407 protein-coding genes, 6 tRNA genes, 1 other RNA gene, 6 pseudogenes, 2 riboswitches and 1 other annotated feature are annotated in these 461,373 nt (G+C 46.2%); of the genes and pseudogenes, 273 read left to right on the top strand and 147 right to left on the bottom strand.

Going from position 1 to position 461,373, the window contains the following annotated elements; genetic code table 11:
* Positions 1 to 179 precede the first annotated feature (179 nt).
* The 36 genes and pseudogenes from OCV37_RS10690 (at position 180) to flhB (ending at position 36,387) form a co-directional block, all read left to right on the top strand.
* A complete protein-coding gene (locus OCV37_RS10690) occupies positions 180 to 467 on the top strand; it encodes a winged helix-turn-helix domain-containing protein (RefSeq protein WP_038183694.1) in 288 nt (95 codons plus the stop codon).
* Between the two features lie 443 nt (positions 468 to 910).
* Entirely contained in the window at positions 911 to 2,839 is a 1,929-nt protein-coding gene (locus OCV37_RS10685; RefSeq protein WP_038183697.1) for an FTR1 family iron permease, read from the top strand.
* A gap of 39 nt (positions 2,840 to 2,878) precedes the next feature.
* Complete coding sequence (locus tag OCV37_RS10680) at positions 2,879 to 3,397, top strand: iron transporter (protein WP_051680717.1); 519 nt, start codon at positions 2,879 to 2,881, stop codon at positions 3,395 to 3,397.
* A gap of 95 nt (positions 3,398 to 3,492) precedes the next feature.
* Positions 3,493 to 4,908: a Fe-S-containing protein gene (locus OCV37_RS10675; RefSeq protein ID WP_038183701.1), complete on the top strand. Its 1,416-nt coding sequence runs from the start codon at positions 3,493 to 3,495 to the stop codon at positions 4,906 to 4,908.
* Positions 4,908 to 6,191: an ABC transporter permease gene (locus OCV37_RS10670; RefSeq protein ID WP_038183704.1), complete on the top strand. Its 1,284-nt coding sequence runs from the start codon at positions 4,908 to 4,910 to the stop codon at positions 6,189 to 6,191. The genes OCV37_RS10675 and OCV37_RS10670 overlap by 1 nt, the downstream gene beginning before the upstream one ends.
* A complete protein-coding gene (locus OCV37_RS10665) occupies positions 6,178 to 7,329 on the top strand; it encodes an ABC transporter permease (RefSeq protein ID WP_038183707.1) in 1,152 nt (383 codons plus the stop codon). Before OCV37_RS10670 ends, OCV37_RS10665 begins: the two co-directional genes overlap by 14 nt.
* Position 7,330: 1 nt before the next feature.
* Entirely contained in the window at positions 7,331 to 8,005 is a 675-nt protein-coding gene (locus OCV37_RS10660; protein ID WP_038183711.1) for an ABC transporter ATP-binding protein, read from the top strand.
* On the top strand, positions 7,995 to 8,486 hold the full coding sequence (locus OCV37_RS10655) for a TlpA family protein disulfide reductase (RefSeq protein ID WP_038183714.1): 492 nt from the start codon (positions 7,995 to 7,997) through the stop codon (positions 8,484 to 8,486). Before OCV37_RS10660 ends, OCV37_RS10655 begins: the two co-directional genes overlap by 11 nt.
* Before the next feature lie 9 nt (positions 8,487 to 8,495).
* Positions 8,496 to 8,948 carry a copper chaperone PCu(A)C gene (locus OCV37_RS10650; protein ID WP_038183716.1) on the top strand — a complete coding sequence of 151 codons (453 nt, stop codon included), beginning with the start codon at positions 8,496 to 8,498 and terminating at the stop codon, positions 8,946 to 8,948.
* Between the two features lie 59 nt (positions 8,949 to 9,007).
* A complete protein-coding gene (locus OCV37_RS10645; RefSeq protein WP_038183718.1) occupies positions 9,008 to 9,853 on the top strand; it encodes an FMN-binding protein in 846 nt (281 codons plus the stop codon).
* 163 nt (positions 9,854 to 10,016) lie between these two features.
* On the top strand, positions 10,017 to 10,925 hold the full coding sequence (locus tag OCV37_RS10640; RefSeq protein WP_038183720.1) for a Dyp-type peroxidase: 909 nt from the start codon (positions 10,017 to 10,019) through the stop codon (positions 10,923 to 10,925).
* Between the two features lie 118 nt (positions 10,926 to 11,043).
* Positions 11,044 to 12,180: a flagellin gene (locus OCV37_RS10635; protein ID WP_038183968.1), complete on the top strand. Its 1,137-nt coding sequence runs from the start codon at positions 11,044 to 11,046 to the stop codon at positions 12,178 to 12,180.
* Between the two features lie 593 nt (positions 12,181 to 12,773).
* Positions 12,774 to 13,907, top strand: a complete 1,134-nt coding sequence (locus OCV37_RS10630; RefSeq protein ID WP_038183721.1) for a flagellin — start codon at positions 12,774 to 12,776, stop codon at positions 13,905 to 13,907.
* A 257-nt stretch (positions 13,908 to 14,164) separates the two neighbouring features.
* Positions 14,165 to 15,295, top strand: coding sequence for a flagellin (locus OCV37_RS10625; protein ID WP_038183723.1), 1,131 nt, complete (start codon positions 14,165 to 14,167; stop codon positions 15,293 to 15,295).
* Positions 15,296 to 15,369: 74 nt separating this feature from the next.
* Complete coding sequence (flaG, locus tag OCV37_RS10620) at positions 15,370 to 15,813, top strand: flagellar protein FlaG (protein ID WP_038183725.1); 444 nt, start codon at positions 15,370 to 15,372, stop codon at positions 15,811 to 15,813.
* A 20-nt stretch (positions 15,814 to 15,833) separates the two neighbouring features.
* Positions 15,834 to 17,834, top strand: coding sequence for a flagellar filament capping protein FliD (gene fliD / locus OCV37_RS10615; RefSeq protein ID WP_038183729.1), 2,001 nt, complete (start codon positions 15,834 to 15,836; stop codon positions 17,832 to 17,834).
* Positions 17,827 to 18,132, top strand: a complete 306-nt coding sequence (locus OCV37_RS10610; protein WP_038183732.1) for a flagellar rod protein FlaI — start codon at positions 17,827 to 17,829, stop codon at positions 18,130 to 18,132. Before fliD ends, OCV37_RS10610 begins: the two co-directional genes overlap by 8 nt.
* Before the next feature lie 12 nt (positions 18,133 to 18,144).
* Positions 18,145 to 18,555: a flagellar export chaperone FliS gene (gene fliS / locus OCV37_RS10605; RefSeq protein ID WP_038183735.1), complete on the top strand. Its 411-nt coding sequence runs from the start codon at positions 18,145 to 18,147 to the stop codon at positions 18,553 to 18,555.
* Between the two features lie 238 nt (positions 18,556 to 18,793).
* Positions 18,794 to 20,263, top strand: a complete 1,470-nt coding sequence (locus OCV37_RS10600; protein ID WP_038183738.1) for a sigma-54 dependent transcriptional regulator — start codon at positions 18,794 to 18,796, stop codon at positions 20,261 to 20,263.
* A gap of 134 nt (positions 20,264 to 20,397) precedes the next feature.
* Positions 20,398 to 21,450 (top strand): sensor histidine kinase, encoded by a 1,053-nt coding sequence (locus OCV37_RS10595; RefSeq protein ID WP_038183740.1) that lies wholly within the window; start codon positions 20,398 to 20,400, stop codon positions 21,448 to 21,450.
* Positions 21,451 to 21,452: 2 nt separating this feature from the next.
* Positions 21,453 to 22,880, top strand: a complete 1,428-nt coding sequence (locus tag OCV37_RS10590; RefSeq protein ID WP_038183743.1) for a sigma-54-dependent transcriptional regulator — start codon at positions 21,453 to 21,455, stop codon at positions 22,878 to 22,880.
* 90 nt (positions 22,881 to 22,970) lie between these two features.
* Positions 22,971 to 23,282 carry a flagellar hook-basal body complex protein FliE gene (gene fliE / locus OCV37_RS10585; RefSeq protein WP_038183746.1) on the top strand — a complete coding sequence of 104 codons (312 nt, stop codon included), beginning with the start codon at positions 22,971 to 22,973 and terminating at the stop codon, positions 23,280 to 23,282.
* Between the two features lie 45 nt (positions 23,283 to 23,327).
* Complete coding sequence (fliF, locus tag OCV37_RS10580) at positions 23,328 to 25,067, top strand: flagellar basal-body MS-ring/collar protein FliF (protein ID WP_038183749.1); 1,740 nt, start codon at positions 23,328 to 23,330, stop codon at positions 25,065 to 25,067.
* Positions 25,060 to 26,106: a flagellar motor switch protein FliG gene (gene fliG, locus OCV37_RS10575; protein ID WP_038183752.1), complete on the top strand. Its 1,047-nt coding sequence runs from the start codon at positions 25,060 to 25,062 to the stop codon at positions 26,104 to 26,106. Before fliF ends, fliG begins: the two co-directional genes overlap by 8 nt.
* Before the next feature lie 22 nt (positions 26,107 to 26,128).
* Positions 26,129 to 26,929 (top strand): flagellar assembly protein FliH, encoded by an 801-nt coding sequence (gene fliH, locus OCV37_RS10570; protein ID WP_038183755.1) that lies wholly within the window; start codon positions 26,129 to 26,131, stop codon positions 26,927 to 26,929.
* Positions 26,923 to 28,251, top strand: coding sequence for a flagellar protein export ATPase FliI (fliI, locus tag OCV37_RS10565; RefSeq protein ID WP_038183756.1), 1,329 nt, complete (start codon positions 26,923 to 26,925; stop codon positions 28,249 to 28,251). Before fliH ends, fliI begins: the two co-directional genes overlap by 7 nt.
* 1 nt (position 28,252) lies before the next feature.
* Positions 28,253 to 28,693 carry a flagellar export protein FliJ gene (gene fliJ, locus OCV37_RS10560; protein ID WP_038183759.1) on the top strand — a complete coding sequence of 147 codons (441 nt, stop codon included), beginning with the start codon at positions 28,253 to 28,255 and terminating at the stop codon, positions 28,691 to 28,693.
* Positions 28,694 to 28,855: 162 nt separating this feature from the next.
* The gene (locus OCV37_RS10555; protein WP_038183762.1) at positions 28,856 to 30,871 is read left to right on the top strand and encodes a flagellar hook-length control protein FliK; all 2,016 of its coding nucleotides are present in this window, start codon (positions 28,856 to 28,858) and stop codon (positions 30,869 to 30,871) included.
* Between the two features lie 37 nt (positions 30,872 to 30,908).
* Positions 30,909 to 31,415: a flagellar basal body-associated protein FliL gene (gene fliL / locus OCV37_RS10550; protein WP_038183766.1), complete on the top strand. Its 507-nt coding sequence runs from the start codon at positions 30,909 to 30,911 to the stop codon at positions 31,413 to 31,415.
* Between the two features lie 7 nt (positions 31,416 to 31,422).
* Positions 31,423 to 32,478: a flagellar motor switch protein FliM gene (fliM, locus tag OCV37_RS10545; RefSeq protein ID WP_038183770.1), complete on the top strand. Its 1,056-nt coding sequence runs from the start codon at positions 31,423 to 31,425 to the stop codon at positions 32,476 to 32,478.
* A gap of 5 nt (positions 32,479 to 32,483) precedes the next feature.
* A complete protein-coding gene (fliN, locus tag OCV37_RS10540) occupies positions 32,484 to 32,897 on the top strand; it encodes a flagellar motor switch protein FliN (RefSeq protein ID WP_038183772.1) in 414 nt (137 codons plus the stop codon).
* Between the two features lie 8 nt (positions 32,898 to 32,905).
* A complete protein-coding gene (fliO, locus tag OCV37_RS10535; RefSeq protein WP_038183776.1) occupies positions 32,906 to 33,298 on the top strand; it encodes a flagellar biosynthetic protein FliO in 393 nt (130 codons plus the stop codon).
* A gap of 190 nt (positions 33,299 to 33,488) precedes the next feature.
* Positions 33,489 to 34,163: pseudogene (fliP, locus tag OCV37_RS10530) on the top strand (flagellar type III secretion system pore protein FliP); the annotation flags it as partial.
* Between the two features lie 9 nt (positions 34,164 to 34,172).
* A complete protein-coding gene (gene fliQ / locus OCV37_RS10525; RefSeq protein WP_038183782.1) occupies positions 34,173 to 34,442 on the top strand; it encodes a flagellar biosynthesis protein FliQ in 270 nt (89 codons plus the stop codon).
* A 10-nt stretch (positions 34,443 to 34,452) separates the two neighbouring features.
* Entirely contained in the window at positions 34,453 to 35,235 is a 783-nt protein-coding gene (gene fliR, locus OCV37_RS10520; protein WP_038183784.1) for a flagellar biosynthetic protein FliR, read from the top strand.
* Positions 35,236 to 35,256: 21 nt separating this feature from the next.
* On the top strand, positions 35,257 to 36,387 hold the full coding sequence (gene flhB / locus OCV37_RS10515; RefSeq protein ID WP_038183785.1) for a flagellar biosynthesis protein FlhB: 1,131 nt from the start codon (positions 35,257 to 35,259) through the stop codon (positions 36,385 to 36,387).
* A 64-nt stretch (positions 36,388 to 36,451) separates the two neighbouring features.
* On the opposite strand, the gene smrB is transcribed toward flhB, so the two are convergent.
* Entirely contained in the window at positions 36,452 to 36,982 is a 531-nt protein-coding gene (smrB, locus tag OCV37_RS10510; RefSeq protein WP_038183786.1) for an endonuclease SmrB, read from the bottom strand.
* 62 nt (positions 36,983 to 37,044) lie between these two features.
* Between smrB and prmB the strand changes: the two genes are divergently transcribed.
* The 6 genes from prmB to tnpA (OCV37_RS10480) all read left to right on the top strand — a co-directional run bounded on the left by prmB (position 37,045) and on the right by tnpA (OCV37_RS10480) (position 41,692).
* On the top strand, positions 37,045 to 37,977 hold the full coding sequence (prmB, locus tag OCV37_RS10505) for a 50S ribosomal protein L3 N(5)-glutamine methyltransferase (RefSeq protein WP_038183788.1): 933 nt from the start codon (positions 37,045 to 37,047) through the stop codon (positions 37,975 to 37,977).
* Between the two features lie 250 nt (positions 37,978 to 38,227).
* Positions 38,228 to 39,313: a chorismate synthase gene (gene aroC, locus OCV37_RS10500; protein ID WP_038183790.1), complete on the top strand. Its 1,086-nt coding sequence runs from the start codon at positions 38,228 to 38,230 to the stop codon at positions 39,311 to 39,313.
* A gap of 140 nt (positions 39,314 to 39,453) precedes the next feature.
* Positions 39,454 to 39,984 (top strand): elongation factor P hydroxylase, encoded by a 531-nt coding sequence (locus tag OCV37_RS10495; protein WP_038183792.1) that lies wholly within the window; start codon positions 39,454 to 39,456, stop codon positions 39,982 to 39,984.
* A gap of 108 nt (positions 39,985 to 40,092) precedes the next feature.
* Positions 40,093 to 40,371, top strand: coding sequence for a YfcL family protein (locus OCV37_RS10490; protein WP_038183793.1), 279 nt, complete (start codon positions 40,093 to 40,095; stop codon positions 40,369 to 40,371).
* A gap of 118 nt (positions 40,372 to 40,489) precedes the next feature.
* Positions 40,490 to 41,017 (top strand): NADPH-dependent FMN reductase, encoded by a 528-nt coding sequence (locus tag OCV37_RS10485; RefSeq protein ID WP_038183796.1) that lies wholly within the window; start codon positions 40,490 to 40,492, stop codon positions 41,015 to 41,017.
* A gap of 213 nt (positions 41,018 to 41,230) precedes the next feature.
* Positions 41,231 to 41,692, top strand: coding sequence for an IS200/IS605 family transposase (tnpA, locus tag OCV37_RS10480; protein ID WP_261855926.1), 462 nt, complete (start codon positions 41,231 to 41,233; stop codon positions 41,690 to 41,692).
* A 128-nt stretch (positions 41,693 to 41,820) separates the two neighbouring features.
* Here the strand turns inward: tnpA (OCV37_RS10480) and mnmC are convergent, their stop codons facing one another.
* Positions 41,821 to 43,848, bottom strand: a complete 2,028-nt coding sequence (gene mnmC / locus OCV37_RS10475) for a bifunctional tRNA (5-methylaminomethyl-2-thiouridine)(34)-methyltransferase MnmD/FAD-dependent 5-carboxymethylaminomethyl-2-thiouridine(34) oxidoreductase MnmC (protein WP_038179861.1) — start codon at positions 43,846 to 43,848, stop codon at positions 41,821 to 41,823.
* Positions 43,849 to 43,990: 142 nt separating this feature from the next.
* Between mnmC and fabB the strand changes: the two genes are divergently transcribed.
* From fabB to OCV37_RS10460, 3 genes are all read left to right on the top strand, one after another.
* Complete coding sequence (fabB, locus tag OCV37_RS10470; RefSeq protein ID WP_038179863.1) at positions 43,991 to 45,202, top strand: beta-ketoacyl-ACP synthase I; 1,212 nt, start codon at positions 43,991 to 43,993, stop codon at positions 45,200 to 45,202.
* 174 nt (positions 45,203 to 45,376) lie between these two features.
* A complete protein-coding gene (locus tag OCV37_RS10465) occupies positions 45,377 to 46,510 on the top strand; it encodes a 4-phosphoerythronate dehydrogenase (protein ID WP_038180080.1) in 1,134 nt (377 codons plus the stop codon).
* Entirely contained in the window at positions 46,507 to 47,520 is a 1,014-nt protein-coding gene (locus tag OCV37_RS10460; protein ID WP_038179865.1) for an aspartate-semialdehyde dehydrogenase, read from the top strand. The genes OCV37_RS10465 and OCV37_RS10460 overlap by 4 nt, the downstream gene beginning before the upstream one ends.
* A gap of 42 nt (positions 47,521 to 47,562) precedes the next feature.
* Here OCV37_RS10460 and fcrX read toward each other — a convergent pair whose 3' ends face one another.
* From fcrX to OCV37_RS10445, 3 genes are all read right to left on the bottom strand, one after another.
* Entirely contained in the window at positions 47,563 to 48,012 is a 450-nt protein-coding gene (gene fcrX, locus OCV37_RS10455) for a ferric iron uptake transcriptional regulator FcrX (protein WP_038179868.1), read from the bottom strand.
* Positions 48,013 to 48,279: 267 nt separating this feature from the next.
* A complete protein-coding gene (fldA, locus tag OCV37_RS10450; protein WP_038179871.1) occupies positions 48,280 to 48,807 on the bottom strand; it encodes a flavodoxin FldA in 528 nt (175 codons plus the stop codon).
* A gap of 312 nt (positions 48,808 to 49,119) precedes the next feature.
* Positions 49,120 to 49,899 (bottom strand): alpha/beta fold hydrolase, encoded by a 780-nt coding sequence (locus tag OCV37_RS10445; protein WP_038179877.1) that lies wholly within the window; start codon positions 49,897 to 49,899, stop codon positions 49,120 to 49,122.
* Positions 49,900 to 49,990: 91 nt separating this feature from the next.
* On the opposite strand from OCV37_RS10445, the gene seqA reads away from it, so the two are divergent.
* The gene (gene seqA, locus OCV37_RS10440) at positions 49,991 to 50,575 is read left to right on the top strand and encodes a replication initiation negative regulator SeqA (RefSeq protein WP_038179881.1); all 585 of its coding nucleotides are present in this window, start codon (positions 49,991 to 49,993) and stop codon (positions 50,573 to 50,575) included.
* A gap of 111 nt (positions 50,576 to 50,686) precedes the next feature.
* Entirely contained in the window at positions 50,687 to 52,330 is a 1,644-nt protein-coding gene (gene pgm, locus OCV37_RS10435; protein WP_038179883.1) for a phosphoglucomutase (alpha-D-glucose-1,6-bisphosphate-dependent), read from the top strand.
* A gap of 166 nt (positions 52,331 to 52,496) precedes the next feature.
* Here pgm and OCV37_RS10430 read toward each other — a convergent pair whose 3' ends face one another.
* Positions 52,497 to 52,892, bottom strand: coding sequence for a VOC family protein (locus tag OCV37_RS10430; RefSeq protein WP_038179886.1), 396 nt, complete (start codon positions 52,890 to 52,892; stop codon positions 52,497 to 52,499).
* 75 nt (positions 52,893 to 52,967) lie between these two features.
* Complete coding sequence (locus OCV37_RS10425) at positions 52,968 to 53,720, bottom strand: DUF1853 family protein (protein WP_038179888.1); 753 nt, start codon at positions 53,718 to 53,720, stop codon at positions 52,968 to 52,970.
* A gap of 83 nt (positions 53,721 to 53,803) precedes the next feature.
* Here OCV37_RS10425 and OCV37_RS10420 point away from each other — a divergent pair, with 83 nt between their 5' ends.
* On the top strand, positions 53,804 to 54,559 hold the full coding sequence (locus tag OCV37_RS10420; RefSeq protein ID WP_038179890.1) for a Nif3-like dinuclear metal center hexameric protein: 756 nt from the start codon (positions 53,804 to 53,806) through the stop codon (positions 54,557 to 54,559).
* A 74-nt stretch (positions 54,560 to 54,633) separates the two neighbouring features.
* Here the strand turns inward: OCV37_RS10420 and OCV37_RS10415 are convergent, their stop codons facing one another.
* Positions 54,634 to 55,923 carry a citrate synthase gene (locus OCV37_RS10415; RefSeq protein ID WP_038179893.1) on the bottom strand — a complete coding sequence of 430 codons (1,290 nt, stop codon included), beginning with the start codon at positions 55,921 to 55,923 and terminating at the stop codon, positions 54,634 to 54,636.
* A gap of 392 nt (positions 55,924 to 56,315) precedes the next feature.
* Here OCV37_RS10415 and sdhC point away from each other — a divergent pair, with 392 nt between their 5' ends.
* The 8 genes from sdhC (at position 56,316) to sucD (ending at position 65,909) form a co-directional block, all read left to right on the top strand.
* Entirely contained in the window at positions 56,316 to 56,708 is a 393-nt protein-coding gene (gene sdhC / locus OCV37_RS10410) for a succinate dehydrogenase cytochrome b556 subunit (RefSeq protein WP_038179895.1), read from the top strand.
* Positions 56,702 to 57,049, top strand: a complete 348-nt coding sequence (gene sdhD / locus OCV37_RS10405; protein ID WP_038179898.1) for a succinate dehydrogenase, hydrophobic membrane anchor protein — start codon at positions 56,702 to 56,704, stop codon at positions 57,047 to 57,049. Before sdhC ends, sdhD begins: the two co-directional genes overlap by 7 nt.
* Positions 57,050 to 58,816 carry a succinate dehydrogenase flavoprotein subunit gene (gene sdhA / locus OCV37_RS10400; RefSeq protein WP_038179900.1) on the top strand — a complete coding sequence of 589 codons (1,767 nt, stop codon included), beginning with the start codon at positions 57,050 to 57,052 and terminating at the stop codon, positions 58,814 to 58,816.
* 15 nt (positions 58,817 to 58,831) lie between these two features.
* Positions 58,832 to 59,542 (top strand): succinate dehydrogenase iron-sulfur subunit, encoded by a 711-nt coding sequence (locus tag OCV37_RS10395; protein WP_038179902.1) that lies wholly within the window; start codon positions 58,832 to 58,834, stop codon positions 59,540 to 59,542.
* Between the two features lie 86 nt (positions 59,543 to 59,628).
* A complete protein-coding gene (gene sucA / locus OCV37_RS10390) occupies positions 59,629 to 62,442 on the top strand; it encodes a 2-oxoglutarate dehydrogenase E1 component (protein WP_038179904.1) in 2,814 nt (937 codons plus the stop codon).
* A 27-nt stretch (positions 62,443 to 62,469) separates the two neighbouring features.
* Positions 62,470 to 63,678 (top strand): 2-oxoglutarate dehydrogenase complex dihydrolipoyllysine-residue succinyltransferase, encoded by a 1,209-nt coding sequence (gene odhB, locus OCV37_RS10385; protein WP_038179907.1) that lies wholly within the window; start codon positions 62,470 to 62,472, stop codon positions 63,676 to 63,678.
* 192 nt (positions 63,679 to 63,870) lie between these two features.
* Positions 63,871 to 65,037: an ADP-forming succinate--CoA ligase subunit beta gene (gene sucC, locus OCV37_RS10380; RefSeq protein WP_038179908.1), complete on the top strand. Its 1,167-nt coding sequence runs from the start codon at positions 63,871 to 63,873 to the stop codon at positions 65,035 to 65,037.
* A complete protein-coding gene (gene sucD, locus OCV37_RS10375; protein ID WP_038179909.1) occupies positions 65,037 to 65,909 on the top strand; it encodes a succinate--CoA ligase subunit alpha in 873 nt (290 codons plus the stop codon). The genes sucC and sucD overlap by 1 nt, the downstream gene beginning before the upstream one ends.
* A gap of 57 nt (positions 65,910 to 65,966) precedes the next feature.
* Here sucD and znuB read toward each other — a convergent pair whose 3' ends face one another.
* Together znuB and znuC are read right to left on the bottom strand one after the other, a co-directional pair.
* Positions 65,967 to 66,752 carry a zinc ABC transporter permease subunit ZnuB gene (znuB, locus tag OCV37_RS10370; RefSeq protein WP_038179910.1) on the bottom strand — a complete coding sequence of 262 codons (786 nt, stop codon included), beginning with the start codon at positions 66,750 to 66,752 and terminating at the stop codon, positions 65,967 to 65,969.
* The gene (gene znuC / locus OCV37_RS10365; protein WP_038179911.1) at positions 66,745 to 67,533 is read right to left on the bottom strand and encodes a zinc ABC transporter ATP-binding protein ZnuC; all 789 of its coding nucleotides are present in this window, start codon (positions 67,531 to 67,533) and stop codon (positions 66,745 to 66,747) included. Before znuC ends, znuB begins: the two co-directional genes overlap by 8 nt.
* A gap of 80 nt (positions 67,534 to 67,613) precedes the next feature.
* On the opposite strand from znuC, the gene znuA reads away from it, so the two are divergent.
* The 4 genes from znuA (at position 67,614) to OCV37_RS10345 (ending at position 71,438) form a co-directional block, all read left to right on the top strand.
* Positions 67,614 to 68,504, top strand: a complete 891-nt coding sequence (gene znuA / locus OCV37_RS10360) for a zinc ABC transporter substrate-binding protein ZnuA (protein ID WP_038179913.1) — start codon at positions 67,614 to 67,616, stop codon at positions 68,502 to 68,504.
* A 194-nt stretch (positions 68,505 to 68,698) separates the two neighbouring features.
* Positions 68,699 to 68,929, top strand: a complete 231-nt coding sequence (locus tag OCV37_RS10355; protein ID WP_038179916.1) for a FeoA family protein — start codon at positions 68,699 to 68,701, stop codon at positions 68,927 to 68,929.
* Positions 68,926 to 71,211, top strand: coding sequence for a Fe(2+) transporter permease subunit FeoB (gene feoB, locus OCV37_RS10350; RefSeq protein ID WP_038179920.1), 2,286 nt, complete (start codon positions 68,926 to 68,928; stop codon positions 71,209 to 71,211). Before OCV37_RS10355 ends, feoB begins: the two co-directional genes overlap by 4 nt.
* The gene (locus OCV37_RS10345; RefSeq protein ID WP_038179924.1) at positions 71,208 to 71,438 is read left to right on the top strand and encodes a FeoC-like transcriptional regulator; all 231 of its coding nucleotides are present in this window, start codon (positions 71,208 to 71,210) and stop codon (positions 71,436 to 71,438) included. The genes feoB and OCV37_RS10345 overlap by 4 nt, the downstream gene beginning before the upstream one ends.
* A gap of 1 nt (position 71,439) precedes the next feature.
* Here the strand turns inward: OCV37_RS10345 and OCV37_RS10340 are convergent, their stop codons facing one another.
* Positions 71,440 to 71,868 (bottom strand): HIT domain-containing protein, encoded by a 429-nt coding sequence (locus tag OCV37_RS10340; RefSeq protein ID WP_038179925.1) that lies wholly within the window; start codon positions 71,866 to 71,868, stop codon positions 71,440 to 71,442.
* Between the two features lie 239 nt (positions 71,869 to 72,107).
* Here OCV37_RS10340 and OCV37_RS10335 point away from each other — a divergent pair, with 239 nt between their 5' ends.
* Complete coding sequence (locus tag OCV37_RS10335; RefSeq protein ID WP_038179928.1) at positions 72,108 to 72,527, top strand: DoxX family protein; 420 nt, start codon at positions 72,108 to 72,110, stop codon at positions 72,525 to 72,527.
* 111 nt (positions 72,528 to 72,638) lie between these two features.
* Here the strand turns inward: OCV37_RS10335 and argS are convergent, their stop codons facing one another.
* Positions 72,639 to 74,372, bottom strand: coding sequence for an arginine--tRNA ligase (gene argS, locus OCV37_RS10330; protein ID WP_038179930.1), 1,734 nt, complete (start codon positions 74,370 to 74,372; stop codon positions 72,639 to 72,641).
* Between the two features lie 197 nt (positions 74,373 to 74,569).
* On the opposite strand from argS, the gene OCV37_RS10325 reads away from it, so the two are divergent.
* Positions 74,570 to 75,169 carry a VOC family protein gene (locus tag OCV37_RS10325; protein WP_038179933.1) on the top strand — a complete coding sequence of 200 codons (600 nt, stop codon included), beginning with the start codon at positions 74,570 to 74,572 and terminating at the stop codon, positions 75,167 to 75,169.
* On the opposite strand, the gene OCV37_RS10320 is transcribed toward OCV37_RS10325, so the two are convergent.
* Positions 75,166 to 77,943, bottom strand: coding sequence for an insulinase family protein (locus tag OCV37_RS10320; RefSeq protein WP_038179936.1), 2,778 nt, complete (start codon positions 77,941 to 77,943; stop codon positions 75,166 to 75,168). The two genes, OCV37_RS10325 and OCV37_RS10320, sit on opposite strands and share 4 nt — an antisense overlap.
* A gap of 236 nt (positions 77,944 to 78,179) precedes the next feature.
* Between OCV37_RS10320 and sixA the strand changes: the two genes are divergently transcribed.
* The 14 genes from sixA to OCV37_RS10250 all read left to right on the top strand — a co-directional run bounded on the left by sixA (position 78,180) and on the right by OCV37_RS10250 (position 93,102).
* Positions 78,180 to 78,647, top strand: coding sequence for a phosphohistidine phosphatase SixA (gene sixA, locus OCV37_RS10315; protein WP_038179938.1), 468 nt, complete (start codon positions 78,180 to 78,182; stop codon positions 78,645 to 78,647).
* A gap of 432 nt (positions 78,648 to 79,079) precedes the next feature.
* Positions 79,080 to 81,173, top strand: coding sequence for a flagellar biosynthesis protein FlhA (flhA, locus tag OCV37_RS10310; protein WP_038179940.1), 2,094 nt, complete (start codon positions 79,080 to 79,082; stop codon positions 81,171 to 81,173).
* Between the two features lie 28 nt (positions 81,174 to 81,201).
* A complete protein-coding gene (flhF, locus tag OCV37_RS10305) occupies positions 81,202 to 82,695 on the top strand; it encodes a flagellar biosynthesis protein FlhF (protein WP_038179943.1) in 1,494 nt (497 codons plus the stop codon).
* A gap of 13 nt (positions 82,696 to 82,708) precedes the next feature.
* Positions 82,709 to 83,596, top strand: a complete 888-nt coding sequence (locus OCV37_RS10300) for a MinD/ParA family protein (protein WP_038179946.1) — start codon at positions 82,709 to 82,711, stop codon at positions 83,594 to 83,596.
* Complete coding sequence (locus OCV37_RS10295; RefSeq protein ID WP_038179949.1) at positions 83,589 to 84,323, top strand: RNA polymerase sigma factor FliA; 735 nt, start codon at positions 83,589 to 83,591, stop codon at positions 84,321 to 84,323. The genes OCV37_RS10300 and OCV37_RS10295 overlap by 8 nt, the downstream gene beginning before the upstream one ends.
* A gap of 45 nt (positions 84,324 to 84,368) precedes the next feature.
* On the top strand, positions 84,369 to 84,737 hold the full coding sequence (gene cheY, locus OCV37_RS10290; RefSeq protein WP_038179952.1) for a chemotaxis response regulator CheY: 369 nt from the start codon (positions 84,369 to 84,371) through the stop codon (positions 84,735 to 84,737).
* A 70-nt stretch (positions 84,738 to 84,807) separates the two neighbouring features.
* The gene (locus tag OCV37_RS10285; protein ID WP_038179954.1) at positions 84,808 to 85,530 is read left to right on the top strand and encodes a protein phosphatase CheZ; all 723 of its coding nucleotides are present in this window, start codon (positions 84,808 to 84,810) and stop codon (positions 85,528 to 85,530) included.
* A 9-nt stretch (positions 85,531 to 85,539) separates the two neighbouring features.
* A complete protein-coding gene (locus OCV37_RS10280; protein WP_038179957.1) occupies positions 85,540 to 87,882 on the top strand; it encodes a chemotaxis protein CheA in 2,343 nt (780 codons plus the stop codon).
* A 24-nt stretch (positions 87,883 to 87,906) separates the two neighbouring features.
* Complete coding sequence (locus tag OCV37_RS10275; RefSeq protein ID WP_038179960.1) at positions 87,907 to 89,037, top strand: protein-glutamate methylesterase/protein-glutamine glutaminase; 1,131 nt, start codon at positions 87,907 to 87,909, stop codon at positions 89,035 to 89,037.
* Positions 89,038 to 89,046: 9 nt separating this feature from the next.
* Complete coding sequence (locus OCV37_RS10270) at positions 89,047 to 89,826, top strand: ParA family protein (RefSeq protein WP_038179963.1); 780 nt, start codon at positions 89,047 to 89,049, stop codon at positions 89,824 to 89,826.
* Positions 89,816 to 90,892, top strand: coding sequence for a chemotaxis protein CheW (locus OCV37_RS10265; RefSeq protein WP_038179965.1), 1,077 nt, complete (start codon positions 89,816 to 89,818; stop codon positions 90,890 to 90,892). Before OCV37_RS10270 ends, OCV37_RS10265 begins: the two co-directional genes overlap by 11 nt.
* A gap of 47 nt (positions 90,893 to 90,939) precedes the next feature.
* Positions 90,940 to 91,434: a chemotaxis protein CheW gene (locus OCV37_RS10260; RefSeq protein WP_021018794.1), complete on the top strand. Its 495-nt coding sequence runs from the start codon at positions 90,940 to 90,942 to the stop codon at positions 91,432 to 91,434.
* Positions 91,435 to 91,445: 11 nt separating this feature from the next.
* Positions 91,446 to 91,934, top strand: coding sequence for a DUF2802 domain-containing protein (locus tag OCV37_RS10255; protein WP_390902260.1), 489 nt, complete (start codon positions 91,446 to 91,448; stop codon positions 91,932 to 91,934).
* A 412-nt stretch (positions 91,935 to 92,346) separates the two neighbouring features.
* Positions 92,347 to 93,102, top strand: coding sequence for an MlaA family lipoprotein (locus OCV37_RS10250; protein ID WP_051680448.1), 756 nt, complete (start codon positions 92,347 to 92,349; stop codon positions 93,100 to 93,102).
* Between the two features lie 37 nt (positions 93,103 to 93,139).
* Here the strand turns inward: OCV37_RS10250 and OCV37_RS10245 are convergent, their stop codons facing one another.
* The 3 genes from OCV37_RS10245 to sodB all read right to left on the bottom strand — a co-directional run bounded on the left by OCV37_RS10245 (position 93,140) and on the right by sodB (position 95,223).
* Positions 93,140 to 93,811 (bottom strand): SDR family oxidoreductase, encoded by a 672-nt coding sequence (locus OCV37_RS10245; protein ID WP_038179970.1) that lies wholly within the window; start codon positions 93,809 to 93,811, stop codon positions 93,140 to 93,142.
* A gap of 168 nt (positions 93,812 to 93,979) precedes the next feature.
* Positions 93,980 to 94,504 carry a VC2046/SO_2500 family protein gene (locus tag OCV37_RS10240; protein ID WP_261888087.1) on the bottom strand — a complete coding sequence of 175 codons (525 nt, stop codon included), beginning with the start codon at positions 94,502 to 94,504 and terminating at the stop codon, positions 93,980 to 93,982.
* 134 nt (positions 94,505 to 94,638) lie between these two features.
* Complete coding sequence (gene sodB, locus OCV37_RS10235; protein WP_038179976.1) at positions 94,639 to 95,223, bottom strand: superoxide dismutase [Fe]; 585 nt, start codon at positions 95,221 to 95,223, stop codon at positions 94,639 to 94,641.
* 257 nt (positions 95,224 to 95,480) lie between these two features.
* On the opposite strand from sodB, the gene OCV37_RS10230 reads away from it, so the two are divergent.
* From OCV37_RS10230 to OCV37_RS10215, 4 genes are all read left to right on the top strand, one after another.
* Complete coding sequence (locus OCV37_RS10230) at positions 95,481 to 95,813, top strand: Grx4 family monothiol glutaredoxin (protein ID WP_038179979.1); 333 nt, start codon at positions 95,481 to 95,483, stop codon at positions 95,811 to 95,813.
* A gap of 66 nt (positions 95,814 to 95,879) precedes the next feature.
* Complete coding sequence (locus OCV37_RS10225; protein WP_038179981.1) at positions 95,880 to 97,853, top strand: DNA topoisomerase III; 1,974 nt, start codon at positions 95,880 to 95,882, stop codon at positions 97,851 to 97,853.
* A 727-nt stretch (positions 97,854 to 98,580) separates the two neighbouring features.
* Positions 98,581 to 98,916 carry a hypothetical protein gene (locus tag OCV37_RS10220; RefSeq protein ID WP_038179986.1) on the top strand — a complete coding sequence of 112 codons (336 nt, stop codon included), beginning with the start codon at positions 98,581 to 98,583 and terminating at the stop codon, positions 98,914 to 98,916.
* 341 nt (positions 98,917 to 99,257) lie between these two features.
* Positions 99,258 to 100,253, top strand: a complete 996-nt coding sequence (locus OCV37_RS10215) for an NADP-dependent oxidoreductase (protein ID WP_038179988.1) — start codon at positions 99,258 to 99,260, stop codon at positions 100,251 to 100,253.
* A gap of 119 nt (positions 100,254 to 100,372) precedes the next feature.
* On the opposite strand, the gene OCV37_RS10210 is transcribed toward OCV37_RS10215, so the two are convergent.
* From OCV37_RS10210 to OCV37_RS10180, 7 genes are all read right to left on the bottom strand, one after another.
* Complete coding sequence (locus OCV37_RS10210; RefSeq protein ID WP_038179990.1) at positions 100,373 to 100,966, bottom strand: LysE family translocator; 594 nt, start codon at positions 100,964 to 100,966, stop codon at positions 100,373 to 100,375.
* A gap of 49 nt (positions 100,967 to 101,015) precedes the next feature.
* Complete coding sequence (locus OCV37_RS10205) at positions 101,016 to 101,855, bottom strand: helix-turn-helix domain-containing protein (RefSeq protein WP_038179998.1); 840 nt, start codon at positions 101,853 to 101,855, stop codon at positions 101,016 to 101,018.
* A gap of 220 nt (positions 101,856 to 102,075) precedes the next feature.
* A complete protein-coding gene (oppF, locus tag OCV37_RS10200) occupies positions 102,076 to 103,062 on the bottom strand; it encodes a murein tripeptide/oligopeptide ABC transporter ATP binding protein OppF (protein WP_038180000.1) in 987 nt (328 codons plus the stop codon).
* Positions 103,059 to 104,030 carry an ABC transporter ATP-binding protein gene (gene oppD, locus OCV37_RS10195; RefSeq protein WP_038180002.1) on the bottom strand — a complete coding sequence of 324 codons (972 nt, stop codon included), beginning with the start codon at positions 104,028 to 104,030 and terminating at the stop codon, positions 103,059 to 103,061. Before oppD ends, oppF begins: the two co-directional genes overlap by 4 nt.
* Positions 104,031 to 104,044: 14 nt before the next feature.
* The gene (oppC, locus tag OCV37_RS10190; protein ID WP_038180003.1) at positions 104,045 to 104,947 is read right to left on the bottom strand and encodes an oligopeptide ABC transporter permease OppC; all 903 of its coding nucleotides are present in this window, start codon (positions 104,945 to 104,947) and stop codon (positions 104,045 to 104,047) included.
* A 12-nt stretch (positions 104,948 to 104,959) separates the two neighbouring features.
* A complete protein-coding gene (gene oppB / locus OCV37_RS10185; protein WP_038180005.1) occupies positions 104,960 to 105,880 on the bottom strand; it encodes an oligopeptide ABC transporter permease OppB in 921 nt (306 codons plus the stop codon).
* Positions 105,881 to 105,970: 90 nt separating this feature from the next.
* Positions 105,971 to 107,602, bottom strand: a complete 1,632-nt coding sequence (locus OCV37_RS10180) for an ABC transporter substrate-binding protein (RefSeq protein ID WP_038180008.1) — start codon at positions 107,600 to 107,602, stop codon at positions 105,971 to 105,973.
* A gap of 549 nt (positions 107,603 to 108,151) precedes the next feature.
* Here OCV37_RS10180 and OCV37_RS10175 point away from each other — a divergent pair.
* From OCV37_RS10175 to OCV37_RS10160, 4 genes are read left to right on the top strand one after another with little or no spacing between them, the layout of a single operon-like run.
* Positions 108,152 to 109,702: a putative bifunctional diguanylate cyclase/phosphodiesterase gene (locus OCV37_RS10175; RefSeq protein WP_038180009.1), complete on the top strand. Its 1,551-nt coding sequence runs from the start codon at positions 108,152 to 108,154 to the stop codon at positions 109,700 to 109,702.
* Between the two features lie 47 nt (positions 109,703 to 109,749).
* A complete protein-coding gene (locus OCV37_RS10170; RefSeq protein WP_038180011.1) occupies positions 109,750 to 110,706 on the top strand; it encodes an HlyD family secretion protein in 957 nt (318 codons plus the stop codon).
* Positions 110,703 to 111,629: an ABC transporter ATP-binding protein gene (locus OCV37_RS10165; protein WP_038180013.1), complete on the top strand. Its 927-nt coding sequence runs from the start codon at positions 110,703 to 110,705 to the stop codon at positions 111,627 to 111,629. The genes OCV37_RS10170 and OCV37_RS10165 overlap by 4 nt, the downstream gene beginning before the upstream one ends.
* 14 nt (positions 111,630 to 111,643) lie before the next feature.
* Entirely contained in the window at positions 111,644 to 112,729 is a 1,086-nt protein-coding gene (locus OCV37_RS10160) for an ABC transporter permease (RefSeq protein ID WP_157634929.1), read from the top strand.
* Positions 112,730 to 112,850: 121 nt separating this feature from the next.
* Here OCV37_RS10160 and OCV37_RS10155 read toward each other — a convergent pair whose 3' ends face one another.
* The 3 genes from OCV37_RS10155 to OCV37_RS10145 all read right to left on the bottom strand — a co-directional run bounded on the left by OCV37_RS10155 (position 112,851) and on the right by OCV37_RS10145 (position 114,528).
* Positions 112,851 to 113,519, bottom strand: a complete 669-nt coding sequence (locus tag OCV37_RS10155) for an HAD-IA family hydrolase (RefSeq protein WP_157634927.1) — start codon at positions 113,517 to 113,519, stop codon at positions 112,851 to 112,853.
* A 216-nt stretch (positions 113,520 to 113,735) separates the two neighbouring features.
* Positions 113,736 to 114,251, bottom strand: a complete 516-nt coding sequence (locus OCV37_RS10150; RefSeq protein ID WP_038180017.1) for a cytochrome b/b6 domain-containing protein — start codon at positions 114,249 to 114,251, stop codon at positions 113,736 to 113,738.
* Entirely contained in the window at positions 114,244 to 114,528 is a 285-nt protein-coding gene (locus OCV37_RS10145) for a PepSY domain-containing protein (protein ID WP_038180019.1), read from the bottom strand. The genes OCV37_RS10150 and OCV37_RS10145 overlap by 8 nt, the downstream gene beginning before the upstream one ends.
* A gap of 225 nt (positions 114,529 to 114,753) precedes the next feature.
* Here OCV37_RS10145 and rlmF point away from each other — a divergent pair, with 225 nt between their 5' ends.
* The 10 genes from rlmF (at position 114,754) to OCV37_RS10095 (ending at position 127,469) form a co-directional block, all read left to right on the top strand.
* Positions 114,754 to 115,797: a 23S rRNA (adenine(1618)-N(6))-methyltransferase RlmF gene (rlmF, locus tag OCV37_RS10140; protein ID WP_157634931.1), complete on the top strand. Its 1,044-nt coding sequence runs from the start codon at positions 114,754 to 114,756 to the stop codon at positions 115,795 to 115,797.
* A 310-nt stretch (positions 115,798 to 116,107) separates the two neighbouring features.
* Positions 116,108 to 117,787 (top strand): carboxylesterase family protein, encoded by a 1,680-nt coding sequence (locus OCV37_RS10135; protein ID WP_051680450.1) that lies wholly within the window; start codon positions 116,108 to 116,110, stop codon positions 117,785 to 117,787.
* A 643-nt stretch (positions 117,788 to 118,430) separates the two neighbouring features.
* The gene (locus OCV37_RS10130) at positions 118,431 to 118,856 is read left to right on the top strand and encodes a DUF2946 domain-containing protein (protein WP_051680452.1); all 426 of its coding nucleotides are present in this window, start codon (positions 118,431 to 118,433) and stop codon (positions 118,854 to 118,856) included.
* A 111-nt stretch (positions 118,857 to 118,967) separates the two neighbouring features.
* The gene (locus tag OCV37_RS10125) at positions 118,968 to 120,371 is read left to right on the top strand and encodes a PepSY-associated TM helix domain-containing protein (protein WP_051680453.1); all 1,404 of its coding nucleotides are present in this window, start codon (positions 118,968 to 118,970) and stop codon (positions 120,369 to 120,371) included.
* A 146-nt stretch (positions 120,372 to 120,517) separates the two neighbouring features.
* Positions 120,518 to 121,906, top strand: a complete 1,389-nt coding sequence (locus OCV37_RS10120; protein WP_038180023.1) for a diguanylate cyclase — start codon at positions 120,518 to 120,520, stop codon at positions 121,904 to 121,906.
* A 279-nt stretch (positions 121,907 to 122,185) separates the two neighbouring features.
* Entirely contained in the window at positions 122,186 to 123,415 is a 1,230-nt protein-coding gene (gene rbsK / locus OCV37_RS10115) for a ribokinase (RefSeq protein WP_038180025.1), read from the top strand.
* Between the two features lie 49 nt (positions 123,416 to 123,464).
* Entirely contained in the window at positions 123,465 to 124,394 is a 930-nt protein-coding gene (locus OCV37_RS10110) for a dihydrodipicolinate synthase family protein (RefSeq protein WP_038180027.1), read from the top strand.
* Between the two features lie 69 nt (positions 124,395 to 124,463).
* The gene (locus OCV37_RS10105) at positions 124,464 to 125,417 is read left to right on the top strand and encodes a tripartite tricarboxylate transporter substrate binding protein (RefSeq protein ID WP_038180028.1); all 954 of its coding nucleotides are present in this window, start codon (positions 124,464 to 124,466) and stop codon (positions 125,415 to 125,417) included.
* A gap of 109 nt (positions 125,418 to 125,526) precedes the next feature.
* Entirely contained in the window at positions 125,527 to 125,964 is a 438-nt protein-coding gene (locus OCV37_RS10100) for a tripartite tricarboxylate transporter TctB family protein (protein WP_038180031.1), read from the top strand.
* A gap of 8 nt (positions 125,965 to 125,972) precedes the next feature.
* Complete coding sequence (locus OCV37_RS10095; RefSeq protein ID WP_038180042.1) at positions 125,973 to 127,469, top strand: tripartite tricarboxylate transporter permease; 1,497 nt, start codon at positions 125,973 to 125,975, stop codon at positions 127,467 to 127,469.
* A gap of 177 nt (positions 127,470 to 127,646) precedes the next feature.
* On the opposite strand, the gene OCV37_RS10090 is transcribed toward OCV37_RS10095, so the two are convergent.
* The 3 genes from OCV37_RS10090 to OCV37_RS10080 all read right to left on the bottom strand — a co-directional run bounded on the left by OCV37_RS10090 (position 127,647) and on the right by OCV37_RS10080 (position 131,713).
* Entirely contained in the window at positions 127,647 to 129,257 is a 1,611-nt protein-coding gene (locus OCV37_RS10090) for a methyl-accepting chemotaxis protein (RefSeq protein WP_038180100.1), read from the bottom strand.
* 451 nt (positions 129,258 to 129,708) lie between these two features.
* Positions 129,709 to 130,740: an asparaginase gene (locus OCV37_RS10085; RefSeq protein ID WP_038180044.1), complete on the bottom strand. Its 1,032-nt coding sequence runs from the start codon at positions 130,738 to 130,740 to the stop codon at positions 129,709 to 129,711.
* Between the two features lie 352 nt (positions 130,741 to 131,092).
* A complete protein-coding gene (locus tag OCV37_RS10080; protein WP_038180047.1) occupies positions 131,093 to 131,713 on the bottom strand; it encodes a LysE family translocator in 621 nt (206 codons plus the stop codon).
* Between the two features lie 98 nt (positions 131,714 to 131,811).
* Here OCV37_RS10080 and OCV37_RS10075 point away from each other — a divergent pair, with 98 nt between their 5' ends.
* Positions 131,812 to 132,708, top strand: coding sequence for a LysR family transcriptional regulator (locus tag OCV37_RS10075; RefSeq protein ID WP_051680455.1), 897 nt, complete (start codon positions 131,812 to 131,814; stop codon positions 132,706 to 132,708).
* Between the two features lie 90 nt (positions 132,709 to 132,798).
* Here the strand turns inward: OCV37_RS10075 and OCV37_RS10070 are convergent, their stop codons facing one another.
* From OCV37_RS10070 to OCV37_RS10050, 5 genes are all read right to left on the bottom strand, one after another.
* A complete protein-coding gene (locus OCV37_RS10070; RefSeq protein WP_038180050.1) occupies positions 132,799 to 133,728 on the bottom strand; it encodes an isoaspartyl peptidase/L-asparaginase family protein in 930 nt (309 codons plus the stop codon).
* A gap of 8 nt (positions 133,729 to 133,736) precedes the next feature.
* Positions 133,737 to 134,471: an amino acid ABC transporter ATP-binding protein gene (locus tag OCV37_RS10065; protein ID WP_038180053.1), complete on the bottom strand. Its 735-nt coding sequence runs from the start codon at positions 134,469 to 134,471 to the stop codon at positions 133,737 to 133,739.
* A 23-nt stretch (positions 134,472 to 134,494) separates the two neighbouring features.
* On the bottom strand, positions 134,495 to 135,580 hold the full coding sequence (locus OCV37_RS10060; RefSeq protein WP_038180056.1) for an amino acid ABC transporter permease: 1,086 nt from the start codon (positions 135,578 to 135,580) through the stop codon (positions 134,495 to 134,497).
* Position 135,581: 1 nt separating this feature from the next.
* The gene (locus OCV37_RS10055) at positions 135,582 to 136,727 is read right to left on the bottom strand and encodes an amino acid ABC transporter permease (protein WP_084717444.1); all 1,146 of its coding nucleotides are present in this window, start codon (positions 136,725 to 136,727) and stop codon (positions 135,582 to 135,584) included.
* A gap of 64 nt (positions 136,728 to 136,791) precedes the next feature.
* Positions 136,792 to 137,814 carry an amino acid ABC transporter substrate-binding protein gene (locus OCV37_RS10050; RefSeq protein ID WP_038180066.1) on the bottom strand — a complete coding sequence of 341 codons (1,023 nt, stop codon included), beginning with the start codon at positions 137,812 to 137,814 and terminating at the stop codon, positions 136,792 to 136,794.
* A gap of 165 nt (positions 137,815 to 137,979) precedes the next feature.
* Between OCV37_RS10050 and OCV37_RS10045 the strand changes: the two genes are divergently transcribed.
* Entirely contained in the window at positions 137,980 to 138,879 is a 900-nt protein-coding gene (locus OCV37_RS10045) for a LysR family transcriptional regulator (protein ID WP_038180068.1), read from the top strand.
* 61 nt (positions 138,880 to 138,940) lie between these two features.
* Here OCV37_RS10045 and OCV37_RS10040 read toward each other — a convergent pair whose 3' ends face one another.
* Positions 138,941 to 139,525, bottom strand: coding sequence for a hypothetical protein (locus tag OCV37_RS10040; RefSeq protein WP_261888086.1), 585 nt, complete (start codon positions 139,523 to 139,525; stop codon positions 138,941 to 138,943).
* A 400-nt stretch (positions 139,526 to 139,925) separates the two neighbouring features.
* On the opposite strand from OCV37_RS10040, the gene OCV37_RS10035 reads away from it, so the two are divergent.
* The 7 genes from OCV37_RS10035 to OCV37_RS10010 all read left to right on the top strand — a co-directional run bounded on the left by OCV37_RS10035 (position 139,926) and on the right by OCV37_RS10010 (position 146,065).
* Positions 139,926 to 140,264 carry a DUF2956 family protein gene (locus tag OCV37_RS10035; protein WP_038180732.1) on the top strand — a complete coding sequence of 113 codons (339 nt, stop codon included), beginning with the start codon at positions 139,926 to 139,928 and terminating at the stop codon, positions 140,262 to 140,264.
* Positions 140,265 to 140,461: 197 nt separating this feature from the next.
* Positions 140,462 to 140,521: a hypothetical protein gene (locus OCV37_RS19820; RefSeq protein ID WP_390902293.1), complete on the top strand. Its 60-nt coding sequence runs from the start codon at positions 140,462 to 140,464 to the stop codon at positions 140,519 to 140,521.
* Positions 140,518 to 140,838 (top strand): hypothetical protein, encoded by a 321-nt coding sequence (locus tag OCV37_RS10030; RefSeq protein ID WP_038180734.1) that lies wholly within the window; start codon positions 140,518 to 140,520, stop codon positions 140,836 to 140,838. The genes OCV37_RS19820 and OCV37_RS10030 overlap by 4 nt, the downstream gene beginning before the upstream one ends.
* 467 nt (positions 140,839 to 141,305) lie before the next feature.
* Positions 141,306 to 142,874: an ABC transporter substrate-binding protein gene (locus OCV37_RS10025; protein ID WP_038180737.1), complete on the top strand. Its 1,569-nt coding sequence runs from the start codon at positions 141,306 to 141,308 to the stop codon at positions 142,872 to 142,874.
* Positions 142,867 to 143,820 (top strand): ABC transporter permease, encoded by a 954-nt coding sequence (locus tag OCV37_RS10020; protein WP_038180740.1) that lies wholly within the window; start codon positions 142,867 to 142,869, stop codon positions 143,818 to 143,820. Before OCV37_RS10025 ends, OCV37_RS10020 begins: the two co-directional genes overlap by 8 nt.
* Positions 143,817 to 144,605, top strand: coding sequence for an ABC transporter permease (locus OCV37_RS10015; RefSeq protein ID WP_038180744.1), 789 nt, complete (start codon positions 143,817 to 143,819; stop codon positions 144,603 to 144,605). Before OCV37_RS10020 ends, OCV37_RS10015 begins: the two co-directional genes overlap by 4 nt.
* A complete protein-coding gene (locus tag OCV37_RS10010) occupies positions 144,602 to 146,065 on the top strand; it encodes an ABC transporter ATP-binding protein (RefSeq protein WP_038180747.1) in 1,464 nt (487 codons plus the stop codon). The genes OCV37_RS10015 and OCV37_RS10010 overlap by 4 nt, the downstream gene beginning before the upstream one ends.
* Before the next feature lie 142 nt (positions 146,066 to 146,207).
* Here OCV37_RS10010 and OCV37_RS10005 read toward each other — a convergent pair whose 3' ends face one another.
* Positions 146,208 to 147,422, bottom strand: a complete 1,215-nt coding sequence (locus OCV37_RS10005) for a pyridoxal phosphate-dependent aminotransferase (RefSeq protein ID WP_038180750.1) — start codon at positions 147,420 to 147,422, stop codon at positions 146,208 to 146,210.
* 196 nt (positions 147,423 to 147,618) lie between these two features.
* Here OCV37_RS10005 and OCV37_RS10000 point away from each other — a divergent pair, with 196 nt between their 5' ends.
* From OCV37_RS10000 to OCV37_RS09970, 7 genes are all read left to right on the top strand, one after another.
* Complete coding sequence (locus tag OCV37_RS10000; protein WP_038180754.1) at positions 147,619 to 148,926, top strand: isochorismate synthase; 1,308 nt, start codon at positions 147,619 to 147,621, stop codon at positions 148,924 to 148,926.
* On the top strand, positions 148,923 to 150,635 hold the full coding sequence (menD, locus tag OCV37_RS09995; protein WP_038180758.1) for a 2-succinyl-5-enolpyruvyl-6-hydroxy-3-cyclohexene-1-carboxylic-acid synthase: 1,713 nt from the start codon (positions 148,923 to 148,925) through the stop codon (positions 150,633 to 150,635). Before OCV37_RS10000 ends, menD begins: the two co-directional genes overlap by 4 nt.
* Positions 150,619 to 151,410 (top strand): 2-succinyl-6-hydroxy-2,4-cyclohexadiene-1-carboxylate synthase, encoded by a 792-nt coding sequence (menH, locus tag OCV37_RS09990; protein WP_038180760.1) that lies wholly within the window; start codon positions 150,619 to 150,621, stop codon positions 151,408 to 151,410. Before menD ends, menH begins: the two co-directional genes overlap by 17 nt.
* Positions 151,411 to 151,434: 24 nt before the next feature.
* Entirely contained in the window at positions 151,435 to 152,301 is an 867-nt protein-coding gene (menB, locus tag OCV37_RS09985) for a 1,4-dihydroxy-2-naphthoyl-CoA synthase (protein ID WP_038180762.1), read from the top strand.
* An 85-nt stretch (positions 152,302 to 152,386) separates the two neighbouring features.
* Complete coding sequence (menC, locus tag OCV37_RS09980; RefSeq protein WP_038180765.1) at positions 152,387 to 153,370, top strand: o-succinylbenzoate synthase; 984 nt, start codon at positions 152,387 to 152,389, stop codon at positions 153,368 to 153,370.
* Positions 153,370 to 154,827 (top strand): o-succinylbenzoate--CoA ligase, encoded by a 1,458-nt coding sequence (menE, locus tag OCV37_RS09975; RefSeq protein WP_051680500.1) that lies wholly within the window; start codon positions 153,370 to 153,372, stop codon positions 154,825 to 154,827. The genes menC and menE overlap by 1 nt, the downstream gene beginning before the upstream one ends.
* Positions 154,828 to 154,924: 97 nt before the next feature.
* A complete protein-coding gene (locus tag OCV37_RS09970) occupies positions 154,925 to 155,092 on the top strand; it encodes a hypothetical protein (RefSeq protein WP_169739360.1) in 168 nt (55 codons plus the stop codon).
* 43 nt (positions 155,093 to 155,135) lie between these two features.
* Here OCV37_RS09970 and OCV37_RS09965 read toward each other — a convergent pair whose 3' ends face one another.
* From OCV37_RS09965 to OCV37_RS09955, 3 genes are all read right to left on the bottom strand, one after another.
* Positions 155,136 to 156,110, bottom strand: a complete 975-nt coding sequence (locus OCV37_RS09965) for a YeiH family protein (protein ID WP_084717457.1) — start codon at positions 156,108 to 156,110, stop codon at positions 155,136 to 155,138.
* 97 nt (positions 156,111 to 156,207) lie between these two features.
* On the bottom strand, positions 156,208 to 158,079 hold the full coding sequence (locus OCV37_RS09960) for an MFS transporter (protein WP_038180767.1): 1,872 nt from the start codon (positions 158,077 to 158,079) through the stop codon (positions 156,208 to 156,210).
* A gap of 53 nt (positions 158,080 to 158,132) precedes the next feature.
* On the bottom strand, positions 158,133 to 158,723 hold the full coding sequence (locus tag OCV37_RS09955; protein ID WP_038180769.1) for a TetR/AcrR family transcriptional regulator: 591 nt from the start codon (positions 158,721 to 158,723) through the stop codon (positions 158,133 to 158,135).
* A gap of 158 nt (positions 158,724 to 158,881) precedes the next feature.
* Here OCV37_RS09955 and OCV37_RS09950 point away from each other — a divergent pair, with 158 nt between their 5' ends.
* On the top strand, positions 158,882 to 159,748 hold the full coding sequence (locus OCV37_RS09950; RefSeq protein WP_038180772.1) for a Tim44 domain-containing protein: 867 nt from the start codon (positions 158,882 to 158,884) through the stop codon (positions 159,746 to 159,748).
* A 108-nt stretch (positions 159,749 to 159,856) separates the two neighbouring features.
* On the opposite strand, the gene OCV37_RS09945 is transcribed toward OCV37_RS09950, so the two are convergent.
* Together OCV37_RS09945 and OCV37_RS09940 are read right to left on the bottom strand one after the other, a co-directional pair.
* Positions 159,857 to 160,423: a hydrolase gene (locus tag OCV37_RS09945; RefSeq protein WP_261888085.1), complete on the bottom strand. Its 567-nt coding sequence runs from the start codon at positions 160,421 to 160,423 to the stop codon at positions 159,857 to 159,859.
* A 29-nt stretch (positions 160,424 to 160,452) separates the two neighbouring features.
* Positions 160,453 to 161,571, bottom strand: a complete 1,119-nt coding sequence (locus tag OCV37_RS09940; protein ID WP_084717458.1) for a PLP-dependent cysteine synthase family protein — start codon at positions 161,569 to 161,571, stop codon at positions 160,453 to 160,455.
* A gap of 142 nt (positions 161,572 to 161,713) precedes the next feature.
* Here OCV37_RS09940 and OCV37_RS09935 point away from each other — a divergent pair, with 142 nt between their 5' ends.
* Positions 161,714 to 162,175 carry an Lrp/AsnC family transcriptional regulator gene (locus OCV37_RS09935; protein ID WP_038180777.1) on the top strand — a complete coding sequence of 154 codons (462 nt, stop codon included), beginning with the start codon at positions 161,714 to 161,716 and terminating at the stop codon, positions 162,173 to 162,175.
* A gap of 331 nt (positions 162,176 to 162,506) precedes the next feature.
* On the opposite strand, the gene tesB is transcribed toward OCV37_RS09935, so the two are convergent.
* Entirely contained in the window at positions 162,507 to 163,415 is a 909-nt protein-coding gene (tesB, locus tag OCV37_RS09930; RefSeq protein ID WP_051680501.1) for an acyl-CoA thioesterase II, read from the bottom strand.
* A 117-nt stretch (positions 163,416 to 163,532) separates the two neighbouring features.
* Here tesB and OCV37_RS09925 point away from each other — a divergent pair, with 117 nt between their 5' ends.
* On the top strand, positions 163,533 to 163,970 hold the full coding sequence (locus OCV37_RS09925; protein WP_038180780.1) for a YbaY family lipoprotein: 438 nt from the start codon (positions 163,533 to 163,535) through the stop codon (positions 163,968 to 163,970).
* Here the strand turns inward: OCV37_RS09925 and OCV37_RS09920 are convergent.
* Positions 163,959 to 164,291 (bottom strand): MGMT family protein, encoded by a 333-nt coding sequence (locus OCV37_RS09920; protein ID WP_038180898.1) that lies wholly within the window; start codon positions 164,289 to 164,291, stop codon positions 163,959 to 163,961. The genes OCV37_RS09925 and OCV37_RS09920 overlap by 12 nt on opposite strands.
* Before the next feature lie 240 nt (positions 164,292 to 164,531).
* On the opposite strand from OCV37_RS09920, the gene ffs reads away from it, so the two are divergent.
* Together ffs and OCV37_RS09910 are read left to right on the top strand one after the other, a co-directional pair.
* Positions 164,532 to 164,628: signal recognition particle sRNA small type (gene ffs, locus OCV37_RS09915), an RNA gene on the top strand.
* 106 nt (positions 164,629 to 164,734) lie between these two features.
* Complete coding sequence (locus tag OCV37_RS09910) at positions 164,735 to 166,624, top strand: site-specific integrase (protein ID WP_038180785.1); 1,890 nt, start codon at positions 164,735 to 164,737, stop codon at positions 166,622 to 166,624.
* A 93-nt stretch (positions 166,625 to 166,717) separates the two neighbouring features.
* Here OCV37_RS09910 and OCV37_RS09905 read toward each other — a convergent pair whose 3' ends face one another.
* From OCV37_RS09905 to OCV37_RS09885, 5 genes and pseudogenes are all read right to left on the bottom strand, one after another.
* Positions 166,718 to 167,263: a HEPN domain-containing protein gene (locus tag OCV37_RS09905; RefSeq protein ID WP_038180790.1), complete on the bottom strand. Its 546-nt coding sequence runs from the start codon at positions 167,261 to 167,263 to the stop codon at positions 166,718 to 166,720.
* Positions 167,264 to 167,268: 5 nt separating this feature from the next.
* Positions 167,269 to 168,420, bottom strand: coding sequence for a DUF262 domain-containing protein (locus OCV37_RS09900; protein WP_051680502.1), 1,152 nt, complete (start codon positions 168,418 to 168,420; stop codon positions 167,269 to 167,271).
* Between the two features lie 261 nt (positions 168,421 to 168,681).
* Positions 168,682 to 168,903, bottom strand: a pseudogene (locus tag OCV37_RS09895) (DDE-type integrase/transposase/recombinase); the annotation flags it as partial.
* Positions 168,904 to 168,905: 2 nt separating this feature from the next.
* A complete protein-coding gene (locus tag OCV37_RS09890; RefSeq protein ID WP_038180793.1) occupies positions 168,906 to 169,640 on the bottom strand; it encodes an SDR family oxidoreductase in 735 nt (244 codons plus the stop codon).
* Between the two features lie 78 nt (positions 169,641 to 169,718).
* Positions 169,719 to 170,573 (bottom strand): AraC family transcriptional regulator, encoded by an 855-nt coding sequence (locus OCV37_RS09885; RefSeq protein ID WP_038180796.1) that lies wholly within the window; start codon positions 170,571 to 170,573, stop codon positions 169,719 to 169,721.
* Between the two features lie 397 nt (positions 170,574 to 170,970).
* Between OCV37_RS09885 and OCV37_RS09880 the strand changes: the two genes are divergently transcribed.
* Complete coding sequence (locus tag OCV37_RS09880; protein ID WP_157634950.1) at positions 170,971 to 171,129, top strand: hypothetical protein; 159 nt, start codon at positions 170,971 to 170,973, stop codon at positions 171,127 to 171,129.
* A gap of 104 nt (positions 171,130 to 171,233) precedes the next feature.
* Here OCV37_RS09880 and OCV37_RS09875 read toward each other — a convergent pair whose 3' ends face one another.
* From OCV37_RS09875 to OCV37_RS09855, 5 genes are all read right to left on the bottom strand, one after another.
* Positions 171,234 to 172,163: an alpha/beta hydrolase gene (locus OCV37_RS09875; RefSeq protein ID WP_038180797.1), complete on the bottom strand. Its 930-nt coding sequence runs from the start codon at positions 172,161 to 172,163 to the stop codon at positions 171,234 to 171,236.
* Positions 172,164 to 172,197: 34 nt separating this feature from the next.
* Entirely contained in the window at positions 172,198 to 173,076 is an 879-nt protein-coding gene (locus OCV37_RS09870) for a HEPN domain-containing protein (protein ID WP_038180800.1), read from the bottom strand.
* A 230-nt stretch (positions 173,077 to 173,306) separates the two neighbouring features.
* Entirely contained in the window at positions 173,307 to 174,305 is a 999-nt protein-coding gene (locus OCV37_RS09865) for a LacI family DNA-binding transcriptional regulator (RefSeq protein ID WP_038180803.1), read from the bottom strand.
* A gap of 44 nt (positions 174,306 to 174,349) precedes the next feature.
* Positions 174,350 to 176,092 carry a dihydroxy-acid dehydratase domain-containing protein gene (locus tag OCV37_RS09860; RefSeq protein WP_038180806.1) on the bottom strand — a complete coding sequence of 581 codons (1,743 nt, stop codon included), beginning with the start codon at positions 176,090 to 176,092 and terminating at the stop codon, positions 174,350 to 174,352.
* Positions 176,082 to 176,618, bottom strand: coding sequence for a gluconokinase (locus OCV37_RS09855; RefSeq protein WP_038180810.1), 537 nt, complete (start codon positions 176,616 to 176,618; stop codon positions 176,082 to 176,084). Before OCV37_RS09855 ends, OCV37_RS09860 begins: the two co-directional genes overlap by 11 nt.
* 111 nt (positions 176,619 to 176,729) lie before the next feature.
* Between OCV37_RS09855 and idnD the strand changes: the two genes are divergently transcribed.
* The 11 genes from idnD (at position 176,730) to OCV37_RS09800 (ending at position 188,471) form a co-directional block, all read left to right on the top strand.
* Entirely contained in the window at positions 176,730 to 177,740 is a 1,011-nt protein-coding gene (idnD, locus tag OCV37_RS09850) for an L-idonate 5-dehydrogenase (protein ID WP_245609121.1), read from the top strand.
* 1 nt (position 177,741) lies between these two features.
* A complete protein-coding gene (idnO, locus tag OCV37_RS09845) occupies positions 177,742 to 178,506 on the top strand; it encodes a gluconate 5-dehydrogenase (RefSeq protein ID WP_038180812.1) in 765 nt (254 codons plus the stop codon).
* Between the two features lie 142 nt (positions 178,507 to 178,648).
* Positions 178,649 to 179,656: a TRAP transporter substrate-binding protein gene (locus OCV37_RS09840; RefSeq protein WP_038180815.1), complete on the top strand. Its 1,008-nt coding sequence runs from the start codon at positions 178,649 to 178,651 to the stop codon at positions 179,654 to 179,656.
* A 62-nt stretch (positions 179,657 to 179,718) separates the two neighbouring features.
* Positions 179,719 to 180,291: a TRAP transporter small permease subunit gene (locus OCV37_RS09835; RefSeq protein ID WP_084717459.1), complete on the top strand. Its 573-nt coding sequence runs from the start codon at positions 179,719 to 179,721 to the stop codon at positions 180,289 to 180,291.
* Entirely contained in the window at positions 180,284 to 181,618 is a 1,335-nt protein-coding gene (locus OCV37_RS09830) for a TRAP transporter large permease (RefSeq protein ID WP_038180817.1), read from the top strand. Before OCV37_RS09835 ends, OCV37_RS09830 begins: the two co-directional genes overlap by 8 nt.
* A gap of 549 nt (positions 181,619 to 182,167) precedes the next feature.
* On the top strand, positions 182,168 to 183,148 hold the full coding sequence (locus OCV37_RS09825; RefSeq protein ID WP_038180821.1) for a TIM barrel protein: 981 nt from the start codon (positions 182,168 to 182,170) through the stop codon (positions 183,146 to 183,148).
* Between the two features lie 57 nt (positions 183,149 to 183,205).
* Entirely contained in the window at positions 183,206 to 184,243 is a 1,038-nt protein-coding gene (locus OCV37_RS09820) for a sugar ABC transporter substrate-binding protein (RefSeq protein ID WP_038180824.1), read from the top strand.
* Positions 184,244 to 184,259: 16 nt separating this feature from the next.
* Positions 184,260 to 185,759, top strand: a complete 1,500-nt coding sequence (locus tag OCV37_RS09815) for a sugar ABC transporter ATP-binding protein (protein WP_038180828.1) — start codon at positions 184,260 to 184,262, stop codon at positions 185,757 to 185,759.
* A gap of 13 nt (positions 185,760 to 185,772) precedes the next feature.
* Entirely contained in the window at positions 185,773 to 186,750 is a 978-nt protein-coding gene (locus tag OCV37_RS09810) for an ABC transporter permease (RefSeq protein ID WP_038180831.1), read from the top strand.
* A 9-nt stretch (positions 186,751 to 186,759) separates the two neighbouring features.
* Positions 186,760 to 187,614, top strand: coding sequence for a MurR/RpiR family transcriptional regulator (locus OCV37_RS09805; RefSeq protein WP_038180833.1), 855 nt, complete (start codon positions 186,760 to 186,762; stop codon positions 187,612 to 187,614).
* A gap of 2 nt (positions 187,615 to 187,616) precedes the next feature.
* Positions 187,617 to 188,471 (top strand): ribokinase, encoded by an 855-nt coding sequence (locus tag OCV37_RS09800; RefSeq protein WP_038180837.1) that lies wholly within the window; start codon positions 187,617 to 187,619, stop codon positions 188,469 to 188,471.
* Positions 188,472 to 188,795: 324 nt separating this feature from the next.
* Here the strand turns inward: OCV37_RS09800 and OCV37_RS09795 are convergent, their stop codons facing one another.
* Positions 188,796 to 190,136, bottom strand: coding sequence for a sigma-54 interaction domain-containing protein (locus OCV37_RS09795; RefSeq protein WP_038180839.1), 1,341 nt, complete (start codon positions 190,134 to 190,136; stop codon positions 188,796 to 188,798).
* Positions 190,137 to 190,567: 431 nt separating this feature from the next.
* Here OCV37_RS09795 and OCV37_RS09790 point away from each other — a divergent pair, with 431 nt between their 5' ends.
* From OCV37_RS09790 to OCV37_RS09770, 5 genes are all read left to right on the top strand, one after another.
* A complete protein-coding gene (locus OCV37_RS09790; RefSeq protein ID WP_038180842.1) occupies positions 190,568 to 191,119 on the top strand; it encodes a BON domain-containing protein in 552 nt (183 codons plus the stop codon).
* Between the two features lie 136 nt (positions 191,120 to 191,255).
* Positions 191,256 to 191,432: a DUF1328 domain-containing protein gene (locus OCV37_RS09785; protein WP_038180844.1), complete on the top strand. Its 177-nt coding sequence runs from the start codon at positions 191,256 to 191,258 to the stop codon at positions 191,430 to 191,432.
* An 8-nt stretch (positions 191,433 to 191,440) separates the two neighbouring features.
* Entirely contained in the window at positions 191,441 to 191,638 is a 198-nt protein-coding gene (locus tag OCV37_RS09780) for a hypothetical protein (RefSeq protein ID WP_038180846.1), read from the top strand.
* Between the two features lie 108 nt (positions 191,639 to 191,746).
* Positions 191,747 to 192,178 carry a hemerythrin domain-containing protein gene (locus OCV37_RS09775; RefSeq protein WP_038180848.1) on the top strand — a complete coding sequence of 144 codons (432 nt, stop codon included), beginning with the start codon at positions 191,747 to 191,749 and terminating at the stop codon, positions 192,176 to 192,178.
* 35 nt (positions 192,179 to 192,213) lie between these two features.
* On the top strand, positions 192,214 to 193,860 hold the full coding sequence (locus OCV37_RS09770; RefSeq protein ID WP_038180851.1) for a diacylglycerol kinase family protein: 1,647 nt from the start codon (positions 192,214 to 192,216) through the stop codon (positions 193,858 to 193,860).
* Positions 193,861 to 193,871: 11 nt separating this feature from the next.
* Here OCV37_RS09770 and OCV37_RS09765 read toward each other — a convergent pair whose 3' ends face one another.
* The gene (locus OCV37_RS09765; RefSeq protein ID WP_038180855.1) at positions 193,872 to 194,270 is read right to left on the bottom strand and encodes a hypothetical protein; all 399 of its coding nucleotides are present in this window, start codon (positions 194,268 to 194,270) and stop codon (positions 193,872 to 193,874) included.
* 580 nt (positions 194,271 to 194,850) lie between these two features.
* Between OCV37_RS09765 and OCV37_RS09760 the strand changes: the two genes are divergently transcribed.
* The 3 genes from OCV37_RS09760 (at position 194,851) to OCV37_RS09750 (ending at position 195,941) form a co-directional block, all read left to right on the top strand.
* On the top strand, positions 194,851 to 195,069 hold the full coding sequence (locus OCV37_RS09760; RefSeq protein ID WP_038180858.1) for a hypothetical protein: 219 nt from the start codon (positions 194,851 to 194,853) through the stop codon (positions 195,067 to 195,069).
* 82 nt (positions 195,070 to 195,151) lie between these two features.
* Positions 195,152 to 195,676, top strand: a complete 525-nt coding sequence (locus OCV37_RS09755; protein ID WP_038180861.1) for a phage holin family protein — start codon at positions 195,152 to 195,154, stop codon at positions 195,674 to 195,676.
* Positions 195,621 to 195,941, top strand: coding sequence for a hypothetical protein (locus OCV37_RS09750; RefSeq protein WP_157634952.1), 321 nt, complete (start codon positions 195,621 to 195,623; stop codon positions 195,939 to 195,941). Before OCV37_RS09755 ends, OCV37_RS09750 begins: the two co-directional genes overlap by 56 nt.
* A 124-nt stretch (positions 195,942 to 196,065) precedes the next feature.
* Here the strand turns inward: OCV37_RS09750 and OCV37_RS09745 are convergent, their stop codons facing one another.
* The 3 genes from OCV37_RS09745 to OCV37_RS09735 form a co-directional block, all read right to left on the bottom strand.
* A complete protein-coding gene (locus OCV37_RS09745; RefSeq protein WP_051680508.1) occupies positions 196,066 to 197,523 on the bottom strand; it encodes a Ca2+-dependent phosphoinositide-specific phospholipase C in 1,458 nt (485 codons plus the stop codon).
* A gap of 63 nt (positions 197,524 to 197,586) precedes the next feature.
* Positions 197,587 to 197,811, bottom strand: coding sequence for a cytochrome d ubiquinol oxidase subunit II (locus OCV37_RS09740; protein ID WP_318585319.1), 225 nt, complete (start codon positions 197,809 to 197,811; stop codon positions 197,587 to 197,589).
* A 112-nt stretch (positions 197,812 to 197,923) separates the two neighbouring features.
* A complete protein-coding gene (locus OCV37_RS09735) occupies positions 197,924 to 200,137 on the bottom strand; it encodes a glycoside hydrolase family 6 protein (RefSeq protein ID WP_169739361.1) in 2,214 nt (737 codons plus the stop codon).
* 773 nt (positions 200,138 to 200,910) lie between these two features.
* On the opposite strand from OCV37_RS09735, the gene OCV37_RS09730 reads away from it, so the two are divergent.
* Entirely contained in the window at positions 200,911 to 201,387 is a 477-nt protein-coding gene (locus OCV37_RS09730; protein WP_038180868.1) for a LabA-like NYN domain-containing protein, read from the top strand.
* Between the two features lie 102 nt (positions 201,388 to 201,489).
* Here the strand turns inward: OCV37_RS09730 and OCV37_RS09725 are convergent, their stop codons facing one another.
* The 3 genes from OCV37_RS09725 to OCV37_RS09715 all read right to left on the bottom strand — a co-directional run bounded on the left by OCV37_RS09725 (position 201,490) and on the right by OCV37_RS09715 (position 207,566).
* Complete coding sequence (locus OCV37_RS09725) at positions 201,490 to 205,158, bottom strand: ATP-binding protein (RefSeq protein ID WP_038180871.1); 3,669 nt, start codon at positions 205,156 to 205,158, stop codon at positions 201,490 to 201,492.
* Positions 205,159 to 205,264: 106 nt separating this feature from the next.
* On the bottom strand, positions 205,265 to 206,206 hold the full coding sequence (locus OCV37_RS09720; RefSeq protein ID WP_038180873.1) for a diguanylate cyclase: 942 nt from the start codon (positions 206,204 to 206,206) through the stop codon (positions 205,265 to 205,267).
* Positions 206,207 to 206,411: 205 nt separating this feature from the next.
* Positions 206,412 to 207,566, bottom strand: a complete 1,155-nt coding sequence (locus OCV37_RS09715) for an aminotransferase-like domain-containing protein (protein ID WP_038180876.1) — start codon at positions 207,564 to 207,566, stop codon at positions 206,412 to 206,414.
* A gap of 142 nt (positions 207,567 to 207,708) precedes the next feature.
* Between OCV37_RS09715 and OCV37_RS09710 the strand changes: the two genes are divergently transcribed.
* The 4 genes from OCV37_RS09710 to OCV37_RS09695 all read left to right on the top strand — a co-directional run bounded on the left by OCV37_RS09710 (position 207,709) and on the right by OCV37_RS09695 (position 210,177).
* A complete protein-coding gene (locus OCV37_RS09710; RefSeq protein ID WP_038180914.1) occupies positions 207,709 to 208,578 on the top strand; it encodes an AraC family transcriptional regulator in 870 nt (289 codons plus the stop codon).
* 117 nt (positions 208,579 to 208,695) lie between these two features.
* Positions 208,696 to 209,061 (top strand): cupin domain-containing protein, encoded by a 366-nt coding sequence (locus tag OCV37_RS09705; protein WP_038180879.1) that lies wholly within the window; start codon positions 208,696 to 208,698, stop codon positions 209,059 to 209,061.
* A 325-nt stretch (positions 209,062 to 209,386) separates the two neighbouring features.
* The gene (locus tag OCV37_RS09700) at positions 209,387 to 209,569 is read left to right on the top strand and encodes a hypothetical protein (protein WP_038180882.1); all 183 of its coding nucleotides are present in this window, start codon (positions 209,387 to 209,389) and stop codon (positions 209,567 to 209,569) included.
* A gap of 269 nt (positions 209,570 to 209,838) precedes the next feature.
* Positions 209,839 to 210,177 carry a DUF2956 domain-containing protein gene (locus OCV37_RS09695; protein WP_261888084.1) on the top strand — a complete coding sequence of 113 codons (339 nt, stop codon included), beginning with the start codon at positions 209,839 to 209,841 and terminating at the stop codon, positions 210,175 to 210,177.
* 173 nt (positions 210,178 to 210,350) lie between these two features.
* Here OCV37_RS09695 and OCV37_RS09690 read toward each other — a convergent pair whose 3' ends face one another.
* A complete protein-coding gene (locus OCV37_RS09690) occupies positions 210,351 to 210,692 on the bottom strand; it encodes a radical SAM protein (RefSeq protein WP_038180561.1) in 342 nt (113 codons plus the stop codon).
* A 262-nt stretch (positions 210,693 to 210,954) separates the two neighbouring features.
* On the bottom strand, positions 210,955 to 211,467 hold the full coding sequence (locus tag OCV37_RS09685; protein WP_051680486.1) for a GNAT family N-acetyltransferase: 513 nt from the start codon (positions 211,465 to 211,467) through the stop codon (positions 210,955 to 210,957).
* A gap of 218 nt (positions 211,468 to 211,685) precedes the next feature.
* Between OCV37_RS09685 and OCV37_RS09680 the strand changes: the two are divergent.
* Positions 211,686 to 212,330, top strand: a pseudogene (locus OCV37_RS09680) (AraC family transcriptional regulator); the annotation flags it as partial.
* Positions 212,331 to 212,412: 82 nt separating this feature from the next.
* Positions 212,413 to 213,564, top strand: coding sequence for a glycerate kinase (locus OCV37_RS09675; protein ID WP_038180564.1), 1,152 nt, complete (start codon positions 212,413 to 212,415; stop codon positions 213,562 to 213,564).
* Between the two features lie 126 nt (positions 213,565 to 213,690).
* Here OCV37_RS09675 and OCV37_RS09670 read toward each other — a convergent pair.
* The 4 genes from OCV37_RS09670 to OCV37_RS09655 form a co-directional block, all read right to left on the bottom strand.
* Positions 213,691 to 213,781 (bottom strand) — tRNA-Ser (locus OCV37_RS09670).
* Positions 213,782 to 213,951: 170 nt separating this feature from the next.
* Positions 213,952 to 214,028: transfer RNA gene (locus tag OCV37_RS09665), tRNA-Pro, on the bottom strand.
* Between the two features lie 51 nt (positions 214,029 to 214,079).
* Positions 214,080 to 215,882 carry a DUF3413 domain-containing protein gene (locus tag OCV37_RS09660; RefSeq protein ID WP_038180565.1) on the bottom strand — a complete coding sequence of 601 codons (1,803 nt, stop codon included), beginning with the start codon at positions 215,880 to 215,882 and terminating at the stop codon, positions 214,080 to 214,082.
* Positions 215,883 to 215,909: 27 nt separating this feature from the next.
* Positions 215,910 to 216,134 (bottom strand): YejL family protein, encoded by a 225-nt coding sequence (locus OCV37_RS09655; protein WP_021019522.1) that lies wholly within the window; start codon positions 216,132 to 216,134, stop codon positions 215,910 to 215,912.
* A gap of 84 nt (positions 216,135 to 216,218) precedes the next feature.
* Between OCV37_RS09655 and yejK the strand changes: the two genes are divergently transcribed.
* Both yejK and asd read left to right on the top strand, forming a co-directional pair.
* On the top strand, positions 216,219 to 217,223 hold the full coding sequence (yejK, locus tag OCV37_RS09650) for a nucleoid-associated protein YejK (RefSeq protein WP_038180568.1): 1,005 nt from the start codon (positions 216,219 to 216,221) through the stop codon (positions 217,221 to 217,223).
* 215 nt (positions 217,224 to 217,438) lie between these two features.
* Complete coding sequence (gene asd / locus OCV37_RS09645) at positions 217,439 to 218,551, top strand: aspartate-semialdehyde dehydrogenase (protein ID WP_038180569.1); 1,113 nt, start codon at positions 217,439 to 217,441, stop codon at positions 218,549 to 218,551.
* Positions 218,552 to 218,670: 119 nt separating this feature from the next.
* Here asd and OCV37_RS09640 read toward each other — a convergent pair whose 3' ends face one another.
* On the bottom strand, positions 218,671 to 219,522 hold the full coding sequence (locus OCV37_RS09640; protein ID WP_038180572.1) for an ion transporter: 852 nt from the start codon (positions 219,520 to 219,522) through the stop codon (positions 218,671 to 218,673).
* A gap of 732 nt (positions 219,523 to 220,254) precedes the next feature.
* Here OCV37_RS09640 and adhE point away from each other — a divergent pair.
* Positions 220,255 to 222,966 (top strand): bifunctional acetaldehyde-CoA/alcohol dehydrogenase, encoded by a 2,712-nt coding sequence (gene adhE / locus OCV37_RS09635; protein WP_038180574.1) that lies wholly within the window; start codon positions 220,255 to 220,257, stop codon positions 222,964 to 222,966.
* Between the two features lie 390 nt (positions 222,967 to 223,356).
* Here adhE and OCV37_RS09630 read toward each other — a convergent pair whose 3' ends face one another.
* Both OCV37_RS09630 and rne read right to left on the bottom strand, forming a co-directional pair.
* A complete protein-coding gene (locus OCV37_RS09630; protein WP_038180576.1) occupies positions 223,357 to 224,916 on the bottom strand; it encodes a SulP family inorganic anion transporter in 1,560 nt (519 codons plus the stop codon).
* A 325-nt stretch (positions 224,917 to 225,241) separates the two neighbouring features.
* Complete coding sequence (rne, locus tag OCV37_RS09625; RefSeq protein WP_157634946.1) at positions 225,242 to 228,376, bottom strand: ribonuclease E; 3,135 nt, start codon at positions 228,374 to 228,376, stop codon at positions 225,242 to 225,244.
* Between the two features lie 644 nt (positions 228,377 to 229,020).
* Between rne and rluC the strand changes: the two genes are divergently transcribed.
* Complete coding sequence (gene rluC, locus OCV37_RS09620) at positions 229,021 to 229,965, top strand: 23S rRNA pseudouridine(955/2504/2580) synthase RluC (protein WP_038180581.1); 945 nt, start codon at positions 229,021 to 229,023, stop codon at positions 229,963 to 229,965.
* Here rluC and OCV37_RS09615 read toward each other — a convergent pair.
* Positions 229,960 to 230,541: a Maf family protein gene (locus OCV37_RS09615; protein WP_038180584.1), complete on the bottom strand. Its 582-nt coding sequence runs from the start codon at positions 230,539 to 230,541 to the stop codon at positions 229,960 to 229,962. The genes rluC and OCV37_RS09615 overlap by 6 nt on opposite strands.
* A 151-nt stretch (positions 230,542 to 230,692) precedes the next feature.
* On the opposite strand from OCV37_RS09615, the gene yceD reads away from it, so the two are divergent.
* The 15 genes from yceD to OCV37_RS09540 all read left to right on the top strand — a co-directional run bounded on the left by yceD (position 230,693) and on the right by OCV37_RS09540 (position 243,862).
* Positions 230,693 to 231,214, top strand: coding sequence for a 23S rRNA accumulation protein YceD (yceD, locus tag OCV37_RS09610; protein WP_038180588.1), 522 nt, complete (start codon positions 230,693 to 230,695; stop codon positions 231,212 to 231,214).
* Positions 231,215 to 231,254: 40 nt separating this feature from the next.
* Positions 231,255 to 231,425 (top strand): 50S ribosomal protein L32, encoded by a 171-nt coding sequence (gene rpmF / locus OCV37_RS09605; protein ID WP_084717454.1) that lies wholly within the window; start codon positions 231,255 to 231,257, stop codon positions 231,423 to 231,425.
* A gap of 9 nt (positions 231,426 to 231,434) precedes the next feature.
* Positions 231,435 to 232,460, top strand: coding sequence for a phosphate acyltransferase PlsX (gene plsX, locus OCV37_RS09600; RefSeq protein ID WP_038180591.1), 1,026 nt, complete (start codon positions 231,435 to 231,437; stop codon positions 232,458 to 232,460).
* Positions 232,461 to 232,465: 5 nt separating this feature from the next.
* The gene (locus tag OCV37_RS09595) at positions 232,466 to 233,416 is read left to right on the top strand and encodes a beta-ketoacyl-ACP synthase III (RefSeq protein ID WP_038180592.1); all 951 of its coding nucleotides are present in this window, start codon (positions 232,466 to 232,468) and stop codon (positions 233,414 to 233,416) included.
* A gap of 72 nt (positions 233,417 to 233,488) precedes the next feature.
* Positions 233,489 to 234,418, top strand: coding sequence for an ACP S-malonyltransferase (fabD, locus tag OCV37_RS09590; protein ID WP_038180595.1), 930 nt, complete (start codon positions 233,489 to 233,491; stop codon positions 234,416 to 234,418).
* Positions 234,419 to 234,441: 23 nt separating this feature from the next.
* Entirely contained in the window at positions 234,442 to 235,176 is a 735-nt protein-coding gene (gene fabG, locus OCV37_RS09585) for a 3-oxoacyl-ACP reductase FabG (RefSeq protein ID WP_038180601.1), read from the top strand.
* A gap of 231 nt (positions 235,177 to 235,407) precedes the next feature.
* Positions 235,408 to 235,641, top strand: coding sequence for an acyl carrier protein (acpP, locus tag OCV37_RS09580; RefSeq protein WP_038180604.1), 234 nt, complete (start codon positions 235,408 to 235,410; stop codon positions 235,639 to 235,641).
* A gap of 93 nt (positions 235,642 to 235,734) precedes the next feature.
* Positions 235,735 to 236,979, top strand: coding sequence for a beta-ketoacyl-ACP synthase II (gene fabF / locus OCV37_RS09575; protein ID WP_038180704.1), 1,245 nt, complete (start codon positions 235,735 to 235,737; stop codon positions 236,977 to 236,979).
* A gap of 76 nt (positions 236,980 to 237,055) precedes the next feature.
* The gene (pabC, locus tag OCV37_RS09570; RefSeq protein WP_038180609.1) at positions 237,056 to 237,862 is read left to right on the top strand and encodes an aminodeoxychorismate lyase; all 807 of its coding nucleotides are present in this window, start codon (positions 237,056 to 237,058) and stop codon (positions 237,860 to 237,862) included.
* Complete coding sequence (gene mltG / locus OCV37_RS09565; protein WP_038180612.1) at positions 237,856 to 238,875, top strand: endolytic transglycosylase MltG; 1,020 nt, start codon at positions 237,856 to 237,858, stop codon at positions 238,873 to 238,875. Before pabC ends, mltG begins: the two co-directional genes overlap by 7 nt.
* On the top strand, positions 238,872 to 239,501 hold the full coding sequence (tmk, locus tag OCV37_RS09560) for a dTMP kinase (RefSeq protein ID WP_038180615.1): 630 nt from the start codon (positions 238,872 to 238,874) through the stop codon (positions 239,499 to 239,501). Before mltG ends, tmk begins: the two co-directional genes overlap by 4 nt.
* A gap of 18 nt (positions 239,502 to 239,519) precedes the next feature.
* Positions 239,520 to 240,497 (top strand): DNA polymerase III subunit delta', encoded by a 978-nt coding sequence (gene holB / locus OCV37_RS09555; protein ID WP_038180618.1) that lies wholly within the window; start codon positions 239,520 to 239,522, stop codon positions 240,495 to 240,497.
* Positions 240,470 to 241,237, top strand: a complete 768-nt coding sequence (locus tag OCV37_RS09550) for a TatD family hydrolase (RefSeq protein WP_038180620.1) — start codon at positions 240,470 to 240,472, stop codon at positions 241,235 to 241,237. Before holB ends, OCV37_RS09550 begins: the two co-directional genes overlap by 28 nt.
* A 452-nt stretch (positions 241,238 to 241,689) precedes the next feature.
* On the top strand, positions 241,690 to 243,123 hold the full coding sequence (gene ptsG, locus OCV37_RS09545) for a PTS glucose transporter subunit IIBC (RefSeq protein ID WP_038180623.1): 1,434 nt from the start codon (positions 241,690 to 241,692) through the stop codon (positions 243,121 to 243,123).
* Positions 243,124 to 243,436: 313 nt separating this feature from the next.
* The gene (locus OCV37_RS09540) at positions 243,437 to 243,862 is read left to right on the top strand and encodes a hypothetical protein (protein WP_038180626.1); all 426 of its coding nucleotides are present in this window, start codon (positions 243,437 to 243,439) and stop codon (positions 243,860 to 243,862) included.
* Between the two features lie 124 nt (positions 243,863 to 243,986).
* Here the strand turns inward: OCV37_RS09540 and OCV37_RS09535 are convergent, their stop codons facing one another.
* Both OCV37_RS09535 and OCV37_RS09530 read right to left on the bottom strand, forming a co-directional pair.
* Entirely contained in the window at positions 243,987 to 244,085 is a 99-nt protein-coding gene (locus tag OCV37_RS09535; RefSeq protein WP_157634948.1) for a MetS family NSS transporter small subunit, read from the bottom strand.
* A gap of 1 nt (position 244,086) precedes the next feature.
* On the bottom strand, positions 244,087 to 245,547 hold the full coding sequence (locus tag OCV37_RS09530; RefSeq protein WP_038180629.1) for a sodium-dependent transporter: 1,461 nt from the start codon (positions 245,545 to 245,547) through the stop codon (positions 244,087 to 244,089).
* A 713-nt stretch (positions 245,548 to 246,260) separates the two neighbouring features.
* Between OCV37_RS09530 and cydH the strand changes: the two genes are divergently transcribed.
* Both cydH and OCV37_RS09520 read left to right on the top strand, forming a co-directional pair.
* Entirely contained in the window at positions 246,261 to 246,350 is a 90-nt protein-coding gene (cydH, locus tag OCV37_RS09525) for a cytochrome bd-I oxidase subunit CydH (protein ID WP_038180634.1), read from the top strand.
* Between the two features lie 16 nt (positions 246,351 to 246,366).
* A complete protein-coding gene (locus OCV37_RS09520) occupies positions 246,367 to 247,533 on the top strand; it encodes a patatin-like phospholipase family protein (protein WP_038180639.1) in 1,167 nt (388 codons plus the stop codon).
* 46 nt (positions 247,534 to 247,579) lie between these two features.
* On the opposite strand, the gene pyk is transcribed toward OCV37_RS09520, so the two are convergent.
* Complete coding sequence (gene pyk, locus OCV37_RS09515) at positions 247,580 to 249,028, bottom strand: pyruvate kinase (protein ID WP_038180642.1); 1,449 nt, start codon at positions 249,026 to 249,028, stop codon at positions 247,580 to 247,582.
* Between the two features lie 262 nt (positions 249,029 to 249,290).
* Between pyk and mlc the strand changes: the two genes are divergently transcribed.
* Positions 249,291 to 250,508, top strand: a complete 1,218-nt coding sequence (gene mlc, locus OCV37_RS09510; protein WP_038180646.1) for a sugar metabolism global transcriptional regulator Mlc — start codon at positions 249,291 to 249,293, stop codon at positions 250,506 to 250,508.
* 323 nt (positions 250,509 to 250,831) lie between these two features.
* The gene (locus OCV37_RS09505; RefSeq protein ID WP_038180650.1) at positions 250,832 to 251,776 is read left to right on the top strand and encodes a chemotaxis protein CheV; all 945 of its coding nucleotides are present in this window, start codon (positions 250,832 to 250,834) and stop codon (positions 251,774 to 251,776) included.
* A gap of 108 nt (positions 251,777 to 251,884) precedes the next feature.
* Here OCV37_RS09505 and OCV37_RS09500 read toward each other — a convergent pair whose 3' ends face one another.
* Positions 251,885 to 252,628, bottom strand: a complete 744-nt coding sequence (locus OCV37_RS09500) for a YciK family oxidoreductase (RefSeq protein WP_038180653.1) — start codon at positions 252,626 to 252,628, stop codon at positions 251,885 to 251,887.
* A 75-nt stretch (positions 252,629 to 252,703) separates the two neighbouring features.
* Between OCV37_RS09500 and sohB the strand changes: the two genes are divergently transcribed.
* Both sohB and OCV37_RS09490 read left to right on the top strand, forming a co-directional pair.
* Positions 252,704 to 253,765: a protease SohB gene (sohB, locus tag OCV37_RS09495; protein WP_038180706.1), complete on the top strand. Its 1,062-nt coding sequence runs from the start codon at positions 252,704 to 252,706 to the stop codon at positions 253,763 to 253,765.
* An 88-nt stretch (positions 253,766 to 253,853) separates the two neighbouring features.
* Complete coding sequence (locus OCV37_RS09490; RefSeq protein WP_051680490.1) at positions 253,854 to 254,897, top strand: GlxA family transcriptional regulator; 1,044 nt, start codon at positions 253,854 to 253,856, stop codon at positions 254,895 to 254,897.
* On the opposite strand, the gene OCV37_RS09485 is transcribed toward OCV37_RS09490, so the two are convergent.
* The 6 genes from OCV37_RS09485 to OCV37_RS09460 all read right to left on the bottom strand — a co-directional run bounded on the left by OCV37_RS09485 (position 254,786) and on the right by OCV37_RS09460 (position 262,275).
* Positions 254,786 to 256,027 carry an MFS transporter gene (locus OCV37_RS09485; RefSeq protein WP_169739359.1) on the bottom strand — a complete coding sequence of 414 codons (1,242 nt, stop codon included), beginning with the start codon at positions 256,025 to 256,027 and terminating at the stop codon, positions 254,786 to 254,788. The genes OCV37_RS09490 and OCV37_RS09485 overlap by 112 nt on opposite strands.
* Positions 256,028 to 256,341: 314 nt before the next feature.
* Positions 256,342 to 257,478 (bottom strand): SO_0444 family Cu/Zn efflux transporter, encoded by a 1,137-nt coding sequence (locus tag OCV37_RS09480; protein WP_084717456.1) that lies wholly within the window; start codon positions 257,476 to 257,478, stop codon positions 256,342 to 256,344.
* Entirely contained in the window at positions 257,456 to 257,905 is a 450-nt protein-coding gene (zntR, locus tag OCV37_RS09475; protein WP_038180655.1) for a Zn(2+)-responsive transcriptional regulator, read from the bottom strand. Before zntR ends, OCV37_RS09480 begins: the two co-directional genes overlap by 23 nt.
* A gap of 136 nt (positions 257,906 to 258,041) precedes the next feature.
* Positions 258,042 to 258,746 carry a DUF2057 family protein gene (locus OCV37_RS09470; RefSeq protein ID WP_038180658.1) on the bottom strand — a complete coding sequence of 235 codons (705 nt, stop codon included), beginning with the start codon at positions 258,744 to 258,746 and terminating at the stop codon, positions 258,042 to 258,044.
* A 136-nt stretch (positions 258,747 to 258,882) separates the two neighbouring features.
* Complete coding sequence (locus OCV37_RS09465) at positions 258,883 to 259,926, bottom strand: porin (RefSeq protein WP_038180660.1); 1,044 nt, start codon at positions 259,924 to 259,926, stop codon at positions 258,883 to 258,885.
* 675 nt (positions 259,927 to 260,601) lie between these two features.
* On the bottom strand, positions 260,602 to 262,275 hold the full coding sequence (locus OCV37_RS09460) for a rhamnogalacturonan lyase B N-terminal domain-containing protein (RefSeq protein WP_051680493.1): 1,674 nt from the start codon (positions 262,273 to 262,275) through the stop codon (positions 260,602 to 260,604).
* A 549-nt stretch (positions 262,276 to 262,824) separates the two neighbouring features.
* Here OCV37_RS09460 and OCV37_RS09455 point away from each other — a divergent pair.
* Positions 262,825 to 264,375 (top strand): pectate lyase family protein, encoded by a 1,551-nt coding sequence (locus OCV37_RS09455; protein ID WP_038180663.1) that lies wholly within the window; start codon positions 262,825 to 262,827, stop codon positions 264,373 to 264,375.
* 132 nt (positions 264,376 to 264,507) lie between these two features.
* On the opposite strand, the gene OCV37_RS09450 is transcribed toward OCV37_RS09455, so the two are convergent.
* Positions 264,508 to 267,633 carry a DUF748 domain-containing protein gene (locus tag OCV37_RS09450; protein ID WP_038180667.1) on the bottom strand — a complete coding sequence of 1,042 codons (3,126 nt, stop codon included), beginning with the start codon at positions 267,631 to 267,633 and terminating at the stop codon, positions 264,508 to 264,510.
* Positions 267,634 to 267,951: 318 nt separating this feature from the next.
* On the opposite strand from OCV37_RS09450, the gene glpT reads away from it, so the two are divergent.
* Positions 267,952 to 269,310, top strand: a complete 1,359-nt coding sequence (gene glpT, locus OCV37_RS09445; protein WP_038180670.1) for a glycerol-3-phosphate transporter — start codon at positions 267,952 to 267,954, stop codon at positions 269,308 to 269,310.
* Positions 269,311 to 269,413: 103 nt separating this feature from the next.
* On the opposite strand, the gene OCV37_RS09440 is transcribed toward glpT, so the two are convergent.
* A complete protein-coding gene (locus OCV37_RS09440; protein WP_038180716.1) occupies positions 269,414 to 270,211 on the bottom strand; it encodes an NPP1 family protein in 798 nt (265 codons plus the stop codon).
* A gap of 328 nt (positions 270,212 to 270,539) precedes the next feature.
* On the opposite strand from OCV37_RS09440, the gene OCV37_RS09435 reads away from it, so the two are divergent.
* Positions 270,540 to 271,361, top strand: a complete 822-nt coding sequence (locus OCV37_RS09435; RefSeq protein WP_051680497.1) for a DeoR/GlpR family transcriptional regulator — start codon at positions 270,540 to 270,542, stop codon at positions 271,359 to 271,361.
* A 173-nt stretch (positions 271,362 to 271,534) separates the two neighbouring features.
* Entirely contained in the window at positions 271,535 to 273,079 is a 1,545-nt protein-coding gene (glpD, locus tag OCV37_RS09430) for a glycerol-3-phosphate dehydrogenase (protein ID WP_038180673.1), read from the top strand.
* 50 nt (positions 273,080 to 273,129) lie between these two features.
* On the opposite strand, the gene OCV37_RS09425 is transcribed toward glpD, so the two are convergent.
* From OCV37_RS09425 to OCV37_RS09375, 11 genes and pseudogenes are all read right to left on the bottom strand, one after another.
* On the bottom strand, positions 273,130 to 274,743 hold the full coding sequence (locus OCV37_RS09425; protein WP_038180677.1) for a putative bifunctional diguanylate cyclase/phosphodiesterase: 1,614 nt from the start codon (positions 274,741 to 274,743) through the stop codon (positions 273,130 to 273,132).
* A gap of 301 nt (positions 274,744 to 275,044) precedes the next feature.
* Positions 275,045 to 275,722, bottom strand: a complete 678-nt coding sequence (locus OCV37_RS09420; protein ID WP_245609120.1) for a response regulator — start codon at positions 275,720 to 275,722, stop codon at positions 275,045 to 275,047.
* Positions 275,697 to 277,325: an ATP-binding protein gene (locus OCV37_RS09415; protein WP_038180720.1), complete on the bottom strand. Its 1,629-nt coding sequence runs from the start codon at positions 277,323 to 277,325 to the stop codon at positions 275,697 to 275,699. The genes OCV37_RS09420 and OCV37_RS09415 overlap by 26 nt, the downstream gene beginning before the upstream one ends.
* Positions 277,326 to 277,530: 205 nt before the next feature.
* The gene (locus OCV37_RS09410) at positions 277,531 to 278,850 is read right to left on the bottom strand and encodes an anaerobic C4-dicarboxylate transporter (RefSeq protein WP_038180683.1); all 1,320 of its coding nucleotides are present in this window, start codon (positions 278,848 to 278,850) and stop codon (positions 277,531 to 277,533) included.
* A 65-nt stretch (positions 278,851 to 278,915) separates the two neighbouring features.
* Positions 278,916 to 279,281, bottom strand: a complete 366-nt coding sequence (gene frdD / locus OCV37_RS09405; RefSeq protein WP_038180687.1) for a fumarate reductase subunit FrdD — start codon at positions 279,279 to 279,281, stop codon at positions 278,916 to 278,918.
* Positions 279,282 to 279,290: 9 nt separating this feature from the next.
* Positions 279,291 to 279,674 (bottom strand): fumarate reductase subunit FrdC, encoded by a 384-nt coding sequence (gene frdC / locus OCV37_RS09400; RefSeq protein ID WP_261888083.1) that lies wholly within the window; start codon positions 279,672 to 279,674, stop codon positions 279,291 to 279,293.
* 3 nt (positions 279,675 to 279,677) lie between these two features.
* Positions 279,678 to 280,418 (bottom strand): succinate dehydrogenase/fumarate reductase iron-sulfur subunit, encoded by a 741-nt coding sequence (locus OCV37_RS09395; RefSeq protein WP_038180694.1) that lies wholly within the window; start codon positions 280,416 to 280,418, stop codon positions 279,678 to 279,680.
* Positions 280,419 to 280,420: 2 nt separating this feature from the next.
* Complete coding sequence (frdA, locus tag OCV37_RS09390) at positions 280,421 to 282,223, bottom strand: fumarate reductase (quinol) flavoprotein subunit (protein ID WP_261888082.1); 1,803 nt, start codon at positions 282,221 to 282,223, stop codon at positions 280,421 to 280,423.
* 352 nt (positions 282,224 to 282,575) lie between these two features.
* On the bottom strand, positions 282,576 to 283,856 hold the full coding sequence (locus tag OCV37_RS09385; protein WP_038179447.1) for a 2-hydroxycarboxylate transporter family protein: 1,281 nt from the start codon (positions 283,854 to 283,856) through the stop codon (positions 282,576 to 282,578).
* Between the two features lie 389 nt (positions 283,857 to 284,245).
* Complete coding sequence (locus tag OCV37_RS09380) at positions 284,246 to 285,877, bottom strand: methyl-accepting chemotaxis protein (protein ID WP_038179450.1); 1,632 nt, start codon at positions 285,875 to 285,877, stop codon at positions 284,246 to 284,248.
* A gap of 133 nt (positions 285,878 to 286,010) precedes the next feature.
* Positions 286,011 to 286,385 (bottom strand): annotated as a pseudogene (locus OCV37_RS09375) (EamA family transporter); the annotation flags it as partial.
* On the opposite strand from OCV37_RS09375, the pseudogene OCV37_RS09370 reads away from it, so the two are divergent.
* Positions 286,367 to 287,167 (top strand): annotated as a pseudogene (locus OCV37_RS09370) (aminotransferase-like domain-containing protein); the annotation flags it as partial. The pseudogenes OCV37_RS09375 and OCV37_RS09370 sit on opposite strands and share 19 nt — an antisense overlap.
* A gap of 101 nt (positions 287,168 to 287,268) precedes the next feature.
* Here the strand turns inward: OCV37_RS09370 and ppsA are convergent.
* A complete protein-coding gene (gene ppsA / locus OCV37_RS09365) occupies positions 287,269 to 289,644 on the bottom strand; it encodes a phosphoenolpyruvate synthase (protein ID WP_038179452.1) in 2,376 nt (791 codons plus the stop codon).
* A 178-nt stretch (positions 289,645 to 289,822) separates the two neighbouring features.
* Here ppsA and ppsR point away from each other — a divergent pair, with 178 nt between their 5' ends.
* Complete coding sequence (ppsR, locus tag OCV37_RS09360; RefSeq protein ID WP_038179454.1) at positions 289,823 to 290,656, top strand: posphoenolpyruvate synthetase regulatory kinase/phosphorylase PpsR; 834 nt, start codon at positions 289,823 to 289,825, stop codon at positions 290,654 to 290,656.
* 34 nt (positions 290,657 to 290,690) lie between these two features.
* Here the strand turns inward: ppsR and OCV37_RS09355 are convergent, their stop codons facing one another.
* The gene (locus OCV37_RS09355; RefSeq protein ID WP_038179456.1) at positions 290,691 to 291,173 is read right to left on the bottom strand and encodes a GNAT family N-acetyltransferase; all 483 of its coding nucleotides are present in this window, start codon (positions 291,171 to 291,173) and stop codon (positions 290,691 to 290,693) included.
* A gap of 131 nt (positions 291,174 to 291,304) precedes the next feature.
* Here OCV37_RS09355 and OCV37_RS09350 point away from each other — a divergent pair, with 131 nt between their 5' ends.
* The 10 genes from OCV37_RS09350 to OCV37_RS09305 all read left to right on the top strand — a co-directional run bounded on the left by OCV37_RS09350 (position 291,305) and on the right by OCV37_RS09305 (position 302,819).
* Entirely contained in the window at positions 291,305 to 292,210 is a 906-nt protein-coding gene (locus OCV37_RS09350) for a LysR family transcriptional regulator (protein WP_038179626.1), read from the top strand.
* A gap of 915 nt (positions 292,211 to 293,125) precedes the next feature.
* Entirely contained in the window at positions 293,126 to 294,712 is a 1,587-nt protein-coding gene (locus OCV37_RS09345; protein ID WP_051680418.1) for an S-type pyocin domain-containing protein, read from the top strand.
* A gap of 8 nt (positions 294,713 to 294,720) precedes the next feature.
* A complete protein-coding gene (locus OCV37_RS09340) occupies positions 294,721 to 294,966 on the top strand; it encodes a bacteriocin immunity protein (protein WP_038179460.1) in 246 nt (81 codons plus the stop codon).
* 678 nt (positions 294,967 to 295,644) lie between these two features.
* Complete coding sequence (locus OCV37_RS09335) at positions 295,645 to 297,207, top strand: S-type pyocin domain-containing protein (protein ID WP_051680420.1); 1,563 nt, start codon at positions 295,645 to 295,647, stop codon at positions 297,205 to 297,207.
* Positions 297,208 to 297,465 carry a bacteriocin immunity protein gene (locus tag OCV37_RS09330; protein ID WP_038179463.1) on the top strand — a complete coding sequence of 86 codons (258 nt, stop codon included), beginning with the start codon at positions 297,208 to 297,210 and terminating at the stop codon, positions 297,463 to 297,465.
* 431 nt (positions 297,466 to 297,896) lie between these two features.
* Positions 297,897 to 298,610 carry an FRG domain-containing protein gene (locus OCV37_RS09325; RefSeq protein ID WP_038179464.1) on the top strand — a complete coding sequence of 238 codons (714 nt, stop codon included), beginning with the start codon at positions 297,897 to 297,899 and terminating at the stop codon, positions 298,608 to 298,610.
* A gap of 103 nt (positions 298,611 to 298,713) precedes the next feature.
* Positions 298,714 to 300,228, top strand: a complete 1,515-nt coding sequence (locus OCV37_RS09320; protein WP_038179466.1) for a hypothetical protein — start codon at positions 298,714 to 298,716, stop codon at positions 300,226 to 300,228.
* Between the two features lie 238 nt (positions 300,229 to 300,466).
* Complete coding sequence (locus tag OCV37_RS09315; protein WP_038179468.1) at positions 300,467 to 300,892, top strand: N-acetyltransferase; 426 nt, start codon at positions 300,467 to 300,469, stop codon at positions 300,890 to 300,892.
* 178 nt (positions 300,893 to 301,070) lie between these two features.
* Positions 301,071 to 301,955: a HEPN domain-containing protein gene (locus OCV37_RS09310; protein WP_038179470.1), complete on the top strand. Its 885-nt coding sequence runs from the start codon at positions 301,071 to 301,073 to the stop codon at positions 301,953 to 301,955.
* A 708-nt stretch (positions 301,956 to 302,663) separates the two neighbouring features.
* Positions 302,664 to 302,819, top strand: coding sequence for a hypothetical protein (locus OCV37_RS09305; protein ID WP_157634906.1), 156 nt, complete (start codon positions 302,664 to 302,666; stop codon positions 302,817 to 302,819).
* 129 nt (positions 302,820 to 302,948) lie between these two features.
* On the opposite strand, the gene OCV37_RS09300 is transcribed toward OCV37_RS09305, so the two are convergent.
* Together OCV37_RS09300 and OCV37_RS09295 are read right to left on the bottom strand one after the other, a co-directional pair.
* The gene (locus tag OCV37_RS09300; RefSeq protein ID WP_038179471.1) at positions 302,949 to 303,563 is read right to left on the bottom strand and encodes a LysE family translocator; all 615 of its coding nucleotides are present in this window, start codon (positions 303,561 to 303,563) and stop codon (positions 302,949 to 302,951) included.
* A gap of 248 nt (positions 303,564 to 303,811) precedes the next feature.
* Positions 303,812 to 304,759: an MBL fold metallo-hydrolase gene (locus OCV37_RS09295; protein ID WP_038179472.1), complete on the bottom strand. Its 948-nt coding sequence runs from the start codon at positions 304,757 to 304,759 to the stop codon at positions 303,812 to 303,814.
* A 79-nt stretch (positions 304,760 to 304,838) separates the two neighbouring features.
* Here OCV37_RS09295 and OCV37_RS09290 point away from each other — a divergent pair, with 79 nt between their 5' ends.
* The gene (locus OCV37_RS09290; RefSeq protein WP_038179632.1) at positions 304,839 to 305,756 is read left to right on the top strand and encodes a LysR family transcriptional regulator; all 918 of its coding nucleotides are present in this window, start codon (positions 304,839 to 304,841) and stop codon (positions 305,754 to 305,756) included.
* A 515-nt stretch (positions 305,757 to 306,271) separates the two neighbouring features.
* Here OCV37_RS09290 and OCV37_RS19760 read toward each other — a convergent pair.
* The 3 genes from OCV37_RS19760 to OCV37_RS09270 all read right to left on the bottom strand — a co-directional run bounded on the left by OCV37_RS19760 (position 306,272) and on the right by OCV37_RS09270 (position 311,421).
* Positions 306,272 to 307,675: a family 43 glycosylhydrolase gene (locus OCV37_RS19760; RefSeq protein ID WP_038179473.1), complete on the bottom strand. Its 1,404-nt coding sequence runs from the start codon at positions 307,673 to 307,675 to the stop codon at positions 306,272 to 306,274.
* Positions 307,676 to 307,715: 40 nt separating this feature from the next.
* Positions 307,716 to 309,563: a cellulase family glycosylhydrolase gene (locus OCV37_RS09275; protein WP_084717434.1), complete on the bottom strand. Its 1,848-nt coding sequence runs from the start codon at positions 309,561 to 309,563 to the stop codon at positions 307,716 to 307,718.
* A 976-nt stretch (positions 309,564 to 310,539) separates the two neighbouring features.
* Complete coding sequence (locus OCV37_RS09270) at positions 310,540 to 311,421, bottom strand: NAD(P)-dependent oxidoreductase (RefSeq protein ID WP_038179474.1); 882 nt, start codon at positions 311,419 to 311,421, stop codon at positions 310,540 to 310,542.
* Positions 311,422 to 312,028: 607 nt separating this feature from the next.
* Here OCV37_RS09270 and OCV37_RS09265 point away from each other — a divergent pair.
* The 4 genes from OCV37_RS09265 to OCV37_RS09250 all read left to right on the top strand — a co-directional run bounded on the left by OCV37_RS09265 (position 312,029) and on the right by OCV37_RS09250 (position 316,069).
* Entirely contained in the window at positions 312,029 to 313,543 is a 1,515-nt protein-coding gene (locus tag OCV37_RS09265; protein ID WP_169739353.1) for an EAL domain-containing protein, read from the top strand.
* A gap of 119 nt (positions 313,544 to 313,662) precedes the next feature.
* Complete coding sequence (gene pxpB / locus OCV37_RS09260) at positions 313,663 to 314,331, top strand: 5-oxoprolinase subunit PxpB (protein ID WP_038179636.1); 669 nt, start codon at positions 313,663 to 313,665, stop codon at positions 314,329 to 314,331.
* Positions 314,321 to 315,265 (top strand): 5-oxoprolinase subunit C family protein, encoded by a 945-nt coding sequence (locus OCV37_RS09255; RefSeq protein WP_157634908.1) that lies wholly within the window; start codon positions 314,321 to 314,323, stop codon positions 315,263 to 315,265. The genes pxpB and OCV37_RS09255 overlap by 11 nt, the downstream gene beginning before the upstream one ends.
* Positions 315,266 to 315,316: 51 nt before the next feature.
* Positions 315,317 to 316,069 carry a LamB/YcsF family protein gene (locus OCV37_RS09250; protein ID WP_038179640.1) on the top strand — a complete coding sequence of 251 codons (753 nt, stop codon included), beginning with the start codon at positions 315,317 to 315,319 and terminating at the stop codon, positions 316,067 to 316,069.
* Between the two features lies 1 nt (position 316,070).
* On the opposite strand, the gene alr is transcribed toward OCV37_RS09250, so the two are convergent.
* Positions 316,071 to 317,153: an alanine racemase gene (gene alr / locus OCV37_RS09245; RefSeq protein WP_038179476.1), complete on the bottom strand. Its 1,083-nt coding sequence runs from the start codon at positions 317,151 to 317,153 to the stop codon at positions 316,071 to 316,073.
* 955 nt (positions 317,154 to 318,108) lie between these two features.
* On the opposite strand from alr, the gene dgcN reads away from it, so the two are divergent.
* From dgcN to OCV37_RS09215, 6 genes are all read left to right on the top strand, one after another.
* Entirely contained in the window at positions 318,109 to 319,116 is a 1,008-nt protein-coding gene (gene dgcN / locus OCV37_RS09240) for an N-acetyltransferase DgcN (RefSeq protein ID WP_038179478.1), read from the top strand.
* On the top strand, positions 319,113 to 320,087 hold the full coding sequence (dgcA, locus tag OCV37_RS09235; protein WP_038179480.1) for an N-acetyl-D-Glu racemase DgcA: 975 nt from the start codon (positions 319,113 to 319,115) through the stop codon (positions 320,085 to 320,087). Before dgcN ends, dgcA begins: the two co-directional genes overlap by 4 nt.
* A 14-nt stretch (positions 320,088 to 320,101) precedes the next feature.
* A complete protein-coding gene (locus tag OCV37_RS09230) occupies positions 320,102 to 320,956 on the top strand; it encodes a D-amino-acid transaminase (RefSeq protein ID WP_038179482.1) in 855 nt (284 codons plus the stop codon).
* Between the two features lie 495 nt (positions 320,957 to 321,451).
* Positions 321,452 to 322,600 (top strand): efflux RND transporter periplasmic adaptor subunit, encoded by a 1,149-nt coding sequence (locus OCV37_RS09225; protein ID WP_038179484.1) that lies wholly within the window; start codon positions 321,452 to 321,454, stop codon positions 322,598 to 322,600.
* A 3-nt stretch (positions 322,601 to 322,603) separates the two neighbouring features.
* Entirely contained in the window at positions 322,604 to 325,759 is a 3,156-nt protein-coding gene (locus OCV37_RS09220) for an efflux RND transporter permease subunit (protein WP_038179486.1), read from the top strand.
* A complete protein-coding gene (locus OCV37_RS09215; protein ID WP_051680422.1) occupies positions 325,749 to 327,191 on the top strand; it encodes an efflux transporter outer membrane subunit in 1,443 nt (480 codons plus the stop codon). The genes OCV37_RS09220 and OCV37_RS09215 overlap by 11 nt, the downstream gene beginning before the upstream one ends.
* Before the next feature lie 78 nt (positions 327,192 to 327,269).
* Here the strand turns inward: OCV37_RS09215 and OCV37_RS09210 are convergent, their stop codons facing one another.
* Entirely contained in the window at positions 327,270 to 327,689 is a 420-nt protein-coding gene (locus OCV37_RS09210) for a winged helix-turn-helix transcriptional regulator (protein ID WP_038179488.1), read from the bottom strand.
* 160 nt (positions 327,690 to 327,849) lie between these two features.
* Here OCV37_RS09210 and OCV37_RS09205 point away from each other — a divergent pair, with 160 nt between their 5' ends.
* From OCV37_RS09205 to OCV37_RS09170, 8 genes are all read left to right on the top strand, one after another.
* A complete protein-coding gene (locus OCV37_RS09205) occupies positions 327,850 to 328,713 on the top strand; it encodes an SDR family oxidoreductase (protein WP_038179490.1) in 864 nt (287 codons plus the stop codon).
* Positions 328,714 to 328,942: 229 nt separating this feature from the next.
* A complete protein-coding gene (locus OCV37_RS09200; RefSeq protein ID WP_051680423.1) occupies positions 328,943 to 329,296 on the top strand; it encodes an Hpt domain-containing protein in 354 nt (117 codons plus the stop codon).
* Between the two features lie 12 nt (positions 329,297 to 329,308).
* A complete protein-coding gene (locus tag OCV37_RS09195; RefSeq protein ID WP_038179492.1) occupies positions 329,309 to 330,463 on the top strand; it encodes an HDOD domain-containing protein in 1,155 nt (384 codons plus the stop codon).
* A gap of 121 nt (positions 330,464 to 330,584) precedes the next feature.
* Positions 330,585 to 330,950: a response regulator gene (locus OCV37_RS09190; protein ID WP_038179647.1), complete on the top strand. Its 366-nt coding sequence runs from the start codon at positions 330,585 to 330,587 to the stop codon at positions 330,948 to 330,950.
* Complete coding sequence (locus OCV37_RS09185) at positions 330,947 to 331,528, top strand: chemotaxis protein CheC (RefSeq protein ID WP_038179495.1); 582 nt, start codon at positions 330,947 to 330,949, stop codon at positions 331,526 to 331,528. Before OCV37_RS09190 ends, OCV37_RS09185 begins: the two co-directional genes overlap by 4 nt.
* 8 nt (positions 331,529 to 331,536) lie before the next feature.
* Positions 331,537 to 332,856 (top strand): sensor histidine kinase, encoded by a 1,320-nt coding sequence (locus OCV37_RS09180; protein ID WP_038179497.1) that lies wholly within the window; start codon positions 331,537 to 331,539, stop codon positions 332,854 to 332,856.
* A gap of 43 nt (positions 332,857 to 332,899) precedes the next feature.
* Positions 332,900 to 334,213 (top strand): sensor histidine kinase, encoded by a 1,314-nt coding sequence (locus tag OCV37_RS09175; protein ID WP_157634910.1) that lies wholly within the window; start codon positions 332,900 to 332,902, stop codon positions 334,211 to 334,213.
* A 275-nt stretch (positions 334,214 to 334,488) separates the two neighbouring features.
* Positions 334,489 to 335,832 (top strand): response regulator, encoded by a 1,344-nt coding sequence (locus OCV37_RS09170; protein ID WP_038179499.1) that lies wholly within the window; start codon positions 334,489 to 334,491, stop codon positions 335,830 to 335,832.
* 26 nt (positions 335,833 to 335,858) lie between these two features.
* Here the strand turns inward: OCV37_RS09170 and thiD are convergent, their stop codons facing one another.
* Complete coding sequence (gene thiD / locus OCV37_RS09165) at positions 335,859 to 336,701, bottom strand: bifunctional hydroxymethylpyrimidine kinase/phosphomethylpyrimidine kinase (RefSeq protein ID WP_038179501.1); 843 nt, start codon at positions 336,699 to 336,701, stop codon at positions 335,859 to 335,861.
* Positions 336,702 to 337,036: 335 nt separating this feature from the next.
* Between thiD and OCV37_RS09160 the strand changes: the two genes are divergently transcribed.
* From OCV37_RS09160 to OCV37_RS09145, 4 genes are all read left to right on the top strand, one after another.
* Complete coding sequence (locus tag OCV37_RS09160) at positions 337,037 to 338,092, top strand: FecCD family ABC transporter permease (protein ID WP_038179503.1); 1,056 nt, start codon at positions 337,037 to 337,039, stop codon at positions 338,090 to 338,092.
* Positions 338,089 to 338,880 (top strand): ABC transporter ATP-binding protein, encoded by a 792-nt coding sequence (locus OCV37_RS09155; RefSeq protein ID WP_211252040.1) that lies wholly within the window; start codon positions 338,089 to 338,091, stop codon positions 338,878 to 338,880. The genes OCV37_RS09160 and OCV37_RS09155 overlap by 4 nt, the downstream gene beginning before the upstream one ends.
* Before the next feature lie 148 nt (positions 338,881 to 339,028).
* The gene (locus OCV37_RS09150; RefSeq protein WP_038179507.1) at positions 339,029 to 339,703 is read left to right on the top strand and encodes a response regulator transcription factor; all 675 of its coding nucleotides are present in this window, start codon (positions 339,029 to 339,031) and stop codon (positions 339,701 to 339,703) included.
* A 1-nt stretch (position 339,704) separates the two neighbouring features.
* Positions 339,705 to 340,988: a sensor histidine kinase gene (locus OCV37_RS09145; RefSeq protein ID WP_038179509.1), complete on the top strand. Its 1,284-nt coding sequence runs from the start codon at positions 339,705 to 339,707 to the stop codon at positions 340,986 to 340,988.
* Between the two features lie 58 nt (positions 340,989 to 341,046).
* On the opposite strand, the gene OCV37_RS09140 is transcribed toward OCV37_RS09145, so the two are convergent.
* Positions 341,047 to 342,486, bottom strand: coding sequence for a sucrose-specific PTS transporter subunit IIBC (locus tag OCV37_RS09140; RefSeq protein WP_038179511.1), 1,440 nt, complete (start codon positions 342,484 to 342,486; stop codon positions 341,047 to 341,049).
* A 272-nt stretch (positions 342,487 to 342,758) separates the two neighbouring features.
* Between OCV37_RS09140 and OCV37_RS09135 the strand changes: the two genes are divergently transcribed.
* Together OCV37_RS09135 and OCV37_RS09130 are read left to right on the top strand one after the other, a co-directional pair.
* Positions 342,759 to 343,745 (top strand): LacI family DNA-binding transcriptional regulator, encoded by a 987-nt coding sequence (locus tag OCV37_RS09135; protein WP_038179512.1) that lies wholly within the window; start codon positions 342,759 to 342,761, stop codon positions 343,743 to 343,745.
* Between the two features lie 127 nt (positions 343,746 to 343,872).
* Complete coding sequence (locus OCV37_RS09130) at positions 343,873 to 345,501, top strand: glycoside hydrolase family 32 protein (RefSeq protein ID WP_038179513.1); 1,629 nt, start codon at positions 343,873 to 343,875, stop codon at positions 345,499 to 345,501.
* Positions 345,502 to 345,569: 68 nt separating this feature from the next.
* Here OCV37_RS09130 and OCV37_RS09125 read toward each other — a convergent pair whose 3' ends face one another.
* Positions 345,570 to 346,493: an aminoimidazole riboside kinase gene (locus tag OCV37_RS09125; protein WP_038179514.1), complete on the bottom strand. Its 924-nt coding sequence runs from the start codon at positions 346,491 to 346,493 to the stop codon at positions 345,570 to 345,572.
* Positions 346,494 to 347,006: 513 nt separating this feature from the next.
* Here OCV37_RS09125 and OCV37_RS09120 point away from each other — a divergent pair.
* Complete coding sequence (locus OCV37_RS09120; protein ID WP_038179515.1) at positions 347,007 to 347,954, top strand: glutathione S-transferase family protein; 948 nt, start codon at positions 347,007 to 347,009, stop codon at positions 347,952 to 347,954.
* 147 nt (positions 347,955 to 348,101) lie between these two features.
* Here OCV37_RS09120 and pta read toward each other — a convergent pair whose 3' ends face one another.
* The gene (gene pta, locus OCV37_RS09115) at positions 348,102 to 350,246 is read right to left on the bottom strand and encodes a phosphate acetyltransferase (protein WP_038179516.1); all 2,145 of its coding nucleotides are present in this window, start codon (positions 350,244 to 350,246) and stop codon (positions 348,102 to 348,104) included.
* Positions 350,247 to 350,379: 133 nt separating this feature from the next.
* A complete protein-coding gene (locus OCV37_RS09110; RefSeq protein ID WP_038179517.1) occupies positions 350,380 to 351,576 on the bottom strand; it encodes an acetate kinase in 1,197 nt (398 codons plus the stop codon).
* 340 nt (positions 351,577 to 351,916) lie between these two features.
* Here OCV37_RS09110 and yfbV point away from each other — a divergent pair, with 340 nt between their 5' ends.
* From yfbV to OCV37_RS09080, 6 genes are all read left to right on the top strand, one after another.
* Positions 351,917 to 352,369: a terminus macrodomain insulation protein YfbV gene (gene yfbV / locus OCV37_RS09105; RefSeq protein ID WP_038179652.1), complete on the top strand. Its 453-nt coding sequence runs from the start codon at positions 351,917 to 351,919 to the stop codon at positions 352,367 to 352,369.
* Positions 352,370 to 352,650: 281 nt separating this feature from the next.
* Positions 352,651 to 353,616 (top strand): ABC transporter substrate-binding protein, encoded by a 966-nt coding sequence (locus OCV37_RS09100; protein WP_038179518.1) that lies wholly within the window; start codon positions 352,651 to 352,653, stop codon positions 353,614 to 353,616.
* A 61-nt stretch (positions 353,617 to 353,677) separates the two neighbouring features.
* Complete coding sequence (locus OCV37_RS09095; RefSeq protein WP_038179520.1) at positions 353,678 to 354,574, top strand: ABC transporter permease; 897 nt, start codon at positions 353,678 to 353,680, stop codon at positions 354,572 to 354,574.
* Positions 354,571 to 355,365, top strand: coding sequence for an ABC transporter ATP-binding protein (locus tag OCV37_RS09090; protein ID WP_038179521.1), 795 nt, complete (start codon positions 354,571 to 354,573; stop codon positions 355,363 to 355,365). Before OCV37_RS09095 ends, OCV37_RS09090 begins: the two co-directional genes overlap by 4 nt.
* A gap of 218 nt (positions 355,366 to 355,583) precedes the next feature.
* On the top strand, positions 355,584 to 356,105 hold the full coding sequence (locus OCV37_RS09085) for a putative periplasmic lipoprotein (RefSeq protein WP_038179523.1): 522 nt from the start codon (positions 355,584 to 355,586) through the stop codon (positions 356,103 to 356,105).
* 207 nt (positions 356,106 to 356,312) lie between these two features.
* Complete coding sequence (locus OCV37_RS09080) at positions 356,313 to 357,773, top strand: GGDEF domain-containing protein (protein WP_038179524.1); 1,461 nt, start codon at positions 356,313 to 356,315, stop codon at positions 357,771 to 357,773.
* Between the two features lie 30 nt (positions 357,774 to 357,803).
* On the opposite strand, the gene dusC is transcribed toward OCV37_RS09080, so the two are convergent.
* Positions 357,804 to 358,763 (bottom strand): tRNA dihydrouridine(16) synthase DusC, encoded by a 960-nt coding sequence (dusC, locus tag OCV37_RS09075; protein ID WP_038179526.1) that lies wholly within the window; start codon positions 358,761 to 358,763, stop codon positions 357,804 to 357,806.
* A 140-nt stretch (positions 358,764 to 358,903) separates the two neighbouring features.
* On the opposite strand from dusC, the gene OCV37_RS09070 reads away from it, so the two are divergent.
* The 9 genes from OCV37_RS09070 (at position 358,904) to OCV37_RS09030 (ending at position 368,845) form a co-directional block, all read left to right on the top strand.
* Positions 358,904 to 359,521, top strand: a complete 618-nt coding sequence (locus OCV37_RS09070; RefSeq protein ID WP_038179528.1) for a YecA family protein — start codon at positions 358,904 to 358,906, stop codon at positions 359,519 to 359,521.
* Between the two features lie 166 nt (positions 359,522 to 359,687).
* Entirely contained in the window at positions 359,688 to 360,299 is a 612-nt protein-coding gene (gene lolA / locus OCV37_RS09065) for an outer membrane lipoprotein chaperone LolA (RefSeq protein ID WP_038179530.1), read from the top strand.
* A gap of 93 nt (positions 360,300 to 360,392) precedes the next feature.
* Positions 360,393 to 361,742: a replication-associated recombination protein A gene (locus OCV37_RS09060; protein WP_038179654.1), complete on the top strand. Its 1,350-nt coding sequence runs from the start codon at positions 360,393 to 360,395 to the stop codon at positions 361,740 to 361,742.
* Positions 361,743 to 361,891: 149 nt separating this feature from the next.
* Positions 361,892 to 363,199, top strand: coding sequence for a serine--tRNA ligase (serS, locus tag OCV37_RS09055; protein ID WP_038179532.1), 1,308 nt, complete (start codon positions 361,892 to 361,894; stop codon positions 363,197 to 363,199).
* A 293-nt stretch (positions 363,200 to 363,492) separates the two neighbouring features.
* Complete coding sequence (locus OCV37_RS09050; RefSeq protein WP_038179656.1) at positions 363,493 to 364,221, top strand: response regulator; 729 nt, start codon at positions 363,493 to 363,495, stop codon at positions 364,219 to 364,221.
* Between the two features lie 6 nt (positions 364,222 to 364,227).
* Positions 364,228 to 365,817: an ATP-binding protein gene (locus OCV37_RS09045; protein WP_038179534.1), complete on the top strand. Its 1,590-nt coding sequence runs from the start codon at positions 364,228 to 364,230 to the stop codon at positions 365,815 to 365,817.
* 74 nt (positions 365,818 to 365,891) lie between these two features.
* Positions 365,892 to 366,389, top strand: a complete 498-nt coding sequence (locus OCV37_RS09040) for a DUF6653 family protein (RefSeq protein ID WP_038179536.1) — start codon at positions 365,892 to 365,894, stop codon at positions 366,387 to 366,389.
* Positions 366,390 to 366,612: 223 nt separating this feature from the next.
* Positions 366,613 to 368,049: a S41 family peptidase gene (locus tag OCV37_RS09035; RefSeq protein ID WP_038179538.1), complete on the top strand. Its 1,437-nt coding sequence runs from the start codon at positions 366,613 to 366,615 to the stop codon at positions 368,047 to 368,049.
* A 526-nt stretch (positions 368,050 to 368,575) separates the two neighbouring features.
* Complete coding sequence (locus tag OCV37_RS09030; protein ID WP_038179540.1) at positions 368,576 to 368,845, top strand: DUF1883 domain-containing protein; 270 nt, start codon at positions 368,576 to 368,578, stop codon at positions 368,843 to 368,845.
* Positions 368,846 to 368,920: 75 nt separating this feature from the next.
* On the opposite strand, the gene OCV37_RS09025 is transcribed toward OCV37_RS09030, so the two are convergent.
* Together OCV37_RS09025 and OCV37_RS09020 are read right to left on the bottom strand one after the other, a co-directional pair.
* Positions 368,921 to 370,516, bottom strand: a complete 1,596-nt coding sequence (locus OCV37_RS09025; protein WP_038179542.1) for an ABC-F family ATPase — start codon at positions 370,514 to 370,516, stop codon at positions 368,921 to 368,923.
* Between the two features lie 115 nt (positions 370,517 to 370,631).
* Positions 370,632 to 371,042, bottom strand: coding sequence for a DUF2061 domain-containing protein (locus tag OCV37_RS09020; RefSeq protein WP_038179545.1), 411 nt, complete (start codon positions 371,040 to 371,042; stop codon positions 370,632 to 370,634).
* Positions 371,043 to 371,448: 406 nt separating this feature from the next.
* Here OCV37_RS09020 and OCV37_RS09015 point away from each other — a divergent pair, with 406 nt between their 5' ends.
* A complete protein-coding gene (locus tag OCV37_RS09015; RefSeq protein WP_211252041.1) occupies positions 371,449 to 372,627 on the top strand; it encodes a dienelactone hydrolase family protein in 1,179 nt (392 codons plus the stop codon).
* A 74-nt stretch (positions 372,628 to 372,701) separates the two neighbouring features.
* On the opposite strand, the gene OCV37_RS09010 is transcribed toward OCV37_RS09015, so the two are convergent.
* Complete coding sequence (locus OCV37_RS09010; RefSeq protein ID WP_038179547.1) at positions 372,702 to 373,658, bottom strand: acyltransferase family protein; 957 nt, start codon at positions 373,656 to 373,658, stop codon at positions 372,702 to 372,704.
* A gap of 156 nt (positions 373,659 to 373,814) precedes the next feature.
* Positions 373,815 to 374,060, bottom strand: coding sequence for a YgjV family protein (locus tag OCV37_RS09005; RefSeq protein WP_038179549.1), 246 nt, complete (start codon positions 374,058 to 374,060; stop codon positions 373,815 to 373,817).
* 496 nt (positions 374,061 to 374,556) lie between these two features.
* On the opposite strand from OCV37_RS09005, the gene OCV37_RS09000 reads away from it, so the two are divergent.
* The 6 genes from OCV37_RS09000 to OCV37_RS08975 all read left to right on the top strand — a co-directional run bounded on the left by OCV37_RS09000 (position 374,557) and on the right by OCV37_RS08975 (position 381,150).
* Positions 374,557 to 375,531 (top strand): substrate-binding domain-containing protein, encoded by a 975-nt coding sequence (locus OCV37_RS09000; protein ID WP_038179660.1) that lies wholly within the window; start codon positions 374,557 to 374,559, stop codon positions 375,529 to 375,531.
* A 61-nt stretch (positions 375,532 to 375,592) separates the two neighbouring features.
* Positions 375,593 to 377,086 (top strand): sugar ABC transporter ATP-binding protein, encoded by a 1,494-nt coding sequence (locus OCV37_RS08995; protein ID WP_038179552.1) that lies wholly within the window; start codon positions 375,593 to 375,595, stop codon positions 377,084 to 377,086.
* Positions 377,079 to 378,080, top strand: coding sequence for an ABC transporter permease (locus OCV37_RS08990; RefSeq protein ID WP_038179554.1), 1,002 nt, complete (start codon positions 377,079 to 377,081; stop codon positions 378,078 to 378,080). The genes OCV37_RS08995 and OCV37_RS08990 overlap by 8 nt, the downstream gene beginning before the upstream one ends.
* Positions 378,071 to 379,036: an ABC transporter permease gene (locus tag OCV37_RS08985; RefSeq protein ID WP_038179556.1), complete on the top strand. Its 966-nt coding sequence runs from the start codon at positions 378,071 to 378,073 to the stop codon at positions 379,034 to 379,036. Before OCV37_RS08990 ends, OCV37_RS08985 begins: the two co-directional genes overlap by 10 nt.
* 17 nt (positions 379,037 to 379,053) lie before the next feature.
* Positions 379,054 to 380,703 carry an FGGY-family carbohydrate kinase gene (locus OCV37_RS08980; protein WP_038179559.1) on the top strand — a complete coding sequence of 550 codons (1,650 nt, stop codon included), beginning with the start codon at positions 379,054 to 379,056 and terminating at the stop codon, positions 380,701 to 380,703.
* Positions 380,704 to 380,781: 78 nt separating this feature from the next.
* Positions 380,782 to 381,150 carry a VanZ family protein gene (locus tag OCV37_RS08975; RefSeq protein ID WP_038179561.1) on the top strand — a complete coding sequence of 123 codons (369 nt, stop codon included), beginning with the start codon at positions 380,782 to 380,784 and terminating at the stop codon, positions 381,148 to 381,150.
* Positions 381,151 to 381,308: 158 nt separating this feature from the next.
* Here the strand turns inward: OCV37_RS08975 and bioA are convergent, their stop codons facing one another.
* Positions 381,309 to 382,598: an adenosylmethionine--8-amino-7-oxononanoate transaminase gene (bioA, locus tag OCV37_RS08970; protein ID WP_038179562.1), complete on the bottom strand. Its 1,290-nt coding sequence runs from the start codon at positions 382,596 to 382,598 to the stop codon at positions 381,309 to 381,311.
* A gap of 104 nt (positions 382,599 to 382,702) precedes the next feature.
* Here bioA and bioB point away from each other — a divergent pair, with 104 nt between their 5' ends.
* From bioB to bioD, 4 genes are read left to right on the top strand one after another with little or no spacing between them, the layout of a single operon-like run.
* On the top strand, positions 382,703 to 383,755 hold the full coding sequence (bioB, locus tag OCV37_RS08965) for a biotin synthase BioB (protein WP_038179564.1): 1,053 nt from the start codon (positions 382,703 to 382,705) through the stop codon (positions 383,753 to 383,755).
* Complete coding sequence (gene bioF, locus OCV37_RS08960) at positions 383,739 to 384,896, top strand: 8-amino-7-oxononanoate synthase (RefSeq protein WP_038179565.1); 1,158 nt, start codon at positions 383,739 to 383,741, stop codon at positions 384,894 to 384,896. Before bioB ends, bioF begins: the two co-directional genes overlap by 17 nt.
* Positions 384,883 to 385,692: a malonyl-ACP O-methyltransferase BioC gene (bioC, locus tag OCV37_RS08955; protein ID WP_038179567.1), complete on the top strand. Its 810-nt coding sequence runs from the start codon at positions 384,883 to 384,885 to the stop codon at positions 385,690 to 385,692. The genes bioF and bioC overlap by 14 nt, the downstream gene beginning before the upstream one ends.
* On the top strand, positions 385,692 to 386,372 hold the full coding sequence (gene bioD / locus OCV37_RS08950) for a dethiobiotin synthase (protein WP_038179569.1): 681 nt from the start codon (positions 385,692 to 385,694) through the stop codon (positions 386,370 to 386,372). Before bioC ends, bioD begins: the two co-directional genes overlap by 1 nt.
* Positions 386,373 to 386,465: 93 nt before the next feature.
* Here the strand turns inward: bioD and OCV37_RS08945 are convergent, their stop codons facing one another.
* From OCV37_RS08945 to OCV37_RS08910, 8 genes are all read right to left on the bottom strand, one after another.
* Positions 386,466 to 387,104 carry a DUF1190 family protein gene (locus OCV37_RS08945; RefSeq protein ID WP_261888081.1) on the bottom strand — a complete coding sequence of 213 codons (639 nt, stop codon included), beginning with the start codon at positions 387,102 to 387,104 and terminating at the stop codon, positions 386,466 to 386,468.
* 7 nt (positions 387,105 to 387,111) lie between these two features.
* Positions 387,112 to 387,528: a DUF350 domain-containing protein gene (locus tag OCV37_RS08940; RefSeq protein WP_038179572.1), complete on the bottom strand. Its 417-nt coding sequence runs from the start codon at positions 387,526 to 387,528 to the stop codon at positions 387,112 to 387,114.
* A 24-nt stretch (positions 387,529 to 387,552) separates the two neighbouring features.
* Positions 387,553 to 388,191, bottom strand: coding sequence for a YjfK family protein (locus OCV37_RS08935; RefSeq protein ID WP_038179574.1), 639 nt, complete (start codon positions 388,189 to 388,191; stop codon positions 387,553 to 387,555).
* Between the two features lie 58 nt (positions 388,192 to 388,249).
* Positions 388,250 to 389,278, bottom strand: a complete 1,029-nt coding sequence (locus OCV37_RS08930; protein ID WP_038179575.1) for an ion channel — start codon at positions 389,276 to 389,278, stop codon at positions 388,250 to 388,252.
* A gap of 85 nt (positions 389,279 to 389,363) precedes the next feature.
* Positions 389,364 to 390,059, bottom strand: coding sequence for a PspA/IM30 family protein (locus OCV37_RS08925; RefSeq protein ID WP_038179576.1), 696 nt, complete (start codon positions 390,057 to 390,059; stop codon positions 389,364 to 389,366).
* A 4-nt stretch (positions 390,060 to 390,063) separates the two neighbouring features.
* Positions 390,064 to 390,435 (bottom strand): DUF2170 family protein, encoded by a 372-nt coding sequence (locus OCV37_RS08920; RefSeq protein WP_390902292.1) that lies wholly within the window; start codon positions 390,433 to 390,435, stop codon positions 390,064 to 390,066.
* A 240-nt stretch (positions 390,436 to 390,675) separates the two neighbouring features.
* A complete protein-coding gene (locus OCV37_RS08915; RefSeq protein WP_038179581.1) occupies positions 390,676 to 391,842 on the bottom strand; it encodes a glutathionylspermidine synthase family protein in 1,167 nt (388 codons plus the stop codon).
* A gap of 289 nt (positions 391,843 to 392,131) precedes the next feature.
* Entirely contained in the window at positions 392,132 to 392,305 is a 174-nt protein-coding gene (locus tag OCV37_RS08910) for a hypothetical protein (RefSeq protein WP_169739354.1), read from the bottom strand.
* 413 nt (positions 392,306 to 392,718) lie between these two features.
* Here OCV37_RS08910 and htpX point away from each other — a divergent pair, with 413 nt between their 5' ends.
* On the top strand, positions 392,719 to 393,582 hold the full coding sequence (gene htpX, locus OCV37_RS08905; RefSeq protein ID WP_038179583.1) for a protease HtpX: 864 nt from the start codon (positions 392,719 to 392,721) through the stop codon (positions 393,580 to 393,582).
* A 105-nt stretch (positions 393,583 to 393,687) separates the two neighbouring features.
* Here htpX and purB read toward each other — a convergent pair whose 3' ends face one another.
* The 3 genes from purB to mnmA form a co-directional block, all read right to left on the bottom strand.
* Positions 393,688 to 395,058, bottom strand: coding sequence for an adenylosuccinate lyase (purB, locus tag OCV37_RS08900; protein WP_038179586.1), 1,371 nt, complete (start codon positions 395,056 to 395,058; stop codon positions 393,688 to 393,690).
* Between the two features lie 72 nt (positions 395,059 to 395,130).
* Complete coding sequence (gene hflD / locus OCV37_RS08895) at positions 395,131 to 395,748, bottom strand: high frequency lysogenization protein HflD (RefSeq protein WP_038179590.1); 618 nt, start codon at positions 395,746 to 395,748, stop codon at positions 395,131 to 395,133.
* Positions 395,749 to 395,764: 16 nt separating this feature from the next.
* Positions 395,765 to 396,895, bottom strand: a complete 1,131-nt coding sequence (gene mnmA, locus OCV37_RS08890; protein ID WP_038179594.1) for a tRNA 2-thiouridine(34) synthase MnmA — start codon at positions 396,893 to 396,895, stop codon at positions 395,765 to 395,767.
* A 648-nt stretch (positions 396,896 to 397,543) separates the two neighbouring features.
* Here mnmA and OCV37_RS08885 point away from each other — a divergent pair.
* Positions 397,544 to 398,848, top strand: a complete 1,305-nt coding sequence (locus OCV37_RS08885; RefSeq protein WP_038179595.1) for an inosine/guanosine kinase — start codon at positions 397,544 to 397,546, stop codon at positions 398,846 to 398,848.
* Positions 398,849 to 398,990: 142 nt separating this feature from the next.
* Here OCV37_RS08885 and OCV37_RS08880 read toward each other — a convergent pair whose 3' ends face one another.
* Positions 398,991 to 399,392: an H-NS family histone-like protein gene (locus tag OCV37_RS08880; RefSeq protein ID WP_038179597.1), complete on the bottom strand. Its 402-nt coding sequence runs from the start codon at positions 399,390 to 399,392 to the stop codon at positions 398,991 to 398,993.
* Between the two features lie 349 nt (positions 399,393 to 399,741).
* A riboswitch (Lysine riboswitch) is annotated at positions 399,742 to 399,926 on the top strand.
* A gap of 120 nt (positions 399,927 to 400,046) precedes the next feature.
* On the opposite strand from OCV37_RS08880, the gene OCV37_RS08875 reads away from it, so the two are divergent.
* The 9 genes from OCV37_RS08875 to hisIE all read left to right on the top strand — a co-directional run bounded on the left by OCV37_RS08875 (position 400,047) and on the right by hisIE (position 409,101).
* A complete protein-coding gene (locus OCV37_RS08875; protein WP_038179598.1) occupies positions 400,047 to 401,609 on the top strand; it encodes a Na+/H+ antiporter NhaC family protein in 1,563 nt (520 codons plus the stop codon).
* A gap of 149 nt (positions 401,610 to 401,758) precedes the next feature.
* Positions 401,759 to 401,885, top strand: a sequence feature (His leader region).
* A gap of 79 nt (positions 401,886 to 401,964) precedes the next feature.
* On the top strand, positions 401,965 to 402,864 hold the full coding sequence (gene hisG / locus OCV37_RS08870; RefSeq protein WP_038179600.1) for an ATP phosphoribosyltransferase: 900 nt from the start codon (positions 401,965 to 401,967) through the stop codon (positions 402,862 to 402,864).
* Positions 402,865 to 402,869: 5 nt separating this feature from the next.
* On the top strand, positions 402,870 to 404,168 hold the full coding sequence (gene hisD / locus OCV37_RS08865; protein WP_038179602.1) for a histidinol dehydrogenase: 1,299 nt from the start codon (positions 402,870 to 402,872) through the stop codon (positions 404,166 to 404,168).
* Complete coding sequence (gene hisC / locus OCV37_RS08860; RefSeq protein WP_038179604.1) at positions 404,168 to 405,208, top strand: histidinol-phosphate transaminase; 1,041 nt, start codon at positions 404,168 to 404,170, stop codon at positions 405,206 to 405,208. Before hisD ends, hisC begins: the two co-directional genes overlap by 1 nt.
* Before the next feature lie 64 nt (positions 405,209 to 405,272).
* Positions 405,273 to 406,346 (top strand): bifunctional histidinol-phosphatase/imidazoleglycerol-phosphate dehydratase HisB, encoded by a 1,074-nt coding sequence (gene hisB / locus OCV37_RS08855; protein WP_038179605.1) that lies wholly within the window; start codon positions 405,273 to 405,275, stop codon positions 406,344 to 406,346.
* The gene (gene hisH / locus OCV37_RS08850) at positions 406,346 to 406,957 is read left to right on the top strand and encodes an imidazole glycerol phosphate synthase subunit HisH (RefSeq protein WP_038179607.1); all 612 of its coding nucleotides are present in this window, start codon (positions 406,346 to 406,348) and stop codon (positions 406,955 to 406,957) included. The genes hisB and hisH overlap by 1 nt, the downstream gene beginning before the upstream one ends.
* A gap of 22 nt (positions 406,958 to 406,979) precedes the next feature.
* Complete coding sequence (gene hisA, locus OCV37_RS08845; RefSeq protein WP_038179608.1) at positions 406,980 to 407,717, top strand: 1-(5-phosphoribosyl)-5-[(5-phosphoribosylamino)methylideneamino]imidazole-4-carboxamide isomerase; 738 nt, start codon at positions 406,980 to 406,982, stop codon at positions 407,715 to 407,717.
* Complete coding sequence (gene hisF / locus OCV37_RS08840) at positions 407,699 to 408,472, top strand: imidazole glycerol phosphate synthase subunit HisF (RefSeq protein WP_038179610.1); 774 nt, start codon at positions 407,699 to 407,701, stop codon at positions 408,470 to 408,472. The genes hisA and hisF overlap by 19 nt, the downstream gene beginning before the upstream one ends.
* The gene (gene hisIE, locus OCV37_RS08835; protein WP_038179612.1) at positions 408,469 to 409,101 is read left to right on the top strand and encodes a bifunctional phosphoribosyl-AMP cyclohydrolase/phosphoribosyl-ATP diphosphatase HisIE; all 633 of its coding nucleotides are present in this window, start codon (positions 408,469 to 408,471) and stop codon (positions 409,099 to 409,101) included. Before hisF ends, hisIE begins: the two co-directional genes overlap by 4 nt.
* 31 nt (positions 409,102 to 409,132) lie before the next feature.
* On the opposite strand, the gene OCV37_RS08830 is transcribed toward hisIE, so the two are convergent.
* Complete coding sequence (locus tag OCV37_RS08830) at positions 409,133 to 409,813, bottom strand: pseudouridine synthase (protein ID WP_038179614.1); 681 nt, start codon at positions 409,811 to 409,813, stop codon at positions 409,133 to 409,135.
* A gap of 426 nt (positions 409,814 to 410,239) precedes the next feature.
* Here OCV37_RS08830 and OCV37_RS08825 point away from each other — a divergent pair, with 426 nt between their 5' ends.
* Entirely contained in the window at positions 410,240 to 412,465 is a 2,226-nt protein-coding gene (locus OCV37_RS08825) for an NADP-dependent isocitrate dehydrogenase (protein ID WP_038179616.1), read from the top strand.
* A 117-nt stretch (positions 412,466 to 412,582) separates the two neighbouring features.
* On the opposite strand, the gene cspD is transcribed toward OCV37_RS08825, so the two are convergent.
* Positions 412,583 to 412,804: a cold shock domain-containing protein CspD gene (cspD, locus tag OCV37_RS08820; RefSeq protein ID WP_021019029.1), complete on the bottom strand. Its 222-nt coding sequence runs from the start codon at positions 412,802 to 412,804 to the stop codon at positions 412,583 to 412,585.
* A 450-nt stretch (positions 412,805 to 413,254) separates the two neighbouring features.
* Here cspD and clpS point away from each other — a divergent pair, with 450 nt between their 5' ends.
* From clpS to tnpA (OCV37_RS08805), 3 genes are all read left to right on the top strand, one after another.
* Positions 413,255 to 413,575 (top strand): ATP-dependent Clp protease adapter ClpS, encoded by a 321-nt coding sequence (gene clpS, locus OCV37_RS08815; RefSeq protein ID WP_038179618.1) that lies wholly within the window; start codon positions 413,255 to 413,257, stop codon positions 413,573 to 413,575.
* A gap of 40 nt (positions 413,576 to 413,615) precedes the next feature.
* Entirely contained in the window at positions 413,616 to 415,883 is a 2,268-nt protein-coding gene (gene clpA / locus OCV37_RS08810) for an ATP-dependent Clp protease ATP-binding subunit ClpA (protein WP_038179620.1), read from the top strand.
* Positions 415,884 to 416,077: 194 nt separating this feature from the next.
* Entirely contained in the window at positions 416,078 to 416,539 is a 462-nt protein-coding gene (tnpA, locus tag OCV37_RS08805; RefSeq protein WP_261855926.1) for an IS200/IS605 family transposase, read from the top strand.
* 127 nt (positions 416,540 to 416,666) lie between these two features.
* Here the strand turns inward: tnpA (OCV37_RS08805) and infA are convergent, their stop codons facing one another.
* The 3 genes from infA to aat all read right to left on the bottom strand — a co-directional run bounded on the left by infA (position 416,667) and on the right by aat (position 418,380).
* Positions 416,667 to 416,885 carry a translation initiation factor IF-1 gene (gene infA, locus OCV37_RS08800; protein ID WP_001040192.1) on the bottom strand — a complete coding sequence of 73 codons (219 nt, stop codon included), beginning with the start codon at positions 416,883 to 416,885 and terminating at the stop codon, positions 416,667 to 416,669.
* A gap of 79 nt (positions 416,886 to 416,964) precedes the next feature.
* Entirely contained in the window at positions 416,965 to 417,651 is a 687-nt protein-coding gene (locus OCV37_RS08795; protein ID WP_038186118.1) for an arginyltransferase, read from the bottom strand.
* Positions 417,652 to 417,660: 9 nt separating this feature from the next.
* Positions 417,661 to 418,380 (bottom strand): leucyl/phenylalanyl-tRNA--protein transferase, encoded by a 720-nt coding sequence (gene aat / locus OCV37_RS08790; protein ID WP_038186121.1) that lies wholly within the window; start codon positions 418,378 to 418,380, stop codon positions 417,661 to 417,663.
* A gap of 28 nt (positions 418,381 to 418,408) precedes the next feature.
* Between aat and OCV37_RS08785 the strand changes: the two genes are divergently transcribed.
* Positions 418,409 to 418,864 (top strand): outer membrane lipoprotein, encoded by a 456-nt coding sequence (locus tag OCV37_RS08785; RefSeq protein WP_038186124.1) that lies wholly within the window; start codon positions 418,409 to 418,411, stop codon positions 418,862 to 418,864.
* Between the two features lie 152 nt (positions 418,865 to 419,016).
* Positions 419,017 to 420,312: a 3-phosphoshikimate 1-carboxyvinyltransferase gene (aroA, locus tag OCV37_RS08780; RefSeq protein ID WP_038186127.1), complete on the top strand. Its 1,296-nt coding sequence runs from the start codon at positions 419,017 to 419,019 to the stop codon at positions 420,310 to 420,312.
* Between the two features lie 91 nt (positions 420,313 to 420,403).
* On the opposite strand, the gene OCV37_RS08775 is transcribed toward aroA, so the two are convergent.
* Positions 420,404 to 420,670, bottom strand: coding sequence for a YciN family protein (locus tag OCV37_RS08775; protein WP_038186130.1), 267 nt, complete (start codon positions 420,668 to 420,670; stop codon positions 420,404 to 420,406).
* A gap of 432 nt (positions 420,671 to 421,102) precedes the next feature.
* Between OCV37_RS08775 and topA the strand changes: the two genes are divergently transcribed.
* The 3 genes from topA to glgA all read left to right on the top strand — a co-directional run bounded on the left by topA (position 421,103) and on the right by glgA (position 426,801).
* Positions 421,103 to 423,733, top strand: a complete 2,631-nt coding sequence (gene topA, locus OCV37_RS08770; protein ID WP_038186134.1) for a type I DNA topoisomerase — start codon at positions 421,103 to 421,105, stop codon at positions 423,731 to 423,733.
* A gap of 391 nt (positions 423,734 to 424,124) precedes the next feature.
* A complete protein-coding gene (gene glgC, locus OCV37_RS08765; protein WP_038186137.1) occupies positions 424,125 to 425,342 on the top strand; it encodes a glucose-1-phosphate adenylyltransferase in 1,218 nt (405 codons plus the stop codon).
* A gap of 1 nt (position 425,343) precedes the next feature.
* Entirely contained in the window at positions 425,344 to 426,801 is a 1,458-nt protein-coding gene (gene glgA / locus OCV37_RS08760; RefSeq protein ID WP_038186140.1) for a glycogen synthase GlgA, read from the top strand.
* A 151-nt stretch (positions 426,802 to 426,952) separates the two neighbouring features.
* On the opposite strand, the gene OCV37_RS08755 is transcribed toward glgA, so the two are convergent.
* The 3 genes from OCV37_RS08755 to elyC form a co-directional block, all read right to left on the bottom strand.
* Positions 426,953 to 427,543 (bottom strand): TfoX/Sxy family DNA transformation protein, encoded by a 591-nt coding sequence (locus OCV37_RS08755; protein ID WP_038186143.1) that lies wholly within the window; start codon positions 427,541 to 427,543, stop codon positions 426,953 to 426,955.
* A 127-nt stretch (positions 427,544 to 427,670) separates the two neighbouring features.
* Positions 427,671 to 427,756, bottom strand: a riboswitch (cyclic di-GMP riboswitch).
* A gap of 142 nt (positions 427,757 to 427,898) precedes the next feature.
* Positions 427,899 to 428,909: an HTH-type transcriptional repressor PurR gene (purR, locus tag OCV37_RS08750; protein WP_038186145.1), complete on the bottom strand. Its 1,011-nt coding sequence runs from the start codon at positions 428,907 to 428,909 to the stop codon at positions 427,899 to 427,901.
* A 299-nt stretch (positions 428,910 to 429,208) separates the two neighbouring features.
* Positions 429,209 to 430,039 carry an envelope biogenesis factor ElyC gene (elyC, locus tag OCV37_RS08745; RefSeq protein WP_211252110.1) on the bottom strand — a complete coding sequence of 277 codons (831 nt, stop codon included), beginning with the start codon at positions 430,037 to 430,039 and terminating at the stop codon, positions 429,209 to 429,211.
* Positions 430,040 to 430,108: 69 nt separating this feature from the next.
* Here elyC and cmoM point away from each other — a divergent pair, with 69 nt between their 5' ends.
* The 4 genes from cmoM to mukB are packed head-to-tail and all read left to right on the top strand — an operon-like array spanning position 430,109 to position 437,424.
* Entirely contained in the window at positions 430,109 to 430,906 is a 798-nt protein-coding gene (gene cmoM, locus OCV37_RS08740) for a tRNA uridine 5-oxyacetic acid(34) methyltransferase CmoM (RefSeq protein ID WP_038186146.1), read from the top strand.
* A gap of 14 nt (positions 430,907 to 430,920) precedes the next feature.
* Entirely contained in the window at positions 430,921 to 432,264 is a 1,344-nt protein-coding gene (gene mukF / locus OCV37_RS08735) for a chromosome partition protein MukF (protein WP_157635104.1), read from the top strand.
* Positions 432,242 to 432,973, top strand: coding sequence for a chromosome partition protein MukE (mukE, locus tag OCV37_RS08730; RefSeq protein ID WP_038186148.1), 732 nt, complete (start codon positions 432,242 to 432,244; stop codon positions 432,971 to 432,973). The genes mukF and mukE overlap by 23 nt, the downstream gene beginning before the upstream one ends.
* Positions 432,970 to 437,424 carry a chromosome partition protein MukB gene (mukB, locus tag OCV37_RS08725; RefSeq protein ID WP_038186149.1) on the top strand — a complete coding sequence of 1,485 codons (4,455 nt, stop codon included), beginning with the start codon at positions 432,970 to 432,972 and terminating at the stop codon, positions 437,422 to 437,424. The genes mukE and mukB overlap by 4 nt, the downstream gene beginning before the upstream one ends.
* Before the next feature lie 121 nt (positions 437,425 to 437,545).
* Here the strand turns inward: mukB and OCV37_RS08720 are convergent, their stop codons facing one another.
* The 10 genes and pseudogenes from OCV37_RS08720 to OCV37_RS08675 form a co-directional block, all read right to left on the bottom strand.
* Positions 437,546 to 438,925 carry a hypothetical protein gene (locus OCV37_RS08720; RefSeq protein ID WP_038186151.1) on the bottom strand — a complete coding sequence of 460 codons (1,380 nt, stop codon included), beginning with the start codon at positions 438,923 to 438,925 and terminating at the stop codon, positions 437,546 to 437,548.
* Positions 438,915 to 439,343, bottom strand: a complete 429-nt coding sequence (locus OCV37_RS08715) for a GtrA family protein (RefSeq protein ID WP_038186154.1) — start codon at positions 439,341 to 439,343, stop codon at positions 438,915 to 438,917. Before OCV37_RS08715 ends, OCV37_RS08720 begins: the two co-directional genes overlap by 11 nt.
* The gene (locus OCV37_RS08710) at positions 439,309 to 440,277 is read right to left on the bottom strand and encodes a glycosyltransferase family 2 protein (protein ID WP_261888080.1); all 969 of its coding nucleotides are present in this window, start codon (positions 440,275 to 440,277) and stop codon (positions 439,309 to 439,311) included. Before OCV37_RS08710 ends, OCV37_RS08715 begins: the two co-directional genes overlap by 35 nt.
* Before the next feature lie 182 nt (positions 440,278 to 440,459).
* Positions 440,460 to 441,440 (bottom strand): alpha-L-glutamate ligase-like protein, encoded by a 981-nt coding sequence (locus tag OCV37_RS08705; RefSeq protein ID WP_038186156.1) that lies wholly within the window; start codon positions 441,438 to 441,440, stop codon positions 440,460 to 440,462.
* A complete protein-coding gene (locus OCV37_RS08700; protein WP_038186158.1) occupies positions 441,437 to 442,948 on the bottom strand; it encodes an inactive transglutaminase family protein in 1,512 nt (503 codons plus the stop codon). Before OCV37_RS08700 ends, OCV37_RS08705 begins: the two co-directional genes overlap by 4 nt.
* Positions 442,949 to 442,968: 20 nt before the next feature.
* Complete coding sequence (locus tag OCV37_RS08695) at positions 442,969 to 443,766, bottom strand: ATP-dependent zinc protease family protein (protein WP_038186160.1); 798 nt, start codon at positions 443,764 to 443,766, stop codon at positions 442,969 to 442,971.
* Positions 443,767 to 443,871: 105 nt separating this feature from the next.
* Positions 443,872 to 444,843: a tRNA 5-methoxyuridine(34)/uridine 5-oxyacetic acid(34) synthase CmoB gene (gene cmoB, locus OCV37_RS08690; RefSeq protein ID WP_038186163.1), complete on the bottom strand. Its 972-nt coding sequence runs from the start codon at positions 444,841 to 444,843 to the stop codon at positions 443,872 to 443,874.
* A 116-nt stretch (positions 444,844 to 444,959) separates the two neighbouring features.
* On the bottom strand, positions 444,960 to 445,688 hold the full coding sequence (cmoA, locus tag OCV37_RS08685; protein WP_038186164.1) for a carboxy-S-adenosyl-L-methionine synthase CmoA: 729 nt from the start codon (positions 445,686 to 445,688) through the stop codon (positions 444,960 to 444,962).
* A 101-nt stretch (positions 445,689 to 445,789) separates the two neighbouring features.
* Positions 445,790 to 446,658 (bottom strand): annotated as a pseudogene (locus OCV37_RS08680) (DUF72 domain-containing protein).
* 9 nt (positions 446,659 to 446,667) lie between these two features.
* A complete protein-coding gene (locus tag OCV37_RS08675; RefSeq protein ID WP_038186165.1) occupies positions 446,668 to 446,850 on the bottom strand; it encodes a hypothetical protein in 183 nt (60 codons plus the stop codon).
* A gap of 142 nt (positions 446,851 to 446,992) precedes the next feature.
* Here OCV37_RS08675 and aspS point away from each other — a divergent pair, with 142 nt between their 5' ends.
* Together aspS and OCV37_RS08665 are read left to right on the top strand one after the other, a co-directional pair.
* Entirely contained in the window at positions 446,993 to 448,765 is a 1,773-nt protein-coding gene (gene aspS, locus OCV37_RS08670) for an aspartate--tRNA ligase (protein ID WP_038186228.1), read from the top strand.
* A 130-nt stretch (positions 448,766 to 448,895) separates the two neighbouring features.
* Complete coding sequence (locus OCV37_RS08665) at positions 448,896 to 449,477, top strand: thymidine kinase (protein WP_038186166.1); 582 nt, start codon at positions 448,896 to 448,898, stop codon at positions 449,475 to 449,477.
* 18 nt (positions 449,478 to 449,495) lie between these two features.
* Here OCV37_RS08665 and OCV37_RS08660 read toward each other — a convergent pair whose 3' ends face one another.
* Positions 449,496 to 450,323: an NAD(P)H-binding protein gene (locus tag OCV37_RS08660; RefSeq protein ID WP_038186230.1), complete on the bottom strand. Its 828-nt coding sequence runs from the start codon at positions 450,321 to 450,323 to the stop codon at positions 449,496 to 449,498.
* A gap of 11 nt (positions 450,324 to 450,334) precedes the next feature.
* Positions 450,335 to 450,577, bottom strand: a complete 243-nt coding sequence (locus OCV37_RS08655) for a TIGR02647 family protein (protein WP_038186168.1) — start codon at positions 450,575 to 450,577, stop codon at positions 450,335 to 450,337.
* A 230-nt stretch (positions 450,578 to 450,807) separates the two neighbouring features.
* Here OCV37_RS08655 and OCV37_RS08650 point away from each other — a divergent pair.
* The 12 genes from OCV37_RS08650 (at position 450,808) to ihfA (ending at position 461,265) form a co-directional block, all read left to right on the top strand.
* Positions 450,808 to 450,881, top strand: a tRNA-Cys gene (locus OCV37_RS08650).
* Between the two features lie 20 nt (positions 450,882 to 450,901).
* Positions 450,902 to 450,977, top strand: a tRNA-Gly gene (locus OCV37_RS08645).
* Between the two features lie 229 nt (positions 450,978 to 451,206).
* Positions 451,207 to 452,202, top strand: coding sequence for a ketoacyl-ACP synthase III (locus tag OCV37_RS08640; protein WP_157635105.1), 996 nt, complete (start codon positions 451,207 to 451,209; stop codon positions 452,200 to 452,202).
* Positions 452,199 to 453,185: an NAD-dependent epimerase/dehydratase family protein gene (locus tag OCV37_RS08635; protein ID WP_038186170.1), complete on the top strand. Its 987-nt coding sequence runs from the start codon at positions 452,199 to 452,201 to the stop codon at positions 453,183 to 453,185. The genes OCV37_RS08640 and OCV37_RS08635 overlap by 4 nt, the downstream gene beginning before the upstream one ends.
* A complete protein-coding gene (locus OCV37_RS08630) occupies positions 453,154 to 454,017 on the top strand; it encodes an MBL fold metallo-hydrolase (RefSeq protein WP_038186172.1) in 864 nt (287 codons plus the stop codon). The genes OCV37_RS08635 and OCV37_RS08630 overlap by 32 nt, the downstream gene beginning before the upstream one ends.
* Positions 454,014 to 455,273 (top strand): F390 synthetase-related protein, encoded by a 1,260-nt coding sequence (locus OCV37_RS08625; RefSeq protein ID WP_038186174.1) that lies wholly within the window; start codon positions 454,014 to 454,016, stop codon positions 455,271 to 455,273. Before OCV37_RS08630 ends, OCV37_RS08625 begins: the two co-directional genes overlap by 4 nt.
* A complete protein-coding gene (locus OCV37_RS08620; protein ID WP_038186177.1) occupies positions 455,261 to 456,370 on the top strand; it encodes an ATP-grasp domain-containing protein in 1,110 nt (369 codons plus the stop codon). The genes OCV37_RS08625 and OCV37_RS08620 overlap by 13 nt, the downstream gene beginning before the upstream one ends.
* Before the next feature lie 267 nt (positions 456,371 to 456,637).
* Positions 456,638 to 456,724: transfer RNA gene (locus OCV37_RS08615), tRNA-Leu, on the top strand.
* Positions 456,725 to 456,735: 11 nt separating this feature from the next.
* A tRNA-Gly gene (locus OCV37_RS08610) sits at positions 456,736 to 456,811 on the top strand.
* A 346-nt stretch (positions 456,812 to 457,157) separates the two neighbouring features.
* Entirely contained in the window at positions 457,158 to 458,141 is a 984-nt protein-coding gene (pheS, locus tag OCV37_RS08605) for a phenylalanine--tRNA ligase subunit alpha (protein WP_038186180.1), read from the top strand.
* 18 nt (positions 458,142 to 458,159) lie between these two features.
* Positions 458,160 to 460,547, top strand: coding sequence for a phenylalanine--tRNA ligase subunit beta (pheT, locus tag OCV37_RS08600; RefSeq protein ID WP_038186181.1), 2,388 nt, complete (start codon positions 458,160 to 458,162; stop codon positions 460,545 to 460,547).
* A gap of 418 nt (positions 460,548 to 460,965) precedes the next feature.
* Positions 460,966 to 461,265 carry an integration host factor subunit alpha gene (ihfA, locus tag OCV37_RS08595; RefSeq protein WP_038186182.1) on the top strand — a complete coding sequence of 100 codons (300 nt, stop codon included), beginning with the start codon at positions 460,966 to 460,968 and terminating at the stop codon, positions 461,263 to 461,265.
* Positions 461,266 to 461,373: the final 108 nt, after the last annotated feature.

Raw genomic sequence — 461,373 nt, 5'->3', positions numbered from 1 at the left:
TGTGACCGCATCGTAGCAGGAAGTGCGTGTGCTGACAAAGTTGCGATTTATCGTTAGCTGGATTGATATCGGTGAATTTTATTCATCGAGTGACAGATAAAAATGAAGTTATTGATCGAACGCAACACTCTTTATGTGAAAACCGAAATAATGGATTGGCACGTGAATAGGAGGTGTCAATGGAATTGAGTCCTGTTTTTGCAAGAAGGCTTTATTTAGCTTACTTGGTTGAAAATTTAGACAGGCCAAATGTCCCCCGATTAATTGAACATACCGGGTGGCCTCGTCGCACAATTCAGGATGTGTTGAAAGCATTACCGGCGATAGGTATTCAGCTTATGTTTATCCAAGACGGAAGACGACACAATGACGGGTACTATCGGTTATCCGATTGGGGCCCCTTTGATAGTCAGTGGATTGTTGAACGTCAGGATGATATCGCTGCCAGTCTGGGGAAATCCCTTTAGTGCGAGCAGACGCAGACGGTTTAGCCGCGCTTTACTGTATGAAAATCAACATCATCCATAATGGTTTATGACTCATTTAATCAACCCTTTCTGAGGCGGCGTGGGTCATGCATGAATTGATATTCATGGCACCAATGGGTTGATGGTGATCCTGAGTTGTGGGGCGATCATACGCAAGCCGAAAAGCCAGAGTGTTCTGGCTTTTGTCACTTTTGAGTTCATCCCCGGTTCAGAAGGGCGCAGCTATGATTTTGCTATGAATGTCAGCTTCAGAGCTCAGCCCGAATGAACTGTACGGATAAACAATAAGTTAAGATTATTTCATCCTCTTTGTATTCATCTTCTCAATAGAATATTCAGATGTAACAAAACTTTTCCGTTGCTAATGATAATTATTTTCGTTAGTATTTTTATTTGCAGTGTGGTCTCGCAGGAAATTTGTCATGTCAAGGCTGATAAAGCTTTTCATTATTACTACGATTTTTACCTTTAATTACTCTGTTTTTGCCGCCGTGCTTGATTATCAGGCCGCTGCTGATGATATCAATGCTCGTTTGGATAAAACCGTGGAGCTTTATACATCAGGTGATGCCGCTCAAGCGAAGAACACGGTGCAAATGGCATATTTTGAAGTGTTTGAAAGTCTGGAAGGCCCAATCCGAATTAATTATTCCCGGCAATATGCGTATCAGTTGGAAGCCAAATTCGGTGAGATCCGGAAAATGATTGGCAATCAGGCGTCGATCGATGACGTGAAGACAAATGTAGACTGGCTTAAAACTCAAATTGCATCGGTTCCTTCTATTCTCGAATCAGGGACCCAGCTGGTTGCCGAAACGGCGGACATTCATCAGGCATCAATTCTCCCTTACTGGCGAGAGCAAGTCTTGACCATCGAACGTTTGGTCAATCAAGGGCTGGCCAGTTATCGCACCTCTGCTCAGGCGGAAACCGCCGAGGCAAAGCAGGAAAAACGAGAAGCAGCTGCGAAGCTGATACGACAGGCACAGTTCGAGGCGTATAAAAACTCTGATCTGGAAACTGCGATCCGTCTGAATCGTTCCGGAGCAAAAGCGGCGCAATATAATGACATGTTCAAAGCCATGATCGATGTGGCGCACAAATCATACACAATGCAAAATTTAGTCGCATTTGGTTATCAGGTTGCCACGCTGACGCAAGGCCTGAAAGATGAGCTTCCCGGTTTGCCTGCGACAAGGGATGATCAGCAACAGGCTCAGGAAGATGATCATTCAGTCACGCAGCAAAACTGGCAATCGGTGATTACCGGGATTGACGCGGCTATCGCTCAGGCCATTGAGCGCTACAGGCAAGGTCAGGTGACTGAGGCGATGATGGCCGTTCAGGATACATATTTCGATCGCTTTGAATCCACTGGGATGGAGAATGCCGTCGGTGCCCGGGATAGTGCGCTTAAATCTGAACTGGAAGGCTATTTCACCCGTCTTGTGAGTTTGATGAAAGCAGGGGCTGAACTGCCTGAAATTCAGGCACAACAACAGGCATTGAGCCGGGCGTTGGATCAAGGTGCCAATATGTTGAGCGGCAGTGGTCAGGGAATTTGGGCCATGTTTATTGCCAGCCTGACGATTATTCTCCGTGAGGGGCTCGAAGCATTGTTGATTGTCGCTGCCATTACCGCTTATCTGGTGAAAAACGAACATACCGACAAACTCTATATCATTAAAAATTCGGTGATGGTCGGTATTGGATTGAGTTTGATCACCGCAGCACTGTTCCAGTGGTTATTTACCAATGCCGGCGCCAGTCGTGAAATGCTCGAAGGCGTCACCATGCTGATCGCTGTGGTGGTGCTGTTCATGATGAGCTACTGGTTGTTGTCAAAAGTCGAGGCGACCCATTGGAAACAGTATCTCGAAAATAAATTATCCCGTTCTCTTACCACAGGTTCAGTCGCCGGATTGTGGTTCGCCAGCTTTTTGGCTGTCTACCGTGAAGGCGCAGAAACCGTGCTCTTCTATTATGCGCTCGGTGCTGATGGTTCATCAGACGCACTGATTGGGATCTTTAGCGGGCTCGCGGTCGGCATTGTTATCCTTGCGATTCTCTTTTTCTTGATGCGTTACAGCGTCGTGAAATTACCACTCAAACCTTTCTTTATCTTTACTGGTGGATTTATGTATCTGATGGCATTTGTGTTTGCCGGTAAAGGTGTTTTAGAGCTCATTGAAGCAAAAGTATTTCACCCGACACTCATAGAGGCCGTTCCGCAAATCAGTTTATTGGGGGTTTACCCTTATGTTGAAACGTTAATTCCTCAAGTCGTGCTCATCGCAGCGGCGCTTTTGGCATTGGTCGTGATTCAGCGGCAGGGGAAACAAACCGCGTAACTCAATCTGTGACAACTCTTTATTGAAGGAATCATGTTCATGAATAATAAACTTTTAATCCCGGTTGCGATGACCGCAATGACATTTGGTACCACAGCGACTGCGGGTGAACACCCGGCAGGAGAGACTGTTGAAATGAATGGTATGGAACTGGCTGCCGTTTATCTGGAGCCTGTGACGATGGAACCACAAGGGATGATGATGGCCGCTTCTCAGGCGGATGTTCACCTTGAAGCCGATATCCATGCATTGAAAGGCAACAAAAATGGTTTTGCGGCGGGTGAATGGATTCCGTATCTGACAATCAGTTACAAAATGAAGAATCTGGATACGGGTAAGACGCAGCAAGGGACGTTCATGCCGATGATTGCCTCGGATGGTCCACACTATGGTTCCAATGTAAAAATGTTGGGCGTGGGAAATTATGAGCTGACTTTCCATATTGACCCGCCGTCGAAAGGTGGTCTGCTGCGTCATACCGATGAAGCCACTGGCGTTGGCCGTTGGTACAAACCGTTTGATGTCACTTACAAATTTAAATATGTCGGTCTGAATTAATCGCCTTAAAATCAGAGCGTTATTAAAGGTGGCTTGGCATTGCATTACATTGCTTTACTTTAAAGCCATCTAAAAATTTTATCATGTGAGCTGGTATGAGTTTTTATCTTTCTCAGGTTCTTTCCCACTTTCTTCTCCCCGCGATCATGTTCGGCTTGCTTTGGTCTGGTGCGAATACGTCGTATAAGCAAAGGTTCTGGTGGTTTGTGCTACCCGTTGTCACTGGGGTTTGTGCTTATACGTTGTTGCCTTACAGTCAGGTCTACATTTTCTCCGCCGGCTGTGCCTATATCATCATTTGTCTGCTGTTGTTGACCTATGGATTGATGGTCTCCCGGCCGACCCGGTTTTTACTGGTCTGGCAGGCGTTGGTGACGGCATTTGCGGCATTTATGTGGGCGCGGGGGGCAAAACTGGACATGATGAGCGCGACCAATGTGATCAATACCGAGTTGATCCTGAATGCGTCTGCTTTGATGTTCGGATTTATGCTCATTGGTTTGACGCACGTTTTTATCGGTAAGGTGTGTGAACAGCGCTCGCCGCGCTTTAAGAAAAGTCTCTTCTTTTGTTTGATTGTGCTGGCCATTCTACCGCTTTCCGGTGAGGTGATACTGGCTGGTATGAAGTTACAGATGATCGCGCTATATCCGGGATTGTTAAGTTATGTTTCAAAAGTGACCAATTTCTTCTGGTTGTATGCCTATGGCGTACTGGCACTGAGTCTGATTCCTCTGAGTATTATGGTCTGGCGTGATGTCCGGCCATTCAAAGCAGCCGTGAAGTCGCAACCGCAGCCAATTGCAAGGCGTAAGCTTCAGGCACAACTGAATATTCAACGTCGTCGGGCGAGCTGTTTCGCGGTTAGTTTGGTGATGATTTTCTGTAGTTTACTGTACTGGGATGCTGTGGCATCTCAACCCCCGACACGCTCACCGGCACAGACGATTGAGTTAGCCGCGGATGGTGCGGTTCATGTTCCGGTTACGGATACCCTGAAAGACGGCAAGTTACACCGTTACCAATGGATTGCCAGTGACGGTAAGGTGGTGCGCTTTTTCATCATCGATCGCTATCCCGGTGAAATGAAGTTTGGCGTGGTACTGGATGCCTGCATGTTGTGTGGCGATGCGGGGTATATTCAGGACGGTGATCAAGTGATCTGTCTTGCCTGTGGTGTACATATTTTTATTCCGTCGATTGGTAATCCGGGCGGATGTAACCCGATTCCGATTGAAAAATGGTCATTGACGAACAATGAGATCGTCATTGGCAAAGCGATGCTTGAATCCGGTCTCCAGTATTTTAGCGAGGTGGTGAAAATGACCGTCGTTGATCCGGTCAACGGCAAGTCGCTGACCAATTTGGATGCGCCGTTTAGTTATACCTTTGGCGGGAAAACCTATTTCTTTACGGAGCAGGACTCTTACGATGCATTCCGGGATAACCCTTGGCGCTTTGTTCGTCAGGGTGCCGACCATCAGGGAACTGCGGCAGGAGGGGCACAATAATGTTATGGACCATGCTGCGTCAGTCATGGCGCCATGATCGGGGCCGGAAAGTTTTGGCGACGACCACCATCTTTCTGGCGGCAGGACTCATATCAGCACTGTTGGCGATTTCGATTACGATCGGTGACAAGATGTCGGTTGAGATGAAGCGCTACGGGGCCAACATCGAGATTACCCCGGAAGGTCAGGTCAATCTGCCTTATCTATTAAAACATACACTGACGGGTATGGATAAAGATAGCTTGTTACTGGCGTCGGAATTACCCAACATCAAAAACATTTTTTGGCGCAATAATATTATCGGCTTTGCCCCTTATGTGCGTGGCACTGTGACCATCAATCACGGGCAGAGTGATGTATCAATTGTCGGTACTTTCTTTGATCAGCATCTTGCAGTCCCGGATGAGCCGGATTATCACACCGGTAACAAGATTATTTCTCAGTATTGGAAAGTGCAGGGGCAATGGCCGGATGACAGCAAGCCGCAAGCATTGGTCGGAACCGCGCTTGCCAGCCGGATGGGCTGGCACATCGGTGATCAACTGACGTTATTCGGTCAGCAACACCAGCAACAGGTCACCATCACTGGCATTTTGACCAATGGGAGCAGTGAGGAAGAAGCAGTCATCGTACCGTTACAGATTGGTCAGACATTGCTGGGGCTGGAAGGGCGTGTGGCAAGTATTAAGGTGTCTGCGTTGACCGTGCCTGAAAATGCATTGTCGAAAAAAGCACGGGAAAATCTGGAATCGTTAGATTCTGATGAATATGACTTATGGTTTTGTACGGCATTTGTTTCTTCTATTTCCTATCAGTTAGAAAAAGCCTTAAGCAATGCGGCTGTCCGTCCTGTCTGGCAGGTCGCGGCATCGGAAGGTATCGTCATCCGTAAAATCCAGAGTTTATTGTTTATGGTGACATTAGCCGCATTTATTGCCGCATCGATGGGGATTGCATCGCTGATGACCAATGCGATTTTACAGCGCTCGAAAGAGATTGGGTTGATGAAATCCCTTGGCGCCCATAACTGGCAGGTGTATTTGTTATTTTATGCGGAATCTATTGTGTGTGGTTTAGTGGGCGGGATTCTGGGGTGTGCCGCCGGATGGGGATTGTCAAAAATAATGGGCTATGCCTTGTTCGGATCCCTGATCGACTTTCATTGGATTATCATTCCGCTGATTCTGGTGATCTCTGTCATTATGACCGTGTGCGGGACTTATTTCCCTTCCCGGCGTATCGCGGCACTGTATCCAATCGAGGTGCTGTATGGCCGCAAATAAGCATTCAATCAATCCGCTTTCCATGACTCGTCTGCTGGTGATTCGTTCGCTGAAACTTCGGATGCGACGCGTTGTTGTTGTGCTCGCCGCGCTGACGATGGGGGCCGCAATCGTGACTGCGATGGCCGGGGTGTATTTCGATATCAATCAAAAGATGAGTCATGAATTACGTAACTATGGGGCGAATTTTTATGTGGGGCCCGATGCGCAATCATCAACCTTATCGATTCAGGATTATCGCGCTATGCTCGCTTTGGCGCCCCAAGCTCAGTTAGTGGCATCCAGCCCTTATTTGTATGGTGTGGTGCAATCCGATTTAGAAAAAGTGGTGGCCATGGGCGTTGACTTTTCCCAACTGAAAAAGCTAGTGCCTTACTGGCAGGTTCAGGGCGAGTGGATCGGTGTTTCTTTTGACCAGCGTCATGCAATGATTGGCATCAATCTGGCGAAAAAACTCGAAGTGACAGTCGGATCTCAACTGAGCCTGATAGAGGGTGACCGCCGACATACCTTTACCATTAAAGGCATTATCGATGCCGGCGCTGATGAAGATAACTATTTGATCGTCAACATTTCGATGCTCCAGAAATGGCTCAACCAACCCGATCAGGCTAACTATGCCATGTTCAGTATCGATAATGCGCAGGGTCAGGTGAACCAGTATGCCGGGCGGCTGAAAGCTCGCTATCCACAGCTGACGATTCGTCCGATCCTGAAAGTTTCTGCGTCTGAAGGCAAAGTATTGAATAAAATCAAACTTCTGATGGGGGTTGTCGCGGTGGTCATCCTGATCCTGTCTACTTTGTGTGTCAACACGACCCTGACTGCCATGATGGGCGAACGCCGCCATGAATTTGCGCTGCAAAAAGCATTGGGGGCTTCTCATCAGGCGATTACCCGTCAAATTTTATCGGAGACGCTTCTGATGACCATGGCGGCGATTGTGATTGGACTCGGCGTCGGCTATATCCTTGCGCAAGTGCTGGGTCAGACCGTGTTTGGTGCGTCCATTGATCTACGTTTACCGGTCTTTATCATCACGGTGGTTTTATCCATTGTTGCTGCGCTGGTGGCTGCCGTTATTCCGACTTTACGCGCCATGAAAGTTGATCCGGCGAAAGTGTTGAAAGGAGAGTAAAGTGTCTGAATTTGTCATTGAAACCAAGGGACTGTGCAAGCGTTTTGAGCATGTCAGTGCGTTGGATAATATCAATCTCTCCATTCGTCGGGGAGAATTTGTGGCCATTATGGGGGCATCGGGGTCAGGCAAAACCACATTGATGAATATTCTGAGTTGCCTCGATACCGCAACGGAAGGACAGGTGATTCTCGACGGCCAGAACGCAGCGGATTTGGATGAAGACGGACGACGGGCGTTCCGGGCCGAAAAAATTGGCCTGTTGTTTCAGCAATTCCATCTCATCCCTTATCTGACTGCATTAGAGAATGTCATGCTGGCGCAGCATTACCATAGTGTTACAGATATTGATGCTGCCAAAAAAGTACTGGCAGAGGTCGGTCTTGGAGAGCGGATTGATCATTTACCCAGTCAGTTATCGGGCGGGGAGCAGCAGCGGGTCTGTATTGCCCGGGCCTTAGTCAATGAGTGCCCGATACTATTTGCCGATGAGCCGACTGGTAATCTGGATGAAGCGAATGAGCGGATTGTATTGGAGATTTTTCAGCGACTGCATCAACAGAATCGAACCATCATTATGGTCACTCATAACCCGGACTTAGGCCGTTATACCGACCGGATTATTCGCCTGCAACATGGCAAATATATGGGTGAGGAACGTATTCATGAGGGGTAAGCGTATTGGTATCGGTATGCTGATGCTCGCGCTGGCAACGCTCAGCGGCTGTAAGGAGCAGATGCTGGCCGTTGGCGAGCCAGCCCCGGACTTAGCCGTGATGAATACGCATGAGCAGCAGATCACGTTGCAGCAGGCTCGTGGTAAACCGGTCGTTGTTGAGTTTTGGTCATCGACTTGCGGGGCTTGTCTGGTCATGATGAAAGCGTGGCAAGAATACGCGGATGCCCATCCTGACAAAATGCAGTTTATTGGCGTTGGAATTGCACCACAGCCTGAAAACCTCTCTGCTTTTGCAGAGCAGCTAGGTGTGACCTTACCGTTGGGACTTGATCAGCTTGGGATTACGCAAGAACGCTATCAAGTGGTTGGCACCCCAACGACATTCTTTATTGACCGGCATGGCGTGCTCCGAGCCATTCATATGGGATATTCATCCGGGATGGATCTCGACCATTACGTCAATTTGATTCAGGAATAGGGCAAAACAGTGACAAACTTTTTATGGTGGCGCACGGGGTTGATTTGTATGTTGATGACGGTTGCCAGCGCGCCGTTTGCTGCAGCGTCAACCGGGGAAATTGAAGTCGGTAAAGCGGAGATATTTATGCCGCAACGCAATGCCAGTGGTACCGGATCCAAAATGACGATTTATAACCGTTCCGATCAACCGCTGATGATTCGGGCGGTCACAGGTGAACGGTTCAGACAGGTTATGCTCCATACTACGACCTATCAAAGCGGCAAACGTGAGATGCATCCGGTAGACCATATTACAGTTGCAGCACATCAGAAACTTGCCTTAACGCCGAATACGGCACATATCATGCTGATGGGGTTCACCCGCCCGTTGCAGATGGGAGAGCTGGTGAGCCTGATATTGCATACCAATCAAGGCTCGGTAACGGTGATCGCCAGAGTTGTACCGATGTCGATTCGTTAACTTTTTTCAGTTCATGGTCGTTTTTACTGTTTTTTGCAATCAGGATGTCATGGTTCAAAATGAAATATCAATCTTTACTCTCACTGCTCATGCTACCGGGGATCATGTTCCTCGGTGGTTGTTTTGATACTGAAAATCATACTGAATCCGGGCAGAAGGTGTCCGCTGTATCGTCATTGAAAACGCAGCACAATGATATTGTTCGCCGTGATGAGAGGCGGACATTGCTGGATGTCGCCGGTCTCGGCATGGTTCACGATAGTACGGACAATCTGCTGAAGACCTATTTTCATCCGGTCTTGCTGGATATGGAAAATCAGACACTCACGGATGCACCGGATGCAATTCAGCGTTACCGGGACAGCGTGACACATCATACTCAAGTCCGCCAAACGCTGGATGCTGACAATAACCTTGCTCATTTGACGAGCCGCGATCAATCGGTGATGGTTTATATCGTCGAAGGCCCGGCATCAGTCGAGGATGGTTCGAAACAGAGCGGTGTGTCCCACAATATGGAAAAACAGCTGATTGTGCCCATTGAAGGACAGGGCTATCTGTCGATGTTGAAAGGATATCTGTCTTTAGATCTGAAGACGCTGTCGATTCGCCGGATTCGCTTTTATGAACAGGGTGAGACGCCAGCGCTGGGGGGGAAGATTATGACGGATGAGCAGTGGCTGGCGCAGTTTCAGGGGAAGCAGATCCTTGCCGATGGTCAGGCGCGCTTTCGGGTGGCTGACCCCCATGCAAGCACTCAGGACCGCTTCACCATCGATGGTCTGTCTGGCGCAACCAATACCAGCCATAGTGTCGAAAATCTGATGAACTACTGGATGGGGCCGGATGGCTATTATTTTGCGTTAACGTTATTGCAGCAGCGTTATTTGTCAGTGACAAGATAGGAAACCGGATAACCTTTGTGTATAACAACCGTATATGTATAACAATCGTATATGTATAACAACAGTTCCGTGTTACTGATTTGAATAGCAAAGTTAGCGGTTTGTTCTTCACGCGCGACAGAGTATGATGTGCACCATGACAACTACACATCAGGGATCTTTTATGTCTTATCCTCAAACTGCTATTTTGCCAGAGCCCGGACCATTTGCGCTGTATGTCATCTTTAAAGTGAACCAAGAGGCAGCATCGGTCTTGCGTCAGCTACAAGCTTTGCCTGATTTGGTTGAGACACTGAACGCATCTCAGCCCGGTGCCGATCTGTCGCTCTCGATTGCATTTAGCCATCAATTCTGGCAACAGCTTGATGCACCTTTACCGCCGGAATTGGTGGATTTTACGCCATTGGGTCGCGGTAGCATCAATGCGCCGGCAACGGAAGTCGATTTTTTGATTCACGTACACGGTCAGCGCCATGATTTGCTGTTCTATGTGCTGCGTCAGTTGATGCGTGATATTTCCGAGTGGGTGGATATTATCGATGAAACCTACGGGTATCGTTATCTGGATGCAAGAGATATGACCGGGTTCATTGATGGCACTGAGAATCCGAAAGATGAACGCCGTCAGGAAGTAGCACTCATCCATGATGGGGAATTTGCCGGTGGTAGCTATGTCATGATGCAGCGCTTTGTTCACCAGTTACCGGCATGGGAGAGATTAAACATTGCGGCTCAGGAAAAAGTGATCGGCAGAACGAAAGAAGATTCGGTTGAATTGGATGATGTTCCGGTTGCATCTCATGTCGGGCGGGTTGATCTGAAAGAAAATGGTCAGGGGCTGAAGATCCTCCGACACAGTTTACCGTATGGGACGGTGAGTGGCGATCATGGGTTACTCTTCATTGCATATTGCCAGACGTTGCATAACTTCAAAGTCATGTTGGACAGTATGTATGGTGAGCGAGATGGTAAAACGGATCAAATGCTCCGCTTTACACAAGCGATCACCGGGGCGTACTTCTTTGCGCCATCTGCCGGGATGTTGCAGTCACTGACGATTCGACCAATGTAAAAGTCATATCATATAGCTGTACATAATGTGACCGAGCCTGAGTGCTCGGTTTTTTTCACTAAAGATATCCCTGAAAACACCGATAGGGGGAAAATCCTGAGTGATTTTAGGTGAAATTATGGCAATTACAGTCAATACCAATATATCGGCATTGCTGGCTCAGCATTATGTGAATCAGGCAAATAGTGCTTGGGTACAGGCGATGGAGCGTTTATCTTCGGGGTATCGTATCAATCATGCAAGGGATGATGCGGCCGGTTTGCAGATATCGAATCGCTTGGGGACCCAAATGAGCGGGCTGAATGTTGCGGTGAGAAATGCGAATGATGGCATTTCAATTATGCAGACCGCAGAAGGCGCGATGCAGGAGAGTACATCGCTCTTGCAGCGGATGCGTGATCTGGCTTTGCAGTCAGCCAACGGTTCTAATTCTCATGCGGATCGACAGGCTTTGCAGGAAGAATATGTCGCTTTGAATGATGAATTGAATCGCATTGCGGAAACCACATCTTTCGGCGGAAGAAAGTTATTGAACGGGACTTTCGGTACTTCGTCTTTTCAGATCGGCGCGAGCGCCGGAGAAGCAGTACAACTCTCCTTGAGTAGTATGCGTACGGATACGTTTGATATGGGCGGATTTAGCTATCTTGCCCAGAAGAAAACCAAATCCTCGAATTGGCGTGTTCACGCCGATCAGAATCAGCTCACGATGCGCTTTAAGGATGCAGAAGGAGTCGATCAACAGATTGATATTGAAGCGAAAGCGGGGGACGATATTGAGCAGTTAGCCACTTATATCAATGGCCAGACGGATCAGGTCTCAGCTTCGGTCAATGAGCAGGGACAATTGCAGATATTTATGGCTGGCAAAGAGACCTCTGGCACGATTGATTTCAGCGGTTCACTTGCCAGTGAACTGCAAATTGGCGTCATGGATTATGAATCAGTCGCGGATCTTGATATTACTCAAGTCGGTGGTGCCCAACGGGCAGTGTCAGTCCTGGATACCGCGCTATCTTTCGTCGATAAAAACCGGGCTGAACTGGGGGCATTTCAGAATCGCTTCGGACATGCCATCCTGAATTTAGACAATATTCATGAGAATTTAGCGGCTTCCAGAAGCCGTATCCGGGATACGGATTATGCCCGCGAAGCAACTCAGAGTATGAAGCAACAGATCCTGCAACGGGTCAGTATGTCCATTCTGGCGCAAGCCAAAAAACAGCCCAATATGGCTTTGTATCTGTTGAGATAAAACAGCCTGTTAAGATAAAGCGTATCTCATCTGGGGAAGCGTTTTGCAGTAACGCGCAGTTTCTGAGGGAATATACAGTCTATTCTATTTCTCTGGTGAATCATTGTCCTTTCTTGGTGAATCACTTTGCCATTCACATCATATCAATGAGTAGACGGACTGAGAGTTTTGGGTCTGATACGCTAGCTTGCTCCCTCTGACTGATACGTTCAGTCGTCTTTATTTCTGTGCTGCCTGAGATGGCGTGACAATGATTATGATCATTGCCGTGTGAGCATGGGGCGCGATAACAGGAAAGGATAAAAGAGATAAACCGCCTTGAATTGCATGGCTTTGCGATGGTTGATTGGCTGCGGTGAAAAAATAAAAAATGTTAATTATCGTCCGATTCGAACACATCTTTAGCAAAAAGTGTGATGAATTTGATCCGCTGCCCACTCCTTGCGCAATTGGCCTTTTTACTGAAAAAAATTAAAAAAAATCCTTAAGATTTTCCCGCCTGCGTCGTTAATAAAAGTAACTTTGAGAGAGCTACTTGGTTTTCCGAGACGTCGGAAACCGGAAACATCGGAAAATCAATTGGAGAAGTCATCATGGCAGTGAATGTAAACACAAACGTATCAGCAATGACCGCACAACGTTACCTGAATTCTGCAACACAAGCTCAGAATACATCAATGGAACGTTTATCATCAGGCTTTAAAATCAATAGCGCGAAAGATGATGCTGCGGGTCTACAAATTTCTAACCGCTTGAGTGTACAAAGTCGCGGTTTAGATGTCGCCGTACGCAACGCGAATGATGGTATCTCTATTGCGCAAACCGCTGAAGGGGCAATGAACGAAACCACTAACATTCTGCAACGGATGCGTGACTTGTCACTCCAGTCTGCGAATGGTTCGAACTCTAAATCTGAGCGCAAAGCGATTCAAGAAGAAGTCACAGCACTGAATGATGAATTGAATCGGATCGCAGAGACAACCTCGTTTGGTGGTAATAAACTGTTAAACGGTACGTTCCAGACAAAATCCTTCCAGATTGGTGCTGACAGTGGTGAAGCTGTTATGCTCAACCTGAGAAATATGCGCAGCGATAATCATCAGATGGGTGGTACTAGCTATGTCGCAGAAAATGGTAAGGATAAAGATTGGACAGTTCAGGCCGGGCAGAATGATCTTCAGATCAATCTGGTCGATAAAGATGGGCAAGAGCAAAATATTTCTATCTCTGCCAAAGCCGGGGATGATATTGAAGAACTGGCAACTTACATCAATGGTCAGACAGATGCTGTTAAAGCCTCGGTTGACCAAGACGGCAAACTACAAATCTTTGCTGGTAATAACAAAGTCAATGGTGATGTGACATTTGGTGGCGCACTAGCCGGTGAGTTAGGCATTGGCGAAGGGAAAGATGTGACCGTCGATACCATTGATGTCACTTCTATCGGTGGCGCACAACAATCGGTTGCTATCATTGACTCAGCATTGAAGTATGTCGATAGTCACCGTGCTGAACTGGGTGCATTCCAGAACCGATTCAACCATGCAATCAGTAACTTGGATAACATCAATGAGAATGTGAATGCATCGAAGAGCCGAATCAAAGATACCGATTTTGCCAAAGAAACAACGGCATTGACCAAGTCTCAGATTTTGGGTCAGGCATCAAGTTCGATTCTGGCACAGGCCAAACAAGCACCAAACGCAGCCTTGAGTCTGCTTGGCTAAGCCATCGATACATCAACAGACCTTGTTTAAAAATCCAGCTGCGGCTGGATTTTTTTTGGATCAAGAATCATTATTAAGACGATAAATTTTGAAGTGATTCACACTTTTTTTACACAATGGGCAGATTGAATAAAAAAATTAAAAATTTCCTAAAGGATATAGATTGTTCGCCGTTAACCAGATTGAGAGAAATGAGATGTGTGAAAGTGAGGTGAGAGACACGGCAGCACATCAACTATCCGTTAAAGGAGATCAATATGCCAATTAGTGTAAATACCAATATCTCGGGGATGACCGCGCAGCGTTATTTGAATAATGCTGCGGATAGTGCTCAGAAATCAATGGAGCGACTATCTTCCGGTTACCGTATTAACAGTGCGAAAGATGATGCCGCTGGTTTGCAAATTTCGAATCGCTTAACCTCGCAAAGTCGCGGGTTAGACATGGCGGTGAGAAATGCGAATGATGGTATCTCCATTGCACAAACTGCTGAAGGTGCAATGAATGAGACGACCTCTATCTTGCAGCGGATGCGGGATCTGTCTCTGCAATCTTCGAATGGCTCGAACTCGAGCTCGGAGCGTAAGGCGATTCAGGAAGAAGTTTCAGCATTGAATGATGAGCTGAACCGGATTGCTGAAACGACATCATTCGGAGGAAATAAACTCCTCAACGGTACTTTTGGCAGCAAATCTTTTCAGATTGGTGCTGATTCGGGTGAAGCCGTATCTTTAACCATGGGTAATATGCGTACCGATACCAAAGACATGGGTGGTCGGGCATATGTTGCACAAGAAGGAAAAGCACCGGACTGGACGGTCTCCAACGCAACCGATCTGACCTTGAGTTATACTAACAAGGAAGGTGAAGCGCAAGAGTTGACCATTAATGCAAAAACCGGAGACGATCTGGAAGAGGTTGCAACTTACATTAATGGGCAGAATAGTGATATTCAGGCTTCTGTCGGAGATGATGGTAAATTACAGTTATTCGCGTCTTCGCAAAAAGTGACTGGTGATGTCACCATTGGTGGCGGACTGGGATCTGAAATCGGTTTCGGTGAAGGTCAGGATATGAATGTCCAGAGTGTTGATGTCTCGACTATCGGTGGTTCTCAGCTGGCGGTTGCGGTCATTGACGGTGCGCTGAAATCGGTAGATAGTCAGCGTGCTTCTCTCGGGGCTTTCCAAAACCGTTTCGGACATGCAATCAGTAACCTTGAAAATATTAACGAAAACGTGAATGCATCACGGAGTCGCATTAAAGATACTGACTATGCAAAAGAAACAACGCAGATGACCAAGTCGCAAATTCTGCAGCAGGCAAGTACCTCGGTACTGGCGCAGGCGAAGCAGGCTCCATCTGCAGCTCTTAGTCTATTGGGGTAATCGACGGACTATTTTGAGCTTGGGGTCAAAGTAGTCTGATGATTTGAACCCAATGAGGTGGAAGGGAGATTGTTATGGAAGTTTCGTCCTACACATCGAACATCCAGCCTTACGGCTCACAAAATGGCACTAAAATTGCTTCAGAAAGTGACAGTAATAGTGCAAGAAGTGTTTCTGTGAATAAAGACGCAGAACGAATGGATAAACTTGCCGAAGAGATGAAAGAGCGGCAAGCGGATTCCGCTCAGACAGTGGAAAAACTGTCAAAAGAGCGGAAACGGATTAATGAAGAACAACGAGCCAAGGTGATGGAGCAAATGCATGAATTTGTTTCTTCACTCAATAAAGGGTTGGCGTTCCGAGTTGATGAAGAGTCCGGACGTGATGTAGTAACGATTTACGAAGCCGATACCGGTGATGTAATTCGTCAAATTCCGGAAGAAGAGATACTTGTTGTCTTGCGACGCTTGGCCAGAGATCAAGATCATCGATCTGGTCTTTTGATGACCAAAGTGTAATGTTATTTTGAGGTGATTGGATGAGTCTGGGCCCGTTAGGGATGAATTCTGGCATGGATATTAATTCCATGGTTCGCAAAATTGTCGATTCGGAGCGTGTTCCCAAGCAGCAACGGATCGATAATCAGCGGACACAAAATAATGCCAGTATTAGTGCCTACGGTCGGCTCAGAGAGTCGTTGGACACGATGAAAACGCTGATGACGAATTTTCGTCAGGAAAAAGCGTTTGCATTGCGAAAAGTTGATACGACCAATGAACATGTCGTTTCAGCAACCGCGACTACCGATGCCATAGCAGGAAGATACGCTATCGATGTGTTGCAGCTTGCCCAAAGTCATAAAGTCGCATCTGACGTTTTTGCGGAAGATGAGAAATTTGGGCCGGGTAAGCTGCATATTTCACTCGGTAACCGTAGTTTTACCGTGGATATTCAATCGCATTCGCACCTGAAAGATGTCGTGAACGGCATTAATGCTGCGAAGGGAAATCCAGGGGTTCGGGCCTCGGTTATTAATGATATCGACGGGCCTCGTCTCATTATCGCTTCAAACCAATCCGGTCAGGAGAATAAAATCCAGATAGGGGTTGATGCACCGAAGGGAAGCAGTTTAAAAAAACTGGAATATAAAACGCTGGAGCAACGGGTTAAGGATTTAGAAAAAGCACGTTCTCAGGCACAACAACTCATCACACCTCTCACGCCAGAACAACAAAAAATCGCCGGGAAAGTTGCCGAAAAATTAGAAACGGCCGCCAGAGCGGTCGATCAGTCTGTTGCCGATGAGATTCGTCAAGCGGCTGAAAAAGTACAATCGAGTGATGCTCCAACGGGCGAGCTCTCTGATTCTGCTGCCAGTGCCGCCGCTGATGCGGCGAAAAAAGCCCAAGATTATGTGCGTCCTGAAGACCGGATCCCCGGCTGGTCAGAGACCGCGTCCGGGACATTGTTAGACTCTTATCAGGAGCCACAACCGGAGCTGGATCAAAATGCCATCGATAAGTCAGCAGATGTCCCCGGATGGTCAAATACTGCATCGGGAACATTATATGACTCCTATGTCACACCAAAAGAAGCCAAAGCGAAACTACAAGACAAGTTAGCGCAGGAAGAAGCTAATATTGAAGCTGCGGTTCGCTCCGGTCAAATGACCCCTGAGGAAGCAAAAGCACAAGAACGTGCGAAGTTATCACCTGAAGAGCGGGCTTATATTGAAAAAGTGGAAAAAGTTCAGTCTGAACTGCAAGCCGCTCAGGATGCGTTCGACGCTTATCAGGGAATGTCAGAAGTTCAATCTGCACAGGATGCGAAAGTCATGCTGGATGGGGTTGCGACCCTTTCAAGTAATAATAACGTGATTGAAAATGCGATTGATGGTGTTAATTTAACGGTCAAAGGCAAAACCAAAGCTAATCAGCCGCCGGCAGAAATTGATATTGAGTATGACAGGGATACGGTTAAAGATGATATCCACAAGTTCGTCGACGCATACAATCAGTTCTATCAGCTGTCGAAAGAGCTATCAAATGTTGATCCTCAAACCGGACAGGCGGGACCGTTGGCAGGAGATAGTGTGGTTCGGAATGCCGATTCGCGGCTAAAGCGGGTTTTTTCTTCTCAGATTAATCAGGCGCCTGAAAATTTAAAAACACTCACGGAGTTTGGCATTACAACGACTCGGCAGGGGACGTTGGAAATCAACGAAGATATGCTGACCCGGCAACTGAACAACAATTTTAATAAACTGGGTGAGTTTTTTGGTGGCCGGGATGGTTTTGCCAAAAGAATTGAAGATGCAATTCAGGGAATGACGGGGGTTACCGGTTCTCTGCGTACTCGAGAAAAGAGTATGGTTGAACAGAATCATCGCTTGGATGATGATCAACAGGCATTAGATCGCCGCATGACGACATTGGAACAGCGTACCCATGATAAGTTTCTGGCGATGCAGGATGCCACAAGTAAAATGCAAAGCCAGCTGTCAGGAATGATGAATGCATTAGGTTCGTCAAATGGATAAATACCTGAACCAACTAAGTGATATTGATCACGAAATCAGTGAGCGACTTCAGGAAGAAGAAATAAACACTGAAGTTATTCATCACTTAGTCGATAAAAGGGATCAGATATTGCAGGTATTGGTTCAGGAAGCGTCAGAAAATCAACAGTTCTCGCGTTCAGAGCCATGGCAGTATGCAATCGAACGTACCCAACGACTTGTTGAAGAGATGCAACTGAAAACCTCAGGTATCGGTCATTCACTGAAAAAGTACCGATATGGCAATAAATCTGTTCAGCAGTACAAGAAGTTTTTATGAAAGAGGAAGACTATGCGTGGTTCTTTACAGGCTTACAAAAAAGTATCAGTGGACAGCCAGCTCAGTGCTGCCTCACCACATAAAGTCGTACAGATGCTGATGGCTGGCGCGATTGAGCGACTGATACAGGGCAAAGCAGCGATGATACAAGGCAATATTCCTGTCAAAGGTGAACGTTTAGGGAAAGCCTTAGACATCATCATCAGCCTACGGAGTTGTTTGTCGATGGAAGATGGTGGGGATATTGCCCGAAATCTGGATCAGCTTTACGAATTCGTGATCACGCAGATCACGCAGGCAAATCATCTCAATGAACCAGAGATGCTGGATGATGTAATTGATATCATTCGAGAAATTAAATCAGCTTGGGATCAGATTCCTTCAGAGTATCATCATCTCACTTCCTCTGAAGTCGGCGCGTAAGTTTTATTGGAAGCATCTCACTCAATCGATGATTGAGTGGTGCCTCCGTATTGCCATATTTTTTGAATTCAATAGAATAGAGGCCACTATCACTATAGATTAGTGGCTTTTTTGTTGCTGGTGGTTTGAATTTTTGTCTATGTTTATTCTAGAGAATGGATCAATCATATCTCATATGACCAATGTAGAAATTCAACGGTAACAATAACCTAATGGATAAAGGCAAATATACTTACCTATGCAAGGTTTAGCGAAACTGCTCGTGATTGAGGATAATCCTGCAATTCGTCAGCAAATCAGTATTATTTTAGATTTTGTCGGTGAGCCTTGCGAGGTAATCGAATCGTCTCAGTTTGAACAGATTGATTGGTCTGATGTATGGGCCGGTTGTCTGTTTGGTTCATTGCAAAGCGGACATCTGTCGGAGACGGTGCAGCGGCGATTACAGGACATCAGTCATATCCCTCTGTTGATGATGGGTCAACAGCCTTACTCTCTGGAATCATTCTCCAATTATGTTGGTGAGCTTGATTTTCCACTCAATTATCCTCAATTGGCTGAAGCGCTGAGGCATTGTAAGGATTTTCTGGGTCGTAAAGGTATTTCAATATTCACATCAGGACGTAAAACGACGCTGTTCAGAAGTCTGGTCGGTCAGAGTTCTGGTGTGCAAGAAGTCCGCCATTTGATTGAACAGGTTTCAGGCACCGATGCCAACGTGCTGATTCTCGGTGAATCCGGTACAGGCAAAGAAGTGGTGGCGCGAAATGTTCATTATCATTCCCCTCGCCGTAATGGGCCTTTTGTGCCGATTAACTGTGGTGCGATTCCTGCCGATTTATTGGAAAGTGAACTATTCGGACATGAAAAAGGTGCATTCACCGGTGCTCTGACGGCGCGCAAAGGGCGCTTTGAACTGGCTGAAGGCGGCACGTTGTTTCTGGATGAAATCGGTGATATGCCGATGGCAATGCAGGTGAAGTTGCTACGGGTGTTGCAAGAACGCTGTTTTGAACGGGTTGGCGGTAATGCCACGATTAAAGTCAACGTGCGTGTGATTGCAGCAACGCATCGCAATCTGGAATCGATGATCGATAAAGAATTGTTTCGCGAAGACCTCTATTACCGATTGAATGTTTTTCCGATTGAAATGCCAGCCTTGAAAGCGCGTAAAGACGACATTCCTTTGTTAATTCAGGAATTGCTGACACGCATGGAATCCGAAGGTGCTTCTCCTATTTGTTTTACACCGAGAGCAATTCAGTCGCTGATGGAACACGATTGGCCGGGAAATGTGCGGGAATTAGCGAATCTGGTTGAACGGATGATCATTCTCTTCCCCAATAGCTTGATTGACGTTAATCATTTGCCAACCAAATATCGCTACAGCGATATCCCGGAATTTCAACCGGAGGTCAGTCGTTATAGTAGTATTGAAGAGCAGGAAAGGGATGTTCTGGCAGACATTTTTTCCGAGGATTTTCAACTCAGTGATATTGAGCAAGATTTGATGAACAATATCAATGCGCCTCAGTCGTTGCCCCCGGAAGGTGTCAATTTGAAGGAGTTGTTGGCAGAACTTGAAGTGAATCTGATTAATCAGGCTTTAGATGCTCAAGACGGCGTGGTTGCCCGTGCAGCAGATATGCTAGGCATGCGCAGAACGACACTGGTTGAAAAAATGAAAAAATACAATATGAACCGTTAAACGTCAGAAAACAGTCAATATATTGTCGTCACATTTTCTTTGTTAATGTAATAATTTGAATTTTATATAGAAAATAGTCTGGAACGCTTTTTGCTTTTCAGGCTATTGTTGTTTTTACAGAACAGAAAACGAATATGCAAGAATCTCAGGCGCAACAGCTTTCTCATCTCGATTCAATAGAAGATCAGGTTGAACGATATAAACAGGTATTGGATGTCATGCCTGCTGGCGTGATCTTATTGGATACTCAGGGCATTGTCCGTGAGGCCAATCCGGAGGCGATTCGATTATTGGAAATTCCATTGGTTGGTGAACGCTGGTACGCCGTGATTCAGTCTGCTTTTGCACCCAAAGAAGACGATGGGCACGAAATATCGCTGCGGAATGGCAGAAAAGTACGGTTAGCCATTTCAGCATCGTCAACCGGTCAGCTGATTCTCATTACCGATTTAACTGAAACGCGCCTGCTGCAGGCTAGGGTGAGTGATTTACAGCGGCTTTCCTCGTTAGGACGAATGGTTGCGTCCCTGGCCCATCAGGTTCGTACCCCTTTATCGAGTGCTATGCTTTATGCGTCGAACCTTGCTGCACCTCAATTACCTGTAGCAACCCGGGAGCGTTTTCAGACCAAGTTGATGGATCGGTTGCATGATCTGGATAAACAGGTCAATGACATGTTGCTATTTGCGAAAGGGGGCGACAATAAAGTCGTGAAACCTTTTACACTTGATGAGCTTGTTCAGGAATTTTATCCGATGGTCGAAACCGCGATACAAAGTCATCAAATCGACTACGGACAGGAAGTTGAACATCCGGAGACGGCGCTGCTGGGAAATCCCAATGCAATTGCTTCAGCGTTGAGTAATTTGGTCATGAATGCGATTCAGAATACGGGGAAGGGGGCTCAGATCGATGTGTTCTTCCGACCGGTTCAGAACCTGTTGAAGATTTCTGTTCAGGATAATGGTCCGGGTATTCCGGCAGCGATGCAAAATAAAATTATGGAGCCTTTTTTTACCACACGTTCTCAGGGAACGGGGTTAGGGCTTGCGGTGGTTCAGATGGTTTGTCGTGCACACGATGGCCATCTAGACTTGATTTCTGAAGAGGGGGATGGGGCATGTTTCACGATGTGTCTTCCTCTGGAGCGGACGGTTTCTCATAAGAATTCAGAGACAGGAGAGTAATCATGGCTCAGAGCAAAGTATTAATTGTTGAAGATGATGAAGGTTTGCGCGAGGCATTGGTGGATACCTTAGCTCTGGCCGGTTATGAATGGGTCGAAGCGGATTGTGCTGAAGAGGCGCTGGTAAAGCTAAAGTCAGAGGCGGTTGACATTGTTGTCTCTGATGTACAAATGGCGGGCATGGGGGGCTTGGCACTGCTGAGAAATATCAAACAGCACTGGCCGAATCTCCCGGTATTACTTATGACTGCGTATGCCAATATTGAAGATGCCGTTGCTGCGATGAAAGAAGGTGCCATTGATTATATGGCGAAACCATTTGCGCCTGAAGTGTTGCTGAATATGGTCAGCCGTTACGCGCCGGTGAAGTCTGATGACAATGGTGATGCGGTTGTTGCTGATGAGAAAAGTGTGAAATTACTGGCTTTGGCGGAAAAAGTCGCGAAAACCGATGCAAATGTCATGATCTTAGGCCCAAGTGGTTCCGGGAAAGAAGTGATGTCCCGCTATATTCACAATGCTTCATTGCGTAAAGATGGCCCTTTTATTGCGATCAACTGTGCTGCTATTCCGGATAACATGCTGGAAGCGACCCTGTTTGGTTATGAAAAAGGTGCTTTTACCGGCGCGATTCAGGCCTGTCCCGGTAAATTTGAGCAGGCACAGGGCGGAACGATTCTGCTCGATGAAATCAGTGAAATGGATTTGAACCTTCAGGCGAAGTTACTACGGGTACTGCAGGAAAGAGAAGTTGAACGGTTGGGCAGCCGGAAAAGTATTCAGTTGGATGTCAGAGTGCTTGCGACCAGTAACCGGGATTTAAAAAGTTATGTTCAGGAAGGTGAATTCCGTGAAGATTTATACTACCGCCTGAATGTATTCCCAATTTCCTGGCCGGCACTACGAGAGCGTCGGGATGACATCGAACCTTTGGCAAAACATCTGGTGGAACGTCATTGTAAGAAACTGGGGATCGCGATGCCCCGGATTGCGCCGTCGGCTGTAGAAAAACTCCTGTCTTATCCGTGGCCCGGCAATGTCCGAGAATTGGATAATGTGATTCAGAGAGCTTTGATTTTGAGTGAAAACGGCAATATCGACGAAGAACATATCCTATTAGAAGGCGTCGATTGGAAGGATGCGGGTAGCTTGCAGCGATTGGTTGAAAGTGAACAACCATACTCGACATCACAATCGGTTGAACCACCGACTGTCAAAACTGTGGCTCATAGTGAGATGAACGGACATCCATCCAGCATTTCTGATTTGGGTGGAGAACTTCGCGACCAAGAATATTCCATCATTCTGGAAACCCTGATTGCCTGTAAGGGGCGGCGGAAAGAGATGGCTGAACGCCTTGGTATCAGCCCGAGAACCTTGCGCTATAAGTTGGCGAAGATGCGTGATGCCGGGATTGATATTCCGGGATAAAGGTCATTTTTCAAATGGCACACTAATTGCTGGATCATAGATAAGCAACGACTATACGAGTCAAAGAATTGGCTATCAGTGGGGGAACTTATGAGACTAGATGGATTACAGACTGAAATGCAGTCAATGATACAGGAAGCCAGCGGCAAACCAATGGCACCAACCGGACAGTCAGTGAGTGCTGACTTTGGTGATCTGCTTAGCAAAGCAATTCATAATGTCAACGGACTACAACAGACATCCAGCAATTTGCAAACCCGTTTTGATCGCGGTGATGAAGGTGTGTCGCTGTCCGATGTGATGATTGCCAGAAATAAAGCAAGTGTTGCATTTGATGCAACCGTACAGGTTCGGAATAAGCTCGTTGATGCTTATAAAGAACTGATGAACATGCCGGTTTAACTTTGACGTTTCGGTATCCATTTTGAAGGATTGTAGGTAAGTAACGTGGCCGAAGATAACCAATCGACAGACCTGACTTTAAGCGACGGTGGTGCACTTTCCGCAGATACGGATTTGCCCGTCGAGCATCAGGATCCTGATTTGGATGAGAAAAGTTCATCTCGTTTCGATTTTGCCGTCGGTGATTTAGACCTGATTCGTCAGGTTGTTCTCGTCCTCTCTATCTCCATTTGTGTCGCTTTGATTATGATGCTGTTTTTCTGGGTCAAAGAGCCAGAAATGCGGCCACTGGGAGCCTATGACACTGAAGAATTGATCCCGATTCTCGATTACCTCGATCAAAGCAAGAAAGAATACAAACTCGATGGCAATACGATTCTGGTTCCGGTGACTGAATACAGCGGGCTCAAACTGGATTTAGCCCGGGCAGGTCTGAATCAGGATAAACAGGCCGGTGATGATATCCTGCTTCAGGATATGGGCTTTGGGGTATCACAGCGTCTTGAAATCGAGCGGTTAAAACTGAGCCGTGAGCGTCAGTTAGCCAAAGCCATTGAAGCGATGAATCAGGTGCGAAAAGCCCGCGTATTACTCGCAATGCCAAAATCAAGTGTGTTCGTCCGCCAGAACCAAGAAGCGTCTGCATCGGTTTTTCTGACACTGAGAACGGGTGCTAATCTGAAACAGGAAGAAATCGATTCAATTGTTGATATGGTTGCCAGTGCCGTTCCGGGGATGAAAACCACCCGTATTACGGTCACCGATCAACATGGTCGCCTGCTCAATTCAGGTTCTGCCGACCCCGTTTCAACGGCACGTCGTAAAGAGCAGGAGTTAGAACGTAAGCAGGAACAAGCACTCAAAGACAAAATTGATTCAGTGCTGATCCCGATTCTCGGTCTGGGTCAGTATACGGCACAGGTCGATGTGGAAATGGACTTTAGTGCCATTGAGCAAACCAGCCGTCAGTTTGATCCGCAAAAACCATCCACCCGCAGCGAATACACGCTGGAAGATTATAACAATGCCAATGTTGTCGCCGGCGTTCCGGGGGCGTTGAGTAACCAGCCTCCTGCGGACTCTTCGATTCCTGAAGATGTGGCCCAAATGAAAGATGGATCGACGTTAGGTCAAGGGTCGGTTCATAAAGAAGCAACGCGGAATTACGAATTGAACACGACGGTGAGCCATGAGCGGAAACAGACCGGTGTGATTAATCGTCAGACGGTATCCGTGGCAATTAAAGATCGTGAAGTCGTTAATCCCGATACCGGCGACATCACCTATGAGCCTCTGTCTGACAGTCAGTTAAAAGCCGTACGTCAGGTGTTGATTGGTGCAATTGGCTATAATGAACAACGAGGCGATTTACTCAATGTCTTAAGTATGCAATTTGCCAAACCTGAAGTGGAACAGCTCACGGATGTACCGATTTGGGAAAATCCGAACTTTGGCGACTGGATCCGCTGGTTGGCAAGTGCGTTAGTGATTATTGTCGTGATCCTGGTGTTGGTGCGTCCGGCAATGAAAAAACTTATCAACCCTGCCAGTGAAGATGAAGACCAGCTGTATGGTCCGGATGGATTACCAATTGGCGCCGACGGTGAAACCAGCCTGATTGGTGAAGATATTGAGGCGGGTGATCTCTTCGAATTCGGTTCGACCATTGACTTACCGAATTTACATAAAGATGAAGATGTGCTGAAAGCGGTTCGGGCGCTGGTCGCCAATGAGCCGGAACTGGCGGCTCAGGTTGTGAAAAATTGGATGATGAACGATGGCTGATGAGAAAGAAAAAGGCGGTGATCTGGTCCCTCAAGAGATTGATATCGCGTCAATTAGTGGCGATGAAAAAGCTGCAATCCTTTTGTTGAGTCTCAATGAAGAAGATGCTGCCGGTATCATTCGTCATCTGGAACCGAAGCAGGTGCAGCGTGTCGGGAGTGCCATGGCTCGTTCTAGTGAACTGAGTCAGGGAAAAGTCAGTGCCGTGCATCGCGCATTTCTGGAAGATATTCAGAAATACACCAATATCGGGATGGGCAGTGAAGACTTCATGCGTAATGCCTTGATTGCAGCCTTAGGTGAAGACAAAGCCAATAATCTGGTCGATCAAATTCTGCTTGGTACCGGGTCAAAAGGTCTGGACTCACTGAAATGGATGGACCCTCGTCAGGTTGCCAGCATTATTGTCAATGAGCACCCGCAGATCCAGACGATTGTATTGTCTTATCTGGAGCCGGATCAATCGGCTGAAATTTTGGCACAGTTTGCTGAACGGGACCGATTGGACTTGATGATGCGGATCGCCAATCTGGAAGAAGTACAGCCATCGGCCTTGGCAGAATTGAATGAAATTATGGAGAAACAGTTTGCCGGACAAGCCGGGGCACAAGCTGCGAAAATTGGTGGTCTGAAAGCGGCTGCCGATATTATGAACTACTTGGATAACAACGTTGAAGGCATTCTGATGGAGCAAATGCGTGATCAGGATGAAGATTTGGCAACGCAAATTCAGGATTTGATGTTTGTCTTTGAAAACCTCGCTGAAGTGGATGATCAGGGGATCCAAAAACTATTGCGCGATGTGCCGCAGGATGTCTTGCAGAAAGCGCTCAAAGGTGCGGATGACACCCTGAAAGAAAAAATCTTCAAAAATATGTCTAAACGTGCGGCCGAAATGCTCAAAGATGATCTGGAAGCGATGCCGCCAATCAAAGTCTCGGATGTGGAAGCTGCACAGAAAGAAATTCTGGCGATTGCCCGCAGAATGGCTGACAACGGTGAAATCATGTTGTCGGGTGGTGCGGATGAATTCCTCTGATCGGTTGATTTAAGGAGCCACGATGTCAGACAGAAAACGCGGATTCTTACGTCCGGGAATGGATACCGATGTCGAGCGTGCAAAAGTGTGGGGGTTACCCGATTACACCAACGAGACTCATGGTCAGGCAAAAGACACCGCACTGAAATATGACCCGGGCTGGATACCGGATACGGAACGCTCGGTAGAAGAAGCACCACTTGAACTGACCGAAGAAGAAATTGAACTGATTCGCCAAGGGGCTTATCAGGAAGGATTACATCAAGGGCAGGAAGCCGGATTCAAACAAGGCTACGAAAAAGGCAAAGACGAAGGCTATCAGGCGGGACATCAGGAAGGTCAGGCGGCAGGACAAACCGAAGGTCTGGCAGCCGGTCAGGAAATCATTGATGAGCATGTTGCCAGTTTTGTCAGTTTGGCCAATCAGTTTGCCCAGCCTTTGGCGCTGATGAACGCTCAGGTTGAACGCCAACTGGTTGATATGGTGCTTGCCTTAGTGAAAGAAGTGGTTCGGGTTGAGGTGCAGATGAACCCTCAGGTGATTCTGGATACGGTGAAATCCTCCGTTGAGTCGCTCCCGATTACCGGTCATGCCATTACGCTGAAACTTAACCCGGAAGATGTTGAAGTTATTCGCCAGTCTTATGGGGAAGAAGCGCTCGATTTCCGTCATTGGACGTTAGTCAGTGAGCCCTCGCTCAATCGCGGTGATGTTGAAATCGAGGCCGGTGAATCGAGTGTCAGCTATCGAATTGAAGAACGTATCCGAACCACACTGAAAAGTTTCTGTGAAGCCAATCGACATGGTGGTGATGCGTGTTAGCGTTAGAAGAGCGTTTTGCACAATATAAAACTCAGGGATTGTCCTCACGTCCCATTGCGTCTGGTCGCCTCGTTCGTGTGGTTGGACTGACACTGGAAGCGACCGGATGTAAAGCACCCATCGGGAGCTTATGTAAAGTCGAAACCATGAGTGGTGAGATTGAAGCTGAGGTGGTCGGTTTCTCCGGAGCCCATCTGTATTTAATGCCGAGTGAACAAGTTTCGGGCATTTTACCCGGTGCGAAAGTGACACCGGTTCACGGCGATACTGGTGTCCCTGTCGGTATGGAACTGTTAGGGCGAGTCATTGATGGCGTCGGGATGCCGCTGGATGGCAAAGGCCCTATTTATACCGAGCATAAAGCTTCTTTCCAATCCGTCGCGATCAACCCTTTAGCCCGTAAACCTATCTCTGAACCGCTCGATGTCGGCCTCAAGTCAGTCAATGGCTTATTAACGGTCGGTAAAGGGCAGCGGATCGGACTTTTTGCCGGTTCCGGTGTGGGTAAGTCTGTCACTTTGGGGATGATGACCCGCGGAACGACGGCTCAGGTCGTGGTGGTTGGCCTCATTGGTGAACGGGGCCGGGAAGTGAAAGAATTTATTGATGAAATTTTAGGGGTCGATGGCCGTCAACGTGCGGTGGTCGTTGCCGCACCGGCTGATGCATCACCGTTAATGCGTCTGAAAGGGTGCCAGACGGCGCTGACCATTGCTGAATATTTTCGAGATCAAGGGTTAGATGTCTTATTGCTGATGGATTCGTTGACTCGTTTTGCTCAGGCCCAGCGGGAGATCGCCTTGTCAGTCGGTGAACCGCCTGCGACAAAAGGCTATCCGCCATCGGTCTTTGCCAAACTGCCGGCACTGGTTGAACGAGCCGGAAACGGGAGTGATGGTCAGGGATCGATTACGGCATTTTTTACCGTCTTGACTGAGGGGGATGACCTTCAGGACCCGATTGCTGATGCCTCCCGTGCCATTCTCGACGGCCATATTGTCTTGTCCCGCGAGCTGGCGGATGCAGGTCACTATCCGGCGATAGATGTGGAGAAATCGGTCAGCCGGGTGATGCCTCAAATTACGACCGATGAACATCAGTTAATGTCAAAAGCAGTACGGCAAGTTCTGTCTGTGTGTCGTAAGAATCAGGATCTGGTGTCTATTGGCGCCTATAAGCCGGGAACCGACCCCGCGATCGATCAGGCTTTTACGCTGAAACCGAAGATCGATATGTACCTGCAACAAGGCATGAAAGACACGGTTCCGTATGATATGTGTGTCAGTATGTTGAAGAATGTTTTACAGATAGGCTCTGAATAACATGGAAAATGCACTGGAGTTTTTGCTGGAGCAGGCACAAGAGGATGAAGAAAAAGCAGTGCTTGCATTGAATAGTGCACGTCAGGAACTGGAAAGCTACTACCGTCAGGTGAGTCAGATTGAACAATATCGCCTCGATTATTGCCATCAAATGATCGATCGGGGAAAAGCCGGTTTAACGGCCAGTCAGTACGGACATCTGAATCGGTTTTTAACTCAGTTAGATGAGACACTCGCCAAGCAAAGAGGTGCGGAGCAGCATTTTATCGATCAAGTTGAAAACTGTCAGGAACATTGGCTTGAAGTGCGTAAAACACGGCGTTCCTACGAGTGGCTGCGTGATAAAAAACTGGCTGAAAAACAACAAGCTGAACTCAAGCGCGAGCAGAAGCAGCTCGATGAATTTACAACGATTCAATATGCCCGCAAAGCTCGATTTTAAATGAACGCGGACTATATCTAAATGACGCTATGATTCACCAAACTCGAATTCTGATAGATATGGCTTAATTTTTGCTTATTTAATCTCAGTTGTTTGCATCAAGGTTATTTGTCTGTGATAGCGAATACCGTCCATTAGGTTTGGTTTGCAAGAGTATTGGATATGAATATCAACCTCACGCCCACATCAGGAACACAGAAAGCTCAGTCTCACCACAAAGCGGCTAGTGATGATGCCATTGTTAGTGATGCTGCTGAATCATCGCAAGAGTCCGGTGGCTTTTTTGCCAAACTTGCAGCGTTGTTTAAGGGCGAAGATTCGGTTGCTGAAAAACCTTCGCTAAAAGGGGAAGAGGCTAAAAGCATTGCGGCAACATCAACGGTTGCCGGTGATATGTCAGCCGATGCCCTTTTGTCTGATTCTACAGTATCGGATAAAGACATATCTGGAAAAGTCCTTGCTGGAAAAGAACTGTCCCAAGCTGAGCTAGCCGAGACAGATGCCACCGAGACGCTATCGCCCAAAAACGGGGCTGAGAATGTTGATGATGTAGACAGTGCCCAGATTGCGGCCGCGAAAATATCAGATAAGTCACTTCAGCACCAGGGTGATACCACAGAAGTGAATGGTACGCCTTCTGACGTAAGGCAACAGACCGTTGCGACACCATCGTCTTCCCAGCCAGCCATCGAGTCGGGTGACCCATCCGCACAGAAAGAAGCTGCCTTGCGGACAATGGGCGAGGGTGAAGCGGTATTAAACCGGCTTAAAGGGGCTGAACAACAGCTTGTCTCGCAAAACGGCAATAAATTGCCAGCCCCAGACATCATTGACACGGCCAAACAAGCACACGCTGTAAACCCAGAGCAACAGTTGAAAGGCATCGATCCGGCAACGCTTCAGGATACGACGGTTCCTGCAGATTTATCCTTGTCTGATCCTGAAGCAGAGAGTTCGTCTCTTCATCGCAAAGGGAAAGAACTGGGTGAACATGAATTGACAGGGGAGAAGGCCTTGGCGGCTGATATCAATCAGCTCGCAGATGTCGTCACTCAATCCAATGGTCGTGTTGCATCGTCTGTTATTGCATCCGGCAAGACTCAAGACGTTGGACATCAGGATACAGGACAGAAAAACACCACGGTCTCATCTGTGCAGGTACCCGCCGGGATGAATCTCCGGGACGTAGCAAATCAGGAGGCTGTCAGTCAGGGGACGATGCAAAATATTGCTTTAACTGATGATGATGTTCAAGCATCTGTATCCGCAGGCGCTGAGGGAAATCCTGAGAAAGCGGTGTTATCACAAAAGTTGCTGCAATCTCTCAATCAGGAACTCCCGTCCAGAGTTGATCCCCGCCATCATACACAGGCGATTCAGCAACAGTTGATGGCACAACAACAGTCTCAAACCGTGCCTGTTCCGGTCAATCCGCTGACTCAGGCAATTCAGAGTGATGGTGCGATGCAGTCACCCGCCCATCTTGCGGCTGACTCCGTCGCTTCTCAGGCCGCTTTACAGACTTTATCCGCGAGCGCTGTCGGGCGTGAGCAATGGATTCGTCAGCGTCTGGCTGGATTTGGGGATGGAAAGTCTCGTCCGGATGGCATGATGGATGACGGTACCGGCAAAGAAAGCCATTTTGCACATCAAATGTCGGCGTTGACCGGTCAGCAGACCTCAGGCGTACAGAATCATATCAGAGCGGATGTGGCTCAGAATCCTACATCCGTCTATTTGGCAAAAGACGCGATGGCTGCCGACCAGCTCTCGGAGCGGGTGCAGATGATGATGTCTAAGAATCTGAAAAATATTGACATCCGTCTTGATCCGCCAGAACTTGGACGAATGCATATTCGAATGAACATGTCGGGTGATGCGACGACCGTGCATTTTACTGTCGCGACGCCACAAGCCAGAGAAGCGCTTGAACATTCGATGCCTCGTTTGAGAGATATGTTGTCACAGCAGGGTGTGCAGCTAGGGGAAACGTCTGTGCAGCACCAAAGCAGTGGTCAGCAACAGCATGGCTATGCCGCTTCCGGGCAAGGGCAGTCGTCCGGACGAGGTTCTGTCTCTGGTCAGGATTCAGTTTTTCATGATGATAATCCAGACACAGGTGTTAAACTTGATGTGGATGTTCGTTCGAAGCGTGATGGCATCAGTTATTACGCATAAGGTTTAAAATTAGTATGTTGCACGTGCAGAGATAATTATGGCAGATGAAAATGGTGTTGCAGAAAATGCATCCGGCGGCAAAAAGAAACTTTTGATTATCATTATTGCTTTGGTGGTATTGCTGGTCATTGGTGGCGGTGCTGCATTTTTTATGATGGGTTCGAATGACGAATCGCCAACTGCAGAACCTGAGCAGAGTGTCGTGAAGGCTGATAGCAGTAATGAGCCAGTGGCTTATGTCAGTCTTCCTCAACCGTTTGTGTTTAATGTGTCCGGTGATAAGCGAGAACGGATGGTACAAATTAAAGTTCAGTTAATGGTGCGAGGGAGTCAGAATGAAAATAAGGCCCGTTATCACTCCCCGTTAATTGAAAGTTCTTTGCTTTCGACGTTTGCGTCTGCAACGGTAGAACAGCTGCGGTCACCGAATGGACGGATTGAATTACGGGACCGGGCAACGAAAGATATTCAGACAGCGCTGACCAAAGCGGTCGGAGAGCCAGTGATTGAACGAGTTCTGTTTACTGATTTTGTAATGCAATAGGTGATATGTGACTGATCTATTAAGCCAGGACGAGATTGATGCGCTATTACATGGCGTCGATAGTGTCGATGATGAAGAAGAAGAGTTAGAGACGGAAACGCGTGAAGCGACCAATTTTGACTTTTCTTCTCAGGATCGTATTGTCCGCGGACGGATGCCGACGCTTGAACTGATTAATGAACGGTTTGCGCGTCACTTGCGTATCAGCTTGTTTAACATGTTGAGAAAAACAGCCGAAGTGTCGATTAACGGCGTACAGATGATGAAGTTCGGGGAGTATCAGAATACTCTGTATGTCCCGACCAGTCTGAACATGGTACGTTTTCGTCCCCTGAAAGGGACGGCACTGATTACAATGGAAGCACGTCTCGTCTTTATTCTGGTGGAAAACTTCTTTGGTGGCGATGGCCGCTTTCACGCCAGAATCGAAGGGCGTGAATTTACTCCGACAGAGCGTCGTGTCATTCAACTTTTGCTGAAAATTGTGTTCGCAGATTATAAAGAGGCCTGGTCACCGGTGATGGGGGTTGAGTTTGAATATCTTGACTCCGAAGTGAACCCCAGTATGGCCAATATTGTCAGCCCGACAGAAGTCATTGTTGTAAGTTCATTTCATATTGAGGTCGATGGCGGCGGTGGTGATTTTCATATGGTCATGCCATACTCGATGCTTGAACCGATCCGTGAGCTTTTAGATGCCGGGGTTCAGTCGGATAAGATGGAAACGGATGTTCGTTGGAGCTCCGCATTGCGTGAAGAAATCATGGATGTCCCCGTCAATTTCCGCGTGAACTTGCTGGAAAAAGTATTGGCATTAAGAGATTTGATGGAGTTGCAGGCGGGCGATGTCATTCCCATTGATATGCCTGAGCATGCGATTATGTTTGTGGAAGAACTGCCGACCTTCCGCGTGAAAATGGGACGTTCAGAAGATAATCTGGCCATTCAGATTTCCCAGAAAATCAGACGTCCTGATGTTGTGAAGACGGATTTGGCTTTTTTGAGTGAGGATATTATTTCCGACCTTGAAAGAGAAGATGAAGTAAAAGATGAAAGTAGGTAGCGAAGATGTCTGATATTGATGATCAAAAACTGGCAGATGAGTGGGCTGCGGCACTGGGTGAAGACCCGAATGCGGCATCAGATGACGATATTGATGAAATATTGGCGGCTCCGCTTGAAGAGTTGAAAGATACATCACAGCCTATTTCAGATGATGAGCGGCGTAAACTGGATACGATTATGGATATCCCGGTGACGATTTCGATGGAAGTCGGGCGTTCGCAAATCAGTATCCGTAACCTGCTGCAATTGAACCAAGGCTCGGTGGTTGAACTGGATCGCATCGCCGGAGAATCACTGGATGTTCTCGTCAATGGAACATTAATTGCGCATGGTGAGGTTGTGGTGGTGAATGATAAGTTCGGTATCCGTTTAACCGATGTGATTAGCCAGACAGAACGGATTAAGAAGCTGAGATAAGGGCATTGATGAAACGATTAATTTGCCTGTCTAGTCTGTTTTTTTGTGCCTTTCCTGTTTGGGCTGAGGTCGGCGACGCCATGAGTATTTTGACGACTCTTGGGTCTTTGGTTTTTGTGATTGCCTTTATTTTGGTTCTGGCATTTTTACTGAAAAAGATGCGTCTGCCAGCCTTGGGACACCAAAAAGATCTGATGATCATCCGGCAACTTCCGATTGGTACGAAAGAGAAATTGTTGGTTGTTCAAGCGGGAGAAGAGCAATTTCTAGTCGGGGCAACGAGTCATTCGATTCAATTGATTTCCAAGCTTGAACAACCTTTGACATCAGGGTCTCAGTCCGTGGAACATCCCTTTGCGGGCCAACTTAATCGGTTTCTGAAGAAGAATGATAAAATATAACTTCCATTTAATGACATCGTATTTGAACAAACTGGCCCTTTCCGGGCTGGTGCTGTGTTTAGGGGTATTCTCTGCGATGTCTTGGGCGGCTCCTGCTCCGGGAGAGGCTCAGCCCGCCAATAGTCTCGTCACGCAGAGTATTACCGCTCAGGGGCTTTCGAATACAACAACGACGGCTCACACGAATCAAGCCGGTATCCCTGCGATTACAATGACGACCAATCCTGACGGGAGTCAGGATTATTCGATTAGCCTGCAAATTCTCGGCTTAATGACGATGCTCGGCTTTTTGCCGGCATTGGTTATTTTGATGACCTCGTTTACCCGGATTGTTGTGGTGATGTCGATTTTACGGCAAGCCATGGGGTTGCAGCAGACACCGTCAAACCAAGTTATTATCGGGATTGCGTTATTTCTGACCTTTTTTATTATGTCTCCGGTATTTCACCAAGTGAATGAACGTGCGATTCAGCCTTATCTCAATGAGCAAATTAATGCGAAACAAGCGTTTGATGAAGCACAAAAACCGATGCGGGCATTTATGCTCAAGCAGACACGGGTCAAAGATTTAGAAACATTTGTCAATATGTCCGGCTCTCAGGCAACCGATCCGCAAAATGTCGAAATGACAGTCTTGATCCCGGCGTTTATCACGTCTGAGTTAAAAACGGCCTTCCAGATCGGCTTTATGCTGTTTCTCCCGTTCTTGGTCATTGACTTGGTTGTCGCCTCAGTCTTGATGGCGATGGGGATGATGATGTTATCTCCAATGATTGTATCTTTGCCATTTAAGCTCATGTTGTTTGTATTGGTGGATGGATGGAATCTGATTCTGTCGACCCTTGCCGGTAGCTTTGCACTTTAGGGGGATAAGATGACACCAGAAGCTTTTGTTGAAATATTCCGCGATGCTTTATGGATTGTATTATTGATGGTTTCGGCAATCATTGTCCCCGGTTTATTGATTGGTTTAGCGGTGGCAGTGTTTCAGGCTGCGACCTCAATTAACGAGCAGACACTCAGCTTCCTCCCCCGTTTAATCGTGACTTTGCTGGCTTTAATGGTGTTTGCCCACTGGATGACTCGGATTTTGATGGAATTCTTTTATTCCATGATCGATCGTTTACCCCAAATCCTCTACTGAGGCGTTCGTGATGACATATCCGGCACAGCTGATTTTAGATTGGATCGCCACCTATTTTTGGCCGCTGACTCGAATCTCCGCCATGTTGATGGTCATGACGGTAACCGGGGCACGATTTGTTACGGCTCGTGTGCGTCTCTATCTCGGGCTGGCGATCACATTCGCGATTATGCCGGTAATTCCGGTTGTGCCTTCCCATATTGAACTGTTCTCTTTGCCTGGATTCATGATTACGCTTGAGCAAATTATTATCGGTGTCGCGATGGGAACGGTGACGCAGTTTATGATTCAGACGTTTGTCATGTTAGGACAAATTATCGGGATGCAATCGAGCTTAGGGTTTGCCTCGATGGTTGATCCTGCTAACGGGCAAAATACGCCGCTGCTGGGGCAATTTTTTATGTTTCTGGCGACGATGTTTTTTCTGGCCAGTGACGGACATTTAAAGATGCTCCAACTGATTGCTTTTAGTTTTAAATCGTTACCCATTGGGCAAGGCGGGCTGACATCCGTAGACTTTCGCGAGCTGGCGTTATGGTTTGGAATTATGTTTAAAGTGGCGTTGACCATGTCTCTTTCCGGGATCATTGCCTTATTGACCGTCAATCTTTCGTTTGGTGTCATGACACGGGCAGCCCCGCAGCTGAACATATTCTCGCTGGGTTTTGCTTTTGCGCTCATGGTTGGGTTACTGCTGTGCTGGTACATTGTTACCGGGCTGTACAGCCATTATGAGATTTTCTGGGAGCAGGGGCAGGCTCAGATTTGTCGATTGATACGGCTGGATTGTTAGGCACCTTAAGGAGAACAGATCATGGCTGAGTCTGACGGACAAGAACGTACCGAAGAAGCCACACCCCGAAGGCGAGAGCAGGCGAAAGAGAAAGGACAGGTTGCCCGCTCGAAAGAGCTGGCATCAGTCTCGGTGTTGGTGGTCGGTGCGATTGCACTGATGTGGTTTGGTGAAGGTTTAGCGAAAGCTTTGTATCGGTCGATGGGACGGCTGTTTACGCTCAGCCGTGAAGAGATCTTCGACTTACCTAAACTGTTTGATGTTTTATTCGGTTCACTGGTGACCCTGATTCTACCGATGATATTGATTCTGGTGACACTATTTATTGCCGCTCTTCTCGGTGCAACCGGTGTCGGCGGGATTTCTTTTTCAGCAGAAGCCGCCCGGCCAAAAATGTCAAAACTGAATCCGCTGAGTGGACTCAAACGAATGTTTGGTCTGCAAAGCTGGGTCGAGTTATTGAAATCTATTTTGAAAGTTGCACTGGTTGCCGGTGCTGCTTTCTTTCTGATTGAGAGTCAGAAAGTGGATTTATTTCAGCTGAGTCTGGATGCCTTTCCGCAAAATATTTATCACGCGTTGCAGATTTTATTGAATTTTGTTCTGTTGATTAGTTGCTCTTTACTGATTGTGGTCGCAATTGATATTCCTTTCCAAATTTGGCAACACGCCAATCAGTTGAAAATGACCAAGCAAGAAGTGAAAGATGAGTACAAAGACACGGAAGGAAAACCTGAAGTGAAAGGTCGGATCCGGATGCTGCAAAGGGAAGCGGCACAACGCCGGATGATGGCTGATGTCCCTCAGGCTGATGTCATCGTGACCAACCCGGAACACTTTTCTGTCGCACTCCGATATAAGCAAGATAGTGATAAAGCACCCATTGTTGTCGCAAAAGGGATTGATCATCTTGCCTTGAAAATCCGTGAGGTTGCCCGGGAGCACGAGATCGAAATTGTGCCTGCCCCCCCGTTGGCTCGCGCACTTTATCATACCACTGAGTTAGAGCAGGAAATCCCGGATGGTCTGTTTTTAGCGGTCGCACAAGTTCTGGCCTATGTATTTCAGCTGCGACAGTATCGGCGTCGCGGAGGTAAACGGCCAAAACTCAATGAAGAGGCGATGACCATTCCAACTGAGATGAAGTATTAACATTCAATGGGGTAATGTTGTGTGCTTTACCTCGAGCATCCCCCAGCCTCTATTCCCCCGGACTCTATTTCTCGGGAACGGACAGCAGTACCAGCAACGCACCATCTCCGCCAAATTCCAGCGGGGCCTGATGGAATGCCATGACATCCGGGTGTTGTGCCAGCCACAAGGGAACTTTCTGTTTCAGAATATGTTTACCAATGCCATGCTGAACACAAGCACAATGAATGCCTTCTTTGATACAGTAGGCGATCATTGCCGCTAGTTCTCGTTTCGCTTCCTTTTGTGTCATGCCGTGCATATCGAGAAAAACGTCCGGCACATAAACACCACGACGTAGCCGCTTGACCTCATATTTGGAAACGTCAGTACGTGCGTAGCGCGTAGGTCCTTCCGGTTCAAGATGTGGGACGAATTCATCAGAAAAATAGAACTCATTGTCATGCGTATCATGAATATTACGGCGTGCTAAATTCTGTTTGGTATTTCTGTTTGGTTGCCGGACTATGGTATCCTGATGCAACTTTTTTACGCCCTTTACTGCATCGTTGAATAAATTTGAGTCATCATCCTGATATGGGTCGTGGTCACTCATTCGCTGTTCATATGTTCGTTAAATACGGATAAGCAGTATTGTAGCGCTTTTTGGAGGCAATTTTGGATAAGATTTTTGTCGATGAGGCGGTTGCTGAGCTTCATACACTTCAGGATATGATTCGTTGGGCTGTCAGTCGCTTTAACGCCGCCGGATTATTTTACGGTCATGGGACCGATAATGCTTGGGATGAAGCGGTTCAGTTGATTTTACCTACTTTATATTTGCCGATCGATGTGCCTTCACATGTATTGAATTCCCGACTGACGATGAGTGAAAGAGCGGGGATTGTCGAACGGGTCATTCAGCGTATTAAAGAACGCAAGCCCGTCGCTTATTTGACCAATAAAGCGTGGTTTTGTGGGCTGGAGTTTTTTGTTGATGAGCGGGTATTGGTACCGCGCTCTCCGATAGGGGAGTTGATTGAAAACCAGTTCCAGCCTTGGCTGACGGAAACACCGAATAAAATCATGGATCTCTGTACCGGGAGTGGCTGTATTGCCATTGCGTGTGCGCATATGTTCCCTGAGGCTGAAGTGGATGCCGTTGATATTTCGACCGATGCTCTGGCGGTCGCCGAGATCAATATTCAGGATCATGGCTTGGAACAGCAAGTTTTTCCGATGCGTTCTGATTTGTTCCGAGATTTACCTAAAGCAACGTATGAATTGATCGTCTCGAATCCGCCGTATGTCGATCAGGAAGATATGGACTCGTTACCACAAGAGTTTGAACATGAACCGGAACTTGGCTTAGCTGCCGGAGTGGATGGCTTAGAACTGGTCCGTCGGATTCTTGCTAATGCACCGGATTATTTAACGGAGCAAGGGATTTTGATCTGCGAAGTTGGTAATTCGATGGTTCATATGATGGCTCAGTATCCGGATATTCCGTTCACTTGGCTGGAGTTTTCCAACGGTGGTCATGGGGTCTTTATGCTGACCCGTCAACAGTTAGTCGAATGTGCTGAACATTTTTCTGACTATCGTGATTAAGTGTGATTCAGGCTATCCGGTTCGAGAGAAGCTCTTGGGTTGAGGCTTTACATCAAATCAGAATCAAGCGACTATGAGGCCACATGCGAATGTATATGGGTCTCATGAGCCGAGTGGTTCGCCAGAGACCACAATGAATTAAAATAAGATCATTTTTTCGCAGCAATGTTTTTGATGAAGAAACGTCTTGATGAAGAAAATAGTGATTGAGAAAATTTGTTAACCACAACATGAATAAACAGGAAAGTGCATGGCAGGAAATAGTATCGGGCAACATTTCCGTGTAACGACATTTGGAGAAAGTCACGGTCTTGCTCTGGGATGTATCGTTGACGGATGCCCTCCGGGACTCGAATTGACGGAAGCCGATCTGCAGGGTGATCTCGACAGACGCCGTCCGGGAACGTCACGTTATACCACACAGCGACGAGAACCGGATGAAGTGAAAATTTTGTCGGGGGTCTTCGAGGGTAAAACAACCGGCACCTCAATTGGTCTGTTGATTGAAAATACCGATCAGCGTTCGAAAGATTATTCAGAGATTAAAGATAAATTCCGCCCGGGGCATGCCGATTATACATACCACCAAAAGTATGGCATTCGTGATTATCGGGGCGGGGGGCGTTCTTCGGCGCGCGAAACGGCGATGCGGGTTGCTGCCGGAGCGGTCGCTAAAAAATATCTGCGTCAGACGTATGGCATTGAAATTCGTGCTTATCTGTCACAAATGGGCGATATCTCGATCGATAAAGTGGATTGGGATGAAATCGAAAATAACGCATTTTTCTGCCCGGATGTCGATAAAGTTGAACAGTTTGATGCTTTAATTCGGGATCTGAAAAAGCAGGGCGATTCTATTGGTGCCAAGATTCAGGTTGTGGCGACATCGGTACCGGTTGGTTTGGGAGAACCGGTTTTTGATCGTCTGGATGCGGATATTGCGCATGCATTAATGAGTATCAATGCGGTGAAAGGTGTTGAAATCGGTGACGGGTTTGCGGTAGTCCAACAGAAAGGAAGCCAGCATCGTGATACCTTGTCGCCGGACGGATTTGGTAGTAATCATGCTGGTGGTGTGCTGGGCGGAATTTCAACGGGACAGGATATTGTGGCTAATATTGCGTTGAAACCGACTTCGAGTATTACGGTTCCCGGTGACACCATTACCAAAACAGGTGAGAAAACTCAGTTGATTACCAAAGGGCGTCATGACCCCTGTGTCGGAATCCGTGCTGTGCCAATCGCAGAGGCGATGTTGGCAATTGTCTTGATGGATCACCTGTTGCGTCATCGGGGCCAAAATCAGCATGTTGTCACCGAAACACCAAAAATCTGAATCCACAATGCGCGATACGTATGAGATCGTCAAATGTGTCATGAATACCCTCCCCGGAGGGTATTTTTTATGGTGAGACTTTACCTCTTGCGGGAAAAACTGGAAAATGCACGCCGTCGTTACAACAGATCAAGTAAATTATGGTTCATCGATATCAGGACTTAATCAACATTTTTAACCGCACCTTTGCTGAGCGTTATCAGACGCGTTTAGTCTCGGGGGACGATGAACCGATCTATTTACCGGCTGATCACTCGGTGCCTTATCACCGGATTATTTTTGCCCACGGCTTCTATGCATCGGCGCTACATGAAATTGCGCATTGGTGTGTCGCCGGCCCGGCGCGTCGCTTACTGGAAGATTTTGGCTATTGGTATGAGCCTGACGGCCGGACTGAGGCGGTTCAGGCAGCTTTTGAGCAGGTTGAAATCCGTCCGCAAGCCTACGAATGGATTTTCTCTGTCAGTGCCGGTTTTCCTTTTTCGGTCAGTTGTGACAACCTGAATGGTGACTTTGAGCCGGATCGGTTGCAATTTATGGCGAAAGTGCATCGTGAGGTGTTACAAATTCTTGAACAAGGGCTACCGGAACGCGTGAGTCTTCTTGCCAATGAATTACGGGATTTTTACCAGACGGAGTCGTTGTCTCCGGTGTTATTTGTGGTGAAATAATATCAGTCTGACACGGTCTCTATTCAGTTTATCGTGTGATACGGATGAAGAGCGTCGTCTGGTTTGTTCAACAATCAGTCACTGTGTCGTGCTAATGAAGAGAATGAAATGATTATTGAATTTGAAGAAAAAATGTTGGCTTTAATCGATGATGGCATTGCCCATGCCTCTGACGATGAACTTTTTGCCGGTGGGTACTTGCGTGGGCATATTTCTCTGGCGGCAGCATCATGTGAAGATGACGGTGTGACCGAGCTGACCGAGTTGAAAGTAAGGATTGAAACCAGTCTGGAGAATGCCCGCTCTGAACTGACACCTGCTGACCGAGTGATTGTGCAGCAACTGTGGGAACGGCTTCTGTCTCAGACGGACTTCGAGAAGCATTGAACGATTGATAGTAGTTCTAATTATTTGAATGTATCTATACAAATTTTGCGGTTGTTGCCATGACGATGAAAGCTTATTCTAATCTCATATCTTAGATGATGATGAAGAGGTAATAACCGTGAAAATTATTGCGTTTGGTGCGAGTACAAGTTCTGCTTCGATTAATAAAGCATTAGCAACTTATGCGGCGAATTTAGTCGCAGGCGCTGAAGTTCAGGTGCTTGATATCAAAAACTATTCAGTACCGATGTTCAGCGAAGATCTAGAAAAAGAAATCGGTCATGCCGAAGGCGCGAAGGCTTTTCTGGATGATTTGTCACAGGCGGATGCATTTGTTATTTCTTTCGCAGAACACAATGGTCATCATCCGGCTGCTTATAAGAATCTGTTTGACTGGGCGACTCGGATTGATCGGGATATCTTCAAGAATAAACCGGCGGTTTATTTGGCGACATCTCCGGGGCCGGGCGGGGCTCAGTCCGTATTGGCTGCCGCAACTGCTTCTGCCGGTTTCTTTGGCGGTGATGTCAAAGCGTCGGTTTCTGTACCGAGCTTCTATGACAATTTCGATATGGAAAAAGGTCAAATCACCAATGCAGCTATTGCGGCTGAAATTGAGCAAGCAGTTAAGACTTTACAGGGATAATTGCTTCAAGACCGGATTTATGATTCTGGTTCAACATCAATCACCCGACGGGAAACCTCGGGTGATTTTTTGTATAGAGAAAACCCCCAGCTAGGCTGGGGGTTCCGTAAAGCTTACAGCTATAAGTCAGTTATATAACCCCTTTCAATTTGATAAAAACGTCTTGTGGTCTGGCAACTACAAGAGTTAATTAAGAATTGAAAGGGGGTCCCAATGGGGGACGAAAAGAGCTTAGCGCACACGCGCTGGAACTGTAAATACCACATAGTGTTTGCACCGAAATATAGAAGACAAGTGTTCTACGGAGAAAAACGTAGAGCAATAGGTGAAATATTGAGGAAACTATGTGAATGGAAAAATGTGAACATTCTTGAAGCGGAATGTTGCGCGGATCATATCCACATGCTTTTAGAAATACCGCCCAAAATGAGTGTTTCAGGGTTTATGGGGTATTTGAAAGGTAAAAGTAGCCTAATGCTTTATGAACGATTCGGTGATTTGAAGTTTAAATATAGAAATCGAGAATTTTGGTGCCGAGGTTATTATGTAGATACGGTAGGTAAAAATACGAGCAAGATACAAAATTACATCAAGCAGCAACTAGAGCAGGATAAAATGGGAGAGCAATTGTCGATCCCGTATTCAGGTAGCCCGTTTACGGGCCGCAGGAAGTAGTCATATGCAAATGTCAGATCACTACGCGCCTGCTAGGGCGCTGCTAGTAGGAGAGCCTTATAGGCGCATATGAAAAACCACCGGCTATGCCGGTGGATACTTTTTTTATGTGTTTTCGCCAGCGATGCTTACAATGATGACGGTGTAATTGGTTTGCCTTTACGCAGTTTTCTGACCCACATTCGCCCGGGATGAATACGCTCTATTAAATCAACCGACAGCGGCAGTGGATCACCACACATGATCGAGGCAAGGCATTCAGCCAGCAGTGGCGCAGAGCTCAGCCCTCTTGAGCCGAGTCCTAACATTCCGTAGAGGTGTGGATAATGGTGAATTTGAGGCGCGGATTGAGCCGTTTGTGCAGCCAGCGCATGATACTGTGTTTTGATGATTTGCAAATCCCCCAGAGGGCCCGCAAAGGGCAGATGATCGCGGCTGACACAGCGAATCCCTTGTCTTGACTGATGGTGTGATATATCGACTTCGTCTGGCCATGACTGGTCGGGGATACAGGTTTTGAGCTTGTCTCGGTTTTGAGTTTGCGCGATCGGATCAAAGTGAGTGTCAAGATTCTGGCGGTCATAACTGGCACCAATGCAATGCTGTTGATTCGCTGGATTGACGGGAGTCATATAGCCGTCATAACAGAGCACGGTTTTGAGTTGCTTGAGCGCTGCCGTCGTCGGAATATGACTGACCTGACCTTTCACTTGTGCAAGTGGCAGGGGCCGAGTCTGAGAGAACTGCTCAAACTGGTGTCCGTTGGCAATCACGACACATTGATGGTGAAATATTTGTTCTGCACAGTGGAGTTGCCAGATTGCTGCCTGATCATCCCAGTGGAGTTGGTCTATTTGAGTGCGGAAATGTGTCCGAAGCCGACCGGATGACTCTAATGTTGTCAGCAGTTGCTCGGTAAGCTGTGCCGGGCAAATCCAGCCGCCCAGCGGATAATAAAGGCTTTCCGATGTGACGGGCAGACCAAGGGTTTCAGATGTCTGCTGCTGATCTTGGCCCATGACCAGTTGTGAGGGAAACAGTCCGGTTGTGATAGGTTTTAATTTCTTTTGTGCCTGAGCATCCCACATCAGTTGAGTCACGCCACACCATTGGTGATCAAAACGGAGGCCGTCATTATTCATTTGTTCAATAAATTGTCTGGCATATAAAAAGCTGGCCGTAAAAAAGCGAGATAATGGATCGTGTTGGGCATTCAACAGTGGATAAATAGCACCCTGACGATTGCCTGATGCACCTTGAGCCGCCTGATCATCCTGACAATAGAGAGTGACCTGAATGCCCCGGCGACTGAGCGCTTTTGCTAATGTGGCACTGGCAATTCCCCCGCCGATAATCGCGACATCTGATAAATTGGAAACCGGCTGGTGGGCATACCACGGCAGCATATTGGTGAATGCGGTTGGTGTTTCAAGGGTGCCGACTAACATGTCACGTTTGGTACCGAACCCTTTGACTTTCTGCATGGTAAAGCCGGCTTCAATGAGTCCGCGTCTGACAAAGCCTGCGGCTGTGAACGTCGCACATGTTGCATTCGCTTTCGCAAATTTTGCCATGTGATTAAACAGTTGCTGATTCCACATGTCAGGGTTTTTGCTGGGAGCAAAGCCATCGAGAAACCAGGCATCAATCAGACCTTCCCGGGGGACGGGGACTAACGGCATACTGTCATGAATATCACCGAACCACAGGTCGAGCGTCATGGCCCCGTCAGCGAGTGTGATGCGATGGCAACCCGATACTGCCAGTGGATAATGTTGCCGGAGTGCCGCGGCATACTCTGCCAGTTCCGGCCAGACTTGATGGGCTTTGATTAAGTCCTCCTGACTCACCGGATATTTTTCAAAACTGATGAAATGCAGTGACTGAAGCGGGGCATTCGGATGTTGCTGGTGAAACCGATCAAATGCTTGCCAGACGGCGAGAAAATTAAGTCCGGTTCCGAATCCTGTTTCTCCAATCACAAATCGCGATCGATTAAAATTTTCCCAGCGGTCAGGTAATTGATTTTTTTGAAGAAAAACGTATCTTGTCTCCTCCAGTCCATTCACATTCGAAAAATAGACGTCGTCAAACTTTCCGGAGACGGGAGTTCCAGCTTCGTTCCAGTCGAGTTTGGCGTTGGTGATTTTAGTCATAGCTGTGTTTTTCTTTTATGGGCGGTATACTAACGGTGAATGAATTGTACGAATTTCTTGGAAAGCTGACCACTTCAATAAAGTTTGTCGGCTATCATCTTATGCGAAATTATGCGAATTTTTTAAAGAATAGGGATCTTATATGAAACGAGTTGTAATAACCGGTATGGGTATTGTTTCCAGTATCGGTAACAATGTCGAAGAAGTTCTGGCATCTCTGAAAGCTGGAAAATCAGGTATTACAGCGTCTGAGCAATTCAAAGAGAAAGGTCTGCGCTCTCAGGTATGGGGGGATCTGAAGATTGATCCGTCAACACTGATTGATCGTAAGCAAATGCGGTTTATGGGAGAAGCTGCTGCCTATGCTTATCTGTCAATGGAGCAAGCCATTGCCGATGCCGGATTACCCCCCGAAATGGTTTCAAATGACCGGACGGGTATTGTTGCCGGTTCCGGTGGCGCCTCGGCACTGAACCAGTCTCTTGCTATTGATACACTGCGTGAAAAAGGGGTCAAGCGGGTCGGTCCTTATATGGTCACCAGAACCATGTCATCCACCGTTTCAGCCTGTCTGGCGACGCCATTTAAGATTCGCGGTGTTAACTATAGTATGAGCTCTGCGTGTTCGACATCTGCTCATTGTATCGGTCATGCGGCAGAACTGATTCAGCTGGGTAAGCAGGACATCGTCTTTGCCGGTGGCGGTGAAGAGCTCGACTGGACCATGACCATGATGTTTGATGCGATGGGAGCATTGTCCACGAAGTACAACGATACACCGGATCGTGCTTCTCGTACCTATGATGCGGATCGGGATGGATTTGTTATTTCCGGCGGTGGCGGCATGGTTGTCGTAGAAGAGTTAGAACATGCTTTAGCTCGTGGTGCGACAATTTATGGTGAAATCGTTGGTTACGGTGCCACTTCTGATGGTTATGACATGGTTGTTCCTTCAGGTGAAGGGGCTGTGCGTTGTATGAAGATGGCGATGCAGGATATTGATCGAGTCGATTACATCAATACGCATGGGACATCAACGCCTGCCGGTGATGTGAAAGAGCTGCAAGCCATTCAGGAAGTGTTCAGTGGCAAAAGCCCTGCGATTTCGGCAACAAAAGCCATGACGGGTCATGCGTTGGGGGCTGCCGGGGTTCATGAAGCGATTTATTCTCTGCTGATGCTGCATCATAATTTTGTGGCACCAAGCGTGAATATTGAGAACCTTGATGAAGCTGCGCAAGGGTTAGATATTGTCACAGCAAGCAGAGAACAAGAACTCACAACGGTTATGTCAAACAGTTTTGGTTTCGGTGGAACAAATGCAACCTTACTGATGCGCAAATATCAGGGGTAATTGCACTTCTGCCAGTCCAACGCTGGTGAGTGACGTATTCAGATTGAATGATTCAAGCAATACTCGGTGTCATACGATACCGAGTATTTTTTTGTACCAAACATTTATATATATCGAACCATGTTGCGACTTTCTGTACAATCCCCCTTTATTTCGAGAAAGACGATGTCAGGTATGAAAATCCTCATAGATGAAAATATGCCTTATGCTGAAGCGCTATTCAGCCAATTGGGTGACGTGATTCTAAAATCCGGACGTGATTTAACTGCCGATGACTTAGTGGGCGTTGATGCTTTAATGATTCGTTCCGTCACGAAAGTCAATGAGGCCTTATTGCAAAAGGCTGATCAGCTCAAATTTGTCGGGACTGCGACCGCCGGGATGGACCATGTTGATCAGCAGTTGTTGCAGGAGCGGGGCATTTTCTTTACCGCAGCACCTGGGTGTAACAAAGTCGGGGTTGCTGAATATGTATTCAGTGTTCTTATGGTGCTGGCACAGCAGCAGGGGTTCTCCGTTTTTGATAAAACAGTCGGTATTGTCGGGGCCGGGCAGGTTGGGAGCTATCTGGCTCATTGTCTGCGCGGGATTGGCTTAAATGTGCTCATCAATGATCCGCCCAAAGAAGCTGAAGGTGATCCGCGTCAGTTTACTGAACTGGAGACGCTGTTGGAAACTGCCGATGTGATTACCTTGCATACGCCGTTAGTCAAAGATGGTGCTTGGCCGACCTATCACTTGCTTGATGAGCAGCGTTTAAATCATCTGCGGGGTGATCAGATTCTGATTAACGCAGCACGAGGGCCAATTGTTGATAATACAGCCTTGAAAAACCGTTTGCAGCAACAGGATGGGTTTACGGCAGTTTTAGATGTATTTGAGTTTGAGCCGGAAGTGGATATGGCATTATTGCCATACCTTGCATTTGCAACGCCACATATTGCCGGTTACGGGTTAGAAGGTAAGGCCCGTGGAACAACGATGATTTTTAACAGTTATTGTACTTTCCTTGGTTGCGATCTCTGGGCAAGTCCGAACAAACTTTTACCGGTTGCACCGATCTCTGAAGTTTGTCTGTCTCATGCTTGGGATGAAGCGACATTGGCGAATTTGATCCACTTAGTTTATGACGTTCGGCGGGATGATACTCTGTTTAGAAGAGTGATTGGTCAACCGGGTGCCTTTGATGCGATGCGGAAAAACTATTGGGATCGTCGTGAATACAGTGCAATAAAAGTAACTGGTCAGCAGGATTGTCATTTGGGTCCGCTGTCAGAATTAGGTTTTCAGATTGAGGTAACACCATGAGCCAGAAATTTAACGTTGTAATTTTCGGTGCCACAGGCGCTGTCGGTGAGACAATGATTGAAGTGCTTCAGGAGCGTCAGTTTCCTGTTGAAACACTTTTTTTGCTGGCCAGTGAGCGTAGCGAAGGAAAAGCCTACCGGTTTAATGGCAAGTCAGTGTATGTCCAGAATGTTGAAGATTTTGACTGGTCTCAGGCACATATTGCGCTCTTTTCTGCCGGAGGGGAACTCTCGGAAAAATGGGCACCAATCGCTGCCGATGCCGGTGTTGTTGTTATCGACAATACATCCCAGTTCCGTTATGACTATGATGTCCCACTGGTTGTACCCGAAGTGAATCCTGAAGCTATCGCGGAATTTCGTAATCGGAACATTATTGCCAATCCGAATTGTTCAACGATACAGATGCTGGTTGCGTTGAAACCGATTCATGATGCAGTCGGTATTGAACGTATCAATGTTTCAACCTATCAATCGGTTTCTGGTGCCGGCAAAGCGGGTGTCGATGAGCTGGCAGGGCAAACGGCCAGACTGCTGAATGGCGTTCCTGCCGAACCGAGTGAGTTCAGTCAGCAGATTGCATTCAACTGTATTCCTCAGATTGATGCTTTTATGGACAATGGTTATACACGAGAAGAAATGAAGATGGTGTGGGAAACCCAGAAAATCTTCAATGATCCAACGATTCAGGTCAATCCGACTTGTGTTCGGGTGCCTGTGTTTTACGGTCACGCCGAAGCATTGCATGTGGAAACCCGGGCACCAATTGATGCAGAACAGGTCGCTGATTTATTGCGCCAATCTGAGAATATTGAGGTGTTCTCCGGGGAGGATTTTCCGACGCAGGTTAGTCATGCCGGCGGTCAGGATAATGTTTTTGTCGGCAGGATCCGTAATGATATTAGTCATCATCAAGGGATTAATTTATGGGTTGTTGCTGATAATGTTCGTAAAGGCGCGGCAACCAATGCCGTTCAGATTGCGGAAATTCTTGTACGGGATTACATGTAATCCCTGAGGAAATAAAAAAACCACCGATATCGGTGGTTTTTTTTAAAACTTACGTTTATGAGCATTCGGGTTATCTTTGCAACTCCCTTCACGACATTTACCGTAAAGGTAGAGACTGTGGTTGGTCAGTTGCACGTTATACTGAGAAGCAATTTCTCTTTGACGCTCTTCAATGATTTCATCAGAGAATTCAATTACTTCACCACAATCAAGACAAACCAGATGATCATGATGCTCTTGTGTGGAAAGTTCAAATACTGATTTCCCACCTTCAAAGTGGTGACGGGTCACGATACCGGCGTCGTCAAATTGGTTGAGAACTCGATAGACTGTCGCTAGGCCAATCTCTTCACCCAGATCAATCAATTTCTTATACAGTTCTTCAGCACTAATATGCTGGCACTCTGGCTGCTGCAAAACTTCGAGAATTTTTAACCGAGGGAGAGTGACCTTCAGGCCCGCATCCTTGAGTGCTTGGTTGTTATCAGACATATATTTTCCTGTTGATGATCTGCATCAGTAACAGCGTTTCATGATTCGAACCATTATAGGTTAGTCATCGCCAACAATAAACCACTAACTTTTAAGGGATATTGTATCTTTCCTGAGAGCGTGACAACTGTGCGGTTTGTCCCATATATAGATGCGAGTGATAGTTGTACTCTATAAGATCCACAGATAAATAAAAAGACCTGAACTGTCAAAGCTTATCCAAAATCCGGACATTCATTGCAAGTGCAGGTCTTTTACTGATAAAAATCAGTCTTCTAACTCAGCCAGACACATTTCATCGTAGACTTGATTTACCCAGCGATTCACGCGATCTTCGGTCAGTTCAGGCTGGCGATCTTCATCAATACATAGACCGACAAAATGATGATCATCCACCAGTGCTTTGGATGCTTCAAATTCATAGCCTTCCGTCGGCCAGTGACCAATAATGGTTGCCCCTTTGCTTTCAATGATATCGCGAACGGTTCCCATGGCATCGCAGAAGTATTCTGCATAATCTTCTTGATCACCGCAGCCAAAGATAGCAACAAGTTTTGTTGAAAAGTCAATGCCTTCAAGTTCCGGGAAGAAATCATCCCAATCACACTGTGCTTCACCGTAGTACCAAGTGGGGATGCCAAACAGCAATAAGTCAAAGTTGTCGATGTCCTCTTTGCTACTTTTTGCAATATCCTGAACATGAACTAATTTTGTACCCAGTTGCTTTTGAATCATTTTTGCAACGGCTTCAGTATTACCTGTATCACTACCAAAGAAGATACCTACACTTGCCATAAAATTATTACCCTATTTATGTGTCGTCTACTGATGGGATGGAACCCTGAAAATTAATCTCTGTATCGCCGCTATCAGGTGCGGCTTGCACTCACATCAGGCAGATTCGATGATTCCGAGAGCCGATTTGATGTCAAGGAAATTTGATGTCACAGCAACGCTCACGTCTGCTTTGAAGCAACAAATTGATCATACGAGTTCATCTGCTCTTTTCTCCGCTCAGGAGACGGCGTCCATCCCGCTGATGATTGCGCGAACTATACCACTGTTGTTCATTAAAGTTAATGCACGGATTCATGAAGTGGAGCAGTCCTAGTCTGCGCGATTGCTGAATAAAAATTTACGAATAATTCTTAACACGTCCTGAGGCTTTTCAGCATGGAGCCAGTGTCCGGTGTTGGCAATCACATGTGCTTTTGCCTCGGGGAACTGGGTTCGGATCGGATCCTGCGCGTCTGCGTTGATATAGTCTGAATCTCCGCCTTTTAAAAATAGGGTCGGTATGCTGACGGGCTCAATCGGTTGCCAGTCAAGGATATGTTCGTAATTATTATATAATGCCTCGACTTGAAACCGCCATGTCATGTGATCGCCCTCTTTGTAGAGGGATTTGCCCAGAAACTGGCGAACCGATGCTAGTTCTATGTGCTGAGCAAGGAGCTGCATCGCAGCTTCCCGGTCTGACGGATGTTGTTCCAGAACGGCGAATAATCCGGCAAACACATTGTCGTGATGGCGTTGATTATATTTCATCGGCGCCATGTCAAGGACCACCAGTTGGCTGACAAGTTGCGGATAGCTTGCTGCCAGCTTCATGGCAACCTTTCCACCCATCGAATGACCGATGATGATGGCCGGGGGCAGATTGAGTGACCGGATGAGTTCGGCAATATCTTCTGCCATCAAGGCATAATCATGCGTTGTCGTTTGAAAAGACAGCCCATGATTTCTTAAATCGGGACGGATCACCTGATAGTCATTTTTGAGGTCTCGGGCCAGCAACCCCAAATTATCCAAGCTGCCGAACAGCCCGTGTAGCAGGACAACCGGTGAGCCATCCCCTTCAATTTTATAGTGAAGTTGTGTTGACATTTTCTCTGTTTGTACTCGGTTTATCGTGGTGTATCGTGAAAGATCTCGCTATAATCCCAAAGAGTTTAAACATAGAGATTGTGAAAAGCGAATGAAAACAATTGAGGTTGATGAAGAATTATACCGTTACATTGCGAGTCAAACATGCCACATCGGTGAGAGTGCATCGGATATATTACGTCGGTTGTTGAATGTCGATGGTCAGGAAAATCCGTCTCTGCCCGTTTCTCAGGATGCTCCGCCCGTGTCGAATGAATCAGCGCTACCACAAGCACAGATTGGTACATCAGGCATCGTCGTCAGTAAGGATGCTGGCAGAGAGCCACAGTTATCGGGTGTTCAGGTCATTCGTGAATTGTTGATTTCTGATGAATTTGCCGCTCAGAAAAAAGTGATTGATCGTTTCATGTTGGTTCTTTCTACGCTTTATCGTATTGATTCGGTGAGTTTTTCCGAAGCAATGCAAGTGAAAGGCCGCAAACGGGTTTACTTTGCTGACAATGAGGAAACCTTGTTGGCAAGCGGTAACACGACGAAACCGAAAGCGATTCCCAATACTCCTTTCTGGGTGATTACCAATAATAATACCAGTCGTAAACAGCAGATGATCGAGCAGGTCATGGCCCGAATGAATTTCCCGTCCGATCTGATCGATAAAGTAACACTCTCAATTTAAATGATATTGAATCACCTCATCATAACTGATGGGGTTTTCTTATTTTTGAGACGCTGTTTTTTGAAATACTGTGCGTTTAAATAATTGTTATTTTGAAACCAAGGATGTCACATGGCTATTCACCCGAGAGCTGGCAAGCAAGCACAACATGACGATTTGCAAAATATCCCGGTGCTTGTCTCTGATTATTATCGTCTTGAGCCCAATTCTGACGAAAAAGCACATCAAGTTGAGTTTGGTACGTCCGGGCACCGAGGAACTTCTGGAAAATCTTCGTTTAATGAACATCATATTTTGGCGATTACGCAAGCCATTGCTGAAGTGAGACGTCAGGCGGGTATCGATGGTCCGGTGTTTGTCGGCAAAGATACGCATGCATTGTCGGAATGTGCATTTTCCAGTGTCATTGAAGTTTTAATTGCGAATGAGATCCAAGTGATTGTTCAGGCGGAGCAGGGATATACACCAACGCCGGGCATTTCTCACGCAATTCTGACTTATAATCTCAAGCATGGGCAAAAAGCCGATGGGATTGTGATTACGCCTTCGCATAATCCCCCTCAAGACGGTGGGATCAAATATAATCCCCCTCATGGTGGCCCGGCTGAAGCTGAAGTGACACAAGCGATCGAAAATCGGGCGAATGCAATTATTGCTGATGGAATGAAGGCGGTTCAACGGATGCCGTTACAGCAAGCAATGGCATCCGCATACTATGTTGAACAGGATTTAGTGACCCCATATGTTGATGATCTCGTCAATGTGATTGATATGTCCGCAATCCAACAGGCCAACCTGAAAATTGGTGTTGATCCACTCGGAGGCAGTGGGATTGAATACTGGCGCAAAATAGCAGCAACGTATCAATTGAATTTAGAACTGGTTAATGAGGCGATTGACCCGACGTTTCGGTTTATGCCACTGGATAAAGATGGTGTGATCCGAATGGATTGCTCTTCGCCTTATGCGATGGCGGGGTTACTGGCGCTGAAAGATCAGTATGATCTGGCATTTGGCAATGACCCGGATTATGACCGCCACGGGATTGTGACATCAAAAGGTTTAATGAATCCCAATCACTTTCTGGCAGTTTGTATTGATTATCTGTATCGCCATCGAGACTGGAAAGCCGATGTTGCCGTTGGCAAGACCTTGGTTTCCAGCGCATTGATTGATCGGGTTGTTGCCGATTTAGGCCGAACGCTGTGCGAAGTTCCTGTCGGTTTTAAATGGTTTGTCGATGGACTGTTTTCGGGACAGTTTGGTTTTGGTGGGGAGGAAAGTGCCGGTGCATCTTTCCTGAGATTTGACGGTGCACCGTGGGCGACGGATAAAGATGGCATTATTCTGTGTTTACTGGCAGCAGAAATCACCGCCGTTACCGGAAAGAATCCTCAGCAATATTATGAAGCGCTGGCTGCAAAACATGGTGAGTCGCAATATAGCCGTCTTCAGGCCGTTGCAACGGGCCCGCAGAAAGATGTTTTGAAGAAGCTCTCTCCAGAAATGGTGTCTGCTCAGATGTTGGCCGGAGACCCGATTACAGCAAGACTGACCCATGCGCCGGGCAACGGTGCCGCAATCGGTGGTCTGAAAGTGACGACTGAATTTGGCTGGTTTGCTGCGCGTCCTTCTGGCACAGAAGATATTTACAAGATCTACTGTGAAAGCTTTAAAGGTGAAGATCATCTGAAACAGATTGAAGCCGAAGCTCAGAAGATTGTGAATCAAGTGTTTGCTGATGCAGGGGTTTAATCCCGGTATTGATAGTAATGAATAAACAAGGGAGTGCACGAGCACTCCCTTGTTGTTTTTCTGGTCGATCTTTTCCCGTCATTCATGTTTTTCTGCCATCTGGGCAGCCCTGAAAGTGGCAGCGCATTTTAGCCAGTCATCCGTGTTATCCGGGCAAAGATGAGCATTATTCCGGTGCGTGACAGACTGCTTCTACATTGTTTCCATCGGGATCCAGTGTGAATGCGCCATAGTAGTGTTCATGATACATGGGGCGGAGCCCCGGTTTGCCATTATCTTTGCCGCCATGAGCCATAGCCTGAGCGTAAAATTGGTCAACAAGTTGGCGTGATGCCGCTGCAAAAGCGACATGACGAGGCGTAAACGACGCTTGGGTCTCGATAATCCAGAAAGCTGGTTTATCTTGTGGCCCGAATGCACACATACGCTGTTGTGGAAATGCTTCATTCCATTCAGCGACAAATTCCATTTGCAGAGAATAACCGAGTGGAGCAAAGGCTGCGGCATAAAATGCCTTTGTTGCTTCATAGTCGGTGGCATAAGTACTGAGATGATCGAACATATTTTTTCTCCTTTGATGAATGTTCCCTGATTTCTGAGATGTTCAAATCTAATGAGCCAAGTATAAGATCCGTATTTACCGCGGCCAGTGATCCGGCACGATAAACCAGAAGATCCCACTTTCAGACTGGCAGTGAACGGCCCGTTTCAGCGTTTCTGGTTGGTAGTGGAGATTGGTTGTGGTTCGTCCGGTCATCCATTGATGTCTTTCCAGTAAATAGAGTGGTTCACGGATTTGGCTGACTTGAGACTGATAGCACCAGTGGCCTTGGATTTGCGTTGGATTCAGAGTATATCCCAGACAATCTTGAGGGATGGTTTCACTGGTAAAGGAGTTCGTGTACAGCCGCCCTTGCATTAGGAGATGCCGTGATGTCACTTGCCATTGTGGATGTTGCTGAACAACGATGGGGTGAGCCGAGAGCGGTAACTGATGATGGAGCATATGCTTGAGTTTGATATCCAATCGATCTTTCGCGTTCGGACCAAACCAGTGTCCTTGATGGAGTAAGTAGAATTTGATTGCCACTTCCCAGTGTTCCTGCTGAGATGTCTGCTGATTCCCGAGAATAAAGTCGACAGCGCCCAGTGTTTTCCCGTCATCGATAATCTGAATTTCTTCTGCAATCAGTGTATAGCTTGGACTGGCGGCAAACAGTGCAGAGCAAACCGATTGATAGAGCAATCCGAGTCGTTGATTCGGCAATGCTGGCAATGAGACTGAAGAACGGTCATGTTCTGTAAATGGTGAATACGATTCTATCGGTGGTTCGGCCAGAAACAATCCGGGCGTCTCACCGATCCATCGGGCAATTGCGGTTAAATCCATTATCAATGCCTCTTGAAGTATTTTAGGTGTCATTGTAGCCTGCCTAGCACGAACATCAAAAGAACAACAACAGCGGGAAAATCATGAATAATCTTGAGCTTGAAACATTACTCAACGAGAAACTACGTCCCGATTTAATTCAGGATTACAGTCCGAACGGGTTACAAATTGAAGGCCGTTCCGAAATCAGGAAAATTGTCACGGGTGTGACTGCTTCTCAGGCGCTGATTGAAAAAGCGATTGCGTTACAAGCCGATGCGATTTTGGTTCATCATGGTTATTTTTGGAAACGGGAACCCGAACCAATCCGTGGCATGAAAGGAAAACGGATTCGTCGGTTAATTCAGCATGACATCAATCTGTATGCTTACCACTTACCGTTGGATATTCATCCTGAGCTGGGGAATAACGCTTGTCTGGCTCGGTTATTAGACATTGATGTGATAGGGGGACTGGAAGGTCATACACAGTCGGTTGCGATGTATGGGTCGTTCCAAGAGCCAATCAGTGGTGCAGCTTTGAATCAGAGAATTGCCACGGTATTACAACGGGAGCCACTCCATATTGCTTCTGGTGACGATCAACTCATCTCGACGGTAGGGTGGTGTACCGGGGGGGGACAGGACTTCATTGATCTGGCTGCAGCGAAAGGGTTAGATGCTTTCATTTCGGGGGAGATCTCTGAAAAGACCACGCATAGTGCCCGGGAGCAGGGGATTCACTATTTTTCTGCCGGACATCATGCGACAGAACGTTATGGTGTCAAAGCATTAGGGGAATGGTTGTCCCAAACGCAAAATATAGCGGTTGAGTTTGTTGATATTGATAATCCGGTCTAAAACGGATGATTTATAACTCAAAAGGGCAGGTTTGATTAACCTGCCCTTTGATTTATGCAAACATCTGGATTTTATTATTCACGTTCGTGTAGCGGTGAAAAATCGCGAAGTTTATATCCGGTATAGAGCTGACGAGGCCGGCCAATACGACTTTCAGGGTCACTGTGCATTTCGTTCCAGTGAGCAATCCAACCGATGGTTCGTGACATCGCGAAAATCACAGTAAACATTGAAACAGGAATACCGATTGCTTTCAAAATAATACCTGAATAGAAATCAACGTTCGGGTAAAGTTTCTTATCGACAAAATAGTCGTCAGATAAAGCAATTCGTTCCAGTTCCATCGCAACATCCAGTAATGGATCGTCGATATTCAGTTCTTTCAGAACTTCATGGCAGGACTCTCGCATTACCGTTGCACGCGGGTCATAATTCTTGTAAACCCGATGACCGAAGCCCATGAGACGGAATGGGTCGTCCTTATCTTTTGCCCGTGCTACGAATTCAGGAATACGATCAACGCTGCCGATCTCTTCAAGCATTCGTAAGCACGCTTCGTTCGCGCCACCATGAGCAGGTCCCCATAATGATGCAATCCCGGCAGCAATACATGCAAATGGGTTTGCGCCGGATGAACCAGCCAGACGAACGGTTGACGTTGAAGCATTTTGTTCATGATCAGCGTGCAGGGTGAAAATTTTATCCATTGCCCGGGCAACAATTGGATTGACTTCGTATTCTTCACATGGTGTTGCGAACATCATATGCAGGAAGTTTTCCGCATAACCTAAGTCGTTGCGAGGATAAATGAATGGTTGACCGACAGAGTATTTATAACACATGGATGCCAGTGTCGGCATTTTTGAGAGAAGACGATATGCAGCAATCTCCCGGTGACTATCGTTGTTGATATCTAGAGAATCATGATAGAACGCAGCAAGTGCGCCAACAACACCTACCATGACTGCCATTGGGTGAGCATCTCGTCGGAAACCGTGGAAAAAGCTAGCGATTTGCTCGTGAACCATCGTATGGCGCGAAATTGTCTTTTTAAACTCTGAGTATTGCTTCCTGTTTGGGGCTTCACCATAAAGAAGAATATAACAGACTTCCAGATAGTCTGCGTTATTCGCTAATTGATCGATGGGATAACCACGGTGTAGCAACACACCTTTGTTACCATCGATGTAGGTGATTTGAGATTCACAAGATGCAGTGGCAAGAAAACCAGGATCATACGTAAAGTATCCATTTGCTCCCAGTTGTCGAACATCAATTACTTCAGGCCCCATAGAACCGTCGATAATTGGCAGCTCGATTGGCGCTTTGCCTTCAATATGAAGGGTCGCTTTCTTATCTGCCATAACAATCTCCTTTGTTTATTATTTAATCCGTCCAGGATGTTTGCGAATGAATATTTAACTCCGGATTTTATTAAAGTCAATTCTTCTCCTGTGATGTGTGCACTCAATTGCGTTTTTTACACGAATTAAGTTAAAAATATGTTCTATGTAGCAAAAATTGTTACGTTAATTGTATTAGAATGTTGCGAGCCTTATATTGGCTGGGAATCCAGTCAGTCTGGACTGTATAAGAAGTGACCAGTAAGAAATTTATGTTACATTTCTTAACTAAATTTTAACAACTTTTTATCAATTTTTGTCCGTTTTCTACTTATAGTTGTATAAATATTGTTAAAACTTATCAGTTAGGGCTGACTCTTCGTTTATAACAATAATGCTCAATGGGGAGCTGAGTGAGCAAGCCTGTGAAAGAAAGAAATTTAAGACCCGTAAATCTTGACTTGCAGACCATCCGCTTTCCGATCACTGCGATTGCATCTATTCTTCATCGTGTTTCAGGTGTAATTACTTTTGTAGCTATCGGAATTTTATTGTGGTTGTTGTCTGTGTCGCTATCTTCTCCGGAAGGTTTTCAATATGCATCTGAACTTGTAGGTGGCTTCTTCGTGAAGTTTATCCTGTGGGGGATATTGACCGCATTGTCTTACCATATTGTCGGTGGTGTTCGCCATTTGATAATGGACCTTGGTTACTTTGAAGAGTTGGAATCCGGCACTCAAACAGCAAAAATTTCATTTGCTGTGACGGTCGTTTTATCTCTGCTTGCAGGAGTCATGGTATGGTAAAGCATGTTTCATCCGTAGGGCGTAATGGCGTTCACGACTTTTTGCTCGTTCGTGCAACCGCTATTCTGATGGCCCTGTATACTGTTTATCTTGTTTGTTTTTTTGCTTTCTCCGGTGAAATCACCTATCAACTATGGCTTGATTTCTGGAGTGGTACATTTACAAAAGTCTTCACAATGATTGCCCTCGTGAGTGTTCTGATTCATGGCTGGATCGGTTTGTGGCAGGTTCTAACGGATTATGTGAAATCCACGCCGTTACGTGGTTTGTTACAGCTTGCCGTGATTGCTGTGCTATTCGGATATTTTTTCTCTGGCCTGTTTGTATTGTGGGGTGCTTAAGTGACTATTCCAGTTCGAGAGTTTGACGCCGTCGTGATCGGCGCGGGTGGTGCAGGCATGCGAGCTGCACTACAAATTTCAGAGCAAGGCCTGTCTTGTGCTTTGCTGTCCAAAGTCTTTCCAACACGTTCTCACACCGTTTCTGCTCAGGGTGGCATTACTGTGGCGTTAGGAAATTCGCATCAAGATAATTGGCAATGGCATATGTACGATACCGTGAAAGGTTCCGATTATATCGGTGACCAGAATGCGATTGAATACATGTGTAAAAATGGTCCAGAGTCGGTTATTGAATTAGAAAAAATGGGGTTGCCGTTTTCTCGTTTTGAGAATGGTTCCATCTATCAACGCCCTTTTGGCGGTCAGTCAAAAGAGTTTGGTGGTGAGCAAGCGGCAAGAACTGCCGCAGCAGCTGACCGAACCGGCCACGCCTTACTGCACACCTTATATCAACAGAATATCAAACATAAAACCACGATCTTCTCAGAATGGTATGCACTGGATTTGGTGAAGAACCAAGATGGTGTCGTGATGGGATGTACGGCATTGTGTATGGAAACCGGTGAAGTTTGTTACTTCAAGTCGAAAGCAACGATTTTGGCAACCGGTGGTGCCGGACGCATTTATGCTTCGACAACCAATGCTCATATTAATACCGGTGACGGTGTTGGTATGGCATTACGTGCCGGCGTACCGATGCAAGATATGGAAATGTGGCAGTTCCATCCAACCGGTATTGCAGGCGCGGGTGTCCTTGTGACTGAAGGTTGTCGTGGTGAAGGTGGCTATCTGCTCAATAAAGATGGCGAGCGTTTCATGGAACGCTATGCACCAAATGCGAAAGATTTGGCGGGTCGTGATGTTGTTGCGCGTTCAATGATGATCGAAATCCGCGAAGGACGCGGCTGTGATGGCCCATGGGGACCGCATATCAAACTGAAACTCGACCATCTGGGTAAAGAAGTTCTGGAATCTCGTTTGCCGGGTATTTGTGAACTTTCCCGGACGTTTGCCCATGTCGATCCAGTCAAAGAACCGATACCGGTTATTCCGACTTGTCACTATATGATGGGTGGCGTGCCAACGCAGGTTTCCGGTCAAGCACTGAAGCAAGATGCAACAGGCCGTGATGTCGATGTTCAAGGCTTATTCGCTTGTGGTGAGATTGCTTCAGTTTCTGTGCATGGTGCCAACCGTCTTGGTGGGAACTCGCTGCTTGATTTAGTGGTCTTTGGTCGTGCAACTGGTCTGCATCTGGGTGAAACATTAGCGGCTCAGGCTGAAGCGCGTGATGTGAGTGAATCAGATATCGAAGCTTCGTTGTCGCGCTACATGCGTTGGGAAAACAGCAAAGGTGGCGAAGACCCGGTCCAAATCCGTAAAGACCTGCAGGCTTGTATGCAGCATAACTTCTCGGTATTCCGGGAGGGAGATGCGATGGCTGACGGTCTGAAAGAATTGAAAGTGATTCGTGAACGTTTGAAAGAAGCACATCTTGCTGACAAATCCAGTGAATTCAATACCCAGCGTGTTGAATGTCTGGAGTTAGATAACTTGATGGAAACGGCTTATTCAACCGCGGTTGCTGCCAATTACCGGACAGAGAGTCGTGGTGCTCATGCTCGCTTTGACTACCCCGACCGAGATGATGATAATTGGTTATGCCACTCGATTTATAACCCGGAAACTGAACAGATGAGTAAGCGTGATGTCAATATGGCTCCGGTTCATCGTGATGCATTTCCACCAAAGATTCGTACATACTAAGGGGAGGACTGCGTAATGAAACTTAACTTCTCTCTGTATCGCTATAATCCGGATGTGGATAAAAAGCCCTATATGAAGGACTACACGCTGGACGTTCCTGAAGGTTCGGATATGATGGTACTGGATGCATTGATTCAACTGAAGGAGCAAGATCCTTCGATTGCATTCCGTCGTTCATGTCGGGAAGGTGTTTGTGGTTCGGATGGCCTCAACATGAATGGCAAGAATGGTTTGGCTTGTATCACACCATTATCGGCCTTGTCCGGCGATAAAATTGTCATTCGGCCATTACCGGGGTTGCCGGTAATCCGGGACTTGATCGTTGATATGACACAGTTCTACGATAATTACGCGAAAGTGAAGCCCTATCTGATTTCTGATGGGAATTTACCGCCATCCAGAGAAAATTTACAGTCTCCTGAAGATCGTGAACATCTGGATGGATTGTATGAATGTATTATGTGTGCATGTTGTACGACTTCCTGCCCGTCATTCTGGTGGAATCCGGATAAATTCATCGGACCAGCCGGACTGTTGGCTGCTTATCGTTGGTTGATTGACAGTCGTGATACGGCAACAGATGAACGGTTGTCTAATCTTGACGATGCATTTAGTGTTTTCCGTTGCCATGGCATTATGAATTGTGTCAGTGTTTGTCCGAAAGGTCTCAATCCAACGAAAGCAATTGGTCATATTAAATCAATGTTGATTAAACGTTCCGTTTAGATATGGTTTGCAGGTCTTCGGACCTGCATTTTCAGAGCTCGGCGTAGACCGCAGCAAAACGTGAAAACTACTGGTAAAGGGAAAATATGCACAACGGCGTGATGAAGGCATGGCTCGAGTCTTCACACTTGGCTGGCGCCAATGCAACGTACGTAGAAGATCTCTACGAACTCTATTTAAGTGATCCCGACCTGGTAAGTGAGGAGTGGAGACGTGTTTTTGAGGGGCTATCCCGCCCTGATGATGGCAATGTGGCTGAACAACCACATTCACGTGTCCGTGACTACTTCCGTCGACTCGCTCAAGAGACAAAGCATTACAATGTCCAAGTTAGTGACCCCGATGTCGATGCAAAACAAGTAAGAGTATTACAGTTAATTAATGCGTACCGCTTCCGCGGTCATGAAGCAGCTCAGTTAGACCCACTCGGTCTATGGCAGCGACCGACCGTGGCTGAGCTTGACCCCTCATTTCATAATCTCAACCCCGAAGACATGGAAGAGACATTCAATGTCGGTTCTTTTGCGATAGGTCAGGAGACCATGAAGCTTAAGGATATTCATGAGTCTCTGAATCAAATCTATTGTGGTTCTATCGGTGCAGAATATATGCACATGACCAATACCGAGCAAAAGCGCTGGATTCAGCAGCGTCTGGAATCGGTAGTCGGCCAGCCCTCCTTTACAAAAGAAGAGAAAATTACTTTCCTTGAAGAGTTGACTGCTGCGGAAGGTTTGGAACGCTATCTGGGCGCCAAATTTCCCGGTGCAAAGCGCTTCTCTCTTGAAGGCGGTGATGCTCTCATCCCCATGATGAAAGAATTGATCCGTCGTGCGGGCTCTCAGGGGATGCGCGAGGCGGTCGTCGGAATGGCCCACCGTGGGCGTCTAAACATGCTGGTCAATGTTTTAGGGAAACGACCTCAGGATTTGTTCGATGAGTTTGCGGGCAAGCACGATGAGACGTGGGGCACCGGGGATGTGAAATACCATCAGGGATTCTCCGCTGATTTTGCGACCCCGGGTGGCAATATCCATTTAGCACTGGCATTTAACCCTTCACACTTGGAAATCGTTAACCCTGTTGTTATGGGCTCCGTTCGGGCTCGTCAAGACCGATTGGGTGATAAAGATGGTTCAAAAGTGCTGCCGATCACCATTCATGGTGACTCAGCAGTGACCGGTCAGGGTGTGGTTGCCGAAACATTCAATATGTCTCAGGCGCGTGGTTATCAGGTTGGGGGCACGGTTCGTATCGTGATCAACAACCAAGTCGGATTTACCACCTCGAACCCACGCGATACACGATCGACCATGTATTGTACTGATATTGCAAAAATGGTTCAGGCACCGATTTTCCACGTGAATGCTGACGATCCAGAAGCCGTTGCATTTGTTACCCATATTGCATTGGATTATCGGAATACATTTCGTCAGGATGTTGTGGTTGATCTGGTGTGCTATCGTCGTCATGGTCACAACGAAGCGGATGAGCCGAATGCGACTCAGCCTCTGATGTATCAAAAGATTAAAAAGCATCCGACACCACGTAAGCTGTATGGTGATTTACTGATCGAGCGTCAGGATGCTGATGCTGAATTTGTCACTCAGGCAGTCAATGAGTACCGAGATGCATTGGATCACGGGGAAGTGGTTGTCAAAGAGTGGCGTCCTATGGCGATGCACTCGGTTGACTGGTCTCCTTATTTATCTCACGAATGGGATGAAGTCTGGAAAAACGAGTTTGACTTAGAGCGGCTGAAAGATATTGGTAAACGTGTTTGCTTGTATCCGGAAAGTCATCAATTGCAAAGTCGTGTCGAAAAAATTTACACCGATCGTCTGGCGATGATTAACGGTGAAAAATTACTGGACTGGGGTATGGCCGAGATTCTGGCCTATGCAACGTTAGTTGATGATGGCCATCGGATCCGGATCTCCGGTCAGGATTCAGGACGAGGCACCTTCTTCCATCGCCACTCTGTACTTCATAACCAAAATGATGCAAGTACCTATGTACCGCTGAAGAACCTCCACAGTAATCAAGGACCGTTCCAAGTCATTGACTCGGTGTTATCCGAAGAAGCTGTACTGGCTTTTGAATATGGTTATGCTACAGCCGAACCCGGTGGTTTAACAATCTGGGAAGCGCAATTTGGTGATTTTGCCAATGGCGCTCAGGTGGTGATCGATCAGTTCATTTCTTCCGGTGAACAGAAATGGGCCCGCTTATGTGGGATTACCATGTTATTGCCACATGGCTATGAAGGACAGGGGCCGGAACACTCTTCCGCACGCCTCGAACGTTACCTGCAACTTTGTGCTGAGCAAAATATGCAAGTGATCGTGCCTTCGACACCAGCTCAGGTGTATCACATGCTCCGGCGTCAGGTGATTCGTCCAATGCGTCGTCCTCTGATTGTGATGTCACCCAAATCTCTGCTACGGCATCCACTGTGTGTCTCTTCGCTGGAAGATTTGGCGAGTGGTACTTTCCAACCCGCGATTCCGGAAGTTGATGAGCTCGATGCAGCTCAGGTGAAACGTGTGGTCTTCTGTTCTGGTAAAGTCTATTACGATTTGCTGGCACAGCGACGCAATAACGAGCAAGGGGATGTTGCGATTGTCCGTATCGAGCAGTTGTATCCATTCCCGCTGGAAGATGTCCGGGCTGCCATTGCGCCTTATACCAATGTTGTGGATTACGTCTGGTGTCAGGAAGAACCACAAAATCAGGGCGCATGGTACAGCAGCCAGCATAATTTCCGGGCCGCAATTCCTGCCGGTGCTGAGCTGAAATATGCAGGACGTCCTGCTTCGGCTTCTCCGGCTGTTGGTTATATGTCGGTTCATTTGAAACAGCAGAAAGCGCTCGTTGATGATGCGTTGAAACTAGATTAAGAACTAGAAATAAAAGGAAAAATAAATATGACAGTTGAAATTCTGGTTCCAGATTTACCTGAATCGGTAGCAGATGCAACCGTAGCAACTTGGCATAAAAAAGCGGGTGATGCGGTTGAGCGTGATGAAGTCCTCGTTGAAATCGAAACAGACAAAGTTGTCTTAGAAGTACCCGCGCCAGAGGCCGGAGTGCTTGAATCGATCGAGCAGGATGAAGGTGCAACGGTGACATCAAAGCAACTGCTCGGGAAGCTGAAACCCGGTGCGGTTGCCGGTGAACCGACATCAGAGAAAACAACATCGACTCAGCCTTCTCCGGATAAGCGACATAAAGCGAACCTGAATGAAGAGACTAACGATGCGTTGAGTCCTGCGGTACGCCGTTTGATGGCAGAACATGGTCTGGAAGTTTCTCAGGTCAAAGGTACTGGTGTCGGTGGCCGAATTACTCGTGAAGATGTTGAAGCGCATCTGGCCTCTGCATCTAAAGGTTCGACAGCCGAACAACAAGAATCGATTGCAGTACCTGCGGCTGCAAGAAGCGAAAAGCGTGTACCGATGACTCGTTTGCGTAAGCGCGTGGCTGAACGATTACTGGAAGCAAAAAACAGTACTGCCATGCTGACAACGTTCAATGAAGTCAACATGAAACCAATTATGGATCTACGCAAACAGTACAAAGACCTGTTTGAGAAGAGACATGATATCCGTCTCGGGTTTATGTCGTTCTACATTAAGGCAGTCACAGAAGCGCTGAAACGTTATCCTGAAGTGAATGCTTCCATTGATGGCAGTGATATTGTCTATCACAACTTCTTCGATATTAGTATTGCTGTGTCAACGCCACGTGGACTGGTGACCCCCGTCCTGAAAGACTGCGATATGTTGAGTGTTGCTGAGATCGAAAAAGGAATCAAAGCGCTGGCAGAAAAAGGCCGTGACGGTAAGCTCACCGTTGAAGAACTGACCGGTGGTAACTTTACTGTCACCAATGGTGGTGTGTTTGGTTCTCTGATGTCTACACCAATCATTAACCCGCCTCAAGCCGCAATCCTTGGCATGCATAAAATCCAAGAGCGTCCGATGGCGGTCAATGGCAAAGTAGAAATACTGCCAATGATGTATCTGGCACTTTCTTATGACCATCGTTTGATTGATGGTCGTGAATCGGTCGGGTTCCTCGTCACGATTAAAGAACTGCTGGAAGATCCGACACGCTTGTTGTTGGATGTTTAATCAATGATATGGCAGGTATCTTCTTCCGGATATCTGCCATGCAGGCTGGGTTGCTCAACACCTGGTCTTGTGTTGTCAGCATGGATGGAAATCAACATGCCGTCATGTTTCAGCGCACTGAGTACCCTGCGAAATGTTTCGTTTCGTTGAAGCGAAATTGGATGAAAAAATAATATACAACGGAATAGCACAATGAATTTGCATGAATATCAAGCCAAACAGCTCTTTGCAGAATTTGGTCTGCCGGTTCCTGATGGTTATGCGTGCAGCACCCCACAGGAAGCTGCAGAAGCCACAGGTAAAATTGGCGGGTCAAAATGGGTCGTCAAATGTCAGGTTCACGCGGGTGGCCGGGGAAAAGCTGGTGGTGTTGAACTACACGATACAAAAGATGGTATTCGTGATTTTGCCCAGAAGTGGCTCGGTAAGAATTTGGTGACCTACCAAACCGATGCCAATGGTCAGCCAGTGACCAAAATCTTAGTTGAAGCTGCATCTGATATTGCGAACGAACTTTATCTTGGTGCTGTGGTTGACCGCGCCAGCCGTCGTGTTGTCTTTATGGCATCGACTGAAGGTGGTGTTGAGATTGAGAAAGTTGCTGAAGAAACCCCGGAACTGATTCATAAAGCCGCTATCGATCCGCTGGTAGGGCCGCAACCTTATCAGGGACGTGAACTGGCATTTAAGCTGGGTCTCAAAGGCGATCAGATTAAACAATTCGTCAAAATCTTCATGGGTCTTGGTGAAATGTTCAGTCAGTATGATCTGGCACTCCTTGAAATTAACCCGCTGATCATTACCGGAGACGGCAATCTGCTTTGCCTTGATGGGAAAATCAACATTGACTCGAATGCCATGTATCGTCAGCCAAAACTGAGAGAAATGCACGATCCTTCACAGGAAGATGAGCGTGAAGCGCATGCAGCCCAGTGGGAACTGAACTACGTTGCGCTTGACGGAAATATTGGCTGTATGGTCAACGGTGCCGGTCTGGCAATGGGGACGATGGATATCGTGAACCTGCATGGCGGCAGCCCGGCGAACTTCTTAGATGTTGGTGGCGGTGCAACCAAAGAGCGTGTGACCGAAGCTTTCAAAATCATTCTTTCTGACAAGAATGTACAAGCAGTGCTGGTCAATATCTTCGGTGGCATTGTTCGCTGTGACCTGATCGCTGACGGTATTATCGGTGCGGTTGAAGAAGTTGGGGTTTCTGTGCCTGTCGTGGTTCGTCTTGAAGGGAACAACGCTGAACTCGGAACGAAGAAGCTGGAAGAGAGTGGATTGAACATTATTGCTGCAACTTCGTTAACTGAAGCTGCTGAGAAAGTTGTAGCTGCTGCGGAGGGTAAATAATGTCTGTATTGATTAATAAAGAGACCAAAGTGATCTGTCAGGGATTCACTGGCGGACAAGGTACTTTCCACTCTGAGCAAGCAATCGCGTACGGTACACAAATGGTCGGTGGCGTATCACCGGGCAAGGGCGGTCAAACCCATTTGGGGCTTCCTGTGTTCAATACTGTGCGTGAAGCCGTTGAAGCAACTGGTGCAACCGCATCGGTTATCTATGTTCCGGCACCTTTCTGTAAAGATGCAATCCTAGAAGCGATCGATGCAGGTATTGAACTGATTGTAACTATCACTGAAGGGATTCCAACACTCGATCTGCTTGATGTGAAAGTGCGTCTGGATGAAGCCGGCGTGCGTATGATTGGTCCAAACTGTCCGGGAGTGATTACACCGGATGAGTGCAAGATTGGTATCATGCCCGGGCATATTCATAAGAAAGGTAAAGTCGGTATTGTGTCTCGTTCCGGTACATTAACTTATGAAGCGGTGAAACAAACGACTGATGAAGGGTTTGGTCAGTCGACTTGTGTTGGTATTGGTGGTGATCCGATTCCCGGGTCAAACTTTATTGATATTTTGAAGTTGTTCCAAGACGACCCAGAAACTGAAGCGATTGTGATGATCGGTGAAATCGGTGGTACCGCTGAAGAAGAAGCGGCTGCGTTCATTAAAGATCATGTAACCAAGCCGGTTGTATCTTACATTGCGGGCGTGACAGCGCCTCCGGGCAAACGGATGGGACACGCAGGTGCCATTATTTCCGGTGGTAAAGGCACAGCGGATGAGAAGTTTGCTGCACTTGAAGCGGCCGGTGTTAAAACCGTGAAAAGTCTCGCCAATATCGGTCAGGCTTTAAGAGAAGTCACTGGCTGGTAAACATCTCGCCAGTCTAATGATAGAAAAATCCCCCTCAAATCATTGAGGGGGATTTTTTTAAGCTTTACTTTTGACTAAATGACTCAAAAGAAATAAACAACTGGCAGAGATGACCACGGATGGGCCTGCTGGCGTGTCAAATTCCCATGAAAGGTAGAGTCCGCTCAGGACAGCAATCATACCAATTGCTGATGCAATCATCGCCATTTGTTCCGGAGTTGCAGATAAACGCCGGGCACTGGCAGCCGGGATAATTAAGAGTGAAGTAATGATCAGGGCGCCGACAAATTTCATGCCGACAGCTATCACCAGACCAATCATCAGCATCAGTAAAAGCTGCATCAGATCGGTATTGGTGCCTTCCACCGAGGCAAGTTCTTCGTTCACCGTCGCAGAAAGCAATGGTTGCCAGATGAAGTAGAGCAAAATGGCAATGACCAACACGCCTCCCCAAATGAAATATAAATCACTCGGTGTGACCGCAAGGAGATCACCAAACAGATAGCTCATCAGATCGATACGGACATCATTGAGAAAACTGACGGCAATTAAACCGACCGAGAGAGAGCTGTGAGCAAGAATCCCCAATAGGGTATCTGTGGCGATAAATTTTTGTCTTTGCAACACAACTAAAATGGTTGCGATCGCTAAACAACATACCAAGAGAGCAAGGTTGAGATTGATATCCAGTAAAAAGCCAAAGGCTAAACCCATCAAAGATGCGTGCGCGAGTGTATCGCCGAAATAAGCCATCTTACGCCATACGACAAAAGAGCCAAGCGGGCCTGCTATCAGCGCGATGCCGATCCCTGCGAGAATGGCAGGCAGTATAATCTCAACCATGGTGATGATGTCCGTGAGAGTGGTGGTTACATTGGGTCGCATCGCCAGAAACCGGTTGCCCGGCGAGGTCATGATGATGCTGATGTTCATGATGATAGAAGGCGAGTGATTCTTCCTGACGAGACTGACCGAACAACGCAATATAATTAGGATGCCGGGTGATGTCAGCAGGGGCGCCGTGGCAACAGATATGGTGCTGCAGGCAGATCACATGGTCTGTTTGTGCCATCACTAAGTGGAGATCATGAGACACCATGAAAACAGAACAGCCGAAACGTTGTCTCAGTGTTTGAATCAATTCATAGAGATCAATTTGCCCCTGAACATCAACACCTTGAGTGGGTTCGTCCAGCATCAAAACGTCAGGTCGTTGTAGTAGTGCCCGAGCGAGTAACACACGTTGTGTCTCCCCGCCAGACAAATGGTGCATACTGTTATGGGCGAGGTGAGCTGCACCGACCAGTGTCAGGGCATCATTGAGTTCCTGCCGGCTATAGCGACCGGCAAGTTTCAGAAAACGTTGTACTGTCAGCGGCAGGGTTTCGTTCAAACGAAGCTTTTGAGGAACGTAGCCAATTTTGAGTCGGGGTGAACGGGTAATTTTGCCGGATGCAATCGTTTGTTGCCCTAATAAAACTTTCACCAGTGTTGATTTTCCCGCACCATTCGGACCGATGAGGGTGGTGATTTTTCCCTGTTCGACACGAAGGCTGATATGGTCTAACACGTTCTTTTGATGGAATGCGACGCAAACATCTTGTAGCTCGATCAGCGTTGACATGAAATAACTCGTTTGCAAAATGGTTATGTTATAATATAACATTTATGGCAAATTGAAGCCATAACTAAGGGATTAATTTCATGAAGTTCTTTCGTCTTTCCACAGTCATACTACTTTTGGGCCTGTCGATTCCAGCATGGGCACTTGATGTATTAACCAGTATCAAACCGATTCAAATGATTAGCTATGAATTAATGGCAGGTGTGAGTGAGCCTGATGTGTTACTTGCACCGAATACTTCGCCGCATGATTATGCACTTCGTCCTTCGGATGTAAAGCGAATCAAGCAAGCGGATTTGGTTATTTGGTTTGGTGATGGACTCGAGCCGTTTTTGTCGAAGGTTTTATCGCATCAGACCAATCAATTGATGATTAGCCAGATCAAAGGTGTACCGTTTAAGCATTTTTCAGCAGACCATCATGACGATGGGCACCATCACCATGGCAATATCAATCCTCACTTCTGGATGGGAATTGAGCAGGTTCGTGTCGTTGCACAAGCAATTGCTGCGCGTCTGATTCAACAAGACCCTGACCATGCTCAGCAATATCAGGCAAATCTGACACACTTTTTAGCGCAGCTGACCCAAACAGATCAGCAGATTCAGGCGCAATTAGCACCTTATCACCACTATCCGTATTATGTTTTTCATGATGCGTATGACTATTTTGAAGCCCATTACCATCTCAATAATATCGGTCATTTTACCGTTAGCCCGGAGCGTAAGCCGGGAGCGAAAACATTGATCGAAATCCGAACAGCGCTCAAAGCGCAGTCAAATGTCTGTATTTTCTCCGAACCACAGTTCTTACCATCGGTCATTACGAGTGTAACTCGGGGGACATCGGCTAAAGTCGGGGTTCTTGACCCGTTAGCAACGGACATTCCTCTGAAAAAAGGGAGCTATTTCAAATTCTTAACGACCTTGAGTCAGAGTTATACAAACTGCTTTCAAATGAAACATTCGTAGAATGAAGTGGCGTGGTATAGCGGGTGCTATACCACGATGCAAGCCTTCCAGAGGAATCTTTCAAAATGCTTTGAACGATATCCGCTTTTTGATCCGTCTCAATAACCTTTCCGATATTTGGCGTATACTGAAATCTGATAACGAGAATGCTTCTCATAAATGCTTCCCATAAACTATACCAGTAAGAACAAGCCATGAATCTATCTCAGTTAAATCCCGGTCAACGTGCATCGATTTTAGGATTTCATCAGCTTTCTGCTGAAGTTCGTAAACGATTAATGATTATGGGGATTTTGCCAGAAACCCCGATTGTCTTGATTCGCAAAGCGCCGATGGGTGATCCGCTTCAGGTTGAAGTTCGTGGGGTCTCTCTTGCTATCAGGGAAAAGATCGCAGCAGCCATTGAAGTGGAGGTGATCGGATGAAATACAATATTTTAACGGTCGGTAATCCAAATAGCGGTAAAACAACACTATTTAATGGTTTAACCGGCGCACGTCAGCAGGTTGGGAACTGGGCTGGTGTCACTGTCGAGAAAAAAACGGGTAAATATACCTATTCCGGAAATGAATTCTCTCTGACTGATCTACCGGGTATTTATGCGCTGGATAGTGGCAATGATAGCCACAGCATTGATGAGTCGATTGCATCGCAAGCGGTCCTGTTACATCCGGCAGATTTAATTTTGAATGTGGTTGATGTGACCTGTCTTGAGCGAAGCCTGTATATGACCTTGCAGTTGCGTGAGCTCGGGCGTCCGATGATCGTTGTGCTCAATAAAATGGATGTGCTCAAAAGGGAGCGTCGCTCGATTAATGTAAAACGATTAGCACAATTGCTGGACTGTCCGGTTTACCCTATTTCTGCCAATAATAAGTCTCAGGTGCGGCAGTTGAAAGAGAACCTCGATAAAACCTTGTTACAGGGGATTGGTCTCAACGCATTACAACTCGACTATGGTCCTCAATTTGAATCGATGATTGAGACTGCAACGCCATTATTTTTATCACAACCGGGTACGTCACAAGCCGTTTCTCCTCGGGCGCTCGCGATCCGGGCACTTGGTGGTGACACGCTGATTACCAATCTTTTGTCAGCATCAGATCAGCGACAAATGAATGATTTGCAATTGAACAGTCTGTTGGATATTGACTTGCATGTTGCCAATGTCAAATACACCTGGTTGCATGAACAATGTCAAAATGTTCGTCGTGAGCAAGGGGTATTGGGGCATAGTTTCACCAAACGAGTCGACCAAGTGGTCCTCAATAAGTGGATTGGTATTCCTTTCTTTTTCCTTGTGATGTATCTGATGTTTATGTTCTCGATTAATATCGGGAGTGCTTTTATCGATTTCTTTGATATTTCTGTCGGCGCTTTACTGGTTGATGGGGGGCATGCTTTATTGGATCAACATCTCCCGGTATGGCTGGTCACTTTGCTGGCTGATGGGCTGGGTGGAGGGATCCAAACTGTAGCGACCTTCATTCCGGTGATTGCTTGTCTTTATCTGTTTTTGGCAGTACTGGAAAGTTCCGGGTATATGGCCCGTGCGGCGTTCGTGCTTGATAAAGTGATGCAAAAAATCGGTTTGCCGGGTAAAGCGTTTGTACCGCTTATTTTGGGTTTTGGTTGTAATGTGCCTTCCATCATGGCAACGCGCACGCTGGATCAGGAACGAGAAAGACGATTATCTGCTGCTATGGCTCCGTTTATGTCTTGTGGGGCCCGGTTACCCGTTTATGCTTTGCTGGCGGCGGCTTTTTTCCCGCATAGTGGCCAAAATATCGTATTTTCACTCTATTTATTAGGGATTGTTGCTGCCGTGTTTACCGGCATTGTATTACGGCACACAATTTATCCCGGTAGTAGTGAAAATATGGTCATGGAAATACCGGATTATGAACTACCGACACTACAAAATATTCTGATCAAAACGTGGCAGAAACTAAAACGGTTTGTCTTAGGGGCAGGCAAAACCATTGTGGTTGTGGTAACCATTCTCAGCTTTTTAAATTCAATTGGATCTGATGGTAGTTTCGGCCATGAAAATAGTGATACATCTGTGTTATCAAAGGTATCGCAGCGTGTCACGCCTCTGTTTGCACCGATTGGTATACAGCCAGAGAACTGGCCGGCAACCGTTGGGATCGTGACGGGTATTTTTGCGAAAGAAGCCGTGGTCGGTACGCTCAATAACCTGTACTCCTCGCAGTCTGATGAAGCCAGTGATTTTGATCTGCTGGCTCGTTTGAAAGAAGCATTGCAAACGATCCCTGATAACTTAATATCGTTGAGCTTTTCTGACCCGCTGGGGATTGAAATCGGGGATTTATCTGATACTCAACTGGCTGCTGAAGCTCAGGATGTGGATTCATCGATATACAGTAATCTGCAATATTATTTTCAAAGTCATTCCGCAGCGTTTGCATACCTGATTTTTATTTTACTCTATACGCCTTGTGTCGCAGCCATGGGGGCTTATGTCAGAGAGTTTGGTGCCCGATATGCCCGATTTATTGCCGTCTGGACCTTTGGGCTGGCCTACTGCTCTGCAACCTTTTTCTACCAAGCGATGAATATGATGCAACATCCGCTACAAAGTATGTTGTGGATGACATCCATCTTACTTGGTGGGTGGGGCCTATATCGGTTGTTGAAACATCAAGGTGATGTGATCAAAAAATTCGAGCGTCAAATTGTATGATTCTGAATGAGCTAAAAAGTTATCTCGAGCAGCATGGCACGACCAGTGGGAGCATCTTAGCGCGTCATTTTCGAATGAGCGAGGATGGTGTCGATGCCATGCTTGGCATTTGGGTCAGAAAAGGTGTGATTTCCCGTTTTGTGGATACCGGTCAAAGTGGTGAGATCCGACGTATCCGTTATGCGGTAAATTTGCCTCAGGCACTGTCACTGACTGCGATTCTTTAAACTAAACCGGAGTAAAGATACCCGACTGAGCCAATGCGGTTTTCAATTGGCTGGCAATATGTCGCTGTGCTGTCTCATCTCTGCGGGTTCCGGTGGTATTCCCCCAGATAGGGCCGGGCCATGCTTCATCGTCGGTAAATCTAGCAATATGATGATAGTGAAGCTGAGGGACCAGATTCCCTAATGCACCGAGATTAATTTTATCAGGGTGATACTGAGATTCTAAAACCTGACTAACCCATTGAGATTCAATTAAAAATTGTTGTTGATCTGTCATGGGTAAATGATGGAATTCTTTTATTTCAGCACGTTTCGGTACCAAAATGATCCAAGGTACGGCTTGATCAGAATGAAGCAATACCAGAGAAAGCGGGAAATCGCCAAGATAAGTTGTGTCTTGTTGTAGCTGTGGATGGAGTTTGAAACTCATCGTACTGTTCCTACGAAAAAATGCCATTGAGTGAGGATATCATATCTTCATTGTGGGAACGTGTTGTTCATTTATGACAGGAGGGAAATTAACTTCCGAAGTAATATAAATTTCTAATTCTTTGATTTAGGACAGTATTTTTGTTCAGCTTTTTTGATGAAGATGATGAAAAATGCACCAAGGTCTTCTGAAATGTTGTCGATATACTGAACACAATACCGATTGATTTGGAGTAACAGATGAATAGTTTAATCCGTAAATTTGAAGTAGGAATGAATCATCCTGATGCGGCAAAGTTGATTCTCCGAGTGGGTTTTAGCTTAATGTTTTTATTGCACGGTATTCATAAAATATATGATGGCACTGCATTTATTCAGGGGATGTTTGTAGATCTTGGTCTACCGGGCTTTTTTGCCTATGCTGTTTATCTGGGAGAGGTGATTGCCCCAATCATGATTGTACTGGGCGTATTTACCCGCTTTGCTGCCACAGCCGTCATAGGGACTGCCATTGTTGTTATCGGCTTGATGCACCGGGATAATTTCTTTTCATTGAATGAATATGGTGCTTGGGCTGTTGAAGATATCGCGACCTATCTGTTTGCATCTATTGCTATTTTGCTTCTTGGTTCCGGTAAATATGCCATGCGTCCAGATTAAGACGAGTAAAACAAATACCGAGATAGAACGAATACATTGTCATAAGAAAACAGTTATAAAAAACCCAGCAACGATGCTGGGTTTTTTTGGTTTGGATCTTGATGACGGTTATTACATCCGTTCCAGAGTTTGAATGCCTAACAGGTTCAAACCCTGCTGAATGGTTTTCGCGGTCAGTGCTGCCAGTTTCAGACGACTGTTTCGTGTCGCCTCATCACTGGCTGATAAAATGGGGCAAGCCTCATAGAAGCTAGAGAATTGACCCGCTAACTCAAACAGGTAGCTACACATTAAGTGGGGCTGACCTTCACGAGCAACAGATTGAATCGTCTCTTCAAACTGTAACAGCTTAGTGATCATCAATTTTTCTTTGTCGTCACTGATCCGGAGCTCACCATTGATCTTGTCCATCGTGATGCCGGCTTTCGAGAAAATGGAAGCGACTCGTGTATAGGCATACTGCATGTAAGGGGCTGTGTTGCCTTCAAAGGCAAGCATGTTGTCCCAATCGAAGATGTAGTCAGTCGTCCGGTGTTTAGACAGGTCCGCATATTTGACGGCTGCCATGGCGACGGTTTTGGCGATATTCATTTTTTCGTCTTGGGCCAATGCCTGATTTTTACTCTCAATCAGCCGAATGGCACGATCTTCAGCTTCATCGAGCAGATCGCTCAGACGAACAGTACCGCCCGCGCGGGTTTTAAAGGGACGTCCGTCTTTGCCTAACATCATGCCAAAAGCATGGTGTTCCAGTGAGACGTTCTCGGGGACATAACCAGCTTTTCGCACAATCGTCCACGCTTGCTGCAAATGCTGATGTTGACGTGAGTCGATGAAATATAAGACACGGTTTGCTCCAAGCTGTTCATAACGATACTTGGCACAAGCAATATCGGTTGTGGTATAGAGGTAACCACCATCGCGTTTTTGAATGATGACCCCCATTGGTTCACCGTCTTTGTTCTTGTATTCATCAAGAAATACGACTTGTGCGCCTTCATCTTCTTGGGCTAAACCCTGGGCTTTCAGATCGGCAACCACTTCCGGTAGCATCGGGTTATACATGCTTTCTCCCATGACATCATCACGGGTTAAAGAAACATTGAGCCGGTCATAGTTGATCTGATTTTGAGTCATGGTGATATCGACCAGTTTTTTCCACATCTCCGTGCAGAATGCGTCGCCGCTTTGCAGCTTCACCACATAGTTTCTGGCTTTTTCCGCAAATGCTTCATCTTGGTCATAACGTTGCTTCGATTCGCGGTAGAATGCCTCCAAATCTGCCAGCGCCATTGACGGGGTATCGTCATTTTTCTGAACGCGCTCCAGATTCGCAATCAACATCCCAAACTGCGTTCCCCAGTCTCCGATATGGTTAGCCCGGATGACTTTATGACCTAAAAATTCAAGGGTACGGACAACGGCATCGCCGATAATGGTTGAACGGAGGTGGCCGACGTGCATTTCTTTTGCAACATTGGGGGCAGAGTAGTCAGCGACAATCGTTTGCGGGGTTTCTTGCGCGACGCCTAGTCGTGGATCGGCCAGTGCTTGTTCAGCCTGCTGCGCCAAAAATGTTTCATCGAGGAAGATGTTGATGAATCCCGGCCCGGCAATTTCGGTTTTGCTGGCAATTCCTTCCAGATCCAGTACATCCAGTACCTTTTGAGCAAACTCGCGCGGATTCGTACCCAGTTTTTTAGCAACCCCCATGACACCATTGGCTTGATAATCACCAAACTGTGGCTTTGCGGACTGACGGACAGCGGCCGGGCTGCCGGCGGGTGCGCCTGCGGCTTCAAGTGCCTGAGATACTTTATCGTTTATCAATGCTTGGATATTCACGTACTTATCCTTCACTTCTAGGAATTGTCTGCTTGTGTACCATAACGTTGTGATACACATCTCGTTCAGGTTCAAAAATTGGCGCACATCATAGCAATTTTATTATCACTCTTATAGAGAAAAGCGTCTGAATTTTTCTACTTTCCATCAGATCCTGTTAGGATTCAACCAGTCTTTCAATCGATGATGATAGTCAAATGCATTCTCTTCTCACCACGAATCGTCTCATGCCAGCACAAATGTATCGGGATGCGTCCACTTTTATTGATAATATCAGTACCTTATGTGATGAACTGCAACTGGATTTAACTGCGTTCGAATTGGATCATATTGCTATGCGAGTCAATGACTGGCATCTGGCTGAAGCCGCGCATCAGGCTTGGTTAAATGAAGGTTCACAAATTTCATCCGCTGAAATTAACGGGCGGCCGATTATTGTGCTCGCATTGGAACGCCCGATGATGCTCGGGAGGTGGTCAACGCATTATGTTGAATTGCCTTATCCGGCGGAGGGGAAGTCTTATCCCCGTCAAGGATGGGAGCATGTGGAATTTGTGATGCCTTCTCAGGCGATAAACGTCGATGATTTTTTACAGGATATCTGGCAACGTTTTCCCGCACTGAAACAGATGTGGCCAACTTTAGAACAACAAGGGATCAAGGTAAAATGTTCTGCGCCAAAAGGAGAGGGGGAGCGTCTCGCAAACCCGACGATTGCTTTTCGTCAGGGAGATATTTGTCTTAAGTTGCATCCCCATTCGCTGGCGCAAGTGATTGCTTCAGAACGTCAAATCTAGCCGAGCTCATAAGCTTTTGGCATCAGTTGAAATGCTTCAATTGAGCCAATTTCTCGACCCAGAGTCAGTGGTTGCGCATCATGGTGAGCATTACCCTGAGTATGCATGATGAGACGATTGGCCGTTCTGGGTTTCAGTTCACTGACAACAAAGCGGATCATATCTGAACGTGACAGTTGTTTCAGTTCCTGCAACACGAGTTCTCGCTGATTAAATTGGTGGTCTTTATTGCCGATAGCGACCCAAAAGCGTTGTGCGCGGCTTCTGAGAGTCGGATCAGGGATGGCAATTTGATTAAACAGGCCGCGTTTGCTGCTGTGCCATTGGTATTCGTTTAGCTCCAGTAAAACCAAATAAAAGGCGTTGAGGAACTCATCAATCGAAGCGATTAAATCGACCGGTGCTGCATGCGGTGATTGTACATACATGACAATCCCCGGATGGCGGTTCAGCGGGAGGTTTCCTGTCCCTACCATGTAACCGAGCTGCTGTTTGGTCCTGATTTCATGGAAAAAAGTGGCAGACATCAGGTGATTGGCTAAAGAGTACAGCGCTACACTTTTGGGAGAAATATCAGCACATTGATAGTACAGCACGACGGCAGAATCATCTTGATCACAGAAGACTTCCCGGCGGAAAGTCCCTTGTTTACCCAACATCACCAAAGGACGCAGTGACTCTTCGTAATGTTGATCCTGAACGTGTAATGCCTGAATCAGCTGTTGTCCGATTTGCAATGCATCCGATTTTCTCCAGTCACCATAAATGAACATTTCTACATGGAGTTGAGATAACATTTGATCGACAAATGGTGCCAATTCCTCGACTTTGATCGTTTGCAGGGCTTCAAGCAAACTCTCATATGGTGGATTGTTCGGTTGTAACAACCCGGTCATCGCATTGAACAACTGTGAAATCGGACGATCTTTTGCGGCATTTCGCCAGCTTCGTTCCAGTTGAGTCTTCACGGACAGAAAACGATGTTCACTGAATTCTCTCTTTTTGAAACGATCGATGATTAACGCCAGTAGTTCAGGTTGTTTCTGGCTGAACCCCGAAATAGACAGCGTTACCCCTCCCTGATGGGTATACATGTTATATCCCATCCCGGCAATTTCGGCCGGATAAGTCTCTTTTGCCAGTGAGTCGAGAAAAATCTCAACACACAGACGGGTCATCACGATATTGCGAGGACTTTGTACGGCGTATGGGCTATCGATGGCGACATAAATAACCCCTTTGGGAACTAAGAATTCCTGATCTTGCATGTGCCACAGGCGAAATCCGTCACTTTCCTGAATGATTTGCGGTTGGTCGTCATCAGATTCGATAGGTTTTGGCTGTAAACTATGACAGATAAAAGGATTGGGTTCGGGGAGTGCCATCTCCAGTTGTGGCTGAGTTTGATGAAAATAAGCCAACTGGTCTTCAGTGAAAGGGGTGACTGAATAGGGCGTATAATACCAGTTCGCCGTCTGGTTATAATGGCCTCCCTGAGCCAATAGCGTCGCTCTGAGATTTTCCGGTACAAACTGTGCGAGAATCTTTCTGAGCAGCGTTTCATCATAGCCCTGCATCATATAATCGCCATAGATGGTGTCTTCTGCCTGATAATGCTGCATATTCATTACCAAATGGCTAACCATATCTAACGGGCGAGGCACTTCCTGGTAACGGAAAGTGGCTTCAAGCACTGATTTTTTCTCTTCATAACGCCAGGCTTGCAGACCCTTTTCCCGGATCAGTTGGATATAGCTAAAAACGGCCCGAATAATTTCTTCAACAGACGTCATCCCTGTTTCTGTGAGCAACAGACTCAGCGTAAATTCGCGGTAGTTACTGCCGCTGGTACCCCCGCCAGCTGAAAGGCTTGTAATCCATCCTTTGTCTTTCAGCACCTGCATGAGACTGTCTTTTCCTTCATAACCAAGTAAATGTGCAAAATAAGACAGTGGTTTTTGCTGGTAATAAACATCCATACAGGGCAATGGAAATGACAGAAATAGTTTACGGATATCTTTTAGGGGCTCCACCTCAATCAGTAATCCGGTATGTTCACTGGTTACATAAGGTTCCTGAACTGTTTTCCCCCGACGTTGCTGATTGATGATGTTCGTAAATCGTTCCGTAATCCACCGTTCCAGCGTATCTAGCGGTTCGGGAGCGATAACCGCGAGTGTCATCAAGTCAGCAGAATAGTGTTCTTGGTGGAACTGCATAATTTCTTTACGAATACTGACCTGATTTCGATCGGACAGCGTCTGTTCGTTCCCGACAGAAAATTTAGCAAAAGGGTGCTGTGGATGAATGGTTTCTTTGTGTACTTGATACAGACGCCGGATATCATCATTGAGTTTGAGTTTATACTCTGATTCAATTGCTTGGCGTTCTTTATCGAGCGATTCCTCATTAAACAGAGGCGCGCTAAAAAATTGGGCAAAGCGGTCTAGTGCCTTTTCAAAGGCTGAAGTGGCAACGTCAAAAAAGAAACAACTATGCTCCGTCCCTGTCCAAGCATTATGTGTTCCGCCATGTTGATTGATAAAATTTTGAAATTCGCCGGAGTTGGGGTATTTTTCCGTACCCAAAAATAGCATATGCTCTAGATAATGCGCCAAACCCTCACGATTAGCAGGGTCATCAAAGTGTCCGACGTTGATTGCCAGCGCTGCCGCACTTTTGGGTGCATTGGGGTCACAAATCAATAGCACCCGAAGTTGGTTTGGTAAGGTGATATATCGGTAACTATTTGTATCATTTGGACTGATATGCACGAGACATGCCTCCAGACGTGGCTAGGGAATCGATTATTTAGTATGACGTTGAAAACAGACGTCGCCAACCTCAGATAACAATTTTATGAGTAAAATGTTATTTTAATTTGCTCAATTTGTGTGAAGCAGCCAATATAGAGTTGAGGTTTCTCTAACGACGAAAATCAGGGCTTGGCTATATTGAGTGAGTATGAACTCACCTGTGAGTTTAATCGGGTATTTAAGGTAGCCATTGTATGAAAATTTTTATTATGCGTCATGGAGAAGCGGGATATTGCGCGACAGGTGATGCGGATCGGCCTTTGACCGAACTTGGGAAAAGTGAGTCGGTTTCAGTGATGAAACAGGCGAATGACATACAGAAAATCAGCGTCGATAAAGTATTGATTAGTCCTTATCTTAGAGCACAAGAAACATGGCGGGAAGTTGCGCCTTACATTGAAGCCCGTCGTATAGAAACATGCGACGATATCACGCCTTACGGGAAATCAGATCGGGTATTCGACTATCTGATGGCTCTGGCAGATATTGAACGGGCCAATTCATTTTTTCTGATCTCCCACTTACCTTTGGTCGGATACTTGACCAGTGAGTTCGTCAGAGACATGCCGGCTCCGATGTTCCCGACATCCGGTTTGGCTTGTCTGGATTATGTGCCTGAGACACAACAAGGTGAATTGTTGTGGCGCCTTGCACCGAGGTAGAGATAGCTTGTCGGTGATTGTGGGTGAAAACGGGTGACAGACCTTTGTCAGAAAGGCAGGAACATTGAGGTTGTATGTTCCTCCTTTTGTTGACGTCAGAGAGATGCCAATATCGGCCACGAATGGGTGTCTTGATCGGTCTTGAGATGCACTGATTTCCTCTCTTTTTTGTCTATCTTTAACGACGCCTATCCGACGATGGGGCCGTTTCTGTTGCTATTCTTTCAGTAATGCTTTCTCCAGCAATTCTTTATTCAGTGATGTGATTCGGAGATTCATCATCTCGTATTAGGGAGATGGTGGCATCGGTGAGCCATAAATTTGACATGTTTATGGTGCAATTATTGCATGAGGCGATAAATCCAGAATTCCCGATGACGCCCTGACATTCAGGCTCTTCAACGCCCAACAGATAATTATGAACGGTCATCTATGAAGTTTACGCTGCCATTTGCTGACAAATTACCTCCCATTCCACGGAGAACAATCCCTGCTATCGGTGCGCCTGTTATGGTACTTGCGACACTGGGGATGGTGGTTTTGCCTATTCCGGCATTTATGTTGGACCTTTTCTTTACCTTTAACATTGCTTTGTCGATGGTTGTCTTACTGGTTACCGTATATACGCGCAGGCCACTTGATTTTGCTGCTTTTCCTTCCGTATTGCTGATTGCAACGTTGTTGCGTTTAGCATTGAACGTTGCATCGACCCGGGTTGTTTTATTGTATGGTCACGAGGGAGCTGGGGCTGCCGGTAGTGTGATCGAAGCCTTTGGTAGTGTGGTTATCGGTGGCAACTATGCTGTCGGTCTGGTGGTTTTCCTGATTTTGATGATTATTAACTTTATGGTTGTCACGAAAGGGGCCGGACGGATTTCTGAAGTGAGTGCTCGCTTTACGTTGGATGCATTACCCGGTAAACAAATGGCGATTGATGCTGACCTGAATGCCGGATTGATCGACCAAGAACAGGCACGTCTCCGCCGGTTTGAAGTAACGAAAGAAGCTGACTTTTACGGTTCAATGGACGGTGCCTCAAAGTTTGTTAAAGGGGATGCAATTGCGGGGATTCTGATCCTCTTCATCAATATTGTTGGTGGACTGACGATTGGGATGATCCAGTACTCACTGAGTTTTAGTGAAGCAATTCAGATATATACACTACTGACGATCGGTGACGGTCTGGTGGCTCAAATCCCATCATTACTCTTGTCTATCGGCGCAGCGATCATGGTCACGCGTCAAAATACCGATGAAGATATGGGACAGCAGGTGATCTTCCAGCTGTTCGATAATCCGAAAGCACTCATGATTACTGCGGCCATTTTGGGTGTAATGGGGGTTGTCCCCGGGATGCCTCATTTTGCTTTTTTGCTATTGGCCATTCTGGCTGGCGCCGGGGCTTATCTCTTACGTAAAAAACAACATAAAGCCGCTGAAGACAAGCAACTACCCGCAGAAATGGATACAGAGTCTCCGAAGCTAAAAGAGCTATCTTGGGACGATGTTCAGCCAGTGGATATTATTGGTTTAGAGGTTGGCTATCGGTTAATTCCGCTGGTGGATCGCGATCAAGGCGGAGAACTATTGGAGCGAGTCAAAGGGGTCAGAAAGAAATTGTCGCAGGATTTTGGTTTTCTGATTCCGCCCGTGCATATCCGGGATAATCTGGAGCTTACCCCAAATAGCTATCGGATTACTTTGATGGGGGTTGCTGTCGGGGAAGCCGAAATTCGACCCGATCAGGAGTTGGCGATCAATCCCGGGCAAGTGTACGGAATTATTGATGGTGAGCAGACCTTTGACCCGGCATTTGGCTTAGAAGCGGTTTGGATTCGAGAGGATCAACGAGAACACGCTCAGGCACTGGGTTATACCGTCGTTGACTCATCAACAGTATTAGCAACCCATTTGAGCCAGTTACTGACCAATAATGCAGCTCAACTGCTTGGGCATGAAGAGGTTCAGAATCTATTGGAAATGTTATCGCGTAGTGCGCCAAAACTGGTTGAAAATTTTGTGCCGGATCAATTGCCGCTGGGAACTGTGGTTAAAGTTCTGCAAAATTTATTGCATGAGGCGATTCCAATCCGAGACATCCGTACCATTATTCAAACCCTTGCTGAATATTCCGGGAAGAGTCAAGAACCTGACATTTTGACGGCTGCCGTTCGGATTTCTCTGAGACGTCTAATTGTTCAGGAAATCAATGGTATAGAACCCGAATTGCCGGTGATTACGTTGATTCCTGAATTGGAACAATTATTGCATCAGACAATGCAAGCGTCAGGTGGTGAGTCTGCCGGCATTGAGCCCGGTCTTGCTGAACGACTTCAATCATCCTTGAGTCAGGCGACTCAAGAGCAGGAATTGAAAGGCGAACCAGCCGTATTACTGACATCCGGTGTTTTGCGCGCCACACTGGCTAAATTTGTGAAAAATACAATACCCAACTTGCGCGTACTTTCTTATCAGGAAATTCCTGATGAGAAACAGATTCGAATTGTACAGGCTGTCGGTAACTAGCAGATAAACATGATGGTGGGTTGCTGCTTTGAAGATAAAACGATTTTTTGCGAAAGACATGAAAACAGCATTACTCCAAGTGAAAGAAGAACTTGGTGCAGATGCAGTGATCATGTCTAATAAAAAAGTTGCAGGTGGGGTAGAAATCGTTGCTGCGGTTGACAGCGATACTGTCGCACCTAAAACACAAGTTCACGGTTATAATTCTCAACCACGTTACCGAGATACGCCTTCACCTTCTGTTGGCTCATCAGGACGGCGTGAGCTGGAAGACGATCGTGTTCAACTCGGTCAGCGTGCTGCGGCAACGCTTCAGAAACCACAACGACAGCAACAGTCGTCAAGCCAACGTGGTTCAATGACCAACCGTTTTGCCAATTTACTGAAACAGTATACGCCAGCTCAGTCAGACGAAGAACCGACACGCGAGGATACGTTGTCATCTTTGTTACAGCGTCAGGCAAAAGAAAAGAATCCTTCTTCACGCTATGGAGAACAGACCCCCGTTAGTCGGTGGGAAGAGCGGGAAGAACCTCACAAACCTCAACTGGATCCTTCCCGTTATGAACGTCGCCAAAAACGTGAAGAAGACGTTCAGAATACGCAAGACCTGGAGTTGATGAAAGAAGACATCAATTCGATTCGACGCCTTCTGGAGCATCAGGTTTCTGGTTTAATGTGGCAGGAAGTCGAGCGTCGAGAGCCTCTTCGGGCCATGTTAATCAAACGGTTATCTCGGATGGGGTTATCACTGGAATTAGCGGATCAGCTTGCTTGTTATATACCGGAAGATACACCACCACCCAAAGCATGGCGTGCTTTGCTTGGGTTAGTATCGGATCAAATTCCGGTCGTCAATCAAGATATTTTAAAGCGAGGTGGGGTTGTCGCCTTGCTCGGACCGACTGGTGTCGGGAAAACGACAACCGTTGCAAAATTAGCTGCCAGAGCAGCCATGGAGTACGGTTCTGATAATGTCGCGTTGGTTACAACGGATACTTATCGTATTGGTGCCCATGAGCAGTTAGCGATATATGGCAGAATTATGGGATGCCCTGTAAAAGTTGCTAAAGATTCCAACGAGTTAGCCGATGTAGTTCAACAGTTACGAAATCGACGTCTGATTCTTGTGGATACGGCAGGTATGGGCCAACGAGATGTGCGCTTGTCTGAACAACTTGACACTTTAATGCAGGATCGCGGTGGCGTGATCAAAAGTTATTTAGTTTTACCAGCAACAGCACAAAGAAAGGTACTTCAGGAAACCATTGACCACTTCAGACGAATTCCTTTATCCGGATGCATCATGACTAAATTAGATGAATCCCTGAGTTTGGGAGAGTTTGTGAGTGTAGTGGTAGAAAATGCGTTACCGGTCGCTTATATCGCGAATGGTCAGCGTGTCCCTGAAGATATTGTGATTGCTCAGCCAAAATATATGGTAGCGAAAGCGAACGAATTGCTAGAGAAGTCGGCTGACAATGAGCCTCACTACTGGAGCAGTGACTCAGAGAGAATCTAGGCGGCGAATAGATATGACAGATAAAATGATTTTTGACCAAGCAAGCGGCCTGCGCCGTTTAAGTCAGCCAACACTGACAAAAGTGATTGCAGTGACTGGTGGAAAAGGTGGTGTTGGAAAAACCAACGTCACTTTGGGCATGGCAATGAGTATGGCCCGTCAGGGCAAAAAAGTGATGGTACTTGATGCTGACCTGGGATTGGCCAATGTGGATGTCATGTTAGGTATTCGTCCCAAAAAGAATCTGGGGCATGTCCTGGCTGGTGAGTGTGAGTTAAAAGATGCTATTGTTGAAGGACCATATGGGATTAGAATTATTCCAGCGACTTCCGGAACTAAGTCCATGGTGGAATTATCCCATGCACAACATATTGGGTTAATTCGGGCATTTGGCAGTCTGGAAGAAGAAATGGACGTGTTGTTGGTTGACACGGCTGCTGGTATTTCTGATATGGTTGTAAGCTTTGCTCGGGCGGCTCAGGATGTTGTTGTCGTTGTTTGTGATGAACCGACATCAATTACTGATGCTTATGCTTTAATTAAGTTATTGAGTCGTGAACATCAGGTGCCGCGTTTTAAGATCGTTGCAAACATGGTCCGGAGCTATCGGGAAGGGCGTGAGTTGTTCGCGAAGTTGACCTTAGTCACAGAGCGGTTCCTGAATGTCGGCATAGAACTCGTCGCATGTATACCTTTAGACGATAATGTACGTCAGGCCGTCAAAAAACAGAAAATCGTTGTTGATGCATTTCCACGTTCACCGGCATCGCTTGCGATTAGCTCTTTGGCGAATAAAGCATTAACATGGCCAATACCCAAAACACCGAGCGGCCATTTGGAATTTTTTGTTGAACGGTTGCTAAATCGAACTGAAATAGTAGGGGAACCTTTTGGTGAATAAGGCGCTGACGTACGATCAATATGGAAATCTCAATAATCAGCAGGCTTTTCTGGAAAAGTATTCTGTATTGGTTAAGCGTATCGCACACCACTTGATTGGACGTTTACCACCAAGCGTTCAGGTTGAAGATTTAATCCAAGCAGGAATGATCGGACTACTCGAAGCGCAAAAAAACTATGATAATAGTAAAGGTGCCAGTTTTGAAACTTATGCGGGGATCCGTATTCGGGGTGCTATGCTGGATGATATTCGTCGTGGAGACTGGGTTCCTCGATCGGTTCACAAATATAATCGTGAGATCAGCCATGCAATTTCGGTACTGGAAGGTGAATTAAATCGTGAACCGACCGATACAGAAGTTGCTAAGTATCTGGGAATGTCGTTAGATCAATACCATAGCGTCGTGACCGATATAAATAGTTCTCGGATTGTTGGCATCGAAGATTTAGGTGTTTCTGATGATGCTATTTCACCTTTTGATAGTGATGATGAGAATTCACCATTTAAAGGTGTTGCTGACGAATCATTTCGTAAAGCATTGGTTGAATCAATAAAATCGCTTCCCGAACGTGAAGCTTTAGTACTTTCGCTCTATTATGATGAAGAGCTAAACTTGAAAGAAATTGGTGAAGTGCTTGGTGTAAGTGAATCTCGCGTAAGCCAAATATTAAGCCAAACCATGCAGCGTTTAAGAACAAAGCTGCGTTCTTGGACACAAAATGACTAAATATCACTGATCTCATACTCAGTGGAGGCAATTTTGAATAAAAACATGAAAATCCTTATTGTTGACGATTTTTCAACAATGCGCCGAATAGTGAAAAACCTGCTCCGCGACTTGGGTTTTAATAATACTCAAGAGGCTGATGACGGTTTAACGGCTTTGCCTATGCTTAAGAAAGGTGATTTTGACTTTGTTGTAACCGACTGGAATATGCCGGGAATGCAAGGGATTGATTTACTGAAACACATTCGTTCTGATGAGGAACTGAAGCACCTTCCTGTGTTGATGATTACAGCCGAAGCGAAACGTGAGCAAATTATTGAAGCAGCTCAGGCAGGCGTGAATGGCTATATTGTCAAACCATTTACAGCGGCTACGCTTAAGGAAAAGTTGGATAAAATCTTTGAGCGTTTATAAGTCTTGAACTTTGATCTGTGTTTCTGATCAGGTAAGGGAAACATTTATTCGCGTATAAAGGTTCTTCAGGATGATTGAATTAGAACAAGCACAACAGCTCGTCCATTTATTGGAAAGCGGCAAGAAAGAAGAAGCGAATGCATTATTGGTGAGCATATATAAGGCTAAGTCTGCTGATCCTATGTTTCGGCAGATTGGTGAACTGACCCGAGAACTGCATGAGTCAATCAAGGAATTCACCATCGATGAACGGATGAGTGAGATAGCAACGGCTGAAATTCCTGATGCAAAAGATCGCCTTCAGTACGTCATTTCCAAAACCGAGGTTGCTGCGAACAAGACAATGGATGCTGTTGATCGCTGTATGCCTATCGCTGATCAATTGCATCAAACGTTATTGGATGTTCGTCCTCAATGGAATGAGCTCATGAAAGGCCGAATCGCATTAGATGAGTTCAAAGCGCTCTGCCATAGAATTGACGATCTTCTCAGTCAAATTGAAGGAGATAGTTCGGAGTTACGTGGTGAGTTGATGGACATTCTCATGGCTCAGGATTTCCAAGACCTGACAGGACAGATTATTCGACGGGTCATCACGCTGGTTAATGAAGTCGAGCAGCGATTAGTCGATATTCTTACCGTGTTTGGAACAGAGCAATCAGAACAACAAGAAGATAAGACAAAACATCAGTCTACTGATCCTGAGGGGCCAATTTTGAATCCTCATGAAAGAAGTGATGCTGTTTCATCTCAAGACGAAGTTGACGATTTGTTATCGAGTCTTGGTTTTTAGAGGTGCTGTATGAGCTACGAATTAGATGAAGATATTTTACAGGATTTTTTAGTTGAGGCAGGCGAGATACTAGAGCTGTTGTCTGAACAGTTAGTTGAACTTGAAAATAATCCTGAAGATAATGACCTTTTAAATGCAATCTTTCGAGGGTTCCATACGGTAAAAGGGGGCGCTGGTTTCCTTGCCTTAACTGAGTTGGTCGCAACCTGTCACGGTGCAGAAAATGTCTTTGATATATTACGTAATAGACAGCGAAAAGTAACATCAGGTCTCATGGATACGATGTTACGGGCTTTAGATACTGTGAATGAACAGTTTCAGGCCGTGCAAGATCGTGAACCTCTTGAACCCGCAGATCCAGCCCTACTTGACGAATTACACCGACTTTCTCAGCCCGCTTCGGCAGATGAAGACGAATCAGAAGATGTCATACTCTCATCGGATGATGACACATCGTTGCCTGATGATGAACCTGCAATGCCGGTTGAGGACGAAGCAGCACCGCCACCAGAAAACAAAGCCGCTTCAGATACCACAAGTGCCAATTCAATTGACGAAATTACCCAAGATGAATTTGAGCAGTTGTTGGATGAGCTTCATGGTAAAGGAAAATCTCCCGCTCATCATTCTCCATCCGCATCAAAAGAATCTGCGCCACAAGAATCAGGTCAGCAGCCTTCTAAAGCACCTTCACAGCAGCAGACGACGAATGACAGTGGTGATATTACCGATGACGAGTTCGAGAAGTTACTTGATGAACTGCATGGTGTTGGCAAAGGACCATCAGTTGAAGGAAAAGAGGCTGCTGCTGTGCCATCTTCTCCACCGAAGACAACATCATCAGTAGATTCAACCGCATCGTCAGCAAAGGCCTCAAATAGTGGCGACAGTGATTTGATGACGGATGACGAGTTCGAAAAATTACTGGATGAATTACATGGTGCGGGTAAAGGGCCATCAGTCGAAGAGCTGGAAATGGCTGTTAAACCGGCATCAGCTAATGTTGAACCTGCCAAGAAAGAAACCGCGCCGCCGAAAAAGCCAGCTACAGAACCCAAAGTAAGCGCACAAGCGAAACCGTCGGCTACACCACCCGTTCAAGAAAAGCCAGAAGCTAAAACTCAGGTTGCAACCCGAGAATCCAAAGAAGTTGCTGCCGCCAAGAAACCACAGGCTGAAGCCACGGTTCGGGTGGATACTTCTACACTGGATACCATTATGAACATGGTCGGTGAGTTGGTGCTGGTTCGTAACCGCTTGCTCAGTCTTGGTTTGAACAGCAATGACGAAGAAATGTCAAAAGCGGTATCCAACTTGGATGTAGTGACTGCTGACCTGCAAGGGGCAGTCATGAAGACTCGGATGCAACCGATCAAGAAAGTATTTGGTCGTTTCCCTCGGGTTGTTCGGGATTTAGCAAGAAGCTTGAAAAAAGATATCGTGCTGGAAATGCGCGGTGAAGAAACCGATTTGGATAAAAACCTCGTTGAGGCGCTTGCGGATCCACTGATTCACTTGGTTCGTAACTCTGTCGACCACGGGATTGAAATGCCGGATGACCGCGTGAAATCGGGTAAATCTCGGACTGGTAAAGTGCTGCTCTCTGCTTCACAAGAAGGGGATCACATTGAACTTTGTATCATCGATGATGGTGCAGGGATGAATCCGGATAAACTGAGAGGCATTGCCGTTAAGAAAGGGCTTATGGATGAAGATGCCGCTTCTCGTTTAAGCAATAAAGAGTGCTTTAACCTTATCTTTATGCCCGGCTTTTCCAGTAAAGAACAGATTTCTGACATATCCGGTCGCGGTGTGGGTATGGACGTGGTCAAAACGGCGATTAACACACTGAATGGTTCGATCGATATCGATTCCGAAATTGGTAAAGGCACCAAAATAGCCATTAAAGTGCCACTCACACTGGCAATTCTGCCTACACTCATGGTTGGTGTCGCAGGGAGCCCATTTGCGTTACCACTGGCAAGTGTGAGTGAAATTTTCCATCTGGATTTGAGTCGGACCAATGTGGTTGATGGACAGTTGACTATTATCGTACGTGAAAAATCCATCCCTTTGTTTTATTTACAAAATTGGCTCGCACCTCGTCAGGGCATTATTGAGCATCGTAAAGGGCATGGACATGTTGTCATTGTACAGTTGGGGAACCAAAGAGTTGGCTTCGTCGTCGATACACTGATAGGACAGGAAGAAGTTGTGATTAAGCCGTTAGATAATTTATTGCAGGGAACGCCGGGGATGGCTGGTGCAACAATTACCAGTGATGGGCATATTGCATTAATACTGGATGTTCCTGATTTATTGAAAAACTATGCGGCTGCATCTCGCATCTAACTGATTGGTTAAATAAGGGAAAATATGGCGATAAGAGTTTTAGTGGTTGATGACTCCAGTTTTTTCAGACGTCGTGTTAGTGAAATCATTAACTCGGAATCGCGTTTAGAAGTCATTGACGTCGCAATCAATGGCCGTGAAGCTGTTGAAAAGGCAAAAAGCTTAAATCCAGACGTCATTACGATGGACGTTGAGATGCCAGTACTAGATGGTATTTCTGCTGTGAGAGAAATCATGGCCGATAATCCGACGCCAATATTGATGTTCTCTTCCCTGACTCATGATGGTGCTAAAGCAACATTAGATGCGCTCGATGCGGGCGCAATGGATTTTTTGCCGAAGAAATTTGAGGATATTGCCCGCAACCGTGATGAAGCCGTTACGTTATTGCAACAGCGAGTTTTAGAAATTGCCCGCAAGAAGGCTTATCTTCGCCGTGTCTCTCCGCTTTCTTCTCGACCGAATACGACGATTGCGTCTCAAACGGAAACACAGCGCACGCCTTTAGGGCGAATTTCCCGTCCTTTGAGTGGCAGTACCAGCTCTTCCGTTCCGGTTCGGTTTAAAGCCAGTGGAAAACGTTATCAATTAACCGCCATCGGTACCTCTACCGGTGGCCCGGTCGCTCTGCAAAAAATATTGGTAAAACTCCCTGCGAATTATCCTCATCCTATTTTGTTGATCCAGCATATGCCCGCGACCTTTACGGCTGCGTTTGCGAGTCGACTTGATTCTCTGTGTCAGATATCAGTGAAAGAAGCGGCTGATGGTGATGTTTTGCAACCGGGAGTGGCTTATTTAGCGCCAGGCGGAAAACAGATGATGATTGAAGGGAGACCGGGAGCTGCCAAAATTCGGATTCTCGATGGTGGTGAACGGATGAACTATAAACCTTGTGTTGATGTGACATTTGGTTCTGCATCTAAGATTTATGCCGACAAAGTGCTTTCCATTGTATTGACAGGTATGGGCGCAGATGGCCGGGAAGGTGCCCGAATGTTGAAACAAGCTGGGGCAACGATTTGGGCACAAGACGAAGAGAGTTGTGTTGTCTATGGGATGCCTCAGGCTGTCGCTAAAGCGGGAATATCGTCTGAAAGTTTGCCTTTGGAACGTATCGCTGAGCGTATTTTGGTAGAAGTGGGTCTTACATAAGGAAAACCGATGATTGTTTGGAGTATTGCCAATCAAAAAGGTGGAGTAGGAAAAACAACGACAACCATTACGTTGGCTGGTCTGCTATGCAAAAAAGGTCATCGGGTGCTTCTGGTGGATACGGATCCTCACGCGTCACTGACGACTTATCTCGGTTATGATTCTGATCATGTTGAGTCAAGCTTATTTGATCTGTTCCAGTTGCCATCTCTGGAAGAAAATTCTGTACGTCCTCTTGTGATTGAGACCGACATTGAAGGGATGGATCTGATTCCTGCCCATATGTCTTTGGCAACGTTGGATCGTGTGATGGGTAACCGGAGTGGGATGGGGCTGATTCTAAAGAAAGCATTGCTGACACTTCGGCATCAATATGATTATGTTTTGATTGATTGCCCTCCTATTTTGGGGGTAATGATGGTTAATGCTTTGGCAGCCAGTGACCGAATCTTGATCCCTGTTCAGACCGAGTTTCTGGCGATGAAAGGTCTGGAACGGATGGTTCGGACGTTGAGTATCATGCAAAAGTCTCGGAGTCGGGAATTCAAAGTTACTATTGTTCCGACCATGTATGATAAAAGAACCAGAGCTTCTCTGCAGACATTGACCCAGTTGAAGAAAGACTATCCGGATCAAGTCTGGACATCTGCTGTACCGATTGATACCAAGTTTAGAGATGCGAGTCTGAAACGTCTGCCAGCATCTCACTTTGCTGAAGGGAGTCGGGGCGTTTTCGCATACAAACAATTGCTTATCTACTTAGAGAGGTTGGCGATTAATGAATCGTGATGTCGCGTTATCGAGTGAACAGGCTTTAGACGATTACTTTGCTGCTTTATTAGATGAAGAGGCGGCGGAGTTAGAGCTGGTTCAAGAAAAAAACGCACAAGTTTCGCAAGAATCTGAAGTTGTACCACAATTACAGGCACAGCGTGTTAATGTAACTGAAACATCAGAATCGCCTCAAAATGAAGCACAGTTTCCGAATCTTGAGGATGTGCAGCGACTCTTGAATCAGCTGGAATCATCAAATCCGGTTGATGAAATTGAAGATCTTGCTGCATTGCTGGATAAAAATACTCAGGAGATCTTTGCATATCAGGACGTATCTGTCGAAGCAGATGAGATACAGGATTGGGATGTTGATCTTCAACCTGAAGATGTGATTGAAGTTGCAACATCACCGGATGTCGAAATTTCATCGGATGATGTATTAGAAGATGAAATTGTGACAGCTGACGTTGTCAGTGAGCCTTTGACTGATGAGCCTGAGAGTATCGCTGAGACCACTCAAGCAGACGACGTCCGGGAAGATATTGAACAGCAGGCAGAGATTCAGCCAGAACCTCAGACACAGGTTGGCGGCACGGTTGGCGATATTATCTGGCATAGTACCGAACGGGCGGAAAATTTTCAGGTGCTGTATTTTGAAGTCAATGAGATTCTATTTGCTGTTCCGTTGGATGAATTAGGTGGGATCCATCGCCTTGAAAAAGTCAGCCATTTAATTGGCAGACCCCGATGGTACCTAGGTTTGCAGACAAATCGCGATCAGCAGTTAGATGTTGTCGATACGGCTCGTTGGGTGATGGCAGAAAAGTTAAAGAATGATGATTATAAAGAGTCCTATCAATATATTGTGATGCTCGGTGACAGCTCTTGGGGGCTCGCATGTGATCAATTGAGAGGAACTGAATCATTGAATCCTGAAAAGGTTCGTTGGCGTGAACGGGCGGGAAAACGCCCTTGGCTTGCCGGAATGGTAAAAGAGAAAATGTGTGCTTTGATTCATGTTGAAGCATTAACCGCCATGTTAAAGGCCGGATTAGATGTTAAAGCACTCGATAATGATTAGATTTACCGAAAACATTAGTGTCGGATTCGACTTAGAGAGGATAAGGTATGTCTCATACAAATGAAGTAGAAGTGAAAAAAGATAAGTCTAATGATGAAGTGCTTCAGTGGGTGACGTTCCAGTTAGAGGAAGAAACTTACGGCATTAATGTGATGCAAGTCCGGGAAGTCCTTCGCTATACTGAGATCGCTCCTGTCCCCGGGGCACCTGATTATGTGCTGGGGATTATCAATCTGCGGGGAAATGTAGTGACGGTCATTGACACTCGTTCTCGTTTTGGTCTGATCGATGGTGAAGTGACTGACAACACTCGAATCATTGTGATTGAGTCTGAACGTCAAGTCATCGGCATTCTGGTTGATAGTGTTGCAGAAGTGGTTTACTTGCGTACCTCTGAAATTGATACGACACCAAGTGTCGGGACTGATGAAAGCTCTAAATTCATTCAAGGTGTCAGCAATCGAGAAGGCAAGTTGTTGATTCTGGTTGATCTGAACAAGCTTTTGAATGATGACGAGTGGGATGAAGTGGCTCACTTATAATGTATCGTGACATGTTGTTGAGCTTTCCCGTATTACTCGGGGGAGCTATTTTTGTTGTTTTCTTGCTGCTATTGGCAATATACCGCTTGAGACGCCTCGTTTTAAAGCAGTCTGAGATGCGCCGTCAGGAGTCAAGAATATTAGATAAATCGTTGCAAAAGGCGAGTAAACAGCTTGTTGAACTGCGTTCTGTTGTTGTAGGTTTAGGGCAAAAAATCTCCGAGCAAGAGCAAATTATTTTGCATCAGGATGAGCGCATTAAAGAGTTGGAGCAACAAGATAGTGATGCCCGTCTATATACTCGGGCCTCGAAGATGGTGCAGCTTGGTGCTGATATTAATGAATTGATTGAAGAGTGTGAGTTGCCTAAAGCTGAGGCTGAACTGATGCTTTCACTTCAGAAGAAACTCTCCGGAGAGGAAAAAGTGCCACCGCTGGGTGCGCGTCCGGACGGTGGGGCTGTCAGGCGAAAGACTCCTCCAAAAAAGAAAAGTGTATAAATGATGAAAAGGAGGTCTGCGGACTTCCTTTTTTATGGCTTGTAGAAAGTGCTGACAACCATGAAAGTCTGTCTGAAAGATGGATATCTGTTCAATTTCCGTTATTCTTTTAGCTTAACTTACGCAATACGACTTATTTTTGCGTCGTCGTCTTGTTTACCTGTGGTGCGGTATGTTCATCACAAACTTTCCCGGCTCCGATGACAAAAATGTGCTAAATTTCCCCGAAGATATGTTGAACGACTCGATATAGTTTATTGAAGTGGTTCAATTTAAGTTATAGCGTTGGTTGATGTTGTTATTGATAAACGATATCAATATACTTAGCGGGTTTTGAGCGACTGATCGTAGGAAATTATTGCTTCACCGGATTGAACGCTCACATCTGAGGCAAGAAAAACGGAAAAATAAAATGAATGACCGTATCAAGCGGCTTTGTCTAGGCTTTATTATATTGGTTTTGGTTGGATGTAGCACAACGGATCATGCTGACACGCAGAATCCGGATGCATCAGTCAATGATCCGCTTGAAGGTGTCAATCGCAGCTTTTGGACGTTGAACTACGATTATCTTGATCCCTACGTCATCAGACCTGTTTCTCTCGCTTATGTGGATCATGTCCCTAATCCGATTCGTCGTGCTATCGCGAATTTTTTCTCAAATCTTGATGAACCGTCAAGTATGGTGAATAACCTGATCATGGGGAATGGTCATCAAGCACTGGCTCACTTTAATCGTTTCTGGTTAAACACCACTTTCGGATTGTTCGGTTTAATTGATATTGCATCTGAAGCAGGAATCACAAAAGCGGATCAAAAAGGTTTCGGGGATGCTCTCGGGCATTACGGCGTCGGAAATGGTCCCTATTTGATGGTTCCCGGAGCCGGGCCTTATACCCCCCGTGCTGCGACAGATTTAGTCGATGAAGCCTATGCGCCGCTCTCTTACCTGAATATTTGGGGCAGTGTTTCAAAATTTATCTTTGAAGGGATGGAAAACCGAGCCGCATTAGTGAGTCAGGAATCAATGCTGCAAAACTCCCCCGATCCTTATGCACTGACCCGGGAAATTTACTTGCAGCATCAGGATTTCAAAGCTGAAATCGAGAAAAAAGAAACCTATGACCCAGATCAGGAAGCATTGTTTGATGAGTATATGAGTGAATAAACACGCTCATTTGATTTGTTCTTTGATGTCGGCTGATTCAAGCCGACATCGTTCTTCCGCTAAAGTACTCGTTTTCTACAATATATTCTGTATTCCGAATCAGTTCATCTAACAGCACCGGTGTGGGTCGTGATTCGCCATCGGCGGCTTCTAAAACGGGGATTACTGCTCCGACTCGTATATTGAAGGGGGTAAGCTCTTTTGCCCAGCTTTGGGTGAATCCCGTGACCATTGAGGCGGAGTTTTCAAATCCTTTGATAGTCTCTTGATCCGTGTTCGAAATGATATTGACAATCACACCTTCTTTTTTATCCCGTCTCATTCGCTCTGCACTCATCTGGCCAAATGAAAAAATAGTCGAAGCCATAATCGTCAGATTATGGGTAAACATCTCAAGAGGTTGCTCATCTGTCACTGAAGGCAATGGGGTATTCGGCCAGTGGTTCACTAATATGTCCGGACCTTCATGATATTTCTCGGCAATAAAATTCAGTAATGCTTCGATTGAGCTTGGTGTGTAATCTGGTAAAAAGAAATAGCTGGTACTGGCTGAAAGCTCTCGGATTCTGGTGTAAGTCGTCAGCAAATTTTGTTGGTGAGTGTCTGTCAGGACGATCTTAGCCCCCAGTTGAGCGAAGCGTTCAGCTAATGCACTCCCCAACATCGTTGCTGATGAAGTGATGAGAATGATGGAATCCTTAATATGCATGACTGGCATTCCCTGTGGTCTGTTATTTTTATTTCCTGTTTGATTAGCATGGTTGAACCCATCAGGGAAGGATGTGAAAAGGGTCAAAGAATATATTTTAAGCGAGGCTATATGGGCTGTTTTGGGGGGTAATTCACACAACCATCGGTGTATTTGCAGAAAAAACAGTTAGGCCTGAGCCTGAATTTGGGACAATCTCCGGTTAGTAACTAATTGATTATAAAGTTCATAGTTTAAAGATTGTGACGGTGTTTTGTCTTCGAGCTGGCGACGTTGATGACCGGAGAGATTGTGATAAACCGATTCTTCCAGTTGGTGGGTATGTTCAGGAAAGTAAGACAAAGCATCTGGGCGCAGATAATGCTGGAGTTTTGCCGAACGTATTCCGCCTTGATGAAATTGTAACGCGACTTGAGCTCCGGAGGCATAGGTTTCATGGTCGGAACGCAAGGGTTGTGGCGATGCCAATGCAAAGTGTTTACGCAGTTCAGCATCGGTAAAATGAATCGGGTCAATCACTTCTGTTGCTGTGGTTTCACGCATATCATTGGAGAGCATAGCAAGCAGCAATGCAAAGTCGGCCCGTCGATTTTGTACAATCGCCAGATTGACGCTCTGCCCGCATTGCAGTTCGTTGATCAGGTTTGCTTTATCCAGCGTATGTTGGACTTCGGTGGTTTGCTGTAGCATCATCTTCTCCATCTGATGCTTACATATCGGCAGTTAAAGTGGTGACTTTAATCGCATTGTGATTGAATTTGATATAAAAAATCCCCTGCGAGGACAGGGGATTTTTTCAAGATTCTGACTGATTCAGAATAACCGAATTATTTTGCCAGATTTTCAGCAACGAATTCCCAGTTTACCAGTGCCCAGAAAGCACTCATGTAATCAGGGCGAACATTGCGGTAATCGATGTAGTAGGCGTGTTCCCACAGGTCAACCGTCAGCAACGGTGTAACACCTGCTTCAGTGAGTGGTGTTGCTGCGTTGGATGTATTGACAATATCCAGAGAGCCGTCAGCTTTTTTCACCAACCAAGTCCATGATGAACCAAAGTTGTTGACTGCAGAATCCGTGAATTTTGCTTTGAAGTCTTCGAAAGAACCAAACGCCTTGTTGATTGCATCAGCAACAGCACCTGTTGGTGCACCGCCACCGTTTGGTGACAGACAATGCCAGTAGAAGGTGTGGTTCCAAATCTGAGCCGCGTTATTGAAAATGCCGCCAGATGAAGTCTTGATGATCTCTTCAAGTGACTTGTTTTCGAATTCAGTACCAGGGATCAGGCCATTCAGTTTAACCACGTATGTGTTGTGGTGTTTACCGTGATGGTAGTCTAGTGTTTCTGCTGAAATATGAGGTTCCAATGCATCTTTTGCATAAGGAAGAGCGGGTAGTTCAAATGACATTGCTCAGTTCTCCATTGTGTTTGAAAGAGTCAGACTCTTTCAGTTAGCTTCCAGAGTTATTTTCTTTTGATGTTCGTCAATACGACTGACTTGGTTCTATTTTAGCAAGTTTTTACTTTATTAAAAGCACTAATTTATCAGCCGCATCGGACGGCGTTGTATCCGGGCCCAAAGAGACCATAATAAGAATAGGCTTTTTATTCTCTGTTAATGATTTAAAATAGCCCGATATTTTTAAACGCTCTGATGAGGACATCATGGAAACAATCGATAAAATTAAAAAGCAGATTTCTGACAATGCAATTCTGCTTTATATGAAAGGTTCACCTAAGCTACCGAGTTGTGGTTTTTCATCTCAGGCAGCGCAGGCATTGATGGCTTGTGGCGAAAAATTTGCTTACGTGGATATTCTCCAGAATCCAGATATCCGTGCAGAGTTACCGGTTTATGCTCAGTGGCCGACTTTCCCTCAGTTATGGGTAGAAGGTGAACTGGTCGGTGGGTGTGATATCATTCTGGAAATGTTCCAGAAGGGTGAGTTACAACCCCTGATTAAAGAAGCAGCAGCTCGCGCAGAAAAAGAAGACTAAACTGTATAAATTTACAGTTGATCCTGTTATGTTAAGGCCACAAATTTTTGTGGCCTTAATATTTTTATGCCCCGCTTATTCATTGCTGAAAAACCGAGTCTCGGCCGTGCGATTGCCGATGTTTTACCCCGTCCTCATCAGAAAGAGGATGGTTGTATTCGTTGTGGGAACGGAGATATTGTGACGTGGTGTATCGGTCATCTTTTAGAACAAGTTGAACCGGAAGCCTACGATGAGCGTTATAAAAAGTGGCGGCTGGAAGACCTGCCGATTGTGCCGCAGCAGTGGCAACTTCGCCCACGAAAATCCGCGTCGCGGCAACTGACCATTATTAAAAAATTGCTTAAATCCTCGTCGTTGCAAATTGTCCACGCCGGAGACCCGGACCGAGAAGGCCAGCTTTTGGTGGACGAAGTCTTGGAATATTGCAAAGTGAGCCAGCAACGCCGAGCGGACACCGAGCGTTTGCTGATTAACGATCTGAATCCGTCAGCGGTCAAACGCGCCTTACAACAAATTCGGCACAACCGAGAATTTATCCCGCTTTCTGTTTCTGCACTGGCACGCTCTCGCGCAGATTGGCTTTATGGCATGAATATGTCCAGAGCATATACCTTGTTGGGCCAACAGTCCGGCTATCAGGGGGTGCTGTCTGTTGGCCGGGTTCAGACACCGGTACTCGGTCTGGTGGTTCGTCGGGATGAGACGATTGAAAACTTTGTTCCCAGAGATTATTTTACGCTGCATGCTTTGATTCCCTACCAGACCGCCGAGCAGCAGACCTTTGACATCCGGGCTCGCTGGAAGCCGAGTGAAGCCTGCCGTCCATGGCAGGATGAGGAAGGCCGTGTGCTTCATCGGCCATTGGTCGAAAACGTTGCCAGACGTATTCAAGGGCAGCCTGCGACTGTCACGGATTCTGAGCAGAAACAAACGCGCCAGAATGCGCCATTGCCTTATTCACTGTCTGCATTACAGATTGATGCCGCGAAGAAGTATGGTATGAGTGCCCAACAAGTGCTGAACGTTTGTCAGGGACTATATGAAAAACATAAACTGATCACTTATCCGCGTTCTGATTGTCGTTACTTGCCGACGGAGCATTGGCAGGCATCAGCCGCAGTGACGACGGCGATCTCACAGGTTGTGCCCACGTTGAAAATCGCGGTCAGTGAGGCTGATTTAACTTTAAAATCCAAAGCATGGAATGATAGTAAGGTCGATGCACACCATGCGATTATCCCGACACCAAAAGCGACGCATGCGCAATTGTCCGGCGATGAGCAGAAAGTCTACCAGCTGATTGCTACCCAGTATCTGATCCAGTTTTATCCGCCTGCATGTTATGCAGAATCTCAATTGGTGTTTGACATTGCCGGAGGGACTTTTGTGGCCAAAGGCAAGCAGATGGTCTCACCCGGTTGGAAGCGCGTTACAGGATTTCGTGATGATGACCAAGATGGTCTTGAAACGGTTCCGCCACTGACCAAAGGCACAGTCCTGACCTGTCGTGAGGGAGAACTCGGTCTTCACCAGACCGAACCGCCCCGGCCTTTTACCGAAGCAACGCTATTGCTCGCCATGACAGGAATTGCCCGCTTTGTTGAAGATAAATCACTGAAAAGAATTTTGCGTGAAACCGACGGTCTCGGCACCGAAGCGACCCGTGCGGGGATCATCGATACGCTCATCAAACGTCAGCTCTTACAGCGGGAAGGAAAACAGATCCGCAGTACGCCGGCGGGACGCGGCCTAATTCATGCATTGCCGGTCGAATCAACATACCCGGACATGACGGCTCAATGGGAACATCAATTGCAGGATATGGCAGAGAGAAATCAGGCTTATCAACCTTTTATGACCACTCTGACGCAACAAATCGAGCACTTAATGCAACATGTGAAGACGACACCGCCACCAGATTCTCTACGTGCGCTCCCTCAGCCAGTGAAGCGTTCGCGTTCAAGAACGTCATTGACTAAACGCGGTTCGAGAAAACCATCCAGTGCCACATCCTCCCGCCCGTCCCGTGCGAAGTGAAACGGACGGTTGCGCTAAGGCTTGCTTCAGTCACATCCGTCTCATCAACTCCCGTCTAAGGCAATCTTTTTAAGATAATCCATTTAAGGTAATGAATTGATGGCTCAGTTGTCTTGGCCGGGTTCAGCCAACAGACTTCTGCTGTTGCGGTCATTGTTTTGATGAAGGGATAGTTGTTTTGATGAAGGCTCGTATTTTCATTGATGATGTCCTGATGTTATTTGCCACGCACGTTAATGTATCACTGAGCAAATCCTGTCAGAAAGTTGATGTCTGCGTCACTTTTTTACTGAGTCAACTGATATTTTATCGTTTTAAGTTGTCGAAATCCTGTCATAACTCTGGTTGGCTACCGGAGCAAAAACGATAGCCTCAGACTGACAGGTAACAAAAAAAGATGGGAATGAAAGCACTAATGTATCTAGGGTGTGAGGACATCGGTTATTTCGGCATGTCGCCAGAAGAATGGATTGTCTCTTTCTGTAAATCGATTATGCTTATGGGGGGAATTGTCACACTATCAGGATGGTTGACTGGTTGATCAATTTGATTGATTGATTTGTTTGCATATCTGTATGAATAACAATAAATAAACTAGAGTTAATCTCCATATTATGTCAGGAATCAATCAATTAACCTGACTCGGCGTATAACCAGACAGTCCAACATTTTTATTGTGTTTACTCGTGCTAAATACGATTTATTGAAATATAACAACGGAGACTTCATGAGAAAATATAAAGCCAAAGTCATTCATATTAATCCAGCAGCTCGAGAAGAGATCACGTTTGATATTCATGGTTCAATCGTTCAATGTTTTTTAGGTGATGTTCCCAGTGATATTCGTATTGGGAAAAGCTATCTCATTACTTTTGCATTTTTGGATGAAGATTTAGCAGAACAATTTGGTGAAGGGATACCCGCAGTTACGTCAGAACATGATGATTCTATTGAGTTATCCCTATCAATGGGGGATGCCCCAATGGGGACTGAATATGCATCACTCAATGGTAAAGCTATATCGATTCAGCTTGAACCATGTCTGGAATCTTCATTAGTTTAAAGTTGAAAAAATCGCTAAAAATAAAATACTGTTATCTGATAAAAATCAGTGATGATGTCAGGTAGCAGTTTATTTGATATCTGATATTACCTGTCTTTCTGTATACCCTCACGCTTTAAAATGAGCCGAACCGTCACCATATATATTATGATTACATACTTGAATAGCAGCTATTCATGATATTTGATAAGTGCCATTGGAATGATAATGATAGGTTAAGAGATTGATTGTGTAGTTTCTGCCATATTGCGTGATGACCTATCTAAAATCAATGAGATACCGTATTCAACATGTTGTCGTAATGAATGAGGACAACGAAATATTCAAAGAGAGAGGAACATATGCAGACATATCGGGCAGTTCATTTGATTGACAGACCCCAGCGAGAGATTACTGCGGATGTATTTTCGACAGAAACCGCAACAATACCCACGCCACAAGAAGGCGAATTTTTGGTAAAAGTCACGCACCTATCTCTGGACCCTGCCATGCGTGGCTGGATGAGCGCTGACGAGAATAGCTATATTCCTCCTGTGGCATTAGGGGATGTGATGCGTGCCAGTGGATTGGGCGAAGTGGTCTCTTCCAGACATCCTGATTTCCCTGAGGGGACCCGAGTTCTGGGAATGACAGGCATGCAGGAATATCTGCTTTCCAACGGTACCGGTTTGAATAAAATACCGGCAGACATTCCGGCTGAAGCTGTACTGGCCGTGATCTCACTCCCGGGGGTGACCGCATATCATGGCCTGTATCAGGTTTTACAGCCAAAGGCAGGGCAAACATTAGTGATTACGGCAGCAGCCGGGTCGGTCGGTTCACTCGTCGGGCAAATGGCGAAGAACCTCGGACTCCGAGTGGTTGGCGTCGTTGGTAGTGCAGAAAAAGGGCGATGGATTACCGAAGAGTTAGGATTTAATGCAGCCTTGAATTATCACGAGGCTGATTTTGCTGAACAATTGGCAGCTGCAACGCCGGATGGTATTGACTTGTTTTTTGAAAATACCGGTGGTGTGGCTCAGGCGCCTATTTTTGCGCGAATGAATGCGCATGGACGTATTGCTGTTTGTGGTCTGATTGCTGAGTACAACAAAGATCAGCCAGATCCGGGCCCTAGCTGGATGAACATCATTAAACGTCGTCTGTCGATTCAGGGCTTTACCATGCCGGATCACTTTGACCGATTTGCTGATTATGGTCTGGCGTTAGGCGGCATGTTGATGAAAGGGGAGCTGAAATATCGTACCCATGTGATTCACGGTATCGAAAATGCGCCTGATGCGATTAAATTACTCTTTAGTGGCGATAATCAGGGCAAGTTAATCGTCGAATTATAAGATGTTGCCAAACATCGTTATTTTTAACGGGCTCTGTTGAGCCCGTTTTTCTTGCGCTACCGAATAAATGTTTTGGGCAGAGCATGGTACCTTGTGTCCCGGATGTTGTTGAGAACAGCCTACCAAGCTTTATAAATGTGCTCATAACCGATACTGAATGCTGTATACACTAAAAGTAATGCCAATAGCCGTTGTACACGCAATAACCAGATTGCATTCAGCAGATGTTTACCGACAATCCCGCCAAGGACTGAATAACTGCCGGGCGCGCAGCCGGCAAACAGCGCAAGTGCGCCAGACCAAATCATGATCTGTCCCTCAGTCATATTTTGTGCGGGAAACTGAATTGTGGCAATTGGCAGAGTGGCAATCAGCCCTTTGGGGTTGAAGAGCTGCATCATGAGCCCGTTTTTGAATGAGAGCGTGAATGAAGCCCGCTGTTTGAGTGTCACGGATGAGCGCATCAGTTGCCAGGCGAGATACAGAATGTAACTGCATCCGCAAAGTGCAATATAAGGGAGTAGGTCATCATTGACGAGTGAATGACCCAGATAACTTAAACTGATAAATAGAATGAACATGGCACAGGCAACGCCGAAGAAAAATCCGATGTGGTGACGTGTCTGTCCCTGCATACCACCATTCAGGCTGAGTAAATTCACTGGTCCCGGGGAATACATGATTCCCAGAGCATAAGTCCATATTTCAAGCATAAGATAACTGACCTGTTTTCATGGTTATCAAGGGTGATGATAGCGTTGGTTAGCGTTGTGGTACCCGATTGAGCTGTGTTTGATATTGTTTCGGGGTCATACCATAGAGTTTTTTGAAGCGACGATTCATGTGACTGACGTCAGCAAAACGGAACATTTGTGCAACTGTTGAGGTGGGAAGGCCGGATTCAAGTGCTTTTTGTACGCCATTGATACGGCAATTGAGCACATACTGGTGAGGCGTAATTCCAAACTGTGCCCGAAATAATCGGATAAAATGATATTTCGACATATTGGCGACGGCGGCAATATCATCGATCATCAAATCGTCTTGGTATTGACTGTGAATGAATGCTTTGGCTCGGTTGAGTAATACATCCTGACGACGTTGCGGGAGCATTTCACGTAATGAGCCTGATTTTCTAACCAGTGTATGGGCTAAACGAAACAGAGCTAATTCCTGTTCGATTTTTGAGTAATAACCGATGTTGACGATATGGGCGAACGTCATGATCTGCTGCTTGAACATCCAATCATCAAACAAGACGCCTTCCACCCGGACCATGTGATCAGGCTTCACCCCCAATGCAAGAAAAAGCGCCCGAAATGTCCGGGGGTGGATGTAAGTCATCACATACGACAAATCAGTTGTGCCGCCTGAATGACCGTCATGAACATCATCAGGGTTGAAGAGTATCACGCCTCCCGGGAGGCTTTGATGAAAGCGTCGGCAACAGAAAAAATCTTGTCGGCCCTGCAATGTCACGCCCAGCGAGTATTCTTCATGGGCATGTTTGTCATAACTGAAATCGTGCATATTGGCCGTCAGTATCTTGACCCCCGGAAGCGAAGTACTGTTCTCAAATTTGAAATGGTTACCTGTTCGCATATGAATCCCTGACTTGCTGCGTATCACTTATATTTTATGATAGAAAAGTCAGTTCAGGAAAACTTGAACAAAATTGCGGAATTTGGTCTGGATTGTGTCGCTGGTTTGATCGGCGATTTAGAGCACTGTAGGCGAGTTTGTCTACAAAACATGGGGCGGAGAGTCTTGGGAGCGGTATAGAAACCTGAAGACGGGGCGTCTTCAGGTTTTCGTTTACCAATCAGAGCACGATGGGACAGGCAACCGCATGTTGTTCGTCACCACTGAGGACCGGTTTATTCTGGGCACATTGGGGTTGTGCTTTCGGACAACGGGTACGGAACACACAGCCGGATGGTGGATTGATCGGTGACGGGAGATCACCTTCCAGCATCTGAATTTTTTTCTGCCGTTCCAGATTTGGATCAGGAATCGGGACGGCCGTCATCAACGCTGTTGTATAGGGATGCTTTGGCGCTGAAAACAGCTTATCGGCTTCACCAATCTCGACAACATTGCCGAGATACATCACCATCACCCGGTCAGATATATGCTTCACGACGGATAAGTCATGAGCGATAAATACCAGACTCAAGCCAAGCTCTTTTTGGATCTCTTTGAGCAAGTTAACCACTTGTGCCTGAATTGACACGTCCAGTGCTGACACCGGTTCGTCACAGATGATCATTTTCGGCCGCAGAATTAAGGCCCGGGCAATCCCAATCCGCTGACACTGCCCGCCGGAAAACTCATGCGGATAGCGGTTGATGACATTCGGCAATAGCCCGACCCGCATCATCATCTCTTTCACCCGATCTTTTACTTCCAGAGAAGAGAGCTCCGGATAAAATGTCCGGAGTGGCTCTGCAATAATGTCACCAATTGTCATGCGTGGATTAAGCGATGCCAACGGGTCCTGAAAGATCATCTGAATATCTTTACGGGTTTCCCGCCGCTGCGCAGCTTTCATCCGGGTCAGGTCTTGACCAAGCCAGACCACTTCACCTTCTGTTGCATTGACCAGCCCGATAATTGCGCGGGCAAACGTTGATTTACCACAGCCGGACTCACCGACCACACCCAGAGTTTCACCTTCATAAAGACGGGCACTCACCCCATCAACCGCTTTGAGTACCGTCGGAGGTGACCAGGGCCAGGCTGACTTTGAGGCTATCTGAAAATGAACTTTCAGATCTTTAATATCAAGTAGTAAGGATTTCTGATTCATTTTTCCCACGTCTCCCAGTCAGAAAAGCAGGCCCGTTGACGTTGGTTACCAAACGTCATGAGGGCTGGTGTTTCATGTTTACAGCGTTCTGTGACCCGGTGGCATCGTTCCTGATAAGGACAGCCGGGTGGCAGCCGGAGTAGATTGGGCGGATTACCCGGAATGGTCGGGAGAACGTCTCCTTCCGTATCCAGACGTGGAATCGCTCGAAGCAAGCCTTCGGCATAAGGATGGCTCGGCTGATAGAAAATATCATTGACGCTACCATATTCCATGGTTCTGCCCGCGTACATCACTAAGACTTTCTCACAAGAGCCGGCGACAACCCCGAGATCGTGAGTGATCATGATAATCGCGGTATTGAATTCTGCTTTCAGCTCGTTAAGCAGATCCATAATCTGCGCTTGTACTGTGACATCCAGTGCGGTTGTCGGTTCGTCAGCAATCAATAGTTTAGGGCGACAGAGGAGCGCCATTGCGATCATCACCCGTTGACGCATTCCGCCAGAGAATTCATGGGGATACATATTAATACGCTTGCGTGCTTCCGGGATTTTAACGGCTTCCAGCATCCGGACCGATTCTTCGAATGCTTCTGCTTTTCCCATCCCTTTATGCTTCATCAGCACTTCCATCAGTTGGGTGCTGACTTTCATATAAGGATTCAGCGACGTCATCGGATCCTGAAATATCATCGCAATCTGTTCTGCGCGAATTTTATTCAGCGTTTTTTCCGGCTGATTGAGAATTTCTTTGCCTTCAAATAGGGCGCTGCCGGAAACCTTGCCGTTTTTCGCCAGAAGTCCCATCATCGCAAACACGGTCTGAGATTTCCCGGAGCCGGATTCACCGACGATTCCCAGCGTCTCGCCTTGTTTTAATGAAAAATTCAGATCGTTGACGGCTGTTACGGTGCCATCCGGTGTCGAGAATTCAACCCGTAGATCTTTTACATCAAGTAAGTTCATACAGTGCTCCCGGATTATCTGTCTTTCGGATCGAGTGCATCACGCAATCCGTCGCCAACATAGTTAAAACAAAATAGTGTCACAATCATAAATGCGGCAGGAAACGCGAGCTGCCAGATGGCCAGATCCATAGTATTTGCGCCTTCTTGTAACAAAGCTCCCCAACTGGTTCGTGGCTCCTGAACACCCAATCCCAGAAACGAGAGGAATGATTCCGTCAGAATCATTGTCGGAATGAGCAGTGTCGAATAAACGACGACAATGCCCAGTACATTCGGGACAATATGACGGGTGATAATTTTCCATTGACTCACGCCACAAACGTGTGCGGCTTCAATAAACTCTTTACTGCGCAGGCTCAGGGTTTGTCCCCGGACAATCCGTGCCATATCCAGCCATGAAATAGCACCGATAGCCACGAAGATGAGCATGATGTTACGCCCAAAGAAGGTCACCAGCACGATGACGAAAAACATAAATGGGATGGCGTACAGAATCTCCAGCATCCGCATCATCACGCGGTCGACCCGGCCACCGATGTACCCGGAAGTCGCACCGTAAAGCGTACCGATAATCACGGCAACCAGTGCCCCCAGAATACCGACTGCCAGTGAAATCTGACCGCCAATTAATGTCCGGACATACAAATCGCGGCCTAAAGCATCCGTTCCGAAGATGTGTTCAGCCGATGGCGCCGCATTCATCGCATACCAGTCGGTATCTTCGAAACTGTACGTTGCCATATAAGGCAGAATCAGCACCGCCAAGGTAATCAATACCAGAATAACCAGACTGACCATGGCTGCTTTGTTACGCAGAAAGCGCATTCTGGCGTCTTGCCACAAGCTTCTTCCTTCAATTTCCAATTGTTCACTGAATCGCTCCAGTGCTTGGACATTCTCTTTATTTCCAATCATGTGTCAGCCTCTCTAATAGCGGATTTTCGGATCGATATAGGCGAGAAGAATATCGACGATCATGTTGAACAAAATAAACAAAAATCCAATCAGGATGGTTATCCCGAGTACCAGAGAATAATCCCGGTTAAAGGCTGCGTTCACAAATAGCTTCCCGATTCCGGGTAAGCCAAAGATAGTTTCGATGACCACCGAACCGGTAATAATACCGACAAAAGCGGGGCCCATATAAGAAACAACCGGTAATAGCGCGGGTTTTAATGCATGACGAACAACAATGTAACCGTAGTTGAGGCCTTTGGCTTTCGCGGTGCGGATAAAGTTACTGTTGAGGGTTTCAATCATTGAGCCTCGGGTAATCCGAGCGAAGGTTGCGATATAGAGTAACGACATACCGAGAACGGGCAGTGCCATATATTGGAACGAGCCGTCATTCCAGCCACCGGCGGGTAACCATTCTAAATTGATGGCAAAGATGAAGATCAGCACCGGAGCAAAGACAAAGGAGGGGATGACGATACCCAACATGGTCGTTGCCATTAATGAATAGTCCAGCCACGTATTCTGTTTCAGGGCTGCGATCGTGCCAATCGTCACCCCGAGAATGATGGTAAAGAAAAAGGCGGTCGCCCCGATTTTTGCGGAGACCGGCAACGCTTTTCCAACCAATTCATTGACACTGAAATCTTTATATTTAAACGACGGACCAAAATCGCCGTGCAAAATATTTTTCAGATAAGTGAAGTACTGAACCATGATAGGTTTATCCAGCCCATATTCGGCATTGATATTTGCCAGAACTTGGGGGGCTACAGCACGCTCTGAAGAGAACGGGCTGCCGGGCGCAAAGCGCATGAGAAAAAACGATATTGTGATCAGCACCAATAAGGTCGGGATCGCTTCCAATATCCGTTTAGCAATGAATTTAAGCATAAACTCACTCTTGTGTATTTAATTGCAACTGTGAAATGAAAGGCTGTATGACATCTGCCATACAGCCCCGTCTTGATAACTCGGAATGAATTATTTTGCTTTAATGTACATATCCCGAGTGTAAGTCATGTCTCCCGCATTATGGATCGGATAACCACCGACATAAGGCGCGAGTAAGTGTGCTTTCACATACTGATAGGTCGGTGCGACAGGCATATCCTGCGCAATCAACTTCTCAGCCTGAGCGTAGTAATTAGCACGCTCTGTGTCAGACGTACTCAGCATCGCTTTTTCCATGACATCGTCATAAGCTTTGCTTTGATAGTGGGCGTAGTTACCACTGTTATTGGAGAGCATTTGAGAAAGGAAGGTTGATGCTTCGTTATAGTCACCACACCAAGCGTCGCGAGCAACTTCGAAGTTCCCCTGACGACGATTATCCAGGAAGGTTTTCCATTCCTGATTTTCCAGATTGGTATTGACACCTAATGTCTGTTTCCACATCGATTGAATCGCCGTCGCAACTTTCTTATGGTTGTCTGAGGTGTTGTAAATCAGAGTCAGTGTTAACGGATTATTTTTGTCGTAACCTGCTTCAGCCAAAAGTTCACGAGCTTTTTGATTACGCTCTTTCTGAGTCCACTTACCATATTCCGGCATTGGTGGGGTGAATCCGGCAGTAATGTCTGGTGTAAAGGCGTAAGCCGGCTTTTGGCCTTGCCCCATAATGGCCTTAGTAATGATATCCCGGTCAATTGCATAAGAGAGTGCTTTTCTGACCCGAACGTCATCAAACGGTTTTTTCCGCGTATTGAAATCGTAGTAGTAGTTACACAGATATCCGGTCACAGAAACGGATTCCGGGTGTTCTTTCTTGAGTCGTTTAAAATGTTCGACCGGCATTTCGTAGGTAGAATCCATTTCACCCGCGAGGAAGCGATTCATTTCGGCATTTTGACTTTCGATCGGTAGATAGGTGACCTTATTAATGACTGTTTCAGCATCATTCCAGTAAAGTGGGTTGCGCTTGAGCACTAAACGTTCATTGACGACCCATATTTCAGGGACGTAGGCACCATTGCCGACAAAGTGTTCTGGGCGGGTCCATTTACTGCCCCATTGTTCAATAACCTTCCGTGGAGCCGGAAACGTTGATTGGTGAACCAACATTTTGACAAAGTAAGGCGTGGGTTTATCGAGATGGACTTGCAGTGTGTAAGCATCAATCGCTTTGATACCTAACGTGGACTTATCTTTCTTACCTGCCACAATCTCTTCGGCATTGGTGACATTGCCTAACTGTAAATATTCAGCATAAGGAGAAGCGGTTGCCGGATCGACAAGGCGTTGCCATCCGTAGACGAAATCGTCGGCAGTGACGGGGTCACCATTGGACCATTTCGCTGTTTTACGCAGATGAAAGGTAAATGTTTTGTTATCTTTGGTTTCCCATTTCTCGGCGACACCGGGAACAAGCTTGCCGTAGCCATCTTCGTTAACCAAGCCTTCAAATAAGTCTCTGTCAACGTTCGCGCCGGGAACGCCATTCACCTTCTGTGGGTCAAGTGTTTCGATTTCTGATCCGTTGCCTCGGACCAATTCTTGTACTGGGGCCAGTTTTGTTCCTTCCGGAACGTGTGCTGCATAGGATGGTAATGTTGTGCCGGCTAGAGTTAGGCCTAATCCCAACACCATTGCTCGGGAAATCTTATTTTTATTCATGTAAAACTCCAGATTTTGTGTAATGACATCCGTGATCGTATTTATAAAGTGAAAGTGTATGTTGATATCGAGCCCCCAAGTGAAAGAAACATTGGGATTTGACACCTTAGACAAGTTGACTTGATTCACTTAGCCCACTTTACAAATATCCCGTTACCCTAGCAACTTTTAGATGAATTTACCATTTGGCTAGTCATAAATTAATGGTTTGAACTTTTTTAAAATTAATTTGTGGGGGTTTATTTTGTCTTTATTGGTTGGTGTAGATGGAATAAATCTATGAAATCCATTTCATCGACATTTTATATTGTCACAAATATTGGGGATTTATTCTGTTGACGGGAGGTTGACGATATTTTTATCGGTTATTGCTGAATATTTGAATAGCATAGCATTTTCTTTACTCAATAATCTTGTCAATAAAGTGCCAATCTGGTCTACGCTTTACATCAGGTAGTATTGGTTTGACCACTGCTGAATTAATTTATCTCTCCGGTGTACCGGGATTCATATGAGATGACGGTGCCCCGCAAAAAATGATAGGTCACAATGAAAAAGAAAGACATTCAGACCGGTCTGGAGAAAGAGATTCGCAAACGTGCTAAATGGGACTTTTTTTATATCTGTGTCATTGCTTTGCTCCTGTCTTATATCTCCGTGATAACCAAAGTTGATCTGTTTGAGCAACTTTATTTTTTTAGTCGCCAGCATGAGCATTGGGAAATGGATGAGATTACGCTGATTGTTTTATGGTGTGGTCTGGGGGGGATTTTTTATGCTTATCGTCGAGTACAGGATTTACGCGCCTTGCTTCAGGAAGTATCAGGAAAAGCTTTTTTCGATCAGGTAAGTCAATTACCAAACCGAGTTTATTCTCTGGAATGTTTAACGCAGATGTTGCATCAGGCAGAGCGGTTGAGATTTCGGGCGGCCGTTATATTTATTGATCTGGACAATTTCAAAATGGTCAATGATACCTATGGTCATGCCAAGGGCGACTTGTTATTGCAGATGTTTGGTGAACGGTTACGCCATTCGGTCCGCAAAGGTGATATCGTCGGGCGTTTAGGCGGAGATGAATATTTAGTTTTACTTGAACTGACCGATGAAAATGAGCTTGCGCCTGTATTGGAACGCATTCGATCAATACAAGATGAGCCGTATCGTTTAGATGAGAATGATCTGATTTTCCGCTTTAGTGCCGGTATAGCGATTTATCCTGATGATGGTGAGACCGCAACAGATTTACTCAAAGCCTCGGATATTGCCATGTATCACTCTAAAGTCACCCGAACCGGCCAAATTGAGCGTTATACCGATCATATGACTGAGACGTTATATGCTCGTTACCAGCTTGAATCTGACCTGAAATTAGCCTTGCAAAATAAAAATTTCTACATGGAGTATCAGCCACAATTATCACTGAAAAATGAGCAAATCGTCGGATATGAAGCGCTGATTCGTTGGGAGTTAAGAGGAAAACAGGTTCCGACCACGCAATTGATCCAAATTGCCGAAGACACCGGTCATATTGAAGAAATCGGCTTATGGGCTCTGTATCAAGCGCTTGAAGATGCGCAGTCTTTTTTGCAAGCCAATCAGCGACTGGCAGTAAATATCACGTCACGTCATTTCTGGAAAAGTGATTTTGTCTATCAAATTGAGCGGGCACTATCGTTTTATGAGTTTCCGCCGCATCAGCTTGTTTTAGAATTGACCGAATCTGCGTTAGTTAGTGATATATTTGATGATATCCGACAAAAGGTTACCGCATTAAGAGAACTTGGTATTCTGGTGGCGATTGATGATTTTGGGATTGGTTACTCTTGTCTGGGGCGATTAAAAGATCTGCCGATCAACTGCCTGAAAATCGATCAGACTTTTACACATGCACTGGTGAATTCAGAGCGAGATTGGTACGTCATCTCAACCTTGGTTAACATGGCGAAACATCTCAATTTTTTAATTATGGCAGAAGGTGTAGAATCGAAAGAACAGCTAGATCTGCTACATCAGATCGGATGTCACATGGCCCAAGGCTACTATATTGGTCAACCCGCCACCCTCACTCATTTGGTGGCGCAGACATCTAGGCTGTAAATGTTTACCTGACTGACAACCGCGCATCTCAATCATGGAGAAGCATTATGCAGCGACTGATTTTTCATGCCATCCTGATTACCCTCCTTACGGCTTGTCAAACTGATGAAAATAACCTTGCATTAGGAACGTTAGAACGTGATCGGGTGACGCTGACCGCACCGGCGAACGAAATCATCCGCGATTTACCGGTGAAAGAAGGGACGTCAGTGACTCAAGGACAGGTTTTGGTACAACTTGATCAGCAACGTCAGACGATCGAATTGGCACAGGCTGTCGCTGAACAGGCGCAGGCAAAAGCATATCTGCAAAAACTCACCAATGGGGAACGCCCGGAAGACATTGCGACCGCGCAGGCGGATGTCGTTCGTGCTGAAGCCCGATTTATTGAAGCGGAAAAAAATTATCAGCGCACCCGAGAACTGGTTGCAAAGAAACTCGGCAGTCAGTCGGAACAAGACAGAGCGCTGGCCAGTCGCGATACAGCCAAGGCTGAATTGAATGCCGCCAGAGAAGCGTTCGCGAAACTGACCGCAGGTTCGCGGGTTGAAGATATCGAGCAGGCAAAAGCAGCCTTGGATGCTGCAACGGCCGGGGTGATGTTACAACAGCACCGACTGAATGAATTGACGATTGTTGCAACGCGGGATGGTGTGCTCGATAGCCTGCCTTATCGACTTGGCGAGCGGGTGGCTGCCAATCAGGCGGTTGCCGTGATTGAAGCCGACCGGGTGCCTTATGCCCGGGTTTATATACCTGCACGATATCGGACTCAGTTGACTGTCGGGCTGATGGTCAATGTTCATGTTGACGGCGTTACTAAGATCTTTCGGGGAAAAGTTCGTCGCGTATCGGCTGAACCGTCTTTTACTCCTTATTATGCGCTGACAGAGGAAGAACGCTCCCGGTTGATGTATTTGGCTGAAATCGATTTGGATGATTCAGCGCAATCGCTCCCTTCCGGCATCCCGGCTCAGGTTGAGCTCGGAGGGCTCAAGCCGTGACAAAGTATGCTATTGAGGCGGAAAATGTTGTGAAGCGATTTGGTGATTTTACTGCAATTGAAGATGTTCGGTTGCAGATCCCGAAAGGTGCCATTTATGGTTTTCTCGGGCCGAACGGCTGTGGTAAATCAACCACCATTCGGGTTCTCACCGGCTTATTGCACCCCACGTCAGGGCAGGTGAAAGTTCTGGGACTGGATATCCCCCGGGAATCAGAACAGCTGCGATTGAAAATCGGTTATATGACACAAAAATTCTCACTCTACGATGATCTCACGGTGGAAGAAAACTTGCAGTTTATCGGGCAGATTTTCGGGATGGGGCACCGGCAACTCAACCAGCGCCTCAATCAGCAGCTTCAGACGTATGGACTGGATCAGCGTCGCAAGCAACGGGTCAGTGGCATGAGTGGAGGGCAGAAACAGCGTTTGTCTCTGGCTGCCGCAACCATGCACCACCCTGAGCTGTTATTTCTCGATGAACCGACGTCAGCTGTTGATCCGGAAAACCGGCGCGAGTTCTGGGAGCAACTGTTTGATCTCTCCGCACAGGGGACGACTATTCTGGTGACCTCCCACTATATGGATGAAGCGGAACGTTGTCATCGGCTGGCGATTATGAATTCTGGCCGGATTTGTGCTGACGGTGAACCGGAGCAACTCATGCGTGACATGGGGGTACATGTGGTTGAAGTCCGGGCAGAAAACCTCCGGGGATTAAAAGAACACTTAATGACGTTTGCTCAGGTTCGCTCCGCTGCTCAATTGGGGATCCGGCTACGCGTGCTTATTGAGCAGGATGTCGCAGCGCCGGTTGCGTGGTTGCAAGCGCAGGTACCGATATTAGCAGATGCAGAAATTGCCGTCGTCCGCCCTTGTCTGGAGGATGTTTTTGTCAGTGTTACCGGAGAGAAGCGGCAGTGAGTGCTTTATACCGAATGAAAGCCGTGATGCTCAAAGAGTTACGCCAACTCTCACGGGATCGGATCACCTTCGGCATGGTGGTGATGATCCCCTTGATTCAATTGATTTTGTTTGGTTATGCGATCAATACCAATGTTCGTCATGTCCCGGTTGCAGTGGTTGACTTGAGTGGCAGTACGACAGGGAGAATCATGACCGAAGCGGTGCGCGTGACTCAGGTCGTGGATATTACCAAGCAGTATGCAACTGCCAAAGAAGCGGAACAAGCGATTCACCGTGGTGTGATTCGGGCGGCAATGATTCTGCCAAAAGATCTCGATCAACGTCTTGCTCAGGGACGAGTGTTGGGGCAATGGATCGTTGATGGTTCTGATACGATGATCAGTTCGGCAGTGATGGGATTACAGCACATGTCACTCAGCGGACTCGGCCTTCAGAGCCATCGGGCTCAGGCTCCGGCGCAAACATTTAATGTCGCGCTCTATTACAATCCAAGCCGGCGTTCGGCTGTCAATATTGTTCCCGGTTTACTCGGTGTGATTCTGACCATGACCATGATTCTGTTTACCAGTGCCGCGATTGTCCGCGAGCGGGAACGCGGTAACCTGGAACTGTTGATCACCACGCCGGTTCATCCGATGGAATTAATGGTCGCGAAAATCATTCCTTATATTTTTATTGGCCTGATTCAGGTGTGCATTATTCTGGGGTTGGGACATCTCATTTTTGATGTCCCGATTCACGGGGCACTCAGTCAGATTTTGTGGGGAACGTTATTATTCATTTCAGCCAGTCTGACGCTGGGGCTGATGATTTCAACGATAGCAACAACCCAGCTACAGGCGATGCAGATGACGGTGTTTATCTTATTGCCTTCGATCTTGCTGTCAGGGTTCATGTTCCCTTACGAGGGAATGCCCGTGATTGCACAATGGATTGCTGAAGTATTGCCGGCAACGCATTTTATGCGGATGATTCGCGGTATTGTTCTCCGGGGTGCCGATCTCTTCGATTTGTGGCGTGACACATTATGGATGATTGGATTTACCTTGCTTGGCTTAGTGATTGCCTCCATGCGATTTAAGAAATCTTTGGATTGAGGTTTCACTCACAGTCTGTTTTATCAATAAAAACGAATCAAAACAAATAATTATAAATAAAATAATGACAAGTCCTATTGACTTGCCATCCATCGTTTATCGACTCAGCTTTTCGCCGTTGTTACAACGGCAGATGCAGCCGGAATCCCTTGCTATCTTGTTCAAGTGTCAGTTGGGTATAGTCTGAAATGGTACTCACGCCCTGTAATGCTTGTGCATCTTTGACTTGTGTGAGCAACCCGATAACCGGACACCCGGCTGCCAGCCCGGATTGTACCCCTGCGATAGCATCTTCAAACACCAGACATTCCTCTGCTTTCAAACCGAGGGCCTGCGCACCGAGTTGGTATGGTTCAGGATCTGGTTTTCCACGAGTAATCTGATCAGCGGTAATGACGATTTCTGGTTGGGGTATATTGGCCGCTTTGATTCTGGCGTAAGCCACGGATTCATTACCGGAAGTGACAATCGCCCATGGTACATGATGGTTGTTTAACTGATGCAAAAAATCCATTGCACCCGTTATCGGGACGATTCCTGCGGTATCTTGCGATTCGGCGTCCTTTAACCAAGCGATCTCTTTGTCAATTTCAGACTGAGGCTGACCCATCATAAATTCGGCCACGGATTCGCTGGCAGGGCGTCCGTGAATATGGTGCAGAATATGGGTTGGGTCGAGATCCTGACGTGTGGCAAATGCAGTCCAGGCACGATGAACGGCTGCGATTGAATCAATGAGAGTACCGTCTAAATCGAACAGGCAGGCACGGAAATGGAATACAGTGGACACGAGAACTCCTTGGTGAAGGTGAGGATTGAAACGGGTTAATCATGGTATTTCTGTGTACGTATCATAACTGTAAGTGAGGATGACTTGAAGCAAGCTCTTGGTGATGTAAATTCATCATAGATGATTTTGAGACGGGCTATAGAACGACGTAGACGTGCTTCTTGTCGAGAGAAAAGAAGCCCCTGAATGCAAAGGGGCTTTTGAATTGGGGATTGGCTAGTCTCTGTGGCGCCACAACATGGTTCTGACGTAAGCAAATTGTGTCAGCTTACTCATCAGGATAATGGCACACACGTGGATGGTGACCGCACCCATTGTGGCATTGGCGAAGAACTCATGGATTTCAATCATCCAATCCTCTCCCCAGAACCAGTCGGTCTCAGATAACCATCCCGTTGTGGCGGTACTCAGAATGAGAAACCACATCAGCCAGATCATGATTGCACCCGCCGGGTTATGGCCGATATGTTGGTCTTTTTTGGTCACCAGTACTTCTTTGAGGTGTTCCAATGCGTCGGGAACAGAAGGCTTGAATGCAGATAATCGTGCCGGAGAGCGGGCTATCAGCCCCCAAAGCAAACGAATCCCGACGACAGCGATAACGGTGTAACCGATCCACTGGTGAAGCGGACTCCCTTCTTCTGTCAAAAAGTAATTGGATAAAAACAGTACCGCCGTTGTCCAGTGTGTGATGCGGACGACAATATCCCAAATGAACGCTTGTTTAGTCATCTTTTTCCTCTTTCACGACCGTCATATCAACCGGGTTGTAGTAAATCTCAACTCGGTTTTTGTTTGCGTCATAACCGTAAAGCTCGTAACAACCAGTATGGGTTTTCTTAAATTTCTTAATCTGATATCCCATTTCAACAACCTGTGCTTTGGCTGTTGCAAAAGGTATCCAGGATGATTCAGGTTGTTGAGTACACTGCGGATCAGCGAAAACCAAAGAAGAAGCTGTCGCTGTTGCGAGTAAGGTAGCCAGGCGGATCAACGTTGTTTTGGACATAATGTATGCTCCTGTTGCATCACGATTGATGGTGTCTTTCACCCGACTGATTATGAGTCAGTAAACTTAAGAACGGCTTAAGAGAGATTCATCGAATCAATATCATGATGAGCGAGAGGATATACAAAGTGACAACCGCCCATGAGCTACGGCAATCGTGCAATTCTGGAAACGTGGATGAAAAAAGGGGACAATAACGCGTTTTTCCCAACCCATATGAGTCATATGAGCCCAAACAGTAAGCCGACAAAGAAAGCTAAATCCCCGGTACCAACGAAACTGTCATCTGATGTTCGCGTCAAGAAAGTGAGTGCTTCCAAGGGGTTGCACCCGCGGAATAAGCATCAGGGACGCTATAATTTTGTCGAACTGGTCAAAGCGCTACCTGAACTGAAAAATTATGTCATGCGCAATCCCAAGGGTGAACAGACGATCAATTTTGCTGATCCGCTGGCGGTGAAACAACTGAATAAAGCATTATTGAGCCGCCATTATCAGGTGACGGCGTGGGAGATTCCACAAGGCTACCTTTGTCCGCCGATTCCCGGTCGGGCAGATTATATTCATCGCGCCGCAGACCTGATGAGTCATGAGCCGAATCTCGTATTGGCTCAGGTCAAAGCGCTCGATATCGGCGTCGGTGCGAACTGTATCTACCCGATCATCGGTGTCTGCGACTATGGCTGGCAGTACACCGCCAGTGATATCGACCCGGTCTCAATTAAGAATGCCAAGCGTATCGCTGCAAGTAATCCGGTACTTCAGGGTAAGGTTGAATGTCGGTTACAGCCAGACAGCCGCTGCTTGTTTAAAGGCATTATCCAGCCGGGGGAGCGTTATCATATCACCACCTGTAACCCGCCATTTCATGAGTCATTGCAAGCGGCTGCACAAGGCACTCGGCGAAAGTTGAATAACCTGAATGCCAACCGTGTGAAGCGCGGCCACGCAGTCAGTAAACATCATTCCTCTCAGCCGACGCTCAATTTCGGCGGACAAAAAGCTGAGCTCTGGTGCCCGGGCGGAGAGGCAGCTTTTATTAAGAACATGGCGCTGGAAAGTCGTGAATTTTCTGAGCAAGTTCTTTGGTTTACCACCCTGATCTCTAAGAAAGACAATGTACGTTGGATGCAGAAACAGCTACAAAAAGTCGGTGTGCAGGAGATCCAAATCGTGGAAATGAACCAAGGACAGAAGAACAGCCGTTTCATTGCCTGGACATTTATGACCTCAGTGCAACGTCAGCAGTGGCTGAAAGAGCGGATTTAAAAGATAAGTTTCCGTCTTTATCGAACGGTATTGATTTAGGTAGATGATAATTCTGTCATTATTAATTGATTTCAAAGCACTTTTTATGGGTGCTTAACACTTTGTGCAAAATTATGCGCGGATAAATAGACGTTATCCGCTATTTATATTATTGTCGTTGAATCTTATGGATTGTTACTTCAGGGGCTCTCTGAAGGCAAAACCGGCGTCGCTTCCTTCCTGATTGAAGCCGGCCGGTTTTTTTGTTTTGAATGTCATCACCACTTGCAATCAATCGACTGTGATCCCCCACTGGATGAGAATGAATGCTATGAATCAATCTATTGGTAAATTATCAACGTTTTTACTCTCTGTATCATTGGCATTGGGCGCGACGTCTGCCTTTGCTTATACAGAAAAAGTAACATTAAAGCAGGGCATTATCACTGGTGTGACGGACTCTCAATCCGGCACCAATCGTTGGTTGGGAATTCCTTATGCTCAGGCGCCGGTCGGTGAACTGCGTTGGCAATTGCCTCAGCCGCCAAAGGCCAGTCATGAGTCTTTTCAGGCCGATCAGCAAGGTCATCTTTGTCCTCAGGTCTCATCTGGTGAAGTGATTGGCAATGAAGATTGCCTGAATCTGAATATCTATCGGCCGAACACGCAAAAAAAACTGCCGGTTGTGCTCTATATTCATGGCGGCAACAATCAGGGTGGGCGGGCTGATGAGTTTGACCCGAGCCAGCTGGCTGTTGATATCAATGCTGTTATTGTGACTTTAAATTACCGTCTGGGAGCGTTGGGTTTTAATCCACTGACTGTGCTGAAATCGGATGATGCGGTTCAGGCTTCCGGTAACTTTACCTTACTTGATCAGGCGCGGGCACTGGACTGGATTCGTAATCATATCAGTCAGTTTGGCGGACAGGCTGACAATATTACGGTCTCCGGTTTTTCAGCAGGTGGACGTGATGTGATGGCCATGCTGATTTCGCCGTTGTTTGCCGGTAAGTTCGAGCATGCGATTGTATTTAGCGGTGGGATGACCACATCATCGGTTGAAGCCAGCCAGATTGTTTTTCGCCGTGCGTTTGCCCGGCTGGTCGTCGAAGATGGCATTCAGCCGGATCAGCAAGCTGCTGAAGCGTGGTTAGCGCAACCGACACCGGCAGTCAAAAAGTATCTGTTGGAGCTTCCTGCGGAGCGGATTGCCCGTTTGATGCAAAACGCGGGGATTCGAATGAGCGTGTTCCCGCATCTCTATCGTGATGGCACGGTATTACCGCAAGAGGGATTTGCAACGCATCGTTATAATGAAGTCCCGACCATGATGCTGACGGGGCATGATGAGTTCTCTTTCTTTGCGTTAGGAGATCCTTATTTCAGCCAGAAAGAAGACTGGGCCGCAGATCCGAAACGGGTCAATGCCTATCGGTTTGTCTATCGCTACGGTGGTATGTTGTATCGGTCGTTTAATGTTGCTCAATCTGCACAAAAAATGGCAGCTCATTTCCGGGCACCCATTTACGCTGGTGAGTTTGACTACGGTTCGGATCCGACCGTTGTCGGAGCCCAGATGAAAGATCTGGGTGCATTTCACGGAGTATTCCTGCCGCTATTGGATGATCACTTCCGTAAACCATATTTAGGCAAGGCATTTGATTCTCCGGGTGCGAAAGCTTTAGGCGCATTATTTAAGCGTCATCTGGAAGCATTTATCCGAACCGGTCATACAAGTTTTTCTGACACGACGCGCTGGAATCCGTGGAATCTGAAACGTGAAGATAAAGGGCAGACCGTTTATATGATGGATGCGAACCACAATGCAGCGATTGCCTATCGGAGTGAACCGACCTTTACAGTTAAAGATGTGATCGCCATGATTGAGGATGACCACACCATTAGCCAAGAGAGTAAAGTCTATTTGCTACATCATGTGCTTAACGGACGTTGGTTCAGTCGGGAACTGGATGACCACTTTGGTAGTCCGAATCTATGGGCACAGTGATTTTATATGGTTGAGATTGATTTTTGACGAAGTCAATAGGGTCTGAGTCTTGGCTTCGAACCGATAAAAAAATAATTAAGCATGATGTTTTTATGCATATCAGTTAAAATATTGTCCGCAACCGCTGCCTGTTCATTGTCGTTCTTTGAACGATCCCCCCAATGACGGCAGCGCGTTGCGGACAAACCTTTTAGAATACCGACTCTAATAGTGTGGCCTCTGTTTCATATTTATTCAAATTTATGTTTTTGCTCACATCATCTCTTCACTCACACCTGTCTGTATCAACTTGATGACAAATCCGGATTGAGACCGTAACTCACTCGTTTGCCACGGCGATCATGACTGACAAAATGACATGTACGGCGCATGGTGAGGCACTTAAGATATGCAATGGTTCGGGCGCGCAAATATTCGGTTATCCACACATATCAAAAAACATATATATCAAAAAGCATATATATCAAAAATCATATATGTAAAAATTCGCATGTCAACGCTTTTTATCCGGTTGGTCATAACGAAACAGATCCACGCCACATCATCGTATTGTTGATGGAACTCGTCTTGTTGAGGGAGCTACTTTTTTCTGACAAGCGTGTTAATATATCGAACTGTGATTCATTCTCATTTATGAAACGTCGTGATTTTATCGGGTTGCTCTCATCTTGCTGGCTCCTCTCCTGATCGTCATTCAAGGCTGACGCTCAAGTGGCAACGATTGGTTGCCTGGCTTGGGTTATTTGCCATGCTGATGATCTACATGGCTCCGCTCGTTTCTCAAACCATGATGATGGATCGCACAACGCATCACCATCAGCAAATGGCTGCCCATCACGTAACACATGCTCCAACCGGTCACCAAGATGCTCACGCATTGCATCATGCATGGTGTGGCTACTGTTCTTTGTTGCTCCACATGAGTGGACTCACCCATATGCCGCTGCAGCTGGCCTGTCATCGTGCTGTATGGGTGGGGCTTCGGGTGACGATTCAACCTTTCTTATTACGCTCGGAATGGTGTAAAACCCAGCTCCCCCGGGCGCCACCGATTTTGCCGTTCTCATGAATCCGTTAAAACCAATCATCCCCTGAGTCTGTACGGCTTAGGGATATTTTCATGACATCTAAAATATTACCGGGATTCTGGTTGTGCTGAATTCCGGTAAAGAGAATGACAATGAATGTTCAGTCTTCAAAATCACCGGCAACGCAGTTGCTGGCTTTTATTGCGCGCCTGCACTTTTATGTGGGGATTTTCGTCGGTCCTTTTATTTTTATCGCGGCCTTAACCGGAACGCTTTATGTCATCACCCCACAAATTGAGCAGCATTTATATCATCATGAGCTCACGACGCCGAATCGGGGTGAGTTTCATACACTGGCAGAACAGATCCGCGCGGCACGGGAAAGTTTGCCACAAGATTTACAGCTGAAGGCCGTGCGTCCTTCGATCGGCGAGGGATATACCACGCGCGTGATGTTTATTGACCCCGCGTTATACGGCTATGAGTCGCAAACCGTATTTGTCGATCCGGTAACACTGGCGATACGAGGCAAACTGGCCAGTTACGGTACCAGTGGTATTTTACCCCTGCGGATCAAACTGGATTATTTACACCAGAATATGATGTTGGGGCAGTGGGGGCGAGCCTACAGTGAGCTGGCGGCGTCATGGTTATGGATCGCCGCATCGGGCGGTTTGATTTTATGGTGGACGACCAGACACCGACACAAGCGGCTGAAACAGCGCGCTAACCACCGCAATGTGTATATCCGACATCGTCGCCGCCATGTTCAGGCGGGGTTAGTGATTGCTTTAGGGCTATTTTTTATCTCCGCAACCGGTTTGACGTGGTCAAAATGGGCCGGTAGCCATATAGCGGAGTGGCGTCAGGCGATTGGATGGGTGACACCTTCGGTTTCCCGCGATTTACCCGGACACGCAAGCACCCTGTCTGGCGGTCACCATGATCATGCTGAGCATCATGCTAAACCCCAGAGCACCACGGCGGTGAATCATGCCCTTGATGCGCAGTTTGACGGGGTTCTTCTGGCTGCAAGACAAGCTGGGATTGATGCGGCGAAACTGGAAATCGTGCCATCTAAAACACCGAATCAGGCATGGCTGGTACGGGAAATTGACCGGGCTTGGCCGACACAAGTGGATAGTGTCGCGGTGGATGCCCAACGGATGGTGGTCACCAGCCGGGCTGATTTCGCCAATTTCCCTCTGATCGCCAAACTGATCCGCTGGGGGATTGATGCCCATATGGGCGTACTGTTTGGTTTACCGAATCAGCTAATACTGGCAGCGTTTGGTCTGACGCTTTGTATGATGGTGGTTTGGGGGTACCGCATGTGGTGGAAACGTCGTCCTGCCGCAGGCTCGCCTGTCCAGACGTTGTCGCAGACTTGGCTGGCAATGCCGGTATTATACCGGGTGATTGTCGTCTTGATTGCCGTGTTATTGGGGTTTGCGCTGCCGGTGATGGGCGTGAGCTTACTGTTTTTTGTCGTGATTGATTCATTACGCTGGTGGCGGGCCGGGCATGTGATGAAGACGAGTTCTGCGTCATCTTGAACATTGAGTCGGGTCAAACCTCATTCTCCGGAGTTTTTCGCGGAATGAGGTGGCCCGACCGCTGTGGTCATGGACATTTCTCTTATATCAACAATACTTGTTGAAAGGATGTTATTTTTCAGTCCCTGATGAGGTGATGTGCAGACATGACGAACGAAATGTTATCCGGATTAGATACCCAGACACTGGCACACGTTTTCGAGCATATCGATATGGCGGTGGTTGTGGCAACTCTGGAACGAAAAGTCGTTTGTATGAATGCGGCCGCCAGAACATTGTTCCGCTACTCACATGCAGAAATTTACAACCAGAGCACCGCATTGCTCTATGCCGATCAAGATGACTTTATCAGACTGGGACAGGAACGGTTCAACACCCGTGCCAATGATTCACATGACTCTTACATTGTCCGGTATATGGATGCTGCCGGCGAATCTTTTCAGGGATTGACATCTGGTGGTCTGATCAAAAATGCCCAAGGGAAACCGATTTTTTTTGTGGCAATCATTCAGGATGATTCTGCACGACTGGCTGCTGAAGAAACGCTCAATCGACTGCATACGATCACCTCATCCAGACAGTTAACATTTCAAGAGCGAATTCAGGCGATCTTAGAGTTGGGCACGGCCCATTTTGGCTTACCTATCGGTATCTTCAGTAAAATATCCGGGAATGAATATCGGGTTCAGCAAGCGGTTCATCCGGATCAGGCGTTAGCGCCGGGGATGATATTTGATTTAGGTATCACTTATTGCAGCCTCGTTTATCAGGCTGATGATGTGCAGGGGTTTTCTCATGTGTCAGAAAGCGAGATCGTCACTCATCCTTGCTTTGAAAACTTCGGTCTTGAGGCTTATCTTGGCGCCCCGGTTTTTGTCGACGGAGAGCGCTACGGCACTTTGAATTTTTCCAGTATTTGTCCGACGAGCCATTTTATCCGCCAAGATATCGAGATCTTACGTTTACTGGCCGAATGGGTCGGGCATGAGGTTGCCCGTGAGCAGGATTTCAACGCGTTAGAAACCGCACATGATCAGATGGAAGTGCTCGCCAATACCGATTCTCTGACCGGGCTTGCCAGCCGGAGTTGTATTGAAAACGCACTGCGGGATCAAATGACATTTGCCCTGAAATACAGCAAAAGCCTGACGGTTGCGATCATGGATTTTGATCACTTTAAATCGATTAATGATCGGTTTGGTCATCAGGTGGGGGATGAAGTTTTAGCTTGTTTCGGTGAGTTGGTTTCTGTGATGGGGCGTAAAGGTGACTTTTATGGTCGCTGGGGGGGAGAAGAGTTCATTGTACTTTTCCCTGATACCAATATGGCAGGGGTTCTCATTGCTTTAAACCGACTGATGGATAGCCTGAGACAAAGTGATTTATCTGAGCAATATCAGGGCTTAAAACTCACATTGAGTGTCGGAGTCACCGAAATGTCACAGCATGATAATCCCGAAACCATTGTCCAACGCGCAGACCGATTGCTTTATCAGGCCAAAGCCCAGGGCCGTGATCAAATTCAGCATGATTAAATACAGGGTGAAGGGTGTCCCCGGAGTATTCAGCCTTGTCGATGGCTTCAGTATATCGAGTCGTATCGATGGCTGATTTTCTGTTGAGTGATTGAACCTGTATGTCCTGTCGCAATTTTTCTCCTATTGTTTGCATGTTTATATTGATAAAGATCACATTTAAACAATTCGGGACACGATATTTTTGTTTGTTTTTGTTTACTTGTTTTTTGTTTGAATCCTATCTCACCATTTATTTCCGATGTTCCTAGAATAATTTTAAATGCGAGGGTGAGTAATATGTACAAAGAACTACGCCAAGAAAGGATTATTCAACTATTACGCCAGCAGGGGCAGGCCACCGTTGAGTTTTTGTCCTTACATCTTGGGGTAACGAAAGAAACGATTCGGACCGATTTGTCGAAACTTCAGCAGGATGGGGTACTGATTCGCCATCATGGTGGCGCATCGTTGAAGAAACATCTGCTGCAGAACGAACTGCAACAAGATAAAAGTTTGGATATCAGCCATCTGATGCGCACCCATCATCGCAATCGTGCCGTGAATCCTCAACGCGCTTTATCCGCAGACATGATCGGTAAGGTTTGTGTGTTTGGGGCATTTAACGTTGATATTGTTGCCCGGGTTGACCGTTTTCCGAAAAACGGAGAAACGCTGGTGGCTAAAAATACAACATTCGGACCGGGTGGCAAAGGCGCGAATCAGGCGATTGCTGCTCATGCGGCAGGTGCCCGGGTGCATTTTGCGACGAAGGTCGGCAAAGACCAGTTCAGTCAGTTTGCGAAAAATCATTTTGATGCTTGTGGAATGGAGTCTTTTTCAATCTATGAGACCGATCAGGCTGCAACGGGAAGTGCGGTCATTTATGTCAATGATGCCGGTGAGAACTTCATCGCGATTTGCCCGGGCGCGAATCTGCTGGTCACGGATGAAGAAGTTGCAGAACTGATCCCGTATTTAACCGAATCAAAAGTGCTGTTAGTCCAGTTAGAAAACAATTTTGATGCCATTGACGGGGTAATGAAATTGGCGAAGGGGTTAAACGTCACGGTGATTCTTAACCCTGCGCCGTATTTACCCCAAATAGACCGTTTTTTTGCCAATACAGACATTATTACGCCCAATGAAACGGAAGCTTCGCAAATCTCGGGGGTAGAAATTACCGATGTCGAGTCTGCGAAACAGGCGGCTCAGATTATTCATGAGCGGGGTGTACAGAACATTATTATTACTATGGGTAAGCAAGGTGTGGTGCTTTTTGATGGTCAGCAGTGCTCCCATATCCCGTCTTACAGTGCCGTTGTTGTCGATACGACCGGAGCCGGCGATGCATTTAACGGTGCACTGGCTGCCGCACTGGCGAAGGGAAAAAGCCTGACTCAGGCTGCATATTATGCGACCGCGTTTGCCTCCCTGTCTGTCGAGAGAGAAGGCGCGGCAAATATGCCGAATAATGCATTAGTTGAAGCCCGCATGCTTCAACAGCAAGTCGCAGTTGTCGCCATTTAGCGAACCAACTGAATGTTTTTAGGACATAGATGTTTTTAGGACATAGAAGATGAAAAAGATTGAAGGCATTGTACCGGTAATGTTGACACCATTTACCGACCAAAACGAAATTGATTATAAAGGGTTAGAGAAGTTAATTGACTGGTACATTGCTAATGGTGCCGATGCACTCTTCGCCGTCTGCCAGTCAAGTGAAATGCTATTTTTGTCTCTTGAAGAACGGGTTGCATTATCCCGGTTTGTGGTGGATTACACCAACGGACGGGTACCGGTGATTTCTTCCGGCCATATTTCACCTGCAATTGATGATCAAATCACTGAGTTGACCGCGATGGCTGCGACGGGGATTGATGCTTTGGTTTTGGTGACCAATCGCCTCGATCCTGACAATCAAGGGACGCAGACTTTCCTGAGCCACCTGAATACTTTGATGGATGCTATTCCGGCGGACATGCCTCTGGGACTATATGAATGTCCGGCACCTTATCGACGGTTACTCACCGATGAAGAGATTCAATTCTGCGCTGATTCCGGCCGTTTTGTGGTGCTCAAAGATGTGAGCTGTGATCTGGAGACGGTAAAACGTCGGGTACAGTTAACCAAACAATCACCTCTGGCCATTATTAATGCCAATGCAGCGATTGCTTATGAAGCGATGCAGCATGGCTCGAAAGGCTTTAGTGGCGTCTTTACCAATTTCCATCCGGATCTGTATCACTGGCTTTATCACCATGCATCTCAAGCCCCGGAATTTGCCCAGCAGCTCTCGTGGTTCCTTTCTCTGAGTGCCGTCACTGAAACTCTGGGTTATCCGAAAAATGCCAAAGTCTTTCATCAGCGCCTCGGCACATTCAGTTCAGTACACAGCCGGGTGACAAATGATGATGTGTTAGAGAAATACTGGGGCTTAAGTGTCATTCTCGATCAGATCGCGGCCTCTGCACAAGCATACCGGACAACCATAAAAACATTCGATTAAGTCGTCTACAGAACGACTTTTACCTGAACCTTTACCTGAACGAATCAATAATATTACAGGAGCGCCAACATGAAACATCCCCTACAAATCAGTCTGATTACCGCTGCGCTATTGGCTTCAACCAGTGCTATGGCTGCGTGGCCGGATAAACCGATTAAAATTATCGTCCCATGGGGTGCCGGTGGTAACACCGATACGGTCGCCCGCTTGGTGGCAGAAGGATTGCAAGAGCAACTCGGTGTCAATGTCAACGTGGTAAACCGCACTGGTGGTGCCGGTGTTGTCGGACATGATGCAATGGCAAAAGCCAAGCCCGACGGTTATACGCTGGGTGTTGCAACCGTTGAAATCGCCATGATGCACCATCAGGGGATGACGGATCTGAACTATCAGAACTATACCCCGATCACGCGATTGGCTGTGAACCTCGGTGGGATTCAGGTCGCAACCAACTCCCAATTTAAAGATGTGAATCAGCTGACGGATTACATCAAGAAGCATCCGGGTAAACTGAAAGCATCGGGAAGCGGCCTCAATTCAGGCTGGCATTTAAACCTGATTGGGATGCTGGATGCGATGGGCGTTCCGACCGATTCTGTCACTTATGTGCCTTCTGAAGGTTCAAGTTCTGCGTTGATGGAGCTGGTTTCCGGCGGGATTGACTTTACCACGTCTTCTCCGGGCGAAGCGAAAAGTATGGTTGAAGCCGGGATGGTCAAAAACTTAGCCACCATGGCCGAAACCAATACCGGACTGTACAAAGATATCCCGGTCTTCCAGCAGGTCACACCGTATAAATACAGTTTTTCAACATGGAATGCTTTAGTGGCGCCAGCCGGAATTCCTCACGATGTGCAGGAAAAACTCATTGCGACGATGAAAACCGTATTTGAAGAAGGGAAACTCCAGAATTTTGCCACCAAGCAAGGGTTTGAAGTATACCCATTGTACGGTAAAGATTTGGGGAACTTCATGAAGTCGGAAGATGAGAAATACGGAAAACTCATCAATAAGCTGAAGTAATCCCATCCGTTGAAATAATCTAGGGGCGGTGACTTTGGTTTCCGCCCGGGGTATTTAGCCTGTTGTGATGTGTAATCAATATAGGCTCTCAGAAAAACGTAGGTAACTTATGCGTTCATTACCGCTTTCCCAATTTATCCTTGGGATTTTTTCCCTGCTTATACTTATTACCAGTATCCAGCAATATGGTGGTATCGGCTCTTATGGCGCGGGATATATGCCAACGATTCTCAGCGCTTTTTTGTTGCTGTTTACCGTACTGGATGCCGTAATTCACCTGCGTCAGCGACCAGAAAAACTACGGCTGACGGCTTTAGAAATCCGGGCGTTACTGCTGGTGATCGTATCAATCGGATTATTTACCTTTTTAATTTCTTATCTGGGTTTTCTGATTTGTGCGACCGGGTTGTTATTCGGCCTGATGTGTTTGCGTAACCCTCAGAAAATATTAATGAATCTGGTCTTTTCGGTGTTGTCTTCAGGCATTATTTATTATGTTTTCGGACATATCCTGATGGTTGCATTACCTGAAGGTTTCTGGTCATAGGAGCGAATATGTCTGTTTTAATCGAAGCATTTCAGTATATCGATATGAGCGCGATTCTCGCGGTGATTGCTGCGGGGTTGTTCGGCCTTATCGTCGGCTCGATTCCCGGGCTGACCGCGACGATGGCTGTGGCCTTGATGGTGCCATTTACGTTCTTTATGGATCCGATTCCTGCTCTTGCGCTGATGATTTCTATCGGTGCATCATCCATCTATGCCGGTGATATTCCCGGCGCATTGCTGAGAATTCCCGGCACGCCAGCCTCCGCTGCCTATGTTGCCGACTCCAATGAGCTGGTCAAGCAGGGCAAATTAAATCGCGTGCTGGGCATTGGCCTGACCAGCTCGGTGATCGGTGGTGTGATCGGTGCGTTTATTCTGATGTTTGCTGCACCGGCCTTAGCCCGGTTTGCCTTAAAGTTCAGCTCTTATGAATATACATGGCTCTCACTGCTGGGGCTGACCTGTGCAACATTGGTGGTCGGGAACCAACCGGTTAAAGGGATGATGACATTATGTCTTGGTTTGCTCCTCGCCTGTGTCGGTTATGATCAGATTACCGGTGTGCCACGCTTTACCTTTGGTCAGGTGAGTATGTTGCAAGGCGTCAGTTTCATCCCTGCAATGATCGGTCTGTTTGCCATTTCCGGTGCGATTGAATACTACGCGGGCCGGATTACCAGTAAAAAACAAGATGTGATCCCGACTCAGTCGAGCTTTAATCTGTTTAAGGGAATACCGAAAACCATGTGGCGCTACAAGCTCAATATCGGTCGTAGTAGCGTGTTGGGAACACTGATCGGGGCGTTGCCGGGAGCCGGTGCTGACATCGCCGCATGGATCTCCTATGCGCTGTCACAAAAGTTTTCCAAAACCCCGGAGAAGTACGGTAAAGGTTCGGAAGAAGCCATTATTGATGCATCATCGAGTAACAATGCCAGTCTGGCCGGGAGTTGGATTCCCTCGCTGGTCTTTGGGATCCCCGGCGATTCTGCCGCTGCGATTATTATCGGTGTTTTGTATATGAAGGATATGAACCCCGGGCCAACCCTGTTCTTATTCCATCCCGAGAAACTTTATGCGGTATTTATCTTGTTTTTCATTGCCAACTTGATGTTGATTCCGTTAGCGACAATTGTGGTGAATTTCATTAAACGCGTGATCTTTATTGATAAAGCGATCCTGTATCCGATTATTATTATTTTCAGTACGGTGGGTTCGTTTGCGATTAATAATTCACTCTCTTCAATCATTGTTATGTTGGGGATGGGGGTTGTCGGATATTTATTACAACGTGCGCAGTATCCTATCTCTCCGATTATATTAGGGATGATTCTGGGGCCGATGCTGGAGAAAAACTTACTCTCATCGCTGATTAAATCGGACGGGAATATTCTGGCTTTCGTTGAGCGTCCGGTGTCAATGGTACTTGCGACCTGCTTTGCTGTGGTGGTTTTAGTTCAAATTCGTTCGATTCTGAAATCATTTAAAACCCGCGAAGGGTAATCATCAGAGGTGTTACATTGATGACCGTAACAGGTGAGATATCGTCGCTTAGCCGATAGATTGGTGAGGTTAGTCGGTCAGGCGATCTCTCTAACACTCAAATAAAATGCCACCGTTGAACCGGTGGCATTTTTGTGCAGGACAGATACCGCTAAAAGCGTAGCACTTTGCCGGCAATTATTGTGTTACTTTGAAGAAAGAGAGCTTGGTGTGTAGCTGTTCAGCGAGTTGACTCACATCCTGATTTGATTTTGAGCTCTCTTCAATACCCTTAATGTTCTGTTGTACAAGCGTATTAATCTCTTCAAGCTGTTTTGAGATATCCTGAGTGACAGCACTTTGCTCTTCAGAAGCGGTTGCCACAATGGCATTCACTTCGGTAATTTGAGTTACTTCCGCAGAGATAACCTCAAACGAGCGGGCTAACTCCTCTGTTGCGGTTTTCGCGGAAACCATCAATTCAACATTTTGACTCATTGAATCATCGGCAAGCAGGGATTGCTCTTGCAGTTGTGAGATGATTTTCTGAATATCAATGGTGGACTTCTGCGTCTTTCCGGCTAACGCTCTCACTTCATCGGCGACAACCGCAAAACCTCGGCCATGTTCGCCGGCACGCGCAGCTTCAATTGCAGCATTGAGCGCTAATAGATTGGTTTGTTCAGAGATATTATTGATCACCTCAACAACCGTATTAATGTTTTCTGAATATTCTCTCAGTCGGTTGACGATCTCTTTCGCATCAAGAATCGAAGCACTGATTTCTTCGGTGGTTTGCGTCGAGTTGTTCAGAATCGACTGACTGGAGCCGATGATGTGATTGGCTTGCGCAGCCGCTTCTTCGGCTTTAACCGCATTGGTTGCGACATCGTGGGCCGTCGATGCCAGTTCTGCTGAGGCGGTCGCCACTTGTTCAACCGAAGAGAGTTCCTCAAAGGAGTTGGTCCGGTTCTGCTCAACCAATTGTAGCGATTGATCTTGCTTCATCTTGATGGCATGCATCACATGCTGGCTCTCTGAAACCACACTCGATAACTGGGCCGATAAGGTATCTAGCGATGCGGATATACTATCGAGCTCATTGTTGCTCAACGGTAATTTTTCCCGGCTGACCGTCCCTTCAGCAAGCGATTTTAACCATGCGACGATTTTGGGTAAATTTCTTACTTCTCTTTTGGCAAACCAAAAGGAGAGTAAAGAGACAAACAATGACGTTGAGAGTGTAATCACCCATCCCCAGAATGTCGCGCTTTTTAATTCGCTTTGTGACAGGGTAAATTCTTGATTCGATACATTCAGCTGCAGATTAATTAATGAGGTTAAATCTCCCCCCATGGCATCGATAAGTTGATAAAGCTGTTTGATCAACGTGGTATCGTCAATTTGATTATTCTTATGTTGAACTAACAATTGTGGAATCGTTGAGTCAATCTCTTGAAACTTGGCATTCAGGCGTTGAGTTAACGCTATTTCTTTGCCGGTTAATGATGTGTTTAGGTAAGCTTGCCAAATGCTCTTTGCCTGACTCATTGCATCTGGAATGCTTGAGTAGAGTTGCGTTTTTGTCAGCAGGCCAACATGATATTTGTTGGCGGCATCAATCAAATTTACAGCATATAAATCAGAGATCTTTTTCAAGTCTGCTAATGGAACGACACGATCCAGATATACCGATTCAAATCGATTCATCACTTCGCGTGAAACCATACCATTTAAGGTATGCACACTAAATAGAGCGAGGGAAAATAATAATGGTATCAATAATAATTTGGTTGAGATATTTTTCATCATCTTAGCACGTCAGTAGTTGAAGGTCAGTTGTATAAAAGAAGCCATTAATGACGTGAGATTATAATTATAGTCAATACAAGAATAAGTCTATGCGATAAAAAATTGAGTTTCTACTCAAATTCATGTTTTATATGCAATAACTGATAAAATGGAATTTTACTCTGTTTTTTTTGTTGTTTAGTTGGTTTTACTGGTTGGTTTTTTATGTTTCATATGAAATTATCTTGGTTTTGTCTGTTATAAATAGATAAAAATTTGGTTAACGTTCAGCGAGTGTTGATTGGCACACGCAACATTTTCTTACTTTCTCTATCATCTTGTCTTGATTGATTATTTGAATTGTGCCGAAGCATCGGGTGTATGGTGAGAATGGTAATAAAAAGGATGGAAACCCATCCTTTTTATTTTGGTTATTTGTCATTATATCAATTTGATTTAAAAGTTATTTTTAGAGCTTGGCAAAGTATTTACGAATTTCGTCTACGGATTCGCCTTTCGCTAATGCTAATTCTAGAATAACTTTTGATTTCTGTGGATTATAGAACCCTGACCCAATCGCATTTTCATGAGTTGAGACATAACCGGTATAAACACGACTCGCCACGACGACAGGAATTCCTTTCTTCATCGCATCTTTAATTGCATCCTGAATCCAGGACGGCGTTGAGCCATCGCCGGTACCGGCGATCACAATCCCTTTTGCACCATTTTTAATCGCGGCTTTAATCAGTGAATCATCCTGATCCTGATAGCTATATAAGATATCGACCTTAGGCAGCGCTTTGACATCTGAGATATCAAAATGTGGCTTTTCCATCGGCTGCGTGTTTTTGTAATAAAAATAGGGTTGCCCGCTGATAAAACCACCGAGATAACCTGCCTCGGGTGCCTGAAATGTTTCTACAGCGTGCGTATTGGTTTTGGTGACGTAGTAGGCCGGGCTAATCCGGTCATTCATCGCAACCATCGTACCGCGGCCGTTTGCTTCATCCACACTGGCAAGTTTTACCGCATCATATAGATTCATTGCACCGTCAGCACTAATGGCTGTTGCCGGTCTCATGGCACCAACGACGACGACCGGCTTTTTACTGTTCACGGTCAGATCTAAGAAAAAAGCCGTCTCTTCTAATGTATCTGTGCCATGCGTCACCACCACCCCGTGAGTCTCATCCTTGGCTAAATCGGCATTAATTGTTTTCGCCATATTCAGCAGTGTCTTTTTGTCGATATCAGGAGACCCGACGTTCGCAATTTGAACGCCGCTTACATCAGCAAATCCTTTTAATTCCGGAACGGCGTGGATCAATTTATCAACCCCTAAACTCCCAGCCTTATAGTCTGTGCTATCCACATTTGAAGCGGATGATCCTGCAATTGTTCCGCCTGTCGCGTAGATGGTTACGTGGGGTAAATTATCAGCATAACCGGACATGCTGGTCAGTAACATGATTGCAGAAACCAAATATCTTTTTTTCATCAGAAAGTCCTTTTAATAGAAAAAATACTGCAATGCCAATACAGCATGATTCGTGCCATGAAAATCTGGGTATTTTGCTAATAAAAGACACTTTTTTGATTTATTGCGGTGCAATCGGTTACATTCTGCACCAAGTTATTACAAATCTATTTTTTTCAATATGTTGCATATGTTATTTTGAAATAAAATATCAACCCTGATTTCTGTTTTTTACGCATTTATGGATATGAAATAAGTGGCTATTTCACATTAGTCTATGAATGCCGGAAATGATGAGTTTGCTATTGTCGTGTATGCCCGGAACAAGTCATAGGTTGTCATTTCATCCGGTTCATTAGTGAGAGAGTGATAGTTAGTGAGAGAGCGATAGTGTTGCACCGAAGGCAATGAGTCCGACCCCACAGGCCTGATTAATCCGGTGTCCAATCCTCTGGAAGACGGTTAATACTTTCTCTGAAGTGATCAGAAACGCGATCAGGCAGAACCACAACATATGTAATACAGAAATGTACAATCCATAAATCAACGCAACGGGCGTGGTGTTATCCGTATCCGGGGAGACCAGCTGACTAAAAACACTGAGAAAAAACAGCATGGTTTTCGGATTTAACAGATTACAGAAAAAGCCCTGTGTAAAATATTTGCGGGGATTGTGCGTTTGCCGGGGCCCGGATATTGCCTGACGGTTCAAGGTCAGCTTTGAACAAAAAATCCCAGTGATCCCCAAGTAGATTAAATAGGCTGAGCCAGCATATTTGATGATGTTAAACAGTACCATATTCTGTGACAATAAGTGACTAATCCCAAGGATAGAGTAGGTAATATGAATACAGACCCCAACCCCAATGCCCAGTCCGGTTAACCATCCTGCTTTTCTGCCACTGCTCAGACTATTTTTCACCACAAGTACAAAGTCTGCACCGGGGCTGATAACAATTAACAATCCTAAAATAATATAGCTTGTGATCTCCATATCGGTTCTCTCATTCAGTTGATTTGAGATTATTGTAACGATCAGAAGGCAAGTTATAATCGAAAAAATTGCACACTTTATGTGAGAAAAACTCACTCATGAGACATTTGAAAGCCTTTCATGTTTTTCACATCGCCGCAGAGTCTGCCAGTTTCACGGAGACGGCAGATAAACTTCATATCACGCACGGTGCTGTCAGTAAGCAGATCAAATTATTAGAAGCTCACCTTGCTCAGTCGCTGTTTTATAAGCAAGGACGGGGATTGAAGCTGACGCCGGAGGGGGAGCTGCTTAAGCAGTACACAAATGTCGCTTTTGATGCGTTAGATACAGCGGTTCATAAACTAAAGAGTGCCACGGTTGACTACCTTGAAGTTTCCTGCGAGCCGACATTAACCATGCGGTGGATGATGCCGAGACTGGCTGATTATTACCAGACTTCCGGGGTTGATATTCGCTTATCCACAGCGGGCGGACCGGTAACTTTGGGCGAGGCGGGCTTATCTATGGCGATTCGTCGTGATGATTTTGATCTCCCGTCCAACTACGAGGTCCATCCGTTAGTGGAAGAGTGGGTCGGGCCTGTATTGTCTCCTGAATACTGGCATCAGGTTCAACATGATTATTCAACGATCGTTTTGCTTCACAGTGAGACGCGCCGTCGTGCATGGGAAGACTGGTCAAGTCTGTCAAATCATGACCTGCACCGGAACCGCGCCAGTCAATCATTTGATCATTTTTATTTCTGCTTACAAGCGGCTGTTGACGGGTTGGGGGCGGCAATCGGTTCATATCCCTTGGTCGCTGATGATTTAGCAAAGGGCAGACTGGTCGCTCCATTTGGCTTTATGTTGTCCGGTTATCGCTATGTACTATTGCGACAATCACAAGCCCCGGGAGCTCAAGAGCAACAGTTTCAGCAATGGCTTGAAGCACAATTCGCAACGTGTGTGCCTTCTGGTGAGGCGGGGGACAAATTGATTGAGAGCGAATAAATCGATGAGGGGGACAACCGACGCCAGCCAGAGGGAAGTCTGACGCCGATTGAAAGGTTTATGATGCCAGTGTGGGACCGAAGTGAATGGTTATTCGTAAATCTTCGCTTGTGCCGGTTGGTTTGAGCCGCCCCAGCCCCGGTACATCCCTTCGGTGTTGAATGGCAGGACAATGTTCCCTTGATGATCGACCGCAATCACGCCGCCACTGCCACCGGTACTTTTCAGGTCTTCAAAAACCACATGGTTGGCAGCCTGTTCCAGACTTTCGTTTGCCAGTGCCATGCGCGAAGAAATATTATGGGCGACCACATGTCTTAGAAAGTGCTCGCCATGGCCGGTGGCTGAAACGGCACATGTCTGATTGTTGGCATAAGTTCCGGCGCCAATAATCGGTGAATCGCCGATACGACCATATTGTTTGTTGGTGATCCCGCCGGTCGATGTGGCGGCAGCCAGATTACCGTGTTTATCTAGCGCGACAGCACCAACCGTTCCGTATTTATAGTCGTTCTGGGTCGGCTCCAGAATCACTTCCTGTGCTTTCAACGCGGATTGAAGTTGTTGATAGCGCATCTCTGTGGAGAAGTAGGTGTTATCCACTTCGACTAACCCGATATCTCGCACAAACTGTTCTGCACCTTCACCACCCAGATAGACATGCGGTGAGTGATCCATGACTGCGCGGGCCACGTTAATCGGATTCGGACTGTAACGAATTCCCGATACCGCACCGGCGTCAAGAGTTTTACCGCACATGATTGATGCATCGAGTTCATGGGTACCTGCGTGATTGAATACAGCGCCTTTGCCGGCATTAAACCAGACGCAATCCTCGAGCATATTGACGGCCAGCTGAACCACATCCAGTGCACTGGCACCTTCTTTCAGGCTGGCTAAAGCGTCTTCGATAATATTGTTCAGTACCGACGTAATTTCTGCTTCTTGTTCCGCGGTTAGCTTACCTTTGGACATCGCACCAGCGCCGCCGTGAATCGCAATAGAATATTCGTTTAACATAGACATCCTTAGTGATGAATCAGCTGATTGAGAAATTCGCGCGTACGAGGTGATTTCGGCGCGGAGAAAAATGCTTCCGGATGATTTTCTTCGACGATTTGTCCTTGATCCATAAAGATGACACGGTCAGCGACTTTGCGGGCAAAACCCATTTCATGGGTGACGCACAGCATGGTCATCCCTTCACTGGCAAGGTCAGTCATCACATCCAACACTTCCGCGATCATTTCCGGGTCGAGCGCGGAGGTGGGTTCATCAAACAACATCACCTCAGGATTCATACACAGAGCGCGGGCAATCGCAACCCGTTGTTGCTGACCCCCCGAAAGTTGAGTCGGGTATTTGTTGGCTTGTTCTTTGATCTTCACTTTTTTCAGCAAGCTTAACGCTTTATCAATCGCAACTGACGATTTGGTGCCTAAGTTTGCCGTCTGGGGTAAGACGCAGTTCTCCAGCACGGTGAGGTGAGGGAACAGGTTGAACGATTGAAAACACATGCCCACTTGCTTACGCAGTTCAATCAGGTCTTTGGGGGTGTCACTGACTTCCTGACCGAATACGCTGAGCGAACCGGATTGGTGCTTTTCCAACTGATTGATACAGCGGATCAGCGTTGATTTTCCTGAGCCGGAAGGGCCGCAAATGACGATGCGTTCGCCTTTCCTCACGCTGAGATTAATATCGCGCAGCGCATGATATGAGTCGTACCACTTGTTTAAATTTTTGGTGTTGATGACTTCCATGTGTGACTTCTCCTAAAAGGGCATTATTTTAAGCGGCGTTCTAAATGAGCAGCGTATTGAGAGAGTGAAAAACAGCAGATAAAGAAAAACACGGCCAGAAATGCGTACATTTCATTTTCTAATCCAACCCATTTCGCATTCGAGAGCGTGCTGGAAGCAACACCGACAATGTCTAATACACCGACGATCATCACTAGCGTTGTCTCTTTTAAAATTCCGACAAACTGATTGAGTAACGGTGGAATAGCATTTTTCAGAACTTGCGGCAGAATGATTTGTCCCATCATTCTCCAGTAACCAAAACCAAGGGCTTGCGCCGCTTCAAATTGTCCTTGCGGAATGGATTGCAGGCCGCCGCGAATTGTCTCCGCCATATAGGCCGCGGTGAACAGTACCAAGACCGCAACCACACGCAGTAACACATCGAATTCTTGGCCCGGTGGCAAGAACAACTGAATCATGAGCGAGGCCATAAACAGCAAGGTGATGACAGGTACAGAGCGAACCAACTCAATATAAGCGACACTGAGCCAATGAATGATCGGTCGTTCTGAACGGCGTCCCAGAGCAAGAAGAATACCGAGTGGCAGGGCAAACACCATGCCGAAAATTGCCAGAAACAGCGTCAGCATGATGCCGGCGAATTTCGTTGTCGAGATGGTTTCTAAACCAAAATTTCCACCCTTGAGCAGCATCCACATCGCAAAAGGCAACACCGCGATATAGCAAAGCATCACAATCTTATTAAAGCGTTTGATATACAGCATCGGGATCGCGATAGCCGCGAGCCCAAAGGCGACATCGACGCGCCATTGTTGCGCTTCCGGATACATGCCATAGGTGAACAGCTCAATCCGGTTCACCACAGGGAGCCAACAGGCGCCGCCGGACACACAGTCCGCCTGTGATGTGCCCACAAATGTGGCATCAAAAATAAACCAGTTCAGCAGTGTCGGCACCAGCCAGATAACAAACAATAAGCCTGCGATGGTGAGAAAAGTATTGAATACCGAAGAGAATAAATTCTGACGGCACCATTTTTGCCATCCGGCTTTGACTTGAATGGCCGGACGAGGCTCAATATATGCCATGATAGTTTTATTTTGCATGTTATTTCCCTACCGCAACATGTGAGTTGTACCAGTTCATCAGTAAGCTGATCACCAAGCTAAAGACACAATAGGTTCCCATCACAATCAGAATGCATTCAATGGCTTGTCCGGTATTGTTTAAGGTGGTTCCGCCGGTGGAAGATACCAGTTCCATAAAGCCGATCACGACACCCAGTGATGAATTCTTAATAATGTTCAGGTAAACACTGGTGATTTGCGGCACCATCGGATAAATCGCCTGTGGCACAATCAATTTCCACATGATGACTGAATCGTTAAATCCGAGCGCTTTACCGGCTTCGTGCTGGCCTTTAGCAATCGACTGAATACACCCGCGGACGATTTCAGCAATGTAACTGGCACTGTAAACCGAGAGCGCAATCCACAAGGCGACCAGTTCCGGAATCACAATCATGCCGCCCTGAAAATTAAATCCGGCCAGTTTAGGGGTACTGTAATCCACATTGCCGGTGAGCAAGGTAAAGAGAAACACAATCAGGGGTAATGATACGATGATCGCCACGAGTCGGGGCCACAACACCGGGTTAAAACCGACCCACTGAACCTTTTTGATCACCGCCCTGCGATAGACAAATGCCGCACAACACGAGACGAGTAGTGCGATAAATACATAACCGCCCCAGCCTCCGAGCGATAAGTGGGGAATCGCTAATCCACGGTTCGAAAGGTAGATGTTATCGCCCAGCTGAATACTGTTGCGAATCGCTGGTAAGCTGAGAAACAGGGCATACCACCAAACGAGCTGAACCACCAGTGGTACATTACGAATCAGCTCCACGTATGCCCGACATAGGCGATTGATCACCCAGTTATTCGAAACGCGGCCGACACCGATAATAAAGCCGATGACGGTTGCCAGAATGATACTTAAAAATGACACCAGCAATGTGTTGGCAACACCGACAAAGTAGGCTTTTAAGTAGGTATCATTTTGGTTGTAATCGATCAGGCTAAACGAGATGTCGTAACCGGCACGCTCACTCAGAAAGTCAAACCCCGTGGTAATGCCGAGTTTAGAAATATTTTCAGAAGCGTTGGTGCCTAAGTACCAAAATAAGAGTGTGACTATGATTAAGAGTAGGGTTTGACCCCCATCGTTCAGGGTTATTTTGGGCAATTTCATGTGTAATTCCAACCTGTCCATGGTAGGCCAGCCCACGCAAGCGCAAGCTGGCGGTTAAAGAAGATTAACGGAAAGGTGGGGAGTACATTAAGCCACCGTTGGTGTACAGGGCGTTCGCACCACGCTCAAATTTCAGGGGGGAATTGACACCGACATTGCGGGCAAAGATTTCACCGTAGTTCCCCGTTGCTTCAATCGCTTTCAGCGCCCAGTCATTTTTCAGGCCTAAATCAGTTCCCAGATTTCCCTCAGTCCCGAGCAGACGTTTAATTTTAGGCTTGGGTGACGACTTAGCCAGTTTTTCAGCGTTTTGTTGCGTGACACCTAACTCTTCTGCTTCGATCAGTGCATTACCGACCATTGTGACGATATCACGCCATTCGTTGTCACCTTGTTTAACATAAGGGCCAAGCGGTTCTTTGGAAATCACTTCCGGGAGAATAACGTGCTGGTTTGGATCTTTAAACAGAGTCCGGCGCGCCGCTAATCCTGTAACATCATTGGTGAGAGCATCACAACGACCTTTTTGATAGGCAGCGTACAGTTCTTCTGTCTTTTCAAAGACAACAGAACGATAAGTCAGGCCTCTGGAGCCAAAGTAGTCAGCAAGGTTATGTTCCGAGGTGGTTCCCGGAGAGAGGCAGAATGTTGCGCCATTGAGCTCGGCTGCTGATTTAATTCCGAGGGATTTGCGTGTCATGAAACCCTGACCGTCGTAGAACCAGATCGTGGTAAAATCAGCACCCAGTTTGGCATCGCGAGAAACGGTCCAGGTTGTCGAACGAGACAAAATATCAATCTCACCGGAAGCGAGAGAAGTGAAGCGGTTTTTGGATGTGGTTGTAATGTATTCAACTTTTTTCGGGTCACCTAACACGGCTGCTGCGACTGCCCGGCAGTAGTCCACATCCATGCCTGCCCATTTACCTTGGTCATTGATGTATGAGAAGCCCATTTTGTCGCTTGAAATACCACATTTCAGCGTACCACGTTGAATCACATCATCTTTAAGATTTGCATAACTGGCCGTTGAGAAACCAACGGATAATAACCCGTATGCAACAATTGCTATTGATTTTAGTCTCATAATAAATCCTTTTATTTATTACACTTCTGTTGAGTTTTGATTAAATTTTCCTTTTCCTTAATTACAATTTATGTGTTTATCTATACTGATTGGAAGCATTTGATGTCTTGTATTTTGCATCACTTATGCAAAATTTCGATAATGTAAGGATAGAGGATTTGAAGGATGAATGTTCGCTGGCTGAAGGATTTTATCACGTTAGCCGATTGCCAAAAATTTTCGTTGGCTGCTCAATTAAATGCATCTTCTCAGGCTGCGTTTAGTCGCAGAATTCAGCAGCTGGAGCAGCATCTGAATGTCGAATTGTTTGACCGAAGCCGGACGCCGGTCAAGTTAACGCCTGAGGGGAAGCGGCTTTATCCCATTGCCGCTGAAATGGTGCAAATGGCGGAACGCTGTGAAGAGATGGTGGCCAATAAGCCGAACCCGATGGTGTTTGCATCTTTGCATACTTTGGCCTGTAACTTTTTCCCGCAGTGGTTTACACAAGTATTGCGTTATATGAAGACACCGCTGGTCAGTAGCATTGATTCAGGAGTACGCTCGGTGACCGGTTATCAGGCTGCATTACAATCTCAGCGGGCAGACTGTTTGCTGTTTTATCAAAGCAATCAGGCGACACGTTATTTCGAATCTGATGAATTTGAGGTGTTAAAACTGGCAGATGATGCGTTGGTGTGGGTGTGCGGCGCTTCGTTTCCTCTCGAATTGCTGGAAGACGCATCGATTCCTCATTTGACGTATGCCCCGTCATCTCAGCTTTTGGAGTTATCTTTACCACTGTTGAATGTGACACCGCAGGCCAAAAAACTCTCGGTTGTTTTCCAGTCCACCATTTCCGAATCTTTGTTGCCGATGGCGATCCATGGCAATGGCGTGGCTTGTATTCCATATTCCGTGGCAAAGGCATATATCGATGACGGCAGGCTGATACACATTTGGTCGGACTATCGCGAGCCACTGGAAATCGTGCTGGTGCGACTGGCCGATTCTAAAAGCCCGCATCCTTATATCAATGAGGTCTTTAAGCATGCCAAAACGATAGCCGGGCAAGGTGAGAAATAAGGGGGATGATGCCGAATTCAGGACTTCAATAAATCAAGGAACCATACACGCTCACCAGATGTTACGGACATGGTTTCAAATATTTTGGATTGCTTGTTAAGCGCGGTCCTTGCTGGTCAGAATTTCGAAAAATCCAATCGGGCCCATTATCTGCAAAACTGTAGGGGGTTTTTAACTCGACTTCTGTGCCTTGGTTCGGACCGCTGTCAATCATTGCTTTCACGATAAGAATATGGCCGTGCTCCCCACGAGGATAGTCATAGATTCCGGTTACTCGTATTTTTGTTCCTGTTGGTATTGGCGCAATCGCTTTTCTTTGATCTTCAAATAGCAGGCGCAAGAAAAGCTTGGTGTTCCATGAATCGATGTCTTTTTCATACTCTGCCCAAGATGAAGGAAAGTAAATATACCGCTCTGCGCTGGCGCTCCAATATGTTTCTGATGGGTCAAACGCTTGTATGCCTGTACAGATGGAACTATTGCCGAATATTGTGGCTGAAAGATCGGCACAGCGAGCTTGATAGAGGAATGAAGGCATGGCGACTTTGTAGCATTCCGGAGCAATATCATCGGAATGATCAATGATTTTTGTGGCACATCCTGCCATCAAGGCGGTAACAGTCAGCATGATTATGTGATTCTTCATTTTTACCTTACAAGCCCAAGAAAAATGGTGGGTCGTAGCACAAAGAATAATTGAGCGACTATCCCGAATCTCTTTCCAGATTGGATTATAACGGAGAGAGTATAATTTGATCTGGATAAATTGGATCGGGATTTTCTGGAGAATAAGCAAAAAACTGAGGAACTGAAGCTGAGTATAGGCGTGCCATCTTATCTCTACCCCAGAAAGAATTGATGACCCATCCCGACAACGCGGATTGCCTGCGGATGGTGCGATGAAGACTTTAGAGAGACAATCAATACTGGTATTCTGGTTGTTTTATTAAAATATCAGTGGTCTACACTGGCCATCATGTGCCAAATATAGCGAATGGATATTTGTGCTGTTAAAGCGTTAATTTCCGATATGGAAAGATTAAATTATGCATAAAAAACAAGTAATAGAACCCTCACAAAAAACGAAGGAAGAGGCGATGGATATCGCTAGAGCTACACAGCTTCCTGGTCAAAAGAAAGCGGAGACACAACGTATCGCTCAAGGTATTGAAAAAGGTATTGCTCTTTACAAGAAACAACAAAAAGCTAAGGCAAGAGCTGCCGACAAAGCTAAAAAGCAAGAAGAGAAATCAAAGGCCAGACGCCAAGACGATGAGCAAGTGACATTAGTAGAAACCAAGATTGAAACAAAGGTATCACCACTACCTTGGATGTTATTAATTGCGTCATGGATCGGCTTTATATTGTTCTATTTTTTGAGATAGTTTCGCTTCACTGTTATACATGTGCTGACTTTTCTGCATGATCTGATTACCGTTTCAGAAGAGGAATATTTACGGGAAGATTAAATCTAGAGTGGGGCAGTAGTGGCAGCCCTTTTCAGGTAGATGTGCACTATATAACCTTCAGGCTATTGGTGTCACCACATGGTTGTGTAAGGCTGTCAGAAATAAATGCTAGAATGCTGTTTAACTGGACGCCAATGGGGACTCCGGTTTTCATTGACTTGGAGAAATTATGAAATTCGGTATTGCTTTATTGTCTTTAGTCGCATCTTTTTGTATTGGTGCTGCATTATCTAGTGTTTATTTTGAAAATAAAATATCTAATTTTAAAGAGGACATCGTATCAAAGGAGATGTCACTCTTGTCAATGGCTAGTAACGTCAGCGTCCCATGTAATGAAATAAGAAAAACAGATAGATGGTTTTCTCAAGAATATAAAGGATTTACTATCTTCTGGAAGAAATCAGACAGTAACGCGATTGTTAAATTCGTTGTTGATGATAAGTATTCAAGTGCAGTTGATATGTTAGATAATTCATGTCAGATGAAGTGACGTGAATTTGTATTTCTCTCATAAAGCTCTCGAACTGAGTTTTATGAGATGTTTTTTAATTGGACACTTTTGTGGCGCGTGCATCAATGGCACAGAGCGGCAAAGCTATTGTGCATCATACAACCCGTCAAGATTAAGATATCACTCGCATAAAATAGAAAACCTCATGTCACCCAAAGGACCAATCTCTCCGACACACCACTAAATCCGGCAACCGGTCAATCGCCATGAACCTCCACAGCGATTATGCTTCTCAAGCACCTGTATCATCTTATATCGTGAGTTGAATATCATGCATGTCTGCTTTTGCAACACACGAAAACCACGCGAGCGGCCATTGAACTAAGTTCACAGCACCTTAAAAAAATCAATATTTTCGTCAATGGTTGGATGAGGAATGATTGCAATAAGATATGCATGTTGATATGTTATAACGTACTAATTAATGATAATTCACTCACTTGAATATGAAAAAAATATTGCTCATCATCGTGGTTGGCATCATCGCCATCGCGATCTATCAACATCGTCAGTCTCAGAATAATACCCAACTTACGATTTCCGGCCCGTTTGAATTTAACGGCACGGAGCTGTCGCGTGACGGATTCCTCTACAGCCGTCTTGGCGTCACCGAGTCTTTAACGCGCCTCATGCCCGATGGAAGTGTGCAACCCTTGTTAGCCACTGAGTGGACGCCATTCGCCGATGGGTTGGTATGGCGGTTTAGCATTCGTCCCGGGGTCGTTTTTCATGATGGCACGCCACTGAATGCTGAAGCGGTACGACAGAATTTAGCTTATGCGCGGTCACAACCGGGGGTGATTCGGCAGGTGCCGATTCAGGCCATTACGGTTGAAAACGGGGCATTAGTGATTGCGCTGTCTCAACCTTACAGTCCGTTGCTGAGTGTGCTGGCACATTACAGTCTGGGGATCGTTTCTCCGGTCACGCTGGGTAAAACGGGCCAAGGTGATGCAGCAGATAACGCACAAACGGGGCAGGGACAGGCACCGTCAGCTGTGATTGGGACCGGAGCATATCAGGTGGCTATGGCGCATCCGCCACATAAAATTGAAGTCACACAAAACCCGGACTATTGGGGAGAGCCGGCGCATATTCAGTCGGTCAGTTATTTGGCGGGGCACCGGAGTGAAAGCCGGGCGCTGTTAGTCCGCAGTGGTCAGGCTGATATTGCTTATTCAATTGATCCGGTCAGCCGGGAAGGTCTGAAGCAATCGGATCAGGTGACGGTGGAGTCACTTGCGTTGCCCCGGACCGTATTGTTGAAACTCAACCTCGCTCATCCGCAATTACGCCATCAGGCGGTACGAAAGGCGATCAGTCTGGCACTGGATCGGGAAGGAATGGCCGCGACGGTACTGCGTTTGCCCGGGTCGGCGGCGTATCAGCTTTTTTCCCCGTCACAATCCGACTGGTATATCGAGAACCTGAAACATAAATATAACCTCCAGCAGGCGAAGACGCTGATGATGCAGCAGGGGTGGTCTTATGATGATGAAGGTTGGCTCGTGCGTGACGGACAACCATTGTCACTGACGCTGACGACTTATGCCAACCGTCCTGAGTTACCGGTGCTGGCGACCAGCATCCAGAATCAACTGGCATTGTTGGGGATTCAGGTTAATGTCAGTATCGATAATGCCAGTGCCATTCCGGCTAAGCATCATGACAATACCCTTGATATGGCGCTGATGGCGCGTAACTTTGGCATGATGGGCAGTCCGTTACCGATTTTATATGATGATTTCTCTTCACCGCGAGGCAGTGACTGGGGCCATATGAACTGGGATTCTCCGCAAATTCGCGCCATTCTGACTCAACTTCTGGGTGAGTCTGATCCGCATGTCGCCCGGCAGTTGTCCCAGCAGGTTGCCCGAATCATGGCGGATGAACTGCCGGTGATTCCGATTGCTTACAGCCAGCAATTGATAGCGGTCAACAAGCGGGTGTCCGGATTCTCGTTTGACCCGTATGAAATTGATTATCGTCTCAAGGAAATGCAACTTCATGATTAATTTACTATTGCGCCGTTTTTGCCAACTGATCTTTGTCGGTTGGTCGGTCGGCACGGTGACGTTCGTGATGATGAAATGCCTGCCGGGAGATATGGCATTTCGTATTGCAGCGGCCCGTTACGGCTATGATTATGTTAATTTACAGGCCGCGCAGCGCGTGGCAGCAGACCTCGGTCTCGATCGGCCGGTGTGGGAACAGTATCTGAGCTGGATGTGGGATTTAGCGCATTTCAATCTCGGCCAGTCGATGATCAGCGGTGAGGCGGTGTCAGAGAAAATCATGCACCATTTGGGCTATTCATTATGGCTGGCGGTGGTGGCGCTGAGTTTGTCTCTGTTGATTGCTTTCCCGATTGGTCTTTACTGCGCACGTCATGCCGGACAATGGCATGACCGGGTCACGTTACTCATTTCCAGTTTTATGCGCGCCCAGCCGGTGTTTTTAATTGGTCTGGTGTTGATTTTATGCTTTGCGTTAAAACTTGATTTATTACCTGTGGCAGGGTTCGGCCGGTTTGAACATGTTTTGCTCCCGGCGCTGGCGCTGGCCTTGTCTCTGGCAGCCTTATCGAACCGGATGATTCGCAATACCGCCAAGCGTATTTTTGATGCGCCGTTTTATCATTTTGCGCGGCTGAAAGGCTTGAGTGAAGCACAGACTTACGCCCATCACGGCCAGCGTAATATTACGTTACCGCTGCTGGCATTTATCGGTGTCCAAGCTGTGGGACTGGTCGAAGGCATTGTGATGATTGAATCGCTGTTTTCCTGGCCGGGTATCGGCCATGCGTTGTCTCATGCAATCTTTGGCCGCGATATTCCGGTGATTCAGGGCGCTGCACTGTTGATGGGATTACTGTTTGTGGTGATTAATACCGGAGTTGATCTGGTGCAGTACTATTTTGATCCGCGCTATCGTCGCTCAGCCGCCGGAGGTCTGGTATGAAATGCTATCGAACCCAATGGATCGGCTTGTCGATTCTCACGATTCTGCTGGGATTTGTCATCATTGAAAAGCTTTGGCTCAAAGGGGATATTGCCCGTCAGCAGCTTGAACTGGCTTTTACCGAACCCAACTGGCAGGAAATTCTCGGCACCGATCATTACGGACGCAGTAATGCGGCACGGCTTGCCGATGCAATTATGAACTCGTTGCTGATGGCCGGGTTGTGTGTCACCACTGCTTCACTGCTCGGCACGCTGTCCGGCGTCTGGGCCGGATGGCAAAAGGGCTGGGTGGATCGCATTTTTTCGGTGTGGGTCAATATTGTGATGGCGTTACCGGGATTGATTCTGGTGTTGCTGTTCGGGGCGATTTTCCCCGGCTCCTTTTTCTTCCTGTTTATTGCTATCTCGATCACCATGTGGGCCGATTATTTTCGGATCATCCGCAGCCAGACACAGGCCGTAGTGCTCTCGGACGCATTTGAGTCGTCTCGCCTGTTCGGATTCAGCCGCTGGTATCTGTTCTATCGTCACATCTGGCCGGAGATCCGCAGCGATGTGTACACTTTGTCCTGTTTCGGAGCCGGTCATGCGATCTTATCACTGGCTGCTCTTGGCTTTTTGTATGTCGGGTTGCGTCCGCCCCATGCCGAGTTAGGCATGATGATGGTGGAACTGTTTCGCTACTATGATCAGGGTTTTTGGGTGTTATTACAGCCGATTGTGGTGGTGTCGCTGCTGATTTTCTCTTTTCATTTGCTGGCACAGGGAGGTTCACGGACATGACCCCATTACTTGAAATTCGGGCCTTATCTGTCTGGCTTGGTGAGCGGTGTATGGTCGGGCCGGTCTCATTGACATTAGAGCACGGCCAGTCCTTGACCATTCTGGGCGAAACCGGGGCGGGAAAGAGTTTGCTGTTGAAGGCGATCATCGGTGCGCTGCCTGTCCCGTTTACCTCTCAGGGTGAAATCTGGTGGGCCGGGCAAGCACTGCATCGTATGTCTGCATCTGAACGGGAAAACTTATGGGGGCGGGTGTTTTCGATTTTGCCTCAGGAGCCGTCATTGGCACTCGACCCACTGATGCGATTGTCCCGGCAAGCAGAAGAAGTACCTGCGCTGTTGCGCAATCATGATGCGGCCACATGTCGCACTCAGAGTTCGCAACACTTTGAGGCGGTCGGTCTGACGGGACATGAGGCGAAATATCCGGTGCAGTTGTCGGGAGGCATGGCACAACGGGGCGCTTATGTGTGTGCGGTCAGTGGTGGCGGCGAAATCCTGATTGCGGATGAGCCGACCAAAGGGCTGGACGATCATCACCGGGCTCGTCTGGTTGAGATGCTACAACAGTACCGTCAGCAAGGGGCCTTACTGACGGTGACTCATGATATCGAAGTCGCAGAACAACTCGGCGGGACGATTCTGGTGATTCAGCACGGGACCGTGGTCGAGCAAGGGGAAGCAAGTACCGTGTTGGCCGGGCCGCAACATGCGTATACCCGCCAGTTGGTCAGTGCGCATCCGCGTCACTGGCCGATGCTCAATCATCATCAGCCCGGAGAGGTGCTCCTGCGGGTAAATCAGCTAAAAATGGCCGTTGAACAACGGGTGCTGTTTGAAGATTTATCGTTTGAACTGCGGGCCGGAGAAGTGTTGGGTATCCGCGGGCCAAGTGGCTGTGGGAAATCAACCTTGTGTCAGGCCGTGCTTGGTTTGCGCACACCGCAGGCAGGAGAGATTGAATATCTGCAACCGCTGGCGGTCGGGCAGAAACTGAAACTCTATCAGGATCCGCCCGGGGCATTTGCCTCCCATGTCAGTTTAGGCACGCTGATTGATGACATTTGTCGTCGCTATCAGATTGATGATGCGGTGCCACTGGCGCTGATGAAGCGGCTGCATTTGGATCCGGCTTTACTGCAACAGTCGGCCACACAGGTCTCCGGGGGCGAATTACAGCGCTTTGCGATTTTGCGAGTCTTGCTGCTGAAACCGAAGTTACTGATCGCAGATGAGCCGACCACACGGTTGGATCCATCTACCGCACAGGAAACCCTGACGCTGATCTTAGAGGCAGTGCGGGAAATAAATTGTGCGCTGTTACTGGTCAGTCACGAGCAGAGCTTGTTAGAGAAGGTATGTCACCGGGTGATTGAACTAGCACCGGAGCCAACGGGCAGTGAGGAAGATGACACCATGGCTGCCCAATCGGTGGCGACCGCTGAGTCATGTACCGGATGATACATGTTGATGCTGTCAGCACCGTGTAAATAACGCAAGCCGAAAGTTAATGCAGGAAGGACAGATAACAAAAAGGCCCGGGTATCACCTATCACCCGGGCCTTCTGTTTATTTCATCGCTATCTTGTCCGACAGACGCTGATTACTGCCGATAGGTCGAGAGGAAGCGCTCAAAACGACTGATCGCAATTTCTAAATCTTCCACATGCGGCAAGGTGACGATGCGGAAATGGTCCGGTTTCGGCCAGTTGAAGCCGCTGCCCTGAACCAGCAGCACTTTCTCCTGAATCAGAAAATCGAGCACCATTTTCTGATCGTCATGAATGTTGTACATCTTGGTATCAATTTTCGGGAACAAGTACATCGCACCTTTCGGTTTGACACAGGAAACCCCCGGAATCTGATTGATCATCTCCCATGCCCGATCCCGCTGTTCCAGTAATCTGCCGCCGGGCAGAATCAGTTCATTGATACTCTGATAACCGCCCAGTGCGGTCTGAATTGCGTGCTGCATCGGTACATTGGCACACAAACGCATCGAGGCGAGAATATCCAGTCCAGAGACGTAACTGGCAGCGAGATGTTTCGGCCCGGTCAGGAACATCCAGCCGCCGCGGAAACCACAGACACGATACGCTTTTGACAAGCCGTTGAATGTGGCAATCAGGACATCATCCGCCAGTGTTGCAATGGGGGTATGGGTCGCACCGTCGTATAAAATCTTGTCATAGATCTCATCGGCAAAAATGATCAGGTTGTGCTGGCGGGCAATTTCAATGAATTCCAGCAAGAAAGCGCGACTATAAACGGCACCGGTCGGGTTGTTCGGGTTGATCAGGACAATCCCGCGTGTGTTCGGGGTGATTTTCTTTTTAATATCTTCCAGATCGGGATACCAGTCTGAATCTTCATCACACAGGTAATGCACAGCTTTCCCGCCGGAGAGGGAAACGGAGGCTGTCCACAGCGGGTAATCCGGGGCGGGGACCAGCATTTCATCGCCATTGTTCAACAGCGCCTGCATTGACATCACGATCAGCTCTGATGCACCGTTGCCGATATAGACATCTTCGACATCGAGGGCGCGCAATCCTTTTTTCTGATAATGCTGAACCACGGCTTTGCGGGCAGAATAGATTCCTTTGGAATCACAATAACCTTGCGATGTCGGCAGATTACGGATCACATCAACCAGAATTTCATCGGGGGCATCAAAGCCAAAAGGGGCCGGATTGCCGATATTCAGCTTTAGGATTTTATGTCCTTCTTCTTCCATACGCTTAGCATGTTTGAGTACCGGACCCCGGATGTCGTAGCAGACATTATCAAGTTTTGATGACATCCCAATATTTTGCATGGCAGCTCCCCCGAAAATAATTGAATTTTTTTATTAAGTTACACTAAATCATGTTTTAAAAGAATAAAAATCTAAAATTATCTGATTTCTGGGCTAGAGCTTCGGAGACATCTGACATAAAATGCTCTACATCCTTTGACAGGAACAGATAAATCCATCAATAGAGTCACCATTGACTCCCCCAGTTGAGGTCGCTTTGTCTTATTTCTACCAAGCCGTAAACCAACTTATTCATCAAATTCAGCAGGCCCCCCCACAAGCCAGCCGATGCATTCAGGTACTTGATTTTCCGCCTCATTTTTCTCTGCTTGACTGGCTGGCTGCACAACCTGTATTTCCCAAATTTTACTGGCAAGACCGGGATGACCGGGAAGAAGTGGTTGCGTTAGGGGCATGTCTGACTTTTTCAGATCCGGCCCCGGCTTATCAGGTCATTTCTGCCGATCAGCGCATCTGGGGCGGGCGTTCTTTTGATGGCGGGACGGCCAAAAATCCGCACTGTCAGGAAGCATTTTTCTTTTTGCCGCAAATCGAGCTGATTCGTGAAGGCGCGGCATGGTGTTTGTGTGCCAACTTGACTCAGGCACGTGATCTGACGATTCAGACGTTGCAGCAATTGCGGCAGGAGATTCCTGCTTTAGCGCCAATGGCAACCGAAATTGTGTCCGTGGCACATGCACCGCAGCACGGTCAATGGTGCCAACTGGTGGCGCAAGCCTTGTCAGCCATGACAGCACAGCAATTTGATAAGGTGGTGTTAGCGCGTCAGTCCACATTTGAACTGACGCAGTCGATTCAGGCCGCTCAACTGTTAAAAGAAAGCCGTCGTCACAATGACCAGAGTTTCCATTTTTTACTGGCTATTGATCAGCGGCACAGTTTTATCGGCTCGACACCCGAACGTTTATATCAGCGTCACGGGGAGGCGTTATTTACCGAAGCGCTGGCCGGGACGATCGGCCGGGGTGAAAATGCCCGGCAAGATCAGGCACTCTCTGACTGGCTGATTCAGGACGAGAAAAATGTGACCGAGAATCAGTATGTCGTCGATGATATTGTCGATCGGTTAACGCCGCTGGCACGTTCGGTGCGGGTCGGGGCTGCCACTCAGCTGGTGAAACTCCGCCGTGTACAGCATCTGCAACGGCTGATTGAAGCTGAGCTCAATCCGGCGATTAATGGTGTTCAGTTGCTTGGTGCATTACAACCGACTGCTGCGGTGGCGGGATTACCCAGACAAGCAGCAAAACGCTTCATTGAACGTTATGAACCGTTCCCCAGAGGCTGGTATGCCGGGTCGATTGGCTATATCAGCCATCAGCGCGCTGAATTCTGTGTCGCGATCCGCAGTGCATTGGTGACGGACAAACAAGTCAAGCTCTTTGCCGGAGCCGGGATTGTCAGTGGTTCGGTGGCCGAACATGAATGGCTGGAGTTGGATCGTAAAATGTCCACTTTACTCAGCCTGATCACGGAGATGTCTCCGGAGGAAGTGGTATCGTGAAATCGCAACAAGCGGTCTTGAACCGGGTCTGGAGTCGTTTGATTCTGGAAGAGCTGTCGCGCTTAGGTGTCCGTGATGTCTGTGTCGCACCGGGGTCGCGTTCGACACCGTTGACACTGGAAGCCAGTGCGCATCCGGCGCTGCGGTTACATCGTCATTTTGACGAGCGGGGGTTGGGGTATCTGGCCTTAGGGCTGGCAAAAGCCAGTCGTCAGCCAGTGGCCGTGATTGTCACCTCCGGTACTGCGGTGGCCAATTTACTCCCTTGTGTCGCGGAAGCTTATTTAACCGGTGAGAAATTAGTGTTGCTGACCGCGGATCGTCCGCCAGAACTGGTGGACTGCGGGGCGAATCAGGCGATTAGTCAGCCGGGAATTTTTGCTGCACATGTGGTCGCTGCGGTCAATTTACCCAGCCCGACCGCAGCCATTGCCCCCAACTGGCTACTGACCACCGTGGATCAGGCCCTTTCGGCACAAACGCGCCGGGGTGGCCCGGTACATATCAATTGTCCGTTTCCTGAACCCTTGTATCTGCAGGATGAGGTAATTGATGATGCGGCATATCTGACCGGGGTACAGCCGTGGTTGGCAACGGGTTTACCCTATAGTACCAAGCAAAGCAACGAGCCATTGCCGCTGCCCTGCGAACCGGCGCTGTACCGCCAGCGCGGTGTGGTGATTGTCGGCTCTCTGTCACTGGCGGAGGCAGAACAAGCCAAAGCACTGGCACAGCAGCTCGGCTGGCCGGTGCTGTGTGACCCTCAATCCGGGGTTTCAAGTGACTGGGCCTATTTTGATGTCTGGCTGCACCATGCCCGATGCCGCCAAGTGTTGGCCGGGTGTGAGGTGATCATCCAGTTTGGCGCGCAACTGGTCTCTAAACGATTGAATCAATGGCTGCAACAGCAGGTGACGCAACATGGCAGCCGCTACCTGTTAGTCTCGCCGGATGAGAAGCGTAATAATCCGGCGCATTTGTCACAACAGCAGATTGTGGCGCCGATTGCGGCTTGGGTCGCTGCGCAAGCTGCAGCGCTTCAGGCGTGTGCCTCTCTGGCCGGTTGGGCCGATGAATTACTGCCGTTGATTGACCGTATTCCGGCCGTGATCCGGCAAGTGGCGCAAACCAGTACCTCACTGACAGAGCTGGATGTTGCTCAGGCGGTGGCAACGCTTGCTCCCACGGCGGATTTATTTCTCGGGAACAGTCTGATCGTCCGTCTGGTCGATATGTTCGGTAACATTCATCATCAGCATGTGTTCTCGAACCGCGGTGCATCGGGGATTGATGGGGTGGTGGCAACGGCTGCCGGTGTACAGCGCGAGCGCCGCCAACCGATGGTGCTTTTGCTGGGGGATACATCACTCCTGTATGACCTCAACTCGCTTGCCTTGCTGACTCACACCCCTCAGCCGTTTGTGATTGTGGTCACCAATAACGATGGCGGCGCTATTTTTGACTTACTGCCCGTCCCGCAGCAACAGAAAACTGACTTATATCAGATGCCACACGGGTATGATTTCCGCCATGCAGCTGCCCAGTTTGGATTACAGTACAGCAATCCCGATAGTGTCACTGCACTGATGGCGGGCGTTGCCCGGCATATCGCCGACGGACAGCACGGCTTGCTTATGGAGGTCAGTGCCCCCGCAGGTCAGGCGGCCCGGCATATCCAACAGGTCATTGCGCATGTCTGTTCTTTATAGCGATTACATTCCGGCGACGGACACACAGCAGGATCGACCAGTGCTGGTGTTTTTACATGGTTTACTGGGCAGCAGTGAAGACTGGTCGGGCACTCTGGCACAGCTAGGGGATTTCCCCTGTTTAACCATTGATTTATGTGGGCATGGACACAGCCGCATGCAGCGCTGTCGCGATTTTGCCGACTGTTGTCGCCGGATTGCTCAGACGATTGCGGGCCGTTTATCACCCGGACAACCGCTGGTGTTGATTGGTTATTCGCTGGGTGGTCGGTTAGCCATGTATGGCGCGGTTCATGGTTTTTGGTCGGCGCTGAATGTGACCACGTTGGTGATCGAAGGGGGCAACTTTGGACTGCAAGATGAAGCGGCCCGTCAGGCTCGCTGGCAGCACGATCAGGCATGGGCCGATCGCTTCGCTTTTGAACCCATTGCTGATGTTTTAATCAATTGGTATCAGCAGCCGGTCTTTTCCTCACTTAACCATGCGCAAAGACAAGATTTGATCGCCCGCCGTAGTGATAATCTGGGGAGCGAAATTGCTGCGATGATGCGGGCGACATCGTTGGCGTTGCAGCCGGATTTGCTACCGGGATTGCAAACTCAGCCAATTCCCGTGCAGTACATCTGTGGGGAACGTGATCAAAAATTCCGGCAACTCGCGACCTTAAGCGGGTTGCCAGTACAGATTGTTTTGCAGGCAGGACATAATGTCCACCAAGAGCGACCCGAGGCATTTGCCCGGTGTCTCCGGACACAACTCGCTCATCAGAGATGACAGCTTAAACAAGATAGGTAGATTATGACAATTACTGTAGGTATCAGTGAAGAAGAGCTTTATGCACCCGTCAATTGGCTCGATTGTAGCGGTGAGTATCAAGATATTCACTACCATAAATCGGATGACGGCATTGCAAAAATTACCATTGCCCGCCCACAGGTGCGCAATGCTTTCCGGCCCCAGACTGTCAAAGAGATGATTCAGGCGCTGGCTGATGCCCGTTATGATTCGGGCGTGGGCGTGATTGTTCTGACCGGACTGGGTGAAGATGCCTTCTGTTCCGGTGGTGACCAGAAAATTCGCGGTGATTACGGCGGTTATCGTGATGATGAAGGCACACACCATCTCAATGTACTAGACTTTCAGCGTCAAATTCGGACTTGTCCGAAACCGGTCATTGCTGCTGTGGCCGGTTGGGCTGTCGGTGGGGGGCACGTGTTACATATGATGTGTGATTTAACCATTGCGGCTGACAATGCCAAGTTCGGTCAGACCGGGCCGAAAGTCGGTTCGTTTGACGGCGGGTGGGGCGCGTCTTACATGTCGCGGATTGTCGGTCAGAAAAAAGCCCGTGAAATCTGGTTCTTGTGTCGTTTTTATGACGCACAGGAAGCGGTCGATATGGGGCTGGTGAACACGGTAGTGCCATTAGCCGAGCTGGAAAAAGAAACCGTCCGCTGGTGCCGGGAAGTGTTACAACACAGCCCGATGGCACTGCGCTGTCTGAAAGCAGCCCTGAATGCCGATTGTGATGGTCAGGCCGGGTTACAAGAGCTGGCTGGCAATGCGACGATGATGTTTTATATGACCGAAGAAGGTCAGGAAGGCCGGAATGCATTCAATGAAAAACGTCGTCCAGATTTCAACAAGTTTCCTCGTAACCCGTAGGCTCGGCAATCATTGATATTCAATAAGTAAATCCGGTGTCTGATGACTTTTCTCTGTATCAGACATTGGGTCAAGAGGATCTAGAATGCGTAGTGCAAAACTGTACCGCTATCGGTTACCGATGGATAGCGGTGTGATTCTTCGTAACGAGAAGCTATTGGAACGAGAAGGCTTCATCGTAGAACTGCATGAGCAGAATCAGGTAGGGCGGGGTGAAGTCGCGCCATTAATTGGCTTCAGTTCAGAATCTGTGACGGAAGCAGGTATCCAGCTTCAGGAACAGTTGGCGCGTTGGTGCCGGGGCGAGGCGATTGATGATGCGTTGCTATATCCATCGGTAGCATTTGGTTTGTCTGCTGCTCAGGCCGAGTTATCCGGTGAATTGCCGCAAGAAGGACATTACTTTGCAGCCCCCTTATGTGTCGGTGACCCGGATGAGTTGATTGAGCGTCTTGAGGTGTTGCCGAAAAAAGTCGCCAAAGTCAAGGTGGGCTGGTATGAGCCGGTCCGGGATGGTTTGGTGATCAATCTGCTGCTGGAAAGTATACCTGATTTATCACTGCGGCTGGATGTCAACCGCGGCTGGACACCAGAACAGGCGGCCACATTTGCCAGTAAAATTTCACCGTCTTACCGACAGCGCATCACCTATATCGAAGAGCCCTGTGCCGCACCCAGTGATAGCATTGCGTTTGCGATCAATACCGGCATCGCAATTGCGTGGGATGAAACCTTACAGGAATCACTTCATGACCCTGAGTTTCGTCTGGAAGACTTGACGGGGGTGAAAGCCCTGATTATCAAACCGACGCTGATCGGTTCGATTGCGCGGTGTCGTTATTTGATTGACAAAGCCAGAACGCTGGGAATGCAACCGGTGATCAGTTCCAGTATTGAATCGAGTTTCGGCTTGTGTCAGTTAGCCCGGTTGTCACGCTGGCTGATGCCGGATGAAGTCCCGGGATTGGATACCGTCGGCCTGTTTCAGCAGCAGTTGGCTGTCGCGTGGCCGGGGTGTGATCTGCCAGTGGTTGCGCTGGAAACTCAGGAACTGATCTGGTCGTCCTGATGACACACTCTGACCAGACCACGCCGTGGTTGCGCTGGGCACATCAACGGCCGGCCGCCGTTGCACTGAAAGTGGGCCAGCAAACCTATACCTGGCAGGCGGTAGCTGATCGGGTTGCGGCCACGGCGGCATCCTTACAGCAACAGGGCATCGGGGCGGACGATGTGGTCACGCTGGTCGGTAAGAACCATCCCGATGCAGTCTGGCTGTTTCTGGCAACACTGCATTTAGGCGCGTTGACGGCTTTTGTGCCGCCGCAGCCAATCGCCATCTTGCAGCGTAAGCTGGAGACGATTTATCGCCCGGCGCAGACCATCTGGCTGTTTTGTGCTGACCCCGATGACGCGGCTGGCTTACCGGCGCAATTACCGAACCTGCGTCTGGTGACGGTGAAGAACCGTATGCTCAGTGATCACGGAGGTATGCCTCAACCGACTACCGCTGTTTTATCCTCGCATTATCAGCCGGAACAGTTGAGTACCTTAATCTTTACCTCTGGTTCGACCGGTGAGGCAAAAGCGGTTGCTCATACCTCCGGTCAGCATTTTGCCTCTGCGCAAGGGTTGTTATCTCAGTTTCATTTTACGGCGGATGATACATGGTTACTGAGTCTGCCGATCTATCATGTCTCCGGGTTGTCGATTATTTATCGCTGGTTACAAGCAGGCGCCTGTTTGCGTATCGGCCGTGTTGAAGCGAATGAACTGAGTGATGTCACCCACGCTTCTTTAGTGCCGACCCAGTTACAGCGTTTGTTGGATCAGGACATGCCCCACGCGCTGACGCATGTTTTGCTCGGGGGCAGCTATATTCCTCCGGCACTGGCCCGGCGAGCAGCCGCGCTCGGGATTGATACATGGGTCGGGTATGGGATGACAGAAGCCGCATCAACGGTCACGGCGAAACGGGTTGATGGTCGTGAGAGTTGTGGTAGCGTGCTGCCTTTGCGTCAGGTGAAAATTGATCAAGAGCGGATTTATATCGGTGGCGACACTCTGGCCAGCGGCTATTACCGTCAGGGCTCCCTGACGTCGCTGTGTGACGATTCAGGATGGTTTGACAGCAAAGACATGGGATATTGGCACGATCAGGAACTCTGTGTTACTGGCCGGGCGGACAATCTGTTCATCTCCGGGGGGGAAAACATCCATTGTGAAGAAATTGAAGCGGTCTTGGTCCGTCATCCGCAAATTGAAGCGGTGGTGGTAGTGCCGGTTGCCGATGCAACGTATGGGGCTCGCCCGGTTGCAGTGATTGCGTCTGCACCGGACTGGTTGCCGACCGAGGCATCGATGCGCGGATGGCTTGACGGACAGTTGGAGAAATTCAAATGGCCGGATAGTTATTATCGGTTGCCGGAACATTGCCGCACCCAAGGGATCAAAATTTCGCGTGCCGCAGTTAAAACGTGGCTGAATGCGGCGATCAAGGCATGCCGCAATGTTGACCCGTCGTGATAAGCAAGCAGTTATGAGTTAGTCCAAAACTGAATTTCGGTTTGATATGTCTTTTAGTCATAATTAACCCAGTTTAATTCACGAAAAGGCATATCCGATGAAAAAAGGGCTTATGATTGCAACCATCATCATTCAGCTTTTGGTTGCGGTGCTCAACAGCGGTACTACACGCTCATTGGCAGAGCTGACCGCATTCTTGTTGGTTGTGGTGCTGTTTCTGGAACGTGACTCCCACCGGACATCCCGTCAAACGTCTTCGCTGTAAAACCACTGCGGGAGCAGTGGCTTAGCCGTGCGGCCACACGATTTTACTGACTCAGCATAATCCAGCTCAGGGATGACACCGAGACCAGTATCCATAAGCCCACCCCAAACAGTAATGGTCGCGGACCTGCCTGACGTAACTTGCCGAATGACAGACTACAGCCAATCAAAAACAGACAAATCACCAGAGTCTGTTTTGCCAGTTTAAAGATGCTCTGATACAGATCGGCGAACTGAGGCAACTGATCATGAAAAATAATCGCGGCACAATAGAACAGAATGAAATAAGGAATGGTGATTTTTCTCGATTCGCTGCGGAATAAAAATGTACTGAGAAATGCGACCGGAATAATCCAGAGTGCCCGGGCCAGTTTTAACGTCGTTGCGGTTTTGAGTGCGGTTTCTCCGTAAGCTGATGCCGCACCAACTACCGAAGAGGTATCATGAATGGCAATCGCTGCCCAGGTACCGAATGTTTCCTGACTCATATTAAGCAAATGACCGATCGCCGGGAAAATAAATAAGGCCAGCGAGTTGAGGACAAAAATCGTTCCCAGTGCAAGACCGATCTGTTCATCATCTGCATCAATGGCTGGTGCGACTGCGGCAATCGCACTCCCGCCACAAATCGCCGTCCCGGACGCTATCAGATATCCCGTTTTACGCATCAGTCCGACCCGGACACTGACAAACCAGCCAATCAGTAAGGTGCTGAACAGGGTTGCGACGATCAGCCCCAGACCATGAGCGGTGACGGTCAGTGCCGTTTGTAGCGGAATGCCGAATCCGAGCCCGATAATCGAATAGGCGAGTAGTTTTTTGGTGATCTTTGCTAAAGGAATCCCCTGTGGCACCAGTCCGACCGTCGTGAGGAAAAAGCCGATGACCAGTGCTGTCGGGGAGGTGATATACGTTGTCGTACAAATCAGTAACCCCAGAAGAAAAGGGATGTTTTTGAGCTGACAGGCCCGTTTGAACGTGTCAGCATGAACAGGCAAACGACTGGATGAAGAGGTCATTTTAGTACCGCAATCAGAAAAGATGATGTCATTTTATCGGAAACGGACGATCAGTCAGTCTGAATGTTTTTAACTTTGATTCACTAAAATTGAACAACTACTGCCAGTCCCCTCTTAACTCAGCCACATGTTGTCGTAACTGAATACTGTCGGTATCAGATGCAGTGATTGGCGGTGCTGCAACGACTTCAATTTTCGCTCTCAAACGTTTGGGGAGCCCGCGACAAGCACGCCCGCGATGGCGACTGAAATAACTGCCCCACAAGCCTTTCAGGGCCATTGGAATCACCGGGGAGCTGGTGTGCTGAATGATAATATCCAGCCCGCGGAGAAACGGTCCGATTTCACCGTCTGACGTCAATCGCCCTTCAGGGAAAATACAGACCAGTTCACCCTGTTGAAGGGCTTTTTCAATCTGGACAAATGCCCGGCGAATGGTCTTGCCGTGTGTGGCACAAATCGGGATGACCCCGGCACGATTCAACACCGGCCGAATCAGCGGCAGAGTGGTGTAATCGGCTTCCATCACAAAACGGATCAACCGCGGTGAGGCGGCACTGAGAATCAGCGCATCCAGATATGTAACGTGGTTACAGATAATCAGGGCTCCGCCTTGAGACGGGAGATGATGCAAATTGCGGTAACGGACGCGATAACATAGCTTCGCCAGACCGGCCAGTATGAAACGTAACGTTTCGATGGGGCGCTTATACAGTAGATAAACCGCGACGCCCAGATTGATTAGCGAGAGCAGCAAGAACAAGTCAGGAATCGCCCATTGCAGTAACGACAGGACGATAATCGCTAAAATCGCACTGATCACCATCAATAAGGCGTTGTAAATATTGAGAGCAGCGATTACTTGAGCGCGTTGTTCCGGGTGGGCGCGTTGTTGTAATAATGTGTACAAGGGGACGATGAAGATCCCACCACAGATCCCCAGTAACAATAAGTTCAGAAATAGCGGCCACAGGTCGGCATTGGTGATAAAACGGGTAAATTCCATCGACGGCGGAAGTGTATCTGGCACACAGGTCACCAGCCCGTAACCAAACAGTGAAATGCCCAGACAAGCCAGTGGTACCAACCCGAGTTCCACGCGATGGCGTGACAGGCGATCACAGAGTAAAGAGCCGAGAGCGATCCCGACCGAGAACAACGTCAATAACCAAGATACAGCCCCTTCATTGCCATGGAGGAAATGCCGTGTGAAATTGGGAAACTGTGTCAGATACGTTGCGCCCATAAACCAGAACCAGCTGATGATCAATATGGTTCGGCGGTTCACCGGATCTTGTCTGGCAATTCGCAGCGTCTGGCGCGTGTGGAAGACGGGGCGCCATTGAAATCGCTGGTGCGGTGCGGTTGCCGGCGCATTGGGAATATAACGGCTGGCCAGATAGCCGCACACGGCAAATAACAAGACGGCACCCGCCGCGATATATTCTGCATGTGGTGTCGAAGCGATGACACCTGCCAGTAACGTCCCCAGCAAGATTGCCACAAATGTTCCGGTTTCAACCAATGCATTCCCACTCAGCAGTTCATCCGGTTTCAGTTGTTGTGGCAGTAAAGCATATTTAACCGGGCCAAATAAGGCCGATTGGGTGCCCATCAGAAAAAGCAACAAGAGTAAAACAAGATAACTGTGGGTAACAAACCCAATCGCAGCCAGACTCATGATGACAATTTCTAATAACTTGATGTTGCGGATCAGTTTGCTTTTTTCCAGTTGGTCGGCAAGCACGCCGGAAGAGGCCGAAAACAAAAAGAAAGGCAGAATAAATAAACCGGCTGCGAGATTAATAAACAGCGTACTTGAAATTGCCAGTTGATCGGCACTGCTGAACGCCACCAATAACAACAGGGTGTTTTTAAACACATTGTCGTTAAATGCACCGAAAAACTGAGTCATGAAATAAGGTAAAAAACGCCGAGACGAGAGGAGTGCTGAAGTCGTCTGAGACATGGAAACATCCTTTTTACAGAGTGATAAAGTCCAAGTGATTCGAGCAAGTTTGATTACCAGGCTTTTAAATAATGTGTCAGTAAGTTGTGAATCAGTTCATTGCCGTCAATCGGGGATGAAGCAAAAAACTTATCATCAACACTCAGTAAAGTGATGCCGTGCACACCGGCCCACAACACGCGACTGGTGGTGGTAATTTCTTCTTGTGAGCGCTGTGGTGACAATTGCTTGAGCAGGGTTTCGAGAATGTCTGTCATGTGATCGATGCGCTGTGTCTGCCATTCGGGCAGATCTTCGCCATTCATATTGTGTTCAAAAATCAGTTGCCAGCGATAGGAATGGCGTTGTGCAAAATCATGATAGCAGTAGGCGAGTTGAAATAAGGCATCCCGGTGGTCGGTACTCTGGCTGACGGCCTGTCGGGCGTCGGCAATCAGTTCATCGAGTGTTTGTGCAACCGCATGTAATAACAGGAGGTTATAGTTGCCGAACACATTGACTAATGTACTCGGGACATAACCAATCATGGCTGCGACTTTGCGTAGGCTCAGTTCATGATAGGAGTGATGGGTCAGAAATTGTTTGACATGTTCCAATGTCAATTGAATGAGTTCTTCTCGCGTATGGTCGTTTCTTCTGGCCATGGTTTGTAATCGTTAATGAACAATGTTCAATATATTATTGAACCCTGCCCTGAGCGTCAATCAAAGCCTGCAATATTCTGATACATGTCGAGTGTTTCTTTGGTCGGGTTGAGTGTCTATGATACATCTGATCCCTTTTAACAAGACGCAGGATAGACATGAAACGTTTTTTATCGTTAATAACCTTGTTGGTTGTTTCAGTGGCGGTGATGCCCGTTGCTGATGCGAAAAAATTCGGCGGTGGTCGCTCTTTGGGCAATAGTTTCAAGACGGCACCGGCACCGAAACAACAGTATAGCAATCCCAAAACGCAGGATACGAAAGCCGGTCAGACACAAAATGCCGGACGCAAAGGTCTGATGGGCGGGCTTCTGGGCGGTTTGCTTGCCGGTGGTCTGTTAGCGGCCTTCTTCGGTGGCGCGTTTGAAGGTATCCAGTTCATGGATATCCTGATTATCGGATTAGTGGCGTACTTTATCTTCAAATTGTTGCGTGGCATGCTGGCCGCGAAGCAGGGGAGTATGAATCAGCAGCAACCGGCATTTGGCGGAACCGCTCATCGACAATCTCATGTCCATGATTTTGAACAGCCTGAAGATTTTTCTGCCGGGGGTGGTGGTTTTGGTGCCCATGCTGCCAGCGATGTACCGCACCGTTACCCGCCGGCGTTTGACCGGGCAGCCTTTCTCAACGGAGCGCGGGAACACTATCGCATTTTGCAGGGGGCATGGAATCACAATGAGTTAGACACCATTCGTGAGTATGTTTCTGCAAGCCTGTTTGATGATTTGCAAGCCGAACGGGAAAAACTGACCGGTGAACAACATACCGATGTGATGTACGTTGATGCCGAATTTGTCCGGGCTGACTACGATGAAAATCGTGCACAGTTGAGCTTACAGTTCTCAGGCCGTTATCGTGATGTTGTGGAAGGGATTGAGGAAGAGATTCAAGATGTCTGGCACCTTGAACGCGATTTAACCGTAGCGAATGCACCTTGGTTGATCGTCGGGATTCAAGGTTAAGCGTCATCGATGGCTCACCGTTGATTGATGAATAAATGCCTCCGTTTGCGGAGGCATTTTTCTTTGTGTCGATTGCGCTGCTGATGTCATAGGCGCCCAGACGTCTTGCTAAACAAAATGCAGAGTATCACCATTCGGCAGCACCCGGGCCAGTCGCGGGAAAATCGTTTCAAAGGCCATGTGATGGTATTCGGCGGAGAATGAACTACACGCATTTTCAATGGTGAGCATGTTATATCCCAGCTCCCAGCCGTGGCGCAGCGTCGATTCAACCCCCATATTGGTGGCAATCCCGACGACAACAAGATGACGGATGCCGCGTCGGCGTAACTGCATGTCCAGTTCCGTTCCGGTGAAAGCCCCCCATTGCCGTTTGGTAATCCGTAAATCGCCGTCCTGAACCACCCCGTCAGCCAGAGTCATCCAGTGTTCCAGTGCTTCCGGTGCCGGTGTAGGCTGATCGACCAAGCCGGGCGGATAATCCTGTTGATCGGCAGACCAGCCGACATTGACACCGACTACCATTGCGCCGTGCTGGCGAAAGTGTGCGGCCAGTGATTGACACCGTGCCAATATTTCATCTGAGGGATACGGATAGCGTTGTGGTGCGAGTATCCCATGTTGTAAATCGATCAGAATCAATGCGGTTTCATGCGGATTTAATGTCAGCATCATCGTTTCCTTGAATTGATGAGAATCGGAGGTTACGCCCCCATCTGCAATTCAGGCAGGGGTGTGATCTTGGATTGCAGATCGTCAGAAAAATTCCCATTCAACTCAAATGAATCCAGTTGCGCCAGATAAGGCGCGATAGACCCGATATGTTGTTGCACCCAAGCCAGATTGTAATAGCAGTCCAGATAGCGTTCTCCGTCGTCACACCATAATGTCACCAGCGAGCCGGTTTCACCGTTGCGTTGCATCTGTCGGGCAAGCTTCAGGGTCGCATAGAGATTAGTCCCGGTTGAAGGGCCCGCTTTACGGCCGGTTTTTTTCTCCAGCCAGTGAATGGTCGCGATACTGGCGGCATCAGGAACAGCCATCATGGTATCAATGACGCCGGGAATAAAGCTGGGTTCAACTCTGGGGCGACCGATTCCCTCTATCCGGCTGCTTTGCTGGCAAGTCAGTTGAGTATTATTGTGGAGAAACGCATCGTAAAAAACCGAGTTTTCGCAATCTGCAACACACAACTGGGTGGGATACTGGCGGTAATGAATATGCCGTCCCAGCGTCGCGGACGTGCCACCGGTACCGGCTGACATCACCAGCCAGCGCGGGAGCGGAAAACGTTCTTGGGCCATCTGGTCAAAAATGGCATGGGCGACATTATCCGTACCACGCCAATCCGAAGCTCGTTCTGCATAAGTGAACTGATCAATGTAGTGTCCGTTGAGCGTTTCGGCCAGTTGCCGGGCCGCCGGGTAGATATCACAAGAACGGTCAACAAAATGTGCGGTGCCGCCATATTGCTCGATTAACTCAATTTTCTTACGGGCGGTGGTGCGCGGCATGACCGCATAAAAAGGCAGCCCCAGCATCCGCGCAAAATAGGCTTCCGAGATTGCCGTACTGCCGGAAGAGGACTCGATAATCGGGGTGTCCGGTCCAATCAAACCATTGGTTAAAGCATACAAAAACAGAGAGCGGGCCAAGCGGTGTTTCAATGAACCGGTCGGGTGCCGGCTTTCATCTTTGAGATAAATATCGATGTTCTGCAGTCCGGGTACAGTGAGTTTGATCAGGGGCGTCTCCGGATGATGGGCTTCTTCGGCCATGATTTGATGAATTGCCTGCTTAATCCAACCATGATTACTGGACATATGAACACTTCCTATTAAAGCGGGTAAGATGAATGAACAAGTAGAATAAAAATAACTGGATTCTCAGAGAAAAAGGTTTCCTTTTTTACTGTTTGTTGGCTAAATAGTAGAAAGTATTTCTCCTTTTGTGAGGTTTGGTAGCATGAATTTGGATAAAACCGATAAGCAACTACTCCGGTTATTACAACAGAATGCGGAGTGGTCTTTGAATGAGTTGGCCGATGCGGTCCATCTGACCACAACCCCATGCTGGAAGCGCTTGAAAAAACTGGAAGACATGGGGGTGATTCAGAAGCGCGTCGCGTTGCTGGATCCGGAGAAGCTGGGATTAAACTTCACCGCCTATGTGATGCTCAAAACCAGCAATCACTCGCATGAGTGGTATGTGCGTTTTGTTGAAATTGCCTCAGAATTTCCAGAAGTGATGGAATTCTACCGAATGGCCGGAGAATACGACTACATGATGAAAGTCGTTGTGAAAGATATGCGCTGTTTTGATGAGTTTTATAAACAACTGGTCAATCGCGTCAAAGGATTGAGTGACGTGACTTCGACCTTTGCAATGGAATCCCTGAAATATACCACGGAGCTGCCGTTATCATGAGTGCTTCAAAACAGTGACCTGTTCAGCGGCGGGGAAGGTGCTGACAGGCCACGAGCACGGGAAGCTGTCAGCAAATACAGGTTATCTGTTGATCCAAGTGCATCATTCAGTTAACCAAATATCAATGTCATCAAAATAATCACAGCAAATAAAACCCCGATATATTTCAGGAAGAGACCTATATTTTTACTCCCGCCCGGTGGGGGGTTATTGCAACATCCCATATTGACCTCCGGTGTTGATTATGACGACTACAGCATAAAGCTTCCCCTTGGGGGAAAGTAAAGCCTGTCGTCATAAAATATCACGGTGCTCACTTACTCAGCATCAGCTAAGCGTTATCGGATGGATGATTGCCATCTGAGGATTTTGGATTGGCGCGATCGGGAAAGCGCATCACGCCTTCTTGTACGGCACTGGCAATTAAATCACCCTGCTGATTATATATTTCACCCCGGACCAATCCGCGTCCATAGGTCGCACTCGGGCTCTCAATCGCAAACAGCAGCCATTCATCCATACTAAACGGACGGTGATACCACATCGAGTGGTCAATGGTTGCGACTTGAAATCCCGGTGTCATCAGTGTGACTGCGTGGGGATGCAATGCCGTGGTCAAAAAGCCCCAGTCAGAGGCATAAGCGAGCAGATATTGATGGATCAATTGATCACTCGGTAACTCACCGTTGGCCCGGATCCACAGATACTGCTTCGGTTCGATTTTTTCCGGTTTGAACGGGTTCACCACATTCACCGGACGGACTTCGATGGGTTTTTCCCGACAGAACATCTTCTTGACTGGTTCAGAGAGGCGGTGGGCGATTTGATTCATCAGCTCTGTTTCAGATGCATAATGTTCCGGTCCGGCAATATCTGGCATCGTATTTTGGTGCTCAAAGCCGGTGCCTTCACCGTGGTATGACGCAGTCAGATAAAAAATCGGCCGGCCATTTTGAATCGCCTTCACCCGCCGCGTACTGAAATTGCGGCCATCTCTGAGGTTTTCTATATCGTAAATAATCGGTTTTTCCGGATCGCCCGGATGAAGAAAGTAGCTATGAAATGAATGAACCGTCCGCTCAGAATCGACGGTGTAGCGGGCGGCTGAAAGAGCCTGACCGATCACTTGCCCCCCGTAGACCTGAGGTAACCCGAGGTGTTCACTATCACCCCGGTAGAGTCCTTCCTCTAGTTTTTCTAATTGCAAAAGTTCGAGTAAATCATTGAGAGCCTCGCTCATACTACCTCACTATGTTGTTCACACACCGATATCCAATGTTGTCAAAAAACAAATTTGTTCAATTGACATTTATCTCTATAATTATCGGCTTAAAATGGAAGATATATAAAATTTATAATGATGAATCATAACAATCAATGGCCTCTCTTTCTGACCCTCATCTGTGTTTTTTTCAGCATCGGGGGACAGGCACAAGCACAAATGCAACCGACTGATCCTGTCATTCATAAGATGACCGGCACCTTGATCGGTGATTATCCATTACCGAACGATGTGTTCGTGGTGGTATCACTCAATGATCAAACGCAGCACAATCAAGTCGTTGCGAAATATAAATTTCATGGTGATGGTTTAACGCTGCCGATTGATTTCCAACTTGCTTATTCTGAGTCGAATATCCGGCAAAATCATCGCTACCGCATTCAGGCGGAGATTTTCGAACAGGGACATCTGCGGTATACGGGAGCGGGAAATGCCGCCGAACTTGCTCTTGAGCCTGACGTATATGATGGTCAAATTCGAATGACCCCTGTGAACAGTGCGTCATCCCATTGAGTCGGGCCGCCAGCGATAGTGGCGGAGTGAAATCTTGCCGTTGCTGCTGACTGGTATGCCTTCGGCGACTAATTCGGCGCGTTGACGGTCATAATCCGGGCCGGAAAGCGAGATTTCTCCTTTGCTGTTAATCACCCGAAACCAAGGGAGTGTCGAACCTTTCGGGAGTTGCCCCAACGCCTTACCGACATGGCGGGCATAGCCGGGATAACCTGCCATTTTGGCAATATCCCCATAAGTGCTCACTCTGCCTGCCGGGATTTGGTGAATCACGGTAAACACCTGAGCAAGAAACTGCTTTTTATCATCAGAATGTGTCATCTCAATCGATCCGCTACCAAAGTTGAATGACATTGAGTCCCAGAATTAATGCGCACCAGTGTATGATCAAAAAGGGGGCCTGTCAGGTGGATGGCTGCAAAACAAGCAAATCTGATTAATCCCTGTCCACTCAGTTGGCATCTGGTCACTTTTATCAGAAAGGGACTTGCAATGCGGATCTCAATCCCTGATAATCACCCCGCTTTCGATGTTCACCATCAAAGCCCTTATCTATGGAGGCCCTGGTCCTCCCGCAACACTAATTCGTGAACTTGGTCAGGACCGGAAGGTAGCAGCCACAGCGAATGACGTGTGTGCCGGGATGTGGCTGGGGCTTCCACCCTTTTATAAGTTTAAAATGTTTTAAAACAATAACTTATTCTGCTTTATCCTTCTAAAGTCTCTTAATAAAGCATAGCCTAGTACTGCTTAATGGTACTAACATGCACTACATGACTCAACACCCCTCTGGCATTTGGTATTTTCGTTACCAGCTCCCCAAACCTATTCGAAAGTTCTATGCAAATAAGCATGAATTTAAACGCTCTTTAAGAACTAAAAGTTATGAAGATGCGGTTATAATGGCCCTACAATATGAGCTTAAGGTCAAAAGGGAAATTTCATTGATAAAAGAACGCTACAAGTCTTTGGATGATATCGGCGATCTAAATGAGTATGACATAGATGTACTTGAAGATTTGTTGAAGATAAGAACACTGACAGATGAAAACATCTATAACTATAACGCGATTCGAGAATTCGACGTTCTATACAGTAATCCACTCAACAAAGCACTTAATGAATTAAAAAACAACAATAGATACATTGCAGCACAGCAATGCCGGATCTCAATATCAAATGGATCAGAACTGGACTCGATCTTGCTCATTAAGGATGTACTACCAGATTATCTCGATCCAGACAAATTAATTGAGAAATATCTAAAGCAACTTACTTTTTTTGTCGGTGACGATAAAGATAACTCAATTGAATTTGAAGAAATTCGTAATGTCCTGACGACATATTTCTTGTTGTTAAAGATTGCCCGAGAAGCTTTAGAGAAATTGGATATTGAAAAAGCGGAACAGTGCAAAATCGCCATTGATGCGTTAGCGGAGAAAGTCAAAAATCATCAAGCTATTTCTATCCCTGATGAACTGGTTCGTGGAGAAGAAAAGGATCCTGTATGTACTATTGACGAAGGTGACATAGAAACACATCAAGTACCAATAGTTGAGATTGATTACAAATCTGTACTCGAAGGGTTTTGCAATGAGAAACGAGCTGGACATGTTAGTCAATCCACGATCACCCAGTATGTTTACAGTATGAATACCGTATTTGAACTGCTTGGAATTCAGAATATGAAAGCAGTCACCCGATCTGATGTCATTCGGGTGATTAATTTATTGTTCAATTACCCGAAAGACGCTCGCTCAGAGCGTAACAAAGGTTTCTTTGATGGACTGTCGGTTCTAGAAATTTCAGAAAAGAATCAAACGCTAAACTTACCTGCAATTGATCGGACAACGGTAAGCAGATATATACAGCGGTGTTCGTCTGTTTATAAGTGGGCAGTTCAGCATATCAGTGAGGTTACTTATAATCCATTCGAAGGCGCTATCGGCCGTGACAATGGAAAAAAACACTCTCAGAAAAAAGCTAAAGAAGACAAAATCCCATTTAACAGTGACGATGTTGAGACAATATTTTCACACAAAGTCTTTAAGACAGGTATCGTGGGTTATAACACCAGAGATAAATTGCGCTTAAATTATCAGTATTGGGTACCGTTGATCTGCTTATTTTCTGGTCTCAGGCCAACTGAATGCTGTCAACTCAGAATAGAAAATATCATGTTTGAAGACGGTATTATGTACTTTGACATAACTGACAAACATAAACGTCAAAACTTAAAGAATAAGAATTCTGTCAGAAAAATCCCTGTCCACGATGAGCTTTTGAATCTAGGGCTTGAAGGTTATATCAGTAGTGTTAATTCGGAGTGGCTGTTTCCGGAGCTAGCTGATGATGAGGATACAGGGTTTTATAGTAAGATGGAGTCGTGGTTTACTGATCAATTCACCAAGAAATTGGACTTAACAAAACAAAATAAATCTTTTTATAGTATGAGGCACACTTTTATATCTTTTTATCAGAAGATGAATATGTTTAATCCAATAGTTAAACAGATGACAGCGCATGCTAATAAAAATGTTGGAGATGAACGCTATGGTGAAAAATTTTCAGTTAATCTCCTTAAAGAGCATTTGGATCCCTATCATTCGGATATAGTTTCTGACATTGTAAAGCCTTGGGTATGTAAGGGCTAGGAGCTTGTTTGAATTGGTATGGCTTAGGTGTTTCTGAATAAGATACTGTTATTAAAAGAAATAATGGCGCCATTAGGCGCCGCTGTACTATAATTAATTATTTATTTCTATAATTTCTTCATCTTCTATTTGGTCTTCTTCATCAAATTCAAAATGAACTGTCGCATCCAAGATTTGAAGTACCTGAATAGCTGAGTCAAAACAACTGACGGTATCATCTATATCAAAATCAGGATCACCACCATGGGCAAAACTATTTCTAGCGTCTACCAAGTTTTTTAATGCGCTAGTAAGAGTTGGCTTGTTTGCTAAAGAAATTAGTTCGAGGAATTTCGAATGCCATCGGGAATCGAATTCGAGAATCATATTCTCTATTTGGCCCATTTTAGGGTTACAGGATGACTTTCTTATTTTTCTTTCAATAAAATTTTTAACTTGCTGGTGACTATCTTCATCGACTTTATCCGCGATAATTTTTTTGAATCCCCATTCTACAGCTCCAGTTGCTCGTATAACTGCATATTTTTTTACGTAAGGAGTAGGTTTTGCCTCTGGTCCTAATCCTGTAAGTAGTGCCTGTATACCTTGTAGTTCTTCTCTACACGTATTTAAGAGTATTTGGACATCTTGATTTATCATATTGGTTAATCTCCAAACAAAACCATATATGCAGTATCAACACGCTTTTTGATGTGTGGTGTTCGCATTGTTTCTTGGGATAAATAAAACTGATAGGACTCGTCACCTAACAGTACTAGTTTGTTTTGCTGGCACTGCTGTATATCAATATGAGAAGAATTGTAACCAGTAGCTTCGATGAATTTTCTACATGCAATAGCTATTGCATCAAAAACCGTTGGGCTGAATCGGGGAACATATTGTCCGGTGACGGTGGGGGATAAGTTATGGAAAGCATTTTCTCCGAAGACATTATATATAAACGACATAGTGTCTTCAAAGATGGCTCTAAACCCAATAATTTTGTCGTCTTCATTATGATTTGACATATATTGGTTAAGGTATTTTTTTAAAGAAATTCTTGAGGGAGCTTGTTCGTTTAATAATAAACTATCATCTGATAATGCAAAGAAACGTAGTATAAATTCTACATCTCTCATTCTATCATCGGGAGTCTCTTTTCCGAATAGAGCTCTCCAATGGACATTTTTATTCAAATCCATGATCAAAGAGTTCATTGGGCCTTGGTATACGCAGTTTCTAATTTCTTGAGGGAGTAAAATTCTACCACTAGAATTAATTCGTTCAAACACTTGAAACAGACTAGTGTCATCGTTTGATGGTTGTCTTTGCATGAAGATAATTGCGTGGATTGTTGTATTTCTAATCTTTCTTTGCTGTTCAGAATCTAACTCATTAAAACTTTTTCCGCGCCATCTTTCATGTATTTTCTCTGTACGAGAAAGTCTGAACAAACTGTCATCTTTAGAAAATATTCCTTTTACAAAATCACGGACACTCATTAGTCGTTGAAAGCCGTCTATGATTAGAAGTTTTTCATCACTTGTTTTTGCAAGGAAGATACTTGGGACTGGCAGACCTAATAAAATTGAGTCAATAAATCTAGATGCCTCAGATTTGTCCCAAACATAATTTCTCTGTAGTTCAGGTTTTACAAGTTCATCGTCATCGTATCTAGAGATCAACTCTCTAAAACTTAAGTCTGCACCCCATGATTGAATATTGAATAAGTCATTATCTGTATAGAAATCATCTTGCTCATCATTTGGTGTATCGATTAGGGTGGAAGGTGGGGAGAAAGGTCCGTCTAAGCTCATAACAATCCTTGCATAGTAGTTAAGTGACAATTAGTATCATACTTGACTAGTTTCATACATATAGGAATATATTTCAAGTAATTAATATATTGGTTGTAATAGAAGAGGCAATTATATGAGTAATCTGTCTAATCCTAGTTCCCTAATATCATTTTTCGATAAATTTATGATATTATTTTTAATACGTTTTATTTGACGTCGTTGTTGAACTAAATCACCTTTGTTTTTAGCTTCAGTAAGTTTTTTAATTTGATTTTTTATTTTACCCGGTCGAATAAATTCCAGCTCTACCTTGTTATTTTCTGCCCAGTCACACAGCGCGGTTGAAATAAACTCTGGCCCGTTATCCATCCTCAATTTGCCCGGCATACATCGCCAAGCAATAATCCGCTCCAGCACACGAATAACTCTCGGGGTCGGCAGGTTTAAGTCCACTTCTATCGCCAAGACTTCCCGATTGAAATCATCGACCACGTTAAAGGTACTTACCAAGGCATAATTCCATTAATAGAACCTTCAGATTCAGACAGAAATTGTCCATTTGGACCATCACTTTCTAATGTAGCAGCATGGACTATGATTTCTGCTGCATTCTCTGGCTTACCCGGCCCCGCGTAATTATTAAAAGCGGTACCAATAAAACCGGGATCAACAGAATTAACTTTAAATCCTCTATCACCTAATTTGGCAGCCATTGCTACAGTGTAAGCGTTCAATGCCGATTTTGATGGGAAATACGCATCACTTTTATAGGGATAAAAAGGCCATTCAGGATCACTTTGGCAAGTAAGAGAACCGATCCCACTCGAAACATTAACAATTCTTGGGGTATCGGATTTATGCAATAAAGGAAGAAAAGCTTGAGTTACTCGCATAACACCAAAAACATTAGTATCAAATACTCGCACGGTTTCTTCCACACTGATACTTCTATCCTCGTTATGCTTGCCCAAGATACCAGCATTGTTAATAAGCACATCAAGACTGTCCATCTTTGTGGATAGTGATTCTGAAGCTGCATCGATAATAGCTTGGCTTGTAACATCGAGTAACACCCAATCAACATTGGTAAGCGTTTCATTATGCAATTGTGTTACAGCTTCTTTTGCGGCTTCTTCTTTACGACAACCTAAATAAACAAAATAACCTAGTTTTGCCAAATGACGAGCGGTTTCAAAGCCGATACCTTGATTAGCTCCGGAAATTAAAGCAGTTTTCATAATATTGCTCCATCGTTAAGAAATGACGTAGCTATTATGAAAAACCATGATGGAATCTAGTAGGCGTAGATCCTGATATTATCTGGACAATTCTGCAAATTTATGGCGAAACTCAGAAATAGACTGTCCTGTTTGCTTTCGAAAAAAGCGTGACAAATAATTTTCATCAGAAAAACCGAGTCTCGTGGCCAGCTCTTTGACGGATTCGTCAGCATATAAAAGGCGCCTTTGAGCTTCTAAAGCAATTCGCTGATTAATGTATTTTTTAGGCGATATACCTGACCACTCTTTCACTACACTGTATAAATTACTTTCGCTCATTGCTAGTTGTTTAGCGATTGCAGCAACCGATAAAGGTGCCATGAACTGCTCTTCAACCAAATGCTGAAAACGAAGAAAAGGTTGAACATAACGTCCATTATACTGAGTCGAAACATTAGCAAAATAACTCTCTTCCATTTCAGTTAACACGCTTTGTAAATAGCTATGTGAGAGGGCAATTCCTGCATCCTTTTGTAAGGTTTGTCTCAGAAGTAAAATGACTTGATTCATTCTCTCCCAAGCATCAGCCGTAAAACTAATTTTCTGTTGTTGAATAGGATCTAGCCAAAATTTGAAAGTGAGTGGTAATAAAGAATATGTTTGTTCGCTGAACAATATTTTAAAAAATTCAGCTTCGCCTTTACTGGCCGGTGGCATTCGTACTTGCTGGGGCTTGATAAACAAAGCTTGCCCTTCATTAACCTGAACAGTACGGAGATCAACTGAGAATTCAACTGAACCTCGGTTGATGAACATCAAAAAATAATAGCTTGATTTATGGGGTTGAAGCAGTAAGTCCACAACTTCCTGAGGATGAGGATTATCTAAATGGGACCAAACTTCTAATTCTGATCTATTTAGCCAAGGCTCCATATCTATAATATTTTTCATACATTACCACTAAGAAGTTCTTTCCCATTGTTTACTTTAATGCTTGGTTCAGTATCTTTAGAAACCTAACATTCTGCTAATAGTATCCGTCACCAAGCACACGATTGACCATACAACAACGTCATTTCGACCACTGGACAGCTTTTAAACTAGTATAGGACTGGAATAGAGCGGCCCCCCTAAAATCGTTTTCATTTAACGGCCCACGACAAAACAGTCTTGCGCCCAAATCATTTACATCGGATCAAATTGTCCAGCTTAAGCTGGACAATGATGTCTATGTGGCTTTGAAACGGGCTGGTTTTCCTCTGCTCTCAGGGATATCGGGCACCACCCGGGATTTTTTAGATTCATCGATGAAAAACAGCCTTTCCCGATAAAACTGCTTCTGAGCATTATGGCTTTTATGAACGATTTCCGTTTTCACACCATGGCCGAGTGTTTTGCCGCGGCGATACAGTTCTGTACGAAGGAGCAGTTAAGCGAGCTGAAACTGGATAAAATCGAAACGCCGGATGGACTCTACCAGTGGATAGAGACTCAGCTGGCAAAATAAAAATCACGGGATCAAGTCTTGCATTATACTTTTCCTAATACGCTGGAAGTATTCTAAAGTGTAAGTTCTATAACATCTTTGTCCATCAACGTGTCAGACTGATCTCAAACATCTAACTTATTGGTTTGGATAATAGTAGCAACTTGATGAATGGACTCTTTAGCCGCATGGCTTATGCCTGAGAGTTGAAAAAAGCCGTGAGTTACGCCTAAATACCTTCTGCACTGGGCTTCAACGCCTGCATCCAGCAACTTGCGATATAGAAGTTCACCTTCATCAACTAAAGGATCGAATTCCGCAGTAAGAATATGAGTTTCTGGAAGGCCTGCAAAATCAGTTCGATATAGAGGACTTGCCTCAGGATGCTCTCGCGATACTTCGTTTAAGTACATATCATACCCTGTTACCAAGGTATCTTTGGTAATGATGTAGTGCTTACCATTATCTTCATAGCTTTGACTTGAAGCGGTCGCATCTAACATAGGATAAATAAGAATTTGCTTTGCGGGTTGCCAGTCAGAATTTTCTTTTAATCGTAAAGATGTTACGAGACATAAGTGACCTCCTGCGCTATCTCCAACAAGGCTTATATTATGTGGGTCACCACCCCACTCAGCACAGTGGTCACGTATAATCAACGTTGAGTTATATGCGTCATCGTGTGCTGCCGGATAAGTATACTCAGGCGCTAATCGGTACTTTACTGCTATGACAATTGCACCAGACACATTAGCCAGTTTTCTAAGTTGTTGATCATGGGTATCGAACCCACCACTAACGAAACAACCACCATGAAAATATATCGTTACTGGTAGTTTTTCTTCAGCCGATGGTTTATAGATGCGTAGCGTTGAACCATCAATCTCTACCTCTCTTACTTGATATACAGGCTCGCTTTCCCCAGCAAGAGAGACACTGTCCAAGTAGCCTTGTCGCCGCTCAGCAATAGACTGATTCCTGACGGAAGGGCATCCTGCCTTGATAAAACCTTCGACAAGCTCTTTTATCCCCTTCTCCAAACTAAGACTTACCATTCAAGACGCTCCTGTTATCTATTACATATTTAAGTTAGTGAATTATTCTTTTCAAACAAACCCGTTCCACCAATCCTTTCAACCGCTGCACTTCTGTTTCCAGATATGCCAATTCTTCCTCGGTGATCTCATAATGTTCTGAGTAGCGGGCTTCGATATATGCGCGTTGCAGGCGGCGGAAGCTGCGGCGGTGGAATTTGTTGTCGAGCGGAAAAATCGTTGCAAATTCAGCCTCGATTTGGGCGCATAGTTTCCCCAGTTTTTCGATATTGTGGGATTTGGGTAAATAATTGGTGCAGGTGAGTAGGGTACAGGCAAACAATTTTTCTGTGACTTGGTGAAGCTGAAATGCCGCAGTCTTCAGATGATGATTTGCAGTCATGAGTTCAAAACACATAAAGAATTCGCTGGCACTCGTAAACCACTGTTCATAATGCTTGCGAGCGATCTCCCGTTGCTCTGCTTCGGTTAAATCCCCCGGCTCTGCCAGCGGTTTTGGTGTGGCGGCAAACAGTTCAATCCCTTCTTCGCGGATATCTTTGAAGAAATAGTGCCCTTGCTGTAGCCGTTCGTTGACTTCCTGCAAATCATGGACAATCAATCCCAGCGGTGCCGAAGTGACTTTACGGTCGATCTGCTCTTTGGCGCGTTGCCAGACGACATCTTCTTCAACCAGCGCGGCTTTATTCACAATCACCAGAATATCGTAATCGCTGATATAGCCATTGACCGGATCGTTGACCCATGTGCCTTTGGCATGGCTGCCGAACAGGATGATTTTCACAATCCGAAACTCGCTTTTACTCGCTGTTTTGCCCTGAAGGTAGTCTTCCAGCGTATCGCGCAAAATGGCCGATATGGTGGCAAGCGCCTGCTGTTTGGATTCGGGCAAATGTTCGAGCGATGTTTTCATAAAGCGATATTCGGTCGGTGTGGATTGAATGGTTCATAGGATAAAAGAAGCGGGCAGCAAAAAACACTGTTTGTCATGGTTTTAGTTGGGTTGCCCAGGGAAATGCGACGGGGTTCGGTTTTAGTGGTTTGTCTTGTTGTAGCCTCCGGCTCCGAAATATGAGGTTGAAGTGTTGACGAGTCTGACAGCTCCGGTTAAAGAATGGACAGTGTCAGACCCTTTATTCGATATTACGCACTTTCACGAATCATTAGTTCAAACGGGAGTTCTTTGGAGAGACTGGTAACCTGTTTGCCTTCAATGATATCAACCAAGGTCTTAACGGCGAGTTTTGCCATTTTAGTCCGCGGTGTTCTGATCGTCGTCAGTCTGGGATTGATGACGCCTGCAAAATCAAGGTCATTGAAACCCACAATATCGAGATCCTTACCGACTTTAATATCAAAACGCTGACACTGCATGATGGCGCCGGCTGCCATATCGTCATTGACAAAAAATACGGCGTCGGTTTCAGGCCATTGACTTAAAATGGCTGATATTGCGTTCTCACCATTATGAAATGATGTTGTTTCTTTGGTCTGAAAAAAGCGATGGGATTCCATCCCGTGTTTTTCCAGTGTGTTTTCCCAGGCTAATTTTCTCAACATAGCCCGTCGATCCAACCAAGTGGAGCAAAACGCAATATTTTTACGCCCTTTAGTAATTAAATACTCGGTTAAACAAGCGGCGGCCTCAATTTGGTTCACACCAAAGTTTGCGTTGAAATTCGGTTTTTCAATGCTATCCATGATTTCAACCGTTGGCAGATTTGCCGAGTCAATCATCCGCTTCGTATCTAAGGTGTGTTCTGTTTCGCTTAAAATAAAACCATCAACATTTCTGGATAAGAAGTTTTCAACGACTTTTTCTTCGCCGAATTTTGTATAGGTCGCATCACCAATCAGCAGGTTGTATCCGAGTTCATCACATTCTGCTTTGACGACGCTGATAATCTCTGCGAAGACCGAGTTAGTAAAACTGGGGACGACTAAAACAATTGATTTACTCGAAGAGGAAGCCAGCGTTTTGGCGGCGACATTGGGGATGTAATTCAGTTCTTTACATGCCACCTCAATCCGCTCTTTGAGCTCAGTAGATACCCGGTTTGGATTGTTGAGTGCTCTGGATACAGTCGATTTATTAATACCCAAATAAGCAGCAACATCGGCAATTGTTGTTCGTTTGTTCATTGTGTGTACTCTTTTATGATGCATCCGATGACTCGGTACTTTTATCATTGTACTATTTTACTCATGGCACCACTATTGGCGTGGTCTAATGAAATGCGTATAACATCAAATAAATCATGATCATTCTCATCTGTTAACCGGGGCGTCGCTGATGGTGTTGTGCCTGCGTTCCGGTTGTGGATGATGCCATTCTCGCCATCAACTTCGATGATATCCCCATCCTGAATGGTTGCGATCGGGCCTCCTTTTTGGGCTTCCGGCGTAATATGAACAACTGCCGGGACTTTTCCTGAAGCGCCGGATAGGCGGCCATCCGTTAAAAGGGCGACCTGATACCCTTTATCTAAAACATTCCCTAATAGCGGCATGAGTTTGTGCAGTTCGGGCATGCCATTTGCGGTCGGGCCCTGATGTTTCAAAATCACCACACAGTCGCACCATAATTCATTGTTGTGATAGGCATTGTAGACAGCTTGCTGACTTTCAAACACTCTGGCTTTTGCGGTGACTTTTCTCTTTGACGGTGCAACCGCGGAAACTTTCATGATGCCCTGACCGATGTTGCCTTGCAGAAGTCTGATGCCACCGGTCGTGCTGAATGGTGCTTGGGTCGTGCGGATAATTGCGTTGTTACGGATGCCATTTGCTTTCTTCTGTATGTGTTCGGCGATTGTTCGGTTGTTGAAGCACTTCACATCACCATGGAGCAGTCCGGCGTTTAACAGTTCATGCATCACGGCAGAAACACCACCGGCCTGATGAAACTGGTTCACATCCGCTTCGCCATTCGGATAAATCTTTGCCAGCAGGGGGACAACGGCAGACAAGGCGTCCATATCTTCCCAGCGAAGCATAATTCCAGCAGAACGAGCAATTGCGACCAGATGTAAGGTGTGATTGGTTGAGCCGCCCGTTGCCAGCCAAACCACGCAGGCGTTGAGGATTGATTTGACGGTGATCAGTTCATACAGAGCCGGCGCTTCTGCAGACAAGATCGCTTGTATCACTTCTTCCATCACCGCAGATTTGTCACTGCACACACTCGCCAATCCCGAATCTATCGGCTGAATCCCCAGTGCTTCCAGCATGACCTGATTCGTATTGGCTGTGCCATAGAAGGTACAGGTTCCTTCACCGTGATAACATCGACATTCCGTCTCTAAAAGTTGTGATGAATCGATGTCGCCAAGGTGGAATTTTTGTCGTGCTGATGATTTTTCTGAATTGCTAATGCCGGTTGTCATGGTGCCGGAAGGGATGAAATATGAGGGCAGATAACCGCGAGATAAAGCGCCGATCAGCATTCCCGGGACGATTTTATCACATGTACCTAGTAAGATAGCCCGATCCGCCGTCGAGCATGTTAACGGAATGGCCGTCGCCATGGCGATGATATTTCTGCTGATCAGCGATAATTCCATACCTTTATAGCCCTGAACCACGCCATCACAAATGGCAGGAACCCCCCCGATAAAGGAAGCACTGTGCCCCAGACGGGCAGCAATTTTTTTGATCAACTCAGGGTAATGAACATACGGTGCATGCGCGGATACCATTTCATTGTAGGAACTGATGATCCCGAGTTTGAAGGTTGATTTTGAGCGCATGATGACTCGGCGATCGGTATCAATGGCTGCCAGCACATGAGCGGCATTACTGGGCTCAATTGCATCCAGATTCATGTGTTCGCTTTCTAATGCTTTAATTTTGGTTAAATAGGTATTTCTGGATGCTTTTGAGCGCTCTTCTATGGTTTGTGTCACATGTTTAATCACTTCATTGAGCATAATTCACCCCGTTGATTGCTTGTAAAGCAAGGTCAGCAACTTCTTGTAAATTTCTTGAATCTATGTCGATTTCAACATAATCAATCGATTCGGCAGGGTGCGGTTCAATTAAAGTTTGGAATTGACTTCTTAGCATTTCATCGCCGGAGAAATAATGGGCTGCCCGTTTTTTCATTCGTTCGCTAATGACCTCAAATGAGCCTTTCAGGTAGATAAACAACACATGTTCTTGAATACCTTCTTGCAGCAACATTCGATATTCAGGCTTAAGGCAAGAGCAGGCAACAATGAGGCCTTTGTTTTCTTTGTTGCATATTGTTGCCATTTGGTTCAATGCGTGCAGCCACGGTTTTCTGTCTCCATCGGTGAGTGGGATGCCGTTTCTCATTTTTTCCACATTCTCAATCGGATGAAAGTTATCTGCATCCTCATATCTATATGATTTATATTTAGAAATTAACTCTCCGACACTACTTTTCCCACAGCCGGAAACACCCATTACAAAGATTATATTTTTATCTTTCATTTTGCTTTGTCTCACATTTTTTTAATCATCTGCTTTTAATATAACCGATCAAAATATAGCATGGCAAGCGGTTGCCAAATTGACATTGAAAACGAAAAAATAGGAATGAGCATGGAAATTAAAGCGATAAAAGTTTCCGGGAAGCATCAGGTCAGTATTGAAAATACGTCTATCGAGGCTGACGAAAATGAGTGTCTGGTAAAAATTACACGCGGTGGGATCTGTGGATCCGATATCCATTATTACCAGTATGGTGGTGTCGGTGATTTTTCTCTCCAACATCCCATGACGCTCGGGCATGAAGTGATCGGTCGTTTATATCCATCCAATCAAACTGTCGCAGTTAATCCGAGTAAACCATGTGGTGCATGTGAGTACTGTCAGTCAGGTCGATCGAATCAGTGCCTGAAGATGGAATTCTTCGGGAGTGCGATGCGCAACCCTCATGTGGATGGCGGTTTTGCTGAGTATGTGAAAGTCACAAAGGACCAAGTCGTCCCTTATGACGAGACAATGTCGCAAGAGGTTATGGCCTTTGCCGAACCGCTTGCTGTCGCCATTCATGCGGTAAATCAGTCTGGTGGTGTCGTCGGTAAAAAGGTGTTGGTGACAGGATGCGGTCCTATCGGTTGCCTGATTGTTGCCGCTTGTCAGGCCGCGGGGGCGAGTGAGGTTGTCGGGTCCGATCTCTCCGAGAGATGCCGGGACATTGCAACGGCGATGGGGGCAACATCAGTTTTGTCACCGATGGATACGGTGCCGGATCTGTATCTCAAAGAGAAAGGTTATTTTGATGTTTCATTTGAAGCATCCGGCGCAGTACCGGCATTCCACTCATGTATCGATATGACGAAAGCGGCAGGGGCGCTTGTGCTTGTCGGAATGAGACCGGGAATGGTTGATTTTCCGTTAACCAAATGCCTTGCAAAAGAAATCAATGTCAAAGGCTCATTCCGATTTATTTCTGAGTTTGAAACCGCAGTCCGGTGGTTAGAAACCGGAAAAATTAATCCATTACCTCTGCTCACGAAAGTATTCCCCTTCACCGACATTATTGAAGCACTGGATCTGGCAGCAGATAAGTCTAAGGCAATGAAAATTCAATTATCATTTGAGGATTAATATGAAGAATTTATTCGATTTAACAGGAAGAAAAGCACTGATTACAGGTTCGGCTCAGGGGATTGGTAATTTATTAGCACAGGGTTTAGCCGAGCACGGGGCTGAAATTATTATTAACGATATTACTCAGGAACGTGCTGAAAAAGCAGCAGGTGAGTTGGTCAAGCAAGGGTTCAAGGCAAGCGGAATTGCGTTTGATGTAACAAATAAGACTGAAGTTGAAAAAGCAGTCAGACAAATTGAACAAGAAATTGGTGAAATTGATATATTAATCAATAATGCAGGTATTCAACGTCGTCATCCATTTTTAGAGTTCCCGGAGAAGGAGTGGGATGATGTGATTAACGTCAACCAAAAAGCGGTTTTCCTGATGATGCAAGCCGTTGGGAAATATATGGTTAAACGCCAACGAGGCAAAATCATCAACATTGGTTCGATGCAAAGTGAACTCGGGCGAGACACGATTACGCCTTATGCTGCATCGAAGGGCGCGGTAAAAATGTTAACCCGGGGCGGGTGTGTTGAACTGGCAAGACATAACATTCAGGTCAACGGTATTGCCCCCGGCTATTTTATTACCGAATTGACTAAACCATTAGTCGACAACGAAGAATTTACGTCTTGGCTATGTAAACGTACACCGGCAAATCGTTGGGGTAACCCCGATGAACTGATCGGTGCGGCGGTTTATTTATCCGCCCCGGCATCAGACTTCGTCAACGGACATTTGCTGTTTGTTGACGGTGGCATGCTCGCAGCAGTTTAAATCGCTTACCTATATGAATTATATGAATAAAGAATAATAACAAAAGTGCGCCCCATCATTCATCGCATGAAATGCATTACTGACAATAAATATATTACTAACAATAACTAAACGACTAACAATAAACAAAAGGTCTACCTATATGAAACTAAAAAAACTCATTATTGCTACGGCTTCTCTGGTTATTGCTGGCTCAGCATTTGCTGAAGGCGTCCATTTGAAGTTTCAAAGTTCAAATTTTACAGGAGAACAAGTCTACACGATTCAAAAAAAATGGGCCGATAATGCGGCAGCCGCATCCAATGGCCGTATTACCATTGATTTATTGCCTTTAAATTCCGTATTGAAATCTTCGGATATGTTAACCGGCGTCAGAAATAAAATTATTGATGGTGCCGTTGCGACGGCAGCGATGTATTCGGGAGAAGATCCGGGGTTTGGTCTGATTGGTGATACGATTTCTGCGTGGAATAGTGATGAAGATATCCTGAAATTTTATTATTACGGTGGCGGTTTCGAAGTCGTCGATAAAATATTTCAGGCTTATGGTGCAAAATTAATTGGTGTTTCTGTTACCGGGGCTGAATCTTTACCGGCAAAAGTCAAAATAGAAAAAGTTGAAGACTTCAAGGGTGTGAAAATTAGAGCGCCTTCCGGACCGATCCAAAAATTATTTGCACGCATGGGGGCAGCACCGGTTGGTTTGCCAGGCTCTGAAATTTATACCGCATTAGAAAAAGGGATTATTGACGCGGCAGATTTCTCAACCTTTGCAAACAATCAAAAACAAGGGGTTCATTCGATCGCTAAATTCCCCATTTATCCCGGAATTCACTCATCTCCGGCGGTTCATACGATTATGAATTTGAACAAGTGGAATGCACTCTCTAAAAATGATCAGGCGTTTCTGATTGAGCACTTTAAAGGCATGGCACTGGAGTCTCTCCTTCAGGCTCACTATGAAGATCAAATTGCTTATAAAGAAGCGATTAAGCAAGGTGTAACACCCGTCAACTGGAGTGCTGAGGAGCGAGAAAAAGTCCGGGCTTATGCAAAAGATATTTGGAAGGAAATCGCCGACGAATCGAAATTGGGTAAGATGTATTACGATACACTCCTTCATTTCTTAGATAGTCAGGGAATGTTATAAGTTAGCGGTGAAACCTCAGCCTGACAATATATTTTATTGTCAGGCTGAGTAAGGGATTTATCATGAAAAATAACGTAATAGCAAAGATTGATTCGATATTCATCCGTTTGGGTAACTGGCTTTCAATTATATTTTTCTGTGTGGTCGTCATCAGCTTTTTCGAAGTGGTGATGCGATATGTGTTTGATAGCCCAACCACCTGGGTTCATGAGACAACGACTTTTATTATTAGTTTGTCGTTACTTTATGGCGGGGTTGCCTGCTATGCAGATAATAAGCATATTCGTATGGAATTTATCAAACAAATCTTTAGCAATAAAATTCAATGGTATATGGAATTACTCGTTGAAATATTCATGCTTATTTTTATTTTAATGCTGACTTATGGTGCTTTTTGTTCTGCCCGGGATGCCTTCATCTCCCCATTTGGTACGTTTAAGATGCAAACATCAGGGACGGTGTTAGATACGCCATTTCCTGCGCTGAATAAAGGTTTTTTCTTATTAACATGTGTCGCAATGCTTATTTTATGCATGCTTCATATCACTCGGCATATTCTCACAAAAAACGAGATGGCAGTACGTTGCGAAGACGATGAGCAATCGTTATTAAAACAAGGAGGAAATAATGCTTAGTGCTTTGGGGTTGGGTACGGTTGGCATCGGGACGGGGACGGCTTTCATCTTCATCGCGATGATTTTTCTCTTGTTTATTGGGATGCCACTCGGTTTTCTCACCGGGTTTGTTGCTCTGGCATCTTCTGTCTTGTGGTTTGATACCACCACCATCATGCAGATGGTGGCTTCCCGGGTTACCGATTTTACTTCATCATACACATTTGTTGCCGTTCCCATGTTCGTGTTGATGGCAACCATGCTGGACAAGACTGGGATCGCTCGCGATTTATATAATGCAATGCGAGTGATGGCCGGCAGAATCAATGGTGGTGTCGCGTTGCAAAGTATGGTTGTTGCGGTGCTGTTAGCTTCTATGTCCGGAATTATTGGGGGCGAAACCGTATTACTTGGCATGCTCGCATTACCACAGATGCTACGACTCGGTTATAACAAAAATCTGGCGATCGGTTCGGTGGTTGCCGGCGGTGCATTAGGGACGATGGTTCCGCCGAGCATCGTATTAATTATTTACGGCATGACTGCCAATGTGTCCATCGGTGATCTTTTCCTTGCTTCGGTGCCTGCGGCGCTGCTCCTTTCCGGCTTGTACATGCTCTATATTTACGTGTTATGTAAATTGAACCCGGACTATGGTCCAGCGATGGATCAGTCCGAACTGGAAAATTTAACCAAGGAAGATAAAAAGAAAATTCTGATTGATATTGCGATCCCATTAGCGATTGCCGGATGGATTCTCGGCAGTATCTATGGCGGTATCGCTTCCGTGACTGAATCTGCCTGTGTGGGTGTCGTCGGTGTCATGCTTGCAGCATGGCATCGTAGGGAGCTGAACCGAGGCATCATCTTTGAGTCATTAAAACACACGATGAAAACGGTCGGGATGATTATCTGGGTGGGTATCGGTGCAACCATGATTATCGGTGTGTATAACCTCATGGGAGGAGATAAATATATTGCTGATATGTTTATGGGGCTGGATGCACCGCCGATTTTTACGATTTTGATCATGATGGCGGTACTTCTGGTGTTAGGGATGTTCTTAGATTGGATTGGGGTGGCTATGTTAACCATGCCTATCTTTGTTCCGATTATTACGAGTCTGGGCTTTGACCCGATTTGGTTTGGTGTGTTGTTCTGTGTAAATATGCAAGTGTCTTTCCTGAGCCCGCCGTTCGGACCGGCTGCTTTTTATCTGAAAAGTGTTGCGCCGAAGGGCATCGAACTGACGGATATTTTTAAATCAGTATGGCCTTTCATCATCATGCAACTGATTGTGTTAGCCACGATTCTGACCTTCCCGGAATTTGTCACCGGGTTCCTATAAGATCAAACGAATGGATTCAGTTCAAGCTTAAAGCGTATTAAACATTGTAGCGGCTGTGAACCGGATCCATCATATCGTGTATTGGTACTTCCCCCTCGCAACACCACGCAATATCAACGGGTATGCGGAGAGAATCGCTCTTTTCGCATATCCGAATCACATATTTCCATCTCGTTGAATCAGGGCATCAAGTGGGATGAACGGTTGTTGCTGTAGATATAGATAACATGGTTGTTAAGTTCTTTATTGAAATTAATCAATTGGTTATAAAATGTAAAATGACAATTGAGCAACTATTGTGTGATGTTGATCAATCTTTATCTGTAAATTAGTTTACGCTGAAATCATATACCATGAACTTATGAAGTTCATCACAGTAATGGTTTGGCATCCGTCCGGCTTGTTAAGCTATTTTTATGAAGTGAATCGCAAAAAATATTAAATTTAATGATGTTATTGTGAGATAAAACACTGTCATTCCAAACTATACACACTTCACAACGCCAGCAAATATCATAAAGTTCATCATGCAACGGATAGGTAAAAACAATGACTGAACTAAGATTTGCGACGCGATTGAACTCATTTGCATCAGGCTCTCACCTTTATTGGCCCGGGCAAAAAACGAAGCCGACAGTTGCTCAGATGATTGAACGGGCCGGTACGGTTGAAGGTCTCACTCACCTTGATTTGAATTACCCTCAGCACATTACGACTGACATTCCGACCATGAAGCAGCAAATTGAAGCTGCCGGTCTGCGAGTCAATGGGGTGCAAATGCGTTGGGACGATCCAAAATTCAAGATTGGAGCCTTTACCAACCCCGATCCCAACATTCGTCGTGAAGCGATTGAACTCACGAAAGCCGGTATTGACGCGGGCCGTGAGCTTGGCACCCATCTCATGACGCTGTGGATGGGACAAGATGGCTTTGATTACTGTTTTCAGGCGGATTACAAACGGATATGGGAAGACGCCGTGAGCGCGCTGCGCGAAGTCGCCGAATATGCCCCCGATTTTCAAATCAGTATTGAATACAAACCCAATGAACCCCGCGCTTATGCGATTTTCCCGAATGTAACGACTTGCCTGTTAGCGGTAGAAGAAGCCGGGTGTCCGAATTTAGGGATTACATTGGATTTTGCCCATGTTCTATACGCCAATGAAATACCGGCCTATGCCGCCGCTATGGTTGCAAGACGTTCCAATCTCTACGGATTAGATGTCAATGACGGTTGGGGGAAACGCGATGACGGATTGATGGTTGCGTCAGTCAATTCCCGCGCAACGCTGGAATTCTTGTGGCAGATGAAACGCGACGGATATCAAGGCGCGTATTACTTTGACACCTTTCCTGATGCGAGCGGATTAGATCCGGTCCGGGAGGCCGAACTCAACATCGCAACAGTGAAACGTTTATTGGGGCTTTGTGATTTATTAGACCAATCTGAAGCACTCAAAGACGCAATTGCAAAGCAGGATGCTGTTGCTGCGCAATATATTGTTGACGACATCATGTACGCCAAATAATAAAACTATCATTAAAATGAATGCATACCCTACACACCTGATAAGGATATTAAAAAAATGAAAAGACATCTTACCCCTTTAATGGCTGGATTATTAGTATCCACAGCCGCCTTTGCCAATCTGCCACCTTTAAACTCAGATACTGAAACTGACCGTATTGACTGGTCTGAGCTACAAACAAAATTTGGCGATGTCCCTACTTTTGAACACAAAATGAAAGTGGGGGGCGTCTCCAAAACATTGACCAATGAATACTGGCGTTCGCTGGGTGAAGGTTACAAAAAATACGCGGATGCCCACAATGTCACCGTTGTGTATCAGGCCGCAGCGAATGAAGAGGATCAATTGGGTCAGTTATCCATCGCCGAGACGCTGATTGCGCAAGGGTTTGACGCACTGTTAGTGTCACCGCAAACAGACGCAAATCTAGAGCCAGCTTCAATGACGGCTAAAAAAGCCGGTGTGGTGGTGGTCAATGTCAATGATGCGGTCATGCCGACGGCAACCAATTATGTCGGTAATGTCCAAAAAGATAACGGTGTGCGGGTTGCGCAATGGTTTATTGACCACCACAAGGAAGGTGGAAAAGTGGCGGTGATTGAAGGTCAGGCCGGTGTATTTGCTGCGGGACAACGTACACGGGGTTTCCGCGAAACAATTGAAGCGAATAAGAAATTCCAGTTAGTTGCCAGCGTTCCTGCGAACTGGAGTCGTGAAAAAGCCTACGACGCCTGTACGACGATCCTGCAACAGCACCCGGATTTGATTGGTTTTTATAACAACAATGACGGAATGGCATTAGGTTGTGTTGAAGCGGTACGTGCTCAGAAAAAATCGGATCAGGTTGCTGTTTTTGGTACCGATGGTATCTCTGATGCCTATGCTTCGATCCGTCGCGGAGAGTTGACCGGGACGGTCGATAGCTTCCCGGTTTTAACCGGAGAGGTGGCGATGGAAGTCGCATTGCGTCTGTTGGGCGGACAGAAACTCCCACGCGTTGTATCGACGCCTCAAGCGCTGATTACCAAAGACAATATTGACCAGTACGCGATTGATAACACAAAAGAACTGCGTGAATTGCTACACAGTCATTAAGTCAGGGAGGAGCGCTATGGAACGGTTGTGTATGACTGGCGTCACCAAAGTATATGGAAAAATTGCAGCCATTGAAGACGTCAATTTTTCTGTATTACCCGGCGAGGTGCACGCACTGATTGGCGAAAACGGCGCAGGGAAATCAACACTGTTAAATGTGTTGTCCGGCGTCCGGGAAGCGACGACTGGTTGTGTGAAAGTTGACGGCAAGCTCGTTGATATGAAATCACCACTTTCAGCGCGCAAAGCCGGAATCGCCATGATTCATCAGGAATTACAACTCGTTCCTGAGCTGACTGTGGCCCAGAATATGTTTCTGGGCCGCGATATAACCAAAGGCAAAGGTCTTTTTGTCGATAAAGAAGCACAATTTAATAAAGCAAGAGATGTACTTCGTCAACTGGACGATTCAATTGACCCGAATGCGCCCATTAAAGAGCTCAGAGTCGCTCAACAACAGATTGTTGAGATCGCAAGGGCTCTTCTCGATGATGCAAAAGTTCTTGCCATGGATGAACCGACCTCGAGTTTAACCCCAACCGAGTTTGAAAAACTGGCCGAAATCATTGCTGATTTAAAGCTCATGGGAGTGGGGCTGATTTATGTGTCGCACAAAATGGATGAAATTTTCCGAATCTGCGACCGCGCAACCATTCTGCGTGACGGTAAACAGGTGGGTGTCGTTAATATTTGTGATGAAACGCCGGATACCATCGTATCGAAAATGATTGGCCGTGAAATTGCAGCCGTCGGTCATCAGTCTTATGTGGGTGAACAAGAAATTCTGCGTATCGAAAACTTAGGTCGTGAAGGCGTTGTCTCGCCGGTTAACTTACGTGTCAAAGCTGGCGAAGTGCTCGGAATTGCAGGCCTTGTCGGTGCCGGACGTTCCGAGTTACTGAAACTGATTGCCGGGGTTGATCCGAAGACCTCCGGGCAAATCTATGTGGATGGTCATTTGCTCGAAAAACACTCGGTTCAAAGCGCCATAAAAGCCGGTATTGGCTTGGTTCCCGAAGATCGCAAGAAAGAAGGCATCGTCAAAGATCAGGCGATTAAGGTCAATGTTGCCTTACCTTCAATGAAACACTTCACTTCGTCAGGACTGATTCAACAAACCAAACTCAGTCAAAAAGTCTACCAAGTCATGTCTGAGCTGAATTTGAGGCCTTTAGATATCAATAAACATATTGGTGATCTATCGGGAGGCAACCAGCAAAAAGGAATCATTGGCCGTTGGGTTGCGGCTGACTGTCGCGTGTTCCTTTTTGATGAGCCTACCCGCGGCATCGATGTCGGTGCAAAGTCAGAAATATACAATCTTATCGAAAAACTCGCACAGAAAGGGAAAGCGATCATCGTCGTATCGTCTGAAATGCCAGAAATCATACGCGTTTCTGATCGCGTGTTAGTCATGCGGGAAGGGCGTGTTGCGACGGAGTTAGTGGGTGAACATATCAACGAAGAGAATATTGCCCAAGCAGCGATTAACGACTTTGACCAAAGCAAAGTATGAATAGGATAAGCATATGAGAACGTTCGAAAACAAAGTATCTGAGCCAGAGACCTTAAAACTGCCTAAATTTAAATTCAATGTTCGTGATGCTGGCACTATCATCGGGCTACTTCTGATTGTCGGTGCATTTTCCATCCTGTCGCCGGTCTTTTTTACGGTTCCCAATTTAATGAATATTCTTCAACAGTCTTCATTAAATGCTTTGATAGCTCTCGGAATGACGCTGGTCATCATTTCAGGTGGTATTGACCTTTCGGTGGGGCCGACCGCAGCACTTTCCGCCGTATTAGGCACGACGCTGATGATCTCCGGTGTTCCTTTACCCGTTGCCATTATGGGGACCTTATGTGTGGGGGCTCTATGTGGTGTGTTTAGCGGATTTCTTGTTGCTTACGCGGGACTTCAAGCATTTATTGTCACACTGGGGGGATTATCTTTATTCCGTGCGATTGCTTTGATATACACCGGTGGTAACCCCGTGTTTGGTGTCCCTCTCGAATTTAGAACATTTATCAATGGCGATTTACTGGGAATTCCGGTTCCTGTTCTGATTGTGGCTGCCGTCGCAGTGATTTTATGGGTCGTGATGAATAAGACCCCGCTGGGCATCTATATTTTATCGATCGGTGGGAACGCCGAAGCCGCACGAGTGGCCGGTGTTCCGGTCAAACAGACCAAAGTGGTTGTCTATGTGATCTCGGGCGTTCTCGCTGCCTTGTCATCCTTGATTCTTGTCGGTCGATTAGGTGCAGCAGAGCCAACGATGGGGCAACTTTGGGAACTGGATGCCATTGCCGCCGCTGCGATCGGTGGTGCCTCTCTGATGGGAGGGAAAGGGTCCATCGTCGGAACCATTATTGGTGCCATTATACTGGGGGCATTGCGCAATGGCCTGACGCTGATGAATGTTCAGGCATTCTGGCAGTTAGCGGCAACCGGTATCATTATTATCTTCGCGATGTTGGTCGATAGAGCGACCCGCGGTAACTAAGGTGAACTCATGCAAGATATTAGTGCGATAGGGGCACAAATTCGGAGTCGGTTACCTCAACTGACGCCCCTGGAGAGAAAAGTCGCTGATGCGATTATGGCGGATAAAAGCTTTAATCATACAACCCCCTTAAGAGAAGTGGCACACAGTAATGGGGTGAGTGAAGCGATGGTGGTGAAGGTCACCAAGAAGCTCGATTTTACCGGGTTTCGGGACTTTCGTGACCATGTGGCCCGCTACAAACAGCTTGAAGTCGCCAATCTTCACTCAGAAGTAAAATCGGATGACAGCTCGGCTGAGGTTCTGGACAAAGTATTCAGGACGAGTATTCAAGCCATTGAAGAAACCAGTAGTATCCTCGATGTGAATGAGTTTAACCGGGCGGCTAAGATCCTGTTTAAAGCTAAGTTTATTGGTGTCTATGGTGTCGGGGGATCAAGTTCTGTCGCGAGAGATTTTTGCCACAAACTATTAAAAATCGGGATTAAGTCAACGGTCTATGATGACTCGCATATGATGTTAATGTCAGCAGCGGTGTTATCTGATGATGATGCCATTGTTGCCATTAGTCATTCAGGTAATACCCGCACAGTGGTTGACCCGGCATCACTGGCTAAAAAAAATGGGGCCAAGATTATTGCCTTAACCAACTACGATCAGTCGCCATTAGTCAATGTGTCTGATGTGGTGTTGCAGTCAACTTCTCAGGGGTCTCATTTGTTAGGTGAAAATGCCGCATCCCGAATCGCACAGCTCAATATTATTGATGCTTTATTTGTCGCGATTGCCAGAGAAGATATTGAAGCGGCGGAACGTAACTATAACAAGACCCAGCAGGCCGTTTCACATTTGAGGGAGTTATAACGATGAGCGTGATATTGGTCGCAGGCAGCCTGCATTACGACATGATGATTGCTGTACCGCACCAGCCGGAAAAGGGAGAAACGGTGCTCGGTAATAAAGTTGCGTATAAATTTGGCGGGAAGGGTGGAAATCAAGCCATCTCAGCGGCTAAGCATGGGGAAACCGTACGTTTTGTCGGGGCTGTTGGTGCCGATGCGCATGGTGAGTTTCTCATCAGTACGCTGAAAGCATCTTCGGTCGATACGACGTATATCTCGGTGATTGACAACGAAACGAGCGGTATGAGTGTTGCCATTACCGATGATTCCGGGGATTACGCTGCCGTCGTCGCCTCTAATTCAAATCAATTGATCACGGAAGACGTTTTTGAATCAGATCTGTTGTGGAACGATGTCTCGCTACTGATCCTGCAAAACGAAATTTCACCCGAGACAAATTTAAAAGCAGCCGTAGCAGCGAAAAAACGCGGGGTGAAGGTTGGTATGAATGCTGCCCCGATAACCGATAAGAATAGCCCTGTATTTGACTATGTGGATCTCATGGTGGTCAATGCGGTTGAGGCCCGTGATTTATCGGAGATCGCGGTTGTATCTCTTGATTCTGCCAGAGAAGCCGCTGCTCACCTGACGTCAAAATTTGAACAAGTGGTTGTCACCGCTGGCGAACATGGCGTGGCGTTTTGCCAACAAGGGGGAAATGCAGCGGCGACCCCCGCAATCCCCGTTGAACTGATCAGTACACATGGTGCCGGAGATTGTTTTATGGGGGCTCTTTGTGCCGAAATAAATAAAAATGCAGCATTATGTGATGCGGTTGCTTTTGCAAACAGAATCGCAGCCAAACATGTATCAACATGATTTGAACGCAGCGATATCAACTGAGCCACTTTCGGCTTGTCTCGGAAAACTCCGGGGATGGATGCAATACGTTCAGAGGCGATCGACACGACGGTGACGTTGTGCAAGCCAACCATCAGTCATGAAAATAAAAAGTCAGCAGACGTGATCTGCTGACTTTCAATATTTAAAACGGTGAGATTAATAGAGGAAAACTGCGCCCGTGCCTATCCGTCAGATTGAATGCATTGGATGAGGGCGCATAGGTATAGCCAGAATGACATCCCAACAATGCATATTATGGCATCAGTGGCGAGACACGCGTGACCTTACTCAGCTGACACACTAGTCCTGATACTTGTCTAGTTTGTTGTATAGCGTTTTGACACTGATTCCAAGCTCTTGAGCGGATTCTGTTTTGTTGCCCTGATTCTTTTCCAGTGTGTTGAGAATGGCATGTTTTTCTAATTCTTCTAACCGTACGCCGGTGGGGATCATCTCTTCCAGACTGGTGCCGGTTTCCAATGGCGGGGTATCGTAAATCAGATGTTCATCTTTGATGGTATCATCCGCCAGAATGAATGCGCGTTCAATGGTGTGTTTCAGTTCCCGGACGTTGCCGGGCCAGTCGTGCATGACGATTTTCTGAAGAGCGGAATCAAGAATTGTCTTTGCTTTTGCTTCGTTTGCGTTGCGATGGGCAATAAAGTGTTTGGCTAATCCGGGGACGTCGTCACCACGTTCCCGCAATGGCGGTACGGTTAACGGGAAGTGTGATAGACGGAAGTAGAGATCTTCACGCAGAAATTGTTCTTCAATGGCAACTTTGGGATCGCGGTTGGTTGCTGCCACGATACGGGTATTCGCCATCTGAACGGTTTGGCTGCCTACGGGACGGTATTCGCCTGTTTCCAGTACTCGCAGCAGTTTCACTTGATGCTCCAGCGGCATTTCGGTGATTTCATCGAGAAACAGAGTGCCGCCTTCAGCTTGTTTAAAGACCCCTTGGTGAGTTTTGTTGGCACCGGTGAACGCGCCTTTTTCATGACCAAACAGCTCGCTATCCACCAATTCAGGGCTAATTGCACCACAGTTAATGGCAATAAAAGGTTGCTGGTTGCGGTCGCTGGCTAAATGGATCGTCTGGGCGACCAGCTCTTTACCTGAACCACTTTCACCCACGATCAATACGTTCGCCTCTGTTCTCGCAACACGGCGGATCATTCGGTACAGCTGATGCATTGGTGCAGAAGAGCCGACTAACAGACCGAACTGGTCCAAATCGCTGGTGGCGACTTTGCGTCCTTGCTCTTGCTTATGCTGGTAATACTGACTGATCTCTGTCAGGGTCTGAGACAAGGTGTTGAAATCGACAGGTTTTCTGTAGTGAAAAATGGCGCCGAGACTCATCAGTTTATCAAGGCTCTCGTTGGGGGCTCCTGAACTAATAATGATGAGGTCCATATCGTATATTGCATCAAGATCAGACAGTTGCTGATAATCTGCGTGTGTGAAATGAATGACTTCTACAATCGCGACATTGGGGCGGATATCGATAAAATGCTCGATCCAGTCCTCTTCTGTTTCAGCTTCATATAAACGAAATTTATGTAATTCCTGACAAGCAGCAATCGCCTCTTTGAGTTTCGGGTCTTGTATACTGAGAAACAGACTGGGTACTGACATAGAAATGTCCTCTTTATATGACAGGAAGAATTTACGTGCATTATGTCGGTAGTACAAGACAAAATATTGTAAAAGTCGATTGAGTATCGGGTCGGACAAGATGGAGATGGATTAAATAAAGTTGATAATCGATAAAATATCCGCGTTATTGGCCCGACTGTTTTGAATGAAATTTAATCTGACGTCGTTGATCTTGTGCAACACGGCCTTTCCCCGCCCAATATTGCTGCAAACTGAACGTATTGCCAAACTGAACATCACTCGGATGATTAAAAATTACATTTATCCTATGTAAATAATTCACGGATAGGGTGTGTTTGGATCTCTGTTTTTGCGTGGTTTATTCAATAAGTCCTTTTAAAACAATGGATTAAAAAGTTGGCACGTGCATTGCTATATGAGAACTACAACGTCAATAGAGGAGAATGACCATGAAAAACATCGCAGCTAAAATTGTACTGACGACCGTTCTGGCAACATCATCTACTGCAGTATTAGCCAGTAATCAATGGGAAAAAAAATCCATGGACGCTTGGTTAGATGGTAAAGCAGAAACCACATTACTGCTCAATACCAATTTGAACTCTTTTGATATTAACACTGATGTGAAAGACCGGGTGATTACCCTGACAGGGTCCGTCGACAATGATGTAGAAAAGTCGTTAGCGGGTGAGTTGGTTTCAGGCCTTGATGGCGTGAAAAAAGTCAATAATAAACTGACTGTGGTTAACCCGAAGAAGAACAATGCGGATTCTGATGCACTGGCGGTATTAAAGGACTCTAAAATTACGACCGTGGTCAAAACACGATTATTAATGAATACCAATGTGAGTGGTACGGATATTGATGTCACCACAGACAATAAAACCGTGACGTTAACGGGTAAAGTGCAATCGGACGCAGAGCATGATCTGGCTTTATCAATCGCGAATAATACCGATGATGTAAATAAAGTCATTGATAAGCTTTCAGTGGTTCAATAATAACGAGCCGGGTATTTCACTGGCGTGATTAACCACAAACTAGCGTCACTATCGATTGAGGATGGGGTAATGACGCCATTGATATCAGCATTATTTTCCTCGAAGTGAGTTACCTCAAAATAAAGGAGGCATAACAATGATTCGGTGGATATTTATCTTCTTGGTTTTAGCTCTGGTTGCCGGAGTCCTTGGATTTAGTGGGATTGCCGGGGCAGCCGCAGCAGTGGCACAAATTATATTTTATCTGTTCCTGTTGTCTCTCATTGTATCCATTGTCTTGATGATTCTCGGGAAGAAAAACATAAATAGGTAGGAGTTTATATGAAAGTTACATCATTTATTTATCGTATGGTTGCAGTTTTAGGTTTGGTATTTGCTCTGGGCGCATGTAGTGATGAAGGTCCGATGGAAAAAGCCGGTAAAAAAGTAGATGACGCGGTACAAGATACCCAAAATGCAATTGAAGATAAGTGTGAAGATGTCAAAGATAGTTTGAACGCGGAAGATAAAGATTGTTAAGCCGGTATTTAATCCATCTGTATTATCCGCACAAAGTGAATCATAAAGGGTGGCGACAACGCCACCCTTTATTCTATCAACTATTCTTAATTCAAGAAGGAGTCAGAGATGAAGAATATATTTGATGTACTCACAGAGAGCCATGAGAAACAGCGTCTGTTACTGGATTCATTGATGGAAACATCCGGCGACTCACCGGTCCGGAAAGAGTTTTATGACAATTTAAAACAAGAGCTGGAACAACATGCTGCTGCTGAAGAGCGTTGCTTTTATGCACCCCTGATCGAAAGTGATAAGACGATTGATATGTCACGACATGGTATCGCAGAGCACCACGCTATCGATAAAATGATTGCACAGCTTGATGAAACGGATCGCCGTTCACCCGCTTGGCTCACGCTGATGAAAACATTGCGTCATAAAGTGTTGCACCATTTGGAAGAGGAAGAACAACGCTTTTTCCAGATGGCCGGTAAAGTGATGTCAGATGAGCAAAAACAGCAGTTAGCTAATGATTATATCCAAGAGATGACGCAATAAGATCCATATCATCCGTGATGGTTTAAGGAGGGAGCATGTTTATCGTCAAATATTATCTGCTGGGTGCATTCGCATCGCTGCTTGCGGCTATTTATATGCCATATATCATTGTCAGCATCTTACTACTTTGGGTCTCTCTCTCCTTAGTATTCGTCAGTATCGCCTATTTATTCGATTTCCCATCCATGTTCAGAAAGAGTCAAGACGGTAAGATTGTCTGGTGGATACGGTGGGCGTTTATTCCTTTCTTACTGGGGGCGAGGGCCTACAATGCCTGGGAGAGGCGCCACGATTCTGTCCCACCGATTCAGCAAGTCAATGACCATCTGTATCTGTCCCGCCGCTTATTCCCCGGCGATTTGACGTTTCTCGAATCTCACGATATCTCCTGTATTGTCGATGTTACGGCGGAGTTTGCCGGGTTAGAAAGCGCCACAACCGACAAGCAATTTGATTACCTGTCTATTCCCGTTCTTGATCATAAAGCGCCGACCTTAGCGCGTTTACGTCATGCGATGAATTGGATCGATACCCAAATTGCGTGCGGGCGTTCAGTGGTGGTTCACTGCGCACTGGGGCGTGGCCGCTCGGTATTTGTGGTGGCGGCTTACCTGTTGAGTCAAGACCCGTCTCTGTCGGTCGCGTCGGTGATGGAGAAAATCAGCAGCGTTCGCCAAACGGCAAGGCTGAATCGGTTACAGATGAAAATACTGCAAGCCATCAGCGAAAAAGGCGTATTAGCGCTTGATGACCCGACCTGGATGATCGTCAACCCGGTGGCCGGGGGCGGTAAGTGGCAGCAACACGAACAGCAAGTGATTCGTGAACTGACTCGCAAGTTCCGTCTTCGCATTCATCAAACCACGGAAAATACCAGCGCGGAAACGCTTGCGAAGCAGGCCATAGAGCATGGTGTGAGCCAAGTGATGGTATCAGGGGGAGATGGCACGGTGACTGAAGTTGCCAGCCAACTGGTTGATACCGATATCAATCTTGGGATTATTCCGTTGGGAACGGCAAATGCGCTGTGTCATGTGCTTTATGGGATTGGGATGAAATTTTCACCGGTTGAAAAAGCCTGTGAAGCGATTCTCTCGGGACATAGCCAACGTATTGATACTGCCACATGTAATCAGCGTTTGATCTTGATGGTGCTCGGTATTGGTCTGGAGCAGAAAATGATCGAACACGCACAGCGTGAAGAAAAAAATACCTTCGGACAGTTGGCGTATTTAACCGGCTTTTTTAATGCGGTGATTGCAGAAGAGACACAAACCCTGCAAGTGACCATGCAAGGACAGGCAGCGGATGAGCATCGGTTTGATGGTCAGGAGATTGAAGTTCATAGTTTCATCGTGGCCAATACTGCGCCATTCAGTACGGTGCTGGCACAAGGCGGAGGAGAGCCACGCCCCGATGACGGGCAATTGCATATTACTTATCTTGACCACACGCAATCACTGGGCGGGCGTCTGGTAGCGTTGTCCGATCTGACGCTAACCAGTGTCGGTGTGCAAGAAAAGTCGAATCTGTTTCAGTATGCTAGTGCCACCCAAGTGACGATTCAGTCACCAAAATCGATCGACTACGTCATTGATGGTGAGCTATATTCAGACCGTTGTTTAGAGATTGAGCTTCGTCCTCAGTCGCTGAATGTGTTTGTTCCTGACAGCGGTCAGTAAGGCGAGTCGGGTTACCCGCCTTGAGGTAAATATTTTTCCAGTTCATCGCTTTCGACTTGCAATGCTGCGATCCAGTACGAGAGTAGAGTCGCCAGATTGGTATCGTCGAGTTCCCTGAGACGCTGTTTTAACTCTCTCAATAGCTGTGCGTTCATAAAATGCATCTCTTGATAGTTATTGGGGGTTGCGATGTCATGTTTGTGGGTATGTTCCGCAATAAAGTCGTCCCCATCTTGATCAAAAAACAGCGCGGCTATCTTTTTGATCATCACTTTTTCTATTTTGACGAACCGATAAGCCGATCGATCAATATTCTGATGCGAATGGGGATCGACAAGCGGTAAACACGTTTGTCGGTGGTGTGCGATTTTCACCAACAACTCTCTCACCCGCTTATTCGTAAATGTCATACTAGCCTCTTTTTTTCATTCTTAAATATTCATACTTTTGGGTTCTGATATTGATGTGATGATGGCATAACATTGATCTTTTTCAGTACATGCCTATATCCCAGTACATACTTCTATGGCCATCGTGAAGGGTATTTATCATTGCCTGTGAGGCGCAAGTACAGGGTCAATCTACCCTGTAACCGCGCCATCCGGCATTTTGTATCAAGCATTTTGTATGCCAGAGGTTATTGATGGCCTTTGATATCAATGAAGAGAAGGGGTTACAGCGATTGAGCATCCGGATGAAACAGAAGTCTCCCTGACGGATAAGAAAAAATTACAAAGATGACTCAATCAGAAGGAAATAATTACAGGTTATGATGTGATTTTGGCAGAGAATGAATATTTTAATCAGTAAAAACAATCTCTTAACGTGTTGGCATGATAATCGCTACACAAGGTTATGAACGATAAGGGATGAGTCAGATATATCAGTCATGTTATGGCTTTATGGTGACTCGGCGGTTGAGCAAGGTGTTTTTAAAGCCATGATTTTCAAGTCAACTGCTTTGTAAATAAAAACCAACGGAGAAGAGTTATGCCAACGACAACAAAAGCAAGCGCAGCTAAAACACAAGAACAAATTGAAGAAACGGCTGATGCGATAAAACAGCAGGCCAAAGAGAAGCTGGAAGCCGGTGCAGAGAGTATTCAGCAAGCAACCAAATCAGCAGAAAATGTGGTTAAAGATCACCCGTTGCTTAGTCTTGGTTGTGCATTTCTGGCCGGTTGGGCGGTGTCTAAGCTGATCAAATAGACGTTCCCGATGTCGTTTTTTATTACGACGTTCATCAAGACGACGTTCATCAGGAGGTCGTTGATCAAGGAGGAAGCGTTCAATGAATGATTCCGGGCATATGACCACTGAAGACCAAGGCCCGACGACAGACGCGGCTCGCCGGGCCGCTGTCGGGGCCGATACGCAGGATGTTAAACAAGAGGCTGAACAAGCCGTGAATAGCATCCGGACAATTTTGACACAGATTGAGGGGCTTGCGACATCACTCAAAACATGGTCTGACACAACGTTGGATCTGTTTGTGCTCGAAGTGAAAACCAACATTGCGGCAGCGCGACAAATCGTCTTGTGTAGTATTGTTTTTATTCTGCTTGCAGTACTGTTTATCTTCAGCCTTTGCCTGACCGCAGGGATTGTCACCTACTATCTGACGGCGCATGTGTTGCTGAGCTGCGGGGTATTTATTGGGTCACTCGGTCTGGCACTGTTCGGTTTGGCTTGGTGGCAGCAGCGGCTGACGAATTTCCTTGGCTTTAAACATACCACGGAACAATTACGGGAGGGGTGGGATGCCTTATCTGACAAAACTCAACCGGGCGATGCAGATCAAACGGACCGAGGGTAAAGCCGCACTGAGGCAGTGTCGGTTAGACAAGCAAACTCTGATGTTCTCTTCGCGTCGTTTTGTCCGGGAAAACCCGTGGCTGACTCTCGGTATTGGTGCATGTGCCGCACTCGCTGTTACCAAAGTCCGGGGCATTTCCGGCATGATGTCTTCAATTTCCTCTATCAGTGTATTGTTTGGCAGCACCATGGAACTGAGTCGCCAGTTCGCTGATCAGGCGGCTTCTGAGCAATCAATCTCCGAATCATCAATTTCAGAACAATGAGCGTACCAGCGTTCATCCCACAGATTTTTGACGTATCAAGTGGTGAACAACGCTCTCTGTGGAGACAGTCATCGGTAGTGTCTCCACTTGAGTCACAGACGATCAAACCAAATGATTGATCTTGTCAGAAAGAGCTTTGATGCCAATCCGGAACGCTGCGTAAGTTGAATTTTTGATTCTCATTTCCGTTACACTGATAAATTTTCCATTGAACACCAGAGCTGGTTGTGGCACCTGGCACATCCATACAATACCTGTAGTCTTTATCCCGGTTTTTAAAGCGTCCGTCTGATGTAATTTGCCATTTCTCCGAGTTCCCACCATCGCAGTCCCACAGGTGAAGTACATCCCCATTGTCGGCAGAACCTGTGTTGAAATCGACACAATATTTGTTATTTCCTGCCGGACGCAGTTGTCCTTCAGCTGTATATACGAAACGTTGAGCAGGCGTGTCCGAGCAATGCTCTTGAATCAGATCTCCACCGTTAGAATAATCTGAGCGTTTAACGGTTAGACATTTTTCTGTAGATATACTTGGCCTGATGGTGAAGTAGCCCGGCAGGCTTCTACGTACTCCTACTAACGGAATGGATTCTATCCACCTTGGGGTATTCGTAGCACTACTGATATCCCAGCCAATGGCGGATACGCCATGCGCAATGGCAATCCATGTAGCCGCGTAGTCAGTGTTCGCAAAGTCGCCGGCTGAATGCCAAAGGTGCATCAACTGTTTGGTATCACTGGCCGCATTTGCTGTGACTTGGTAGTGATCACCCGCTTTGACATTACCACAGAAAAAGCGTTTAGAATTTGTTGCCGAGATTGCATCAATCGTTCCAGTGAATTCTGAGGCATCTGCAGCATCAATATCAGGACATAAAAATGTGGATTGTGTGCCGCTCATCATGTTCATCGCTTGTTCCATGCGATGATTGACATCTCCCTTATGTCCACCAGTAAGTATAACAATGGCTTTCCCTCTGAGGCTTGAGACTGTTGGCCATCCCCTCATTTTTAGGGTCTCCCGATAGTCGTTTGAGTTTCCTAGATGAGTGAGTAGCTCCTGATAGGTAAACATTTTGGGTCCGAAGTAGTTAGAAATCCACCAATCTAATTCTGCTACCTCATCATGTTTCCAAGCAGATGCTGGATCCCAGCTAGACTTCATGTCCACAAAAATGAGAAGAGGTAATGCATTTGGGTTGTTATCCATCCAAGCCGCAATATCGTCGAGGCAATCTCCCAGCCGATCATTATCTTCTGCGCGACAATTTGCATTCATTGGGTTTAAACCATGTGCGACATAGGGGCCTTTGGCCTCATCTTCCCAGTCGCCACGATCAATGACATCGAGTTCGATAGCACGATAACCAGCATTTAACCAGTCACGTAGAACACCATTATTTTTGTATGTATTGTGTGGCTGAATATAATAGAGTTCGTCAAGACGACTTGATTCGCTAGGCTGAGAGGCTTCGAATGGAGGAATGAATTCTTTAGCATAGCTCGGTTGATATAGCAGGGTAAGGTAAAGGAAGAATGCAGCACGAATATATACAAATGTTAGTCTCGTTATCTTCATAAACAAAAACTCCCAATATAATTGTAGTTGCATAAAAGTATAGTCAGGTTTTCACTGAAAACTTTAAATCGAAGCAAATGAATCATATGCATCTGAGTAATAACCATCAATCGCGAGCAGTACTTTGTTGGTGAAAGCGAACATTGATTGTTGTAACTCACCTTCGGTTTTCATCATTAACCATGTACTGCTGAGCAGGGCGTAGATTGCGACCAGTGCAAAGCCGCAGAAAATCGGGAATAGTGTCATCCAATCCAGTTGTCCGCCGACGAAAACGCGATTTTCGATATCAGAATGTAATCAATAGAACAGTAATAAAAAGCCGGATCCTGTGACAGGATCCGGCTTTTGGTGTTATCTGACTGACCGAAATATCTCGGGGGTCAGATGGTTGCTTACCTTACTCAGCAGGGGGACCTGCGGGTTGATCAACTGGCGGATAAGCATTTTCTACCAGATATTGGAACCCTGCGGAATACCAGCGACCAGCGTGCGGTGCATTATCCATTGCGCCTGTAGGTACTGATGCAGAGGTACTCATTTTATCCGGGTCACACATTGCGTCGTATTGCTTGGCTGGGTCATCCGGGTCTGGCTGATAGTCTGGTTCAGAGACACCGTCTGATTCACCCGGTGGTTTCACCCACACGAAAGCATCAACGCCGGCATAAGGGTCAGCCCATGGTTTGTAGCCAATACCACTGGGTTGGTTACACCAGTTACCGCGGTGATAGCGACGGTCAATCCGGGATTCATCCACATAGGTGTTTTTATCGGATGAAGTACTGACATGTGTCGGCCGGTCAGGACCGCCCCAGCCATTTCGACCTGTATCAATCAACATCCCGATGGTTGTTGGTGCACCTTTGGCAATCATGCGTTTCCGGAACTCAATCGCGTAATGTTTTTCATCAAAGTTCGGATTCCATTCATAGAAATCAGCACTCCGAATCGGACCACCACCGACATTTTTGTCTGGATTAGGAAGGTAGGTTTCAACCAGCGGACTGTAGTTCGCTGTGTTAGTGACGAAACCGGCAACACTATCCCAGCCCGCATCTGTACCTTTAATGACATTAGAAATCATGGTGATAGCCGGATCAAAGTTACTATCCCAGCCTAACCAGCCTGAGTGAGCCGCATCAATGTACGAATAGACGTTCTTAATCGGTGAGAACTTATTCAATGCGTAAGTGATCCCTTCACGATAGCCGCCAGGGCCATTTGCTTCTGCACATTTTGGAATGTCCAAATTGGTAACGAGATTTGGTAACGAGTCAATCTCGATCACCGCAGCAATGCGGATGCTCTGATATTTCGGATCGGCAAAGATTTCTGCAATTGGGTCGATAAACTCATTTTTATAGCGAACGATGTCGCCTCTAGAAATGAGCAACTCACCATTCGATGCCAGCGCTTTACAGTCACGGTTTGGTAAGTCATAAACGACAACCGTAAACAGGTTCGCACCTTGTTTAAGTGCCTCATCTAAGTGAGCGCGCAGACCCATTTTACTGTCGGTTCCTTCGATCGCACCGATGCGGTCGAGCCAGACCCCGGTGTTTTGATCAGAGATTGCGCTACCGCCCGGTTCTGCAGCTGCTAACGCAGACCACTCTGGGTTGACATACCAAGTTGCATCACGGAATGGGTTGTCCACTCGTTCCACGGTTGGTGGGACATCGTCATCCGTTACATTGACGGTTTTGACCACTTTGCTGGTATCAATACCATCAGAGACAATCAGTGAGACAGTATACTTACCGGCTTCGGCATAGGTGTGAGACGTCGTCACGCCAGAACCTGTCGCGCCATCACCGAAGTCCCAGATGTAAGTCAGGACATCGTTATCGGCATCCGTTGACGCAGAAGCATCAAAGTTGACCAATAATGGGGCTTGTCCGGATGCTGGTGTCACGGTCATTGCAGCAACAGGTGGTGTATTCCCTGATTCTGTGGTGACGTTGATCACAACCGTAGCCGTATCGACACCGGTGCCATCGCTCACTGTCAGTTTGGCAGTGTACTGACCCGGTTCGGTATAGGTATGCAGCACATCTTTACCGGTACCGGTTTCGCCATCACCGAAGTCCCAGATGTAGGTCAGTGGATCGCCATCCGCATCGGTTGAATTACTGCCACTGAAGCTAACTTCTAACGGTGCAATGCCAGAGACAGGGGTCGCCTCAGCAACGGCATCAGGAAGGTTGTTTGGCGGAGGTGTATCGCCACCGGCACAAGTTGAACCCATGAGTTCAACATTGGCAGCACTGACACCATTGCGGCTTCCCATAAAGTTAACCGCTAGGCTTTGACCTTTTTTAATGGTGCCGTTCCACTCAGTATTGACAATGTAATAGGGGTTAGTCCCTGAAAGTTCGCCACTCCAAGATTGTGTGACAGCCACGCCAGCTGGATATTTCATTCCAATTTGCCAGCCATTGATATCTGCATTCTCGTCATTGGTGATGGTCACAACACCTTGAAATCCACCCTCCCACTCATTGGTTAATGAATACGAACAAGATGCCGCTTGTGCGCCAACTGACGACAATGCAGCACCCAGTGCAAAGACCAGCGGTAACAACCGGAGTTGTTTCTGCCTTTTTCTCATTTCTAGCCTCCTACGGTTAGTTTTATGCATATTTTCTCAATCTTCCCGATTAAGATTTTCTTTTTATACTACTGATTAAAATGTTATTTGTACGAATGGAATAACCGATAAATATTCATACTATTTGGATCTAGAAGGTGATTATATTAGCGTCAAGAAATGACATTGAAATAATATAAATAATTCTATTTATTGTGAGGGTAGCCACGAAATTAAGGATGGTGAATAAGTAAATGGTCAGTGTAAATTGAAGTTTTTAATGAAAATAAAATGAAATTTCACTTATTTGTTTTGTGTTTAAATGTTTGATTTTTATATTTTTGTTTTTTAATATTCGATTTATCTTTTTTCGTTTTTTTTATTTAAGGTGTTGTATTTTAATGTAATGTTAAATCCTATATTTATATAATATATATTATAAGATAACGTACTCTATATTGTGTTTTTTCTGAATTTTTAATTATATTTCCACTGTATTCAGCGTTGCCGTTGCAAATATTTGGAATGCTTGTCACTGATTATTGAATGTGAAACATTTTTTTACAATGTGCTTTTTTAAATAAATATCATGGGATGGAAGAATCACTATTTATGCAATTAGATGAGTATTTAATGCGCGTCAACTTGGCGGGCGTTTCAGGAGGAGAGGTGTCTTGAAATATGGGTATTTGTTCTCAGTATCCGTAAGATGGGCATTATTTTCTCTGGGGTGGGGTCGCGTTTCATATTACACTGCTCCTTTGAAAAACGACTGGTAATCCAAGGCCCGCAAGATGAAAAAAGTTCTGTTACTTGTTGACGTACAAAATGTGTATTACACCACCCGACAAGCTTATCAACGTCACCTGAATTACAATAAATTATGGGCCAAACTGACTGAGAACAGGCAAGTGGTGAAGGCGATTGCCTATGCGATTGACCGGGGAGACCCGAAGCAAAAGGAATTTCAAAATATCCTGAGAGCGATTGGTTTTGAGGTGAAACTCAAGCCCTTTATTCAGCGGGCTGACGGTTCTGCGAAGGGCGACTGGGATGTCGGTATCACAATTGATGCGATGGAGTATGCTGCGGATGTCGATATTGTCGTGCTGGTTTCCGGCGATGGTGATTTTGATGTGTTGGTGAAAAAGTTATCCGGTGACAAAGGGAAATGGGTTGAAGTGTATGGTGTGCCTGAACTGACCTCGGTTACTTTGATGCAAGCGGCCAGCCAATATATTCCGATTGACGCTGAATTGTTGATGGCATAAGGCGCTAACCGGATAGACAGCGGGTGATTGATATCGATCCAGTCATGGCCGGTGTGATCATGACTGAATCGGGGAGTGTGACTGAAGGTTCCATGTTTCTGTTTACGCTTTGGGCTCAGCATCATCGGTCTGTTGTGCGAGATAGTGCGCAATGGTTTGTGCCAGATCGGCCTGTTCTGACATCGCGAGTGCGAACATCTGTTTGATTTTATCGTGTCGGAGAGGCGTTTCTTGCAGCGTTTCATTTTCTATATTTGACATCATTTGCCGGAGTCGTGCGGCACCAATCGAACCATAGGAACCTTTTAATTTATGGCTGTAGTGAGCAATTTGCGTGGTGTCTTGTTGCTCGATCGCAATCGCAAGCTGTGATACCGACGCAGGGATGCTCTCTGCTGATATACGCAGCACTTTATGAAACAGAACTTGATTGCCTGCCATCCGGTTGAGCGCCTGTGTTTTATCCCACCGGGGGATATTTTCCCATTCAGCTTGCTGCTCAGGGCTGTGCTCTGGCTCCGTGGTGTGTTTGTCATTCGGTTCTGGCAGTCGCTCATCCAGTGCTGGCGGTGGCGTTATCTCGTTACCGACAGTTGGTTTCGGCGGGAGTGCCGGTGACTGCGCATCCTGAGTGAGTGGCTGATTGTTCACTGGATCGCCAATGGGGTCTGACGCTCCGGGTTGAGCATACTGCCGCGTCCATTGAATCACTTTTTGGTGTAATAAAGCTTGATTGAGCGGTTTGGTCATGTAGTCACTCATACCGCTTTCGATGCATTTTTCTTTTTCTCCGGAAAAGGCGTTAGCCGTCATTGCAATGATCGGGGTTTTTTCATGGCCAGTGTCCGGGTTCTCAAACCGGATCTGGCGTGCGCAATCATAGCCATTCATGACCGGCATCTGACAGTCCATCAAAATACAGCGGAACGGGCGGTTTTCCTGCGCTGCACGGGTCAGTATTTCAATCGCTTCTTGCCCATTGTTGGCCACTTCAAATTCAAAGTGCAGATCTGACAGATAACCTTTGGCAACTTCCACATTAATTTCGTTATCTTCAACAATCAGAATTCTGACCCCGGCAAAGGACAAATTGCTATCCGCTGTCACGGGGGAAGTGGTTTTCTCAATGACATACGGGAATGCAGTATGATTGGTGAGTGCATTGGCGAGCATTCTGATGATAACCGGTGAGTGTAACAGCACGATGTCCAGCGAAGTCGGGTTATGCCACGTTTTGAGTGGCTCATCGCTAAGCGCCACAATTTTGAACGGATGGGCCGGTGGATAATCGGCCAGCCGGGTACAAATAGTCTGAAACTCAGGTGACTCCAGATCGAGAATCAGCGCATCATATTGTGTTATCGTGCGATAGAGATGAGATTCATCTTGCAGCGAATGAACCTGCCCCCCCATTTGTTGAATCGCTTCGGTCAGCATGGCGGGCAGCGTTCTCGATTGAGGGAATCGATGAGGCAGATATATCCCGATTTCCATCTGATGAAGAACCTGAGGGAGTATTTCTGTCCGGCAGTCATTGGCTGGCATGTTAATCGAGAAGTAGAAACGGCTACCGATGCCGTGCTGAGATTCAAAACCAATGTCGCCGTTCATCAGTTCGCACAGCTTTTTACAAATCGATAAGCCTAACCCTGTTCCTCCGTATTTGACCGAGGTTGTCGCATCTTCCTGAGTAAAGGGTTGGAAAAGCTTTCCTTGATTTTCGGGGGCAATGCCAATCCCGGTATCAATAACTTCGATAAACAGACGGACAGTTTCCGGTTGTTCGGAGAGATTTTGCGACGATGCCCGCACCACAATTTCACCTTCATCGGTAAACTTGGTGGCGTTGGTGAGCAGGTTATTGATGATCTGTTTTAAACGGTTTGGATCGGTGGTGATTTGATTGTGGTGCAGATGATTGATATCAAGCACCAAATCCAGTCTTTTTTCTTTAATCCGAATGGCTGCGGACTGCACCATATTTTCAAGAAGTTGACCGACATGGAATGGTTGATGGGTGATTTCCAGTTTTTCAGACTCTATTTTGGATAGATCCAGAATGTCATTAATTAACACCGACAGGGTACTGATACTCTGTTCTGCCATATTCAGATAACGCTGTTGGTTGCTGTTTAAAGGGTCGCGTTTCACTAAAGAGAGGGTGCCGATCATCCCGTTGAGCGGGGTACGCATTTCATGACTGATCACCGAGATGAAATTACTCTTGGCCTGACTGGCTTCCATGGCTTTCTGGTGGGCGACTTCCAACTGTTGAGTATATTGCGTTAACTGTTCGGTGCGCTGTTGGACTTTTTCCTCCAGCTCGGCATTACTGGATTTGAGCTGTTGTGCAGCGGTTTCTTCAAGGGTCCGGTCCTGAACCTGTATGGTGTAAGCATCGACGTGATTACTCTTATCCACGACTGGATTGATGGTGATTTCCAGATATTTGGTGTGACCACTTTTTTTATCGAGCCATGAATCGGTAAAGGTTGCTGAAATATTGGTGGTTCTGACGGAGATAAAGGTAGCCATCAAGTCTTGATGGCTGAGGATAATACACTGATCTAACGACTGGTTTAACGCAATATGTTCAGGAATATCAAACAGAATTGTCGCCGCATGATTCCATGTTTTGATTTGACCTGTTTTATTAATCCCAATGATGGCATTCGGAGAGCTACCGACAATTGACTGATAGGTTGAGTTGACCTGATTTAACCGTAAACTGGTGCTGTAGGTTCGATAGAAAATGATTAAGATGATGGTGAGAGCACCCACGGTTAATCCCACCAGCAGTATTTGTTCTTGGTGGCGGGCTGTAATTTTCTGTTGGAGCTTGCTTTGTTTGAAAATACCGTAGAGATACAGATGTTCCTCAAAACTGGAGCCGGAGTAGACTCTTTGTCTGTCAACTAGCAGTTTTTCTGGGGTGCGGTTGTTACGGATTGCCGAGAATAGGCCGTTTTGACCAATATCAGATAACTGATACTCACTTGCCAGCGTTACCTCGGGATGAAGCTGTTTACTGAATCGCAAATTTGGATCCGGATGATAAATAAAGTAGCCATCCGCATCGACCAACCACATACTATCAATCGTCCCTTGCCTTTTGGCGAGAGAATCCAGAATACTGCTCGCATCAATATTCATGATGAGAAAACCGAATCGTTCCCGGTTGCTGAAGAATATCGGGGTGATAATGCGTAACGTCGGCTGGAGTGGGTAGGCAATTTTTCCATGTTCGACATTCAGGTCGATTGGCGCGACATGGATTTCATTCGGTTTCAGCTGGGAGGCTGTGGCATAGTAATCTTCTTTGTCTTTATGTTGCAAAAAAGCTTCAGGGACTCTCACCACTCTGCCGCCATCCCGATCTACCCGCAGGAACTCTTTTCCTTTATCGAGCACGGAGATAATCCGTAGCTGCTTGATATCCGACTGGTTTTCAATCATGGACTGAAAAATCACCGAGAGCCGGTTGAGCCATTGGACCCTCGTAGTCGAGTCTTTCGGGTCAACATCTTCATTTTCGAGCGCACGAGTGAGCCCTGAAATCGGGGGGGTGCTGTGAAGAAATTTAACCAGTGCTATTTTACTGGCAATTGCCCCTTCGATTTTCTTGACTTCATAAATGGTATCTTCAATGAGCGTTGCTTTGGCTTCCGCTTCGATCTGTTGGGTGGCATAGTCGTTGTATTGGGTGACGATGAAGCCAGCCAGAACCAGAACTGCTATGAATATGATGATATAGGATGATTTTGCTACCATGTGCCAGCCTTCTCGTGATGGTCTTATCCGTTCTCGTTGAATCAATCCTGAATTTCAGCCGTTATCCGTCGATGCGTTCGTTACTCAATCCGGTGGTATGCGAACCTCAATGTTTGGTCTGTGTCGCTTGGGTCACGATGAAGCGGTTTCTTCCTGCCTGTTTTGCCTCGTAAAGGGCATGGTCAGCCATGACTAAGGCATCATCGACATGTTGCGGGAGATGTGCCCAGTCGAACGTTGCGCCGCCAATACTGACGGTGACATGTCCAAGCTGTGTGGATTGGTGCGTTATATGTTGTTCGGCGACAGCGGATAACAAAACAGCGGCTATTTTTTGTGCCCCTTCAAAATTGGTGTTTGGCAGCAATACCGTAAATTCTTCACCACCATAGCGAAAAACATGATCAGAGTTACGTTTGATACTATTTTTCAGGATGTTGGCCACCTGTTGCAGACATTTGTCTCCCTGAAGATGGCCATAATGATCGTTGTACTTTTTGAAATGATCGATATCGATCATCAGGAGTGACAGGGGATGTCCGTTGCGCTGGCATAAGCCCTTGCTCATCGGGTAGAAATTATCTAATGCACGGCGGTTAGATAATTGCGTCAGACTGTCCCGGATAGAGAGCGTGGTCAGCAATTCGGTCGTGAGCTTATACCGCATGTGCATTTTCACGCGGTGTTCTAAAGTGACAAAATTAAAGGGTTTGGTAATAAAATCAGCACAACCGGCTTCCCAACAACGAATTTGGGTTTCGTCATTGTCATGTGATGTGATGAAAATAATCGGAATACTAGCGAGTGACGGTAACGCTTTCATCTGTTGGCAGACTTCCCAGCCATTCATCCCTGCCATCATGATATCCAGCAGAATTAAGTCTGGTTTGTTTTCACTGGCCCGTTTGATGGCTTCCCGACCATCTTGTACCAGTTCAGTCTGAAATGTTTCTGACAGACAGGTATTGAGTAATTCAAGATTCATCGGGTCATCATCGATAATTAACACTCGGGCATTGTTGTAACGTTCTTCCAATTCATCAAGCACAGCATTTTCCTTATGATGTTGACTCAGCGTTCAGGCGATGAATCACTTTGATGCCATTACATTAACAATAGCACCAAAATTCATATCTTGATGGTTGAGAGGAAAGGGGATGATGATTGAACGCCGCGGTCCCGGAGAAGGTCGCGGCGTGTCATCGGATTGTAAGGTATGCAATGTGTCGTGATTGGTGCGGGGGCTGTTGCGCTTAATCTAAATAAGCTTTTAAACCATCCACTAAACGTTTGACCGCCTCGGTCAGTTCCGACGGGGTGGCATTGGTAAAGTTCAAGCGTAATGCTGCAGGTGATAAGGCTGCATCTGGATAGAATACCGGGCTGGGGACCACCGCGACACCTTGCGCCAACATGGTTTTTGCCAGCGCAAATGTGTCGCAATCCGGCAGCGAAAGCCAGATGAACATGCCGCCGTCAATCGGTTTGAGATGGCAACTTTCAGAGAGTTGCTGACGCAGAGCGGTATACAGACAGTCATAGCGGGACTGATATAAATTGCGAATTTGCGCCAAATGCTGATCGAAATCCGGGTGTTGCAGCAGCCCGAGTAATAATGCTTGCATCGGTACACTGGAGTGCAGATCTGCCCCTTGCTTGACCTTGATTAATGGGTCGAGATCACTACGTTTTCCCGTCACCACACCAATTCTGAGCCCCGGAGAAGCAATTTTAGAAAATGAACGTAAGACGATCGAATGGTTCGGGCAGAAATCAGAAACCAGTGGCAGCGCTTCACCGTTGAAGCGCAATTCCCGATAGGGCGCATCTTCAATCAGAACCACATTGTACTGGCAGCAGAGCGCCGCGACTTGCTGGCGGACTGATAAACTCCAGCATACCCCGGTCGGGTTGTGAAAATCAGGTACCGCATAGAAGGCTTTTGGCTGCTGTTGCTGAAAACACTGTTCGAGTAACGCGACATCGGGTCCTTCTTCCGTTTGAGGTACAGTGACAATATTGGCCTGAACCAGATTAAAGACTTGCATCGCACCCAAATAGCTCGGGGCTTCCATCGCAATCGTATCTTGCGGATTAAAGTAAGCTCTGGCGATGAGATCTAACCCTTGCTGTGAGCCGGTACAGATCATGGCTGTGTGCGTGTCAGGTAACTGATACCGCTCGTGCAGATAGTTGATAAGGGGTTCATAACCGGCGGTTGCACCGTATTGAAAGATCTCCGGCATGTGTGCCAGTTTTTCCAGTGTCGGTTGCATCAGCGCAATCGGGAATGTCTGTTCGTCTGGTAGGCCTCCGGCCAGTGAAATCACATTTTTATCGGTGGCGGCGCTGAGGATCTCTCGGATATAAGATGAACGGGTTTGTTGCAATGAGTGCGCAATTTCCATGTCTGTTCCTGTGTGCTGTTTTATCGTATCGGGCTGTTTTCTATGGAGTACAGCCTCTGGAAGAGAGATAGTACAGGGGATTGCTTAAATGCAAATGTCCATTTATGCTGAACAATATGTCTATTTATGCGATTTATCTGTCATGAGCCGCCACCATATTTCCCGGATTAATGATGTTCTCTTTTATATTCATAAAGATATCAGTAGAGAGTTGTCAGCCAAGGCGCTTGCTGATGTGGCTGCTTATTCAGAGCAACATTTTCATCGGGTGTTCAAGCAGACCGTCGGTGAGTCGATTCATCAGTATATCCGACGCACGCGGATGGAGTATGCTGCCAATCAGCTGATGTTTGATCCGACATCTTCCGTATCAGAAATCGCCAACAATTGTGGTTTCAGTTCGGCATCCTCATTTAGCCGGGCGTTTAAGGCTACCTTTCAGATGTATCCCGGTCAGTGGCGTCAGCACGATATGGCAGTGGCAGAAAAACCCTATCTCAAAGATCCGGAAATCGCTGCCGGCTACCAGCGTGTGGCGAATCATACCCTTCAGTTACCTAAGATTTTAGAAACCCCGGATCGGATGGCCGCTTACGTGCGACACACCGGATATAATCGCTCGATTCGCCATACTTGGTTGGTTCTGAAAGCGTGGGCAGAGAGTGAAGGACGTGATGATACGACTCAGTTTGGTTTACATCATTCGAACCCTGCCTGGGTGACGTTAGACCAATGTCGTTATGTGGCCTGCCTTGCCATTGACCGACCTTTGTCGTTTCGCGGTGCGGTCAATCAAATGGTGATTCCCGGTGGTTTACATGCCGTATTTCATTTACAAGGTATGTACGGGGAGTTGCTGCCGTATATCAGCCTGATCATGGAGCAATGGTTGCCAATATCAGGGTTTAAGCTGCGCTCGACACCGGCTTATGTCCACTATCAGCAAAATCATTTTCTTCATCCCGAGGAACAGTTTGAGCTGGATTTCTATTTACCGGTGAAGTTTTTTTAAGTCGTCATGCTCTGACAAGCGCTGATTCTGATACATGTTTTTATGGTATTGATAGCTGATTAATGGCAAGTTATACGATCAGTTCCTATACCATTGCTGTCATATAAGAGAGGCCCCGTGAAGAAAATTAATATTCGTGACAAATTTGAACGGTTCAGCGAAGTGTGGACGCCAAAAATCATCGCTGAATCCAATGGTCAGCTGGTAAAAATTGCCAAAGGTCGTGGTGAACTGGTCTGGCATGCACATGAGCATGAAGATGAACTGTTTATTGTATTTCAAGGCCAGCTGACTTTGCAGTTGAGGGATAACAATATTGTGCTCAATCCCGGTGAGATGTATATCGTCCCCAAAGGTGTCGAGCACTGCCCGAAAGCAGAGCCGGATACACATTTCATGATGATTGAGCCTTCATCGACAGCCCACACCGGGGCGGTTCAAAGTGAAGTGACGGTCTCGTCAGATCAGCAAGAGTGGATTTAACGACACAATAGGTTGGCTTCGTATGTATTCGTTTAATTTCTAGCCTTGGGAATCGAAATGTGACGCACAATTACGTTTTGCGGTTTCAGAGGCATTTGTGCTCAGTGCGCCAGTTACTCTTGCCAAGATGCAAGCGTAACCAGAACATCTTTTTTGTTCGGCTTGATCGCACGTTGTCCAGAACCGGCTTTTACGGGCGTCCTGCCCGGAAAATCCTAACCATTCTTCCTTGAATGATTTTCTTTGTTTGGTGGTTGATTTGCGTGCGGTGAAACATTTTTAAAAACTGAGCTTCCCTGCTACTCAACTTCCAAGAGGGGCGATCATGCCGAGTTCAGAACTTCAACCAATCAATAAACCCTTACATCTTCTTGCCCGCCAATACCTGATGATCCTTCAGGGCTCATGTACTGATCCCTTTACCAATTACTACGAACTCTGGCATGTGCTGACTTTTCTGCATAATTTGATTACCGTTTCAGAAGAGGAATATCTGCGGGAAGATTAAATCTAGAGAGGCAGTTTTAACCTCAGGCAAGGGCAAAACCAGGACGGTTCTTGAGGGTTTTTTGAGCAAGGGACTGCTCATAAAAGCCATCCCGACAACGCGGATTGCCTGCGGATGGTGCGATGAAGACTTTAGAGAGACAATCAATACTGGTATTCTGGTTGTTTTATTAAAATATCAGTGGTCTACACTGGCCATCATGTGCCAAATATAGCGAATGGATATTTGTGCTGTTAAAGCGTTAATTTCCGATATGGAAAGATTAAATTATGCATAAAAAACAAGTAGTAGAACCCTCACAAAAAACGAAGGAAGAGGCGATGGATATCGCTAGAGCTACACAGCTTCCTGGTCAAAAGAAAGCGGAGACACAACGTATCGCTCAAGGTATTGAAAAAGGTATTGCTCTTTACAAGAAACAACAAAAAGCTAAGGCAAGAGCTGCTGACAAAGCTAAAAAGCAAGAAGAGAAATCAAAGGCTAGACGCCAAGACAATGAGCAAGTGACATTAGTAGAAACCAAGATTGAAACAAAGGTATCACCACTACCTTGGGTGTTATTAATTGCGTCATGGATCGGCTTTCTATTGTTCTATTTTTTGAGATAGTTTCGCTTCACTAGGAGCTCTTACACCAAACAAGCTTATGACTCAGCTTTGATACTGTTAAGCTTGCTACGATACTTATATTTCTATATATATGTTTTACTTTTTTTATTGTCTTCATTGCTCTCTCAAAACATTTAACACCTCTTAAAGTATCATGCCTATCTCCAACAGCATCAAGAGATACAACCAGAACTATTTTTTCTTGATCTATATAGAACATCAAGAATTTCAATTATTTTTTCAGTTCGTATACCATTCGTTGTAAAATATATTTCATTTACATTTTTAACTTCAGATATTATTCGTGCAATTTCAATGATTTCCGGGTGTAGTGTGGGTTCTCCTCCAGTTATTGAAATTTCTTTTAAATTTTTTAAACTTTTTTGATTCAAAAAGTTATTCAGATCTGAAATGTTTATATTAGGGCTATCTTTAATTTTCCATATCTGACATGAGTTACATCTACTATTACAATTATATGTAACACAAAGATTAATTGCATTAATGTTTTTCATTTTCTACCTCCTTTAGTTATCCACTGATGATTCTAGTGCATTCTAAATAATAAAATAATTCAATATGTTATATATACTTGTAACAATTGATTTTTACATTGAATATTTTTATAGCAATAGCATGCTAATATTTTGATGTAGATTTTATTATTTATATTTAGATTAATGATTCCCTATAATAAAAATCGGAAATCAAAAATATTTGAATTATATAGCAGAGGGTTTGCTTATTATTCTAAAAGATAGCTTTTTTAATTGTTCATTAGTAGACTTTTCCACAGAAATCTATAACTCCATCAGGTAACTTTGAATTACCAATCTGCTTATGGAGTCCCCCTTTATATACAAACTTTTTCCACTCATTACAATTAGAATCGAAAAATTTAATTTCATTTGTTAGATTTCTATATCCGCATGATAAATAAATTTTTGGTTCATAAGCAAATAAGAATGAATGTTCTATTTTAAGTTCGAAATTAAATGAATTCAAAACATCTAGCATTATTTTACACAAGCCTCTACCTCTATAATTTCTGGATACAACAACATCACCTATTATTGAACCCTTGAAAGTATAGTCATCAATTCTCATGCTTCTTATATACATTGCTGCGTGAGAAATTACATTTTCATGATCCATAGCGATGACTCTCATTGCCAACTCAGATTCATCACCTAAACACGGTCTATTCTCACTAAAACATTCGTTTATAAGATTTAATGTTGAAAATTCGAGAGATTTTTCAACAAATTTTTCTAGAGTTACAATCTTCACTGAAAATATCCTTTTTAAATCTAGCGATATTAAAAATACGTGTGTAATATAATTATATTACTAAAATTAATAGATTTACTGACTGCCAAATAATCCACAATAAATTCCACCATCACTAATTAGTTTATCATTGCATCCTTCTTCAACAATTTTACCTTTATCTAATACGATAATCCTATCCATCTGTTTTAGTGTAGATATTCTATGAGCAATAGATATCAGAGTACAGTGTTACCGATATTGCTTTCGAAGCCCAGTTTGAAAGTCTGGAAGATTTTTCTCGTGCTTTCTCTAGGATATTTGGACAATCACCTTCCCAATTTAGAAATCAGCCGGAGTGGCGTGCTTGGCACGCCAAGTATGAATATCATCCACCGATAATAGGAGAATGTGTAATGGATGTTAACGTGATTGATTTCGCAGCAAAAGAAGTTGCATTAATTGAGCATAAAGGTAGTCCTAAACTGGTATATGATACCGCTGCTAAGTTTATCAATTGGAGAAAATCGACAGGATTATCCCCGGTTAAAACCAGTGAAACATTTGGCATTCCCCATTCTGATCCAAGTGATATGCCAGATGATGAATTCCAGTTTGATATCTGTGGCTCGCACGAAGGTGAGGTGCCTGCAAACGCTTATGGTGTTAAATCTGGCATAATACCGGGTGGCAGATGTGCCATTGCGACTCACAAGGGAAGCCATAACACGATTAGTGATACCGTGTATTACTTGTATCAACAATGGTTGTCAGCCAGCGGTGAAGATTTGAGAGATTTTCCTTGTTTCTTCCGTTATTTAAATTTTGTTCATGAAGTCGATGAATGTGACTTATTAACTGAGATCTATTTACCAATAAAATAATCGGAAGTCATTAACGTTAGTTGACGAACGGCAGGCTGTAATGGTCTGCTGTCTTCTAATCCAACCAAATGGTGTGTCATTGATGAAAATTGTAATCGCCCCGGATTCTTATAAAGAAAGCCTCAGTGCAATTGAGGTCGCTGAAGCAATTGAAATTGGATTTAAGAAGGTTTTCCCTGATTGGGAATATGTTAAGTGTCCGGTGGCTGATGGAGGAGAAGGCTCCGTAGAAGCTCTGGTCGAAGCATCAGACGGTCATTTTATGCAAGTTGAGGTCGTTGGGCCGCTTGGTGAGTTGCACCGCGCATTCTATGGTATTTCTGGCGATCAAAAGACGGCTTTTATTGAGATGGCCGCAGCCAGTGGTCTCGAATTGATTCCTGTAGAGCAACGTAATCCATATATAACAACGAGTTATGGCACGGGGCAGTTGATTGAGCATGCGCTTGATCTGGGTATCCGGCATCTCATTGTGTGCATCGGGGGAAGTGCGACCAATGACGCTGGTTGTGGCATGATGCAGGCTATGGGGGTTTCGTTTCAGGATCATCAGGGAAAGGAACTACCCTATGGCGGATTAGCACTAGAAGCGCTGCAACGTATCGATGTGAGTGGGCTTGACCCTCGTTTGAGCCAATGTCTGATCGAAGTGGCCTGTGATGTGACCAACCCGTTGACGGGGACCAATGGTGCGTCATATATCTACGGACCACAAAAAGGAGCGTCTCCCGAAATGGTGGAGCGCCTTGACGCGGCTCTCGCAAACTATGCTGAAGTCATTGAACGGGATATGAATATTCAAGTAAACGATATCCCGGGTTCTGGTGCTGCCGGTGGGATGGGCGCTGCCTTTTGTGCTTTCTTGAATGCTGAACTCCGCCCGGGGATTGATATTATGACTCAGGCATTAGGATTGGAAGCCCTGCTTCAGGGCGCTGATCTGGTGATTACCGGGGAAGGGCGTTTAGATCGTCAGAGTGTGAACGGTAAAGTTCCGGTCGGGGTGGCAAATATAGCCAAGCGTTACAACCTGCCGGTGATCGCGATTGCGGGGGCTTTAGCCGACGATATCGATGAAGTTTACTCGCATGGTATCGATGCAGCGTTTGCGACCATTTACAAAATCACATCTTTCGAAGAAATTATCACTCAGTCCAAATCTAATGTAATACGGAGTTCATTTAATATTGCTACAGCCTTGAAATTAGGACAGCAGCTCAAGGAATCAACGTGATAAGATTAAGCGAAGTCGTCAGTTGTATTGCGGTCTTTGAGTAGGAACATGATCGTATCATGCCAAAACGTTACCATAACGAAAAAGCCCGAGCGCTTGTCTATCAAGGTCTCGGGCTTCTAAATGTGGCGGAGAGATAGGGATTTGAACCCTAGGTACGCTATTAACGTACGCCGGTTTTCAAGACCGGTGCTTTCAACCACTCAGCCATCTCTCCATTAAGTGCAAAAATCATAACCATGATTACTTTGCTTGTAAAGTCTTCAAATTGATTTTTATCAGTATTATGCGACTTTGATTAAAATTTTATCAATGAAGGCGAGTTTTCTTATGCTTAAACGCATGAAAAAAGGGAAGTCTTCATAAGAAAACTTCCCTTTAGGTGTATGGTCGGACTGAGAGGATTTGAACCTCCGACCCCCGACACCCCATGACGGTGCGCTACCAAGCTGCGCTACAGTCCGATGGGGTGTAATCTAACGCCTTTCATAAAACGAGTCAAGCAATAGGTTGATTTAATTGTCTTTGCTATAGAAACGTTTCAGTTCGGTCAATCCTTGCATGAGGACCGGTAGCGTCGGATTGGTATCCGGCAATCGGTGGTAGTTGTCATCAAAGACTTTAAAATTACCAAACTTATCAATGACAGTTGTTTGATTATTCGTCACTAGGGCTAATTCCCGGGCATCTCCGGCTAAAATCCAACGTCTTTTGTTTTCGTCAAATAGATTCTGACCACTACTATAATCATTCGGATTTGAAGAGACACCGAGTAAGTCCTGCAACAGTGTCACCGAGAAGTCGAGGTGACTGGTACGCCGGGTATATTGAGCAGCAACTTTGCCCGGCCAATGGATAATCATGGGGACTTTCAGCTGATATTGGCTGTAGTTGGTATTTGAGCCCCAGCTATTGGTGTTGGTCTCATTAAACTCCGTGCCGTGGTTGGAAGTAATGACAACAATCGTTGAGTCCATTAATCCCATCTCATAGGCTTTCTTAATCAGCTGGCCTAGCTCATGATCCGCTGCTTCAACTGAGAGTTCATAATTGGTTTTGAGTTTATCTTGGGTCGATTTCCCGAATGAGTTATCCGGCGCATCAAATTCTTGCACGGTAGTTAGTTCTAAATAACTGAACCAGCGGCCTGACTGATTAGCGGCCCATTTTGACCACGCGTCGATGGTTTGTTCATCCCGGCTGGCGTCTTTAGTAAATTGGGTATGGTTTAACGGTAGCCCTCTGAAGACGGTTTCTGCATAAAGCGGGTCGTTGAAATTGTTGCCACTGAACAGACCAAAATGATATTTCTGCTCTTCGAGTGTATCGAGCAGAACCGGTAACGTCCCCTGAACTTTAATGCTTGATGCATAGCTGCTGGGCAGGCCATAGAATAGTCCGAAGATGCCGAACATATCATTACTGGAGCTGTAATGATTGCTGAAATTCAGGTTATCTTTGGCAAAAGTTGTTGCCAGCGGCATATATTTTTTGCTGAGCATATCGGCCCGTAAATTGTTGACACTGACGACCAGAATATTGAGCGGATTGATCCGGCGGTCAAATTTGATGGGCTCCAGCGGATAGTTCACCAGCACTGATCGGTGCGTCTGTTTTTCATGCAGGCGCTTGAGGTATTCGTCGCGATTAAACAGCCCATGTCGTTCCATAAACGATTTTGCCGTCATCGGATAAGATAGCGGGAAATTCGCTTTTTGGCTGGTAACCGGTGTATACAAAGAAGCATCAGACCAGACATAAATCAGGTGGCTGGTAATAAAACTAATGAAGAAAATAGTCGCCAGTGGGCGGCCAATGTGCTTATGCGATAAGCGTCTCTGTTTGCGCCATACCCATTCGGATAAACCGATCTCCATGGCAAAAATCAGCGGTAACAACACGAACAGATGCTGAAGATCATTGGTTGTTGTTTTGGAATTATCGCTAAACAGAACTTCCCAGACCACCGGGGTTAAATGGAGGTTGAGTTTGAAATACAACTGAGTATCGATGAGCAGGACGGTCAGTCCGACGGTTGCAAAACAAACGGCAAGAAATCTAAATAGCTTGCGCGAGGGCACAAGAAACGTCAGTGGGAATAGTATCAACAGGTAGAGCGCAAAAACGAGGAAGCCAAAATGCCCGACCCATGAAACAGCCAGATAAAATTGTCCCAACAGCGTTTCTGGCCATGGCGACTGGGAGATATAGCGCGTACCGATCAGCATGGCTGCGATAATGTTGAAAAACGCAAACCAGTGTCCCCAGCCAACTAAGCGGGATACCCGCTCTCCGTAGGTGTTTTCACTCTCTACCATGTTCTTTTCGTTCTATCCGTTCTTTAGTTAGTGAATCGTACTGTCAATTGACGATATCAATGCTTGAGCAAACTTCTCAGCGATAGCTTTTCTTTGGCTCTCTGCAACATTCTGATTTAATACATTGGTTGCGATATTTCCGGCGATCATCAGAACCAGATCCGGAGATGCGTCATGTTTATCAAAAACGGCAGCAATTTCAGTCAGGATCGTTTCAATTTGTTGATCACTATATTTTGATGTAATGGGCATATAGACTCTAACGATGATAGTAAAAACGGCTTATGATAACCTACTATACCTGTCAACTGAAACCACAACGATGATAAATTCGCTATGAGTCTTGATCTCTCCAACGTAATACTACACCAGTTACTGAAAAATGAATCGGATGAGCTGGTTGTCAATTATCGCTCACAGTCTTTAGAAAACAATGCCTCAACGGAAAATCTGGTGGCTGAACTACACCGGGTTTTCAATGCAAAACCTTCAAAAGGGTTTGGCGCTTTTCAGGCAGACAGTGAGTTTCAACACTGGTTGCGTGAACTCAAAAGTGACGCCTTAGGCTTTTATGAGTTCTCACAGGCCAGTGTCAGAAAGTTAAAAGATGAACTGATTAAATATCCTTTTGCCGATGAAGGGATTCTGGTAATGGCTGAGTATCAGTCATTAGCCACACAATACCTGTTCATCGGTCTTTTACCCATGAATCAGAGCCTGAAAATTACAGAAGGGCTGGACATCAGTGCCACGGATTATCTGGATATCCGGCAGATGGATATCGCTGCCCGGATCGATCTGTCGCTTTACCAGTCCGATCCAGATTCCAACCGTTATCTGACTTATATTAAAGGTCGGGTCGGGCGCAAAGTGGCTGACTTTTTCCTCGATTTTCTTCAAGCAGAAGTGGGACTGGATTCAAAACAGCAAAACTTGGTATTGATGCAAGCGGTGGAAGATTTTTGTAGTGATGCGCAGTTTGAAAAAGATGAAACAATTACTTACAAAAAGCAGGTCTATGACTACTGCAATGAGCAACTGAAATCAGGTGACGAAGTTCAGTTGAAGGATTTGTCGCAAGAGTTACCCGATGATACCAATGGCACAACGCTATGGGATTACACGCAAAGTCATGGTTATGAGATCGAAGAGAGTTTTCCTGCCGATCGGTCTACGGTACGGAAACTGACAAAATTTGTCGGCTCCGGAGGCGGGTTAAACCTGAGCTTCGATAGCTTATTACTCGGTGAACGGGTTTTTTATGATCCTGAATCCGATACCCTGACAATTAAAGGCACACCTCCTAATTTGCGGGATCAACTGACCAAAAATAATCGTTAGGGCGCCTTTTAAAAATATCAAGGCGCCTTGAATTTGGGTGCCTTTTTATCTTATCTTTTTGATATTAATATATATTTTAAACACTTGTGGCGGTAGTCGTTTCGGTTATCAAGTCGAAAAACTTATGGTCAATTCCAAATTGAGCTTGAGATTTTGTTCTGAACCGCTTATAGATGTTTAGTTAGATTTGAATCAACACATGGAGAGTTTGTGCAATGAGAGTAGGTTTAGTCGGGTGGCGTGGTATGGTTGGTTCTGTACTGATGCAGCGGATGGTTGAAGAAGGTGACTTTAATCATATCGAACCTGTATTTTACAGCACTTCACAAGTTGGTATCGCGGCTCCTGATTTCGGGAAAGATGCCGGGTTACTGCAGGATGCTTATGATGTTGAAAGCTTAAAACAGTTGGATGCGATCATTACATGTCAGGGCGGTGGATATACCGAAAAAGTTTATCCTCAGCTCAGAAATGCAGGCTGGAAAGGGTATTGGATTGATGCCGCATCAACATTACGGATGGTTGACGATTCCATTATTACGCTTGATCCGGTCAACTTGAAACAGATCCAGCAGTCCATTCATGCAGGAACCAAGACTTATGTCGGCGGAAACTGTACTGTCAGTTTGATGCTGATGGGCTTAGGCGGGCTATTTGAGAAGGGTATGGTCGAGTGGATGAGCGCCATGACTTATCAGGCGGCCTCTGGTGCCGGTGCACAGAATATGCGTGAACTGATTTCTCAGATGGGTGTAATTAATGATTGTGTCAGCTCTGAATTAGCCAACCCAGTCAGCTCTATCCTTGATATTGACCGCAAGGTTGTCGAAACCATGCGTTCAAGCTCTTTCCCGCGTGAAAACTTCGGTGCGCCGCTGGCTGGCTCACTGATCCCGTGGATTGATGTCAAACGTGATAACGGCCAAAGTAAAGAAGAATGGAAAGCCAGTGCCGAAGCCAATAAAATTCTTGGGCTGCAAAGTTCTCCGATCCCAATTGACGGAACTTGTGTGCGCATCGGTTCGATGCGGTGTCATTCTCAGGCATTAACCATCAAACTGAAGCAAAACGTCCCAATGGATGAAATTGAAGAGATTATTGCCTCTCACAATGACTGGGTCAAAGTGATTCCGAATGAGCGCGATATTACCGCGCAGGAACTGACACCAACCAAAGTTACCGGAACGTTATCTGTTCCTGTTGGTCGTTTACGTAAAATGTCGATGGGGGATGACTTCCTGAATGCATTTACGGTCGGTGACCAGCTATTGTGGGGTGCTGCAGAACCATTGCGTCGTACTTTGCGGATTATTCTGAACGAACAGTAAAACTGTGAATCATCACATGTCATGATGGTTTTCACATGAATAAAAAAGAGTGCATTTTATCTGCACTCTTTTTTTATGGTTATTTCCAACGCCCTGTTTGTTGGCGTAAATCATAGGGATTATCTTTGTGGGGGTGTACCTGAGACAACACGCTTATCCGGATCAGCCAACTGGCTGCCGCAGTGTTTACAATAAAGAGCGTCACTGTCATGGCCAGTTTGAGAGCAGTTCGGGCATTTGACCAATTGACGGTGAATGTTCATCTCTTTGCTCAGTTCGGCGGTAATAATGCCAGTCGGGACTGCAATAATTGAGTAACCCAGTAGCATGGTCAGCGAAGCCAGTCCTTGTCCCAGTGGTGTCTGAGGTACTAGGTCTCCGTATCCTACGGTTGTAATCGTGACAATCGCCCAGTAAATACACTTTGGAATGCTTGAAAATCCGTGTTCCGGCCCCTCAATCACATAAATCAGCACACCAAAAATGGTCACTAGAATAGAAACGGAACTAAAGAAAATGAAAATTTTGCGGCGGGCCATGAGAAGCGAGCGCATCAGAATATTGGAATCCTGCAAATAGCGCACTAGTTTGAGAATTCTGAAAATTCGCATCACTCGGATGAGCCGGACAACCGCCATAAATGAAACAGTCGGAAAGAGTAACGAGAGATAAGTCGGTAGGATGGCGAGTAAGTCGATAATCCCGTAAAAACTTTTTGCATAGGCTTTAGGGTGAGGCGAGCAGTAGAGCCGGACCATATATTCCACCGTAAAGAGTAAGGTGAAACCGTACTCAAAATAACGGAGCTGTTGATGCCATTGTGCATTGAAATCAGGGATTGACTCCAGAATCAATACCAGCAGAGAGCCCAGAATGATCGCAATCAGGCAGAGGTCAAATATTTTCCCTGCCCGGGTATGTGTTCCGAAAATAATGACATAAAGATTTGTTCTTACTGACGATTCAGTCATAGCTTTCCTATTGATAGTTTTATGTTATCTGTTTTTTGAGTGACTGGTCATTTGCAGCCATATATGTAATCCGTTACAGTCGTTTTGATAGCAGATTGATTCATGCCAGACCTATCGGTTGTTGTGCGATATGCGACACCACGGATTCATTTGGCATCCGGCGATTGATTATCCCGTGATATGAATAAGATGTCATCTGTTCGATGATTTTGCGGTGAAGTGACGAGAAATCATCGAAAGAGGATCTTTTACATTGGATGATGTCAAACCGGTTTTCAGATGTGCTGGCTGGTTTGTGTCTCACATGTAGGGATATTGTAAAAAAGTGCGTTTCAAAATGGTGTTCTCAATCATGGCTTATATAATGATTAGTAGCACGAAAACAACGGATTAGGGCGTTCTCTGTTGTTTTATCATGAAATTTTATTACATGAAATTGTAGTTTTTTTATTTTATGTCTCGGTAATATTTCTTTATGAAACCGGTCTCTTTATTTGTTTTATATTCAAATTCATATGGTTATGTACTTTTCGGGTAATATTTCGACAAGTGAAGGAATTATTTTTTAGAACTGATCTGGGTCAATGTTTTCAAATACTGAAAGATTATACTCAGAGATGAAAGCTATTTACTAAGCTTGTTTCTGAGGAAAATCTGGATTTTGCCCGTTTAGACCGGATGACAGTCTTAATAAAAAGTTTTTAACATTTTTTTAATTTTAGGAGATTCACTATGCCTGTAACAAATATGGCGGAACTAAATGCTCTTGTTGCGCGTGTGCAAGCTGCTCAAGCAGAATTTGCAACTTACTCTCAGGAGCAGGTTGATAAAATTTTCCGTGCAGCATCACTGGCAGCAAACCAAGCTCGTATTCCTCTCGCTCAGCAAGCGGTAGAAGAGTCTGGTATGGGGATTGTTGAAGACAAGGTCATCAAAAACCACTTTGCATCTGAGTACATTTATAACAAGTACAAAGATGAGAAAACTTGTGGTGTATTGGAAGAAGACGAAAACATGGGCACTATGACGATTGCAGAACCAGTCGGCATTATCTGTGGTATCGTCCCAACAACGAACCCCACTTCAACTGCGATTTTCAAATCTCTGATCTCTCTGAAAACACGTAACGGTATTATCTTCTCTCCACACCCACGTGCGAAGAATTCAACCAATGATGCTGCCAAGCTTGTACTTGAAGCCGCTGTTGCTGCGGGTGCACCAAAAGACATTATCGGCTGGATTGATCAACCTTCTGTTGAGCTATCGAATGCACTGATGAAGCACGAAGGGATTGCCCTGATTCTTGCAACGGGTGGTCCGGGCATGGTTAAGGCCGCTTATTCTTCTGGTAAACCAGCAATCGGTGTTGGTGCCGGTAACGTTCCTGTTGTGATTGATGAAACCGCAGATATCAAGCGTGCCGTCGCTTCTGTTCTGATGTCAAAAACCTTTGATAACGGTGTTGTGTGTGCTTCTGAGCAAGCGGTCATCGTTATGGATGAAGTTTATGATGAAGTCAAAGAACGTTTTGCAACACACAAAGCTCATGTACTGAGCAAATCTGATGCAGATAAAGTTCGTAAAGTGTTGCTGATCGACGGTGCACTGAACGCAAAAATCGTTGGCCAACCGGCAACAGCTATTGCAGAGATGGCTGGTGTGAGTGTTCCGGCGGATACGAAGATCCTTGTTGGTGAAGGTATTGGTGAAGTTTCTTACGATGATGAGTTCGCTCATGAAAAATTATCGCCAACATTGGGTATGTTCCGTGCCAGTTCTTTTGAAAACGCGGTAGACCAAGCCGTGAAAATGGTAGAAATCGGTGGTATCGGTCATACATCTGGTTTGTATACCAATCAGGATGTGAACAAAGATCGGATTCGTTACTTCGGTGACCGGTTAAAAACTGCACGTATTCTGGTTAACATCCCAACGACCCACGGTGGTATCGGTGACCTGTACAACTTTAATGTTGCACCATCTCTGACACTGGGTTGTGGTTCTTGGGGCGGTAACTCCATCTCAGAAAACGTCGGTCCTAAACATTTGATCAACAAAAAGATTGTTGCTAAGCGAGCTGAAAACATGTTGTGGCATAAATTACCGAAGTCTATCTACTTCCGCCGTGGTAGCCTGCCTATCGCACTGGGCGACCTTGAAGGTAAAAAACGTGCATTCCTGGTGACAGACCGCTTCTTGTTCAACAATGGCTATGCTGACGATGTTGTGAGTCTATTGAAAGCTCAAGGTATGGAAGTTCAGACGTTCTTTGATGTCGAAGCCGATCCAACATTGTCTGTTGTGGAAAAAGGCGCTGCACAAATGGCGAGCTATCAACCTGATGTGATTTTAGCACTGGGTGGCGGTTCTCCAATGGATGCTGCAAAAATCATGTGGGTGATGTATGAGCATCCTGAAACGCATTTCGAAGAGTTGGCAATGCGCTTTATGGATATTCGTAAACGTATCTATAAATTCCCTAAAATGGGTCAGAAAGCTGAACTGGTTTGTATTACTACAACCTCTGGTACAGGTTCTGAAGTGACACCATTTGCGGTCGTTACCGATGATAAAACTGGTGCAAAATACCCACTGGCTGACTACGAACTGACGCCAAATATGGCCATCATTGATGCAAACTTGGTGATGAACATGCCGAAGTCTCTGACTGCGTTTGGTGGTTATGATGCCGTGACTCACGCATTAGAAGCTTATGTTTCTGTACTGGCTAACGAATATTCAGATGGTCAGGCACTACAGGCGCTGAAAATGTTGAAAGAGTATCTGCCATCCAGCTATGCGAATGGTGCAAATGATCCGATTGCTCGTGAGAAAGTGCATAACGCAGCAACTATCGCCGGGATTGCATTTGCCAATGCCTTCTTGGGTGTATGTCACTCAATGGCGCATAAAATCGGTGCTGAGTTCCATGTGCCTCACGGTTTAGCGAATGCGCTATTAATTGCCAACGTTGTGCGTTACAACGCGAATGATAACCCAACTAAGCAAACTGCATTCTCTCAATATGACCGTCCTCAGGCTCGCCGTCGTTATGCTGAGATTGCTGATCACTTGGAGCTTTCTCGTCCGGGTGACCGTACGGCTCAGAAAATTGAGCGTTTATTGGGTTGGTTGGAAGAGCTGAAGCATAATCTGGATATCCCACTGTCTATTCAGGCAGCAGGTGTCAATGAAGCTGACTTCCTTGCTAAACTTGATGAACTGTCTGTGCAGGCATTTGATGACCAGTGTACTGGCGCAAACCCTCGTTATCCGCTCATTAGTGAGTTGAAAGAGGTGTTACTGTCTTCTTACTACGGTCGTGCTTATGTTGAAGGTGAGACGGTTGAAGGGACAACCGTTATCAAGAAAAAAGCGGATCAAGAAGCAGCTGCCGAAGCACCAAAGAAACGGCCAGCGAAAAAAGAGAAATCTGAAGCTTAATCGCCCGTATTCTGCATAAAATATGAAAATGCCCCGGCCAAGGTCGGGGCATTTTTATGTGCATGATATTCCTGAAGTTATCAGCTATATGGGGACATCAGCATAAAGCTCGAACCGATACTTTTGGTTATTATATCTATCCATATCATCGGATGCGTAAATCACAGCGAACGAAAACCTACTGCGCATCATGCCGTACGTGTTCAAGTCTCGGTGGGGGTGGGACATTCGCGTGTATTGAATTTGATTGAAACGGCAGGTGAATACAATGTATACGAGAGATGCGGGTTGCTTCTGCACCATAAGAAAAAGCCGTTGTTTCTGTCATGAAACAACGGCTTTTTAATCGCTGTCAGGACTCCGACATTGGCGTCCGGGACTTATTACTTATTATCCTGCAAGAACGTCGGTTGCAACTTTGTAGGTTGGATCTTCTTTCACGTTCGTTTCTATCAAGCTACTGGCTTTATGAAGTAGCTTGCGACAGTCCTGACTAAGGTGACGTAGATGAAGCGTTTTTCCAACGGCTGCGTAACGCTCCGCAAGTGTTTCAATCGCATCAATGGCCGAATGGTCAGTCACGCGCGATTGGGCAAAATCAACAATCACATGCTTTGGATCTTGGTGTGCATCAAACAGTTCTAGAAAATTCGCCACAGAACCAAAGAATATAGGGCCATGGATTTTGTACTCTTTAGAGCCATCTTCGTTGGTGTGGCTGGTTGCATAAATATGTTTGGCATGATCCCAAGCAAACATCAGTGCAGATGTAATTACACCGACAGCAACGGCAATCGCTAAATCAGTAAATACGGTGACAACAGTCACCAGTACGATCACGAAGAAATCTTTCTTCGGAACTTTTCTGGCCAGTTTAAAGGTTGCCCATTCAAAAGTACCGATCACGACCATAAACATAACTCCGACCAGCGCTGCCAGTGGAATCATCTCGATGAGTGATGATGTAAATAAAATGAAGCACAGTAACATCACCGCAGCAACGACACCGGACAGTCGTCCTCTGCCACCCGAGTTGACGTTAATCATCGACTGGCCAATCATTGCACAACCGCCCATGGCGCCAAAGAAGGAACAGGTGATATTGGCAAGTCCTTGTCCCATGCATTCACGGTTTGACTGGCCGCGGCTATTGGTCATTTCATCAAGTACGGTCAGTGTCAGCAGAGATTCAATTAATCCGACGGCCGCTAAGATGACAGAATAGGGCAGAATAATTTTCAGTGTTTCAAACGTAAAAGGTACAGCCGGTACAGAGAATGTCGGGAGCGTTCCGGCAAGCGTCGCCGTATCATTCCCAGACATGGTGCGTAGAAAATCAACTACGGTACGGGTTTCTAAACCGAGTCCCTGTACCAGTAAAGTGATCACAATGATTGCCGCCAGAGACGAGGGTATCGCAGTTGTGATTTTCGGTAGAAAAAAGATAATCGCCATAGTCAATGCGACGAGGGCTAACATGAGCAACATTTGATCATAGGGTAGCCAAGTCATGACGCCATTCAGAGATGGCACTTTGAACTGTCCTAACTGGGCGAGGAAGATGACGATAGCCAATCCGTTGACAAAACCGATCATGACCGGGTGAGGCACAATTCGGATAAACTTTCCGAGTTTAAACAGACCTGCGCTGATTTGGAGAATACCGGCCAATAAAATGGCAGCAAACAGATAAGAGATGCCGTGTTCGGAGACCAGACTAACCATGACGACAGCCATTGCTCCGGTGGCACCTGAAATCATCCCGGGGCGGCCGCCAAAAATAGCAGTAATTAGACCGACAATGAAAGCGGCATAAAGACCGACCATCGGGTCAACACCTGCAACAAATGCAAAAGCAACGGCCTCAGGGACCAGTGCCAGTGCGACGGTCAGTCCGGAAAGGACATCGTTTTTAATTGAATATGTTGATTGATTTGGGAATTCAAGCATGAGTATGATTGTTTTCTGTTAGTGGCTGAACAAAAACCGATATAGCTCTTATAGGTTGGATAGAAGTATTCTAATCAAGCAATATGAACTAAGTGTTTCGGGTTCATGGGCCGCAAGCACCCTCATAACTGAAAAGCGATTTCTGTCTGGGTTTTACTTGGGCATAAGTTGGCGAATGCTACAGAAAAGTGTGATTAAGGTCAACTGCTCGGTATGTGAGTGATTGGCGAATAGGACATCACCGATAGTTTTACGGAGCAGTGATCACATAAAAAGAGAGCTGCATAAGCAGCTCTTTTTAAGACCAAATTTACACAAAAGTTATTCAGGATACCTGAAGTGGTTTTGCCATTGCCGAACTGGCATGATTGGTTGCGGCATGACCACCAGCCCCTTTTAACGGATAGCGTTGCTCTCGTAAAGGTGCAGCTTCAAGAATCACTTGCATCAGTTCGCCATTTCCGGGCGCTTTTGTCATCGGTGAAAAGGCATGTCCTTTCACTGAGATGACGGTTGCTGGTGCCGACTGGACAGGCTGCTCTGCGATTTCCTGAACCGGTTGTGGTTCCTCGCGAGGACTGTCCTGAATCACTGGTGATACGGTTGGTTCAGTGGCAACTTCATTGGTGAGAGCTGCTGCGACAGAATCAGAAGACAGTGGGGGTTCACCCACATTTCCTGCCAGCGTCACAACCTTATCGTGTCCGTCTGAAGGTTGATTTGTTGCCTGAGTCACTGTATTAACCGTTTCAGGCGTCGTCACTGCTTGTGACGGTGCTGTGATCGGTGCGCTCTCTGACGCGACTTCCGGTGTTGCCGAGGTAGTCGTTGCACGAATGATCACTTTACCCATAGCCATTTCAGGGAATGCGACACCACTGAGTTGCTCCCGAACTTGCGGCTGAGCCGGTGATTGTTCAGGCTGCACGTTATGAGCAGGTTTTTTCGTCAAACCGTAGCTTGGCATTACTTTACCCATGGCCATTTCAGGCGATGCAACACCACCTTTACGTAAGCGGAATGGGTTTGGCCGGCGCTCTCTTCCTCTGCGACGACGTTGTCCATTGGCCCGTAAATGACGCGGTGAACGGCGACTCCGGCGTTGTTTCGGCTCTTCGCTCACATTTTCATCGGCATCATTATGGTTGGAAGTCTGATTTTGTTGCGTCTCTTCAGATGCCGACTGGACTGCTAATTGTGATGATTTCTCATCCGCCGCTGTCACCGGGGATACTGCTGGTTTGATCTCATCCTGTTCAGATGCACGCGGAGCACTTACCAAAGTATCGTCAGCCGACTGAGACTGAAGACGAATCTGTTTGGTTAGTTTACGGCGTTGACGACGCTCTTTTGCGACCTCGGCTTTTTCTTGTGTATTCCGTGGCTCTTTTTTCGCTTCGGACTGTGCATCCTGAGCAATTTTCTGTCCTTCTTCGGCTAACTTCGTCGCCGTATTTTTATCTTGATTCCCGCGCTTATCCTGTTTCGGTTTGCGAGACTGAGACTTCGTCGGTTTCTTCTCATCAGAAGATGGTTGTTTTCCTTCTGTAGAATCTACTTTCTCTGATTTCGGTTTATTGCCGTCCTGAGTTTGCTGACGCGGACGTCTACGCTGCTCATTATTGCGAGAACGACGAGGTCTTCTATTTTCTGTGCGCTGTTCTTGTTCTGATGTTTCTGTGTGAGTCACAGATGGATCTGGTTGGGTTGATTCCGAACCCGAGAACAAACTTGCGAGGCCTTTCATAAAGCGACTGAATAATCCAGGTTGTGCAGGATCCTTCGATTCACTTTGAGGGGTAGCCTGAACTTGAGGCGCTGGCGCTGCTTTCGGTTGCGGTGCCGATGTGGCTGGTGCTGCAAAACCTTTTAAGACCGGCTCTTCGATCCGACGTTGTTTTGTCTCTGTTTCAACTGGATCTTTACCTTCAACCTCACGAATACTATCTAGTCGTTTTGGCACGAGGTAAGACAGCATTTCCTGCTCTTCGCCTTCCCTGACTCGAATTACCTCAAAGTGAGGTGTTTCCATGTCAGAGTTCGGTACGATGGTAATTTTGACATCCTGAGTTCGTTCAATGTGATTGATTGAGCGACGTTTTTCATTCAACAGATAAGATGCAATTGGCACAGGGACAACGGCGAGTGCCTGTGACGTGTTATCTTTCAGAGCCTCTTCTTCAATCAGTCTCAGCACAGAGAGCGCAAGAGATTCGTTATCACGAACAACCCCGGTTCCGGAACAACGCGGACAGATATGATGACTTGCCTCTGCCAGCGAAGGACTCAGGCGTTGTCGCGACATTTCCAGTAGCCCGAATCTGGAGATTCGGCCAATCTGAACACGGGCTCGATCAACTCGGACGGCTTCTCGTAGCTTGTTCTCCACTTCACGTTGGTGGCGAACGGGGGTCATATCGATGAAATCAATGACGACAAGGCCACCTAAATCCCGTAAACGAAGTTGACGGGCGATTTCTTCAGCGGCTTCCAGATTGGTATTCAGCGCTGTTTCTTCGATATCGCCGCCTTTGGTCGCACGGGCAGAGTTGATGTCGATAGAAGTGAGGGCTTCTGTTGGATCGATGACTATCGAACCACCGGAAGGTAAACGGACTTCACGCTGGAAGGCTGATTCGATTTGACTTTCGATTTGATAGTGACTGAATAGCGGAACTTCACCATCATATTTTTTGACCCGATTAACAAAATCAGGGCGAACCAATCGGATATGTTCTAATGCACGTTCATAAATCGTATTGCTATCAATTAAAATTTCGCCGATATCGCGGCGCAGATAATCACGAATCGCACGAGCAATCACATTACTTTCCTGATGGATCAGGAACGGTGCAGGAATAGAATCAGACGCCTGTTTGATAGCACTCCAGTGATTAAGCAGGACGTTCAAATCCCATTCTAATTCTTCAGCACTTTTACCGACACCTGCAGTACGAACAATCAACCCCATTCCCTGAGGAAGTTCAAGTGTACTGAGCGCTTCTTTCAGTTCAGTTCTTTCGGTGCCTTCGATTCGACGGGAGATACCGCCAGCCCGAGGATTATTTGGCATCAAGACCAAATAACTGCCCGCAAGAGAGACAAATGTGGTGAGTGCGGCTCCTTTACTACCGCGTTCTTCCTTCTCAATTTGAACGATGACTTCCTGACCTTCCTTCAGAACTTCCTTAATACTAGGACGTCCTTGATATGTGTATCCGGCCGGGAAATATTCTTTCGCAACTTCTTTGAGAGGAAGGAAACCGTGTCTTTCAGCACCATAATCAACAAATGCTGCTTCCAGACTTGGCTCAACTCTTGTGATTTTTCCTTTGTAAATATTGGCTTTCTTTGATTCGTATCCGGGACTTTCTATATCCAGATCGAAAAGTCGCTGACCATCGACCAGCGCGACACGCAACTCTTCTTTTTGAGTTGCGTTAATTAACATTCTTTTCATTTAAAAATCTCGTTGTATTTCTTTTGTTTTGATTATTTGTTGTTCTTATTGCTTGCATTTCGTCTTCATGGTGCCTGATCCCATGGCTTTTTTTGCAGCCTCTCGGCTGGAAGGGACGCTCAAAAAGGCACTTCAGTCCTCATCCGCTGATTGTTTCACCAGTGATGAGCCGCCGTGTGCGGTAGATACTCAACATGAATGACGATGAGTAGAACAATAAGAAGTTACGGTCATGTCTGTCTTACGCCATTTGCAGCATACAAAGAACCGTAAGTTTCTACCCAAAATTGCTCGAAACATGGCGTCATGAGTTAAAACATCGCCAGTGTGTCTATTGCAGCTATGAACTATAGCAGTGGCAACGTGTTTCAGCAATCTGCTTTATAAAAAATAAACCTAAAAAAATGGATGCTGACAGGTAAAATGATTTATGAATTGGCTGCTTTGGTATTGTTTATCCACGATTAAGGCTCGAGAGGGGAGGAATCGCAAAATATTTATCACTATGATATCGAACATCAAGATAGTATGATGCGCGCCTTGAAGCCAATTGGTTATCCCTGTCGACTTGTATGCCCTGTGAGCAGGCACAAGGTTGAACGGATTGTCTGTATCAGCAACTTCTTTTTATAAACAATAAGCAAATGAGTGAAATCAGAACCCAAGTCCAGTTTGTCAGCATTGATGAAGATATGGCCGGCCAGCGAATTGATAACTTCCTGCGTAATCAGCTGAAAGATATTCCGAAGAGTATGGTTTACCGCATTTTGCGTAAGGGCGAAGTACGTGTGAACAAAAAGCGGATCAAGCCTGAATATAAATTGCAGCCGGGAGATGTGATTCGCATTCCTCCGGTGACGTTGTCTCAGAACGATACAAAGCAGGAATCCCTGAGTCCCAAGCTGGCAAAAGTGTCAGAGCTGGAACAATGCGTTTTATTTGAAGATGATGCGCTATTGGTGCTCAATAAACCGTCTGGGACAGCCGTTCATGGCGGGAGCGGGTTAAAATTTGGTGCAATCGAAGCGCTCCGGGCACTCCGGCCGCAGGCTCGTTTTCTGGAATTGGTTCACCGGATTGACAGAGACACTTCCGGAATCCTTCTGGTTGCGAAAAAGCGTTCGGCCCTTCGTCATTTACAAGCTCAGTTTCGGGACAAGTCAGTTCAAAAGCACTATTATGCGCTTGTGATGGGGACGTGGGATGCCAAATGTCGGAAAATCAATGCACCACTGTTAAAAAACGAAGTCAATAGTATTGTCCGTGTCAATTCACAAGGAAAGGCTTCGGAAACCCGTTTTAAAGTGATCGAAGTTTTTTCTCAGGCGACATTAATTCAGGCAAGCCCCGTGACAGGCCGGACTCACCAAATTCGAGTCCATACCCAATATGCCGGTCATCCGATAGCCTGGGATGACCGTTACGGTGATACTCGTTTTGATGCATATACCGGAAAATTAGGACTGGACCGACTCTTTTTACATGCAGCGCAGATCCGTTTTATCCACCCCACGAGCGGTGAAAAAATGGAAATTACGGCGCCGATGGAGAAGAAGCTTGAGCATGTGCTGACCCAATTGCGTTCATAACACCATCATCCCTTCCGCTTCGAGCAAGTCGATGAGCTTAATCAGTGGCAATCCTATCAGTGCGTTGGGATCGTCACCTTCCAAGCGGTTAAATAAAGCAATCCCCAATCCTTCGCTTTTAAAACTACCTGCACAATCAAGCGGTTGTTCTATTTCAATATAATGCTCTATTTGCCTGAGGGTTAATTGGCGGAAGTGCACATGGAATTGGTCCACAATACATTGGGTTGTCTGAGTGACATTGTTGTAGACCGCAAGACCGGTATAAAATGTGATTTTGTTTCCCGACTGCGCCATGAGCTGTTGAATGGCTTGTTTCTTGGTTTGTGGTTTCCCGACGATTCGCCCCTGTACGACACATACCTGATCTGAACCAATGACCAGACTTGGTTGTTGTTGTGGGCAACTTTGTGCTTTCTGTCGTGCTAACCGTTGAACCAGCGCTTGTGGTGATTCATCGGTAAATGGGGTCTCATCACAATCGGGTGCTACCGATATAAAGGGAATCGCGATTTTTTCCAATAATTGGCGTCGATATTTTGAGGTAGAAGCTAAAACAAGTTGGTAATGGCTCATATAGATATTTAATGAATTCTTTGGTGTTGCGCCGAGAATATATGATAATGCTATGGAGATCACCGTAAGTGGATCGGAATGGCGAAAAAAAGCTAACTTTTTTCCCTTTTTCTTTGACTAAATTTGATTTGGAAGATAATATTCGCGCCCTATGCAAAAGGTAAAAATCCCGCGAACGGTTGATCCGGTAAAAGCAGCTCAGAAGCGACTCGACTACAATGGTATCATTCAAGTCGGTCTTTTTAAGCGCTTAGAGGAAGCAGTCGAAGGCGTAAAATGTGACGCTGATGTCTCATTGTCATTTGGGTTTGATGAACAGCGACTCGTTGTTATCTCTGGTAAAGCTAGCATCGAAGTTGATTTGCAGTGTCAACGCTGTAATGAGGTTTTTCTACATCATTGTGATGTGGATTTCACTTATACCCCAAACTTAGGGAAGAAAAGTGAGGACGCACCGGCATCATACGATTTGGTAGATCGGAATGAATACGGTGAAGTAGACCTGATTCAGTTGGTTGAAGACGAGTTCATCATTGGTTTACCCCAAGTTGCAATGCATGATCCATCGGACTGTCGTGTTGATTCAGACAATATGGTATTTGGTGATATTCCTGATGAAACTCCGGAAGATAAACCCAATCCATTTGATGTATTAAAGAGCTTGAAGCGCTAGTTTTTATCGCTAAGCATTCATTAACATAGGAGTAGGGTCCATGGCCGTACAACAAAACCGTAAAACACGTTCTAAGCGTGGTATGCGTCGTTCACATGATGCGTTGACTACAGCTGCTTTGTCTGTAGATTCAACCTCAGGTGAAACTCACCTACGTCACAATGTAACCGCAGATGGTTACTACCGTGGCAAAAAGGTAATCAACAAGTAAGGTTGACCTTTGCAATATTATACCGTTGCACTTGATGCAATGGGCGGGGATTTCGGTCCTCGCGTTACAGTGCCTGCCGCCGTGCAGGCACTGTCGCGTTTCCCAGCGCTAAAAGTGATTTTGGTCGGTGATCGGAACGCAATCACCTTTCAATTGTCTCAGTTAGGTTACTCTGACAGCTCGCGTGTGAGCATTGTTCATAGTGACCAAGTCATCTCTAATTCAGAAAAGCCTTCTCTTGCACTGCGTCGTTTTATGCATAGTTCAATGGGAATGGCAATTGACTTGGTGACAGAGCAAGTTGCAGATGCATGTGTCAGCGCGGGGAATACTGGTGCGCTGATGGCCCTGTCGCGTTTTCGTTTGAAGTTGCTTCCCGGTATTGATCGACCTGCGTTGATCTCCGCACTGCCGACCGTTTCTGGCAAACGGCTATGGATGCTGGATTTAGGCGCAAATGTTTCCTGTGATGCAGATTCTTTATTTCAGTTTGCTGTGATGGGGAGTGCCTTGGCTGAAATCCACTTGGGACATAAAGCGCGTGTGGCTGTTTTGAATGTCGGTGAAGAAGACATCAAAGGTAATGACTTTGTCAGACGGTGTGCCGATATGTTAAGACAAACACAATCAATTCATTTTATCGGGAATGTTGAAGGCAATCAGATATTCAGTGATCTGACCGATGTTGTGGTTTGCGATGGTTTTGTCGGTAATGTCTGTTTAAAGAGTTGTGAGGGCACGGCCCAGCTGTTTATTGATCAGCTAAAAGCTAAAATGTTTGGTTCATCAATAAAGGGTTGGATCGCAAGAAAATTATTTTCCAAACTATTTCTTGGGCTAAAAAGCCTGAACCCCGACCACTATAACGGCGCAAGTTTGTTAGGATTGCGTGGCATTGTGGTGAAAAGCCATGGTAGTGCTGATATATCCGCTTTTGCCAATGCGATCGGAGAAGCGGTACACGAAATTAAAGAGCAAGTACCCAGTCGTATTCGCGAACGATTAGAAGCAGTTTTACTCGAGAGGCATTATTAGTCTTCATGTATAGCAAAATATTAGGTACAGGCAGCTACCTGCCATCTCAGGTGCGGACTAACGCAGATTTAGAGAAAATGGTAGATACGAGTGATGAGTGGATTGTTACACGCACGGGGATTAAAGAACGGCGTGTTGCTGCAGAAGATGAAACGGTAGCCGATATGGCGTATCTGGCTGCAGTAAAAGCGCTGGAGATGTCCACTGTTTCTAAAGATGATATCGATATGATTATCGTCGCAACGACCAGTGGTAGTCATTCATTTCCTTCATCAGCTTGTCAGGTCCAGGCTCAGCTTGGTATCAAAGGATGTCCTGCTTTTGACATAGCAGCAGCTTGTTCTGGGTTTATGTATGCTTTATCGATTGCCGATCAACATATTAAGTCAGGTATGTGTAAAAACATTCTTGTGATTGGTTCTGATGTGTTGTCAAAAACCTGTGACCCGACTGATCGCTCAACCATTATTCTTTTTGGTGATGGTGCTGGTGCTGTTGTGCTTGGTCGCAGTGAAACCCCCGGAATTCTATCAACCCATATTTATTCTGATGGTGAGTATGGCCCGCTGTTATCTTTGGAAACGCCACAGTCTGGTGGTGATTCTGATAAATGGGTTCATATGGCAGGGAATGAAGTCTTTAAAGTTGCCGTGACTCAATTGTCACAGCTCGTCAAAGATACATTAGCCGCAAATCAAATGGATAAAACAGAACTCGACTGGCTGGTTCCTCATCAAGCAAATCTGAGAATTATCTCAGCAACGGCACGGAAGCTTTCCATGTCTATGGATCAGGTTGTTGTGACTTTAGACAGACATGGTAATACATCAGCGGCATCAGTCCCCACAGCTTTAGATGAAGCGGTTCGGGATGGTCGTATCCAACGTGGTCAGACCCTGTTGCTGGAAGCTTTTGGCGGTGGTTTTACATGGGGCTCCGCACTAGTCGTATTTTAATACTGAAAAACAATCCATTTCATGGGGTGAGCACATCCTGTGGCGGGGATTGTTTGGCGAGAGGAATGAAAAATGAGCAAATTTGCTATCGTGTTTCCCGGTCAAGGTTCGCAAACCGTTGGAATGCTTGCCGAGCTGGGTGAACAATATGATGTAGTTCAACAGACGTTTGCTGAAGCATCAGATGCATTGGGGTATGATCTGTGGTCACTGGTTCAAAATGGGCCCGCAGAAGATCTGAATCAAACATTCCGGACTCAACCGGCACTGCTTGCTTCTTCGGTTGCAATTTGGCGGGTGTGGCAATCTCTAGGATTAGAGATGCCAGCAATTTTGGCCGGACATAGTCTTGGTGAATATTCTGCTTTGGTTTGCGCTGGCGTTATTGATTTTAAACAAGCGATCAAGTTAGTTGAATTACGTGGTCAATTGATGCAGGAAGCGGTTCCTGCCGGCAGTGGTGCGATGTTTGCCATCATTGGCCTTGATGATGATGCCATTGCGAATGCATGTATTGCTGCTGCAAATGGGCAAATTGTATCTCCGGTAAACTTTAACTCTCCGGGTCAAGTTGTGATTGCCGGTGAAAAAGATGCCGTTCAACGGGCAGGAGAGTTGTGTAAAGAGGCCGGTGCGAAACGTGCGCTGCCATTACCTGTCTCTGTACCGTCTCACTGTGCTTTGATGAAGCCAGCCGCTGACAAACTTGCAGAAACATTGAAAGCAATGACCTTCAATTCGCCTGAAATTCCAGTGATTAATAACGTGGATGTGATTGCGGAAACAGATCCGGAAAAGATCAAAGATGCGCTTGTTCGTCAATTGTATAATCCAGTTCGTTGGACGGAAACTGTACAAAAGATGCATGATCAGGGGATTGAAAAACTATTTGAAGCCGGACCAGGAAAAGTGTTAACGGGTCTGACGAAACGAATTGTTAAAACACTGACTGCAGAGGCAGTAAACGATACTGCTTCATTGAATTCAGTTCAGTCATCATAGGGAAAAGAAACATGAGTAATTTCATGAATCTAGACGGTAAGATTGCATTGGTTACAGGGGCTAGCCGAGGTATCGGGCGTTCTATTGCTGAACTCCTTGTAGAGCGTGGTGCAACGGTTATCGGTACTGCAACCAGTGAAAATGGTGCCGCTGCAATCAGTGAGTATTTGGGTGAAAAAGGTAAAGGCTTCAAACTGAATGTCACAGATCCGGATTCTATCGAATCGGTTCTGAAGGCTATCGGTGAGGAGTTTGGGGTGATCGATATTCTCGTGAACAATGCCGGCATTACTCGTGATAACTTACTGATGCGTATGAAAGATGAAGAATGGTTAGAAATTATGGATACCAACCTGACTTCTATCTATCGTCTTTCAAAGGCTGTTTTACGCGGTATGATGAAAAAGCGTTGTGGTCGTATTGTCAATGTGGGTTCTGTTGTGGGAACCATGGGGAATGCGGGACAAGCGAACTATTCTGCTGCGAAAGCCGGTGTAATTGGCTTTAGTAAGTCGATGGCTAGAGAAGTTGCTTCTCGTGGTATTACAGTCAATACTGTTGCACCTGGTTTTATCGAAACTGATATGACAAATGCTATGAATGATGAGCAAAGAGCTGCTACACTCGCTCAAGTTCCTGCAGGAAGATTAGGTTCTCCTCGTGAAATTGCAGCGGCTGTGGCGTTTTTAGTTTCTGAAGAAGCAGCTTATATCAGTGGAGAAACATTACATGTCAATGGTGGCATGTATATGATCTAAACCTATGGTGAATGTGTTTGTAAAAGTGGATAAAATTCAATTATTGCTTTTTATAAGCATTATCGCCATGAGTGTTTAGTATTTGTGCATGATTTATATCAAAAATGGTCTGAACTTCGGTTAAAATCGTAAAAATTGTGGTTTGACCAGCGATGACCCTCTTGCAACTTTCCCTAGTTCTAATAAACTACGGGACATCGCATTAAGCGAAATCTGTAAAGGAAAAGAAAAATGAGCAACATCGAAGAACGCGTAAAGAAAATCATTGTTGAACAGCTAGGTGTAGACGAAGCAGAAGTTAAAAACGAAGCTTCTTTCGTTGAAGATCTAGGTGCTGATTCCCTAGATACAGTTGAGCTGGTTATGGCTCTTGAAGAGGAATTCGACACTGAGATTCCTGACGAAGAAGCTGAGAAGATCACAACTGTTCAAGCTGCGATCGATTACGTTAAAAGCGCTCAGTAATCTATCTCTCCAGGCGGCTATCTGGCCGCCTGAGTTTTAATTAACTCGTCTCATCTCTTCTATAGAACTTTTTCAATTCCGGAGAATATGATTGTGTCCAAGCGTCGTGTCGTTGTTACTGGTATGGGGATGTTATCACCAGTAGGCAACACAGTAGAATCTTCTTGGAAAGCTTTGCTTGCAGGACAAAGTGGCATTGTTAACATTGATCACTTTGATACTGAAGGCTTTTCAACTCGTTTTGCAGGATTAGTGAAGAACTTTAACTGTGAAGACTATATGTCTAAAAAAGATGCCCGAAAAATGGATTTATTTATCCAATACGGTATAGCCGCGGGTATGCAAGCATTAGACGATTCAGGTCTTGAGATAAACGAAGCAAATGCAGCACGTGTTGGTGTTGCAATCGGTTCTGGTATTGGTGGTTTAGATCTGATTGAGGCTGGTCATCAGGCTCTGGTTGATAAAGGTCCACGTAAAGTCAGCCCTTTCTTCGTGCCTTCGACCATTGTCAATATGGTTGCCGGAAATTTATCAATTATGCGCGGATTGCGCGGACCTAATATTGCGATCTCCACTGCTTGTACAACAGGTTTGCACAACATCGGACATGCCGCTCGTATGATCGCGTATGGTGATGCGGATGCAATGGTTGCTGGTGGTGCAGAAAAAGCTTCAACACCGCTCGGTATTGCTGGGTTTGGTGCAGCGAAAGCACTATCAACCCGCAATGATGAACCTCAGAAAGCGTCTCGTCCATGGGATAAAGGACGCGATGGGTTCGTTCTCGGTGATGGTGCCGGCATCATGGTGCTGGAAGAATACGAACACGCGAAAGCGCGTGGTGCAAAAATTTATGCAGAATTAGTTGGTTTTGGCATGTCTGGTGATGCTTACCACATGACTTCACCAAGCGCAGATGGTTCTGGTGGTGCTTTGGCGATGGAAGCTGCCATGCGTGATGCGGGTATTACCGGAACGCAAGTTGGTTATATTAATGCGCATGGAACTTCGACACCAGCTGGTGATTTGGCTGAATTGAAAGGTGTCAAACGTGCATTAGGCGAAGAAGGTGCCAAGCAGGTACTGGTCTCGTCGACAAAATCGATGACAGGACATCTTCTGGGTGCGGCTGGTTCCGTTGAAGCTATTATTACGGTGATGTCGCTGGTTGATCAAATCGTTCCACCGACGATTAATCTGGATGATCCGGAAGATGATTTAGAGATTGACTTAGTCCCGCACACTGCGCGTAAAGTCTCTAATATGGAATATGCGATTTGTAACTCTTTCGGGTTTGGTGGAACCAACGGCACTTTAATCTTTAAAAAAGTGTAAGTTGTCATTTTATCCACTTGTATTGATACGGCTTGATGCATAGCATTAAGCCGTTTTCTTTTTGTAGGATGCAGATATGATTTTGATTGACGGGATGCCAGTTTCATCGATACCTGCGGATGACCGATCTTTTCAATACGGTGATGGTTGTTTTTCAACGATTTTGACCATCGATGGTCAGATGCAGTACTGGCATTATCACCAACAAAGAATGGAAGACTGCCTGGATAGATTGCAGATTCCATACCCGGACTGGGATGAAGTAGCACAATGGATCAGTCAGATTGTTGTGATGGCTCCCAAAGGCGGTATCAAAATTCATATCAGCCGTGGGAGTGGGGGGCGAGGATATACTCCTAATGCAAAGCGCTCGCCTCGAGTGACGGTCCAGTCATTTGATTATCCGAAACATTATGATGTGTTTACTTCAAGTGGTGTTCAGTTGGGGGTTTGTCAGCAACGCCTCGGACATAATCCATTGTTAGCCGGTCATAAACATAATAATCGTTTAGAACAGGTTTTACTGAAAGCTGAAGCCGAGACATCCGGTTATGCAGATGCGGTTGCACTCGATTTGCATGATCAGGTGATAGAGACAACCATGGCAAATCTATTTTGGTTTCGGGATAATAGACTTTACACCCCGGATTTAACATTGGCTGGTGTTGCCGGCGTCATGCGACGTGTGGTGCTTGATATCATGACTCAGCAGGGAGTCACGGTACATGTTAGTCATTTTTCTCTGGATGATTTGCTTGGTGCGGATGAGATTTTTATAACGAATTCTATTCTGGGGATTGCACCGGTTGTTCAGATTCAGTCAACGTGCTTTGTACTAGGAGAGCGGGTACGAGATTTACAAAAGAGAGTGAACCTGTGTTAAAAAAAATATTATTTGGATGTGTTCTTGTTGCGTTGGTTGTGATTGGCAGTGTTACTATCCTTTATCAAAAAGTGGATGCCTACCTTACTCAGTCACTTCAATTGCCGACGGAACAGCAGTTGGTGACAATTCATCAAGGCGAGTCATTGCGCTCAGTTCTGAAGTCTTTTGAAGACCGATCTTGGTTATATCCTTCTATCGCAGCGCATGTGATGCATCGATTCTATCCGGCACTGGCCAAAATTAAAGTCGGGACCTATCAGGTTCATTCCGGAGAATCTTTGCATCGTGTCCTGCAACGGTTTACCGCCGGAGAGGAATATCAATTTACGATAACCCTTATTGAAGGCAGCCGTTTTCAAGATGTTCTGCAAAAGTTAGCTACAGAGTCTCATTTGAAACATGATATCCAGTCCATGTCAGAAGCCGAGCTTGCAAAACGACTGTCGATCAATGAGCCAAAATTAGAAGGCTTATTCCTTGCTGAGACTTATCACTATACGGCCGGGACCAGTGATCTAGAAATTCTGAAGCGAGCAAATCAGAAATTAAAGTCGGTCCTCCAGAATGCCTGGGACTCTCGACAAAAGGGTTTACCTTTGCGATCCCCTTATCAAGCATTAACATTGGCTTCTATTATTGAGAAAGAAACGGCCATTAAAGATGAGAGACAGCTGATAGCCTCTGTTTTTATTAACCGGCTCAATAAGAGAATGAGGTTGCAGACCGACCCGACAGTCATTTACGGTATGGGCGCGAGCTATGACGGTAATATCCGGAAAAAAGATTTACTCACGCCCACGCCCTACAATACTTATGTGATTTACGGTTTGCCACCGACCCCGATTGCGATGGTGGGAAAAGCATCTATTTATGCGGCGTTAAATCCTGAGGTCAGCGATTATCTTTATTTTGTCGCAAGTGGAAATGGCGGCCATGTTTTTTCTAAATCATTGGCGGAACACAATGCTGCGGTAAAACGTTATTTAAAACAATTAAGAACGAAGAAATGAAAGCAAAATTTATTGTAGTGGAAGGATTAGAAGGTGCTGGGAAAAGCACAGCGATTCAAACCGTAGTTGATACGCTGAAAGATTTTGGTGTTTCTTCTGTCGTCAAAACACGAGAGCCGGGAGGAACGCCGGTTGCGGAGAAGTTACGCAGCCTTGTTAAGGAAGAGCATGAGGGGGAGGTCATCTATGATATGACCGAACTACTGCTGATTTATGCGGCCAGAGTACAACTGGTTGAAGGCGTGATCAAACCCGCCCTCGAAGCGGGACAATGGGTGATTGGGGATCGGCACGACCTCTCTTCCCAAGCTTATCAGGGGGGCGGAAGACAGATTGACCCGGTGATGATTCAAACGTTAAGAGAATCTGTTCTGGGACAATTTGAGCCAGATTTTACGCTTTATCTTGATATTAATCCTGAAATAGGACTAGAACGGGCAAGGGGACGCGGAGAACTTGATCGCATTGAAAAAATGGATTTGAGTTTTTTTGAGCGGACTCGCGCTCGATATTTACAGTTAGCGAATCAGGATAAACGAATTCAGATTATTTCTGCAGAGCAACCGTTAGCGGATGTACAGAACGAGATACGGCATGTCCTGATGAATTGGTTATCTGCGCAATAGCAATAGAGGCTTATACAGATGTCACTATACCCTTGGTTTCAACAAATCTGGCAACAATGGTGTCAAACGCTGGCAAATCATTCTGTTTCGCCAGCGACACTGCTGGTCGTCAAAGAGGGAATGGGAGAAGCGACTTTCATTGAAACCATCGCTCGTTCACTGCTATGTAATCATGGTTCAGAGCTTTGTGGTTACTGTCATGGCTGTCAATTGATGGATTCTCAAAGTCATCCCGACTTTCACTGGGTGAAACCGGAACAAGCAGGGAAATTCATTACTGTCGATGTCGTTCGGCAAATTAACCAATTAGCGCAGGAATCTTCTCAGTTTGGCGGCTATCGGGTGATTGTGATTCAACCTGCGCATCTTATGAATGAATCTGCGGCAAACGCTTTACTGAAAACGTTGGAAGAGCCACCAAGCCACTGCTGTTTTGTGCTTGTGACGGATTGTATTGATCGCGTGTTACCAACCATTTTAAGTCGGTGCCGTCAATTACATGTCTCTGAGCCGGCCCAGACGGTTGTGGCTGAATGGCTAGCCAAAGAGACGGGGCAGGATATTGCGCCGTACATGATTAAACTGAATGATTACGCACCGATCCGGGCGCTTGATTTTATTCAGTCACAGGAGCATGAACATTATTTACGACTGGTTGAGTTGTTTTGTCAGTTTCTGCATGCGCCTTTGCAATTTATTCATGCATTGCTTGACGAGATTCAAACCTCTCCGCAGATACGATTAACTTGGCTATGGTATTTGCTGACTGATGCACAAAAGTTTCACTTTCAGACGCAAGATAAAATTGTGTTGCCGAAGAGCGAAGAAGTTGCGCAATGTCTTTCTTATAGTATGCTTTATCAACAATACCGAGAATTGATCACGTTGTTGCATCATTTGGAAATGCATCGTGGTTTAAACTCAGAACTACTGGTTTTTGACTGGTTATCAAAATTTAAAGGAGCCCCATGTTTGTCGACTCCCACTGTCATCTAGATAAACTCAATTACGATGAGTTACATGAGAATATCCAAGATGTTTTAAATAAAGCGCGAAACGTTCAAGTTGAGCAGATCCTCTCAGTGGGGGTGACGCTGGCATCCTTTCCCCAAATGCTAGAGATGATCGAACCGTTTGATTGGGTTCACGCCTCTTGTGGTGTTCACCCGCTGGATGTTGAAAGTGATTTTGCATTAGACACTTTTTACGACTACGCCAATCATGCCAAAGTCATTGCAATCGGAGAGACCGGGCTGGACTATCATTATCGTCCGGAAACAGCGGAGTTGCAGAAGCTAAGATTCATGCAGCAGATTGAAGTCGCCGTCGCGCTGAATAAGCCATTGATTATTCATACCCGCAATGCAAGAGAAGATACGCTGGCATTATTGCGTCAGGGAAAGGCGGAGCAATGCCGTGGTGTAATTCACTGCTTCACAGAAGATATGGCATTTGCTCAGGCTGCGATGGAGCTGGGCTTTTATATTTCCATTTCCGGTATTGTGACCTTCCGTCAGGCGACGGAATTAAAATCCGTTGTCAAAGACCTGCCTTTAGATCGTCTGTTGATTGAAACAGACTCTCCTTATTTAGCCCCTGTTCCGCATCGAGGACAAGAGAATCAGCCAGCCTTCGTTACCGAAGTTGCAAAGTGTATCGCACAGTTGAAAGAGATACCCGTGAGTGAGGTTGCACATCAAACAACCAAGAATTTCTTGGATCTTTTTTTTCTCTAGAAATAATGTTTGTTGTTAAAAATATTACTATGCACGGTATTGGGGCGATAAATTAATTCACGACTCAAAAAAATAGATTTTTAGTCGGTTGTTTCGCTGATTTAATCGACACAAATCTAGAAAAAGTTAATTTGTAATGATAATTAACATAAAGACGTCATTTATTTTCGATGAAAAATTAGATTTTCTGATGATTTAATTTTTATTTATCAATGAATTAAGTGCCTTGTAATCCATTTCACAGGGTGCGCTATGACTGTGATCTATATATTACTTTGAAACTAAAGTTGCTAACTTTCTGGAAAGTTTGAGAGACGTCAATATATATTTAGAGCCGGAAAATATAATGCCTATGTGGTTAACTTTCCACGAGAACTTGGGGAATGGCGACGGGGGTGGCCATGAAGTTCTCGTTTTATTAAATTCTAATAACTTACTCAGGAGCATAAAATATGTCTAAGAACCTTTTTGCGGAGCTGCAAAAAGTTGGTAAATCACTGATGCTACCCGTATCAGTTTTACCGGTTGCAGGTATATTACTTGGTGTTGGTGCCGCGAATTTCAGCTGGCTACCAGAAGTCGTCTCTCATCTGATGGAGCAGGCAGGTGGTTCGGTATTCGGACAGATGGCATTGTTGTTTGCTGTCGGTGTTTCATTAGGTTTTACAAATAATGATGGGGTTTCTGGGCTTTCTGCAATCGTGGGTTACGGTATCATGGTTGCGACATTAAAAGTCATGGCAACTGTGATGGGTGTTGAATCCATCGATACAGGGGTGCTCGGGGGGATCCTTTCGGGTGGTCTGGCCGCGTGGGCATTTAACCGTTTCTTCAAGATTCAGTTACCAGACTATTTAGGTTTCTTTGCTGGTAAACGTGCTGTACCGATCATCACGGGCTTTCTGTCAATTATTCTGGGTGTCGTACTTTCGTTTATCTGGCCACCGATTGGTTCTGCTATCGCTGCATTCTCTGATTGGGCCGCGCAACAGAACCCTGTGTTGGCATTCGGTATTTACGGCGTAGTTGAACGTTCTCTTATTCCTTTTGGTCTGCACCACATTTGGAACGTACCATTCTTCTATGAAGCCGGTACATGTACAAACAATGCGGGTCAAGTTGTTCATGGTATCATGACTTGCTTCCTGACTGCTGATGACGCTTCTCGTGCTGCAGGTAATGGCTTTGGTCAGCTTGCTGGTGGTTATCTGTTTAAAATGTTTGGTCTGCCTGCTGCTGCTTTTGCAATTGCGCGTTGTGCTAAACCTGAAAACCGTGCAAAAATCATGGGTATCATGGCGTCAGCTGCATTGACTTCATTCCTGACTGGTATTACTGAACCTATCGAGTTCTCATTCCTGTTCGTTTCACCATTACTGTATGGAATCCATGCGCTGCTTGCTGGTCTGGCATATGTGATCACTAACTACTTGGGCATAGTTCACGGTCATACATTCTCAAATGGTTTCATTGACTTTGTCGTGCAATCTGCACATGCACAGAAAATGTTACTGCTTGTTGGTGTCGGTCTTGTTTATGCTGTGATCTACTATGTTGTATTCACGGTTGTCATCCGTGCTCTGGATATCAAAACACCAGGTCGTGAAGACGAATCATTGATGGATGATGTGGTTACCGGTGATTCAGAAATGGCATCTGCACTAGTTGCTGCATTCGGTGGTAAAGCGAATATCACAAACTTAGATGCATGTATCACTCGTTTACGTGTCTCTGTTGATAACACAGATGCTGTGGACCAAGAGAAGCTGAAATCTCTGGGTGCTGCCGGTGTTGTTGTTGTTCAAGGTGGTGTTCAGGCTATCTTCGGTACTCGCTCTGATGTGCTGAGAACTGAAATGGATGAGTGGATGCGCAGCCATAACTAAAATGGTGTGATGTATTTCATTTCGTCACTAACAGAAGGGAGCTTTGGCTCCCTTTTTTAATGCTCGGTCTGTCTCTAACTCACTGGCACCGTGACCCCCGATTTCTATTCAAGAGCTCAATCCCTAAAGCGCCTATCTCGATCACACATACCGTCGTACCTGCTGAAGCACCCCTGAACATTGAACATCTTCTCCCACCAATGAATTGAATTTTTTGAATATCTTGGTTTTACATTGACTCATTCATGACATTAATGACTCTTAAGTTAGTAAAGTCATCGTTATTGCTTCATGTTGATAAGAGAGTCGTATAATGAGAATAATGACTATTGCTATCGGTGCCTTAACGTTGTCATCATTTGCTTACGCGGCATCATCAGCAACATCATCTCCTGAGGTTGCTGTCGGATTTGGTGTTGATCAGGGGTTAAGTGCAATATTGGAACTGAATGACCAATATCGCATTACTGCTGGCAATGATGGTATGAGTGCTGACTATTTGTTTAAGAAGGGGCAATTTGAACAGCCAAACATTCCTGTAGACTGGTATGTGGGCGCCGGAGGCTGGACTGAGTGGGGTGACGGTGACAATGATTTTGGTGTCAGGCTGCCTCTTGGCGTGGACTGGACCTATAAAAACCGTATTCATGTTTATGGGCAGGTTCATCCAGAGCTTGATTTACATGATGATGTTGAGCTTCAACTCGGTGCTGCGGCTGGTGTGAGCTATCAATTTTAAATGATCAATGCTGAATGATGCTATTGATACACTTCTTATAGTATTCATTGACCAGAGTACAAGCGTATTATTGCAAAAGAATAAGCCGACAGATGGTTTCTGCCGGCTTATTTTTTGTGTGACCTTACTCAGATCGACGCATTGCTTTTTTTATACAGATGAATGCGCCGCCCCATGTAATGCCAAGGCCAATAACCATCATAATAATTGCACTGATATCCATGTTATCCCTCCTGAGAACGACTTTTCAGGTTAATTGAAATACCGACGACGAACAGAGCGATAATCAGAACCCAACCGATAGTTAAATCATATCCGCCATAACCTTCCGTCAATAACGTATGAATTTTGGTGGTTAGAATCATCGCCAATATAACCGGGGTGATAAAGCGTAAACAAATATCAAACCAGACCCCGATCGAAAAGTCAGATTTTGAATTGGCGTATTTACGGACATCAGACACTTTGAACAACCAGGTCATCATGACAATTTCGACGAAACAGCCGGTCATGATACCGATATTGTTGGCAAAGTGATCGACAAGGTCGAGCAACAGAATGCCACCATCAGTGACGAAAGCCATGGAAACGATGAAGCCGGTACCAATGACAATACTCGCGGCCTTGTTTCGGCGCCATTTAGTTTTATCAATGATGGCTGATGTGACTGCTTCCATAATTGATATATGAGAACTCAGCCCCGCAACCACCAATGCAAAGAACATCAGCGGACCGAAAATGTACGGTGCCGGTAATAAGTTAATTGCTTCAGGGAGGGTAACAAATGCAAGTCCGACACCTGACGAAACGACATCCGTCAGTGCTTTTCCTTGCTCTTGCGCCATATAACCTAAAACAGAAAAAATCATAATCCCCGCAAGAATTGAGAATCCGCAGTTGATTAATACCGTCATAAACGCATTATTGGTGATATCTGATTTTTCCGGCAGATAGCTAGAGTAGGCGAGCATAATGGCAAAACCGATACTGAGGGTAAAGAATATCTGCCCGTATGCGGCTGCCCAGACTTTGACATCCCAGATTTTACTGAAGTCTGGTTTGAACATATAGTTAACGCCATCTAGTGCACCGGGAAGCATCGCCATGCGGCCGATCAGAACCAACACCATGACAAACAGAATTGGCATCATAATTTTCGATGCGCGCTCAATCCCCGATTTGACACCATTAACAATCGCAATGTAGGTAATCGCCCAGGCAAGTGCAACAGTCAAGGCAATGTTCCAACGAATACCCCCTAAGTTTGTCGGTGTGTTATCCCCGAGCCCTAGATAATTGCTGAAGAAGAAGGTATTGGTTTCGGTTCCCCAACCTTGAGTGAATGACAGGCCAAAATAAGAAATAGCCCAGCCAATGACGGCGACGTAGTAGACACCGATGAGCGCTGCAACCCCGACTTGAAACCAACCGAGCCATTCAAATTTCGAATGGATCTGAGAAATCGTCTTCGGTGCGGAACCTCGGTGTTTCTGCCCCATACTGAATTCCAGAATCATAAATGGGATACCGGCTGTGAGCATGGCGAAAAGGTAAGGGATAAAAAATGCGCCACCTCCATTTTCATAGGCCATATACGGAAAGCGCCAGATATTACCCAAGCCGATAGCGGATCCGACCGCAGCTAAGATAAAGCCAGCACGAGAGCCCCATTGTTCTCGCTTCATTTGATACTCCTTTGGTAATGCTTTCTGAGGGATGAAATTTCACCCTATCGTCAATTGTTGATTATAGTTAGCCAAAATATGGAAGGTGTGAATGTTAACCCTTGATTTATTTTCACTACTTATAATCGCTAATTTTTAGAATTATATTTTTATATCTAAGCGATATCTCAGAATATTGTTCTGTATGTTGTGATGTGTGTGTGCTACAGATGAGATGTTCACCTGTGCATGGTTACCGAGATTACCGATTTATAAATAGAAAGGCAATAGATTGTAAATACAATGGGTATTTTGTGTTGCAGGTATATATTTCATGTATACCTTTATGCTTGGGTCATTGAATTGTTACTTTTCTATTGCAATGTTTAATTCATCTGTTTTTGATGGGTTGAATAGTTTTTTTATCTATACCAATATCGTTGGTGCTCTGTCTGATTTCTATCCAAGAACTAGTGTATTACTCGCTGAAGAAGTAAATTTATAGCAGTGTTTATTGCCACGTCATGATTTTCAATCACGCGCATCGTTTTGTTTGGTGTCAAGAGGATGCATTTATTCGAGTCATATTTGTGATGTCCTTTTCATAAGTGTGATGAAAGAATTGACAGTAATTGCCATCTTATTAGATAGGTATAGTTACTGGCATTGTCGCCAGCGTCGTCTTTCTTCTTTTTATGAACAGGGCCTGATGGCCCCAAATACTGGAGGTATTTATGGATGTTGATCTGAAATATGCTGTGGTTATTACAGCCATTATTTTTGCGGTATTGATTGGTTCTGGGTTGATCGCCATTGCGAACTAAATTACAACAGCCGCCTATGGAGAAAAATATTGGTATAGTTTCTGAACAGCAGGTCATCGACGATTGTGACCGTTTGTCTCGATTCATTGGTGGGAAGAATGCTTTGGTTGCGCAAGGTGGCGGTCAGCGTGGCATTTTTACTGCCGGTGTTCTGGATGCCTTTAACCTGTCTAACTTTGACCCGTTTGATGTTTACTATGGTACGTCTGCAGGGGCGCTGAATTTGTGTGCTTTCCTGTGTCGTCAGCACGGACTGGGTAAAGCATTCATTACCGACTTAACAACGGACTCCTCTTTTTTTAATCTTTTTGCCTATATCAGAAAAAAACAGTATGTCGATCTGTCTTGGGCGCTTGAGCGTATCGTTGAGTATCCGTACCGGCTCGATTTAGATATGGGCCGTCAGGTCTTAGGGGACAGAAAGGCATACGCGGCGGTGACCAGTTCAGAGACGTTGCTCGATCATTATCTGCCGATGGTGCAGCCAAACTGGCAGGAAGTCCTGTTAGCTTCATGTGCTATTCCGACGTTATGCCATCATCCCATCCATATCAATGGCGAGTCCTATGTTGACGGGGGGATTTCGGCATCGATTCCTGTTCAGGAAGCGTGGCGGCAGGGGGCGCGTTTTATTGCCGTTATTCGGACCGAATCTGTCACCAATAACAAAGCCGGATTAGCATCTGCGAATCTTCCACCGAAACCGAGTGAGGCATGGTTACGCCAGTCATTCAGCTTCCTGCAAAATCAATGGCAGCAGAAAGTCACACAATGGCGTCAAGACTGGCGCAACTACCTGCGTCAGAAAATGTCGCTTGTTCCTCAGGAAGAGATGTTAAATGGGGGGCGTTGGTTATTTGGCTCAGAGCAACTATATCGAATGAGTCATTTAATTGGGGGGGCTGTGGATACGCGTCTGACCGATATGCTGATGGTTCATTATCAGACATATGCGTTGACCCTTGAATTCTTAAAACGGCCGCCAGATGATGTGTTCGTGATTCAGATTGCTCCGGAGCAGCCACTTCGGTCTAATACTTTGCTGAGCAGAAAAAGCGATTTGTTATGGGATTATGAGCAAGGGCTGCAAGCCGGCTATAATTTCATTCGTAGCTGGGAGGTCGCCCAGGCCTTGAGCGGCCAACCGTTGAAAGCGTCAAAATCAGGGCTACTGGAGTCATAGCAGCCCAATCAGTGTTTTGGCTTCATCTCCATTTATTTTTATTTCACTAAAAGACAGGGAGCACACGCATACAGTTCGTGGTTCCCTCGACCCCCATTACATCGCCCTGAGTGATGATCACAATATCGCCAAATGCCAGTTGTTTTTTCTCTTTGAGAACTGAAAGGGCTTCGAGCGCGATTTCATAGGCTGACTCTTTGTGGCTATCAAAATACCAGGGGATTACACCGCGATACAACGCACAGCGGTTTAACGCTTTTTCATTGCTCGACAGAGCAAAGATAGGCAGTTCTGAATTGAGGCGTGAAGTCATTAATGCTGTTCTGCCTGACTCGGTCATCGTCACAATGGCTTGAATACCATCCATATGGTTGGCCGCATAAATTGTCGACATAGCAACGGTTTCTTCTGCGGTGACAAATGTGCTCTCTAACCGATAACTCTGAGTTTTTACTTCCATCACACTTTCTGCACCAATACAGACTTCTGCCATCGCTTTGACGGTTTCAACCGGGTATTTGCCCGCGGCTGTCTCTCCGGATAACATCACAGCATCGGTGCCATCGATGACGGCATTGGCGACATCCATCACTTCGGCCCGGGTCGGCATCGGGTTTTCAATCATCGACTCCATCATCTGGGTCGCAGTAATCACAACTCGGTTCAGCGCTTTGGCACGGTAAATCAATTTTTTCTGAACTCCGACCAACGCCGGATCACCGATTTCAACCCCCAAATCGCCCCGGGCGACCATGATCACGTCAGAGGCCATAATAATATCATCAATATTGGTTTGATTTGCGACGGTTTCTGCACGCTCAACTTTAGCGACGATCTTCGCTTCCAGACCGGCATCCCGTGCCAGACGGCGAGCATACTGTATATCTTTCCCGTTTCTGGGAAACGACACGGCCAGATACTCCACATCAAGTTCTGCTGCCAGCAGAATATCCTGCTTATCTTTTTCGGTGAGGGCCTGAGCGGAAAGGCCACCGCCCTGACGGTTGATTCCTTTGTTGTTGGATAACGGGCCGCCCACCGTCACGGTCGTGTGGATTTTTTGTCCTTTAACCAGCGTCACTTGTAATTGGACCCGGCCATCATCCAGCAACAGGATATCGTTTGGTTGAACATCATTAGGGAGGTTTTTGTAATCAATCCCGACGGCTTCCTGATGACCCGCGCCGGGAGGCATATCTGCATCCAGTGTAAATCGATCTCCGACATTCAGGGTGATCTTGCCGTGTGTGAACGTGGATACCCGAATCTTTGGCCCTTGAAGGTCTCCCAGTATCGCAACGTTGCGCCCGAGTCTGGCGGCAATTTCACGGACTTTTCTTGCTCGAAGGCGGTGATCATCTGCGGTACCGTGTGAAAAGTTCAGGCGGACAACATTGGCACCTGCGCTGATCAGAGCTTCAAGATTATTATCCCGATCAGTGGCGGGGCCGAGGGTTGTTACAATTTTAGTTCTGCGTTGTACTTTTTTGGGCATGATTGACTCCTGACTGGAAATCATAGCTTGAGCTGTGTAAGTATACTTGAGAACGCTCAATACGTTGGGAGAATGAACAACTATTTAACATTTTTGCAAAAAAATGGCGAGAATTCAGCAGGCTTTTGATGTGTGAACATTTGACTCTCAACACAAACTTGATTGATCATGCGTGATGCCTGTCACGCTCGCATATCAAATTGCTTCACAATTACTTTGCAAAGTAAAAAAATTAGCAGGTTGTTGATTTCTGGAGCACATCATGTATACGGCTCAGCCCGGACATATTGATCACATCAAGCAAATTAATGCTGGTCGTGTTTACAAATTGATTGATCAAAAAGGTCCTATTTCACGTATTGATCTGTCTAAAGAGAGTGAACTTGCTCCGGCAAGTATCACGAAGATTACACGTGAGCTTATCGATGCCCATCTTATCCATGAAACAACCGTTCAAGAAGCCATTAGCCGCGGGCGCCCTGCGGTCGGTCTGCAAACCAGAAATGAAGGGTGGCAATTTCTTTCGATTCGTTTAGGTCGGGGATATCTGACAATTGCACTCCATGAATTAAGCGGTGATGTGCTGATCGATACCAAAATTGATATTCATGAAGTTGATCAGGATGACTTATTGGCCCGGCTGTTCCACGAGATTGAAGAATTTTTTCTGACCTACACTCAACAGCTGGAGCGGGTGACTGCGATTGCCGTGACCTTACCGGGATTGGTCGATGCAGAGAATGGGGTCGTCCTGCAAATGCCCCATTATCATGTTGATAATCTTGCGTTAGGCGCAGAGATCTACCAAGTGACTGGCTTGCCAGTCTTTATTGCCAATGATACCCGGGCTTGGGCTTTGGCAGAAAAACTGTTCGGTCATTCTCAGGATGACGAGAACTCGGTTTTAATTTCCATTCATAATGGTTTGAATGCCGGGATCATTGTCAATGGCCGCGTATTACAGGGCAAACATGGCAACATCGGTGACTTAGGGCACATTCAGATAGATCCGCTGGGTTTACCCTGCCATTGCGGTAATCGTGGTTGTCTGGAAACGGTGACAAGTTCGAAAGCTTTGCGAGAGCAAGCGATGTCCAGAATTGCTAACGGTGAACAATCGTCGTTGAGCCGTTTGGCAGAGATTGCAATTGAGGACATCTGTATTGCCGCAGCGCAAGGGGATCCATTATCGTGCGATATTATGGATCGGCTGGGTCGGCATCTCGGTCAGGCGATTGCCATTGTCATCAATATGTTTAATCCGGAGAAGGTGCTTATCGGTGGTGTGATCAATCAGGCGAAAGCGATTGTTTATCCCCCGATGCTCAATTATATCGAAACGCAATGTAATCCGGGTTACCGCGAGCAGGTCAAGATTGTCGAATCCCGTTTTTATAAGCAGTCAACAATGCCCGGTGCCGCGCTCATTAAACAAGCTTTATATGACGGTTCATTATTGATGACTATTGTTGATCGCTAAGCTGAGTGACAGGTCAGAGGTAAGATCTCCGCCAGTTTCCCTACCATTGTCTATTTTCTGATGTATTCTCCTAGCTTTATTGCTTAATATGTTTCACAGTTATATTCAGGCATTTTGACGACTTTCTCGGTCTGTTCGGTCTTTCCGTGGTCTGACTTGACCCAAACCGTTTAGATAGATACGGAAAGCCGAAAGTTTTGTGTTAATCAATACATTTTGTGTTAATCAATACAAAGTATAGGGTGCTGAAACAGGTATATTAGACAGCATCCTAAAGCGTTTAGGTATATACTATTAACAGTTTTTAATTGGTGGAATCTCGTATGTCAGGTGTTTTAAATACGGTTGACCAGCGCACGAATCTCGTCGGAGAGAATCGCCTTGAACTGCTCCTTTTCAGATTGAATAGTCGACAGATTTTTGCGATTAATGTGTTTAAAGTCAAAGAAGTGATCAAAGTTCCGGTTTTGACCAAAATGCCCGGGGCGCACCCGCATATTACGGGGGTCGCTTCTTTGCGCGGAGAACCGGTTCCTGTCATCGACTTGAGAAGAGCGATTGGTTTTCCGGCTTCTCAAACCGAGTCTGAAGAACAGAACTTGATTATCACGGAATATAATCGGTCGGTTCAGGGCTTTTTAGTCGGTCAAGTTCGCAATATCATCAATACAGCCTGGACCGAGATTCAGCCACCGCCGCGGACTGCGGGACGGGCCAACTATCTGACGGCAATTACGCAGGTCAAAGAACAAGATCAGGCTCACATCGTTGAAATTATCGATGTCGAGAAGGTTCTGGCAGAAATTGTACACTATGATGTTTCGATTTCAGCGGAAGTGCTCGATGAGGATTTAATGCCGGAAATGATGGGACGCAAAGTGTTGATTGTCGATGACTCAGCAACCGCGAGAAATCAGATTAAAGGAACATTGTCTCAGTTGGGATTAGAGATCATCGAATGCCGGGACGGATTAGAAGCGTATAACCTGCTTCGGCGATGGTGCGACGACGGTAAAAATGTCAGTCAGGAGATCCTCTTTATGATCACAGATGCTGAGATGCCGGAAATGGACGGTTATAAGCTCACTTATGAAATTCGCAATGATGAGCGGATGAAAGATCTGCACATTACCCTGAACACATCATTGAGCGGTAGTTTTAATGAAGCGATGGTGAAAAAAGTTGGCTGTGATCGCTTTATATCGAAGTTTCAACCGGATATGTTAGTTCAGGTCGCACAAGACCGATTGCGTGACGTTTTATCCTGATTGGTCAAGTCTGTGTTTTGAAGTAAGAGCCGGGTCATCTGTCTGATGACCCGGTTTTGTATTGAGTTGCCGTTGGTGGAATCCTTGGCAGACTCCGGGCAATCCTAGTTAGTCTTTTGACTGCGCAGCGATACATTCTCCATGCACAGCCCGACCTTCGGGAGCCATCAGATACAGGTATAGCGGCATGATATCTTGGGGTGTTTTCAATGTGCCCGGATCTTCAGACGGAAATGCTTGTGCACGCATGCCTGTCCGTGTACCGCCCGGATTGATTGCATTGACGCGAATATGGGTCTCTTTGAGTTCATCTGCCAGAATCTGCATCATGCCTTCTGTGGCAAATTTGGAGATGGAATAGGTTCCCCAGTAAGCGCGCCCCTGATGTCCCACGGTTGAACTGGTAAAGACAATTCGCGCATCATCAGAACGACGCAGGAGTGGTAAGAGCGCCTGAGTCATCATCAATTGTGAACGGACATTGACTTGCATGACGGCGTCATAAGTGGCGAGTTCAATTTCCTCCAGCGGACAAAGTGTTCCTAACAAGCCGGCATTATGCAGGACACCGTCTAAACGACCGAACTGTTTTTCAATCGACTGCATCAGCTCTTGATAATCCGGTTGGGTTGCCTCTTGTAAATCGATAGAGAGGATGGTCGGCTCCGGCAGTTCGAGCGCCACAATCTCATCATAGGTCTGTTCCAGTTTTTTGACCGTACGGCCGAGTAAAACGACCGTTGCGCCATGTTGAGCAAAACTGATTGCTGCCTGCTTACCAATGCCGTCACCCGCACCGGTAACCAGAATCACACGGTTTTTGAGTGTGTTTGGTGCAACAGAATAATTCATCTAGCCTCCTTTTGTTATGCTTTGTTGTTTAAGATGGTTACAATACACCAATTCGTAAAGGAGAGGATGAGAACATTGGATTTTTTATTGGATTATGGCCTGTTTCTGGCCAAGATTGCGACGTTGGTTGTTGCGCTTATCGTCATACTTGTGATTGTCAAATCAGTCAGTGGAAAGAGTCACGGTGCCAAAGGTGAGCTGGAAATTATCGACCTGACAGAAACCTATAAACAGACAACCCATCACCTGGAATCTTACCTGCACGATGACGCTTATCTGAAAGCGCGTGATAAAGCAGAGAAGAAAAAAGAAAAAGCCAAGCATAAATCGGCTGAAAAAGAGATCAAAAAAGCAGCGAAAGAAGGGGCGCTTGAATCCCAGCGAGAACCACATCTGTTTGTGCTTGATTTTCATGGCAGTATCGATGCCAAAGAAGTGACGTCTCTGCGTGAAGAAGTCTCAGCCATTCTGGCAGTTGCACAATCCGGCGATGAAGTCCTGCTGCGACTTGAATCCGGTGGTGGCATGGTTCATGGTTACGGCCTGGCAGCGTCACAGCTGGATCGTTTGAAGTCCGCCGGATTACCCCTCACGATTGCCGTCGATAAAGTGGCCGCAAGCGGTGGATACATGATGGCATGTATTGCGGATAAACTGGTTGCTGCACCTTTTGCGATTGTGGGGTCAATTGGTGTCATTGCTCAGTTACCGAATTTCAATAAATTATTGAAAAAGAATCATATTGAGTTTGAACAGCTGACTGCCGGTGAATTTAAACGGACTTTAACCATGTTTGGTGAGAATACCGATAAAGCACGCGATAAATTCAAACAGGAGCTGGAAGAGACACATGTGCTGTTTAAGGATTTTATCCGTGAACACCGGGCATCCCTTGATATCGATAAAGTATCAACAGGCGAACACTGGTTTGGCACGCAAGCGAAAGATTTAGGGTTGATCGATGATATTCGCACTTCAGATGATTTGGTGACTGAAGCTTGTCAGCAGAAAAAAGTGCTTTCTGTCCATTATGTACAAAAGAAAAAGTTAACCGAAAAACTCCCGGGAATGGCTGCTGAAGCTGCCGACCGAGTGTTACTCAAATTGATCAGCCGGGGACAACGTCCGATCGTTTGAGAACCGATTGTGCCCCATCATCAGTATGGGGCACAATCCATTCCGATAGCATCACAATGTGCATAGGATCAGCGAGGTTAAGGTGAATATGGCAAATCCGTATCAGATTTATTTCTTGATCAACTCGCAAATCCATTTACTTGATCTTGCCGGCCCGGTTCAGGCGATCAATAACGCTAACCAACTGACGGATCAGTTTGAGACTCACTTCATTGGTTTTTCTGATCATATGGACAGTCATCAGGGGCTTGGGTTGGCTCACATTGCGCCCCCTCCGGAGCAACTTCCGGACCGTGCTGTCATTTTTGTCTGTGGTTCAAAATATTCACAAGATATCTATACCGATGCCATCGCGCAGCAAAGTATCGGCTGGCTGAAACAAGCGATTCAACCAGATACTTATGTTGTGGGTATCTGCACGGGGACTTTCTTGCTCGCGAAAGCGGGACTCACTCAAGGTAAAGATGTGACCACGCACCATGATCTGGTGCAGGTGCTGGCTAACCAGTTCCCCGGGACACAGGTACTGGCGGATCGAATTTTTGTTCACCACGACAACTTGATCACCAGTGCTGGTGTGACCGCAGGGATTGATACCGCCTTGTATCTGATTGAACGGCTGACTTCCGTCAAAACCGCAGTGGATGTCGCAAGGGAAATGGTTGTTCATCGACGCAGAATGGCACATGATCCACAAATTTCGGTTCATTTTAAGCATCGTAACCATATCAGTCCGTTGATTCATGCCGTTCAGGATTACATTCTGGATAACTATCAGCACCCTTTAGCGATCAGCGATTTATGTCAGCATTTCCGAGTATCACCACGTCATCTGCAACGGACATTTAAAGCACATACTGAAGCAACATTGCGTGATTATATTGCCGAAACTCGCCTGCAAGAAGCCAAGGTGTTGATCGACAATGGTATGAGGATTGAACAGGCTGCTTATTTGTCCGGGTTTCCCAATCCGGCTGCGTTGCGTACCGTGTGGAAAAAACGGTTTGCTTCATTACCCAGTCAGCTATCTTCACATTTGTCGTCAACAGGACGTTCTGACTCTCCCCGGGACAATAGACTTGCGGCAAAGGCCGCACCGACACACAGTAAGACTAACAGCAAGATAAGATAGCGGTAGTGATGGAAGGTGTCATACAGTAATCCTCCGGCTGAAACCGTCACAAATACACTGAGCTGGTGGGCGGTGAACAATAAGCCAAACAAGCGTCCCTTGAGGTGGGTGCCAAAATAATTCAAACACATCAATGAGGTGATAATGACGGTTCCCATATAGGTTAATCCAAACACAATCGCGAATAGCAGATAGGCGAGTCTCGATTGCGTATCATAGATAAGTAACAATGAACCTCCACGCAGCAGATAAAGTTGGATTAATAAGCTCACCGGTGATGAGCGCCTTAGTCGCCAGCCAACGATAACGGCACCGCATAACTCGGCGATACCGAGTAAACTCAAGGTAGAGGCTGTGACTTCCTGATAAGTCGAGAACGTCGTGAATTGCTGTTGAATCAATGGCACGAGATGAACATCGATAAATCCCATTGATGCACCGCAGCCAGCAAAAGAGACTGCCAGACAGATGAAAGTCGGTGTATACATATTTTTGAGTACCTGCCGTGATGTCACCTGACGGAAGGACTGTTGTGGTGGAAAGGCCGAGGATTGAGTCATTTGACGATGGAGCAGGAGAATCAAGGGCACGACGCAACCGAGAAAAATCAACCCAATTGCCGTACAGAGCATTGACCATGATATAAATCCGCTCAACCAGACTAAAACCGGTGAGAGTAAGATAAACCCGATAGCTGTACCGTTTGAAATCGCTGCAAAGGCCATTCCTTTGTGCTGTTGGCTGAAAATCTGATCAATAAAGATACCCAGTGGAATATAGGTCATGGCGGTTAAAGCGTAGGCCGACATGATACCGTAGAGCGCCAAAAAAGCGGCATAATTGTCGGTAATCGTGAGCAGCAGGAAAACTACCGATGCCATGAGTGCGCCACTCAATATCGTAAGTAGTGCGCCATATCGGTCACAGACCCATCCGACAAGCGGTGACATCACGCCAACAGACAGCCCGAATAATGCACCAGAGACGGATAGCTCACCCCGGGTGACTGAGAGGAACTCTGTCAGGGGGATAAAATAGATTTGATAGCTACTTTTGATCGTGGATGCCAAAAAGGTAATGCTGATGCCAGCCACAACCATGAGCTGAAGTTGAGCGCGTGTGAAAGTCAAAGTGCAAACTCCTTTGCCAAATACGTCCAATACAACGGTTATACCCTCATTATCGGGTATCTGAACAATGGAATCCGTTGAAAATACGCCATATTTCCGGCACATTTGTGCACACATCTGAATCATTCTGTCTGCTATAGACACAATTCGGTTCGTTTTTGTGGTGAGTCGTTTGTGTTGCGGGTTAGTCAGAGCATGAAGAACGATAACTATCAATCGATTTGCTGGTGTGATGTCGCGTGACGATGTTTCGGTTTGAGTGAACGGGATCTGCAAAAACAATGCAGAGCCCGTTTCAAAACGAATCCCTTTGCTTATTCGTGGTGGCTGTGGCTATGCGTCGGCATTTTTTTGAACAGACGCTGGTAGATTCGCGTCAGGAGGTCGTTGCCAATCAATAGCATCAGGAGCAGGGCCGAGATTCCAGCCAGCCAGAGCGGCATGAGATCATGACTACTTCCCAGTTCACTCTGAATATTGATATGCCAGAAATCAACCAGTGCGTTGGTGAGATAGCCAAACCCAATCGCAACCCCAATCACGCCAGTCAAATAACTTCCGAGTGCATGCCAGCCCATTTCGCGACGCACAATGCCTAATGTGGCAACGTTTGTCGCCGGACCAGCCAGCAAAAAGACCAGCACGGCACCGGGTGAAACTCCTGCCATTAACAGCCCGGCGGCTAACGGGGTTGAGGCGGATGCACAGATATACATGGGCACGCCGATACATGCCATGACCACCATCGCCCAGCCCCCGCGGCTGACTTCAGCCAATGCATCGTAAGGGACCAGTGCGACGACACCGGCAGAAATAATCAGGCCTGCCAGAAGCCAGAGGGAGAGATCCCCTAACAAGTCAGTAAAGGCATAAACCTGACCTTGCCAGATTCTGCGCCATATTGAATCTGAGTGAACTTGATGGTTGGCAGGTTGCTGTTGCTGACTGTTACAGCAACAGCGACTGCTATTTCCTTGGGTACCGGCAGCCCCACAGGTGGCTGATGGTTGCTCAGTGCGTATCTCTGACTGGGAAACCGATTTTTCTCCTGCCAAAACCAACATGGCGGCGGCAATGGAGGAACAGACGGCGGCAATGGGACGGATGATGGTCATGAATGGGCCGAGTAGCGCGTAGGAGACCGCAATTGAGTCAACGCCGGTTTCCGGTGTTGAGATGAGAAAAGCCGTTGTTGCCCCTTTGGATGCCCCGGCCCGGCGAAGACCCACCGCGGCGGGAATCACCCCGCATGAACATAAGGGCAGCGGAATACCTAAAATTGCGGCTTTAATGACCGGCCATAACCCCGGGCCTTTTAAATGTTCACCCAGCTTGTCACTCTTGATAAATGTATGTAACAGTCCGGCGATCATCAGGCCTAGCAGAAGCCAGAATGCTGCATCCAGCCACAGATCGACAAAGGCCTGACTAATGCGTGCTATGGTGCTCATGAACGAACTCCTCTGTCGATGACTCAGTATCGGCTAATGCAGTCAAAATAGTGCAATGCTCCGCGGAGTGCGAGCCACCGCAACAGCGATTATTGAGCACGGTCAGTGCATTGTACATATGTTGTAATTCACTGATTTTTTGCTGGATCTCTTGCTGTTTTGCCTGAGTAATCGCTTTGACTTCTTCACACGTATGTTCACCCCGGGCGATTTCCAGCGCCAGCAATTCGCCGATTTCTTTGAGACTTAAACCGACATGCTGGGCACGTTGAATAAATTTAAGCCGGTCAATACAGTTCGGGTCAAAACGCCGGTATCCGTTGTTATCCCGCTGCGCTTGCAACAGACCTTGCCGTTCATAATAGCGAATGGTTTCCGGAGAGACACCGACTGCTTTTGCCAGCTCACCCCGTTTGAGTGTTCTCATACCCATGCTCTCTTGTTCGGATAACATAGGATGAGTTTAAACCCTGTATCTGGGTACAGGGTCAAGGTTTTTTTTCATTTTTAACGCAGGAGGTGTTCTCTTTCTCTCGCCATGCCATGACCGAGAATCAGCTTCGTTATTCCTGATCGATAATCCATTTACGGAATGCTTTGCGTTCCTGTTGATTTGATTTCTGATACCAGCGTTTTAGCTGCGTAAGGTTCGGAGAGTCTGCAGATAGCGGTTTTGATGGGGTTGGTGCTTTTGTGGCTGACACATGCGTTTTTTGGGCCGACGAGGCTGACTGAGGCGTGCTTACCGCCACAGCATGAGTCGTGGGTGCCGGACTGACATCAATGGCGGCAATGCCTGCCTCCGTATTGTAATGTTGGGCTTCCTGTACATAATCCCGGCCAATCTGAAGGCCATTTTTCTGTAAAGTATCTTCTGCGATGATGACATTATTCCCCTGTGCATCAACGAGCGCCCATTGCAGATGGTCGATTTCTTGCCGGGCCTGTGTCAGGCTGCGATAGGACGGTAGTTGGAAATGTAGCTGAGTATCAGACGCTTTAAATTTAGCAATAATGACCGGACTATAGGCGTGTCTGATATCTTTACCAATTTCAAATGCAGGCGAATATTTAAAGACGATCTGGTTCACACCATCGTTTAATTCTTCGGTATCTGAAGGGAACAGACCGCTTGCTTTGGCAGGCGCTTGCGCATTGATAGCCAACACATCAACGTTATCTGGAATCTGTAAAACAGTTTTAGCCGCGGCTGTACATGGAATCATCCCCAATGACAGTGTAAAGAGTAATGGCAATGCGATTTTCATTTTTATTCCTTGAATCAAACAGGTTACGAACGGACGACATAGATTGTAGGGATAAAGGGAGGTTTATACAAAAAGATGATATGAATCAATCAGGTCACAGCCGAAGGCAGACGACTGTGACCATCCATTTTAGCGATTACCAGTAAATACGAACACCGATACCCCAGTAGCTGTCGCTTCCTAGCTTATTGGAGTCGTTAAATCCGGTTTCAGCATAGACCTTGGTCCAGCTCGCATACTTATACAGCAAGCCGGAATATACGCCATCGAAGTCATTATTTTCTTGCTGAAAATCTTTAATATATTCATAACCACCATAGAGCGAGAGCTTTTCAGTAAAGCTATAAGAACCAGCCACGGCCACAGAGTCAGATGTGAGCTTGGTGTTTTTCACATTATCGTCTACCTGAGCGTGCCAGTAGGTGGTGCCTAAGTTCCAGCCATCGCCTTTATAATTGACGGTGAGCATGCCATGTTTCAGCTCTTTGCTGTTGACCGTAGTGATCTTGGATTCAACCGTGTGTGTTGCACCGCCACTGGTAATGATAATATCTTTGGTATCTGTTGATGTAGTTTTATCTTCCAGATAACCGACACCCCCGTATAATTCGATGTTACCGAAAGTGGTCCCGGCGAAGATTTCCGCGGTGGTCGGGTCATCATTCCCATTCTTGTATGAATAAGCCGCCTTAAACCAGCCCGCAGAGCCTTCCAGCGTATACTTGATCATTGCATCCTGAAGCCAGTTCATGTCATAACCGTTCACTTCCGGAAGGACGCTATAACCTAAACCAATCCAGTCGTTTTCGACCCCCCAGACGTCATCAGTCAGAATACTCTGTTTACCAACGGTCACGGTGCCCCATTCCTTGGATGCAAAACCGAGGTAGTGTTTACGGCTGGTGCCGCTGTTGCTCTGACCGATGCCAAATTCAACGGTTGCCAGTACGTCAAGATCATCGTTGATGGTGTAAATGGAATTGACTCCGGCCCGGGATGAGCCTGAAGAGAGGGTAGTACTTGTATCATCACCTTTTTTTATGTCCGAACCCACCTGTTTCAATTCTTCGCGGAGTTGGCCATAAAAATCGACGGATGCGGAGTCTGTTTTGAGAATTTCAGCAGCATTAACCACATTTGCAGCTGAAAGCACTGCGAGCGCTATGAGCGTTTTTTTCATAATAGTCCATTACCTTTTTTATTTAAAAACAAGAGGCCCTTTCCTGGCTCTCTGCATTTCTGCTTATTTATGTGTATCTACGATTAGTGACATGAGTCAATAATTGAGGGGATTAGATTGCAGAAGACATTTATATGTGTCAAGTGGTATAAATTTTTGGTTGTTTTTGAATTTTTAATGTTAAAAAACAATATCTTATTTTTATTTTACGTATAAATTCATAGCATTTTTACATCTAAATGATGCTGAGATGACAAAATTATTTATATTATTTAATTTTGAATGGTTCGATATATATTTGTTATTTATTTATTAAAGTAGTTATTTATATTAAATTTAAAATTAAAAATGGATTTATCATCCGTTGCTTTTTTTGATTATTAAAAATGTATGTTGATTTTTTATTTTTGTGATTCAATTCAAATAATAAGGCGTATTAAATTTCAACAAAATGTAAATAAACATCCTGAAATCTGGGCAGTATGACGTTCATCTACGGTAAAGTGAGCAGAAAAATGTGGGTTAATATTGGGAGAGCGACGGAAGAAAAGAGACTGATAGCAGTCTCTCAAGGGGATGATATCGGCCTCTTCTGTACAACATGAGAAGCAGACCGATATCGGGCACTCTGTATCAATGTTCAAATCAATGTTCAGGCTTGATTGACGGGGCGCCTTAATCCAGTAAATCGATACTGTCGATGCTATAACCGGCAGACAGATACCCACTCAGGCCTGAGCCACTGATCGCGGTAACGACCAGACGGTTCCAGTTACTCCCACTCGCCCAGGCACTGGCGGGGACATCAAATGTATAGGTTGTGTTATTCCCCCGATACGTGCCAACAGTCAGTGTTCTAGTTTTCGGTTGGGCTGGTGGTGGCGGGTTTGATGATGTCCAGTTATTCACCGAGATTTTAGGGCGACCACCTGCATAGGCGACGGTGATACCAATCCGGACCCGGTGTGCTTTCGCTCGCTGAGCATCGTTGAGACGGAAATAAATAATGTGATCATTGTTGATATCCTTCCACATGTAGGCAGGAAACGCACTGGCGGGGGTATTGCCGACAATGAAGTTAGCAGGATCCCAGTTTGCCATTCTTACATCTGAAGGGTGCATGGTGGTTAATTTATCGCCATTGAGAAATTCTTGCGGACTACCATCCCAGTCACCGATCCGCCAGATGGCGCGATCATGACTTGGATCGCCGGTAATCTGGAAAGAGTTTAAAACGGTTGTCTGACCCGGATTGACTGTAACGGTTTGCGTGTTTACCGCCAGCTCATTTTTGTACGTGGTCATGGTATAGGTACCGGGCAGCATGTTATCCCGGCTAAAGTAACCACTGGCAGGGTTTGCAGTCACCCAATACTGGGCCCGGCTATTGGCGAATCCGACTGTATATTCATAGTTGGTGTCTCGCCCGGTGATGCCAACACCTGCAACGCGGCCGCGGTTGGATGCCGCAACATAGCCTTTTAATCCCATTTGCGAGAACCAGGAGAGGTCAATATTGTCGTCGGCTGGGGGTTGTTGACCACTGTTGACGACCAGTGTGTAATGGTTCAGCACGCCTGTACGGTATGCTTCTGTCTGGGCTTCCGCATAGTTCACGATATAAGTGATTTCTTGGTCGGTCGCGGTGCCTTGATTGAGCAGACTGCGATAGAATGGTCCGCCTGAACCGCCTTCATGATTGTCTCTGACAAGCCAGACACCCACATTTGGCCCTCGCGCACCAATGGCATCCCAATCTTTTAGCCGCATATTGGAGTAATGTTTAGAACGGGTTTCCCCATTGGCGAGTGCAAAAATATCGCCGGACTCAACCGTGGATACCGTTTGGGAAATATCAGACGGTTCTGGTCCATAAGGAAGACGCTGGCGTTGCAGTCTTAAAATATAACGAACATGACCATGAACATTTGGCTCAGATGAAAAATAAGTTGCCATATAGATATGCGGATAACCGTTTCTGGCCATATAATAATGCGTCAAATTACCCGCTTGAACCGTGATTTTTATATATTGGTTCTGATAATTTTGTGCATAAACCTGTACTTGGTCAGTGTGGTTATATAACCAGTCAAATCCTGAGTTAATCTGAGAGCCTCTTTTCTGGTTTTGGTACTCGACGCCATTAATTTTCAGTGAGGCAATATCTCCCGGTGATTGAGTGCTTACCCCCCGATCCACTCTACGGATACTAAATACCAATCCCGCATTCGTATCGACAGTATAAAAGTCTCGCGAGGTCGATAATTGAAAGGCTGCCTGTGTACTGAAGCTTGACAGGCAGGTCGCAGCTATCCACGTGATTAAATATATCCATTTGATTTTTTTCATATTTTTTCCTAGTGACGTTGTTGGTTTTATCAATAAGTGGGTTGAAGCTATTTCAAGTGCTTTCTTATTTTATTTGAGGCCGTTGTTCACCTCTGGATGTCATTAACCGCTGATAAACAGCACCGTCCTCTGAGGGATTGGCGCTATTTACCGATAATTTTATTAATGAAAACCAGCGTGAATAACGAGCAACATTCCTGTAAGTCTAACAGAGAAAAAATAGGGTGATGTGATTTCGTTTAATAAAATTGATCGCGACTAAAATATGCTCATTTTTCAATCCAGATCAAAAAAGAAATAACGTTTCATTTTAAAAGAAAGATTGTTTTGATATATATGGTTTGCTTTGTTTTTTCGACCACGTTTATCAGAATGCAAAATGATAAGGAAAGGTTTTTATAAAGCATGAGATTAACCCCAAAAAGGGGAATGTAAATAAAAGTAATTGAAAAATAATTCATTTATCAACAATAAGGTTTGTCTCTGCCGTGAATGACAGACTGGAAAGATAACCCATATTCTTAATGACTAAATTAGATAAGGAAGAGCATGATGACCAACAAACAATTTAAGCAAACCATAATTGCTTCCCTCATATCATCGCTGGCCTGGGCTGCTTCACCTTCATTTGCGAATGGTTTCCATACTGAAAATGGTGGTACTACCGGTGGTGAAGGCGGACAAGTTGTTCACGCAACGACAGGGACACAAATTCATGAAGCATTATGTAATCGTGCATCAAGTGATACACCCATTGTGATTCAGGTTGAGGGAACCATTAATCACAGCAATACCTCGAAAGTCTCCGGTAAGAGCTGTAATACCGCAGCCGACAGAATTGAATTAAAGGGCATTAGCAATGTGACCCTGATTGGGGTCGGCAGTGGGGCATTATTTGATCAACTGGGGATCCATGTCCGTTCCTCATCGAACATTATTATCCGTAATGTGCATGTCAGAAACGTTAAGAAATCCGGTTCTCCGTTATCCAATGGCGGGGATGCGATTGGGATGGAGAAAGATGTCTCAAACGTCTGGGTTGACCACGTTACACTAGAAGCCAGTGGTGGTGAAAGTGACGGCTATGATGCTTTGGTTGATATGAAAAACGATACCAAATACGTCACCGTTTCCTACAGTATTTTTAAAAACTCCGGACGGGGTGGGCTGGTTGGCTCAAGCGACAGCGATGATAACAACGGGCCGGTTACCTTCCATCATAACTACTACGAAAATATCAATTCACGCACACCGCTGCTTCGTCATGCAACAGCACACTCCTATAACAACTTCTACGATGGTTTGATCTCTTCCGGGATGAATCCAAGAATTGGCGGTAAGATCAAAGCCGAAAATAACTATGTTAAAGATTCCAGAGATCCACTCGGAACGTTCTATACCAACGACATGGGATTTTGGGATGTGAGTGGCAACATTTGGGATAATGTCAGTTGGTCAGCAGACAGAAGTAAACTGCATCCGGCAGGTCCAAATCCTGTTTCAACGACATCGATTAACATCCCTTATCAATATCAGGTCGATCCGGCAAGCTGTGTACCTGCAATCGTACTGGCAACCGCAGGGGCAAATAAAGGTCTGGCCGTTTCTGATGGCAGTTGTCATGCCACCACGCCGGGCAATGGCCAACCGGGCAACGGTAATGACAATGGCGGTGGTAACGATAATGGCAGCGGTCAGGATAACGGCGGAGATAACGGCAACGGTTCAACCAATGGGGTCAACGTTGCGCTCAATGCCGCGGCTGACGGCAGCTCGAAGGGAAATGGTACCAGTTATGGCAACGTGACCGACGGGGACAGCAGTACCTACTGGTCACCAAGCGGCAGCACCGGTACCATCAGTGTCAAACGTCTGAATCAAACGATTAACGCAGTGCGTATCGTCGAATTATCCGGTACTCAAGGCACCGTGACCTCTTGGTCTTTGGTCAATCATGACGATGGCGCGACATTGGCATCAGGAAGCTCAATTCCTAGCGTGATTTCATTCCCGGATACCAATCTGAACAAAATCAGTTTTGTAATTCATGCCGCGAGTGGTACACCTGCGATTGCTGAGTTTGAAGTTTATAAAAACTAATTGACCCGGCAGGGAAGATGTAACCTTGAAAAGGGGGGCCGTTCATGGCCCCCTTTTGCTTGGTTTGCTTTTATGTCGTTTGCTTTCGTGTGATGCATCCGGTGATGTCTGGAAGTTGTCAACTTGAGCAGCTTAATCGGCACTTAAAATCAGTTTGACCTGCGGCTGATGACCATTTAATTCCGTTTTACTATCCAGCAGGAAAATACGTTCCGGAGGCAGCCCGGCCTCATTGACCAGAAATGCTTTCACCGCATTGACCCGGCTTTGAGCCAGAGAACCCAGTTCATCATCACTCACCACTTGAGCATTCAGCAGCTGATTGTACATCGCAATATGGAGTCGGGTCGTGACCGCGGCCGGATCGGGAGTAACATCCGGATTTTCACCTTGCAGTTGCTGAATAATCATTTGTCGTTCGGCATCCGGTTGTTTTTGCAGCTCGGTATCAAACAGCGTGTTTAAGGCCGCCACTAAAGGGCCGCTGTCCGGAAAGCGACTGGCACTGAGATCTGCCGGCAAGTCAACCCCACTCTGTTTGCTGAGTTGTTGTTGCAACTTCATTGCTTTGAGTGCCTGACTATCTTGCGTGAGTGATACATGACCTTTGGCACTGACTTTGAGTTTCGGCCGGTCGGTCAATGCCGTTGCCAGCGTTTTTAGCCGCTCTTGCTCTGCTGTACTTAAGGTTGCCAGACCGGGCTCAAACTGAACCATGTTGAGTTCATCATCACTACCGACTAAACCTGCCAGTAAACTAAATGGTGCCGTGACGGCTTTCGCGATCATGTTGGTCAGGGCCGTCATAATAATACTGCCGAAACTGAAGCTGGGGTTATCGAGATCGCCAGATATATCCAGCCCCAGATCAATCACGCCGTGGCGGTCCTGTAATAGTGCAATGGCGAGTTTCAAAGGCAAGTTAAGGGCTTGCTCGGAATGGCTTGCTTTTCCCAGTTGCAGCTGGTCGATCACGATGTGGTTTTTACCGACGAGCTGATTCTGTTCGAGTTGATACTGTAATCCCAATGACAGCTGTCCTTTATCAATATAGTAACCGGCGTAAGTCCCGGAGTATGGATTAACCGATGTGAGTTCAACACGATTGAAATTCACGGCTAAATCGAGATAAGGAGGCGTGGAAAGTGGGTTGATTTCTCCGTCGATGGAGACCGGCGCATATTGGTCTATCTTACCGGTTAAATGAACCTGTGCTTTGTTCTCCGGGTCAGATGAGAGTCGACTGATTGTACCGTTCAGAGATTCAATCCCGGTTGCGAAATTCGGGGTAAGCGACTGATCGGCAAAAAAAGCCGAACCATGCCTGATTTTGATGGCACCGATTTCAAGCTGAAAGGGGGAGGGGGATTTCGACTGCGTCCGGGCGTCAGATTTGACCGTGGTGGTTGTTTCAGAAGGCTCCCCGGACTGAGGCCCAGTCACAAGATGGTCAATATTGGTATTTCGATTTGGGTCGATCAATATTTTTGCATACGGTTTGTCTAACGTGATTTCGTGAATCGTGAGTTGATGTGCGGCTTGCTCAAAGGCGATCGCATCGATTGACATCGCCTCCCATTTCAGCAGCGGCTGACGATTACGCGAGTCTTTGACCATCAACTGATTGAGAGCCGCAGTCCCCTGATAACGGACACCAGATGTCGCCGGGGCGACCTGAACATGGCCTTGGGTCGAAAATTCCCCGTGGCTGAGCTGTAAGTTCAGGTAGGGTTGTAAATACGGTTGAAACTGGCTGAGATCCAACCGTTGCAGTTCAATATCACTCTGGGTGCTCAGTGATTGCGGTGCGACGATCCCCTGAGCAATGAAATGCCCCTTCACCTCTTCAGGCGGGTGGTGAGGATCGGAGGCAAGGTCGAATGCCAGTTGATAATCGATCGGCTGACTGAGACGACTGTCAATCTCTCCGGTTGAGAGCGACAGATTATGAATTCGCCAATAAACCCCGGAGGTCAGTTGTTGTTCCTTGAGGTTCAAATCGGTCCCCGTCATCCGGAGCTGATGAAGGCGCACGAGCCATGAAGACGGTGCCGGCGATTGGTTTTCAGGCGGTGTCGGGGAGGGCTGAGATGTTGGGGCACCGGCGTTATGAATCGGGGTAAACAGGTGTTGTAAGTCGAGCTCTTGCGCGTTGAGTTGTCCGTCTGCCCATAAACCGGACAGTTTGAGTTGCCCGATATCAAGGGTCTGTGCAGGGCTGTCTAACACGATGTCACTGAGCGTTAATCGGGATAGTTTGAGATGCGGCTTACGACTGGCCTGAAAAACCAACTGCTGTAGCATCAGCTGACCTTGTCGGGTGGTATAAGCGAGCCGGTTGCGGGTCTCTTGCAGATCATAACGTGTGTGGAAATCGATGACACCGTCAGTTAAGCGGGCGGGGATTAGGTCCGCAACAAAAGGCCAAAACGGTGCCAGTGTGACGGACTGAACCGACAGCTCACCACTGACTTTAAGGGGCAGTAGCTGTACCTGACCACGCAGTTGCACCTGACCCTGATCCGCGCCGGTGATTTGTAGCTGATATCGGTTCGGTGGCAGGGGGGATGCGGATGATTGGTCTGACGTTGATGAGTGGCTTGGTTCTGACTCAAGTCGCGCCATGCTTGCTTGTGTATCGAACTGCTGTAAACGGATATCCAGTCCGTGGTAGCTGAGCTGAGCACCGCTGACCTGATCGGAGAAATGTATCTGCCCTTGCGAGAGATGAATATCTTCGCTGCGGAAAGCGGCAATCGTTGTCTCACCGGCTTCATCTGCGACTGACGGTGGCTGAGATGTTGTGGTTGCTTGGGACGCGAGACGCTCAACAATATCACTGATATTAAAACGGACTTGCCCTGCGGCCGACTCGAACCGCACAAGATGAAGCGACGGTTGACTTATCCAGAGGTGATCGACGGTTGGCGTCAGATGCAACAGACTACGCCAGAAACTCAACATCAGTTCGGCATGGTCGATTGATGCGAGCACCCCGGGTTGATCGCGGGCCATGATCTGAAAACCTTCAACCCGCGCTCGCAGTAAAAAAGGATTGATACGGATGTGAGCGATCTGAACCTCTCTCCCTAGTCGTTCACTCAGTACTTTCGGCATTTGTGACTGGAGAATCAGTGGTGTGATCCCCCCGAGCAGTAGCGCATAAGTGATGTAACCGAGTAATAAATAGGCTGAGATGCGGTGCAGACGGGGAAGTTGCCGGAAGCGACGCCAGAGTTTGGCAAAAATATGAGTCATAGCAAGAGTCCAATACGGATGATAGACATGTCTTTATTTTAGCTAAGTTTTTTTAAAATAACGGCTTGTCTTTCACTCAGTGGAATGGAGAGCCGTATGCTGACCGACACTTTAGTGCACTAAAGTGTGCGGACACCGACATGAATGACTTGTTTTCATATACAAATTAATGAGTGTGCCGGGAGTGTCACAAAAATGTAATAATGAGCGGATGAAAATTCTATTTGTTCGAACGAACATTCGGTTCGTGCTTTATTTTCCGGTGCTGATGAGTTGTTTCGTCAGGACATTGATATTATCACTATCGCTGAGGTCATCATGTTTGGAATTTTCAAACCACAGGCTCATATTGAGCCCCTTCCCCGAGAGCAAATTGACGGGGTTTATACCCGATTACGCTGGCAACTGTTCATCGGTATTTTTGTCGGTTATGCGGGTTACTATCTGGTCCGGAAAAATTTTAGTCTGGCCATGCCATTTTTGATTGAACAGGGATTTAGTCGCGGTGATTTAGGTGTTGCGCTGGCGGCGGTTTCGATTGCCTATGGCTTGTCTAAATTTCTCATGGGGAGTGTTTCTGACCGCTCCAACCCGCGTTATTTCCTCAGTGCCGGTTTAGTGCTTTCTGCCTGCGTCATGTTGTGTTTTGGTTTTATGCCTTGGGCAACCGGTAGTATTACCGCAATGTTCATTTTACTGTTTTTGAATGGTTGGTTTCAGGGCATGGGGTGGCCGGCCTGTGGGAGAACCATGGTTCACTGGTGGTCGCGTAAAGAGCGGGGGGAACTCGTCTCCGTATGGAATGTTGCACATAACGTCGGCGGAGGGCTGATTGGACCGATCTTTCTGCTGGGATTATGGCTGTTTCACGACGACTGGCGTACGGCATTTTATGTCCCGGCGTTTTTTGCAATTCTGGTGGCGGTGCTGATCTGGGTAACACTGAGAGATACACCGCAGTCGTGTGGTTTACCTCCGATTGAAGCGTATAAAGACGACTATCCCGAGGACTATGACCAGTCACATGAGCAGGAAATGAGTGCGAAAGAGATCTTCTTCAAATATGTGTTGACTAACAAGCTGTTATGGTCAATTGCGGTTGCGAATGCTTTTGTGTATCTAATTCGCTACGGGGTCCTGGACTGGGCGCCTGTCTACCTGAAAGAAGCCAAAGATTTTACGGTCGATAAATCATCGTGGGCTTATTTTCTGTATGAGTGGGCCGGGATTCCGGGCACCTTATTGTGCGGATGGATTTCCGATAAAGTGTTTCAAGGACGCCGTGCACCTGCCGGTATTTTGTTTATGGGACTGGTGTTACTTGCGGTACTGGTGTACTGGCTGAACCCGGCAGGGCATCCGGGAATCGACATGCTGGCACTGCTTGCAATCGGCTTTCTTATTTACGGGCCGGTCATGTTAATCGGCCTTTATGCATTGGAGCTGGCTCCGAAAAAAGCCGCCGGAACCGCAGCCGGTCTTACCGGTCTGTTCGGCTATCTGGGCGGGGCCGTCGCAGCAAATGCGATTTTAGGATATACCGTGGATCACTTTGGCTGGGATGGTGGATTTATCATTCTGGTCGGGGCATGTATCGCTGCGATTATCTGTCTGATTTACGCATTGATCGGTGAAAGAAGAGTGCATCGTGACAAGCAGGAGCAAGCCTTCGTCTAGTTCGTCGGTGACTGAATGTGACCGAGCAGATGCCCCCGGCGTGATAATTGACCGGGGGCATCTGTTGTTGACAGCCGTTGACCGGCTGTCGCCTGAATGAATTCTAACGTGACTGAACGACATCTGAAGCGGAGAACTGCGGATAACTATCGGGCTTGCCGCCATTTAAGCTACTCAGAAAACTGCTATCCCTGATCGGCACATTCGCTGAGCCGTAATCATAACGATTGAGTTGGTTTCTCAGCGTGTCGTTACTGACCTGATCGCCATACATGGTATACCAACTGATAATATCCGGCGTGACAAAGTAGCCGTATGGGTTCTCAGCCACTTCTCCCATCTTACTGAACCGGAATGCATGAGTCAGGAGACCGTCCTTGTGATAAACGAATTTGATATGTTTGCCATTGGTATCTAACTCAGAGACGGCACGTGTCGTCAGTTTTCCGTGAGCGCTGTAGCTGCCGTGTGTGACGCGGCCATTTTTCGTCCAGATCACCACATTTTCCCAATCATGGCGATGACCACTCTGGATACCGTTGAGAATCTGATCTTTGAGGAAATATAACGCGTAGAAGTGACCACAATACTGATCTGAGCCATTGATTTTGCAGGCATAGCGATGATAAGTATTGGATAAATTGAGGAAGTTGGTGTTGCGACAACCAGAGGTTAAGCCACCAGAGGGTTTCAAGCCGCCATTTTGCTGGCCGGTCCGGCTGATGCCGCCACTCGGCAGACAACCATCCGTATCGAAATCAAATACCGGAGCAATAGAGTAGGCATCGATATTTGCAGGGAGTGCCTGATCCAGTTTAGAAAAATCATCGGCATAAGCGGTGTTGAAAAATAACAGAGATATGGAGAGTGCTAAACCAGAGTGACGTATGTGTTTCTGCATGGTCATGCTTCCTTTCATTCATTGAGTAAAAATTAAGATTGGGTGAAAATTAATATTCAACTGAGTGCTTATGTTCGTCAAGTTGTTTTCACTTGAGCGAGTCAAGTCTAAACTTGATAGATGACAAGAAAGCGACTCTTTTCAGTCATGGACGGCACTTTTTGTCTCGAAGGGACTTCTTTCTCTCCCGGATTTACCGCACAATAGTTTGAGTGAAATTTTGAGCGAATTTTTTCGAATAGATAACGTCATCCTCAGGAGCTATTTATACGTGTTGTGACGCGTTCTGGATCTGCGAGTGATGAGTGAATGAGACATGGAGCCGGATGTGAAGCAAATTCCGAGACATCAGAAAATAATAGAACTGGTCAAAAAACATGGTTACATCAGTACCGATGAACTGGTGACACGCTTTCACGTTAGCCCGCAAACGATTCGTCGTGATTTGAATGAGTTGGCTGATGAAAATAAAATCCGTCGTTATCATGGTGGCGCAACCGTACCCATCAGCTCGGAAAATGATTCCTATACAACCCGGAAGTCACATAACTATTCTGAAAAAGATCACATCGCCGAAGCATTGGTGAAGCATATCCCGAATCACGCGACGCTGTTCATTGATATCGGGACAACCCCGGAAGCCGTTGCCCGCGCACTGAGCCGAAGTCATAAGCAGTTGCGAATCGTGACAAACAACCTGAACGTGGCCAGTATTCTGCTCTCAAAGCCGGACTTTAATGTCATTCTGGCCGGTGGGGAAGTGCGTAACCGCGATGGCGGGATTATCGGGGAAGCGACATTGGATTTCATCCAGCAGTTTCGGCTTGATTTCGGTATTCTCGGGATCAGTGGCATTGATTTTGACGGGTCTTTACTGGACTTTGATTACCATGAAGTCCGGGTCAAACAGGCGATTATTGAAAACAGCCGGAGTGTTTTTCTCGCCGTCGATCACTCTAAATTTGGTCGTAATGCGATGGTCAAACTCGGCAATATTTCTCAAATTAATACGCTGTTTACCGATAAACAGCCACCACAGGAAATCCGTTCGATTCTGGAAGCAAACCAAGTGTCCTTAGAAGTGGCCGGTCAGGCATCATCTCAGCAACCCGAGACCGTCGTTCCGGACTTGTCGTCTCCCTTGACCTGAGTCAGGTGCAACACTCAGTTCGGTGATCATATTAAAAACCTTCTTTTAAGAAGGTTTTTTTTAGATTTATCGATGAAACGAACATAATCGAAAATAAAAGGTGCATTTAAACGGCAGTTAAGTTACGCTCACAATGTTTGTAAATGTTCGTTTGCTCATTTTGAGGTTACTTTATGGATGTGATCACACCCAATCAAGAAAATCGTCTGCTGGACTTAATTGTTGTCGGTGGTGGCATTAACGGTGCCGGCATCGCTGCTGATGCTGCCGGACGGGGTTTGTCCGTCGGACTTTATGAAGCGCAAGACTTTGCCTCTGCAACCTCCTCATCCAGTTCTAAACTGATTCACGGGGGATTGCGCTATTTGGAGCATTATGAATTTCGTTTAGTCGCAGAAGCACTGGCCGAGCGAGAAGTCTTGCTCAGAAAAGCCCCTCATGTTGCGCGTCCGATGCGTTTCCGGTTGCCGCACCGCCCTTATTTACGGCCTGCATGGATGATTCGCTGCGGACTGTTTTTATATGATCATCTTGGCAAACGGACCACATTGCCGGCCAGCCATAAGGTCAATTTGGCGGAAAGCGGATTGTTAAAACCTGAAATGAAAACCGGGTTTGAGTATTCGGACTGTTGGGTCGATGATGCGCGTTTAGTGATTTTGAACATTTTGGCGGCACAAGAAAATGGTGCCGAAGTCAGTAATTATTGCCGGGTTGAACGAGCGGTTCGTGAGAATGACATCTGGCGCGTGACGATCCATGATCAGCAATCGGATACACGGTTTGAACGCTATGCGAAAGCGCTTGTTAATGCCGCAGGGCCTTGGGTGAAGCAGTTTTTTGATGAGGGTTTATCTACGGCCTCACCCCGCAATATTCGTTTAGTGAAAGGGTCACATATTGTTGTTCCCCGTATTCATCATGAAGAACAGGCATACATCTTACAAAACAAAGATAACCGAATCGTATTTGTCATTCCGTACATGGATGACTTTTCCATTATCGGGACCACCGATGTCGAATATCATGGCGATCCCCGTCAGGTCGAAATCGATGAGCAAGAGCAGGATTATTTAATCGATATTGTCAATCAGCACTTTGTACGGCAGCTTTCCCGTGAGGATATCATTTGGTCATACAGTGGGGTTCGCCCATTATGTGATGACGAATCAAGTTCACCACAGGCTGTTACCCGGGATTATACGATTGAGCTGGAACAGACCGGCGATCAGGCACCGTTGTTATCGGTGTTTGGCGGCAAACTGACGACGTATCGTAAACTGGGTGAAGCGGCACTGAATAAACTGAGTCCGTATTTTGAACAGATGGGTAAACCGTGGACCGCCCATGTGCCGCTCCCCGGTGGTTCTTTTAGCTGTACCCGGGAACAACTGGGTGAATCACTGCGAGCCAGTTATCCGTGGTTGAGTGAAAAATTAGCGTTGCGTTATGCGATTCAGTTCGGGACCTACACCCGAAAAATGTTATCTGGTGTCAATAACTTAGAAGAGATGGGCCGCTGTTTCGCCGACGGCGTCTATCAACGGGAAATCGACTACATGATTGCCTGTGAATTTGTGAGAACCAGTGATGACTTTTTATGGCGCAGAACAAAGCTGGGTTTATATCTCAATCAGGAAGCGCAGCAGGCCATTGCAGAATATATCGCAACCCGATGTACTGAGGCCTCGGTTACCGACCTGTTTAAAGTCGGGTAAGCTGTGTCTGGGAAATTGCGAGTCATCCCACACTGAGATGATGAATCACATCAGGGTTGAGATTGTTCCGGAAGCATGGGTTCAAGGTGGTTCCGGAACTGCTCATTGTAGAGCAAATGGTGTAATGGCTCCGGCGGGAAATGAAGGAAGCCTTGTGTATAGTGGCAGCCGATTTTCCCCAACGCTTGTTCGACACTGTAAACTTCCACCCCTTCTGCTACAACACTCAGGTTCAAATCTTGTGCCAGCCGGACCAATGCGTAGATAATAGTACGGTTAGATTCTTTCTGGTGGTACTCCGTGACAAACGAGCGATCAATCTTAATCTGAGAGATGGGTAATTCACGCAAAATCACCAGCGAAGAGTAACCGATACCGAAATCATCAATACTGAATCGAAAGCCCAGTGCATGGATTTTATGAATCACGCTCTTGGCCTTTTCAATATCTTCAAAGACGGCACTCTCGGTAATTTCAAACACCAAATCATCCGCTTGTATCTGCCCGGCATGCAGAAGTTGACGCAATTGATCGACGACCTCATCATCCTGAAAGTCTTTGGCAGAGAGGTTGATGTGAAGACTCCCGTGAAAACCGTGTGCTCTTAACACATTTAAATCCTGAGCGGCCCGATGGATCACCCACTGTGTCAGGACAGAAATCAGCGCACTTTTCTCAGCAATGGGAATAAAATCCCCCGGTTCGATAAAGCTGCCATCTTCCTGCGGCCAGCGCAATAAAGCTTCGAGACCGGCAATACCTTGAGTCTGGCTGCGGAGAATCGGTTGGTAATGCAGTTCAAAAACGTCGTTTTTGAGTGCCTCAGATAATTTGATAGAAAGTTTAAGCTTTTTATAAGAATCTGAACCCAGTTGGTCATGATAAAAGGTATAGGGTTTATGCTTTTTCTTCGAGTCGTACATGGCCAAATCTGCCTGCTTGAGCAGGTTGGAAACCTCATGACCATTGAGCGGATACTTGGTGATTCCAACGCTGGCCGATGTCTTCATTGAGTAAGTCATCACTTTCACCGGCGCATGGAGGGCATCATGAATTGAGTCCACCACATTGAGGATGGTGTCTTCATCATTACCGGGTAAAATCAGCGCAAACTCATCGCCTCCCATCCGGTACAACCGACCATACTGTTTGGTGTTTTCCTGTAACAGATTGGCAACTGAAATCAGAAATTTATCACCGAAATAGTGGCCTAAACCATCGTTGATCTGTTTGAAATTATTCAGATCAATCAGCAGCAGACTAAACTGCTGTTTTGTTTGCACAAGTGACTGGAGTGAACGGAATAAATATTTACGGTTTGCCAGTGAAGTCAGGCTGTCATGCAAAGAATGATACTGTTCATCCTGAGTGGAGCGGTTGGCTTTGTTGAGCAGGTTGCGAAACCGTGAAACCAGCAATGCAATAAACAGACTGGCACCGAAGAGAATCAGTGACATTGCGGACAGATCGGAATTGATCGGATGGTATACCAGTGCTATCAGCACGGAAAGATAGCCAAGAATAACGGCAAAGAGCAACGTGATAAGCATTTTCCAGCGTGACGCCTGTTCAGTGCAACCTATCTCATGGGTGGGTTTAATACTGAAAATCAATAGAAAAATGCCGACAGCGACATTCGCGAAGGCGATATATTTAATGACCATACATAGACCCCAGCGATGTAGCGTCCAACAGCCCCGATGGGCATACCACGTAGTTTGGTGAAATGTTACACAGTTTTTCTTTTTATGACAATCTCTTAGCGGCACTTCTTTGGTTGTTCAAGCGAATATATCCTATTGCATACTCAATCGCATGAGCATCTTTTCCCGCTGAAAAAATTATCTGTGGACGCCTGAAAACAGTCTGATTGTATTAAGCGTAGAATACTTTTTACATCAACGTTAGATCTGATTCATCGGTGAGAGCCTGACGTTGCATCTTCGGCGGCGCTGCCGGAAAGATTTACCGGATCATCTGATACAAGCGTCTTGGCCGGCCACCGGTATTGTAGTTGAGGACAAGCCGTAATACGCCTTCAGATTCAAGATATTCTAAATAACGTCTGGCTGTGATTCGGCTGAAATTCATTCGTTCACTGATATCATCTGCGGAAAAATCGTGTAACTGTTCCCGATACAGTAAGGCTTTCAATGATTCCAGTGTTGTGGCATCAATGCCTTTCGGCGTCTGACGAATCGGCTGAATCGGGGCTTTACGGAGTAACTGATCAATATCATCCTGATCGACGGTTGAAGCACTGATCAGCTTCTGTTTATATTGCAGATAATCATCCAGTGCCTGATGAATTCGCGACATGCGAATGGGTTTGACTAAATAGTCGATCACCCCGAGCTGGACCGCTCTTTCGACAGTCGTGGTTTCACGCTCAGCCGTTGTCATGATGAAATGACAGTCGGTCGCTTGTTGACGCAGTTGCTGAATCAGCGCCAGACCATTGCCATCAGGCAACGTAATATCAACAAACACCAGCTGGGGTTGAAATGCATTGAACTGGATCTGTGCATCCGCACAGCTTTCACTGACCGCAACGACCTGAAAATGAGGATGTTGGTTGATCGTTGATTCCAAGGTATAGCTGGCTCGAATATCATCCTCAAGCAACATTACTCGGGTCTTCATCGTCATGCACCTCTTCTGATTTTTCTAAATAGATACTAAACAAGGTGGTGTGTTGTTCAGTGCGTTCCCAGTCAATACTGCCATGAAAATAATCGACCAACTGTTTGACCAGATACAGGCCGACGCCATTTTGTTCATCTTCTTGCTTTGAACTCACACCAAATTCAAGGATATGCTCGGCAATTTTATCGGGGATACCAAGACCATTATCCTGAACTTCCAGCATGATATGTCTGCCACGGTCACTGAGATAGACGATCACTTCAGGTTGGACGGCCGCCCGGTTTTGCCAAGCCGCGAGCAGCGCATTATCTACCAGATTACCAACAATCGTCACGAGTTTTTCAGACGTTTGTTTGGCGTAACTGGCCAATGTTGTATCGACGTCGATGGTAAATTTAATCCCCATTTCGGAAGCTTTATTAAATTTAGCCAGTAGCAGCCCTGCCACCGCACTGTCTGAGACACTCAACACAATATGATTGATGACCGCCTGATAGCGATCCGTTTCTTGCTGAATAAAATCAATCGACTCATCATATTTGCCGATTTGCAGCATCCCCGACAGTACATTTAACTTATTTGAATACTCGTGAGTTTTACTGCGTAGTAGTTCGGCATAGTTTTTCAGGTAGGTTATTTCTTTTTCCAGCTCATTGGGAGTCAGGTTGGCAAAAAACACAATGACATGACCGATTAAACCTTTAACTGTCTTGATTGGGTACAAATTAGCCCGGTATTCGAGTTTTCCGATCGTGAATACGTCTTGATGAAAGCGCCCCTGATTTTCCAGTACCAAATGGCTTAAAGGGAGCGAATAGTGGGACAGCGGATGACGCTGATAGTCATAACGGCTTAACACACCCATCGACAGGAGTTTCATCGCACTGTTATTGATCATGGTGATGTTCATCTCGTGATCAACGGCAATAATCGCATCCCGGATGCTGTCGAACACCATACCGTGCTCACGGAATTTATTGACGATAAATTCCGGCTCGTAATCCAGAAACGTCTTCTTCATCTTCATTAAAAAGGCAACACTTGTGCCGATACCGAACAGATAAATGAGCGCGATTAATAAGCCGATATGGATGTGCTGACGAAAAATGATATCGGAGATTCTCTCGGACAAATAACCGATACACACGGCACCCACTTGTTTTCCGTGGTCATAAATGGGCACAAAATTGCGAATCGCCTTTCCGAGAGAGCCTTTCGCTTCCGTACTGTAAGACTGACCGGTTTGCAAGACCCGGTTGATATCTTCACCGATGAAATGTTTGCCGACCCGGCTTTGATCCGGATGGCTGAGACGCATCCCTTGCTGATCAACCACCACAATATAAGAAGCGTCGGTTCGAGAGCGGATCGACTCAATATAATGACGGATATTGCCCGTTGATGAGTTGGCCGTTTTTGCCTGTAGCGCCTGAATCACCTTCGGGTCATGGGCAATCACCCGGGCAAGCTCCAGCCCCCGGGCTTCAAGACCGGACTGATAAGAGTTCTGTAACAGATATAAGATGGCGATCGTGATGACGATGACGATCGATGAAGTGGTCGCAATGGTCGTCAGGGTCAGATAACTCTTTAGTTTCATAAACTTCGTTTCTTCACACGGTCCGGTGGCTTGCATCGCGTACGAGTCACAATCGTGCACAATGGAGCAAGACACTCAAATCAAGATGGCGGCATTGTATCACGAGGATCGTGTCGGAAGAGATACGCGTGAAGAGAAGACTTGGGAAGTGAGAGTCTGCTCCCGTACCATACGGCTGTACGGAAGCAGGCGGGGGGAACCTCAATCAGTGAATCGCGGTTGAGATAAAATAACCGACCACAGTTGCGGTAAATACACAGATAAATCCCGGCAGGATAAAGCTATGATTGAGCACGTATTTGCCGATACGGGTTGTGCCGGTGCGGTCAAAGGTAATTGCCGCGAGGTCACTCGGGTAGAACGGGAAGAAGAAATAGGCGTAACAAGCGGGTAAAACACCGATCAACACTTTCGGTGGAATGCCCAGAGAAAAGCCGAGCGGCAACATAATGGTGAGCACCGCAGCCTGACTTTTCAGGAAGATCGATACCGAGAACATTGCAAAGGCGAAAGCCCACGGATGCGAATGAACAATCCCGCTAACCATATCAATCAGATAGGTTTTATGGTAGCCGATGATGGTTTCACTCATCCAGGCAATCCCAAAGATGATAATGACTGCCGTCATCCCGGCGATAAATACATTACTGTGGACGATTTTCTTCGGTGATACATTGGTGCTGATCAGAATGATTGCGCCGACAGCCAGCATTAAGAACTGAATCCCGACGGACATTTTGACTCCCGGAGGCAGCAGGTTCAGGTCTTTACCGAACATGGCGACAAACACCACGGTTGCAATCCCCAGCATGAAAATGATCAAGCCTTTTTTCGCACTTTTATCGATCTCATTGCCTTGCTCCAGCGCACTGTTATCTTCGAGTTCCTGAACAAATTCAGGATCTTGGCAACGTGCCTGAAACTCAGGATCTTTATCCAAATCTTTACCGCGTGTCAGACTCCAGGTACAGGCAACCAGTAAGCCTGTCAGCGTGGCAGGAATGGTCACAATCAGCACATCGATCAGACTAATATCCAGATGATTATCGACTGCGGTTGCCATGACGACAGCAGCAGCAGCGGCAATCGGGCTGGCGGTAATCCCCACTTGCGATGCCACAGAAGCGATTGCCATCGGGCGTTCCGGACGAATGCCTTTTTTGTAGGCAACATCATAAATGACCGGCAGAAGTGGATAAACAGAATGGCCGGTCCCGACCAGAACCGTCAGGGTATAAGTACACAGTGGCCCGAGAAAAACGATCTGACCGGGGTGTTTACGCATTAATTTTTCAGCGTATTTGACCAGTAGTTTCAAACCACCCGTGGCTTCGAGTGTGGCTGATGCGGCAACCACGGAAAGAATAATCAGCATGACACTGACTGGCGGGTGACCCGGTGTGACTTTGAATACAAACGCCAGAATGGAGACACCAAGTCCACCCAGCAAGCCGAATGCGATCCCACCATGTCGGATACCGACAAAGATGATCGTAAGCAGCAGCAACATATGAATATAAAACATGTCATTATCTCGTTGATGAAGTGATTCTGGCGGCCCGGAGTCCGGAGCGCCAGATCACAGGGGAACTATCCCAGCATAAATACAAAAATGGCAGCGATGGCAGTTGCGGCAAACGCAATGGCATAGCACAGAATTTTGCCGACCACACCGGTATGGATTTTCAGGTCATGCATCCCATGATGAACACGGTGCATCGCATGCCACATTGGCAGGGCAATTGTGGCAATCACAAACAGTGCGCCAATGATATTGGTTGCAAAACCTGCGACACGATCATAGCTCAGCGCATCGGCATCAAGCATACCCAGCGGGCCCATGACCCCCAGCACAAAAATAGTGATTGGGGTAAGCATAGCAAACCAAGTCCCGCCGGCACCGAACAGGCCCCACCAGACAGGTTCGTCTGAACGTTTTGGATTTTGGTTAATCACGGTGCCTCCTTAAACAATGATGAGCACGAAAATAGAAATAACGGCAACAGCGACCCATTGGCTCAGCACCACGATTTTCTTATCGATAAGCTTGCCTTTCAGACGCATCGGTACCACCTGTGGCATCATGCCGAAGAAGGTATAGGCATGAAACAGACTCCCGGCCAGCGCAATCAGATTGATGACAATGACCAACGGGTTCGCCATAAAGTTCAGCCATGACTGCCATGCTTCCGGTCCTTTAACCAGACATCCCAGACCGACCGTGAGGAAGAGGGTAAACACGATTAAAGGCAGAACCGTCGCCTCACGGATCATATAGAAGCGATAGAACGGATTGCTTTTCCACCACGTCCGTTTGACTTCCCTTACATAGGGTTTACGATGACTCATCTCTTATGCCTCCTGAGGTTTTAACATGGCAATGACAAAGTCCATCGACGATGCCACTTTCCCCTGGTTCACCGCCGCGGCCGGATCAACATGCTTCGGACACACTTCAGAGCAGTAGCCGACAAAGGTACAACCCCAGACCCCGTTTTCACCATTGAGCAGTGTCATCCGCTCGGCCTGACCATGGTCACGGCTGTCGAGATTATAGCGATGAGCCAGAGTCAGCGCAGCCGGACCGATAAACTCAGGATTCAACCCGAATTGCGGACAAGCGGCGTAGCACAACCCACAGTTGATACAGCCGGCAAACTGTTTGTATTTTGCCATCTGGGCCGGGGTTTGCAGGTTGGTACCGTCTTCCGGTTTGCGGTCATTACCGATGATGTAAGGCTTAATCGCTTCGAGACGCTCGATAAACGGCGTCATGTCGACAATTAAATCTTTCTCAATCGGGAAATTGGCCAGCGGTTCGATTTTCACACCGTCCGGGTAGTCGCGCAGGAAGCTTTTACAGGCGAGTTTCGGCACGCCATTGACCATCACACCACAAGAGCCGCAGATCGCCATCCGGCAGGACCAGCGATAGGAGAGATTCTTATCCAGATGATCTTTCACATATGAAATCGTGTCGAGGATCGACATGGTTTCATTGAAAGGGACCTCGAAAGACTGTAAGTAAGGTTCCGCATCTTTTTCCGGGTCATAACGCAGAATATCCACTTTTTGCATACGTTGGGTGACCATGATTAATTCTCCTCTGCGCGCTGTTTGGCTTCTTCTGCAGCGGCTTGCTCAGCAGCGGCACCGTAAAGACGAGCTTTCGGTTGTGACTTGGTGATGGTGACATCACTGTAGTCAATCCGGGGCGCAGCATCTTTTTGATAGAAGGCCAGTGAGTGTTTGAGGAAGTTCACATCGTCACGCTCGGTACAACCTTCATCGAGACGCTGATGCGCGCCCCGAGATTCCTTGCGGAGAATGGCGGAGTGCACCATGGCTTCGGCAACTTCCAGACTATGGCCGATTTCAATCGCGTACAGTAAGTCGGTGTTAAAGACTTTGCCTTTGTCTTTGATACTGATTTTTTTGTAGCGTGCTTTCAGCTCAGCCAGTTTATCAACCGTCTGTTGCATCAAATCGGCCTGACGGTAGATCCCGCAGCCCGCTTCCATGGCATTGCCCATTTCAGTCCGGATATCGGCCCAGTTTTCATCGCCTTCCTGATCCATCAGAGACTGAATGTGTTGTTCAACGGATTTGACCTGTGCTTCGATGGCTTTATCGTTCCAGCCTTTGAATGTTTCAACGCGTTTAGCCGCATGTTCACCGGCAACACGACCGAATACCACTAATTCAGCCAGTGAGTTAGAGCCGAGACGGTTGGCACCGTGCAGTCCGACGGATGAGCATTCCCCGACAGCAAATAAGCCTTGGATACGGGTTTCACACTGACCGTTCGTTTCAATCCCGCCCATGGTGTAATGCACCGTCGGACGGATCGGGATCGGCTCTTTGACCGGATCGACATTAACGTAAGCTTTAGCCAGCTCGCAGATAAAGGGCAGACGTTCATGCAGATATTCCTCACCCAGATGACGCAGATCCAGATGGACGACATCGCCGAGTGGGTGCTTGATGGTGTTCCCTTTTTGTTGCTCGTGCCAGAAAGCCTGAGAGACTTTGTCACGCGGGCCGAGTTCCATATATTTGTTTTTCGGCTGACCGACCGGTGTTTCCGGGCCCATGCCATAATCTTGCAGATAACGGTAGCCGTTTTTATTAACGATAATCCCGCCTTCACCCCGACACCCTTCGGTCATCAGGATCCCGGTTCCGGGCAGCCCGGTCGGGTGATACTGGACGAATTCCATATCGCGCAGCGGTACACCGTGACGATAGGCCATCGCCATCCCGTCACCGGTAACAATGCCGCCATTGGTATTGCAATGATAAACCCGGCCGGCACCACCGGTCGCGAGCACAACGGATTTTGCTTTAATAGCGACCAGTTCGCCTTCCGCCATATGGATCGCGATCAGACCTTGTACCTGACCATCGTCCACTAACAGGTCAACGACGAAATATTCGTCAAAGCGTTTGATTTGGGGGTATTTAATTGAGGTTTGGAACAGGGTATGCAGCATGTGAAACCCGGTTTTGTCTGCGGCAAACCAAGTTCTCTCGACTTTCATACCACCGAAACGGCGAACGTTGACTTCACCATTTTCTTTCCGGCTCCAAGGGCAGCCCCATTGCTCCATCTGAATCATTTCGCGGGTGGCATTGGCGACAAAATATTCAACGACATCTTGCTCACACAACCAGTCCCCACCGCCAACGGTATCATTAAAGTGGTTGTCCAGACTGTCTTCTTCTTTGATGACGGCAGCAGAACCACCTTCGGCAGCAACTGAGTGAGAACGCATGGGATAGACTTTAGAAATCAGGGCGATTTCCAGATCTGGATTTGCTTCGGTGGCAGCAATGGCAGAACGAAGTCCCGCACCCCCGGCACCAATAATTGCGATATCTGTGGTTAAAGTTTTCACAGCTATCCTCCAAGTGTAAAAATAATCAATTCAAAAGTACCGAAGTACCTTCCACATCGAACAGGTGGTATACCGACCCTTGCGGGTCGGATACCGGTGCATTCTTGTTATATTGAAATGAATGCTTATTTTCCTTGGGCTGACAGTATTGCTTTTTTAGTCTTGTCTGAGAATGAAACGTGACTCGGTGCTGAGCGGCTTCCGGACACTTATCAAATAATTATGTTTCATCTTCGTTTTATTATTTCCCGGACGGTTCAACCCATCCGGGGGATATTGCATGACATTGCTGTTGCTGTAACTTTTAATCCTTTTATTTTAATGGTTTATTTTAACGAATAATTTCAATGACTTATTTTAATAACCCTAAAATTACGGTGGCCAGAATCAGCATAAAAGCACCACCGATGCGGGATGAAATTTGTGCAAATGGCATCAGTTCCATGCGGCGTGAGGCGGCCAAGACAGCCACATCACCCGTACCACCCATATTGGCCATACAGAGTCCCGCAGTGATCGCCGCTTCAATGGCGTAGAATCCCATCATCCGGCCAACCAGCGCGGCACCCACCACAGCACCGACCACGGTTGCAAACACCATCAGAAAGTATTCAACGTTCAATGAAGCGACAATTTGATTGAGATCGGTATAGGCAACTCCGATACCGACCAACAACGCAGGGGTCAGGTTATCGACAACAAACTTGTACCATGCGTGTGCGGATTTCTCGAGTTCACGCGGGATCATCCCGGTGACTTTGACCAGTGCCACGAACAGGATCATCAGCGCGTAGGTATGCATACTGATCACCTCAGTCAGTAACGTGCCGACAAAGAACATGGTAATGGCGAGCAGTGCGCCGATACCCAATGTATCGATTGACGCTTTTTCATCACTGTCTTCGAGAGTTGGTTGTTGTGAACCCCGGATCAGTTGCCCGTTGCCGGTCAGAGACGGATAGAGGTTGCCTAGTTTATTCAGCAGGCCTGCGATCACGATCGCCATCGCATTACCAATCGCCAGTGCCGGAACCATTTTTGACATCAGCTCTGCTGCCGTCATGGTGGTGTTACCGGACATAATCTCAACCAGCGGTACTGCACCGGCACCCATACCACCCCCCATGATGGGCAGGGCAATCAACATAATTGAATCGAAGAAGCCATCACCGACGATAAGACCGACAAGTCCGGCGAACAGAAACGCAAAAATGACCCCACCAAAAATCACCGGAATATACTTGAGCGCGGCTTTTTTCAGAATTTCTCTGTCCATACCTAAAATTGAACCGGTGACCAAACTGGCGATAAAAAAGGAGAGGAAGCCACCGCTTTTCATAAATGTGGTAATGGAGCCGGCAATCTGCTGCGGCATGAAATCACTATGGAACAGATAAGACGAGCCAAAAATAATGGCAATCGCACCGCCACCGAAGAACTGGTTCAAAATGGGGGTTTTATCGCCGATGACATTCAAAATATATCCGACGACGGCCATGACACCGATTGCGCCGATAATGCCTGTCGGCATTTTATTTTGGACGGTCGCGAGTAAAATGACGGCTGCGGCAAGCGCAAAAATAATATGAATCATGCGCTTATCTGTAGGACTAATAGGGGTATTGGTTAACATAGCTGACCTGCACCTTTTCTGTTTCTGTAGGGGTGGTGTTTTTGATTTTGTGGAGGAAGTCTATCAACACTGCGGGGAAGAAAGATTGATTTTATGGCTAATGTAACTATCTTGTGCTTTTGTAACTTTTGTTCACAGGCGGTGCCACGGTATGAACAAGGTTGCCGGGCAAAAAATGAGCATCTTGATCAAATCATCGACGTCATTCGGTGCTGATCCGAATGGATGATGAGAAGGATGGACGGGGCATGGGGCATGAACCACTCACTTCCTGTCAGAGGCGGTGATGACGCGCTCTCACAGGAAATCGATATACGGTGACAATGTGTGGTGCATCTCTGCAATGGTGCGGGGCGATGCGTTCCGGTTTTTCTCTTTCCGGCCCCGGTTTATACAGAAAACCGTTTAATTTGTGTCGCCAGTGACTCAATGCTCCTGACCGCATCTTTCACGGCACTGTTGACCGTGTTTGACGTATTGCGGATCTGTTTCGACATCTCTGACAGATTCGCTAAATTGGTATTAATTTCATTGGCAACGAGGCTCTGCTCATCGGTGGCACTGGCGGTTTGTAAACTGAGTCCTTGAATTTGATCGGAAGATGATTTGACCGTATCCAGCAGATTTTTGGTCTGCGCATTGAGTGTTTCAGTGTTGGAGGCAATATCAACACTGGTGTTGATCGAGTGGACCGCTTCTGACACCTGACTTTGGAGATCGTTGATCATCTGACGAATATCTTCCGTGGACAATTGCGTTTTGCTGGCCAGATTTCTCACTTCATCAGCTACAACCGCAAATCCCCGGCCTTGATCTCCGGCCCGCGCCGCTTCAATCGCAGCATTGAGTGCCAGTAGATTGGTTTGTTCCGAAATATTGAGAATGACATCTAAGACCGATGAAATCTTTTCGGAGCTGTGCGATAACCGGCCAATGACGACTGAGGCATGTTCAATTTGGTGAGTTAAGTCGTGTAAACGCTCGGTTGAGCTGAGAATCGATGCTTCACCTTCATCGACCAATTGCGACAGTAACTCCACCTGCGTCGCGGTTTCGGCGGCATTCTGAGCAACCTCTCGGGTTGCGGCACTCATTTCCTCGATTGCAGTGACCACCAAATCCAAGGCCTGATCCTCTTCATCGCTGAGTGAGGACGATTCTGCGGCGGCATGGCTGATGGTCTTCATTTCCTCTTGTATACTGCCGCAACCGTTGCGGATATGGCGGATAATCTGACCGAGCTTATCGACAAAACTGTCCAGCTCACGGCTCAAATCACCGGTTTCATCCACTTTTTTACTATTGATCCGTCGTGTTAAATCCCCGTCTCCCTGACTGATCTGATGAATATCCGAGGTGATTTTTTTGATCGCACCGGAAATATTCTTCGGCGCAAACCAAGCCAGCATCAGGCTCGAAAATAAGACAATCACGGAAAGAACAGAAACAAATAATTTAAATTGATCCGCGTGCCGGTCAATTTGCTGTTTCTCTTGCGCGGCATATTTGGTGATTAATTCTTCAGAGCCGTCATATAAACTTCTTAATGCTTTGAATGACTCTAAATTACGGGTCAGGAACAGTTTGACGGCGGAATCGTGTTGTTGACTGTCTAATGCTTTTAAGATGGCGACATATTCGTTGGACCACTGTTGATAATAATTTTGAAAAGGAGAAAGGTAGCTGACAATCTCTGGCTCATCTTGAGTCATCTGAATAAATGCCTGCATCCGCTCCAGTGCCTGTTGTGCATTGGCAACGACTTCTTTTTTGAGAACCGGGGGTTGAATCAGTGAATTATCGGGTGAAAAAATTAAAGTAGAGAGGGCAAGTCGCGACTGATAGAGATCCCGGTCTGCATTCTGGATCAGATTCGCGCCCTGAGAATATCGTCCCGTACTGTGCTGAATATAATTGACCAGTTGATAAGCCGCGACCACGACCACAAGAAATACAATACTGAGTAACGAAAAATTAAACGTATATCTCGCTCTGATTGTTCCCATACTAAATAGGCTCATCCTATTTCTCTCCTTAGCCAACCTACGATCCGAAATCTGCAACAGCCATATCTGGCTGGCGCAGATGATTGATATGGTGAATCATTTATTATTAATAATATTCATATCAAATATAACGAATAGTATAGGGTGATTATTTTTTCAAGAGATAGCCGACAGCCGGTTGTATTTGTTGTGACGCTCTCTGAGGTGCGGCCGGTTTGACGATGAACCCAATGCCGACTAAAAACATCACACATGCAACAACCTGTGCAAGACTCAGCACTTCATGATACATCCAATAGCCGGAGATCAAGGCAAATACGGGCACCAGTAAAGTTAATGGTGCGGTGGTACTGAGCGGATAACGAATCAGCAGCCGGCTCCAGACCCAATAACCAAACAATGTGGTTGGGTAGGCCTGAAAAACAACCGAAATCGTTGTGTTGATGTCCCATGTTGCAATCGCATGCAACAGAATATCGGTGCCATAAATGCTCGTGGCAAACTTTACTCGGACAAATGGGGCGTCAGATTGTCGAAATCCCGTCGTTAGACGAAGGGATCGATCTTGACCAGCTGGAACAGCATTTACGCCAAGGTAGTGTGAAAGCCGGTATTTTTTGTACATCCCATATGAACCCGCAAGGGATCACCATGTCAGTTTCACAAAAGCAACGGTTGGCGGCACTGGCAAACCATTATCAGATACCGGTGATCGAAGATGATGTCTATCTGGAACTCTCTTACGCAGAACACACGCCTTTACCTGCGAAATCTTATGATCAGGGGGGATACATTCTATGGTGTGGTTCGATCTCGAAAAGCTTATCACCAAGCTATCGTCTGGGGTGGTGTTTGCCCGGGCGGTTTACCGCAGCGTATGTGCAGCAGTATACGGCTGCTTTCTTTGGGGTGTCTCTGCCGATTCAGCTTGCGGTGGCTGATTTTATTGAATCCGGGCATTATGCCAAACAAGTGAAACGCCGTCGGAGCCGCTTGCTTCACTTCAGGCAAGCCTATCTCAGTTTTTTATCGGCCCGCTTGCCCGAGCAGGTGAAAATCAGTCATCCTCAAGGCGGGATGGTACTCTGGCTCCAAGTGCCGGATCTCAATCTCACTCGGTTCACTGCACTGATTGAAACGTATCAAATCGATATTCGTTTGGGGCAGCTATTCAGTACACTCTCGCTTTACGATGATTGCTTCAGGATTAATATCGGTTTTGAGCTTACTCAGGATGTGGCGGATGAGTTAAATCTTTTAGTCGAGGCGATCCGACAATCGAGTGGTGTCGGTCACGGCAATTGACGGCGGTCTGAGATGACAAGGTTGCGAAGCGAGGTCTCGGGCACCCAAACGGGTGCCCGGTGTCGTTGCGGAGATGAATCAAATAACTTAATCGTTCCGAATTAGTCGGACTGAGCGACTTGACCCAATTTCAGCCAAGTATCTATCACCGTATCCGGATTGAGAGATACGGAACTGATGCCCTGTTGCATCAGCCATGCGGCCAAGTCGTCATGATCCGAAGGGCCCTGACCGCAGATACCGACATATTTACCGGCCTGAGTGGCTGCATCAATGGCCATTTTCAGCATGGCTTTCACCGCCGGGTTGCGCTCGTCAAACAGATGCGCCACATCCCCGGAATCCCGATCCAGTCCCAGTGTCAACTGGGTCATATCATTCGAGCCGATCGAGAAACCGTCAAAGTGTTTCAAGAAGTCATCCGCCAAAACGGCATTGGATGGCAGTTCACACATCATGATTACTTTGAGCCCTTGCTCGCCCCGTTTCAGCCCAAATTTTGCCAGTAGGTCAATCACCGATGATGCTTCATCGGGGGTGCGAACAAATGGGATCATAATCTCGACGTTTTTCAGCCCCATCTCCTGACGAACCCGTTTGATGGCCTGCGTTTCGAGAGCAAAGCAGTCTTCAAATGCCGGAGAAATATAGCGAGAAGCGCCCCGGAAACCGAGCATCGGGTTCTCTTCATGGGGCTCATAATGACGTCCGCCGACCAGATTACTGTACTCGTTCGATTTAAAATCAGACATCCGTACAATCACCCGTTTCGGCCAGAAGGCTGCCGCAATGGTGGCGATCCCTTCCGTGAGTTTGCTGACGTAGAAATCAATCGGATCGCGATAGCCTTTGATCCGTTGGCGAATTTCAGCCTTGAGGGCATCTTCCTGAGCATCGAACTCAAGCAGGGCTTTCGGGTGAATCCCAATCATCTTGTTGATGATAAATTCAAGGCGTGCCAAGCCAACCCCTTCATTAGGAATCTGAGCAAAGTCGAAAGCGCGGTCCGGGTTACCGACATTCATCATCACTTTGGTCGGTAAATTGGGCAGTTCATCGACGGAAGAGCGGCGCACTTCAAAATCGAGCTGGCCCCGGTAAACATAACCGGTTTCACCTTCAGCACACGAGACAGTCACCAGCGCACCATCTTGCAGATCGCTGGTCGCCGTACCGCAGCCGACAATCGCCGGAATCCCCAGCTCTCGGGCGATAATCGCGGCATGGCAGGTGCGGCCACCCCGGTTGGTGACAATTGCCGCCGCTTTTTTCATCACCGGCTCCCAGTCGGGGTCGGTCATATCCGTGACCAGAATATCTCCCGGTTGTACCAGTGACATTTGATCGAGTGAGTCAACCTGACGGACCGTGCCTGAACCGATTCGCTGTCCGATGGCCCGGCCTTCCAGTAACACATCGGCTTTGGCATTGAGCTGAAAGCGTTCAATCACACGGGTTTCATTCTGAGAGCAGACCGTTTCCGGGCGGGCTTGAACAATATACAGTTTGCCGTCAATACCATCTTTGGCCCATTCAATATCCATCGGCCGTTGATAATGTTGTTCAATAATCAGCGCCTGCTGTGCCAGCGCTTGGATTTCTGCATCATTTAAAGAGAACTGCTGACGCTCTTGTTCGTCGGTATCAATAATCTCGACTTGTTTGCCGATTTCTTGCCGCGCTGAGTAAATCATCTTCACCAGCTTTGAACCGAAGGTTTTTTTCACAATCGCGGTCTGACCGGCTGCCAGTAGCGGTTTATGCACATAAAACTCATCCGGGTTGACTGCGCCCTGAACAACCATTTCACCCAGTCCCCAAGCGGACGTGATAAATACCACTTGGTCAAAGCCTGATTCGGTATCTAAGGTAAACATCACGCCGGAAGACGCTAGATCTGAGCGGACCATCCGTTGAATACCGGCCGACAGCGCAATACCACGGTGATCGAAGCCCTGATGGACCCGGTATGAGATGGCACGATCATTAAACAAAGACGCATAGACATGCTTGGTTGCTTCAAGCACCGCATCAATCCCTTTGACATTGAGGAAGGTCTCTTGCTGTCCGGCAAAAGAGGCATCGGGTAAATCTTCTGCGGTGGCAGATGAGCGAACCGCCACTGAAATTTCAGGGTTGTTTTCGGTCAGTTCCGCATAGTTATCACGAATATCTTGCTCTAAATCCGCAGGGAAGGGGGCTTGTAAAATCCATTGGCGAATCGTGGCACCCGTTTGGCGTAAGGCATCGACATCATCCACGTCGAGCGCATCAAGTAATTGATGAATACGGTGATCTAACCCCTCATAATCGAGAAACTGGTTAAATGCATACGAGGTGGTTGCAAAGCCGTTTGGCACAGAGAATCCGGCATTGGCAAGGTTGGACACCATTTCACCGAGTGAGGCATTTTTGCCGCCGACCTTATCGACGTCGGTCATGGATAGGCTGTTGAACCAGAGGGTATTCTTGGGCATGTCTTTCTCCAGAAGTATGACTTTGTTATTGGCTAAAGTGGTAATCGTTTACATTGGCGGCTAAAAAACATCGGAGATATTTTTAAAGCTGTGGCGTATGTCGTTGAATACCGTTTGTCGTTCTATTTATAGTGTGACTATGATGCTAATCAAAATAATTTGAAAGTTTAAAGAAAATATGCAAATTGATAGTCAAAGTCGTGACGTATTCTACGTTTCTGATGGTACAGCGATTACATGTGAAACCTTAGGACATGCTGTATTAGGCCAGTTTCCCTTCATTGCCAATGAGCAGACGTTTCCGTTTGTTGAAAATGATGAAAAATTGACGGATCTGATCAAACAGATTGAGTTTTCTTATCAGCGACACGGGGTTCAGCCGTTGGTTTTCTTCTCGATTGTGGTGCCTGAAATCCGGGCCAAGCTGATGCAGGCTTCTGCTCATTGCTATGATGTGCTGGAAAATATTGTGCAGCGCGTTCAGGCCGATACCCAAACGGAGCCGCAGCCAAAACTGCAACGTTCACGCAGCATCGGTAAAAACACCGATACTTATTTTGATCGGATTGCTGCGATCGAATATACCCTGGCCCATGATGACGGGATGTCACTGAAAGATATTGAACAGGCAGATATTGTGCTGCTCGGGGTTTCCCGGAGTGGGAAAACGCCGACCAGTCTGTATATGGCAATGCAGTTTGGGTTGCGGGTGGTCAATTATCCGTTTATTCATGATGACATGCGTTCACTCAAACTCCTGCCGGCATTTGAGATTCACCGACATAAATTATTTGGCCTGACGATTAATGCAGAACGCTTAACCGCCATTCGCCAGAATCGTCTGGCGGGGAGTGAATATGCCAGCGTTCATCAATGTGAGCATGAGCTGGCCAGTGTGGAAGCATTATTTCGCCGCGAGGCGATTCCTTATATCAATACCAGCTCACTGTCGGTTGAGGAAATTTCAGCCCGCATTCTCGAAAAAGCAGGCCTGAAACGGCATTTGTGTTAGCCAAGCAATTGCGACTAAGGGAAGGTCGGGACATTTACCCCTGTTCGGCAAAATCGAGCAGGGACTGACCGGTCATCCGGTAGATAATCCATTCATCCTGCGGCTCGGCCCCGATACTTTGATAAAAGTCGATAGAGGGTTGATTCCAGTCGAGTACGGTCCACTCAAAGCGGCCACAATCTTTGCTGACTGCCAGACGAGCGAGATATTTCATCAAAGCTTTACCGGCCCCGAGGCCCCGGTGCGCTTCACTGACATATAAATCTTCCAGATACAGGCCATATTGACCCAGCCAAGTCGAATAGTTGAAGAAGTAAACGGCAAAACCGATAGGCTGATTATCTGCTTCACAAATCAGGGCATGGGCACGAACGTCGTCACCGAATAACTTGCGTTCAATGGCTTCGACTGTATTGGCGACCGCATTTGGTTCCTTCTCATAAATCGCCAGTTGATTGATAAAATCTAAAATGGTCGCTGCGTCTGAAATTGTGGCAGGTCTGATATGAATGGTCATGATTTCCTTGCTTTAGTTGACTCAGGTTAGTGACAGTGTATGCTCAAATGAATTATGAATGAAGTGCACTTTATTCAGGCTTCATATGAACAGTATTCATGACAGATGGTTATCCATCAAGAAACAGTCCCATGCGTAAATTTCCTAATCTAGATTTGAACTTACTTAAGGTGTTCGCCAGTTTATATCATACGGGCTCGGTAACGCTCAGTGCCGATGAACTGAATATCACTCAGTCAGCGTGTAGTCATGCCCTGCAACGTTTGCGAGAGCGGCTTGGGGATGACCTGTTCATCCGGATTGAAAATCGTATGTTACCGACCGCTTATTCTGAGCGGTTAGCTGAACAAGTGTTGCCGGGATTGGCATTACTGGGGCAGGGGCTGGCCTCATCGCATCCTTTTACACCGGAGGATACGCATATATTCCGGATCGCCGTGACGGATTATACATCATGGTGTCTGCGGGAATTTATCACTGACCTGAGCGAGTCGTTTCCTCATATCCACATTGAATTTATCCAGTTGGCCGAACGGTTACCGGAGGCAGCGCTAAAATCGTCAGCTATCGATATGGTCTGTGGGTTTGCCCATCAACAGGAAGAATCAGAAAGTCTGAATCGCTTGGTCTGGCTGAGCGACTACTATGTCAGTGTGCGGTGTCAGAGTCATCCGGTGGCTGAGCATCTTTCACTGGCTCAGTTTCTTCAGTATCCACATATTTTGGTCACACCGTGGAATGAATCCAGAGGAATTGTTGATATTACATTGTCACGGCAAAGAAAAAGGCGCCAAATTGCGATTCGGACTGCCAGTGTTCTGGCTGCCCCTTATTTTTTGCAGCAGACATCTTATTTGCTGGCCGCACCGTCCCGGTATGCTGAGACCATTGCTGAAAGCTTATCGCTGCGTTTATCACCTATGCCGTTAGATGTACCGGATTATCAGCTGACGCTTTACTGGCATAAAACCCGTCATAATGATCCGAAAATCGCATGGTTTGTCCGGTTGTTCAGCGATTTTCATCAATGTTCATGAATGACGGTGACGGGAGTGGTTGATTTGGATGGCGTGAAACATTCTTAAAAAGTCAATTTGGTCACTGAACTCAGGGTGAAAAATCACGGATGATTTTTCAGGATTGCCTGAGCAGGATGCGAATCAATCCGACCCTGATGAGGTGCGCTGAACCCAAAAAGATGCTTTTGGTTCCTTTTGACATCCATCAAAAGGAACTGGGGCGAGGTCGGAGATGGCAATGAGATCGGAGAAAGTCATTGCGTCCCAAACTCAGCATTACCCTTTTACTTTTCCAGCCTCCGGCGTTGCAGTTTGACGCACAATTACGTTCCTCAATTTCAGAGACATTGTTACTCAGTGCGCCAGTTCATCTTTCAGAGATGAAAGACGAACCAGAAAATCTTTTTTGTTTGACGGAGTCACACGCGTTCCAGAACCGGCTTTTACGGGCGTCCTGCCCGGAAAAGCCTAATCATTCTTCCATGAATGATTTTCTTTGTTGGGTGGTTGATTTGAATAATGAAACATTAAATCAACGAAGCTCAATTGCTCGATGCTCTCAGGGTAAAATTCATGGATGAATTTTAAGCTTTTCGTGAGCAGGAGCGAATAAAAGCGTCCCTGATGACGCGCGCTGAACTCAAAAAAGATGCTTTTGGTTCCTTTTGACATCCATCAAAAGGAACTGGGGCGCAGTCGGAGATGGCAATGAGATCGAAGAAAGTCATTGCGTCCCAAACCACAGCATTACCATTCCACATACTAAAATACAGTTTAATTACCTCAACCGAGCCTCCCTGTTACCCCGATTCCAAAAATAACCACTCCCCATCAAAACCCCAAATTTAAACATGTTTTATAAATCCATTTGAGTATAATTATGAATTCATATGAAAACAATCTTGTCAATAAGCATCCATCGATAAAATAATCATGGCCCAGCCAACAACGTCAATGAACTATCAAACCACTCAAATCGATAACCTGATGAGGTATGAATTTACTCAAGTTGAAGGAGATTTTGCCTCCTTACGTGAGTCAGATGTGAAATCCGTTATCCCTGCCGGAATACGCTTTGTAGATTTTCTCGAACAACTTCACTACGGTCATCAAGTGTTACTGACGGATGTGCCATCGATTCCGTTGTTGATTCGGGATCGGGATGAATGGGGCAATCAATATTGGCGAGTCAATCCTTCGGTTGAGCCTCATCTCGATTTGCTGGCTAACAAGGCTTATACCGCCAGAGTTGAATGGGTCAATCATGGCATCGGTTCAACTTATTCCGGCAGTGTGAACGCTTCTGTTTCTACCGAGCCTTATGTTGAAAGAAAAACTGTGAAACTCACTCTAGAAGAGCGGTTGGTCAGGCAGCGTCAGGAGCGGTTACGGGAGCTGGATAAAATCCCACTGCCTTCATCCGCATGGCAAAACGCATTTAACAAGTCGGCAGTTAAGCCCTCCCGTTTCGCCAAATCTGCATTGGTGCCTAGCGGTATGTGTGACATCGGTACACAAAGAGAGCCGCTTTCTGCGCTGGGGGATTATGCGGCTTATACACTGGCCGTCGGGCAGGGGATCAGTACCGTTTCTGAAGAAGCTTTTTTGACGCGTATTGGTGGTACGGCATTGGCAGAGCTGCCGGGAATGGCGCTGAAAATCGTCGGGCGAGTAGGCATTCTGGCTGCATTTGTGCCGAACAAATTAGCGGACAGTACGCTCTACAGTGCAGCCGATATGCGCAATAAAGACACGGTTGAAACCAATATTCGCTTGGGTTTCAATACGGAAGGGCGAATTTACGGTTATCACGTCAATGGGGCGAATATTCCCAAGCGTGAAGTAAAACAGGTTGGTGAACGGTTTGCTGTTGAGTTAGAGCCGAATATCACTATTGAATGGGTGCCGATTAGCGGTGATTTTGGTGGTAAACCGATTCTGGTTAATCCGATCCCGGAGATGGAAAAGTTCGATATCTGGATCCATCCGCAAGCGGATCAAGGGCAAGAATTTGATAACACCTACATCACCCCAATTGCTGATGCAGATCTGCAAGACTATATTCTGACTTTTCCGGCAGAGACTGGGTTACCACCGCTGTATGTGGTGTATAAAGAAAGCGCTCGCAACGAGTCAGGTGTCGTGACCGGCAACGGTGAAGATATCACCGGCCAGTGGTTAGAAGCAGCCGGAAAAGAGTTAGGCTCGCCGGTGCCGTCGCAAATTGCGGATCAGCTTAGAGGCCGAGAGTTTAGTAGTTTTGATGGGTTCCGGAAAGCGTTTTGGAAAGCTGTAAGTAGGGATGAAGTTCTTTCATCACAGTTTAATGAAGGAAATCAAGAACTGATTCGAAACGGGTTTGCTCCGTTTCCTCGTTTTAGAGAGCAAGTCGGTGGTAGAGAGAAATATGAAATTCACCACGTTGAAGAAATTCAGCATGGTGGATCGGTGTATGATGTTGATAATATGACAATTACAACACCAAAAAATCATATTCGAATCCATTCAAACAAGAGATAAATTATACAATGGGCATTGAAGAATATACGGAAAGTGAATTTCTGAAATTGGTTCAGGATATCATTTCCGTAAAAGCAGAAAATGAAGAAACTCATACAAAGATGGTAAGGATGTTTTGTAAGTTAACAGAACACCCTGATGGTTCAGACCTGATTTACTATCCAGATGATCCGGCAGATGCCACACCGGAGCGTATTGTTGAGATTGTTAAACAATGGCGGATGTCGCAAGGCTTGCCATGCTTTAAGGACTGATTCGGTCTTTTCATTTCCAGTTTTGGGCTCCCAAATTTGACGCACAATTTCTTTCTGCGGTTTCAGTGACATTCGTGCCCAGTGCGCCAGTTACTCTTGCAGAGATGCAAGAGTAACCAGAACATCTTTTTTGTTGGGCTTGGTCACACGCTTTTCAGAACCGGCTTTACGGGCGTCCTGCCCGGAAAAGCCTAACCATTCTTCCGTGAATGGTTTTCTTCGGTGGGTGGTTGATTTGAATTGTGTGAAATCTCTTTAAGGCGAAGCCAACTTGATCGATGATCTCAGGGTAAAATTCACGGATGAATTTTAAGCTTTTCGTGAGCAGGAGCGAATAAAAGCGACCCTGATTACGTGCGCTGAACCCAAAAAGATGCTTTTGGTTCCTTTTGACATCCATCAAAAGGAACTGGGGCGCTTTCGGAGATGGCAATGAGATCGGAGAAAGTCATTGCGTCCCAAACCACAGCATTACCATTCCACATAATAAAATACAGTTTAATTACCTCAACCGAGCCTCCCTGTTACCCCCATTCCAAAAATAACTACTCCCCATCAAAACCCCAAATTTAAACATGTTTTATAAATCCATTTGAGTATAATTGTGAATTCATATGAAAATAACTTTATCAATAAGCATCCATCGATAAAATAATCACGGCTCAACCAACAACGTCAATGAACTACCAAACCACTCAAATCGATAACCTGATGCGTTATGAATTTGCTCAAGTTGAAGGGGATTTTGCCTCCTTACGTGAGTCAGATGTGAAATCCGTTATCCCTGCCGGAATGCGCTTTGCTGATTTTCTCGAACAGCTTCGCAGCGGCCATCAGGTATTGCTGACGGATGTGCCATCGGTTCCGTTGCTGATCCGGGATCGGGATGAATGGGGCAATCAATATTGGCGAGTCAATCCTGCGGTTGAGTCTCATCTCGACTTGCTGGCTAACAAGGCTTATACCGCCAGAGTTGAATGGGTCAATCATGGCATCGGTTCAACTTATTCCGGCAGCGTGAATGCTTCTGTTTATACCGAGCCTTATGTCGAACGAAAAACTGTGAAACTCACTTTAGCAGAGCGGCTGGTCAGGCAGCGTCAGGAGCGGTTACGGGAGCTGGATAAAATCCCACTACCTTCATCCGCATGGCAGAACGCATTTAACAAACCGCCCGTCAAACCCTCCCGTTTCGCCAAATCTGCGCTGGTGCCGAACGGTACGTGTGATATCGGTACACAAAGAGAGCTGCTTTCTGCGCTGGGGGATTATGCAGCTTATACACTGGCCGTCGGGCAGGGGATCAGTACCGTTTCTGAAGAAGCCTTTTTGACGCGTATTGGTGGTGCGGCATTGGCTGAATTACCGGGACTGGCGCTGAAAATCGTCGGACGAGCTGGCATTCTGGCTGCATTTGTGCCGAACAAATTAGCGGACAGTACGCTCTACAGCGCTGCTGATATGCGTAATAAAACCACGGTTGAAACTAATATTCGCCTAGGATTCAATACGGAAGGGCGAATTTACGGCTATCACGTCAATGGGACGGATATCCCTAAGCGTGAAGTAAAACGGGTCGGTGATAAATTTATCGTCGAGTTAGAGCCGGATATCACCATTGAATGGGTGCCGATCAGTGGTGATTTTGGCGGTAAACCGATTCTGGTTAATCCTATCCCTGAGATGGAAAAGTTCGATATCTGGATCCATCCGCAAGCGGAGCAAGGCCAAGAATTTGATAACACCTACATCACCCCAATTGCTGATGCGGATCTGCAAGACTATATTCTGACTTTTCCGGCAGAGACCGGATTACCACCGCTGTACGTGGTGTATAAAGAAAGCCCTCGCAACGAGTCGGGTGTTGTGACCGGCAACGGTGAAGATATCATCGGCCAGTGGTTAGAAGCAGCCGGAAAAGAGTTAGGTTCTCCGGTGCCTTCGCAAATTGCGGATCAGCTTAGAGGTCGTGAGTTTAGTAGTTTTGATGGGTTCCGGAAAGCGTTCTGGATTGAAGTCTCCAAAGATTCAGAACTCAAAACACAATTTATAGACAATAATGTCGAGAGAATGAGTAAAGGATATGCACCTCGTGCAAGGAAAAAAGACACGGTTGGTGGTAGGAAAGTTTTCGAACTGCATCATGTGGAGGAAATCCAGCATGGCGGTAAAGTCTATGATGTTGATAATATTCGTGTCACAACCCCCAAGAATCATATAGATATACATAAGGGCAAATAAGTGAATTTGAAAAATAGTATTAATGAATATTCTGAAGATGAATTTTTACGGCTATTGCAGAAAATCTGCAAAGCTGATGCTTCTTCAGAAAGTGAACTGGATACCTTAATCGATCACTTTGAAGATATAACAGAACACCCTGATGGTTCAGACCTAATTTACTATCCAGATGATCCGGCAGATGCGACACCGGAGCGTATTGTTGAGATTGTTAAACAATGGCGGCTGTCGCAAGGTTTGCCATGCTTTAAGGACTGATTCGGTCTTTTAAATTTCCAGCCTTGGGCATCGAAATGTGACGCACAATTGCTTTCAGCGGTTTCAGCGGCATTACTTTCCCTGATGATCAAAACGCTGCAATTTTGTACAAAACCTACCTGCATCAAAAAATGTCATATTGGTGTCAATTTTTTCTGGCGATTTTCTATAACCTATCCAATGCTATTTAGTGTGTTTAGGTGCTTATTTGCGAACAGATAGCTTTTATCCGAGATGTGCGCAGGTGAATTATTTGTGTGCGTATTAGACAGTACGGTAGTGTAATTTCCACTTGGTAATGATTGTTTCTCTGATATTTTTGTGTGTTTCCATGCTATTACGGAAAGCACCTTATCGGATAGTGGTAAGTTATACAGAAGTATTCTTATAGAGTGGTTTTGTATAATGAACTGTTAGCTCTAAGGAAGAATATGGACATCGAGTCATTCTCTAACTTCCATGAGATCTTTTCGAAGTATAGAAAGGATAATAGGTGGATGTTTCGTGGCCAAGCAGACGCGAATTGGCCGGTAAAACCAAAGGCAGGAAGAGAGCCATATTCAGAGCGCGATGATTTAGATTATCTTGCAAGCTGGAAGAGGAAGGCATCTGAATATATACCAAACAAACCCGAAAATGATTGGGAATGGATGGCTATTGCACAACATCATGGTCTACCTACAAGACTGTTAGACTGGTCATATAACCCACTTGTCGCTGCCTTTTTTGCATGTCTTTCAGAGCATGAAAAAGATGCTGTTATATATTGTCTTCTGCCACACTGGAATATTATTCCTGATAAAGCAAAACCAAGTAATTTTTCAAAAATTGCCAAGTATAAGCCCAATATGGTTGCGTCTAGAATTGGTCTTCAAAGCGGCCTTTTTACTACGCATCCAGAACCGGAAGTAGATCTAACTAAAGGCATCAGCGATAAGGATAAGTTGGAAAAGTATATTATTAAGGCCTCTTACAAAAAGCAAATGCTATTTGAGTTAAACCATTATGGTATTAACAAGCTCACCTTAATGGGGGATCTAGACGGTTTATCAGCACATATGTGCTGGACATTAGAAAATCGCCGGTACTGGGCTAATCACGATGAATTTATGCGAGAGCTTGCCGGTGAAACGGCTAACAAGTAAGGGTACAGGATGCCAAAACCTTGGCTGTGCTCTGGTTTTGGCATCCTGTGCTTTAGGCGTTATGTTCACAGCAGAAAAGTAGAGTCTACCAAGAGGGAGCGAAATGATAATTTACGTAAATCAGTTTGAAATAGTAGGAAGCGATAGTTTTTCTGTTGCTCTTAGAACAATAGCTGGCTGGCTGAAAACCGTTACAAAGCTTCATTTTACAAGCGATATGTTGCTGAGTGGAGAAGAATTTTCTATTGAAAAAACCAAAGTGAGAACATTTGCTGCTTGTGAACTAGCGCCAGCAATTTACTCCATCTTACTTAGCCATCCAGATCGAACTGTAAGAGGAAGACAATGGATTACAGAGATTGGAATTAAATATGAAGGTGATGCTACAACTGTTTCGGTCCTACTTGAAACCAGCGATATCAGTACTTTGGTAAAGGATATACCGAGCACTACTAGACCAAAACTGGTCAGTTTCCTACTTGAAAATGCCAGCCTCAACCCAAAAACCACAGTTGGACTTCGTGTTCAAAATATTAAAAATAATCTTGATGATTTCAAAGCACTTAGTTTTGAAATTGAACGTTCAGAGCGAAACTATCCACTTGTTTTTGTTAGCAATTGTAAAAAAGATAATCAGCCACTAGTTAACCCTAAAATATTGCAGCAGCAGTTAGTTGGCTTAGCGCAAGTGGTTTGCTCTGAAGAGGAAATTGATAGTTGGGAGTTAGAAGGTACCTTGACGCGACAATACTCAGCTTGGGACGGCGCTATAAACATTATCTATCCTTCTTTTGGTCGAGGATATTGCTATAGTCAATTATTGAGGCGAGATACCCTAACAGATGTCACTCAGTCTAATGAAAATTTAATACACCATATCCTTTCATTTATCACCCATACGACTAACGGTTACAATAAGAAAAGGCATTTTAGTCCAACAGATGTCAGGGCTAAGAGGCAAAAAGACTCCAGAATTCAGCTAAAGAAACGTTTTGTAGAACTTAACAATGATAGTGAATATCAAGCGCTTGCAGAAGAAGCTTTTTCACAGCTTGAAGAACAAGAAAACGTTATTGAACAACTTAAGGAAAAGTATGAGTGCGAAATTAATGAACAAATACTTGCAACAATCGGAGCCCAAGATCAACTAGAAAAATATAAATCTGATTATAAAGTATTGAAGCTTAGATTTGACGATCTTCAAGGTAACTCATCAAAGCAAGGCAGCCCAATTCTAATTTTCGGCAATGAGGAGGAAAAATTTAAGGGAGAGATTACTGATTTAGTCCTTGATGTTCTTAATGACTATGCAAAATCATTTCAGAAGAATTCTAGAAAGTATCAGCTACTCAATGATATTTTAGAAAATAATCCTGTGGATGGCACTCGGGATCGACTTTTAGAAGAGTTAAAGCAAATTTTTAACAATTATAACGGGATGACATCTAGCATGAGAAGCTCTCTTAAAGTCATGGGTCTAGAAGTAGTTGAAGATGGCAATCACAACCACCTACGGTTTATTGATGACAGTCGTTATATAGTTGCTTTTGCTAAAACCCCTAGTGATAGAAGAGTTGGGGCTAATATCATTAGAGATATCAAATCAGCAATCATGTAGAAACATAACAATTCAATCCAGCCGATCACTGTCGCGGCTGATTGAGGCGTTAAAATGCTGGACTATAAGTTCTGAACTAAAGAATACAGAGAAGTTATATGCAATCATCACCAACGCTTTGTATCTCCATCGTTGAGTTTCGTTTTTTACGGTGTAATGGTTTAGGCTAGGTGGTAGCGTTGCTTCCTGCTTACAGGCATTATATCCCCCAATAAACCCAACGCCCCATAATCTAAAAATGATAAGAAAATACAGCGAAGAAGACTTAGATTCAGTGCTGGATATCTGGCTGAAAGCATCAGTGAAAGCCCACGATTTTGTTTCAGCAGAGTTCTGGGAATCTCAAGTCGAGAACATGCGCAATATTTATATTCCGGCCTCAGAGGTCTGGGTTTTCGAAACCGAGTCTCAAGTAGTCGGGTTTTACGCATTGTACGAAAATACCCTTGCTGCTCTATTTGTCGTGCCTGAACTTCAGGGGAAGGGTATCGGTAAGCAACTGTTAAATCATGCTAAAACGCAGAGAGCCCGGTTAAGTCTGTCTGTGTACCAAGAAAATCAGGCCAGCTATCAGTTCTATGTATTGCAAGGTTTTCATGTGGTGAGTGAACAACGCGATGAACATACGGGATACCCCGAATATACCATGCGTTCGGCCACATAAGCATCATTGTGTGTGATGCCTCGAAGCCGAAACCTGAGACAATCATCGGGGACAGAAATAAAAAAGAACCGCGTCGCATTTTACCCTTCAATCATGCTAAAACTATGATAAACAGTGTTTTTTGCTGGATGCTTCTTTTATGCTAGAGCCATGTTATCCACCAAAGCGAAGCACGATTATGAAAACCTCCCTCGACCACCTGCCTGAATTCAAACAGCAAGAGCTTGCCACGATCTCGACCATTCTGCGCGATACGCTGGAAGACTATCTTGAGGGCAAAACGGGGAGTAAAAGTGAATTTCGTATCCTGAAAATTATTCTGTTCGGCAGCCACGCTAAAGGCAATTGGGTCAGCGATCCGGTCAATGGTTACATCAGCGATTACGATATTCTGGTGATCGTCAACAAAGCTGCCTTGGTGGAGGATTATGTAGTCTGGCAGCGGGCGGAAGAGCAAATTGATCGCAAAGTGAAATCCGCGCCGTTGGGTTTGATTGTTCACGATTTGCAGGAAGTAAATGAACGATTGCAGCAGGGGCATTATTTCTTTAAGGATATCCGTGAAGAGGGGATTGAACTGTTTGCCGCAACACCGAAACCGCTGATTGAGCCGGGGGATTTGACGGAGAAAGAATTGCGGGAAATAGCCCGAAAGCATTATGAACAGTGGTTAAAAGCGGGTAGTGATTATGTAAAAACATACCATTACCATCAATCAGAAGAAGATATGATTAACCTTGCGGCTTTCGATTTACATCAAGCCACAGAAAGATTCTTTGCTTGTGTGTTACTCACATGCACCAACTACTTACCCAAATCCCACAATATCGAAAAGCTGAGTAAACTGTGCGCGCAAATCGAGCCTGAGTTTAAAACAATTTTCCCGCTCGACAATAAATTCCACCGTCGCAGCTTCCGCCGTTTGCAACGCGCCTATATCGAAGCCCGTTATTCCGAGCATTATGAAATTACCGCAGAGGAGCTGGCTTATCTCGAAGGGAGAGTGTTGCAGTTAAAAGCAGTGGTTGAACGGGTCTGTTTAGCGCGGATAGATTCTGCTTAACCATTCATCCGTGAATAGTTTTCTAGATCAGGTGGTTGATTTGAGTTGTGTGAAATCTTTCTAAGACGAAGCCAAATTGATCGATGATCTCAGGGTAAAATTCATGGATGAATTTTAAGCTTTTTGTGAGCAGGAGCGAATAAAAGCGTCCCTGATTACGTGCGCTGAACTTAAAAAGATGTTTTTGGTTCCTTTTGACATCCATCAAAAGGAACTGGGGCGCTTTCGAAGAAGCTAATGAAATCGAAGAAAGTCATTGCGTCCCAAACTCAGCATCACCCTTTTACTTTTCCAGCCTCCGGCGTTGCAGTTTGACGCACAATTACGTTCCTCAATTTCAGAGACATTGTTACTCAGTGCGCCAGTTCATCTTTCAGAGATGAAAGACGAACCAGAACATCTTTTTTGTTCGGCTTGATCGCACGTTGTCCAGAACCAGCTTTTACGGGCGTCCTGCCCGGAAAAGCCTAATCATTCATCCTTGAATGATTTTCTTGGTTTGGTGGTTGATTTGAATAGAGTGAAATCTTTTTAAAAAAGCTAAATTGATCGATGATCTCAGGGGGAAAATTCAAGGATGAATTTTCAGGATTGCTTGAGCAGGATGCGAATCAATCCGACCCTGATTATGTGCGCTGAACTCAAAAAGATGCTTTTGGTTCCTTTTGACATCCATCAAAAGGAACTGGGGCGCTTTCGGAGATGGCAATGAGTTCGGAGAAAGTCATTGCGCACCAAACACCTGCATTACAAATTTTATCTTCCCAGCCTTGGGCTCCCAGATGTGACGCACAATTACGTTTTGCGGTTTCAGAGGCATTTGTGCTCAGTGCGCCAGTTACTCTTGCCAAGATGCAAGCGTAACCAGAACATCTTTTTTGTTCGGCTTGATCGCACGTTGTCCAGAACCAGCTTTTACGGGCGTCCTGCCCGGAAAAGCCTAATCATTCAGGACGTGACGATTTGTGATACGTCACCTGCCTCGCTGAACAACTAACGTTCCATCGTGGCCAGTTTTATTCCCATTAATACAAACAGTCCGGCGAAGCTTTTTTGGATCCGACGGACAATTTGGGGTGACTGGATGATGGCATGACGGATTTTATTGGCCAGCAGGCCGTAGATGACAAACACGACGAAGGTCATCAACATGAACACCAGACTCAGGATCAACATGTGCAGTATCGGAGCCGTCTGTTGCGCAGGGACAAATTGAGGTAAGAAAGCGAGGAAAAAGATCGACAGTTTCGGGTTGAGTAAATTAATCAATACGGCTTTGGATGCAATAGCAAGATAACCCGTTTGAGATGTGTTCTCATTCTGAAGTGTCAGTGCGCCGGCGTCTTTCCACATCCCCCAAGCCAGATAAGCCAGATAGATCACGCCAGCATATTTCAATAGCTGAAACAGGACTGCGCTGGTATGTAAAATGGCCGCCAGCCCGAAAACGCTGGCAACCAGATGCGGAATAATACCGGCGGTACAGCCGAGTGCCGCATAGAGGCTGGCTTTGGCACCGCGAGTCAGGCCAATCGATACGGTATATAACACCCCCGTCCCGGGAAGCAGAACAACAATCAGTGACGTCAGAAGAAATTCAATTGGCATAAACAATCCTTGTGCTGAGCCAGCATGTTTCGAAAACAATTGGATTATCATATCGGAGTGGTGAAGTATTGACCATTATTGTTTGGTTTGGGGCGTTATCGTTCCATCGATGCCATCCAGTCACTGTGATCGTATTGAGGTATAGAGATCAGCAGATATGGGATCCTCGTGTTGTTGTCCCATGAGGCCGGAACGTCTCGGCATCATGGGCATATTCATACCTCGAAAAGGCGGCGAGTGGATACGATTTATTTGCTGTTCAGCGCGTTAGTATACTCTACGGGTAACCAGCGATATCCGTGTTGCGCTTTCACGACATGCCCGAAGCCCGGGAAGGAGATATGCGCAGCCGCAACGAGATCGCCTTCTTTGACCACTTGTTGCAAGACTTTCTTCCGTGTTTCAACGGCTTTTTGCTGATTGACGTCAAAGTGAATTGCGACCGAAGGTGAGGGGAGTTGGATGGTTTTGATATGGATAATATCGCCCCACAACACCAGATTTTTCCCTGCGCTGGACACTTTGTAAATCACGCTGCCCGGTGTGTGTCCCGGTGCCGGAATCGCTTGTATGCCCGGAAATAATGCTACCGGTGCCTGAAATGTGGTTAATTTACCGGCATCTTTGACCGGGCCGACCGTCTTTTGGGTGTCGGCAAATGTATGGCGCTGGTCTGCCTCAACATGGCTGATGTTTTTCTCGTTCAGCCAAAAGTCAGCATCATGCTGATCGACATACACGGTGGCGTTAGGAAATGCCACATGTCCGTTTCTGCTGATGCCACCGGAATGATCGGCATGGATATGGGTCAGTAATACCGCATCGATGCTCTCTGCCGGATATCCGGCGGCGGCAAGATTACTGAGCAGGTGTCCGCCCAAGTCGCCAAATAGATCGCCTGCGCCGGCATCGACTAAAATCTGTTGTTTACCATCATCAATCACAAATGTATTGATTGATGTTTCTACCGGTGATTGCAGATAGGCGGATTGGAGTGCCTGATGAATCGATTTTTTGCTGGTATGGGTCAGGATTTTATCGAACGGTACATTGACCGTCCCGTCTGAAACTGCCGTCACAAGTAGTTTACCGAGTTTAATCCGATAGTAGCCCGGCGCTTGCTGCGCATCGAGATAGGTGGATGCATTGGCGAAATTCGCTAGCAATATAAAAGATATGATCCAAAATTTTTTCATGGTTTCCTCTGATGAGATTGATCGATTGAGTTTCTGGAGTATATTCATCCTCTGTTTATTAATTAAATTGATTGTCTTGATGAACCATATTGTTATTGATGATATTAGACGAGTGGACTTAAATTTGCTGGTGGTGTTATTGGCTTTGTATCATGAGCAAAGTGTCACCAAAGCTGCGGAACGCTTGTATCTGGGGCAGCCTGCCGTAAGCGGTGCGCTGAAGCGACTTAGGGAGCTCGTCGGCGATCCTTTATTCGTGAGACAAGGCAGCGGGATGATTGCAACCCCCCGTGCTGAAACATTGGTTCAAGCGCTGACACCGCTGATGGGATCCCTCCATAGCCAGTTATTTGATGTACCGGTTTTCTCCCCCCAGACCAGTGTGAAAACCTTTCGGATTGGCATGAGTGAATGGGTTGAACAATGGGTGATGCCAACGCTTTTACAACAGATATATCAAGATGCTCCGGGCGTTTATCTGAAGGTGGTCAATGTTGATCCTTATACGGCGCGTGATGCTGTAGAAGAAGGGATTGTGGATGTAGCTATCTCGTTGGATACCATATCGACGTTGGAAACGGAGAGTTTACATGTCCGGCGTATGGGCTACAAAACGGTTTGGTCACCCGCGCAAATGTCACTTTCAGACCCGATCACCTTGGATGAGTTTTTGAGTAAAGAACATCTGTTGGTGTCCTATCGTAATGCAACCAGTAGTCAACTGGATCAATTTTTGGCACAACAAGGCAAATCACGCCATATCCGTTATGTTTCACCTCATTTCTCTTCTTATCCGTTGCTTTTAAAGCAGCAGCCATTTTTGGCAACGGTGCCTCATGGGCTCGCTGTCATTTGGCAGCAGCATTACAATCTCATGATGAGTGATGTGCCGATGGGATATGAGGACATTAAGTTATGTCTGTTATGGCATAAAAGGTTGAGTCAAGATGCAGCCCAGCGGTGGTTGTTAGAACATTTGCAGCAAGTGATGCGATGAGCTTGACCTGTGAGATATAAAAAAAGCCAACCACAAAGAGTGTGATTGGCTATCGATATGAACAATTTGGTTCACTAACAACGTCAGTTGGCTAGGTGACCCTCGGCTTAATAAGGGTCATACTTGTTATTGCATGATGTGTGCCAAAAATTAAAATGTTGATAACTAATTGATTTTAAACGGCTTGGTTAAATATTAATCAAAACTCAATACAGTTACACTCATATCTTATTTGCAAAATGATAATTTGTTTTTATTTTGCAACAAACGTGATGTGATTTATGCAACCAGATGTTATGGTCGATTGACAGCTTTGAGCAACACCGGCGGGCGTGAAAGATAAGGGGGCGAGAAAACGAGTCGATTGAGAAACATAAGAGGGAGCAACATCGCGGGCATAACGTGGGGTGAGGAGCAAATGAAGAGGATAAAAAAGCGGGCCACTGGTGACAGTCGCCCGCTTTTGATGACATTGATTGGATGAACACTCATCTGATAAACATCGTGAGCTGGTTTTAATATCTCGGCCAGCCGTTACTATCCCAGTTTAATGTGCTAATCAGCAATTTTGAATTGCCGTTATCGGTCGCGTCATAAGCATGACGGACGATAACATCGGTATTGGCAATGTCCTGACCGCCGGGGCCAATCCACCGTTTGTTGCCCCCATCGAGTAACGTGCCGCCACCATTCATCATGTCTTGACCATTTTTATCCAGATATGGACCAGTGATACTGGTTGCTCGACCATAACGGATTTGATAGGTGCTGTCGACGCCACGACAACAGCGACCTGTGGACACAAACAGATAATAGTAACCACGACGATAAACAATACTGGGGGCTTCAATCCCACCGGAACGACTGGCCAGACTCGATAGCTCACCAATCGGTTTCATGGTGATTGGATTGAGACGAACCAGCTTAATCCCTGAGCCAAAAGAGCCAAAGGTCAGCCATGGATCGCCGGCTTTATCAATCACTAAGTCAGGGTCAATGGCATTGTAATCATTGGCCGTGGTCGTATGAATGACCATGCCGTGATCTTGCCAGTCACCAGCCGCTAGACTTGAGGCGGAAGCCAAACCAATCGCTGACACACGGGAACCAAATGTTGAAACCGCATAATAGAGCCAGACTCGGCCATTATAATGTTTCACATCCGGAGCCCAGACATCATCGTTTTTCAAACCGGGGACATAGGTGTACCACCAGCTTAAACCATGTGGAAAAACCGATGGTAACGGATTCCAGTCCAAGCCGTTGTAGCTGACTTTGCCATAAATCCCTTTACCGGTTTGAAATTCCCACCAAGTCCCGTTTTCATAGGCAATGGTTGGATCATGTGTGCCTAAATTGCCGCTTAAAGGCCAATGATTGGTTCTGCCATTGGTCGATGAGGTATCTACCGGCTGACCACCAGAGGCCCGCACTAAATTGAGACGAAACTGTTGCACATCGAGATTATTGACCTCCCACTGATCGATATTTGCGCCGTCAGCGGTATCCCAGTCCCATAAATCCAGCGCTTTCGCGCTATTTTTATTGACCAGTACATAGTAGCTGTTATTGAGATCCCGAATGTCCCACTTTTGAGTGTCGCCACCCCAATATTGCCATTGCGAGACATTGTCACCGTCCGCGGTGCCAGAGCGGTATACTTCCATTGCTTTGGCACTGTGTAGGTTGATGATGGAGTAATAACCGTCATCGCGCTGAGTAATGATCCAACGTTGCGTATTATGGCCGTTATCCGGCCACTGGCTGATGTTGGCGCCATTCTTTTGGTCAGCATTTGCGACTTCGACTAATTTCCCGCTCACCTTCGACTGAATGGTATAAACACCATTCCCGACGTTTGCTTGTACCGTTCCTGCGAGCACGAAGCCCGCAAGAAATATAATGTCGCGTGTTCTCATTGAAACACCTTCACTATCATGAGAGGTCAACGATCAACTGTTACTTAACGGTGTTTGAATCCCACAACCGTTGTAACATGTCCCATTTTTCAGTTTCGAAGCCAGTCCATTCACCCCAGCCAGATGTGTTAGTGCGTGCATCATAGGCGTGAGTGTACAAACCACCGGTGTCGTCTGATTCTGGGTTGATACTCCAGTAGCAACCTTCAATGTTCTTGTCTGACATGTAGTCAACAAGCGCATTTTGCCATTTTTTATCGTAGTCAGAACGAGGGAGGTAGCCCCACATATCCTGAATCCGGACGGCACCTGATTTCGGCCAGTCATAGTGACCACCGAACTCACCGATCACAATGGCATAACCTTCATCTTTGAGGTAACCGAAGTGTTCTTCCCAACCTTGTCTGAGCAATTCTGGGTTGATCACAATGTTACATTTCGCTTTTGCCGCTTCTTCTTCAGATAAGCCAGCACACTCAGGTTGTGCCGGATCCATGAACTGTTTCTGTACAGAAACAGAAGGGCCGTAAGTGTGTGGTGACAGCACTAAACGATCTTTTGGAATGTTCAGTGGGCTTGTTGCCATAGAGAAGAAGTTTTCACCCCAGTTTGGATTGGTTGCTTCATCGCCATGAGGGCTTGGTGTGCCATCGGAAGTGCCGCTACTGATACCTTCAACCCAGATCAACACATTTTTGTTTTCTTCGTTGATGGCTTCATAAGCATGTTCAGCCAGTGTTTTCCAATCGGTCCAAGTGTAATCCCATGGTTCGTTAAAGATATCGATCCCGAGGATGTTATTCACTTTCAGCTCATCTGCGAAACGAGCCAGTTGACGCAGGTCTTCAAGCCATTTCTGTTCGTTGTATTCCTGAACAGTCACGCCAGGACCGACATCGGTACCACAGGAGTAGTCTTCACGTTTGTAGGGGTAGTTGTCACGGTTTGCATCAGCATAAGGTGGGGTTGCGTCTAAACGTCCCGCACGCCAGCCCAGATAATTTGAGCAGGAGTGGATATCGAGCAGAATATCGATACCATTTTTGTCAGCCAGTTTGATGAAGTCTTCCAGTGCCTGACGCGCATTGGTGGCACGAACAGATTCATGGTTTTTAAAGACACGAGGCTGACCTTGCGGGTCATCGGGATCCAGTGTTTGCGGTGCAATCGGCAGACGAATCAGGTTGATACCTTTCTCTTTGATTTCATCCATTGTCTGTTGGATTGTCCGGCCGGTGCCTTGGCTGTTGTTCGCCCAGAACGTGTTACCCATATAGAGTTCCATCGGTGCGCCGCTAGGGTTTACAGAGTCGTTCGCCTGTTCGTGACGACCTTCCAGACCAAACCATGAGCCGCAATGTACTGGTTTAACAACATCATCTTTAGTGATATGGCCATTTTCGTTAACACGGAAAACGACTTGATTGCCGTCGCCGCCGTTATCACCGCCACCGTTGTCGCCACCGCCGTTATCGCCGCCGCCATTGTCGCCGCCGCTGTCACCACATAGTGAACCGGTCAGCGTTGGTACCTCGGCAGCACCTGTGCCCTGAAAGCCGAATGTGGTGCTAGAGCCGGGTTGTAGACTACCGTTTGAAGCTGTACTACTTGCAGTATATGGGTTGGTACCGGATAGTACCGCATTCCAGATATTGGTAATTTTAGCGCCTTTAGTATATTCCCAGCCGACATTCCATGCCGATACCGCACTGGTGGTATCATTTTTTACAGTCACGTTAGCAACGAAGCCTGAGCCCCAGTCACTCTGAACTTCATAACTACATGCTGCATAGGCAGAACCGGACATCGCCGCTAAAGCCAGACTGATACCAATACTAAGCGTTTGTTTCCTGCAACTGATGTTCTTGAAAACTCGCTGTTTTCTCATTTGTTACTCCTTTCAATTATTTTTAACTATTTATTTTTAAGTAATTATTTTTAATGCTGAAAATGATGTGTTGCTATCCATAAATGAATGTTCATCCACCCCCTGACTCGACCCTGAGTCCATAAGTTGAAATAAAAATCCGAGTGATAGATTTTGCTTTTAATTGATAACAACTCGGCAGAACCAGAAAATTATCAGTAAAAAACTGAAAATAGATCGAAAACAAATGATCTAATTAAACACACTAACTACTAGTCACTGGATAAAGCGCTGTCAAAAATAGAATGGAATATTTTTTAGATTAATTATTGAACTGTTATTTTTATCGAAAAAAATAACACAATAATTTATATGCTTGTCATCATAATTTATTGTGTTTCGGTTTGAGTTCATCAATTCAGTAAATAATTAAGGATGTTTTTGTAACCAGTAAATAAGATGTCATACGTTATGCTGAAGATGATTCGAGTGAATTGAATGATGATGTTGTTCATAAGCGGGATCTCACTGTAATTATCTTTCATTATTTTATTTGTTTGATTTTTATATATTTTATGTGTTTTTTCTATCCTGTGTGATCATCGAGTCTGATCAGATACTGACTGATTATTTGAAATGGCTCATTGTTTTCAATTATCCCTGAAATATTTCATGGATCTTTATTTGATAGCTTTACATTATTTAGTAATGGTATTGATAAATTTTGTTTTACAGTGAAATATTATTTCAAGGTGGTTATAAAATATAAATCTGGCAGAAATTTATATTTCAATAAGATTAAACTTTACAGGGAATCATACAGTTTAAGAAAGGCAGTTTTTCAGCAAATGTCAAGGAGAGGTTGAAATAATAGATGTGATAATTTTCAAGCAAAGCACGGTCTCGGTATGTATTGAAACACGCATAGTTTAGTGATGATATTTAGACCGAAGCGTTGTGCTTCGGCCTGATTAATCACGAATCGCATGATAAAGATTTATTTTGAGGTTTTATCGTAGGCTTTGATTAATACCGAAGTATCCATCCGTCCCAGTCCCCGTTCCTGAAGTTCGGCGTACATGGCATCGACTTCTTTTGTCATCGGAAGATCAATCTGGTGACGCGCTGCTTCTTGAAGACAGAAGCCTAAATCTTTTCTCATCCAGTCGATAGCAAAACCGAAATCAAACTTATTCTGTGACATTGTCACGGCACGGTTTTCCATTTGCCATGAGCCGGCAGCGCCGTGTTTAATCACATTGACCACTTGTTCAATATCCAGATCAGCGGCTTGTGCCAGTTGTAATGCCTCACTGAGTCCCTGTAGCGCGCCGGCAATACAAATCTGGTTGACCATTTTACAGCGCTGACCCTGTCCGTGAGTCCCGAGTCGTTCTGACTGCTTGGCATAGTGGGCCATAACGGGTTGGATCTGGCTGAAAACATCAGCTTCACCGCCGCACATAATAGTGAGCGTGCCATTCTCGGCACCGGCTTGTCCTCCGGATACCGGGGCATCGATAAATGAGATGCCTTTTTCCCGGCAGGCCTGAGCCAGTTCAAGCGCAAGTTCTGCAGAGGTCGTGGTGTGATCAACGATAATCGCCCCGGGTTTCGTCCCGGCAATAATCCCGTCATCACCATACATGACGCTGCGGACATCCTGATCATTTCCGACACAGAGAAAAATGGCTTCACAACCTTCAGCAGCAAGTTTCGGGGTCGGATGGGACTGACCTGAGTAGTCCTGCTCCCAAGCTTTTGCCTTGGCAGGGGTTCGGTTATAGACGTGAGTCTGATAGCCTGCTTTGGCAAGATAACCTGCCATGGGATACCCCATGACGCCCAAGCCGATAAATGCAACATTGGTAATATTCATAAGTGCTCCTTGCGCAAGAAAAGAGAATTGAGATAGGTCATGCGTTGTGTCGACATCGATTAAAGATACAGACAAATCATGTTGTTATCCTGTGAGTGCTGGTGACTATAATTGAACTTATTGACATATGTCAATCGGTATTTACGAGTGGTGCCTGTTAGAACATATGTTGACTGTTTTAACGACGTTCGCTGTTTCAGCATGGATGAATGGCCAACCCAGCGAAAGAGCCGCGACGATGCTAGTGTGAATCATTTGAGCAGACGCGAATAACAAGAGATCACACCATCAGCAGATAAACTGAGATGTAACGGGTTATTTTGTGCATACGATCCAAATATTGAACATTTTTAGTATAGAATTGAACAATAACTTCTAGTTATATCATGATGGGCCGATATAGGTTGTATTGAATTTCGTGAACTAAACTGTCATTAAGCACGAGATGAATCAGTAAGATGATTAAATAGAGTTGGGGGAGGTTACTCGGTTGGCATTACCTAAGTACGGAAGTCGCAAACTAGGATTTGATATGGCAGAGCATCCATCCGACAAGTTGCACAAGACAAATAAAACCAGGTCATACACTTTAGCGTTGAAGCAACCAGTGCAATTGATTTTTTTGACCATTCTTTTTCTTGGCATTTTTGCACAAATGATGATGACGACATTTCATCGTGAAGAAATGAAAGGGGTGGCTCATCTTGCCCTCAGCCATGCAAACCAAATTGCAACACAATTGACGGCGGCGATAAAGCTACTGGCTGACAGCGGTACGGTTGCATGCAGTCAGGAAGATCAGCATTTGATGCAGGACATTCTGCATATTAACCATTTCATTGCTGACATTGGCCGAATTGAGCGAGGGATGGTTCAATGTCTGACGCTCAACAAATTAGAGGGACCGCTTCCGCTGCCCAAAGCGCAATATATGTCGAATGGTTATTCTTTTGTCCAACGTTACCAGTTTGAGCAGTTGCCGCGTCATATTCCGGTTGATTTGACTTTTCGCGATAACGTTATTGCGATGACCGCTCCCCGAGCCTTTGAAGGCTTTGAAATATCAACCAGTTACACCGTCGAAATTCGCAGTGCCAGCTTGAAGCACACTTTCGAGCGGTTGGGTGATACGACGTTACCGAAAATTGATCCGGTCGGGCACCTGTCCCGTTTGTTGATCGAAAAACAGTGTAGTGATAAACCATCGCTTTGTGTGCTGGTCAGAGATAACCATCCCTTTATCTATCATGCTTTGAGTGGCCCGACTCTGGGTGCTTTTATGATCATCATTCTGTTTATCTTACTCAGCTATAAAATATGGGGAGTCCCCGTCTCCCGGGATAAACAGTTGAAGAGTCGGTTGCGTAAAGCGATTACACACGGACAACTCTCATTGGTCTATCAACCTAAATTTGTCCTGAAAGATGAACGAATCCAAGGATTTGAAGTGTTGTGCCGCTGGCATGACCCTCTGTTGGGAAGCATCAGCCCTGAGGTCTTTATTCCTTTGGCAGAGCAGACAAAGCAGATTCGTCAGTTGACATTGTTTGTGATTGAACAGTCGATTCAGGATATGGCACGGGTGTTACAGCAATATCCGGAATACACCTTGAGTATCAATCTGGCTGTGGATGAGTACCTGACGAAATCTTTTATTGAGCGGGTGACTGAGATTGTGAAAAAGCATTCAGTCAATGTGAATCAGATTATGTTCGAAATTACCGAGCGCTCTTCTTTTGGCTGTCAGGATGTGGTGTCGGTGTGTGACGTGCTTCGAATGCATCATTTCCGAGTGTCGCTTGATGATTTCGGGACAGGATATTCAAACCTGTCGTGGCTGAGTGATATCTATACGGATGAGATCAAGATTGACCGGATGTTTACCCATGCGCTGGGAACCGACACGATTGCTGGACGAACCGTTAACATGATGTTAGATCTGCTGGAAGGATTTGAGGATGTCACGATTGTGATGGAGGGGATTGAAACCCCCGAACAGGTTGATTATCTGCTTAAACGAGATATCGCGGTGATTGGGCAGGGCTGGTACTACGCCAGTCCGATGCCGATTGAAGAGATTAAAGCTTTTATTCGTCGTCATTCGATCAGAAACATTATTTAAGGTGAATACACCAGAGCCCGGGCCCATGTATCTTGCCGTTTGTGATTGTCATCGTGTTGATTCTGTGATGTCAGATATGACGAATATAGCGGGAGGTTTGAGTGAAAGAATCGGTGCAGATGCCTGACATTTACCCGTTAGGAGAGCATTGTTATGTGCTTCAGGCACCAGAGCCGGTGACGTTACCTCAGCAACAAAAAATCTGGGCGATTGCAGAACAGCTGAGAGCCCGGCCGGAAATGATCGATGTGGTTCCCGGTATGAATAACCTGACGGTTCGTGTTCAGCCCAATGCCGTCACCCATGACGGCTCAGACGAATATCGCGATGTATGCGCGTTGTTCTGTCACTATTGGGCGACTGATGACATGATACTGACCACCGGACGATCGCTGGAAATTGCCGTCACGTTCGGCGGAGAGGCCGGTCCTGATTTGGTGTCCGTCGCAAAGCATGCCGGTTTGAGTACCGATGCGGTGATTCGCCTTTATACTGCGGCTGAATATCGTGTTTATTTTTTAGGATTTCAGCCGGGGTTTGCTTATCTTGGCGGGTTACCCGAAGCGCTACATACGCCGCGACATACCTCTCCGCGGACAAAAATTCCGGCAGGTTCGGTTGCCATTGGTGGTGCGCAAACCGGGATTTATCCCAATGCTTCTCCCGGTGGCTGGCAAGTGATCGGGCGCACGGATGTGGTTTTATTTGATCCGCAGCGCTCGCAGCCTTCTTTTTGGTTACCGGGGGATCGGGTGACGTTCACGGTTGCGGAGGTTGATGGTGATTGACGTACGACACTGCGGCCCGTTGGTGACGGTTCAGGATCTCGGGCGAGAGGGATTTCGTCATCAAGGCGTGTCTCGTGCCGGTGCGCTCGATCGTCTGGCACTGACCCTTGCCAATCGACGGGTCGGTAATGCTGATAATACCGCCGGATTGGAAATCATGTTCGGGGCCAGCACGTTTCTCTTTCAGGCGGATGTTTGCTTTGTGCTGACTGGTGCGGATTGTTTCGCCCGGTTAGATGATCTGCCGGTTTATCCGGGGTGGCGTTATTGTGCCCATGCCGGACAGCGTTTGCAGCTTCGTACGCCTAAGCGCGGTTTGTGTGCTTATTTGGCTGTTCGGGGCGGGATCGAAGTACCGCTGGTGATGGGCTCGGCTGCGACCGATTTACAGGCTGGTTTCGGTGGTATGGAAGGGCGAGCGTTGCGTAAAGGTGATCGACTGGTGGTCGGCGCAAATCACCCTATCTGTGATGGGGGAGCCGATGACCACTTTGGCCTTTTACTGCCGGAGCCCGATGCCATGATTCGTGTGTGTATCGGCCCGGAATTTGGGCACTATTCTCTTGCTGCTCAAGAACAGTTTTTCACGACCGCGTGGCAAGTCAGTCCTCAGAGTAATCGGATGGGGTTTCGACTCTCGGGACCGCCGATTGAGGCGCAATCTCAGGCCAAACTTATGTCTCATGCGGTATTCCCCGGGGTGATTCAATTGCCACCCGACGGGCAACCGATTATTCTGGCGGCAGAAGGACAGACGAGCGGAGGCTACCCGAGAATGGCTGTTGTGATCGACAGCGATTTGTGGCGTTTGGGCCAGCTGCGTCCGGGTGAATCCGTCTATTTTCAGCCCGTTTCTTTGGTTGAGGCGCAGATGGCTGCCGAGGTTCAGGCGCGTTATTTACAACGTGTGACGCTGGCATTGAATGCTCACTGAATGTTAATCACACAGGGGAAGTCATCAAATGAGCGAAGCGGTGAGGGCAAGATGAACAGAGTCGATCTGAATTGTGATATGGGAGAAAGTTTCGGGGTATATTCACTCGGCAATGATGTCGCGCTGATGGATTTTGTCAGTTCCGTGAATATTGCCTGTGGCTTTCATGCTGGTGATCCGGGTGTGATGCGTGAGACGGTCAGGTATGCATTAGCGAAAAATCTAGCCATTGGCGCACATCCGGGACTCCCAGATCTTGCCGGGTTTGGCCGTCGGATGATGGCGATTTCTCCTCGGGAAGCGTATGACATGGTTGTCTATCAGATTGGCGCATTATATGGGTTTGTTCGCGCAGCCGGAGGACGTTTACATCATGTCAAACCGCATGGTGCTTTATACAATATGGCCGCTCAGGATGAATCGCTGGCAGCCGCCATTGCTCAGGCAGTGAAAGATGTTGATCCGACTTTGGTCTTGTACGGATTATCCGGCAGTGCGCTGATTCGCGCCGGAGAAACGGAAGGATTGCGGGTGGCTCATGAAGTATTTGCGGATCGCACCTACCAGCCTGACGGGACATTAACCCCACGCGATCAACCCGGTGCCTTGATTCACCACGACGATGCAGCGCTGAATCAGGTTCTTGATATGGTCTGCCAGAGGCAGGTTCGGGCGACTGACGGGCAATGGGTCAACATTCAGGCCGATACGATTTGTATTCACGGTGATGGTGCCCATGCCCTTGAATTTGCAGCGAAGATCCGTCAGACATTACAACAGTCCGCTGTGATTCAGTCGATGTAATTCATTCATTGATAAAGGTTCTGACCACGCGTCGGGTCAGTTGAATCACCAGTTCATACGGAATCGTTCCGACTAATTTGGCAACGTGCTCGACCGGCACATGTTTACCCCATAGCTCCACGCGGTCTCCAACCTGATCGGTTGCATTGGGGCCAAGATCGACGGTAATCATATCCATCGATATCCGGCCGGAGATTGGCACAATCCGGCCATTAATATAGACCGGCGTTCCGTTCGGCGCTGATCTCGGATAGCCGTCACCATAGCCCATTGCGATCACGCCGATGTAAGTGTCTCGCGCGGATGTCCAGTTTTCACCGTAACCGACGGGTTGATTGGCCTGATGCCGACGGACGGCAATTAATCTCGATTGCAAGGTCATCACCGGGGTTAAATGCCGTTGCTGACCGATTTCATCCAGATGCGGTGCAATACCATACAGCGCAATCCCGGCTCGTACTGCGTCAAAGTGGGCGTCTGGGCAGGTGATAATCCCGGCTGAGTTTGCCAGTGTTTTCATCCCTTGATAGGTTTGTGTCTGATTTTTGAAACGTTCAAGCTGAATCTGGGTTGAATGGGCATTCGGGTTATCCGCACAGCTGAAATGGCTGATAAAGCCAACGTGGCCTGCAATTTTGCCGCTTTTTTCCAGACGAGTGATGTAATCGCTGATTTCCTCGGCCTGAACGCCGAGGCGATGCATGCCTGTATCTAACTTTAACCAAACCGAGGTATGTTGCGTCAGGGGCGTTTGCTCAAACTCCCGGAGTTGCTCCGGGCAGTGGATCGTGGTGTGGAAATTAAGTTGTGCGGCCAGCTGAAGATCTTCCGGACAGAAACAACCTTCTAATAATAAGATGGGCTGAAGAATATCTGCTGAACGTAATTCAATGGCTTCTTCAATGCGAGAGACGGCAAACATGTCAGCCTGTGGCAGTGCGCGTGCGACTTGGATGGCGTTGTGCCCGTAAGCATCACCTTTGATAACCGCAATCATTTTTGTGTCACTATCACAGTGGGATTTCAATAAGGTGAAGTTATTTCTTAATGCATTTAAATCAATAACCGCTTCAGCAGTAATCATAATCGTTCCTGGTTTGGGCAAAACATGTAGAGGGCATTTTTAATTTTCGGTGATCACAGTGTATATCGCCTGCTTGAGCAATGCATTTATTAATCATTAACATATTAATCATGCATATCCTATCGCGTCATGCCACGAGCATGTCATCAGCGAATGAAATTTGTGCAATTTTCGATTGTCATTCTATCCAAATAGCCAGACAGAAGAAGCAATATACAGGCCAGTGCTTTGACATTACGGGAAGCTTTCCAACCGTATATTGGTGTGAGCAGACGCCATATGCGCCGGATGTGTTTGGGAAATATGGTAAACGGCATGAGTGATGATGCGGTTTTTCATTTTATGCTGCATATTGGTTATTTTCTGGTTTTAAATTTCAATGCGTAATCAGCGTCATTTGATATTTCATGCTGCGGATACAGCCATCAAAATTTATACAACGGGTCTTTGACGAAGCAGTTCAGACCGGTAAACGGTCGACATTAAGCACTAATAATGTGCAATTGGCACCATTATTGGGCAATGTCAGTTTTGCAGGATATAGATATATACATAAAATATCATTACTTTGGTGATTTAAATCACATCTTTGTAAGATTCTGTTTGGGTGATTGAATAGCTTTAATCACTGATAAATAGTCAATTCTGCGAAATTATATAAATTTGAAAAAGGGATGTAGGCCGTGCATTTTTCTGATTCGGTCAGTCGCTTTAGAATAAGACTCTGAAAAAAAGCACAGAGCTGGCGGTTTCTATCATATGAGTGTTTTGACTTTGTGTGAATTTTTATTCGGTAAAATACAAATAAATGAATGTTTATTCATGTTTTGTGCTCAAAAATGATTCTGTTGCTCATTTCCTTTCCTTAATGTTGTCATGTATTTTGCTCTGTAAATGGTGATTGACTCATAACGAACATTTTTATTTGTGTTGACTAGGATGGAGTGATTGCGAGATGGAACTGAAGAAACCGTATTTATTATTTTTAGGTGATGCAGCGGATGGATTAGCTGCAAAAGTGGCCCAAGGCATCAAGACGTGGCGTCCAGAGTATTGTGTCGGGCAACTTCGTCTGGAAAATTGTCATGCAGATTGTGGTTTACCTGATATGAGTATATCGGACGCAGTTGCTGCCGGCGCAAAAACACTGGTCATTGGCGTGGCAAACCGAGGCGGCATTATTTCTGACGAATGGACGAATGTACTGGTTGAGGCGTTAGAAGCCGGAATGGATATTGCGTCGGGATTGCATAATAAGTTGACCGATATACCCGCGTTGGTAGCGTGCGCAGAGAAGCAAGGTTGTGCTTTGTTCGATGTGCGTTATCCGACTCAGGTTTATCCGGTTGCAAATGGTAAAAAGCGCACAGGTAAGCGCTTGCTCACGGTCGGGACCGATTGCTCGGTCGGAAAAATGTATACGTCTCTCGCGATTGAGAAAGAAATGCGTGACCGCGGGATGGATGCCGATTTTCGGGCCACCGGTCAGACCGGGATTTTGATTTCGGGAGAGGGCGTCAGTGCTGACTGTGTCGTCGCCGACTTTATTGCGGGGGCAATTGAAACGATTTCTCCCGCCAACACACCTGATCATTGGGATGTCATTGAAGGGCAGGGTTCTTTATTCCATGCGTCGTTTGCCGGTGTGACAACCGGATTAATTCACGGCGCTCAGGCGGATGCACTGGTGTTGTGTCATGAACCAACCCGTCAGCATATGCGAGGACTGCCGGATTATGCTTTGCCCGATATTGAAGTCTGCATGGCTGCCAATCTGGCCACGGCGCGTTTAACCAATCCGAATGTTCAATTTGTCGGGGTGTCGATCAACACCTCCGGACTGGATGAGCAAGCGGCATTGTCTTATATGGCGACGCTTGAAGAGCAGCTTGGATTACCGGTTGTTGACCCTTTCCGACAGGGCGTCGGGCGTCTTGTTGATCAGCTGGCGGTGTGCGCATGAATATTCGTCTCTATCGAAAAAGCTGGCCCATTCGGGGCAGTTTCACGATTTCTCGCGGGAGTAAGACTGCCGCCGAAACTATTGTGGTTGAGATTGAAAAGCATGGCTGTATCGGTCGGGGGGAGTGTGTTCCTTATAACCGTTATGGAGAATCGATTGACAGCGTGATTGCTCAGATTGAAGGGATATTTCCCGAAATCCGATGTGGTATTAGCCGTCAGCAACTGCAACCCTTATTACCGGCCGGCGCTGCCCGGAATGCGGTCGATTGCGCGATGTGGGATCTGGCATGCAAGCTCAGTCAAACCACGATTTGGTCTCAACTCCAGATCACACCGGGAGCGTTAACAACGGCTTATACCTTATCGCTGGATAAACCTCACAAGATGGAAGAAGCTGCCGTTGCCAATGCCTTCCGCCCGTTGCTCAAGTTAAAGCTGGGCGGGCCGGAGGATCTGGAACGTGTGCGTGCAGTTCGTCGGGGCGCTCCTCAGGCAACGATTGTTCTGGATGCTAATGAAGCCTGGGATGTGGCAACCTATCAAACATTGATTCCCGAATTAGAACAGTTGAATGTTGCGATGATCGAGCAGCCGTTTCATGCCGATGAAGACTGGGTCTTAGATGACTTGCCCCGGCCAATCCCGATTTGTGCTGACGAATCTTGTCATGATCGGCAGAGCCTGAGCCGTGTGGCAGGGCGCTATGACATGATTAATATTAAGACCGATAAAACGGGTGGCTTGACGGAAGCATTAGCATTGAAGCAAGCCGCACAGGCCGCCGGTTTACAGATTATGGTGGGGTGTATGCTGTCTTCTTCACTGAGTATGGCCCCTGCATTTGTGGTTGCTCAGGGGGTTGATGTCGTCGATTTGGATGGCCCGCTCTTACTGAGTCAGGATATTGAACATGGTTTTGAGTTTGAAAAAAATCAAATGCTGCCTTTTGGTGCGGAACTATGGGGATAAAAGGGAAATTATTTATGGAACGGATTGTTTATGTCAATGGGACGTATGTTCCTGAATCTGAAGCGAAAGTGTCAGTTTTTGACCGTGGTTTTCTCTTCGCTGATGCTGTCTATGAAGTGACGTCGGTATTGGACGGTAAACTGATTGATAACGCGGGTCACATTGCCCGTCTGGAACGCTCTTGTCGTGAGCTGGGAATAAAAATGCCGGCGACTGCGGAACAGTTGACAGTCATTCAGCAGACGCTGATCGACAAAAATCAGTTGGTTGAAGGGGGCATCTATCTGCAATTAACCCGGGGCAATGAAGGGGATCGTGACTTTGCTTACCAAGCGGCGATTGAGCCGACGCTGGTTTTATTTACACAGGCCAAGCAATTGGTTGATCACCCGAAAGTGAAGCACGGTATGAAAGTGATTTCTTTTGAAGATATCCGTTGGAAGCGCCGGGATATTAAAACCACCAGCCTGTTGCCTGCATGCTTGGCAAAACATGCCGCACATGCCGCAGGTGCTGATGATGTGTGGCTGACTGAAAATGGATACGTGACAGAAGGGGGTTCCAGCAATGCTTATATCGTGACGCAAGCCGGCACATTAGTCACTCGTCCATTGAGCCATGATATTCTGCATGGGATTACCCGGGCGGCGCTGATGAAACTGGTTCAAGACACAGGCGTCAAGGTTGAAGAACGTTTGTTTACCATCGAAGAAGCACAGCAAGCGAAAGAAGCCTTTATCAGCTCGGCGACCACGTTTGTCTGGCCGGTTGTTGCCATCGATGAACAACCCATCGGTGATGGCCAGCCGGGGCCAGTGGCTCTGAAGTTGCGGGAGATTTATATTCAGACTGCGAGAGCGCACAGCTAATTTAAATTGAGCGGAACGAATCAATTTGACAGGTCACACAAAACCCAATTATCCCGGTTGGGTTTTTTAATACTTTCCTTGCGAATCTCAGTTCATTCGGGTCATGATTTCATATTTTGCAATCTTTATGATAGTTGCGGTGCCATGATTGAGGCATGATAGGATCTTTACGTCGCATCTTCATTGATAAAAATATTAGATTAATGACTTCAATTGTCTAAAAGATGATCATCATTAACCACACTTTAACCCTTTAAATATCTAGAATATAGTTAGTTCTCTCATTTGGTGACAGTATGATTTGTGACGGTCGGTAAAGTTGCTTCATAACAAATACATATGAATGACAATTGATGCTGCTTGTTGGTTGGTTGATGGAAATTAAAGCTGCGTCACTGTGAACACAATGATGACTGAATCACAAACAGAATAAAGAATGAGGCGCTGGAGTCATGTGACTCCAGCGCCAGTAGCATAGTTTTAGGAGCGTAATTCATGACGAAAACCTTCCCTCTTTATCGCCAGTCATTGGTCGCCTTCGGCTTGGTGCTTGCTCTGGCCGGGTGCCAACCGGATGGCACTCAGGCTGAAGCAACAACCCCACAGAAACCACAAGCTGTCGCGGTCGATGCCGTTGCGATTCACTATCAGCCAGTTGAGTTAACGACTCGTCTTCCCGGCCGGACAAGTGCCTATCGGGTTGCTGAAGTCAGACCGCAGGTGGCGGGGATTATTACTAAACGTTTATTTGTTGAAGGCAGCACCGTCAAAAAAGGTGAGGTGCTATACCAGATTGATCCGGCAACATATGAAGCGACTTTAGATAGTGCCAAAGCCAGTCTGGCTTCTGCCCAAGCGACATTGGAAAAAGCAAAATTGCAGGCTGCGCGTTATCAGACACTGGTAAAAAGTCGTGCGATTAGTGAACAAGATTATGAAGATTCTCGCGCCACGTACCGTGAAGCACTCGCTGCGGTCATGTCTGCTGAAGCCTCGGTGAAATCTGCGCAAATCAATCTAGATTATACCCATATCAAAGCGCCGATTTCTGGACGTATCGGTAAATCAAGTGTTACCGAAGGTGCGCTGGTTACCGCGAATCAGACCAATTATCTGGCAACGATTCAGCAACTCGATCCTTTATATGTTGATCTGTCCCAATCCAGTAATGAGTTGCTCAAATTGAGAAAGCAGACGGTTGGTAGCGATAAAAAGCTTAACGGTATCAGACTGAGCTTGGATGATGGGACCAAAATCGAACAGGAAGCGACGTTACAGTTTGCTGATGTGACGGTCAACGAAAAAACCGGCACGGTCAATCTGCGAGCCTTGCTACCGAACCCTGATCAAGTTTTTCTGCCCGGTCTGTATGTCAGGGCTGATTTACCGACAGAATATCGTGAAAAAGCAATGTTAGTCCCTCAGGCTGCGGTAGTTCGTGATGCCAAGGGTCAGGCTCATGTCATGGTCATCAATGCAGAAAACAAAGTCGAAGATCGTGTCATCATCACCCATCAGATTGTCGGGTCTCAGTGGTTGGTTGATTCTGGCCTGAACGCCGGGGAAAAAGTGATCGTGAGCGGATTACAAAAAATTCGTCCGGGAGCGGTGGTGACGGCAAACATGGTAGAACAGGGGCAATAATATATGGTTCGCTTTTTTATCGACAGACCGATTTTTGCGTGGGTGATTGCCATTGTCATCATGCTTGCCGGTATTCTGTCCATCAAAACTCTACCGATTGAACAGTATCCGCAAATTGCACCGCCAGCCATTAGTATCTCTGGTGTTTATGTCGGTGCTTCTGCGAAAACCGTTGAAAATAGTGTGACACAGGTTATCGAGCAGAACATGAATGGTATCGATAACCTGCTGTATATGTCTTCCAACAGTGATTCGTCTGGTTCGTTTTCGATTAGTCTGACGTTTGCAACAGGAACGGATCCAGATATTGCACAGGTTCAAGTACAGAATAAATTGTCTGCTGTTGAGTCTTCTTTGCCGGATTCAGTTGTGACCCGGGGGATTACGGTTGCGAAATCAACCAGTAGCTTCCTGATGGTGATCGGCTTTATTTCATCTGATGGCGCGATGGACAACACTGACATCGCGGATTACATCTCTTCGAATGTCAAAGACCCGATTAGCCGTGTTCAGGGGGTGGGTGAAACCCAAGTCTTTGGTGCGCAACATGCAATGCGCATCTGGCTGGATCCGCATAAACTGAACAAGTTTAGTTTGACCTCCAGCGATGTGCTCAGTGCGATTAAGGCTCAGAATACGCAGGTATCCGTCGGTGAGTTGGGGGGAACGCCAGCAGTAAAAGGACAACAGCTCACTGCGACTATCACCGCTCAGGGACGTTTGAGTCGCGTCAGCGATTTTAAAAATATTCTGCTCAAAGTGGATACGGATGGTTCTCAGATTCGTTTGCAGGACGTTGCGCGGATTGAAATCGGTGGCGAAAGTTATGCGGCTGTGGCGGAGTTCAATGGTTCTCCTGCAACGGGGCTTGCGATTCGGCTGTCAACGGGTGCCAACGCATTGGATACCGCAGATGCTGTACGTGCCAAAATGGATGAATTGAAACAGTTCTTCCCGAGCTCGCTGAAAATTGTTTATCCATACGATACAACGCCATTCGTTAAAATTTCGATTGAAGAGGTTGTTCACACCTTGATTGAAGCGGTCGTACTGGTCTTTTTGGTTATGTACCTCTTCTTGCAGAATTTCCGTGCAACGCTGATTCCGACGATTGCGGTACCCGTGGTGTTATTGGGGACGATGGGCGTTATGGCTGCCTTCGGGTTCTCAATTAATACCCTGACGATGTTTGGTCTCGTACTGGCGATCGGTCTGCTGGTAGATGATGCGATTGTTGTGGTTGAAAACGTCGAACGGGTGATGGCTGAGGATGGGTTATCCCCCTTAGAAGCCACCCGGAAGTCGATGGGGCAAATTACCGGCGCACTGGTTGGGATCGCCTTAGTTTTGAGTGCGGTATTTATCCCGATGGCTTTCTTCGGCGGTGCTGCCGGGGCCATTTATCGACAGTTCTCTCTGACAATCGTCTCTTCTATGGCGCTGTCTGTTTTAGTTGCAATGATTCTTACGCCGGCACTGTGTGCGACCATCCTCAAGCCACTTTCAGAGGGAAGTCATCAGGCGAAACGTGGTCCGATTGCGCTGTTTAACCGCCTGTTTAATCAAGGAACGGTACGCTATAAAGGCACGGTTGAAAAAGGCATCCATCAGAAAATCAGATATTTATTTATCTATGTGTTAATTGTCGGTGGATTAGGGGTGCTTTGGAATAAATTACCGACATCTTTCCTGCCTGATGAAGATCAGGGGGTCTTGATGGTGATGGTGAAACTTCCTGCCGGTGCAACGCAGGAGCGGACACTCCATGTGATGGAGAAAATCCGGAATCACTTCTTGCAAGATGAGAAAGATGATGTTGCCTCAGTCTTTACTGTGGCCGGGTTTAGTTTTGCCGGTCGGGGTCAGAACATGGGGTTGGGATTCGTCAAGCTCACTGACTGGAGTCAGCGGACCAAGCCTTCACAGTCGGTTGAAGCGATTATCGGCCGGGCATGGGGGGCTCTGGGACAGATTAAAGAAGCACAAATATTTGCCTTTAACTTACCACCGATTATCTCGCTGGGGACCGCCAGTGGTTTCGATGCTTATCTGGTTGACCGGGGGAATCTTGGTCATGAAGCACTGATTCAGGCACGTAACCAGTTATTGGGTATGGCGGCAAAAGATCCGAATCTGATGGCGGTCCGGCCAAACGGTATGGAAGATACTGCCCAGCTTCGAATCGATATCGATTATGAAAAAGCGATGGCAATGGGTGTTGCCGTGAATGACATTAACTCAACGCTGTCAACCGCATGGGGCTCGACATATGTCAACGACTTTGTCGATAACGGACGGATTAAGAAAGTGTACGTTCAGGCTGATGCACCATTCCGGATGAATCCAGAAGACTTCGATCTGTGGCATGTTCGTAATGCCGAGGGAGACATGGTGCCGTTTAATGCCTTTGCGAAAACTTACTGGACCTATGGTTCACCACGGTTGGAGCGCTTTAATGCTTCCCCTGCGGTAAACATTCAGGGCTCAGCTGCGCCCGGCAAAAGTTCTGGTGAGGCGATGCTTGAGATTGAAAAACTGGTTCGACAGTTGCCGCAAGGGATTGGGGTTGAATGGAGTGGTTCTTCATATCAGGAAAGACAATCAGGTTCACAAGCTGCGTTACTGTATGGGATTTCTCTGTTGATTGTATTCCTCTGTCTGGCAGCACTATATGAAAGCTGGAGTGTTCCGTTCTCGGTCATCTTGATTGTACCGCTGGGGATCTTTGGTGCCGTGCTGGCGACGACGATGAAAGGATTAGCAAATGACGTGTACTTCCAGGTCGGGTTATTGACAACGATCGGTTTGTCCGCGAAAAACGCGATTCTGATCGTTGAGTTTGCTAAAGCCCAATATGATGAGGGGATGGATCTGTTCAAGGCAACCGTTGAAGCTTGTCGGATGCGTTTACGTCCGATCCTGATGACATCTTTTGCATTCATTCTGGGGGTTTTACCGCTGGCACTGAGTAGTGGTGCGGGCGCAGCCAGCCGGAATGCAATTGGTTGGGGGGTTGTCGGTGGGATGGCATCTGCAACCGTACTGTCCATTTTCTTTGTACCGGTATTCTTCGTCTTAGTGATGCGCTTGTTCCGTACCAAGCCAAGAGGTGACCTCTCTGCGACTCCGGCTGTGGAGGATAAGACGGATGCAAATTAAGTTATTGCCACTTATGGTTGCGGCTGTGTTAAGTGGGTGTAGCTTAGCACCGGATTATCAAAAGCCTGATGTGCCGTCAACGCAGGGATGGCAAGGGGTAGATGCCAGTCAGACGGCATCTGCCGAGCTGCCTGACTGGCGAAGCTTCATGCCGGATGAACGATTACAGTCGCTGATTGAGCTGGCACTGGCAAACAATAAGGACTTGAAAACGACATTGCTGAATGTTGCTTCCTTACGGGCAACGTACCGAATTCAGGATGCAGAACGCTATCCGGGGCTGGATGCCTCGGGCAGCGCTTCGAGAACGCGTTTTTCTGATGCCAATACGGGGAATGGGAAGTCATACACTTCCCAGTATAAGGCGACGGTGGGGGTGACGAGTTATGAGCTGGATCTGTTCGGCCGAGTCAAAAACCTGAGTGATCAAGCACTTGAAACTTATTTATCTCAGGATGAAGCCCGGCGGAGTACGGTGATTGCGTTGATCAGTGAAGTCGCCACTGCCTACATGAACCTTCTGACCAATCAAGAATTGTTGACGCTGACGACCGAGACGGTAACCGCCTATCAGGAGACCCTGTCGCTGGTGCAAACGCGCTATGATGCCGGATACAGTGATGCCTTGACGCTTGCACAAAGTAAGACGGCATTACATAGTGCACAGGCCAAGCAAGCGCAGTATAAACTGGCCGTTGCGAGGGGATACAATGTATTGCGCCAGCTGGTTGGTGCGCCGATCATGCAGTACATCGATGGACGTTTGCCTGAAGAAAGCGGGCCAATGCTGTCAGCACTCCAAGTGGGGACGCCATCCGAATTGCTACTCAAGCGCCCGGATATTCTCGCGGCAGAACATACACTGAAAGCAGCCAATGCGAATATCGGTGCGGCCCGTGCGGCGTTTTTCCCGAGTATTCGTTTAACCGCGAATGCCGGCAGTGCCAGTAACTCTCTGTCTGGCTTGTTTAACTCAGATTCAGGGTATTGGCAATTCTCGCCGTCAATTTCTTTACCTATCTTTGACTGGGGAAGTAATCAGGCAGCGTTGGATGTGGCGAAGATTAAGAAACAGCGTTCGATCATTGCTTATCAGAAAGTCATTGAAACCGCATTTAAAGAAGTTTCTGATGCTTTATTAGGGCAGACTTATTATATGGAAGAGTGGCAGGCTCAACAGAATAATCTGGCTGCAAACCAAGCGTATTATGGACTGGCGAAAATGCGCTATGAAAAAGGCAATGACAGTTATATGGATCTACTGGACGCGCAGCGGTCATTATTCAGTGCGCGGGAGAGTGAGCTGTCGTCGCATTTGAATTTACTGCTCAGCCGGGTCAATTTATATAAAGCGCTCGGTGGTGGCTGGCGTGCGGCTGATCATCAACCGTCTGCTCAGGTTTCATCAGTATTGAAGGCGATTGATCAATAAATGATGACACTGCCCATTGTTTGCCGTTCATGTGGATAACTCATGTTTGTGCAATGAATAAGCGTGCTGTCGGCACGCTTATTTTTTGATGGGAGATGATTCGTGATCCATCCGCGCCTGATCATATTGATGTTGAATCTGCCGGATATCGATAATATTGTCTTCGAGCCATTCGACAAGCACCGCCGCTTTTTGGGTCACGGTGTGCCCATGTGAGGTGAGTTGATACTCAACATGAGGCGGCACTACCGGATGGGCAATCCGAGTCAGAAAACCATCACGTTCCAACGTTTGCAGCGTCTGCGACAGCATCTTTTCACTGATCCCCGTAATTTTTCTTCTCAGTTCGCTAAAGCGATGCCGTGTCCCGTCATTCAAAGCGACTAATACCAAAATTCCCCAGCGGCTGGTGATGTGATTGAGCACCTCCCGGGAAGGACATTGCGCGATAAAAACATTGCCGCGCTGATATTGTTCAAGCTGAAGTCTCTTTTTCATACTTACCTTTTTGTACGTACTTACTTAAAGTTAGTTTTGGTTTTATTATAAGGTCAGTCGGCCATATGAGCAATTCATCTGTCATTTCCAATCGTGATTGAGGCTGTGGCTGAGTGGTTGATTTGGAGAAGATAAACAACTCAAAGTAAAAGGAGACATTATGTTAGCGATTACTGGCGCAACCGGTCAGCTTGGCCGTCTCGTGATTGAAGCTTTACGGCAAGAGGTACCTGCAGCACAAATTGTCGCAGTGGTGCGTGATGTTCATAAAGCGCAGGATTTGGCCGAACAGGGCATTCAGGTACGGTATGCGGATTATAACCAACCTGAGTCATGGCGTGAGGCGTTTGTCGGTGTGAACAAAGTGCTGTTGATTTCGTCCAGTGAGGTCGGACAGCGCACGGGTCAGCATCATACTGTGATTGAAGCCGCGCAGGCTGCCAATGTTGCCTTACTGGCTTATACCAGTATTTTAAATGCTGAGCGTTCTTCCCTGATGCTGGCCGAAGAGCATGTGGCGACAGAGGCCTTGATTCAGGCATCCGGAGTCCCTGCTGTGATTTTGAGAAATGGTTGGTATTCAGAAAACTATACCATGGGGATCCCTGCGATTCTGCAACAGGGCGTGATGATTGGATGTGCCGGAGACGGTCGTATTTCTGCTGCGCCGCGCCGTGATTATGCGGCGGCCGCAGCGCATGTTCTGACACATGAAGGACAGGCCGGAAAAATCTATGAACTTGCGGGTGATCATGGTTTTACACTGACTGAATTTGCGGGCTATCTGTCTGAAGCGACAGAACAGACCATTGCTTATCAAAATTTGTCTGAAGCGGACTATATTCAGGCCTTGGAAAGTGCAGGTGTTCCGGCGCCTTTTCCGATGGTGCTGGGAAACTCTGAAACCGGCGCAGCGGCAGGCGATCTATTCAGCGCATCCAGTGATCTCAGTCAGCTCATCGGCCATCCCAGTACACCGATTAAGGTGACGATTCAAGAGACGCTGTCAGAGATTATGAAGTAGCCGTATCGTCATGATATCGTGAGGCTCCCTCCATTGACTCTCCCTCGGAAGCCACTTTCGGGGGATTTTTTATTCCTCTCTGACAGACCATCGAGATTTCTGTTAACAGGCGCACTTTTTTGACCCTTCGCGTCGCTCAGAATCAGCTACACTAAACCTAACGCATTGAGAAAACAGCGTTCGTAAATCTTATGTATCGGTTTTAGCTCGGTTATTTTGGGGAATGGTCATGGCGGACTTTCAGTATTTTCAGCCATCAAGGGTTGCAGAGATGGTTGGTGAAGAGAATGTTGGTGAGATGCTTCGTGGTTATTTAACCTCACTGGACGGTGCATTTTCCGAGTTAAGCGCTTACTGGCAGGAAGGTGATGTACAACATGTCAGAATGACGTCGCACCGGATGAAATCATCCGCCCGTTTTATCGGTGCCGATGAGCTTGCGGAAGTCCTTCAGAAAATTGAAACGGATTCGCTCAATGAAGCGGATAATATATGTGCGCAGACGACTCAGCTCAGTGTGGTTGAACAATGGTGTCATGAACTGACGCGAGAGATTAACCATTATTTAGATTCTGAGAGTTAAGGGTTAGATTATATGGTCAGTCTTGAAGTTGTATGTGTTGATGATGATGAGTTTATGTTGAAGGCCATTGGTCGTCTGGTGCGTCGTTTGCGTCCCGAATGGCGGTTTCTGCTGCTTGATGAGCCGATGAGATGGCAGGAGATCATGGCGGATTCAGACATTGAACGTCCGGCAATATTTATTTCTGATCTGCTGATGCCAAAGAAGCGCGGTGATGCATTACTCAATGAAGTCAAAATGAATTTGCCGGAGTCGATCCGGGTTTTGCTGACCGGTGATACAACGCAAGAGTTACCCCAAAAAGCCCACGGTTATGCCCACTTTGTTTTGCCGAAGCCATTTACTCAGGAAGATTTTGAGCACCTGTTTCAGTGTGCTGAACGTTTACATAAAATGCCGTTTAATGCCGAGTGTCGTCAGAAGTTAGGCTCGTTATCCGGTTTACCTGTCTTGCCGAATACGGTTCATGAATTGCAGAGTGTGATTGCCTCCCCCAATTGTGATATGCATTTAATGGCTGAAGTGATCAGCCATGAGCCCTCGTTAGTTGCCCGGATATTTCAAATTGCCAACTCATCATACTTCGGATTCAGAAGACATACCGATTCACTTTCAGAAGCAGTCAGCCGATTGGGAGCAACCCTGATTGAGACGATTGCTGTTTCTTTATTAACTCAAATTCCTCATCACCGGGTTTCACCGGGTCAGCATAAGCAAGTTGCCGAACGCGCTTTGAAAGTCGGATCTGTTGCGAGGCTGATCGCCAAAGAAATGAATCTTGCCCGTGGTGAACAGGATAAAGTATTTGTTGCCAGTCTCTTAACGTCTATCGGCACACTGATCGTGCTGGAAGAAGGTGCGACACTTGAAAATGTCAGAACATATCTGGGGTTACAAGAGGGCTACTATGACCACCATGTAGCGGCGGCTTATCTGTTGATTTTATGGGGGTATGATATTGAGATCGGTGACATTATTTTATCTCAGCGTCATATCGATTTTCTCAGTCAGGATGAGACGGCTGTGTATGGCAGCATTGTCGGTCTGGCTTATAGGATTGAAAAATTCAAGACGGAAGAACAATTCAAGCGAGTCGCTGAGCAATTGCCCGAAGCTATTGGCAATGTTGTATTGACGTTAAGCGCATTATTATTAGAAGCAGCATAACCTTATGATTATAAAAATATTTTATGAATAATATGATGATAAATAATCTGGTTATAAGAATACAGTTATGAACAATATCACAACAGCGTTGATTGTTTTTTGAACGTGAGGGGAAATGCCAATGGTGATGAATGTAACGATAGCAGATGATTCAAAAATGTCGCGTAAATCGGTGATGAGGGCGTTACCTGAGCGGTGGGATGTGAGTATCCATGAAGCGTCGAACGGGAAAGAGGCGATTCACAATTATAATCAGGGACTGGCCGATGTGATGTTTCTCGATTTAACCATGCCGGAAATGGATGGGTTTGAAGTTTTAGAGCACCTGCATCAGATTGATGCAAAAACGGTGGTGATCGTGATTAGCGCAGACATTCAGCCTTATTCTCAGGAAAGAGTCAAACAATTAGGTGCTGCATCATTTATTCAGAAGCCGTTAGACCCGACACAATTAGAACATGTATTACATGGGGTAGGATTGCTATGAATACAATTTTTTCTGCAGATCATCAAGATGCACTCCAAGAGTTCATGAATATATCGATGGGGAGGGCCGCGAATAAGTTAGCGACCTTACTGGATCGCCATGTCACGATTTCTGTGCCGAATATCCGTTTAGCTACGGATGAAGATCTCGTCCGTCTGAAAAAGTCGGAGATGGATTACTACTATACGCGGCAATCATTTTTTGGGGGGATGGATGGTGAGTTGATTACGTTGCTCAGCCGGGGCGGATGCCAACAAATTGTGGCAGATCTGAACCGAATCAAAGGGCATAGTTCCGATTCTGTGAATGGAGAAGAAAGTATTCTGGATATTTCGAATATTTTGTCTGGGGCAAGCCTCCGGGGGTTATGTGAACAAATCGAAGTTAAAACTAAAATTCAGCCGCCAGTATTATTTGAACCCTCAAAACAACCGCTACCTGTCTCTGAATGGAAACTTTCCCTGATTATGGAAATTTCGTTTCTGATTGAAAAAGACTCGTTTTCAGCAAGAACGATCATTTGTTTTGCTGACAGGGAATTGGACAGAATGCTTGAGCGCCTAGATGAATTATTATAGGAGTCAGTATGGCTAAAAGTAGGTTATTGCTGTCAGATCTGTTAGATCAGCTCAATTTTGCATTGTGTATTATTCGCAATGATTACGTGATTATAAAAGCGAATGAATACTTTCAGTCACGGGCAATCTACGCTGGTGACACAATGCAGGGACAGAATATTCTGACGCTTTTTCCTCAGTCCGCTGATTATTTGAAACGAAAGATTGATACCGCGTTAGTGATTGAGTCATCAAGTTTTTCATCATGGGAGCAAAAACCACACGTCTTACCCTTCAAAAGTTCTCGCCCGGTTTCCGGCGAAGAAGAACAAATGTTCCAAAATCTGGAAGTGATCCCTATCCACAATGAAGACGGTACGATTGAGCATGTCTGTCTTTGTGTTTATGACGTGACCATTCAAGCCAGCCAGCAAGCACAACTGCGCAAGATTTCACAACAACTCGAAATCGAGCATCAAGAACAAAAAATGTTGATTAAGAAACTGGAAGAGGCGCAAGGACAGTTGATCCAATCGGAAAAAATGGCGTCTATCGGCCAGTTATCCGCGGGGATCGCCCATGAAATTAATAATCCGGTCGGCTTTATCACATCGAATATTCAGACCTTGCATGATTACTTTCAACGTTTGAGTCAAGTCATTGATGAAATGAAAAATATGATTCAGGGAGCCGGGGATAGTGCATTAGCAGAACATTGTGAAACGCTGTTAAATCAGCAACAAGTGAACTTTATTTTGGAAGATACCTCTGATTTAATTCAGGAATCACTGGAAGGTTCATCCCGGGTGATGTCTATTGTGAAAAACCTGAAAGATTTTTCACATATTGATGGTTCGGAATGGGGATATGCCAGCCTTGTTCATGGGATAGAATCGACCCTAAAAATTATCCATAACGAGATTAAGTACAGTATTACGATTGAAAAAGATTACCAGACTGATATTCCAGACGTTTATTGTCAGCCTATGCAAATCAATCAGGTGTTGCTGAATATTTTACTCAATGCCAGTCAGGCGATTGATGGGGAAGGGACCATCTATATTTCCGTACATCAAGCCAATGAACACTATGTTGAAATTCGGATTCGTGATACGGGAACCGGTATTCCGCCTGAAATTCAGGATCGCATTTTTGATCCTTTCTTTACCACGAAAGCTGTTGGTTCCGGAACCGGATTAGGATTATCGGTATCGTATGGGATCATTAAAACGCATAAAGGAACAATCGCGGTCCAAAGTGAGATCGGTGTCGGCAGTGAATTTATTATTCAGCTTCCGATCAATAAAGTGACGGCAACCGATGAAGTTGTTGAATCGGCAACAAACTGAGTCACGTTTTGGGTTTCGGTCTGGACACTGAAGGATAGATAATGTGGGACATCCGTCAATAAAGCACGATATGCAAGTCAAGCCGATGATTTTCTCTGAAGCCGGACCGTTGTGTGCAGAACAGCATCGCGCTCTGGACATTCTGCGGCTGATGCTGATCACCGAGACTCAGGACGATAGTCTCGACCTGTTTGTGGACTTCATGAGTGAAACATTTGCAGACACCGACGTTTACCTATTTGCTGTCCATGAATTGGGTTCTCTCCGCCTGATACGTTCTCGCCCGGTATTAACGGGGCCGATCCGGGAGCAATTCTTCCCGATATTCACTCAAGATGAGTTTTGTGTTATCGAGCAACTCGAACAATCCAGTTTTTGGGCGGAGAATTATGCGCCTTTTTTCCCCACCGTCAGTCAAGCTCTGGTCGTGACGGTCCAGATCGGTTCTCGTCACTATACGATGTTCCTGACTTCACCGTCTGAGGCGCTGTGTCATCAAAAAAATTTAGAGACACTACACTATATTATTGATGTGGTGAAGATTGCTCTGACCTACATAACATCGACCGAAACGATGTATAACAACCGGGATGTCGAGCAGACTGAAAAATTTGCCTCTTTAGGAAAACTGGCAGCTGGCGTTGCCCACGAAATTAATAATCCTTTGGGATTTATTATGAGTAATTTAGGAACGCTCAGCGCCTACATGAGCCAGTTTAAACACGTTGTTTCAACATTGCCTGATTCACAATGCACATCTGTAGAAACGCTGTTGGATGACAGTGCCGACATTATCTCAGAAACACTTGAAGGACTAACCCGAATTCAGAATGTTGTTTCGAGTCTGAATGTCTATAACCATGTATCCAGTTCAAACGTCGGAGTGGTTGATCTGCGGGATGTGATTAGTTCATCGCTGGGGCTGATTCTGGGTGAACTCAAACTACGGGCTAAGGTGGATTATCAGACACCGGAGCGACCCATGTATGTCAAAGGGCAATCTAATAAGCTGCAACAAGCGTTTATCCATCTGCTCATGAATGCTTTCCAATCGATTACACATGCTGGTGGCTGCATTTCTATCCAGTTGGGATATGAAACCAGTGTGCTCATGCCGAGAAAGCGTAACGTCCGTTTATCGATTCAAGACAATGGTAAGGGGATTTCCAAGGAACATTTGCAACATATTTTTGAACCGTTTTTTACCACCAAACAAGTGGGGAGTGGTGCCGGGTTAGGACTCTCTGTTGCCAAAGAAATTATCGAAGAACATTTGGGTTTCATTTCAATTGAGTCTGAATTGGGCAAAGGGACTCTGGCGGTGATTCGGTTGCCTTGTGTTGTGAGTCTGCCTTAAGCGCGCTGTACTGATGAGGGTTCATGGACTTGGATGAGGATGAATATGCGGTTCTCAGACTTTGTCACAGGACGCGGATGAACCATTTCCCGGACTCAATCAGGATGGTGGTGGCAAGGTCTGGTACATTTTTCACCAACCTTTGAAAAGTATAATATAATTGAATTACTTACAGAGAAAATTTCCTTGGCATTCATGCGAGGCCGGTAGTCCGGTTTTATCAGAACAAGCGCAATATTGTTCTCTCAAAGCTAACAGAAGCGGGAGCGATCATCATGGAAAGTCATGCTACAGCATCAGAACGACTGACACTGCTCTTACTGGATGATGAAAATGATATTCTGAAGGCGCTCAATCGGGTGCTGCGTCTTGATTATGATGTGGTGAGTTTTAATGATGGCCGGGAAGCCTTGACGTATTTGCAAGAGAACGAAGTATCGATCATCATCTCCGATATGCGCATGCCCGAGATGGATGGTGCGGAGTTTTTATCTCAGGCGAAAGAAATTGCGCCTGATGCCATTCGTATTCTACTGACGGGATACAGTGATATTCAGTCTACCGTGAGAGCTGTCAATGCCGGTGGCATTCATACTTATATCAGTAAACCCTGGGACAATGAAAATTTAAAATTAATCGTTGCTAAGTCCGCAGAGTTTTTCCGCTTAACCAAAGAGAAAGAACGCTTATCCCAAGAGCTTGAAGAGCGCAATCAACAGCTTGAAACGATGAATCAGGCGCTGGAAGACTCCAACCAAAAATTATCCGATTTTAATCATCAATTAGAATTACAAGTTCAAGAAAGAACCCAAGCCTTAAGTACGTCGAATACCCGGCTAGAAATGCTGTTGAAAAGCCGGAATAAAACGTTCAGAGATATTCTGGGCATGGTGACCGCGATTATTCAGCATCGGACAGGGTTCCCGGCGGATCATGCTGAGCGAATTGCCAATCAGGCGAAATCGGTCGCACAACGTCTGAAATTACCGGAGACCGAAATCGGTCATATCTATTTATGTGGTCTGATGCACCAGATTGGTCTGATTGGCGCCCGGGACTCGGAAATTGAAATGACCAAAGTTGATCCGGAAAGTCAGGTGCCGATTTCACCAAGTGCCAATGCGGTTGTCGGGGCAACCATTGTCGAGCGGATCAAGCGCTTTGAGCCGTTGGTTGAAATTATTCGCCATCAGGATGAACTCTTTAATGGCTTGGGTCGGCCGGACCATTTGCGAGGACCGGAAATACCGATCGGTGCCCGAGTGATTAAAGTGGTGAAAGACTATGATTTTTATGTCGCTTCACCTTATAACCCGAAAAGAATGACCACCCGCAGTGCACAAGGCTATCTCAAACAGCAGGCGGGGGAAATGTATGATCCTCAGGTTGTGGATATCTACCTTGAGATGCTGAAGCAACCCAGTCAGGTCGAAGAAGGGGTCGAACTCTGTATCGGGCTGAGTGAAATTAAACCGGGGATGGTTATCAAACGCGATCTCTATCTACCGAACGGTAATCTGATGCTCACCGCAGGAAACGCTATTAGTGCCGTATTACTGTCTCGACTGAAGTCGATTGAGAAACAGACCAATATGCCGATTACGGTTTATATTGGCTAATACAAGATATCTCAGTGATGAATGCATTATCGATCGCCAGCGTATCGATAGAAATGGTGTAACGGTCCTTTTCCTTGTCCCACGTCCAATTGGTTTGCATGACGAATGGCTCCGGAAATATAAGTTTTAGCGGCTGCAACAGCTGAAGAAAGTGAATCACCGCGGGCCAGATAAGAAGCAATCGCTGAAGAGAGTGTACAGCCTGTGCCGTGGGTGTTTAATTCATGAATCCGGGGCGCACTAAACATGGTCGTTGCTGAGTCTGTGATCAACCAGTCTTGGCTGTAATGCGGGTCATCGGCATGACCACCTTTGAGTAAAATGGCAGGTAAACCGAGTCGCTTTAAATCTGCGATCATTCCGGGGCGTGCCCCTGCTGACTCATCACCGGAATTTTCTGATGCATAGCCCAGCAGCACCGCGGCTTCCGGAATATTTGGTGTGATTAAATCTGCCATTGGAAACAGCATCTCTTGTAATGGCTTCAAAGCATCCTGACTCAGTAATCTCCGGCCACTGGTTGATAATAGCACCGGGTCGATGACCAGATGGTCGGGATGAACAGCCTGAAGTTTGTTGGCGACCACTTCTACAATCTCTGCATTGGCGAGCATTCCGATTTTGACGGCCACAATGTTTAAATCTGAAAATACCGCATCCAGTTGTTGTTTCACATGACTGACGGGAAGCGGTAATACATCGAATACCCCTTGAGTATTTTGAGCGGTGGATGCGGTAATGACCGAGCAGGCGTAACTGCCTGTTGCGGAAATCGTTTTGATATCGGCTTGAATCCCGGCACCACCACTGCTATCACTACCTGCAATGGTCAGCACAACCGGAATCGATGATAAGGGAGACGAAATCATAACTGGGTGTCCTTTTGAGTTGTGCTGTCAGGGAGCTTCGCCTGTCACTTCAACGTGCATGATTTTAAACATCGAATCGATGCAATATCAACCGCTGCATCCTGACAGAGAAGTGATTATTTTGAAAATAAGAATGACTCTCATATTTGTTTAGATATAATGCAGCCTCTTTCTGATTTTCTAAATGAAACGGATCATCACCAGTGATTCATATGACGAGTCAGAGCAGTGGGGAATGTTGATGATGAAGGTATGAGGGAACTTTGCTGTCCGAGTTACCGATTCATGATAGAAGTTATGGTCTGAGCCGGCCATATTGTCACCGGAGTTAAAACATGCAAGTCGATTTAATGCTTGAAGCGGTTGCGAAACAGAGAGCCAATGAAAGACGGCGTTGGACGGTTATTGGCATCATTTTGGCTGTATTGGTCGTATCGTTTGTTCTCGATGTTGCCACGGGACCGTCGATGCTGGATGTCTCTCAGGTCACGAACGCCATATTACAGTGGTTGGGTTTTTCTGTCCCAGTCGATTCAATGACTCAGGTGATCGTGACGAATCTCAGATTGCCGATTGCCCTGATGGCCGTCATTGTGGGCGGATCGCTCGGCATTGGTGGTGCGGAAATGCAAACCCTGTTAAATAATTCGATGGCGAGTCCTTATACATTGGGGATGGCTGCCGCCGCCGGGTTTGGTGCCGCGCTGATGCTGTATATGGACTCTCTGGGGCTCCAGTCATACATTGCTGTCCCATTGGGCGCTTTTTTCTGCTGTATGCTCTCCGCCTGTTTTCTTTTTGCGCTGGCAATGATGCGTCATATCACTTCCGGTCAGTTAATTCTGGCCGGGATTGCACTGCTGTTCCTGTTTCAATCCTTGCTGTCACTGGTGCAATTTGTCTCTTCTCCGGAATTGAGCCAGCAGATCCTGTTTTGGCTATTTGGTAGTCTTTCGAAAGCAAATTGGGTCAATCTGATTATTACCGCTGTCGTGACTGTTGTCTGTTTACTGATGTTATTGAAAGATTCATGGAAACTGACTGCGCTGCGGCTGGGAGAAGAGCGGGCTAAAAGTCTTGGGGTTCATGTCGCCCGTTTACGTCTGAAAACGCTGTTTATCGTTGCGGTGATGACAGCCACAGCCACCAGCTTTGTCGGCATCATTGGTTTTGTCGGGATTGTTGCACCGAATATTGCCCGGATGTTAGTGGGGGAAGACCAGCGCTTCTTCCTGCCGTTATCTTTTCTGATCGGGGCTTTTTTACTGTCCAGTGCGTCGGTGCTTTCGAAAGTCATTGTCCCTGGCGCACTGTTTCCGATTGGGATTGTCACCGCAATTATCGGTGTACCGTTTTTCTTCTGGCTCATTATTGGTAAAAGGCGTTCATGATGCTGCATGTGACTGACTTAAATTTAAATATTGATGGGTTAACTCTGGCTGATCAAATGAGTTTCAGCCTTCAGCCCGGCAAAGTAAGCGTCATTATTGGCCCGAATGGCACAGGTAAGAGCACACTGCTGAAAACCCTGTTTGGCGATATTCGTCCCCAATCCGGGGAGATTGTTTTTGGTGAGCAGTCCCTTCAGCCTAAAAAGATTTCAGCCTGGCGTCAGCAATTTGGTTATATGCCGCAGGATATTCGGCTGGATGTCAGCCTGACCGTGATTGAGGTGGTTTTGCTTGGTCAATTGGATGCACTGAGTCTGCGGGTTGATGATCAGATGCTGAAAGATGCGCTGACAGCATTGGAGCAAATCGGATTATTACATCTGGCCAACCGGGATGTCCGGACCCTGAGTGGTGGCCAATGTCAGATGATTTTATTTGCGCAGGCGTTGATGCGTCGTCCTGAGATTTTAATGTTGGATGAACCGGTGAGTGCATTGGATCTTCATTTTCAGCATGTCTTGCTGGATCATTTGGTCGAGCGGACGGAAAGTCAGGGCTGGGTATCCCTGATGGTGCTGCATGATTTGAATCTGGCCGCACAATACGCAGATCATTTACTCGTCCTGAAACAGGGCAAGGTAGTCGCACAAGGATGCCCGCAAACGGTATTAACCCCGGAATTGATTCGCGATGTGTATGGTGTTGAAGCGGAAGTGACCCATGATCAGCAGGGGATCCCTTTCGTGCGGACCTTACGCTCAAATCGAGTCAATCGCGCCGCAGCATAATGTCTCGCTTCTTGATGAAGTTAACCGACTCTTAACCAAAATTTTATTACATTGCGTGTGGATATTGACACACGGCACCTGAATGTGCACATCATCATGATTGGACAGTCAGGTAAAATTGCGGGTAAGAGGGTGGTCAGAATTTCAGATGCTGAAAGTATTACTTGTCGAAGATGATTTAGATTTGGCGACGGCCATCATTGATTACATGGCGCTTGAGGACATAGAAGCAGATTATGCGGCCGATGGACAGATTGGCTACAATCTCATCACCACGCATACATATGATGTGATTGTTCTGGATCTAAACCTGCCTAAAATCGAGGGGCTGATTGTTTGTGAACGGGTCCGTTCTCAAGGCATTCAAGTCCCGATTCTGATGCTCACCGCAAAAGATACCCTTGACGATAAACTCCGAGGATTTTCGAAAGGCGCAGATGACTATCTGGTGAAGCCGTTTGAGATGGAGGAGTTAATTGCGCGGGTGAAAGTTTTATCGAAACGTAAGAGCGGGCAAGTTTCAAAATTGGTTGTCGACGATCTGGAGTTAGATTTGGCCGGTAAAGAAGTTCGCCGGGCCGGTGAATTGTTGAAGCTTTCTCCGATAGCAACCAAAATTCTGGAAATTCTGATGCGTGAGTCTCCCGCGACAGTTTCCCGGGAAAAACTGATCCAGACCGTTTGGGGCAGTGAACAACCCGATAGCAACAGTTTGAAAGTTCATATCTTCAACTTGCGCAAGCAGGTCAATAAAGAGGGTTTCAAACCGCTGGTTCATACCGTTCCCAGTTTTGGTTTTGCTATCAAAGCCGCGGAAGACTGATATGCAAATTCGTCGTAGTTTGAAGATCTATTTTTTATTTGCTGTGATTTCGGTCGGGACGTTGGTCGTTCTGGTGTTCTCGACCTTGGCTGCGAGTTTCTTTATCCAAGGCTCTGACGTGACCATTCGTTACAGCATGACTCAAATGGCACGAGAGATTGCCAATTCAGAGGTTCAACAGAATAACCACCTACAGGGATTTGCTGTTTATCAACGTTGGGAGGATACCCCTGAACTGGTGAGGGAGCATATTCCGAAATTAAAGGCTCATCAGGCTTTTGGCAAATATGTCAAACGCGATAACTGGTTTGATATTCCTACCGCGGCTGCTTTTGTATTGCGTTATGACGATGCCCCTCAAGGGACCTTCTATATTTCCTGGGTTTTTACCGATATTCTTTCTCATCTCCAGCAAAATAATGCGGATACGAATTATTATCTGCGCATTATGATTTATGCCATCATTGCTATTACCCTCTTTGCATTGATTATGGTGGTACTACTGCATCGAATTGCGATTCCGGTTGAACGTCTCATCGGTTGGGCAAAAGAACTCTCTTCCGGCAATCTGAATCGTGCTGCGCCTGATTTCTACTACAACGAGTTAAATAATCTGGCTGAAATTATTCATTCGAGTTTACAGTCGGTGCAGACGGCTCTAAATCGGGAGAAACAGTTTTTGTCTCATGCCAGCCATGAATTAAGAACACCGATCTCGGTTGTCCGAAGTAATAGTCAGTTGATGAAACGTCTCCTGCAAAAAGAGGGCACAGAAGAAAAGCAACAGGAAGTGTTGGATCGGATTCTCCGGGCGGGGATGACCATGACCGAGCTGTGTGAAACGCTGCTTTGGCTGAACCGGGGCAAGTTTGACCATTTATCGACTGAGCTGGTGGATCTGGAAAAATTAGTCCATCAAATCTGCTGCGAACTGGACTATCTGGTTCGTGATAAAGAGATTGATATTACCATCGAAACAGAGCCTGCCAGCTATCAATTACCTTTGGCAATGGTCAGAATTGTATTGGGAAATCTGATCAGGAATGCTTTTCAGCATACATATCATGGTCAGGTGGAAATTGTGCAGTTAGGGCAGACGGTCAAAATTAGAAATTATAGTGCGATTGGCGAAACGGATGAGAGTCTTGGGTTCGGCTTGGGACTGCAATTAACCAGTTGTATTATCGAACATTATCAGTGGCCTTATCATGTTGAGGAGCTGGCAGCCGGGAGAGATGTGTATATCAGTTTCACTGCGGTTGACCTGGAGAGTGAATCCGTTTGAGTCACGAGAGATAAAAAAAGCCCATCATTGATGGGCTAGGGGGATAAAGGTGGAGCCGTTAAGCCACAGCGTTGGGTTGCTGTTTCGCTTTATTTCTCACACCCAGAGCATACGTCAATCCGAAGGCCGTGATAAACGAAATGGCCATACCGATAATATAATAACTCAGTTTTGCCGGATTGATGGAGATAATTCCCGGTAAACCCGCCGCTCCCAGTGCATGTGCTTTAACATGGAAAAAGGTAATGAAAGCACTGGCGACCGCTGAACCGGTAATCGCAGCAATGAACGGATAACGCATTTTTAAGTTAACACCGAACATGGCTGGCTCTGTGATACCAAGTAGCGCTGTAATTCCGGATGGGATGGCAATCCCTTTCAATTTCTGATCCCGGGTCATCATTCCGACAGCGAGAGATGCTGCGCCCTGCGCAACGTTAGACATCGCCGCGATTGGGAAGATAAATGTCCCGCCTGTGACTGCAATATCCGCCAAAAGTTGAGTTTCAATCGCGATGAAGCTGTGGTGCATCCCGGTAATGACGAAAGGCGCATAGATCAAGCCAAAGATGGCTCCGCCGATGAAACCTGCTGATTCGTATAACCAGTTGAGACCATCACCCAACAAGAAGCCTAAATCGCGTGTGAACGGGCCGACCACTGTAAATGTGAGGAAGCCAGTAATGAACAGCGACAATAGCGGTGTGAGCAGGTTATCTAAAACGGAAGGAACCACTTTCCGCAGGCTATTTTCAATTTTCGCCAGAATAAATGCACACACAAGAACCGGGAGTACCGACCCTTGATAGCCGACTTTCTGAATCTCAAAGCCTAAAATATTCCAGGTCGGGATTGTACCGTGAACCGATGCACTCCCGAATCCCCAGCCATTCAGTAAATCCGGATGAACCATCAGCATCCCGAGTGCAGCGCCGAGGAATGGGTTGCCACCGAATTTTTTGGTTGCAGAGAACGCCAGTAAAATAGGTAAGTAAACAAATGGTGCGTTGGCAAAAGTATTGATCATGCTGGCAAGGTCAGCTAATCCCGGATTGGCATCAATCAGGGACTGACCATCGATGAACAGCCCCTTGGCCGTAAGGACGTTAAATATCCCCATCAATAGACCACCGGCAACAATCGCAGGAATGATGGGAACAAAAATGTCAGACAGGCCTTTTACTGCCCGTTGGACGATGTTCTGTTTCTGGGCACCCGCTTGTGCAACATCATTGGTTGACATATCAGCCATTCCGGTTGCTTCAGACATGGCTGCGTAGACTTGGTTGACAATGCCTGAACCAAAAATAATTTGGTATTGCCCTGCGACTTTGAATTGACCTTTGACACCTTCTATTTCACTAATTGCATCTTCATTTATCACGGATTCGTCTTTGAGTGCTAATCTTAAACGAGTTGCACAATGTGCCAGGGCTTGGATGTTTTGTTTGCCACCCAGATGCTCTAGCAGCTGTTTCGCGATGACTGGATAGTCCATAACTTACTCCGATTCTGCTATTGGATTATATTTTTGTGTATTCATCATTTTATGTTTTGGGAACGTTTGCAATTTGGATTTTTGTCAATAATTGATAAATGGTCAAAACCATGTGAACTATTATGTGAGTCAGATCGCTAATGGGACGACGAATTATGATGAAAACAAGGGTAAAATCACGTTGTCACGACTGAAGGTGACACATTATCCCCAGTTTTCTGTAGGCCTGCTGGGTATAATTGCAATTGATTCCAAAGTCATAAGGAAACGGAATGGCGAGTTTACATGATGTCGCAAGGTTAGCCGGTGTTTCAAAGTCAACAGTTTCGCGGGTGATTAACAATGAATATGGCGTGAAAGAAGCGACTAAAATCAAAGTCTTAGAAGCTGTTTCTCAATGTGGTTATGTCGTCAATCAGGTTGCAAAAGATTTGAAATCTCAGAAAACGAACCTAATTGGCGTTATCGTACCGAGGGTCTCATCACATGCAACTGCACAAGGAGTCGATGGTTTGACGGCCATTTTTGAGCCTGCAGGAAAACATGTTTTGCTGGCCAATACCCACCAGAATCATAGTAAAGAACTCGAGTATATCCAGATCTTTAATCAGAAGCGGGTTGAAGGCATTGTATTTTTTGCGACGCATCTGGATATGCCATTGATCAAAGCCATTCAGCAGTCTTCTGTTCCGGTCGTCCTGATCGGGCAGGATGGCTCTTTATATAATATCCCCAGTATCATTCATGATGATTTTCGTGTTGGCTATGAAGCCGGTCAGCGTTTACTCGCGCAAGGTTGCCAGAAGATCGGATTTATTGGTGTACAGACCGATGATCTGGCTGTGGATGAGCTTCGGTCTCAAGGGTTGGGAAAATCGCTGCACATGCAGCAGCAGCAAGTTCTTTTCCATGCCCACGGTGATTTCTCGATTGAGTCGGGCTACCGTCTGGCCCGTGAATTTTTGCTGGCATACCCGGAAACCGATGGACTATTTTGTGCAACAGACCGAATTGCTGTCGGTGCGATTAAAGCGATGCGGGAAATGGGAATCTCCGTCGGAGAGCAGGTCAAAGTGCTGGGAGTTGGTAATGATGAGCTGGCTTATATCAGTAATCCATCGCTTTCAACGTTTAATTACGCCTTCGATAAAGCCGGAGAAAATGCAGCGAGAATGCTGCTTGATCGAATCGAGGGACGTGGCAGAGAAATGAGCAAAGTGGTGCTGACTTTCGAGAATATTGAACGTGAAACCTGCTAACCGGTGAAGAGTTGTGCCAATGTTCACATAATATGAATTTGGTATGACCAATTCATGGCGTACTCTTGCAATTTTTGAATAGATCTATATTTTGAGAACGTTCCCAAGAAAATAGGATTATCGATACATGTGCTTAGAAGACCTCATCGAGTTGGCTGGCGGAGTCAGTAATATCTACCGGGTTCTGCTGCCAGAACATCATGTTTCTCTCGCGGTCCGAAATCCGGATGTAATTCAGGATTTGCCGGTTGATGTCGTTCTTGAAAAAGTATTAGAAGAATGGCATCTCACTGCTTTATCTGATGAGAGTGTGGATGAAGCGGCTTTATTCCGTCTGGGAAGAGCCATCGAAGCACAGCAAAGAACACAACTGACTGAGTTGGCACAACCCGTTGCCTGTCATTATCGTCCGTCTTGGCATATTGCGCCCCCGCGTGGGTTATTGAATGATCCGAATGGTTTCATCTTTCATCATGGGCAGTACCATTTATTTTATCAGTGGTCTCCGGTTGGTTGTGCCCATACCGATAAGTATTGGGTTCATACACGGAGTGATGACTTACTGAATTGGCGATGGAATGGTGTTGCCCTGACACCGTCAGACTGGTTTGATAGTCACGGCGTTTATTCCGGTCATGCAGTCAGTTTGGATCAAGAGTTGATGGTCTTTTATACGGGGAATGTCAGGCTCGGCGAGGAACGCGATCGTCAAACAATGCAATGTGCCGCGATTTCACAAGCGGGAGAACCGCTGCATAAGATCGGGCCTGTCATCCGGGAATTACCACCGGGTGTTACTGGGCACACGCGCGATCCAAAAGTGATTCATCGAAATGGTAAGTGGATGATGTTTCTCGGAACACAAACCACCGCGCTGCAAGGCCGTTTGGCGGTTTACCATTCTGAAGATCTTCGACATTGGCAATTTGATAATCTGTATGGGCATGAACTGGGTGATTTTGGGTACATGTGGGAGTGCCCGGATATTTTCAGTTTGAATGGTCAGGATTGTTTTGTGTTTGCACCGCAAGGTATTCAGTCTGAAAGTGAATTTAATACAGTTCCCCACCAGAATCGAATCGCTCAGGTGTCATTCAACGCGCAGGATCAAATTTCAATTGAAAAGCTTCAGGTTTTGGATCACGGTTTCGACTTTTATGCACCGCAGAGTATGGAAACACCGGATGGGCGTCGGGTGATGTGTGGCTGGATGGGGTTACCGGATGAATTGAAGCATCCGACTTGTCATTCCGGTTGGATTCATCAGCTGACGGCATTGCGTGAGCTTGAGTTTGTCGGTGGAAAAATTGTTCAGCATCCGCTCCGGGAATTGGCAAGCCTGCGGGGTGAATTACGTGATATCCGATTAGATAATGATTCGGTCGATTTGCATACGAAAACGTTTGAACTGTTTGTCGAACTCGAGTGGGGAAGCCGGCTGCGTCTGTTCGCAGATGACCAATACTATGTTGAAATTTATCTCGATCCGATTAAACATCGCTTACTACTGGATCGCACCAAGACGCAGATTGAAGAAGGGGATACTGTCCGCGAAGTTGAATTATCTTCCGGCAGTGTTGCATTGCAGATTCTGGCTGATCGTTCGTCACTGGAAATCTTTATTAATCATGGTGAAGCCGTGATGACGACCCGGGTCTTTACACCGGAGTCCGCCACACGACTATCTGTCAAAGATGCCACAGTGAATTTACAGGTTTACGAACTTCATGCGCCAGCGGCGCCTTATTGTGCATAGCATCTATTTAGGGACGGGTGAAGCGGTTGTTGCTTCACCCGTTGGTTGTTTTAAAAAATTTTTATCCGTTAATGGTCAATGAGTTCCAGTAATTCATGACGATGTGGCAGAGCGGTCATGGCCCCTTTTTGTGTCGTTGCCAAACCACCGCAGCAATTTCCCCATGTCACAGCATCAACGATCGTGTCCCGGTTTTTCCACTGTTCAAATTCCGCTAAACGACAGAGCATTCCCCCGACAAAAGCATCGCCGGCACCTGTGGTATCAACAACATTCACCGGACGACTCGGGACTTTGATCTGCTCACCCTGACTGACAATGAGTGTTCCATCTGCGCCTAATGTGATGACAATCAAGGGGATAGAATATGCAGCCAACGCTTTGAGTCCGGCATCAACGGTTGCTGTGTCCGTGAGTAACGTGAGTTCTTCTGCGGAGAATTTAACCACATCTGCCTGACGTATAACCTGCATCACAGTGGGAATCATTTCTGTCGGGTTTGACCAGACTTCTTCCCTCAGGTTGGGATCAAAACTGAATGATCCGCCTGCTTGTTTGATTTGTTGAATGGCGGCGATTGTCGCACTTCGGCTGGGTTCATTTGCCAGTGCAATGGAGCACACATGTAACCATTCATTGGCTTGAAACTGTGGGATATCATCAGTGGTTAGAAACTGATCTGCACTCGGCTTTACCATAAAGGTGAAACTACGTTCACCGTGATCATCTAAATCAACGACGACAGTGGAAGTTCGTTGTGCTTTATCAAGCAATAAATAATCGGTGTTAACCGATTCTTCAGTCAATGTTTGTTGCATGAATTTACCCATCGGGTCATAACCGACGCGGCCAAAAAATGCACTTTTACCACCTAAGCGAGCAATCGCAACAGCAACATTTGCGGGGGCGCCTCCCGGACATCTTAAATAATGAGATTTACCGTCAGGGATTAAATCAACGACAGCATCTCCGGTTAACCATATCGTATTCACTGTGATCTCTCCTGTATATTCGACGGTTGTTATTTTACCTGAACAGCATCAATTTATCACGTATTATTATGATAGCTATATCATTATGTTATTTATATTTATCAATGCTTTATGTTTGTTCTGCTGAGGTTTTTGAACGGTATATTTGCTTACTGGTTTAGTGCGCCATCAGCAAGAAAATAAGGCATTTTTTATCGCGTGCAGGGTAGGGTTGTGCAGGTTTTGTTATTATTTTTTACTCAATATATAGCTGGTTTTTTTATTATTTAATTTATTTTATATGTGTTTTTATGTTTATATTGAGTCGGTGTTTTTATTATTTATCATCATTTTTAATGATGGAAAAATATAGAATTTCGTGTCCGATGATTTGTTTTTTTATATGCTAGTGTGACGTATGGCAGCATATATATTTGTTTATTCGAATTATTTGAATATGAAAGCCAGAGATAATGAGTGTTGAATCAGGCTGTCTTTTCCTATAATCCATTGATACAGAGATAAGGGGGATTTATGGGAAAGCTTATTGAAGGTACATGGCATGATGTTTGGTACGATACAAAGAGCCAGCAAGGGCGGTTTGTTCGTGAAGATGCGGGCTTCCGTGACTGGGTTCGGAACGAACCTGATGCGCCGTTTCAGCCGGAATCCGGACGTTACCATCTTTACGTTTCTCTGGCTTGCCCATGGGCACATCGCACTCTGATTTTTCGTCAGCTAAAAGCGTTGAATGAGCACATTGATGTCACAATTGTCTGTCCGGATATGATGTCTGAAGGCTGGACCTTCGGGATGCCGGAGCCGCTATTTGGTCATACGCGTCTGTATCAGGTTTATACGCATGCCAAACCGGATTATACCGGACGGGTTACTGTTCCCGTACTTTGGGATAAAAAGACCAATACGATTGTGAGTAATGAGTCGTCTGAGATTATTCGGATGTTTAACAGCGAATTTAATCATCTGACCGGTAATTCGCTGGATTTTTATCCTAAAGCATTACAAGCCGCGATTGATCATTGGAATGACCGGATCTATCCGAATGTGAACAACGGGGTTTATCGGTGTGGGTTTGCGACCACTCAGGATGCCTATGAAGAAGCCTATGAAGCATTATTCGACGAACTGGATAGAATCGATGCGCACCTTGCGGGGAGCCGTTATCTGGTTGGTAATCAGTTGACCGAAGCGGATTGGCGGTTATTTACCACCCTGATTCGTTTCGATTCGGTCTATGTCGGGCATTTCAAGTGTAATAAACGGCGTATTGCGGATTATAAACATTTGTCCGGTTATCTGAGAGAGTTATATCAAGTGCCGGGTATTCAAGACACGACCGATTTTTATCATATCAAGCGACATTATTATTTCAGTCATACAGGGATTAACCCGACTCAGGTAGTCCCGGTTGGCCCTGAGCTGGATCTGCTCTCTCCACATGGCAGAGATCACCTCGATTAACGGTAATGAATTGATGCCGTGTAAATCGATAACCGTGAGTGTCTGTGATTGAGTGACGATTCACAATGCATCAGGGTAAATAATAAAAAGCCCTCACTTCAAATTTGAAGTGAGGGCTTTTCTGTTAAGGTTACGAGCCGTCAGATATTATTTCTGTTCTTGGCTTGCCTGAATCGCTGTCAGAGCGATGGTGTAAACAATATCGTCTACCAGTGCACCACGAGACAGATCGTTCACAGGCTTACGCATGCCTTGCAGCATTGGACCGATAGAGACCAAATCAGCAGAACGCTGTACCGCTTTATAGGTTGTATTACCGGTGTTCAAATCGGGGAATACAAATACTGTCGCTTTCCCTGCAACCGGTGAATCCGGCGCTTTCGATGCGGCAACGTTTTCCATAATTGCTGCATCGTACTGAAGCGGACCATCAATGATGAGATCAGGGCGTTTTTCTTGGGCGATGCGAGTTGCTTCACGAACTTTATCAACATCCGCACCCTGACCTGAAGTTCCTGTTGAGTAGGAAATCATCGCAACCCGTGGTTCAATGCCAAATGCAGCGGCTGAATCAGCCGATTGAATGGCAATCTCAGCCAGTTGCTCAGAATTTGGATCCGGGTTGATGGCGCAATCCCCATAAACCAGAACCTGATCCGGCAGCAACATAAAGAAGATTGAAGACACGAGTGACGCATTCGGTGCCGTCTTAATCAATTGCAATGGGGGACGAATGGTATTGGCCGTTGTATGCACTGCACCGGAAACCAAGCCGTCAACTTCACCTTTTTCCAGCATCATGGTGCCGAGTACAACAGTATCTTGCAGTTGTTCTCTGGCGACAACTTCCGTCATCCCTTTGTTCTTACGCAGCTCAACCAAACGTTCAACATACTGTTCACGTGCATCGCTTGGGTTGATGATGGTAATACCCGTACCCAATTCCACGCCTTGTTGGATGGCGACGCGTTTGATTTCTTCCGGATTCCCCAGCAGAACACACTCTGCGATGCCACGCTCAGCACAAATAGAAGCGGCTTTGACCGTGCGAGGTTCATCACCTTCGGGCAGCACAATGCGTTTATTTGCACGACGTGCAAATTCGGTGAGCTGGTAACGGAAAGCTGGCGGACTGAGGCGACGAATACCTTGTGTACCTTCTGTCAGAGAATCAATCCACGGCCCGTCAATATGGCTGGCAACATGCTCATTGACGAACTCGATCCGTTCTTTATCATCCGCTGGAACTTCCAGACTGAAGCTCTGTAAGTTCAGTGATGTTTGCCAAGTATTTCCTTGGGCTTTAAAGATTGGCAGACCGGATTCAAATGCCGGACGGCACAAATTCATGATCGTTTCTGGCATGTCGTAGCCACCGGTCAGAAGTACCGCACCGATATCGACACCGTTCATGGCTGCTAACGCTGCGGCGACCATCACATCAGGACGATCGGCCGAAGTCACCAACAGAGAGCCGGGTTTGAAATGCTCAATCATGTTCGGTAGTGAGCGGGCACAGAATGTAATACTTCGGATCCGGCGTGTGTTGATTTCACCTTCGTTGATGATTTCTGCGTTCAGGTGTTTTGCCATATCAATCGCACGTGTCGCAATCAGATCGATACGCCATGGCACACAGCCCAGTACCCGGATCGGGCTGGAGTTGAAGATTTGCATCACTTCAAGATTGGTCTGTTTAGCTTGATCGCTATCATCAAAAATTTCAGACAAATCAGGGCGGGTGCGGCCGTCTTCGTCAACCGGTGCATTGAGCTTGTTGATGATGACACCAGAAATATTATTATTCTTCGTGCCACCGAAGTTTGAACAAGCCACTTCAATCCGTTCTTTCAACTGGGTTGGATTGTTTGTTCCCGGTGTGGCGACAAAGACAATTTCAGCACCGAGAGTTTTGGCAACTTCTGCATTGACCTGATTGGCGAACGGATGTTTACGGGTTGGAACCAGACCTTCAATCAGAGTGACTTCGGAATCCTTGTTCACTTGATTATATCTTTCCACGATGGTCTCAAGCAGAACATCCATCTGTTCACTACCAATCAATGTTTCAACTTTTGACATCTGCATGGGTTCAGCGATTTTGATATCGCTGCTTGAACTTAAAATGGCTGAAGTCAGATCCGGTTGGTCTCCGCCGTGACGAGGTTGGGCAATTGGTTTGAAAAACGAGACCTTAACGCCTTTGCGCTCCATCGCGCGGATTACCCCAAGACTGACACTGGTTAAACCAACACCGGCACTGATAGGGATCAGCATAATAGTACGAGACATGAGTAGAGTACCTTTAGCTATCGATTGCAATTCAAATGAAAAATTGATTGCAGAAAGGAACAAAGCTTAACGTATAGAAATAATTAAGCCCCAGAACAAAACTGGCTAACTCATCGAGTTAGCCAGTGTGACATTACAGACCTGCGAGTCTTGCAGTGTCTTCAGCGATGACCAACTCTTCATTGGTAGAGATGACCATGGCTGGAATTCGACTCTCTTCAGTAGTGATTGTACCTTCACCGCCGAAGCGGGCTTTCAGGTTCGCTTCCTGGTTGACCTGAATGCCGAAAATACTTAAACGATTTAACACCATTTCACGAATCGGTGCTGAGTTCTCACCGATGCCGCCGGTAAATACGATGGCGTCAAGACGACCATCCATACTGGCAGTGTAACCGGCAACATATTTTGCCAGACGGTGACAGAATACATCCATTGCGCGGGTTGCATCTTCTTTTGTACCGTAGTTGTCTTCAACATAACGGCAGTCGGAAGTGACTTCAGTCAGACCTTGCAAGCCGGACTCTTTGGTCAGCATGGTGTTGATCTCTTTCACTGAATAGCCAAGCGCATCATGCAGATGGAAAATGATTGCAGGATCGATATCACCACAACGTGTCCCCATCACAAGACCTTCCAGTGGCGTCAACCCCATCGACGTATCGACGGATTGACCGTTTTTAATCGCACAAACAGAAGCACCATTGCCTAAATGACAGTTGATGATGTTCAGCTGATCGGCCGGTTTACCCAGACGTTCTGCCGCTTCACGCGTAATAAACAGGTGGGATGTGCCATGCATACCGTAACGGCGGATACCGTGCTCTTTATAGAGTTTGTATGGCAGGGCGTATAAGAATGATTCTTCAGGCATTGTCTGATGGAACGCGGTATCAAAAACCGCTACATTTTTCAGACTTGGGAATGCGTGCTGTGCCGCTTTGATGCCAATAACATGAGCCGGGTTATGCAGTGGTGCAAATGTGGCTGCTTCTTCGATCCCTTTCAGAACGGAATCATCAATCAAAGCGGATTGAGTAAACTGCTCACCGCCATGAACAATTCGGTGACCGATCGCTGCCAGATTATCTGCCAGTTCAGGTTTAGATGCGAGAATGGTTTCAACGATAAAAGCTAAAGCTTCTTCATGGGCAGCACCATTTCCTAGTTGTGCTTCATGCTTACCATCCAATTTCCATTTGATTCGGGCTTCTGGGAGGTGGAGACATTCAGCAAGACCTGTGAGATGCTCATTACCATTTTCGGCATCAACGATCGCGAACTTAAGAGAAGAACTACCGCAGTTTAAAACTAAAACTAGCTTTGACATGAGTAACTACCTGTATAATCGGTTTAGATAAAAATCGGTTCCAAGAGTAATATGACAAAGTGGGTCATAAACTAATCCTGGTCAAACAAACATCAACTTACGTCTACCTATCGTGATTGACTTAAAGGTTACACGTTTTATTATCACCTAAAGTAAGTTTCAAAGTTGCTTAAATAATAAATCGAGGCAACAATGACAGTAAGGCGCGCAAAGGATAGCGATGTTCGGCCATTATAACAAAAAAATTTGAACAAATATTAATTTCGGACAAGATTTTACGAGATTAGTTGAAGATTTCAATTATTCTTATAGTTTATCTGCCAGTGAGTGAGAAATGCCAATGAGCCATAACGCAGGATTGATCCATAATCTGAGAGACGGGCAAAAGTACATGGATATCTGGCCCATGCGTAAAGAGTTAGCTCCGATGTTCCCTGAGCAGCGGATTATTAAAGCAACTCGTTTTGCCGTGAAGGTCATGCCAGCAGTAGCAGCGATCAGTGTGCTAACCCAAATGGTTTTCCACAATATCGGGGCGATGCCTCAGGCGATTGTTATTGCTCTGTTTGCCATCAGTCTTCCCTTGCAGGGGATTTGGTGGTTAGGCAATCGAGCCAATACACGACTTCCGCCTTCGCTAGCCGGATGGTATCGCGAGCTGCACCAAAAGATTGTCGAGACTGGTTTTGCGTTAGAACCACTCAAGGCTAAACCCAGATATAAAGAGTTAGCACTGGTATTAAACAAAGCATTTCGCCAACTGGATAAATCAGCACTGGATCGTTGGTTTTAATTTTTGCGCCCCGACATTTCTGCTATTTCATAGCCTTTTTTGCGAAAGGTTATGAAATCTATTTAATATTTGCACCCTGCCTGATTGTGATTTATGTATATATCTATCACTATTTATTCTTCTGAGTAGATGAAGGTATAAATCACACTTCCCTTTACTGTAACTTGCTGGTAATAATGTTGTTCATTGCAGCCTGTAACGCAGTAATAACAAGTCAAATACACGAAACACAACATTAAACACAACATTAAAACTTAATGCCTTAGATTTAAGGAGTCACGATGAAAGCAGGAAAACTGGTAGCAACCGCTGCTCTGGCCGGAGCGGCGCTTATTTCCTCAACTAATATTATGGCGAAAACGGCAAAAGTCGCCGTCTCACAGATTGTCGAACACCCAGCTTTGGATGCAACCCGACAGGGGCTTGTGGATGGATTAAAAGCGAAAGGGTACATTGAAGGCAAAAATCTCGATTTTGAATATAAGACCGCGCAAGGAAATCCAGCGATAGCTGTGCAGATCGCCAGACAGTTTGTCGGAGAGCGCCCGGATGTGCTGGTCGGTATCGCCACCCCAACTGCTCAGGCTTTAGTTTCTGCAACCCGTTCTATTCCCATCGTTTTTACTGCAGTTACTGATCCCGTCGGAGCTAAGTTAGTTAAAACCATGCAACACCCGGGGAAAAATGTGACGGGTTTATCCGACTTATCTCCTGTCAAACAGCATGTTGAGCTGATTAAAGAATTAATGCCGGACGTTAAAACTATTGGTGTTGTTTACAATCCCGGAGAAGCGAATGCCGTCAGCTTAATCGAACTTCTCAAAAAAAGTGTTAAAGAAAATGGCTTGAAACTCGTTGAAGCAACCGCACTGAAAAGTGCCGATGTCCAGTCTGCGACCCAAAGTATCGTTGAAAAATCTGACATTATTTATGCCTTAATCGACAATACCGTTGCGAGTGCTATCGAAGGGATGATCGTCACTGCGAATCAGGCAAAAACGCCCGTTTTTGGTGCTGCTACCTCCTATGTTGATCGCGGAGCAATTGCGAGTCTCGGGTTTGATTATTACCAGATTGGCGTTCAGACCGCTGATTATGTCGCTGACATCCTGAATGGTAAAGATCCGGGCTCGATGGATGTTACCGTTGCAAAAGGTTCTGATCTTGTCATCAATAAAACGGTTGCGGATAAGCTGGGCTTCAAGATTCCTCAATCCGTTCTGGATCGTGCAACCAGCATTAAATAATCACAACAATAAACGGGCTGGTGAGCCAGCCCGAATTGAATAAGCAGAAAGGGAGTATGGAATGTCTGCTTTTGCCTTTTTTGGAGCTCTGGAGATAGGGCTGATTTATGGATTAGTTGCACTTGGGGTTTACTTAACGTTCCGAGTGCTGGATTTTCCTGATTTAAGTGTGGATGGCAGTTTCCCTATGGGGGCGGCAGTCGCTGCAACAGCGATTGTCGCGGGGATCAATCCGTGGATCGCAACCGGATTAGCCATGATTGCCGGAGCGATGACCGGTTGGGTCACCGCTTTTCTCACGGTTCGTTGTGGTATCTTAAACCTGTTGGCCTCGATTCTGACCATGATTGCCGCATTTTCAATCAATATTCGGATTATGGGACGTCCGAATCTGGCGTTGATTGGTGAAGATACGATCTTGACACCATTTGAAGCGATGGGGGATCCCATGTATATCCGCCCGCTGGTCGTTGGTGTGCTGGTGTTACTATCCGCTTTATTGATTATCCGGCTACTGAACAGTGATTTTGGTTTGGGGTTGCGAGCGACCGGTGTGAATGCCCGTATGGTAGCAGCCCAAGGTGGCAGCACCGCATTTTATACTTATTTTGGTTTGGCGTTGTCGAATGGTTTTGTCGGTTTTGCCGGGGCATTGTTTGCGCAAACCAACAGTTTTGCGGATGTGACTTCTGGTGTCGGAACCATTGTTGTCGGACTGGCGGCTGTGATTCTGGGGCAAACGTTAATTCCCGGAAGACGTATCTGGGTTGCCGTAGTCGCGGTTATTCTTGGTTCGGTGCTTTATCGCCTCGCGGTGGCATTTGCACTGAGTTCAGGCATGTTTGGTCTGCAAGCTTCCGATCTGAATCTGGTCACTGCTGTACTGGTTGCTATTGCATTGATTATGCCGCGTATGAAAAAGAAAATGAAAGCGAACCGAGCCGGAGGTGCTGCATGATTCGGCTGGAAAATATACAAGTGACTTTTAACCCGGGAACCATTCTTGAAAACCGTGCCTTGAAAGGGGTCTCTTTGACAGTGCCTGAGCATCAGTTTCTGACTGTCATCGGTTCAAATGGTGCCGGAAAATCAACATTACTGGGGGCTGTGACCGGTGAAACACCGATGGTGGGTGGCAAGGTATTGATCGATGATACCGATGTCACGCGACGGAGTGTTGATCAGCGTGCTAATTTTTGTGCGCGTGTGTTTCAGGATCCGCTGGCGGGCACTTGTGGTTCGTTGACCATTGAAGAGAATATGGCACTGGCTTACAAACGGGGCAGTCGCCGCAGCTGGAAACATGCACTCTCTTCTAAACGACGTCAGCTGTTTCAGGAGCGTATCAGTATATTGGGACTGGGGCTGGAAGATCGTCTTGGTGACAGTATTGGCCTGCTCTCCGGAGGACAACGGCAGGCGGTGAGTCTGGTAATGGCGACACTCGCAGAGAGTAAGTTATTGTTATTGGATGAACACACGGCAGCACTCGATCCTCGTATGGCTGCCTTTATTATCGAGCTAACCAATAAAATTGTGAAAGAGTTTAATTTGACAGTGATGATGGTGACACACTCGATGAAAGATGCACTGGCTTGTGGTGACCGAACGGTGATGCTCCATCAGGGGCAGATTGTACTCGATGTCTCCGGAGAACAACGGCAGCATATGGATGTACCGGATTTGCTGGACATGTTCTCCAAGGTCAGAGGGGAGACATTGGCTGATGATAGTTTACTCTTGAGTTGAGCGCGTTTCTGCCAACCACTTTATCCACAAAGACGTGCAGTCAGCGCGTCTTTTTTATTGTCCCCCCCGACCAATCAGACAAAGATGGATGCGGTCATTACTCATAATATTGATGTTTTTCATATTCTTGTGAAGTAATTATGGAAATATGATCATACTTAATTGAATTTATTGATTTATTTCATGTATGATGCCTGAACTTATCATGAGGAATATCGATGAATATGAAAAATTTTTTGTGTCTAATTTTGGCTACTTTTATCCTGACTGGCTGTGCGGCGACATCTTCACAAAACCGCTATATTACGGTTCAGGATAATGTTGTTTCAGCGGCTCCCTACAATACTCGCATTGTACTCAGTGATGGGTTTGTATTGGTTCATCAGGAAGACAGCAGTGAATTTAAGAAATTTAGTAATTCGACAGTGAATCAAGGAAATATCATCACGAAAAAGATGGTGTTTGATAAAGATAACATTGAAGTGCAGATTATCGATAAAACAACTGTCGATGTTAATTCTTACTGGACGCCTAGATCTCATTTGCTTGATGACAAGTTCAAAAAATCAACTTTCTACCATGCCGGTAATAAATATTATATTCAACAGCTCGAGCAAGATGGTTATAAAATTGAGGGGTATACGACCGCAGTTGGTCGCTATAAATTGCAAATATATGTCATTTATCCGGAAGATATGGACGTGAATATCAAGGATGTCCTGACTTTAACCGCAATGTAATGAGACAATTTTAAAGAGAAGTGCGTTGAGACGACGCACTTTTTATCCACCCTACAGAGCATATCTATCATTTTCATATAACAAAAATCAATTCTTATTATATTTCATATCAAATTTTGATATAAGTTCAATGCTGGCTAATTTATGTTGTTCTTCTTTGTATTACGCTTAAAGGAACAACCCCTATCACTTAGTGTATATCTGTGAATGAAGAAATATTTTGCGATAAAAGGGCGACTACTGACCCCACTTGTTTTTGCTTTGGCATTCGTAGGGATGCTGTTTGAAGGTCATATCAGGCAATTGGAGAAAGAACTGAACGAAGAGTATGAAAGAATTGAACGGGAATTCTTTCGCGCATCCAAGATGTTGACCATTTTGGATTATAGCTTAAATAACTACATCAAAGTTCGTCAGTCTCTGATACTGACCCATACGACCAAGATTGTAAATGGCGTCTGTCATATGCGGCCGAAGTTGGCAGCAACTGAGAATGACAGTAATCCCAACGCGCATTTACAGGCACTGGAATACATTATCGTCGGTGATAAAGCACTGTGTGACAAAAACAGCACACTCCATCACGAAGTGGGATTCAGAATTGCACTGGCACCGGTGATTTCATTACTTCATGACCTGGATGAGTATTTGATTGGTGTTCACTATATCGATCCATCGGGTTATATCATTTCTTCTCCGGACACACTTTCGGTCAATGTGACGACCGATGTACTTGAACAGATTCAATCACCGAGCTGGGATGTGTATCAGGATTTAGGCGAAGAACAGCTGATTAAAGTGCGTGGACCGACGGTTCTTCAAGAACTTAAATCGACTGAAAGCCTTGTTTCTCTGATGTTACCGGTTTACTCGAATCATCAGTTCGAAGGGGTTATTTCATTAAATATCATGCTAGATAAGTTGTTGAGTGCTAATCAACGTTTTGCCGGTAAGCTTCATTTTATTGATACCCGCGAAACGTCACTACCTACCAGTGCTTTTCAACCTTATTCTTTTCAGGATGCGGGAATCGCATTTCATCATGCGATTTATTACGACATGAATTGGGGGGATGAGCTCTATCAGTTTATCAGGATGAAACAAAATACCTTAGTGCTGATCACCGTCATGTATATATTAGCGGTGATGTCCTTTCTGTTTATGAATACCCGTCATGCGAAAAGTTACTATGAAGGACTTGCTGTGCGAGATCCATTAACCGGTCTGCGCAATCGACGTGGATTTGAAGCCTTTCTTGCCCATACGCCACATCAGTCTTATGTTGCGATTGCCATGTTTGATATTGATGATTTTAAAGCGATAAATGATCAGTTTGGTCACCAGATCGGGGATGATGTTATCCGTTATGTCGGGGACCAGATCCGCTGCCATATTCGTGCAACGGATACCGTGGCTCGTTATGGTGGTGAAGAATTTGTGCTGTATTTAACCGCTGAACGCGAAAGTCATCTCCGGAGAACATTACTGCGCGTCAAAGAGGCACTGTGTGAAGAATCTGAGATGGTTGTGGACGGTGGTTTTACCATTTCCGGCGGGGTGGAAATCGTAGCTGGTAGTGAGTTGGATGATATTGATGCGATTTTAAAATCAGCCGATGACAAATTATACACGGCAAAAGAGAGCGGCAAAAATCAGCTGATTTTCTAAGGTTGCGGATATTGTCGCGTTAAAGCGAGTTTATACCGACTCCCTTTGCTGTTCGGCTTGATGATGCTGAATCCGTTCAACAATAGGTTCGACGGTTGTCAGCGTCCGGATCTCCCGGAACAAGGTATTCGCTTGCGGATAAGCCTGACGCAGGTAAGAAAACCATTGCTTGACGCGGTTCGGATAATATTTGCTCTTGTCACCGTTGACTTCACAGCGAGAGTAAACCAGCAATAGCTCAACGATTTGGAGCCAAGATAATGGGTCATGATTGTGTTTGATCATATTGCCCAGATTCGGGCGATTTAATGCGCCGCGACAAACCATCAGACTCTCGACACCCGTGACATCAATGCATCGCTGTGCATCGGCGGCATCCCATATTTCACCATTGGCAATTAAAGGCAGACGGGTTTTTTGGCGAATTTGCTGGATATATTCCCATTTAATTTCACTGGCTTTGTAGCCCCCGGCTTTCGTCCGGGCGTGGACGGTCAGTTCGTTCGCCCCGGCTTGTTCAACGGCATCGACAATTTCAAAACAGTCTTGCGGGTCTTCTAACCCGAGTCGGATTTTTGCGGAAACCGGGATTTGTTCGGGAACTGCGGCTCGGCAAGCCTTCACCACCTGATAAATGAGTTCCGGATGGGCTAAAAGTGCTGCTCCGCCTTTGCTTTTATTGACGGTTTTTGCCGGGCAGCCGAAATTCAGATCGATGCCATGTGCACCGAGTTCGGCAGCAAACGCAGCATTTTCTGCCATCCAGTCCGGGTCTTGTCCGAGTAATTGAATATTCACGGGGACCCCGGAACGAGTGCGCGAACCATGTTGCAGTTCCGGGCAGAGACGATAGTAGACGTGTTTGGGCAGCAACTGATGGACAACCCGGACGAATTCTGTCACACAGAGGTCGTAATCATTCATTTCTGTCAGTATTTCTCGCATCAGATGATCGAGCACACCCTCCATCGGGCCCAGAACAATACGCATAAACTTCCGCTCTTCTATCAGGACGCGCGATTGTAATGGGGTCTGTCGCAAATGTCACGCCAGAATCTATCCACTGCGTGCCATTGACTGGTGTTATCGGTATAATGCACGGCCACTGAAAAACAGGAATAAAACATCCCATGACTGATTCATTGCTGAATGTTACTGAACTGCCGACAGACGAGTCACCATTATTTCTTGAAGGCGCACTGCTCGCCGCCAATATGGCTTGTCAGCCGCTGGTGGCTCATGAGTGGATGTCACGTTTGATGACGGAACTTACCGATACTGCAGAACAAGCATTGACGGCTCATTATCAACAGCAATATTCAGCATTATTGAGTGATCAGTATCACGTGGATGACTTTCTCGATGTTACCGATCGGCATGCACTGGCTGAATTTGCGTCGGGGTTTATGACAGTCTGGCCTTTATTGGAATCCCATTGGCAGCACGTATCGGTGTCGGATGGAACCCAACGGATGCTGCAAGCACTACTGACCAGCCTGATGCTGGCCGTGGATGAAGCAGAAACCCGTCAGCAGATGAAAGATGCAGGGATTGACGCCCCGCCTTATCTGGCCGAGATGATTGAGCATCTGGACATCATGATTCATGAAGTCGCCTGTGCTGCGGATGAACAGCAAAGTGGTGCCCGGGCTCATCGTGTCAACCCTTATAAAATGGTTGGCAGGAATGATTCTTGCCCTTGTGGCAGCGGTAAAAAATTTAAACAGTGTTGCTTGCAAGCGGAATAATTTCAACCGGAGTCATTTCCATTGCGTGTCGGGCGATGGTTAAGCGGATCGTCGCACAACATTTTTTGGCTGAGACATTTTTTCAACATAGATATGACAAAACGCCGGAAATAATGGTCTATATCCATTAATAACAATTCACATTTGTTTCAGCAGCGGAGAACACATGAAAAAACTAGTTGCTTTCTTTCTATTGATATCAATGGCCTGTAGTTTTTCAGTACTGGCAGATCCGAAAGATGAATTAAGTACGCGACTTGCGTTAAACGAAGGGTTCAGTGCTCATTTTCAACAGCAGGTGATCAGCCCTGATGGTGAAGTCGTTTCTCAGGGAGAAGGCAAAGTGGACATCGCTCGTCCCAGCCTGTTTCGCTGGGAGACCGTTACACCGGATGAAAACTTACTGATATCCGATGGTACAACCGTCTGGTATTACAATCCTTTCGTTGAACAGGTTTCTATCTATAATCAGTCTCAGGCGACCGAGCAGACCCCCTTTGTGTTGCTGACAAGAAACCGTAAACAGGACTGGGAACATTACCGTGTATCACAGCAAGGTAATGATTTTACACTTGTACCGACGACCACAGACAGCCGACAAGGTGAATTTCATATTCGAATTGATAAAAAAGGTGTGGTAAAAGGGTTTGATGTCATTGAACAGGATGGGCAGAAGAGTTTATTCTCGTTTCAGAATATCAAACTGAAACGACCTGATAATCATCTGTTCCGGTTCAAGATTCCCGCAGGTGTGGAAGTCGATGACCAGCGCCAGTAGTTTCAACATCTTCGTTTTCAAAACATTCCGTTGCGCAAAGAACGGTAGTCATGTCAAAAACAGTCGTTTCAAAGAATGACGGATAGCATCATTGTGAATAACTATAGTTTGGATTTTTCAGGGGATGAAGATTTTCGTCCGCTGGCAGCAAAGATGAGACCACAGCGGATCGAGCAATATATTGGTCAGCAACATATTCTTGGCCCCGGGAAGCCGCTGCGCAAAGCACTGGAAAGCGGTCATTTACATTCGATGATTCTCTGGGGACCGCCGGGAACGGGCAAGACGACCTTAGCTGAGTTGGCTGCAAACTATGCCAGTGCGCGTGTCGAGCGCGTGTCTGCGGTGACTTCCGGGGTGAAAGATATTCGTGCTGCGATTGAACGTGCCCGGGAAAATCAGCTGGCAGGTTTTCGCACCATTTTGTTTGTCGATGAAGTCCATCGGTTTAATAAGTCGCAACAGGATGCCTTCCTGCCACATATTGAAGACGGTACGATTACTTTCATCGGGGCAACGACTGAAAATCCTTCATTTGAACTCAATAACGCACTACTTTCCCGTGCGCGGGTCTACAAGCTGACCTCACTCAATACACAAGATATCGCCGATACGCTACAACAGGCGATTACCGATGAGGCGAGAGGGTTGGGTAATATTGCTGCTGATTTTCAGGACCAGGTACTCGATCGTCTGGCTGAATTGGTTCAGGGTGATGCCCGCATGGCATTGAATTATCTGGAACTGTTATATGACATGGCCGATGAAGATGCGGCAGGGAAAAAGGTGATTAATTTATCCTTATTGGCTGAAGTTGCGGGAGAAAAAGTCGCCCGTTTTGATAATAAGGGTGACACTTGGTACGACCTGATTTCAGCGGTGCATAAGTCCATTCGCGGCTCAAACCCCGATGGCGCGTTGTACTGGTCGGCGCGGATGATCTCCGCTGGTTGTGATCCGCTCTATATTGCGCGTCGTTTACTGGCCATTGCCTCGGAAGATATCGGTAACGCCGATCCAAGGGCAATGCAGGTTGCTTTATCCGCATGGGATTGCTTTACACGCGTCGGTCCGGCTGAAGGGGAAAGGGCGATTGCCCAAGCCATCGTATATTTGGCATGTGCGCCCAAGAGTAATGCCGTCTATACGGCATGGAAGCAGGCCTTGGCGGATGCCCGTGATGAACCTGAATATGAAGTTCCGTTCCATTTACGCAATGCCCCGACAAAATTGATGAAAGAGATGGGGTATGGCGATGAATACCGCTACGCTCATGATGAACCCGGGGCTTATGCTGCCGGAGAGCAATATCTTCCGCCGGAAATGGCCGGAACCCGTTATTATCATCCTTCGGAAAGAGGCCTCGAAGGGAAGATCAACGAGAAACTTAAGTATCTGGCTGAACTCGACGCAAAAAGCACACGAAAGCGCTATGAAAAATAGTCACTTTTCGTTAATCTCTTATACCTAAATTGCTTCCGGTTATCCGTTTGGTGGCCGGAGCATGTCAATTTCCATGACGTTTTGTTCCGTGACCATCTGATGGGTTCAGAACAGAGCGCTTTTACAACCCATTAAGCATAGGATTAGCAATGCTGGATTCTAAATTACTTCGCACAGAGCTGGATGAAACAGCGGCAAAACTGGCGCGTCGCGGATTTACCCTCGACGTAGAGACCATTCGTCAACTTGAAGAGAAACGTAAATCGATTCAGGTCGAAGTTGAAAATTTACAATCCACTCGCAACTCCATTTCGAAACAGATCGGTCAATTGATGTCGGCCGGCGATAAAGACGGTGCTGAAGCGATCAAACAGCAAATCGGTTCTCTGGGCAGTGATTTAGACGCCCGTAAAGTCGAACTGGATCAGGTTCAGAAGCAGTTGGAAGATATTGCCTTGTCGGTTCCTAATATTCCTGATGATGTGGTACCTGACGGGCTCGATGAAGAGAGTAATATTGAAGTTTCCCGTTGGGGTGAGCCGAAGCAATATGATTTTGAGGTCAAGGATCATGTTGATTTAGGTGAAATGGGTGACGGGCTGGATTTCGCCAGCGCGACAAAAATTACCGGTGCCCGGTTTATCGTGATGAAAGGCCAGTTTGCCCGCCTGCACCGGGCGATTGCTCAGTTTATGCTGGACCTCCATACGGATCTGCATGGGTATACTGAAATGTATGTCCCTTATCTGGTGAATGCCGATACGCTGTACGGGACGGGTCAATTACCTAAGTTTGGCAAAGACTTATTTCATACCGAGCCGTTGGCCGAGAAAGCGAGTGATGAAGAGCCTCGTCGTTTGTCGTTGATTCCGACGGCAGAGGTGCCGTTGACGAACTTAGTCCGTGATTCAATTTTAGATGAGTCTGAACTGCCACTCAAGATGACAGCACATACGCCGTGCTTCCGTTCTGAAGCAGGTTCTTACGGGCGAGATACCCGGGGTCTGATTCGGATGCATCAGTTTGATAAAGTCGAGCTGGTCCAGATTACCCGTCCAGAAGATTCAATGGATGCTCTGGAAGAGCTGACCGGCCACGCAGAAAGAGTGCTTCAGTTGTTAGAGCTGCCTTACCGTAAAGTGATTTTATGTGCCGGAGACATGGGATTTGGTGCGCGTAAAACTTACGATCTCGAGGTCTGGGTACCGGCGCAGCAAACTTACCGTGAGATTTCATCGTGTTCAAACATGTGGGATTTTCAGGCTCGTCGGATGCAGGCGCGTTTCCGTCGTAAAGGCGAGAAAAAACCAGAGTTGCTGCATACCTTGAATGGTTCTGGCCTGGCTGTCGGGCGGACAATGGTCGCGATTTTAGAAAATAACCAACAGGCCGATGGTCGGATTGAGATTCCAGAGGTGCTACGCAAATATATGGGTGGCCTGACACATATTGGCTAATCCGCTCCGACAACATGATCACTGATGGATAAAAACCGGGACTTAACTCCCGGTTTTTTTATAGGCGTTATGCGGGTAATCGTGCGGATGATTACCGGACAAAGTCAGCGTTATGAGGCGCAAGATGTCACAAATCGTCACAGTCAGCGAAAAAGAGAATCGATATACTATTTCTAGATTTTGATGGGGTCAGGCAACGTTTAGGGCTGAGTTTTTGAATTTAACGATTTGAAATCTATGTGATTTTAATGAATAACTCAATATTTTCATATTCTATGATAGATACAAATATGATGGATATTATCAGCAATAAAACGATTGTTCTGGTTGAAGATGATGTTGAGTTGGCAGAGTTGATAAAAGACTTTCTTACTCGCTATGATTTTCATGTCGTGGTTGTCGATAATGGGATTGATGCCGTTAAGACAATTCTTAGTACAAATCCTGATTTGGTGATTTTAGATATCTTACTCCCCGGCATGAATGGGATGGAGGTCTGTAAATCAGTCCGTCACCAGTATCAAGGGTACATTTTGATGCAGACGGCCCTAGAAGACGATATTGATCAGGTGATGGGGCTGGAGATTGGTGCGGATGACTATATCGTGAAACAAGTACGCCCCCAACTCTTATTGAGCCGGATCCATGCATTATTACGCAGTGCTCAAAGAGATTATTCAGCCAAAAATATGATGCCAAGTCCCATGAATGATGAATCTGACTATCAATTTGGTCCTCTGAAAATTAGCCTTGTCAGCCGTAGTGTGACCGTTAATCAGCGGCGTGTTGAGTTAACCAGTGCAGAATTTGAATTATTGGTTTTACTGGCTCAGTCCATCGGGAAGGCTGTTTCCAGAGACGAAATAATTTATCAACTCAGAGGATTTGAATACGATGGTATTGACCGTTCAATCGACCGCAGAGTGTCGAGATTAAGGAAAAAGATTCAACTGGAGAACGGTGACGATCTGATTAAAACTGTCAGAGGGGTGGGTTATCAATTGTGCATCTATAGTGAGTGAGTTTCGATGATAAGATCATTTTTAGGACTATGGTTTCTGGTTTTCGGTCCCTTATTTTTTCTCCTTTATCCAAGCCATTTGAATCCTATATTATTATTTAATAATTATGTTGCAGGGCAGCGACTCGAACGGATTTATCAAGGAACATTTACTTTGATTGAATCCCGGCTCGAGACCGTTCCACTCGAAGCATGGTCCGATGAAATTGATCAACTCAATCAACATTTTGGCTATGCACTTGAGTTGCTTGATATACGTCGGACTCATTTGGGAGTCATCGACAGAGATGAACTGGAGCAACATCAGATCATTTTTGTCAACGAAGACCCTGAGTTTTTAATTAAAAAAATTGCCGATACACATTTTATTCTGAAAATACCAGTTGATGCGTCAGAAGATGAAAAAATATTGCGAGGTTCAGAAGGTTCGGTGTATTTGCTTCAGCAAAAGTTTGCAGCAACTGAACAGGAAAAATGGCCGGAATTACTCAATGAAATGAGCAATGAATTTCCTTTCGGTTTAAAAATATTACCCAGAAATCAAATTAAAATTAGTAAAAATGAGCAGAACCAACTGGTAAGAAAATCTTTTTTCTGGCGAGTCAATCCTACTGATGAAATTACCTTTTATATTTCGTTAAACGATGGCGATTCTTTCCTTTCGGCTGATTTAGTTCCGATATCCTCGATTAGTTCATCGGTCGTGATTATGCTGGTGCTTGTTTTCGTGGTTTCCATTTCTGCGGGTATGTTTTTCTGGACATTCCCGTTGTGGCGAGATCTGAAAAACTTGATTGCCGCAACATTGCAATTTGGCAATGGCGATTTGCACAGCCGAGCTGTGGTCTACAAGATATCAGCCGTGGCGACGCTGGGAAATGCTTTTAACCGCATGGCGGAGCGGATTGAGCAACTGCTAAAAGGCCAGAGAACCCTGACCAATGCCATTGCACATGATTTGCGGACACCGCTTTATCGTCTGAGATTTGCATTCGAGATGTTATCTAACGCTGCCAGCGATACAGAAAAACAAAAGTATCAAAAGTCGATTTCTAAAAGTCTGGATGATCTGGATAACTTAATTAACCAGACCATCGTGTTATCCCGTTACAGTGGTGATAGTCAGTTGCTCTCTTTTTCTGAGCATCACCTTGCCCAATTAATTGAGGATGAATGTGTGAGTGTCTTCCAGCTTTATCCGGATATTGGTTATCGGTTGCAAGTTGCACCGGAAGCCAGCGATAAGTTGGCACTGATTGATCACATTGCGATGAAACGGGCACTCAGCAACTTATTGATCAATGCATGCAAGTATACCCGGACCACAGTGGTGGTGTATTTATCATTCGTAGCAGAGACAGACATGTTTGTGATTGATGTCTGTGATGATGGGATTGGGATTGATGAGAGTGATTGGGAGCGGATCTTCTTACCATTTGAACAACTGGATAACACACGAAGCCATACCGCTGCCGGGCATGGACTTGGATTAGCGATCGTGAAACATATCGCGCAGTGGCATCAAGGCTCGGTATGTGCCGGATGGTCTGATTTAGGTGGCGCGAAATTTACGTTCACCTTCCCCGGGCGGACTTAGGATTGCTCTGTGGGAAAAGCATCGCTTTCTGTGGTGTGGTTTGATTGGATGATAAATGGATCGGTAGGTGAAAAATGACTTTGGAACGTAAATTAGCGGCACTGTTTCATTTAGATGGGAACGGATGGGACAGACATGCCAATCCGTGGAGTGTCTGGACTCGATATAGTGTCTTGCCACTTTTTATTATCGCCGGTTTCTTGAGAGAGTGGAGTGTTTGGTTGAGTCTTCTGGTTTTGGTGATGGCATTTGTGTGGATGTTTTTAAATCCGATTTTATTTCCGAAACCACTCTCGTTACAAAGCTGGGCAACGAAGTCGGTACTCGGAGAACGGATTTATTTAAACCGGGACAAGGAACCACTGCCTAAAGAGCATCAATTGCCTCTATTTATGATTCTGCATTTGACGTCTACGCTCGGACTGATATTAGCGGGGTGGGGCGTTTATCAGTACGATATACAGCTCTGTATTTTATCGGTGCTGATTACTTATCTTGCAAAAAGTTGGTTTTTAGATCGTATGGTCTGGTTATATTGTGATTTCAGTCGTGAACATCAGTCATCTGAGTAGACCTATCTATTCTTATTATAAAGCAACCTGATAAATGATGATTTTATATCTGAATTCGATAAATATCACTAAAATAAGACTTAAGATAATTTAGTTTTATGCAATATTATTATGACTTTATTTGTCTGCTTTTGTCTTAATTGTTCAACAATTTGCTACACAAATAAAACGTGAAATCCATTAACTTATTCATCATAGTCAATAACTGAATGGTGAGTGGTAAATGAAACAATTAATACAAATCAGTGTGGTTGCATCAATGCTTATATTAAGCGGCTGTAATCATAAGATAAATGAAAATAAAAATGATGATAAACCGGTTGAGCCAAGTATTTGGGTATCAGAGAATTATGGGTCTGCATTGAAAATCATGTCTGATTCGGTGACTCAGTATGAGTTTACTTCTGATTACTGTGTACTAACAAATCAAGAAACATTCAGCAAGGAAACGTTTGAAAAACGTTATCTGCAAATCGGTGATCAATTCGTTAGCTATATTTATCCGGGTTTGAATGCTTATCCAAACGATTACACGATCAAATATGTGAAACATGCTGAATTACCAAATAGTTGCCTCACTAATCTGAGTGTTGTCAATGCGGCGGAAAACGATCCGCTCCGAAACTTGAATATGTTTCTCCAGACCTTTGATCAATATTATTATAATTTAGATGTGCCCGGTATTGACTGGACGCTGATGAAACAAAATGTGCTTGGTGAGGTTTCTGAAGATTCAACGCGAGAGCAACTTTTCCATATGATGTCATCAATGATTGGTCCATTACAGAATGGTCATGCTTACGTATTAGATCAGGATAAACTGGCTCGGTTCAGACAGCAGGATCGACCGGTTTTATTCGACAGGCTGCGGCAAGAATATATCGATGATAATGGCTTGGTTGCACCTTTCACTGAATCTGAAAATACGGCGATTCAAAAGTATATTGATGATAATGAGGCGCTTATTCGATCTATTATTGCCAATCAACTGAATCTGTCAGGTGGTTTAGGTGAGCATATTATCTGGGGAAAAGGAAAGAGTGATAATATTGGCTACTTATATATTGATGGATGGAGTGATTTTGTCGCGGGCAATGACCATGCTGAAACTTTAGCTGTGTTCAGACAGACAATGAACCAAGTTATGGATGATTTTGCATTAACCGATGGAATGGTGATTGATCTGCGCTTTAACGGCGGCGGTTATGCTTATCTTGCAAGAGCTTTAGCCGAATATTTTGTTGATCACCAAACCTTAGGCTATATCAAGAGCGCCCGTGACGGGGCTGGATTCGAGCCCGAGCATGACATTTATCTTGAGCCACAATTCCCGGGTTATCGACAACCGGTCGCTGTTCTGATTAGTAATACGACAGCATCCGCTGCTGAGTTATCGGCACTCATGCTCAGTGCTTCGGATCAAGTCATATTGATTGGTGAAAGAACGCAGGGGATGTTATCGGGCAGCTTAGGTAAAACGCTCCCTAACGGGTTTCGCTTTGGTATATCGAACATGAAGACCTTATCTGCCGATCGGGCGGACTATGATCAAGTCGGTATTCCCCCGGCGATCACCACTTCATTTTTTGCGAAAAATGATCGCACCAATGGAATCGATACAGGACTTGAAGCCGCTTTTAACTGGATAAGACTCATGTAACGGATATTCATGAATGCTCAATGGAGTTGAATATGAACACCGATTTTATAATTAAAGCACTTGATGATAAAAGTGCACTATCTACAAATTCATAACGGCAATCCCGGTTGCTTTAATTGTAGTGTCTTTAGGGTTTAAGCAATCATTTTTAATTTGGCATATGGCTGACTGAAGGGCAATGAGTTATCAATTGCCCTTCATTTTTAAATATAATCCCTTCTTTGAAAATAAATCCGCTCAGACCATCTGCCTTTTTATTATTTTCTATATGGAATTGAAACCGCAAACAATGGGCATCATATGAAATTAATCTAATAACAAGTGTCATTTTTTATCACTGGGTTGCATATCAATTGTAATTTTTCGAGAGAGGTTAAACAATATTGATACTTCAGACTGTGCTATAGGTATGATTTTATTATCTATTTATTCCGTGATCTATGACTGAAAATTCAATATGATCGAGTGATTGAATATATATCTTCGAGCAATAAGACAGATTCGAAAATGTATTGTTGGAGAGATAATGAAATTTACCCATTACGATCTTGATATTTGTGAACGAGGCCAGAAAATAGAAGTGACGTTGAAAAATAATACGGCCAATGTCCTTTTACTCGACGATGACAATTTTCAAAAATACAAGAAACGTCGTACTTATAAATATAATGGCGGCCATATGACAGATACAGTGAGTGTATTGCTGGTGCCTTACTCAGGGCATTGGCATGTGGTTGTCGATCGAGGGGGGTATGCGGGGACCGTTCAGTCGAGTGTGCGCGTCATTCCGATGTAAACCCGATTGTTATTTGAACTGGAAACGACGGTACTCATGTACCCTCGTTTCCGTTATCGAAATCATTTGGATTGATTAGCCGATCAGGCCTTGTTTCGCCAGATATTCATCATAGGTGCCGTGGAAATCATTCACGCCATCTTTGGTAATTTCGATAATCCGTGTTGCGATTGAGGAAACAAACTGACGGTCATGGGAAACAAATAGCAGCGTCCCCGGGTAGTTTTCGAGGGCTAAGTTCAGGGCTTCAATCGACTCCATATCCATGTGGTTGGTCGGTTCATCCATCAGCAAAATATTGGGTTTTTGCATGATCAGTTTGCCAAACAGCATACGACCTTGTTCTCCACCCGAGATAACCTTGACTGATTTCTTAATCTCATTTTGTGAAAAGAGCATTCGACCGAGGATACTACGTACGGTTTGTTCGTCATCACCTTCTTTTTTCCATTGCCCCATCCAATCCATTAAATTGAGATCTTCGCTGAATTCGTGGGCATGGTCTTGTGCATAGAAGCCAATATTGTTGTTTTCGGACCATTTGATCTCACCGGCCATCGGGGCCATCACGCCAGCCAGCGTATTCAATAGGGTTGACTTACCGATCCCGTTTTCCCCGATAATTGCGATACGTTCACCAACTTCGACCATCAGGTTGACATCATTAAACAGAATGTTGTCACCATACCCTTGTTTGAGGGCGTTGACTTCGAGCGCATTACGGAACAGCGGTTTTTCCTGCTCAAAACGAATAAATGGTGACTGACGACTGGAAGGTTTGACATCTTCAAGCTGAATTTTTTCCAGCTGTTTCTGACGAGATGTGGCCTGTTTGGCTTTTGATGCGTTGGCTGAGAAGCGGCTGACAAAGGTTTGTAGCTCTGCGATTTGAGCTTTCTTCTTGGCATTGTCAGCATGGAGGCGCTCTCTGGCTTGTTCGGCGGCAATCATATATTCATCATAGTTACCATGGAACAAGCGGAGTTCGCCGTAGTCCAAATCAGCCATATGCGTACAGACCGTATTCAGAAAGTGGCGGTCATGCGAGATGATGATCATGGTACAGTTACGGGCCAGCAGCGTCTGCTCTAACCAAGAGATTGTATGCATGTCCAGGTTGTTGGTCGGTTCGTCGAGCAACATGATTTCTGGTTCGGCAAACAACACCTGGGCCAGCAACACCCGTAATTTCAGACCCGGGGCAATTTCACTCATTAGTCCGAAGTGTTGTGCCTCAGGGATTCCCAGTCCGAGCAAGAGCTCTCCGGCACGCGCTTCGGCTGAGTAACCGTCCATTTCGGCAAATTCGGTTTCCAGATCGCCGACACGCATGCCGTCTTCATCTGACATCTCCGGTAACGCATAGATGCGATCACGCTCTTCTTTGACGTCCCACAGTTCTTTATGACCCATGATCACGGTGTCAATGACGGAGAACGCTTCAAACGCAAACTGGTCTTGTCCCAGTTTTGCCATCCGCTCATTGGGATCGATTGAAACACTTCCGACGGAAGGTTCCAGTTCACCACTGAGAATTTTCATGAAGGTGGATTTACCGCAACCGTTCGCGCCGATCAGACCGTAACGGTTACCGTGGCCAAATTTAATGGAAATATTTTCAAATAATGGCTTATCGCCAAATTGCATGGTGATGTTTGCAGTTGATAGCACAGGAAATTCCAGATTGAGTGGTGAATATGAAAAAAGCTGGCCTTGCGGCCAACTTGATAGTGGGCGTCATATTAACAGATTCTGTGATAGACATCACCCCTCGTGTCTCGTATGACTATGACGATGTGACTGCGTCATGGTGAGCACATTGCCAAGGCTGATGATGTTGTATTTTTCCTTGCCACACTTTTTCGTGAAAGTAGTAGGCACAAGTATTGATACTGGGTTCAATCAGTGCCATGACCCCGCCGATCAGCCAGCTTCCGGTTAAGAGGTAAGCCACATTAAAGGCGACACTGAAATGGATCACCGCGAAACTGGCCGTTTTAATATGTGCTGCAGCAGCGTAGCGCTTTAGTGGTGCGTATTGAGACCAAACTTTTTCATGAAAGTAGAATGCCACGGTATTGATCATCGGCTCTAACATCGCAATTAAACTTCCCAAAATCACATCACCAGTCAGGATGTAGGCAACGGTAAACGCAATACTGAAGTGAATGACTGCAAAACTAATGGTCTTTTTCATGGGCTGTCCAACTTGAATTATCTGCTTTGATATAAACATTATTGATAATTATTATCATTTGGTAAATTTGATTATATCTATCTATGGAATAGGTGAAACCGTTGGTAAACCAGTCGTTGGGCAGCAGAAGACGTAGTATGCAGCATCACTGTATGGACTTTTTCAGTCAGTGGACTGTTTTTATTGAGGACTTAATTGATTTAATCCGCTTTTCTTCGTGAGGTATATCAATGAGAGAGCGTGTTGAGCTATCAGAATCACAGCAATTCGTCTGATTGTGATCCTGCTAACTCACCCGGTGATTCATTATCCTGTAAAGTAAAACATCGTTTCAATTTTCAAAGTCAACTGAGTGTATGCGGTTTAGCGCTCTTTTCTGTTTAAGGATAGTCAAATGAATCACTTGATGAAAACCATACTAATGACGAGCATGCTCACACTGACCAGTTCAGCCGCTTTTGCATCCAGCAATGATGCACCAGCGGGACCGGATTATGTCACGCAAGCGATCGATTCACCGGATAATAGCTTTCCGCTGTTTTATGAAAAATTGAAAGCGTCGCGGATGCCTTACCAACTGGCTTGGCATGACGGATATAATCCCAAGATGTGGCACATCCTTGCAAAGGCTAAAGCGCAGGAAGTGATCTTACCTTACCAAGATGACACGCCGTTTAATCCACTGGTGATTGATCAGATTGACCGGGGCAGCTATATCGCCCAAAAAGTGGTATTCAATATCAGTCATGAGAGTCGTGTTTTGGCATTGATGTTAACCCCTAAAGGTGAAGGGCCTTTCCCAGCAGCATTATTTTTACATGATCACGGTGCGCGATTTGACATCGGTAAAGAGAAGTTTGTTGAAACTTGGGGGGATGACGCCCGCTTATCTTCATCACGGGAATGGGCTCATCGTTATTTTACTGATCGTTTTCCCGGTGATGAATTGGCAAAACGGGGCTATGTGGTCTTATCGATTGATGCGCTGGGGTGGGGCGATCGTTCCGTTGAGGGCTTTCGGACCAATTCACAACAAGCGCTGGCTTCGAACTTATTTAATTTAGGTAGTTCATTTGCCGGCATCATTGCACTGGATGATTTACGGGCTGCGAAGTTTCTGGCAAGTCAGCCACAAGTCGATAAATCACGGGTCGCATCCGTTGGCTTCTCCATGGGAGCATTCCGCTCTTGGCAAGTGGCTGCGTTATCGGACGATATCACTGCCAGTATTGTGGATTCATGGATGGGAACGATGAAAGGTCTGATGGTCCCCGGTAATAATCAGTTGAAAGGTCAGTCGGCATTTACCATGCTACATCCATATATGGCTCGTTATCTGGATTACCCCGATGTCGCTGCTATCGCTGCACCAAAGCCGATGCTGGTGTTTGCCGGTGGGATGGACCCACTATTTCCGGTTGATTCCGTCAAACAAGCATTTAACAAACTGCATTCTGTGTGGCGGGCTAATGGCGCAGAGGATAAGCTCAATACGCGAATTTGGCCGAATAAGGGGCATATTTTTACCGAAGATATGCAGGAAGCTGCGTTCAACTGGCTGGATCAGCAGTTTGAGATGAATTAGGTTTGGTCAAGCTGTGACTATCGGTTCATAGATAGACGCGGGCTATGTGTCGAACATATGCCCGCGTGATTGGTTTAAAGGATATAACCCACCCGTTTATACACCTGTATCAGCACCAACGAGAAAATCATGGATAGCAGGGCGCAGCCGATCGCCATCGGCGTATTTTCCCACGGGTGAATTTTGGTCAGCACACTCAAACAGAATGGATGAATCAGATAAATGGCCGTCGAGAAATGAGCCAGATGCTTGTTGGTCGTGGTGTGCTGAGAACGCATCGCCAGCAAAAATAAGAGCGGGCAGACCCAAATCAGAGACAAATAGTTGTCAAACACCCCTGTCCGAGCGGGTTGATTCAGGTTGAACCAGCTCTCTCCCAGTAATAGCCCGATGCCGATGAGCGCTCCAAGGCATAGTGTGCTGGTCGATGTTTGAGCAAACAGTTGATGTTTGCGGATAAAGAAACCGAGATAGAAGAACGGGAAGCCTAACAATAAAAAATTGCGATGGGTGAAGCCGATGTTGAACAGCTCATCGGCAAATGTCGAAGTCATCAGATGATAATTACCGATGTACTGTATAACCACACCCAGCACAAAGCAGAGTAACGCGAGTTGTATGCCTGTGCGTGTCCGCTCTCTGAATACATAGGTCATCAGTCCCGCACCGAGCATACCGATTAAATACCATAAATGGTGATAGCCGACGATGAGTGTTTCGATAACACCCGTTAGGCCGGAGACATCCAGCGTGAGCGGCTTGAGCCAGAAATAAGCATAGAAGAGGGTCCAGAACAGATAGAGGATGACGACTCTTTTACTCCATTGGCGCAACTTATCTGTCGAGGCAACCGAGATAAAGTAATAACCATTGATAATAAAGAAAATCGGTACTGCAATTCTGAAAATACCAGCGGTGATGAGATAGTATCCTTCAGTCGTCAATTCACTGAGAAAGTTGCTGTGGATACCGATGACCATAAAAGCCAAGACAATTTTGAAAAGATCTAACGTTAAATTTCTGCTGTACATAAGTCCGGTTAAACTGTTTGTGATGGGGACAATGTACCATTCTGAGCAATAAACAGGGTCTTCACCATGTCATTTGTATGAAAGAAGATCCTCATCACCCATCACTATTGGTGATAACCTGCGGATAATACCGGCGACCCGCACTCAAACCTAAGTTTAAGCCTGACTCAGATCTTTATAGGCTTCTGCCCGAGCTTTGCGCAGATAGTAAAGATTTGCACCCGTAATAAATAGGTTTGCCAGCGTCACGGGCCACGAATCAATAATCAGACCATAAGTGACAAATAACAGACAACCGATACAGTTAACGATCCTGAGTTTCACGATATCTTTCATCGTAAATGACAACGCCACCATTAGCGATGCAGCGTAACCAATGATTTCTACTGTGTTTGCACTCATTTTGTGATCCTTATCTGATTCATTCGCGGGCACTATAACAGCACAAGATGTCGGTTCAATCCCTCGTCAAAAAATTTGGGAAGGGGAACGATAACGCAATCGTTTGACTGATCAAAATAAGGATTTGCTTTGGTCTTTCCGGAGAGCAAGCTGAGACCCTGAACACAACATCAGGCGCTGAAAAATCATTGAAGTCTTGCTTTTAGTCATTCTGACCTTTGATGGTGCATTATGAATATGTTTTTATTTTGTTATATTTGTGTTTAATTCATGTTAAATGAATGGTGTTTTCATGTAATTAAATTACATGAAATGCATTATTTAACATTTTAATAACAATTTAGTTGATAAACTGAAACATTTGCGTGCACTTATCACACTATTTAGCGGCGCTGAACAAGCGTTAATAATATACCTATTAGTATCTACGCATCTACTCACCACTCGGTAGATAATCCCTACAGATTATCCAATAAAGGATGCGGATATGAAAGAAATGACAAAGAAAGCCATAAAAATAACGCTATTAAGTTTGCTTTTCAGCTCAGCTTCAGCGCTTGCGAAAGACTATGAAATCGTAAACGTCGTTAAGGTCGCGGGTATTCCCTGGTTTAACCAGATGGAAAAAGGCGTATCACGAGCTGCTGATGTGTTGCACGTTCATGCGCGGCAATTAGGCCCGGCCACGCCGGATCCTGCCCAGCAAGTTAAAATTATTGAAGACTTGATTGCCAAAGGTGTTGATGCCATTACGGTTGTCCCCAACGATGTAAAGGTCTTAGAGCCTGTATTTAAGAAAGCAAAAGAGAAAGGAATTGTTGTTTTAACGCATGAGGCACCGGATGGTCATGGTGCTGACTGGGATATCGAAACGATTGATAACCAAGCATATGCCAAAGCGACGATGGATGAACTTGCTCATCAGATGGGTAGTAAAGGTGGCTATGCGATTTATGTTGGCTCATTGACGGTCCCCCTGCATAACAACTGGGCTAATCTTGCTATCGCTTATCAGAAAAAAGCTTATCCGGATATGTATGAAGTAACTGATCGTATGCCTGTCGCAGAAAGTATTGATGCATCTTATGCTGCGACAAACGATTTGATGAAAGCTCATCCGGATATGAAAGGGATCATTTCATATGGTTCATTAGGGGGGATCGGGGCCGGTCAGGTGATTAAGAAAAAACGTGCCAAGGATAAAATTGCAGTCGTTGGTATCATGATGCCGGGTCAGGCTGCGCCATACTTGATGACCGGTGATATTGACAAAGGCTTTTTGTGGAATCCTGCCGATGCTGGTTTCGCGCTTGTTGCCGTGGCCAAAGATATTCTCGATGGTAAAGATATATCAAAAGGTTTAGATGTTCCGACTCTGGGTAAGGCGGAAATTGATACACAAGCTAAAGTTATCAAGTTCAATAAAATTTTAGAAGTTGATAAAAGTAATGCGACGAAATTAGGTTTTTAACCGATATTTTGGGGGGCTATTGAATATAGCCCCGATGATCAATTGCCGAAGGTGAACGAATATGTCTGAAGTGCCATTTATCACATTGAAAAATGTATCTAAATACTTTGGTAATGTAAAAGCGCTGAATAAAGTAAATTTAGAGTTCAACATGGGGGAGGTACACTGTTTAGCTGGGAAGAATGGTTGTGGCAAAAGTACTTTATTTAAAGTGATTTCCGGTATTCATGTGCCGGAGCCCGGATCGGAAATTATTTTGAATGGTAAAAAGTATGAAAAACTGACGCCAGAAATATCAATTAGAAAAGGCATACAGGTTATTTATCAAGATCTTTCCTTGTTTCATAATTTAACTGTCCAAGAAAATATTGCTATCCAAGAAAATGTGAAATCTCCATTTGGATTAGTGAATAAAGATAAAGCAAAAAAAATTGCCCTGAAAGCGATGGAGAAAGTTGGGATTTCTCTTCCTTTAGATATCACCGTTGATCAGTTATCTATTGCACAATGCCAAATCGTTGCGATTTGTCGGGCAATGGCTTCAGCAGCCAAATTAGTGATTATGGATGAACCGACCGCCTCCCTGACTCGTCACGAAGTGAATCAGCTCATTAAAGTAGTTCTGGATTTGAAAGCAAAAGGGATTACCGTGGTGTTTGTCAGTCACAAACTGGATGAAGTTATGGAGATCTCTGATCGAATTACCGTGATTCGTGATGGTGAAACTGTCGGGACATACAATGCCAATGAAACGAGTCGTGACGATTTGGCCTTTTTAATGACCGGGCAAAAGTTCGAATTTAAACCGCTACCGGCCTACAACCCTCAAGGAACAACGCAATTAGAAGTGAAGCATTTAACGCGTGCCCATGAATATGAAGATATTAATTTCTCTGTTCAAACGGGTGAAATTGTAGCGATCACTGGTTTGCTGGGATCTGGTCGAACCGAGTTGTGTATGAGTTTGTTTGGTATGACCCAACCTGATTCGGGCAGTATACTCGTTAAGGGAGAAGCCGTGTCTTTCAAGTCCAATCGAGACGCTATTGCATCCGGGATTGGCTATGTATCTGAAGATCGGATGTCCACTGGTCTGGTCATGGCTCAGTCCATTCACGATAATGTTATCTCCGCCATTTTCTCCAGATTGAAAAGCAATCATGGATTACTCGACCATGAGAAAGCCAAATCTTTGGTACGTCGATTAATTCAATCATTAAGTATCAAAGTTTCTGATCCTGAATTGCCTGTGACCAGCCTGTCTGGTGGTAATGCGCAGCGTATTTCAATTGCAAAATGGATTGCCGCCGAACCAGAGTTATTAATTCTGGATTCACCGACAGTCGGCGTTGATATTGCCAATAAAGAAAGTATTTATCGGATTATGCAAGATTTAGCTAAACAAGGGATTGCGATATTAATGATCAGCGATGAAATTCCTGAAGTTTATTATAATAGTCATCGCGTTTATGTCATGAAAGAAGGTCGGCTAACTCAAGAGTTTTATCCTGAAAATTGCTCAGAAGTTGAAATAATGGAGGCGGTCAATGCCTAGTCAATTAAAACTCTCTTGGATTACAAAGCAACATGAATTTTATTTATCGGTTTTGATTATTGTACTGATGCTGGGGTTGTCTATGACAACAACGGATTTTTTTACCGTAGGTAATTTATTTGACATGACTGTCAGCTCAGCAATTCTAGGTATATTGGCATGCGGGTTATTTGTTGTTCTGGTATTTGGTGGTATTGATATTTCGTTCCCGGGAATGACAGCGATATCACAATATATAACGGCATTATATATTTTGCATTATGGTGGTAATTTTTATCTTGCCTTTGCCATATCAATAATCGTCGGGTTTATATTAGGAACCGTCAACGCGCTGCTCGTCTATCGCCTTAAAGTACCTGCAATTATTATTACGATTTCGACACTGAATGTCTGGTTTGGTTTACTGATGTATTTCAGTCGTGGCGATTGGCTATATGGTTTCCCTGAATGGTTCATGAATGGCGTTGAGTGGTTCACCTTTACCGGTTCTGATGGGTATCAGTATGGGGTTTCTTTACCGATTATAGCCTTGATCGTTGTTGTCGCCTGCACCTCGTTGTTAATGAATAAAACCACGTTAGGAAGACAAATCTATGCGGTTGGTGGTAACACGGAATCGGCATCCAGAATGGGGATCAATATTTTCAGGTTACACATCTTTGTTTATGGCTTTATGGGGGCTGTTTCCGGGATTGCCGCTGTGATTCAGACACAAATCACCCAATCTGTCGCGCCGAATTCATTGATGGGATTTGAGCTGATTGTGCTCGCTTCTGTTGTATTAGGTGGGGCAAGTATGACCGGGGGAAAAGGGCGGCTGATTGGGGTCGTGCTTGGCGTTATCTTACTGGCCATCGTGAAGAATGGATTGACGCTATTGAGCATCCCATCTTACTGGCACACCGTCCTGACCGGGATCATCATTGTTGCAAGTATTAGTGCTACGGCGATGAATGAAAGAAAACAAGCATCGAAGGGATTGGCATGGAAATGATCATCAATAAATTGAAAATGTCGTCAGACAAAAATATTCAATATTTAATCTTTATATTAGTGGCAATCTTTTTACTGATGTTTCTGACCGCCGGTGGCAGTTTTTTCTCATTAGATAACATTCAGTCAATGGCTTATCAAATCCCAATTCTTGGTTTGTTAGCGCTCAGTATGGCTGTGTGTATGCTGACCGGAGGAATCAATCTTTCGATTATCGCAACCACCAATGCGTGTAGTCTGGTGATGGCCAGTATCATCAATGTTGCTCCCGATAATTTAATGGTTACCCTGATCGCAATACTTGCCGGACTTGTTACCGCCATCATCGTTGGTCTATTCAACGGTGGCTTAATTGCTTATGTCGGTGTATCTCCGATCCTCGCAACGCTGGGTTCGATGACGTTCATCAATGGATTGAATGTCCTTATCTCGGGCGGTGCGGTGATTTCCGGTTTTCCTGAGGCGATCCTGTTTATCGGCAATGGCTCTGTTGTAGGCGTTCCGTTGCCGTTAATTCTATTTGTTGTCTTTGCGCTCTCACTGTGGATATTGCTGGAACATACCGGACTTGGCCGGGCGATTTATCTGATGGGATCTAACGAAAAAGCAACGAGATTGTCCGGCATTGATACTCAAAAAGTGACGGTTTATGTCTATATTATTTCCTCAATGCTGTGCTGGGTGGCCGCCTTAGTGATGATGGCGAAATTTAACTCGGCTAAGGCCGGATATGGGGAGTCATACCTACTCATCGCGATTTTAGCCTCGGTGCTAGGCGGAATAAATCCTGATGGCGGCTTTGGTCGCATATTGGGTATCGGCTTAGCACTGATCGTCCTCCAGTCTTTAGAAAGTGGTCTTAACTTACTCGGTGTTAGTAGTTATTTAACCATGGCACTTTATGGCGGGATTTTAATATTTTTTATTTTTTTACAAAGAAATAGTCAGCGTTCATAAAAAGTGCGGGGTGAATTATGAGTTCAATTTATTTTATTGGCGTTGATGTTGGTAGTGGGAGTGCACGAGCCGGAGTATTCGACATTTCTGGCCGGATGCTTGCAGAGTCAAAACGCAACATCATGATGTTTAAACCGAAAGCAAATTTTGTTGAACAATCATCAGATGATATTTGGCAATGCGTTTGCTTGTCGGTAAAAGATGCAATCTCGAAAGCAAATGTAGACCCGCATGATATTCAGGGGATCGGCTTTGATGCAACGTGCTCGTTAGTGGTACTCAATAAAGAAGGAAAACCACTCACCGTCAGCCCAACGGGGCGAAATGAGCAAAATGTGATTATGTGGATGGATCACCGTGCAATCACTCAGGCGAATCGTATCAATGAGACAAAACATAAGGTGCTTGATTATGTCGGCAGCCGTATTTCTCCTGAAATGGAAATGCCTAAGCTAATGTGGTTAAAACAGCATAAACCAACCACTTGGTCTAATGCCGGGTATTTCTTTGATTTACCAGACTTTTTAACATGGAAAGCGACCCATCGTAATTCTCGTTCGCTTTGTTCTACGGTGTGTAAATGGACTTATTTGGGCCATGAGGGCAAATGGGATCGTGACTTTTTCAAACGCATTGGTTTAGACGATCTGTTGCTGGATGATGCGCAGAAAATCGGTAACGAGATTATTCCGATGGGACAGCCGGTGGGGAACGGATTAACGGCACATGCGGCCAACGATCTCGGACTGATTACCGGTACTCCGGTAGGGACGTCGATTATTGATGCGCATGCCGGTGGCATTGGTGTTTTAGGCGCCTCAAATATTAACAAGAATGCTCATGTCGATTTTGACCGGCGGCTGGCATTAATTGGCGGTACCTCTTCATGCCATATGGCGGTGTCCAAATCCGCCAGATTTATTGATGGTGTTTGGGGCGCGTACTACGGTGCGATGGTGCCAGATTATTGGCTCAATGAAGGTGGTCAGTCAGCCACGGGCGCGCTCATTGATCATATCATTACGTCACATCCGGTTTATCATGTGGCACAAGAGCGAGCCCAAAGTCATTCACAAACTATTTATGAGTATCTGAATGACATTTTATTAAATTTAGCGGGGGCAAAAGACCGAATCGCTTTCTTGGCGAAAGATATGCATGTGTTGCCATATTTTCACGGGAATCGCTCGCCCCGTGCTGATCCCAGTTTAACCGGTGTGATGACCGGATTGCAGATGATTCAAACGGAAGAAGATTTAGCACTTCAATATCTGGCAACGATACAGTCAATTGCTTTAGGCACCAGACACATCATTGAATCCTTAAATCAGTCTGGTTACTCAATTGATACGATCATGGCATGTGGTGGCGGGACTAAAAACCCCATATTCATTCAAGAACACGTCAATGCGACCGGCTGTACTATGTTACTGCCAGAGGAGAGTGAAGCGGTATTGTTAGGCTCTGCGATGCTTGGTGCGGTCGCTTCCGGTACGTATACCGATATTCCGACTGCGATGGCTTCAATGAGTCGAATTAGCAAGACGGTTATGCCACAAACCGAACTGATCAAATCTTTCTATGATTTGAAATACAAGGTATTTCTAGAAATGTATGCAGATGATATGAAATATCGGAAAATCATGGGAGAATTGAATATCTCATAATGATTTGTACGAAATCGTTGCTCAAAAAGCTTACATCCATCGGGTAAGCTTTTTGGATATCATCCGTATTGGCAGAATATGAACAAATTGCACATCATCAAACAGTACTGGCTGAACATCATGCTATTGATCCTTGCTGTGATCACGGTATTGTCACTATGGCCACTTGCCACCTTACCGAATGTCCCGGGAACCGATAAGACCCATCATTTCATCGCTTATGCCGCACTGATGTTTCCGGTGGCATTACGCCAACCCGCAAGATGGGGATGGATTGGCGTCGCTTTACTGGCCTATAGCGGTGGAATTGAGCTGATTCAGCCTTATGTCAATCGTTATGGCGAATGGCTGGATTTGGCCGCCAATGCGGGCGGGTTGTTCTGTGGCTGGTTGTTGGCAAGAGGGCTGAATTACTTTGATTCGCGAGGTTTCTCAGCACAAGATTGATCACCTGTCGTGGTGGGCAGACGGTATTGTCCGGCCCACTCAGCGATGGTTGATTGACTCGGGTGACAGAGAAAACGGATTACCGAGAAAATGCAGCACTGGCAAAACAGTTGAGTGACAAAGCCATTTACTGAAGAACAAGCTCCTGAAAAAACAAACTACTGAAAAAATAGTGCCGACTGTTGTAATGCCCGTTCAATCGCTCGTACCAACTGCGTTAAATCTTCAGACGTCGAAAGATAAGGCGGCATGAGATAAATCAACCGACCAAACGGACGGATCCAGACGCCTTGGCGGACAAAGTGCGCCTGAATCTCCGCCATTCTGACCGGTTGATGGGTTTCGATGACACCAATAGCTCCGAGCCAGCGTATATCTTTCACCATCCCGTACTGTTGCAGCGGTGGCAGATGCGTGGCAAAAAAATGCTCGATTTGCTGCACTTGGGTTTGCCAATCGCCTGTTTCGATCAGACTTAAACTCGCTTCGGCAACGGCACAAGCCAGCGGGTTGCCCATAAATGTCGGACCATGCATAAAACATTGCGCTTCACCGGCGCAAACAGTTTGCGCCACGTGCTGGGTGGTTAATGTTGCAGACAATGTCATATACCCCCCGGTCAGAGCTTTTCCGACACAGAGAATATCCGGTGCGATTCCCGCATGTTCACACGCGAACAGTTTTCCGGTTCGGCCAAACCCGGTCGCAATCTCATCGGCAATCAGCAATACGCCGAACTGATCACACAGCTTTCTGACCGCTTGCAAGTAGTGAGGATGATAGATGCGCATCCCCCCGGCGCCTTGCACAATCGGTTCCAGTATAACGGCGGCGATTTGTTGATGGTGTTGTTCGAGCTGAGACTGAAAGTCGTTGATATCGAGTGGATTCCACGGCTCATAAAAGCCGGTTTGTGGCGAGTCTGCAAACAGATGTTCCGGCAGAAATCCCCGATACAGACGATGCATTGAGTTATCCGGATCGGTGACAGACATGGCGGCAAATGTATCACCGTGGTAACCATGACGCAGGGTTAAAAAACGTGGCCGGGATTCTCCGCGACTATGCCAGTATTGCAGCGCCATTTTCAAAGCCACTTCGACAGCCACGGAGCCTGAATCTGCAAGAAAAACATGCTGAAGTGATGCCGGGACCATTTGCAATAACTTTTGACACAATCCTATGGCGGGTTGATGGGTCAGACCGCCGAACATCACATGCGACATTCGTGACAACTGTTCGGTGACGGCCGCATTCAGGTGCGGGTGGTTGTAACCATGAATCGCAGCCCACCAGGACGACATCCCATCGATTAATACTTCACCACTTTCTAAGTGAATTTGATTGCCGCTGGCATGACTGACCGGATAACAATTGAGCGGTGAGATCGTCGAGGTATAAGGATGCCAGATGTGATTTCGGTCGAAATCTAAATCTAATGTGTTCATATTTAAGTCTGATGTAAACCTATATGTTTTTATTTTGTTGACAGTGTAGCGCTTCTGATTAGACTAGCCAACAAAAGTCTCTCTGATAAGAAGAAGGAATACACGTGGAAGTTCGTCATGATTGGACCGTTGCAGAAGTGCAATCTTTGCTCAATAAACCGTTTATGGATTTATTGTTTGAAGCCCAGCAAGTACATCGTCACTACCAACCGCATAACTATGTTCAGGTCAGCACCTTGCTATCGATTAAAACCGGTGCATGTCCTGAAGATTGTAAATACTGCCCGCAAAGTGCCCATTATCGGACTGATGTTGACAAAGAACGGCTGATGGAAGTTGAGCGAGTGCTGGATGCCGCCCAGAAAGCAAAGGCGTCCGGTTCGACTCGTTTTTGTATGGGAGCGGCATGGAAGAATCCGAAAGCACGTGATATGCCATTGTTAAAAGAGATGATTTCCGGAGTGAAAGGTATGGGGCTGGAAACCTGTATGACTCTGGGGATGCTCACTGCGGAGCAAGCGCAGGAGCTGGCTCATGCCGGGCTGGATTACTACAACCACAATCTGGACACTTCCCCTGAATTTTACGGCAATATTATCACCACCCGAACTTATCAGGATCGCCTCGATACACTGGCGCATGTCCGGGATGCCGGGATGAAAATTTGTTCCGGTGGCATTATTGGCATGGGTGAAAGCACCGATGATCGTGCCGGGCTATTGGTGGAGCTGGCGAATTTGCCGACTCAGCCGGAGAGTGTGCCGATCAATATGTTGGTAAAAGTCAAAGGCACCCCGCTGGAATCGGCTGAGGATGTCGACCCGTTTGATTTTATCCGCCTGATTGCAGTGGCCCGGATTATGATGCCTCAGTCTGCGGTCCGCTTGTCAGCCGGACGGGAACAAATGAACGAGCAAATGCAGACACTCTGTTTTATGGCGGGTGCGAATTCTATTTTTTACGGCTGTAAATTACTGACCACACCGAATCCGGCGGAAGACAGTGACATGCAACTGTTCCGTAAGCTAGGGATTAATCGTCAGCAAGTGGTACAAAAGCCAGACGAAATTGAGGAAAACGAGTTACTTGATCGTGTGGTCGAACGTGTCGCTGCACGTCCCGGAAAAGATGATCTGTTCTATGAAGCGAGCCTTTAAACAGCGGGTCACGAGCGCATTAGCTGAACGCGCAGCTCAGGGGCTGACGCGCAAACTGGTGCCGCTTGCACGTCAAAGCGGGGCGCAATTCGTTCATCAGGGACAGACATATCTTCATTTTTCCAGTAATGATTATCTCGGTCTTGCCACCGACCCGGCCCTGATTACCGCATGGCAAGAGGGGCTCAGCCGTTATGGCTGTGGCAGTGGTGCTTCACCGTTAGTGACCGGGTTTCATCAGACTCATCAAACCCTTGAAACCCTACTGTGTGAATGGCTGGGATATGAACGGGCGATTCTGTTCAATTCTGGGTTTAGTGCCAATCAGGCGGTGCTGTTTACCCTGTTACAACAGGACGACCTATTGCTACAGGATCGTTTGAATCATGCTTCCCTGATGGAGGCCGGCATGCTTTCGGCAGCGACGATGAAGCGCTTTCGTCACAATGATGCGGCTCATCTTTCAGCACTGTTGTCGGCCGATCAAACCAATATGGTGGTCACTGAAGGGGTATTTAGCATGGATGGCGATTGCGCGCCGCTCGTGGCATTGAGTGACTGTGTCCGGCATCGGGCCGTTTTCATGGTGGATGATGCTCATGGTATCGGGGTATTAGGACCTGATGGCTCCGGGAGTTGTGCTGCGGTCGGTATTCATCCTGATCTGTTGGTGGTGACGTTCGGCAAAGCCTTTGGACTTTCAGGTGCCGCTGTTTTGTGCGATCGAGATGTCGGCGATTATCTTACCCAGTTTGCCAGACATCATGTCTATTCGACGGCAATCCCTCCGGCACAAGCTTATGCGCTCAGTCGGGCCATTGAGATGATTCAACGTGAACAGTGGCGGCGCGATAAATTGCAGTTGCTTCAGGGAATATATCAAGAGCGGCTCGGGCATGTAGCAACAGCGCTGTCACAGACACCGATCCAACCCCTGATTATTGGCAGCAGCGAACGGACTTTACGGGTTGCGACGGCACTTCGGGAGCAGGGCATTTGGGTGAGTGCAATTCGTCCGCCGACTGTCCCGCAAGGAACAGCAAGACTCAGAGTGACCTTGACCGCCGGACACAGTGAAGCGCAGGTGCGTCAATTAGCAATGACATTACGACAAGTCATGGAGAGGCATGGTGAATCCTGAGTTTTCCCAGTCAGCATCATCGGATGCATCTCAGAGAAAGGCGCGGATTGCGGCAGCTTTTGGTAAAGCGGCACAACATTATGATCGCCATGCGGCGTTCCAGCGTGATGTCGGTCAGCAACTGCTGAATTATTTACCGCAGGACTTATGTGGCTGTGTTGTGTTGGATCTGGGATGTGGGACCGGTTTTTTTTCAGCGCAACTGCGACAGCGTGGTGCTGAGGTCATTTGCGCCGATTTGTCCCAGCACATGCTGGCGCAAGCCAGGCAGCGGTGCGGTACGTCCGGATTAACATACTGCCGCTGTGATGCAGAAGCGTTACCCTTAGCCGATCGCAGTGTTGACTTCGTATTCTCTAGTTTAGCGCTGCAATGGTGTGAATCGCTGACGGTTTCATTCCGGGAAATCAAAAGGGTTCTCAAACCGGCAGGGAAGGGCTGCTTCTCCATTTTAGTTGCCGGTTCTTTGACCGAACTGGAACAAGCGTGGGGGGAAGTTGATTCAGCCCGACATGTGAACCGCTTTCTCTCCGGGAATGCGGTAAAAATTGCGTTAGCGCAAGCTGGGTGCACACCGTATCAGATAGACTTATGTTCGTTCGAGCTTTGGTACGACTCAGCAATGCAACTCATGAAAGATTTAAAAGGCATTGGTGCAACACATATTGACGAGCGGACGAGTCGGTTAACCAGCCACCGAATGCTTGCTCAGGTTGAGGCGGTCTATCAAAAATTCGCCAACCGAGAAGGGCTGGTTCCTGCTACTTATCAGGTTTGTTTTGGGGTTATTCAGTAATGATCGACGCACTATTTATTGCAGGTACAGATACGGATGTCGGTAAAACGGTCGCATCAAAAGCGATTTTACAGGCACTTGCTGCCAAGGATTTAAAAACGATAGGTTATAAACCGGTGGCAGCAGGGTGTGAGAAAACCGAATCCGGTTTTCGTAATTCCGATGCTTTACATCTCATTAAGGTTTCGACCTGTCAAAGTGATTATGACAATATCAATCCTTATGCGCTGGCGTTACCGACGTCGCCACATATTGCAGCAAAACATGCAGGGGTGACGATCGATTTTTCAGTATTAAGTGACAAGTTAGCACAGCATAAAGCCAACACGGATATTGTATTGATTGAAGGTGCTGGTGGCTGGCGTGTGCCGGTATCGGATAGCGTCTGTTTGTCTGACTGGGTCAAACAAGAACGCGTGCCAGTGGTACTGGTTGTTGGTATCCAGTTGGGCTGTCTCAATCATGCCATGCTGACCGCAGAAAGTATCCGGGCGGATGGTCTGGAGATTATCGGATGGGTTGCCAATCGGATCAATCCGGGGACTGAGCATTATGCCGATATTATTGAGATGCTGGAACAGAAAATGAATGCGCCGAAGCTGGGAGAAATCCCTTATGTACCCAGTGCGAAGCGTCAGGAGTTGGGACGATTTATCAATGTCGGGCCGCTACTGGCTTAAGTCCATTCACCACCACACCATGACAACAAAAATGCCGAGATTTTCTCGGCATTTTTATGGGGTGAGGATGGTTCACATCGAACCACAGCGCTGTTAGCCGCCCCAGCTCCGGCTGGAAGAACCGAAGCTGCGACTTGAAGAACTGCCCCAGCTTGATTTTGCCGATGATGTCGAGCCAAAACCACCCCGGGAGATGGTCCGGGTCACCGTTGGTTTGGGGGTCATCTGATCGCGATGAATTTTCACCGGATTGGTTCTATAACTCGAACTGCCATAACGATTACCGCTTGCACTGCGCCATTGATGATAATACGGGCTGTAAGGGTAATTAGAATAGAACATCGGCTGTGAATAATAGGGCCGAGGGCCATCCATCATTCTGGCAAACATGAATCCGGCCATTGCCGGCATAAACCAATTATGATGATTCGGATCTGAGCGACACATATCCACGCCAAAATCAGCAATACAGTCATTGAGTGAATTGTAGCGGGGAGCGGTCCGGGCTGATTCTGTGACTGCATTCTGGTAAGCCGCCTTACATTCAGAGGTATAGCTCGGGTTATCTTTGATACAATCATTCAAACTTTTATAAATGACGGCATCTTTACCGCTGTCGCCACACCCGGACAGAGCAAGACCAGCGATTGCAACGGTGATCGGGGCATAAGCGGCACAACGCCAGTCTTTTTTCATGTGTGCCAGAACGACTTGTTTACTTCTCTTCATCATTCTGCTCCTAGTAGGTCATACAGGCCGCATTTAACAGACCGACAGAGACTGACATCGCTGCCATCAAAATCGCTGCTGGGATTTCTCCGGCTTCGATTCGTTCTGCGAGCTTAGGCATAAAGCCGAAGCGAACCACCAGAAAAGCGACAACTTGGGCAATCAGGGCAACCAAACTCCAGACACAAAAATCAACGAGGTTGACCGCATTACTGGCAGCGCCGGCAAGCGCCAGAGAAAAGCCAATCATCGAACCGGATAGGGCAATCCCGGCGGCAGTATTTTTATCATCTTTGACCAGTTTCCACTCATCATAAGGGGTGATTCGCACATAGATCAGCTTAAACAGAATCAGAAACACCAGTGAGATCACAAAGTAAAGTGAAAAATTCCCAAGTCCAAGGAGTGAGTGACGTATAAGTTCCATAAATATTTCCTAATACAGCAATAATTATCCAATGATTTTAAAATCGGTCGGGGTGAGTTCAAAATAAGTGCTTAATACCAGACAATGCTCGGCGTTGTACTGCTTAATCACTTCTTCTCCGGCCACCATGAGGCCTTCAAAGTAACCAGACTCAGTTTCTCGTTCGTAAACCATCACAAATTGATCGGTTTCCGTGACTGAGCCATCTTGATGCCAGGTTTTTTCTGTCATTGCGACGGGCACGATATTGTCCCAGGCTTTTTTAAATTGATGAGATTCCAATGACCAGTCCGTTTTGACGATGCCACTTTCAAGTAGTGTTTGCCATTGATTCTCGGTGTCGATCGGTGAGGTGTCATAGTAATAAAACATTTTGACTTCACGGACATCGGTGTCTTGTGTTCCTTCCTGTAAGACCTGTACATAACCGTCATCATCGGTATAAAAACGGAGTAAGCGGGTCTGTGCGTCCAATTGGATCTCGCCGACGGCTTGGATCAGCTGAGTGGATGAAACACCTTCGATAATTAACTCGGGCTCAATTAACTTAAGCTTGAGAGTATCAAACTCAAAGGCACCTCCCAGACGAAAACCGAGCGCTTCAGGTGCGGTCGACTCCGATGCTTGTGAGTCAGTCATTTTTTTCTTTAGCCAGCTAAACATGGTATCACCTTGATTAAAGTCATGACGAACTGAATAACAACCACTGATTTAAGCGTCGTTAGACAGACCACCGGAATTGATGAATACGTTTTTCAGCAATATAAAATAGTTTGTCGCCACCGGTGATTGATGTACTGAGTGGTGGGTTGAGTTCAATCCCTTGCCCACGATCAACGGCAATCAAAATCGCTTCATATTGCTGCTTGAATTGCAGGAATAACGCTTCCAGCGATGTTTGGCTCTGTCCGGCCGGATAGATGACCGAATATTGAGTCATTCCTTTCTCCGAACTCAGGAGTTCATGGTGAAGGATACTCGAGCCAGGATCAACTGCCGCTTTGGCAAGCATTTCGACCGACACGGAAGGAATACATTCGACATTCGGACAATGTTGTTTGAGAAGGGTACTGAGACCTTCATCATTGAAATAAGCCAGAATGTGGGCATCCGGGTTCTGGCCCGAACAGAATAAAGCCGCAGAAAGGGTAATATCATCTTCTGGATTATCGATGATAATACAACTGGCATGTTGTACTCCGGCCCGGTCCATACCTGCCTGATCGGTGAAGCTGGTCACGCGGACGAACTCGATTTCTCCGGGACGAGGGTTTTCGATTTCCGGGCGGACACACAGCACAATCGGACGTGGCGTATCTTGTTCGTGTCGTAACATATTGATCAGGTGCAGTGTCCGTTGTTCGTTCCAGCCCAAGACTAATATATGATCATTCACTTTAATTTTCCGTTTGCCAAGTAGACTTCGTTTCCAGTACAAGATGAATAGTGTGGCGATGCGGCCAACCGTCAGGGCAAAAATACCCAGTCCGACCGGAATGATAAACAATGCGACAAACCATTTGCCTGCATCGGTTACCGGTGAAAAATCACCATAACCGACCGTTGAAGACGTCACAACGAGGTAGTAGACGAAATCGGTAAATGATTGGGTAATTGCTGTCTCGCCGATCGCATTCAGTCCCAGCCAGCTCACCACCAGATAGCCACCAAATGCGAGAATAATATTCTTCTCGTTCATTTGGTGAATTTGTGTATATATCCAACGTCTTAATTGAATAAAGATAGGCATAATCGTTTTGAATGTTGTTGTAATGAGAGTCACCGCGCGTGTGGCAGTTGTTCAACACAACTGCCACACGGTGTAACGTGAGAGCTTACGACTGACCGCCTTTCAGAATACGCTCAAGTTCATCACTGGCTGAACTTTTTCCACCAGCGGTGATTCCCGCATCTGCCAGTTTACGATCCAAACTCTGGCCGCTACTCTCCTCGGCCATTTCTGCTGCAGCTTCTAACTGGGCACTGCGTTCTGCCTGACGCTTCTTAATTCGCTCCAGAGACTCAACGGCAGTATGCATTTTGGCATTGGCACCGACATTGGTCGCTGAAACAGCACTTTGTGCTTTTTGTACCGCCTCATTGGCTTTGACCACATCAATCTGCTGTTCCAGTTGACGGAGTTTACTTTTGGCCTGAGTGATATTGGTACGCATGACTTGCTCAGATTTTTTAAACTCTCCGAGATAGTTATTCTCTACAGAAGCATCATTTCTGAGATCGGCAACTTTTTGGGCACATTCAAGGGCGAGATCCTGCGCGCCTTTTTCCATTGCATTGCGAGCATGTGCTTCGTATTCTGCGATACCTTCTTCCAGAGATGCAATTTTTTGCTCGGACAGTTTGCGTTTCGCAACAATACCGACCAGTGCTTCATCTGAACGCTTCAATTCTGCTTTTGCTTCACGAATTTCCTGATCCAAAATACGCAGTGCTTGCTGATCGACAATTGCTTCTGCGGTTTCGTTGGCACCGCCTTTAATCGCGGTAAATAATTTTTTCCAGACACTCATGATATTACTCCGTGACTAACTCTTCCTGATACAACTCGATAAATGCTTCCACATTACGGAACAGGGTTTCAACCTCAATGAGGATACTTTCTGCTTTGGACTGCGATGATAACGCACCGAAAGCCACATAATAATCGGCCTGATTGATCTCGTTAATCGCAATGGTTGAGAGCGGGAACATCTTGTGTGTTTTCAAAATCAGCGCATTCAGTTGTGCCTGATCTTTGACATGTGTGGCTGGAAAGAGCACCACTTCAGCAAGAATCTGTTCACCGGCCACGGCAATATAAGCTTGAATACCGTCAGCATTGGTGATAATCAGGGCATCACCCTGGGTTTGCACTTGCCAATCGTCGTTGTGTTGAAGAATGGGCATCATTTCATGAATTTGCCACATAGGTTTCTCCTTGTCTCTGAAGTACAGTCAACTAAAGGTCAGGTGCTTATACGCAGCCTGAAAACTGGTCAGTTGATGTATTTCATCCTGTTATCTATGGTTGAATGCTACCTTGTCACTATCAAGGGTAAACAACAACCCCTACATTGTTTTTTATGAGTAAAAAGATTCATGATATCCGCAGCTTGGCGGTTATCTTGACCCGTCAATCATCGTGGGTCAGTCAATAATAATATGTGGTACATAACGCGACATATCCTGTGTGACTCGCGAAATATCTTCCCGGATAGAGATTCCGGCGGCTTCCTGATTGACCAGCCAACTTCCGATCAGGGTATATTGCTGTCCGAATTTCGGTAAAGGATGGTAAGCCTGATAGATCACACCCTCATCGCCATATGGGCCATCGGTTCTGAGCGTCTGACGGCCATTCTGGACAATCGTTATATTAGCCCCTTCGCGAGCAAATATAGGCTTAATCACATAATCTTTGAGTGTCCCGAGTTCTTTGTCATCTGCAAAATAGGCCGGGAGCAGGTTCGGATGGTTGGGAAACATTTTCCACAACAAAGGTAACAGCGCTTTGTTACTGATAATTGACTTCCACATGGGTTCTAACCAGTTGACCGAAGCCGTTTGAATATTGGCTGCATATTCTTCCCGGAACATAAATTCCCAAGGATAGAGTTTAAATATCCAATGAATCGGTTTATCGGTTAAATCGGTGAACTGTCCTTGGGTGTTCAAGCCGATATCTTCGACATAAACAAAGGTTGTCGATAGTCCGGCTTCTCTCGCGCAATCTTCTAAATACTGAACGGTGCCGCGGTCTTCGACAGAGTCCTTACAACAGCAGAGATGAAGTGTTTGGCCGGGTTGGTAGGTAGCCAGTTGTTGAAAGCGGCTAATCAGCAGTTCTTGCAATAAGTTACATTGGTCAGCATCGCGGCGGATTTTGCCGTGGTTCACCATATCTTCAAGCCATAACCACTGCCAGAATGCCGTTTCATAAAGACTGGTTGGGGTATCGGCGTTATTTTCATATAACTTGGCAGGTTGAGTGCCGTTGTAGGCGAAATCGACACGGGAATATAGGGACGGTTCACGTTTCTGCCATGAATCATACAAGCCTTGCCACATCGACTCCGGAATCTGGAATTTCTGAAGCCAGTACTCATTGCCGACCACGGTATCCACAACCTCCAGACACATTTGATGGATCTCTTCGGTGGGTTTTTCTAAATCATCTTCGATCTGTTTCAGGGTGAACTGATAATAAGCGGTTTCATCCCAGTAGGGTTCACCATAAGCAGTATGAAATCCAAAGCCGAATTGTTTCGCTAAATCTCGCCAGTGCGGCCGTTCCTCGGCATTTAATCGAAGCATGATGATATCGCTATGATCCGTTGTGGTTGACTAAATTGTCCGAATAATAAGCGTTCAGACAGATAAAATATTTAAAATTCAATCGATTATATGAGCTTTACTGACTATGCTGCAAGTTATTTATTGAATAGTAATGAAAAGTGTCAGTAAAGAACGATATTTATCTTTTCGGTGAGACTGGATGGGCAGGCAAATGTTCCGGAAAAATATTGAGAGAACAGATGAAAGGTTAACCACAAGAACAAAAGCCGTCATCTTGAATGGATAACGGCTTAAGTAGAGAAAAACGCTAGTGTGTTGCCGGATAAGTATATTGAGCGGATTTAGCATGTGACTGATGTTGTTTTTTCTGCTCATATACCGGTTGGTCTATACCGAGCTGTTGTTTCGCTTCCTCTTCGGACAGACCCAAATGACAACGTAATAGATCAATAGCCATTTGATAATTGTTAGCTTCTGACATGACGGTTTCCTTTTTTTATCATGTATGGAACGACATCGTACTCGGTAAAAGTAGATGTCTTTCCGGGAATTGACAATAAGACTAAAGTCTAATTTTATAGGGCTGTCAGTATCGTTGAATGACGACCTTCAGGTGATTGGATACTGATAAAACAGGGATGGCTGGGGAAGGGCCGAACCATGTTTGCTTGGCGTGACGTTGTCATCAAATGTTGCAATTTACCGCTTCACCTTGTTTTTGAAATAGACGACCATACTTATGGATATATGGGTCAGTACGCTCTGTTTGACGGAACAGTTTTACGGACGAATCAAAGTGGCAGATGACGCTGTATAAGAATTAAATAATAGGTCGTGACGGCGTAAATGCAACGAACGATCAACTTGTGTATGTTTCTCATGGGAGAGTGAGTCATGAAACGCATTTTGTTATTTTTGGCAACTAACCTTGCTGTCATACTGGTGCTCAGTATTGTCTTGAATATTGTTTATGCGGTGACCGGGATCAGGCCGGGCAGTTTGTCAGGGTTACTGGTTTTGGCCGCAGTGTTTGGTTTTGGTGGGTCATTGATTTCATTGCTGATGTCAAAAGGGATCGCATTACGATCGGTCGGTGGTATGGTCATTGAAAATCCGAGGAACGAAACCGAGCATTGGCTATTTGAGACGGTAAAACGTCAGGCGAAACAGGTCGGAGTCGGTATGCCGACGGTTGCCATTTATGACTCACCTGACATGAATGCTTTTGCGACTGGTGCCAAGCGGAATGATTCGCTGGTTGCGGTTTCGACCGGACTATTGCACAACATGACCCGGGATGAAGCGGAAGCCGTGCTGGCTCACGAGATGAGCCATATTGCCAACGGTGATATGGTGACCATGACGTTGCTTCAGGGGGTGGTCAATACATTCGTTATCTTTATGGCGCGTTTTATTGCCGGTATTGTCTCTTCCCGGGATTCAGATGAGGGGGAAAGCGGCAACCCAATGGTCTACTTTTTAGTTTCGATAGTGTTGGAACTGGTGTTCGGCATCTTGGCGAGCATGATTACGATGTGGTATAGCCGCCATCGGGAATTCCATGCGGATGCGGGCGCGGCGCAATTGGTCGGTAAACAGAAAATGATTGCCGCACTGGAACGTTTGAGAATGAGCCAAGAGTCTCAGTTGGAAGGAACCATGATGGCGTTTGGTATTAATGGAAAACGCTCTTTGACTGAGCTCTTAATGAGTCACCCTCCGCTAGAGAAGAGAATTACCGCATTACGTCAACTGTAATATAAAGCTGACTGCAAAGATCAAAAAAGGCTTCCGAACGGAAGCCTTTTTACTGTCAAGTTAACCAACATCAAGCTAAAAAACGTCAAACCAAGAAACGCATGCTTAAAGTTTGTCGGTAAGTTCAATTGCCTGACCGATATAACTTGCTGGCGTCATCTGTTTCAGACGTGCTTTTTCCGCTTCGGGGATCGCCAGCCCTTCGATAAACTGACGCATTGCTTCTCCGTCGACACGTTTACCACGAGTCAGTTCTTTGAGTTTTTCATAAGGCTTCTCGATACCGTAACGGCGCATCACGGTCTGAACGGGTTCTGCCAAAACTTCCCAGTTCTGATCTAATTCAGCCAGTAAAGCTGCGCGGTTGACTTCAAGCTTACTGATACCTTTCAAGGTCGAGCTATAGGCAATCATGGCATAACCAACACCAACACCAAGGTTACGTAGTACAGTCGAATCGGTTAAATCACGCTGCCAGCGAGAAATCGGTAGTTTTTGTGCTAAATGAGAGAACACCGCATTGGCTAATCCAAGGTTGCCTTCTGAGTTTTCAAAATCAATCGGGTTGACTTTATGTGGCATGGTTGACGAACCAATTTCACCCGCGATGGTTTTTTGTTTGAAGTGGCCCAGAGCGATATAACCCCAGACATCACGATCAAAATCAATCAAGATGGTGTTGAAACGAGCAATCGCATCAAACAGTTCTGCAATATAGTCGTGCGGCTCGATCTGGGTTGTGTATGGATTCCATGTCACCCCAAGAGACTCGGTAATGAACGACTCACTGAACTGGTGCCAGTCTAATTCAGGGTAAGCTGATAAATGCGCGTTATAGTTGCCGACGGCACCATTGATTTTGGCTAAAATTTCAACATTGGCAATTTGTTGATATTGACGTTCCATCCGGTAGGCCACATTGGCCATCTCTTTCCCCATGGTACTTGGAGAGGCTGGTTGACCATGAGTACGAGACAGAAGCGGAATATCACGATACTCTGCTGCCAGCGCGCGAATTGCATCGATGATCTTACGAATTTCAGGGAGAATCACTGTCTCTCTGGCTTCTTTGAGCATCAGAGCATGAGAGGTGTTGTTAATATCTTCAGACGTACATGCGAAGTGTATAAACTCGCTGACCGCATTCAATTCAGGGTGGGCCGACACTTTTTCTTTCAGGAAGTACTCAACCGCTTTGACGTCATGGTTGGTTGTGCGCTCAATCTCTTTGATTCTCTCTGCATCCGCTTCACTGAAGTTGGCTGCAATCTCATTCAGAATGTTATTTGCTTCTTGACTGAAGGCAGGGACTTCTTGAATGCCGGGGGTGCTGGATAGCTTCTGTAACCAACGGACTTCAACGATGGTCCGATACTTTAGGAGGCCATATTCACTAAAGATACTGCGTAACGCAATCGTTTTACTTCCGTAACGGCCATCTACCGGTGAAACAGCAGTCAGTGCTGACAGTTCCATGTTTTTCTCCTGAATATTGATATTGAGTTAGATTTGAGAGTGAATCTTGTTCGCCTGATTCGCGCGATATTTTTAAATTCGAGCTAAAAGAATACTAGCCTGTTCGACCATTTTCTTCCGACCAAAAATAAGATGACGGCGCTTGCCGCCGACTTGACGCCATAAAACGGCACTTCTGATCCCGGCCAACAGCAAAGCGCGGACTTTATGTTGATTTGAGGTTTGTTGTAATACGGATGGTGTACCTGTCACTTGGATGCGTGGACCGATCGGACTGATGACATCGAGATAAACACTCGCAATATTACTCATCATTTGTTCATCCAGAAGCTCAAAATGAGTAGACTGACGTTCAAGCATTTCAAGGCGGTCTCCAAGCTGGGACATGGCGTCCCGGCGACTGTTCAACTTACGCTCTAACGCCATCAGACTAATAATATAGCGTGTCAGTTCACTACCGGATGGCGTGCTGTCCAGCCCGTTTGTCAGGCATTCGAACCCGACCTTGAGATTCCCTTCACGTCCGAACACATCAATGGTACTGGCCGGATTCATGTTTAGAATCGCTTTGATTGAAGTTTCAAAGGCATCAGAATCACAGTAACCATTTTTCGCAACCTGTTGGACCAGAAATGCTGCCTGACAAATGCCTGCAAAAGCGATTGTACGGTCATAGTTTGTGTTCGCCACGTAAAACTCCTGAATTTTATAATACAGTGTATGGAATTCTTGTTTCGATGATCCCGCCGCCGAGGCAGATATCACCGAGATAGAATACAGCGGACTGTCCCGGTGTAACAGCGATTTGAGGCTCATCAAACAGGACTTTCAGTTTACCATCTTTAGCCGGGACAATCGTACATGGGATATCCGTTTGTCGGTAGCGGGTTTTCACGGTGCACTTGAACGGATGCTCCGGCATGAGACGATCCACCCAGTGAAGTTGTGAGGCGATCAACCCTTCAGATTTTAAGAGCGGATGATCCGACCCTTGTACCGCGATCAAAACATTGCGTTGTAAATCTTTTTCTGCCACATACCAAGGTTGTTCGTTGCTGTTTTTCAGCCCCCCGATATGCAGTCCTTTACGCTGGCCGAGAGTATGATACATCAACCCTTGATGCTCACCGATCACTTTGCCTTCCGGCGTTTCAATCTTACCCGGTTGCGCAGGAAGATAACGCGATAAGAAATCGGTAAATTTTCGCTCACCGATGAAACAAATGCCGGTTGAGTCTTTTTTCTTCGCCGTAATCAAACCTTGTTCTTCAGCAATCTGACGAACTTGCGGTTTTTCTAACTCTCCGACCGGAAACAGGCTTTTGGCAATCTGTTCATGGCTGAGTGTATAGAGGAAGTAGCTCTGATCTTTATTGCTGTCTAAGCCCCTTAACATTTGCGGTTTGTCATGACCCGATGGAAAAGTCCGACGGACGTAATGTCCCATAGCAATATAGTCGGCATCCAGAATCTCTTCAGCAAACTCCAAAAAGGCTTTGAACTTGATTTCTTTGTTACACAGAATATCGGGATTTGGTGTTCTTCCCGCTTTATATTCGGCAAGAAAATATTCGAATACATTATCCCAGTATTCGGCCGCAAAATTGATGGTATGAAGGTAGATGCCTAATTTGTCGCAAACCGCTTGCGCATCAGCCAAATCTTCGGCTGCGGTACAATATTCCTCATGATCGTCTTCTTCCCAGTTTTTCATGAACAGGCCTTCTACTTGATAGCCCTGTTGCTGGAGAAGGTAAGCTGATACGGATGAATCAACGCCGCCGGACATGCCGACGATAACTTTCTTCTGTGCGTTTGCTGTTCGGTTTTCTGACATCTCTCAATACCACATGTTCTGTTGAGGTTGCTGATTCTATCAGAAAGAATGTGGCGGTTACAGCTTCATCTGGCGGTTGTATCTTGGGGATGGATATTAAGCTGTGTTCGGTGTATTTCACTCGGAATTAATCCATTACATTTGATAAATGTTCACCCGATAATGATAGAGACACTATCAATATTTTAAGACCGTAAAGATGATCAACATATTGATATTCAACATGTGATTTTTTGTAAAAATTTTTGTCATTATGATATGAACTGATATTTTGCGTTGCAGAAGGTCACAAAGCGTCACAAAAGAGTAATGGTAAAGAGAGATAAAAAATAGCCATTAAAAGTGTACAAAATATATGTATTTATTATAAAAATAGTTGTTGAGAAACAAAAATGATTTTCTGGTATACATGGATGGTTTATATGTCAAGTTTGTCTTTGGCTAAAAATACTGAAAAATATGGAACGGATATAATAATTTTATAAAATTAATCTTTATTGCATCTATATTCACGCGCTGGATTTCATATGCTCTTATCAAGGATATCTTAATATTTGATGTGAAATCGATTACTGTTGTTCAGGGCATTGCTCAAGACTATATTGGCAGCTAAACTTACGCAGTCTTTCCATTCACGATAATTTAAATATGAAGTTTCCCGGCCAGCGTAAGTCAAAACATTATTTTCCTGTCGATGAGCGTGATTTACTCATTTTACGAAGCTCTCAACGAAAAACATCCCCCCATACACACGTCATTGGTATTGACCAAATACTGGTTGATATAGAAGCAACGGTCGATGAGGATTTAATTCAACGGTATGGGTTAAGTATTGGACACTCTTTAGTTATTCAGGATGAGACGGCGGAGTTACTTTATTCTGAGTTGGTTGAAAAGCATCTGATTACTAATGAGTATGCTGGTGGCACAATCGGTAATACCTTGCATAACTATTCTGTATTAGCTGATGATCGTTCTACCTTATTAGGTGTGATGTGCAAGAATATTGGCATCGGTAGTTATGGCTATCGTTATTTGTGCCATACCTCCAGTCGAGTAGATTTGAATCATTTACAGGGAATTGATGGTGCGATTGGGCGCTGTTTTACATTGGTGACTTCAAGTGGTGAACGAACTTTTGCTATTAGCGAAGGTCAAATGAATCAGCTCCAACCGGAAAGTATTCCAGAACATATTTTTCAATCGGCTTCTGCGTTAGTTTTAACGGCTTATTTAATTCGTTGCCAACCCGGTGATCCGATGCCCCAAGCAACGATGAAGGCAATCGAATATGCGAAGAAGTATCAGGTGCCTGTGGTATTAACGTTGGGAACAAAACATGTCATTGAGCAGGACCCGGCTTTTTGGCAAGACTTTTTAAAACAGCACATCACAGTTGTTGCGATGAATGAAGATGAAGGTCATGCTTTAACCGGAGAATCCGATCCGTTGATGGCAGCAAATAAAGCGCTTGAATGGGTTGATTTGGTGTTATGTACGGCGGGCGCGCTTGGTTTATTTATGGCTGGATATACAGAAGATGCTGCCAAACGTCAAACCAGCCTGCCTTTATTACCCGGCAGTATTCCTGAGTTCAATCGTTATGAATTTAGTCGGCCAATGATGAAACAATGTTGTACTCATCCGATCAGAGTATACTCACATATTGCCCCTTATATGGGGGGACCTGAAGTGATTAAAAACACCAATGGTGCCGGTGATGCTGCATTGTCTGCTTTATTACATGACATGGCAGCAAATAGATACCATAAAATGAATGTGCCGAATTCAATTAAGCATCAATATGATTCTATTACTTATTCATCGTTCTCCCAAGTCTGTAAGTATTCTAATAGAGCAAGCTATGAAGTTTTAAGTCAACATTCACCAAGGTTATCAAAAGGTTTACCAGAAAGAGAGGATAGTCTGGAAGAAGCATATTGGGAACGATAACAAAAAATAATTCGGTGAAAAAAGTAGATAAAATGTTTCGCTAAGAATAATTGGTTTCGCATAAAGGTTCATATAATTACTCTGAATGAGAAACAATAAAAAAGGCTCCATGAGGAGCCTTTTAATATTTATGTCGCTGGAATTAGAGCGCAAAATCATCCAGAGACTTGCCTTCATCAAGGGCTTTTTGAATTACAGATGGTGTACGACCTTGACCTGTCCAGGTTTTTTCTGCGCCATTTTCATCGATATATTTATATTTCGCTGGGCGTGGTGCACGTTTACCTTTTGTCTTACCTTCGGTGGAAAGTGCAGAAATTAACGCGTCTACATCGATACCATCTTGTGCAATTTGTTCAGCAATTTGAGCCAGTTTTGCTTCTTGCTTTTCTCTTTCTGCTCGTTCTTGTTCCTCTGATTCTCTGCGTTCTTCAACGACAGAGGTCAGTTTTTCTAAAGCTTCCTCTAACTGAACGAGTGTTAAATTACGTGCATAGGCACGTAAGCTACGAATATTCAGCAGAGTTTTAGTTAGTTCCGACATTTTGTTATTCCCACAACTTTATTTAAACACAATGTAATAATAAACGCAGATATTTATTATGACAACATTAGTGAACTAATAATATATAAAAAAACTGGCAGAATCGTAAATTATTGTAAATGCCTATGTCAAATTATCATTAATTACGATGGATATCATATATGAGCTTGATTTGTTAACAGAGTTATTCATTGAGCTTAATAGGAAGCTTATTGCTTTTGTCTCCTTTTGATTTAAAGAAAGGACAAACCTGTTGCAAATGGTTTTGGTATTTGTACAATGGGCGCGTTCTAATTCGGCCATCAACATATACTGCCGTTATTCTGTCGAAGTGGTAGTGAATTGTTCTAGTCCGTGTAGAGGTGCAATCAAGATAAGTAAATCAGAGTAGGGTGATGCCAGTGACTCTGACTGAAAGGCTTTTTTGCCGAAGTGAATGTGTTTATCGGAGACCGTTCGCTGGGGTTGTTCCCGAATAGGGGCAACACTGCCATAGTCTATTTTTTTGTATAACTATGGAGCGCTACTGTAGGATTGGGTGAAGCGAGATTGCTTTTCACTTAGTTCATCTTTTTGAATGACACAGACAGGTTATTCATATAATTACAATGCAGTAGGTCTCTTACCATATTAAATTATTGGTGATTGAAGATCATGACATTAGTTGATTTTTCCTCTTCCTATATCTCTCTTGTTCCACCGGTTGTTGCTTTGGGTATGGCGATCCTGACCAGACGAGTATTGCTCTCTTTAGGTGTTGGTATCTTGTTGGGGGCCTGCCTGTTGAACGATTATTCTCTGTTTTCTTCGTTCGATTACATCCAAGGCAAAGTTTATGCGCTAGTGATTGAAGACGGTGCAATTAATAGTTGGAACATGAGTATTATCGGTTTTCTTCTCCTACTCGGGATGATGACTGCAATTTTGACGCTTTCTGGCGGGACTCGGGCATTTGCATTGTGGGCCGATAAAAAAGTGAAAGGCAATAAAGGTGCACAATTGCTTTCAGCTTTTTTGGGCGTTTTTATTTTTGTCGATGACTATTTCAATAGTCTGGCCGTTGGTTCGATTTCTCGTCCGGTCACTGACCGGTTCGGTGTTTCCCGCGCAAAGCTGGCATACATTCTTGATTCAACCGCTGCACCTATGTGTATCATCATGCCGGCTTCCAGTTGGGGGGCTTATATTATGACCATCATCGGTGGCATTTTAGTCTCCCACGGTATGACCGAATATACACCGTTGAATGCATATATTGCGTTAATTCCAATGAATTTCTATGCCATTTTTGCTTTATTAATGGTATTCGCGATGATCGTTTTTCAATTAGATATCGGTCCGATGAAGCATCATGAACATCGGGTTGCATCCGGCATCGGGCGTGATGATCAAGCAGCAGAACTCAAAGATGAACTCGATATTCAAGAAAGTGAATCAGGGCGAGTGCGTGACTTAATTGTACCGATTGTGGCACTGGTCATTGCTACCGTTGCCGCGATGCTCTTTACCGGTTGGCAGTCGCTGGCTGCTGCTGGTGAAACATTTAGTATTTTAGGGGCGTTTGAAAATACTAATGTGGGGATGTCTCTGATCGACGGTGGTTTAGTCGGATTGTTGATGGCACTCTTTTCTGTTGTGAGACAACGAATGCCGCTGGGTACCATTTTGAAAACGTTGTTCATCGGGATGAAGTCGATGTTCGGAGCAATCTTAGTGTTGTTTTTCGCATGGACAATCGGAGCCATTATTAAAGATATGCAGACCGGGCTCTATCTCTCATCCATGGCACAAGGCAATATTCCGGTACATTGGTTGCCTGCAATTCTATTTGTGTTGTCAGGGTTTATGGCATTCGCGACCGGCACATCGTGGGGAACGTTTGGCATTATGCTGCCAATTGCCGGAGATATTGCTGGTGCAACCGAGCTGGCGCTGATGATGCCAATGTTAGCCGCGGTACTTGCAGGTTCCGTCTTTGGTGATCACTGTTCTCCGATTTCTGACACCACTATTTTGTCGTCAACCGGGGCGCGGTGTCATCATATTGATCATGTTTCAACGCAACTTCCTTATGCGTTGCTAGTGGCGTTTATCTCGCTGATTGGCTATATCGTTTTAGGGCTGAGTGATTCCGTTAGCTTATCCTTACTGGTGACCTTGGCCGTATTTGCCGTCATCTGTTTTGGCTTTCGTATCCGACAGCAATCTCAGGCATGATTTGTCTTATGAAGATTATTTGCATAAAAAGTCAAAAGAGGGGTTGCAAAACCCCTCAAGCTTGTATAGTGTGAAGAAAACTTGATAGGCAAGTTAAAGATTTTTCCAAGTATGCGCGGTTTTATTATGAAAAGTTTTATTACGAACATTCATCACCATCATCATCCCTAAATTATCTTTCGGGAGATGAGCGCATACCCGGGAGATAAAATTCTCCCGGAGGTGAAATGAAAAAATTCAATGAACCCTCGGGAGTAATTCCGAGGGTTTTTTTATATGCTTTACATGAAGAAACAGCTGACATCCAAAAGTTGAATGGATACTGACAAGAACAATGATTGACAAGGAATTATTTATGCAAGCACAACAACGCCTGAGAATTGCAGTTCAAAAAAAAGGTCGCCTGAGCAAGGAATGTATGGCTCTCCTGAAGCAGTGTGGTGTGAAGTTTAATGTGATGGGGGAGCGATTAGTTGTCCACTCCCTGAATATGCCGATTGATCTTCTGTTAGTCCGTGATGACGACATTCCGGGATTAATTATGGATGGCGTCGTGGATTTGGGATTTGTCGGTGAAAACGTCCTCGAAGAAACTCGTTTGGATCGTCTGGCGCTGAATGAACCAAATGAGTTCGTATCTTTAAGACGCCTTGAATTTGGCGGATGTCGTTTGTCGATTGCGATTGATAAAGAGAAAACATACAACGGCCCGCAAGATTTGAATGGTATGAGAATTGCGACAACATATCCTCATCTGCTCAAAGCTTATATGGATCGTCAGGATATTCCATTTACCACCTGTATGCTGACCGGTTCAGTAGAAGTCGCGCCAAGAGCCGGACTCGCAGATGCGATTGCGGATTTAGTGTCAACCGGCGCGACACTAGAAGCCAATGGACTGAAAGAAGTTGAAGTGATTTTCGAGTCAAAAGCAACGCTGGTTCAGCGTTGTGGGGATTTTGCGCCTGACAAAGCAGCTTTGATTGATAAATTACTGACCCGGATGCACGGCGTTCAGCAGGCGAAAGAGTCGAAATACATCATGCTTCATGCACCGGTGGATAAACTAGCAGAGATTAAACAATTACTGCCGGGCGCAGAAGATCCGACGGTTTTACCGCTGTCAGCTGATAAATCAAAAGTTGCGGTACATCTTGTAAGCTCTGAAAATTTGTTCTGGGAAACCATGGAGCATTTAAAAGCCTTAGGGGCGAGTTCGATTCTGGTTCTGCCGATTGAAAAAATGATGGAGTGATCATAATGAGAACGGTTGTATGGCAATCTTTAAACAAAGAGCAGCAAGCTTCGGTTTTGGAGCGTCCGGCGATCATTGAGGGTGCAAATGTTACCGCAGCGGTAGCAACAGTGATTGAACAGGTTCGTCAAAACGGGGATCAGGCGCTCCGAGCACTGACGGAGAAGTTCGACAAAGTCAGTCCTGAGAATATTCGTGTGTCAGCACAAGAAATTCAAGCTGCTTCGGAACGTCTCTCTGAACCGATGAAACAGGCACTTGAGCAGGCTTACGCAAATATTACTAAATTTCATAAAGCTCAAATTGCCCCACCCATTCAGGTCGAGACCATGCCCGGGGTGGTGTGTGAACAGATCACTCGTCCTATTAATACGGTCGGTTTGTATATTCCCGGGGGGAGTGCTCCGTTACCTTCCACGGTCTTGATGTTGGGCGTTCCGGCTCGCATTGCGGGCTGTCGAAAAGTTGTCTTATGTTCACCGCCGCCGATTGCAGATGAAATCCTTTATGTGGCAAAGCTGTGTCAGATCGATGAAGTGTATAATGTTGGTGGTGGTCAGGCGATTGCAGCCATGGCCTACGGCACGGAATCTGTCGCAAAAGTCGATAAGATTTTTGGCCCGGGCAATGCGTATGTCACAGAAGCGAAACGTCAGGTGAGCAACGATTTTCGCGGTGCTGCGATTGACATGCCCGCAGGTCCTTCTGAAGTGATGGTGATTGCTGATGAGACCGCCGACCCGGACTTTATTGCTGCGGATCTACTCAGTCAGGCGGAGCATGGTCCCGATTCTCAAGTGGTTCTTGTGACCCCTTCTCCGATTATTGCAGACCAAGTCACCGATGCGGTGAAGTCTCAGCTCCGTGTTCTTTCCCGCGCCGAGACGGCTGAAAAAGCACTGGCATCGAGTCTGGTGATTATTTCTGAATCGATGACACAGGCCATTTCTATTTCTAATATCTATGGCCCGGAACATTTGATCGTACAGACGAAAAATCCGCGGGAGCTGTTGCCATTGCTCGACAATGCCGGCTCGATCTTTTTAGGCAGTTGGTCTCCTGAATCTGCCGGTGATTATGCCTCCGGAACCAATCACGTTTTGCCAACTTATGGTTACACCAGAACTTATTCCAGTCTGGGGCTGGCGGATTTTAGTAAGCGGATGACGGTTCAGGAACTTTCAGCCGATGGGTTGCGTCAACTGGCACCGACTGTGGTGACAATGGCTGATGCCGAAGGATTGGATGCGCACAAACGCGCTGTGACGCTTCGAATTGAAAAATTAAATCAGGCGGAATCATAATGGAAAAACTTGCCAGACAACAGGTTCAACAATTAACACCTTATCTTTCTGCCAGACGAATTGGGGGGAGTGGGGATGTGTGGCTCAATGCCAATGAATCCCCGTTTGATAATGAGTATTCACTCACGCTGTCAGGATTGAACCGCTATCCTAGCTGTCAACCGGAAGGAATGATCGCGGCGTATGCCTCGTATGCCGGTGTTCAGCCAGAACAAGTTTTGACGACGCGTGGTGCGGATGAGGGCATTGAGCTGATTATCCGCGCGTTTTGTGAGCCGGGTGACGATGCGATTCTTTACTGCCCGCCCACCTACGGCATGTATGCTATTAGTGCTGAGACGATTGGTGTCGCAAGAAAAGTGGTGCCGCTGACATCCGACTGGCAACTGGATTTACCAGCCATTGAAGCCAATTTAGATGGGGTCAAAGTTGTGTTTGTCTGTAGTCCGAATAACCCGACCGGGAATTTAGTCAATCGGGAAGATATTGTCACCCTGCTGGAGTTGACTAAAGATCGGGCGATTGTCGTGATGGATGAAGCGTACATTGATTTTTGCCCACAGGCATCGACGGTTGATTTATTGGAACAGTACGGGCATCTGGCTATTTTGCGGACTTTATCGAAGGCATTTGCACTGGCCGGATTACGTTGCGGATATACCTTGGCCAATGCCGAATTAATCCAAGTGTTACTCAAAGTCATTGCGCCGTATCCGGTGCCGTATCCTGTCTCTGAAATTGCGGAGCAAGCGTTGTCAGCAAGTGGTCTGGCGCGAATGAAATACCAGACCTTGGAGATTAACACCAATCGCGCATATCTTCAGGCCGGGCTCTCTGCTATTCCCGGGGTGACGGTATTCGATGGCTGGGGAAATTATCTGTTGGTTGAGTTTCCTGATGGTGATGCATTATTCCAGGCTGCATGGGATAACGGGATGATTTTACGCAATTCACCGATTGAAAACTGTGTTCGGATTAGTGCCGGCAGCCGGGAAGAGTGTGAAAAAACCTTAGCGTTTATCCGTGGCTTTTATCAGTAATGGATCGACCAGTAACAGATGGAACAAGAATGGACCGTTTGACCGATAACAAAAGGATGACTCAGTGAGCAAACAACAAAAGATTTTATTTATTGATCGGGATGGCACGTTAATCGTTGAGCCCCCGGTTGATTTTCAGGTGGATCGTCTCGATAAACTGAAGCTTGAACCGGATGTGATTCCCAGCCTCTTGTCCCTTCAGAATGCCGGGTATCGTTTGGTGATGGTGACCAATCAGGATGGTCTTGGCACGGAGAGTTACCCGCAAGCCGATTTTGATGCTCCGCATCAAATGATGATGGATATTTTTACATCGCAAGGGGTGACATTTGATGATGTGCTGATCTGCCCGCATTTTGAAGCGGATAACTGTACTTGTCGTAAACCTAAACTCGGTTTAGTGAAAAAATACTTACAGGAAGGCCTGGTTGATTTTCAGCGTTCTGCGGTGATCGGTGATCGTGTGACTGATTTGCAGTTAGCGGAGAACATGGCCATTCGTGGTATTCAGTACAATCCAGATAGCATGGGATGGCAAGCGATTGTTAAGCAATTGACTACGGCACCCAGAACGGCAGAAGTGGTCCGTCGCACCAAGGAGACGGATATTGTGATTACTGTCAATCTTGATGAAGCGGGTCACAATCAAATCGCTACCGGACTGGGATTCTTCGATCATATGCTCGACCAGATTGCTACGCATGGCGGATTCAGTCTCTCGGCTCAGGTACAGGGCGATCTACATATTGACGACCACCATACGGTGGAAGACACCGCATTAGCTTTAGGGCAGGCGATCAAAGAAGCATTGGGAGACAAACGGGGGATTGGCCGTTTCGGCTTTACGTTGCCAATGGATGAGTGCTTGGCACAATGTGCTTTGGATCTGTCCGGTCGACCTTACTTTAAATTCGACGCCCGATTCTCTCGCGAGCAAGTGGGAGACTTTTCAACGGAAATGACTTATCACTTTTTCCGTTCGCTGACCGATACACTGGCTTGTACACTGCATCTCTCTTCTACCGGTGACAATGATCATCATATTATTGAGAGCCTGTTTAAAGTGTTTGGCCGGACACTCCGTCAGGCGATCAAAGTGGAAGGGAATGAATTACCCAGCAGTAAAGGAGTTTTGTAATGACGAAGGAAAAAGTTGTCATTATTGATACAGGGTGTGCCAATGTATCGTCGGTTCGGTTTGCTGTCGAACGCCTTGGCTATGCGGTCACGATTTCAAAACAGCCGGAAGTGGTACTCGCGGCAGATAAGCTGTTTTTGCCCGGCGTCGGGACGGCAAAAGAGGCCATGAAAAATCTCCAAGAGCGAGATTTAGTCAGTTTGGTGAAACAGGTCGAGAAGCCTTTATTAGGGATCTGTTTAGGGATGCAATTATTTGGCAAACGTTCCGAAGAAAAAGTCATCGATGGCAGTGATACCGTCGAGTGTCTCGGCCTCTGTGAAGGGGTAGTGAAGCGCATGGAATGCGGTTCACTACCGTTGCCACATATGGGGTGGAATACTGTCACTGCAACCGAAAACCCACTCTTTAAAGGGATTGAACGCGGTCATCATTTCTATTTTGTTCACAGTTATGCGATGCCGATAGGGGACTACACCATTGCCGAGTGTGATTATGGGCAGCCCTTCAGTGCTGCGATTCAGAGTGGCAATTATTACGGGGTTCAGTTCCACCCGGAACGTTCCAGTAAAGCCGGGGCGAAATTGATTCAGAACTTCTTAGAACTCTGAGAAGCAGACAAAGGATATTGTTGTGATTATACCTGCATTAGATTTAATTGACGGTCAGGTTGTCCGCCTGTTTCAGGGAGATTACGGGCAAGTGACCGAATATAAAGTGGATCCGGTTGAGCAGTTCAATCATTATCATCAGGCCGGTGCTGATTGGTTGCATCTGGTCGATTTGACGGGGGCGAAAGATACGGCGGCTCGTCAGTTAGACTTGATTGCCCGTTTATTGGCGGGGACCCCGGCCAATATTCAGATCGGCGGTGGCGTTCGCACCGAGCAAGATGTTGTCGATCTGCTTCAGGCTGGTGCGCAACGAGTGGTGGTCGGTTCGACGGCTGTCAGGCAGCCTGAATTGGTCAAAACATGGATGGAAAAATACGGTCCGGAAAAAGTGGTGCTGGCCCTGGATATCAATATTGATGCTAACGGGCAGCGTCGGGTCGCGATCTCCGGTTGGCAGGAAGATTCGGGGGTCACGATTGAAGCATTGATTGAAGATTACCTGACTGTGGGCTTGAAACATGTGTTGTGCACCGATATTTCACGCGACGGCACCTTAAGTGGCTCGAATGTTGAGTTGTATGTGGATCTTTGTCGTCAATATCCACAAATCGCCTTCCAGTCGTCAGGGGGGATTGGCTCTCTGGACGATATTCAGGCATTGAAAGGGTCTGGTGTCGCTGGTGTGATCGTTGGCCGGGCACTATTGGATGGTAAATTTACTGCAGAGGAGGCATTTGCATGTTGGCAAAGCGAATAATCCCGTGTCTTGATGTCAGAGATGGTCAGGTGGTGAAAGGCGTACAGTTCCGTAACCACGAGATTATCGGTGATATTGTTCCTTTGGCACAACGTTATGCCGAAGAAGGGGCTGATGAGCTGGTCTTTTATGATATTACCGCTTCCAGTGATGGTCGTGTGGTTGATAAAAGTTGGGTGCAACGGGTATCCGAAGTCATCGATATACCGTTTTGTGTCGCCGGGGGAATTCGAAGCGCAGAAGATGCGGCCCGTATCCTTGAATTCGGTGCAGATAAAGTGTCGATCAATTCGCCTGCTTTAGCCGATCCTCAGTTGATTACCACCCTTGCCGATCGGTTTGGTGTGCAGTGTATTGTCGTTGGGATCGACTCCTATTTTGATCAGGAAACAGGTCAATATCAGGTGTATCAGTTTACCGGCGACGAACAGAGAACCAAAGCGACACAATGGCAAACCAAAGATTGGGTTCAGGAAGTTCAGCGGCGCGGGGCCGGTGAAATTGTCTTGAATATGATGAATCAGGACGGCGTACGGCAGGGATATGATATTCAGCAACTGAACATGGTGCGTGATGTTTGTGATATTCCGCTGATTGCTTCCGGTGGTGCCGGTGAAATGGTGCATTTTGCGCAAGCATTTTTACAGGCAAATGTGGACGGTGCACTAGCGGCATCGGTATTCCATAAACGGATCATTGATATAACAGAACTCAAGCAGTATTTAAAATCAGAAGGGATCGAGGTGAGATTATGAGTGGTAGCGAAACACTGGCATCCCTTTCCGGGCGGATTGACTGGGATAAAGTTGAAGGATTGATTCCTGCAATCATACAGGATTTTCAGTCAGGCCAAGTATTGATGATGGGGTATATGAATGACTTAGCACTGGAAAAAACCGTATTGACGGAACAGGTCACGTTTTTCTCACGGACGAAACAGCGCTTATGGACCAAAGGCGAAACTTCCGGCAATGTGTTACAGCTGAAAAATATTGCGCTGGACTGCGACCATGACACCTTACTGGTCAAAGTCGATCCGGTCGGGCCGACTTGTCATACCGGAACAACCAGTTGTTGGGATACCGATCAGCAAGAGGAGTCACAAATGGTGTGGCTTCACCAACTGGAGCAACTGTTGGGTGAGCGCAAACAAGCCGATCCGGAATCTTCTTACACCGCCAGTTTGTACGCCCGTGGCACCAAGCGTATTTCGCAAAAAGTGGGCGAAGAAGGCGTTGAAGTCGCGCTTGCTGCGACGTCGGGCGATAAAGCGGAGCTAGTGTGCGAATCTGCCGATCTCATCTACCATCTGTTGGTCTTATTGCAAGATCAGGGATTATCGATGAATGATGTCATTAACAAACTCAAAGAGCGTCATCGATAGTCAGATTTGGTTCTTTGCCAGTCAGCGCGGGTTAAACCGCGCTGATTTCCTGCCACTCTCCCGGTTGTAAATCACCTAATGTCATCTCGCCAATCGAATAACGAATCAGACGTAGTGTCGGATAGCCGATATGTGCCGTCATTCGTCGTACTTGACGGTTTCGTCCTTCGATAATCGTGATCGATAACCAAGTCGTCGGAATGGCTGCCCGAAACCGCACGGGTGGCGTGCGTGGCCATATCTGAGGCTCAGCCATGATTTTGACGATTGCGGGAAGCGTCGGCCCATCTTTCAGTGTGACGCCGCGTCTGAGTTGTTCAAGATCTGATTCTTCCGGTGCACCTTCCACCTGAACCCAATAGGTTTTGGGTGATTTTGACTTCGGTTGTGTCAGCTTGGCCTGTAACTGACCATCATTGGTCAGCACCATCAAACCTTCACTGTCGCGATCCAAGCGACCGGCAGCATAAACGTCTTTGATCGGAATAAAATCAGCCAGTGTCTGGCGTCCTTCACCGTCGGTAAACTGGCTTAGCGTGTCATAAGGTTTATTGAACAAAATGACTTTTCTTGCTTCTGGTGGCACTACGCGTGATTGCTTGTGTGTCGCATGGTTTGAACGACGAGATGAACGTTGAGAAAGTTTTGCATTTTTTGACTGCTGGTGAGTGGCGCGACGCACAGATGAAGGGTTGCGTGACGGGAGAGACATGTTAACTTCCTTGCAAATTTGTAAATGAACTGTATTTCTGAGTTTTCACAATGTTGAGTTTAAGCTATTATTTGCGCGCTCTGATACGATAATGAAGTGTGGATAATAGACTATTTCTTCAGTTTCGTTTAATTATACTCAATCAGCCTGTCATTCGATAGGCTGTCATATACCCGAGAGACTTCTGGTACGATAGTGCTCAGCGAATCGTACAGAGTGAACCGACAATGACCACACGATGAACCGAAGAAGTCGTTTGGGTATGGCAATCATTCACTAATCCGTGTCGGATATTTGCGAAGGGATTTCGATACGGCATGAGTGATTCATAAGAGTGGCCTGAACAATCACTCAGGACATTTCAGATATTCACATAACTAACTGCCACAATCACATGGGGTTGTTAAGAACAGATAGGGAAAGTTCATGCCTACAAACAAACCTACTATTATTTATACAATTACGGACGAAGCACCCGCTCTTGCAACTTATTCTTTATTGCCCATTATCAAATCTTTTACTGCATCGTCAGGGATTAACGTCGAAACACGCGATATTTCACTGGCTGGACGTATTATTGCCAGCTTCCCAGAATGCCTGACAGAAGCACAGCGTATTGGTGATGCCTTAAGTGAGTTGGGTGAGCTGGCTCAAACGCCAGAAGCCAATATTATTAAATTACCGAATATCTCTGCATCCATTCCTCAGTTAAGAGCCGCTATTAAAGAATTACAGGAAAAAGGCTATAACCTGCCAGATTATCCGGCAGAACCAAGCAATGATGCAGAAGCGGCAGTGAAAGCAACATACGATAAGATCAAAGGTAGTGCGGTGAATCCTGTTTTACGGGAAGGAAACTCTGACCGCCGTGCTCCTTTGTCTGTGAAAAACTATGCGAAAAAGAACCCACACTCAATGGGTGCATGGTCAGCCAGCTCAAAATCACACGTTGCATCAATGGATGAGCAAGACTTCTTTGGTACTGAAAAGTCTGTGACGATTCAGGGAGATACCGAAGTCTCGATTGAGTTTGTCGCAAAAGATGGTCAGACCAAAGTGCTGAAAAAGCCATTTGCATTGCTCGATCAAGAGATCATCGATACTGCGATCATGAGCAAAAAAGCGTTGAATGCATTTTTTGAACAGGAAATTGAAGCCGCAAAAGCACAAGATGTCTTGTTCTCTCTGCACATGAAAGCCACCATGATGAAAGTTTCTGACCCGGTCATTTTTGGCGAAGCCGTCAAGGTTTTCTATAAAGATGTATTTGCTCAATATGGTGAGTTATTCGAGCAGTTGGGTGTTGATGTTAACAACGGTCTGGGTGATGTTTACGCGAAAATTCAGTCACTGCCAGCAGAGCAGAAAGCTGAAATTGAAGCCAGTATTCAGGCGGTTTATCAGCATCGTCCTGAACTTGCGATGGTTGACTCTGATCGGGGTATCACCAACTTACATGTTCCCAGTGATGTGATTGTTGATGCATCGATGCCAGCGATGATCCGCGCCTCAGGGCAGATGTGGGGGCCTGATGGTCAGCAGAAAGATACCAAAGCGGTGATTCCGGATCGTTGTTATGCCGGTGTTTATCAGACTGTGATTGATTTCTGTAAAGAACACGGTGCTTTCGACCCTTCAACGATGGGCAGTGTACCAAACGTGGGTCTGATGGCTCAGAAAGCGGAAGAATACGGTTCACATGATAAGACGTTTGTCATTGATGCTGATGGTGTCGTACGTGTGGTTGATCGTGCCGGGCATACATTGCTGGAACAAACCGTTGAAGCGGGCGATATTTTCCGGATGTGCCAAGTGAAAGATGCACCGATTCAAGACTGGGTCAAACTGGCTGTGACTCGTGCTCGTTTATCCCAGACGCCTGCTATCTTCTGGTTGGATGCAGCACGTGCACACGATGCTGAGCTGATTAAGAAAGTTGAACAATATTTACCGGAACACGATACCAATGGACTTGATATTAAAATCATGTCACCGGTAGAAGCAACGCAATACACGCTTGCACGGCTGAAAGACGGTCAGGATACGATTTCTGTGACTGGTAACGTACTGCGTGACTATCTGACAGATTTATTCCCGATTTTGGAATTGGGTACTTCAGCCAAAATGCTGTCTATCGTGCCGCTGATGAATGGTGGTGGTTTGTTTGAAACAGGTGCGGGTGGTTCAGCACCGAAACATGTCCAACAAGTTCAGAAAGAGAATCACTTACGTTGGGACTCTCTGGGTGAATTCCTAGCTTTGGCGGCATCGTTAGAGCATCTGAGTGTGACGATGAGCAACAAGAAAGCACAGGTTTTGGCGGATGCGTTGGATAAAGCAACTGGCGTATTCCTTGATGAAAACAAGTCACCTTCACGGAAAGTGGGTGAACTGGATAACCGGGGAAGTCATTACTATCTGGCGAAATACTGGGCTGAAGCGCTGGCTGCACAGACCGAGGATGCTGATCTTGCTGCTGAATTCGCGCCAATTGCACAACAGCTCTCTGGTGAAGAAGCGAAAATCATTGCTGAGCTGAGTCAGGTCCAAGGCGTTGCCGGAGATTTAGGTGGATACTATCTGCCTGATTTTTCTAAGGCTGTACAGGTGATGCGTCCAAGCCAAACCCTGAATGCCATCATTGGTCAGTAAGCAAGTTGTCGGTCAATATGTGCAATTGACCGACACGTATAAATAATGAAACCCGCCATTGGCGGGTTTATTACAACCATGTATAGACATGTTTGGCAGCGACAATAATTACTATGTTTATTTGGCTTGTTGAGCCTCGATTGGTACAACGGCGCTAGCGTGGAAGCCTTTTGGTCCTTGTTCAATCTCGTATGAAACATGTTGACCTGCTTTTAAAGTACGATATCCATCCATTTGGATCGTTGAGTAGTGAGCAAAAATGTCACCTTCTCCTTCTTCTGAGCAGATAAAACCAAATCCCTTGGCGTTATTGAACCATTTTACTTTACCGGTAGCCATGCTTTACATCCCTCATGCATTTTGTTACTGATGTTGTCGACAAGAAAACGTTACTGTTTTTTACAATTTTGTTTTCACTGCTGTGAGCTTTAATTCAGCGCTGCTGCCAAATTAACCAGTCACTAATTGACCAATTTAAACAATCAATAGTGACAGTCAATAGAAAAAGTGTGTAAACATCGACATCTTTGCAACAAATTGCGTTATTGTTTACATTTCTATAACTACAATAAGCAGACATCTGTCGTGAAAACGGAATTGGCATCGATATCGTGATTCGAATTAGCAATCTTTTATTTGCAGCGATACAATTGGTGCATTAGTCTCTAAGTATGAGATGTTTTCGCTTCGGCGCCCGGAACTTCATATCAGTTGGCTAACAAACATAGTTCTATTGCTAGAAGCCTAAATAATTAATCTAAATGGAAAACTCTCTGATTCACAACCGTTATGAGTAAAAATTTTGAATGGGTGGCTCCAGACTCAGAATTACTGGAGAAGGAAAAAGCAGCAGTGAAGCCCCCATCTATGTATAACGTGATTCTGATGAATGACGACTATACACCGATGGATTTCGTGATTGAGATACTAGAGCGTTTTTTCGCAATGGATATCGATCAAGCGACTCAAGTTATGCTGAAGGTGCATTACGAAGGGAAGGCGATTTGTGGGACTTATACTGCTGAAGTTGCGGAGATGAAAGTGACCCAAGTGTCACTCTATTCGAAGAAACATGAACACCCATTGCTTTGTATCATGGAGCGAGCTTAGTACTTGCCGAACAACAAGGTTGTTCCTTAAGGGGGTCCCAATGCTTAACAAAGAACTAGAATCTAGTTTGAACAATGCTTTTGCCCGAGCCAGGGATAAAAGACATGAGTATATGACTGTCGAGCATCTATTGCTTGCATTGTTAGAGAATGGAGCAGCGAAAGAAGCATTAATCGCTTGTCGAGCGGATCTGGATGCTTTGCGTTCAGAGTTAGATGTGTTTATCGACAAAACAACACCCCTGATTCCGGAAAGTGATGAAACGCGGGAAACACAGCCAACACTCAGTTTTCAGCGTGTCTTGCAACGCGCAGTCTTTCATGTTCAGTCTTCCGGACGAAATGAAGTGACTGGTGCAAATGTCCTCGTTGCAATTTTTAGTGAACAAGAATCTCAGGCCGCTTATCTGTTGAAAAAGCACGATATTAGCCGTCTGGACATCGTCAATTATATCTCCCATGGTATTACCAAAACATCAGGCTCCAGTGATGAATCTGCTCCCGATTCTTTTGGCTCGGACAGTGCAGAAGATACCCCCTCTGAAGAACGTCTTGAAAACTTTGCAAGTAATCTCAATCAGCTAGCGAAAAATGGTCAGATTGATCCATTAATTGGCAGGGACTACGAGCTGGAGCGTACCGTACAAGTCCTATGTCGTCGCCGTAAGAATAATCCGCTACTGGTTGGTGAAGCCGGTGTGGGTAAAACTGCTATTGCGGAAGGACTGGCCTGGCGCATTGTCGAAGGGCAGGTACCAGAAATTATCAAAGATAGTGTGATCTACTCGTTAGATATCGGTTCTTTGCTGGCAGGGACAAAATACCGTGGTGATTTTGAAAAACGCTTTAAAAATATCCTGAAACAGCTGGAAAAAGAAAAAGATGCCATTCTGTTCATTGATGAGATTCATACCATTATTGGTGCCGGTGCTGCATCGGGTGGTCAGGTTGATGCCGCGAATTTAATCAAACCGCTCCTCAGTAGCGGTAAGTTACGTTGTATCGGCTCTACCACTTATCAGGAATACAGTAATATTTTTGAAAAAGAGCGGGCACTTTCCCGTCGTTTCCAAAAAATCGATATTGCGGAACCATCTCTGGATGACACCACAAAAATCTTGATGGGATTGAAAGCGAAATATGAAGCTCACCATGAAGTGCGTTATACCAATAAAGCGCTGCGGGCTGCGGTTGAGTTATCTGCAAAATATATCAATGAGCGTCACTTACCTGATAAAGCGATCGATGTGATAGATGAAGCGGGTGCAAGAGCACGTTTGGTACCTGCGAGTCGGCGGAAGAAAACGGTTGGTGTTGCAGATATTGAAACGATGGTTGCGAAAATGGCCCGAATTCCTGAGAAATCACTGTCTTCTTCTGATAAGGATGTTTTACAAAGCCTCGATCAGAAAATGAAGATGTTAGTCTTCGGACAGGATACTGCGATTGACGCATTGAGCGAAGCGATCAAATTGTCGCGAGCTGGGTTGGGGGCTGAAAACAAACCCGTTGGTTCATTCCTGTTTGCCGGTCCGACTGGTGTCGGTAAAACTGAAGTGACGATTCAGCTTTCGAAGCTAATGGGGATTGAGTTACTGCGCTTTGATATGTCTGAATATGGTGAGCGCCACTCGGTCAGTCGTCTGATCGGTGCGCCTCCGGGTTATGTCGGATACGATCAAGGCGGGTTGTTGACAGATGCGGTCATTAAACATCCTCATGCGGTGGTATTGCTGGATGAAATTGAGAAAGCGCATCCGGATATCTTCAATTTGCTATTGCAAGTGATGGATAATGGTACCCTGACGGATAACAACGGACGTAAAGCAGACTTCCGCAATGTGATTATGGTCATGACCACCAATGCCGGTGTTGCCGAAACTGTGAAAAAATCAATTGGGTTGATTCAACAGGATCACAGTCATGATGCCATGTCTGAAATCAAGAAAGTCTTCAGTCCTGAGTTTAGAAACCGTTTAGATAATATTATCTGGTTTAATGCACTGGATGAGCGTGTCATTCATCAGGTGGTCGATAAATTTGTCGTTGAACTGCAAGCCCAACTGGATGCTCGCGGTGTATCGCTTGAGGTTTCTGAAGAAGCAAGACACTGGCTGGCACAAAAAGGTTACGATAAAGAGATGGGAGCACGTCCGATGGCTCGGGTGATTCAGGAAAAACTGAAAAAACCGCTGGCCAACGAATTACTGTTTGGTGCCCTGGTAGATGGCGGTACCGTAAAAGTGTCTCTGAAAGATGATGAACCGGTATTCGAGTATATCGGGGCAAAAGAAGCCGCAGTTCATTAATGATTCTCTTGTTCAAACTCATAAAAAACGGAGCATTTTGCTCCGTTTTCTTGTATAGAGAAAACCCCCAGCTAGGCTGGGGGTTCCGTAAAGCTTACAGCTATAAGTCAGTTATATAACCCCTTTCAATTTGATAAAAACGTCTTGTGGTCTGGCAACTACAAGAGTTAATTAAGAATTGAAAGGGGGTCCCAATGGGGGACGAAAAGAGCTTAGCGCACACGCGCTGGAACTGTAAATACCACATAGTGTTTGCACCGAAATATAGAAGACAAGTGTTCTACGGAGAAAAACGTAGAGCAATAGGTGAAATATTGAGGAAACTATGTGAATGGAAAAATGTGAACATTCTTGAAGCGGAATGTTGCGCGGATCATATCCACATGCTTTTAGAAATACCGCCCAAAATGAGTGTTTCAGGGTTTATGGGGTATTTGAAAGGTAAAAGTAGCCTAATGCTTTATGAACGATTCGGTGATTTGAAGTTTAAATATAGAAATCGAGAATTTTGGTGCCGAGGTTATTATGTAGATACGGTAGGTAAAAATACGAGCAAGATACAAAATTACATCAAGCAGCAACTAGAGCAGGATAAAATGGGAGAGCAATTGTCGATCCCGTATTCAGGTAGCCCGTTTACGGGCCGCAGGAAGTAGTCATATGCAAATGTCAGATCACTACGCGCCTGCTAGGGCGCTGCTAGTAGGAGAGCCTTATAGGCGCATATGAAAAACCACCGGCTATGCCGGTGGATACTTTTTTTTGGCAGACTGCTTTGAGGGATTAGCGGGCGCGGAAGACAATACGGCCTTTGGATAAGTCGTAAGGTGTCATTTCAACAGTGACTTTGTCTCCAGTAAGAATACGAATGTAGTTCTTACGCATTTTTCCTGAAATATGTGCAGTAACGACGTGACCGTTTTCCAGTTCAACCCGGAACATTGTGTTAGGTAATGTATCAAGGACTGTTCCTTGCATCTCAATTACGTCTTCTTTAGCCATTTAATCCTCTTCAACATGTGGCGAAAAATCCGGCATGTATTTTGCCGTCATCTCTGAAAATAGTAAAGTTGCGCGTATTCTACCCTTGCCAACGTTGATTTACTAGCCTTTGATGCGGTTGAAAGCGTGTTTTATAATTCATGGCCGGACATTCATCGATCTGATAGCCCAGATAAAGCCAGACTTTTTGTTGCTGATGACAATATTGAGTTTGTAACAGGACGGCGAGCGTGCCCAGTGAAAGCTTTTCATCGGGGTCATAAAACGTATAAAAAGCGCTTGCACTTTGAGGTAAGAGATCAGTGACAGCAATGGCAACGAGCCGGTCAGCTTTATAAATATGTAGGTAGACGGTTTTGAGCCAACGACAGGAAGAAAATTGAGCAAAATCTTCGCGATTGGGCGGATACATGCTGCCGTTGCGATGACGTTGATTGATGTAGCGTTTGTATAGGGAGTACCAGTCTGGATCGAGGCTGTCTTTGACTTCCCAGCGAAACTGGTTTGATTTATTTAAAAGTCGCTTTTGACTTCTACTGAGATGAAATGCGGTGATTGAGACCCGAATCGCCTGACAAAGCTGGCAGCTATCACAATGAGGTTTATAGATGGTATCGCCACTTCTTCTGAATCCATTGGCGAGTAACATTTCATATTGCTCTGGTGTATGGAGTTCTGCATCCATCGCAATTGCGACACGTTCCAGCCGCTTGGGTAAATAGCTGCATGGATGGTTATGGCTTAATCCAATTCGTATATTCTGCATAAAATTCGATTAGTCTGAGGATAAGTCCAATGATATCCACTGTGGCGAATAACAGTTGGGATCTATCTCTTTATATTTAAGTTTGGATAATGTTTTTATAAATGGGTCACGTTCAAGAGCTTCAGCGCCTAAAGATGCCAGATGAGGATTCATCATCTGACAATCGATCAACTGCCCGCCGTGTCGGGAAAAATGCTGACAGAATCCCCATAGTCCAATTTTAGAAGCATTGGTTTTTAAGCTGAACATGGATTCGCCACAAAAGAGTCGCCCGACTTGAATGCCATATAGTCCACCAATTATAGCTGAATCCTGCCAGACTTCGATTGAGTGGCAATGTCCTAGTTTGGATAGCCGTTGATAGGCTATTTTCATTTCAGGCGTCAGCCAAGTCTCTGAGGGCGCTCGTGTTTCGGCACATAATTCGATAATTTTATCAGTACATCGATTCATACTGATGGCATAGTTCGCTTTTCTCTGAAATTTACGGAGACTTTTAGCGGGTTTAAATGTCTTAGGTAATATAATCGCTCTTGGTGAAGGGCTCCACCACAGAATCGGCTCTCCGGGACTATACCAAGGGAAGATACCAGAACGGTAAGCCGCAAGTAGCCGATCCGGATGGAGATCCCCGCCAAAGGCAAGTAATCCGTTTGGTTCGTCCAGTGCTTGATTCAGCGGTGGGAATGAATATTCATCCATGGCTAGTTCTGGGAGATAGATTGTCATATCAATTCAGTTAGTCGGAGATCCATTTATGCGATTGTTAATACTGATCTTATTTGTTTTTCCTCTGATTGCAAATGCTGCTTATGAAAGAAATGTAGCGCGTCCTGTGAATCAAGTTGTTTTTGGTCAGATCGACTCTGTCCGTTATTTGTCCCAAACCGAAGTGGTTCATGCTCAAGCCAACGGTTGGGAAACCTTCATCGGTGCAGTGGCCGGCGGTATTATTGGCCATCAATTCGGTGGTGGTCATGGTCAGTCGTTGGCGACGATTGTTGGCTCGATTGCCGGTGGCGGAATTGCTCATCATCATGCGACGCGCGCTTATCAAAGAGAGGATAAGGCGGTTGAGTTGTTGATCAAAGTTGAAGGCGAGCGTTATATCGACGTGATACAAGAAGTTGATCCCAATATGATTTTCACTAAAGATGATCAAGTACGTATTCTTTATTTCGATGATGGTGTTCGTGTCGATAAAGTTTATTAATCTCAGATGACTCATTTTGACAGAGGCATTTTGTCACGAATTGACGTTTTTGATACTAGTTTTCACACAGGAATTTCGATAGTCTCACTATACGAAAAATTTTCACCGCTCATCCAAATGAACGCGAGCGGTGCAAGGAAAACAATCTTTAAATGGAAAGCCTTACATTACAACCGATCAAAAGTATTCAGGGTGAAGTCAATTTACCCGGTTCAAAAAGTGTCTCGAACCGAGCGCTACTTTTAGCAGCCTTAGCCCAAGGAACGACTCGTCTGACGAATTTGTTAGATAGTGATGATATCCGTCATATGCTGAATGCATTGAAAGCATTGGGAGTTTCTTATCGTCTTTCTGAGGACAAAACGGTTTGTGAAGTTGATGGATTGGGACACGCTTTTCAGTCGGGAGATGATGCACTGGAACTGTTTCTTGGCAATGCCGGTACAGCAATGCGCCCCTTGGCGGCAGCTTTGTGCCTAGGCACCGGAACCTATACGTTGACCGGTGAGCCCCGCATGAAAGAGCGGCCAATTGGTCATTTAGTCGATGCGTTGCGTCAGGCTGGTGCCGACATTCAATATCTTGAGAATGAAAATTTCCCGCCACTGCGGATTCGCAGTACGGGGTTAAAAGGTGGAACCGTCCGCATTGATGGCTCCATTTCCAGCCAGTTTTTGACAGCATTTCTGATGTCAGCACCGCTTGCTGACCGTGAAACTCGGATTGAGATTATCGGTGAACTCGTCTCTAAACCCTATATCGATATTACACTGCACATTATGGCTACGTTTGGTGTTTCAGTCACCAATCACGATTATCGAGAGTTTATCATTCAGGGCGGACAATCCTATGTGTCACCCGGTGATTTTCTGGTCGAAGGGGATGCTTCATCTGCCTCTTATTTCCTTGCTGCCGCAGCGATTCAAGGTGGTTCGGTGAAAGTCACAGGGATTGGTAAAAACAGTATTCAGGGTGATATTCGTTTTGCCGATGCACTGGAAAAGATGGGTGCTAAAATTGAGTGGGGAGACGACTACATCTGTGCTCACCGTGGGACATTAAAAGCTGTCGATATGGATTTCAACCATATTCCTGATGCGGCCATGACGATTGCAACCACCGCACTATTTGCAGAAGGAACGACGGCAATCCGGAATGTGTATAACTGGCGTGTGAAAGAAACCGATCGTCTGACTGCGATGGCAACAGAACTCCGCAAAGTCGGTGCTCAGGTTGAAGAAGGGGAGGATTATATCACCATCACCCCTCCAACGGTTTTGCAACATGCGGCAATTGATACCTATGATGACCATCGCATGGCGATGTGTTTTTCGCTGGTTGCTTTGAGTGAGACTCCGGTGACGATTAATGATCCGGGTTGTACGTCAAAGACTTTTCCGGATTATTTTGACCGGTTAAAAAGTTTAAGTGGTTCGCATGACGCGTGATCATGGATAACAGGACCCGCTGACTATTACTGATATCTGGAACATGCCACTTACTGGTCGTCAGTGGCATGTATTCGTAGTCTTCACGTGACTATCGTGTTTCGCTGGCCTCACCTTGCAGGGTAAATTCTTTAGACAGTTGATGGGCTAAATATTTGAACATATTAAATACGGCTGTTGTTTTTGCCGTGGGTAAGCCTTGCTCATCGAGAAAATAGTTACCTTTAAATACCAACACATCGTCTTTTTCTTCAACGGCCTCTGCACGCATTCCTTCAATGTAATGTTCATGTTCCTGAATTAATTGATTGGCAATCATCAGCAGATCTGAAACGGAAATGATTTTTTTATTGCTCATTATCCCTCCTTTCATCTAAGTTGGCTCATTTTATACCGAAATGCCGCTGATAGGCAGTTTTTGTGAGGAAGTACGCGTTCCGATGCCAGAATTATCGTGGTTATCATGGCTTATTCTGTGACTTATCCCATAGAACGGCGGATTTTTTTCGAGAGATGTCGAGAGTCCATTTAGTATACGCAGGCAGTTTGAGATAGCCGTTTGAGAATGTGTACTATCATACGAGACGTTATTCTGAGAGAGATGACCTAAGTGTGTATCTGAGTTTTAGACTAAGCTAAAATTCGATTCGGACAATTGTCGAGCAATTAAGTATCAATTTGCAAAAACAGGTTGATCTTATCGTTGTCTCGCTCGATAGTAAAAAGAAGTCTAATTTTGAGTGTAATTGCGACCACGTTCGCATTTGGATTAAGGACATTTGAGTCAATTATGGGTAAATCACTGGTTATAGTGGAGTCTCCAGCCAAAGCTAAAACGATTAATAAATATCTTGGCCGAGACTATATTGTGAAGTCTAGTGTCGGTCATGTCCGAGATCTTCCTACCTCTGGTCAAGCAAGTTCAACCAAAAAATCAACACCTGTTTCAACGAAACATTTAAGTGCAGAAGAGAAAGAACGTTTAAAAAAAGAGAAAGAACGCAGTGCACTGATAAAAAAAATGGGGGTTGATCCTTACCATGATTGGGAGGCGAATTATCAGGTGCTTCCAGGCAAGGAAAAAGTCGTTTCTGAACTTCAGAAGTTAGCCAAAGATGCTGACTGCGTTTACCTCGCAACGGATTTGGACCGAGAGGGGGAAGCGATTGCATGGCATCTGCGCGAGATTATCGGAGGTGAAGAAGACCGCTACAAACGAGTTGTCTTTAATGAAATCACCAAAAACGCGATTCAACAGGCTTTCCATGAGCCTGGGGAACTGAATATGGACGGCGTGAATGCTCAGCAAGCACGTCGTTTCATGGATCGTGTTGTGGGTTTCATGGTCTCTCCGCTGTTGTGGAAGAAAGTTGCTCGCGGTCTGTCGGCCGGTCGGGTTCAGTCCGTTGCGGTGAAGCTATTGGTCGAAAAAGAGCGGGAAATTAAAGCATTTGTGCCGGAAGAGTTTTGGGATATTCATGCCGATACCCAAACACCGGACGGAAAAGCGCTTCGTCTGCTGGTCGCACAAAAAGATGGTGTGGCATTTAAGCCTCTCAATGAGCAAGATGCGAAAACGGCTGTTCGCGTGCTTGAATCGGCACAATACGAAGTCTGTAAGCGGGAAGATCGCCCTACATCGAGCAAACCGTCTGCGCCTTTTATTACCTCGACGTTGCAACAAGCGGCAAGTACACGCTTAGGCTATGGTGTTAAGAAAACCATGATGCTTGCACAGCGTTTGTATGAAGCCGGTTATATTACTTATATGCGGACGGATTCGACCAACTTGAGCTCCGAAGCGGTCGATGCGGTCCGGGATTATGTGCAAACCAATTTCGGATCAGCATATTTACCCGATAGTCCGAATGTGTATGGCAGCAAAGCCGGGGCACAAGAGGCCCACGAGGCCATTCGTCCTTCGGATGTTAATGTTCTGGCCGATGCGCTGGAAGGCATGGATACTGATGCCCATAAATTGTACACATTAATCTGGAATCAGTTCGTTGCTTGTCAGATGACACCGGCTCGCTATGACTCAACCACAATTAGTGTGAAGGCTGCCGAATACACCCTGAAAGCTAAAGGGCGTATTCTGAAGTTTGATGGTTGGACGCGTGTACAGAGACCACTGGGTAAGAATGAAGACCAAATTCTACCGGGTGTACAAATCGGTGAGACGTTATCTTTAGATGCATTAGATCCCAAACAACACTTTACCAAGCCGCCGGCAAGATATACTGAAGCTGCACTTGTAAAAGAGCTTGAGAAGCGCGGAATTGGTCGTCCATCGACTTATGCGTCGATTATCTCCACGATTCAAGATCGCGGCTACGCAAAAATTGAGCAACGGCGCTTCTACGCTGAAAAGATGGGTGAGATTGTTACGGATCGTTTAGATGATAGTTTCAGTGATCTGATGAACTATGATTTTACCGCCCGAATGGAAGAGAAGCTGGACCAGATTGCTGAAGGAAATGCGAAATGGAAGGGTGTTCTTGATAACTTTTTCAGTGATTTTTCCGTCTCCCTTGAGCAGGCTGAACAGCAGGAAGAAGATGGCGGCATGAAGCCGAATCATATTGTTCTGACCAATATTGAGTGTCCGACATGCTCTCGTCCAATGGGAATTCGGACGGCGTCTACGGGGGTATTCCTCGGATGCTCCGGGTATGCTTTACCACCGAAAGAACGTTGTAAAACAACGATTAATTTGGGTGATGAGGACGGGGTAATCAATGTCCTTGAAGAGGATGTTGAAACCGCAGCCTTACGCGCGAAGAAACGTTGCCCGATTTGTGAAACGGCAATGGATGCTTATTTGATTGATGATAAGCGCAAGTTGCATGTGTGTGGTAACAACCCGAATTGTGACGGTTATATCGTTGAACATGGTGAGTTTAAGGTTAAAGGATATGATGGCCCGGTTGTCGAGTGTGACAAATGTGGCGCAGATATGGTGCTGAAAAATGGTCGTTTTGGTAAATACATGGGATGCACCAATGAGTCATGTAAAAATACCCGGAAAATTCTGAAAAATGGTGAGGTCGCCCCACCGAAAGAAGAGCCGGTACATTTCCCTGAGTTACCCTGTGAAAAATCCGATGCCTATTTTGTCTTACGCGATGGTGCGTCCGGACTGTTTATGGCGGCCAGTAACTTCCCTAAATCGAGGGAAACCCGGGCACCGCTCGTTGAAGAATTTGCCCGTTTTGAAGAGCGAATTCCTGACAAATTTAAGTATCTGGCTTCCGCGCCAACCCATGATCCGGATGGTGTGCCAGCTGTGATTCGCTTTAGCCGTAAATCGAAAGAGCACTACGTACGAACCGAAATTGATGGTAAACCTACGGGTTGGACGGTCCTTTATGTTGATGGTCAGTGGCAGGTCACAGATAAGAGAAAAAAAGTGAAATCATAATGAACTAAGGCAGCGATTCGCTGCCTTTTTTATATCATCACTTATTTAATTGTACTGCTGGTGATGTTGGTTTGTTCTGGCAGTATTGAGATCGGTAGGGAGGTTTTTTGTGATGATCTCATATCATCCCTTGATCTGCGCTGTAGCATGATGCTCATAATATTCTTACTTTTTTTGCTTTCTGTGAACTAGCTTGGGAGTTAGAGACGCTAAGCGATAGGTGCTTCACTAGTTTGACGTTTCAATTTTGTATTCTGTGGTAATCCCGATAAGTTATAAACAACGTGTTGCATTAAATTTTTGTGACATAATGTTGAGACATCAAAGGTAAGAAAGGGCCTATGGCACTAGGTCGTAGCAGATTATAAAAAGGTAATATGGAGTTTCAATCATGGCTGGTGTATTGAGTATGATCTTAGCTGGTGGTGAAGGCTCTCGGCTGAGACCTTTAACCGAAGGTAGAAGTAAACCCGCAGTTCCGTTCGGAGGAAGCTATCGGTTGATTGACTTTGCGCTGAACAACTTTGTCAATGCCGATCTGATGCGTATTTATGTATTGACTCAATTCAAATCTCAATCACTTTATGTTCACCTGAAAAAAGGTTGGAATGTGTCCGGTATTACGGATCGATTCATTGATGTTATTCCCGCTCAGATGAGAGATGGAAAACGTTGGTATGAAGGAACCGCCGATGCTATCTATCAAAATGTTCGTTTCATCGAGCTGGCCTCACCTGATTATGTTTGTATATTCGGATCGGATCATATCTACAAAATGGATGTGCGTCAGATGCTGGATTTCCATAAACAAACAGAAGCTCATTTGACCGTCTCTGCCTTACGAATGCCAATCAAGGACGCATCCCAGTTTGGTGTAATTGAAGTTGATCGCAACGGCAAGATGATTGGTTTTGAAGAGAAGCCGGACAAACCGAAGTCGATTCCCGGAGAGCCGGAGTGGGCACTGATTTCGATGGGAAACTATATTTTTGATGCCGATGTGCTGTGCGATGAATTGAAAAAAGATGCAGCCAATGAACATTCCAGTCATGATTTCGGAAAAGATATTATTCCCAAACTTTTCCCTGAAGGGCATGTCTATGTTTACGACTTCTCGACCAATAAAATCAAAGGCGAGAAAAAAGCAACCTACTGGCGGGATGTCGGGACAATTGATTCTTATTGGGCTGCCAATATGGATTTACTGAATAATGACCCCTTGTTTTCACTGTACAATCGAAGTTGGCCGCTGCATACCTATTATCCGCCGCTACCGCCGGCAACGTTTGTGGATGCCGATGATCGTCGTGTCAAGATTACCGATAGTCTGGTCTCCGGGGGGAGTTATATTCAAGGTGCGACGATTTTTAAATCCATTCTGGGTTATCGGAGTAACATTGCTGCTGGGTCTCATATCAGTGAATCTGTTATTTTAGGTGATGGCAAGATTGGTGCTGGTTGTACAATAAAACGGACGATTATTGATAAGCATGTTGAAATTGCCCCCGGTACGGTGATTGGTGAAGACTTAGAATTGGATAGGAAACGATTCTATGTCTCTGAGGGGGGCATTGTGGTGATAGCAAAAGGAATGAAAGTTGGATTCTAACATGGAACAAATCGATGTATGGTTTACCGTTTCAGAAGTTGAAGGGATTGTAAAAAGCGGTGGGTTAGCTGATGTCGCCAAAGCGCTTCCGACTGCTTTGAATGGGATGGGACATCGCGTAAGAATTGTGTTGCCGGGCTATCGTCTCGTACCGGATAAGGCTGATACCGCTGTGATTCTGGAGACAGAATTGTCTCACTGGCCTCATACCGCGTATCAAGTCCGAAAGTTTGAGCGAGATGGTGTTGAAATTTACTTGATCGACTGTGATCAATATTTTGATCGACCGGAGCTATATTCCGAACATAACCGGGCATATGCCGATAACGGTGAACGGTTTGGATTTTTTTCTGCTGCGACGCTGGATGTTTTGCCGAAATTAGGTATTCAGCCTGACATTATTCATACCAATGACTGGCATACCGGCTTCATTCCTTTTCTATTGAAAACGCGTTATGCCAATGACCCATATTTTCAGCGGATGAAGAGTGTTTTGACCATCCATAATGCGCTGTTTAAAGGGGTCTTTTCTTATGATGAATTAGACATTATCCCTGAATTACATTTAAGTGGCATGACATCTCTACAGTATGGACACGGTTATGTGAGTGTGCTCAGAATTGGCATTGCGTATGCAGATAAGATTAATGCGGTGAGTCCTCATTATGCTGCAGAGCTACTGACACCACTAGGTGCTCACGGATTAGTTGATGATTTTGTGCGCCGTGAGAGAGACTTGTTCGGGATTCTGAATGGTTGTGACTATTCAGAATGGAACCCGAGAATTGACCGTTACATTCCGCGCAACTATACCAATGAGCCCGATTCGTTAAAAGAAGGGAAAGCAACCTGCAAACGTCAGTTACAGGAAGAGTTATTATTACCCATCCGAGATATTCCCGTCTTTGGGATGGTCTGTCGTTTGACCTATCAAAAAGGGTTTCACTATCTGCTGCCGATTCTGGAACAGTTCTTACGCAATGACGTACAACTGGTTATTGTCGGGACAGGGGAGCCGGAAATTGCGAATCGGCTGCATCAAATTTCCGCGACGTCATCGCATAAATTTGCATTTGTTGATGCTTACAGTAACCGCTTTGCGCATTTAGTCGAAGCTGCGGCAGATTTCTTTTTGATGCCTTCTGAGTTTGAAGCGTGTGGGTTAAATCAGATTTATAGTATGGCTTATGGTACGCTGCCGATTGTTCGGGAAGTCGGTGGCCTCAAAGATACTGTTTTGGACTACGACCATTTTCCCGATAAAGCAACGGGGTTCAGTTTTATGGAACCGACACCGGAAGCATTACTTATCTGTATGCAGCGGGCACTGCTGTTTTATTTGCAGCAACCGGAGAAAAAGCTCGATATGCAGTTGCGTGCGATGCTGCAAGATTTTCGTTGGGAAGATTCTGCCGAGCAGTATGTCAGGATGTATGAGGCCGCATTAATGGGCTACTAACGCATATACTGATTATGATTCGTGGATAATCATAAGTAATTGAGAAAAAACAAAGCACCGCGAACGGTGCTTTGTTGGTTTTGACTCGACGATCAAATGGGGTTGTATACGGTGAAACATGTATACGATAGTGGAAAGTTTGATCGTTCAATTAAATTTGCTGAGCCAGCTCATCACGTCTTGCCTGAGAAATTACAGACCAGTGTTTTCCTTCAATTGCACCCTCTAATGCCCATAAGAGCTCTAGTGGCGGTTGTGTTGAAGGATGAGAGCTTAGAATCGCTTTATATGCGCTGAGAGATCCTTTTTGATGAAGTTCTTCAACAGAATTAATTCCAGCTTTGCGTAGCATCCGTTCGGTTGCCAAGCGAAGATTAGGCAGATCTTTCAATCGCTGCGGTTTTGCCTCTACATGCGTCGTTTTTTCATCTTTCGCATTTAAGTAGGCTTGCTTTGCAATGTTGAAAATTGTATCTACATCATTCCAGTAGTCTGCAGGAAGCGCAAAATACTTGGTCACAACCGGAAAACCACGTTTTGTATACACATAAGGTTCAAACCCTTTTGCTTTAAACGTCTCCAGTGAGTGATTGTCTGCCCGTATATGAAGTTTGTCTTGAACGACAAGTGCAAACATAATGTCGTTTACGAAAATACCAAACCCGCCGAACATTGAGCGTGATTTGACACGGCCTAGTTGTTCAAAAAGCCGCATTGAATCTTTAAGAATTGGTTTGTCCATGCTTTACGTCTCGGTGTATTTTTAAATGAATACGCCACCAAAATCAGGTCCGAGAATTTAGCAAAAGAATGCAGAAAGTATGTTAACAAAACGTCAAAGATTGACGAATGTGAAATGCATTTTTGCCATCGGTAACCCCGCTACCTATCATTTTCATGGTTTAGGCCGGAGGCTTTGCGTCCCATCTTTTCAGATGGTTTGCCCTGTGCGTGACACTTTTCCAGTACGGAATTATGGAGTAACCATCGAAATGCCTACTCCACAATGTGTGATTCTAGTCCAATTAATAAATGTTATCAATAGAAAGAAAGTGGTTGGAGGAATGACCTCCCTCCAACGAAATGTCAATTAGGTGTTAATTTTTGTTTAAATCCTTAACGGTGTTGCGTTCTACAATTTCAGGATGCATTTCAAACGTTCTGCGTTCATGTTCCTTACTTTTGATCCGTTCCAATAGGATTTCGAAAGCGTTTTTTCCGACCCGGCGTTTCGGCTGGTGAATGGTTGTCAGCGGTGGAGAAAAATATTCTGAGATCTCAATGTTATCATAACCAATGACCGATATATCATCCGGGACCTTTATACCTCTCTGCTGTAAGCGACTCATCAGCCCTAAAGCCATTGTGTCATTAAAGCAAAAAACAGCTGTCGGTTGTTCATCCATTGCAATGATTTTATCAGCGGCTAAAACGGCAGTATCACACTCAAAGTTGCCTTCCAGAATCCAGTCTTCATTGGGTGTCACTCCCACTTCAGCCATTGCTCTACGGAACCCTTGAATCCGCTCCAGGCAAGCCGCTTTTGACAACTGTCCACTCAAACAGGCAATTTTGCGATGACCTTTATCAAGCAGATACTTGGTTGCAAGGTAGCCGCCTTCTTCTGAATTATCGATAATTTTATCCGCTTGAGAGCTCTCCGGCCCCCAGTCCATAATGACTTTGGGAATATCATTATAAGCTTCCAGCATATCTAAAAGTTCGGCGGTCAGATCGGAACACATCACTAACATCCCATCGACTCGTTTCTCAGCCAGCATCCGAATATAATCACGTTGCTTCTCATACAGGCCACCGGTATTACACAAAATCAGCGTGTAGCCTTGTCGGTAACAATAGCTTTCAACACCATCAATGACTTCAGAGAAGAAGGGATTGGTTGATTGAGTCACTAACATCCCGATGGTTCGCGTTGAGTTACATTTCAAACTCCGGGCGACAGCACTGGGTGCATAGTTGAGTGTTTTCACGGCTTCCATGACTTTTTCCTGAGTCGTTTCTGCCACAAACCGAGTTTTGTTAATTACGTGTGAAACAGTTGTTGTTGAAACTCCCGCCAAGCGGGCAACGTCTTTTATCGTAGCCATAGGTATTGTCCTGTCGCTTATGCTGAAGATCCAGCAGTCCGGAGCAAATTACAATTGAAAGAATAGTGATGAAGATTTTATCTATACTTCGTCATTGGATAACCCGTCGCGAAAGCATCTTGAGGTTATTCGCCAATAAGGACAAAAACCGCTAAATTTAGCGGTTTTTGTCGGTCTAAAATATGCTTAACCGCGAATTTTAGACTGCCGGTTCAGGAATAGCAATCAAAATGAGGCACTCTTCTGCTCGTCCGCTGGTCTTTGCCATGAATTGAGACTGTATGATGAAATCATGCATGCTAAAGCTTCTGTTTCGCCGGTTCGGCAACGGTTGCTTCCTGATTCGCGACCCAGTTTTTCAAGTAGTGCCAGAATTTCCCCAATGTTTCATACCAATATCTTTCTGTCTGTTCGAGATAAATGGCTTTCGGCGCATATTTTATCCAAGGCTGCGCTATATTTTTATAAGACAGATAATTGGTTGGGGCAGGGATCGGGTTGAGGCCAGCAGACTGGAACTCATGTAATGCACGATCCATATGACTGGCAGAGGTGACGAGCACTAGTTTTCGCGGTCCGACAAAACTTGCGGCTAGCTGAGCTTCTTCCCAGGTATCTTTGGCACTTTCCAGTAACACGATATCGGATTTTGCTACACCGAGTGACAGAGCAACTCTTGCCAGCATTCTGGCATGACTAAACCGGGTACCGCCGGCATATCCGGAAAGAATCAAACGAGATCCCGGATACATCCGCATAATCCGGATACCTTCCGTCAGTCGCATGAGAGCGGAACGACTGAGTTGAGAGGTCGGCGGGAGTTGATCATCGACAACATGACCGCTGCCAAGAACCATGATGTAGTCAATGCTACCCTCTACAGGTAAAAAGGCTGAATATTTGCGTTCCAGCGGGGCAAGAAGGCGGTCAGAAACAGGCTGGAATGACGCTAAAAACAGTAATGTGTAAGAGAACAGAACAATCAGGCAACCGGTTTTCCTTTTTGTTGAAAACATAATCATCATCAGTCCGATAAAACCGATGATGAGCAAGGCGGGAAGGGGCATCATTAATGCAGATATGATTTTTTTAAGCTCAAACATATAAGAAATAGTCCGAAAAAACAGCAATTGAGATTAAAAACGAATAATCCTCTTTATTCCTGCCATTCCTATGACAGAATAGCAGCACGATTCGTTATGATAACTCAAGCTACTGTGACTGAAGATCGCAATTTCGACGATATTGCCCACAAATTTGCAAAAAATATATACGGCTCTGACAAAGGTATGATTCGTCAGACCATTGTGTGGGAAGATATTCAAACTATTTTAACATCATTTTCTCCGGAAGCATTCCCACTTTCGGTGCTGGATGCCGGTGGTGGTCTGGCACAGCTATCGCAGCGGCTCGCGAGACAGGGACATCAGGTGACATTATGTGATCTTTCTTCTGAAATGTTGCAGTTGGCGTACACCGATATTGAAAAAAATGGTCTGCTTACGCAGTATCGCTTTGTCCATGCGGCAGTACAGGATATGCAACAGCACATCACCGCTCCGGTTGACTTTTTGATGTTTCATGCGGTGATGGAGTGGCTGGCTGATCCGAAAGATGCGCTGGAAAAATTATTGGCTCAGGTCAGGGTCGGTGGCGTTGCGTCCATCATGTTTTACAATCATCACGGATTGGTGCTGAAAAATGTGATTTGCGGCAACATTCCTCATGTGTTGGATGGCATGCCGTATCGCAAACGGTTTAAGTTGCAGCCGCAAAAAGGACTGAATCCAGAAGCGGTCTATCAATGGATAGAAGCTTGTGGATTCAGTATTGAGGGCAAAAGCGGAATTCGCTCGTTCAGCGATTACATTGGTAATCGCCAGAACATGGGTGAGTACAGCGAAGAAGATGTACTGGCACTTGAAAGGCAGTTATGCCGTCAAGAGCCTTATTTATCTCTGGGCCGCTATATTCATGTATGGGCCAGAAAAAAGTAAAAATGATGGAAACAATGATAGACGAATTGGCGCAACAAGCCGAAGTACAACCAATTGATGAATTGGTTGGATGGGTCAGGCATCATGACTTGTCTCTCAACCTGGATACGGAGCGACTCGCATTTTTGATTGCGATTGCTGTATTGAGTCGGGATCGATTTGATGATGAACTCGGGGAAGGGGAATTACATGATGCATTTGCAATCGTCACTCGATTATTCGATGAGACCGGAGAAGCGTCCGCTTTTCGGGCTAATAATGCGATCAATGATTTAGTTCACCAGCGGTTACTCCGGCGTTTTACCAGTGAAGTGACCGACGGGGCGAGCATCTATCGATTATCCCCATTAGCGATTGGTATTACGGATTATTATCTGCGCCATCGCGAATTTTCTAAATTAAAGCTATCGATTCAGCTATCAATTGTTGCCGATGAAATGGCAAAGGCGAAAGAAGCGGCTGAGAAAGGTGGCACAGCGTCTCACTGGCAGAAAAATGTATATGGTGTTTTGAAGTATTCTGTGGGTGAGATTTTTGATCAAATCGATCTCAACCAGCGAGTCATGGATGAACAGCAGCAAGAAGTCAAAGAACAGATTGCTCAGTTGTTGAACAAAGACTGGCGAGATGCGATTCAGAATTGTGAATCTCTTTTATCAGAAACGTCATCAACCCTTAAAGAGTTACAAGACACCCTGCAGGCTGCGGGGGATGAAATGCAAACGCAGATTCTCGATATTCAGGAATGCGTTTATGGTGAATCTGAACTGGATTTTATCGAAGAAACTTTGTTTCAGTTGCAGATTAAACTAGACCGAATTATCAGTTGGGGCCAGCAGGCGATTGACTTATGGATCGGCTATGATCGTCATGTTCATAAGTTTATTCGAACTGCGATTGATATGGACCAGAACCGTGCTTTTAGCCAGCGTTTGCGTCAATCGATGAACGATTACTTCGCGGCGCCTTGGTTCCTCACATATGCCGATGCTGAGCGCTTTATGGATATGCGGGATGAAGCTCTGGTACTGCGGGATGACGAGGTCACAGGGCAGGTCCCTGAAGATGTTGAATATGAAGAGTTTCAACAGGTTAACGATGTCTTGGCGGCGCAGATCGGTGAGATGCTGACCGTGCATAAAGATCAGGGTACACCGATTGATCTCGGTATCATTTTAAAGAATTACCTCACAGAACATCCAAAAACGCACCATTTTGATTTAGCCAGAATCGTGGTCGATCAGGCGGTCCGGTTGGGCTATTCAGCGTCTGATTATCAGGCGATTCAGCCAGACTGGCAGGCAATCAATGAATTTGGTGCAAAGGTACAAGCAAATGTCATCGACAGATATGAATGAATATATGCCAGAGAAACTGGTCAAAGCACTTTCCAATCCGTTGTTCCCGGCATTGGATAGTTTATTACGTGCCGGCAGGCATGTTTCCGGTGAAGATATGGATAATCACACATTTTTGTCGGATTTTGAGCCAGAGCTGGCTCAGTTCTACCAGCGTTATAACACCGAACTGGTTCGCGCTCCTGAAGGCTTCTTCTATTTAAGGCCGCGTTCCACATCATTGCTCAATCGCAGTGTGCTGTCCGAACTCGATATGTTAGTCGGCAAAGTGCTTTGCTTTTTGTATCTCAGTCCTGAAAGACTGGCCCATGAAGGGATTTTTACCCATCAGGAATTGTATGAAGAGTTACTCACGCTGGTGGATGAGAAAAAGTTGATGCGTTTAGTGACTTTCCGGGCTGGTGGATCGGATCTGGATCGGGAAAAGCTCTTTGAAAAAGTCAGAACGTCGTTACGCAAACTGCGTCGAATGGGCATGCTGGTCGTTCTGGGAGAAAGTGAAAAGTTTCGGATTACCGAAGCGGTGTTTCGTTTTGGTGCAGATGTTCGTGTCGGTGATGACATGCAAGAAGCACAATTGAGATTAATTCGGGACGGTGAAGCGGTCATACCCAGCCGGGACGTTCAGGAAGTGAGCGAAGATAACGATGAGGAACCTACAGAAGCGAACTCATCAGATGTATTAACAGGATTTGAAGGTGAAGCATGATTGAAAGAGGTAAGTATCAATCGCTGACCATGATCAACTGGAACGGTTTTTTTGCCCGTACGTTTGATATCGATAATTTGGTCACCACGCTTTCCGGCGGGAATGGTGCGGGGAAATCAACCACAATGGCGGCCTTTATTACCGCACTGATTCCGGATCAAAGTCTGCTGCACTTTCGTAATACGACTGAAGCGGGTAGTTCACAGTCGTCACGGGACAAAGGATTACACGGTAAACTCCAGCCCGGTACCTGTTATGCCGCATTAGATGTCGTGAACTCGCGCAAGCAGAGAGTGCTGTTTGCCGTCCGGTTACAACAGGTCGCCGGCCGGGATAAAAAAGTCGATATTAAGCCGTTTCTGATACAGGGGATTCCCAGCCATATCCGCCCGACCGATATTTTGATTGAAACGCTGTCTGACCAACAAGCCCGGGTACGGACGATCAGTGAAGTGAAAGACGCTGTTGCAGGTCTGGAGGGAACGCAGTTCAAAACATTCAGTTCGGTTGTGGATTACCACACCCAGATGTTTGAATTTGGGGTCATCCCGAAGAAAATGCGTTCGAGCAGCGATCGCTCCAAGTTCTATCGCTTGATTGAGGCCTCTTTGTACGGCGGGATTTCCAGTGCGATCACACGCTCGCTGCGCGATTACTTGCTGCCGCAGAATGGTGGCGTAAAAAAAGCGTTTCAGGACATGGAAGCGGCACTGCGCGAAAACCGAATGACGCTTGAGGCAATTAAAACCACGCAAGCCGACCGGGATTTGTTCAAGCACCTGATTACCGAATCGACCAATTATGTTGCGTCTGATTACATGCGGCATGCCAATGAGCGCCGGAGTAAAGTCGAACAGGCACTTTCATTCCGCCAGACACTGTTTGGTGCGCAACAAACGTTAGTGACGCAAAGTGAACTGCTGACCCGGGTTAAAGATGAACTCGATGAGCTAACCGAGCAGGAATCTGCACTGGAACAAGATCACCAGAGTGCTTCTGATTATTTACAACTGGTTCATAACGCATTACGTCAGAAAGAAAAAATCGAACGCTACCGGGAAGATCTGGAAGAACTGAGTGAGCGTCTGGAAGAGCAACTGATGGTGGTTGAAGAGGCTCAGGAACAGACGCTTGAAGCCGAGCAGCACGCCACAATTCTGGAAGATGAAGTTGATAGTCTGAAGTCCCAACTGGCCGATTATCAGCAAGCACTGGATGTGCAACAAACCAGAGCACTGCAGTATCAGCAAGCCGTACAAGCGCTGGAAAAAGCCAAAGCGGCGCTGGATGATGACAGTCTGACGGCCGACAATGCATCACAGAAAATTCAGACCTTGAATCAATCCCAGCAGCAAATGACTGACCGGGTCTTGCAACTGAAGCACCGGTTGGATATGTCGGCTGCGGTCGCATCCCAGTTTGAACAGGCATACCAGTTTGTCCAATCCGTGCTCGGAGATGTTGCCCGTCACAGTGCCCATGAACATGGGGTTGCTTTGATTGAAAAAGCGCGCCACTGCAAACAATCGGTGACACAGGAAAACCAGTGGTATACGCGGCAAAGTGAAATTTCCCGTCAGTTAGAGCGTCAGCGTGATATTGCGGCTCTGGCAGAGACTTATCAGCATGAATATCAAGAGACGCTGGATAATGAATCGGCGATCAATGAAGCGCGAGAGAAACATCAAGCAGTTCTGGATGTTGTCGAACAAGAACTGATTGAACTCCGGGAATCACGCAGTGATTTACGTCGCCGCCAAGAAGATGTCCGGGCGCAGATTGAGCGGTTAGAAAAGATTGCGCCACAGTGGATTGTTGCGCGTAATGCGTTGGATGATTTACGAGAACAGAGCGGTGAAGCACTGGAAAGCTCACAGGCAGTGTTCTCGCATATGCAACAGACGCTGGAGCGCGAAAAGCAGCAGACTTCTGAGAAAGAGGAATTAGCGCGACAACGTCACAATCTTGAGCAAGACATTGAGCGTCTCGCTTCTCCCGGTGGGGCAAATGATGCGCGGTTAAAATCGCTGGCTGACACATTAGGCGGCATGTTGCTGTCAGAAATTTATGATGACATTACGCTGGAAGACGCACCGTACTTTAGTGCGATGTACGGACCTGCCAGACATGCGATTGTTGTCTCGGATCTGTCAGACATTCAAGAACGTCTGGCGGAATTAGATGATTGTCCTGAAGATGTTTATATCATTGAAGGGGACGTCGATGCGTTTGATGACAGCTCGTTTGACGCCGATGAACTGGAAGGCGCAGTCTGTGTTCGTCTGAATGATCGTCAGATTCGTTATTCCCGTTTCCCGGAGATACCTTTATTTGGCCGGGCGGCAAGAGAGCAGCGACTGACGCAACTGCGTGCACAACGAGACGATATAGTTGAGTTGTATGCTAAAGCCTCATTTGATGCGCAAAAACAACAACGGTTATATCAGGCCTATCAGGCATTTGTGGCGTCTCATATCACCACCGCGTTTGAAGCCGACCCCGAAAAGGCGCTTCAGGCATGCCGTGAGCAGTTGAATCAGTTGGGGCGTTCTCTGACTGAGTTCGGTCATCAGGAGCAGCAGTTACAGACGCGACAACAACAGAGTAAAAATGCATTATCTCTGCTTGAGAAGGTTGCTCCTTTTGTTCACTTGCTGGCCGATGACACACTACAAGAACAAGCCCATGAGATTGAGGCAAGCCTTACCGAACTGGACGAGGCCAAACGCTTTTTAAGCCAACACGGTTCGACCATCGAGCAACTGAGTCATTGTATTCATGCGCTTGAAAATGACCCCGAACAGTTTGATGCGCTGGAAAGTGAATATCACGATGCTGACCAACAGTTGCAGCAAGTGAAGACCCAGATTTTTGCTATCTCTGATTTGATCGAACGTCGCCATCATTTGCGTTATTCCGATGCGGTCGCGTTAGTTAACCAGAGTGATGCGCTGAGTGAGCAGTTGAAAGAGAAACTACAGCTCGCGGAATTACAGCGCGGCGAAGCCAGAGAAACCCTCAAACAGCGTCAGGGGCAGGCCAGCCAGTATCATCAAGTGCTGGCGTCGCTCAAAAGTGCACACCAGTCAAAACTCGAAACCGTACAGGAATTTGAGCAAGAGTTACAAGAATTGGGTGTCCAGACCGATACCAGCGCATTAGAACGTGCAGAACAGCGTAAAAATGAGTTGTATGAGCGTTTACATGTGTCGCGGCAACGACAGAGCGAACTGGAGAGATCGCGCACATCGACCGAAATGGAAATGACTTCGCTGAGCCGACAACTGAAGAAGGTGGAAAAAGAGTATCGTGATCTCAGAACGTTTATCGTCAACGCGAAAGCGGGATGGTGTTCGGTACTGAGACTCGCTCGTGCCCATGATGTTGAGCGACGCCTGCATAAACGTGAGCTGGCTTATCTGTCGGCAGGAGAACTGCGTTCTATGTCGGATAAGGCGTTAGGTTCGTTGCGTCTGGCTGTTGCCGATAATGAAACACTGAGAGACGCTTTACGTCAGTCTGAGGATAATGCCAGACCAGAGCGTAAGGTGCTGTTTTATATTGAAGTCTATCAGCACCTGCGTGAGCGGATCCGGCAGGATATCATTCGTACCGATGATCCGGTTGAAGCGATTGAAGAAATGGAAGTTGAGCTTGCCCGGTTGACGGAAGAGCTGACCCAACGGGAATCACGATTAGCGATCAGCTCTGAGTCGGTCGCCAGCATTATTCTCAAGACGATTCAGCGTGAGCAGAATCGAATTCGGATGCTCAACCAAGGTCTGTCCAATATTCACTTCGGTCAGGTGAATGGCGTGCGCTTGAATGTGAAAGTGCGTGAAAGCCACGAAATGCTCCTGACTGGGTTGTCGGAGCAGCAGGCGCAGCATCAGGACTTGTTCAACAGCTCGCGTTATACGTTCTCGGAAGCCATGGCAAAATTGTTCCAGCGGGTCAATCCACATATTGATATGGGACAGCGTTCACCTCAGGTGTTGGGGGAAGAGCTACTGGACTATCGGAATTACCTTGAGCTGAACGTGGAAGTCAATCGCGGTGCTGATGGTTGGTTACAGGCCGAATCCGGAGCGCTGTCGACCGGGGAGGCGATCGGAACGGGTCAGTCGATTCTGTTAATGGTTGTGCAGAGCTGGGAAGAAGAATCCCGTCGCTTGCGCAGCAAAGATATTATTCCGTGTCGTTTGTTGTTCCTCGATGAAGCCGCGCGTCTCGATGGCAAATCGATTTCAACACTGTTTGAACTGTGTGAACGACTCGATATGCAATTGCTGATTGCGGCACCGGAAAATATCAGCCCGGAAAAAGGTACCACTTATAAATTAGTGCGGAAGATTCACAAAAATCATGAACATGTTCATGTGGTAGGGCTGCGGGGATTCGGTCAGAATCATGCGCCTGAATCTGAAGACCTGACCGCAGAAGCTTCATGAGCTTTTCAGGATTAGGATAGTCCTTCTGTAAAATAAAAAAGAGCCATCTGTTTTCAGGTGGCTCTTTTGACATGGTGACTGAGACAATCGTGAGACGGTCTGGTTGGTTCCGAAGGATGGATTAATCGATAGAAACCAAGAGTTGATCCCCGCGTTTCTCTAGGGTTGCTTCTCCCCGAACCTCAGTTCTCGGAACATCTTTGACAATGATATCTTTGTCATGCCAGCCATATTGATACAGATAAGGCTTAATATAGTGCAGTCTCAGGTTGGACAGATTTTTAAATGCATCTGAGCCGGTGAGTTTATAGAAATAGGCACTGGTCTTGGCTTCATCGACACTGACAATGATTTTTTTGAATTGCTGCGGTTGTTGCAGATAGTTCTGGGTATCATGCTCGGTGATCACTTCGGCAAAGAGCATGCGTTTCTCGTTGTAGCCATGATTATATTGATGCATCTGCCACGCAAACGGGATAAACAGGGTCACCAGCAGCAGGGTTCGCAACCAGAACCGGGGAACTAACAACACCAGCATCGCCATCCCCAGTGGCAGGGTGACACCTGAGCGTAGCGGTACTTTCACACCCAGTGGAATCACACTGGCATAGATGGAAAAGATCACCAGCAATGCAATCAGGGTGTATTTCAGGTGGTGTTTTAATGCCCAGACGAATGTAACAGCAATCGGGACATAAAACAGAGGGCTTAACTCGGCTAAATAACGCGCATTGCGTTCAAAGTTTCCCGCACTCTTGGCGATATTGGCAATAATCCCGCTGATATCGGTCGATGGGGTTGATTTCCGCCATGAGACAAATTCAATAAAATGGCCCGTCCCGGTCTGGAGCAGCGTATAACCGTAAACGCTTAAATTCGCGACGGCATAGCCCAGCACATAACCGGCAATCCAGAAACCGAGAAACTGCAACAGGCTGTGGAAATTCTCTTCATTCAACTGACGGATAAAGAGTAACGGCATCAGAAAGTAGAATGCAGGGTAGGTTGCAAACAACACGATACCGGAGGTCAGCAAAATGACCGGACGTGAATAACGGTCTTTGATACAACTGAACAGAGCCAGCATCAGTGTGCCGGGAATCAAAGTCATTGGCCATTTGAACAACATGGTGAAATAGGGAATATTCACAACCAGCAGCGCAAAGCAACACGCAAGCCAGCGATCTTTTCTGACCCCCATAGCGACCTGATAGCCAAAAATAGCAATAAACACATTACACAGGGTCGCAGCGACAACCGCAGGCACGAGACGCAATCCATCGAATAAAGCAAAATTAACCCAACGCCCTTCAGAGACAAACTTAGACACATAATCGTCCATGTAAGGCAAAGCATCATGTGCCACGTTTTCCAACATAGATTCGTGTAAATTGAATAATGTCCATATCAGAGTGAACGCCAGAACGCCCCATTTGAACAGAGAGACGGTGTCGAACGGATTGGATGGGATCGAGGGGGATGAAGCATGATTATTGATCATTTGTCCTCCGAGACGAAAAAATAGTGCGATAACCCAAATAGTTGATGGTCATCGAGACACCAATCGCAACAACTTGCGCAAAATAAACGAACATCGCGAACTGTTCGACCAACAGATACAACACACCGGTGCTACAGGCGAGTGATGAGAGGTTTACCAGACAGAATGGTAGTAACTGACCGCGCCTCGCGGTGCTTTTGAACACAAAGCCTCGGTTTAGAATAAAACTGATCAGCATTCCGCCGATATAAGACAGAACCGATGCAAGCATATAATAACCGAGGATCTGATACAGAATGACGAATAGGATATAGCTCGTCCCGGTATTGATCAGACCCACCAGCGCAAAGCGGATGGTTTGTTTGAATTCGGGACGAATCCGGTTATTTAGCCACGGAATGTTGCTTGGTAGATTCAAGAGCTCTTCCTTTTTTCAGGATATAAAGCGGACGGCCTTTGGATTCATTGTAGATGCGAGCGATATATTCACCGAGTATGCCAATTGAGATTAATTGTACGCCACCAACAAACAAGATCGCGACGAATAGCGAAGTCCAGCCGGAAACCCAGTGGTCAGTCATGAAACGAACATACATCGAGTACATCAGCATCGCAAAGGCAACACCGGAGCACAAAAATCCCATCATGATGGATAATTTCAGGGGTTTTACAGAAAAAGAAAGAATACCATCCAATGCGAATTTGAGCATTTTTCTCAATGGGTATTTCGATTCTCCGGCAAAGCGAGGCGAACGTTCGTAAAGAATCGAGGTTTGGTTGAAGCCTATCCAACTGACCATGCCTCGAATAAAACGCGCTTTTTCCGGCATGGCTTTCAGCTGATCGACAACTTGTCTGTCCATCAGGCGAAAATCACCGGTATCTAATGGAATCGGGACTTCGGATAAGCGATTGAGCATCCGATAGAACAATTTGGCGGAAGCGAGTTTAAAGGCTGATTCGCCTTCGCGACGATCTCGCGTTCCGTAGACCACATCATAACCGTCTTCCCATTTGGCGATCATCTGCTCAATTAGTTTTGGGGGATCCTGTAAATCGGCATCAATCAATACCACGGCATCGCCGGTGCTGGCATCCAGTCCGGCTGTCACGGCTTGCTGATGACCGAAATTCCGGGAAAGAGAGAGTACAATCACCTGATGATGCCGACGGCTGTGTGCCAATAGCTGTTGTTCTGTGTCATCTGAACTACCGTCATTGACAAAAATTAACTCAAAACGATAGCCCGGAATGGCATTGGTGACGGAAATGAGCTCTTTGACCGTGAAGTCAATCACTTCACTTTCATTGAAACAGGGAACGATCACGGATATTTTCTTTTTCATATTCATAGCCTAGCTCCATCATGGATAATGACACGAAATCAGATTAGCAATCGAATGTAAGAATCATGACAAAGCGAGGTGAAAAGATCGGCAACCTTGACGAAAGATGTGTACGCCCCTCATCCTATCTTCGTTCGATCTTGCGATGACGCGTGGTCTGAAGATAGGGGCGGGGCGGTGTATGGTGTTTACTGAGTTAAATGTTGTGACGTCGCAGCAAAGTGATGCATTGAATATTCAACCCGTGCTTGGGCGTCTAATGGTTGTTCAGGCGCTCCCATATGCTCGATATGTCGGAGTCGTGGTAACAAACCCGCCCCATTGGCAATCTGAATGGCCAGACCGGGACGGGCATTGAGTTCCAGTACCATCGGGCCTTTATTTTTATCCAGCACCATATCGGTCCCAAGATAACCCAACCCCGTCATTTCCCATGCTTGCGCGGCAAGTTCAAGCAGACGCTGCCAGTGAGGCACTTCCAGTTCAATCAATGCCCGGCCTGTGTCCGGATGATGTGTCACAGGCTGACCGAACTGAACGGCTCGTACGGCTTTACCGGTGGCAATATCGATGCCAACCCCAACAGCTCCCTGATGCAAGTTCGCCTTGCCATCCGATGCACGGGTAGACAGGCGCATCATGCACATCACGGGATAGCCTTTGAAAACAATGACCCGGACATCCGGGACCCCTTCATAGCTGAAACCATCGAAACAGTCGTCAAACTGAATCAGGTTTTCGATGATCGCGACATCATTTTTACCACCCAGAGAAAATAGCCCTGCAAGTGCGTTACTGACATGTCTTTCCACATCTTCAGCACTGAGCGTTGCACCCGATGGTTTGACATAAACGCCATTTTGATGGGAAGTCACCACCAAAATCCCTTTCCCGCCACTACCGCGGGCTGGCTTGATCACAAAGTTTGGCCATTGCTGAACCAGTTGATGAATTTGTTTGACTTCATACTGGTTGCGGATCACGCCGATGAGTTGAGGGACGGTACATCCGGCTTTCTCTGCGATGATTTTCGTCTGAAGCTTATCATCGACTAAGGGATATTTAGCGCGATCATTGTAACGGCCAATATAGCTATGGTTACGCTTATTCATCCCCATGATCCCCTTATGCCTTAAGCGGAAAGGGGAGGTATATTTTTCAAAAATCATAGTTCATCTACCAGAGGTTTGAAGCGCTTCAATTCGCTGACACGATAGCCGGTATACGTTCCCAGCAACAGAATAAGTGCCAACACAATCAACTGTAACCCGATAAAATTAAACGTCAGATGCTGAACATATGGATTGGTCATGCCAAGGTAAACCAGAATCGCGGTAAACAGCGAACCGCCACCTTGCAGAAAGACCTCTTTCGCACCGTCTTCTTCCCAGAGAATCGACATCCGCTCAATGGTCCATGAGAGAATAATCATAGGGAAGAAAGTAATGGTGAGTCCTTCCGTTATGCCCAGTCGGAAGGAGAGTACCGTGAAGAGCGAAATCATCAGAATGACCGCGATGATCACGGCCGATATTCGGGCGACCAGTAACAGGTTCAGTTTCGACAGATAACTACGGATAAATAATCCTGTTCCCACAATTAACAGAAAACCGATAATCCCCGTGAGGAGTTGGGTCTGGACAAATGCTACCGCGATCAGAACCGGCATGAATGTCCCGGATGTTTTAAGTCCGATAATGACGCGGAGAAATACGACAATCAGTGCACCGATAGGAATCAGCATGATGGTTTTAAACATCGCTTGCTCTTCTAACGGTAGGCTGTGGATGGATAGATTGAGTAATCCGTCCGCATTGACTTTACTGTTCGTGGCTTCCTGAGGTGAAACCTCGTGGGAAATCATGCTGAATTGTACCCGGCTGTTTTTACCGCCGACCACGTCAAGCAAGGAGACATTGGATTCATCCCACACCAGCAAATTCGGATGGTTTGCCTGTTTACCGGTGTCCGGATTAAAGACAACCCAACGTTCTCCGTCCCAGACTTCATTCATGGGCTCGATACTTTGACGACGGCGGCCATCTTCCAGTTCCAAAACGCCGACAATCTTATTGGGAATCCCTGAATAGGAAAGCATCTTTTGTGTGGCTTCATATTTGGTCATCTGATTCAACAGCAATTGTGCGTTCTGGCTTTCCGCGTCATTCAGTGCTTTGATCAGCTCTCTGGTAAAGGTCACGTCATCAGCTGAACGCTCACTTGCCTGCGTAATCAGAGAGACCGCTGCGGCTTCCTCCGGACTATCGAATGCCGGGGTATCAACCGGACCGTGGGGTGGCTCGGCAATTGATTTCGCGTCAGGGTCGACAAGAAACTGCGTTTTGTAATAAATCGTTTGTGGACCACTAGCCCGGCGAATCGACCATTCGGCGCGTCGGCTCCCCGGCGTCGATTCAAGGTAAGAAACCCCATACCCCGGTGAAGAGGCGGATTCACTAATCAGCGTGAACCCATCTTGTGTGTATGGTGCGGCAAGAGAAACTTTGGCCTCTTTGCCCTGTGCATTAAACTGAATACGCGCTTCAATTTCCCAGACTTGTCTCGTTTCGCCGGGAACCCAGGGCACCCCATAAACTTGATGGCGGAAAACGCTTAAATAAATGCCGATCGCGATCAGCAGTACGATAGAAATATAAAATGGAATTCGGGAAGTCATGATCAATACTCACCAGATAATTATTTGGCCGTGGACTGAATGTATTTCTTACTTACATCCACCAGCGCGATATCGCGGAGGAATTCACGCCCCAATAAAATTGGGTGTGACATATGGGAGCGATCGGCAAGGGTAAATTCTGTTCGTTCACGAATGTTCCCGACACTGATCCATAATTCAACCACTGCCCGTCGTTCGCTTTCCGATGTTGAGGCTTGTCGAATTTTGACATAGCGTACTACCGGTGCTTCGATCCAGTTGTCCTTGTCTTCTGGTTTGGCCGTTTTATCGCTGGCATTTTTTTTGTCTGCTACTTGGGCATCATCCTGTTCGCCCCGACCCGATAAATGAAAGCGAACCCAGTTTTTGCCATTTCTTTCAAATTCTTCAATATCGGTTGCGTCCAAAGATGATGTAGCAGCGCCTGTATCGACCCGGGCATCGAATTTTTGTTTGATCGATTCAATACTGATTCGCTCAACCTGTCCAAGGATAACCTTATTTGCCGGTGCTGGATCTGATGAAGCAAGATGTTGCAGCGACTGGGCTGAGTTACTCTCCTGTAGTAATGAATGCTGATAGTGATTCTGATTGAGTCGATGTATTTGCTGTTTTAAAGAAGAAACTTCATTTTCCAGACTATCGATGTAATCGACTTGATTACTGGACTGCAATTCTAGATTGGTCAGACGTTGATTAATGTTGTTTTCTGTCCCATGAATTGCAGCAATGGTCTCGTGATGTAAGTTTCTTTCCTCTGTTGTGACGCATCCCGCTAGTGTGGATATTGTGGCCACAAGTGCAAGTCGTTTAAACATGAGTAACCTAATTCTTAGTTGTTATGATTAATAAAAGCATTCAGTGGTGATTTCCACGCTCTAGCGTACTCTGATTTTTTATATGGCACGTTAGATGTTTGTCAATTATGGTTTCCGGGCAATCAGAACTGCTCTTCTCGGTGCCGGGTAGCCCTCTATCGTTTGCTTCGGATTTGCCGGATCGAGATAGTCAGGTAATGAGTTATGTGTCATCCATGTGGTTGTCCGTTGCTCTTCTGTCGATGTTTCGTTTTCATCGGCAATCACAACGTCAGTAAACCCACATTTTTCCAGCCACACTTTGAGTGCAAGTGCCGAAGGAAAGAAGTACACGTTACGCATCTGCGCATAGCGATCTTTCGGGACGAGTACCGCACTCTCATCGCCTTCGATCACCAGCGTTTCCAGAATCAGTTCTCCGCCCGCAACCAGTTGATCTTTTAACTGTAACAAATGGTCCAGCGGCGAACGACGGTGATACAAAACCCCCATACTAAACACCGTATCAAATGCTTCGAGTTTCGGCAGTGCTTCGATACCTAACGGTAATAAATGGGCCCGCTGATCATTTCCCATTAATCGTCGTATGGCTTCGAACTGAATTAAAAACAGATGAGATGGGTCCACACCAATACAAAGACGTGCGCCTTCTCCCAGCATCCGCCACATATGGTAGCCATTCCCACAGCCGACATCGAGTACATTTCGATTTTTTAACGGGGAAATATGTTGCAAAACACGATCCCACTTCCAATCTGAACGCCATTCCGTATCAATATGGATACCATGAATGTGATAAGGCCCTTTGCGCCACGGGTGGAATGTTTTCAGCAGATTTTCCAGCTTTTGTTGTTCTCCGGCCGCTAAAGGTGTCTGATTGTGGATGGCGACTTCCGTTTTCAGCTCAACCTGATCAGGCTTGAATGCCGGAAGCTTATTCAATGCCCGGACCCAGCGCTCAAAATCTCCGTGTGAATCGTTTTGCCAATCCGTCAGTTGCTGAGGTAAAACGTTCAGCCATGGCTGGAGGCGTTGATCTTGCGCGATAAGCTGATAAAAATTAGCAAAATTAAACATGGAATTGAGTATCCTGCGAACAAAAAGTAAAACTGGGAACATCCTCAGCAGAGCAAGGGGTGGTTTGCCTGATGCCAGGCCAATGATCATGGCTCATCTGACATGAATCGCCCACATCATTTGATAGCAAACATCGAACCGAAGTTGAAACATTGGAACCAGACATCAAAACTACTGAAACCAATTTGGGCGAAACGATGTTTGTGCGTTTCAATGGTATCCGGTTGGAGGACGTTTTCAATGGCACTGCGTTTCTGACTGATTTCCAGCTCACTGTAGCCGTTGGCCCGTTTGAATTCGTGATGTAAGTCGATCAACAGGTCATTGGTGGTTGTGTCAGCAAAGCGGTATTTTTCAGACAGAATCAGAATGCCGCCCGGCCGCAAGCCATGGTAGATATTTTCCAGCAATTGGCTGCGATCATCCGGAGAGAGAAACTGGAGTGTAAAATTCAGTACCACAACAGAAGCATTGGTGATGGTGACGTCCCGGATATCGGCTTCAATGACTTCGACGGGAGTATCGGAGCGATAGGCTTCAATATGCATGCGACAACGTTCTACCATGGCGGATGAATTGTCGACTGCAATAATGTGGCAACCTTCGTGGTGAATATGACGGCGCATCGAGAGGGTTGCAGCCCCCAGAGAACAGCCGAGATCATAAATATTGGTATTGGGCTTGGCATAACGTTCTGCCAGTATCCCGATGGTCGAAATAATATTATGGTAACCGGGAACGGAACGCTGAATCATATCAGGAAAGACCTCAACAACCCGCTCATCGAATGTAAAATCGCCGATCTGTTGAATCGGTGCTGAATAGATGGTGTCTTTATGACTCATGTAAGCCTCGTGATATCTCTATGACCAACCGTCAATCGGGACGGAACCAAGAAAAGGGGCGTATTTTATGCAATAACCGTGTGGTTGTCATCAGGCGCTGATTAGAACATGCTGATCTGGTTGGCCGCTGCCGCTCCCGGAAAAGGGGGAAGTTCCGGCAGTTGCACCTGCTGTTGTAGTTGTTGGTAAAGACGTTGCGCCAGCTCCGGTGCCAGTTGATTATCCGGGGTATGAATCATCAGGTAGGGTTGTTTCCCTTGTTGAATCCACATTGGCAGTTTCTGCATCCAGGCTGCGAAAAAAGCATCATTTTGTTGAATGTCCGGGTGGCCGATGAAACGAATCATCGGGTGACTGCCGGTTGCAATCGCATGGACCGGGACCCGGGGCTTTTTCTTTTGCGCATCGATCACCGCAGCGTTATCCGGTTGCGCGGCAAACACGGGGCGGCTATCCATGATAATCCGGTCTGCCTGAGTTTCGACCAGCCATTGGTTGAACTGTTTTTCCTCCGCGCCTTTCTGAAAAAATGCCGGATGACGGACTTCGACCCCTAATGGATAACCCGCGGGAAAGTAACGACAGAAACGTTTCAACGCCGGGAGGTGTGCCGGACTGAAAGCGGCTGGAAGCTGAATGGTCCATAAGCCAACCCGTTCATGAAGCGGGGCCATTAATTGCATGAATTGGTTCAGTAAGTCTTCACAGCCATGCAACATCAATTCATGGGTAATTTGTTTGGGTAATTTAAACGTAAAGCGAAAATCAGACCCGGTCGCTGCTTTCCAATTGGCAACCGTTGTGGGGGACGGGGATGCATAGAATGTTGTATTCCCTTCGACGGTGTGAAAACTTGCGCGTATTTTTCGAGTCGCTCGGAAACAGAGGTGCCTCGCCCGTACAGGGTTTGTTGCCATTGTGGGTGTGACCAGAGCGTGAGTCCGAGTCGAATAGGAAGTGTCTTTGTCATTTTTTCAATTTAAATTGTGTCAAATGCACGATATCGTTTTGAAGAATCCGGTCTTTTAGCGCTATAATCAGCGCCTATTTCTTTACACCGTTGTGCACGGTGGTGACTTGACTGAACCATCGGCGTTGCAATGTCTTTCCGGTTGACCGGAGCATTGAATACAGCGCGATCGAATGCAACATGATTATTCATGATTGAACCGGCATTGTATGTCGGAATGACTTGGTTGAACAGTCACACGGTTATTTAGGATATTTTGTTGTTGTCCGCTGGTTTGGAAATGAAAGCGGGCAGCGAAGATTTGAATCAGCTATTGGAAATTGGGAAACTCATTATGCGTAGCCATTATTGTGGTCACCTCAACAAGTCCCTGGTCGGGCAGAATGTAGAACTTTGTGGTTGGGTGAATCGTCGTCGGGATCTGGGCGGCCTGATCTTTATTGATATGCGAGATCGTGAAGGATTAGTTCAGGTTGTTGTTGACCCTGATATGGCAGATGTCTTTGAGGTTGCGAACCAACTGCGCAGTGAGTTTTGTATTCGTTTGACCGGTGAAGTCAGAGCGCGTCCGGATTCTCAGATTAATCGCGATATGGCGACCGGAGAAGTGGAAATCCTTGCCACTCAGTTGGAAATTATCAACCGCTCTGACGTATTACCACTGGACTTTAATCAGAAAAACTCTGAAGAGCAGCGTTTGAAATATCGCTATCTCGACTTACGTCGTCCTGAAATGAGCGACCGGATTAAACTGCGTGCGCGTGCGTCAAGCTTTGTGCGTCGTTTCCTCGACGGACAAGGGTTCCTCGATATTGAAACCCCGGTTCTGACCAAAGCCACACCAGAAGGTGCGCGGGATTACCTCGTCCCAAGCCGGGTTCATAAAGGCAAGTTCTATGCGTTGCCACAGTCGCCTCAGTTATTTAAGCAATTGCTGATGATGTCCGGCTTTGACCGCTATTATCAGATTGTAAAATGTTTCCGCGATGAAGATTTACGGGCCGATCGTCAGCCTGAATTCACGCAGATCGATATCGAAACATCATTTATGACCGCTGATGAAGTGCGTGCGGTAACCGAAAAAATGGTTCGCGAGATGTGGCAGGAACTGCTGGATGTCGATTTAGGCGCATTTCCGGTGATGAAATATAGTGAAGCCATGCGTCGTTTCGGCAGTGATAAGCCTGACCTGCGTAACCCGTTGGAACTGGTGGATATCGCTGATTTAGTCAAAGACGTTGAGTTTAAAGTTTTCTCCGGGCCAGCCAATAATGCCAAAGGCCGGGTGGCCGTAATTCGTGTTCCGGGTGGCGCGAGCCTGACGCGTAAACAGATTGACGGATATGGTGAATTTGTATCGATCTACGGTGCGAAAGGATTGGCATGGTTGAAAGTCAACGATCGCGCAGCCGGTCTGGAAGGCATTCAGTCACCAGTTGCGAAGTTCTTATCTGAATCGGTGATTGAAGCAATTCTGGAACGCACGCAGGCGCAAAGCGGCGACATCATTCTCTTTGGTGCCGATAAAATCAACGTTGTGTCAGAAGCGTTGGGTGCGCTGCGGTTAAAACTGGGGACTGACTTGTCACTGACCGATGAGTCTGCCTGGGCGCCACTTTGGGTGGTTGATTTCCCAATGTTTGAAGAAGATGACGAAGGCCAGCTTCATGCGATGCACCATCCGTTCACTTCACCATTAGGTGTCACCGCTGATGAGTTAAAAGCTAATCCGGCCAATGTCAATTCCAATGCCTATGATATGGTCTTGAATGGTTATGAAGTCGGTGGGGGTTCGGTTCGTATCCATGATTCTGCAATGCAAACAGCGGTATTTGATATTTTAGGCATTGAAGAAGATGAGCAGCGTCGGAAATTCGGCTTCCTGTTGGATGCCCTGAAATTCGGTACACCGCCGCATGCCGGTTTAGCTTTTGGTTTTGACCGTCTGGTGATGCTGCTTTGTGGTACAGAAAATATCCGTGATGTGATTGCATTTCCGAAGACAACCGCGGCAGCTTGCCCGATGACGGAAGCGCCAAGTGAAGCGAACCCGGCCGCACTTGAAGAGCTGGCGATTGCTGTGCGAGCTAAAGCGGAAGATGTTTAATTGCGTCAGATGAGTGAACAAAGGTGGCTGATTGCCACCTTTTTCGTATTTGGCTGAGAGAGAATCAATTAGTTTTACAGGCAACTTAACGCACATGAAAATTGTCTGTTCATGAACACAGGAAAATACTTTGGCCCAGATGTATTTTTATTACTCTGCAATGAACGCAGGGAAATCGACCACACTGTTGCAATCTTCTTTTAACTATCGGGAGCGGGGCATGAATCCGGTGATTTATACCGCAGCGATCGATGACCGATTCGGAGTGGGTAAAGTCAGTTCCCGAATCGGATTAGAGGAAGAAGCCTATCTGTTTCGCGAGACTTCCAATTTGTTTGAGGAAATCGAGCAACTCCACCAGCAGATGAAAGTGGATTGTATTTTGGTTGATGAATGCCAGTTTTTGTCGAAAGAGCAGGTATATCAGTTGACGGATGTGGTCGATCGACTTGGTATTCCGGTCCTGTGCTATGGATTGCGATCTGACTTTAAAGGGGAGCTTTTTCCCGGAAGTCAGCATCTGTTAGCCTGGGCTGACAAACTGGTGGAGCTGAAAACCATTTGCCATTGCGGTAAAAAGGCCAATATGGTGGTGCGTGTCGATGCGCAAGGTCAACCGATTGCCGAAGGTGCTCAAGTTGATATCGGCGGTAATGATCGGTATGTCTCGGTCTGCCGGAAACACTATAAAGAGGCTTTGGGGCGACTCTGATTCGCCCCGGTGGCGTTGTTATAGGTAGCGGAGCGTGTCCAGTGTATTTTGATAATGAAATTGATAGCCGCAGTGGCAAAGTTTGTCGCTGCTGACGCGTTTATCTTCTTGTGCAACAATCGGGGGTAAATCAGCTTCTGATGAGACACTGTCCAATGCTGCTTGATAAAATTCTGCTTTACTAACGGTTTGTGGCGTAGTGACGTTAAAAATCCCGGAGAGTTCTTGCTCAAGGATATAACGGATACTGCCAATGGCGTCATCAAGATGTAGCATATTCGCCGGGGCGAGTGAGCTGACTTGTTTGAGCTTCGGGACAAAACGAGCCGGATGTCGTTTGGGGCCGATTAAACCGCTAAAGCGCAGAATGGCATAATCCAGCCCGCTATCGATGACATGTTGCTCGGCCGTGAGTAAGATCCGGGCGGATTCACTAAAATCAGCATTTTCCTGCGCAAGGGCCAGACTCGCATCCTGTTCCGTCATGATGCCGGGATGGTTGGGATACACACCCGTAGTACTGATCATCACTAACTTTTTCACCTGCGCCATGTTGCACTGCTCGGCCAGATAGCGCCAGTAATGGGCATATTCATCCTGCTTATTCTGTCTGAATCCGGGAGGAAAGCAGCCAATCACAATTTCTGCATTTTGGGCTGTCAGTGTTTCCGCTAAAGGATGTTCAGACTGTTCGAAATCAAAGCAGAAACTGCGAATCCCCTCAAGCTTCAGGGCATCAACGCCGGCCGGAGTCGTTTTACTGGCGAAGACACGACATGAATCAGACAAGTGTTGTGTCAATGGTAAACCAAGCCATCCTGCGCCAATGATCGTCACATGTTTCATCATTTTGATATTTATTCCGGTTCTTGGGCAAGGACTCTGAGAATACGATCTGCATCCTGAGCGATTTCGATGCCTTCATCGGTTAAATAGCCACCGTCAGGATGAGTGCATAGGTTTTTCCGATATAAGGCTTCAACGGCATCTTGCGTTTTTTTCTCGGCGGTCTTGTGGACTTTAATGCCGGTGTCACGGCTGTTCAGATCAAATTGAAGCAGTAGATTGAGCTCATTGATTTGCTGGGCAGTAAATTTCATGGCGTTTCACCTATTTACAAATGGATGGCATTACCATAGAAATAACTGCTGCGTATCGCAACAGTTCAATGTTGAAATTGTTATGTCACAAGAAGAATCTGACGGGTTGTGTCAGACCGGTCAACAAAGGTATTCGAATTTGCATGTAAAATAGGCAAACAATTTAAAAAATAAAAAATTTTGTTGACTGAGTTGAGTGAATCCGTAGAATGCGAACCCGTATCAAGACTGGCGCGTTGGCAGAGTGGCTATGCAGCGGATTGCAAATCCGTGGACCTCGGTTCGACTCCGGGACGCGCCTCCATTCTCTTCTGAGATTTTAATGCGACACTAGCTCAGTTGGTAGAGCGCAACCTTGCCAAGGTTGAGGTCACGGGTTCGAACCCCGTGTGTCGCTCCAGATTTTCTTTTCTCTAAGCTATTTTCTATTCATATATCTTACCGCGACAACTCTGCTTTTATATCTATTGTCTATTTTTCAATTCTCTTATTTTTCGTTGCATCACATTGCATCAATCAGAATGTGAAGTTGAGCCTATATTGTCAGAATAAACGTTAAAATAGGCTAGACTTACACGTCTCGCCATAGTATTTTGAACACTGTTTTTTATTTTGGTGTAATGAGAATTATGGCATTCGATATTGTTTCAAGTGGTATCTATTTACCTAAAAAACGGTGGTCTTCTGAGCAAATGGACGCTTTTCTGGGTTTACCTGTCGGGACGGTCAAAAAACGATTCGGTGTTGCGTACCGACATGTTGCCGGTGAAATGGAAAGTGCGATCGACATGGGACGTATGGCGGTTGAAGATTGTCTGAGCCGCACTGAGTTCAGTCTCTCTGATATTGACTTGGTGATTTATGCCAGCGGAACCCATCATCAATCGTTACCCTATGATGCTTCTGCCTTACTGGCTGCCCTTGATGCGCCGTTTGGTATTGAAAGTTTTGATTTAAACAGCACCTGTCTGTCATTTTTAACCGCATTGGATTTATCCCACAGTCTTTTCTTAGCCAAGCGTTATCAGCGTATTCTGATCGTGACCAGTGAGGTGGCGACCGGAGTAACATTAAACCGCTCTTTTCCACCGCAGCAAGAAACTGCGACATTGTTTGCTGACGGTGCCGCGGCATTTTTACTGGAAGCCAATGAACAAAGTGTCGGTTTTATCGCACGCCGTTTTGAAACCCATCATTCCGGATACAAGTATTGTCAAATTCCCGGAGGCGGTAGTTTTCACAATCCGCACCGGATCTCCCACGATGAAAATCTTAATCTGTGCCGCTTTTTTATGGATGGTAAAAATCTGTTTCGCAAGGTCGCTCAGGTATTACCGACGTTTCTGAAGGCAGGATTAGAGTCGGTACAACTAACGCCAGCAGATATTGATTATTTACTGCCTCATCAGGCGAGTTTTCGAGCTCTGGCAAAAATGCCCAAAATGACCGGATTTGCAGCCGAGCAGGTTATTAATCGTTTTCCGACTCTGGGTAATCAGGTGGCAGCGTCTATTCCAATTAATCTTCATTTGCTGAGACAGGAACCGGATACAAAAGGGAAAAGTGTGTTACTGATGGGATCGGCTGCGGGGCTCTCCCTTGGGATGGGACTGATTTATCTATGAAAATTCTCATTACGGGTGGGAGTGGGATGCTGGGAAGCGCGCTGATACGGTTATATCATCAGCAGCATCAACTTCGTTTTATCGCCAGAAACCGAGCGATCGCTCAGCAGCTTGAACGTGATTCTACCGCCGTCGCGTATTTACTGGATTTAAATGATCGTACGGCGCTGATCAAAGCCTGTGAGGGGGTTGATGCCATCATTCACTGTGCCGCACTCTCCAGCCCTTGGGGAACATACGAGCAATTTTTTCAAGCCAATGTGGCCGCGACTCAGAATTTAGTGGAAGCGGCCCGCATTCAGGATGTACCGCATTTGGTCCATATTTCCACCACCAGCGTCTATTTTGACTACGCTGACCGTTGGGCAATTACCGAAGCCGATGCGCTGGCGGGCCAGTGGTGTAATGACTATGCGAAAACGAAATATCTCGCGGAGCGAGTGGTGGCGAACAGCCCGGTCAAAAGTATTATTTTACGGCCCCGGGGGATTTTCGGCCCCAATGATCGGGCGATTGTCCCGCGGGTTTTGAGCAGCGTGTTCCACGGGCAATTACTGTTACCATCGGGGCGTAATCCGGTGGTGGATTTAACCTGTGTCGATAATGTTGCTCATGCTGCGATGCTTGCCTGTGAGCAAATGGAGACGTTGGCGCATGGGGAAATTTTCAATATCACCAACGGTGAACCGATGCCGGTTGAAATGCTGTTGCAACAGTTATTGACGGCACTGGACCATCCGGTCACCATCCGACGATTGCCTTATCCGGTTCTCCGCCCGTTGTTGAAGGTTAATGAGTGGATCCGCCATCGGTTGGCTACTCATCCGGAACCACGCCTGACATGCTATAGCGCTGGGCTGCTGCATCACCATCAGACTTTGGACATCAGCAAGGCGAGAGACATTTTAGGCTATCAGCCACATATCACAATTAAACAAGGAATTGAGCAGTATGTCAGATGGGTTGCAACTCAAAATCTTTGAAGGGGGCTATTGTGTGCATCCGGGGTTTGTCGTTAAACCGGGCAGTGGTCTCAAGCCCAGAGCTTTTCCTGCTGCGGTGGCGTTGATCAAACATCCTGAACATGGCTATGTATTATTTGACACCGGATATCACCAGCATTTTTTTGATGCGACACGCACTTTTCCTGAGCGGTTTTATGCATGGACCACACCGTGTCATTTGCAGCATGGCGAAGATATTACTGCGCAACTCGGCCGGATGGGCATTGAAACTTCACAGGTCAGTCATCTGGTGTTATCTCATTTTCATGCCGATCATATTGCTGCGGTCAGAGAATTCGGACAGGCAACGATCCATTGCGCCAGGGCCGGTTTTGATGCGCTCAGGAATCGCGGTCGGTTCAGTGGTGTCAGAAAAGGCTATCTCCGCCAACTGATTCCAGATGAAATACAGCAACAATTGCAGTTCCATGATCAGTTCGAATGTCGCATTGATACGCTGTTACCTCAGCTGCATGGTGTTGAGCTGTATTGTAAAGACCTGTTTGATGACGGGTCACTCTATTTGGTCAGTCTGCCCGGTCATGCTGCAGGGCAGGTGGGGTTATTGATTCGGTTGCAAACGCAATGGATATTTTTGCTCGCCGATGCATGTTGGCTGATCGAGAGTCTCCGTGACAATCTGGATCAGCACTGGCTGGCAAATATCATTTGTGACGATACCAAGGCTTATCGCCAAACGTTGGCTCAGTTACGATTATGTTATCGATTGGGGCAAGCCGATATTCGTTTTGTGCCTTCTCACTGTCTGACCAGTATTCGCTCACTCTGCGAGCAAGGGTGGATCCGATGATTCCTTTGTTACGTCAGTTTGCATTTGCGCGTTACCACCGGTTTGCATCTCGCGAGCAGCTTTTGTCTTGGCAGAACAGGCAATTAGAGCGGCATCTCAAGTGGGTCTGCGAACATTCGCCTTTTTATCAATCGTTACGCAATCAGCCGCTGGCAGCATTTCCCGTGATGAATAAAGCGTTGATGATGGCTCATCTGGATGCGATCAATACCCGGGGATTAAAAACCGAACAGTTGATGTCGGTGGCCCTGAACGCTGAGCAATCCCGACGGTTTGAGCAGTCAGTGGTCAATGGTGTGACAGTCGGCTTATCTTCGGGAACCTCCGGGCAGAGAGGATTGTTCTTGGCGGACCCGTATGAGAAACAGCTGTGGGCCGGTAATATTCTGGGCAAGCTGCTCCCCGGTCTATGGCAAAAACATCGCATTGCGTTGGCGTTACGGGCCAATAGTCCGTTGTATAAATCCGTTGCCAAAGGGCCGATTCAGTTTTTTTATGCTGACCTCAATCAGCCGCATGACGTTTGGATTCGGGCGTTGGATCGTTTTCAGCCGACTTTATTGATTGGTAGTGCGCAGGCGCTACAGTTTTGTGCCATGTACAGCGGTACATTTGGGGAGCCAAAGATGTCGCCTGCACGGATTATTTCGGGAGCGGAGGTGTTAACCCCCGTGGATCGCGCTTTAATTGAACAAGCTTTTTCCGGTGAGTTACACGAAGTTTATCAGTGTACGGAAGGCTTTCTTGCCTGTACTGATGCACAAAAACAGATGCGCTGGAATCAGGACATTGTCCATATTGAGAAGCATTGGTTAAACCCGGAAAAGACTCATTACAGTCCGATCATTACCGATTTTCGTCGCCGGACTCAGCCGATCATCCGTTATCAGCTTGATGATGTGATTGCCGCGCAACACGATGATGCACCGTTTGAGCCGCTCGGCGCTATTGCCGGCCGCTGTGGTGATTGTCTGAGGATTGGAGAGGAGAGGTCACAGACGGTCATCCTGCCGGATCTCATCTATCGGGCTGTCACACTGGCGATTGCGGAACGTGTCGATTATCGCATTACCCAAACCAGTTCTCAGTGTTTAACCATTGAAGCGCTTCCCTCATTCCATGACCGGATTCGCGATGCCTTATCGGGTCTGTTACAGAATTTGGGGGCAGGCGCGGTGAGATTCGAATATGCACCGCCGCCGGATTGGAACCCGATGAATAAACAACGACGTGTGGTCAATCTATGCGAATTTTGATTACTGGTGCTCGTGCGCCGGTCGCACTTGAATGGGCGACTCTTTTTTGCCGTCAGGGACATCGGGTGGTCATGACCGACGCATTAAAACGACCGCTGGGCTCCTTTCTCAAGTCAATTGACTGTTATGTGCAAACCAGCTCGCCGCGGTTTTGTTGGAGCGATTATCAGACGCAAATCCTCGATATCATTGATCAGTTCGACATTGACAGGGTGGTTCCGACCTGCGAAGAAGTATTTTTTTTAGCGGATATTGCCAAGCAAAGGCCTCAGGTTGACTGGATGATGCCGGATGCTGAGTTATTATTCCGGTTACACAATAAATATACGGTATTTGAGGCCTTATCCGGCTTACCTCATATTTCACTGCCATCAACCCGGCGGGTTACCGAACGGTGTGATGTGGTCTGTGGTCAGGATACAGTGCTGAAGCCGGTCTATTCGCGCTTTGGGGCTCAAGTGATCAGTGATGTGACGCCTCAAGCGATCGCCGACCTTAATATCACTGCCGATGTGCCTTGGGTACAACAACAGAAAATTGAAGGGCAGCCGATTTGCAACTACGCCTTGTTTGAACACGGGCAGATGCAGGTTCATCAGGCTTATTATCCGAAGCTTTGTGTGAATCAGTCTGCAGCGAGTGCATTTCAGCCGGTGGATGATCCCGCAATCACTCAATTTATGTGCGCATTTGGCCAAAAGTTCAAATACCACGGCCAGGTCTCATTTGACTTTATTCGTGATCAACAGGGGTTATATGTGATTGAGTGTAATCCGCGGGCAACCAGTGGATTCCATTTGGTTGCGCCATCTTGTCAATCGGCTGAGCCGCATTTTGCATTTGCCAAATCAGAGCTTATGCCACTGTATCATCTCGGGGCAATGGTGTTTTTAGCGGGGGGGGTCTCATCTTTATTGAGTCTGCGACGATGGCACGGCTATTTTTCCGGTCAAAATATTATGCAGCGTTACCAACACGATCTACCACTCTTAGCGCCGTTATTGAGTTTTTCAGAACTCTACCGACAAGCAAGAAAACATCGGATTTCACTGAGTCAGGCGTCAACTTATGACATCGAGTGGAATGGGGAGATTTGAGATAGCTGACATATCGGCATCAGGCCCGGGGTGGTTGTTCCCGGGTATTTTATGCGGTATTCAAAGGGTACATCCGTATGGCGGATTCGCATCAGTCTCGGTGAGAAAGTCATCAAAAATGCGGCAATAGGCCGATTTTTAGCCATACAGTTCATTATCTTGTATTTTCTTGTTGACGAAAATTTTGAATCCAGTAAAGTACGTTTCGTTCCTCACGGTGACCGCCTTTCAGGCTCATTTATGTGAGGTCATTCTTTGATATGCTCCGCCCTGGTGGTGGAATTGGTAGACACAAGGGATTTAAAATCCCTCGGCGTTCGCGCTGTGCCGGTTCAAGTCCGGCCCGGGGCACCATCAAAGTCAATGCGACACTAGCTCAGTTGGTAGAGCGCAACCTTGCCAAGGTTGAGGTCACGAGTTCGAACCTCGTGTGTCGCTCCAATATTCTTCCCTTTCCCCTCCAAGTTATTAACGAACCACCGTATTCATTCCAATATCGTTTCTCGCTCATTTCGCTTTAATCTGTGTGCATTCATCATCATTACCCCTTATTTGCTGATATTTTTCCCTTCATCCGAGATGATTTTTTAGTCAATTCAATGGGGATAGTTTTTACGCTGAAATTGTTGTTGAATTATTGCTCAATAACCACATGAAAAACGATTACAATTTGGCTTTGTAAGCGGCTTTGGGTACTATGTATAGCTATTTTTATCAGACCTAAGAATTGTTCGGGAAACCGAAAGAACCTTTGTGGGAACTGCCAAGTAAGGCAGATGAGGAAACGATGCAACATCTACAAGAGATTATTGCCAGTGCAAGCGCGGCAATTCAGGCTGCTGACACGCTGAATGCATTGGATGAAGTTCGTGTGCAGTATCTGGGAAAAAAGGGTGAGCTGACTGCTCAGTTGCAAAATCTGGGTAAATTACCGCCAGAAGAGCGCCGAACAGCCGGTCAGGAAATTAATGCAGCCAAAAATACAGTTCAGCAAGCTATTTTTGCCAGAAAAGAAGCATTACAGCGTGCAGAATTAGAACAAAAACTGGCGGCTGAAACCATTGATGTCACTCTGCCGGGACACCGAATTGAAAATGGTGGTATTCATCCGATCACGCGGACCATTGAACGGATTGAAAACTTTTTTGGTGAACTGGGTTTTACGGTTGAGTCAGGACCTGAAATTGAAGATGACTTCCATAACTTCGATGCACTGAATATTGCAGAAGATCATCCGGCCAGAACCGACCACGATACTTTTTTCTTTAATCCTAAATTAATGCTTCGCACTCATACGTCAGGCGTTCAGATCCGAACCATGGAAGCGAGCCAGCCGCCGTTGCGTTTTATCGCCCCCGGCCGTGTTTATCGGAACGATTATGACCAGACCCATACACCGATGTTTCATCAGGTCGAAGGGATGTTGATTGATGAGCATGTCAACTTTGCACATTTGAAAGGCATCTTGCATGACTTTTTATGTAACTTCTTTGAAGAAGAGTTGGAAGTGCGTTTCCGTCCTTCATATTTCCCGTTTACTGAGCCATCGGCAGAAGTCGATGTGAAGCGGAAAAACGGTAAATGGCTTGAAATCTTAGGGTGCGGCATGGTTCACCCCAATGTTCTGCGTAGTGTCGGGATTGACCCTGAAAAATACTCTGGATTCGCTTTCGGAATCGGGATTGAGCGTCTGACAATGCTTCGTTACGGCGTCAACGATCTGCGGGCATTTTTCGAAAATGATCTGCGTTTCCTCAAACAGTTCAAGTAATTCAGGGGTGAAATTAGAATGAAATTCAGCGAATCATGGCTGCGCGAGTGGGTGAATCCTTCTGTTACGACAGACGAACTGGCGCATCAAATCACAATGGCAGGTCTTGAAGTTGATGATGTGACTGCGGTTGCCGGGACATTTACCGGTGTTAAAGTTGGTCACGTGGTCGAGTGTGGTCAACACCCGGATGCAGATAAACTGCGTGTGACAAAAGTTGATGTGGGTGAAGAGGCGTTACTTGATATTGTGTGTGGTGCACCAAACTGTCGTCAAGGGCTGAAAGTAGCGGTTGCAACGGTCGGAGCGGTTTTACCGGGCGACTTCAAAATCAAGAAAGCGAAGCTGCGCGGGCAACCGTCTCACGGCATGCTGTGCTCATTTTCAGAACTCGGAATTGATGTTGAATCCGACGGTATTATGGAACTGTCTGCCGACGCACCGATCGGAATGGATTTTCGTACATTCCTTCAATTAGATGATGTCACGATCGATGTCGATTTAACATCCAATCGTGCTGACTGTTTTAGTTTACGCGGTTTAGCGCGTGAAGTCGGTGCTTTGAACCGTATGGACGTTGTGACACCAGATTTTAACGGGATCGCGCCTTCGATTGATGCTCAGATTGCCATTGATGTGAAAGCGCCCAATGCCTGTCCTCGCTATTTGGGCCGCATTGTAAAAAATGTCAATCTTCAGGCAAAAACACCATTATGGATGCAGGAGAAGCTGCGTCGCAGTGGATTACGTTCGATCGATCCGGTTGTTGATGTCACCAATTATGTCATGTTAGAGCAAGGCCAACCGATGCATGCATTCGATTTAGCCAAGATCAACGGTGGCATTGTGGTACGGATGGCAGAGCAGGATGAAAAACTGACACTGTTAGATGGCGCAGAAGTCTCATTGAACAGTGATACATTGGTGATTGCTGATCAGCACAAAGCGCTGGCAATTGCCGGTGTATTCGGTGGGGCAGAGTCCGGCGTTAACGCGCAGACTCAGGATATCTTGCTGGAATGTGCCTTTTTCACGCCGGATAGTATTCGTGGCCGGGCAAGAAGTTACGGTTTGCATACCGATTCTTCAATGCGCTACGAACGGGGTGTTGATTATGCATTGCAAACCAATGCGATGGAACGGGCGACTGCGCTATTGTTAAGTATTTGTGGTGGAGAAGCGGCACCGATTGTCGTTGCTGAATCAGCATCGCATCTGCCACAACCGAATCAAGTAACGCTGCGTCGTGAAAAGCTTGACCGTTTGCTCGGCCATGTTATCTCTGATGAAGACGTGGTCGAAATCCTGACTCGTTTGGGGATGGATGTGACATCCGTTGACGATGGGTGGCGTGCGGTTGCACCGACATGGCGTTTCGACATCGCGATTGAACAGGATCTGATTGAAGAAGTTGGCCGTTTGTACGGTTATGACAATATCCCGCTTCAGGCACCTCAGGCAGCGTTAACGATGAATCTGCATAAAGAAGCGGATTTGCCATTGAAGCGTGTGCGGGATCTGTTGGTTGATCGGGGATATTATGAGGCGATTACTTATAGTTTCGTCGAGCCTGAGCAGCAAAAACTGATTGTGCCTGATGTTGAACCACTGGTACTGCCGAATCCGATCTCAGCTGATATGTCGGCGATGCGCTTAGGACTGATTCAGGGGCTGTTAAATACAGTCGCTCATAATCAAAAACGTCAGCAACCGCGTGTCCGTTTATTTGAACAAGGGCTACGGTTTATTCCTGATCAAAGCGCGGAGCAGGGCATCCGTCAAGAAACAATGCTTGCCGGTGTTATTTCTGGTACGCAAGCTGAAGAGCATTGGAACTTAGAGAGTCGGACGGTTGATTTCTTCGATGCTAAAGGCGATGTGGAAGCGATTCTTGAGCTGACATCGAATCCCGGCGCTTATTCATTTGCGGCAACACGTCATCCGGCTTTGCATCCGGGACAAGCGGCTGCAATCTATTACGAAGGTCGGCAAATCGGTGTGATTGGTACCGTTCATCCGGAAGTTGAGCGCAAGTTCGGCTTAAATGGCAGAACCATTGTATTTGAGATTGAATGGGCCGGACTCAGCCAACGTGTGATTCCAGAAATCGCCTCCGTCTCAAAATTCCCAGCAAACCGGCGTGACATTGCTTTAGTCGTTGATCAAACCGTGACTTCTGGTGAAGTGGTGGCTGCTTGTGCGAATGCTGGCGGGCAACTGCTGAAAGAGGCAAAACTCTTTGATGTCTATGTTGGTAAAGGTGTTGAAGATGGTAAGAAGAGTCTTGCAATTGCGTTAACCTTGCAATCAGCAGAACGGACGCTTGAAGAAGCTGAGATTGCTGCTGTCGTTAGCGAAATTGTTGCTGCGGCTGCAGAGCAATACGGTGCGGTTCTCCGCGATTAATCTCTGTGCTCTCTTCTGTATAAACAGAAACAGGCTGGTGAATATATGACACCAGCCTGTTTTTTTATGGGGAAGTAAAATTATTCAGCAGCGATGAGTTCACATATTTGAACTTTTGATATGAAGTTGACACTATTTTGATAATAATCAACTGGTTATATTGTAGGGTGTCCATAGAATACGCTAATTTTTCTCGATTGATTCATCAATTTTTGCTGATTTAAATGTGACATACTCCCACAATAGTCACGAATAGCATATTTCTTTTGCGAGCGATTTAATAAAAAAGTTGGCGTAAATCAGAAGGTTGGCATACACTATTTACAATAAAGCCGATATGTTGTTGATTGGCTGAGTAAAAATGCTTTGGTGCTGTCACATCGACAGTAAGGTTCAATATAGCTTTGAGGGAAGTTTTATGGCGCTCACAAAGGCCGATTTGGCTGAAAACCTGTTTGAAAAGCTTGAGTTTAGTAAACGGGATGCCAAGGAAACGGTTGAAGCATTTTTTGAGGAAATCCGTAAAGCTCTGGAAAATGGCGAACAGGTTAAACTGTCTGGTTTTGGCAATTTTGACCTGAGAGACAAGAATGAGCGTCCGGGACGGAATCCGAAAACCGGTGAGGATATTCCGATTACCGCAAGACGAGTAGTGACATTCCGTCCGGGACAAAAATTGAAAGCTCGTGTCGAAAATATCGATCCGAATGAGAGATAGAATACGCTGAAAGTGTGGTGTTGATGCCGCTTTCATGAACGTGAGTTATTTTTCGATCTCTAGTTTTTTGCCACTGATAAACAGGGCTGTTTCAGCACTGATCAGTGG

Source organism: Vibrio rhizosphaerae (assembly GCF_024347095.1).
Lineage (GTDB): Bacteria > Pseudomonadota > Gammaproteobacteria > Enterobacterales > Vibrionaceae > Vibrio > Vibrio rhizosphaerae.
Note: the sequence above shows the minus strand (reverse complement) of the source record. Positions and strands in the feature narration are given on the sequence as shown.

Coding starts and splice junctions, on each gene's coding strand:
- OCV37_RS09415 (WP_038180720.1), bottom strand. CDS start 277,325: ATGAAACTAAAGAGTTATCTGACCCTGACGACCATTGCGACCACTTCA.
- OCV37_RS10415 (WP_038179893.1), bottom strand. CDS start 55,923: ATGGCAGATAAGAAAGCGACCCTTCATATTGAAGGCAAAGCGCCAATC.
- OCV37_RS09805 (WP_038180833.1), top strand. CDS start 186,760: ATGCAAGATATTAGTGCGATAGGGGCACAAATTCGGAGTCGGTTACCT.
- pgm (WP_038179883.1), top strand. CDS start 50,687: ATGGCTATTCACCCGAGAGCTGGCAAGCAAGCACAACATGACGATTTG.
- feoB (WP_038179920.1), top strand. CDS start 68,926: ATGAAATACAATATTTTAACGGTCGGTAATCCAAATAGCGGTAAAACA.
- OCV37_RS08720 (WP_038186151.1), bottom strand. CDS start 438,925: ATGATCAATAATCATGCTTCATCCCCCTCGATCCCATCCAATCCGTTC.
- tesB (WP_051680501.1), bottom strand. CDS start 163,415: ATGAGCGAGGCTCTCAATGATTTACTCGAACTTTTGCAATTAGAAAAA.
- OCV37_RS08930 (WP_038179575.1), bottom strand. CDS start 389,278: ATGCCTATCTTTATTCAATTAAGACGTTGGATATATACACAAATTCAC.
- tnpA (WP_261855926.1), top strand. CDS start 416,078: ATGGGGGACGAAAAGAGCTTAGCGCACACGCGCTGGAACTGTAAATAC.
- OCV37_RS09205 (WP_038179490.1), top strand. CDS start 327,850: ATGTTAGCGATTACTGGCGCAACCGGTCAGCTTGGCCGTCTCGTGATT.
- OCV37_RS09490 (WP_051680490.1), top strand. CDS start 253,854: ATGGCAAATCCGTATCAGATTTATTTCTTGATCAACTCGCAAATCCAT.
- OCV37_RS10300 (WP_038179946.1), top strand. CDS start 82,709: ATGACAGATAAAATGATTTTTGACCAAGCAAGCGGCCTGCGCCGTTTA.
- OCV37_RS09190 (WP_038179647.1), top strand. CDS start 330,585: ATGGTGATGAATGTAACGATAGCAGATGATTCAAAAATGTCGCGTAAA.
- OCV37_RS09700 (WP_038180882.1), top strand. CDS start 209,387: ATGCCGAGTTCAGAACTTCAACCAATCAATAAACCCTTACATCTTCTT.
- OCV37_RS09865 (WP_038180803.1), bottom strand. CDS start 174,305: ATGAACAAACGAACAACAATTGCCGATGTTGCTGCTTATTTGGGTATT.
- OCV37_RS10005 (WP_038180750.1), bottom strand. CDS start 147,422: ATGCAAAATATTGGGATGTCATCAAAACTTGATAATGTCTGCTACGAC.
- hisG (WP_038179600.1), top strand. CDS start 401,965: ATGCAAGCACAACAACGCCTGAGAATTGCAGTTCAAAAAAAAGGTCGC.
- OCV37_RS09860 (WP_038180806.1), bottom strand. CDS start 176,092: ATGCTCAATGAAGTGATTAAACATGTGACACAAACCATAGAAGAGCGC.
- pxpB (WP_038179636.1), top strand. CDS start 313,663: ATGCCTGACATTTACCCGTTAGGAGAGCATTGTTATGTGCTTCAGGCA.
- OCV37_RS09760 (WP_038180858.1), top strand. CDS start 194,851: ATGCCAACGACAACAAAAGCAAGCGCAGCTAAAACACAAGAACAAATT.
- OCV37_RS09905 (WP_038180790.1), bottom strand. CDS start 167,263: ATGATAAATCAAGATGTCCAAATACTCTTAAATACGTGTAGAGAAGAA.
- infA (WP_001040192.1), bottom strand. CDS start 416,885: ATGGCTAAAGAAGACGTAATTGAGATGCAAGGAACAGTCCTTGATACA.
- OCV37_RS09015 (WP_211252041.1), top strand. CDS start 371,449: ATGAAAACCATACTAATGACGAGCATGCTCACACTGACCAGTTCAGCC.
- OCV37_RS09295 (WP_038179472.1), bottom strand. CDS start 304,759: ATGAAAAAATTTTGGATCATATCTTTTATATTGCTAGCGAATTTCGCC.
- OCV37_RS08785 (WP_038186124.1), top strand. CDS start 418,409: ATGCGATTGTTAATACTGATCTTATTTGTTTTTCCTCTGATTGCAAAT.
- yejK (WP_038180568.1), top strand. CDS start 216,219: ATGAGTCTTGATCTCTCCAACGTAATACTACACCAGTTACTGAAAAAT.
- OCV37_RS08710 (WP_261888080.1), bottom strand. CDS start 440,277: ATGAATATGAAAAAGAAAATATCCGTGATCGTTCCCTGTTTCAATGAA.
- pheT (WP_038186181.1), top strand. CDS start 458,160: ATGAAATTCAGCGAATCATGGCTGCGCGAGTGGGTGAATCCTTCTGTT.
- OCV37_RS09795 (WP_038180839.1), bottom strand. CDS start 190,136: ATGTCAGTACCCAGTCTGTTTCTCAGTATACAAGACCCGAAACTCAAA.
- sdhD (WP_038179898.1), top strand. CDS start 56,702: ATGGTAAAGCATGTTTCATCCGTAGGGCGTAATGGCGTTCACGACTTT.
- OCV37_RS10145 (WP_038180019.1), bottom strand. CDS start 114,528: ATGTCCAAAACAACGTTGATCCGCCTGGCTACCTTACTCGCAACAGCG.
- OCV37_RS09630 (WP_038180576.1), bottom strand. CDS start 224,916: ATGCTTGAATTCCCAAATCAATCAACATATTCAATTAAAAACGATGTC.
- OCV37_RS09340 (WP_038179460.1), top strand. CDS start 294,721: ATGGGCATTGAAGAATATACGGAAAGTGAATTTCTGAAATTGGTTCAG.
- OCV37_RS09875 (WP_038180797.1), bottom strand. CDS start 172,163: ATGGTAAGTCTTAGTTTGGAGAAGGGGATAAAAGAGCTTGTCGAAGGT.
- OCV37_RS09385 (WP_038179447.1), bottom strand. CDS start 283,856: ATGTTAACCAATACCCCTATTAGTCCTACAGATAAGCGCATGATTCAT.
- OCV37_RS08640 (WP_157635105.1), top strand. CDS start 451,207: ATGGCATTCGATATTGTTTCAAGTGGTATCTATTTACCTAAAAAACGG.
- OCV37_RS10050 (WP_038180066.1), bottom strand. CDS start 137,814: ATGAGACTAAAATCAATAGCAATTGTTGCATACGGGTTATTATCCGTT.
- sucA (WP_038179904.1), top strand. CDS start 59,629: ATGCACAACGGCGTGATGAAGGCATGGCTCGAGTCTTCACACTTGGCT.
- OCV37_RS10630 (WP_038183721.1), top strand. CDS start 12,774: ATGGCAGTGAATGTAAACACAAACGTATCAGCAATGACCGCACAACGT.
- OCV37_RS09200 (WP_051680423.1), top strand. CDS start 328,943: ATGGCGGACTTTCAGTATTTTCAGCCATCAAGGGTTGCAGAGATGGTT.
- OCV37_RS10085 (WP_038180044.1), bottom strand. CDS start 130,740: ATGAAAAAAAGATATTTGGTTTCTGCAATCATGTTACTGACCAGCATG.
- bioF (WP_038179565.1), top strand. CDS start 383,739: ATGAAGCGAGCCTTTAAACAGCGGGTCACGAGCGCATTAGCTGAACGC.
- hisC (WP_038179604.1), top strand. CDS start 404,168: ATGGAAAAACTTGCCAGACAACAGGTTCAACAATTAACACCTTATCTT.
- ihfA (WP_038186182.1), top strand. CDS start 460,966: ATGGCGCTCACAAAGGCCGATTTGGCTGAAAACCTGTTTGAAAAGCTT.
- OCV37_RS09140 (WP_038179511.1), bottom strand. CDS start 342,486: ATGGACTATCCAGTCATCGCGAAACAGCTGCTAGAGCATCTGGGTGGC.
- OCV37_RS09955 (WP_038180769.1), bottom strand. CDS start 158,723: ATGGCCAGAAGAAACGACCATACGCGAGAAGAACTCATTCAATTGACA.
- OCV37_RS09135 (WP_038179512.1), top strand. CDS start 342,759: ATGGCGAGTTTACATGATGTCGCAAGGTTAGCCGGTGTTTCAAAGTCA.
- fliL (WP_038183766.1), top strand. CDS start 30,909: ATGGCAGATGAAAATGGTGTTGCAGAAAATGCATCCGGCGGCAAAAAG.
- OCV37_RS08915 (WP_038179581.1), bottom strand. CDS start 391,842: ATGCTTCGATTAAATGCCGAGGAACGGCCGCACTGGCGAGATTTAGCG.
- OCV37_RS08910 (WP_169739354.1), bottom strand. CDS start 392,305: ATGTCAGAAGCTAACAATTATCAAATGGCTATTGATCTATTACGTTGT.
- OCV37_RS10095 (WP_038180042.1), top strand. CDS start 125,973: ATGTCTGTTTTAATCGAAGCATTTCAGTATATCGATATGAGCGCGATT.
- OCV37_RS10250 (WP_051680448.1), top strand. CDS start 92,347: ATGAATGACCGTATCAAGCGGCTTTGTCTAGGCTTTATTATATTGGTT.
- dgcA (WP_038179480.1), top strand. CDS start 319,113: ATGAATATTCGTCTCTATCGAAAAAGCTGGCCCATTCGGGGCAGTTTC.
- OCV37_RS10015 (WP_038180744.1), top strand. CDS start 143,817: ATGAAATGCTATCGAACCCAATGGATCGGCTTGTCGATTCTCACGATT.
- OCV37_RS08975 (WP_038179561.1), top strand. CDS start 380,782: ATGAACAAATTGCACATCATCAAACAGTACTGGCTGAACATCATGCTA.
- rne (WP_157634946.1), bottom strand. CDS start 228,376: ATGAAAAGAATGTTAATTAACGCAACTCAAAAAGAAGAGTTGCGTGTC.
- fliJ (WP_038183759.1), top strand. CDS start 28,253: ATGGAAAATGCACTGGAGTTTTTGCTGGAGCAGGCACAAGAGGATGAA.
- glgC (WP_038186137.1), top strand. CDS start 424,125: ATGGCTGGTGTATTGAGTATGATCTTAGCTGGTGGTGAAGGCTCTCGG.
- OCV37_RS09275 (WP_084717434.1), bottom strand. CDS start 309,563: ATGAGAAAACAGCGAGTTTTCAAGAACATCAGTTGCAGGAAACAAACG.
- OCV37_RS09505 (WP_038180650.1), top strand. CDS start 250,832: ATGTCAGGTGTTTTAAATACGGTTGACCAGCGCACGAATCTCGTCGGA.
- lolA (WP_038179530.1), top strand. CDS start 359,688: ATGAAAAAACTAGTTGCTTTCTTTCTATTGATATCAATGGCCTGTAGT.
- OCV37_RS10680 (WP_051680717.1), top strand. CDS start 2,879: ATGAATAATAAACTTTTAATCCCGGTTGCGATGACCGCAATGACATTT.
- OCV37_RS10070 (WP_038180050.1), bottom strand. CDS start 133,728: ATGTTAAACGAATATTCTATTGCGATTCACGGCGGCGCTGGTGCGATG.
- OCV37_RS09120 (WP_038179515.1), top strand. CDS start 347,007: ATGGGAAAGCTTATTGAAGGTACATGGCATGATGTTTGGTACGATACA.
- OCV37_RS09530 (WP_038180629.1), bottom strand. CDS start 245,547: ATGAAGCGAGAACAATGGGGCTCTCGTGCTGGCTTTATCTTAGCTGCG.
- sucC (WP_038179908.1), top strand. CDS start 63,871: ATGAATTTGCATGAATATCAAGCCAAACAGCTCTTTGCAGAATTTGGT.
- OCV37_RS10220 (WP_038179986.1), top strand. CDS start 98,581: ATGAGAAAATATAAAGCCAAAGTCATTCATATTAATCCAGCAGCTCGA.
- OCV37_RS09045 (WP_038179534.1), top strand. CDS start 364,228: ATGATAAGATCATTTTTAGGACTATGGTTTCTGGTTTTCGGTCCCTTA.
- OCV37_RS10685 (WP_038183697.1), top strand. CDS start 911: ATGTCAAGGCTGATAAAGCTTTTCATTATTACTACGATTTTTACCTTT.
- tnpA (WP_261855926.1), top strand. CDS start 41,231: ATGGGGGACGAAAAGAGCTTAGCGCACACGCGCTGGAACTGTAAATAC.
- OCV37_RS09210 (WP_038179488.1), bottom strand. CDS start 327,689: ATGAAAAAGAGACTTCAGCTTGAACAATATCAGCGCGGCAATGTTTTT.
- OCV37_RS10460 (WP_038179865.1), top strand. CDS start 46,507: ATGAGCCAGAAATTTAACGTTGTAATTTTCGGTGCCACAGGCGCTGTC.
- OCV37_RS10100 (WP_038180031.1), top strand. CDS start 125,527: ATGCGTTCATTACCGCTTTCCCAATTTATCCTTGGGATTTTTTCCCTG.
- cheY (WP_038179952.1), top strand. CDS start 84,369: ATGAAAATCCTTATTGTTGACGATTTTTCAACAATGCGCCGAATAGTG.
- OCV37_RS09725 (WP_038180871.1), bottom strand. CDS start 205,158: ATGGTAGCAAAATCATCCTATATCATCATATTCATAGCAGTTCTGGTT.
- adhE (WP_038180574.1), top strand. CDS start 220,255: ATGCCTGTAACAAATATGGCGGAACTAAATGCTCTTGTTGCGCGTGTG.
- OCV37_RS08705 (WP_038186156.1), bottom strand. CDS start 441,440: ATGATTTTTGAAAAATATACCTCCCCTTTCCGCTTAAGGCATAAGGGG.
- OCV37_RS10395 (WP_038179902.1), top strand. CDS start 58,832: ATGAAACTTAACTTCTCTCTGTATCGCTATAATCCGGATGTGGATAAA.
- OCV37_RS10425 (WP_038179888.1), bottom strand. CDS start 53,720: ATGGATTTAACCGCAATTGCCCGATGGATCGGTGAGACGCCCGGATTG.
- OCV37_RS09675 (WP_038180564.1), top strand. CDS start 212,413: ATGAAAATTGTAATCGCCCCGGATTCTTATAAAGAAAGCCTCAGTGCA.
- purR (WP_038186145.1), bottom strand. CDS start 428,909: ATGGCTACGATAAAAGACGTTGCCCGCTTGGCGGGAGTTTCAACAACA.
- OCV37_RS10030 (WP_038180734.1), top strand. CDS start 140,518: ATGAAATTCGGTATTGCTTTATTGTCTTTAGTCGCATCTTTTTGTATT.
- glgA (WP_038186140.1), top strand. CDS start 425,344: ATGGAACAAATCGATGTATGGTTTACCGTTTCAGAAGTTGAAGGGATT.
- OCV37_RS10080 (WP_038180047.1), bottom strand. CDS start 131,713: ATGGAGATCACAAGCTATATTATTTTAGGATTGTTAATTGTTATCAGC.
- OCV37_RS09900 (WP_051680502.1), bottom strand. CDS start 168,420: ATGAGCTTAGACGGACCTTTCTCCCCACCTTCCACCCTAATCGATACA.
- OCV37_RS09520 (WP_038180639.1), top strand. CDS start 246,367: ATGGAGAAAAATATTGGTATAGTTTCTGAACAGCAGGTCATCGACGAT.
- OCV37_RS09960 (WP_038180767.1), bottom strand. CDS start 158,079: ATGTCTCAGACGACTTCAGCACTCCTCTCGTCTCGGCGTTTTTTACCT.
- fliO (WP_038183776.1), top strand. CDS start 32,906: ATGAAACGATTAATTTGCCTGTCTAGTCTGTTTTTTTGTGCCTTTCCT.
- OCV37_RS09110 (WP_038179517.1), bottom strand. CDS start 351,576: ATGTCAAAGCTAGTTTTAGTTTTAAACTGCGGTAGTTCTTCTCTTAAG.
- OCV37_RS09945 (WP_261888085.1), bottom strand. CDS start 160,423: ATGATGCTGACATTAAATCCGCATGAAACCGCATTGATTCTGATCGAT.
- OCV37_RS10340 (WP_038179925.1), bottom strand. CDS start 71,868: ATGAGTTTCAAACTCCATCCACAGCTACAACAAGACACAACTTATCTT.
- OCV37_RS09070 (WP_038179528.1), top strand. CDS start 358,904: ATGACTGATTCATTGCTGAATGTTACTGAACTGCCGACAGACGAGTCA.
- dgcN (WP_038179478.1), top strand. CDS start 318,109: ATGGAACTGAAGAAACCGTATTTATTATTTTTAGGTGATGCAGCGGAT.
- OCV37_RS09305 (WP_157634906.1), top strand. CDS start 302,664: ATGAGTTCGGAGAAAGTCATTGCGCACCAAACACCTGCATTACAAATT.
- OCV37_RS09180 (WP_038179497.1), top strand. CDS start 331,537: ATGGCTAAAAGTAGGTTATTGCTGTCAGATCTGTTAGATCAGCTCAAT.
- OCV37_RS09170 (WP_038179499.1), top strand. CDS start 334,489: ATGGAAAGTCATGCTACAGCATCAGAACGACTGACACTGCTCTTACTG.
- OCV37_RS09010 (WP_038179547.1), bottom strand. CDS start 373,658: ATGTACAGCAGAAATTTAACGTTAGATCTTTTCAAAATTGTCTTGGCT.
- OCV37_RS08925 (WP_038179576.1), bottom strand. CDS start 390,059: ATGAGTGTCTGGAAAAAATTATTTACCGCGATTAAAGGCGGTGCCAAC.
- OCV37_RS08655 (WP_038186168.1), bottom strand. CDS start 450,577: ATGAAATTTACTGCCCAGCAAATCAATGAGCTCAATCTACTGCTTCAA.
- OCV37_RS09080 (WP_038179524.1), top strand. CDS start 356,313: ATGAAGAAATATTTTGCGATAAAAGGGCGACTACTGACCCCACTTGTT.
- OCV37_RS09160 (WP_038179503.1), top strand. CDS start 337,037: ATGCAAGTCGATTTAATGCTTGAAGCGGTTGCGAAACAGAGAGCCAAT.
- OCV37_RS09035 (WP_038179538.1), top strand. CDS start 366,613: ATGAAACAATTAATACAAATCAGTGTGGTTGCATCAATGCTTATATTA.
- asd (WP_038180569.1), top strand. CDS start 217,439: ATGAGAGTAGGTTTAGTCGGGTGGCGTGGTATGGTTGGTTCTGTACTG.
- mnmA (WP_038179594.1), bottom strand. CDS start 396,895: ATGTCAGAAAACCGAACAGCAAACGCACAGAAGAAAGTTATCGTCGGC.
- OCV37_RS10495 (WP_038183792.1), top strand. CDS start 39,454: ATGGTTCATCGATATCAGGACTTAATCAACATTTTTAACCGCACCTTT.
- sodB (WP_038179976.1), bottom strand. CDS start 95,223: ATGTCATTTGAACTACCCGCTCTTCCTTATGCAAAAGATGCATTGGAA.
- flhB (WP_038183785.1), top strand. CDS start 35,257: ATGGCTGAGTCTGACGGACAAGAACGTACCGAAGAAGCCACACCCCGA.
- OCV37_RS10280 (WP_038179957.1), top strand. CDS start 85,540: ATGAGCTACGAATTAGATGAAGATATTTTACAGGATTTTTTAGTTGAG.
- topA (WP_038186134.1), top strand. CDS start 421,103: ATGGGTAAATCACTGGTTATAGTGGAGTCTCCAGCCAAAGCTAAAACG.
- OCV37_RS09290 (WP_038179632.1), top strand. CDS start 304,839: ATGAACCATATTGTTATTGATGATATTAGACGAGTGGACTTAAATTTG.
- OCV37_RS10590 (WP_038183743.1), top strand. CDS start 21,453: ATGGCTCAGAGCAAAGTATTAATTGTTGAAGATGATGAAGGTTTGCGC.
- OCV37_RS09770 (WP_038180851.1), top strand. CDS start 192,214: ATGTTTATCGTCAAATATTATCTGCTGGGTGCATTCGCATCGCTGCTT.
- hisD (WP_038179602.1), top strand. CDS start 402,870: ATGAGAACGGTTGTATGGCAATCTTTAAACAAAGAGCAGCAAGCTTCG.
- OCV37_RS10230 (WP_038179979.1), top strand. CDS start 95,481: ATGGAAACAATCGATAAAATTAAAAAGCAGATTTCTGACAATGCAATT.
- OCV37_RS09550 (WP_038180620.1), top strand. CDS start 240,470: ATGTTTGTCGACTCCCACTGTCATCTAGATAAACTCAATTACGATGAG.
- OCV37_RS10260 (WP_021018794.1), top strand. CDS start 90,940: ATGTCTCATACAAATGAAGTAGAAGTGAAAAAAGATAAGTCTAATGAT.
- tmk (WP_038180615.1), top strand. CDS start 238,872: ATGAAAGCAAAATTTATTGTAGTGGAAGGATTAGAAGGTGCTGGGAAA.
- OCV37_RS09920 (WP_038180898.1), bottom strand. CDS start 164,291: ATGACACATTCTGATGATAAAAAGCAGTTTCTTGCTCAGGTGTTTACC.
- OCV37_RS10210 (WP_038179990.1), bottom strand. CDS start 100,966: ATGCTTGAAATATGGACTTATGCTCTGGGAATCATGTATTCCCCGGGA.
- OCV37_RS09090 (WP_038179521.1), top strand. CDS start 354,571: ATGATTCGGCTGGAAAATATACAAGTGACTTTTAACCCGGGAACCATT.
- OCV37_RS09935 (WP_038180777.1), top strand. CDS start 161,714: ATGAATTTGGATAAAACCGATAAGCAACTACTCCGGTTATTACAACAG.
- menH (WP_038180760.1), top strand. CDS start 150,619: ATGTCTGTTCTTTATAGCGATTACATTCCGGCGACGGACACACAGCAG.
- aroC (WP_038183790.1), top strand. CDS start 38,228: ATGGCAGGAAATAGTATCGGGCAACATTTCCGTGTAACGACATTTGGA.
- OCV37_RS09195 (WP_038179492.1), top strand. CDS start 329,309: ATGGTCAGTCTTGAAGTTGTATGTGTTGATGATGATGAGTTTATGTTG.
- OCV37_RS08940 (WP_038179572.1), bottom strand. CDS start 387,528: ATGGAACTTATACGTCACTCACTCCTTGGACTTGGGAATTTTTCACTT.
- aat (WP_038186121.1), bottom strand. CDS start 418,380: ATGACAATCTATCTCCCAGAACTAGCCATGGATGAATATTCATTCCCA.
- OCV37_RS09185 (WP_038179495.1), top strand. CDS start 330,947: ATGAATACAATTTTTTCTGCAGATCATCAAGATGCACTCCAAGAGTTC.
- OCV37_RS09690 (WP_038180561.1), bottom strand. CDS start 210,692: ATGAAAAACATTAATGCAATTAATCTTTGTGTTACATATAATTGTAAT.
- oppD (WP_038180002.1), bottom strand. CDS start 104,030: ATGAACTTACTTGATGTAAAAGATCTACGGGTTGAATTCTCGACACCG.
- seqA (WP_038179881.1), top strand. CDS start 49,991: ATGAAAACAATTGAGGTTGATGAAGAATTATACCGTTACATTGCGAGT.
- OCV37_RS09785 (WP_038180844.1), top strand. CDS start 191,256: ATGATTCGGTGGATATTTATCTTCTTGGTTTTAGCTCTGGTTGCCGGA.
- clpS (WP_038179618.1), top strand. CDS start 413,255: ATGAGTAAAAATTTTGAATGGGTGGCTCCAGACTCAGAATTACTGGAG.
- OCV37_RS09215 (WP_051680422.1), top strand. CDS start 325,749: ATGCAAATTAAGTTATTGCCACTTATGGTTGCGGCTGTGTTAAGTGGG.
- OCV37_RS09775 (WP_038180848.1), top strand. CDS start 191,747: ATGAAGAATATATTTGATGTACTCACAGAGAGCCATGAGAAACAGCGT.
- fliQ (WP_038183782.1), top strand. CDS start 34,173: ATGACACCAGAAGCTTTTGTTGAAATATTCCGCGATGCTTTATGGATT.
- OCV37_RS09225 (WP_038179484.1), top strand. CDS start 321,452: ATGACGAAAACCTTCCCTCTTTATCGCCAGTCATTGGTCGCCTTCGGC.
- pabC (WP_038180609.1), top strand. CDS start 237,056: ATGATTTTGATTGACGGGATGCCAGTTTCATCGATACCTGCGGATGAC.
- OCV37_RS10180 (WP_038180008.1), bottom strand. CDS start 107,602: ATGAATAAAAATAAGATTTCCCGAGCAATGGTGTTGGGATTAGGCCTA.
- OCV37_RS09410 (WP_038180683.1), bottom strand. CDS start 278,850: ATGTTTTATATTCATATGTTGCTGCTGCTTACGATCATCTTTGTCGGT.
- OCV37_RS10240 (WP_261888087.1), bottom strand. CDS start 94,504: ATGATGCTACAGCAAACCACCGAAGTCCAACATACGCTGGATAAAGCA.
- OCV37_RS09095 (WP_038179520.1), top strand. CDS start 353,678: ATGTCTGCTTTTGCCTTTTTTGGAGCTCTGGAGATAGGGCTGATTTAT.
- OCV37_RS09350 (WP_038179626.1), top strand. CDS start 291,305: ATGCGTAAATTTCCTAATCTAGATTTGAACTTACTTAAGGTGTTCGCC.
- fabB (WP_038179863.1), top strand. CDS start 43,991: ATGAAACGAGTTGTAATAACCGGTATGGGTATTGTTTCCAGTATCGGT.
- OCV37_RS09425 (WP_038180677.1), bottom strand. CDS start 274,743: ATGGTCATTAAATATATCGCCTTCGCGAATGTCGCTGTCGGCATTTTT.
- OCV37_RS09970 (WP_169739360.1), top strand. CDS start 154,925: ATGAAAAAAGGGCTTATGATTGCAACCATCATCATTCAGCTTTTGGTT.
- OCV37_RS09230 (WP_038179482.1), top strand. CDS start 320,102: ATGGAACGGATTGTTTATGTCAATGGGACGTATGTTCCTGAATCTGAA.
- OCV37_RS10075 (WP_051680455.1), top strand. CDS start 131,812: ATGAGACATTTGAAAGCCTTTCATGTTTTTCACATCGCCGCAGAGTCT.
- mlc (WP_038180646.1), top strand. CDS start 249,291: ATGTATACGGCTCAGCCCGGACATATTGATCACATCAAGCAAATTAAT.
- OCV37_RS09730 (WP_038180868.1), top strand. CDS start 200,911: ATGAAAAAAGTTCTGTTACTTGTTGACGTACAAAATGTGTATTACACC.
- acpP (WP_038180604.1), top strand. CDS start 235,408: ATGAGCAACATCGAAGAACGCGTAAAGAAAATCATTGTTGAACAGCTA.
- OCV37_RS09595 (WP_038180592.1), top strand. CDS start 232,466: ATGTATAGCAAAATATTAGGTACAGGCAGCTACCTGCCATCTCAGGTG.
- bioC (WP_038179567.1), top strand. CDS start 384,883: ATGGTGAATCCTGAGTTTTCCCAGTCAGCATCATCGGATGCATCTCAG.
- OCV37_RS10255 (WP_390902260.1), top strand. CDS start 91,446: ATGTTGTTGAGCTTTCCCGTATTACTCGGGGGAGCTATTTTTGTTGTT.
- OCV37_RS08830 (WP_038179614.1), bottom strand. CDS start 409,813: ATGTCTCTCCCGTCACGCAACCCTTCATCTGTGCGTCGCGCCACTCAC.
- OCV37_RS09540 (WP_038180626.1), top strand. CDS start 243,437: ATGAGAATAATGACTATTGCTATCGGTGCCTTAACGTTGTCATCATTT.
- OCV37_RS08695 (WP_038186160.1), bottom strand. CDS start 443,766: ATGTTTAAACGACTTGCACTTGTGGCCACAATATCCACACTAGCGGGA.
- OCV37_RS08880 (WP_038179597.1), bottom strand. CDS start 399,392: ATGTCGGAACTAACTAAAACTCTGCTGAATATTCGTAGCTTACGTGCC.
- OCV37_RS09310 (WP_038179470.1), top strand. CDS start 301,071: ATGAAAACCTCCCTCGACCACCTGCCTGAATTCAAACAGCAAGAGCTT.
- OCV37_RS09480 (WP_084717456.1), bottom strand. CDS start 257,478: ATGAGCACCATAGCACGCATTAGTCAGGCCTTTGTCGATCTGTGGCTG.
- OCV37_RS19760 (WP_038179473.1), bottom strand. CDS start 307,675: ATGAGAACACGCGACATTATATTTCTTGCGGGCTTCGTGCTCGCAGGA.
- OCV37_RS09005 (WP_038179549.1), bottom strand. CDS start 374,060: ATGAGTGCAAACACAGTAGAAATCATTGGTTACGCTGCATCGCTAATG.
- OCV37_RS10040 (WP_261888086.1), bottom strand. CDS start 139,525: ATGAAGAATCACATAATCATGCTGACTGTTACCGCCTTGATGGCAGGA.
- fliE (WP_038183746.1), top strand. CDS start 22,971: ATGAGACTAGATGGATTACAGACTGAAATGCAGTCAATGATACAGGAA.
- OCV37_RS10150 (WP_038180017.1), bottom strand. CDS start 114,251: ATGACTAAACAAGCGTTCATTTGGGATATTGTCGTCCGCATCACACAC.
- dusC (WP_038179526.1), bottom strand. CDS start 358,763: ATGCGTATTGTTCTGGGCCCGATGGAGGGTGTGCTCGATCATCTGATG.
- OCV37_RS09765 (WP_038180855.1), bottom strand. CDS start 194,270: ATGACATTTACGAATAAGCGGGTGAGAGAGTTGTTGGTGAAAATCGCA.
- cydH (WP_038180634.1), top strand. CDS start 246,261: ATGGATGTTGATCTGAAATATGCTGTGGTTATTACAGCCATTATTTTT.
- OCV37_RS09100 (WP_038179518.1), top strand. CDS start 352,651: ATGAAAGCAGGAAAACTGGTAGCAACCGCTGCTCTGGCCGGAGCGGCG.
- OCV37_RS09715 (WP_038180876.1), bottom strand. CDS start 207,566: ATGGAAATTGCGCACTCATTGCAACAAACCCGTTCATCTTATATCCGA.
- OCV37_RS10635 (WP_038183968.1), top strand. CDS start 11,044: ATGGCAATTACAGTCAATACCAATATATCGGCATTGCTGGCTCAGCAT.
- OCV37_RS10135 (WP_051680450.1), top strand. CDS start 116,108: ATGAATCAATCTATTGGTAAATTATCAACGTTTTTACTCTCTGTATCA.
- OCV37_RS10245 (WP_038179970.1), bottom strand. CDS start 93,811: ATGCATATTAAGGATTCCATCATTCTCATCACTTCATCAGCAACGATG.
- OCV37_RS10285 (WP_038179954.1), top strand. CDS start 84,808: ATGATTGAATTAGAACAAGCACAACAGCTCGTCCATTTATTGGAAAGC.
- OCV37_RS10010 (WP_038180747.1), top strand. CDS start 144,602: ATGACCCCATTACTTGAAATTCGGGCCTTATCTGTCTGGCTTGGTGAG.
- OCV37_RS09710 (WP_038180914.1), top strand. CDS start 207,709: ATGAGCCGCCACCATATTTCCCGGATTAATGATGTTCTCTTTTATATT.
- OCV37_RS09655 (WP_021019522.1), bottom strand. CDS start 216,134: ATGCCCATTACATCAAAATATAGTGATCAACAAATTGAAACGATCCTG.
- OCV37_RS09820 (WP_038180824.1), top strand. CDS start 183,206: ATGAAAAGACATCTTACCCCTTTAATGGCTGGATTATTAGTATCCACA.
- OCV37_RS09870 (WP_038180800.1), bottom strand. CDS start 173,076: ATGAAAACATCGCTCGAACATTTGCCCGAATCCAAACAGCAGGCGCTT.
- OCV37_RS09825 (WP_038180821.1), top strand. CDS start 182,168: ATGACTGAACTAAGATTTGCGACGCGATTGAACTCATTTGCATCAGGC.
- OCV37_RS10645 (WP_038183718.1), top strand. CDS start 9,008: ATGAAATATCAATCTTTACTCTCACTGCTCATGCTACCGGGGATCATG.
- OCV37_RS08660 (WP_038186230.1), bottom strand. CDS start 450,323: ATGAAACATGTGACGATCATTGGCGCAGGATGGCTTGGTTTACCATTG.
- OCV37_RS10055 (WP_084717444.1), bottom strand. CDS start 136,727: ATGAAATTGCCCAAAATAACCCTGAACGATGGGGGTCAAACCCTACTC.
- OCV37_RS10670 (WP_038183704.1), top strand. CDS start 4,908: ATGTTATGGACCATGCTGCGTCAGTCATGGCGCCATGATCGGGGCCGG.
- OCV37_RS09440 (WP_038180716.1), bottom strand. CDS start 270,211: ATGCAGAAACACATACGTCACTCTGGTTTAGCACTCTCCATATCTCTG.
- OCV37_RS09695 (WP_261888084.1), top strand. CDS start 209,839: ATGCATAAAAAACAAGTAGTAGAACCCTCACAAAAAACGAAGGAAGAG.
- OCV37_RS10270 (WP_038179963.1), top strand. CDS start 89,047: ATGATTGTTTGGAGTATTGCCAATCAAAAAGGTGGAGTAGGAAAAACA.
- OCV37_RS09355 (WP_038179456.1), bottom strand. CDS start 291,173: ATGACCATTCATATCAGACCTGCCACAATTTCAGACGCAGCGACCATT.
- flhA (WP_038179940.1), top strand. CDS start 79,080: ATGAAGTTTACGCTGCCATTTGCTGACAAATTACCTCCCATTCCACGG.
- OCV37_RS09325 (WP_038179464.1), top strand. CDS start 297,897: ATGGACATCGAGTCATTCTCTAACTTCCATGAGATCTTTTCGAAGTAT.
- bioA (WP_038179562.1), bottom strand. CDS start 382,598: ATGAACACATTAGATTTAGATTTCGACCGAAATCACATCTGGCATCCT.
- smrB (WP_038183786.1), bottom strand. CDS start 36,982: ATGAGTGACCACGACCCATATCAGGATGATGACTCAAATTTATTCAAC.
- ptsG (WP_038180623.1), top strand. CDS start 241,690: ATGTCTAAGAACCTTTTTGCGGAGCTGCAAAAAGTTGGTAAATCACTG.
- idnD (WP_245609121.1), top strand. CDS start 176,730: ATGGAAATTAAAGCGATAAAAGTTTCCGGGAAGCATCAGGTCAGTATT.
- OCV37_RS10445 (WP_038179877.1), bottom strand. CDS start 49,899: ATGTCAACACAACTTCACTATAAAATTGAAGGGGATGGCTCACCGGTT.
- oppF (WP_038180000.1), bottom strand. CDS start 103,062: ATGAATCAGAAATCCTTACTACTTGATATTAAAGATCTGAAAGTTCAT.
- aspS (WP_038186228.1), top strand. CDS start 446,993: ATGCGTAGCCATTATTGTGGTCACCTCAACAAGTCCCTGGTCGGGCAG.
- sucD (WP_038179909.1), top strand. CDS start 65,037: ATGTCTGTATTGATTAATAAAGAGACCAAAGTGATCTGTCAGGGATTC.
- glpD (WP_038180673.1), top strand. CDS start 271,535: ATGGATGTGATCACACCCAATCAAGAAAATCGTCTGCTGGACTTAATT.
- OCV37_RS10110 (WP_038180027.1), top strand. CDS start 123,465: ATGAAAAAGATTGAAGGCATTGTACCGGTAATGTTGACACCATTTACC.
- OCV37_RS09755 (WP_038180861.1), top strand. CDS start 195,152: ATGAATGATTCCGGGCATATGACCACTGAAGACCAAGGCCCGACGACA.
- fliR (WP_038183784.1), top strand. CDS start 34,453: ATGACATATCCGGCACAGCTGATTTTAGATTGGATCGCCACCTATTTT.
- OCV37_RS09030 (WP_038179540.1), top strand. CDS start 368,576: ATGAAATTTACCCATTACGATCTTGATATTTGTGAACGAGGCCAGAAA.
- glpT (WP_038180670.1), top strand. CDS start 267,952: ATGTTTGGAATTTTCAAACCACAGGCTCATATTGAGCCCCTTCCCCGA.
- OCV37_RS10045 (WP_038180068.1), top strand. CDS start 137,980: ATGAATGTTCGCTGGCTGAAGGATTTTATCACGTTAGCCGATTGCCAA.
- pyk (WP_038180642.1), bottom strand. CDS start 249,028: ATGCCCAAAAAAGTACAACGCAGAACTAAAATTGTAACAACCCTCGGC.
- menE (WP_051680500.1), top strand. CDS start 153,370: ATGACACACTCTGACCAGACCACGCCGTGGTTGCGCTGGGCACATCAA.
- OCV37_RS09640 (WP_038180572.1), bottom strand. CDS start 219,522: ATGACTGAATCGTCAGTAAGAACAAATCTTTATGTCATTATTTTCGGA.
- OCV37_RS09395 (WP_038180694.1), bottom strand. CDS start 280,418: ATGGTCACCCAACGTATGCAAAAAGTGGATATTCTGCGTTATGACCCG.
- OCV37_RS09300 (WP_038179471.1), bottom strand. CDS start 303,563: ATGCCAATTGAATTTCTTCTGACGTCACTGATTGTTGTTCTGCTTCCC.
- OCV37_RS10655 (WP_038183714.1), top strand. CDS start 7,995: ATGAGGGGTAAGCGTATTGGTATCGGTATGCTGATGCTCGCGCTGGCA.
- OCV37_RS09270 (WP_038179474.1), bottom strand. CDS start 311,421: ATGAATATTACCAATGTTGCATTTATCGGCTTGGGCGTCATGGGGTAT.
- OCV37_RS09345 (WP_051680418.1), top strand. CDS start 293,126: ATGGCCCAGCCAACAACGTCAATGAACTATCAAACCACTCAAATCGAT.
- thiD (WP_038179501.1), bottom strand. CDS start 336,701: ATGATTTCGTCTCCCTTATCATCGATTCCGGTTGTGCTGACCATTGCA.
- OCV37_RS09150 (WP_038179507.1), top strand. CDS start 339,029: ATGCTGAAAGTATTACTTGTCGAAGATGATTTAGATTTGGCGACGGCC.
- OCV37_RS09855 (WP_038180810.1), bottom strand. CDS start 176,618: ATGAAAGATAAAAATATAATCTTTGTAATGGGTGTTTCCGGCTGTGGG.
- OCV37_RS10600 (WP_038183738.1), top strand. CDS start 18,794: ATGCAAGGTTTAGCGAAACTGCTCGTGATTGAGGATAATCCTGCAATT.
- odhB (WP_038179907.1), top strand. CDS start 62,470: ATGACAGTTGAAATTCTGGTTCCAGATTTACCTGAATCGGTAGCAGAT.
- znuC (WP_038179911.1), bottom strand. CDS start 67,533: ATGTCAACGCTGATCGAGCTACAAGATGTTTGCGTCGCATTCCATCAA.
- OCV37_RS09965 (WP_084717457.1), bottom strand. CDS start 156,110: ATGACCTCTTCATCCAGTCGTTTGCCTGTTCATGCTGACACGTTCAAA.
- OCV37_RS08825 (WP_038179616.1), top strand. CDS start 410,240: ATGCCTACAAACAAACCTACTATTATTTATACAATTACGGACGAAGCA.
- OCV37_RS08935 (WP_038179574.1), bottom strand. CDS start 388,191: ATGTTTAGCTGGCTAAAGAAAAAAATGACTGACTCACAAGCATCGGAG.
- OCV37_RS10025 (WP_038180737.1), top strand. CDS start 141,306: ATGAAAAAAATATTGCTCATCATCGTGGTTGGCATCATCGCCATCGCG.
- fliN (WP_038183772.1), top strand. CDS start 32,484: ATGTCTGATATTGATGATCAAAAACTGGCAGATGAGTGGGCTGCGGCA.
- OCV37_RS10690 (WP_038183694.1), top strand. CDS start 180: ATGGAATTGAGTCCTGTTTTTGCAAGAAGGCTTTATTTAGCTTACTTG.
- fabG (WP_038180601.1), top strand. CDS start 234,442: ATGAATCTAGACGGTAAGATTGCATTGGTTACAGGGGCTAGCCGAGGT.
- OCV37_RS10465 (WP_038180080.1), top strand. CDS start 45,377: ATGAAAATCCTCATAGATGAAAATATGCCTTATGCTGAAGCGCTATTC.
- OCV37_RS08700 (WP_038186158.1), bottom strand. CDS start 442,948: ATGACTTCCCGAATTCCATTTTATATTTCTATCGTACTGCTGATCGCG.
- bioD (WP_038179569.1), top strand. CDS start 385,692: ATGATCGACGCACTATTTATTGCAGGTACAGATACGGATGTCGGTAAA.
- OCV37_RS08675 (WP_038186165.1), bottom strand. CDS start 446,850: ATGAATAATCATGTTGCATTCGATCGCGCTGTATTCAATGCTCCGGTC.
- OCV37_RS08945 (WP_261888081.1), bottom strand. CDS start 387,104: ATGATGAAGAGAAGTAAACAAGTCGTTCTGGCACACATGAAAAAAGAC.
- purB (WP_038179586.1), bottom strand. CDS start 395,058: ATGGAACTGTCAGCACTGACTGCTGTTTCACCGGTAGATGGCCGTTAC.
- hisH (WP_038179607.1), top strand. CDS start 406,346: ATGACGAAGGAAAAAGTTGTCATTATTGATACAGGGTGTGCCAATGTA.
- OCV37_RS10065 (WP_038180053.1), bottom strand. CDS start 134,471: ATGGAAGTCATCAACACCAAAAATTTAAACAAGTGGTACGACTCATAT.
- OCV37_RS09380 (WP_038179450.1), bottom strand. CDS start 285,877: ATGAGCCTATTTAGTATGGGAACAATCAGAGCGAGATATACGTTTAAT.
- ppsR (WP_038179454.1), top strand. CDS start 289,823: ATGCAAATTGATAGTCAAAGTCGTGACGTATTCTACGTTTCTGATGGT.
- OCV37_RS10175 (WP_038180009.1), top strand. CDS start 108,152: ATGAAAAAGAAAGACATTCAGACCGGTCTGGAGAAAGAGATTCGCAAA.
- OCV37_RS10120 (WP_038180023.1), top strand. CDS start 120,518: ATGACGAACGAAATGTTATCCGGATTAGATACCCAGACACTGGCACAC.
- OCV37_RS09500 (WP_038180653.1), bottom strand. CDS start 252,628: ATGAATTATTCTGTTGCACCAAACACACTCAAAAACCGTGTGATTCTG.
- pheS (WP_038186180.1), top strand. CDS start 457,158: ATGCAACATCTACAAGAGATTATTGCCAGTGCAAGCGCGGCAATTCAG.
- OCV37_RS09890 (WP_038180793.1), bottom strand. CDS start 169,640: ATGAAAACTGCTTTAATTTCCGGAGCTAATCAAGGTATCGGCTTTGAA.
- OCV37_RS09450 (WP_038180667.1), bottom strand. CDS start 267,633: ATGACTCATATTTTTGCCAAACTCTGGCGTCGCTTCCGGCAACTTCCC.
- OCV37_RS09925 (WP_038180780.1), top strand. CDS start 163,533: ATGATGAATCATAACAATCAATGGCCTCTCTTTCTGACCCTCATCTGT.
- OCV37_RS09830 (WP_038180817.1), top strand. CDS start 180,284: ATGCTTAGTGCTTTGGGGTTGGGTACGGTTGGCATCGGGACGGGGACG.
- oppB (WP_038180005.1), bottom strand. CDS start 105,880: ATGCTTAAATTCATTGCTAAACGGATATTGGAAGCGATCCCGACCTTA.
- aroA (WP_038186127.1), top strand. CDS start 419,017: ATGGAAAGCCTTACATTACAACCGATCAAAAGTATTCAGGGTGAAGTC.
- OCV37_RS09050 (WP_038179656.1), top strand. CDS start 363,493: ATGGATATTATCAGCAATAAAACGATTGTTCTGGTTGAAGATGATGTT.
- yceD (WP_038180588.1), top strand. CDS start 230,693: ATGCAAAAGGTAAAAATCCCGCGAACGGTTGATCCGGTAAAAGCAGCT.
- cmoM (WP_038186146.1), top strand. CDS start 430,109: ATGATAACTCAAGCTACTGTGACTGAAGATCGCAATTTCGACGATATT.
- OCV37_RS09155 (WP_211252040.1), top strand. CDS start 338,089: ATGATGCTGCATGTGACTGACTTAAATTTAAATATTGATGGGTTAACT.
- OCV37_RS10160 (WP_157634929.1), top strand. CDS start 111,644: ATGAAAGCCGTGATGCTCAAAGAGTTACGCCAACTCTCACGGGATCGG.
- rpmF (WP_084717454.1), top strand. CDS start 231,255: ATGGCCGTACAACAAAACCGTAAAACACGTTCTAAGCGTGGTATGCGT.
- OCV37_RS09315 (WP_038179468.1), top strand. CDS start 300,467: ATGATAAGAAAATACAGCGAAGAAGACTTAGATTCAGTGCTGGATATC.
- OCV37_RS09790 (WP_038180842.1), top strand. CDS start 190,568: ATGAAAAACATCGCAGCTAAAATTGTACTGACGACCGTTCTGGCAACA.
- OCV37_RS09335 (WP_051680420.1), top strand. CDS start 295,645: ATGAACTACCAAACCACTCAAATCGATAACCTGATGCGTTATGAATTT.
- OCV37_RS09885 (WP_038180796.1), bottom strand. CDS start 170,573: ATGAAAAATATTATAGATATGGAGCCTTGGCTAAATAGATCAGAATTA.
- OCV37_RS09470 (WP_038180658.1), bottom strand. CDS start 258,746: ATGAAAATCGCATTGCCATTACTCTTTACACTGTCATTGGGGATGATT.
- OCV37_RS09000 (WP_038179660.1), top strand. CDS start 374,557: ATGACAAAGAAAGCCATAAAAATAACGCTATTAAGTTTGCTTTTCAGC.
- OCV37_RS09950 (WP_038180772.1), top strand. CDS start 158,882: ATGAAACGTTTTTTATCGTTAATAACCTTGTTGGTTGTTTCAGTGGCG.
- znuA (WP_038179913.1), top strand. CDS start 67,614: ATGAAGTTCTTTCGTCTTTCCACAGTCATACTACTTTTGGGCCTGTCG.
- OCV37_RS10420 (WP_038179890.1), top strand. CDS start 53,804: ATGAATAATCTTGAGCTTGAAACATTACTCAACGAGAAACTACGTCCC.
- fliH (WP_038183755.1), top strand. CDS start 26,129: ATGTCAGACAGAAAACGCGGATTCTTACGTCCGGGAATGGATACCGAT.
- holB (WP_038180618.1), top strand. CDS start 239,520: ATGTCACTATACCCTTGGTTTCAACAAATCTGGCAACAATGGTGTCAA.
- OCV37_RS10060 (WP_038180056.1), bottom strand. CDS start 135,580: ATGCAAAATAAAACTATCATGGCATATATTGAGCCTCGTCCGGCCATT.
- cspD (WP_021019029.1), bottom strand. CDS start 412,804: ATGGCTACCGGTAAAGTAAAATGGTTCAATAACGCCAAGGGATTTGGT.
- OCV37_RS10170 (WP_038180011.1), top strand. CDS start 109,750: ATGCAGCGACTGATTTTTCATGCCATCCTGATTACCCTCCTTACGGCT.
- OCV37_RS09910 (WP_038180785.1), top strand. CDS start 164,735: ATGCACTACATGACTCAACACCCCTCTGGCATTTGGTATTTTCGTTAC.
- OCV37_RS09465 (WP_038180660.1), bottom strand. CDS start 259,926: ATGAAAAAAACGCTCATAGCGCTCGCAGTGCTTTCAGCTGCAAATGTG.
- OCV37_RS10020 (WP_038180740.1), top strand. CDS start 142,867: ATGATTAATTTACTATTGCGCCGTTTTTGCCAACTGATCTTTGTCGGT.
- OCV37_RS10125 (WP_051680453.1), top strand. CDS start 118,968: ATGAATGTTCAGTCTTCAAAATCACCGGCAACGCAGTTGCTGGCTTTT.
- OCV37_RS10090 (WP_038180100.1), bottom strand. CDS start 129,257: ATGAAAAATATCTCAACCAAATTATTATTGATACCATTATTATTTTCC.
- OCV37_RS10555 (WP_038183762.1), top strand. CDS start 28,856: ATGAATATCAACCTCACGCCCACATCAGGAACACAGAAAGCTCAGTCT.
- menC (WP_038180765.1), top strand. CDS start 152,387: ATGCGTAGTGCAAAACTGTACCGCTATCGGTTACCGATGGATAGCGGT.
- OCV37_RS09255 (WP_157634908.1), top strand. CDS start 314,321: ATGGTGATTGACGTACGACACTGCGGCCCGTTGGTGACGGTTCAGGAT.
- OCV37_RS09815 (WP_038180828.1), top strand. CDS start 184,260: ATGGAACGGTTGTGTATGACTGGCGTCACCAAAGTATATGGAAAAATT.
- OCV37_RS09420 (WP_245609120.1), bottom strand. CDS start 275,722: ATGAAGACCCGAGTAATGTTGCTTGAGGATGATATTCGAGCCAGCTAT.
- serS (WP_038179532.1), top strand. CDS start 361,892: ATGCTGGATTCTAAATTACTTCGCACAGAGCTGGATGAAACAGCGGCA.
- OCV37_RS08635 (WP_038186170.1), top strand. CDS start 452,199: ATGAAAATTCTCATTACGGGTGGGAGTGGGATGCTGGGAAGCGCGCTG.
- OCV37_RS10335 (WP_038179928.1), top strand. CDS start 72,108: ATGAATAGTTTAATCCGTAAATTTGAAGTAGGAATGAATCATCCTGAT.
- mukF (WP_157635104.1), top strand. CDS start 430,921: ATGATAGACGAATTGGCGCAACAAGCCGAAGTACAACCAATTGATGAA.
- zntR (WP_038180655.1), bottom strand. CDS start 257,905: ATGAGAACACTCAAACGGGGTGAGCTGGCAAAAGCAGTCGGTGTCTCT.
- OCV37_RS10205 (WP_038179998.1), bottom strand. CDS start 101,855: ATGCGAACAGGTAACCATTTCAAATTTGAGAACAGTACTTCGCTTCCG.
- OCV37_RS08920 (WP_390902292.1), bottom strand. CDS start 390,435: ATGCCCATTCTTCAACACAACGACGATTGGCAAGTGCAAACCCAGGGT.
- OCV37_RS08795 (WP_038186118.1), bottom strand. CDS start 417,651: ATGCAGAATATACGAATTGGATTAAGCCATAACCATCCATGCAGCTAT.
- frdC (WP_261888083.1), bottom strand. CDS start 279,674: ATGAGTCATCGTAAACCCTATGTAAGGGAAGTCAAACGGACGTGGTGG.
- OCV37_RS09800 (WP_038180837.1), top strand. CDS start 187,617: ATGAGCGTGATATTGGTCGCAGGCAGCCTGCATTACGACATGATGATT.
- OCV37_RS08620 (WP_038186177.1), top strand. CDS start 455,261: ATGCGAATTTTGATTACTGGTGCTCGTGCGCCGGTCGCACTTGAATGG.
- OCV37_RS09085 (WP_038179523.1), top strand. CDS start 355,584: ATGAATATGAAAAATTTTTTGTGTCTAATTTTGGCTACTTTTATCCTG.
- rlmF (WP_157634931.1), top strand. CDS start 114,754: ATGAGCCCAAACAGTAAGCCGACAAAGAAAGCTAAATCCCCGGTACCA.
- OCV37_RS09130 (WP_038179513.1), top strand. CDS start 343,873: ATGTGCTTAGAAGACCTCATCGAGTTGGCTGGCGGAGTCAGTAATATC.
- OCV37_RS09460 (WP_051680493.1), bottom strand. CDS start 262,275: ATGAAAAAAATCAAATGGATATATTTAATCACGTGGATAGCTGCGACC.
- OCV37_RS09535 (WP_157634948.1), bottom strand. CDS start 244,085: ATGGATATCAGTGCAATTATTATGATGGTTATTGGCCTTGGCATTACA.
- fliD (WP_038183729.1), top strand. CDS start 15,834: ATGAGTCTGGGCCCGTTAGGGATGAATTCTGGCATGGATATTAATTCC.
- rluC (WP_038180581.1), top strand. CDS start 229,021: ATGAGTGAAATCAGAACCCAAGTCCAGTTTGTCAGCATTGATGAAGAT.
- OCV37_RS09145 (WP_038179509.1), top strand. CDS start 339,705: ATGCAAATTCGTCGTAGTTTGAAGATCTATTTTTTATTTGCTGTGATT.
- OCV37_RS09745 (WP_051680508.1), bottom strand. CDS start 197,523: ATGAAGATAACGAGACTAACATTTGTATATATTCGTGCTGCATTCTTC.
- OCV37_RS09040 (WP_038179536.1), top strand. CDS start 365,892: ATGACTTTGGAACGTAAATTAGCGGCACTGTTTCATTTAGATGGGAAC.
- OCV37_RS09020 (WP_038179545.1), bottom strand. CDS start 371,042: ATGAAAAAGACCATTAGTTTTGCAGTCATTCACTTCAGTATTGCGTTT.
- cmoB (WP_038186163.1), bottom strand. CDS start 444,843: ATGTTTAATTTTGCTAATTTTTATCAGCTTATCGCGCAAGATCAACGC.
- OCV37_RS09220 (WP_038179486.1), top strand. CDS start 322,604: ATGGTTCGCTTTTTTATCGACAGACCGATTTTTGCGTGGGTGATTGCC.
- OCV37_RS10345 (WP_038179924.1), top strand. CDS start 71,208: ATGATTCTGAATGAGCTAAAAAGTTATCTCGAGCAGCATGGCACGACC.
- OCV37_RS09320 (WP_038179466.1), top strand. CDS start 298,714: ATGATAATTTACGTAAATCAGTTTGAAATAGTAGGAAGCGATAGTTTT.
- fldA (WP_038179871.1), bottom strand. CDS start 48,807: ATGGCAAGTGTAGGTATCTTCTTTGGTAGTGATACAGGTAATACTGAA.
- OCV37_RS10610 (WP_038183732.1), top strand. CDS start 17,827: ATGGATAAATACCTGAACCAACTAAGTGATATTGATCACGAAATCAGT.
- oppC (WP_038180003.1), bottom strand. CDS start 104,947: ATGATTGGAAATAAAGAGAATGTCCAAGCACTGGAGCGATTCAGTGAA.
- OCV37_RS08980 (WP_038179559.1), top strand. CDS start 379,054: ATGAGTTCAATTTATTTTATTGGCGTTGATGTTGGTAGTGGGAGTGCA.
- OCV37_RS08875 (WP_038179598.1), top strand. CDS start 400,047: ATGACATTAGTTGATTTTTCCTCTTCCTATATCTCTCTTGTTCCACCG.
- OCV37_RS10430 (WP_038179886.1), bottom strand. CDS start 52,892: ATGTTCGATCATCTCAGTACTTATGCCACCGACTATGAAGCAACAAAG.
- OCV37_RS10675 (WP_038183701.1), top strand. CDS start 3,493: ATGAGTTTTTATCTTTCTCAGGTTCTTTCCCACTTTCTTCTCCCCGCG.
- fabD (WP_038180595.1), top strand. CDS start 233,489: ATGAGCAAATTTGCTATCGTGTTTCCCGGTCAAGGTTCGCAAACCGTT.
- OCV37_RS09615 (WP_038180584.1), bottom strand. CDS start 230,541: ATGAGCCATTACCAACTTGTTTTAGCTTCTACCTCAAAATATCGACGC.
- OCV37_RS10355 (WP_038179916.1), top strand. CDS start 68,699: ATGAATCTATCTCAGTTAAATCCCGGTCAACGTGCATCGATTTTAGGA.
- htpX (WP_038179583.1), top strand. CDS start 392,719: ATGAAACGCATTTTGTTATTTTTGGCAACTAACCTTGCTGTCATACTG.
- OCV37_RS08995 (WP_038179552.1), top strand. CDS start 375,593: ATGTCTGAAGTGCCATTTATCACATTGAAAAATGTATCTAAATACTTT.
- OCV37_RS09780 (WP_038180846.1), top strand. CDS start 191,441: ATGAAAGTTACATCATTTATTTATCGTATGGTTGCAGTTTTAGGTTTG.
- OCV37_RS09735 (WP_169739361.1), bottom strand. CDS start 200,137: ATGAGAAAAAGGCAGAAACAACTCCGGTTGTTACCGCTGGTCTTTGCA.
- OCV37_RS10225 (WP_038179981.1), top strand. CDS start 95,880: ATGCCCCGCTTATTCATTGCTGAAAAACCGAGTCTCGGCCGTGCGATT.
- mnmC (WP_038179861.1), bottom strand. CDS start 43,848: ATGACTAAAATCACCAACGCCAAACTCGACTGGAACGAAGCTGGAACT.
- OCV37_RS10325 (WP_038179933.1), top strand. CDS start 74,570: ATGCATTCTCTTCTCACCACGAATCGTCTCATGCCAGCACAAATGTAT.
- OCV37_RS10490 (WP_038183793.1), top strand. CDS start 40,093: ATGATTATTGAATTTGAAGAAAAAATGTTGGCTTTAATCGATGATGGC.
- idnO (WP_038180812.1), top strand. CDS start 177,742: ATGAAGAATTTATTCGATTTAACAGGAAGAAAAGCACTGATTACAGGT.
- OCV37_RS10105 (WP_038180028.1), top strand. CDS start 124,464: ATGAAACATCCCCTACAAATCAGTCTGATTACCGCTGCGCTATTGGCT.
- pta (WP_038179516.1), bottom strand. CDS start 350,246: ATGTCTCGTACTATTATGCTGATCCCTATCAGTGCCGGTGTTGGTTTA.
- OCV37_RS10035 (WP_038180732.1), top strand. CDS start 139,926: ATGCATAAAAAACAAGTAATAGAACCCTCACAAAAAACGAAGGAAGAG.
- fliS (WP_038183735.1), top strand. CDS start 18,145: ATGCGTGGTTCTTTACAGGCTTACAAAAAAGTATCAGTGGACAGCCAG.
- sixA (WP_038179938.1), top strand. CDS start 78,180: ATGAAAATTTTTATTATGCGTCATGGAGAAGCGGGATATTGCGCGACA.
- OCV37_RS10215 (WP_038179988.1), top strand. CDS start 99,258: ATGCAGACATATCGGGCAGTTCATTTGATTGACAGACCCCAGCGAGAG.
- OCV37_RS09750 (WP_157634952.1), top strand. CDS start 195,621: ATGCCTTATCTGACAAAACTCAACCGGGCGATGCAGATCAAACGGACC.
- OCV37_RS10265 (WP_038179965.1), top strand. CDS start 89,816: ATGAATCGTGATGTCGCGTTATCGAGTGAACAGGCTTTAGACGATTAC.
- OCV37_RS10595 (WP_038183740.1), top strand. CDS start 20,398: ATGCAAGAATCTCAGGCGCAACAGCTTTCTCATCTCGATTCAATAGAA.
- OCV37_RS08990 (WP_038179554.1), top strand. CDS start 377,079: ATGCCTAGTCAATTAAAACTCTCTTGGATTACAAAGCAACATGAATTT.
- mukE (WP_038186148.1), top strand. CDS start 432,242: ATGTCATCGACAGATATGAATGAATATATGCCAGAGAAACTGGTCAAA.
- OCV37_RS09880 (WP_157634950.1), top strand. CDS start 170,971: ATGGCTTTTATGAACGATTTCCGTTTTCACACCATGGCCGAGTGTTTT.
- alr (WP_038179476.1), bottom strand. CDS start 317,153: ATGATTACTGCTGAAGCGGTTATTGATTTAAATGCATTAAGAAATAAC.
- OCV37_RS10625 (WP_038183723.1), top strand. CDS start 14,165: ATGCCAATTAGTGTAAATACCAATATCTCGGGGATGACCGCGCAGCGT.
- OCV37_RS09660 (WP_038180565.1), bottom strand. CDS start 215,882: ATGGTAGAGAGTGAAAACACCTACGGAGAGCGGGTATCCCGCTTAGTT.
- cmoA (WP_038186164.1), bottom strand. CDS start 445,688: ATGAGTCATAAAGACACCATCTATTCAGCACCGATTCAACAGATCGGC.
- OCV37_RS08625 (WP_038186174.1), top strand. CDS start 454,014: ATGATTCCTTTGTTACGTCAGTTTGCATTTGCGCGTTACCACCGGTTT.
- fcrX (WP_038179868.1), bottom strand. CDS start 48,012: ATGTCTGATAACAACCAAGCACTCAAGGATGCGGGCCTGAAGGTCACT.
- yfbV (WP_038179652.1), top strand. CDS start 351,917: ATGAGCCATAACGCAGGATTGATCCATAATCTGAGAGACGGGCAAAAG.
- OCV37_RS08755 (WP_038186143.1), bottom strand. CDS start 427,543: ATGGACAAACCAATTCTTAAAGATTCAATGCGGCTTTTTGAACAACTA.
- hisIE (WP_038179612.1), top strand. CDS start 408,469: ATGAGTGGTAGCGAAACACTGGCATCCCTTTCCGGGCGGATTGACTGG.
- clpA (WP_038179620.1), top strand. CDS start 413,616: ATGCTTAACAAAGAACTAGAATCTAGTTTGAACAATGCTTTTGCCCGA.
- OCV37_RS08775 (WP_038186130.1), bottom strand. CDS start 420,670: ATGAGCAATAAAAAAATCATTTCCGTTTCAGATCTGCTGATGATTGCC.
- OCV37_RS08985 (WP_038179556.1), top strand. CDS start 378,071: ATGGAAATGATCATCAATAAATTGAAAATGTCGTCAGACAAAAATATT.
- OCV37_RS09810 (WP_038180831.1), top strand. CDS start 185,773: ATGAGAACGTTCGAAAACAAAGTATCTGAGCCAGAGACCTTAAAACTG.
- fliG (WP_038183752.1), top strand. CDS start 25,060: ATGGCTGATGAGAAAGAAAAAGGCGGTGATCTGGTCCCTCAAGAGATT.
- OCV37_RS09835 (WP_084717459.1), top strand. CDS start 179,719: ATGAAAAATAACGTAATAGCAAAGATTGATTCGATATTCATCCGTTTG.
- OCV37_RS09455 (WP_038180663.1), top strand. CDS start 262,825: ATGATGACCAACAAACAATTTAAGCAAACCATAATTGCTTCCCTCATA.
- OCV37_RS09250 (WP_038179640.1), top strand. CDS start 315,317: ATGAACAGAGTCGATCTGAATTGTGATATGGGAGAAAGTTTCGGGGTA.
- menB (WP_038180762.1), top strand. CDS start 151,435: ATGACAATTACTGTAGGTATCAGTGAAGAAGAGCTTTATGCACCCGTC.
- OCV37_RS09940 (WP_084717458.1), bottom strand. CDS start 161,571: ATGTCCAGTAATCATGGTTGGATTAAGCAGGCAATTCATCAAATCATG.
- mukB (WP_038186149.1), top strand. CDS start 432,970: ATGATTGAAAGAGGTAAGTATCAATCGCTGACCATGATCAACTGGAAC.
- OCV37_RS08885 (WP_038179595.1), top strand. CDS start 397,544: ATGAAGTTTCCCGGCCAGCGTAAGTCAAAACATTATTTTCCTGTCGAT.
- OCV37_RS08630 (WP_038186172.1), top strand. CDS start 453,154: ATGTCAGATGGGTTGCAACTCAAAATCTTTGAAGGGGGCTATTGTGTG.
- znuB (WP_038179910.1), bottom strand. CDS start 66,752: ATGGTTGAGATTATACTGCCTGCCATTCTCGCAGGGATCGGCATCGCG.
- rbsK (WP_038180025.1), top strand. CDS start 122,186: ATGTACAAAGAACTACGCCAAGAAAGGATTATTCAACTATTACGCCAG.
- flaG (WP_038183725.1), top strand. CDS start 15,370: ATGGAAGTTTCGTCCTACACATCGAACATCCAGCCTTACGGCTCACAA.
- hisF (WP_038179610.1), top strand. CDS start 407,699: ATGTTGGCAAAGCGAATAATCCCGTGTCTTGATGTCAGAGATGGTCAG.
- OCV37_RS09840 (WP_038180815.1), top strand. CDS start 178,649: ATGAAACTAAAAAAACTCATTATTGCTACGGCTTCTCTGGTTATTGCT.
- OCV37_RS10275 (WP_038179960.1), top strand. CDS start 87,907: ATGGCGATAAGAGTTTTAGTGGTTGATGACTCCAGTTTTTTCAGACGT.
- OCV37_RS10640 (WP_038183720.1), top strand. CDS start 10,017: ATGTCTTATCCTCAAACTGCTATTTTGCCAGAGCCCGGACCATTTGCG.
- OCV37_RS10665 (WP_038183707.1), top strand. CDS start 6,178: ATGGCCGCAAATAAGCATTCAATCAATCCGCTTTCCATGACTCGTCTG.
- ppsA (WP_038179452.1), bottom strand. CDS start 289,644: ATGCCCAAGAATACCCTCTGGTTCAACAGCCTATCCATGACCGACGTC.